This is a genomic window from Methylomicrobium lacus (genome assembly GCF_041897535.1).
Classification (GTDB): Bacteria; Pseudomonadota; Gammaproteobacteria; order Methylococcales; family Methylomonadaceae; genus Methylomicrobium; species Methylomicrobium lacus_A.
The window spans coordinates 3,832,845-4,294,217 of sequence record NZ_CP169217.1 but is presented as its reverse complement, the minus strand read 5'-3'; the positions used below and the strand labels follow the sequence as shown (position 1 = coordinate 4,294,217).

General features: G+C 55.7%; 389 protein-coding genes, 3 tRNA genes and 4 pseudogenes (2 of these 396 running past the window's edge). 187 read left to right on the top strand and 209 right to left on the bottom strand.

The genetic code is table 11. From position 1 onward, the window contains the following. The 12 genes from glgX to ACEPPP_RS19145 form a co-directional block, all read right to left on the bottom strand. Nucleotides 1-1,135, bottom strand: the 5' portion of a protein-coding gene (gene glgX, locus ACEPPP_RS19200) for a glycogen debranching protein GlgX (protein ID WP_374088961.1). Its footprint begins 950 nt before the window's first position; the window shows 1,135 of its 2,085 coding nt (coding positions 1-1,135); the start codon lies at nt 1,133-1,135; its stop codon lies off the left edge, out of view. A 22-nt stretch (nt 1,136-1,157) separates the two neighbouring features. Further along, nucleotides 1,158-1,796 carry a histidine phosphatase family protein gene (locus ACEPPP_RS19195; RefSeq protein WP_374088960.1) on the bottom strand — a complete coding sequence of 213 codons (639 nt, stop codon included), beginning with the start codon at nt 1,794-1,796 and terminating at the stop codon, nt 1,158-1,160. Nucleotides 1,797-1,866: 70 nt separating this feature from the next. Then, nucleotides 1,867-3,453 carry a glucose-6-phosphate isomerase gene (locus ACEPPP_RS19190; protein WP_374088959.1) on the bottom strand — a complete coding sequence of 529 codons (1,587 nt, stop codon included), beginning with the start codon at nt 3,451-3,453 and terminating at the stop codon, nt 1,867-1,869. A 76-nt stretch (nt 3,454-3,529) separates the two neighbouring features. Next, nucleotides 3,530-5,974, bottom strand: a complete 2,445-nt coding sequence (locus ACEPPP_RS19185) for a glycogen/starch/alpha-glucan phosphorylase (RefSeq protein WP_374088958.1) — start codon at nt 5,972-5,974, stop codon at nt 3,530-3,532. Between the two features lie 69 nt (nt 5,975-6,043). Then, a complete protein-coding gene (locus tag ACEPPP_RS19180; RefSeq protein ID WP_374088957.1) occupies nt 6,044-8,428 on the bottom strand; it encodes a phosphoketolase in 2,385 nt (794 codons plus the stop codon). Nucleotides 8,429-8,562: 134 nt separating this feature from the next. Beyond that, complete coding sequence (locus ACEPPP_RS19175; RefSeq protein ID WP_374088956.1) at nt 8,563-10,011, bottom strand: efflux transporter outer membrane subunit; 1,449 nt, start codon at nt 10,009-10,011, stop codon at nt 8,563-8,565. Continuing rightward, nucleotides 10,004-13,153, bottom strand: coding sequence for an efflux RND transporter permease subunit (locus ACEPPP_RS19170; RefSeq protein ID WP_374088955.1), 3,150 nt, complete (start codon nt 13,151-13,153; stop codon nt 10,004-10,006). Before ACEPPP_RS19170 ends, ACEPPP_RS19175 begins: the two co-directional genes overlap by 8 nt. Before the next feature lie 5 nt (nt 13,154-13,158). Beyond that, nucleotides 13,159-14,283 (bottom strand): efflux RND transporter periplasmic adaptor subunit, encoded by a 1,125-nt coding sequence (locus ACEPPP_RS19165; RefSeq protein WP_374088954.1) that lies wholly within the window; start codon nt 14,281-14,283, stop codon nt 13,159-13,161. 136 nt (nt 14,284-14,419) lie between these two features. Further along, nucleotides 14,420-15,682: a cation:proton antiporter gene (locus tag ACEPPP_RS19160; protein WP_374088953.1), complete on the bottom strand. Its 1,263-nt coding sequence runs from the start codon at nt 15,680-15,682 to the stop codon at nt 14,420-14,422. A 10-nt stretch (nt 15,683-15,692) separates the two neighbouring features. Then, on the bottom strand, nt 15,693-16,778 hold the full coding sequence (locus ACEPPP_RS19155) for a C39 family peptidase (protein WP_374088952.1): 1,086 nt from the start codon (nt 16,776-16,778) through the stop codon (nt 15,693-15,695). A 56-nt stretch (nt 16,779-16,834) separates the two neighbouring features. Further along, the gene (locus tag ACEPPP_RS19150; protein WP_374088951.1) at nt 16,835-17,797 is read right to left on the bottom strand and encodes a DUF2950 domain-containing protein; all 963 of its coding nucleotides are present in this window, start codon (nt 17,795-17,797) and stop codon (nt 16,835-16,837) included. A gap of 121 nt (nt 17,798-17,918) precedes the next feature. After that, the gene (locus ACEPPP_RS19145; protein ID WP_374088950.1) at nt 17,919-19,898 is read right to left on the bottom strand and encodes a DUF3300 domain-containing protein; all 1,980 of its coding nucleotides are present in this window, start codon (nt 19,896-19,898) and stop codon (nt 17,919-17,921) included. Between the two features lie 619 nt (nt 19,899-20,517). Here ACEPPP_RS19145 and ACEPPP_RS19140 point away from each other — a divergent pair. The 11 genes from ACEPPP_RS19140 to ACEPPP_RS19090 all read left to right on the top strand — a co-directional run bounded on the left by ACEPPP_RS19140 (nt 20,518) and on the right by ACEPPP_RS19090 (nt 34,940). After that, on the top strand, nt 20,518-21,885 hold the full coding sequence (locus ACEPPP_RS19140; protein ID WP_374088949.1) for a V-type ATP synthase subunit B: 1,368 nt from the start codon (nt 20,518-20,520) through the stop codon (nt 21,883-21,885). Nucleotides 21,886-21,891: 6 nt separating this feature from the next. Beyond that, complete coding sequence (locus ACEPPP_RS19135) at nt 21,892-22,515, top strand: V-type ATP synthase subunit D (RefSeq protein WP_374088948.1); 624 nt, start codon at nt 21,892-21,894, stop codon at nt 22,513-22,515. Further along, nucleotides 22,512-24,290, top strand: coding sequence for a V-type ATP synthase subunit I (locus tag ACEPPP_RS19130; RefSeq protein WP_374088947.1), 1,779 nt, complete (start codon nt 22,512-22,514; stop codon nt 24,288-24,290). The genes ACEPPP_RS19135 and ACEPPP_RS19130 overlap by 4 nt, the downstream gene beginning before the upstream one ends. After that, nucleotides 24,278-24,724 carry an ATP synthase subunit C gene (locus ACEPPP_RS19125; RefSeq protein WP_374088946.1) on the top strand — a complete coding sequence of 149 codons (447 nt, stop codon included), beginning with the start codon at nt 24,278-24,280 and terminating at the stop codon, nt 24,722-24,724. The genes ACEPPP_RS19130 and ACEPPP_RS19125 overlap by 13 nt, the downstream gene beginning before the upstream one ends. 19 nt (nt 24,725-24,743) lie before the next feature. Next, nucleotides 24,744-25,409, top strand: coding sequence for a hypothetical protein (locus ACEPPP_RS19120; protein WP_374088945.1), 666 nt, complete (start codon nt 24,744-24,746; stop codon nt 25,407-25,409). 5 nt (nt 25,410-25,414) lie between these two features. Further along, entirely contained in the window at nt 25,415-26,083 is a 669-nt protein-coding gene (locus ACEPPP_RS19115; protein WP_374088944.1) for a DUF2764 family protein, read from the top strand. Then, entirely contained in the window at nt 26,073-27,884 is a 1,812-nt protein-coding gene (locus ACEPPP_RS19110) for a V-type ATP synthase subunit A (protein WP_374088943.1), read from the top strand. Before ACEPPP_RS19115 ends, ACEPPP_RS19110 begins: the two co-directional genes overlap by 11 nt. Before the next feature lie 29 nt (nt 27,885-27,913). Beyond that, nucleotides 27,914-28,813: a polyphosphate kinase 2 family protein gene (locus ACEPPP_RS19105; protein WP_374088942.1), complete on the top strand. Its 900-nt coding sequence runs from the start codon at nt 27,914-27,916 to the stop codon at nt 28,811-28,813. Between the two features lie 141 nt (nt 28,814-28,954). Continuing rightward, nucleotides 28,955-30,622, top strand: coding sequence for a SulP family inorganic anion transporter (locus ACEPPP_RS19100; RefSeq protein WP_374088941.1), 1,668 nt, complete (start codon nt 28,955-28,957; stop codon nt 30,620-30,622). 418 nt (nt 30,623-31,040) lie between these two features. Continuing rightward, complete coding sequence (locus ACEPPP_RS19095) at nt 31,041-31,478, top strand: hypothetical protein (protein WP_374088940.1); 438 nt, start codon at nt 31,041-31,043, stop codon at nt 31,476-31,478. Nucleotides 31,479-31,913: 435 nt separating this feature from the next. Continuing rightward, complete coding sequence (locus tag ACEPPP_RS19090) at nt 31,914-34,940, top strand: PAS domain S-box protein (RefSeq protein WP_374088939.1); 3,027 nt, start codon at nt 31,914-31,916, stop codon at nt 34,938-34,940. 52 nt (nt 34,941-34,992) lie between these two features. On the opposite strand, the gene ACEPPP_RS19085 is transcribed toward ACEPPP_RS19090, so the two are convergent. From ACEPPP_RS19085 to ACEPPP_RS19020, 14 genes and pseudogenes are all read right to left on the bottom strand, one after another. Then, entirely contained in the window at nt 34,993-35,712 is a 720-nt protein-coding gene (locus tag ACEPPP_RS19085; RefSeq protein WP_374088938.1) for a carbonic anhydrase, read from the bottom strand. Between the two features lie 45 nt (nt 35,713-35,757). Continuing rightward, nucleotides 35,758-37,068 (bottom strand): DUF2252 domain-containing protein, encoded by a 1,311-nt coding sequence (locus tag ACEPPP_RS19080; protein ID WP_374088937.1) that lies wholly within the window; start codon nt 37,066-37,068, stop codon nt 35,758-35,760. Nucleotides 37,069-37,337: 269 nt separating this feature from the next. Next, nucleotides 37,338-38,972: a PEP/pyruvate-binding domain-containing protein gene (locus ACEPPP_RS19075; protein WP_374088936.1), complete on the bottom strand. Its 1,635-nt coding sequence runs from the start codon at nt 38,970-38,972 to the stop codon at nt 37,338-37,340. Next, nucleotides 38,969-40,912, bottom strand: a complete 1,944-nt coding sequence (locus tag ACEPPP_RS19070) for a hypothetical protein (RefSeq protein ID WP_374088935.1) — start codon at nt 40,910-40,912, stop codon at nt 38,969-38,971. The genes ACEPPP_RS19075 and ACEPPP_RS19070 overlap by 4 nt, the downstream gene beginning before the upstream one ends. A gap of 30 nt (nt 40,913-40,942) precedes the next feature. Continuing rightward, nucleotides 40,943-41,740: a DUF3313 family protein gene (locus tag ACEPPP_RS19065; protein ID WP_374088934.1), complete on the bottom strand. Its 798-nt coding sequence runs from the start codon at nt 41,738-41,740 to the stop codon at nt 40,943-40,945. A 23-nt stretch (nt 41,741-41,763) separates the two neighbouring features. Continuing rightward, entirely contained in the window at nt 41,764-42,231 is a 468-nt protein-coding gene (locus ACEPPP_RS19060) for a glycine zipper family protein (protein WP_374088933.1), read from the bottom strand. 84 nt (nt 42,232-42,315) lie between these two features. Then, nucleotides 42,316-42,906 carry a YSC84-related protein gene (locus ACEPPP_RS19055; protein ID WP_374088932.1) on the bottom strand — a complete coding sequence of 197 codons (591 nt, stop codon included), beginning with the start codon at nt 42,904-42,906 and terminating at the stop codon, nt 42,316-42,318. Nucleotides 42,907-42,919: 13 nt separating this feature from the next. After that, nucleotides 42,920-43,438 (bottom strand): cysteine rich repeat-containing protein, encoded by a 519-nt coding sequence (locus ACEPPP_RS19050; protein ID WP_374088931.1) that lies wholly within the window; start codon nt 43,436-43,438, stop codon nt 42,920-42,922. Nucleotides 43,439-43,916: 478 nt separating this feature from the next. Continuing rightward, a pseudogene (locus ACEPPP_RS19045) lies at nt 43,917-47,149 on the bottom strand (type I restriction endonuclease subunit R). A gap of 5 nt (nt 47,150-47,154) precedes the next feature. Then, nucleotides 47,155-48,228: a Fic family protein gene (locus tag ACEPPP_RS19040; RefSeq protein WP_374088930.1), complete on the bottom strand. Its 1,074-nt coding sequence runs from the start codon at nt 48,226-48,228 to the stop codon at nt 47,155-47,157. A 357-nt stretch (nt 48,229-48,585) separates the two neighbouring features. Next, nucleotides 48,586-49,110 (bottom strand): restriction endonuclease subunit S, encoded by a 525-nt coding sequence (locus tag ACEPPP_RS19035; RefSeq protein WP_374088929.1) that lies wholly within the window; start codon nt 49,108-49,110, stop codon nt 48,586-48,588. Nucleotides 49,111-49,450: 340 nt separating this feature from the next. Continuing rightward, complete coding sequence (locus ACEPPP_RS19030) at nt 49,451-49,960, bottom strand: restriction endonuclease subunit S (protein ID WP_374088928.1); 510 nt, start codon at nt 49,958-49,960, stop codon at nt 49,451-49,453. After that, nucleotides 49,950-50,828, bottom strand: a complete 879-nt coding sequence (locus ACEPPP_RS19025) for a DUF559 domain-containing protein (protein ID WP_374090952.1) — start codon at nt 50,826-50,828, stop codon at nt 49,950-49,952. Before ACEPPP_RS19025 ends, ACEPPP_RS19030 begins: the two co-directional genes overlap by 11 nt. Next, nucleotides 50,805-52,022: pseudogene (locus ACEPPP_RS19020) on the bottom strand (N-6 DNA methylase); the annotation flags it as partial. The pseudogene ACEPPP_RS19020 and the gene ACEPPP_RS19025, both read right to left, overlap by 24 nt. Nucleotides 52,023-52,278: 256 nt before the next feature. Here ACEPPP_RS19020 and ACEPPP_RS19015 point away from each other — a divergent pair. The 8 genes from ACEPPP_RS19015 to ACEPPP_RS18980 all read left to right on the top strand — a co-directional run bounded on the left by ACEPPP_RS19015 (nt 52,279) and on the right by ACEPPP_RS18980 (nt 58,039). Continuing rightward, nucleotides 52,279-53,070 (top strand): hydroxymethylpyrimidine/phosphomethylpyrimidine kinase, encoded by a 792-nt coding sequence (locus ACEPPP_RS19015; protein ID WP_374088927.1) that lies wholly within the window; start codon nt 52,279-52,281, stop codon nt 53,068-53,070. Beyond that, complete coding sequence (gene thiE, locus ACEPPP_RS19010) at nt 53,067-53,687, top strand: thiamine phosphate synthase (protein ID WP_374088926.1); 621 nt, start codon at nt 53,067-53,069, stop codon at nt 53,685-53,687. Before ACEPPP_RS19015 ends, thiE begins: the two co-directional genes overlap by 4 nt. After that, entirely contained in the window at nt 53,684-54,028 is a 345-nt protein-coding gene (gene soxX, locus ACEPPP_RS19005; protein ID WP_374088925.1) for a sulfur oxidation c-type cytochrome SoxX, read from the top strand. Before thiE ends, soxX begins: the two co-directional genes overlap by 4 nt. Further along, nucleotides 54,025-54,495 (top strand): thiosulfate oxidation carrier protein SoxY, encoded by a 471-nt coding sequence (soxY, locus tag ACEPPP_RS19000; protein WP_374088924.1) that lies wholly within the window; start codon nt 54,025-54,027, stop codon nt 54,493-54,495. The genes soxX and soxY overlap by 4 nt, the downstream gene beginning before the upstream one ends. Before the next feature lies 1 nt (nt 54,496). Beyond that, on the top strand, nt 54,497-54,808 hold the full coding sequence (soxZ, locus tag ACEPPP_RS18995) for a thiosulfate oxidation carrier complex protein SoxZ (RefSeq protein WP_374088923.1): 312 nt from the start codon (nt 54,497-54,499) through the stop codon (nt 54,806-54,808). Continuing rightward, complete coding sequence (gene soxA, locus ACEPPP_RS18990) at nt 54,795-55,637, top strand: sulfur oxidation c-type cytochrome SoxA (RefSeq protein WP_374088922.1); 843 nt, start codon at nt 54,795-54,797, stop codon at nt 55,635-55,637. Before soxZ ends, soxA begins: the two co-directional genes overlap by 14 nt. Next, nucleotides 55,634-56,893 (top strand): gephyrin-like molybdotransferase Glp, encoded by a 1,260-nt coding sequence (gene glp, locus ACEPPP_RS18985; protein ID WP_374088921.1) that lies wholly within the window; start codon nt 55,634-55,636, stop codon nt 56,891-56,893. The genes soxA and glp overlap by 4 nt, the downstream gene beginning before the upstream one ends. Nucleotides 56,894-57,031: 138 nt before the next feature. Next, the gene (locus ACEPPP_RS18980) at nt 57,032-58,039 is read left to right on the top strand and encodes a L,D-transpeptidase family protein (RefSeq protein WP_374088920.1); all 1,008 of its coding nucleotides are present in this window, start codon (nt 57,032-57,034) and stop codon (nt 58,037-58,039) included. A gap of 118 nt (nt 58,040-58,157) precedes the next feature. Here ACEPPP_RS18980 and ACEPPP_RS18975 read toward each other — a convergent pair whose 3' ends face one another. The 4 genes from ACEPPP_RS18975 to ACEPPP_RS18960 all read right to left on the bottom strand — a co-directional run bounded on the left by ACEPPP_RS18975 (nt 58,158) and on the right by ACEPPP_RS18960 (nt 63,654). Further along, nucleotides 58,158-60,473 (bottom strand): alpha/beta fold hydrolase, encoded by a 2,316-nt coding sequence (locus ACEPPP_RS18975; protein ID WP_374088919.1) that lies wholly within the window; start codon nt 60,471-60,473, stop codon nt 58,158-58,160. 211 nt (nt 60,474-60,684) lie between these two features. Continuing rightward, complete coding sequence (locus ACEPPP_RS18970; RefSeq protein ID WP_374088918.1) at nt 60,685-61,215, bottom strand: hypothetical protein; 531 nt, start codon at nt 61,213-61,215, stop codon at nt 60,685-60,687. Nucleotides 61,216-61,704: 489 nt separating this feature from the next. Further along, nucleotides 61,705-63,327, bottom strand: a complete 1,623-nt coding sequence (gene groL / locus ACEPPP_RS18965; RefSeq protein WP_374088917.1) for a chaperonin GroEL — start codon at nt 63,325-63,327, stop codon at nt 61,705-61,707. A 36-nt stretch (nt 63,328-63,363) separates the two neighbouring features. Further along, on the bottom strand, nt 63,364-63,654 hold the full coding sequence (locus tag ACEPPP_RS18960; protein ID WP_374088916.1) for a co-chaperone GroES: 291 nt from the start codon (nt 63,652-63,654) through the stop codon (nt 63,364-63,366). Between the two features lie 517 nt (nt 63,655-64,171). On the opposite strand from ACEPPP_RS18960, the gene ACEPPP_RS18955 reads away from it, so the two are divergent. The 4 genes from ACEPPP_RS18955 (at nt 64,172) to nhaD (ending at nt 69,852) form a co-directional block, all read left to right on the top strand. After that, on the top strand, nt 64,172-65,680 hold the full coding sequence (locus tag ACEPPP_RS18955) for a DUF4118 domain-containing protein (protein WP_374088915.1): 1,509 nt from the start codon (nt 64,172-64,174) through the stop codon (nt 65,678-65,680). Then, nucleotides 65,677-66,414, top strand: a complete 738-nt coding sequence (locus tag ACEPPP_RS18950) for a response regulator (RefSeq protein ID WP_374088914.1) — start codon at nt 65,677-65,679, stop codon at nt 66,412-66,414. Before ACEPPP_RS18955 ends, ACEPPP_RS18950 begins: the two co-directional genes overlap by 4 nt. Before the next feature lie 107 nt (nt 66,415-66,521). Continuing rightward, nucleotides 66,522-68,387, top strand: coding sequence for a potassium transporter Kup (locus ACEPPP_RS18945; RefSeq protein ID WP_374088913.1), 1,866 nt, complete (start codon nt 66,522-66,524; stop codon nt 68,385-68,387). A gap of 28 nt (nt 68,388-68,415) precedes the next feature. Continuing rightward, the gene (gene nhaD / locus ACEPPP_RS18940) at nt 68,416-69,852 is read left to right on the top strand and encodes a sodium:proton antiporter NhaD (protein WP_374088912.1); all 1,437 of its coding nucleotides are present in this window, start codon (nt 68,416-68,418) and stop codon (nt 69,850-69,852) included. Nucleotides 69,853-69,988: 136 nt separating this feature from the next. Here the strand turns inward: nhaD and ACEPPP_RS18935 are convergent, their stop codons facing one another. The 11 genes from ACEPPP_RS18935 to ACEPPP_RS18885 form a co-directional block, all read right to left on the bottom strand. Further along, complete coding sequence (locus tag ACEPPP_RS18935; protein WP_374086814.1) at nt 69,989-71,101, bottom strand: IS5 family transposase; 1,113 nt, start codon at nt 71,099-71,101, stop codon at nt 69,989-69,991. 62 nt (nt 71,102-71,163) lie between these two features. Continuing rightward, on the bottom strand, nt 71,164-72,573 hold the full coding sequence (locus ACEPPP_RS18930) for an amino acid permease (RefSeq protein ID WP_374088911.1): 1,410 nt from the start codon (nt 72,571-72,573) through the stop codon (nt 71,164-71,166). Between the two features lie 134 nt (nt 72,574-72,707). Then, on the bottom strand, nt 72,708-72,974 hold the full coding sequence (locus tag ACEPPP_RS18925) for a succinate dehydrogenase assembly factor 2 (protein ID WP_374088910.1): 267 nt from the start codon (nt 72,972-72,974) through the stop codon (nt 72,708-72,710). Then, nucleotides 72,974-73,759: a succinate dehydrogenase iron-sulfur subunit gene (locus ACEPPP_RS18920; RefSeq protein WP_374088909.1), complete on the bottom strand. Its 786-nt coding sequence runs from the start codon at nt 73,757-73,759 to the stop codon at nt 72,974-72,976. Before ACEPPP_RS18920 ends, ACEPPP_RS18925 begins: the two co-directional genes overlap by 1 nt. Next, the gene (gene sdhA, locus ACEPPP_RS18915) at nt 73,759-75,543 is read right to left on the bottom strand and encodes a succinate dehydrogenase flavoprotein subunit (RefSeq protein WP_374088908.1); all 1,785 of its coding nucleotides are present in this window, start codon (nt 75,541-75,543) and stop codon (nt 73,759-73,761) included. The genes ACEPPP_RS18920 and sdhA overlap by 1 nt, the downstream gene beginning before the upstream one ends. Nucleotides 75,544-75,546: 3 nt before the next feature. Next, nucleotides 75,547-75,927 (bottom strand): succinate dehydrogenase, hydrophobic membrane anchor protein, encoded by a 381-nt coding sequence (sdhD, locus tag ACEPPP_RS18910; RefSeq protein WP_374088907.1) that lies wholly within the window; start codon nt 75,925-75,927, stop codon nt 75,547-75,549. A 3-nt stretch (nt 75,928-75,930) separates the two neighbouring features. Further along, a complete protein-coding gene (gene sdhC, locus ACEPPP_RS18905; RefSeq protein WP_374088906.1) occupies nt 75,931-76,317 on the bottom strand; it encodes a succinate dehydrogenase, cytochrome b556 subunit in 387 nt (128 codons plus the stop codon). Nucleotides 76,318-76,343: 26 nt separating this feature from the next. Beyond that, entirely contained in the window at nt 76,344-76,523 is a 180-nt protein-coding gene (locus ACEPPP_RS18900) for a DUF1674 domain-containing protein (RefSeq protein ID WP_374088905.1), read from the bottom strand. Nucleotides 76,524-76,754: 231 nt separating this feature from the next. Further along, nucleotides 76,755-76,830, bottom strand: a tRNA-Phe gene (locus ACEPPP_RS18895). 52 nt (nt 76,831-76,882) lie between these two features. After that, nucleotides 76,883-76,958, bottom strand: a tRNA-Phe gene (locus ACEPPP_RS18890). Between the two features lie 131 nt (nt 76,959-77,089). Beyond that, nucleotides 77,090-78,691, bottom strand: coding sequence for an alkaline phosphatase (locus ACEPPP_RS18885; RefSeq protein ID WP_374088904.1), 1,602 nt, complete (start codon nt 78,689-78,691; stop codon nt 77,090-77,092). 212 nt (nt 78,692-78,903) lie between these two features. Between ACEPPP_RS18885 and ACEPPP_RS18880 the strand changes: the two genes are divergently transcribed. Both ACEPPP_RS18880 and ACEPPP_RS18875 read left to right on the top strand, forming a co-directional pair. Continuing rightward, nucleotides 78,904-79,530, top strand: a complete 627-nt coding sequence (locus ACEPPP_RS18880; protein ID WP_374088903.1) for a PilZ domain-containing protein — start codon at nt 78,904-78,906, stop codon at nt 79,528-79,530. A 306-nt stretch (nt 79,531-79,836) separates the two neighbouring features. Further along, nucleotides 79,837-81,615, top strand: coding sequence for a multicopper oxidase domain-containing protein (locus ACEPPP_RS18875; RefSeq protein ID WP_374088902.1), 1,779 nt, complete (start codon nt 79,837-79,839; stop codon nt 81,613-81,615). A gap of 110 nt (nt 81,616-81,725) precedes the next feature. Here ACEPPP_RS18875 and ACEPPP_RS18870 read toward each other — a convergent pair whose 3' ends face one another. After that, entirely contained in the window at nt 81,726-82,178 is a 453-nt protein-coding gene (locus tag ACEPPP_RS18870; protein ID WP_374088901.1) for a cyclic nucleotide-binding domain-containing protein, read from the bottom strand. A 137-nt stretch (nt 82,179-82,315) separates the two neighbouring features. Further along, nucleotides 82,316-85,114, bottom strand: coding sequence for a cation-translocating P-type ATPase (locus tag ACEPPP_RS18865; RefSeq protein ID WP_374088900.1), 2,799 nt, complete (start codon nt 85,112-85,114; stop codon nt 82,316-82,318). A 210-nt stretch (nt 85,115-85,324) separates the two neighbouring features. Between ACEPPP_RS18865 and ACEPPP_RS18860 the strand changes: the two genes are divergently transcribed. Next, nucleotides 85,325-85,849 (top strand): helix-turn-helix domain-containing protein, encoded by a 525-nt coding sequence (locus ACEPPP_RS18860; protein WP_374088053.1) that lies wholly within the window; start codon nt 85,325-85,327, stop codon nt 85,847-85,849. Then, nucleotides 85,788-86,549: a transposase gene (locus ACEPPP_RS18855; RefSeq protein WP_374088051.1), complete on the top strand. Its 762-nt coding sequence runs from the start codon at nt 85,788-85,790 to the stop codon at nt 86,547-86,549. The genes ACEPPP_RS18860 and ACEPPP_RS18855 overlap by 62 nt, the downstream gene beginning before the upstream one ends. Nucleotides 86,550-86,628: 79 nt before the next feature. On the opposite strand, the gene fchA is transcribed toward ACEPPP_RS18855, so the two are convergent. Together fchA and cysS are read right to left on the bottom strand one after the other, a co-directional pair. After that, nucleotides 86,629-87,258 carry a methenyltetrahydrofolate cyclohydrolase gene (gene fchA / locus ACEPPP_RS18850; protein ID WP_374088899.1) on the bottom strand — a complete coding sequence of 210 codons (630 nt, stop codon included), beginning with the start codon at nt 87,256-87,258 and terminating at the stop codon, nt 86,629-86,631. A gap of 60 nt (nt 87,259-87,318) precedes the next feature. Further along, entirely contained in the window at nt 87,319-88,725 is a 1,407-nt protein-coding gene (cysS, locus tag ACEPPP_RS18845; protein ID WP_374088898.1) for a cysteine--tRNA ligase, read from the bottom strand. A gap of 142 nt (nt 88,726-88,867) precedes the next feature. On the opposite strand from cysS, the gene ACEPPP_RS18840 reads away from it, so the two are divergent. From ACEPPP_RS18840 to ACEPPP_RS18825, 4 genes are all read left to right on the top strand, one after another. Then, nucleotides 88,868-89,446: a peptidylprolyl isomerase gene (locus ACEPPP_RS18840; RefSeq protein WP_374088897.1), complete on the top strand. Its 579-nt coding sequence runs from the start codon at nt 88,868-88,870 to the stop codon at nt 89,444-89,446. Between the two features lie 91 nt (nt 89,447-89,537). Beyond that, the gene (lpxH, locus tag ACEPPP_RS18835; RefSeq protein WP_374088896.1) at nt 89,538-90,254 is read left to right on the top strand and encodes a UDP-2,3-diacylglucosamine diphosphatase; all 717 of its coding nucleotides are present in this window, start codon (nt 89,538-89,540) and stop codon (nt 90,252-90,254) included. 270 nt (nt 90,255-90,524) lie between these two features. After that, complete coding sequence (locus ACEPPP_RS18830; RefSeq protein ID WP_374088895.1) at nt 90,525-92,378, top strand: methanol/ethanol family PQQ-dependent dehydrogenase; 1,854 nt, start codon at nt 90,525-90,527, stop codon at nt 92,376-92,378. A gap of 125 nt (nt 92,379-92,503) precedes the next feature. Continuing rightward, the gene (locus ACEPPP_RS18825) at nt 92,504-93,373 is read left to right on the top strand and encodes a quinoprotein dehydrogenase-associated putative ABC transporter substrate-binding protein (protein WP_374088894.1); all 870 of its coding nucleotides are present in this window, start codon (nt 92,504-92,506) and stop codon (nt 93,371-93,373) included. Nucleotides 93,374-93,427: 54 nt separating this feature from the next. Here ACEPPP_RS18825 and malQ read toward each other — a convergent pair whose 3' ends face one another. Next, on the bottom strand, nt 93,428-94,912 hold the full coding sequence (gene malQ / locus ACEPPP_RS18820; protein ID WP_374088893.1) for a 4-alpha-glucanotransferase: 1,485 nt from the start codon (nt 94,910-94,912) through the stop codon (nt 93,428-93,430). A gap of 582 nt (nt 94,913-95,494) precedes the next feature. Beyond that, nucleotides 95,495-96,754: a glucose-1-phosphate adenylyltransferase gene (gene glgC / locus ACEPPP_RS18815; protein ID WP_374088892.1), complete on the bottom strand. Its 1,260-nt coding sequence runs from the start codon at nt 96,752-96,754 to the stop codon at nt 95,495-95,497. A gap of 93 nt (nt 96,755-96,847) precedes the next feature. On the opposite strand from glgC, the gene glgB reads away from it, so the two are divergent. The 6 genes from glgB to ACEPPP_RS18785 all read left to right on the top strand — a co-directional run bounded on the left by glgB (nt 96,848) and on the right by ACEPPP_RS18785 (nt 106,275). After that, complete coding sequence (glgB, locus tag ACEPPP_RS18810) at nt 96,848-99,247, top strand: 1,4-alpha-glucan branching protein GlgB (RefSeq protein ID WP_374088891.1); 2,400 nt, start codon at nt 96,848-96,850, stop codon at nt 99,245-99,247. A 7-nt stretch (nt 99,248-99,254) separates the two neighbouring features. After that, nucleotides 99,255-100,688: a glycogen synthase GlgA gene (glgA, locus tag ACEPPP_RS18805; protein ID WP_374088890.1), complete on the top strand. Its 1,434-nt coding sequence runs from the start codon at nt 99,255-99,257 to the stop codon at nt 100,686-100,688. 126 nt (nt 100,689-100,814) lie between these two features. Then, on the top strand, nt 100,815-102,320 hold the full coding sequence (locus ACEPPP_RS18800) for an endonuclease/exonuclease/phosphatase family protein (RefSeq protein WP_374088889.1): 1,506 nt from the start codon (nt 100,815-100,817) through the stop codon (nt 102,318-102,320). Nucleotides 102,321-102,397: 77 nt separating this feature from the next. Next, on the top strand, nt 102,398-103,993 hold the full coding sequence (locus ACEPPP_RS18795) for a phosphatidylserine/phosphatidylglycerophosphate/cardiolipin synthase family protein (protein ID WP_374088888.1): 1,596 nt from the start codon (nt 102,398-102,400) through the stop codon (nt 103,991-103,993). Nucleotides 103,994-104,399: 406 nt separating this feature from the next. Then, nucleotides 104,400-105,605 (top strand): hypothetical protein, encoded by a 1,206-nt coding sequence (locus tag ACEPPP_RS18790; protein ID WP_374088887.1) that lies wholly within the window; start codon nt 104,400-104,402, stop codon nt 105,603-105,605. Between the two features lie 226 nt (nt 105,606-105,831). Beyond that, nucleotides 105,832-106,275, top strand: coding sequence for an SRPBCC domain-containing protein (locus ACEPPP_RS18785; RefSeq protein ID WP_374088886.1), 444 nt, complete (start codon nt 105,832-105,834; stop codon nt 106,273-106,275). Between the two features lie 119 nt (nt 106,276-106,394). Here the strand turns inward: ACEPPP_RS18785 and ACEPPP_RS18780 are convergent, their stop codons facing one another. From ACEPPP_RS18780 to ACEPPP_RS18765, 4 genes are all read right to left on the bottom strand, one after another. Beyond that, nucleotides 106,395-106,655: a hypothetical protein gene (locus ACEPPP_RS18780; protein WP_374088885.1), complete on the bottom strand. Its 261-nt coding sequence runs from the start codon at nt 106,653-106,655 to the stop codon at nt 106,395-106,397. Between the two features lie 267 nt (nt 106,656-106,922). Beyond that, nucleotides 106,923-109,193, bottom strand: a complete 2,271-nt coding sequence (selD, locus tag ACEPPP_RS18775; protein WP_374088884.1) for a selenide, water dikinase SelD — start codon at nt 109,191-109,193, stop codon at nt 106,923-106,925. Continuing rightward, a complete protein-coding gene (gene mnmH / locus ACEPPP_RS18770; protein ID WP_374088883.1) occupies nt 109,183-110,271 on the bottom strand; it encodes a tRNA 2-selenouridine(34) synthase MnmH in 1,089 nt (362 codons plus the stop codon). Before mnmH ends, selD begins: the two co-directional genes overlap by 11 nt. Nucleotides 110,272-110,375: 104 nt before the next feature. Beyond that, on the bottom strand, nt 110,376-111,689 hold the full coding sequence (locus ACEPPP_RS18765) for an ATP-binding protein (protein WP_374088882.1): 1,314 nt from the start codon (nt 111,687-111,689) through the stop codon (nt 110,376-110,378). 163 nt (nt 111,690-111,852) lie between these two features. Between ACEPPP_RS18765 and ACEPPP_RS18760 the strand changes: the two genes are divergently transcribed. The 4 genes from ACEPPP_RS18760 to ACEPPP_RS18745 all read left to right on the top strand — a co-directional run bounded on the left by ACEPPP_RS18760 (nt 111,853) and on the right by ACEPPP_RS18745 (nt 117,385). Continuing rightward, nucleotides 111,853-112,110 (top strand): hypothetical protein, encoded by a 258-nt coding sequence (locus tag ACEPPP_RS18760; RefSeq protein WP_374088881.1) that lies wholly within the window; start codon nt 111,853-111,855, stop codon nt 112,108-112,110. A gap of 101 nt (nt 112,111-112,211) precedes the next feature. After that, nucleotides 112,212-113,006, top strand: a complete 795-nt coding sequence (locus tag ACEPPP_RS18755; protein WP_374088880.1) for an elongation factor-1 alpha — start codon at nt 112,212-112,214, stop codon at nt 113,004-113,006. Nucleotides 113,007-113,205: 199 nt separating this feature from the next. Continuing rightward, the gene (argH, locus tag ACEPPP_RS18750) at nt 113,206-114,600 is read left to right on the top strand and encodes an argininosuccinate lyase (RefSeq protein ID WP_374088879.1); all 1,395 of its coding nucleotides are present in this window, start codon (nt 113,206-113,208) and stop codon (nt 114,598-114,600) included. Between the two features lie 133 nt (nt 114,601-114,733). Continuing rightward, nucleotides 114,734-117,385, top strand: a complete 2,652-nt coding sequence (locus ACEPPP_RS18745) for a class I adenylate cyclase (RefSeq protein ID WP_374088878.1) — start codon at nt 114,734-114,736, stop codon at nt 117,383-117,385. A gap of 40 nt (nt 117,386-117,425) precedes the next feature. Here the strand turns inward: ACEPPP_RS18745 and smbP (ACEPPP_RS18740) are convergent, their stop codons facing one another. Continuing rightward, nucleotides 117,426-117,773 carry a small metal-binding protein SmbP gene (smbP, locus tag ACEPPP_RS18740; protein WP_024297006.1) on the bottom strand — a complete coding sequence of 116 codons (348 nt, stop codon included), beginning with the start codon at nt 117,771-117,773 and terminating at the stop codon, nt 117,426-117,428. Between the two features lie 176 nt (nt 117,774-117,949). On the opposite strand from smbP (ACEPPP_RS18740), the gene ACEPPP_RS18735 reads away from it, so the two are divergent. Together ACEPPP_RS18735 and ACEPPP_RS18730 are read left to right on the top strand one after the other, a co-directional pair. Then, the gene (locus tag ACEPPP_RS18735) at nt 117,950-120,265 is read left to right on the top strand and encodes a M20/M25/M40 family metallo-hydrolase (protein ID WP_374088877.1); all 2,316 of its coding nucleotides are present in this window, start codon (nt 117,950-117,952) and stop codon (nt 120,263-120,265) included. Nucleotides 120,266-120,605: 340 nt separating this feature from the next. Beyond that, nucleotides 120,606-121,274 carry a lytic transglycosylase domain-containing protein gene (locus tag ACEPPP_RS18730; protein WP_374088876.1) on the top strand — a complete coding sequence of 223 codons (669 nt, stop codon included), beginning with the start codon at nt 120,606-120,608 and terminating at the stop codon, nt 121,272-121,274. Between the two features lie 5 nt (nt 121,275-121,279). Here ACEPPP_RS18730 and ACEPPP_RS18725 read toward each other — a convergent pair whose 3' ends face one another. Both ACEPPP_RS18725 and ACEPPP_RS18720 read right to left on the bottom strand, forming a co-directional pair. Then, nucleotides 121,280-121,957, bottom strand: coding sequence for an esterase/lipase family protein (locus ACEPPP_RS18725; RefSeq protein WP_374088875.1), 678 nt, complete (start codon nt 121,955-121,957; stop codon nt 121,280-121,282). Between the two features lie 6 nt (nt 121,958-121,963). Then, complete coding sequence (locus tag ACEPPP_RS18720; RefSeq protein WP_374088874.1) at nt 121,964-122,116, bottom strand: phage integrase N-terminal SAM-like domain-containing protein; 153 nt, start codon at nt 122,114-122,116, stop codon at nt 121,964-121,966. A 557-nt stretch (nt 122,117-122,673) separates the two neighbouring features. Between ACEPPP_RS18720 and ACEPPP_RS18715 the strand changes: the two genes are divergently transcribed. Then, entirely contained in the window at nt 122,674-123,105 is a 432-nt protein-coding gene (locus tag ACEPPP_RS18715) for a hypothetical protein (RefSeq protein ID WP_374088873.1), read from the top strand. A 438-nt stretch (nt 123,106-123,543) separates the two neighbouring features. On the opposite strand, the gene ACEPPP_RS18710 is transcribed toward ACEPPP_RS18715, so the two are convergent. Next, nucleotides 123,544-124,041 (bottom strand): transcriptional repressor, encoded by a 498-nt coding sequence (locus ACEPPP_RS18710; RefSeq protein WP_374088872.1) that lies wholly within the window; start codon nt 124,039-124,041, stop codon nt 123,544-123,546. A 90-nt stretch (nt 124,042-124,131) separates the two neighbouring features. Between ACEPPP_RS18710 and hemF the strand changes: the two genes are divergently transcribed. Further along, nucleotides 124,132-125,046: an oxygen-dependent coproporphyrinogen oxidase gene (gene hemF / locus ACEPPP_RS18705; protein ID WP_374088871.1), complete on the top strand. Its 915-nt coding sequence runs from the start codon at nt 124,132-124,134 to the stop codon at nt 125,044-125,046. 216 nt (nt 125,047-125,262) lie between these two features. After that, on the top strand, nt 125,263-126,261 hold the full coding sequence (locus tag ACEPPP_RS18700; protein WP_374088870.1) for a GGDEF domain-containing protein: 999 nt from the start codon (nt 125,263-125,265) through the stop codon (nt 126,259-126,261). A gap of 31 nt (nt 126,262-126,292) precedes the next feature. On the opposite strand, the gene ACEPPP_RS18695 is transcribed toward ACEPPP_RS18700, so the two are convergent. Further along, complete coding sequence (locus tag ACEPPP_RS18695; RefSeq protein WP_374088869.1) at nt 126,293-126,628, bottom strand: ASCH domain-containing protein; 336 nt, start codon at nt 126,626-126,628, stop codon at nt 126,293-126,295. 113 nt (nt 126,629-126,741) lie between these two features. On the opposite strand from ACEPPP_RS18695, the gene putA reads away from it, so the two are divergent. After that, a complete protein-coding gene (gene putA, locus ACEPPP_RS18690; protein ID WP_374088868.1) occupies nt 126,742-129,822 on the top strand; it encodes a bifunctional proline dehydrogenase/L-glutamate gamma-semialdehyde dehydrogenase PutA in 3,081 nt (1,026 codons plus the stop codon). On the opposite strand, the gene ACEPPP_RS18685 is transcribed toward putA, so the two are convergent. Next, nucleotides 129,819-130,988, bottom strand: a complete 1,170-nt coding sequence (locus ACEPPP_RS18685) for a PilT/PilU family type 4a pilus ATPase (protein WP_374088867.1) — start codon at nt 130,986-130,988, stop codon at nt 129,819-129,821. The genes putA and ACEPPP_RS18685 overlap by 4 nt on opposite strands. Before the next feature lie 119 nt (nt 130,989-131,107). Here ACEPPP_RS18685 and ACEPPP_RS18680 point away from each other — a divergent pair, with 119 nt between their 5' ends. The 4 genes from ACEPPP_RS18680 to ACEPPP_RS18665 are packed head-to-tail and all read left to right on the top strand — an operon-like array spanning nt 131,108 to nt 134,615. Beyond that, complete coding sequence (locus ACEPPP_RS18680) at nt 131,108-132,148, top strand: tRNA (5-methylaminomethyl-2-thiouridylate)-methyltransferase (RefSeq protein WP_374088866.1); 1,041 nt, start codon at nt 131,108-131,110, stop codon at nt 132,146-132,148. Continuing rightward, nucleotides 132,145-132,381, top strand: a complete 237-nt coding sequence (locus ACEPPP_RS18675; RefSeq protein ID WP_374088865.1) for a sulfurtransferase TusA family protein — start codon at nt 132,145-132,147, stop codon at nt 132,379-132,381. Before ACEPPP_RS18680 ends, ACEPPP_RS18675 begins: the two co-directional genes overlap by 4 nt. A gap of 47 nt (nt 132,382-132,428) precedes the next feature. Then, complete coding sequence (gene argJ / locus ACEPPP_RS18670) at nt 132,429-133,643, top strand: bifunctional glutamate N-acetyltransferase/amino-acid acetyltransferase ArgJ (protein ID WP_374088864.1); 1,215 nt, start codon at nt 132,429-132,431, stop codon at nt 133,641-133,643. Between the two features lie 18 nt (nt 133,644-133,661). Continuing rightward, nucleotides 133,662-134,615, top strand: coding sequence for a Nudix family hydrolase (locus ACEPPP_RS18665; protein ID WP_374088863.1), 954 nt, complete (start codon nt 133,662-133,664; stop codon nt 134,613-134,615). Nucleotides 134,616-134,626: 11 nt separating this feature from the next. Here ACEPPP_RS18665 and yacG read toward each other — a convergent pair whose 3' ends face one another. The 9 genes from yacG to ACEPPP_RS18620 all read right to left on the bottom strand — a co-directional run bounded on the left by yacG (nt 134,627) and on the right by ACEPPP_RS18620 (nt 144,996). Next, the gene (gene yacG / locus ACEPPP_RS18660) at nt 134,627-134,818 is read right to left on the bottom strand and encodes a DNA gyrase inhibitor YacG (protein ID WP_374088862.1); all 192 of its coding nucleotides are present in this window, start codon (nt 134,816-134,818) and stop codon (nt 134,627-134,629) included. Then, nucleotides 134,818-135,588 carry a cell division protein ZapD gene (gene zapD, locus ACEPPP_RS18655; RefSeq protein WP_374088861.1) on the bottom strand — a complete coding sequence of 257 codons (771 nt, stop codon included), beginning with the start codon at nt 135,586-135,588 and terminating at the stop codon, nt 134,818-134,820. Before zapD ends, yacG begins: the two co-directional genes overlap by 1 nt. Next, entirely contained in the window at nt 135,566-136,198 is a 633-nt protein-coding gene (coaE, locus tag ACEPPP_RS18650; RefSeq protein WP_374088860.1) for a dephospho-CoA kinase, read from the bottom strand. Before coaE ends, zapD begins: the two co-directional genes overlap by 23 nt. Before the next feature lie 12 nt (nt 136,199-136,210). Next, nucleotides 136,211-137,101, bottom strand: a complete 891-nt coding sequence (locus ACEPPP_RS18645) for an A24 family peptidase (protein WP_374088859.1) — start codon at nt 137,099-137,101, stop codon at nt 136,211-136,213. A gap of 63 nt (nt 137,102-137,164) precedes the next feature. Then, the gene (locus tag ACEPPP_RS18640) at nt 137,165-138,385 is read right to left on the bottom strand and encodes a type II secretion system F family protein (protein ID WP_374088858.1); all 1,221 of its coding nucleotides are present in this window, start codon (nt 138,383-138,385) and stop codon (nt 137,165-137,167) included. Nucleotides 138,386-138,391: 6 nt separating this feature from the next. Further along, nucleotides 138,392-140,104, bottom strand: a complete 1,713-nt coding sequence (gene pilB / locus ACEPPP_RS18635; RefSeq protein WP_374088857.1) for a type IV-A pilus assembly ATPase PilB — start codon at nt 140,102-140,104, stop codon at nt 138,392-138,394. A gap of 109 nt (nt 140,105-140,213) precedes the next feature. Further along, a complete protein-coding gene (locus ACEPPP_RS18630; protein ID WP_374088856.1) occupies nt 140,214-143,009 on the bottom strand; it encodes a valine--tRNA ligase in 2,796 nt (931 codons plus the stop codon). 52 nt (nt 143,010-143,061) lie between these two features. Continuing rightward, the gene (locus ACEPPP_RS18625) at nt 143,062-143,490 is read right to left on the bottom strand and encodes a DNA polymerase III subunit chi (RefSeq protein WP_374088855.1); all 429 of its coding nucleotides are present in this window, start codon (nt 143,488-143,490) and stop codon (nt 143,062-143,064) included. Nucleotides 143,491-143,508: 18 nt separating this feature from the next. After that, on the bottom strand, nt 143,509-144,996 hold the full coding sequence (locus ACEPPP_RS18620) for a leucyl aminopeptidase (protein WP_374088854.1): 1,488 nt from the start codon (nt 144,994-144,996) through the stop codon (nt 143,509-143,511). Nucleotides 144,997-145,099: 103 nt separating this feature from the next. Here ACEPPP_RS18620 and lptF point away from each other — a divergent pair, with 103 nt between their 5' ends. Both lptF and lptG read left to right on the top strand, forming a co-directional pair. Further along, the gene (gene lptF / locus ACEPPP_RS18615) at nt 145,100-146,260 is read left to right on the top strand and encodes an LPS export ABC transporter permease LptF (protein ID WP_374088853.1); all 1,161 of its coding nucleotides are present in this window, start codon (nt 145,100-145,102) and stop codon (nt 146,258-146,260) included. Next, the gene (lptG, locus tag ACEPPP_RS18610; RefSeq protein ID WP_374088852.1) at nt 146,257-147,327 is read left to right on the top strand and encodes an LPS export ABC transporter permease LptG; all 1,071 of its coding nucleotides are present in this window, start codon (nt 146,257-146,259) and stop codon (nt 147,325-147,327) included. The genes lptF and lptG overlap by 4 nt, the downstream gene beginning before the upstream one ends. 10 nt (nt 147,328-147,337) lie before the next feature. Here the strand turns inward: lptG and ACEPPP_RS18605 are convergent, their stop codons facing one another. The 3 genes from ACEPPP_RS18605 to ACEPPP_RS18595 form a co-directional block, all read right to left on the bottom strand. Further along, nucleotides 147,338-147,979 (bottom strand): hypothetical protein, encoded by a 642-nt coding sequence (locus ACEPPP_RS18605; RefSeq protein ID WP_374088851.1) that lies wholly within the window; start codon nt 147,977-147,979, stop codon nt 147,338-147,340. A 145-nt stretch (nt 147,980-148,124) separates the two neighbouring features. Continuing rightward, on the bottom strand, nt 148,125-149,870 hold the full coding sequence (locus ACEPPP_RS18600; RefSeq protein WP_374088850.1) for a ShlB/FhaC/HecB family hemolysin secretion/activation protein: 1,746 nt from the start codon (nt 149,868-149,870) through the stop codon (nt 148,125-148,127). A gap of 95 nt (nt 149,871-149,965) precedes the next feature. Then, a complete protein-coding gene (locus ACEPPP_RS18595; protein WP_374088849.1) occupies nt 149,966-151,285 on the bottom strand; it encodes a hypothetical protein in 1,320 nt (439 codons plus the stop codon). 719 nt (nt 151,286-152,004) lie between these two features. On the opposite strand from ACEPPP_RS18595, the gene ACEPPP_RS18590 reads away from it, so the two are divergent. Both ACEPPP_RS18590 and ACEPPP_RS18585 read left to right on the top strand, forming a co-directional pair. Continuing rightward, complete coding sequence (locus ACEPPP_RS18590) at nt 152,005-152,217, top strand: DUF4177 domain-containing protein (protein ID WP_374088848.1); 213 nt, start codon at nt 152,005-152,007, stop codon at nt 152,215-152,217. Then, nucleotides 152,214-152,429, top strand: a complete 216-nt coding sequence (locus ACEPPP_RS18585) for a hypothetical protein (RefSeq protein WP_374088847.1) — start codon at nt 152,214-152,216, stop codon at nt 152,427-152,429. The genes ACEPPP_RS18590 and ACEPPP_RS18585 overlap by 4 nt, the downstream gene beginning before the upstream one ends. Before the next feature lie 82 nt (nt 152,430-152,511). On the opposite strand, the gene glpK is transcribed toward ACEPPP_RS18585, so the two are convergent. From glpK to ACEPPP_RS18550, 7 genes are all read right to left on the bottom strand, one after another. Beyond that, nucleotides 152,512-153,996, bottom strand: a complete 1,485-nt coding sequence (gene glpK / locus ACEPPP_RS18580; RefSeq protein ID WP_374088846.1) for a glycerol kinase GlpK — start codon at nt 153,994-153,996, stop codon at nt 152,512-152,514. Between the two features lie 4 nt (nt 153,997-154,000). Further along, a complete protein-coding gene (locus ACEPPP_RS18575) occupies nt 154,001-155,131 on the bottom strand; it encodes a GGDEF domain-containing protein (RefSeq protein ID WP_374088845.1) in 1,131 nt (376 codons plus the stop codon). A gap of 110 nt (nt 155,132-155,241) precedes the next feature. Beyond that, nucleotides 155,242-157,146, bottom strand: a complete 1,905-nt coding sequence (locus ACEPPP_RS18570; RefSeq protein ID WP_374088844.1) for a helix-hairpin-helix domain-containing protein — start codon at nt 157,144-157,146, stop codon at nt 155,242-155,244. 3 nt (nt 157,147-157,149) lie between these two features. Continuing rightward, entirely contained in the window at nt 157,150-157,872 is a 723-nt protein-coding gene (locus tag ACEPPP_RS18565; protein WP_374088843.1) for a cell division protein ZipA C-terminal FtsZ-binding domain-containing protein, read from the bottom strand. Further along, a complete protein-coding gene (smc, locus tag ACEPPP_RS18560) occupies nt 157,872-161,381 on the bottom strand; it encodes a chromosome segregation protein SMC (RefSeq protein WP_374088842.1) in 3,510 nt (1,169 codons plus the stop codon). Before smc ends, ACEPPP_RS18565 begins: the two co-directional genes overlap by 1 nt. A gap of 100 nt (nt 161,382-161,481) precedes the next feature. Continuing rightward, complete coding sequence (locus tag ACEPPP_RS18555) at nt 161,482-162,204, bottom strand: tetratricopeptide repeat protein (RefSeq protein ID WP_374088841.1); 723 nt, start codon at nt 162,202-162,204, stop codon at nt 161,482-161,484. Nucleotides 162,205-162,280: 76 nt separating this feature from the next. After that, nucleotides 162,281-162,703 carry a hypothetical protein gene (locus ACEPPP_RS18550; protein WP_374088840.1) on the bottom strand — a complete coding sequence of 141 codons (423 nt, stop codon included), beginning with the start codon at nt 162,701-162,703 and terminating at the stop codon, nt 162,281-162,283. A gap of 660 nt (nt 162,704-163,363) precedes the next feature. Between ACEPPP_RS18550 and ACEPPP_RS18545 the strand changes: the two genes are divergently transcribed. Next, nucleotides 163,364-163,741 (top strand): hypothetical protein, encoded by a 378-nt coding sequence (locus ACEPPP_RS18545; RefSeq protein ID WP_374088839.1) that lies wholly within the window; start codon nt 163,364-163,366, stop codon nt 163,739-163,741. A gap of 28 nt (nt 163,742-163,769) precedes the next feature. Next, complete coding sequence (locus tag ACEPPP_RS18540; RefSeq protein WP_374088838.1) at nt 163,770-164,195, top strand: hypothetical protein; 426 nt, start codon at nt 163,770-163,772, stop codon at nt 164,193-164,195. Nucleotides 164,196-164,292: 97 nt separating this feature from the next. Here the strand turns inward: ACEPPP_RS18540 and ACEPPP_RS18535 are convergent, their stop codons facing one another. Then, a complete protein-coding gene (locus ACEPPP_RS18535; protein WP_374088837.1) occupies nt 164,293-164,487 on the bottom strand; it encodes a DUF2970 domain-containing protein in 195 nt (64 codons plus the stop codon). An 87-nt stretch (nt 164,488-164,574) separates the two neighbouring features. Here ACEPPP_RS18535 and metH point away from each other — a divergent pair, with 87 nt between their 5' ends. From metH to ACEPPP_RS18510, 5 genes are all read left to right on the top strand, one after another. Next, the gene (gene metH / locus ACEPPP_RS18530) at nt 164,575-168,249 is read left to right on the top strand and encodes a methionine synthase (protein ID WP_374090951.1); all 3,675 of its coding nucleotides are present in this window, start codon (nt 164,575-164,577) and stop codon (nt 168,247-168,249) included. Between the two features lie 98 nt (nt 168,250-168,347). Continuing rightward, a complete protein-coding gene (locus ACEPPP_RS18525; RefSeq protein WP_374090950.1) occupies nt 168,348-168,836 on the top strand; it encodes a TIGR00645 family protein in 489 nt (162 codons plus the stop codon). Continuing rightward, a complete protein-coding gene (locus ACEPPP_RS18520) occupies nt 168,836-169,084 on the top strand; it encodes a glutaredoxin family protein (protein ID WP_374088836.1) in 249 nt (82 codons plus the stop codon). Before ACEPPP_RS18525 ends, ACEPPP_RS18520 begins: the two co-directional genes overlap by 1 nt. 220 nt (nt 169,085-169,304) lie before the next feature. Continuing rightward, nucleotides 169,305-171,119 (top strand): translational GTPase TypA, encoded by a 1,815-nt coding sequence (gene typA / locus ACEPPP_RS18515; RefSeq protein ID WP_374088835.1) that lies wholly within the window; start codon nt 169,305-169,307, stop codon nt 171,117-171,119. 86 nt (nt 171,120-171,205) lie between these two features. Beyond that, complete coding sequence (locus ACEPPP_RS18510) at nt 171,206-175,453, top strand: DEAD/DEAH box helicase (RefSeq protein WP_374088834.1); 4,248 nt, start codon at nt 171,206-171,208, stop codon at nt 175,451-175,453. 49 nt (nt 175,454-175,502) lie between these two features. Here ACEPPP_RS18510 and ACEPPP_RS18505 read toward each other — a convergent pair whose 3' ends face one another. The 3 genes from ACEPPP_RS18505 to ACEPPP_RS18495 form a co-directional block, all read right to left on the bottom strand. Further along, nucleotides 175,503-176,132, bottom strand: a complete 630-nt coding sequence (locus ACEPPP_RS18505; protein WP_374088833.1) for a hypothetical protein — start codon at nt 176,130-176,132, stop codon at nt 175,503-175,505. A 104-nt stretch (nt 176,133-176,236) separates the two neighbouring features. Beyond that, complete coding sequence (locus ACEPPP_RS18500) at nt 176,237-176,779, bottom strand: gamma carbonic anhydrase family protein (protein WP_374088832.1); 543 nt, start codon at nt 176,777-176,779, stop codon at nt 176,237-176,239. A gap of 103 nt (nt 176,780-176,882) precedes the next feature. Beyond that, on the bottom strand, nt 176,883-177,944 hold the full coding sequence (locus ACEPPP_RS18495) for a hypothetical protein (protein WP_374088831.1): 1,062 nt from the start codon (nt 177,942-177,944) through the stop codon (nt 176,883-176,885). Nucleotides 177,945-178,311: 367 nt separating this feature from the next. On the opposite strand from ACEPPP_RS18495, the gene cysQ reads away from it, so the two are divergent. From cysQ to ACEPPP_RS18405, 18 genes are all read left to right on the top strand, one after another. Continuing rightward, nucleotides 178,312-179,103, top strand: coding sequence for a 3'(2'),5'-bisphosphate nucleotidase CysQ (gene cysQ, locus ACEPPP_RS18490; protein ID WP_374088830.1), 792 nt, complete (start codon nt 178,312-178,314; stop codon nt 179,101-179,103). Between the two features lie 550 nt (nt 179,104-179,653). Further along, on the top strand, nt 179,654-180,937 hold the full coding sequence (locus tag ACEPPP_RS18485; RefSeq protein ID WP_374088829.1) for an oligosaccharide flippase family protein: 1,284 nt from the start codon (nt 179,654-179,656) through the stop codon (nt 180,935-180,937). After that, a complete protein-coding gene (locus tag ACEPPP_RS18480) occupies nt 180,912-182,378 on the top strand; it encodes an alkaline phosphatase family protein (RefSeq protein ID WP_374088828.1) in 1,467 nt (488 codons plus the stop codon). Before ACEPPP_RS18485 ends, ACEPPP_RS18480 begins: the two co-directional genes overlap by 26 nt. Nucleotides 182,379-182,453: 75 nt before the next feature. Beyond that, nucleotides 182,454-183,548, top strand: a complete 1,095-nt coding sequence (locus tag ACEPPP_RS18475; RefSeq protein ID WP_374088827.1) for a polysaccharide pyruvyl transferase family protein — start codon at nt 182,454-182,456, stop codon at nt 183,546-183,548. Between the two features lie 388 nt (nt 183,549-183,936). Beyond that, nucleotides 183,937-185,082 (top strand): glycosyltransferase, encoded by a 1,146-nt coding sequence (locus ACEPPP_RS18470; protein ID WP_374088826.1) that lies wholly within the window; start codon nt 183,937-183,939, stop codon nt 185,080-185,082. Beyond that, nucleotides 185,079-186,317, top strand: coding sequence for a glycosyltransferase family 4 protein (locus ACEPPP_RS18465; RefSeq protein WP_374088825.1), 1,239 nt, complete (start codon nt 185,079-185,081; stop codon nt 186,315-186,317). Before ACEPPP_RS18470 ends, ACEPPP_RS18465 begins: the two co-directional genes overlap by 4 nt. Next, nucleotides 186,314-187,177: a dTDP-4-dehydrorhamnose reductase family protein gene (locus tag ACEPPP_RS18460; protein ID WP_374088824.1), complete on the top strand. Its 864-nt coding sequence runs from the start codon at nt 186,314-186,316 to the stop codon at nt 187,175-187,177. Before ACEPPP_RS18465 ends, ACEPPP_RS18460 begins: the two co-directional genes overlap by 4 nt. Before the next feature lie 21 nt (nt 187,178-187,198). Further along, nucleotides 187,199-188,209: a polysaccharide biosynthesis protein gene (locus ACEPPP_RS18455; RefSeq protein ID WP_374088823.1), complete on the top strand. Its 1,011-nt coding sequence runs from the start codon at nt 187,199-187,201 to the stop codon at nt 188,207-188,209. Further along, nucleotides 188,202-189,329, top strand: coding sequence for a non-hydrolyzing UDP-N-acetylglucosamine 2-epimerase (wecB, locus tag ACEPPP_RS18450; protein WP_374088822.1), 1,128 nt, complete (start codon nt 188,202-188,204; stop codon nt 189,327-189,329). The genes ACEPPP_RS18455 and wecB overlap by 8 nt, the downstream gene beginning before the upstream one ends. Beyond that, a complete protein-coding gene (locus tag ACEPPP_RS18445; protein ID WP_374088821.1) occupies nt 189,326-190,312 on the top strand; it encodes a UDP-glucose 4-epimerase family protein in 987 nt (328 codons plus the stop codon). Before wecB ends, ACEPPP_RS18445 begins: the two co-directional genes overlap by 4 nt. Beyond that, nucleotides 190,309-191,331 carry a glycosyltransferase family 4 protein gene (locus tag ACEPPP_RS18440; protein ID WP_374088820.1) on the top strand — a complete coding sequence of 341 codons (1,023 nt, stop codon included), beginning with the start codon at nt 190,309-190,311 and terminating at the stop codon, nt 191,329-191,331. The genes ACEPPP_RS18445 and ACEPPP_RS18440 overlap by 4 nt, the downstream gene beginning before the upstream one ends. After that, nucleotides 191,328-193,316, top strand: coding sequence for a polysaccharide biosynthesis protein (locus ACEPPP_RS18435; RefSeq protein WP_374088819.1), 1,989 nt, complete (start codon nt 191,328-191,330; stop codon nt 193,314-193,316). Before ACEPPP_RS18440 ends, ACEPPP_RS18435 begins: the two co-directional genes overlap by 4 nt. 353 nt (nt 193,317-193,669) lie before the next feature. Beyond that, on the top strand, nt 193,670-194,584 hold the full coding sequence (locus ACEPPP_RS18430; protein ID WP_374088818.1) for a LysR substrate-binding domain-containing protein: 915 nt from the start codon (nt 193,670-193,672) through the stop codon (nt 194,582-194,584). Beyond that, a complete protein-coding gene (locus ACEPPP_RS18425) occupies nt 194,581-195,174 on the top strand; it encodes a class I SAM-dependent methyltransferase (RefSeq protein ID WP_374088817.1) in 594 nt (197 codons plus the stop codon). The genes ACEPPP_RS18430 and ACEPPP_RS18425 overlap by 4 nt, the downstream gene beginning before the upstream one ends. Next, nucleotides 195,171-195,563: a rhodanese-like domain-containing protein gene (locus tag ACEPPP_RS18420; protein ID WP_374088816.1), complete on the top strand. Its 393-nt coding sequence runs from the start codon at nt 195,171-195,173 to the stop codon at nt 195,561-195,563. Before ACEPPP_RS18425 ends, ACEPPP_RS18420 begins: the two co-directional genes overlap by 4 nt. A 100-nt stretch (nt 195,564-195,663) precedes the next feature. Further along, nucleotides 195,664-196,140 (top strand): hypothetical protein, encoded by a 477-nt coding sequence (locus tag ACEPPP_RS18415; RefSeq protein ID WP_374088815.1) that lies wholly within the window; start codon nt 195,664-195,666, stop codon nt 196,138-196,140. A gap of 848 nt (nt 196,141-196,988) precedes the next feature. Next, the gene (locus ACEPPP_RS18410) at nt 196,989-197,441 is read left to right on the top strand and encodes a LexA family protein (protein ID WP_374090949.1); all 453 of its coding nucleotides are present in this window, start codon (nt 196,989-196,991) and stop codon (nt 197,439-197,441) included. Further along, nucleotides 197,441-198,721, top strand: coding sequence for a Y-family DNA polymerase (locus ACEPPP_RS18405; RefSeq protein ID WP_374088814.1), 1,281 nt, complete (start codon nt 197,441-197,443; stop codon nt 198,719-198,721). The genes ACEPPP_RS18410 and ACEPPP_RS18405 overlap by 1 nt, the downstream gene beginning before the upstream one ends. 520 nt (nt 198,722-199,241) lie before the next feature. On the opposite strand, the gene ACEPPP_RS18400 is transcribed toward ACEPPP_RS18405, so the two are convergent. The 7 genes from ACEPPP_RS18400 to ACEPPP_RS18370 all read right to left on the bottom strand — a co-directional run bounded on the left by ACEPPP_RS18400 (nt 199,242) and on the right by ACEPPP_RS18370 (nt 209,585). Next, a complete protein-coding gene (locus ACEPPP_RS18400; protein WP_374088813.1) occupies nt 199,242-199,715 on the bottom strand; it encodes an HNH endonuclease in 474 nt (157 codons plus the stop codon). Nucleotides 199,716-199,798: 83 nt separating this feature from the next. Further along, complete coding sequence (locus ACEPPP_RS18395) at nt 199,799-200,107, bottom strand: hypothetical protein (protein ID WP_374088812.1); 309 nt, start codon at nt 200,105-200,107, stop codon at nt 199,799-199,801. 350 nt (nt 200,108-200,457) lie between these two features. Beyond that, a complete protein-coding gene (locus tag ACEPPP_RS18390) occupies nt 200,458-204,690 on the bottom strand; it encodes a DEAD/DEAH box helicase (protein ID WP_374088811.1) in 4,233 nt (1,410 codons plus the stop codon). A 92-nt stretch (nt 204,691-204,782) separates the two neighbouring features. Continuing rightward, nucleotides 204,783-205,682, bottom strand: a complete 900-nt coding sequence (gene ttcA / locus ACEPPP_RS18385; protein ID WP_374088810.1) for a tRNA 2-thiocytidine(32) synthetase TtcA — start codon at nt 205,680-205,682, stop codon at nt 204,783-204,785. Between the two features lie 169 nt (nt 205,683-205,851). Continuing rightward, nucleotides 205,852-207,072, bottom strand: a complete 1,221-nt coding sequence (gene fabB / locus ACEPPP_RS18380; protein ID WP_374088809.1) for a beta-ketoacyl-ACP synthase I — start codon at nt 207,070-207,072, stop codon at nt 205,852-205,854. Nucleotides 207,073-207,084: 12 nt separating this feature from the next. Continuing rightward, nucleotides 207,085-207,600 carry a 3-hydroxyacyl-[acyl-carrier-protein] dehydratase FabA gene (fabA, locus tag ACEPPP_RS18375; protein ID WP_374088808.1) on the bottom strand — a complete coding sequence of 172 codons (516 nt, stop codon included), beginning with the start codon at nt 207,598-207,600 and terminating at the stop codon, nt 207,085-207,087. Between the two features lie 71 nt (nt 207,601-207,671). Beyond that, entirely contained in the window at nt 207,672-209,585 is a 1,914-nt protein-coding gene (locus ACEPPP_RS18370) for a transglycosylase SLT domain-containing protein (protein ID WP_374088807.1), read from the bottom strand. A gap of 88 nt (nt 209,586-209,673) precedes the next feature. On the opposite strand from ACEPPP_RS18370, the gene ACEPPP_RS18365 reads away from it, so the two are divergent. After that, nucleotides 209,674-211,485 (top strand): ABC transporter ATP-binding protein, encoded by a 1,812-nt coding sequence (locus tag ACEPPP_RS18365; protein WP_374090948.1) that lies wholly within the window; start codon nt 209,674-209,676, stop codon nt 211,483-211,485. Nucleotides 211,486-211,541: 56 nt separating this feature from the next. After that, nucleotides 211,542-212,375, top strand: a complete 834-nt coding sequence (locus tag ACEPPP_RS18360) for a PHP domain-containing protein (protein WP_374088806.1) — start codon at nt 211,542-211,544, stop codon at nt 212,373-212,375. A 105-nt stretch (nt 212,376-212,480) separates the two neighbouring features. On the opposite strand, the gene ACEPPP_RS18355 is transcribed toward ACEPPP_RS18360, so the two are convergent. The 10 genes from ACEPPP_RS18355 to rpsB all read right to left on the bottom strand — a co-directional run bounded on the left by ACEPPP_RS18355 (nt 212,481) and on the right by rpsB (nt 221,704). Continuing rightward, entirely contained in the window at nt 212,481-213,437 is a 957-nt protein-coding gene (locus tag ACEPPP_RS18355) for a quinoprotein relay system zinc metallohydrolase 2 (protein ID WP_374088805.1), read from the bottom strand. Nucleotides 213,438-213,609: 172 nt separating this feature from the next. After that, on the bottom strand, nt 213,610-214,353 hold the full coding sequence (locus ACEPPP_RS18350; protein ID WP_374088804.1) for a DsbC family protein: 744 nt from the start codon (nt 214,351-214,353) through the stop codon (nt 213,610-213,612). A gap of 67 nt (nt 214,354-214,420) precedes the next feature. Then, on the bottom strand, nt 214,421-215,794 hold the full coding sequence (gene rseP / locus ACEPPP_RS18345; protein WP_374088803.1) for an RIP metalloprotease RseP: 1,374 nt from the start codon (nt 215,792-215,794) through the stop codon (nt 214,421-214,423). A 6-nt stretch (nt 215,795-215,800) separates the two neighbouring features. Next, nucleotides 215,801-216,985: a 1-deoxy-D-xylulose-5-phosphate reductoisomerase gene (gene ispC / locus ACEPPP_RS18340; RefSeq protein ID WP_374088802.1), complete on the bottom strand. Its 1,185-nt coding sequence runs from the start codon at nt 216,983-216,985 to the stop codon at nt 215,801-215,803. After that, nucleotides 216,985-217,854 (bottom strand): phosphatidate cytidylyltransferase, encoded by an 870-nt coding sequence (locus ACEPPP_RS18335; RefSeq protein ID WP_374088801.1) that lies wholly within the window; start codon nt 217,852-217,854, stop codon nt 216,985-216,987. The genes ispC and ACEPPP_RS18335 overlap by 1 nt, the downstream gene beginning before the upstream one ends. Nucleotides 217,855-217,874: 20 nt before the next feature. Next, the gene (locus ACEPPP_RS18330) at nt 217,875-218,642 is read right to left on the bottom strand and encodes an isoprenyl transferase (RefSeq protein WP_374088800.1); all 768 of its coding nucleotides are present in this window, start codon (nt 218,640-218,642) and stop codon (nt 217,875-217,877) included. A gap of 14 nt (nt 218,643-218,656) precedes the next feature. Beyond that, entirely contained in the window at nt 218,657-219,214 is a 558-nt protein-coding gene (gene frr, locus ACEPPP_RS18325; RefSeq protein WP_374088799.1) for a ribosome recycling factor, read from the bottom strand. Continuing rightward, nucleotides 219,214-219,939 (bottom strand): UMP kinase, encoded by a 726-nt coding sequence (gene pyrH, locus ACEPPP_RS18320; RefSeq protein ID WP_374088798.1) that lies wholly within the window; start codon nt 219,937-219,939, stop codon nt 219,214-219,216. The genes frr and pyrH overlap by 1 nt, the downstream gene beginning before the upstream one ends. A 53-nt stretch (nt 219,940-219,992) precedes the next feature. Further along, a complete protein-coding gene (gene tsf, locus ACEPPP_RS18315; RefSeq protein WP_374088797.1) occupies nt 219,993-220,874 on the bottom strand; it encodes a translation elongation factor Ts in 882 nt (293 codons plus the stop codon). Nucleotides 220,875-220,960: 86 nt separating this feature from the next. Beyond that, on the bottom strand, nt 220,961-221,704 hold the full coding sequence (gene rpsB, locus ACEPPP_RS18310; RefSeq protein WP_374088796.1) for a 30S ribosomal protein S2: 744 nt from the start codon (nt 221,702-221,704) through the stop codon (nt 220,961-220,963). 436 nt (nt 221,705-222,140) lie between these two features. Here rpsB and map point away from each other — a divergent pair, with 436 nt between their 5' ends. The 3 genes and pseudogenes from map (at nt 222,141) to ACEPPP_RS18295 (ending at nt 226,101) form a co-directional block, all read left to right on the top strand. After that, the gene (gene map, locus ACEPPP_RS18305) at nt 222,141-222,905 is read left to right on the top strand and encodes a type I methionyl aminopeptidase (protein WP_374088795.1); all 765 of its coding nucleotides are present in this window, start codon (nt 222,141-222,143) and stop codon (nt 222,903-222,905) included. Nucleotides 222,906-222,910: 5 nt separating this feature from the next. Then, complete coding sequence (gene glnD, locus ACEPPP_RS18300; RefSeq protein ID WP_374088794.1) at nt 222,911-225,541, top strand: [protein-PII] uridylyltransferase; 2,631 nt, start codon at nt 222,911-222,913, stop codon at nt 225,539-225,541. Nucleotides 225,542-225,592: 51 nt separating this feature from the next. Beyond that, nucleotides 225,593-226,101, top strand: a pseudogene (locus tag ACEPPP_RS18295) (hypothetical protein). 33 nt (nt 226,102-226,134) lie between these two features. On the opposite strand, the gene rnr reads toward ACEPPP_RS18295, so the two are convergent. Then, nucleotides 226,135-228,387, bottom strand: coding sequence for a ribonuclease R (gene rnr / locus ACEPPP_RS18290; protein WP_374088793.1), 2,253 nt, complete (start codon nt 228,385-228,387; stop codon nt 226,135-226,137). Nucleotides 228,388-228,689: 302 nt separating this feature from the next. On the opposite strand from rnr, the gene ACEPPP_RS18285 reads away from it, so the two are divergent. Then, nucleotides 228,690-228,776: transfer RNA gene (locus tag ACEPPP_RS18285), tRNA-Leu, on the top strand. 243 nt (nt 228,777-229,019) lie between these two features. Here ACEPPP_RS18285 and tsaE read toward each other — a convergent pair. After that, nucleotides 229,020-229,496, bottom strand: a complete 477-nt coding sequence (tsaE, locus tag ACEPPP_RS18280) for a tRNA (adenosine(37)-N6)-threonylcarbamoyltransferase complex ATPase subunit type 1 TsaE (RefSeq protein ID WP_374088792.1) — start codon at nt 229,494-229,496, stop codon at nt 229,020-229,022. Beyond that, nucleotides 229,496-230,959 (bottom strand): NAD(P)H-hydrate dehydratase, encoded by a 1,464-nt coding sequence (locus tag ACEPPP_RS18275; RefSeq protein WP_374088791.1) that lies wholly within the window; start codon nt 230,957-230,959, stop codon nt 229,496-229,498. Before ACEPPP_RS18275 ends, tsaE begins: the two co-directional genes overlap by 1 nt. Nucleotides 230,960-231,107: 148 nt before the next feature. On the opposite strand from ACEPPP_RS18275, the gene ACEPPP_RS18270 reads away from it, so the two are divergent. From ACEPPP_RS18270 to ACEPPP_RS18255, 4 genes are all read left to right on the top strand, one after another. Then, entirely contained in the window at nt 231,108-231,521 is a 414-nt protein-coding gene (locus ACEPPP_RS18270) for a Dabb family protein (RefSeq protein WP_374088790.1), read from the top strand. A gap of 171 nt (nt 231,522-231,692) precedes the next feature. Continuing rightward, nucleotides 231,693-232,313 carry an NAD(P)-dependent alcohol dehydrogenase gene (locus ACEPPP_RS18265; RefSeq protein WP_374088789.1) on the top strand — a complete coding sequence of 207 codons (621 nt, stop codon included), beginning with the start codon at nt 231,693-231,695 and terminating at the stop codon, nt 232,311-232,313. An 11-nt stretch (nt 232,314-232,324) separates the two neighbouring features. Further along, on the top strand, nt 232,325-233,779 hold the full coding sequence (locus ACEPPP_RS18260) for an IS66 family transposase (protein WP_374088788.1): 1,455 nt from the start codon (nt 232,325-232,327) through the stop codon (nt 233,777-233,779). A gap of 45 nt (nt 233,780-233,824) precedes the next feature. Then, nucleotides 233,825-234,259, top strand: coding sequence for a zinc-binding dehydrogenase (locus ACEPPP_RS18255; RefSeq protein ID WP_374088787.1), 435 nt, complete (start codon nt 233,825-233,827; stop codon nt 234,257-234,259). Nucleotides 234,260-234,264: 5 nt separating this feature from the next. Here the strand turns inward: ACEPPP_RS18255 and ACEPPP_RS18250 are convergent, their stop codons facing one another. Together ACEPPP_RS18250 and ACEPPP_RS18245 are read right to left on the bottom strand one after the other, a co-directional pair. After that, complete coding sequence (locus ACEPPP_RS18250; RefSeq protein WP_374088786.1) at nt 234,265-235,047, bottom strand: alpha/beta hydrolase; 783 nt, start codon at nt 235,045-235,047, stop codon at nt 234,265-234,267. Between the two features lie 61 nt (nt 235,048-235,108). Beyond that, nucleotides 235,109-238,168 (bottom strand): transglycosylase domain-containing protein, encoded by a 3,060-nt coding sequence (locus ACEPPP_RS18245; protein ID WP_374088785.1) that lies wholly within the window; start codon nt 238,166-238,168, stop codon nt 235,109-235,111. A 375-nt stretch (nt 238,169-238,543) separates the two neighbouring features. Between ACEPPP_RS18245 and ACEPPP_RS18240 the strand changes: the two genes are divergently transcribed. Beyond that, nucleotides 238,544-240,826 carry a Tex family protein gene (locus ACEPPP_RS18240; protein WP_374088784.1) on the top strand — a complete coding sequence of 761 codons (2,283 nt, stop codon included), beginning with the start codon at nt 238,544-238,546 and terminating at the stop codon, nt 240,824-240,826. Nucleotides 240,827-240,885: 59 nt separating this feature from the next. Continuing rightward, on the top strand, nt 240,886-241,476 hold the full coding sequence (locus tag ACEPPP_RS18235) for an exosortase system-associated protein, TIGR04073 family (protein ID WP_374088783.1): 591 nt from the start codon (nt 240,886-240,888) through the stop codon (nt 241,474-241,476). A gap of 49 nt (nt 241,477-241,525) precedes the next feature. Here the strand turns inward: ACEPPP_RS18235 and rsfS are convergent, their stop codons facing one another. From rsfS to ACEPPP_RS18200, 7 genes are all read right to left on the bottom strand, one after another. After that, nucleotides 241,526-241,876: a ribosome silencing factor gene (rsfS, locus tag ACEPPP_RS18230; RefSeq protein WP_374088782.1), complete on the bottom strand. Its 351-nt coding sequence runs from the start codon at nt 241,874-241,876 to the stop codon at nt 241,526-241,528. A gap of 30 nt (nt 241,877-241,906) precedes the next feature. Further along, nucleotides 241,907-242,530: a nicotinate-nucleotide adenylyltransferase gene (gene nadD / locus ACEPPP_RS18225; RefSeq protein WP_374088781.1), complete on the bottom strand. Its 624-nt coding sequence runs from the start codon at nt 242,528-242,530 to the stop codon at nt 241,907-241,909. Continuing rightward, nucleotides 242,531-243,769 carry a glutamate-5-semialdehyde dehydrogenase gene (locus ACEPPP_RS18220; RefSeq protein ID WP_374090947.1) on the bottom strand — a complete coding sequence of 413 codons (1,239 nt, stop codon included), beginning with the start codon at nt 243,767-243,769 and terminating at the stop codon, nt 242,531-242,533. A gap of 171 nt (nt 243,770-243,940) precedes the next feature. Continuing rightward, nucleotides 243,941-244,516 (bottom strand): transposase, encoded by a 576-nt coding sequence (locus ACEPPP_RS18215; protein WP_374088780.1) that lies wholly within the window; start codon nt 244,514-244,516, stop codon nt 243,941-243,943. A 760-nt stretch (nt 244,517-245,276) separates the two neighbouring features. Next, nucleotides 245,277-246,002 carry an ATP/GTP-binding protein gene (locus ACEPPP_RS18210; RefSeq protein WP_374088779.1) on the bottom strand — a complete coding sequence of 242 codons (726 nt, stop codon included), beginning with the start codon at nt 246,000-246,002 and terminating at the stop codon, nt 245,277-245,279. After that, complete coding sequence (locus ACEPPP_RS18205; protein ID WP_374088778.1) at nt 245,986-246,336, bottom strand: hypothetical protein; 351 nt, start codon at nt 246,334-246,336, stop codon at nt 245,986-245,988. The genes ACEPPP_RS18210 and ACEPPP_RS18205 overlap by 17 nt, the downstream gene beginning before the upstream one ends. Before the next feature lie 236 nt (nt 246,337-246,572). Next, complete coding sequence (locus ACEPPP_RS18200) at nt 246,573-247,091, bottom strand: chemotaxis protein CheW (RefSeq protein ID WP_374088777.1); 519 nt, start codon at nt 247,089-247,091, stop codon at nt 246,573-246,575. A 439-nt stretch (nt 247,092-247,530) separates the two neighbouring features. On the opposite strand from ACEPPP_RS18200, the gene fae reads away from it, so the two are divergent. Genes fae through ACEPPP_RS18175 form a run of 5 tightly spaced genes read left to right on the top strand, consistent with a single transcriptional unit; the run spans nt 247,531 to nt 251,516 of the window. Next, on the top strand, nt 247,531-248,082 hold the full coding sequence (fae, locus tag ACEPPP_RS18195; RefSeq protein WP_374088776.1) for a formaldehyde-activating enzyme: 552 nt from the start codon (nt 247,531-247,533) through the stop codon (nt 248,080-248,082). Between the two features lie 15 nt (nt 248,083-248,097). Continuing rightward, nucleotides 248,098-248,727: a paraquat-inducible protein A gene (locus tag ACEPPP_RS18190; RefSeq protein WP_374088775.1), complete on the top strand. Its 630-nt coding sequence runs from the start codon at nt 248,098-248,100 to the stop codon at nt 248,725-248,727. Continuing rightward, nucleotides 248,724-249,338, top strand: a complete 615-nt coding sequence (locus tag ACEPPP_RS18185) for a paraquat-inducible protein A (protein ID WP_374088774.1) — start codon at nt 248,724-248,726, stop codon at nt 249,336-249,338. The genes ACEPPP_RS18190 and ACEPPP_RS18185 overlap by 4 nt, the downstream gene beginning before the upstream one ends. Continuing rightward, entirely contained in the window at nt 249,338-250,918 is a 1,581-nt protein-coding gene (locus tag ACEPPP_RS18180; RefSeq protein ID WP_374088773.1) for an intermembrane transport protein PqiB, read from the top strand. Before ACEPPP_RS18185 ends, ACEPPP_RS18180 begins: the two co-directional genes overlap by 1 nt. Further along, nucleotides 250,911-251,516 (top strand): membrane integrity-associated transporter subunit PqiC, encoded by a 606-nt coding sequence (locus tag ACEPPP_RS18175; RefSeq protein WP_374088772.1) that lies wholly within the window; start codon nt 250,911-250,913, stop codon nt 251,514-251,516. Before ACEPPP_RS18180 ends, ACEPPP_RS18175 begins: the two co-directional genes overlap by 8 nt. 43 nt (nt 251,517-251,559) lie before the next feature. Here the strand turns inward: ACEPPP_RS18175 and hutH are convergent, their stop codons facing one another. The 9 genes from hutH to ACEPPP_RS18130 all read right to left on the bottom strand — a co-directional run bounded on the left by hutH (nt 251,560) and on the right by ACEPPP_RS18130 (nt 259,159). Then, the gene (gene hutH / locus ACEPPP_RS18170) at nt 251,560-253,107 is read right to left on the bottom strand and encodes a histidine ammonia-lyase (RefSeq protein ID WP_374088771.1); all 1,548 of its coding nucleotides are present in this window, start codon (nt 253,105-253,107) and stop codon (nt 251,560-251,562) included. A gap of 94 nt (nt 253,108-253,201) precedes the next feature. Then, nucleotides 253,202-254,128 (bottom strand): hypothetical protein, encoded by a 927-nt coding sequence (locus ACEPPP_RS18165; RefSeq protein ID WP_374088770.1) that lies wholly within the window; start codon nt 254,126-254,128, stop codon nt 253,202-253,204. Further along, nucleotides 254,125-254,859, bottom strand: a complete 735-nt coding sequence (locus tag ACEPPP_RS18160) for a glycosyltransferase family 2 protein (RefSeq protein ID WP_374088769.1) — start codon at nt 254,857-254,859, stop codon at nt 254,125-254,127. Before ACEPPP_RS18160 ends, ACEPPP_RS18165 begins: the two co-directional genes overlap by 4 nt. Further along, on the bottom strand, nt 254,856-256,562 hold the full coding sequence (locus tag ACEPPP_RS18155) for an AMP-binding protein (protein ID WP_374088768.1): 1,707 nt from the start codon (nt 256,560-256,562) through the stop codon (nt 254,856-254,858). The genes ACEPPP_RS18160 and ACEPPP_RS18155 overlap by 4 nt, the downstream gene beginning before the upstream one ends. Next, entirely contained in the window at nt 256,552-257,103 is a 552-nt protein-coding gene (locus ACEPPP_RS18150) for a hypothetical protein (RefSeq protein WP_374088767.1), read from the bottom strand. The genes ACEPPP_RS18155 and ACEPPP_RS18150 overlap by 11 nt, the downstream gene beginning before the upstream one ends. A 36-nt stretch (nt 257,104-257,139) precedes the next feature. After that, nucleotides 257,140-257,388 carry an acyl carrier protein gene (locus ACEPPP_RS18145; protein WP_374090946.1) on the bottom strand — a complete coding sequence of 83 codons (249 nt, stop codon included), beginning with the start codon at nt 257,386-257,388 and terminating at the stop codon, nt 257,140-257,142. 7 nt (nt 257,389-257,395) lie between these two features. Continuing rightward, nucleotides 257,396-257,653 carry a phosphopantetheine-binding protein gene (locus ACEPPP_RS18140; protein ID WP_326498890.1) on the bottom strand — a complete coding sequence of 86 codons (258 nt, stop codon included), beginning with the start codon at nt 257,651-257,653 and terminating at the stop codon, nt 257,396-257,398. Beyond that, on the bottom strand, nt 257,634-258,431 hold the full coding sequence (locus ACEPPP_RS18135) for a lysophospholipid acyltransferase family protein (protein ID WP_374088766.1): 798 nt from the start codon (nt 258,429-258,431) through the stop codon (nt 257,634-257,636). The genes ACEPPP_RS18140 and ACEPPP_RS18135 overlap by 20 nt, the downstream gene beginning before the upstream one ends. Further along, nucleotides 258,416-259,159, bottom strand: coding sequence for a beta-ketoacyl synthase chain length factor (locus tag ACEPPP_RS18130; RefSeq protein ID WP_374088765.1), 744 nt, complete (start codon nt 259,157-259,159; stop codon nt 258,416-258,418). Before ACEPPP_RS18130 ends, ACEPPP_RS18135 begins: the two co-directional genes overlap by 16 nt. A gap of 168 nt (nt 259,160-259,327) precedes the next feature. Between ACEPPP_RS18130 and ACEPPP_RS18125 the strand changes: the two genes are divergently transcribed. Next, on the top strand, nt 259,328-259,732 hold the full coding sequence (locus tag ACEPPP_RS18125; protein WP_374088764.1) for a hypothetical protein: 405 nt from the start codon (nt 259,328-259,330) through the stop codon (nt 259,730-259,732). 331 nt (nt 259,733-260,063) lie between these two features. Continuing rightward, nucleotides 260,064-260,855 (top strand): hypothetical protein, encoded by a 792-nt coding sequence (locus ACEPPP_RS18120; RefSeq protein ID WP_374088763.1) that lies wholly within the window; start codon nt 260,064-260,066, stop codon nt 260,853-260,855. A 78-nt stretch (nt 260,856-260,933) separates the two neighbouring features. Here the strand turns inward: ACEPPP_RS18120 and ACEPPP_RS18115 are convergent, their stop codons facing one another. Then, nucleotides 260,934-261,764, bottom strand: coding sequence for a quinoprotein dehydrogenase-associated SoxYZ-like carrier (locus ACEPPP_RS18115; RefSeq protein WP_374088762.1), 831 nt, complete (start codon nt 261,762-261,764; stop codon nt 260,934-260,936). A gap of 266 nt (nt 261,765-262,030) precedes the next feature. Between ACEPPP_RS18115 and ACEPPP_RS18110 the strand changes: the two genes are divergently transcribed. The 6 genes from ACEPPP_RS18110 to ACEPPP_RS18085 all read left to right on the top strand — a co-directional run bounded on the left by ACEPPP_RS18110 (nt 262,031) and on the right by ACEPPP_RS18085 (nt 266,590). After that, nucleotides 262,031-262,636 (top strand): LemA family protein, encoded by a 606-nt coding sequence (locus ACEPPP_RS18110; RefSeq protein WP_374088761.1) that lies wholly within the window; start codon nt 262,031-262,033, stop codon nt 262,634-262,636. A 90-nt stretch (nt 262,637-262,726) separates the two neighbouring features. Next, nucleotides 262,727-263,539, top strand: coding sequence for a YgcG family protein (locus ACEPPP_RS18105; protein ID WP_374088760.1), 813 nt, complete (start codon nt 262,727-262,729; stop codon nt 263,537-263,539). After that, the gene (locus ACEPPP_RS18100; protein ID WP_374088759.1) at nt 263,533-264,039 is read left to right on the top strand and encodes a TPM domain-containing protein; all 507 of its coding nucleotides are present in this window, start codon (nt 263,533-263,535) and stop codon (nt 264,037-264,039) included. The genes ACEPPP_RS18105 and ACEPPP_RS18100 overlap by 7 nt, the downstream gene beginning before the upstream one ends. After that, entirely contained in the window at nt 264,040-264,576 is a 537-nt protein-coding gene (locus tag ACEPPP_RS18095; RefSeq protein WP_374088758.1) for a DOMON-like domain-containing protein, read from the top strand. 70 nt (nt 264,577-264,646) lie between these two features. Further along, nucleotides 264,647-265,849 carry an exo-beta-N-acetylmuramidase NamZ domain-containing protein gene (locus tag ACEPPP_RS18090; protein WP_374088757.1) on the top strand — a complete coding sequence of 401 codons (1,203 nt, stop codon included), beginning with the start codon at nt 264,647-264,649 and terminating at the stop codon, nt 265,847-265,849. Between the two features lie 90 nt (nt 265,850-265,939). After that, entirely contained in the window at nt 265,940-266,590 is a 651-nt protein-coding gene (locus ACEPPP_RS18085) for a DUF599 domain-containing protein (protein WP_374088756.1), read from the top strand. Nucleotides 266,591-266,623: 33 nt separating this feature from the next. Here ACEPPP_RS18085 and ACEPPP_RS18080 read toward each other — a convergent pair whose 3' ends face one another. The 5 genes from ACEPPP_RS18080 to ACEPPP_RS18060 are packed head-to-tail and all read right to left on the bottom strand — an operon-like array spanning nt 266,624 to nt 276,125. Next, nucleotides 266,624-268,183, bottom strand: a complete 1,560-nt coding sequence (locus ACEPPP_RS18080; protein ID WP_374088755.1) for a NuoM family protein — start codon at nt 268,181-268,183, stop codon at nt 266,624-266,626. Next, nucleotides 268,180-269,769, bottom strand: a complete 1,590-nt coding sequence (locus ACEPPP_RS18075; RefSeq protein WP_374088754.1) for a NuoM family protein — start codon at nt 269,767-269,769, stop codon at nt 268,180-268,182. Before ACEPPP_RS18075 ends, ACEPPP_RS18080 begins: the two co-directional genes overlap by 4 nt. Nucleotides 269,770-269,776: 7 nt before the next feature. Beyond that, a complete protein-coding gene (locus tag ACEPPP_RS18070; protein WP_374088753.1) occupies nt 269,777-271,339 on the bottom strand; it encodes a proton-conducting transporter membrane subunit in 1,563 nt (520 codons plus the stop codon). A gap of 2 nt (nt 271,340-271,341) precedes the next feature. Then, complete coding sequence (locus ACEPPP_RS18065) at nt 271,342-274,638, bottom strand: DUF2309 domain-containing protein (protein ID WP_374088752.1); 3,297 nt, start codon at nt 274,636-274,638, stop codon at nt 271,342-271,344. A 23-nt stretch (nt 274,639-274,661) separates the two neighbouring features. Further along, a complete protein-coding gene (locus ACEPPP_RS18060) occupies nt 274,662-276,125 on the bottom strand; it encodes a NuoM family protein (protein ID WP_374088751.1) in 1,464 nt (487 codons plus the stop codon). A gap of 690 nt (nt 276,126-276,815) precedes the next feature. On the opposite strand from ACEPPP_RS18060, the gene ACEPPP_RS18055 reads away from it, so the two are divergent. Both ACEPPP_RS18055 and ACEPPP_RS18050 read left to right on the top strand, forming a co-directional pair. After that, a complete protein-coding gene (locus ACEPPP_RS18055; protein ID WP_374088750.1) occupies nt 276,816-279,431 on the top strand; it encodes a YbcC family protein in 2,616 nt (871 codons plus the stop codon). Then, a complete protein-coding gene (locus tag ACEPPP_RS18050; RefSeq protein WP_374088749.1) occupies nt 279,428-281,335 on the top strand; it encodes a proton-conducting transporter membrane subunit in 1,908 nt (635 codons plus the stop codon). The genes ACEPPP_RS18055 and ACEPPP_RS18050 overlap by 4 nt, the downstream gene beginning before the upstream one ends. Before the next feature lie 58 nt (nt 281,336-281,393). On the opposite strand, the gene ACEPPP_RS18045 is transcribed toward ACEPPP_RS18050, so the two are convergent. Beyond that, a complete protein-coding gene (locus ACEPPP_RS18045; protein ID WP_374088748.1) occupies nt 281,394-282,473 on the bottom strand; it encodes a fatty acid desaturase in 1,080 nt (359 codons plus the stop codon). Between the two features lie 680 nt (nt 282,474-283,153). Between ACEPPP_RS18045 and ACEPPP_RS18040 the strand changes: the two genes are divergently transcribed. Both ACEPPP_RS18040 and ACEPPP_RS18035 read left to right on the top strand, forming a co-directional pair. Further along, entirely contained in the window at nt 283,154-283,570 is a 417-nt protein-coding gene (locus tag ACEPPP_RS18040; protein ID WP_374088747.1) for an exosortase system-associated protein, TIGR04073 family, read from the top strand. Between the two features lie 75 nt (nt 283,571-283,645). Further along, entirely contained in the window at nt 283,646-284,344 is a 699-nt protein-coding gene (locus tag ACEPPP_RS18035) for an OmpA family protein (RefSeq protein WP_374088746.1), read from the top strand. Nucleotides 284,345-284,487: 143 nt separating this feature from the next. Here the strand turns inward: ACEPPP_RS18035 and ACEPPP_RS18030 are convergent, their stop codons facing one another. From ACEPPP_RS18030 to ACEPPP_RS18020, 3 genes are all read right to left on the bottom strand, one after another. Next, a complete protein-coding gene (locus ACEPPP_RS18030) occupies nt 284,488-284,760 on the bottom strand; it encodes a hypothetical protein (protein ID WP_374088745.1) in 273 nt (90 codons plus the stop codon). Nucleotides 284,761-284,883: 123 nt separating this feature from the next. Further along, complete coding sequence (locus ACEPPP_RS18025; RefSeq protein ID WP_374088744.1) at nt 284,884-285,912, bottom strand: 3-oxoacyl-[acyl-carrier-protein] synthase III C-terminal domain-containing protein; 1,029 nt, start codon at nt 285,910-285,912, stop codon at nt 284,884-284,886. Between the two features lie 8 nt (nt 285,913-285,920). After that, nucleotides 285,921-286,169: a hypothetical protein gene (locus tag ACEPPP_RS18020; RefSeq protein WP_374088743.1), complete on the bottom strand. Its 249-nt coding sequence runs from the start codon at nt 286,167-286,169 to the stop codon at nt 285,921-285,923. Nucleotides 286,170-286,388: 219 nt separating this feature from the next. On the opposite strand from ACEPPP_RS18020, the gene ACEPPP_RS18015 reads away from it, so the two are divergent. Further along, entirely contained in the window at nt 286,389-287,756 is a 1,368-nt protein-coding gene (locus tag ACEPPP_RS18015; protein ID WP_374088742.1) for a class II fumarate hydratase, read from the top strand. A 61-nt stretch (nt 287,757-287,817) separates the two neighbouring features. Here ACEPPP_RS18015 and ACEPPP_RS18010 read toward each other — a convergent pair whose 3' ends face one another. Further along, entirely contained in the window at nt 287,818-288,813 is a 996-nt protein-coding gene (locus tag ACEPPP_RS18010; protein ID WP_374088741.1) for a sterol desaturase family protein, read from the bottom strand. A 742-nt stretch (nt 288,814-289,555) separates the two neighbouring features. On the opposite strand from ACEPPP_RS18010, the gene ACEPPP_RS18005 reads away from it, so the two are divergent. Both ACEPPP_RS18005 and ACEPPP_RS18000 read left to right on the top strand, forming a co-directional pair. Beyond that, a complete protein-coding gene (locus ACEPPP_RS18005; protein WP_374088053.1) occupies nt 289,556-290,080 on the top strand; it encodes a helix-turn-helix domain-containing protein in 525 nt (174 codons plus the stop codon). Further along, the gene (locus ACEPPP_RS18000) at nt 290,019-290,780 is read left to right on the top strand and encodes a transposase (RefSeq protein WP_374088051.1); all 762 of its coding nucleotides are present in this window, start codon (nt 290,019-290,021) and stop codon (nt 290,778-290,780) included. Before ACEPPP_RS18005 ends, ACEPPP_RS18000 begins: the two co-directional genes overlap by 62 nt. Before the next feature lie 31 nt (nt 290,781-290,811). Here ACEPPP_RS18000 and ACEPPP_RS17995 read toward each other — a convergent pair whose 3' ends face one another. Genes ACEPPP_RS17995 through gshB form a run of 7 tightly spaced genes read right to left on the bottom strand, consistent with a single transcriptional unit; the run spans nt 290,812 to nt 296,511 of the window. Next, on the bottom strand, nt 290,812-292,092 hold the full coding sequence (locus tag ACEPPP_RS17995) for a dihydroorotase (protein WP_374088740.1): 1,281 nt from the start codon (nt 292,090-292,092) through the stop codon (nt 290,812-290,814). Beyond that, nucleotides 292,089-293,054 carry an aspartate carbamoyltransferase catalytic subunit gene (locus ACEPPP_RS17990; protein WP_374088739.1) on the bottom strand — a complete coding sequence of 322 codons (966 nt, stop codon included), beginning with the start codon at nt 293,052-293,054 and terminating at the stop codon, nt 292,089-292,091. The genes ACEPPP_RS17995 and ACEPPP_RS17990 overlap by 4 nt, the downstream gene beginning before the upstream one ends. A 3-nt stretch (nt 293,055-293,057) precedes the next feature. Then, nucleotides 293,058-293,576: a bifunctional pyr operon transcriptional regulator/uracil phosphoribosyltransferase PyrR gene (gene pyrR / locus ACEPPP_RS17985; RefSeq protein WP_374088738.1), complete on the bottom strand. Its 519-nt coding sequence runs from the start codon at nt 293,574-293,576 to the stop codon at nt 293,058-293,060. Then, a complete protein-coding gene (gene ruvX / locus ACEPPP_RS17980; protein ID WP_374088737.1) occupies nt 293,566-294,063 on the bottom strand; it encodes a Holliday junction resolvase RuvX in 498 nt (165 codons plus the stop codon). The genes pyrR and ruvX overlap by 11 nt, the downstream gene beginning before the upstream one ends. Then, nucleotides 294,056-294,619 (bottom strand): YqgE/AlgH family protein, encoded by a 564-nt coding sequence (locus ACEPPP_RS17975; protein WP_374088736.1) that lies wholly within the window; start codon nt 294,617-294,619, stop codon nt 294,056-294,058. Before ACEPPP_RS17975 ends, ruvX begins: the two co-directional genes overlap by 8 nt. 46 nt (nt 294,620-294,665) lie before the next feature. Next, on the bottom strand, nt 294,666-295,562 hold the full coding sequence (locus ACEPPP_RS17970) for a TonB family protein (protein WP_374088735.1): 897 nt from the start codon (nt 295,560-295,562) through the stop codon (nt 294,666-294,668). Between the two features lies 1 nt (nt 295,563). Next, the gene (gene gshB / locus ACEPPP_RS17965) at nt 295,564-296,511 is read right to left on the bottom strand and encodes a glutathione synthase (protein ID WP_374088734.1); all 948 of its coding nucleotides are present in this window, start codon (nt 296,509-296,511) and stop codon (nt 295,564-295,566) included. Between the two features lie 121 nt (nt 296,512-296,632). Between gshB and rpmB the strand changes: the two genes are divergently transcribed. Together rpmB and rpmG are read left to right on the top strand one after the other, a co-directional pair. Then, a complete protein-coding gene (gene rpmB / locus ACEPPP_RS17960; protein ID WP_374088733.1) occupies nt 296,633-296,869 on the top strand; it encodes a 50S ribosomal protein L28 in 237 nt (78 codons plus the stop codon). A gap of 12 nt (nt 296,870-296,881) precedes the next feature. Then, nucleotides 296,882-297,037 (top strand): 50S ribosomal protein L33, encoded by a 156-nt coding sequence (gene rpmG, locus ACEPPP_RS17955; protein ID WP_020565575.1) that lies wholly within the window; start codon nt 296,882-296,884, stop codon nt 297,035-297,037. A 67-nt stretch (nt 297,038-297,104) separates the two neighbouring features. Here rpmG and ACEPPP_RS17950 read toward each other — a convergent pair whose 3' ends face one another. Then, complete coding sequence (locus ACEPPP_RS17950; RefSeq protein WP_374088732.1) at nt 297,105-298,430, bottom strand: cyclic nucleotide-binding domain-containing protein; 1,326 nt, start codon at nt 298,428-298,430, stop codon at nt 297,105-297,107. A gap of 216 nt (nt 298,431-298,646) precedes the next feature. Between ACEPPP_RS17950 and ACEPPP_RS17945 the strand changes: the two genes are divergently transcribed. The 3 genes from ACEPPP_RS17945 to ACEPPP_RS17935 are packed head-to-tail and all read left to right on the top strand — an operon-like array spanning nt 298,647 to nt 300,984. Then, a complete protein-coding gene (locus tag ACEPPP_RS17945; protein ID WP_374088731.1) occupies nt 298,647-300,011 on the top strand; it encodes a DegQ family serine endoprotease in 1,365 nt (454 codons plus the stop codon). A gap of 51 nt (nt 300,012-300,062) precedes the next feature. Further along, the gene (moaB, locus tag ACEPPP_RS17940) at nt 300,063-300,578 is read left to right on the top strand and encodes a molybdenum cofactor biosynthesis protein B (protein WP_374088730.1); all 516 of its coding nucleotides are present in this window, start codon (nt 300,063-300,065) and stop codon (nt 300,576-300,578) included. Nucleotide 300,579: 1 nt separating this feature from the next. After that, nucleotides 300,580-300,984: a DUF423 domain-containing protein gene (locus tag ACEPPP_RS17935; RefSeq protein ID WP_374088729.1), complete on the top strand. Its 405-nt coding sequence runs from the start codon at nt 300,580-300,582 to the stop codon at nt 300,982-300,984. A 126-nt stretch (nt 300,985-301,110) separates the two neighbouring features. On the opposite strand, the gene ACEPPP_RS17930 is transcribed toward ACEPPP_RS17935, so the two are convergent. The 6 genes from ACEPPP_RS17930 to ACEPPP_RS17905 are packed head-to-tail and all read right to left on the bottom strand — an operon-like array spanning nt 301,111 to nt 304,912. After that, nucleotides 301,111-301,356: a YdcH family protein gene (locus ACEPPP_RS17930; RefSeq protein WP_374088728.1), complete on the bottom strand. Its 246-nt coding sequence runs from the start codon at nt 301,354-301,356 to the stop codon at nt 301,111-301,113. Between the two features lie 49 nt (nt 301,357-301,405). Beyond that, nucleotides 301,406-302,047 (bottom strand): ribonuclease, encoded by a 642-nt coding sequence (locus ACEPPP_RS17925; RefSeq protein WP_374088727.1) that lies wholly within the window; start codon nt 302,045-302,047, stop codon nt 301,406-301,408. Nucleotides 302,048-302,063: 16 nt separating this feature from the next. After that, nucleotides 302,064-302,384 (bottom strand): non-heme iron oxygenase ferredoxin subunit, encoded by a 321-nt coding sequence (locus tag ACEPPP_RS17920; RefSeq protein ID WP_374088726.1) that lies wholly within the window; start codon nt 302,382-302,384, stop codon nt 302,064-302,066. 17 nt (nt 302,385-302,401) lie between these two features. Then, nucleotides 302,402-303,187, bottom strand: a complete 786-nt coding sequence (locus ACEPPP_RS17915; RefSeq protein WP_374088725.1) for a class I SAM-dependent methyltransferase — start codon at nt 303,185-303,187, stop codon at nt 302,402-302,404. A 49-nt stretch (nt 303,188-303,236) separates the two neighbouring features. Next, nucleotides 303,237-303,689 carry a Fe-S cluster assembly sulfur transfer protein SufU gene (gene sufU / locus ACEPPP_RS17910; RefSeq protein WP_374088724.1) on the bottom strand — a complete coding sequence of 151 codons (453 nt, stop codon included), beginning with the start codon at nt 303,687-303,689 and terminating at the stop codon, nt 303,237-303,239. Next, complete coding sequence (locus tag ACEPPP_RS17905) at nt 303,689-304,912, bottom strand: SufS family cysteine desulfurase (RefSeq protein ID WP_374088723.1); 1,224 nt, start codon at nt 304,910-304,912, stop codon at nt 303,689-303,691. Before ACEPPP_RS17905 ends, sufU begins: the two co-directional genes overlap by 1 nt. A gap of 89 nt (nt 304,913-305,001) precedes the next feature. On the opposite strand from ACEPPP_RS17905, the gene ACEPPP_RS17900 reads away from it, so the two are divergent. Then, on the top strand, nt 305,002-305,562 hold the full coding sequence (locus tag ACEPPP_RS17900) for a Uma2 family endonuclease (protein WP_374088722.1): 561 nt from the start codon (nt 305,002-305,004) through the stop codon (nt 305,560-305,562). 45 nt (nt 305,563-305,607) lie between these two features. Here the strand turns inward: ACEPPP_RS17900 and sufD are convergent, their stop codons facing one another. The 5 genes from sufD to ACEPPP_RS17875 are packed head-to-tail and all read right to left on the bottom strand — an operon-like array spanning nt 305,608 to nt 310,649. Next, complete coding sequence (gene sufD / locus ACEPPP_RS17895) at nt 305,608-306,930, bottom strand: Fe-S cluster assembly protein SufD (protein ID WP_374090945.1); 1,323 nt, start codon at nt 306,928-306,930, stop codon at nt 305,608-305,610. Next, nucleotides 306,930-307,673, bottom strand: a complete 744-nt coding sequence (gene sufC / locus ACEPPP_RS17890) for a Fe-S cluster assembly ATPase SufC (RefSeq protein WP_374088721.1) — start codon at nt 307,671-307,673, stop codon at nt 306,930-306,932. The genes sufD and sufC overlap by 1 nt, the downstream gene beginning before the upstream one ends. Nucleotides 307,674-307,730: 57 nt before the next feature. Next, a complete protein-coding gene (locus tag ACEPPP_RS17885) occupies nt 307,731-308,657 on the bottom strand; it encodes a bestrophin family protein (RefSeq protein ID WP_374088720.1) in 927 nt (308 codons plus the stop codon). Nucleotides 308,658-308,684: 27 nt separating this feature from the next. Continuing rightward, entirely contained in the window at nt 308,685-310,133 is a 1,449-nt protein-coding gene (gene sufB / locus ACEPPP_RS17880) for a Fe-S cluster assembly protein SufB (protein ID WP_374088719.1), read from the bottom strand. 51 nt (nt 310,134-310,184) lie between these two features. Beyond that, nucleotides 310,185-310,649 carry an SUF system Fe-S cluster assembly regulator gene (locus tag ACEPPP_RS17875; RefSeq protein ID WP_374088718.1) on the bottom strand — a complete coding sequence of 155 codons (465 nt, stop codon included), beginning with the start codon at nt 310,647-310,649 and terminating at the stop codon, nt 310,185-310,187. Between the two features lie 179 nt (nt 310,650-310,828). On the opposite strand from ACEPPP_RS17875, the gene ACEPPP_RS17870 reads away from it, so the two are divergent. Both ACEPPP_RS17870 and ACEPPP_RS17865 read left to right on the top strand, forming a co-directional pair. Further along, nucleotides 310,829-311,143, top strand: a complete 315-nt coding sequence (locus ACEPPP_RS17870; protein WP_374088717.1) for a pyrimidine/purine nucleoside phosphorylase — start codon at nt 310,829-310,831, stop codon at nt 311,141-311,143. A 27-nt stretch (nt 311,144-311,170) separates the two neighbouring features. Beyond that, nucleotides 311,171-311,599, top strand: coding sequence for a YcgN family cysteine cluster protein (locus tag ACEPPP_RS17865; protein WP_374090943.1), 429 nt, complete (start codon nt 311,171-311,173; stop codon nt 311,597-311,599). Nucleotides 311,600-311,736: 137 nt separating this feature from the next. On the opposite strand, the gene ACEPPP_RS17860 is transcribed toward ACEPPP_RS17865, so the two are convergent. Further along, a complete protein-coding gene (locus tag ACEPPP_RS17860) occupies nt 311,737-312,279 on the bottom strand; it encodes a DUF2079 domain-containing protein (RefSeq protein ID WP_374088716.1) in 543 nt (180 codons plus the stop codon). Nucleotides 312,280-312,605: 326 nt separating this feature from the next. Between ACEPPP_RS17860 and ACEPPP_RS17855 the strand changes: the two genes are divergently transcribed. The 27 genes and pseudogenes from ACEPPP_RS17855 (at nt 312,606) to ACEPPP_RS17725 (ending at nt 339,087) form a co-directional block, all read left to right on the top strand. Then, complete coding sequence (locus ACEPPP_RS17855) at nt 312,606-313,394, top strand: glycosyltransferase (protein WP_374088715.1); 789 nt, start codon at nt 312,606-312,608, stop codon at nt 313,392-313,394. Further along, nucleotides 313,379-313,777: a GtrA family protein gene (locus tag ACEPPP_RS17850; protein ID WP_374088714.1), complete on the top strand. Its 399-nt coding sequence runs from the start codon at nt 313,379-313,381 to the stop codon at nt 313,775-313,777. Before ACEPPP_RS17855 ends, ACEPPP_RS17850 begins: the two co-directional genes overlap by 16 nt. Then, nucleotides 313,774-314,544 carry a glucose-1-phosphate cytidylyltransferase gene (rfbF, locus tag ACEPPP_RS17845; protein WP_374088713.1) on the top strand — a complete coding sequence of 257 codons (771 nt, stop codon included), beginning with the start codon at nt 313,774-313,776 and terminating at the stop codon, nt 314,542-314,544. Before ACEPPP_RS17850 ends, rfbF begins: the two co-directional genes overlap by 4 nt. After that, a complete protein-coding gene (rfbG, locus tag ACEPPP_RS17840; protein WP_374088712.1) occupies nt 314,538-315,614 on the top strand; it encodes a CDP-glucose 4,6-dehydratase in 1,077 nt (358 codons plus the stop codon). Before rfbF ends, rfbG begins: the two co-directional genes overlap by 7 nt. Beyond that, entirely contained in the window at nt 315,611-316,171 is a 561-nt protein-coding gene (gene rfbC, locus ACEPPP_RS17835; RefSeq protein WP_374088711.1) for a dTDP-4-dehydrorhamnose 3,5-epimerase, read from the top strand. The genes rfbG and rfbC overlap by 4 nt, the downstream gene beginning before the upstream one ends. Continuing rightward, nucleotides 316,168-316,299 (top strand): annotated as a pseudogene (locus ACEPPP_RS17830) (SAM-dependent methyltransferase); the annotation flags it as partial. The gene rfbC and the pseudogene ACEPPP_RS17830, both read left to right, overlap by 4 nt. 132 nt (nt 316,300-316,431) lie before the next feature. Then, nucleotides 316,432-317,394, top strand: coding sequence for a class I SAM-dependent methyltransferase (locus ACEPPP_RS17825; RefSeq protein WP_374090942.1), 963 nt, complete (start codon nt 316,432-316,434; stop codon nt 317,392-317,394). Beyond that, nucleotides 317,391-318,500: a DegT/DnrJ/EryC1/StrS family aminotransferase gene (locus ACEPPP_RS17820; protein WP_374088710.1), complete on the top strand. Its 1,110-nt coding sequence runs from the start codon at nt 317,391-317,393 to the stop codon at nt 318,498-318,500. Before ACEPPP_RS17825 ends, ACEPPP_RS17820 begins: the two co-directional genes overlap by 4 nt. Continuing rightward, nucleotides 318,493-319,149 (top strand): acetyltransferase, encoded by a 657-nt coding sequence (locus tag ACEPPP_RS17815; protein ID WP_374088709.1) that lies wholly within the window; start codon nt 318,493-318,495, stop codon nt 319,147-319,149. The genes ACEPPP_RS17820 and ACEPPP_RS17815 overlap by 8 nt, the downstream gene beginning before the upstream one ends. 62 nt (nt 319,150-319,211) lie before the next feature. After that, complete coding sequence (locus ACEPPP_RS17810) at nt 319,212-319,955, top strand: cephalosporin hydroxylase family protein (protein WP_374088708.1); 744 nt, start codon at nt 319,212-319,214, stop codon at nt 319,953-319,955. 20 nt (nt 319,956-319,975) lie between these two features. Next, a complete protein-coding gene (locus ACEPPP_RS17805) occupies nt 319,976-320,917 on the top strand; it encodes a glycosyltransferase family 2 protein (RefSeq protein WP_374088707.1) in 942 nt (313 codons plus the stop codon). 83 nt (nt 320,918-321,000) lie between these two features. Further along, nucleotides 321,001-322,602 (top strand): DUF2079 domain-containing protein, encoded by a 1,602-nt coding sequence (locus tag ACEPPP_RS17800; RefSeq protein WP_374088706.1) that lies wholly within the window; start codon nt 321,001-321,003, stop codon nt 322,600-322,602. Nucleotides 322,603-322,665: 63 nt separating this feature from the next. After that, a complete protein-coding gene (locus ACEPPP_RS17795; protein ID WP_374088705.1) occupies nt 322,666-324,207 on the top strand; it encodes a hypothetical protein in 1,542 nt (513 codons plus the stop codon). A 1,063-nt stretch (nt 324,208-325,270) separates the two neighbouring features. Continuing rightward, nucleotides 325,271-325,459: a Flp family type IVb pilin gene (locus ACEPPP_RS17790; protein ID WP_374088704.1), complete on the top strand. Its 189-nt coding sequence runs from the start codon at nt 325,271-325,273 to the stop codon at nt 325,457-325,459. 35 nt (nt 325,460-325,494) lie between these two features. Further along, on the top strand, nt 325,495-325,689 hold the full coding sequence (locus ACEPPP_RS17785) for a Flp family type IVb pilin (RefSeq protein WP_374088703.1): 195 nt from the start codon (nt 325,495-325,497) through the stop codon (nt 325,687-325,689). 253 nt (nt 325,690-325,942) lie between these two features. Further along, entirely contained in the window at nt 325,943-327,268 is a 1,326-nt protein-coding gene (locus ACEPPP_RS17780; protein ID WP_374088702.1) for a hypothetical protein, read from the top strand. After that, nucleotides 327,265-328,062: a Flp pilus assembly protein CpaB gene (gene cpaB / locus ACEPPP_RS17775; RefSeq protein ID WP_374088701.1), complete on the top strand. Its 798-nt coding sequence runs from the start codon at nt 327,265-327,267 to the stop codon at nt 328,060-328,062. The genes ACEPPP_RS17780 and cpaB overlap by 4 nt, the downstream gene beginning before the upstream one ends. A gap of 107 nt (nt 328,063-328,169) precedes the next feature. Then, nucleotides 328,170-329,735: a type II and III secretion system protein family protein gene (locus tag ACEPPP_RS17770; protein WP_374088700.1), complete on the top strand. Its 1,566-nt coding sequence runs from the start codon at nt 328,170-328,172 to the stop codon at nt 329,733-329,735. 8 nt (nt 329,736-329,743) lie between these two features. Further along, nucleotides 329,744-330,067, top strand: coding sequence for a hypothetical protein (locus tag ACEPPP_RS17765; RefSeq protein ID WP_374088699.1), 324 nt, complete (start codon nt 329,744-329,746; stop codon nt 330,065-330,067). Between the two features lie 264 nt (nt 330,068-330,331). Further along, nucleotides 330,332-331,741: a Tad domain-containing protein gene (locus ACEPPP_RS17760; protein ID WP_374088698.1), complete on the top strand. Its 1,410-nt coding sequence runs from the start codon at nt 330,332-330,334 to the stop codon at nt 331,739-331,741. Next, nucleotides 331,742-332,311, top strand: a complete 570-nt coding sequence (locus ACEPPP_RS17755; protein ID WP_374088697.1) for a TadE/TadG family type IV pilus assembly protein — start codon at nt 331,742-331,744, stop codon at nt 332,309-332,311. After that, the gene (locus ACEPPP_RS17750) at nt 332,308-332,850 is read left to right on the top strand and encodes a TadE/TadG family type IV pilus assembly protein (RefSeq protein WP_374088696.1); all 543 of its coding nucleotides are present in this window, start codon (nt 332,308-332,310) and stop codon (nt 332,848-332,850) included. Before ACEPPP_RS17755 ends, ACEPPP_RS17750 begins: the two co-directional genes overlap by 4 nt. Before the next feature lie 181 nt (nt 332,851-333,031). After that, the gene (locus ACEPPP_RS17745) at nt 333,032-334,219 is read left to right on the top strand and encodes a CpaE family protein (protein WP_374088695.1); all 1,188 of its coding nucleotides are present in this window, start codon (nt 333,032-333,034) and stop codon (nt 334,217-334,219) included. A gap of 84 nt (nt 334,220-334,303) precedes the next feature. Then, on the top strand, nt 334,304-335,725 hold the full coding sequence (locus ACEPPP_RS17740; RefSeq protein WP_374088694.1) for a CpaF family protein: 1,422 nt from the start codon (nt 334,304-334,306) through the stop codon (nt 335,723-335,725). Nucleotides 335,726-335,735: 10 nt separating this feature from the next. Next, nucleotides 335,736-336,710, top strand: coding sequence for a type II secretion system F family protein (locus ACEPPP_RS17735; RefSeq protein WP_374088693.1), 975 nt, complete (start codon nt 335,736-335,738; stop codon nt 336,708-336,710). Nucleotides 336,711-336,718: 8 nt separating this feature from the next. Further along, nucleotides 336,719-337,675, top strand: coding sequence for a type II secretion system F family protein (locus ACEPPP_RS17730; protein WP_374088692.1), 957 nt, complete (start codon nt 336,719-336,721; stop codon nt 337,673-337,675). A gap of 17 nt (nt 337,676-337,692) precedes the next feature. Beyond that, nucleotides 337,693-339,087: a tetratricopeptide repeat protein gene (locus ACEPPP_RS17725; protein WP_374088691.1), complete on the top strand. Its 1,395-nt coding sequence runs from the start codon at nt 337,693-337,695 to the stop codon at nt 339,085-339,087. A 54-nt stretch (nt 339,088-339,141) separates the two neighbouring features. On the opposite strand, the gene tpx is transcribed toward ACEPPP_RS17725, so the two are convergent. From tpx to ACEPPP_RS17655, 14 genes are all read right to left on the bottom strand, one after another. Next, nucleotides 339,142-339,648, bottom strand: coding sequence for a thiol peroxidase (tpx, locus tag ACEPPP_RS17720; RefSeq protein ID WP_374088690.1), 507 nt, complete (start codon nt 339,646-339,648; stop codon nt 339,142-339,144). A 30-nt stretch (nt 339,649-339,678) separates the two neighbouring features. Next, nucleotides 339,679-341,073 carry a ribosome biogenesis GTPase Der gene (der, locus tag ACEPPP_RS17715; RefSeq protein WP_374088689.1) on the bottom strand — a complete coding sequence of 465 codons (1,395 nt, stop codon included), beginning with the start codon at nt 341,071-341,073 and terminating at the stop codon, nt 339,679-339,681. Between the two features lie 69 nt (nt 341,074-341,142). Continuing rightward, nucleotides 341,143-342,330 (bottom strand): outer membrane protein assembly factor BamB, encoded by a 1,188-nt coding sequence (gene bamB / locus ACEPPP_RS17710; protein ID WP_374088688.1) that lies wholly within the window; start codon nt 342,328-342,330, stop codon nt 341,143-341,145. Then, a complete protein-coding gene (locus ACEPPP_RS17705; RefSeq protein WP_374088687.1) occupies nt 342,330-342,995 on the bottom strand; it encodes a YfgM family protein in 666 nt (221 codons plus the stop codon). Before ACEPPP_RS17705 ends, bamB begins: the two co-directional genes overlap by 1 nt. 34 nt (nt 342,996-343,029) lie before the next feature. After that, nucleotides 343,030-344,322, bottom strand: coding sequence for a histidine--tRNA ligase (hisS, locus tag ACEPPP_RS17700; RefSeq protein WP_374088686.1), 1,293 nt, complete (start codon nt 344,320-344,322; stop codon nt 343,030-343,032). A 14-nt stretch (nt 344,323-344,336) separates the two neighbouring features. Continuing rightward, entirely contained in the window at nt 344,337-345,083 is a 747-nt protein-coding gene (gene pilW, locus ACEPPP_RS17695; protein WP_374088685.1) for a type IV pilus biogenesis/stability protein PilW, read from the bottom strand. A 13-nt stretch (nt 345,084-345,096) separates the two neighbouring features. Further along, the gene (gene rlmN / locus ACEPPP_RS17690) at nt 345,097-346,209 is read right to left on the bottom strand and encodes a 23S rRNA (adenine(2503)-C(2))-methyltransferase RlmN (protein WP_374088684.1); all 1,113 of its coding nucleotides are present in this window, start codon (nt 346,207-346,209) and stop codon (nt 345,097-345,099) included. Then, nucleotides 346,184-346,615, bottom strand: a complete 432-nt coding sequence (ndk, locus tag ACEPPP_RS17685; protein WP_374088683.1) for a nucleoside-diphosphate kinase — start codon at nt 346,613-346,615, stop codon at nt 346,184-346,186. The genes rlmN and ndk overlap by 26 nt, the downstream gene beginning before the upstream one ends. A gap of 90 nt (nt 346,616-346,705) precedes the next feature. Further along, nucleotides 346,706-347,641 carry a protein translocase subunit SecF gene (gene secF / locus ACEPPP_RS17680; RefSeq protein WP_374088682.1) on the bottom strand — a complete coding sequence of 312 codons (936 nt, stop codon included), beginning with the start codon at nt 347,639-347,641 and terminating at the stop codon, nt 346,706-346,708. A gap of 13 nt (nt 347,642-347,654) precedes the next feature. Continuing rightward, nucleotides 347,655-349,505: a protein translocase subunit SecD gene (gene secD, locus ACEPPP_RS17675; protein ID WP_374088681.1), complete on the bottom strand. Its 1,851-nt coding sequence runs from the start codon at nt 349,503-349,505 to the stop codon at nt 347,655-347,657. A gap of 71 nt (nt 349,506-349,576) precedes the next feature. Beyond that, nucleotides 349,577-349,936 carry a preprotein translocase subunit YajC gene (gene yajC, locus ACEPPP_RS17670; RefSeq protein WP_374088680.1) on the bottom strand — a complete coding sequence of 120 codons (360 nt, stop codon included), beginning with the start codon at nt 349,934-349,936 and terminating at the stop codon, nt 349,577-349,579. A 43-nt stretch (nt 349,937-349,979) separates the two neighbouring features. After that, nucleotides 349,980-351,095 (bottom strand): tRNA guanosine(34) transglycosylase Tgt, encoded by a 1,116-nt coding sequence (gene tgt, locus ACEPPP_RS17665; protein ID WP_374088679.1) that lies wholly within the window; start codon nt 351,093-351,095, stop codon nt 349,980-349,982. A 149-nt stretch (nt 351,096-351,244) separates the two neighbouring features. After that, entirely contained in the window at nt 351,245-351,904 is a 660-nt protein-coding gene (locus tag ACEPPP_RS17660) for a transglutaminase-like cysteine peptidase (protein ID WP_374088678.1), read from the bottom strand. Between the two features lie 128 nt (nt 351,905-352,032). Next, nucleotides 352,033-352,698: a hypothetical protein gene (locus tag ACEPPP_RS17655; RefSeq protein WP_374088677.1), complete on the bottom strand. Its 666-nt coding sequence runs from the start codon at nt 352,696-352,698 to the stop codon at nt 352,033-352,035. A gap of 224 nt (nt 352,699-352,922) precedes the next feature. Here ACEPPP_RS17655 and ACEPPP_RS17650 point away from each other — a divergent pair, with 224 nt between their 5' ends. After that, complete coding sequence (locus ACEPPP_RS17650; RefSeq protein ID WP_374088676.1) at nt 352,923-355,337, top strand: SBBP repeat-containing protein; 2,415 nt, start codon at nt 352,923-352,925, stop codon at nt 355,335-355,337. A 120-nt stretch (nt 355,338-355,457) separates the two neighbouring features. On the opposite strand, the gene ACEPPP_RS17645 is transcribed toward ACEPPP_RS17650, so the two are convergent. After that, on the bottom strand, nt 355,458-356,126 hold the full coding sequence (locus ACEPPP_RS17645) for a hypothetical protein (RefSeq protein ID WP_374088675.1): 669 nt from the start codon (nt 356,124-356,126) through the stop codon (nt 355,458-355,460). On the opposite strand from ACEPPP_RS17645, the gene ACEPPP_RS17640 reads away from it, so the two are divergent. After that, nucleotides 356,118-356,303 (top strand): hypothetical protein, encoded by a 186-nt coding sequence (locus ACEPPP_RS17640; RefSeq protein ID WP_374088674.1) that lies wholly within the window; start codon nt 356,118-356,120, stop codon nt 356,301-356,303. The genes ACEPPP_RS17645 and ACEPPP_RS17640 overlap by 9 nt on opposite strands. Before the next feature lie 167 nt (nt 356,304-356,470). Here ACEPPP_RS17640 and ACEPPP_RS17635 read toward each other — a convergent pair whose 3' ends face one another. The 3 genes from ACEPPP_RS17635 to ACEPPP_RS17625 are packed head-to-tail and all read right to left on the bottom strand — an operon-like array spanning nt 356,471 to nt 359,779. Beyond that, complete coding sequence (locus ACEPPP_RS17635; protein ID WP_374088673.1) at nt 356,471-358,798, bottom strand: MMPL family transporter; 2,328 nt, start codon at nt 358,796-358,798, stop codon at nt 356,471-356,473. Then, entirely contained in the window at nt 358,773-359,360 is a 588-nt protein-coding gene (locus ACEPPP_RS17630) for an outer membrane lipoprotein carrier protein LolA (RefSeq protein WP_374088672.1), read from the bottom strand. The genes ACEPPP_RS17635 and ACEPPP_RS17630 overlap by 26 nt, the downstream gene beginning before the upstream one ends. Continuing rightward, nucleotides 359,357-359,779 carry an acyl-CoA thioesterase gene (locus tag ACEPPP_RS17625; protein ID WP_374088671.1) on the bottom strand — a complete coding sequence of 141 codons (423 nt, stop codon included), beginning with the start codon at nt 359,777-359,779 and terminating at the stop codon, nt 359,357-359,359. Before ACEPPP_RS17625 ends, ACEPPP_RS17630 begins: the two co-directional genes overlap by 4 nt. Nucleotides 359,780-360,348: 569 nt before the next feature. Here ACEPPP_RS17625 and ACEPPP_RS17620 point away from each other — a divergent pair. The 4 genes from ACEPPP_RS17620 (at nt 360,349) to ACEPPP_RS17605 (ending at nt 364,277) form a co-directional block, all read left to right on the top strand. Then, nucleotides 360,349-361,215 (top strand): RHS repeat protein, encoded by an 867-nt coding sequence (locus ACEPPP_RS17620; RefSeq protein WP_374088670.1) that lies wholly within the window; start codon nt 360,349-360,351, stop codon nt 361,213-361,215. A gap of 174 nt (nt 361,216-361,389) precedes the next feature. Beyond that, a complete protein-coding gene (locus tag ACEPPP_RS17615; protein WP_374088669.1) occupies nt 361,390-362,253 on the top strand; it encodes a hypothetical protein in 864 nt (287 codons plus the stop codon). 98 nt (nt 362,254-362,351) lie between these two features. Beyond that, the gene (gene waaF / locus ACEPPP_RS17610) at nt 362,352-363,374 is read left to right on the top strand and encodes a lipopolysaccharide heptosyltransferase II (protein WP_374088668.1); all 1,023 of its coding nucleotides are present in this window, start codon (nt 362,352-362,354) and stop codon (nt 363,372-363,374) included. Between the two features lie 150 nt (nt 363,375-363,524). Beyond that, nucleotides 363,525-364,277: a hypothetical protein gene (locus ACEPPP_RS17605; RefSeq protein ID WP_374088667.1), complete on the top strand. Its 753-nt coding sequence runs from the start codon at nt 363,525-363,527 to the stop codon at nt 364,275-364,277. 77 nt (nt 364,278-364,354) lie between these two features. Here the strand turns inward: ACEPPP_RS17605 and ACEPPP_RS17600 are convergent, their stop codons facing one another. Genes ACEPPP_RS17600 through hflD form a run of 4 tightly spaced genes read right to left on the bottom strand, consistent with a single transcriptional unit; the run spans nt 364,355 to nt 368,019 of the window. Then, nucleotides 364,355-365,701: a GldG family protein gene (locus ACEPPP_RS17600; protein WP_374088666.1), complete on the bottom strand. Its 1,347-nt coding sequence runs from the start codon at nt 365,699-365,701 to the stop codon at nt 364,355-364,357. Continuing rightward, nucleotides 365,698-366,450, bottom strand: a complete 753-nt coding sequence (locus ACEPPP_RS17595) for an ABC transporter permease subunit (protein ID WP_374090941.1) — start codon at nt 366,448-366,450, stop codon at nt 365,698-365,700. Before ACEPPP_RS17595 ends, ACEPPP_RS17600 begins: the two co-directional genes overlap by 4 nt. A 2-nt stretch (nt 366,451-366,452) precedes the next feature. Then, nucleotides 366,453-367,388: an ABC transporter ATP-binding protein gene (locus ACEPPP_RS17590; RefSeq protein ID WP_374088665.1), complete on the bottom strand. Its 936-nt coding sequence runs from the start codon at nt 367,386-367,388 to the stop codon at nt 366,453-366,455. A gap of 7 nt (nt 367,389-367,395) precedes the next feature. Beyond that, nucleotides 367,396-368,019 (bottom strand): high frequency lysogenization protein HflD, encoded by a 624-nt coding sequence (gene hflD / locus ACEPPP_RS17585; protein ID WP_374088664.1) that lies wholly within the window; start codon nt 368,017-368,019, stop codon nt 367,396-367,398. Between the two features lie 131 nt (nt 368,020-368,150). Here hflD and ACEPPP_RS17580 point away from each other — a divergent pair, with 131 nt between their 5' ends. The 5 genes from ACEPPP_RS17580 to ACEPPP_RS17560 all read left to right on the top strand — a co-directional run bounded on the left by ACEPPP_RS17580 (nt 368,151) and on the right by ACEPPP_RS17560 (nt 375,153). Next, nucleotides 368,151-368,360 (top strand): heavy-metal-associated domain-containing protein, encoded by a 210-nt coding sequence (locus tag ACEPPP_RS17580; RefSeq protein ID WP_374088663.1) that lies wholly within the window; start codon nt 368,151-368,153, stop codon nt 368,358-368,360. Nucleotides 368,361-368,387: 27 nt separating this feature from the next. Then, nucleotides 368,388-370,619 (top strand): heavy metal translocating P-type ATPase, encoded by a 2,232-nt coding sequence (locus tag ACEPPP_RS17575; RefSeq protein WP_374088662.1) that lies wholly within the window; start codon nt 368,388-368,390, stop codon nt 370,617-370,619. 111 nt (nt 370,620-370,730) lie between these two features. Then, nucleotides 370,731-371,174, top strand: a complete 444-nt coding sequence (locus ACEPPP_RS17570; protein ID WP_374088661.1) for a hypothetical protein — start codon at nt 370,731-370,733, stop codon at nt 371,172-371,174. Further along, nucleotides 371,143-372,339 (top strand): hypothetical protein, encoded by a 1,197-nt coding sequence (locus tag ACEPPP_RS17565; RefSeq protein WP_374088660.1) that lies wholly within the window; start codon nt 371,143-371,145, stop codon nt 372,337-372,339. The genes ACEPPP_RS17570 and ACEPPP_RS17565 overlap by 32 nt, the downstream gene beginning before the upstream one ends. A 6-nt stretch (nt 372,340-372,345) precedes the next feature. Beyond that, on the top strand, nt 372,346-375,153 hold the full coding sequence (locus tag ACEPPP_RS17560; protein WP_374088659.1) for an EAL domain-containing protein: 2,808 nt from the start codon (nt 372,346-372,348) through the stop codon (nt 375,151-375,153). Between the two features lie 98 nt (nt 375,154-375,251). Here ACEPPP_RS17560 and ACEPPP_RS17555 read toward each other — a convergent pair whose 3' ends face one another. After that, entirely contained in the window at nt 375,252-375,722 is a 471-nt protein-coding gene (locus tag ACEPPP_RS17555; RefSeq protein WP_374088658.1) for a DUF302 domain-containing protein, read from the bottom strand. A 39-nt stretch (nt 375,723-375,761) separates the two neighbouring features. Between ACEPPP_RS17555 and mobA the strand changes: the two genes are divergently transcribed. From mobA to ACEPPP_RS17520, 7 genes are all read left to right on the top strand, one after another. After that, nucleotides 375,762-376,358 (top strand): molybdenum cofactor guanylyltransferase MobA, encoded by a 597-nt coding sequence (gene mobA, locus ACEPPP_RS17550; RefSeq protein ID WP_374088657.1) that lies wholly within the window; start codon nt 375,762-375,764, stop codon nt 376,356-376,358. 16 nt (nt 376,359-376,374) lie between these two features. After that, a complete protein-coding gene (locus ACEPPP_RS17545; protein WP_374088656.1) occupies nt 376,375-377,556 on the top strand; it encodes a pyridoxal phosphate-dependent aminotransferase in 1,182 nt (393 codons plus the stop codon). 308 nt (nt 377,557-377,864) lie between these two features. Then, nucleotides 377,865-378,341: a formate dehydrogenase subunit gamma gene (locus tag ACEPPP_RS17540; protein WP_374088655.1), complete on the top strand. Its 477-nt coding sequence runs from the start codon at nt 377,865-377,867 to the stop codon at nt 378,339-378,341. Next, complete coding sequence (locus tag ACEPPP_RS17535; RefSeq protein WP_374088654.1) at nt 378,338-379,891, top strand: formate dehydrogenase beta subunit; 1,554 nt, start codon at nt 378,338-378,340, stop codon at nt 379,889-379,891. Before ACEPPP_RS17540 ends, ACEPPP_RS17535 begins: the two co-directional genes overlap by 4 nt. Before the next feature lie 22 nt (nt 379,892-379,913). Continuing rightward, complete coding sequence (fdhF, locus tag ACEPPP_RS17530) at nt 379,914-382,754, top strand: formate dehydrogenase subunit alpha (protein WP_374088653.1); 2,841 nt, start codon at nt 379,914-379,916, stop codon at nt 382,752-382,754. Nucleotides 382,755-382,756: 2 nt separating this feature from the next. Then, entirely contained in the window at nt 382,757-383,617 is an 861-nt protein-coding gene (fdhD, locus tag ACEPPP_RS17525; RefSeq protein WP_374088652.1) for a formate dehydrogenase accessory sulfurtransferase FdhD, read from the top strand. Nucleotides 383,618-383,627: 10 nt separating this feature from the next. Next, the gene (locus tag ACEPPP_RS17520) at nt 383,628-383,837 is read left to right on the top strand and encodes a formate dehydrogenase subunit delta (protein WP_374088651.1); all 210 of its coding nucleotides are present in this window, start codon (nt 383,628-383,630) and stop codon (nt 383,835-383,837) included. Between the two features lie 140 nt (nt 383,838-383,977). Here the strand turns inward: ACEPPP_RS17520 and ACEPPP_RS17515 are convergent, their stop codons facing one another. After that, complete coding sequence (locus ACEPPP_RS17515; RefSeq protein ID WP_374088650.1) at nt 383,978-384,868, bottom strand: porin family protein; 891 nt, start codon at nt 384,866-384,868, stop codon at nt 383,978-383,980. Nucleotides 384,869-385,440: 572 nt separating this feature from the next. Between ACEPPP_RS17515 and thiO the strand changes: the two genes are divergently transcribed. Together thiO and ACEPPP_RS17505 are read left to right on the top strand one after the other, a co-directional pair. Further along, nucleotides 385,441-386,544, top strand: a complete 1,104-nt coding sequence (thiO, locus tag ACEPPP_RS17510; RefSeq protein WP_374088649.1) for a glycine oxidase ThiO — start codon at nt 385,441-385,443, stop codon at nt 386,542-386,544. A 15-nt stretch (nt 386,545-386,559) separates the two neighbouring features. Next, nucleotides 386,560-387,585: a quinone-dependent dihydroorotate dehydrogenase gene (locus tag ACEPPP_RS17505; RefSeq protein ID WP_374088648.1), complete on the top strand. Its 1,026-nt coding sequence runs from the start codon at nt 386,560-386,562 to the stop codon at nt 387,583-387,585. A 52-nt stretch (nt 387,586-387,637) separates the two neighbouring features. Here ACEPPP_RS17505 and pmbA read toward each other — a convergent pair whose 3' ends face one another. The 8 genes from pmbA to rlmH form a co-directional block, all read right to left on the bottom strand. Next, a complete protein-coding gene (pmbA, locus tag ACEPPP_RS17500) occupies nt 387,638-388,969 on the bottom strand; it encodes a metalloprotease PmbA (protein WP_374088647.1) in 1,332 nt (443 codons plus the stop codon). A 24-nt stretch (nt 388,970-388,993) separates the two neighbouring features. Next, nucleotides 388,994-390,433 (bottom strand): metalloprotease TldD, encoded by a 1,440-nt coding sequence (tldD, locus tag ACEPPP_RS17495; RefSeq protein WP_374088646.1) that lies wholly within the window; start codon nt 390,431-390,433, stop codon nt 388,994-388,996. Between the two features lie 51 nt (nt 390,434-390,484). Further along, the gene (gene bamC, locus ACEPPP_RS17490; protein ID WP_374088645.1) at nt 390,485-391,171 is read right to left on the bottom strand and encodes an outer membrane protein assembly factor BamC; all 687 of its coding nucleotides are present in this window, start codon (nt 391,169-391,171) and stop codon (nt 390,485-390,487) included. A 12-nt stretch (nt 391,172-391,183) separates the two neighbouring features. Beyond that, on the bottom strand, nt 391,184-391,996 hold the full coding sequence (locus ACEPPP_RS17485) for a carbon-nitrogen hydrolase family protein (RefSeq protein ID WP_374088644.1): 813 nt from the start codon (nt 391,994-391,996) through the stop codon (nt 391,184-391,186). A gap of 24 nt (nt 391,997-392,020) precedes the next feature. Further along, nucleotides 392,021-395,842, bottom strand: coding sequence for a YhdP family protein (locus ACEPPP_RS17480; protein ID WP_374088643.1), 3,822 nt, complete (start codon nt 395,840-395,842; stop codon nt 392,021-392,023). A gap of 91 nt (nt 395,843-395,933) precedes the next feature. Beyond that, a complete protein-coding gene (gene rng / locus ACEPPP_RS17475) occupies nt 395,934-397,388 on the bottom strand; it encodes a ribonuclease G (RefSeq protein ID WP_374088642.1) in 1,455 nt (484 codons plus the stop codon). Continuing rightward, nucleotides 397,381-397,965 (bottom strand): nucleoside triphosphate pyrophosphatase, encoded by a 585-nt coding sequence (locus tag ACEPPP_RS17470; protein ID WP_374088641.1) that lies wholly within the window; start codon nt 397,963-397,965, stop codon nt 397,381-397,383. The genes rng and ACEPPP_RS17470 overlap by 8 nt, the downstream gene beginning before the upstream one ends. Then, the gene (rlmH, locus tag ACEPPP_RS17465) at nt 397,962-398,432 is read right to left on the bottom strand and encodes a 23S rRNA (pseudouridine(1915)-N(3))-methyltransferase RlmH (protein WP_374088640.1); all 471 of its coding nucleotides are present in this window, start codon (nt 398,430-398,432) and stop codon (nt 397,962-397,964) included. The genes ACEPPP_RS17470 and rlmH overlap by 4 nt, the downstream gene beginning before the upstream one ends. Before the next feature lie 525 nt (nt 398,433-398,957). On the opposite strand from rlmH, the gene ACEPPP_RS17460 reads away from it, so the two are divergent. Next, the gene (locus ACEPPP_RS17460; RefSeq protein ID WP_374088639.1) at nt 398,958-399,401 is read left to right on the top strand and encodes a hypothetical protein; all 444 of its coding nucleotides are present in this window, start codon (nt 398,958-398,960) and stop codon (nt 399,399-399,401) included. Between the two features lie 61 nt (nt 399,402-399,462). On the opposite strand, the gene ispF is transcribed toward ACEPPP_RS17460, so the two are convergent. The 11 genes from ispF to ACEPPP_RS17405 form a co-directional block, all read right to left on the bottom strand. Further along, the gene (gene ispF, locus ACEPPP_RS17455; RefSeq protein ID WP_374088638.1) at nt 399,463-399,930 is read right to left on the bottom strand and encodes a 2-C-methyl-D-erythritol 2,4-cyclodiphosphate synthase; all 468 of its coding nucleotides are present in this window, start codon (nt 399,928-399,930) and stop codon (nt 399,463-399,465) included. Nucleotides 399,931-400,100: 170 nt separating this feature from the next. After that, complete coding sequence (gene ispD, locus ACEPPP_RS17450; protein ID WP_374090940.1) at nt 400,101-400,802, bottom strand: 2-C-methyl-D-erythritol 4-phosphate cytidylyltransferase; 702 nt, start codon at nt 400,800-400,802, stop codon at nt 400,101-400,103. A gap of 83 nt (nt 400,803-400,885) precedes the next feature. After that, nucleotides 400,886-401,164, bottom strand: a complete 279-nt coding sequence (ftsB, locus tag ACEPPP_RS17445) for a cell division protein FtsB (protein ID WP_024297967.1) — start codon at nt 401,162-401,164, stop codon at nt 400,886-400,888. Between the two features lie 65 nt (nt 401,165-401,229). Further along, on the bottom strand, nt 401,230-402,510 hold the full coding sequence (gene eno / locus ACEPPP_RS17440; protein WP_374088637.1) for a phosphopyruvate hydratase: 1,281 nt from the start codon (nt 402,508-402,510) through the stop codon (nt 401,230-401,232). A 10-nt stretch (nt 402,511-402,520) separates the two neighbouring features. Then, complete coding sequence (kdsA, locus tag ACEPPP_RS17435) at nt 402,521-403,354, bottom strand: 3-deoxy-8-phosphooctulonate synthase (RefSeq protein WP_374088636.1); 834 nt, start codon at nt 403,352-403,354, stop codon at nt 402,521-402,523. A 136-nt stretch (nt 403,355-403,490) separates the two neighbouring features. Next, nucleotides 403,491-405,122 (bottom strand): CTP synthase, encoded by a 1,632-nt coding sequence (locus tag ACEPPP_RS17430; RefSeq protein WP_374088635.1) that lies wholly within the window; start codon nt 405,120-405,122, stop codon nt 403,491-403,493. A gap of 105 nt (nt 405,123-405,227) precedes the next feature. Then, on the bottom strand, nt 405,228-406,547 hold the full coding sequence (gene tilS / locus ACEPPP_RS17425; RefSeq protein ID WP_374088634.1) for a tRNA lysidine(34) synthetase TilS: 1,320 nt from the start codon (nt 406,545-406,547) through the stop codon (nt 405,228-405,230). A 55-nt stretch (nt 406,548-406,602) separates the two neighbouring features. Beyond that, a complete protein-coding gene (gene accA / locus ACEPPP_RS17420; protein WP_374088633.1) occupies nt 406,603-407,571 on the bottom strand; it encodes an acetyl-CoA carboxylase carboxyl transferase subunit alpha in 969 nt (322 codons plus the stop codon). A gap of 249 nt (nt 407,572-407,820) precedes the next feature. Further along, nucleotides 407,821-408,720 carry an OmpA family protein gene (locus ACEPPP_RS17415; RefSeq protein WP_374088632.1) on the bottom strand — a complete coding sequence of 300 codons (900 nt, stop codon included), beginning with the start codon at nt 408,718-408,720 and terminating at the stop codon, nt 407,821-407,823. A gap of 330 nt (nt 408,721-409,050) precedes the next feature. Further along, complete coding sequence (locus ACEPPP_RS17410; protein WP_374088631.1) at nt 409,051-409,326, bottom strand: YMGG-like glycine zipper-containing protein; 276 nt, start codon at nt 409,324-409,326, stop codon at nt 409,051-409,053. A 316-nt stretch (nt 409,327-409,642) separates the two neighbouring features. Then, a complete protein-coding gene (locus ACEPPP_RS17405; protein WP_374088630.1) occupies nt 409,643-410,860 on the bottom strand; it encodes a UbiH/UbiF/VisC/COQ6 family ubiquinone biosynthesis hydroxylase in 1,218 nt (405 codons plus the stop codon). Between the two features lie 416 nt (nt 410,861-411,276). On the opposite strand from ACEPPP_RS17405, the gene ACEPPP_RS17400 reads away from it, so the two are divergent. From ACEPPP_RS17400 to smbP (ACEPPP_RS17380), 5 genes are all read left to right on the top strand, one after another. Further along, nucleotides 411,277-416,778, top strand: a complete 5,502-nt coding sequence (locus ACEPPP_RS17400; protein ID WP_374088629.1) for a glutamate synthase-related protein — start codon at nt 411,277-411,279, stop codon at nt 416,776-416,778. Between the two features lie 82 nt (nt 416,779-416,860). Then, nucleotides 416,861-418,600: a sulfite reductase subunit alpha gene (locus ACEPPP_RS17395; RefSeq protein ID WP_374088628.1), complete on the top strand. Its 1,740-nt coding sequence runs from the start codon at nt 416,861-416,863 to the stop codon at nt 418,598-418,600. 118 nt (nt 418,601-418,718) lie between these two features. Continuing rightward, entirely contained in the window at nt 418,719-419,252 is a 534-nt protein-coding gene (locus ACEPPP_RS17390) for a hypothetical protein (RefSeq protein ID WP_374088627.1), read from the top strand. Beyond that, nucleotides 419,245-419,778 (top strand): hypothetical protein, encoded by a 534-nt coding sequence (locus ACEPPP_RS17385; RefSeq protein ID WP_374088626.1) that lies wholly within the window; start codon nt 419,245-419,247, stop codon nt 419,776-419,778. Before ACEPPP_RS17390 ends, ACEPPP_RS17385 begins: the two co-directional genes overlap by 8 nt. A 245-nt stretch (nt 419,779-420,023) precedes the next feature. Further along, on the top strand, nt 420,024-420,356 hold the full coding sequence (gene smbP, locus ACEPPP_RS17380) for a small metal-binding protein SmbP (RefSeq protein WP_374088625.1): 333 nt from the start codon (nt 420,024-420,026) through the stop codon (nt 420,354-420,356). Nucleotides 420,357-420,413: 57 nt separating this feature from the next. Here smbP (ACEPPP_RS17380) and ACEPPP_RS17375 read toward each other — a convergent pair whose 3' ends face one another. After that, complete coding sequence (locus ACEPPP_RS17375; RefSeq protein WP_374088624.1) at nt 420,414-422,168, bottom strand: proline--tRNA ligase; 1,755 nt, start codon at nt 422,166-422,168, stop codon at nt 420,414-420,416. A gap of 180 nt (nt 422,169-422,348) precedes the next feature. Here ACEPPP_RS17375 and ACEPPP_RS17370 point away from each other — a divergent pair, with 180 nt between their 5' ends. Both ACEPPP_RS17370 and ACEPPP_RS17365 read left to right on the top strand, forming a co-directional pair. Next, a complete protein-coding gene (locus ACEPPP_RS17370; protein ID WP_374088623.1) occupies nt 422,349-423,806 on the top strand; it encodes a M48 family metalloprotease in 1,458 nt (485 codons plus the stop codon). A 619-nt stretch (nt 423,807-424,425) separates the two neighbouring features. Beyond that, nucleotides 424,426-425,130: a urate hydroxylase PuuD gene (locus ACEPPP_RS17365; protein WP_374088622.1), complete on the top strand. Its 705-nt coding sequence runs from the start codon at nt 424,426-424,428 to the stop codon at nt 425,128-425,130. 51 nt (nt 425,131-425,181) lie between these two features. Here the strand turns inward: ACEPPP_RS17365 and ACEPPP_RS17360 are convergent, their stop codons facing one another. Genes ACEPPP_RS17360 through miaB form a run of 4 tightly spaced genes read right to left on the bottom strand, consistent with a single transcriptional unit; the run spans nt 425,182 to nt 428,836 of the window. Continuing rightward, entirely contained in the window at nt 425,182-426,024 is an 843-nt protein-coding gene (locus tag ACEPPP_RS17360; protein ID WP_374088621.1) for an HlyC/CorC family transporter, read from the bottom strand. Then, nucleotides 426,021-426,524, bottom strand: coding sequence for an rRNA maturation RNase YbeY (ybeY, locus tag ACEPPP_RS17355; protein WP_374088620.1), 504 nt, complete (start codon nt 426,522-426,524; stop codon nt 426,021-426,023). The genes ACEPPP_RS17360 and ybeY overlap by 4 nt, the downstream gene beginning before the upstream one ends. Further along, entirely contained in the window at nt 426,493-427,470 is a 978-nt protein-coding gene (locus tag ACEPPP_RS17350; RefSeq protein WP_374088619.1) for a PhoH family protein, read from the bottom strand. Before ACEPPP_RS17350 ends, ybeY begins: the two co-directional genes overlap by 32 nt. 10 nt (nt 427,471-427,480) lie before the next feature. Then, nucleotides 427,481-428,836: a tRNA (N6-isopentenyl adenosine(37)-C2)-methylthiotransferase MiaB gene (gene miaB / locus ACEPPP_RS17345; protein ID WP_374090939.1), complete on the bottom strand. Its 1,356-nt coding sequence runs from the start codon at nt 428,834-428,836 to the stop codon at nt 427,481-427,483. A gap of 337 nt (nt 428,837-429,173) precedes the next feature. Between miaB and ACEPPP_RS17340 the strand changes: the two genes are divergently transcribed. The 6 genes from ACEPPP_RS17340 to ACEPPP_RS17315 all read left to right on the top strand — a co-directional run bounded on the left by ACEPPP_RS17340 (nt 429,174) and on the right by ACEPPP_RS17315 (nt 441,672). Further along, complete coding sequence (locus ACEPPP_RS17340; RefSeq protein ID WP_374088618.1) at nt 429,174-431,933, top strand: Hsp70 family protein; 2,760 nt, start codon at nt 429,174-429,176, stop codon at nt 431,931-431,933. A gap of 15 nt (nt 431,934-431,948) precedes the next feature. Further along, complete coding sequence (locus ACEPPP_RS17335) at nt 431,949-432,290, top strand: hypothetical protein (protein ID WP_374088617.1); 342 nt, start codon at nt 431,949-431,951, stop codon at nt 432,288-432,290. An 11-nt stretch (nt 432,291-432,301) separates the two neighbouring features. Next, on the top strand, nt 432,302-435,163 hold the full coding sequence (locus tag ACEPPP_RS17330) for a UvrD-helicase domain-containing protein (protein ID WP_374088616.1): 2,862 nt from the start codon (nt 432,302-432,304) through the stop codon (nt 435,161-435,163). Nucleotides 435,164-435,953: 790 nt separating this feature from the next. Further along, nucleotides 435,954-437,042, top strand: coding sequence for an efflux RND transporter periplasmic adaptor subunit (locus ACEPPP_RS17325; RefSeq protein WP_374088615.1), 1,089 nt, complete (start codon nt 435,954-435,956; stop codon nt 437,040-437,042). A 21-nt stretch (nt 437,043-437,063) separates the two neighbouring features. Beyond that, nucleotides 437,064-440,240: an efflux RND transporter permease subunit gene (locus ACEPPP_RS17320; protein ID WP_374088614.1), complete on the top strand. Its 3,177-nt coding sequence runs from the start codon at nt 437,064-437,066 to the stop codon at nt 440,238-440,240. Between the two features lie 13 nt (nt 440,241-440,253). Then, on the top strand, nt 440,254-441,672 hold the full coding sequence (locus ACEPPP_RS17315) for a TolC family protein (RefSeq protein WP_374088613.1): 1,419 nt from the start codon (nt 440,254-440,256) through the stop codon (nt 441,670-441,672). A 310-nt stretch (nt 441,673-441,982) separates the two neighbouring features. On the opposite strand, the gene ACEPPP_RS17310 is transcribed toward ACEPPP_RS17315, so the two are convergent. The 6 genes from ACEPPP_RS17310 to ACEPPP_RS17285 form a co-directional block, all read right to left on the bottom strand. Further along, complete coding sequence (locus ACEPPP_RS17310; RefSeq protein WP_374088612.1) at nt 441,983-442,525, bottom strand: flavin reductase family protein; 543 nt, start codon at nt 442,523-442,525, stop codon at nt 441,983-441,985. A 326-nt stretch (nt 442,526-442,851) separates the two neighbouring features. Beyond that, nucleotides 442,852-443,979: a sodium ion-translocating decarboxylase subunit beta gene (locus ACEPPP_RS17305; RefSeq protein WP_374088611.1), complete on the bottom strand. Its 1,128-nt coding sequence runs from the start codon at nt 443,977-443,979 to the stop codon at nt 442,852-442,854. Nucleotides 443,980-444,080: 101 nt separating this feature from the next. Continuing rightward, nucleotides 444,081-445,862, bottom strand: a complete 1,782-nt coding sequence (gene oadA / locus ACEPPP_RS17300; RefSeq protein ID WP_374088610.1) for a sodium-extruding oxaloacetate decarboxylase subunit alpha — start codon at nt 445,860-445,862, stop codon at nt 444,081-444,083. An 86-nt stretch (nt 445,863-445,948) separates the two neighbouring features. Beyond that, on the bottom strand, nt 445,949-446,176 hold the full coding sequence (locus ACEPPP_RS17295) for an OadG family protein (RefSeq protein WP_374088609.1): 228 nt from the start codon (nt 446,174-446,176) through the stop codon (nt 445,949-445,951). A 165-nt stretch (nt 446,177-446,341) separates the two neighbouring features. Beyond that, nucleotides 446,342-447,106, bottom strand: a complete 765-nt coding sequence (locus tag ACEPPP_RS17290) for an ABC transporter permease (protein WP_374088608.1) — start codon at nt 447,104-447,106, stop codon at nt 446,342-446,344. Further along, entirely contained in the window at nt 447,103-448,032 is a 930-nt protein-coding gene (locus ACEPPP_RS17285) for an ABC transporter ATP-binding protein (protein WP_374088607.1), read from the bottom strand. Before ACEPPP_RS17285 ends, ACEPPP_RS17290 begins: the two co-directional genes overlap by 4 nt. A gap of 139 nt (nt 448,033-448,171) precedes the next feature. Here ACEPPP_RS17285 and ppx point away from each other — a divergent pair, with 139 nt between their 5' ends. Together ppx and ACEPPP_RS17275 are read left to right on the top strand one after the other, a co-directional pair. Then, nucleotides 448,172-449,668: an exopolyphosphatase gene (gene ppx, locus ACEPPP_RS17280; RefSeq protein WP_374088606.1), complete on the top strand. Its 1,497-nt coding sequence runs from the start codon at nt 448,172-448,174 to the stop codon at nt 449,666-449,668. Nucleotides 449,669-449,675: 7 nt separating this feature from the next. Further along, entirely contained in the window at nt 449,676-450,956 is a 1,281-nt protein-coding gene (locus ACEPPP_RS17275) for a hypothetical protein (protein WP_374088605.1), read from the top strand. A 152-nt stretch (nt 450,957-451,108) separates the two neighbouring features. Here ACEPPP_RS17275 and ACEPPP_RS17270 read toward each other — a convergent pair whose 3' ends face one another. After that, entirely contained in the window at nt 451,109-452,113 is a 1,005-nt protein-coding gene (locus tag ACEPPP_RS17270) for a cytochrome-c peroxidase (protein ID WP_374088604.1), read from the bottom strand. Nucleotides 452,114-452,289: 176 nt separating this feature from the next. Between ACEPPP_RS17270 and ACEPPP_RS17265 the strand changes: the two genes are divergently transcribed. Further along, nucleotides 452,290-453,075 (top strand): hypothetical protein, encoded by a 786-nt coding sequence (locus tag ACEPPP_RS17265; protein ID WP_374088603.1) that lies wholly within the window; start codon nt 452,290-452,292, stop codon nt 453,073-453,075. A 124-nt stretch (nt 453,076-453,199) separates the two neighbouring features. Here ACEPPP_RS17265 and ACEPPP_RS17260 read toward each other — a convergent pair whose 3' ends face one another. From ACEPPP_RS17260 to ACEPPP_RS17245, 4 genes are all read right to left on the bottom strand, one after another. Continuing rightward, on the bottom strand, nt 453,200-453,550 hold the full coding sequence (locus tag ACEPPP_RS17260; protein ID WP_374088602.1) for a hypothetical protein: 351 nt from the start codon (nt 453,548-453,550) through the stop codon (nt 453,200-453,202). Nucleotides 453,551-453,787: 237 nt separating this feature from the next. Next, nucleotides 453,788-454,675: a succinate--CoA ligase subunit alpha gene (gene sucD, locus ACEPPP_RS17255; protein WP_374088601.1), complete on the bottom strand. Its 888-nt coding sequence runs from the start codon at nt 454,673-454,675 to the stop codon at nt 453,788-453,790. Between the two features lie 9 nt (nt 454,676-454,684). Then, entirely contained in the window at nt 454,685-455,872 is a 1,188-nt protein-coding gene (locus tag ACEPPP_RS17250) for a malate--CoA ligase subunit beta (RefSeq protein WP_374088600.1), read from the bottom strand. 32 nt (nt 455,873-455,904) lie between these two features. Next, nucleotides 455,905-456,855 (bottom strand): CoA ester lyase, encoded by a 951-nt coding sequence (locus tag ACEPPP_RS17245; protein WP_374088599.1) that lies wholly within the window; start codon nt 456,853-456,855, stop codon nt 455,905-455,907. 289 nt (nt 456,856-457,144) lie between these two features. Here ACEPPP_RS17245 and ACEPPP_RS17240 point away from each other — a divergent pair, with 289 nt between their 5' ends. Both ACEPPP_RS17240 and ACEPPP_RS17235 read left to right on the top strand, forming a co-directional pair. Further along, nucleotides 457,145-458,311 carry an aminotransferase class V-fold PLP-dependent enzyme gene (locus ACEPPP_RS17240; RefSeq protein ID WP_374088598.1) on the top strand — a complete coding sequence of 389 codons (1,167 nt, stop codon included), beginning with the start codon at nt 457,145-457,147 and terminating at the stop codon, nt 458,309-458,311. Between the two features lie 68 nt (nt 458,312-458,379). Next, nucleotides 458,380-459,354 (top strand): 2-hydroxyacid dehydrogenase, encoded by a 975-nt coding sequence (locus ACEPPP_RS17235; RefSeq protein ID WP_374088597.1) that lies wholly within the window; start codon nt 458,380-458,382, stop codon nt 459,352-459,354. Nucleotides 459,355-459,425: 71 nt separating this feature from the next. Here ACEPPP_RS17235 and ACEPPP_RS17230 read toward each other — a convergent pair whose 3' ends face one another. Further along, entirely contained in the window at nt 459,426-460,403 is a 978-nt protein-coding gene (locus ACEPPP_RS17230) for a malate dehydrogenase (RefSeq protein WP_374088596.1), read from the bottom strand. A 295-nt stretch (nt 460,404-460,698) separates the two neighbouring features. Between ACEPPP_RS17230 and ACEPPP_RS17225 the strand changes: the two genes are divergently transcribed. Further along, on the top strand, nt 460,699-461,373 hold the 5' portion of the coding sequence (locus tag ACEPPP_RS17225; protein WP_374088595.1) for an NADP-dependent methylenetetrahydromethanopterin/methylenetetrahydrofolate dehydrogenase. Its footprint extends 183 nt past the window's final position; only the first 675 of its 858 coding nucleotides appear in the window; it begins with the start codon at nt 460,699-460,701; its stop codon lies off the right edge, out of view.

Below are 461,373 nucleotides of genomic sequence, written 5' to 3'. Positions count from 1 at the left end.
TCATCGGCACCTCGTGAAGCGCACGCGAAAATTCGATCCGCCAAGGCAGCGCCGGATTGGCTTGGGGTGCGCCATCCTCGCCGCGCGTGAAGACGCTGGCAAGATCGAAGCGGAAACCGTCGACATGCATCTCCTCGACCCAATACTCCAGGCAGTGCACGATGAACTGCGTCACCAAAGGATGATTACAATTGACGCTATTGCCGCAGCCGGTGTAATCGCGATAATAGGTCCGATTATGCGCTTCCAGATGGTAAAAGATTTCGTTCATGAAACCCTTGAAGTTTATCATCGGGCCCTTGTCGCCGCCCTCCGCGGTATGATTGAAAACGACATCGAGAATCACGCCGATGCCGGCATTATGCAATGCTTTGACCAGATCCTTGAACTCGCGCGCATGCGTTCCAAGTTCGGGCGTTACGCAAAAACCCGGGTGCGGACTGAAAAAGCTATGCGTATTGTATCCCCAATAATTGTGCAATCCTTTTGCCGCCACGTTATCCGGCACGAATTGTTCGTCGAACGCCATCACCGGCATCAGTTCGACATGCGTAATGCCCAGCTCCTGTAAGTAAGGGATTTTATCGATCAAGCCGGCAAAGGTGCCGGGATGCCCGACGCCTGCCGAAGGATGACGGGTAAAGCCGCCGACATGCAGTTCATAGATCACCGCACCTTCGAGGCCCCGTTTACGGGATCGTTCGTTCGTCCACAAATAATCCGATTTCGCGGCCACGCCCCGATAGGATGAGCGGCTTTCGTCACTCGGATCGGACGCACGGCGCCGCTCCCAAAAAACATCGGTCACCGCCTTGGCCCATGGGTCGACGAGTTCTTTTTTCGGATTGAAGCGTCGTCCGGTCGCTGCCGTATCGGCAGGTCCAAATGTTCGCCAGGTATAATGGGTTCCGGCCTGAAGCCCTTCGACGAAGACATGCCAGAAAAAAAACGATCGGTTCGTTTTGGGGTTCAGACGGATGATCTGAAACGGCTCAGGACTCCCGGCCGCTTCATAAAGCAACAGCTCGGCGCAACTCGCATGCCGACTGAATACGGAAAAATTCACGCCGGCGTCGCTGACCGTAGCGCCGGTCGGAAAATAGAAGCCTTCGCTCGATTGATAGGTCAGAGTCATTGCAATCTACTCCATAAAATGCTCAAGTACCCGCTCGATTGCGCAACTGTTCTGGCATGTAGCTGCGGTCGCTTAGGACCTCCAGCATCGGTCCGTACGTCACAAACTTGACTATAGAAACGGAAGCCGCGGGCGTGTTGATGCGATCCCGGTAACGGCCTACGTCAATGCCCAACAGGCTGCAGAGAATGATGCGTATGGTCGCCTTGTGCGATACCACCAGCACATTGCCGGTCTTGTACTTGGACTCGATCTCGGTAATGATCGGCAGCGCGCGTGCGGCAATTTGAATCGCCGTTTCGCCGCCGGTCGGCGGATTCCAGGCCGGATCGGTCTGCCAGCGGAGATAATCCTCCTCGTAACGTTGCCGGACAAAATCCTGCTCCTGATCTTCCCACGCGCCATAACTGATTTCACGGAGCCCGTCCCTGATCTGCATGGGCAGCCCTAAGGCTTTGCATAAAGGCTGCGCGGTCGCTATCGCTCTTTTCATCGGGCTGACATAGACATCGGCCCAGGGTATCGAGCGATAAGCCTCGGCAAAAAATTGCGCCATTTGCCCGCCTTCCGGTGTCAGTTCGGCATCGAGAGCCCCACAATAAGCGCCGCGTTGGCTGTACGTCGTTTCCCCGTGACGAAGCAAATAGATTTTCAGGGTCATACGCATTACTCCTGGGTTGACGAGACCCGCTCAACAATTTGATATATCCGGAAGGTCGAAAAACGATTTTTCAACCGCTTGCCGCTCGGTTAAAACTGGCAGTCAGACTGCCGGGCTTCGCAAGATCGCCGTGCAACTCGACGCCCCGGCGATTAGCCGCCAAGTGACGCAGAATTTTGTAAACGTCCTCAATCCGATCACCGGCGTCCGCTTTTTGTGCCAAGGCTTCCAGTTTCTGGGGCTGATCGGTGTTTTTCAAAACGGTCAGAATTTTCCGTTGCAGCACCAACAAGGCCTCGGCGGCCTTTTTCCCGGCTTCGACACCGGGCTGATGGTAGGCATTGATGTTGATCAGAGAGGCATACAACCCCACCGCACGTTCGTAAAGGGCGATCAGCGCGCCGACCGATCTGGCATCCACCCGTGCAATCGTAACGGTAATCGAATCCCTTGAATTCTCGTAAAGCGCGTGCCGGGTGCCTTGCAAAAAACCGGAAAGAAAGTCGCCGCTGGTGACCTCAGGTTTTACTTCTATCGAAGGTCCCGTCCGGTCTTCCAGTACTTCGATGAAAGTCACAAAAAAATTCGCCAAGCCGTCCCGTAGTTGCTGAACAAAGGCGTGCTGATCGGTAGACCCCTTGTTGCCGTAAACCGCAAGGCCTTGATGGACCGTGTTGCCGTCCAGGTCCTTTGCTTTGCCCAGCGACTCCATCACGAGTTGCTGTAGGTAGCGTGAAAACAGCAACAGGGCGTCCTTATACGGCAAAACCACCATGTCTTTTTCACCCTTGCCATTCCCCGCAGCATACCAGGCAAGAGCCAGCAAAGCCGCCGGGTTGCGCTTCAAGTCAGGGACGCGGGTGGCAATATCCATTTCCTTGGCGCCCGCGAGCAACGCACGGGCATCAATCCCCATCAGCGAAGCCGACAGCAGCCCGACAGAAGACATCTCGGAAGTCCGCCCGCCTACCCAGTCGAACATAGGGAACTCTGCAAGACAGCCTTCGATGCGTTCCAACTCTGATATTTTGCTGATGGCCACGGCATGGGCGAGAAAATTCAAGCCCTGCTGCTCATAGGCGTGCTTCACTTCCAGCATTGCATTGCGGGTTTCGGGCGTGCCGCCGGATTTGCTGATGACGATGACCAGGGTACTGTTAAGCCGGTCATGCAGCCGCTTCAGGATACGATCGATGCCGGCAGGGTCGGTATTGTCGATAAAGTGTACCCTGAGCGGTGGCTTATCGGGTGACAGCGCCTCGGCTACAAACTCGGGCCCCAACGCCGACCCGCCAATCCCGATCGAAAGGATATCGGTGAACTTTTGCGCTTCTGGCGAGCGAATCGTGCCCTCATGGACCTTCTTGACAAATTCCTCGATACTATCGAGGTTTTCAATGATCTGTTTTTTCAGTTCCAATGGCGCAATATCAGGGTTACGCAACCAGTAATGCCCGACCATGCGGTTTTCATCCGGATTCGCAATGCCGCCTCGTTCTAATGCATCCATGTCTTTAAACGCTCGCGCGAATTTGGGCTTTAGGGATTCCACCAGACTTTCGCTAAACCGCATCCGGCTGATATCGAGATACAATCCCAAGTCCTTGTGGAAATAAAGCCAATCTTGGTAACGCTGCCAGAGTTCTTGTGGGTTCATGAATTTTTATCCCAATAAGGTCATAAAATTGAATTCTCGACGGTTCCGTTCAGCGAGTCGCATCAATCTTCAATGCTCAGGTTTTATCTTTGATCATGATGGGTACCGGACGAACATCCCAGATCTCGTCGCAATATTCACGGATTGCGCGATCCGAAGAAAACTTGCCGGCTCTGGCCGTATTCAGAATCGACATCCGAGTCCAGTTTTCCGGGTCTTTCCAGACGCCGGCGACCTTATCCTGACAGGCGATATAATCAGCGTAATCGGCGAAGACCAGAAAGGGGTCGGACTGGCACAGATTGTCCACTAAGGGACGGAACACCTCGGTGTCGCCATGCGAGAAATGTCCCGATGCGATCAGCCGGATCGCTTCGGCCAATTCGGAATTGCCTTCGACGTAAGCGTAAGGACGATAGCCTTGCTGCTGAAGCCTGAGGGTTTCCTCGGTGGTCAGTCCGAACAGGAAGAAATTCTCTTCTCCGACTTCGTCCCGTATCTCGACGTTGGCGCCGTCCAGTGTGCCGATGGTCAAGGCCCCATTCAAGGTGAATTTCATATTGCCGGTGCCGGAGGCTTCCTTACCCGCCATCGAGATCTGCTCGGACAGATCGGCTGCCGGGTATATCAACTGGCCATTCTGCACATTGAAGTTCGGTACAAACGCGACGCGCAGCTTTTTATTCACGTCCGGATCGTTATTCACCACTTCGCCCACCGCATTGATCAGTTTAATGATGCGTTTGGCGATAAAATAACCGGGAGCCGCCTTGCCGCCGAAAATGAATGCCCTCGGCGCGATGGCCAGCTTCGGATCGCGCTTCAGCCGGTTATAGAGCGTGATCACGTGCAGAATATTCAGATGCTGGCGTTTGTATTCGTGAATGCGCTTGACCTGGACATCAAACATCCAGCTCGGGTCGAGTTCGATACCGGTTTGTTTCAGGATATAGTCCGCGAGTTGCTGCTTGTTCGACTGTTTGACCAAGCGCCATTCCTTTCGGAACGCCGCATCCTCGGAAAAGGGCTCGAGCATTCTGAGTTCCTCGGTATGGGTAATCCATCCGTCTCCGATCGTGCGGGTGATCAACTCGCTGAGCTTCGGATTGGCCAAAGCCATGAAGCGCCGAGGCGTCACGCCGTTGGTTTTATTATTGAAGCGCTCCGGCCATAATTCATAAAAATCCTTCAGCACACTGCGTTTCAAGAGTTCCGAGTGCAATGCCGCCACACCATTGATCGCGTGACTGCCGACGCAGGCAAGATGTGCCATGCGGATGCGTTTTTCGCCATTTTCATCAATCAATGACAGCCGTTTGACATGCTCATCATCTTGATGATGCGTCTCACGAACCGATGCAAGGAAACGCGCATTGATTTCATAGATAATCTCCAGATGCCTCGGCAATAGCTCGCGGAACAAAGGCAGCGGCCACGTTTCGAGCGCCTCGGGCAATAACGTGTGATTGGTGTAGCCGAAAGTGAGCACGGTGATATCCCAGGCGTCCTCCCAGGAGAGTCGACGTTCGTCGACCAACAGCCGCATCAATTCAGCCACGCCGATAGACGGATGGGTATCGTTAAGCTGGACCGCAAACTTTTCCGGAAAACGCTGCGTAGGCTGACCCTGCGCATCGAGAAGGCGCAACATGTCCTGCAGCGAACAAGAAACGAAAAAATATTGTTGCAGCAAACGGAGCCGCTTGCCGATCTCGGGCTCATCATTCGGATAAAGGACCTTCGTGATCGTTTCGGAGATCACCTTATCGTCCACCGCCCCGTAGTAATCACCGGTGTTGAAGGCCTGAAAATCGAAGCTTTCGCAGGCCTCGGCGCTCCATAGCCGTAAGGTGTTACAGGTATTCACGCGATAACCTTGGATGGGGGTGTCGTAAGCCATGCCTTTGACCGCCCGATCCGGAACCCATCTGATCCGCTCGGCACCTGCCTCGTCCCGGTAGTATTCGGTATGACCACCGAAATTGACATAATAAGTGATCTCAGGTTTGGCAATTTCCCAGGGATTGCCGCTACGCAGCCATTTATCGGTGATCTCGCACTGCCAGCCGTCACGAATTTCCTGATCGAAAATGCCGAATTCATAGCGAATTCCATAACCGAGCGCAAGCCGCTCGAGGGTTGCCAAAGAATCCATATAACAGGCCGCCAGGCGGCCCAAGCCGCCGTTGCCGAGACCGGGCTCCTCCTCTTCGGCCAGCAATTCGTCCAACTCACAGCCCATTTCTTTAACCGCCTGGCGAACCTCATTCTCGATGCCTAAATTAAGCAAATTATTGCCGAGATGGGGCCCCATCAGGAACTCGGCGGACAGGTAGCAGGCCACTTTCAAATCCTGCTCAAGGTAGGCCTGCACCGTTTCAACCCAGTGCTGTTGCAATCTGTCGCGCACAGTCAGCGCTAAAGCCTTGTAATAATCCTGCTTGCTAGCCAAGGAAGGCGGCCTTCCGATGCTGTAGGTCAAGTGATCCAGAATGGATTTTTTAATTTCTGGCGCACTCATCAGTATCTTGCTGTTTCCAGACGGTGAGTTGAGCGAATTTTTTGCCATGGCAGTATCCTCATTAGGGCGTTAGTGAGGCCATTTCCAGGACGCAAACTCGGGTTTGTCTACGCCGTGTTCGTAAGCATAGTGACTGCAACCGATCTGCATGCCGCGTAATTTTTCCTTCACATGGGCGCCTGCCACGTTAAGCCCCGGAACCCGGTTGATCACGTCGATGGCCAGACTGAAACGGTCGACCTCGTTGCGAATCGCCAATTCGAGCGGCGTGTTGATATTGCCTTTTTCCTTGTAGCCGCGCACATGCATGTTTTTATGATTGGTGCGGCGATAGGCAAGGCGGTGAATCAGCCAAGGATAGCCGTGGAAGTTGAAGATCACCGGTTTGTCGGTCGTGAACAGACTGTCGAAATCCCGATCGGAAAGACCGTGCGGGTGTTCGCTCTCAGGCGTCAGACGGTAAAGATCCATCACGTTGATAAAGCGGATTTTCAATTGGGGAAAATGCTCGCGCAACAGGCAGACCGCCGCCAACGATTCTTGCGTCGAAATGTCGCCGCAGCTCGCCATCACTACATCGGGTTCCACGCCTTGGTCATTGCTCGCCCAATCCCAGATACCGATGCCTTTGGTGCAATGTTCGATCGCGGCGTCCATGCCCAGAAATTGATGGTGTTTCTGCTTGTCAGAAACGATCACGTTGAAGTAGTCGGTGCTCTGCAGGCAATGGCTGGCGACCGACAACAGCGTATTGACGTCCGGCGGCAGATAGATGCGCGTGACTTCAGGGCTTTTATTCACCACCACATCCAGAAAGCCCGGATCCTGATGGGTAAAGCCGTTGTGATCCTGCCGCCACACGGTGGAAGTGATCAGCAAATTCAGCGATGAAACGGGCGCGCGCCAGGCAAGATCGTTAGAAATATCCAGCCATTTGGCGTGCTGATTGAACATCGAATCGATCACATGTACGAAGGCTTCGTAACTGGAGAAAAAGCCGTGACGGCCGCTAAGAAGGTAGGCTTCCAGCCATCCTTCCAGAGTGTGTTCGGAAAGCATTTCCATGACCCGGCCATCCGGCGACAATTCGCCGCCGTCGGCGTCCTCCGGCAAGTAATCCGCCAACCACATTTTTTTACTGACCTGATAGATGTCATCGAGTTTGTTCGAGGTGTTTTCATCGGGTCCGAACACGCGAAAATTGGTCGGGTTCAGCTTCATGATATCGCGCAAAAAAACGCCCAATGGCCTGGTGTTTTCCACTTCGGTTTGGCCGGGTTTGTCCACCTTGACGCCGTATTCGCGGAAATCCGGCAGACGCAAGGCTTTGCGCAATAGGCCGCCATTCGCATGGGGATTGGCGCTCATGCGCCGCACGCCTTTGGGCGCCAGTTCCTTCAGTTCGGCGATCAGGCGGCCATTCGCATCGAACAGTTCTTCCGGTTTGTAGCTGCGCAGCCACTCTTCCAGTTGTTTCAGATGCGCCGGATTTTCCTTCACGCCGGACAGCGGCACCTGGTGTGCCCGCCAGAAGCCTTCGACTTTATGTCCATCCACTTCTTTCGGACCGGTCCAGCCTTTCGGACTGCGCAGTACGATCATCGGCCAGCGCGGCCGCACCAGGGCGCCGCCGGCACGCGCTGCCTGCTGAATCTTGCGAATTTCGTTCACGCAGTGTTCCATGACCGCCGCCATGCGTTGATGCATCACTTCGGGATCGCTGCCTTCTACGAAATAAGGCGTCCAGCCATAGCCCTTGAACAGATTTTCAAGTTCTTCATGGCTGATGCGCGACAACAAGGTCGGATTATTGATTTTGTATCCGTTCAGATTCAGAACCGGCAGCACCGCCCCGTCGCGGACCGGGTTCAGAAATTTGTTCGAATGCCAGGATGTCGCCAAGGGGCCGGTTTCCGCTTCGCCGTCGCCGACGACGACAGTGACCAGGAGATCCGGATTGTCGAAAGCCGCGCCGAAGGCGTGGGACACGCTGTAACCCAGTTCCCCGCCTTCGTGAATCGAACCCGGCGTTTCCGGCGTACAGTGGCTGCCGATGCCGCCGGGGAAGGAAAATTCCTTGAAGAACTGATGCATGCCTTCCAGGTCTTCGCTCTTGTTCGGATAAATTTCCGAGTATGTGCCCTCCAGATACACCGGGCCCAGAACGCCAGGCGCACCATGACCTGGACCTGCCATGAAAATCGCATTCAGGTCGTGGCTCTTGATCAAGCGGCTCATATGGATATAGGTAAAACTCAATGCCGGACTGGCGCCCCAGTGACCGAGGAGACGGTTCTTGATATGCTCGGGTTTGAGCGGCTCTCTGAGCAAAGGATTTTCCTGCAGATAAATCATGCCGGCCGCCAGATAATTACAGGCTCTCCAGTAGGCATGTATCTTGCGCAACGATTCTTTGTCGAGGGGTTCGAGATTGTTCAAGGTCGTATCACTCATGGAATGCTCCTGGTTTAAATGGTTTTTGTTGGACAAAGCTGCCGATGATTAAATCCAGTGGTTCCCGATTTAAACAACAGGTAGCCCAATTAACTGCCTCGATAAAATCAATATCGCTTTGACTTAAAAAATAGTCAGGGGAATATCGCGGCTTCCGCCGGTTTGGCAGGCTGTAAGGTTTTTTCGGCCGCAAGGATCCAGCCGCCGCCCATGGCTCGATATAAACCGATCGCCGCCGTGAAATTATCGCTGCGCGCCTGGATCAAGTCGATCTGCGCGTCAAACAGATTGCGCACCGCATCGAGCACGGTCAGATAATCGGTATAGCCTTCATCGTAACGTTTGCGCGACAAATGGTAATAATTTTCAACGGCGGTAACCCGCTGCGCCTGTTTTATGCTGCGCTGTTTGGTTTTGATGCTGCCCACCAAGGTATCCTCGAATTCACGAAAAGCATTGATGATGGCGCGTTGGTAATTGGCCAGCGCCGCTTGTTGTATGGCCTCGGAGGCCTGCACCTGACCGGCGATTTTACCGGCGGTAAAGATCGGCGTGAGCAGTGCCGCACCCACGGTCCAGAAATTGGCGCCCGGAGCGAACAACGACGCGACTTGCGTGCTGATCTGACCGACATCGCCGGTCAGGGAGATTTGGGGGAAATATAGCCCCTTGGCCACGCCGATCCGGGCATTCGCAGCGATCAGCGCTTGTTCCGCCTGCGCTATATCCGGCCTACGCGCGAGCAAATCGGAAGGCAAGCCGGCCGGCACGGCAGGTATCTTCAGCTCGTCGAAACGGCGCCCGCGCTCGATCGGGCCGGGATTTTCGCCGAGCAGAACTTTCAATGCATGCTCCGTCTGCGCGATACTTTGTTCGTACAGCGGGATAAAGGCATTGCGGCGCTCATATTCGGATTCGGCCTGGGTGACCTCGAGTTCGGAAGTATAGCCCTCTTGAAAACGGACCCGTCTGATGTGCAAGTCTTCCTTGAGCGTTCGCACCACTTCGCGGGTAATTTCCAGGTCTTTGTCCAAAGTGCGCAGTTGAATGTAGGTTTGGGCAATGGCGCTGGCCAAGCTTAGGATAACGCCGCGTTTTACGGCTTCTGACGACAGTAGATCGGCTCGCGCCGCTTCATTGGCGCGCCGCAATCTGCCCCAGATATCGATCTCCCATTGCATTGACGCGCCGAGCCTGGCAAAGTCAACTTCGTTACGGTTTGTTCCGCTACTCAATACATCGCCGCCTCCGCCGCTGGGTTGGGCGTGCGCGTAATTCGCAGCGCCGAAAATCTGCGGGAATAAATTGGCGCGCGTGGCGCCGTATTGCCCCATGAATTGCTCGACGTTGGCGATGGCAATTTTAAGATCGAGATTCCTCTGAATGCCGCGCTCCACCAGGCGATTCAGCACGGGATCGCCGAACTGCTCCCACCACTTCAAATTACTGGTGTCTTGTGCGGCTTGCTCGGCAAAGCGCCAGGTTTGCGGCGTTTCGACTTGCGGTTTGCGGTAGTCCGGGCCGACCTTGAAACAGCCGGAGAGCAGCATGACAACCAGCATGAATAGCGAAAAATTACGCATGGTCCTGCTCCTTCGGTACTTTCTTGTCCGAAGCGGCACCGCGCCGCGAAATCTTTTCAACCACGTAGAACGACACCGGAATAAGGAAAATGGCAAGAACGGTGGCGGCGGTCATGCCGCCGATGACCGCATAACCCATCACCCGCCGCGACAGCGCGCCGGCGCCGCTGGCGATGGCGAGCGGGACACAGCCCAAGATAAAGGACAATGCCGTCATCAAAATCGGGCGCAAGCGCAATCGCGCCGCCTCGAGGGAAGCATCCAGGATGGATTTGCCTTCTTCCACCCCCATTTTGGCGAATTCGACAATGAGGATAGCGTTTTTCGCGGCCAAGCCGATCAACATCACCAGACCGATCTGGGCATACAGGTTGTTTTCATAGTGGCCCAGGGCAAGACCTGCGAAAGCGCCGAACACCGCGATCGGTGTGCCCAGCAAAACGCTGAAGGGCAGGCTCCAGCTTTCATACAATGCGGCCAGGATCAGGAACACGCAAAAGATGGCGAAGGCGAAGACCACGGCGGGCGATATGCCTTTCTGGGCCTGCTGCTCCTGGAAACTCATGCCGAGGTAGTCGTAACCCATTTCCTTGGGCATGGTTTCGGCGAAAACCTCTTCCAGGGCGTGCATCACTTGCGTGGAGCTAAAGCCCGGTTTGGCCGAGGCGCCGACTTGCTGGCAGCGGAACAGGTTATAGCGCATGGTGAACTCCGGCCCTTCGGTTTTCCGTATGCTGGTCAACGCGGCCAACGGCACGGTTTCGCCCGCGCTGTTGCGCACATAGAATTGGCCCAGGGACTCGGTGTCCTTGCGGAATTCACCCTCGGCCTGCACATAGGTTTGCCATTGCCGCCCGAAGCGGTTGAAGTAATTAATGAAACCCGAGCCCATGTAGGCTTGCAGAGTCTTGTAGACATCGGACAGCAGTACGCCCTGCTTGAGCACCTTGTCGCGGTCCACGTCCACGAAAATCTGCGGTACCGAAGGGAGTCCTGTGGTGTAAACCCCGGCGATTTCAGGGCGTTTTTTCGCCGCCTCGATAAACTTGTTGGTGTTTTCGGCCAGGAAGGCGACATCCTTTCCCGCTCTGTCCTCCAGTACCATGGTCACGCCGCCGGAGGTGCCGACGCCGGGAATGGCCGGCGGCGGGAAGGCGAAACCGATGGCATCGGGAAGCTTGGACAGTTCCTGGTTGAGATGTGCCTTGATCGCCGTGTATTGCTCCTCCGGCTTGGTGCGCTCCGACCAATTCTTCAATGCGATGAAAAAGAAGGTGTTATAGGTTGTATTGGCCTGGCTGAGCATGTTGTAGCCGATCACCGACGAGTAATATTCGATGCCCGGCGTATTCTTCATGATCTCCTCAACTTTGCTGGTCACCTCGTCGGTGCGTTGCAGCGAGGCTACGTTTGGAAGCTGGATGCCGGCAAAAAGATAGCCCTGATCCTCATCGGGCAAAAAGCCCATGGGTATGCCCTTGCCAAACATGCCCGCCGCGACGGCAAGCAGCCCCAAAAACACCATGCTGATCATACTTTTGCGAATCAGCACCGCGCAAAATCCCACATAGCCCTCGTTGGCACGGCCAAATAGCCGGTTGAAACCGTCGTAAAATTTTTGCACCGGCCCGGTGCCGCGCACCCGGGGCCTCAGCAGCAATGCCGCCAATGCAGGACTCAATGACAGCGAATTGAAGGTGGAGATCATCACCGACACGCCGACGGTGACGGCGAATTGCTGGTAAAGCCGTCCAGTAATGCCGGGAATGAACACCGTCGGCATAAACACCGCGATCAGGGCCAGCGAGGTGCCGATGATCGGCCCCGTCACCTCCCGCATCGTCCTGAGGGTGGCCTCCTTGGGGCTTAGACCTTTTTCGATGTGATGTTCCACCGCCTCCACCACTACAATGGGGTCGTCCACCACCAGGCCGATTGCCAGCACGAGGCCGAACAGCGACAGCGTGTTGATCGAAAAACCCAGCATAGGAAAGAGCATGAAGGTACCAATCAGCGACACCGGCACCGCCAGCAGCGGAATCAGCGTCGGGCGCCATCCCTGCAGGAACAGGAAGACCACCAATATTACCAGGACTAGGGCCTCGAACAGGGTATGCACGATTTCGTTGATGCCTTCGGTGACCGCCAGAGTGGTATCCAGGGCGACCACATAATCGAGATCCTCGGGGAAGCGGGTCTTCAACTCCGCCATCAGCTTCTTCGCGCCGTCGGCGGCCTCGATGGCATTGGAGCCGGGCAGTTGGTAAAGCGCGACCAGTGCCGCCGGCTTGCCGTTGAGGCGCCCAATCATGTCGTAAGCCTGCGCGCCGAGTTCGATGCGGCCCACGTCCTTGATGCGAACGATCGATCCCGAGGGATCGGCGCGCAGCACAATGTTGCCGAACTCTTCTTCGGTCTGCAGACGGCCCTGAGCACGGACAGCGTAGGTGAACTCCTGGCCCGGAGGCACCGGCTCGCCGCCTACCTTGCCGGCCGGGTTGACGTTGTTCTGCGCCTGGACGGCGTTGATGATCTCCGGAATCGTGATGTTGAGCTTGGCAAGCTGGTCCGGCTTGACCCAGATGCGCATCGCATACTGGCCCGCGCCGAAAACGGACACGCTGGCGATGCCTTTCACCCGGGTCATCTGATCGTTGATGTTGATGTAGGCGTAATTGGCCAGGAAAATGTTGTCATACGTGCCCTGGGGCGAAAACAGGGCAAACATGATCAACGGCGACGCCGTGGATTTTTGCACGTTGACGCCGTAATTGCGCACGTCCTGGGGTAACTGCGACTCGGCCTGGGATTTGCGCATCTGCGACAACACCTGGTCGGTATTCGGGTCGGTTTTCACGTCGAAGTTGACCCTGAGCGTCATTTGCCCGTTGTTGGCGTTGATCGAATACATGTAGTTCATGTTGTCCACGCCGGACATCTGCTGTTCGATCGGCGTAGCAACCGACTGCTCCACCGTGACTGCGTCCGCCCCGGTATAAGTGGTTTGAACCTGGATTTCCGGCGGCGCGATATTCGGAAACTGGGCGATCGGCAATTCCGCCATGGAGACCAGGCCGATCATGACCATCAGGATGGCGATCACGATCGCCACGATGGGACGGTTGATAAAAAATTTCGCCATGGCTTTTACCCTGCCGTTTTGGCTACGGGAGCGGAGCCGGATGGCTCGACAAAAAGCTTGGGTATGACAGCCATGCCTTCCCGCACCTTTTGCACGCCTTCGACGACGATGCGTTCACCAGACTTTAAACCCTCGTCTATCACCCACAGCGAATCGATGCGCTCGGCCGGTTTTACCATGCGGATGGCAACGGTATTGTCGGGTTTTATCACCGCCGTCAGATACTTGCCCTGCATTTCACTGACGGCGCGTTGCGGTACCAGTAGGGCACCGGGTTTAGTCCGGATTGCACGTATTCTGGCGAACTGGCCGGGACGCAGAATATTGCCGGGATTTTTGAACAGCACGGCGACCTGAATCGTGCCGGTTTTCACGTCAACCTGACGGTCGGCAAAATAGAACTGGCCGGTTTCGGGATAGGTGCTGCCGTCGGCCAATATCAATTCGAGCCTTGTCGGGTGACTAACTTCGTCACCATTTTTCTTCTTCATGGCCATTTGCAGGTATTGCTGTTCGCTCAGCGGAATAAACGCCTTGATCGGGTCGACCTGCGAAACGGTAGTGAGTACCGCGTTGGCGCTCCCCGGCCCGACCAGATTGCCTAACTGCGCCTTGGACATTCCGGCGATGCCGTCGATGGGTGACGTGATGCGCGTAAATCCGAGCTGCAGTCTGGCTTTTTCCAGTGCCGCCTTGGCGGCAAGTACGTCGGCGTGTGCTTGCGCCTCGCGCCCTACGGCCGTATCCCAATCGCGCACGCTCACCGCTTTTTCAGGGAGCAAGCGCTCAATGCGCTTCAAAGACAGCCTCGCGGTTTTATATTCCGCTTCCTGGCGCGCCAGGCTGCTTTGCGCCTCGTCAACAGCGGCCTGAAAGGTGCGCGGGTCGATTTCGTAGAGCAGAGTGCCTTTTTTGACCGGACTGCCTTCCTGGTAATTCTGCTTGACGAGGTAGCCCGTGACTTGTGCCAGAATCTGCGCATTCACCATGCCGTCGAGCGTGCCGACCCATTCTTGGATAAGCGGCACATCACGTTGCACGACGGCGACAACCTCAACGGTCGGCGCCTGTGCGGCCGGCTGCTGCTGAGTCCGGTTGCAGCCGCAGGACAGCAGCGCAATGACAAGCATTAGAAAAATTGACGGTGAAGGCAGCGCTTTGCACCCGGCAGTTTTTGTTAACATGTTGGTCCATACCATAATTAATCTCTTTTACCCGATGAAGCTGTCATTATTTTTACTGGCCGTTGTCAAGATCCAGACGTGTTCAGCGTAACAAAGCGGCCAGCTTATCCTTGGTGAATAACCGCCGGATAGTCAGGCCTTGAACGATGATCGAAAATACGACGACGGCAAAAGTCATATTCAGGATCAACGGCTTCCAGCCGCTGTCGGGCAGCGACACGGCGAGCGCCAACGACAGCCCGCCACGCAGGCCGCTCCATGTCAGAAGCTGGGTCAGTCCTAAGCAATCGGCACGGATTACAGCCGTTTTATCAAGACCCGCGACGATGGACGACACGCTCAAGGCGCGTGCAAGAAGCACGGCGGCGATCGCTATTAACCCCGGCACACCGGGAATTGCATTTTGCAGCGGATTGATCAGAACCACGTGGAAGCCGACGAATACAAATAGCAGAGCGTTCAGCACCTCGTCCAGCCCCGACCAGAAGGTACCCAGAGGCGCACGCATGGCATCGCTGATTCGCGGCCCGGTGATGTTTCCGGTCAGTAAACCGGCCACGACCGTGGCAATCGGTCCCGAGATATGAAACTGCTGGGCGGCGGAATACATCGATGCCACGGCCCCCAAAGAAACAAGCAATCCGGTGCAGTATGTGCTCGAATGGGATATCAGATAATGAATAACCAGCCAGCTGGCAATCCCCATAGCGGCGCCGCCTAATACCTCGCGCACGAAAATAGAACCGGCTTCGGCAAGGCTGGCCTCGCTGCCGCTGATTGCCGAACCGGCGAAAATGGTGAACAGCACGACCGCGACGCCATCATTCAATAAGGATTCGCCGTCGACAACTGTCTCCAAATTCTTGGGCAAGCCGATTTTGGAAAGAATCGCCAGCGACGCTATCGGATCGGTAGCGGCAATCAGCGCGCCGAACAGCATCGCCTGGGGCAGGGTGACGCCGATGCCGAAAGCGGAAAGGCCACCATAGGCCATTCCACCGGTGAGAAAGCACGCCATCGAGGTGCCGGCGAACGCCAACCAAAGCACCAACCAGCGTTGTTCGTGCAGCGTCGGCCAACTGACGCGCACGCTCCCGCGAAACAACAAAAAACAGAGAACACCTTTCAGCAAAGTGTCGTTCAAATTGAATGATTGCGTGAGTTGCTGCAAAAAGCCGATAGCGCCGGAAGGAACGAAGTACTCCAAGACTCGTAGTCCCGCGGTGGTCAGGCCAGCCAATAACAACAGCCCAATGTCATGCTGTAAATGCAGATAACGGTCGTTGATAAAACTCAGGACCGCGGCAATGCCGAACAGGAAAGCGATCGCGGTAAAAGTATCCATAGCCCCTCCTTCAAGCGAGCCGTCCGGTTTCGGCCTGTCCCTGCACAAGCCTGGCAAGAGCATCGGAAGGAATGATCCGCTGATGAGTGACGGAGCCATGGTACTTCCCGGCAGTCTCCTTGAAAGTTTTCTCCCAAACGTTTTCAAAGAGCACGATTACCGCGGAGTGGTCTGGAGGGAGTTTACCGGCAATTTTTTGAATATCCGTGGCGCCCAGACCGAAGTCCCCTTCCCTTGCAGCCTGGGCAGCGGACTCCGCCTTGGCTGGGGGAGCCTCGGAAACGGCGGCGCTTTGGCCTGCGATCGCGGCGATCAATGCATTGATTTCCACTACATTCTCTTCATCCTGAAGGCGCCCACCCTCTATTGCGGAGATTCTACCCTCCTTGTCCTTTCTCAGAAAAAAGAAGACATCGGGCCTCAGAACGCCGGTCTCCCAGAGTCCCTTTATCTCATTCACAAAATCATAGGGCAAAAGGGCGCCCTGAAATTGGGTCACCAACAGATTCATGGACCCCATCTTACCGAAATCCAGCTTGGCCAATTCCACCTCCTTGAAGCGTTGGGGCTGGGCCGGCCTTTCACCGCGAATAAAAATCCCAAGGTGTATCAATTTCGGCCCCTTCTGAAGGTCTCCACCCATCACATGATGCCAATGTCGAGCGAATGTTTCCCTGGGCATGAAGCCTTTTCCCATCCGCACATAGGGATCTTCATAATAGACATAATCCTTGTCGACCGCGAGAACCACCACATAGTGACCGTTTTGCCAATCCTCTTCGACTGAAGCGGCCGAATCCTGCCGGCTTCGCCAGGCCTGGCTCAACACGATGACCGGAATGCCCTGCGCGGTGGCTTCTTCAACCTCATCGAGGGTCAGGTTTTCCTTAACCTCGGCTTTGAACCCCAGCATCAGGGCTACCCGCACAATGTCATCGGGATAGGTGCCGGTTTCCGGCGTGGTATGAAGCAATGTGATCAGATCTTCTTCATCCAGATCCTTGCCCCAATAGCTCAATACGGCCTGAAGAGACGAGGCGCCACAGGAATACTCGGTGCTCTGGCGCGTTTGTTTTAGCAGACGGAAACGTTTCATCTCAGGGTCCTTGTGATGGATAAAGTGGGCTTAATCCGACTGATTAAGCCAAAGGTTCACTGGCCGGGATTCTCATCCACCGCTTCCCATGAAGCATCCGGGTCAAAGGCTTTCATCGCCGCAACCAATTCGGTGGTCTTCGGTCCCAGATTTTTCTGGTATATCTTTCCCCGATGATTGACCACAAACGTCATGATGCCGGATGAACCATAGACGGCAGGAAACGCGACCAGGGCAAAGCCTGCGATCATATTGCCGTTGATGATGTAGTCGTATTTTCCGCCGGGAACATTGCTGCCCTGACGGGTAAGAATCTTGTATAAATAGCCGTGAAAAGGCGTCGCCGACTCGGCACTGCCCTTAACCTTGTAACCTTCGACTTTGGCTTCCGCAAAGAGGGGGCCCAGAGGGCTCTCGGGCTGGTCGGGCGCCGTTTCCCAATACAAACCATCGAATTTGCCTGGCTCACTGCGTATCTTGGTCGCGAATTCGCTCACTTCGTCGCCGTCCCGATCGATCGACGCATATTCGTTTTGCGCCTCCACATAAGCTCTCATCGCGCCCAGCGTATTAAGCTCATTGCGTCCAATTCTGCGATTCAGGATTTCCTGTTTGCCTTGTGCGGCATCGAATCGCCATTGGCCTCCGTTATTCACGACAGGAACGGGAAATGACCAGTCATTCTTTCCGAAATGCAGGATAGCCTTATCTGCTGCCTGATTTTCGACTGAAGATTTCTCTTCCGCCATTTTCAGAAAGTCCGCGCGATTGTTCGCATCTTCCACGTCGTCACCGGATGAAAAAATTTGCGCATTTTGGCTTCCAAAAAGTACCGCGATTTTGTTTTTGTCATAGTCACGTGCGGCATCGACCAGTGCCTTTGATGCCTCTTCAGGCGACGCAAAGCCTTGGCCCTTGTCCGCCGATTCGGCTTCCGGTGCAGCTGAAAGGGAGCGCGAAGCAACCAACGTTATAAAAATGACCATCGAAAAGGCATAACGGAATTTATTGGACATCATGATGGAAACCTCGCCTAAATAAAGTTCAAACTATCTGAAACCGGGAAGCGGGAAAAAGGGAAGTGAAATCCCCTTCTTGCCAAGGACAAATCAAGTGATTTCATGCTCTTGTACCCTCTCATCAACGACCGCCACGACTTCTTCCGCCACCACCGCCTCTGCTCGCGCCCCCCCCACCTCTGCTCGCACCGCCAGCGCTGCCTCGGCTCGCCGGACGTTGTCCGCCATATGACGAACTTTGTCTGGCGGGCTGGGCGCGTGATGGCATTTGCCTGGCCGGTTGTTGGGTACGCGCAAAACTGGCGCTGCCACGGTTACTGTAAGCGCTGGAGCGGCCGCCATCCCGGGCACTATCAAAGGCACTCGGGCGCGACGTTTCTTGCCGGCGCTGTGCCTGTTGGCGCTGCGCCTGCTCATTGCGTTGTCTGGCCAACTGCTGTTGCTGACCTGGTCTTTGAACGGCCTGCTGTGATCGCCTTTGGCTTGCATCGGCGACGTTTCCGGTTCGGCGCGGAGTGGTGCCTGCGCGGTCTTTTGCACGCGCTTGGCCTATTCCCTGTTGCCGGGCACCCAGACTTGAGGCGCCACGCTGGCTTTCGAAGTTGCTCCTTTGACCCGACGACCGCAAGCCTTCCAGGGCGTTTTCACGGCTGCCCTGCATAGGCCGGCCACGGCTTTCGGCCATACCCGGGCGTGTTTCCCTGCCCGATTTGCCAGCCAGGCGCTGCTGGACATCGGCACTAGAAAGCCGAGCCGGTGCAGCACGACCCGCCCCCCCCGCCTGACCGAAGCCTCGCATGTCGGCAGGCAGGTTTTGTGCGCCGCTGAGCCGATTCCCGGCTAAGGCCGGTGACTCAGCACGCCCCATGCGTTGCTGGGCTTTAGGCGGAAAAGCCTGCCCCCGGCGATGGCGCGCATCCGGCTGCCAGCGCCCCCCTGCCCGGTCCTTCATGGCCGGGAGTTGATCCTGATTGAAAGTGCCGTCTCGATTAAAATTGATTTCATTGCCGGAAAAATTTACGTCCCGATCCACATTGACATTGCCGCGATTAATGTTTGCATTGCCGCCGTAATAGCCCCCCCCTCCTCCGGACCAGCAATTACCCCCGTGACATACAGAGTCGCCATAATAATGTCCGACATGGTAATCATCCCAGTCATCATCGTCGGCCCATTCCATGATGCCCCAGGTCAGCAATCCGCCGACGACCGCGCCGGCCCCGAACGACATCCACTGATCCGTACCGGACGAGGTCGTCGTCGTAGTCGTCGCAGGTGGAGCATAATAAGTCGGATAATAACTGGCCGCGGGCGCTGCAGAATAAGTTGGACTTGCCGGCGGAGGTGCCATCGGCGCCGAATAGACAACCTCGGGGTTGTAGCTTGGAACCGATATCGTATCGGCTTTGGCAGGCTCTATGTAAATCACTTCCTTGGTTAATACGGCCGGTGTCGCTTTGACTCCTTCTGTTTGCGCTGCCTCTTGCCCGGGCTCCTGTACCGACACCGTCTTCGTTTCGACTTTCTGCAAATCGGAAGCCTTCAAAAATCCGGCATCGGTCGCGCGCCTACGTAATGTCTGGACTGCATCCATCAATTGCGATGGATCAGATAGAAAAGCATCACCCAGTTGAGTAGTCCAATCCAGGTGTTGATCCATCATCGCAATCACGTCGGGAACCGCCGTCAAACGGCTGACGCTGGCGTCCCAGTTTTTGGTACGCACGGTCGCAAGATCCGGTTTGGTTTCCAGCCAGCGGGCCGCCTGTACCACTTCCAGAGGGTAAGTCGCAGCCACCAGCACTTCGGCCAACAACGGGTCGGGATAAAGCGCTATCGGCGCCACCAGCGATTCGAGACTGGTCAAGGGTTTGGCTTCCGGCTTCGGGACTGGCGGCGTTGCAGGTGTCGGTTGCGGGGGCTGAGGCGCCGAGGTGACTGGTGGTGTCTGGGCTTTCTCTTTGTCCTTATCGCCGCATCCCACCGCATGCATCGCGAAAATCAGCAGCGCCATGCGGCCAAAGAGGGTCAATTCACCGAAGGGCCTGCCCTTGGCGCGAACTTGAAGGGTGTAGCGACCAGAATTATTCATTTGATTCATTACGAAAGCTCCATATGATCAACACCCGGACGGCAAACAGAGACTACTTAGGGAAGCTCTGAATAAGTCCTTCGACAGGCTCAGGACGAACGGTAAATTATTGATTCCGGTCGTGGTGAGCTTATCGAACCATGAATGGAATCAACTTGTTCAGAGCTTACTTAGCGTTGTGCTCCGTTTGTCAGAAGATGGATAAGTTAATCTGAAGATGACAAGCCATCACTATATTCCTGTGCCAGTTGGTAGCGCTATTGGACTTTGGTCCAAGGTCAGCCGGTCTTGCGTGAATGCCCTTTACGCGTCGTCATCATCTAGGTTATGGCCAGCGAAAGCCATCGATGTGCTACAAGACGCTCTCACTTGATGATTTGGCTCGCCTGATTATCTGTTTGATGCAATTTATTCACAAAAGAATCGCAATATAGAATCAAGCCTTGGACTAAAGTCCAATAGCACAGCCTGTTTTCACAGGAATAGAATGCCCCTAGCTAATCCGTCATTCTGACCAACAGAGAGTAGTCCTGACGTCGCTGACCTTTCGGGATAGGCGACAACCATCTCGCATAGCGGTGATATGAACTCCGTGCTTCTTGGGTGTTGATCATATGGAGCTTTCGTAATGAATCAAATTAATAATCTCGTCCGCCACACCCGTCTCCTCGAAATTGTCGGTGATTTGATACGTGTGAGGGCGCTGGGCGTTGCCTTTGGCGATCTCGCGATGATTGAAAACATCGACGGCGATCAGTCTCTGGCCAAGGTCGTGAATCTCGACCGGGACATTGTCAGTTTGCAGGTGTTTGCCGGTGGCAAAGGGTTATCTACCGACGCCAAAGTCATTTTCCTCGGGCGCGCTCTTGACGTTGTTTACTCCGATAACATTCTTGGCAGAATTTTCCGGGGTTCCGGCGAAGCCATCGACGGCGGACCGGAACTTCCGACAGATCCGCGCATTCCAGTGGGCGGCCCCACGGTTAATCCGGTCATGCGGGTAATGCCGTCGCGAATGATCGAAACCAAAGTACCCATGATCGATCTTTTCAACTGCCTGGTGGAAAGCCAGAAGATTCCCATCTTTTCCGTTGCCGGCGAACCCTTCAACCAGCTGCTGGCTCGTATCGGCTTTCAGGCCAATGCTGATGTGGTGGTGTTCGGCGGCATGGGCCTCATTTTCGATGACTATCATTTCTTTCGCACCGCCTTCGAGAACCATGGTGTTTTTCATCGCACCGTCATGTTCGTCAATCAGGCCTCTGATCCTCTGGTTGAGCGCATGCTGGTTCCTGACATGGCTCTGGCCGTTGCGGAAAAAATGGCGGTTGAGGGCAAAAAACGGGTACTAGTGCTGCTCACCGACATGACTGCCTATGCCGATGCCATGAAAGAACTGGGCGTCGCGCAGGAACTTATTCCCGCCGTACGCGGGTATATGGGAGACCTTTACACTCAACTCGCCTCGCGTTATGAAAAAGCCTGTGACTTCAAGGGCGCAGGTTCGGTGACCATACTGAGTGTAACAACCATGCCCGGCGATGATGTGACTCATCCGGTACCGGACAATACTGGTTACATTACCGAAGGACAGTTTTATCTGCATAATGGCTTCATAGATCCGTTCGGCTCACTCTCAAGACTAAAACAGCATGTCGTCGGCAAAGCCACTCGCGAGGATCACAGCCAGATTATGAATGCCATGATCCGCTTTTACTCCGGCGCGGTGGAAGCGCAAAAAAAACAGGCGATGGCCTTTGAACTTTCACCTTTCGACGAAAAATTACTCAAGTTCGGCCGTTTGTTCAAGGAGAGATTCATGGATATCGACGTTTCACTGCCGGTTATCGAGGCGCTGGACCTCTGCTGGTTGACTCTCTCTGAATGCTTCGATCCCAAGGAACTGTTGATGAAGCAAAACCTGATCGATAAATATTTCCCAAAATCTGCCCATAGCGAAGCCGAAGAGGGTGAAACTGTGGCTCAAGTTGCGTAAATCGTTATGGCGAAGCTCAAACTTAGCAAACACGCGCTACACGAGCAGCAGGAACAGCTGAAGCTGTACCAGCGGCTGTTGCCCTCGCTTGATCTGAAACGCCGGCAGTTGACGATGGAAGAAAAAAAAGCCCAGGAAGACTACGCGGCCGCCCAATCCGCCGTGGACGCTCTGGAAACCCGGATCGGCGAGGAGTTGCCCATGCTTGCCGACAAGGAATTTCGTCTTGGCGGACTCGTAAGATTCAACCGTTATAAGGTTGTCGAACAAAATGTCGTCGGCGTGAAACTGCCCTTTCTGGACAGCATCGACTGTACGATCGCCGACTATTCCCGGCTTGCTACGCCGCCCTGGGTTGACACGCTGGTACAACGCTTGAAGGATGCCGCGGAGCAGCGCATGCGCGCCGAGATTGCCGGCGAGCGCCAGCGTATTCTTCAAATTCAGGTGCGGAGAATCACGCAACGAGTAAATCTGTTCGAAAAAATCCTGATTCCCACTGCTAAGCAGAATATCCAAAAAATACGCATTTTCCTTGGCGATGCCGAGCGAGCCAGCGTGGTCACTTCCAAGCTCGCCAAGAAAAAACAGCTACAGCAACGCCAAGCTGAGTCAGAGGAAGTGTTATGAGTCTTGTCACGATGCACAAGGTGACCTTCATTGGCATGACGGCCGATCGGGATCTTTTATTGGCTGATCTTCAGAAAATGGGGTGTGTGCAGATTATTCCGCTGGCATCAGCGAATGCGGCAATAGTCGAAACTGCAGCCACAGCAGGAGCGCGCGAAGCGTTGAAGTTTCTGCACACTTATCCGCAGCGAAGACGGCAGGTTCTGAATAAAGAAAAGTTCGATGCCGTTGAGGTTGAGAAAAGGACGCTGGAAGTCAGAAATCGCCTGCATGACCTGATGGAGGAGCGTGATTTTTTGATCAGGCGCATTCGGGACATGCTTCCCTGGGGCGACTTCGAGCTGCCGCCGCTGAAGGAAATGGGTAACCTTCGGCTTTGGTTCTATGTCGTCCCCCATAAAGACATGCCGAAAATCAAGGCACCGGTTTGGGAAATTATCCGGCGCGACGGCCGATTTTGTTATGTGGTCGTGGTAAACGAGGAAGAGCCTTTGGCGATGCCGGCCCCCCGTGTTCATCTGGGTTACAAAACCCGGCATGAACTGGAAGCGAGACTGGATGACGTGGAGCTGGCCATAGAAGACGCCCAGGCAGAACGGGCCTATTTAACCCGCTGGCATGATTTGTTCAGACGTGATCTTGATTTTCTTGAAGACCGGGCCGTTTGTCAGAACGCTGCGGCGCAGGTCTATAGTAACGATACCGCTTTTGCCTTGCAGGGTTGGGCGCCTGTAGAAAGCCTCGCGACACTGGAAGATTATTCGAAACGACAGGCATTTTACTTCGAATCGGAACTACCCACTCTAGAAGATAACCCGCCTACGTACATGCGCAACCCCTCCTGGCTTAGCGCCGGTGAGGATCTGGTTACGTTTTACATGACACCGGGCTATCATACCTGGGATCCCTCCGGGGTAACTTTCGTTTCCTTTGTGTTCTTTTTTGCGATGATCCTGGCTGATGCCGGTTATGGCGCTGTTTTGGGGCTCGCTTTACTGTTATTTTGGAGCAAGATGGGGCGCTCGTCCTCGGGCCGCCGGTTTCGCCCTTTACTTTTGTCGGTGGTGGTCGCCTCCTCCGCTATTGGCGCACTATTCGGCAGCTATTTCGGCGTCACCCCTCCCGAAGATTCATTGCTTGGCAGGCTTCATATACTTGAGATAACCGACACCAACCGCATGATGCTGATTTCGGTTGTGATCGGTGTTTTCCACATCGTACTCGCCAATGTGATGAACGCTTTACGTTACCGGCATTGGCTGGACAGATTGCCTTCAGTCGGATGGATCGCCGTCATTTGCGGCGGATTTTCACTGGCGGTTAGCAGTTCAATAACCCTACCTGGTCTGCAGAAACCGAGCATGGCCTTGATGGCGATCGGCGCGTTGTTAATCCTGTGGTTTACCGCGCCCGGAGAAAAACCATTCACCCGCCTTCTCCATGGTCTGGAGGGACTAACCCGGCTGTCCGGCGCTCTGGGCGATGTCTTGAGTTATCTCCGTCTGTTTGCGCTGGGTCTCGGATCGGCGTCGCTGGCTATCGAATTCAACCGTATGGCGGCCAGCGTCAATGAGAGTTACCCGGGAATCGGCTTGCTCTTTGCTCTGTTGATTCTGGTGCTCGGACACGGAATTAATCTGGCTCTCGGAATTACCAGCGGCGTCATTCACGGGCTGCGACTGAATGTGATCGAGTTTTTCAACTGGGGCCTCAAAGAAGAGGGAACACTATACAAACCATTTAAACAATCAGGGGATAATTTATGGAACCGATAATATTTGGACTGGGCTGGGTGGGACTTTATGCCCCTTTGGCGCTAGCTGCGATAGGAAGTTCAATTGGCTGCATGCGTGCCGGAAGCGCCGCGTGCGGCGCCTTACTGGAAGTAGAAAGCGGCTATGGTCGTTTTATTGGCGTAGCGGCATTGCCGTCCTCGATTACCATTTACGGTATCGTTGTGACTATGTCACTGAATCGTGAATTGACTCTTGAAAATGCTCCCGGAATCTTTAGTTTGGGCATCCTGACCGGGCTGGCGCTGCTGTATTGTGCCATCGCTCAGGGCGATGCCTGCGCGGCATCAATCAATGCCTCAAAAAGCAAGGTCGAAGTTTTCGGTATCTCAATGGCGCCGGCGGCGCTGATTGAAGGTTTCGCTGTTTTCGCATTTGTTTTCGCTCTCGTACTGGCTGCGGGAATTCCAAAATAATCTTGACGAGACTGCTGACATGACAGAACAAGAACAAACTAAAACCGGCGCCGGCGTTCAGGACCTCGTGGATCGTATCCGCGATCAGGGCGTGTTGGCGGCCACTGAAAAAGCAAACAAGATTGTCAGGGACGCCGAGGCCAAATCGGCAAAAATGCTGGCGGATGCCAAGCTTGAAGTGGAACGGTTGCGTGAAAATGCCCGTATTGAAATTGAGGCCAATCATGCGGCCGCCTTGGAAGCCCTGAAACTTTCAGCGCGCGACACGATGCTGCAACTCAAGGCCAAGGTCTCGTCGGCGTTTGAAGTGTTTGTGCAGCGACTGGTGACATCGGCCACGCGCGACGAGCAATTTATTAAATCCATTGTCCTGGTGTTGGCAAACCATGTCGAGAAAGAACTGATCGGGGACAAGGAAATCCAGATTCTCATATCCGAATCGATACTCACGGGTCAGCCGATCGAGAAACTTCGCGATCGCACCAAGCAGACCATTCTTGGGCTATCCAGCGAAATGCTGCGTGAGGGGGTCGAATTGATTCCATCCAGTGAGATCGAGGGCGGCGCAAGTGTGCGTCTGGTCAAGGACAAGCTGGAAATCGACCTGAGCGACAAAGCGATTTCCAAATTACTTTACCAACGCATTTTGCCGCGTTTTCAGGCGATACTCGAAGGTAGCGAATAAATATTATGGCGGAGTACATTACACTGGTCTCCAGCCTCCCCTATCTCCCCCCGTTCGAAAAGGCCGAACGGTCGCCGATCACACGCCTGCGGCTGGAGCAGCGTCTTCATAACCTGGAACCTGAAGACGCGCGGCAACTGGCTTTGGCCGAAGCGCTGGTAAGCTGGCGGCTATCCCTGGCCAAACCGAAGACCGACCAGGAAATGTTGATGCGCTGCCGCGCCGCGCTGCAAGAAATCACGCAGACCGCCTTGCGCGAATTCGTCGAGTTCAGGATAGTTCAGCAAACGATACTGGCAGCATTACGCATTCGCCAGACCAACAGCCTTTCTGAATCTTTGTTTTTGGAGCAGGTCAACGGCGCGAACCGCTGGGTGGGGGTTATTGCGTCTAACTGGGAGCATCCCGATTTCAAGCTGGAGGCAGTGTTTCCCTGGATTCCCGATGCCCGGGGCTATCTTGAAGCAGGTGATGCAAACGGTCTTGACCGTCTAATGATGAAGATAATCTGGCAACGGCTGAGCCGCATCACCGAAAGCAACCGGTTCGGATTCGAGGCGGTATTTGCTTTCGTTTTTAAATGGGACATCCTTCAGGCCTGGCTTGCACGCGATGCCGACAAGGCGACGAGCCGATTTCAAGAATTGATCAAAGAGGTAAAAAATGGCAGCTGAACAGCCGGTATCGAGAACCGCAAAGATTATAGGAGTCAAGGAAAGCCTGGTGCTTATCGAAGTCGACGACAACACGTCGCTCATTAAAAACGAACTGGGTTATATCCTTGTCGGTCCTGAACGCCTCAAAGCCGAGGTTCTCCGCGTGCGCCAGCGTACTGCCGATATGCAGGTATTCGAGGACACACGCGGCGTGCGTGTAGGCGATACGGTAGAGCTGACAGGAGAAATGCTTTCGGCCGTTTTGGGCCCCGGCTTGCTGGGCCAGGTTTTTGATGGCTTGCTCAATCCTTTGCATGCACTGGCCGGCAAATACGGTTTTTTTCTTCCCCGCGGAGTTACCATTCCCGCGCTTGATCTGAAAAAGAAATGGCATTTTGAACCCGGCGTTGCCATAGGTGCCAGGGTGTCTCCAGGAGGCGTTATCGGCACGGTTCCAGAAGGTGTCTTTAAACACAAAATCATGGTGCCTTTTAATGAACCGGAACCCGTCGAGATCACCTGGATCAGGGAGGGTAATCTCGAGGTTGAAGAGGTTGTCGCGCGCTATAAGACTGGAAAAGGGATTGAGCGTGAAATGACGCTGACACAGCGCTGGCCTGTGCGTAAACCGATACCGGAAGCGCTGATCCATCGCCGCTATGCTGAACGCCTTTATCCTACCGAACCCATTACCACGGCGACCCGGGTTATTGACACGTTCTTTCCCATTGCCCAGGGCGGCACGGGCTGTATCCCCGGCCCTTTTGGCGCTGGAAAAACCGTTTTGCAGAGCTGTATCGCCCGTTTTTCAACGGTTGACATCGTCATTATCGTTGCCTGCGGCGAACGGGCAGGCGAAGTGGTCGAAACGATTACTGAATATCCGGAAACCAAAGACCCTCGGACGGGCGGCACCTTGATGGATAGAACCATCATTATTTGCAACACGTCATCCATGCCGGTCGCTGCCCGAGAAGCCTCTATCTATACCGGCATCACGCTGGGCGAATATTTCCGGCAGATGGGGTATCAGGTTCTACTGATCGCCGACTCCACTTCGCGCTGGGCGCAGGCGATGCGCGAAACCTCGGGCCGTATGGAAGAAATACCCGGCGAAGAAGCGTTTCCCGCCTACCTCGGTTCCTCGATTAAAAATGTCTACGAACGTGCCGGCGTCCTGCGCTGCCCGGACAGCTCAGTAGGCAGTTTAACCATGATCGGTACGGTTTCTCCCGCAGGCGGCAACTTTGAAGAACCGGTGACCCAATCCACGCTGGGCACGGTCAAGACTTTTCTCGGATTATCGGCCGATCGCGCTTACCGGCGTTTTTACCCCGCCATTGATCCACTTATTTCCTGGTCGCGCTATCTCGATCAACTGGGGAGCTGGTTCACCCGAAATCTGGATGTGAACTGGGTGCGCGACGTCAAGTCTATGCAGGAATTGCTTGAGCAAGGCGACGGCATCTATCAGATGATGCAGGTTACCGGCGAAGAAGGCATCACCGAAGAGGATTTTATCATCTGGCAAAAATCGATGTTACTCGACATGGTGTATTTGCAGCAGGATGCTTTCGACGAAGTCGACGCCTGCATGCCGCGCGAACGCCAGCTGGCCAGTTTCGGGATGTTGAAAAAGCTGATCGAGGCGGATTATAGGTTTAAGGACAAAAACGAAGCCCGGGATTTTTTCACCAAGATCACCGGTCTTTATAAAAACTGGAATTACAGCCGTCCGGATTCGCCCGAGTACGAACGCTACGCTAAAGACATAGATCAACTCGCCGGTCAATACCTGCCCGGGCATAGTGCTCAATAAACATCAAAGCTACTGCAAGGTGCACTGCCATGATTAGAAAAGACATCATCGATTTATTCAAGGTTAAACCCGATAACAAAGTCCGGCTCAAGGATTATCACACCGGGTGGGAGCAGAACGATGAGTTCAAATCGGTCGGCAAGAAATTCGTTAAAGAAAAAGCGAACGAGATATTGCAGACCAGCATCGAAGAGTTGGCCGAATGCCAGCAATTGCTTTATGCCGATGACCGCTACGCCCTGTTGATCGTCCTGCAGGCGATGGATGCGGCGGGCAAGGACGGCACCATCCGGCACGTGATGTCCGGCGTCAACCCCCAGGGCTGCCAGGTTTTCAGCTTCAAGAAGCCATCGGCCGAGGAACTGGACCATAACTTCCTCTGGCGCTATATGAAATCCCTGCCCGAGCGCGGCCGCATCGGCATCTTCAACCGTTCCTACTACGAAGACGTCCTGGTGGTCAAAGTCCACCAGGACGTGCTGGAACAGCAAAAGCTGCCGGACGGCAAGCACGGCAAGGCCTTTTGGGAGGCACGTTATGACGACATCAACGCCTTCGAGCGTCACTTGGTGCGCAATGGCACGGTCGTATTGAAGTTTTATCTGCATGTATCAAAGGAAGAACAGAAACAACGCTTCATGGACCGACTTGAGCGACCCGAAAAAAACTGGAAATTTTCGCTCGCCGATCTTAACGAGCGCGGCTACTGGGATGATTATGTCGACGCCTACGAAAAAGCGATCAGCGCAACCAGCACCAAATGGGCGCCCTGGTATATCGTGCCGGCCGATAATAAATGGGCGAGTCGCGCGATAGTCGCAGACATCGTGACTACGACGTTGCGCAATCTCGATCTTAAATTTCCCGACATGACGGACGAACAACGCGCCTTGTTGGAACAAGCCCGAAAAACCCTAGCCGAAGAATAATCTTATGGCGGAAATCAAGCTCCTCTTTTCGCTCGACGCGTATTCAGGCTGCAGCATCCGAGGACCTATTAATGGGGGTTCCGGCATTGACGGCAAAAGCAGCTGCCATTTAAATTTCCGCAGCATCTAGAGACAAGCCGCATGAACCAGCATCCGACAACCGCAGAGGCAATCGATCCCGGCACCTCAGCGCTAAGGTTCGACATAGTCGCCGGCCTCACGGCCTCGGCTGTGGTTCTGCCCAAGGCAATGGCGTACGCGACTGTAGCCGGCTTGCCCGTTGCAGTAGGGCTCTATACCGCCTTTATTCCGATGATTATTTACGCCCTCCTGGGCTCGTCGAGAGTACTCAGTGTCAGCACAACCACAACCCTGGGCATCCTGGCAGGCACGCAACTCGGCTTGGCGGTGCCGGACGGAGATCCGGGAAAACTGATCACCGCTGTCGCCTCCCTGACTGCTCTTGTGGGTATATTGCTAACATTGGCGTCGCTGCTGCGTCTTGGGTTCGTCGCCAACTTTATTTCCACCCCCGTCCTGATCGGCTTCAAGGCGGGGATCGCCCTTGTGATTGTGCTGGACCAGTTGCCGAAGCTTCTAGGTATCCACATTACCAAGCAAGGCTTCATCCGTGATTTGTTTAGCGTCGCACATCATATACCCGAAACCTCGTTGATCACGCTAGCGGTAGCGGCTATGACGCTGCTCGTGCTGTTCGCCATGGAACGACTGTGGCCGCATTCCCCGGCGCCTCTGGTTGCAGTTGGCGGCAGCATCGGCGCCTCTTGGTTTTTCGGCCTGCATGCACGGGGTGTTTCGACGGTCGGTCTGATTCCGCAAGGGTTACCGTCGCTGACACTACCGGACCTTGCTCAGATCGAACAGTTGGTGCCGGGCGCACTTGGAATCGCGTTGATGAGTTTCACCGAATCGATTGCAGCGGGACGCGCCTTTGCTTCCAGCACAGAGGCTCCGATCAATGCAAACCGTGAGCTGATCGCCCTAGGAGCAGCAAATTTCGGAGGCGCACTGTTCGGTGCGATGTCGGCTGGAGGAGGCACCACGCAGACTGCCGTGGTATGTGCAGCCGGCGGTCAGTCACAGAAGGCGTCGCTGGTGACGGCGAGTATGGCAGGGGCGACCATGCTGCTGCTCTCGCCTTTGCTGGGCTTGCTGCCACACGCGACACTCGCGGCGGTCGTCATCGTCTACTCGGTCGGGCTGTTTCAGCCGACAGAATTTCTTGCTATCCGGAAGGTGCGCACCATGGAGTTTCACTGGGCTATCGTGGCCTGTCTCGGTGTATTGTTCTTCGGCACGCTGAAAGGCATCGTGGTTGCAATCATTGTATCTCTCCTAGCACTATCGAGCCAACTCGCCCACCCGCACGTGTATGTCATTGGCCGCAAGCGCGAGGCCGACGTGCTGCGACCGTTGTCACCTGAACACCCCGACGACGAAACCTTCGACGGCCTGTTGATCGTGCGTCCAGAGGGACGCCTGTTCTTTGCCAATGTCCAACAGATTGCAGAACAGATCGGAGCATTAGTTGCCAAAAATAAACCGCAAGTACTTGTGCTTGACATGAGCCGGGTTCCGGATATCGAATATTCAGCGCTGCAGATGCTGATGGAGCGCGAAAAGCGCGCAACCGAACAGGGCGCTACGCTATGGTTGGTTGGGCTGAACCCGAGTGTGCTAGAGGTTGTACGACGCTCTGGTCTGGCCGACCGGCTAGGTCGCGAGCGCATGATGTTTAATGTACGAGCGGCTATCAAACGCTACCAGGCCCTGCCTGCCGCATCCTGAATATTTGTTATCATAAAACAAGACGCGTCGACAATTTTTCGAAACCAAACTTTATAACCATCACGAGGAGTTGTTGTAGGTATTTATACCTATTGTAGTTTTAGTTAAAAATGTTATTTTACGCTAGATTGACTATTTACTCCCATCATGACTTATACATTCACGCCCAACCACAACTAAATCCATAGTAATCATCAATAACATTATAAAAAATGCATTATTAATTGCAACCAATGGTTTGCGATTAATTTACCGAGAATTCTGACTAGTTTATTAATGAATCAGTTTAGAAACATTAGCAGTCACTTTACTGATAAATTAATATAACTCGATGAATGATAGGCCATTACACGCGCATGTTCTGCTCACTGCAGAAACCGCGATGTGAAATTAGTTCTTATTTTATTTGGAGATAAACATGCGTAAATTCTTTTACACTTTAGCACTCATCATGAGCATCGTGATGTTTTCTTCTGCGTCGATAGCGAAGCCTACGAAAATCAGTGGAACGGTTAACCTCAATGTAGGTTCTGTAGCCGCAGGAATCGGCTGGAGCTGGGGAGGTGGTGTCATGACTTACGAGGGTGCTGAGCATAACTTCGATATCAAGGGGCTTAGCTTAGCCGATGTCGGCATTTCCAAATATTCCGCCGCCGGAATTGTGTATAACTTGAAGAAACTGGAGGACTTCAACGGCACTTATCACGGTGTGAAAGGAGGCGTAACTATCGCCGGTGGCAAAGGAGCGATAGCACTGAAGAACGAACATGGTGTCGTACTCGAACTGACCGGAAGCGGTCAGGGCTTGAAGTTCGCTCTTGGGACGCAAGGTGTGACTATCCAGCTTAAGGATTAGTCCTGTTTTCGGATGAGTCAGAAAAGGTACCGTTGATTATCTTTTTCGGGCTCATCCGATTCCAGATCAGAAAAACGAGATCAAATATTTACTCTTTCTCTTTAAGTATTAGAAGAGCAGATTTTTCAGTTATAGCTAAGGCGATGAATTGCAATTACTTGACGCATCAGTCTAGGCGAGTCTGCGCATGAATATACTGTATTGAGACGATCTGTGGCAGAGCAGCCCCAAAAGATTATCAAATTTACCAATGCTTTATGCCACCCATAAAGATACTTACCTGATGGGTTATACAGCGTGTTGAATCATTCTTGAGTCCATGCCAAGACTCTGCAACAATACTCGCCTATCCAGGTGCCTCATAGAACTGGCACAGAACGCCAGGAAGCTAGCCATTGTACGAGCTACCGCAATCAAGCTCAACCACCTTAATAAATGCAACCACTGATTGACCTTTTTGGTATTAAAGACTTCATTCCCCATGGCTATTGCCTTTCGTGGAGCCCTGTATTACTTTGGCTGCACGTGATCTCAGATCTGGTGATCACAATCGCTTATTATTCGATCCCGCTGACGCTGGTCTATTTTATCCGGCAGCGCAAAGATTTTCCCTATCCGTGGCTGGTTGCCCTGTTTGCAGGGTTTATTGTCGCCTGCGGCACTACTCATTTACTGTCAGCAATCACGGTCTGGATACCTTTATATTGGCTGGATGGCTGGGTTAAAGGCTTTACCGCGATTATTTCGCTTGCCTCCGCCGTGCTGATGCTATGGTTGATTCCCCGCGCCTTGTCTTTGCCCAGCGCCGCGCAACTGCAAGCTGAAATCCTACAAAGAAAAAGCGCTGAAGCGGCATTGCTGGAAAACGAACACAAACTCTCTACCATTCTCGACAATGTCGAGGCCTTTATTTATATCAAGGATTGCAACTATCGATACCAGTACGTCAATCAGCCGGTACTGCGATTGCTTGGCAAAACGGCGGAAGACATCATCGGAAAATCGGACGATGTCCTGTTTGATGAGGCGACAACGCTAAAATTGCGCGAAAACGATCGCCGGGTCATTGAACTGGGGGAACGTATCGCTTACGAGAATAAGTATACCCTCAAAGACAAGGCCGTCACCCGCACCTATCTTTCCATTAAACAACCGTTGCGCCATGAGGACGGCAGTATTTACGGCTTATGCGGTATTTCTACCGATATCGACGAGCGCAAGCAGATGGAAACAAAACTGCGCGACAGTGAGGCCTTAAGTGTCAGCATCCTTAACTCGTTGACTTCGCATCTCGCCGTTCTCGACGCTCAGGGGGTTATTATTGCCATCAACAATGCCTGGCGAAAGTTTGCTCAAGAAAATGGCGGCGGCGATATGCTGGGGTTTAATTATCTGGCGGCATGCAAGAATGCCTTCAATCAACCTGACGGCGATGAGGCAGGTTCCGCTTATGCCGGTATTGCGGCGGTACTCAAAGGCGAGCTGGCAAGCTTTCATTTAGAGTATCCTTGCCACTCGCCCACTCAGCAGCGCTGGTTTGAAATGACGGTGTTGCCATTGCAAGGCTCACATCGAGGCGCTGTGGTCAAGCATTTAAACATCACCGGTCGCAAGCGGGCCGGATGGGTATTAAATCAACTCAAGGCAATGATCGATATCTCCCTGGACGGATTCTGGATAGTCGATCTGAGCGGAAAATTGCTGCAGGTTAACGAGGCCTATGCAAAAATCAGCGGCTATTCGATTGATGAATTGGTGAACATGCACGTCGATCAATTGGAAGCATTGGAAAATCCGGAGCAAATACAAGCGCATATTGCCAAAGTGATCGTGCAGGGCTACGACCAGTTCGAGACCCGTCACCGGCATAAAGACGGGCATCTGATTGACGTTGAAATATCGGCCGCTTTCCTGCCAGAATTTCAGCAGCTTTGTTTGTTTTGCCGGGACATCACCGAGCGCAAACAAATGGAAAACGAGCTAAAAGCCAGCGAGGCAAAATTCCGTTCGATCATCGAGGTTTCCCCTGTGCCGATCGCCTTAAACGATGATCAAATGAATATCACCTTTCTGAATCCGGCCTTTGTGCAAACCTTTGGTTACACTCTGGATGATATTCCCACCCTGGCAGACTGGTGGCCGAAAGCTTACCCTGATCCGAATTATCGACTTCAGGTCAAAGCGATTTGGCAAACGACACTGGAAAAAGCCAAAAAGGAAAAGACCGACTTTCCGCCTTTGGAGCTGGTTATTCGCTGCAAGGACAACCGATTTAAAACCGTGTTGGCGAGTGCCGCTGCGATTCAGCCCAATTTTGCGGGTGAGCATTTGATCATTCTGTACGATATCACTCGGCACAAACAAATAGAGGCTAAACTCAACGCCATTTTTAATGCATCGGTGGAGGGCTTTATCACGGTTGATATGTCCGACACCATCGTATCCGCCAATGCCGCAGTGGAAACGATTTTTGGCTATAAACCGGAAGAGCTGATCGGTTGCGGTATCGACAAACTGATGCCGACATCTTCAAAAGAAAACCATGAGGGTTACTTGGCCGTTGAAGTCAAATCCGGGTGCCAAATTCAGGAGGTTGAATGCCTGCACAAAAATGGTTCCGTGGTGCCTGTGGACCAGACTATCGCGGAGTATTCAATCGATGATGCGCACTATTTTACTTATATCGTTCGTGACGTGAGTTTGCGCAAAACCCGGGAACAGCAAGACAAGGAGCGTCTCAACCAGCTTGCTCATGTCACCCGCCTTGGGCTGATGGGTGAAATGGCCTCGGGCATTGCGCATGAAGTCAACCAGCCCCTCTCAGCGATTTCCAGCTATACGCAAGTCAGTTTAAACCTGCTTAACACGGAAAACCCTGATCTGATAAAACTCGCCGAGATATTACACAAAACTCAGCAACAGGCTTTAAGAGCCGGAGGAATCATTCATCGGATGAGGGATTTTGTCAAATCGCAGTCAAAACACAGTTTAACCACCGACATTAATACGTTGATAAATAACGCGGTCAGCCTATGTAATGCCGAACTCAAACACAAGGGCATCAAGCTGGCCTTCGAACCGGGAAACGATCTGCCTCCTATCTACGTCGACCCTATACATATCGAACAAGTCATCATCAACCTGATCCGCAACAGCGCCGATGCCCTGGAAACCTTGTCCGCCAAACAACATCGCCACATAAACATCCGTAGTCGTTTGGCGCTCAACAAAACAATACAGGTCAGCATAAAGGACAATGGGCCGGGAATTGATAAAGACCAACAGCAAAAAATATTAATGCCTTTTTATACCACCAAGACAGACGGCATGGGCATGGGCCTATCCATCAGCCGCTCGCTTCTCGAAGCCCATGGTGGCTCCTTGTATTTCGAAAGCGAACCAGGACATGGCAGCACTTTTTATTTCACCTTACCAACAAGGGAAAAATCCGCTAAGTCTTAGCAAAAGATCGGGGTCGGCCGGCCAATGTCAGATCCAATCTGAACTCATACAACTAATCGAGAAACCGCACCTGTCCGCTATTCAACTCATAGACCGCCCCGACCAAGGTTACGCGTTTTTCCTGCAGTGCCCTCTTCGCTTCCGGAAGAGCGATCAGTTGCTGCATCGACCAGCGCACATTCGCCTCCACTGCGGCGTGCAGCAATGCCTCGTGATCGAGTTTCAGATCGAGCTTCGATAGGCCAGGCCGGATTAAAGCCAGCAACGCTTCGATATGTTCGCGTTCCCTGGGCTTATCGAGCATTTCCTCTACCGCCGCGGTGACCGCCCCGCAATTTTCATGGCCCATCACCACCACAAGCGGCGTATGCAGATGAGCCACGCCGTATTGCAAAGTGCCGATCACGTCTTCCGCGATGATATTGCCGGCAAGCCTGATCGTAAAGACATCGCCAAAACCAACGTCGAAAATCATCTCGGGCGGCACGCGCGAATCGCTGCACCCGAGAATCGTGACAAAAGGTTTTTGTTCCTGCACCAGTTGATGGCGCCAGGAAGCATTTTCGTGTGTATGGATGGACTTATCGTCCATGAAGCGCCGGTTACCTGTCTTCAAGCGGAGCAACCCCTCGGCTGCATTGCGTGGATAAGGCTCCAGATTGACGGCGCCGGAGGAGTGAGGCGCTTTGCTTGCACAGGCCGGGAGCATGCCCAAACCGAGACAACTTGCGCCGACTAGCCACTCTCTCCGGGTAATGCCGTGTTTTTTCATGGTCGCTCCTCTGTTCTAAGATTTAGGCGCGAACGCATGCGTTGATCATTCATTCTCCTCGATGATCGCCTTCACTCGTCCGGAGTTGACGGCTTCGACCAAGGCCGCATGATCGCGTTCGGTCTGGTCCGCATAGTCCAAAGCGAATGTGCTGATCGCCTGGTCGAAGCTGTCCGACTTACCCAAATAGCCGCTGATCGTCGCCGCATCTCCCGACCGGGCATGAGCGCGGGCCAGGGTCCAGCCGCAGAGTTCGGCATAAAGGTGAAACTGCTGGAGGGTACCGCCTTCGATCGGGGCGGACATTTTCATGTCGCGCAGCTGGCGCACGAAGAAATCGCGACCGGTCTCAGGCACCCCGCACCAGCCTAAAAAAATATCGCTGGAGGATTGTGTCAGCCGTTGCCCCATCACCACGCGCTGCGCGTGATTGTCATAGCGGCTTTTTCCGGCATAGGGCTCCAACACCGAGGGGCAGGCTTCCTTGAACTGAAGCAACAAGGGGTGGTTCTCCGCGGAAAAAAACAGCGCGGCGAAACAGCGCGTGCCGACGCTGCCGATGCCGACGACTTTCACCGCAAAGTCTTCCAGGCGGTAACGGTCGAACAGCACCCTGCGCTCGTCGGAGAGCGATAGCCGATAGGCTTTAAGCCCTTCGCGAACCCGCTGTTCATACTCGTCGCCTTGTACATGGAAGAGTGTGGGTGGCTGATCGAGCAGCCGATGGCGACCGCCCACCGATCCGGCAATTTTGGGCGCAAGTTGTTCGCCGACGCGCTGCTCCGCTTTCTCGATGACCCTCTCGCGGAACCTTCTGATTTTTTCATCGGGCGCCATCTCGAGCAGGGTGTCGGCGTCCAGGCGGTCGTACCAGATTTCCAGAGGATTCATCTTCGAATACTCCCGCAATTTCTCCCGGTACGCCCTGACGCATTCGACCGCAACGGCTTGGGCGTCTTCGTCAGTGAACCTTTCGTCACGAGCGGCAACCACGAAACTGGCCGCCAGGCGTTTGATATCCCATTCCCAGGGCGCGGGCAGCGTTTCGTCGAAATCGTTGATGTCGAATATCATATTGCGTTCGGGGGTCGCAAAAAGACCAAAATTCATCAGATGGCAGTCGCCGCAGGCCTGTACCCGAAGGCCGCTATTCGGTGTGGTCGACAAATCGTAAGCCATCAGGCCCGCGGAACCCCGCAGAAAGGTAAAGGGGCTACGCAGCATGCGCCCATAGCGAATCGGCACCAGTTCCGGCAGGCGATCCTTATTGGATTCTTCCAGAATGTCGATCGGATCCCGGCGATGCGCCGGCGCTTTCCAACCGGCATGGCTCGAGCGCGGCACTTTTACGCGCATTTCCTTTCCAAATGCAAGAGATTCGGAACGCGCACGGAAGATTATGGGTTTAACCTCTTCGCTCGCTGCGGCGGATGCCGTTTTTTTGGTTTTTTTCTTGGTGGTGACCATGAGTTTACTCCGGTAAGAATGGCGAGAGTTGTTTATGAAGCTTATACCTTTTTGACATAATTTTTCACTCGATATTCATCATCTATGTCAAAGATTTGGCGCTGCCGAGGCTATCGCTATTCGATTGCCTGCGGACGTGCAAAATCGCTATCCTGCCTTTAGCAAGTCTTGCTGTTCTGCCAGCGCCGAATGACCTCAATAGCGGCAGTTGGCTTTTCGCGTCGAACAGCGACTTTTCCGGAATACACATCACCGGTCTCACCGTCGAGAGTCAGTATGTCGCCCTCCTCGAAGTCGCGGTTTCCAAAGCGAATACGTCTGTTCTCCATGTCGATCTCAAGGGTTCGGCAGTCGACCAGGCAGACTTTGTCGAGCTGCCTTGCTACCACGGCGGCGTGTGCAGTACGCCCGCCTGCAGCCGTCAAGACGCCAGCGCAGACGGCAAGACCTGCAATGTCGTCGGTAGAGGTATCACCGCGTATCAAAAGACAGGGCTGGCCAGCAGTCGTCATCCGTTTGGCGGCCTCGCAGTCGAGCGCAATAGCCCCCGTCGCGACGCCTAAACTAGCGGGCGTTGCCCTCGCCACAGCCGACTGGCCCGCATCCGGTGCCACGCGAAGTCTCATTACCTTATCAAATTTAATATCCTGAACACGCCCTAGCGCGGTATCGAAGTCAGTAAGGCCTTCTGCAATCAGGTCGACGGCGATTTGACAGGCGGCCCAACGCGTGCGCTGACCCGTCCGTGTCTGCAGTAGCTTCAAATCGCCTTCCTCGACCGTAAACTCGAATTCCTGCATATCACCGAAGAGACGCTCGAGACGGTGTGCGGTGTCGCGTAAGGCGACGCCAACGGCCGGCAGCATCGCATCGATCTGGGCTGCGCCACTGAGGCTGTACCGGCCCGATACCACGTCCTCGCCTTGGGCATTCGCCAGGAAATCGACGTAGAGTTCGTTCGCACCGGTCGAGGGATTGCGCGTAAAGCCGACGCCCGAACCGGAAGCACCGCCGGCATTGCCAAACACCATCACCTGCACGGTTGCCGTGGTACCGAGGTTTTCATCAAAGTTTCTGAGCCGTCGATATTCTCGTGCCTTCGGGCTATTCCAGGAGCGAAATACCGCCGCGATGGCGGCGAGCAACTGCTCGTTGGGATCCTGAGGAACGCGGCTTCCGGTCAGCGCATGGTAGGTATCCTGAGACTGTTGCAAGAGCTCGCGCAGAGCCAGCGCGTCGAGTTCGCGTGTCGAAGCCGCCCCCTCTCGCAGGCAGATCGCATGAGCCAGGCGCGCAAAAGGGGAAAGCTCTAGGCCTTGGGCGATGTGTGCAAAGCTCTCGACGAAGCGCCGGTAGCTGTCCCATGCGAGGCGAGGATTGCCGAGCTGGCGGGTCAGCGCGCGCACGGTCACATCATTGAGACCCACATCGAGCACGGTCTCCAGCATCCCCGGCATCGACACCGGAGCACCGGAGCGAACCGAGACAATGAGGGGACGCCGCGATCCATTAAAGTTCCGGCCCGTCGCACTCTCCAGGCGACGTAACTGCGCACCGATCAGCGTGTCCAAACCATCGGGCAAGCGGCCGCCTGCGTCGTGGAAAGCCCGACAGGCTTCCGTGGTCACGACGAAGGCCGGCGGCACAGGGAGGCCGGCACGGGCCATACGCCATAGATTGTGGGCCTTGAAGCCGATGCGTTCGGGGCTGAAGGCCGCGACGTCCTCGGACGCAGGATCGATATAGACCACCATGTCTTCGGATACAGCCTGCGGATTGATCACCTTATTCACAGCGCCAGTACCTCGCCGAGAACATGGTCGCGTAACATCAGCGCCGAACTTCTGAGCGCATCCGCACTCTCTTCGATCAGACCGGCCAGATCGCCGTAAAGTCGCAGCGAGCGGCCGTCGCCGCCGGACCGCATCAACTCAGCCGTGACTTCGCGCTCGCATGTGTCCGTTTCATGCTCGAATTCGACCGTGCGATCGACGGCCTCCAGAAAATCATTGACGTCCTCGCGCGTGGCGCTGTGCTGTAACCAGGCCGCACACTCGACGGTCTTCACATATTCCTGGGCGGCCATCAGCCCCGCGGTGGCAAGTCGCTGCAGCGGCTGTATCACCTGTGCCGGCAACTCCACCCCCCCGGCCAGTCCCAGCAGGAAAGCGGCCTCCTCCAGGCTATCGGCGCCGTCGTCGGCCTCCTCGGTAATGTTACGGTAGGCAATCGCGCCCGGCGTCGCCTGCCCCAATTCACGCAGCCTAATCAGCAGCTTGTCGGCTCGGCTCTCCCAGATCTTGGCGCGGTGCGCATCTTGCTCACCGGCAGTGCCGGCGCCGGCGGCCAGCCGTATCAGGCCGTCTCGCACCAATGCGGCAATTTCGGCAATCAGCGCCGCATGGTCGCAGGCCAGCGCAATCGCTGTCAGCTCGGCGGACTGGAACAGCTTGAGCAGTTCTGCCTTGACTTCGTCCTGGATCAGCCGTAGCGAACGGTTGGCGAGGCTGCTCTCGGCGGCGGTGCGCAACACGAAACGCAGGAACTCACAGGTCGCCTCGTTCCCCAGGACCTCGTCGAGTTGTTGCCCATAGCGGATCAGGCCGCGCCCGGCTTGCTCAATCGCAGCGAAGATCAGCGCCTCGCCGCCGGCCTGAAGGAAGCCGCGATGCCCCAGATTGTTGTTGGCGGCCCAATGCAGGATGTCGATGGCTTCCTTGGTGCCGACAAAATTACTCAGGCGCTTGCGTGCCCGGTTCCAGTCAATCAAAAACACGATGCGCGAACCCAAAAAAGCCAAATAGCGCTCCTGCTCTTGGGTATCACGCGCCAGATGCCGCCCCGTGCAAAGATAAAAATCGCTGCCTTCTGTTAGCGCATCATTATGTTTTTCCAGGGTGTTTTCCCAGCGCACGTCGAAGGCCTTGAACAAATTCTGGAAGAAGCGCGCCCGTTTGCGGTGGATATCGGTATAGCGCAGCGTCGTCGTGAGTACCTCGGCCTCTATGATCAGCACATGCGCATCGGTCGTGCCGATGTCGTTCTGAATCACGAGCGTCTGTCCTCGCCGCGTCGCCGTCGTGCCAAGTCCCGGGTGATCGAATTTCAGCGGTGCCGTAGTGTTCAGGCCTCGCATGAAGGCCGCAACCCGTGGCTCGTCGCCGTCACCCAGTCCGTAAACGGCGGCGCCGTCGATGTTGCCAACCGAAATGTCGGATTGCAGACGATTCAATGCCTTGTGCAAGTCCATCACCAGTTGGTGCAGGGTGTCGCTCTGCCCCGGCCGAGCAGCGGTCATACCGGTGATGTACTCGCTGCTTACAAGGTCTTCTTTCGGTGCCGCTAGCGATAGGTCCAGCGACGAGAGGCGATCATCGAAGGTCGAAGCCTTATTATTTTCGTCCTTGACCCGCAACGGCCTGATCATCTCGGCGACTGCGGCAAACAGGTCGGCATGGATGCGGACGCTTTGCGGCACCTTGTACAGCCCCTTCTCAAGCCGTCGACTGCCGGCAACGACGCCATCCAGCGTGGCATCGTTGATCTGTGCGGCTTGGCGTTCGCCGCGCAGATCGGCTGGCAGGCGATGCGGATGCTCGGCATGGGCTTTGGCCGCCTGCAATAATGCGAACAGATATTTCGCCCTGGCGTTGGCCTTGAGCGCCTCGCCCAGGTAATGCGGGAGAAGTAAAGACTTCTCACCCAGCGTTTCGACGATGCATGACTTCAGCATGACATTACCCTGGAACGATGGATAGAGGGTTTAGAAAGGCCTTACGGTAAACGGAGCCGGGTCGCCAACAACCTCTCCCGGTTTTTTATTGGCAATCTCGACAAACTGCTTCGCCCAGCGTTCCATAATGCCTTTGGCCGGTCCATACCAGCTTAAGCGGGTCAAATCGATGGGGCCGGCATCCTGCATATCACGGTCCGCGAAAGTCGCCACGACTTCGGCGGTTTGCAGATCACGCAGCCGGCCTTCGAACGCGGCTCTACGCTTATTAACAAACCCCGCCGCCGTGCCACCACCGGGTGTCAGCCAACCGGCTGCATGCAGAGCGGGTTGCGAGGGATTGATTTCAATCAATGCCAGTTCAAGACGTAAGGCGGGTTGTTTGTGCTCGCTTGGGTATTCGATCACACGAAACCGCTGGTTAGGGTCTTCCTTAAATTCTTTTACAACTTGGTCGTGAAAGTACACGCCAATCTCTTCTATATCTTTTTTGGCATCACTTAACAAATTAGCCGAACTCAATTGATGAAGCCAATCCATTTCAAGCATGTATCGGGTATTGACTGGCGCAACCACCAACTCTTTATAGTGGCTGGCGTCAAAGCCGGCTTTAACCCAAACCTTCTGAAACGGTAAATCAGCCCGTTTGGATTGCAATTCCGGCCGCTCAATAAAGCCGGCATCTGGCGCGGGCTCGACCACCATGGATTTGAGTTTGTTCGTTTCTGTCTGGACTGTCGAGCATCCGCTTAACAACTCGGCATAAAGACAAATCAGCCCCCACCAGGCAGATACTGGCTCGTGGGGTAATTTTTGAGATGATTTCATTTGATTTCTCATGCATCATCCATTTATTGCACGGTATAACCGCGGCCTGTCAGGCAGGCGCCCAAAGCACGGTTATAATTATTCGCCCCGTCGTTGGCTGCGACTGACGAAGCTGCCTGGTTTGCATCTTTTTGAGCGAAGCGCCGTTTCATCCCCCCTGCAACCGCTCCTATTGCCGCGCCTGTACCCGCATCGCCCGCAATCGCGCCGATCGCAGCTCCCGCAGCCGCGCCCCGCGCTCCTCCTCTCAGTGTCTCCCGGCCAAGGCTGCCTTGTTGTGTACTTGGCTGCGACGGGGCAGCGCCGCTGCTCGGATCAAAACCGCTCTGCTGAACTGCCCAGGTGTGACATTCATAACGGTCTTTAGATTGCTGGTCCGGCGTTTGTCCCCGGGCAGGATAAACCATCAGATTTTGCGCAAAACCCGATAAGGGCAAAGCCGCCAGCAAGAGCGCAGAAACCATATTTATGGGTTTAAAACGTGTTTTCATCAGAATACCTTATAAAATATTTATGTCGTTAAGCGGGGTCTTTGAAATCGTCGAAAGCCTCATTTGCTCGCTTTGCTGCATCAGCTATTCCGGATAAATGCGGGAAATTTTGGAACCCTGCAAACCCAGTCCAGCCATTAATCCTTTCTGGCCGAAGATAAATGCGTAGACATTGTCCTTCGCGGTCGTGGTCGTCAGCGTTTTGGCCATGCCCGCATCGACGACGACGATGCTTGGCCCCATGCCGATTTCCCAGCCTTCGCTCCGTTCCAGATAATTCAATGCCTCGTCGTTCATGAAAAACAGCGCGTAACCGAAGGCCTGCACGCCGGCTTGCATGCCATACGATGCCGAAACGCTGTTGTAGTAGCCGGTGGTACGGCCCCTGACCCGTAAAGCGCCGCCCCGGCCGTATTGCGCGCCCACCATGAAGCCCGCTTTGACGATGCGAGGAAAGACCAGAATGCCTTTCGCCTTCTTTGCCAGCGACCTGGCGGCGGGGGTACTCTCATAGAGATCCTGTAACGCATAATCGACGTCACGATCGATCTCCGCGGCAGTCCCTGACATGGCTGAACCGCCAATGCCACCGACACCGACACCGCCACCGCCTTGACAGCCGACAAGAACCAGCAAACTGATCAATAAAATTGCCAACCGATTTTTATTTAACATGTTTTTTTCCTTATTATTTTTTCAATTGCACATCCTTTAACGCCTGCCGGCAGCGTCCGCTGACTTTTTCATCATGCTGCTCCAGGCAAGCCAGCAACCGCCCTTCCCCGACTTCGACGGAGGGACAGTATTTTTCGATGTCGTCGTCACACTCGTTGACGGTGTATGCAAGCGCCGCCACGGCCCGGTCGAGTTGCGCCGCCGAGTCGTACAGTGCATATTCGCAGCGCGCGGAAATTTTGTCGCCGTGGGCATAAATGCACGCGAGCAACCGGTCATCGCCCGGCGTGACATCCTTGCAATAGGTATACAGTTCGGCTTTGCAGCCTTGACGGAAGGTCTCCAACGGGCCGTTCCCGGCGGTCGCGGTATCGGCGCTGCTTTTCGGCAGCGGCGCGGCGCAGGCGCTAACAGACCAATATATCCACACAAGAAGGGCAACATGTTTCAGGATCATTGTTTTATCTCTCTGAGTGTTGGTTGAAGAAAAGGGTTTGAATTTGCAAGATTGATTTGGCGTGAAAGCGCTCATTTGCCGATGCTTCACTCGTCTTCTGATCCGGGTCCTTTTCGCAGGCTTTCCTCTGAGGGTTGATCATGCGAGTCATAATCCCGGGCTCTCCTTGGCTGGCTATGCAATCGACCCTAACCTGGCTGACCTATTGCCGTCGATTGCATAACCGCATTTTCCTCCGGTCTCACCTTTTCGCCGCCGGTTCACACTCTTTCGGCGGGCTTCGTTGAGAATACCGGCGCTGCCTGCCGAGCCATGCCGCGGTTATTTTCGTCATGCAGCTTGGATTGCTCCGCCCACACCATCTTAAAAATAACTTAGGACAATCTACCGAGATTCTAAACTCGCGGCTATTGGACTTTAGGCTTAGATCCCTTTAAAAATCGGCTTAAAGATCTCCGATTCTACACCAAAAATCAGTTGCTATTTGGCGTCAGAGCTTGCAGAGAAATGCGTCATTCCGGGCCGCCTTTGAGGCGCTCTCTATTACTGTTTTTTAAGCCCAAGCCTCGCCCAGCGCCTGCGCCTGCTGCAACACCAATTCGATGGCCGATTCCTGCTGATCGGGCGGATATTTGTATTTCCGCAGGATCCGTTTGACCATCAGGCGTAACTTGGCCCTGACACTTTCCCGCTGCGACCAGTCCACCGTAATGTTCTGGCGCAGATTTTCGGTCAGTTCGTGCGCGATTTTCTTCAAGGTTTCGTCGGACAGTTCCCGCACCGCCGATTCGTTGTCGGCCAGCGCATCGTAGAAGCGGACTTCATCTTCAGTTAAACCCAGCGACTCGCCGCGCCCCGCGGCTTCGCGGAATTTCTTTGCCATCGCGATCAGTTCCTCGATGGCCTGGGCGGTCTCGATCGCACGGTTTTGGTAGCGTTTGATCACGTTGGCCAGCAGTTCGGAAAACTTCTTCTCCTGCACCACGTTGCCGGCGAATCGCGACTTGATTTCGCCTTCGAGCAAGCGCTCCAATAACTCGACCGCCAGGTTGCGTTCGGGCAGATTGCGCACATCGGCAGAAAGGCGTCGTCTAGGATGCCGATGTTCGGTTTGTCGAGGCCTACTGCCTCGAAGATGTCCACCACGTCTTCCGACACCACCGCCGAATTGATGATCTGACGGATCGCCAGTTCGCGGGCTTCGTCGGTGCGCTTCTGTTGGCTGATGTCGCGTTTGGTCAGGATGACCTTGATCGCCTGAAAAAACGCCACTTCCTCGCGCACCGTCTTGGCTTCATCAAGCGTGCAGCACAAACTAAAAGCCTTGCTCATCGCCAGCGCGGTATCGGCGAAGCGCTTCTTGCCGTCTTTCAGGCCCAATACATGGTTGGCGGCCCCGGCCAGGCGCTTATGGCCGACGATCAAAAAGTCGCTGACATCGTAGCCGTGCAGCAGCCCGCGCAGAATATCCAGCTTCTCTTCCAGCACCGCATAGGCTTCGGCCGCATTCACCGTCGGCCGGCCGCGGCCGTTGCTCGCGGTGTAATCCTTCAGCGCGTTTTTCAGCTCGTTCGCGATGCCGATGTAATCGACCACCAGCCCGCCCTGTTTGTCCTTGAACACCCGGTTGACGCGGGCGATCGCCTGCATCAGACTGTGACCCTTCATCGGCTTGTCGACGTACAGCGTATGCACGCACGGCGCGTCGAAGCCGGTCAGCCACATGTCGCGCACGATCACCAGGCGCAACGGGTCGTTCGGGTCCTTGAAGCGCTTCTCCAGCCGTTTTTTGACTTGATTGCTGTAGATGTGCGGCCGCAGCAGCGCCTTGTCGCTGGCCGAGCCGGTCATCACGATCTTGATCGCGCCTTTTTCCGGATCGTCGTCGTGCCAGTCCGGGTTCAGTCTGACGATTTCGTTGTACAGATGCACGCAGATTTCCCGGCTCATCGCGACGATCATCGCCTTCCCGCTCTGCGCCTTGTTGCGCTCTTCAAAATGCGCCGCCAGATCGGCCGCGACACGTGCGATGCGCGGTTCGGCGCCGACCACTTTTTCCAGCGCCGCCCAGCGGCTTTTCAATTTGGCCTGCTGATCTTCCTCCTCGTCCTCGGCCAGTTCGTCCACTTCCTCATCGATGTGCGGCAATTCCTCCGGCTTTAAGGCCAGTTTCGCCAGCCGAGACTCGAAGTAAATCGCGACCGTCGCGCCGTCCTCCTTGGCCTGCTGCATGTCGTAGATGTGGATGTACTCGCCGAACACCGCGCGGGTGTCACGGTCTTCCAGCGCTACCGGCGTCCCGGTGAAGGTGACGAAGGTCGCATTCGGCAGTGCGTCGCGCAGATGCTGGGCATAGCCGACCTGATAACGGCTTTGATAGCCGGGTGAGGCTTCCTGAATAGCGGATGTCGCTGCCCCGTCCGCCCTCATCCCCGGCCCTTCTCCCGGTGGGAGAAGGGAGAGATAAGCCCCTCTCCCATTGGGAGAGGGGTTGGGGTGAGGGTTCAGTTTCAACTTGGCTTCAAAACCGTACTGCGTGCGATGCGCCTCGTCGGCGATCACCACGATGTTATGGCGGTCGGACAGCATCGGAAAACTGTCTTCATCCATGCCGGGCATGAATTTTTGAATCGTCGTGAAGATGATGCCGCCGGAAGGCCAATTGGCCAGCTTGGCGCGGAGGTCCTGCCGGCTTTCGGCCTGCACCGGCTGCTCGCGGAGCAAATCCTGGGCCAAGGAAAACACGCCGAACAATTGCCCGTCCAGATCGTTGCGGTCGGTGATCACCACGATGGTCGGATTCTCCATCGCCGCCGCCTGCATCACCCGCGCGGCGAAACAGGTCATCGTGATGCTCTTGCCGCTGCCCTGGGTATGCCAGACCACGCCGCCCTTGTGGCTGCCGTCCGGCCTCGATGCGGTCACGACCTGTTCGATGGCTGTCCGCACCGCATGAAACTGGTGGTAGCCGGCGACTTTTTTGACCACGGCGCCGTCGTCCTCGAACAAGACGAAATAACGCAGATAATCCAGCAATGTGACCGGATTCAACAAGCCACGAATCAAGGCTTCCAGTTCGTTGAACTGGCCGAGCGGGTCCAGCGCCTTGCCGTCGATCGTGCGCCATTGCATAAAGCGTTCGGCATCGCTAGATAAAGAACCCAGCCGCGCCTCGCTACCATCCGAAATTACCAGCACTTCGTTGTACTGGAACACGTCCGGGATTTGCTCTTTGTAGGTCTGAAGCTGATCGAACGCCTTCCAGATGTCGGCGTTTTCGTCGGCCGGGTTTTTCAGCTCGATCAACACCAGCGGCAAACCGTTCACGAACAGAATCACATCCGGCCGGCGGCTGTGTTTCGGCCCCTTGATCGCAAACTGATTCACCGCCAGCCATTCATTACTCCCTTCTCCCTCTGGGAGAAGGGCCGGGGATGAGGGTAACCAATCGATCAATCGCACAAAATCCCCGCGCGTTTCACCGTCTTTTTGATACTCTACGGGAACACCATTGACCAGCAACTGATGAAAACGGCGATTGGCGGCCATCAGGGACGGAATGCCCAAATCCATCACCTGCCGAAGCGCATCGTCCCGCGCCGCCGCCGGAATCGACGGATTCAGCCTGTCCACCGCCGCCCGCAACCGGTCCTGCAACACCACCTGCCGGTAGTCGGCACGCTCGGAAGCCTCGCCATCCGGGGCAATCGCCGGCCCATACAACGGCTGGTAGCCGACTTCAGTCAACCATGCCAGTGCTTCTTGTTCCAGTTGGTCTTCGGTCATGCTTGTTACCCTGCATTGCCCATCAAAATCGAATTCAGTGCAACGTTGACATAATAGTTGCCTCGTCCCATTTTTTGTTTCCGCACAAAGCCGCCCTCCGCCAGCGCATCCAGATATTTGGTTGCGGTAATGCGCGACACCTGCAAATCACGTTGCACAAACTCTATTTTGGTATAGGGATGCATAAACAGATTATTGATCAAGTCCTGGCTATAAAACTTGTAGCCGGCACGGATGCGGTGCTTGTAATCGAGCAGCACCGCCTTGATCGCCTGAATGGTGGCGATAGCCTGCACGGAGGTCTGCTCTACGGCGTCCAGCATGTACAGCACCCACGCCTCCCAGTCATCGTCCACGCGCACGGTTTGCAGCAAACGGTAGTAGTCGGCCTTGGTGCGCACAATATGGCTGCTCAGATACAGCACCGGAATATCCAGCAAACCCTCCTTCACCAGATACAGCACATTCACAATACGGCCGGTACGCCCATTGCCATCGTAAAACGGGTGAATGCTCTCAAACTGGTGATGAATCAGCGCCATCTTGATCAACGGGTCCACCGCAAACAGCTCTGCATCATTGATGAAGCGCTCCAGGTCGCGCATCAAGGCGACGATCTCGTCCGGCTCCTGCGGCGGCGTGTAAACGGTCTGGCCGACGCCGTCCTTCAACGCCGTGCCCGGCAGCTTGCGAAAGCCTGCATTATTGCGCTCCAGCTCGGCCTGAATCTCGATGATATGGTTCGCGGTCAGCAGCCCGCTGCGTTTGACCTGTTCAAAACCCACGCGCAAGGCCTGCCGGTAACGCAACACTTCTTTTGCCGCCGGATTCGCGAACGCCTCGGGCAGTACATCGTCCTTAAACAACTCATCATGCGTCGTGACGATGTTTTCAATTTCCGAGCTGTCCTTAGCCTCCTGCAAACCCAGTGTATTGATCAGAATGGCTTGATTCGGGATGGATCCCGCGATGCCTTTCAGCTCAGCCAGTCGGCGACTGCTGATCGCCAGTTTTTTGAGGATCTCAGGCGACTCGAAGCGCGCGGCGTCCAGTCGCTCAAGCGGGATGAGGGAATGCATCGGTTGTCTTCCTGGCTATGACATGTATAGAAATTGCCATTTTTTAAACATCATAACATCGGCGTGTATAGAAAATACGTTTTTTTATGCACGTCAGTTTTGATGTGTATAGAAAAGTGGTTTTCGATAGCCATCAAGGCGGGAGGAAAACTCATTCATGACTGGTATTGTCATCCGGCAGGCGCAGTTGGCCGGAGATTAGGCGAGGGAGCAGCGTATCGCGGAGGGTGGCGAGGGTTTGGACATGTTTTTCGTTTTCTATCCAGCTATTTAAAAGAGTGTCAACAACAGTTTCATATGCCTCGATAATATTTTCAGCAGGAATGAGGATTTGATGTCCAGAAACTAGGCCTTTGTTTAAGTTTTGTTGGGCCGATCCTGATGATTTGGATGCAAGGCTATCTCGCTCCCGTCGGACACAAAAAAACAGAAAGGATCTAAACGCAGTTGGCCGGAGATTAGGCGAGGGAGCAGCGTATCGCGGAGGGTGGCGAGGGTTTGGACATGTTTTTCGTTTTCTATCCAGCTATTTAAAAGAGTGTCAACAACAGTTTCATATGCCTCGATAATATTTTCAGCAGGAATGAGGATTTGATGTCCAGAAACTAGGCCTTTGTTTAAGTTTTGTTGGGCCGATCCTGATGATTTGGATGCAAGGCTATCTCGCTCCCGTCGGACACAAAAAAACAGAAAGGATCTAAAGCTTGTTTTGGGAATTAGTCCACAACACGCTTGGTTTGCAGTAGTCGGTTGTGCTATTAGGCATACTTCCCCTGCTGTTGCGCCATACATTGCAACTATAGTTGTACCTTCGGGCCATATTTTCGCTGAGCTTTCCTTCACCCCAAGTTCAGTGATTTTTTTCCTTGGTATCAAAGACAATCGGATTTCTAACCTCTCCCGATGTCAGCCATGAAATATTACCGTTCCAATATTCCGGTACTGTTCGCTTTGGTGTGCCTCCACTTTCTACTCGTACGCAGCAATTTTCCAACGCTCTAACTCGCCATCCCTTCGGCACCAAACCCCGTTCCGATTCCTCGAAGCTGTCGGGAAACAGTGCGGCGATTTCGGGTGGAAGGACTGCTCCCTCTCCCACAGGGAGAGGGGAGCGAGGCCTTCGCACGCACGGGGTCAAAATCGACAAACCACGATTTGAACAGCGCCTGGGCGATCGCTTCGAGCGTGGCGTTAGTTTCGCGCAGCAGGGCGATGCGGTCGTCTAAGGTAGAAAGTAGATCCGCAATTTTTTTTGGTCCCCAATAGGCGGTAATGGCAGCTTTAGTTTTTTGATAGTCGGAATGTTGGTATAACCTTGTACCGAGCCACCATCGCAGTTCTCATGTGCGGCCCGGAATTTTTGGCTCGTAATTATGTAGTACAGATAATCCGACAAAATTTTAGTCTTATCAGGACGCAATACACCTATAGAGCTTGAAAAGCCAAAAATGTCAGACTTCTTGTAAACGTAAGCATTACCGAAAGTACCGATGATTCCTATCAGAATATCGCCAGCTTGGGGTCTTCTAGTTGCCTTACTATTGGACGGAAAGAGTCTTTCAAAGTCATTGTGGGAAATATAATCAAAAGACTCAAGCTTTAGTTGCCCGCGTCCTATATTCTTTGATGTCAAATATGGCACGCCAGAAGTCTGTCGGCTTACTTTGCTGTGCGCACCATCTCCAACTGAGCATACATCCCCAACCTCAACTTCTGTCCACTCAGAACTCATACCCCAACCCTCCCAGCTTCTGCCGAATCAGCTGATCCAGTTCCGCGCCTTTCGCCATCTGCTCGCCCAGCTTTTCGGTCAGTTTCTGCATTTTGTCGGCAAAGGCTTCCTCATCGTCCTCGACGGCTTCCGCGCCGACATAACGACCGGGCGTCAGCACATGGCCGTGTTCGGCGATTTCAGCAAGCTTGACGCTGCGGCAAAAGCCAGGGATGTCCTGGTAAATATGCCCCTCGCCCCGGCGCTCCCCCAGAGGAACAGAAGGCGATAGTGTCTCCAAACTCCCTTCACCCGGAGAGCGAGGGAGTGATGTGGCCTTGTTCCCCTCTCCCTCCGGGAGAGGGGTTAGGGGTGAGGGCCGATTCACAGTGACCGCCCTAAAAATCGCCTCCAACACGGATTCCGCTTCCTGAAAAACCTGGTTGTTCCAGAACCGCAAAATCCGGATGCCCTGTTGTTCCAAAAAGCGGCTGCGTTGCCGATCGCGGGCGCGGCCCGGATCGCTGTTGTGCTGGCCGCCATCCAGTTCTATGGCTAATTTCAGCTCATGGCAGTAAAAATCCAACACATAAGGATTGATTGGATGCTGGCGGCGAAATTTCATGCCCGCCATGCGGCGATCGCGCAGAGCTTGCCACAGCCATTGTTCGGCGTCGGTGCTTTGTTGGCGTAGTTGGCGGGCGAAGGCGAGCAGGTCTTCGGGTAAGGACGGTTTGCTGTGTGGCTGTACGGCTTCACTCCCGGTTCCCTCACCCCCGGCCCCTCTCCCGGAGGGAGAGGGGAGATTTTCACCGCGCCAGGCGGCGACGGTGCCTGCGATGCGTTCGATCACTTCGTCGGTCAATTCGGCCTGCACCCGGCTGATCATACGGCCGAGTTTGCGCGCATCGATGAACAGTACTTCGCCTTGGCGGGTTTTACCCTCACCCTCATTCCCTCTCCCCAAGGGCGAGGGAGGCTTGCGGAGAAACCACAAACAGGCCGGAATCTGGGTGTTGAAGAACAACTGGCCGGGCAACGCAATCATCACTTCGACCACGCCGGCCTCGACCATCGCGCGGCGGATGTCGCCTTCGCTGTTCTGGCTGGAACTCATCGAGCCGTTCGCGAGCACGATGCCGGCTCGGCCGTTCGGTTTCAGGTGGTAGAGCATGTGCTGCAGCCAGGCGTAGTTGGCGTTGCCTTGCGTAGGCGTGCCGTAAACCCAACGCGGGTCGCCCTCCAGGCTGCCGTGCCACCAGTCGCTGATGTTGAACGGCGGATTCGCCAATATGTAGTCGGCGCGCAGGTCCGGGTGCTGGTTGCGGGTGAAGGTGTCGGCGGGTTCGCGGCCCAGGTTGAAGTCGATGCCGCGTAGCGCGAGGTTCATCGCCGCCAGGCGCCAGGTGGTCGGGTTGGATTCCTGGCCGTAGATCGACACGTCGCCGAGCCTGCCGCCGTGCGCCTCGATGAATTTTTCCGACTGCACGAACATGCCGCCGGAGCCGCAGCAGGGGTCGTAAACCTTGCCGTCGTGCGGGGCGAGCACCGCGACCAGGGTCTTGACGATGGAGGCCGGCGTATAGAACTGCCCTCCCTTCTTGCCCTCCGCGCTGGCGAACTGGCCGAGGAAATATTCGTACACCTGGCCGAGCACGTCGCACGCCTGGCCGGCGTCCTCGCCGAAGCCGATCGTCGAGATCAGGTCGACCAGTTCGCCGAGCTTGCCGTCAGGCAATTGCGCGCGGGCGTAGCGTTTGTCGAGGATGCCTTTCAGCTTGGGGTTTTCGTTTTCGATCGAAGCCAGGGCGTCGTCGATGCGCCTGCCGATGTCCGCCTGCTTGGCGCTAGCGCGCAAGGCTTCCCAGCGCGCATCCTCGGGCACCCAGAAGACGTTGACTTCCCTGTAGTAGTCGCGGTCTTCGAGTTAGTCCGGGATCAGTTCGGCGTCGTCCAGATAGTAATCGTCGTTCGGGTCGGCGAATTTGCGCTCCAGTTCGGCGCGGCGGGCGGCGAAGGTGTCGGAAACGTATTTGACGAAGATCAGGCCCAGCACAAGGTGTTTGTATACGGCGGCGTCCATATTGGCGCGCAGCTTGTCGGCCGCGGCCCACAACGTCCTTTTGATGTCGTCCAGCATGAGGGTTGGTTATTTTAAGTCGCAAGTAGGAGTCAGATACCCTGCACGCGCCGCAGGGCATGCCGTGCGCGTGCATTAATCGTCGGGCAAGTATAACTTAACCGATTTGTTGCGCGCGAGCGTTATGCCACGAATCCTCACTTGATAAGATTTTTCGGGTTAAAATAGGCCATTCCGTTTTTACCTTCAATCCATCATCATGCCGATCACCCGCCCTGTCGTCCTCTGCTTTTCCGGCCATGACCCGAGCGGCGGGGCCGGCGTGCAGGCCGACATCGAAACCCTGGTCAGCCACCGCTGCCATGCCGCCAGCGTGATCACCGCGCTGACCGAGCAGGACACCCGCAATGTCAAAAAACTGCTGCCGCAGCGTCCCGAAGACATCATCAGCCAGGCGAACACGGTGCTCGCGGACCTCGACGTCAAGGCCTTCAAGATCGGCCTGATCGGCCATCACGAAACCGCCATAGCGATTCATACGATACTGCAGGAACATCCGCAGGTTCCGGTCGTGCTCGACCCGGTGCTCGCGGCCGGCGGCGGCGCGGCGATGTCGGACAGGCCATTGCTCGATGCGATCGTCGATCTCTTGCTGCCCCGCACGACCGTCCTGACCCCGAACAGCCAGGAAGCCCGCAAGCTGGCCGGGCTCGACGATCTGGACCGGTGCGGCCTGGCCCTGCTCGACAAGGGCTGCCGCTATGTGCTGATCACCGGCGCGCACGAAACCACGCCGACAGTCAGCAACCGGCTGTATCATGAACAGCGCTGCCTGGAAACCTACCACTGGGACCGGCTGCCCGCAAGCTATCACGGCTCCGGCTGCACCCTGGCGGCCAGCATCGCAGGCTTGATCGCGCAGGGCCTGACGCCGGTGCAGGCGGTGGCCGAAGCGCAGGAATATACCTGGAACGCGCTGCACGGCGGCTATCTGCCCGGCAAGGGCCAGCACAATCCGGACCGCCTGTTCTGGATGGAGGCCGGGGTATGAAATTCCCTGCGCGCGGACTGTACGCGATCACCCAAACCGATCATAAAGCGCCGGACATGGTGATCGCCGAAGTCGAAGCCGCGATCCGGGGCGGCGCCGCGGTCGTGCAATACCGCGACAAAAATCCCGTCGATGCGCTCACTCTGGCCCGCGAACTGGTTAAGGTCTGCCACCGCCATCAAGTTCCGCTGCTGGTCAACGACGATCTCGACCTGGCCATAAAGGCCGGCGCCGACGGCGTGCATCTCGGCAAGGATGACGGCCATATCCGCGAGGCCAGAAAGAAGCTCGGCGCGGCCGCGATCATCGGCATCTCCTGCTACGACTCGCTCGATCGTGCCCTGGAAGCCCAGGCGCACGGCGCCACTTATGCGGCCTTCGGACGTTTTTTCCCTTCGGGCACGAAACCCCTTGCCGCCCCCGCGAGGCTCGAGACGCTTCGGCAGGCCAAACAGACACTTTCGATTCCGATCGTCGCGATTGGCGGCATATTGCCGGAAAACGGCGCCGAATTGCTCGCCGCCGGGGCCGATCTCCTGGCCGTGATCGGCGGTATTTTCGACCGCGAACCGGAAGCCTCGGCCCGGGCCTATCAACGCCTGTTCGACCGCCGATGAAGCTTTATTTGCTGGTTTTGTTTGGACTACTGGCAGCCTGCGCCGCGGCTCCGGAAATCTCCGAAGATCGGATCGGCGCCGGCAAAAAACTGGCTTTCGACCGTAACAAGGGCAACTGCCTGGCTTGCCATGCGATCGACGACGGCGAATCGCCCGGCAATATCGGCCCGCCTTTGGCCGCACTCAAGACCCGCTTCAAGGACAAGCCACGACTTCGCGAGCAGATCTTCGATGCGACGCGCTTCAATCCCGAAACCAGCATGCCGCCTTTCGGCAAGAACAATATCCTGAGCCCTGACGAAATCGATCAGGTTGTCGATTATCTCTGGAGTCTGCCATGACCGAAACCCGCCGAGCCTTCATCAAGAAATCGCTGGCTGTCAGCGCCTATTCGTTGGCGTCAACCCTGGGCTGGCTGGCGCCGCTGAAGGCCATGGCCCAATGGCGGGCCGAAAACTTCACCCCGGGCAAGCTGGATGACTCTCTATCGCGTTTGTTCAAAGGGCAAAAAATCGCCGACAGCAAAGACATCGAGCTCAAGATACCGACGATCGCCGAGAACGGCGCGGTCGTGCCGCTGACGGTCAGCAGCCGACTCGGCGATGTTCGCGCGATCTCGATCTTTGTCGCGAAAAATCCAGTGCCGCTGGCCGCGCGTTTCGAGCTTTCGCCCGATCTCGACCCTTTCGTGTCGGCGCGCATCAAAATGGCCGAAACCTCCGACGTGATCGTGGTCGCGGAAACCGGCAGCGGTTTGTACAGCGCCAGGCAGTTGGTCAAAGTCACGATCGGCGGCTGCGGAGGCTAGGATGTCGAGCATCAAAATCCGCAGCAAGCGCGAAGGCGGCAAGACCCAGATCAGAACGCTGATCAGCCATCCGATGGAAACCGGCCGCAACAAGGACCCGAAGACGAACCAGTTGATTCCGGCGCATCACATCCAGGAACTGACATTGAGCCGTAACGGCAAAGCGATCGTGCATTGCCAGATGGGCGCCAGCATTTCGAAAGACCCTTATTTTGCGTTCATGCTGAAAGGCGGCGAGCCGGGCGATAAGATCAAAATCGAATGGATCGACAATCTCGGCAACAGGGACAGCGAAGAGCATGTCCTCAAATAAAGTTTGCGTCTTGCATCTTGCACCTTTGTTGTTCATTGCCCACCCCGTGCAGGCAAACCCGCAGCAGGACCAACAACAATTCAGGGACCATTACCGCCAACTCTTCCCGCAGCTGCAATTGAGCGACTACGCCAGCGGCGTCTATGCGATCGACCCGGTCGCGCAGGAATCCTGGCGCGCGATCGAAGAATTTCCGCCTTACGAAGCGGCGATAGAACAAGGCGAAAAACTGTTCAATACGCCCTTTACTAAAACCGGCCGCCATTATGCCGACTGTTTTCCGGACCAAGGCATCGGCATCGCGCATCGCTATCCCACCTGGGATAAGGACAAAGGCGAAGTCCTCACCCTCGCCAAGGCTTTGAACGATTGCCGCGCAAGCAACGATGAACCGGCGCTGGACGGCGAAAAGGGCGAGATCACCCAACTCTTAGCCTACATGGCCTACACCTCGCGCGGCAAAGCGATAGCCACCGTCATCCCCGAAGACGACCCGCGCGCCCTGGCCGCCTATCGGCAGGGCAAGGACTTTTATTACCGGCGTCACGGCCAGCTGAATTTCGCCTGCGCGACCTGCCACGTGCAAAATGCCGGCAAACGCATCCGTTCGGAAATCCTCAGCGCCTCGCTCGGCCACACCGCTAACTGGCCGACTTATCGTTTGAAATGGGGCGAGATGGGCACGCTGCACCGGCGGTTTCGCGAATGTCTGGCCCAAATCAAGGCCGAAGCGCCGCCCGCAGACAGCGCCATCCTGCGCAATCTCGAATATTTTTTAAGCTACATGAGCAACGGCATCCCGATCGCAGGGCCCAGCACACGCAAATGATCACGACCCAACCGACCTGCCACGACATCGACGAACCCGGCCTGATTCCGCTCGACGAAGCGCTGGCCCGCATCCTTGCCGCCGTACCGGCCGCAGGCGGCTACGAGCGCCTCGCTATCGAAAAAGCGCGCGGACGCACGCTGGCCGAAGCCGTCACCGCCGGTTTCAATGTGCCGGCGCAGACCAATTCGGCGGTGGACGGTTACGCCGTGCATTCAAGCGATTTGCCCGCAGAAGGCACGCGGACTTTAAAAATTGCCGGCAAGGCCTATGCCGGCGAAGTCTTCAACGGTGCAATCAAGCCAGGCCAATGCCTGCGTATCATGACCGGCGCGATGATGCCGGAAGGACTCGACACGGTGATCATGCAGGAACTGGTCGAAGCCCGCGGCGATGCGGTCGTGATCGACAGCCGCCATAAATCCGGCCAGAACGTGCGCCAAGCCGGCGAAGACATCCGGCAGGGCCAGACGATCCTGCACCCCGGCAAATGGCTGACGCCGCCCGACATCGGCCTGCTCGCCTCGCTCGGCATCCCGGAGGTCAACGTAAGCCGCAAGCTTAGGATCGCGATCGCCTCGACCGGCGACGAGATTTACAGCATAGGAACTCATCCGGGCACCGCGGGGCTCTATGACAGCAACCGCTACAGCCTGCTGGCCGCGCTCGATCGGCCCGACATCGAAGTGATCAACCTCGGCATCGTCGAAGACAAGCCCGAGGCGCTGCGGCAGGCGTTCGAACAAGCCGGCCAATTCGCCGACGCGATCATCTCGAGCGGCGGCGTCTCGGCCGGCGAAGCCGATTACACCAAGACCGCCTTGCAGGCCTCAGGGCAAATCGGCTTCTGGAAAGTCGCGATCAAACCCGGTCGCCCCCTGGCCTTCGGCCAAATCGGCAATGCGGTATTCTTCGGCCTGCCCGGCAATCCGGTCGCGGTGCTGGTCACCTTCTATTTCGTGGTCCTGCCGGCGCTCGAAAAAATGCTCGGCATGCAGACCAAACCAGTTGCGCCGGTCTTTCTGGCCCGCGCGCTGGAAGACCTGCGCAAAAAACCGGGTCGCACCGAAGTGCAGCGCGGCATCATCGAGCAGGATCAAAACGGTGAATGGAGCGTCCGTAGCACCGGCCAACAGGGTTCGGGGGTGTTAAGCTCGATGAGTCGGGCAAATGCCTTCATCATCCTGGAGCATGACAGAGGCAGCGTAAAGGCTGGGGAATGGGTTTCGGTCAAGCCCTTTGCGGGGATGTTTTAAAACTGTCGAGGCAGGCTTTATTTTTGCAACAAGCCAGTACTTTTGTCTTCGTTTTCGTTCCATCCATCTAAACATTAGTATATACTGATTTATATCGCCGTCGAAGTTTTCGATAACCCTCGGAAACGGCTTTCATTCATGAGTCCCAAAATCATCTTCATGAAAATTTCCGCCGCATTGGCCTTTTTGACTTTGTTATCCTTTCTGAATTGTGAAGCCTGGGCAAGCACTTATGATTTGCCGGCAAACGGCAACGATAGCGTCATTACCGAATTCGATGACAGTTTTTCGTTGACCCGCGCCGAACACAACGAAACCTTGCTCGACGTGGCCAGACGCTTTAATCTGGGACAAACGGAAATCGTGCGCTTGAATCCCGATACCGATCGCTGGCATATCAAAAAGGACGAAGTCATCCGTTTGGCTAACCGGCGGATACTACCGGATACGCCCCGCGACGGCATCACCCTGAATATCGCCGAATACCGCATGTATTACTATCCGCCGGCTGAAAAAGGCAAAGCGCCTCAGGTCATTTCTTATGCGCATGGCATCGGCCGGCAGGACTGGAAAACGCCGCTCGGCAAGACCCGTATTGTCAGAAAAGTCAAGGACCCCGCCTGGCATCCGCCGGAATCGATCCGCCGCGAACACGCGGCGAACGGCGATCCTTTGCCGGCGGTGGTGCCGCCGGGACCTCACAACCCGCTCGGCGCCTACATGATGCATCTCGACATTCCCGGCGGCTATTTGATCCACGGCACCGACATCGACAAGATCTACGGCATCGGCATGCAGATTACGCATGGCTGCGTCCGCATGTATCCGGAAGATATCGAGGCCTTATACCAATCGGTGCCGGTCGGAACGCCGGTCTATATCGTCAAGCAACCGATCAAGGTCGGATGGCTTGACGATACGCTTTACATCGAAGCGCATCCCGACCTTGAAGGCGAAACGATGACGCAAGATCAGCGCTACGCCGCGGCGTTAACGCTTATTGAAAAGGCCAATGGCCAGATGCTGCCTGCATTTGACCGGCATGCACTGGAGGCTGCATTGACGAGGCTGAACGGCGAACCCGCGCCTATTTTTAAAAGGCCTTATTTGAACGAAACAACGGCGTCACAAATAACTATCAATTGAATCCTCTGCTGCAAGTTTAAACGCGCACCGAGAGAAGGCGCGCCTGTGTGAGCTTTGCCGTGCAGGCATCATCTCTGTTTGTCCTACGAATTGATCAACCGCCCATGACATTCGGTTGCTAAAATCGCGGCATCATCGCTTCGTCGGCATGATTGTGACGATATTGTCTTAAAAAGCCATCGATCACGGCCCAGCTATTTCCGATATTCGCCATTAAGATGCCGTGCTTAGCGGATTTTATCGGGCGCAACTCCTTGTGCGCAGTGCCGAGTTTATTAAAAACGATTTCGGCGCTTTGCGGCGACACCACCGGATCCTGATCCGCATACATCACCAGCGTCGGCGTTGCGATACTGGGCAACAACGATTCCAATTGATGAATCAGGCGGCGCAGTTCGTATAAAGCCCTGACCGGCATATTCCAGTAGTTGATGTCGGGATGTTCGGGCGCATGCTCGATAAAAGGCTTGACGCCTTCGAACGAGGAAACCCAACGCACCAATGCATTGGCGTTATACAGTAGCGGCACCAGCATGAAAGCAGGATTGACGAATTTTATCGACACCGATATACAGACCAGTCCGATCATTTCGGCAGGCTTTTCCGCAGCCAGTTTCAGCGCCAGTGCCCCGCCGGTCGAAAAGCCGATCACGAACAATTTGGAACAATAAACCTTTAGGATATTAAAGCCTTTTTGCACGCTTTCGAACCACTGCTCGAAGCTGGCATCGCGAAGGGCATAGGGCGAGGTGCCGTGGCCTTTAAGCCGGATGCCCAGTACTATATAACCCTGGTCGGCCAGATAACGGCCGTATTCCCGCAATTCGGCGGGGCTGGCCAGGAGACCGTGGATCAATAAGATACCGAAGCCGTTGGGCTCACTCGGCTGGATAAAAAATGGCGACGGATCGGCAGTAGCCGTTTCCTGATGCTTCATGTTTCCGTTACTATGATCTGCATAAGTTTGCCGTTCATAAGCCAGGCTCAACTGTTCGTCTTCGAAATGCCAGGCGGCCAAACGGTAGGGATCAATACCGCGACTTTCTGCGTCGGCCGCTAGCAAGGCTTCTCGCACCGTGCGTAGCGGCGCGGCTTCGTTGTTGTAGACAGCGATCGGATTTTCCAGCCTTATCCTGTCGAAATCGTAGTCCTCGCAGAGTTTGGGTAAAAAGTGATAGCAGCCATCCCGTTCGGCGATCAGTTCCGCTTGCTTCGCAAAACAAATAAATTGTTCGAAACGGGTGCTGACGCCGTGCGGCAAACCGCCATAGTCGTCCGGATTCAACAGACTGCGGTGCAAATGAATATCGGTGTTTTTTTGCAGATGCTTGATCGCCACATAGAGCACCAGGTAAAACCGACATTTATCAATTTGCCGCCGTTTGGCGCCAATCAAACTCATAATCAAAGTGGAGGCCAGATGGCTGATGTTCACCGTGAGATTGGCATAAATTTCTTTCATGTATTGATCGCGCGCGCATTGCGCGTTTTTGATGAAATAATGCTCCAGCAGCCGCTCCTTCCAGTTTTTGGCATCCGTTCTCAATTTAAACACATGGTCTAATTTTTCAATGTCGGGCGCCACTTTATTCATGATGAAATGGGTGCGCCAGTCCCAGACACAGCAGGGGTTAACTGGTTTTCCCATCCGGATATCCATATCGGTGTCTTTGAGGAGGATGTTGCTTTCGATCAGCAATTCTTCCGATTGGCGTAGGCTCAAACCGCCCGCGATCTGTTCGACGCTTTTGAACAACAGGTTTTCCGAAGCGCGGATCGGGTAGAACGTAATGTTGGCGGGCACAATCACCGTCGGCTTGTGTGCAGCAGCCAACAGCTCATTCAGATTGTCGAATTGCAGCTGCTCCTGCCAGTGCAGCAAACGCTCAAGCCGACCTTCATCAAAAGCATGGCGTATAGCCACTTTGATGGCTTCCACGCCCTGCCCCAACACCGCGGCTCCGGTATGCAGTTTGCGCCGGTGTCCGGTCATGCGCGAATAGATGTTATATTCGCCTGTCTTATCGATGACACGGTGGTCTTTGATCATCCCGCCTTCCGGAAAAATAATGACTTTGCGTCCACGCAATATCTGTCCCGCCAGCATCGCGAATAAACGCGGATGGTCGTGCGGATAAACGCCGACATGTTGCAGATAGTTCGACAGGACATTCTTTTCCTTGAAGAACTCGCCCGAGGCGATCGCGCAACTGAAAGTTCCGGTTTTTTCGTAAATCAGAAACTGCGGGATAAAGGTTTCGAAGCGGGAGAAATGATTGAATAGAAAAATATCGCCTTGCAGCACTTTCGTGTCGGCATACAGTTCTAGTTTGACGCTGAGCAAGTTTTTGACGGCGCTGAAGAGTTTGATCGAACGTAGGTAGAGTGCCTTGTCGAGATCCGGCCACTCTTCCGGATATAGGGGAGAGTTCATATCTGCTCTACCTCTTAAGAAGGACAAATGCTATATACCGATGACAGAAAACTAGAATTTCACGCGATTTCGAAAACCTGACCCGTCATCCGATCTTAATGTTACGCGCAAAGCCCATAAGATGTATTCGTACGATAGGATAGGCGACACCTCTTTTATTGGTTCCGCCGATCCTATCAACTAAGATCACGGTGTGTCACAAAAACGCGGATCAGGCATTTTTAGGCTCATCACCCTTGCCGCGCGCATAGCGGTAACACAAATACAAAATCACGACGCTGATTCCGATCGTGAATAAGTTTTTTTTGAGTGTGTCATATGATTCGTCGCCCTCGATGCCGACCGAAAAAGGGATGTGGGTATCGACTTTTTGGTCATTCTCTACGAGGGTGACATGGGCCTGATAATCGCCGGGGCCGAATTGGTTGAAATCGACGCTGCCTTCAACCGTGCCGGTCTTGGTTGTGCTCGGCGGCCGGTAATAAACCCGCGTTCCTTCCGGTTCCTTGGTCACTTCAAACTCGATGCTGACATGGCGTAATTGTTTGCCTTCATAATCAAAAACCAGGTTGGTCATGCCCAGCTTAGGGATCGATTTACAGTAGCTTTTATTTTCGGATATTGTGGGCGTATAAGCCGCAAAATGAATCCATTCGTTACCGATCTTGATCCTGCACAGGTCCACATCATCCAGATCCCCGCGATGCGCGAAAGCCGGCTGCTGCAAGACAAAGGCCAGCATCAGCGCAGGCAAGAACCAAGAAGACAGCCTGGCCGATCGTAAAATTAAATTCGGTCCGCAGTTAAAAGAGCTTCCTGTTTTTTGTTCGTGTTGTTTTCTTCTTCTCATTATTAAACTCCACAAAATAGAACAATTTGACTATGGCTTTAAAACGCAATCATTTCGACTTTAACCATTCGCCTCCTTTCCTCCAGCGTCTCAGAAATTTAGGTAATGTGCTGATAATACACCCTTTCTTCTGCTATTCGAAAGCGAATCATTCATCTTCCTGAACTTGTGATCGAGCCTGCAGACTAGACACCGCGTCTTATCGGATCCGTATATTGATCAGACAGAGCATGAGTAATTTCGATCCGGCTATCTGGTTCAATCTGAAATAAATCCTCAAGCGGTCCTTCCCCCGCTAGCGAAGCGGCTTGACCCCGGCGTAAAAAAAAGCCCCGCAACGCGGGGCTAGAGAGTGGTTATACAGAGGGATACAGGGAACGATTAATACTCATCGATCGCGCCGGCAGGCATCGCTGGCTTCTCGTCCTTAGGCAATTCGGCCACCATCGCTTCGGTGGTCAGCATCAGACCGGCAATCGAGGCCGCGTTTTGCAGGGCGCAGCGGGTGACTTTGGTCGGGTCGAGAATGCCCAACTCGATCATATCGCCGTAGTCGCCGGTCGCCGCGTTGTAGCCGTAGCTGCCCGAGCCTTGCTGTACTTTCGCCAACACGACCGACGGCTCTTCGCCGGCATTCGCGACGATCTGCCGCAACGGTTCCTCGATCGCGCGGCGCAGCACCGCGATACCGACATTACGGTCGGCATTGTCGCCTTTCAGATCTTTCAATGCCGCCAGGGCACGGACCAGGGCGACGCCGCCGCCCGGCACGATGCCTTCCTCAACCGCAGCGCGGGTCGCGTGCAGCGCATCCTCGACGCGGGCCTTTTTCTCCTTCATTTCGACTTCGGTCGCCGCACCGACCTTGATCACGGCCACACCGCCGGACAACTTGGCGACGCGCTCCTGCAGTTTTTCCTTGTCGTAGCTGGAGGTGGTTTCCTCGATCTGTTTGCGCAACTGCTCGACGCGGGCCTTGATGTCTTCGTGGCTGCCGCTGCCGTCGACGATGGTCGTGTTCTCCTTCGTGACCTGTACTTTTTTCGCGGTGCCGAGATCGGTCAATTCAACTTTTTCGAGGCTCAAACCCAGCTCTTCGGTGATCACCTTGCCGCCGGTCAGGATCGCCATGTCTTCGAGCATCGCCTTACGGCGATCGCCGAAACCCGGTGCCTTCACCGCGCAGACTTTCAGGATGCCGCGCAGGGTGTTCACGACCAGGGTCGCCAGCGCCTCGCCTTCGACGTCTTCGGCGACGACCAACAGCGAGCGGCCGGACTTGGAGACTTTTTCCAGGAGCGGCAGCATCTCGCGAATGTTCGAGATCTTCTTGTCGTGCAGCAGGATGTAGGGATTTTCGAGTTCCGCGCTCATCGCATCCTTTTGATTCGCGAAATACGGTGACAGATAGCCTCTGTCGAACTGCATGCCCTCGACCACATCAAGTTCGTTCTGCATGCCGGAGCCGTCCTCGACGGTGATCACTCCTTCCTTGCCGACCTTGTCCATCGCATCGGCGATGATCCGGCCGATCGCCTCGTCGGCGTTCGCGGAAATCGCGCCGACCTGGGCAATTTCCTTGCTGGTCATGCAGGGTTTCGAAAGTTTTTTCAATTCCTCGACCGCAACAGTCACCGCCTGGTCGATACCGCGTTTGATGTCCATCGGATTGGCACCGGCGATCACCGATTTCAGGCCTTCGCGCACGATCGCCTGGGCCAGCACGGTCGCGGTCGTGGTGCCATCGCCGGCGACGTCGGAGGTCTTCGACGAGACTTCCTTGACCAATTGCGCGCCCATGTTTTCGAACTTGCCTTTCAGCTCGATCTCTTTCGCGACCGAGACGCCGTCCTTGGTCACGGTCGGGGCGCCGAAGCTTCTTTCGATCACCACGTTGCGGCCTTTCGGACCCAGGGTCTGTTTGACCGCGTCCGCAAGAATATTCACGCCGGCCAGCATGCGATGACGGGCTTCATCACCAAAGTGGACTTCTTTCGCTGCCATAACTTCATTTCCTCCAGATTTCTGCAATTGTTATCGTTAAGCTTCCAGAACACCTAAAATCTCGTCTTCGCGCAGCACCACATATTCGCCGCCCTCGACCTTGACCTCGCTGCCCGCATACTTGCCTATCAATACCTTGTCGCCAGGCTTCACGCTCATCGCTCTGAGCTTGCCGTTGTTTAACGGTTTGCCGCCGCCGACTGCAATCACTTCGGCCGTGATCGGTTTTTCCTTGGCCTGATCCGGAATCACGATGCCACCCGGCGAGGTGGTCTCGCTCTCCAGGCGCTTGACGACGACACGGTCATGTAATGGACGAATACTCATGTTTTTCTGTACCTCGATAAATCAGGAATCAAAAAAATTGTATGGTAGAGTGAACGCTACCCACAGCGTCAACGCCGATGTAGAGACGGAATTTCCGTTTTCAAGAACCGCACAGCGCAAAATTGGCAACCCATCCGGAATTTTACTGCCCCCGCCTCCCAATGCCTTGTAATCGTATCGTTATTCTTTACACATTTTTTACATCCCAGGAAATACAATCTGCGCTTCCGATCAAAATGCTGGGAAATAAAGCGGTTTCTAGGGCTTATCCTTCATGATAAGCAAGCGGTCATGGGCTCTCCCTCAGCTTGAACCGGCCGAAGCATCCGGACGCTGATTACGGCAAAAAGGCATACTGAGCTTTAGCCAATTTTTCAATGCGTTATTGCGCCAGCATGGACATACTTTTCATGTCAATGCCGGATCTATCTGAATAGCCTTCAAGGCATAATGCCGGGAGTCAACGCTGCAAAGCCAACATCGTAAAAGCTCGGATCACACGGATGATGCAGACGCATTGGCCGACAAGCCGCACAGACTTGGCTATTTCTGGGGCGTCGCCGCGCCATTGGTCTGCACCTTGATCGATTGGCCGCTGCGACACTGGTTGGGGCCGGCCAGTATTTTGATGACCTATCTGCTCGGCGTCTTTTGGGTCGCCAGCCGCTATGGCCGTGGCGCATCGATTGTCGCATCGTTGCTCAGCGCACCGCTATTCGCGTTTTACTTTGCCAGACCCATTTTTTCGGTTGCGATCCAGGATCTTGAAAACATCATCGGTTTGGCCGTGATGATCGTGGTCGCCAATGTAACCGGCAGCCTCCTTGAAAAATCCAAACTCCAGACGGAATTAGCCAGACAGCGCGAAATCCACGCCAACGCGCTCTATCGCTTGAGCCGTGACCTGTCGGCCGCACCCGACCACGATGCTGTCGCCCGCATCGCAGTGGAGCACATTCACGCTGAATTTGGCGTCGCATCGGTTCTACTCAACGCCGGCACCGAGGATCGCTTACAACCCCCACCCGGTTTGCCATTGCCGGTTTCTTTAAAAGACATCGACTTTGCCGAAGCGCAACGCGCTTTTGCAACCCGAAAGATCACACAAGAAAACCATATCACGTATTACCCGCTCAAAAACTCGCGTGCCTGGCAGGGACTTTTGATTATTGAAGCCACCAAGCAGCTTTCTTGGCAAGCCTCCGAGCGTGCCGCATTTCTCGATACATTTTGCCATTTGATCGCCCAAACCCTGGAACGCTTACAACTCGCCGCGCAGGCCAGAGATGCGAAGCTGCAAGCCGAAACCGAAGCACTGCGCAATGCGCTATTGACCTCCATCTCTCACGACTTACGCACCCCATTGACACGCATCATTGGCGCCGCCAATGCATTGATCGAGAACGATGCCGAGTTTTCCGTTGCAGAGCGCCAGGAATGTAACCATATCGTCCTGGACGAAGCGCAACGCATGTCGGAGTTGACCGGCAAATTGCTGGATATGGCCAGGCTCAACAGCGGCGAAATCACATTGCATCGGGACTGGAACGCGATCGAAGAAATCGTCGGCAGCGCCTTGAATCGTTTGGATAAGCACCTCAAGGACAGGCCGGTGCGCACTTTACTACCGAACAGCTTGCCTCTACTGTGGATCGATGCGGTGCTGATAGAGCAAGTGTTGGTCAATCTGATCGAAAACGCCGTCAAATACAGCCCGGAGGGTAGTCCGATCGATATTTGCGGACAGGCACAGGATGGCTATTGTCTTTTAACGGTCGCGGATTACGGTCCCGGCATTGCCAAGGGCCAGGAAACTAAAATTTTCGACAAATTTTATCGTGGCGTCGCCGAATCCGATCAAAGCGGTGCCGGTCTGGGTTTGGCTCTCTGCAAAGCGATTATCGAAGCGCACGGCGGCCTTATCCATGCCAGCAATCGAGCCGGCAAAGGGGCTGAGTTTGCTATTTCTTTGCCCCTACGCGAACCTCCGCTGATTGCCGAACCTGAAATCGCCGGGAGCCTATGATGACGGCATCGTCCCTGATTCTGATCATTGAAGACGACATGCAAACCCGGCGCTTTCTTAAGTCCAGTCTGAATCATCGTGGCTGGCGCACCGTGGAAGCCGACTGTGGCAGAACCGGCCTGGCCCTGTTGAACAGTGAAAAACCCGACCTGGTGATTCTCGACCTCGGCTTGCCGGATATGGACGGTATCGCGGTAACACGGCGCCTAAGGCAGTTATCCGATTTGCCGATTCTGATTTTATCTGCACGTAACCAGGAGCAAAATAAAATCATGGCGCTGGATGCCGGCGCCGACGACTACTTAACCAAACCCTTCGGGAGCGGTGAACTCCATGCTCGACTGCAAGCCTTGTTACGCCGAGTCTCCAGAAGCTTCAGTACGATGGAAGTCTTTGAAACCGGACAATTGAAAGTCGATCTGGCCCGACGCAAGGTTTTTATAGCCAACAATGAAGTGCGCATTACTCCGATCGAGTACCGACTACTCACAATCTTGATACGTTATGCGGGAACGGTGGTCACGCATCGCCAACTGTTGCAGGAAGTGTGGGGTGCGGAACATATTCAAGATCAGCATTATTTACGCATCTATATGGGGCAATTGCGTCACAAGCTGGAAATCAATCCGGCGCGACCGCGTTATTTGTTGACCGAGGTTGGCGTCGGTTACAGGCTTTCGATCAATGAAGAATTTTTGTCTCAAACCAGTGTAAATAGCCCCCCCTCAAATTGACGGCTTCAGACATGCCTCTATCCATACAGCATTCATCGTACAGTAAATACGTTTCATCAAAACTCAATTGACGTGTTCAATTGATCACCCCATCTGTAAGGTCATCTATGAGTAAACATCAGCAGTTGTCTCGATTAACCTTTGGCGCAATCGGCGTCGTATTCGGCGATATCGGCACCAGTCCCTTATATGCGCTGAAGGAAGTCTTCCATAGCGGCATACCGATCGATGAATTTCATGTGCTCGGCGTCTTGTCGCTGATCTTTTGGTCGTTAACGCTGGTCGTCACCCTTAAATACGCGATTTTCATCATGCGCGCCGATAACAAGGGCGAAGGCGGCATCATGGCGCTGATGGCGCTGGCCTTGCATGGCTCCAGGAATAATCCGCAAAAAATGGCATTTATCACCACCATCGGTCTGCTCGGCGCCACTCTGTTTTACGGCGACAGCATCATTACCCCGGCCATTTCGGTGCTCAGCGCGGTCGAAGGCTTGCAAATCATTGCGCCGCCACTGGCCGAGTTTGTATTGCCGATCGCGATTACCGTGCTGGGCGGGCTGTTCATCATCCAAGCCAAGGGGACAGGCAATGTCGGCAGAATCTTTGCGCCGATCATGGTCTTCTGGTTCGGCTCGCTCGCGGTGATGGGCGTGGTGAACATGATTCATCACCCGGAGGTGTTGATGGCGGTTAACCCGTATTACGCGATCCATTTATTGTTCGAATTGGGATGGGAGGGATTTGTGATCATGGGCGCGATCGTGCTCGCGATCACCGGCGCCGAAGCGCTGTATGCGGATATGGGGCATTTCGGGTTGAAGCCGATCCGTTATGCCTGGTTCGGATTCGTGTTTCCGGCGCTGCTGCTGAATTATTTCGGGCAAGGCGCCTTGCTGCTCGACCGGCCCGACGCGATCCAAAACCCCTTTTATCTACTCGCCCCGGACTGGGCCTTGTATCCGTTGTTGATCCTGTCGACCCTGGCGACCGTGATCGCCTCGCAAGCGGTGATTTCGGGCGCGTTTTCGGTGACGCGGCAGGCGATACAACTGGGTTACTGTCCGCGCATGAACATACTACATACCTCGGATGACGAAAAGGGGCAGGTCTACGTTCCCGCGGTGAACTGGCTGCTGATGGTTTCGGTGTTCATCCTGGTGCTGAGCTTTCAGTCTTCGTCGGCGCTGGCCTCGGCTTACGGCATCGCGGTGACCGGCACGATGATCGTCGATACCGTGCTGGCTTACATCATAATCCAGGCGCTCTGGCAATGGAGCAAGACGACCAGCACCGTTTTCTTATCGTCATTCCTGGTGATCGATTTTCTGTTTCTCTCCTCCAATAGCCTGAAAATTCCGACCGGCGGCTGGTTGCCGCTGGCGGTTGCCACCGTGCTGTTCCTGATCATCACGACCTGGATCAAGGGGCGAGCGCTGCTGCACGAGTATATGGAAGAAAAACACGTGTTATTTGAAGAGTTGGAAAAAGAATTCACGGAAAAGCTCGTCACCGTCGAAGGCACCGCGATTTATCTGGCAAGAACGTTGCACGGCGTTCCGCAAGTGCTGCTGCATAACCTCGAACACAATCACGCGCTACATGAACAAATCATCGTGCTGACCATCGCCACGACGGAGGAGCCTTATGTTGACGAAGCGCACCGCGTCAAAATCAGAAAGTTTGGCAAAGACCGCGAATTCTACCGGGTGAAGCTGTATTACGGCTTCAAGCAAAATGCGGATGTGCGCCGAGCCCTGGATTTGGTAATACAGGAAGGTCTGGTTTTCGATCCGAAAAAAGTCTCCTTTTTCATCGGCAGCGAACGCGTCACTTTCCGTATGAGAAGTCCAATGCCTCCTTGGCGCAGAGGCTTGTTCCGGTTCTTATTTCATAATGCCTCGAGCCCGATTGAATTTTTCAAAATTCCGGTCGACCGCGTGGTCGAACTCGGCATTCGTATCGAACTATAGGTCAAAATCGACAGAACAAATAAACCACATGAATATCATCCATTTTCTCGCCTTTTTTTTACTGTTACCCGAAATCGCGCTGGCGGAAGAGACGGGTACCTCCGGGCCGGCCGCGTCATTAGACCTGACTCGTCATGTCATCGGCTATCTTTCGGTAATGGTGACAATATGCGCGTATGTAGCCGCGATGGCCGAAGACGTGATCGAATTGCGCAAATCCAAGCCTATGGTATTGGGCTCGGCGATCGTCTGGTTTGCGATCTGCATTTATTATGCGCTGCATGGCGAAGCGAAGACCGCGGCGCTGGCGTTTGAAAGCAATCTGCTCGCCTATGTCGAACTGCTGTTGTTCATTCTGGTGTCGATGACCTACCTGAATGCGATGGAGGAGCGCGGCGTCTTCGACGGCCTCAGGATTTGGCTGCTGAGCCGCCAATACAGTTACCGCAAACTGTTCTGGATCACCGGCGTTCTAGCATTCTGCCTTTCGACCGTGATCAGCGGTCTGGCTGTGGGCTTGATCATGGGCGCGGTAGCCGCCGCAGTCGGCAAAAACAAACCACAATTCGTCGGTTTGGCCTGCGTCAATGTCGTCGTGGCGACCAACGCCGGCGGCTCGTTCAGCCCCCTCGGAGGCATCTCGACGCTGTTTGTCTGGCAGCATAAAATCCTGCATTTCACCGAGTTTTTTTCTATCGCTCTGCCTTGTCTGGTGAATTTTCTGGTCCCCGCATCGATCATGCACTTTTTTGTTCCGAAGGAAACGCCGGCCGCCTCAATGTGTCCGATCAATCTTCTGCGCGGCAGCTGGTGGGTGATTATTCTTTTCGTGGTGACGCTGATCATTACGGTTTGGTCCAACGTCGCGCTGGAACTTCCGCCGGCCGCCGGCATGATGGCGGGTTTGGCGTTGCTGCAGTTTTACTGTTTTTTTCTGACCAAGACGGCGCAGAAAAATCCGAGCGAATTTGCTTATGTCTACAAGTTCTTTCATCTGGATGTTCCGAGAGAGAACAGCAAGCAGGATTTTGATGTCTTCAAGAATGTAGGCAACATCGAATGGGATACCCTGCTGTTTTTTTATGGCGCGATGATGATCATCGGGGCGCTGGGCTTCATCGGTTACCTCGATGCGATTGCGCATTTCCTTTACGGACAGATCAGCCCGACGATGGCTAATATTGCGATCGGCCTGTCATCCGCATTCATCGATAACGGCACACTGATGTTTGCGGTATTGACCATGCATCCCGATATTCCGCCCGGCCAATGGCTGCTGTTGACCTTGACGCTGGGCGTCGGCGGTAGTCTGCTGGCGATCGGTTCGGCGCCCGGCGTCGGTTTGCTCGGCCAGATCAAGGAAGGTTATACCTTCGGTTACCACATGCGCTGGATGCCGGTCATCTTGCTGGGCTATTTCGCCAGCATCGCGGTGCATTATTGGATCAATGGCAGCTATTTTTGATGCCAGTGACCACCTAATCGACAATCGGAAAAAATTTTAGGGTCGAGACCCGCCAGGTTTTAAAACCCTGGCGGGTCTGTGGTGACACAAGGAAGTTATTTTTAATCGAATCCTTAGAGGGTGTAGACAAAATAAACTACCCTGTCAGCCGACTGGCGAGAATTCTCGCTTCGGCGAGCCAAACCCAGGCTTCAGAGACATCGGTCAGGCGGTCGTGATGCATGATCAGGCGGCGGGCGCGCTCGTTCCAGGCGTGGGTACGCTCGACCACCCAACGTTTAGGCAACACGGTGAAGCCGGTGGTCAACGTTTCAGGGAACAAATCGTGCTGACCGGCTTGCGCCCACCGTCCTACATTCCGATTCGCCGGATGGCGAACGACTTCCACCGTGACGCCGTGCTGTTGCTGGACCGTAGCCGCCCATTGCCCGGCATAAGCCGAATCGACAAACAGGCGTTGCACGGTCGGGTACTTGGCAGCAGCACGGGCGATCGCCTCGGTGCCGGCATCGCGATCTTGCAGACTGGCGGCACATACGCTGATGGCCAAGACGAGCCCTAAGGTATCGACCACAAGATTGCGTTTGCGGCCTTTGACCTTTTTGCCGGCGTCGTAACCGGAAGGCCCGCCCTGCGGCGAACTGCGCGTGCTTTGCGCATCCAAAACCGCGGCGCTGGGCTCCTCTTCCCGCCCTTCGCGCACACGCCACATCTGCCGCAGACGATCGTGCATGGCCTCGAAACGACCTTGTGCGCTCCAGCGCCGGAAGGTTTTGTAGACGTTATCCCAATGCGGGAAATCTTTCGGCAACAAGCGCCACGCACAGCCCGTGCGGACGACATAGCAACACGCATCGACCATGGTGCGTCGCGACACCTTCTCCGGCACTCCCCGTCCGCCTTCAGGCTCGAACAAGTCTTGCACCAGCGCCCATTCCGCATCCGTCAGCGAACTCGCATAGCGTTCGTCTTGCACTGGCTGACGATGGCGTTCCTGATAACCATACCGTTTGAGCTTAGCATCCGCCGTCTTACCAATCGCCGCCGAACGCTTTGCCGGTTTTATCCGCTGGATGCCCGCGGCCGTCAGCGCTTTGCGTAACGTGGCGCCGTGGACGCAGCGCGAAGTGCGCTCCTGAAAGGCTTTGACCAGTTCTTCCAATGTCGCCGTTGGTTTCTCCGCGGTCAGTTCCTTGAGTATCTCTAAATCCCCAGCGGTTATTTTGGCAGGTCGGCCGCTACGCTTCATCACTCGACTTTTTGATATAATTCTAGAAGCCTCCTATTTTACTTTATTTTGTCTACACCCTCTTAGGACGCCTGCCGCAGCTTGCTGTGGTGCATCGAGTAACTGAAATACACGATCAATCCCAGCGCGAGCCAGACAATAAACCGCAGCCAGGTCAGCGCCGGCAAAAACGCCATCAGCGCGCCGCATGAAATCATGCCGAGAATCGGAAACAAGGGGCTAAAAGGCGTACTGAAAGGGCGCTTGATATCCGGCTGCGTGATGCGCAGCACGATCACGCCCAGACAGACGAGCACGAACGCCGCCAGCGTGCCGATATTGACGAGTTCCGCCAGATCGCCGAGCGGCATGAAGCCGGCGATCAACGCCATCACCACGCCGCAGATCACGATCACCCGCACCGGCGTTTGCGTCGTCGAATTGACCACGTTAAAAAACGGAGACAGCAGACCGTCCCGCGACATCGCGAAAATGATCCGCGTCAGTGCGTAATACAGCACCAGCATCACGGTGGTCAGCCCCGCGATCACGCCGGTCGAAATCAACGCCGACGCCCAGTTGATGCCAACTAATTTGAGTGCGTGGGCGACCGGTGAAGACACGTTCAACTCGGTATAGGGCACCACGCCGGTCAGAAGACCCGATACCAGGATGTAAATGAGCGTGCAAAATATCAGCGATGAAACGATACCGAACGGCAGATCGCGCTGCGGATTTTGGGCTTCTTCGGCCGCGGTCGATACCGCGTCGAAACCGACATAGGCAAAAAACACGATCGATGCGCCGGCCAGGACGCCGGTGGTCTTGCCGTCGGGCAGGGTCTCAAACCAGCCGAAAGGCATGAAAGGATGCCAATTGTCCGGGTTCACGTTAAACAGTGCGACCGCGATAAATACCGTGATCGTGACCAGCTTGACGAAAACCATCGCATTATTCGCTTTTGCACTCTGTTTGACGCCGATGATCAAAAGCCCCATCAGGATCAGAATGATCAGAAAGGCCGGCAGGTTGATCAGGCCGCCGAGTTTCGGCGCCTTGGTCAGCGCTTCCGGCAGCGCTAAACCGATCGCTTCCAGCGCGTTATTGAAATAACCCGCCCAGCCGTTCGCGACGGCCGCGACCGAAATGCCGTACTCCAAAAGCAAGTCCCAGCCGATGATCCAGGCGATCAACTCGCCGAATGCCGCATAGCTATAGCCGTATGCGCTGCCGCAGCCGCCGACCGCGGCCGCCAGTTCCGCATAGGACAGCGCGGCGAAGGTGCAGGCGAAACCCGCGACGATGAACGATAATACGACCGCAGGCCCTGATTGCGTCGCGGCGGCGATGCCGGTCAGTACGAATATCCCCGTACCGATGATCGCGCCGATACCGAGAAAGGCCAAATCCCATGCCGTTAAACAGCGCTTCAGTCCCAAATCGGTTTCCAGATCAGTCTCGATCCGTTTAGTCCGGAATATTTGCAGTGCCATGCACAGTCTCCATTTGCGATAGTGTTAGAAAGAGGTGAAAAATCTGAAAAAACTTTATCACAAAGAATACTATGCGGCGAATCCATGCGAATAAATTGAGGACGAGTTCCGCGTCGCACTTCTGCGGCGCTTGATCAATGGCCGAGTCCGCCCGGATAAGCGCCCCCCGCGAGGTTTCTGATCTTGGCGATCAAGATATCAAAACCCTGAGCATCCGGCGCTTTCCCGCCGACCAAAACACTCAGCAATTCGTCGTCTTCCCAAGTCAACAAGTCGACAAATTGGGCCTGCTCATCACCACTCGCCTGCAAATAGCCGTTTTCCAGAAAGTGCAGCAGCAAAATGTCCAGTTCGACAACGCCGCGCCGGCATCGCCACTTCAGCTTCTCGAACGAACGCATCAACCTTCTTGCCGTTGCACCAGCAGTTTTTTGATTTCCGCGATCGCCTTGGCCGGATTCAAGCCTTTCGGACAGGTATCGGTACAGTTCATGATCGTATGGCAACGGTACAGCTTGAACGGATCCTCCAGAGCGTCGAGGCGTTCGCCGGTGTTCTCGTCGCGGCTGTCGGCGATCCAGCGATAGGCCTGCAGCAAGACCGCGGGGCCGAGATAGCGTTCGCTGTTCCACCAGTAGCTCGGGCAGCTCGTCGAACAGCAGGCGCACAGCACGCAATCGTACAGTCCGTCCAGCTTGGCGCGGTCCTCGTGGCTTTGCAGGCGCTCGCTGTCGGCGGGCGGCGGGGTTTGGGTCTCGATCCAGGGCTTGATCGAGGCGTATTGCGCGAAAAAATGGGTCAGATCGGGCACCAGGTCTTTGACCACCTGCGCATGCGGCAGCGGATAAATCCGTATCGTGTCGGGATAGGAGTCGATCGCCTTCGTGCAGGCCAGCGTATTCTTGCCGTTCACGTTCATCGCGCAGGAACCGCAGACGCCTTCCCGGCAGGAGCGGCGGAAGGTCAAGGCGCTGTCGATCTCGTTCTTGATCTTGATGATCGCATCCAGCACCATCGTGCCGCAGTGTTCCTTGTCGAGCTCATATATATCGATACGCGGATTCTCGCCGCTGTCCGGGTCCCAGCGGTAAATCTCGAAACGGCGAATCGCTTTCGTGCCTTTGGGCGCCGGATAGGTTTTTCCTTGAGTGATGCGCGAGTTAAGCGGCAGGGTGAATTCGGCCATCAATAGATCCTCTCTTTGGGTGGAAAAACCTCGACTTCGTCGGTCAGGGTGAAAAGATGCACCGGGCGGTAATCGATCTTGACCCGATTACCTTCGGTCCAGGTCAAGGTGTGCTTCAGCCAGTTCGGGTCGTCGCGGCCCGGATAATCCTCGCGGGCGTGGCCGCCGCGGCTCTCCTTGCGGTTGCCGGCCGCGGTGATCGTGACCTGGGCCTGACTCAACAGATTGTCCAGTTCCAGCGTCTCGACCAGATCGGTATTCCAGATCAGCGAACGGTCTTTCAGGCCGACATCCGCGAACGAGGCGCGAATCTCGCCCATCGCCTCGATGCCTTCGTCGAGCGTCGATTGGGTCCTAAACACGGCCGCCTTCGTTTGCATCGTTTTCTGCATGTCCAGGCGAATGTCGGCGGTCGGACGGCTGCCCTGCGCGTGGCGGATCTTGTCGAAACGCGCGATCGCCTGATCGGCCGCATCCCCGCGCAGCGGTTTGTGCGCATCACCCGGCTTGATCAATTGGGCGCAGCGAATCGCGGCGGAGCGGCCGAACACGATGATGTCGAGCAGGGAATTCGAGCCGAGCCGGTTCGCGCCGTGTACCGACACGCAGGCCGCCTCGCCGATCGCCATCAGGCCCGGCACCACATGGTCGGGATTGCCGTCCTTCAGGGTCACCACCTCGGTCCGGTAGTTGGTCGGGATGCCGCCCATGTTGTAATGCACGGTCGGCAGGACCGGGATCGGCTCCTTGGTCACATCGACGCCGGCGAAGATGCGCGAGGTTTCGGCGATACCGGGCAAGCGTTCGTGAATGATCGCGGGATCGAGATGTTCGATGTGCAGATAGATATGATCCTTCAGCCTGCCGACGCCTCGGCCCTCGTTGATCTCGATCGTCATCGCCCGACTGACGATGTCGCGTGAAGCCAGATCGCGCGCGGACGGCGCATAGCGCTCCATGAAGCGCTCGCCCTCCGAATTGGTCAGATAACCGCCCTCGCCTCTGACCCCTTCGGTGATCAGGCAACCGGAGCCGTAAATGCCGGTCGGGTGAAACTGCACGAATTCCATGTCCTGCAACGGCAGACCCGCGCGCAGCACCATCGCGTTGCCGTCACCGGTGACCGTGTGCGCGGAGGTGCAGGAAAAATAGCTGCGCCCGTAACCGCCGGTCGCAAGCACGGTCGCATGCGCCTTGAACAGATGCAGCGAGCCGTCGTCCAGGCACCAGGCCAAGACGCCCCGGCAGACGCCGTCTTCCATGATCAAATCGAGCGCGATGTATTCGACGAAAAATTCGGCATTGTGCTTCAACGCCTGCTGATACAGGGTGTGCAGGATCGCATGGCCGGTCTTGTCCGCCGCCGCGCAGGTGCGCAGTGCCCGGCCCTTGCCGTAATGGGTGGTCATGCCGCCGAATGCGCGCTGATAGATCTTGCCTTCCGGCGTCCGTGAAAACGGCACGCCGTAATGTTCGAGTTCGATCACCGCCGGCATCGCCTCCCGGCACATGTATTCGATCGCGTCCTGATCGCCGAGCCAGTCGGAACCCTTGATCGTGTCGTACATATGAAAGCGCCAGTCGTCTTCGCCGGCGTTGCCGAGCGCCGCGCTGATGCCGCCCTGCGCCGCGACCGTATGGCTGCGGGTCGGAAATACCTTCGTGATACAGGCCGTCTTCAGGTTTTTCTCGGCCATGCCGAAAGTCGCCCGAAGGCCCGCGCCGCCGGCGCCGACCACCACCACGTCATAGGTGTGTTCAATAATCTTGTAAGAAGCCGTCATGAATCATCCAACTTGAATAGAGCGAAATACGGCTAACAACGCCGTCAGCGCGAGCAAAACCAAGGCCAGATTGACCAGCCAGATCGATACGATCTTGCAGCCTTCGTGGCCGACATAGTCTTCGATCACGACGCGAAGGCCCAGCCCCGCATGGTAAAAAGCCGCCGCGATAAAGGCCAGCACGCCGACCATATTCAAGGGCGCGGCCAGCCAGGCCTGGGTTTCCGCATAAGGCGCACTCGCGCCGAGATCGATCAGCTTGATCAGCCAGTAAGATAGCGGAATCAGCGCGGCCGCGGTGACCCGCTGCATCCACCAGTGCGTCGTCCCGGATTTCGCCGAACCCAATCCGCGAGCCCTCGTTAAAGGCGTTCGAAATTTCATAAGCTAATCCGCACTCAACAGAACAAAAGAAACCAGCGTCAACACGAGCGAGGCCGCCAGTTCGATCCAGGCATGGCGGTTCAGCGTTTCGAGTTCGAACCCCCGGCCCGCATCCCAGATCAAATGCCTGACGCCATGGCACAAATGAAAAAACAGCGCATAGATGAAACCCCAACTCAAGCAGCGCATCCACCAGGTGGAGGCGAACGCCTGTAGCGCAGCATAGCCCTCCGGCCCCGAAGCCAGCGCGGACAGCAGATAGACGACATACAGCAGGCCGAACGACAGCAGCACGCCGGTCATCCGGTGAGTGATCGACAGGATGCCGGTCAACGGCAGCTTATAGACTTGCAGATGGGGCGAAAGCGGTCTTTGCGGTTGCGCGCTCATGGGCTTGTTCCGGAGTGGAGGAAGGATTAAAAATCGATGCAGCGGCCGTTTTTTTCCCAGTCGCCGTAACGGGTCGGCTCGGGGCCTGCAAAGCCGCCGACTTCTGCGCTAGGGGATGAGGACAAGGGGAACCCGGGCTGCTGAGAGCCGGTCGGTTCCGGCCGCTCGTGCTGTTCTGGATGGAATGTCGATTGTTCCGTCATCATCGCTGGGGAGCTATCTGAATGAAAGGAATCCATGCGGCAAGGCACGGAGAGCGAAGGCGGGGATGCGGACTGCGAGTTTTCCGGACGACCAAAGCCGATTGGCGCTAGCCGCAAAAAAAATCACACGGGAAAATCGGAAGTTCGACGGATTAGCCTGTCGCAAAGCTTGCCCGTATTATATAGAGCAATAGGACTCGGCAACAAGGGCTAAAAACGCTTTGAAGCAAAAAATGGTGCCCAGGGACAGAATCGAACTGTCGACACAAGGATTTTCAGTCCTTTGCTCTACCGACTGAGCTACCTGGGCAATGGCTGATCGTACAGCCTGGGGATAAACCTAACTGAGTTTTTTGCAGGAATGGTGCCCAGGGACAGAATCGAACTGTCGACACAAGGATTTTCAGTCCTTTGCTCTACCGACTGAGCTACCTGGGCATGCCTGCAAAAAACGCATATTTAACCCGATAATCGAACACGCGTCAATAGAAAATTATTTATTTATTCGAAGCAAATAAAATAGCCTTATGAATCAACGCCTATTGAATACTTCAGTCTCCGTGCCGATATCACGTAGGCGATGGCATGAGGTCTTGCGCAAACAGTGTAACGCCGTCGATATCTTTTAATGACACCGTCATCACCCGGCTGTCGCCGTCGATATCGACTTGGCCGAAGGACTGCAAGCCGAACAAGGGCGACAAATTAGGTTCGGGTGCGGCCTTTTGAAAGATCACTTGCGGACCGAAGGTATCGTCGAGCTCATGCGGCCCGAAGCTGCCCGCATTCAAGGGGCCGGCGACAAACTCCCAGAACGGTTCGAAATCCTTGCAACGGGCCTTGGCCGGATCGTAAAAATGCGCGGCCGCGTAATGCACGTCGGCGGTCAGCCAGACCGTGTTGCGAACCCCTTCCTGTTTGATGAACGCCAGCAGTTCGGCCAGTTCGAACTCACGCCCAAGCACGGGGCCGTCGCCGTTCGCAACACTGTCGAATTGCGCCCGGTTCAGCGGATCGACACCGTCGCGCGATTCCAAACCGAGCGGCATGTCCGCCGCGACCACCTTCCAGACCGCGGCCGAATTTTTCAGCTCGGCTTTCAGCCAATGCAATTGCTCGCGGCCCAGATAGGCGGTATCGACGTCCGCCTGGGCCTGGCGATTGTGATCGTTACCGCTACGGTACGAACGCATATCCAACACGAACACGTCGAGCAAGGGTCCGTAAGACAGTTTACGGTAAATGCGCCGCGCCGAATCGGCGGGCGCCAAACGCATCGGCGCATATTCGAGCGCGGCTTTTCTGCCCCGTTCGACCAGCCTGGCGATCGCTTTTTCGCTGTAGCGCGGATCGTCGTCCAGATCTTTGGCCGGCGACCAGTTGTTGGTGATTTCATGATCGTCCCAGAGCCAGACGGTCGGCACTTCCGCGTTGAACCGGCGCAAATTGTGATCGAGCAGGTTGTATTTATAGCGGCCGCGGAACTCGTCCAGCGTTTCGGCGACCTTGGTGACTTCCGGAATCACCAGGTTGCGCCAGATTTCGCCGGTCTGCGGCACGACCTGAGACGCCTGAATCGGACTGTCCGCATAGATGCTGTCGCCGCAATGGATGAAAAAATCCGGCTCGGTTTGCCGCATCGTTTCAAAGATTCGCATGCCGCCGATGTCCGGATTGATGCCCCAGCCCTGCCCGCAGGTATCGCCGGACCAGAGAATGCGGAGGGACCGCGCCGCATCGGGTGCGCTCCGAAATTGGCCGTAACTGGGCTGACTCAGGACTTTGCGATTATCGCTGTCCTGAAACCACACCCTGACGTAAACCATTTGTCCTGCCGGCAGCCCGGTCAAATCGATACGGACCGTGTAGTCCGTCCCGGCCAACGCCAACGGTCCAGGCCGCAATTTGGCATCGGTAAAATCGGGATTGAAACTGTATTCGACGAGCATGCGGCTCGGACGGTCGGCGCGGCTCCAGACGATCGCACGATCCTGCAGCACATCGCCGAATTGAACCCCCTGCGCCGACTGCGGTCGACCGGCCCACTCGGCAGAATCGCCCGCTGCGGCAATGCTGCTGCGCCCGCTCATGGACGGCACAAGCCCCGAGCCCAATAACAATCCCGACGTTTTGATGAAATGGCGGCGGGACTGTTGAAAATCATTCCACATAACACGCACCGAATCTTAATACTGGCTGTATTATTGAAACAAGTCATGACAGGATCGTGACGGGATAATGAACGCTTGAAGACAAGGCTCAGGCCGGGGAAAAAGCCATCCGGACATCCCGCACGAAAACCTCGGAATTGACTACACTTGACGATTACATGAAAGTGAAAATGACCGCTATTTAGCGAGTTAAGATCAAGCAGGAGAAAAAAATGATACTGGAATTACCGCGCTCTTTGCGAAAAGACACGCATCTGCAAGGACTGCTTTTTTTGAACGGGGAAGAGAGGGACATCATCGTAAAGAATCTCTCGATCACCGGGCTGCTGGCCGAAATGGATCAGCAAAAAGGCGCCGAAAAAGACATCAAGGATATTTTTAATGCGCTGCGCTCTTCGACCCTGGTCGACATTTTCATCCCGTCGATGCGTCTGGCCGGCGAAATGGAAGTGATCCGGGCCGAATCCGAAAAAGATAAGATATTGATCGCATTCGAATTTAAGTCGGTCGCCTACGACGTCGATGATTTCATTTATCGCAGGAATACTTACCGCCAAAGGATGCCGGGAACCGGCCGCATCCTCTTGCATGGCGCCTATCGCCCCTTCACGGCGAAAAATGTTTCGGTCGAAGGCCTGATGATTCATTTGAGCGAGGCGGTTACGGTCGAGCCGCTTGGCACGAAGACGGCCTTCGAATTCGAGCCCCTCGAAATGACAGGGGAGGCGCGCATCGTCTGGTTCGAACATCCGCACCCTAACGAAACGTTGATGGGCCTTTGTTACGTGCATCTAAAATACGCCGAACCAAAGGGTATCCCGCGTTTTGCGAACCGATGACCGGAACGGACGGCTTCAAGGCCCTGTAGCCGAGCATGAGCCCGCTTTCTGCCGATCGACTTGTTGATCGGCACTTCTTACGACTTGATCGTACACTTCCCCGGAAAACCGGCGCCCGTCCGCCCGGTTTTATCTTGCCGAACTTTTCACCCTGGCGTCCATCCATTATAATTCACGGGTTTTATTGATGTCGTGCTTGCCGTCAAGGAAGACTTCGACGTTCTAATTTGTTAGAATCAGTAAGGTAATTAACCTTGCGCCCACCGGGGGCAAGCGTTTTATTCGTGTCGTTTTCCGAGGTAAATTATGCAAAAAAAGCTTCTTGCCATTCTTTGTGGCGCCCCCCTGCTCCTTGCGCCCACCTGGAGCCAGGCCGCCAGCGATCTGCCGCCCAACGGAAAAACCGAACTGGGCGAGGTGGAAGAAGTCTGTTCGAACTTCACCGACCCCGAATGGCGCAAGGCCCAGACGATTGACGGCGTCGAGATTCAGGAGTCGCTGCTGTGCAACCCGGACAACCCGGCCGAAATCGCCGCGTTTGTTAAGGGCACCAATGGCGTTTCGATGGACACCCTGATGCAGACCCAGCTCGCGGCCGACGCGATCACGGTATCCGACGACATGGACGGCGACGGCGACCCGGACAAATACATCATCAAGCTCGAAGTCGCCGAACTGAACGGCCATTCGCCGGACATGAAGGACCCGACGACCACGTTCGACATCGCCCCAGGCATTCAACCGACCTTCTGGGTATTCGCGCCGAAAACCCGCGACATGTCGACGCTGAGCCTGTACGAGCCGATCGCGAACCCCTTGCTGCGCTCGCCGTCGCCGGTGATCCGCGTCGAACAGGACGACATCATCTGGCTGGTGCTCGAAAACACCCATTATCTGCCGCATTCGATCCACCTGCACGGCATCGACCATCCTTACATGGACCACATGGGCAGCGGCAACGACGGCGTCGGCCAAACCAGCTCGATGGACGTGATGCCCGGAGGCAAGAAGACCTATGTGATCAAGCCGCGTCAAGCCGGCACGATGTATTACCATTGCCACGTGCAGCCGCATGTGCATATTCCGATGGGCCTGCAGGGCATGTTCGTGATCGAGGAGAACCGGCCGAACAACTGGCCGCAAGTCTTCAACGTCGGCGCAGGCCATGTCCGCCACCCCTCGGTCGCGGTTCTCGAAAAATATAACGCGGAATATGACCTGCATTATCAATCCGCGGACAAGGAACTGCATGAACTCGCCCGCTCGGTCAACGACCCGCGTCTGATCGCGAAACGGTTGAATCTGGATTACGACGTGACCGAGGCGAAGGACGATTATTACATGCTGAACGGCCGCGCGTTCCCTTATACGCTCAGGGAATCGCTGGTCGTATTGGAAAAGGACCAGAAGGTCAAGCTGCGCGTCTATAACGGCACCCAGGAAACGATCGCGGTGCATATCCATGGACACAAACCGACCTCGACGCACTATGACGGCGTCGACAACGGACCCAACTCCTTTATCACCCGCGACGTGCACGGCCTGACGCCGGCGCAACGTCTCGACCTGGAGCTTTCGGGCGTCGATGACGGCTTGCACAGCTTCGGCGAGGGCGTCTGGATGTTCCACGACCATGTCGAAAAAGCCTTTACGACCGACGGTGTCGGCGAAGGCGGCGACATCAGCCTGGTCGTCTATAAAAGCTTCCTGAACGAGAAAGGCATCCCGTCGTTGCACGGCATGAGTCTTGCGCCTTATTTCACCAAGGAATTCTGGCAGAAAAAATACCCGATCTGGCAGGACATGGATGCCTGGCACAGCCTCGGCTTTCCTGACGTGAAAGCCGGCTATCAGCCGGCCAAAAAAGCCGTGCAGATCGCCCAACCGAGCTCGGTCGCGACGCCGGCAAACGCTCCCGGCGCTCCGGCGCAGGCACCCGGCGCCGCCGCGCAGGAAGAATCCTCGGGATTCGGCAAGCTGATCTTCGGCCTGCTGCTCGGCTTGTTCAGCTATTGGGGGATCATCAAACGGGAGTGGCTGCTCGGCCTGTTCAGAAAACTGGTCAAGAACAATCCGGCCAACTAACAGAGACCTGGATCGATGACGGCGCAGGGAGGCGCCGGTTGTCGGCAATCAATTGAAGTACAGCCTGAGCCTAACTGAATCGGCTCAGGCAATCATGAAAACGCTACGATTTAGGCCGCGTTTTCGTTCAGGTACAGCTCCAGGACGGTTTTGGTGCGGATATTGTTTTGGCGCAGATGCCGCACCAGATTCATGAATATCTCGCGCAACACAAAGTAGCCTTTTTCCGGATTCTGATCCATAAAGCGGATCAGGCTCGGCCCGTCGATCCTGACGATCTCGCAATCGGTCAGCGCGATCACTTCCGCGCTACGCCGATCACCGTCAAACATCGCCAACTCACCAAAAAAATCATTTTCTCCAAGGCGCGCCAGCCCTGCGGGCAACTTGGCTCCACCGGCTATGAAACTTGATCTGACTTGCACTTCGCCTTGTAGAATAAAATAAACATCCTGGCCTTCGTCGCCTTCTTCCAGGACGATGTCCTGCTTGCGGTACACCGATTTTTCAAACGGCACGATTTTTGAAAAAAGTGGATCATCAAGTAAAGTCAATATATTCATCGCTGCCCTGCTCCTGCCAAGGTAAATAATTTGCCTCGCTTAATACTAGCAGAATATCCATTTAATTCTTGCTAATTAACATATTTATCGACGCCGTAATAAATCTGGATAGCCCAGGCTTGGAGAGCCTTTATCGGCTATTTGACTCGCCGGCGCAGCAAGACTTTCCGGATTTCCAGAACCAGCAATGGGAAGAGCCCCAAACCCAACCAGGCCACACAATGTTTCAAGGAAATCGGCTCAAGCGAAAACAGGGACCGGAGAGCCGGCACATAATGGATCAGCCATTGCAAAAAAAAGCTCACCGAGACGGTCAGGAACAGCCAAAGATTCGACAACAGGCCGACTTCAAAAATGGTCCTGCCGTTGCTGCGCGCGCTGAAGGCCCACAGCAGTTGCGCCATCGCCAAGGCGGTGAAGGTGGCGTCTCGCGCGTGCTCCAAGCCGTCGCCATCCAGATAATATTCATAAGCAAAGGCAGACAGAGAGACGGTTGCAATCAAAAAGCCCGCCAAGAGGGTCAGGCGAATAAAGCCTCCGTCCAGCAATTGCGCTTCCGGCGGGCGCGGCGGGCGTTTCAGCACATCGGAGGCGATCGGATCGACCGCCAGCGCCAGCGCCGGCAGACCGTCGGTGACCAGATTGATCCATAACAGATGCAGCGGCAATAACGGCAAAGGCCAGCCCAGCATGGCGGCGACCAGCATCACCGTCAACTCGGCGGCATTGCCGGCGAGCAGATAAACCAGGGTTTTCGCGATGTTGTCATAAATGCCGCGCCCCTCTTCGACCGCCGCGACGATCGACGAAAAGTTGTCGTCGGTAATGATCAGATCGGCGGCCTCCTTGGTCACTTCGGTGCCGGTTCGCCCCATCGCGATGCCGATCGCGGCTTCCTTCAACGCCGGGGCGTCGTTGACACCGTCGCCGGTCATCGCCACGACCTTGTTGCCTACCTTCCAGGCGCGCACGATACGGAGTTTGTCTTCGGCGGTCACCCGCGCATACACCGAAATGTGTTTTACGGCTTCGGCCAGTTCGTCATCCGACATCTTCTCCAGATCGCGTCCTGTGACAACCTTGTCGCCCTCGGCCAGGATGCCCAATTCATGCGCGATCGCCGCCGCGGTGTCGGGATGATCGCCGGTAATCATCACCACCTTGATGCCGGCGCTCCTGCAGCGCGCGACCGCGCTCTTCGCCTCGGCCCTCGGCGGGTCCTGCAAGCCGAACAGGCCGAGAAAAATCAATTCCCCTTCGATTTGCTCGGCGCTGCCGCTGCTATCGGGCAAAAGCCTCTGGGCGACAGCCAGCACGCGTAACGCATCGTGCGCCATCCATCCCGCTGATTGGTTTATCACTGCCCGGTCTTCATCGGTCAACGGCCGTATCGCGCCAGCATCTTGAATATAAGCGCAACGCGCCAACACGACCTCAGGCGCCCCCTTGGTAAAAGCGAGGGCCGTGTTTCCCTGCCGGCGCACCACGGTCATGCGCTTACGGTCGGAATCGAAAGGCAACACGGTGAGCCGGGGCGCGCTCATTTCGATATCGCCTCGGCTGATGCCGCCTTTGGCCGCGGCAACCAGTAAGGCTCCTTCGGTCGGATCGCCGATGATGCCGCCGTTGACAATCTCGGCATCGTTGCAGGCGGCAGCGGCATACAGTAACGCATAGAGATCCGGATCATCCGCCGGCTTGCGCTCCTTGTGTTCCGACAGAAACACCCCGTTAACGCTATAGCCTTCGCCGGTCACTGTGTACAAACGCCGGCCGCCGACCAGCCGCCGCGCGGTCATCTCGCCGACCGTCAAGGTGCCGGTCTTATCGGTGCAGATCACTTCCGCGCAGCCCAAGGTTTCGACCGATTGCAGGCGGCGCACCAGGGCGTTGCGCCGAATCATGCGCTGGACGCCCAACGCCAGAGCCACCGTCACGACGGCCGGCAAGCCTTCGGGAATGGCGGCCACGGCCAGGCTGATCGCGGAAAGAAAAATTTCGAAAGGCGCAATCGAGCGCAGCAGCCCCAACACAGAGACCAACGCCACAATGCCGAGGCAGGCCCACAAAAGATAGCGCGTGGTTTTATCGAGCCGCTGTTGCAGCGGCGTCGCGCCGCTTTCGGCGGTGTCCAGCAATTGCGCGATGCGTCCCAACTCGGTGCGCATGCCGGTCGCAATCACCAAGGCCTGGGCGGAACCGCCGGCAATACTGGTGCCGAGAAACACCATATTGCTGCGATCCGCCAAAGGCGTTGCGAGCGACAAAATGCCGATAGCCTTGTCCACCGGCAGGGATTCGCCTGTCAATGACGCTTCGTTGGCACGCAGCGCGGAGGCGCTGATCAGGCGCGCGTCCGCCGCCACCAAATCGCCGGCTTCGAGCTGCAACAGGTCGCCGGCCGCGACCTCGGAGGCGGCGCAAACCAGCGCATGGCCGTCCCGCATCACCCTGGCCTTGGGTGCGGCCAAGCGCGCCAAAGCGGCCGCGGCTTTTTCGGCGCGAAACTCCTGGATGAAACCAATCAACGCATTCAGCCCGACAATCGCAATGATCGCGATGCCGTCGGCCTTTTCGCCGAGATAGACCGATATCGCCGCCGCGCCGATCAGAACCCATATAACCAGGCTGGCAAACTGCCTTAAGAAAATAGCCAGCGAGGATACGACCATGCCTTTACGCAGTTCGTTGCGGCCGTCCCGCTGCAAACGCCGCAGGACTTCTGCCGAATTCAAGCCCTTGGCTAGATCGGCGACTAATTCGTTCGCAACGGATTCCAGCTCGCGATCATGCCACGACCGGCGAACGGTGCTTCGGGGGGAATGGGAAGGGATTTTCCGCCAGCAGCGGAAAATATCGACAATGACCAGCAAGCCCGCCAATACGAAAACCGCCGACAGGACCCAGACCACGCAAAAGGACTCTCCGAACATCATAGATGCCACCCTGACATGAATTACCGCTATAAAGACAATTACACATCAATACGGAAGTTAATGCACAAAAAAAGCGCAAAAACGCCCAAGCCTTCTGCGTTCAGAGACATTGTCCACGAAAAACACGAAAGGCACGAAAAATTTCCTAGTACTACAAACCTAAAAAATGAAGGATAATAGCAAGCCCGAAAATCATCCCGCAAGGAAGCGATGCGCCCACTCACTCCGCTTATTTTGACGCAAGCCCAACAATCGACGCTGGAAGCCATTGTTCGAAGTCGGCAACTGCCGCACAGTTTAGTGCAGCGGGCGCGCATCGTCTTAAATGCGGGAGCCGGCCGTCGCAACAAGGCCAGCGCGCAGGGTCTGAACATCAAGGAAGAGACGGTCGGTTTGTGGCGTCGTCGTTGGCTGTCGGCCCAAGAGGCGCTGGCTGCCTGCGAAGATGATCCCGAACGTTTACGCCGGCAGATCGAGACGATTCTGGCGGATGCGGAACGTCCGGGTGCACCACAGACCTTCAGCGCCGAACAGGTCTGCCAACTGCTGGCGTTGGCTTGTGAAACGCCGCCTTCACCCTTGACGCATTGGACGCGCAAAGATTTGGCACGGGAAGCCGTTAAGCAAGGCATTGTCGACCGTATCTCAGCGACCAGTATTGGTCGTTTTTTAAATGCAGGGTCAGCTAAAGCCGCATCGAACGCGCTATTGGCTGAATCCCACCATCGACGATGAAGCCACCTTCCAGGTCAACGTCGAAGCGGTATGCGACCTGTATCGGCAAGCCCCGGCGCTGCATGCGCAAGGCATTCACGTGATCAGCATCGATGAAAAAACCGGCATTCAGGCCCTGGAGCGCATTCACCCCGCACAGCCCATGCAACCCGGACAGCCGGAACGGATCGAGTACGAATACCGGCGCCACGGCACCCAAGCCCTGATTGCCAACTTCGAGGTGGCAACAGGCAAGGTCATTGCGCCCACTGTTCAGGACACACGAACAGAAGCTGACTTTGTCGCCCACGTGCAGCAAACCGTCGCCACAGACCCTCAGGGGCAATGGCTGTTTGTGGCCGATCAGTTGAACACCCATAAATCCGCGACGCTGGTGGAATGGATCGCCAAAGCCTGCGGAATTGACGAGGACTTGGGCGTGAAAGGGGAACGCGGAGTACTACGGGATATGAACTCCCGCGCGGCTTTTTTGCAGGACGAAAGCCATCGCATTCGCTTTGTTTATACGCCCAAGCATTGCTCGTGGCTGAATCAGATCGAGATTTGGTTTGGCATTCTATCCCGTCGCTTGCTCAAACGGGCAAGCTTCACCTCGAGAGCAGATTTGAAAGGACGTATTTTTCAGTTTATCGATTTCTTCAATGAAACCCTCGCTAAGCCTTTTCGCTGGACTTATACCGGAAGGCCTCTGGTGGTTTAAAAATTATTCGGAGAATTTCCGGTGCGTTGTACTAGCCCAATCCTTGTTTTCGTGGATATTAACCGTGCAGGATATCCGCTTATAATTTGACTTTCACGATTTGATAGATTTCCTCGGCCGCCGCTTCGGCACCTTGCAATAACGCTTCCAACTCGGCCAGTTTGGCTTCCGCGAAATCGCGGTCTTTCAGGCTGCCGGCATTGATATAGACATTCAGCGCCGCGCTTTTCAAGGCGCCGTAGCCCGCCATCGCCGCGACGCCGGCGTCGCTGATCACGCCGAGGTTGCCTTTGTCGGCGGCGATCCGGCTCAGGTCGATCGCTTCGCGGCAGGCTTCTGCGCAGGCCAAGGGGACTTCGGTCGCTTCCTTCAAGGCTTCCTGGATCGCCGCAGAGCGCGCGGCTTTTTGTTCGTCGGTGTCTTTCGGCAGGCCGTAGGTCGCCATCAGCCGGTTGAAGACATCGGCATCGGCCTTGATCATGCCGGTCAGCCTTGCGCGCAAGGCTTCGGATTTTTCGAGCAAGGCCTGCATGTCCGCCTCGACTTCGGCGTATTTGGGCTTGCCGATCGTCAGGTTGCAGACCATGCTGGTCAAGGCGGCCGATTGCGCCCCCATCACCGCGGCCGCGCCGCCGCCGCCCGGCGTCGGCGCCTTGCTGGCCAGTTCGTCGAAAAAGGTTTCAAGGGATTGGTCTTTGATTTCGATCATCGGGTGAAATTTACAAACAGTTAAGGTAGGTGCGTTGCCGCCTTGCAGATCGGGCAGGATTTACCCGCGCCTCCAGTTGGTCGTGCCGTTCGGCGCATCTTCGAGGATGATGCCTTGCTGCTTGAGGCCATCGCGGATTTGGTCGGCCAACGCCCAGTTCTTGGCTTTTTTGGCGTCCAGGCGGGCCTGGATCTGCTGATTGATCGCCTCTTCGGAAAGGCCGCCCGCCGCAGGGTCGACCGAGGCTTCCGCCACATCGCCTTTCAGCCAGACCTCCGGACCGGCCTGCAACAGCCCCAACAATCCGCCCAGTTTCTTCAGGCTCGCCGCCAGTTGCCCTGCCCGTTCGGGATCATCACCCTTGGCTTTGTTCACCTCGCGCGCGAGGTCGAACAACACCGAGACCGCGACCGGCGTATTGAAGTCGTCATCCATCGCCTGCTCGAAACGGCCTTGATAGTCGGCCAGCACCGGCAAATCCGGAACGGCGATCCCGCGCAGGGCGGTGTAAAGCCGGTTCAGCGCGGTCGCTGCCTCGTTCAGTTGCTCGTCCGAATAATTCAGGGGGCTCCGGTAGTGGCTCGACAGGATGAAGAAGCGGATGATTTCGGGCCGGTATTGCTTGAGCACCTCGCGCACGGTGAAGAAATTGCCGAGCGACTTGGACATCTTTTCTTCGTTGACGCGCACGAAGCCGTTGTGCATCCACAGGTTCACGAACTTCTCGCCGGTCGCGCCTTCGGACTGGGCGATCTCGTTTTCGTGATGCGGAAACTGCAAGTCCATGCCGCCGCCGTGAATGTCGAAATGGTTGCCGAGGCAGCAGGTCGACATCGCCGAGCATTCGATATGCCAGCCGGGACGGCCCTCGCCCCACGGCGACGGCCAGGACGGCTCGTTCGCCTTCGCCATCTTCCAGAGCACGAAATCGAACGGATTCTGCTTGGCCGCATCGACATCGACCCGCTCGCCGGCCTGCAAGTCTTCGAGCTTCTTGCCGGACAGGCTGCCGTAGTCCTTGAATTTTTCGACCGCGTAGAACACGTCGCCGTTGGCGCCGACATAGGCATAGCCCTTCGCGAGCAAGGTTTCGATCATCGCGATGATCGAGGCGATCGACTGCGTCGCGCGCGGTTCGATGTCCGGCGGCAAAACCGCCAGCGCGCGCTCGTCTTCGTGCATCGCGTCGATGAAGCGCGCGGTCAGTTGGTTGAAATCCTCGCCGTTGTCATTCGCGCGCTGGATGATCTTGTCGTCGATGTCGGTGATATTGCGCACATAGGTCAGGTCAAAGCCCAGGTGGCGAAAATAGCGCGCGACCGTATCGAACACGACCATCACCCGCGCATGGCCGATGTGACAATAGTCGTAAACGGTCATGCCGCAGACATACATGCCGACCTTGCCTGCGTTGCGCGGCGTGAAGGCTTCTTTTTGACGCGTCAGGGTGTTGTAGATTTTCAACATGAACCGAGGATACCGTTATCTATAGAGCGCAAAAATTGAGCCGCTCGTCTGCAAAACGGTACAATTTACCAAGCGCCCGCTTCTCTTTCAAGGTGAAAACACATAAACTTATCGTCTTTGTATCTTAGCCAAGGAAAAAATTATGCGCATCGCCTTTCTGAGTCTGATACTCGTTTTACATTCAACACTTTCATTCGCAACGGAAAACAAAATGTCTGATACCCCGAAAGTCAAACTGACCACTTCTCTTGGCGCCATCGTGATCCAGCTGGATCCGGTCAAAGCCCCGGTTTCATCGCAAAACTTTCTCGCCTATGTGAACAAGGGCTTTTACAACGGCACGATCTTTCATCGCGTGATCAAGGGCTTCATGGCGCAAGGCGGCGGTTTCGACAGCCAATTCCAGCAAAAAGCGACCGACGCGCCGATCAAGAACGAAGCGGACAACGGCCTGCCGAACAAACGCGGCAGCATCGCGATGGCGCGCACCAATGATCCGAACTCCGCAACCGCGCAATTCTTCATCAACTATGCGGACAATGCCTTCCTGAACCACACCAGCCCGACGCCCAGCGGCTGGGGCTATGCGGTATTCGGCGAAGTCGTCGAAGGCATGGACGTGGTCGACAAGATGGCCGAGCAAGCGACCGGCAATCGCGGCCCGCATCAAAACGTGCCGAAGACCGACATCGTGATCGAGAAGGCCGAAGTCGTAAAATAAATTAAGGCGCGCGGTGAACAGCAAAGGGCGGAAAATGAGCGCCCTTTGCTTTTTTCGCCATCGATCTTCGCCTGATTGCCCGCCTTAATTTATGATCCTCTTCATTTCCGATCTCCATCTCTCCCTCGACAAACCCGAAATCACCCGCCGCTTTCTGCATTTTCTCGAACACCGTGCGGTTGGCGCCGAAGCCTTGTACATCCTCGGCGACCTGTTCGATGCCTGGATCGGCGACGACGATCCGACGCCGCCGAACGGCAGGATCAAGGCGCAGCTCAAAAAATTGACCGACGCGGGCACCCAGGTGTTCCTGCAGCCGGGCAACCGCGATTTTCTGCTCGGCGAACGCTTCTGCCGGGACACAGGGGTGAAGCTGCTCGGCGATTATCAAGTGATCGATCTGTACGGCGTCCCTACCCTGCTCACGCACGGCGACCTGCTCTGCACCGACGACCTGCCTTATCAGGCCTTTCGCGCGAAGTCGCATACGCCGGAATGGACGCGGTCGGTACTGAGCAAACCCTTGCTTTTGCGTCTTTTCGCCGCGCGCTGGTACCGCCTGCGCAGCTTTTGGCACAAGCGCAAAAAAAGCCAGGAGATCATGGATGTGAATCAACAAACGGTGATCCGGGTGATGCGGGAACACGGCTGCAAGCGCCTGATCCACGGCCATACGCACCGGCCGGCTGTGCATGAGTTAGGGGTTGACGGCCAGGCCGCCCGGCGTTTCGTGCTCGCCGCCTGGAGCAAGGAGGCCGGGCAAGCGTTATGCTGGACGCCGCAAGAGTATCGTATCGAAACTATTTGAGAGGTAGTGAACGCGGCCAGTCCGATCAATTCAAGAAAAAATAAGGCTGTCACAAAATCGCAACAGTATAATTTTTTTGTGCTTTCGCCTTTGATGATGCGCCTTTTAGCCTTTTTGATATTGACTTTTTGGGCAAAATCCTTGAATCTACGCATCTGGAGTGAGCCTGTTTTGACCCTTAGAAAAACAATAATTCACCCAAAAACTAATATTAGTCAAAAATAAATAATCAGTATTTTGCGGCACAGCAAAATACCAGGAGAGAAAAATATGAAGAAGCCTTTTAAAAGTTGGCTGCTAGCTTCCAGCGTGGCTGCAATTTTGGCCGCGCCTGCAATCGCAACGGCTAACAGCGATCTTGAAAAACTTTCGCAAAACCCTGCTAACTGGTCTATGTGGGGCGGCAACTACGCAGGCACACGTTACAGCGAACTGGATCAAATCAATACCAGCAACGTAAAAAACCTGCAACCTGCCTGGTCTTTTTCTACCGGCGTTCTGCGTGGTCATGAAGGCGGCCCACTGGTCATCAACGACACGCTTTACGTCCACACTCCATTCCCTAACACCGTTTACGCGATCGATCAAAAAACCCAATCGATCATTTGGGAATACACCCCGACGCAAGACGCGGACGTGACCGTTCCCGTGATGTGCTGCGACACCGTTAACCGCGGTCTGGCATACGGCGACGGCAAAATCTTCCTGCAACAATCCGACACCGTGTTGACCGCATTGGACGCCAAAACCGGTAAACGCGTATGGAGCGTGCAAAACGGCGACCCGAAACTGGGTATGACCAACACCCAATCACCATTGGTTGTCAAAGACAAAGTCATCACCGGTATTTCCGGCGGCGAATTCGGCGTACGCGGCTTCCTGGCGGCATACGACATCAAGACCGGCCAGTTGGCGTGGAAAGGCTACAGCATGGGCCCTGACTCCGACACCCTGATCGATCCAAGCAAGACCACCACCTGGAAAGACGGCAAAGTGGCTCCTGTCGGTCCTAACTCAAGCACCAGCACTTGGGAAGGCGACCAATGGAAAATCGGCGGCGGCACCACCTGGGGCTGGTACAGCTACGATCCGAAATTGAACCTGGTTTACTACGGCTCAGGCAACCCATCGACCTGGAACCCTGTACAACGTCCTGGCGACAACAAATGGTCGATGTCCCTGTGGGCTCGCGACGCGGACACCGGAGCGGTCAAATGGGTTTACCAAATGACTCCACACGACGAATGGGACTACGACGGCATCAACGAAACCGTTCTGGTCGACCAAGAAGTCAAAGGCAAGCTGCACAAAACGATCGTGCATTTCGACCGTAACGGCTTCGGCTACACCCTGGACCGTGAAACCGGCGAACTGTTGGTTGCAGAAAAATTCGACAAGTCGGTCAACTGGGCGACTCATGTCGACATGAACACCGGCCGTCCACAAGTCGTTTCTAAATACAGCACCGAGCAAAACGGTGAAGACGTCAACACACAAGGCGTCTGCCCTGCTGCATTGGGTTCCAAGAACCAACAACCGGTTTCTTACTCTCCGCAAACCGGCCTGTTCTACATCTCGGGCAACCACCTGTGCATGGACTACGAACCGTTCGAGGTTTCTTACACCGCAGGCCAGCCGTATGTCGGCGCGACCCTGACCATGCAGCCAGCCGGCGCGGACGTACTGACCGGCCAGCCGGACGGTTCTACCAACCTGGGTCAATTCACCGCTTATGACGCGAAAACCGGCAAGATCGCATGGTCGAACAAAGAGCCATTCTCTGTTTGGTCAGGTTCTGTCGCAACCGCCGGCGGCGTGGTGTTCTACGGCACGCTGGAAGGCTACCTGAAAGCGGTCGATGCGAAGACCGGTCAAGAATTGTATAAATTCAAGACCCCATCCGGCATCATCGGCAACGTCAACACCTGGAGCTACAACGGCAAACAATATGTCGGCGTACTGTCAGGTATCGGCGGCTGGGCAGGTATCGGTATCGCTGCCGGCCTCGACAGCGGTAAAGAAGACTCCAACTCCGAAGGTTTGGGTGCGGTCGGCGCTTACAGAAGCCTGAGCTCGTTCACCAAGCTGGGCGGTACCTTGACCGTGTTCGCATTGCCTAACTAATCCAATCATTTTTTAGGTTGAACACAGAGCCCTGGCTGATTTATCAGTCAGGGCTTTTTTATTCTGAGCCTTCCGTTCTTTTATACCCCAATTCCTATCACCCCTTTCACTGGAGGAAACCATTCATGCGGGCAAAGTCCACTCTTCATCGCTTGCTGATCAGCGCCGTGTTGGCCGGAGCCGCCACGGCGCCGCAGGCGAAAGAAAAATTCAAGATCTGCGCCGATCCGTTGAACCCGCCCTACTCGACGCAAAAACAAGACGGCTTCGAGAACAAGATAGCCGAATTGTTTGCGAAAAAACTCGGACAGGACATCGAATACACCTGGTTTCCGCAGCGCATCGGCTTCATCCGCAATACCTTGAATGCGCCGGTCGACGAAAAAGCCGTGGACAGCCAGGAGTTCAAATGCGATGTGGTGATGAACATCCCCGCCGATTCGGACATGGCCTTGGCCACCGAACCTTATTATCAATCGACCTATGTGCTGCTGATCGCGAAAGGCCGCGGTTTTGACGACGTCAAAAGCGCGCAGCAGTTGGTCGATCTGCCCGTGGAAAGGCAGGATACACTGAAAATCGCGATGTTCGACCGCGGCCCCGGCACCGCCTGGATGCAAAAATTCGGCCTACTGGACATGGGCATTCCGTACCAGTCGATGTCAGGCGATGAAGACAACAATGTCGCGATGCAGCTCGACCAGGATTTTAAAGCGAAAAAGATCAACATGGTGATCGTCTGGGGACCGATTGCGGGCTACCTCGTTTCGCAAGGTCCGAAGAACGGCTATACGATGATTCCGATGCCTTCGACGCCGGGCATCCCGTTTGAATTCGCGATGGCGATGGGGGTCAGGAACGGCGATAAGGCGCGCCAGCAAACGCTAAACAAATTGATCGCGGAAAACAAGGATCAAATCAGACGGATTATCGAAAGCTACCATATTCCGTTGACCGAGATCAAAAAGCCGGCCAAGCCGAAGGACGACGATTGATAATCCCTGGCCTGCCGGGCTATAAAAGCCTGACAGGCCTGGAAGAGGGGAATCCTAACCCGCGCGTTTTCGATCGAACAACTCGACCATGTGCGCCAGCCTCCCGGCTCTTTCGTCGGTCAGCTGATCCCACTGAAAACGCCATTTCCAGTTGCCGACCGTGGTGCCTGGAGTATTCATCCGATGCTCGGCATCCAGTTCCAGAATGTCCTGCATCGGAATCACCGCGAGATTCGCGACCGAGCTCAACGCGGCCTGCATCAACGCCCAGTGCAGCGGAACTGAGGGAAAACCGAGATAGTCGTAAACATAATGCTTTTGCTGATGGCTCAGGTTGTGCACCCAGCCGATCGTCGTATCGTTATCGTGCGTGCCGGTATAAGCAACGCAGTTTTGGGTGAAGTGAATCGGCAGATAGGGATTGTCGGCATTGCCGCCGAACGCAAAATGCAGGATCTTCATGCCCGGCAGCTCGAACTGATCCCGGAGCTCCTCGACTTCGCGGGTGATCACGCCCAGATCTTCGGCCACCAGCGCAATCTCGCCGAAGTGGTCGTTGATCGCCTGCAACAGCGCCTTGCCGGGCGCCATTGCCCAAGCGCCGTTGATCGCGGTGTCTTCATGCGCGGGGATTTCCCAGGCCGCCTCGAAGCCACGGAAGTGATCGATGCGCAGGATGTCGAACTGTTCCAGTTGCGAGGACATGCGTTTGATCCACCAATCGAAACCGTTTTTTTGCAGCGCCTCCCAATCGTAATGCGGATTGCCCCAGCGCTGTCCGTTCGCGGAGAAATAGTCCGGCGGAACGCCTGCGACCACCAGCATCTCGCCCGCTTCGTTCAGCTTGAACACATCGCGGTTGGCCCAGACGTCCGCGCTGTCATACGCGACGAAGATCGGCACATCGCCGAACAACAAGACGCCTTTCTGGTTCGCATAATGCTTCAGGCTCATCCATTGCCGGTAAAACACAAATTGCTCGAATTTGATGCTGTCGATTTCGCGTTTCAGGCGCCGGCGAATTTCCTTCAATGCTTTCGGCTCCCGTTCCTTGTAACGCTCGGGCCAGCGATTCCAACCTTGGCCGCCGAATTCGTTTCTGAGCACGATGAATAACGCAAAATCATCCAGCCAGAACGCCTTGGCTTCGCAAAATTGCGCGAATTCTTCCTGTTCGGCGGCGCTGGCGCGATCCAGAAAACCGTAATACGCTTGCGCGACCAGATCGCTCTTGTTGAATTCGCGCGATTCCCGGATCGCGGGACCATGATCGGAAAAATTCAGCCAGCCCGACTCGACCAATTGATCGAGACTGATCAGTTCCGGATTCCCGGCATGCGCGGAAAGGCACTGATACGGCGAGCCATCGGCATGCGTCATGCCGAGCGGCAAGGTTTGCCACACCGAGACACCGCAATTTTGTAGAAAATCGACAAAATAATATGCATTTTGACCCAGATCTCCCTGGCGGTCGTGGCCCGGCAGGGAAGTGATATGCAGGAGTACGCCTGCACGCCGTTGGTTCAGTACATTATTCAAGCAGCAATCTCAATCAAGTAGGTTCAAAAATCTGAATGGGGCTTCGCCGAGCGCAGAGGATCGACCAACCCATTGTACAAAGCGGGAGTGATAAAACGCAGAAACGCCGCCACGAAAATCGTCGGACATCGAATCGCTTTGCCGCAGGCAGGTGAAAGTCTGTTTGACAGTCGAATTCGAAATGCCGTGATCCATTTGTCGCGGTGCAATAAACTGAACGGAATTGGGTATTTCAAGCGGAAAGAACGCCATCAAGGGCCTGCTTCTGCCGCCTGCTGAAACGATCGCAATGATCGTTTATAAAGAGCGCGCGAATCGTTTGTACGAAGCCGCGATTAAAGCCCCCTGGCGTAGTCTTTGGAATGAAACGTCATTTTGGGGCGCTTTACTTGTAGAACTAGATTAGACAATACTTCAGTAACGATTTCAAGGAATTTTGCTCATCCCCTGCGGGAGCATTGGCGATTCGCTATTAACTGTTTGACTTTACAGGAAGTAGGTTTCAGGAAAGGTACCGCCATGGGGCAACACCGCCGTCAAAGCCGCAGGACGCGCCTGCGGATTTGACGGCGCAAGGCTCGACTATCTAACGAAATGCAGCTTCTGACCGAGCATGTCCGGCGTGACCAGCACGATGCCGCCGGGGCTGACATGGTACTTCTTCGCGTCTTCGGCCAGATTCTCGCCGATCACGGTGCCCTCCGGAATCTCGCAGCCCTTTTCGATGATCGCGCGCTTGATCCGGCAGTTGCGGCCGATATTCGCTTGCGGCAGCACGATGCAGTTTTCGAGCGTGGTAAACGAATTGACGCGCACGTTCGAGAACAGCAAGGAATGCCGCACCGAGGCGCCGGAGATGATGCAGCCGCCGGACACCATCGAATCGACCGCATAGCCGCGCCGGTTGTCGTCATCGAAGACGAATTTGGCCGGCGGCGTTTGATCCTGATAGGTCCAGATCGGCCAGGACTGATCGTACAGGTTCAAATCGGGCTTGACCCCGATCAGCTCCATGTTCGCCTCGAAATAGGCGTCGATCGTGCCGACGTCGCGCCAGTAGCTTTGCAGGCCGCTCTGCATGTCCAGGAACGGATACGCATTGACCAGATATTTGTCGATCACCGACGGAATGATGTCCTTGCCGAAATCGTGACTGGTATTCGGTGTATCCGCGTCCTTGATCAATTGTTCGAACAGAAAGCGCGCATTGAACACATAGATGCCCATCGACGCCAGCGCGGTGTCGGTCCGGCCGGGCATCACCGGCGGGTTTTCCGGTTTTTCGACAAAGGCGCGCACCCTGCGGTTTTCATCGACGCCCATCACGCCGAACGCGGTCGCCTCTTGCAGCGACACTTCGATACAGCCGATCGTCAGATCGGCGTTGCGGGCCACGTGGTCCGCGATCATCGCGGCGTAATCCATCTTGTAAATATGATCGCCGGCCAGAACCAGAACGTAATCGGGATTGCGCGCGCGCAGGATATCGATGTTCTGGAATACCGCGTCCGCCGTCCCCTTATACCAGGAGTCTTCGCTATGCCGTTGCTGGGCAGGCATGATATGCACGTATTCGCCGAATTCGCCATTCATAAAGCCCCAGCCCAATTGCAAATGCCGTATCAGTGAGTCGGCCTTGTACTGCGTCAGAATTCCGATCTTGCGGATGCCCGAATTGACACAATTGGATAACGGGAAATCGATGATCCTAAACTTGCCGCCGAAAGGCACCGCCGGTTTCGCACGCCAGTCCGTCATGTTCATCAATCGTGAACCCCGGCCCCCCGCCAAAATCAAAGCGATTGTATTACGTGTTAAATGACTCACTAAATGGTCTGGCATTACATTCTCCTCGATAGATATAGATTCACATCTATTGTCGTGTTTGGTAACATTCACTGCAAATTTATTTTACTCTAATTGAGGCGAAATCCAGTGACAAAACGTTCGAAGACACCGCAAGATACCGATGCACTGAAGACTCTGCACAATCCAGCCGCCGATCAGGCGCCCTCGAGCGTGGAAGCCGAGCCCAGCAATTCCCTAGAAAAACAGAAGGTTAAAAAAGCCTCATCTTCGAAACCCGAACCAACTGCATCCGCCTCCAAAGCGCCCGCCCCCGCCCGCCAGACAATCGCCGAAACCGGCGCCGCGCCGGAAGCCAGGGCAGAGGAATATCCGGCGCTCGACGACGAGCACCTGAAGATCGCGAACGCCCGCCATCATGACCCCTTCTCGATTCTGGGACGCCATCCCAAGAACGGCGGCGTCGAAGTCAAGGTATTCATGCCGTATGCCGAATCGGTCCAGTTCAGCCATAACGGCAAGGCACTCGAACGCATTCCCGGTTCCGATTTCTTCGTCTATCAGGCCAAGGAAGATGACCTGCCCGCGCATTACCGTCTGGCCTGGAAAGACAAGAACGGCTACAGCCACGAAAATTTCGATGCGTATGATTTCGGCACGCAGACGCCCGAATTCGACCTGCATCTGTTCGGCGAAGGCAAGCACTGGCATGTCTATCAGAAACTCGGCGCGCACCTGCATCAGGTCGACGGCATCAGCGGCGTGCAATTCGCGGTATGGGCGCCGAATGCGGGCCGGGTCAGCGTAGTCGGCGATTTCAACCGCTGGGATGGCCGTTGCCACCCGATGCGCAGCCTCGGCGGCAGCGGCGTTTGGGAGATTTTCATCCCGGACCTGAAGGCCGGCAGCCTGTACAAGTTTGAAATCCTGAACCGCAACAGCAACGAGATCCTGGTCAAGACCGACCCTTACGGCCAATATTTCGAATTCCGCCCGAATACCTCGTCGATCGTGATCAAGGAAAAGTCCTATCAATGGAAGGACCATCAATGGATGATGCAGCGCGCGAATCATAACTGGCTGCATGAACCGATGGCCATTTACGAGGTGCATCTGGGTTCCTGGCGCCGCGACAATCAGGGCAATTTCCTGAGCTACCGGCAGTTGGCCGTGCAACTGGTCGATTATGTGAAGCAGTTGGGCTTCACGCATATCGAGTTGCTGCCGATCACCGAACACCCGCTCGATCTGTCCTGGGGCTATCAGACCACCGGTTATTTCGCCCCGACCAGCCGCCACGGCTCGCCGGACGATTTCCGTTTCTTCATCGACACCTGCCACCAGAACGACATCGGCGTGATCCTGGACTGGGTGCCCGCGCACTTTCCGAAAGACAGCTTCGCCTTGGCCCGCTTCGACGGCAGCGCGCTGTACGAGCATGAAGACCCGCGCAAGGGCGAACACCGCGACTGGGGCACGCTGATCTATAACTACGGCCGCAACGAAGTCAAAAACTTCCTGCTCGCGAGCGCGATCTACTGGCTGGAGGAATTCCATCTCGACGGCCTGCGCGTCGACGCGGTCGCCTCGATGCTGTACCTGGATTATTCGCGCGAACATAACGACTGGATTCCGAACATGTACGGCGGCAACGAGAATCTGGAGGCGATCGATTTTCTGCGCGAACTGAATGCGGTGACGCATCAGCAGCATCCCGGCACGGTGATGATGGCCGAGGAATCGACCGCGTGGCCGCAGGTGACGCGTCCGACCTGGGCCGGCGGCCTCGGTTTCTCGATGAAATGGAACATGGGCTGGATGCACGACATCCTTTCCTATATGAGCAAGGACCCGATCCACCGGATGCATCACCACGATCAGTTGACCTTCGGCCTGCTCTACGCGTTTACCGAAAACTTCGTGCTGCCTTTCTCGCATGACGAGGTCGTGCACGGCAAGGGCGCGCTGGTCAACAAGATGCCGGGCGACGAATGGCAGCGCTTCGCGAACCTGCGCCTGTTGTTGACCTTCATGTTCACCTATCCGGGCAAGAAGCTGTTGTTCATGGGCTGCGAATTCGGCCAGGGCACCGAATGGAGCGTCAGCCGGGCGCTGGACTGGTACGTGCTCGACTACGCGCATCACCGCGGCCTGCAAACCCTGGTCAAGGATTTGAACCATCTGTACAAGACCCACCCGGCGCTGTTCAAGCACGACTTCGAACATCACGGCTTCGAATGGATCGACTGCCATGACATTCAGCAATCGATCATCAGCTACCGACGCAAGAGCGAGATGGAAGACCTGATCATCGTGCTGAACTTTACGCCGGTGCCGCGCGAACATTACCGGATCGGCGTGCCGAACGAAGGCCTCTACAGCGAAATTTTCAATTCCGATTCGCAATATTACGACGGCAGCAACATGGGCAATGCCGCAGTGATGTCGGAGCCGACGCCGTGGATGAATCTGCCGCACTCGCTCACTTTAACCCTGCCTCCGTTAGGCGCACTGATTCTGAAGCAATAATCGGCCCATGAAAAAAATTCTCTTTGTGACCAGCGAAGCGCACCCGTTGATCAAAACGGGCGGCCTCGCGGACGTATCGGGCAGTTTGCCCAAGGCCTTGGCGGAATTGTCGCAGGACATCCGCATCTTGATCCCTTATTACCAGGCGCTCAAAACCTTCGGCAACGTGCGCTTCGTCTGTTCGTTGCGGGTCGACAACCGCAATGTGAACATCCTCGAAACCCGAATGCCGGAAAGCAATATTCTGGTCTGGCTGGTCGATTATCCGGCCTTTTTCAATTACCCGGGCAATCCCTACGTCGACGAGCAAGGCAATGCCTGGCCGAACAACGCCGAACGCTTCGCCTTGTTCTGCCGGGTCGCGGTCGAGGTCGCGATGGATAGGGTTTATCAGGACTGGCGTCCCGATGTCGTGCATTGCAACGACTGGCAAAGCGCGCTGGTACCGGCGTTTTTGTCGCTCGAACACGACCGCCCGAAGACCGTGTTCACGATCCACAACCTGGCCTATCAGGGCCTGTTTCCGGCCGACACCGCGGCGACGCTGAACCTGCCGGGCCAATTGCTGCACCCGGAAGGACTCGAGTTCCACAGCCTGTTGTCCTTCATCAAGGGCGGCCTGGTCTATAGCGACCGGATCACGACCGTCAGTCCGACCTATGCGCTCGAAATCCAGACGCCGGACTTCGGCTACGGCCTCGAAGGGCTGCTGACGCATCGGAACCCTGTGCTGAGCGGCATCATTAACGGCATCGACATGGAACAATGGAATCCGGAAGGCGATACGCTGATCGCGCGCAACTACACTGCGGCAACGCTGTCCGCCAAGAAGACGAACAAAACCGAATTGCAGAAACGCTTCTCGCTGCCGGTCACCGATCAGATTCCGTTGTTCGGCCTGATCGGGCGCCTGGTCGAACAAAAAGGCATCGACATGATCCTGGATTCTCTGGATGAGATACTGGGGATGCCGCTGCAGATCGTGCTGCTCGGCAGCGGCGAAAAAAGCATGGAAAGGAAGCTGATGAATTATGCGCAGTTGTATCCCGAGAAGATCGCGGTCACGATAGGCTATGACGAAGCCCTCGCGCATCTGATCGAGGCCGGCTCGGATGTGTTTTTGATGCCGTCGCGCTTCGAGCCCTGCGGCTTGAACCAAATGTACAGCCAGCGTTACGGCACCCTGCCCCTGGTCAGACGGACCGGCGGCCTGGCCGATACGGTCGTCGATGCGGTGCCGCAGACCCTCGCCGACAACTCCGCGACCGGCTTCGTCTTCAACGAGGCTTCGGCGGGTTCGTTGCTCGAAGCGGTCAAGCGCGCGGCGATCCTGTACGACAACAGCAAGGCCTGGAAACAGATGCAGATCAACGGCATGAACAAGGATTTTTCCTGGGAGCGAAGCGCCAAACACTATCTGGATTTGTATCAAAATCTGTAACGGAATGACGGCGTTCCCGCCTGCCGTGCGGAAACGCCGTCCGCAATGCTCCGGCCAATGTCGGCATGGCGCACCTCACGACATATCCGCCCTCCTGTCATCGGCATCCCAACCCGGCCACATCACATGAATGAAATCCAACTGCAATACGTCGAAAACGTGATCACGCGCAAAAAACGCGGCGTACAGCAGCATCTGACGTTTTTGATGGCGATCGAAAACCTGAGCTTCCACAAGCAGGTCGACGTGCTCTGGGCGGGCGAGGACGGCGCCTGGCATACCCTGCCCGCCCGCTTTCACGGCAAGCTCGGGCAAAACCGGGAATACTGGCAGGCCCATATCCAGTTTCAACTGACCGCCCTGCAATCGCTGCCGGGCAATGTGACCTTCTGTTTGCGCTACCGCGCCGAGGAAGTCGAATACTGGGACAACAATCAAGGCCGGAATTATAGCAGCCAGGCCGACTCCGGCATCGACGTGCCGAGCCGCCAACCGGTGCAGGTGGTCGGCTTCAGCAGCGCGATGCCGGAAAGCCGCAAATACACGCCGGTCACGGTCGCGATCGACCAGGCGCTGGCCGCCGAAAAAGTCACCGTGCACTGGACGACCGACAATTGGCGCCACACCCATCAAACCGCCTGCCATTTCAAACGCACCTATTGGGACAAGGAGTTGCAGAGCAACGCCCGCAACCCGAATCAATACGGCAGGGAGCTCTGGAAAGGCTGGCTGAAGACCGGTTCTGCGTTCCGCCTGCACTATACCGTCGCCGCCGAAAGCCAGGGCAAGGTTTACTGGGACAACAACCACGGCAACAATTATGCGGCGAGCCGCAAGCCGCTGAAGATTCTGATCCTGAATCTGCATTGCTATCAGGAAGACAACCAGGATGCGAAATTTTCGAAAATCGCCGAGGCGATCGACGAACTCGACGTCGACATCGTGTGTTTTCAGGAAGTCGCGGAACTCTGGAACGACGGCCGCGGCGACTGGCCAAGCAATTCCGCGAACATCATCAACGGCCGGCTCAAAAAACCGTATCATTTATATACCGACTGGTCGCATCTGGGCTTTGACAAATACCGAGAGGGCGTCGCGATCTTGAGCCGCCTCCCGCTGCTGCATCAGGAATCGCGCTATGTGTCGGACAGCCACGACCCTTACGACATCCACGCCCGCAAGGTCGTGATGGCGCAAGTCGAAGCGCCGCACATCGGGCGGCTGAACGTTTTCTCCGCGCATCTGAGCTGGTGGGAAGACGGCTTTCAAAGCCAGTTCAACCGGCTGCGCGAATGGGCCGGCAGTAAGCGGAGCCAAGCCGTCGTCGGCACCCTGCTCTGCGGCGATTTCAACATTGCCGCAGGCTCCAAGGGCTACCGCCATGTGATCGACACGAAAGAATACGAAGACCAGTTCTTGTCTGCGAATGCGCACGGCGCCTTCGAAAAGATCTTCCGGGTCAACGATCCCTACTGGAGCAACTACCTGGCCGACGACTACCGGATCGATTATATCTTCATGAACAAAGACAGCGGCTTGTTCGTGACCTCCGGCCGCGTGCTGTTCACGCCCGAGGATTACGGCCAGGTGTCCGACCATTGCGGCTATCTGATGACTTTCGAACCCCACTAAGGCACATTTCCCGAGTACCGAAAAACCTATGCCAAACCACAGCATTCACTGGCTTGATAGATTGATGGAGAACCTTGATGCATATCGCTGAACATTACGCCATGCCCGTCCATGGCGATCTGGGCGGCTTTTTTGCGCGCGCGAACGACTTCGGCGACACCTTTTACATCCGCTGGGGCAAGATCGAATTCGATGTGCATTACGGCGTGCAGGCCAATGTCAAGGTGATCCTGAAGGTCTACCGCGACCACAACGTGCGCGAGACCTATATCGTCGATACCGATCCTTACGACATTCACTGGGACCGTCACAAACGGCGGACGCGCGATTTTTACATCCATCCGCAATCGAGCAATTTCGGCCCGATCAACTGCGTCAAGTTCTCGTTCATCGTGCATCTGGACGAACATTCGATCGCCTCGCAGAACGATTACATCTTCATGGATGGCCATCAATTGCAGGACGAACAGCCGAAATACCGGCGCATCACCTCGGAATGGGCGACCCAGAACACCTACCGCACCTATGAGCTGAACGCGGGCGAATTGCAGAGCGACGTCGACTGGTACAATCATCATTTCGACTCGCTCAGGCTGACGCCGAAGTTCACCAAGGGCCTGCTCTATCATCCGTACCATCCGAAGCGCTTCATCCACGATCATATCGACAAGGTGATCCGCGGCAGATACGAGAATCCGAACCGTCTGAGCACGATCAAGGTCAGCGTCGACTGCATCGACGACAGCGACTTCGTGACCCATCTGATCCATGCGCATCAGCAGGGCGTCTGTGTGCAATGCATCGTGGACTGGCGCAAGATGACCTTGACCAACAGCCAGAACTACGCCCGGCTGAAGCGTTCCGGCATCGAACTGGTCGGCGTGTTCTGCACGACCAAGCATCATCTGATCGAAGTCGAGCCGGACATGCACACCAAATTCGTGATCTTCAACGACGAGGACTGCATCCTCGGCTCGTTCAACATCACCTTCGACCGCTGGTGGGCGAACTGGGAATCGGGCATGACCTTCCATTCGCGCGGCGTCTGCCGTTTGCTCGACAACGTATTCCAGAGCCAGCGCGGCGGCGTGATCCAGAAATACGGCATCGATCCGCTCAGCCAGTTCAACCTGCTCTACACCTTCGGCCGCCACACGATGCTGAACGGCCGCATTTACAAGCCCCATCATGCGATCCTGGGTGAAATCAACCGCGCCCGCCATTCGATCAAATGCAGCCTGTTCCTGATCGGCGACCTGGTGGGCGACCATCACGACAGCGTGGTCGATGCGCTGATCAATGCGCATCACCGCGGCGTCTACGTGCATATCCTGTTCAACGGCCATCTGGCGCGCGAAGGCCGCATCGGCGTCGAACGCAGCATGGCCGAGGAACTCAGCCGGCCGCTGTTGCCGTCGGTGCAGCGCCTGAAGAACGCCGGCATTCCGGTCGGCCTGGTCTATGGCCAGGACGATCACAAGGTCCCCTACTCGCCGATCCATTCGAAATATTGCGTGATCGACGATGCGATCGTGATCGAAGGCAGTTTCAACTGGTACAACACCTCGGTGTTCTCGCACGATCTGGTCGTGATCGCAAACAACCGCGAGGTGGCCGGGCCGTATCTGTATGAATTCGATGAAATACAGCGGTCGTTCAGGGTGTTTTATTAAAAACCAGGAGGGGCGCATCGCGCCCCTTTTCGATGCCGAAACACCCGACATTCTTGGTTACCGAAAGAGCGCTTAATCCAGGCTAAATGCGTCCACTCTGCATGATTGTTAAAATGCTCCAATGGTGATGGACGCGAATTAGGCCGCAGACTTGCTCAAGACGTTTTGGCGGTGTGTTTTTTGTTAGCATAAAACGGTCGCTATCCATGATTGAATAGCGTAGCGCTTGGTTTAGCAGGTTGTTAGGGTGGTGTTATACACCGATAACAGAAATTTAATATACACCTGGATAGGTGTCTACTTTACGTTAGGTTGGTAAATACTCATCCCGTACCTACTCGAACTCACAGAAGGTACGGGATGCATAACCTACATGACTTAGTGGTATACATATTTGAGATTGGATATGAAAAAAATAATTGTCGCTAAATCCGCTCTGGTGGTGGTTTTGTCTTCGGGTCTTATTGGATGTACCACTGTAAAAATAAATGCTCATAATAGAACAGATCAAAATCTTGATGTTGTTGTTTATAAGGCAGGCGAAGAAGGCAAGCCACCAATACAGACAAAGAAGGTAAATAAAAACTCAAATGTTGTTGATATTGATATGGGTTCATATTTTTGGGGGACAAATATATATGCCGTTCTCGCACTGCCTGGCGGAGGGTTTAAAGACCAGCAAAATAGTGTGGTTCGGTCAAGCCCTAACCCAACTGTACTAGAATTAAGTGCAGATCAAAAAGACTGGCCATCACCTCTGGCTCTTACCAATCCAGACACGATTCTTACAAGATTATATGATGCTAATGGTGAGCCATCTCCTGATCCTGATGCTGAAAACTTTGTAAAACAATGGTTGGGAGGAATTTATGAAGCAACAAAGGACAATAAATACCTTGTGAAGTTTTACGCTAAAGACGTTAGAGATGCATTAGGATTACTTGAACCAGATTGTGGGGTTTTCGGGAGTGCCGCGGGGTATGTTAAAAAAGAAATCATCACAGATTCGAGCACAAAGGGAGATGTAAAAGCGAATCTCCCGCTGGCAGTTCAATCCGAGTTTTCAGCAAGCTTGAATTCTAACCAAACATACAAGTACGACCTTTTTTTTCAAAACGTCAAAAGCTTGCTTGCCCCTATTTCTCCAGCTATTCTTTTGGATAATCTTGACAAAACCGAAAAAGGAAGATTAATAGCCGACCGAGTTAAACAAATGATAGCCTCCGGTAGAAAAATGGTGCTACTGAGTTCTGCGACATTAGTGAAACCAAAAGGCGGAAAATGTGATGGGAATGGTGTCATCAGCGTACAATCTTATAAAGCAAAATCAATAGGCTTTGCTACAAGTTTAAAGGCAGCAGACTACGCAACTATTGATGCTGGTTTTAAATGGGAAAGCGCTGATAGCAAGAAATTCGATGCTGTTGGTGTTGTTCTTGATACAACGTATGTACCAATAGAGGTCTTTTCGCCTAAGCTTCCCAATTTGGCAACAGACGAAGTTGCTGAGAAATTGCAGGAAGGCACGATTAAACCCGCTAATACTGAGTTAAAACCTGCCGATAATTCGATAAAAGTGGAAGGTGGAGCTATTATTCAGCCGCCACAATAATTGTGATTATACACGGTAAAATGCGGCGATGAACGAACCGCATCAATCGCGTAATACCTGAGATGTTCAAGTTCGATGGGCAGCATTTCAGCTATACCTACATGGCGCTGCGCCTCAGCGATGACGCCTAACCCCTCCGTCAAGGGGGCGTCCTGCGGCAAGCCACAGGACGCCCATTACGTCGAACGTTATGCAGCACGAACACCCCATCACCTCGGAGTGATCCATGTCAGTTGAAGATAGAACAATGCACACATCGCGAACCTTGCCGTTCTCCCCAATGGTGATCTATGGTGCGTTTGCATCGCCAGATCTTCTGGCCCTGTGGTGGGGACCAGATGGCTTTACCAACACCTTTGAGGTCTTCGAGTTCAAGGTTGGCGGCAAATGGAAATTCGTCATGCACGGCCCAGACGGAAAGAACTATCCAAACGAAAGCGTGTTTGCTCAACTTGAACCGGGCAGCAAGGTCGTTATTGAGCATGTATGTGCTCCGTACTTTACGCTCACCGTTAAGTTCGCTCCGGTGGCGGATGGAACCCAAGTGAGTTGGGAGCAGGTCTTCGCGGACGCCAAGACTGCTCAGGCCGTCAAGAGTATCGTCGTACCAGCCAACGAACAGAACCTTGATCGAATGACTCAGGTGCTCACTAACGCAAATGCCGCCTAACCCATCCATCAAGCGGGACGCGCAAAGCTAGCACCTTATTTAAAACGTTAGGCATTTATGAGCACGGTCATCACAAACGAACAATACGTCGCATCCGTGCGAGTCCGTAGGGCTACGGGCTATTTCTTTGCTTTGCCCGGTTTGACTTCGATGTTGGTTGCCGACATCGTATAGTCCACGGTTACCTTGGCGCCTTTTTGCAGATCACCTTTGATCTGCGTGTTGGCGTCTTTGGCGATTTCCCATTTTTCCTTGCCTTTCTGTATGACTATGGCGCTTTCCGAAATGTCTACCACTGGGCCAGTCACTTGGTAGGTCTTGCCAGCGAATGATGGAGCGGTAACGAACAGAGCGATGATGAATCCAAGCATTTTTTTCATGGGACTAACCTCTCGTTTTTCGTAGTTGCGGAAGAATAACGGTATCATCCTGTCCGTAATCGTGCAACCGAATTTCTGAACAGGGGCAAGTATTGCAATCAACTGTCTTTGGCTAAATCGAAAGGCAGGCATGCATTCCACTGCCGCCATTCAAGTCCGAATCATTGAGGTCCGCAATTTGGCCGGATCTTGCCTATCAGCAAGCAAAACCATCCTTCATGACATCAAGTTTTTAAAAATCGTTAAAAGCATCATACCCGGGTTAATTCAAAGAATTATTATTTTATTCTGATCGATCACTTCGCCTATGACCCGCGCCTTAGAAACGCCATTTTGGTATAGGGCCTGCAGACAGTCTTCTGCCTGATCAGGCGGGACTGAAAACAATAGGCCGCCACTCGTTTGTGGATCGAAAAGCGCGGGAAAGCGTTGATTGTTCACCTCGGCGCTGAGTACGGTACTTAAAGACTCATAGTTTGCTTGCGCAATCGATGCGTAATAGCCTCTTTCAAACAACTCACAAACGCCATCGAATAAAGGAATGGACTGATAGTCGATTTTGACACCCAAGCCGTTGCCGCTATTTTTCCCCATCATTTCGAACGCATGGCCTAATAAGCCAAATCCCGTAATATCGGTGCAACCGGAAACGGCAAAGCGTTTGCTGATTTCCATCGCTGTTTTGTTGGATTGCAGCATGCTGGACAGCGCCTCATCCACCCGTTTGCCGTTCGCCTGGGCCAGCATATTGGCGGCAAAGATCGCGCCGGTGCCGATCGGTTTGGTCAATATCAAGCGGTTTCCGGGTTGAGTAAGCCGCTTTCTTAGCACCCGCTCCGGCGCGACTTCGCCCTGAACGGCAATGGCAATGGCGAGTTCCGCGCCTTCGCCGGTGTGGCCGCCCACAAGAGAGACGGCGCTTCGGGTCAAAATGTCCAGGACGCCGGACATTACCTGAGAAACATCTTCCTGCTGAATTTTCCTATTCGCGGGGCTGAGTGTCAGGCCGACTTGCGCGGTCCTGGCAACGCCGCCCATCGCGTAGATGTCGCTCAAGGCATGCTGGGTCGCAATTTGGCCCAGTAAAAAAGGGTCCGAAATGAACGAGCGGAATTGATCGATACTCTGCAGGCACAGGGTATGCTCGGAAAACCGGGTCAACGCGCAGTCTTCGCCATCCTTCACGCCCAGCAGAACCGAATCATCTTGGGGAATATCAAGTTTATTCAGGCTTAGCGTTAAGGTGGAAGCCGCCAATTTGCTGCCGCAGCCGCCGCAGGTGTTGCTTTCCCAATCTTCGGGCACCAACGTGCTGAGAGGCTGCGGCATGACTTTTTTGAAATCATGCGGCTTGGTGTTAAACGTCCTGGCCTGAAAACGCTTCATGAAGCGCCTGTCGATCCCGTCCTTGACCGTCCACAGCAGTGAAGGCCACATCCAGCGGAGGATCGACGGGCTGTCCTGATGCACCAGGGCTTTGCGCTCGCCTATCGTGATTAAAGACAGCACGTTTTTCTTCGGATGAAAGGTCTTGAACGCGGATTTTCCGCTGAAATAAGCGCGGATATTGTGTTCGAGCACCCGCCCTTGGCGGACCGCATAAACGCCCGCTTTTTTCAAGGGAGACGGCGAGAAATGGATGCAATCGCCGGCAGCAAACAGATCGTGCGCATTTTGAACCAGTAGATTCCCGGTGACTTTGACGAAACCGTCCACGTTCACCGGAAGCCCCGAGCGTTCGAACCAAAGCGGCGCAGCGGCCTGGGTGGCCGTCAGTATTCGGAAAAAGCCTTGCGTATAAACAGTCCCTCGATCATCTTTGAGCACCAGGCCGTTTTCTTGCGTTTTAAGCGCCTGGGTGTTGTGCAAGACCTTGATGTCCAGCGCTTTGAGCGTTTCTGAGAGTTTTTTCTGGGCGCGACGGTCTTTTGCCGAAACCAGAAATTCGTGCCGGTGAATCAGGCTCACCTTGGCATTCCAGCCGTTTTGATCGATCAGCATTTTCAGGATGATGGCGATTTCAACGCCTGCGGCGCCGGCGCCGACCACGGCGATCGGTAGCGCCTCGCCGCCTTGATAAGCCTTCAGGTCGGCGAGCAGGCGCTCCCAATGCCTGATAAATCTGGAAATCGGTTTCAGCGGGATCTGCTTTAAAGCCGCCTCGGGCGAGGTGTAAGCGATGCTTTCAGGCTCGATGCCCACGTTGATCGACGCGCAGTCGTAACCGATCTCCGCCCTACCCTCCAACTGGATTTTTTTTGTTTGCGGGTCGATCCCGATGATCTTGGCTTTGATGAAACGCTGGCCGAGTTCCTCGCAGAGGCGTCTCAAATCGAAATGACAGTCTTCGTACGAATAATAGCCCGCCAGATAGCCGGGTATCATCCCCGAATAAGGCGAATGCGTTTGATCGGAGACCAACGTGATCCGAAGACCGCCTATCGGCTTCATCGACAGCATTTTCAAGACCTGAATATTGGCATGCCCGCCGCCAAGCAAAACCAGGTCCGAAACGACCGGCGTCGCGTTAGGATTCATGTTGCAGATCCGTCAAAAAATCCAAACAATCCTGCCATGATCCTCTGAACAACGTCTTCCGCGCTTTCAAAGACAGCGCATGAACATAGAGCTTGTCGTAATAGTGCGTCAGCAAGCGTTCAATCCAATCGAGATAGGCGTCGGTGCCGCCTGCATCCAGCGCATCGAACTGAAACGACTGGCTCAGCCGATGCTTAATGTGATCGCATTCCAGGCCACCCAGCTTATTTCTAATCCGTTCAACATTTCTGGCGAAACTGTTCTCCAAAGCGGACAGCGGCATGCCCTTCGCGGCAGGCGCCTGGATGTATTCCTGAAAGATTTCCAATGCCCGCATCCGGGCGGGCGTTTCGATCATCACCATCGGCGATGAAGCCATGCGGGCATAAAACGAGTCAGGCACATGGCAGCGGCCGATATTGGGGCTTTCGTCCTCCAGCACGAAGCGATCGGCAACCCGGTAAAGCGCTTGCGCCAGTTTGTTTTCGAACGTCGCCTGCTCGGGCTGGCGTTCGCCAAAATAGGAGCCGAAAGCGCTGCCCCGATGACGGGCCAGCGCCTCAAGATCGACCGTGTGTCGGAGCCGATGCAGCAGGCGGGTTTTGCCGGCCCCTGTCATGCCGGAAAGCACGACGAAAGGCGCGGGATTTTCAATCGCCTTCAGCGCCTCATGTCTTAAACCTTTGTAGCCGGAGTCGACGCGAATCACCTCGCACCCATTTTGATAAACCCACTCTTGAGCCAGGCGGGACCTCAGCCCACCGCGCCAACAAAAAATTAAGGCCGGTTGCTGGGGATGGCTTTCGATCGACTCGCACCATTGCTGAATCATCCGCTCTTTGTAAGCGCCGCTGACCAGTTGATGCCCCAGCGCCTTTGCCGCTTCGGAGCCTTCGGTTTTATAGGTCAGCCCCACAGCATGACGATGGGCGTCCGAAAGGATCGGCCTATTTACCGTGTGTTCAAAATGCGCCTTCTGATACTCTCCCTCCGACCTGACATCAATGACAGCCGCTTGCGGGGTTGTGCTAAGCCGTCTAAAAGCCTCGGCAGCGGGCATGGTAGGGTGTTTGTTCATAGCTTATCGATTAGAGACAGGGAATTTTCATGGGGGGCAATATTACTCCCTATGCAATGGAAATGCTCCCCAATACCCCAGGATCTTCTTTTTTCACCCGCCGATTATCGCGCCAGCGGGATGCTCGCGACAATAGCCATCCCATGTTGCGGCCGGGTGTCGATGCCGAACTCTCCTCCCAAACTTTGGATACGCTCCTTCATCCCCAGCAGGCCGAAGCCGCTTTTGATGTTGCCGTCGGCGCAGCCCTGGCCGTTGTCGCGCACCTCCAGCCTGAGCCGTTCCTCGGGAGCCTGCTCGATTTGCAGCGCGATCGAGGCCTGAGTAGCTTCCGCATGACGCACAATATTGGTCAGGCATTCCTGCACGACCCGGAAAATCTGAATGGTGATTTTCTGATTGAGTTCATCCACGCGATCCGGGCAGTCGAGGCTCAGGTGCAATTCCGGATGCCTGGAAGCCCAATGCCCCATCAAGTCCTCGATCGCCGCCTTCAGACCGAGTTCGGTCAAGACCAGGGGATGCAGCTGGTGCATCATCGAACGCACCACGGTCATCAGATGATCGGAGATGCTCACGATCGCCTCGGTAGTTTGCTGGATGTCGGCTTTTTGGTGCGCCGCGGTGACCGCCATCACCTTGATCGCGGTCAGCGACTGCCCCAATTCATCGTGCAGTTCCTGAGCCAGCCGTTGTCGTTCGTCTTCCTGTATTTCCAAGGAATGCTGGGTCAAGGCGCGGTTTTGCTGCTGCGCCTTGTTCAACTCGTCGGTCATGTGATTGATCGCCTTCGCGATGCTGTCATATTCGAGGGTCGAAAACTCCGGCAGCTTTTGCAGGTAGCGCCCTTTTTCGATGTTCTCCAACGCATTCACAATCACTGCGATCGAGTTGAAGGCATTGCTGAAAGCGAAATGCACCGCCAGAAAAGTCAGCAGCGTCAGCACCGACAGCGAGATGAAAAACGCGACGCTCTCCCCCCAGACCTCGGTGATTTCATCGAGCGGATTGGCCTGTATCAGCAAGGTAAATTGCTTGCCGTCCGCGGTCGCGATCGGCTGTTCGGTTTGACTGTGTTTGCCGCCGACCAGGGCGATGAACCATTGCGGCGGCAGTTCCTCGCCTGCAGCGCCCGGCGCGTTGTGCATCACGTTCAACATTTGGCCGGAGGGCGTTTGCAGTTGAATATGCAGGTGTCGCGTTTCTTTTAAGGAATTGATGCCGCGCAGCCAGTCGGCCTCGTTGAACTGCGTTTGCGAAAAGCCGAAGCGAATCAGTTGCGCCGCCAAATTAACCGAGGCATCGATCTCCTCATTGACCGCCTGCCGCGCCTGCCAGACCGCGATGCTGCCGCCGAGCAACAAAATACACACGGACGCAAACAGGATCCTGATATTGATTTGATGACGTAAGCTCATTATTTCCCATAAAACCGTTAACTCGATAACCCCATCTTACCAAAGAACGGCAACCCATAGCATGGCCGCCGGCGGAGGCTGAATTCGGCGGCCTCCGCTGTGCGAATCCGCGATTCCCTCGCGATTTGCCATCTTTTTGTTTTCTCCGGAAGGCGCATTGTGTATGATAAAAGCCAATCGTTCGGGTTTGCTGACCAATCCATTCCCCCTCTTGCAGAGCACAAAGGATTGTGAATTCCAAAACAATAACTTACCAATTCATTGCAAGATTATTCGGCAAACCATCGGACAATCATTTGATTTCGCTTCAACCCAGACAGCAGACGCTCGCGTCTTTGGGAAACTCCGGCCAATCACACCGCTACCCGCATCGTTTCGTCAGGGTTGCCGAGTGGATTGGATCGAGGCATTAAAACAATAACAACCGTCCTCCCGCTTTTTCTTTCGGAACCTCCGTTTCCGCCTGCTGCCGTCATACAGCGAAGTTTCGACCGGTTTTTTAACTACCCTCACCACCGACTTATGGAAACCAACATTCCTCCCCATGCCCACGACCATCCGCTCAAAGGCATCAACCTGATCAGTTTTTCGACCTCGATCAAGCTGCTGTTCAGCGGCTATCTGACGACCGTTGCGGTCGGCTATCTGATGGCCTTGACTCAGATCCTGTTTACGCACGGCATGGCCGACGGCCAGTTCGGCCTGTCGTTCGACGACATTGTGTATAGCTACTACGGCGACCGTTCGAGCTCCACGCTGGAAGGTAAATTGAACGGCTCGATGAAGGCCAACGCGCCGGACGAAGACCGTTTCCGCATCATCCAATGGGTTCGGGACGGCGCGAAGGAGCAAGAATACACGGTCTACATCAAGCCGATCATCGACGACCACTGCGTGATGTGCCACAACGCCGACGCCGGCGGGCTGCCCGATTTCAGCACTTACGAGAACCTGAAAAAATACACGGATACCAACACCGGCGCGACCTTTGAAGCGCTGGTCCGGGTCTCGCACATCCACATTTTCGGGATCAGCTTCATCTTCATGTTCGTCGGCCTGATTTTCAGCTTCAGCACCGGGGTCAACAAGCAGTACAAATATGCGGCGATCGTGATGCCGTACATATTCCTCTTGGTCGACATTTTCTCCTGGTGGCTGACCAAACTTTCTCCGCACTTCGCAATCTTTGTGATTCTGGCCGGCGCGGGAATGGGCCTGTCGTTCGCCTACATGTGGTGCGTGTCGATGTACCAGATGTGGATACTGGGGCCGGTGAAGCACCAGGAAGACAGCCGGAATGCGCTGCTGCGCGATTAGGTAACCGCCCCTGCGCGGCAACATTCCTTTCACCTTGAGCTTGCCGAATCCTTCCAGGCGCCGGCAAGCTCGACCTCAGCGCACGGCTCGCACGGAGCCGGTTAAAGCCTTCGGAAACCTGCTATAATGGCCCGATTTTTGACTCGGCGCGGATGCTGAAACCCGCATGCGCGCGCACTGACCCGACTCCGCCGAATCCATGACCAACGTTAACACCGAAAAACTTTCCAGCGCCCGTTTTGCCGAGGCGACCGATGCCTTTGTCGAAGTCTTTACCGCTTCGATCGATTTCGACAAACGCATGGCCGAGCAGGATATCCAAGGCTCGATCGCGCATGCGAAAATGCTCGCGAAGACCGGCATCTTGACCGGCGACGAGTGCGCGGCGATCGAGAAGGGCCTGACCCAGATCGCCGGCGAAATCCAAAGCGGCGAGTTTACCTGGTCGATCAAGCAGGAAGACGTGCACATGAACATCGAGGCGCGGCTGACCGATCTGATCGGCATCGCCGGCAAGAAGCTGCATACCGGCCGTTCGCGCAACGATCAGGTCGCAACCGACATCCGCCTGTACCTGCGCAGCGAAGTCGGCCAGATCGAACGGCAACTGACCCGCCTGCAAACCGCGATTTTGAATCTGGCCGAGCAGCATGCGGACACGATCATGCCCGGCTTCACGCATTTGCAGGTCGCCCAGCCGATCACCTTCGGCCACCATCTGATGGCCTGGTTCGAGATGCTGCAACGCGACCGCGAACGCCTTCAGGACTGCCTGAAGCGGATCAACATCATGCCGCTGGGCGCTGCGGCCCTGGCCGGCACCAGCTATCCGATAGACCGTTCGGTTACCGCCGAACTGCTCGGCTTCAGCCGGCCGTCGGCCAATTCGCTCGATTCGGTCAGCGACCGCGACTTCGCGATCGAATTCACCGCCGCGGCGAGCCTGATCATGATGCATTTGTCGCGCTTCTCCGAGGAGTTGATTCTCTGGTCCAGCGCCCAGTTCAACTTCATCGAAATCCCGGACGCCTTCTGCACCGGCTCGTCGATCATGCCGCAAAAGAAAAATCCGGACGTGCCGGAGCTGGTGCGCGGCAAATCGGGACGGGTGACCGGGCATCTGGTGTCGTTGTTGATGCTGATGAAGAGCCAGCCGCTCGCTTACAACAAGGACAATCAGGAAGACAAGGAACCTCTTTTCGATACGGTCGATACGGTGATCAACTGCCTGCGCGCCTATGCGGACATGGTGCCGCACATCCAGGCCAAGAAGGACAACATGTATCAGTCAGCGAAAAAAGGCTTTGCGACCGCGACCGACCTGGCCGATTATCTGGTCCGCAAAGGCATGGCGTTCCGCGACGCGCATGAGGTGGTCGGCCTGGCGGTGCGTCTCGGCTTGACGACCGGGCGCGATCTGTCCGAACTGACTCTGGCCGAATTGCAACAGTTTTCGCCGCTGATCGGCGCCGAGGTATTCGATTCGCTGACGCTGGAAGGCTCGGTCGCCGCCCGCAAACACCTGGGCGGCACCGCGCCGGATACGGTCAGGCAAGCGATTCAGACGGCCCGCAAAGTTTTGGCCAGCTCCTGAAACTTCCTGAAGGGCAGGCGTTCGTCGTCTCTGTTTCGAACGAAATGCATCCGAGCGCGAAGCGCCTGCCCCATCCAAGCAGAAACACACCTTGTACTATACTGGGAAGGAAACATTATCCCAGGCTTAATTCGTGCCCAATCAACTTCCCCCCATACAGCTAGGCGCCCCCGGAGAAGAGATCAGTTTCAGAGACCTTTGGACCCTTTCCAAACGCTTTAAAAAACTGCACCAACTCAAGCGGGAGAGCATTCGGCACATTTTGAATAGCGGCCAGCGCCAGTTTCTGGATGCGTTGCCGCTGATTCTGCACATGAACCATCCGGCATTGCCGGGCTTTATCTCCACGGCAACGCCCGCGGGTATTTTTTCGTATCAGCCCGACAAACGGGCCATCAACGCCGCTCGGCAAATCAACCGCAGCTTTAATCTTCAGCCGCAAAGACGCCACCATCACCCAGCGGCGATCGATGGGCTATTTTTGATGGGCAGCGTCGGCAGCATCGCCTTTACCAAAGCCAGCGATATCGATATCTGGTTATGCCACAGGGCCGATCTGCCGCAAGCGGCACTCGACGAACTGCAAAAGAAAGTCCAAGCCCTGGAGGATTGGGCCGCGTCGCTGCAACTGGAAGTACACTTTTTCCTGATCAACAGCGAACAATTTCTGCTCGACCAGAAAACGCCGGTTTCCGCCGACAGCAGCGGCGAAACCCAGCATTATCTATTGCTCGAAGAATTCTACCGAACCTCGATCTATGTCGCCGGCAAGATCCTGGCCTGGTGGCTGGTTCCCCCGGAATACGAGAACGACTATCAAGGCTATCTCGCGCATTTGCTGGAGCGCCGGTTTGTGAACGCAAACCAGATTCTCGATCTGGGCGGCCTCGCGCATGTCCCCGCCGGTGAATTCATCAGCGCGACGCAATGGCATATCTATAAGGCATTGAATTCACCCTACAAATCCTTGCTGAAGCTGTCGCTGCTGGAATGCTATGCGAGCGAGTATCCCTATATCAACTGGCTGTGCGTCGCCATCAAGCGTGCGGTTTATCAAGGCAAATTGACCGGCCTCGAGATCGACCCTTATGTGCTGATCTACCGCAAATTGGAAGACTATCTGCTCAAGGCGCAGAGCCACGAAAGACTGGCGATGATTCGGCGGATCATTTGCCTCAAGGTGACCGAAGCGTCGGGCGATCATCGGCAAATCGGCCCGCTTTCGCCTTACGAGAATTATTTTCGCGAGATGTCCGCCAGCTGGCAGTGGCCGAACAATCCGCTCGATGCGCCATGCGATCGAAATTCATGGGATATTGAAACATTACTGGCCGAAAATGCGGCGATCGTCGAGCAATTGGCGCATTGTCATAATAAAATCATCCGTTTTTCGCACGAGCATATCGATCCTGATTTTCAGGAATGCAACGACATGAAGTTGCTCGGCAGAAAACTTATCGCTTTTTTTGAAAAAAGGCAAGGCAAGATCGAAATTACCACGACACGGGGATACGGGCTGCCGATCAGGCGTAGCCTGTCGATCGTCGAAAGTCAGTCCGCCACAGGCGGGAGCGAATGGGGTTTGTTTGTCGATCACAACAACGTCCAGGATACGGCTCTTCGGACACCGCTCTATCGCCGCCCGACGCTGATCGAAATGTTGTGCTGGCTAAGCGTCAACGGTTTTTATCGTCCACGCGCGCCGATTCAATGCAGGGTCAAATCGTACAATCTGACGCCGATCGAGCTGAACACGGTCCTGGATCGCTTGGACAAGTTTTTCAAACGCCATTTCGATTCTTCGGATTCGCTCGGCAATTACGAAGGCGATAACGGCTTAACGCACTCGCTGTTGCTGATCAATCTCGGCCAAGGACTCCCGGACGCGGAAGCCGGTCCCTATGTGCTCAGCCCCAGGAACAACCCGTTGAGCCATGGCGCGCGGCGTGCATGCCTGGTGCGAACGATAGACCGGGTTTCGATCAGCCATTGGAATGAAGTGTTGACCAGCCACGAGGATGGCATCGAAGGCCTGCTCAATTGCCTGATCGGCATTATCAACGACACACGGCATCCCGTGGCGGCCGGTTGCCTGGCGGCCATCTGCCAAACACCGGGACAGGCCGATAACATTATCCGGCGCATCGAACAGTTGTTCGAGGCGCTGCTCGCACTCCATCGCGATGAAGCGGACAATCCGGCGCCCCGTTACGTGCTCGCGGGCGGCGAACGCTATTTCATTGTTTCGAAAAAAGATTCCAGTTTACAATACCAGCCTTGCGCCGACGAAGGCCAATTAATCAAAGCGCTGTCCTTGCCGCAAGCACTTTACGGATCGGTCGCTTTCGATGCCGAGGTATTGGCAGAAACTCCGATTCCGGCGATTTACCGGGAAAACCGGCCGTTCACCGTGCAGTGCTTCTTTCACCGGGAAGCCATCAGCATCAGGGTCTATATCTTGGATGAGCAGGGCGTGCTCTACAATCGCCAATATCAGGACTCCAGCTTGAGCCCGCTCGTGCGCGAGTATGCGCGTTTTTTGACCGCCGTTTCATCCCGAAAGCCGACATCAGCAACCGCGATCGAATTTTTTGAACTTAAAAAAAATGCTGCGGGGGGGTGGTCGTGTGTCACGCTCTCTTACCCTCTGCCTCGGGAGCAAGATCGCAACGAGGGTGAATTGCCACCTTCGGCGCATGGCGTTATCAATGCGGCAAATCCACAAATGCTGCCTCTTCTCGAATGCCAGGAAAATCTAGAAGCGCGGTCTGACGACGCCAATTGAGTCGCCTAAGGGCGGTCGTATAGCCGCCCTATGTAAAGACTTACTTATTGGCCGCTTTCAGATGGTCGACCGCCTCCTCGGCGGCTTTCGTCGCGATCGGTTCATGGCCGGCACCCTTCTTGCCGTGTTCGATTGCGACTTCCAACGACTTGATCGACGCATCGATGTGGGTTTTGGCTTCGCCTTTTGCAATATCCGAAGCCGCATGCGCATGTTTCAACGCTTCCGTGGCATGGTCCACCAGCATGGACGCGTGTCCGGCCTCCCCATGCATCACCGCCTGATTGGCGTGTTCCAAAGCCGCTGCCGCGTGTTCCTCCGCGACGACAACAGAGGCAGAACCCAGCAGCAGCAATAAACCCGCACCTAACAACGCAATTTTGTTCATTTTTATCTCCTAAATTCGAAAAATGATCCGCTTGCCGGACATGCGTCAACGGCTGCGCCAACCTATTCACTACCTCCACTTCTGCGATGAAGTGTAGGCATAAGACACGGCTGAAAATTGTCAGTTCCGGCGAAGCTGTTTAAACTTCAGTTTTCGTCACCCCGCATCCCGATTCCATGCCTCCAAAGACCGCCTGGCAACAGGCCTCCATCATCATCCTGCTCTGGAGCCTGACATTTTGGGCCTGCGGCCTTATGCTCGCCCCGCCAGCACTCGATCGGGATCAAGGCGAGGCTTCTTATCCGATCGAGCATGCGCTTGCGCACTTGCGGCATATCGCCGCCAAACCGCATCCGGTGGGCTCCAGGTCGCATGATGAAGTCGCCGCTTACTTGCTGGAACAAATCGAAGCGCTCGGTTACCGGGCCGAGGTGCAGGAAACGATCGCTTCCGCGCGCTTTGATACACCGGAACCGTCCGTAAAGGCCGCGCGGATCAAGAACATCATGGTGCGTGTGGCGGGTAAAGAGAGCCGGGGCGCGGTGCTGGTCGCGGCGCATTATGATTCGGCCGAGACCTCGCCCGGAGCGGCGGACGACGGCGCGGCGGTCGCCTCGATGCTGGAAGCGTTGCGTCTCTTGAAACATCACCCTCACGCCAAAAACGACCTGATCTTTCTGTTCTCCGATGCCGAAGAGTTGGGCCTCTTGGGCAGCCGCGCATTTGTCGAGCGGCATCCGTGGGCAAAGGATTGCAGGCTGGCGCTCAATTTCGAGGCGCGCGGCAACGGCGGCGTGCTCTTGATGTTTGAAACCAGCGACCGCAATGCCCGGCTGGTCGAGCATTACGCGCGCGCCGCAGTCCATCCGGTCGCTTCCTCGCTGATGTTTTCGATCTATAAAAAACTGCTGCAGAACGACACCGACTTCAGCGTCTTCCGGGAAGCCGGCATCGCCGGGATGAACTTTGCGTTCCTCGAAGGCTGGACCGATTATCATACGGCGCTCGACAACCTGGAACGGCTGGACCCGCGCACGCTGGCCCTGCTAGGCGAAAACCTGCTGCAACTGGTCCGGCACTTTGCCGATGCCGATCTGAAAAACCTGGATCAGGACGGCGACATCGGCTATTTCAACCTGCCTTTCGGAAAATTATTGCTGTTTTCCCTGGATGATCATCTTCCGCTGCTGAGCGCCGGCGCGGCGCTCCTGTTGTTTGCCCTGCTCGCGATGGCCGGCGGTTATGACCGCCGATTGGGCATACGGCAATATCTTCTGCAAACGGTGATTTTCCTGCTGCTGACCGGACTGATGACGGGCATCAATTTCGCCTTCCATGCCGCGGTCATGCGCCTTTATCCCAATTACCGCTGGCTGCAGGAGCCTTATAATGCGGCGCTCTACTTTTTCGCGGCATGCTGCCTGACCGTCGCCGGATTGACGCTGCTGCACAGGGGACTCTCACGATGGATTCAGCCGCGCGAATTTTCGGCGGGCGCCCTCAGCCTCTGGCTAACGGCGAGCATCTATCTGGCCCTCGCATTTCCTGGCGGCGTATTTTTTGCATTGGTTCCGGCGCTGGCCATGCTCGCCGATTGGGCATTCCGCCTAGTCTGGCCCGGCATGCGGACCCTCTTCATCACCGGCGCCTGCTCGGCGGCCGTTTTACTGATCGTCATGCCGACGCTGTATCTGGGCCATCATGCCCTCGGCTTTCATGCCGATTGGCTGTTGATGATAGTCGCCGTGTTGACTCTGGGCCTGATCGCCCCTGCCCTGGACATCCTGAATCGCGCGCTCGGCTGGAGCCTGCCGGCCGGTTTCCTCGCGGCCGCTGGCCTGTTGCTGATTCAGGCCGACCGCGCATCCGATTTCAACCGGGATCGCCCCAAACCCAACAGCATCGTTTATGCCTGGGACGGCGCGACCGATACGGCAAGATGGCTCAGCTACGATGCCGAAGCGGATGACTGGACCCGCCAATTTCTAAGCGCCGAACCCGAGATCAGCACGGCCGGAATTTTTGCTGATTTCGTGCCGGTGCGGCGCCTGTTGGCGCGAGAAACCCAGCCGGTCCCGCTTGCGGCACCCGAAGTCCGCGTCGTGGAGCAACGCAGCGCCGAGGGAAAAAATTATCTCGGCATCCATGTTCGTTCGCGGCGCGCTGCCCCGACGATCCGCTTGAATGCCGACAACATGGCGGCTGCGGCTCAAATTTATGCGAACAAGCAATTGATTTATCAGAACCCTCGTGCGGACTCGCCGATTCAGTACATCGAATTCCAGGCTCTGCCGGCTGAAGGCATCACGTTGACCTTTGTGCTGCCGGCAGATTTGCGCATGAAAATGGTGGAAATTATCGAAATTCGCCCCGATCTTGGCGAAATTTGGCAGAAAAGCTTCAAATCACGCCCCGAAAATAGCATCCCGATGCGCTCGTCGTCGGCCATGCCGGTCGATGCGGTCATTTTGCGGCAGTCGTATCGGCTCTGAATCGCCCCTCGGCAACAGCCTTTCTTATGTCGGCCAAAATCGCCATAACCATTATTTTTCAATGGTTTAAAAAATATTCATCAAATAAAACAGAGGCTTAAAAAAAAGCCAAGCATAAACTTTTTGCTTTGGCAAATACGCGGCAAAAGTTTGCACCTGCCGTGATTATGCGTTAAGCTTCAAAACGTCACCAACACCAGCGAGTCTGTTATTAACTTTTTTTTCCTTATTTTTCCGGCAATTGTCATGACCTTTTGCCTGATATTGCCGTTCAATCCCGGGTTTGCCAAGCGGTGTGGCGCTGACGGCAATTTAACCCGTAAATAACAAGAGGCCGAATATGCGAACTCAAATCTTGCTAAAACGCGCTTACCACGATACCGTCACCATCCCGTTGCTGTTTTTGATCGGCGCCGGGTTAACCCATCAACCCTCGCGGGCTGCCGTGCCGCCCATGAAATTCGATCCGAGCGATTCGCACGAATTTCAGCAGGAAGCCGCCAACACCGATCCGAACAATCTAAAAATCAAGGCGCTGTCCGGCTACATCAAGGAACGTTTCAAAATTTCCGAACACAAGGCGGCGACGATCGTCTCCGAGGCGTTTCGGCACGGATTGCAACAAGGCCTGCAACCTGAATTGATCCTGGCCGTGATTGCGGTCGAGTCCAGATTCAAGGAAAAAGCGGTCAGTCCGGCCGGCGCGCGCGGACTGATGCAGGTTCTGGCCCGCGCCCATCCGAAGAAAGTCAAAAATCTCGGAGGCTTGCCCGCCTTGTATGATCCGCGCAAAAACATCAAGCTCGGCACCCATATCCTGGCGCAATACAAGGATGTCAGCAACGGCAATATCCGCCGCACCTTGTTGCGCTATAACGGCAGCCTGGGCAAATCAAAATCACGCTATCCCGACAAGGTGATGCGCGTCTACAAGCAGATGAAATCGACGGCCCGCCTGACCGAGCAATTGCAATTGGCGCAGGCCAACCGAACGACTCTCCAGCAGTAACCTGGTTATTGGACGAAGCGGCCTTGCTGAATGAAGTGCAAGGCCTGCCGGATCACCTGATCGCGCCGCATGATGAAGGTATGCGAGTAAGGCAGCACGATAAAGTCGCGCATGCCGTCGACGTGGGTCCGGCTCACCGCCACCTTGCCGTCGTTCGCCTCCGGAAACAAGAGTGACAGCAAGGGATTTGCGGTTTTGTCGCCGGCAATCACGCCGGCTTCGAAATTGACCGAACCGAGCCGATTCGGCAAACTGTCAGGGTCCGTACCGAGCTGCAAGCCTGCCGGCCCGTTCAGTAGATAAAACAACCGCCAATTACCGAGCCTATCGACGATTTCGCTGCCCTTATTCGGCGGCGCGAGCATCACCACGCGACCGAGTTTTTCGATCGACGCGACCGACAGATAATAACGAATCAGGATACCGCCCAAGGAATGCGTCAGGAAATGAATTTTTTTGACGCCGGCAGCCTCGCATTCCTGCACAACCTGCCCGATACATTGCAACGCCAGCGGCTCGATTTTCTGCTGCGTCGAAGGATAGCTCGCATTGACGATTTTATAGCCGTAGGTTGCCAGCACACTGCCCGCCTTGTCCATGCTGCGGTAGGTGCGCTTCAGACCATGCAGGAGTACGATCGCCTCGGAATCTTTTTCAATCGCGGTCAAGGTGAAGTCTTTCATCGGCTTTTAGAATCCAGCAAATTGCAATGTAAAGCGTTTGATCCGGCTTGTATAAGCCTGCTCGGTGCGGATGCTGTAATGCTTCAGGCGGATTTTGTCCCTAACCTGATCGAGCAACTTGGGCGGCTTACCAAAAAAATTTGCTGACGGGAATTGCATTTTATTTAGGATGTGATAATTTCGCGCGCATCTAATGAAAATAAATCTGTTTTATGATTTTACAACTATTTAGACAGCCTTATGACGCAATTTTTTTGCGTTTGTTAGGACGTCTAATTGCAGTTATGCATAAACGGATCGGGTCGTGGCAAATAATTGGAACATACCAGCTTGGCTAGAAACGGAAATCAGGGAAAGAGATAAGGCTTGCGTTTATTGCGGTGTTGAATTTACGTCTGCCAAAGTCTCCAGGAAGTCCGCAGCCAGTTGGGAGCACATCATTAACGATACAACAATTATCACCAGAGAAAATATCGTTCTTTGTTGCTGTGGGTGCAATGCCAGCAAGGGGCAAAAGCAGCTATCTCTATGGTTGCAGTCTAAATACTGTAAAGAACGTAGTATTAATTCGGTTTCAGTGGCTCCAATAATCAAACAGGCAATTGTAAATGGTCACTAAGATCACTCATAACACGTCGCTCAAAGGGACGCTTCGCTACGCGCCCCATAGCTTTGCGTTAGACCTCACGTAACCTTGTATCGCAACAATTCATTCTATGAAGAAGAACGGATACAACACAAATCTCGCATCCGAGTTTCACGTCATTTCACTTCTACATCGTTTGGGACTCGATGCGAATTTAACCCTGGGAAACAAGAAGGCCGTAGACATCGTCGTAGTTCGACATGCCGGTGATGCCGTGACAATTGATGTGAAAGCTGTCGTAGGACGAGTCGATTGGCTCATGGGAAATGTACCTTCGGTGCCGAGAGAGAATCATTTCGTGGTTCTCCTAACTTACGATGGTAAGTTTGAAGATCTGCACCACTCCCCGCGAGTTTGGGTCATTCCGCATGCGGAACTCGTGCAGCTAGTGAAGTCCGCAAAGCCCCCTTCGACGATGAAATATGTCTCTCGCAGCGAAGTCACCAAGCTCACCCAGTATGAAAACGCCTGGGGTTTTATTTCCGGCACAAATGCGATCTAACCCAGCGCTCAACCGGAGCGCGGGAGCATCATGCGGTTTTGTATATTTGGCTTTCCGGGACGCGCCCGGTTAGCTTCACGTTAGGCACCGGCAGGAGGAAGCATGAGTAGAAAATATCTAAGACGCGGTGCAATCATCGACACCATCAAGAGGGGTCAAAAATGGGGGCAGACACGATGAAATTTTCGAACCTCGTTGCTTTTTCCAGCTTTTGCTGGCGGCGTTTCGACGTCGGGTGTACCATCCGGCCTAACTCAGCAGTCAAAGACTGCGCCGCCCGCTGGCGATTTTGAAGATTGGCTTTTTAATCGGGTTCGGCGGCTTCGCTGTGCGTTCGTTAGCGGCGCGCCCTGTCCTTTGCGTTAGCCCGTAGGATGCGGTGACGATAGGAACCGCATCAATTGCGAACCGTTCTTTCTTAATATTCAATATCGAACCTTATCCTCCGGCATTCGGGGCCTTCGAACATTTGGCGCAAATGCCATGAATCTCAATCGCCTTGCTGTGCACAGTAAAATCCGCTCGCTTGATTTCGGACAAAAGCGATCTCATCACCTCAGGCGCGGGGCGCTCCTCGACTTCGTGGCATTGCTTGCAGATCAGCAATAACTGCTCGTGCTGCTGTCCGGAACAGTTGCAGCCGATGAAGGCATTCAGGCTTTCTATCCGATGAATCAGGCCCTGGTCGATCAAAAAATCGAGCGCCCGGTAAATCGTGGCCGGCTTCGCTTCCTGTTTCAAGGGCTTGATGCGGTCCAGCAAGTCATAAGCCTTGACCGCTTGGTGGCTTTCCCAGATCAGTTTCAATACTTGCAGACGGATCGGAGTCAATTGCACGCCGCGCACGACGCAGAGTTGTTCGGCGGTGTCCAGGGCGGCGCTGACGCATTTGGCATGGTCATGTTTTGCCGGGACAGGGTCGGATGACGAAATCATGAGAGGACGAATAAACTAACAGGCATGTGATAATATAACATAAATTGCCTTTTAATCGACCCGCTCCGAATTACCGCACCCGACCCAGAGATGAACACACACAACATTGAAGCCGTAAAAGACTATTTGTTAACCTTGCAGGATCAAATCTGCGCCGCACTTGAACAAGAAGAGGACGATGCGCGTTTCATCGAGGATCCGTGGCAGCGAGCCGAAGGCGGCGGAGGCCGGACCCGCGTACTGGCGAATGGATCGGTATTCGAGCAGGCCGGCGTCAATTTTTCGCATGTGTCGGGCTTCAAGCTGCCGCCCTCCGCGACCGCGAAACGCCCGGAGCTGGCCGACCGTCAATTTCAGGCGATGGGCGTCTCGCTGGTTATTCATCCCCTAAATCCCTATGTGCCGACCTCGCATGCGAATGTGCGCTTTTTGATTGCCGAGAAACCCGGCGAAGCGGATGTCTGGTGGTTTGGCGGCGGCTTCGATCTGACGCCTTATTATCCGTTCAGGGAGGACGTGCTGCATTGGCATCGGACCGCGAAGGCGGCTTGTGAGCCTTTCGGCGAAGCGGTTTATCCCACCTATAAGAAATGGTGCGACGACTATTTCTTCCTGAAACACCGGAACGAGACGCGCGGCGTCGGCGGGCTGTTTTTCGATGATTTGAACGAATGGGGTTTCGATAAGGCCTTTGCTTTCATGCAAAGCGTCGGCAACCATTATATACCGGCCTATCTGCCTATCGTGCAAAAGCGCAAAAACACCCCCTATGGCGAGCGCGAACGCGAGTTTCAACTGTACCGGCGCGGGCGCTATGTCGAATTCAATCTGGTCTACGACCGGGGCACGCTGTTCGGCCTGCAATCGGGCGGGCGCACCGAATCGATCCTGATGTCGATGCCGCCGGCCGCGCACTGGCGCTACAACTGGCAGCCCGAAGCGGACAGCCCCGAAGCCGAGCTTTATGCGCACTATTTAAAACCGCAAGACTGGCTGGAAAGTTAATTCCCCCGCTCCCGTTTTTTGAACTTCAGGCTTGCACAAGACGTTAAGGCAACATAAGATAAGCCTTCACGTTACCCCTCATCAGTTTTTGCGAATTATAGGATAAGCCATTCGCCTATCCTGATGGGCATTTCTTGATAAGGATCAAAAAATAGGAGCGACATGAACAGGATTATCAGAAACGGTAGTGAGGAACGACAGAACTACCGTATTTTTATGGTAATCAATTCGGTCGGCTATGTCGGCATCCTGGTTCACCTGGTCCTGATACCGCTGTTTTATTGGCTGGGCTTCCCCGGCTTGTCCTTGCTGAATATTTTCAGCTCGATACTGTGGATCAGCGCGTGGGCCTCGAATCAGCAAGGCCTGCACCATCCGGCCATCGTGCTGATGACGATCGAGGTATTTTTGCATACCTTGCTGGTCGTGCCGACGCTCGGATGGCAGGCCGGTTTTCAATATTATCTTTTTGCCGCGGTTCCTTTCACGCTGTTCAACAATAAATTCGACGGCAAGGCGATCATTTTTGTTTCGATCGCGCTGGGGGCGGAGTTTTTGTGGCTCAGCCTCTATACCCATGATCAACCGCTCAATCCGGCGCTTTCGGAACAGCAGGCCAGACTGCTCGAACGCAGCAATATCGTCATTGCATTTACCGCGCAGTGCATCATCAGCTACTATTTCCGCCTGGCGTCGATCTTCCTGGAACAGGAACTCGAAAATCAGGCCCATACCGATCCTTTGACCGGCTTGTACAATCGGCGCCGAATGACCGACTTTTTGACCCAGCAAGGCAAACTGGCGGCGCGCGAACGTACCACGTTATCGGTCGCTTTCGTCGATATCGACCATTTCAAAAAGATCAACGACAATTACGGGCACGAATCCGGTGATCAGATTCTGCAAGCGGTCGCGTATTTCATCAAGCGCCAACTCCGCAAAGACGACACACTGGCGCGCTGGGGCGGCGAAGAATTTCTGCTGCTGTTGCCGCATACCGACATCGGCGGCGCGCGGGTGCTGGCCGAAAAAATCCGCAACACGGTGGCTGAGCATACGTTTCAGATCGGCGGCAGCGAATATGCGGTGACGTTGACGATCGGCCTTTGCGAACATCGAACCGAACATCCGATAGAGGAAAGCGTCAAATTGGCCGATATTGCGCTCTATCGGGGGAAGCAGGCCGGACGGAATCGGGTGATGTGTTATTCCTGAACGTCCGGCGGATCAATCCTACGCGCGGGGGCTAGGCCTCGACCAGCGCGGCAAAGCTGTGCACCCAAACCAGGCTGTCCGGATTCCATTCCATGCCCGGATGCATTCTGATGATCAGGCCTTTATAAGTTTCCAGATCGGGAAAGCCTTCCGCCTGCGCATCCTTGTCGGTCAAATCGCCCAAACGCTGGCGGTCCAAACCGGTGATCACAAATTCCTGGCCATCCAAGGTAAACTTTTCGCCCGGCCAGCCATAAACGCCGTCCCGGCGCTGTTGGGTTTTGACGCCCGTTTTGGCGGCCTCAACGAGTCTCGGTTGAGTCACCAGCCGATCGATCGAACACGTTTTATTCGGATACATTTCCATGCGCTTTTCTCTAAATTTGTGTAGTGGGGAAAGACCTGTACATGATAGTCTAAATCATGAATATTTCATCCCGTTATTGTTAGCGGAAATCGTATTCTGCCAGGGAGAACGCCATGAACGCCGATCTGTTACCCGCGTTACGCGCCGCGATCAATGACGCCTATCTGGCCGACGAAGATCGAGTTTCTGCCGAGCTGGCTCAGGGTTTACGGTCTTATGATGCGTCCGCCGCCGCGAAGCTGGCCCGCAAGCTGGTCGCAGGGGTCAGAGCCGAAAGTACCCAGCAAGCGCTGATCGATACCCTGCTGCATGAGTATCAATTGAACACCCAAGAAGGCATCGTGCTGATGGAAATGGCCGAAGCCTTGCTGCGAATCCCAGACTCTGCAACCCAGGATGCTTTTTTGCAGGACAAACTGGGCTCGCTCGATTGGGGACGGCACCAAGCCTTGCATGATACGCGGTGGGTCAAATTGCTGACCGGCGCCTTGTCGGTGACCGGCCGCATCGAAAACCTCGGGGACGGAGGCGGCGCGTGGCTCACGAGGCTCAGCGCGCCGTTGATTCGCACCACCGCCAAACAGGCCATGCAGTGGCTCGCAAACCATTTCGTTTTCGCCGAAACGATCGAAGGTGGCATCGAAACGCTGCGCTTGCAGCCCGGCGCCCGCTATTCGTTCGATATGCTCGGCGAGGCCGCCTTGACCGCGGAAGATGCCGAGCGCTATTTCGAGGCCTACCGGCAGGCGATAGCACAGCTGGCAGAAGTTGCCGAACATGCAGATTCCTTCATGAATCCTGGCATTTCGATCAAACTGTCCGCGCTCTGCCCGCGTTACGAGCCGCTGCAAAGACAACGCGCGATCGACGAGCTGAGTCTCAAACTGCTCGCCTTGGCGAGTCAGGCGCGGCACGCCAACATCAGCCTGACCGTCGATGCGGAAGAATCGGAGCGGCTGGACATGTCTCTGGATATTTTTGCGGCGGTGCTCGCCCATCCGGACCTTGAAGACTGGCCGGGCTTCGGTCTGGCCGTGCAGGCTTATCAAAAGCGCGCGCTGCCAGTGATCCGCTGGCTGGCCGCGCTGGCTCAATCGCATCGTCGCCGGATTCCGGTCCGGCTGGTCAAGGGCGCGTACTGGGACGCCGAGATCAAACGCGCGCAAGAGTCGGGGCTGGCGGCTTATCCGGTCTTTACCCGCAAGACCGCGACCGACGTCTCGTATCTGGCCTGCGCGGAAACGCTGCTGGTCCATCCCGAAGCCTTCTATCCGCAGTTCGCGACGCATAATGCGCATACGGTCGCAGCGATCCTGACGCTGGCGAAAGCGCATACGGGCTTCGAATTTCAACGGCTACACGGAATGGGCGAGGCGTTTTATCAGCAATTGGCGCAGCAACACGCCCTGCCCTGCCGAATCTATGCCCCGGTCGGTAATTTTGAAGATTTGTTGCCGTATCTGGTTCGGCGCTTACTCGAGAACGGCGCGAATACCTCCTTTTTGAATCGGGTCGAAAATCCGCATTACAGCATGGACGAGATCGTCGCGGACCCGGTCGCAAGATTGCAGCAGGCACCTATCCGGATCGCGCAACCTCCCGAACTCTTCGGCCGGGAGCGCTTGAATTCGGCCGGAATCAACCTGAGTGACGCCGAAGTCCTAATTCAATTACAGGCCGATCTCGACGCGCTGGCCGAACGCAATTGGGAGGCATACCCCCTGATCGACGGCAAGCCTTATGCCGGCCGCCCCCAACCGGTATTCAATCCCTGCGATCAGCGCCGGCAAATCGGCCAGGTGACCCATGCAGACCCGGAGGCCATCGGCAAAGCCGCCGCCGGCGCGTTGGAGGCTTTCGCCGACTGGCGGCACAGTCCGGTACACGCGCGCAGCGCCTATCTGAAAAAAGCGGCCGATCTGTTCGAAGCGCACCGGCTTGAACTGGTCTCGCTGTGTGCGCGCGAAGGCGGCCGCACGATCAAGGATGCGCTCGCCGAAGTGCGCGAGGCGGTCGATTTTTGCCGCTATTACGCGGCCGAGGCAGAAAAGCTGTTCACTCAGCCGGTCCGGCTGTCGGGGCCTACCGGGGAAGCAAATTATCTGAGTCGCACTGGGCGCGGCGCGATCGTCTGCATCAGCCCCTGGAATTTTCCGATCGCGATTTTTGTCGGGCAAATCGCTGCGGCGCTGGCCGCCGGCAATACCGTGATCGCCAAGCCCGCGACCCAGACCGCGCTGACCGCGATGCGCTGCATTCAACTGCTGCATCGGGCCGGCATTCCGGGCGCGGTCCTGCAATTTCTGCCGGCCGAAGGCGACTTGATCGGCAAGCATTTATTGACCTTTCCGGGTCTCGGCGGCGTCGTCTTTACCGGCTCCACCGCGACCGCGCGCCGGATCAATCAAACCCTGGCGCAATATCAGCCGGCCATCGTGCCGTTGATCGCCGAGACCGGCGGCCAGAACGCTTTGATCGCGGACAGTTCGGCGCATGTCGAACAACTGGTCCAGGATGCGCTGACTTCGGCCTTTAACAGCGCGGGCCAGCGCTGCTCGGCGCTGCGGGTATTGTATGTTCAGGAAGACATCGCGGACCGGGTGATCAAGCTTTTGATCGGCACGATGCAGGAATTGACCCTCGGCGACCCCGGTCAAGCGGCGACCGACATCGGACCGGTCATCGATGCCCAAGCCGCCGCTCGACTGGCGGAGCATCTGGGCAGGATGCGGAAGGAAGCCAAGGTCCTGTACCAAGTCCCTTTAGCTGCCGATTTGCGCGCCGGCAGTTTCTTTCCGCCCAGCCTGATCGAAATCGGCGGCATCGAACAACTCGAACAGGAAATCTTCGGCCCGGTTCTGCATATCGTCCGTTACCGCGCGGACCGATTGATCCAGGTGGTCGAAAGCATCAATGCCACAGGCTACGGCCTGACGCTGGGAATTCATAGCCGGATCGAGAGCCACATTCAATCCCTTGTCGAACGGGCCCGGGTCGGCAACATCTATGTCAACAGGAATATGATCGGCGCGGTGGTCGGCGTGCAGCCGTTCGGCGGCATGGGACTGTCGGGTACCGGCCCGAAGGCCGGCGGTCCCGATTATCTGCGCCGGCTGTCTGCGGAACGGACGGTCACGATCAACAGCGCGGCGATCGGGGGCAATGCGGCCTTGTTATCCGAAGCGCTGTTTTAGGTTTCTTCTTCCTCTGCTTCTGTTTGGATCGCCTGCAATGACAAGGAACCGAGTCCGCTGCCTTGCGAATCCTTGGAATCGGCCATTTTGGCCGTCGCAGACCCGACACCTTCGCTCAAATTGATCTTCAGCTTCAGGTTGTTCGGCGAATCGGAGTTTTGCAGCGCCTCATCGAGCGAAATCGTGCCCGCCTTATAAAGCCGCAACAAATGGCTGTCGAAGGTCTGCATGCCGATATTCTCGGATTTTTCCATCGCTTCCTTGATGCTGTGTACGTCGCCTTTTTGAATCAGATCGCGGACCAGCTGCGTGCCCAGCAAAATTTCGATCGCGGCGGTGCGTTTGCCGTCGACCGTCGGCACCAGGCGCTGCGAGACGAAGGCCTTCAGGTTCAGCGACAGATCGAGCAACAATTGATTCCGGCGTTCTTCCGGGAAGAAGTTGATGATCCGGTCGAGCGCCTGGTTCGCATTGTTCGCGTGCAAGGTGGACAAACAGAGATGGCCGGTTTCGGCGAAAGCCAGGGCATGCTCCATCGTTTCCTGACTGCGGATTTCGCCGATCAGGATCACGTCCGGCGCCTGCCGCAGGGTATTCTTCAAGGCATCCTCATAGCTCAGCGTATCGACGCCGACTTCGCGCTGGTTGACCAGCGATTTTTTGTGCGGATGGATATATTCGATCGGGTCTTCGATCGTGATGATATGGCCCGACGCATTCGTATTGCGATGGTCGATCAAGGCGGCCAGCGAGGTCGATTTACCGGAGCCGGTGCCGCCGACGAACAGGATCAGACCGCGTTTTTCCATGATCGTTTTTTTCAAGACGTCCGGCAGGCCGAGTTTGTCCGCATTCGGAATATCCACCTTGATATTGCGGATCACCAGCGCGAAGCTGTTGCGCTGCTTGAAGATATTGACCCGGAAGCGGCCGATGCCGGGCTCCGAAAGCGCCATATTCAGTTCGGGCACCTGTTCGAAGGCCTTTTGCTGATCTGCGTCCATCAGGCCATAGGCAATCTCCTTGATGCGCTCCCTGGTCAGCTTACTGTTTTCCAAGGGCTTCAGGTTGCCTTGAAACTTTGCCGCGGGCGGCGCATCGACCGTCAGATAGAGATCGGAGCCGTCGTGTTGCACCAGGATTTTTAAATAATCTTTGAATTCCATAGTCGTGTAATCCGCTAACGGTGAGAGTTTACCTGGACTCAGTTTAGGATAAGTCGTAGAGAAGTGAAGCCATCTTCAAAAATTACCGGTTATAATAAGCGCTTTTTGATTAAATCGAGATGAGCACACAACGCAAAGCCGTCGCGCTGATTTCCGGCGGCCTGGATTCGATGCTGGCCGCGAAAACGATCATGGACCAAGGCGTCCATGTCGAAGGCATCAATTTCTTCACCGGCTTTTGCGTGGAAGGCCATACGCATGCGATCCGCGAAAAGGACCGCAGCAAACCGAAGCGTAACAATTCGCTCTGGGTCGCCGAGCAGCTCGGCATCAAGCTGCACATCGTCGATGTGATCGAAGAATACAAAAACGTGCTAATCAATCCGAAGCACGGCTACGGCGCGAATCTGAACCCCTGCCTGGACTGCAAGATTTTCATGGTCAACAAGGCCAGGCAATGGATCGCCGAAAACGGTTTCGACTTCATCATCACCGGCGAGGTGATCGGCCAGCGGCCGATGTCGCAGCGCAAGGACACGATGCCGGTCGTGGCCCGGGAATCGGGCGCCGACGACTTGTTGCTGCGGCCTTTGTGCGCGAAGAATCTGGCGCCGACGCTGCCGGAGCGCGAAGGCTGGGTCGACCGCGCCAAACTGCACGATTTCAGCGGCCGTTCGCGCAAGCCGCAGATGGAAATGGCCGAGCGCTACGGCTTCCACGATTATTCGCAGCCGGCCGGCGGCTGCTGCTTTTTGACCGACAAGAAATATTCGGCGAAGCTGGTCGATTTGTGGCAGTCGCACGGCCACAAGGACTATGAACTCGACGACGTGATGCTGCTGAAGGTCGGCCGTCACATCCGCCCTGCCCGCCATTTCAAGCTGATCGTCGCGCGCGAGGAAGGCGAAGGCCGCTTCTTGCAGGGCTATCAAAAAGAGTTCATCAGCATGCTGGCATCGAGCCATAGCGGCCCGCTGGTGTTGATCGACGGCACACCCTCCGCGGAAGATTTGTACCTGGCCGCCGGCATTACCGCGCGCTACGGCCAGGGCCGCGATGCGGAGCAAGTCGATGTCACGGTCACGGACAAGGACGGCTCGGAGCGAACGATCCAGGTCAAGCCGCTTGCGAAAGACTTGCCGCAGGAATGGTTTATATGATCCGGGAAACCTTGAACGCGCGGCGGCTTTTGTGTCCGCTGCCGGTGATCCGCACCCAAAACCAGGTCAAACAGATGCGGCCCGGCGACCAGTTGGAGGTAATCTGCACCGATCCCGGCGTGATGCAGGACATTCCGGCATGGTGCCGTATCCATGGCCACACCGTGCTCGAAACGCGCAGCGGCGATCATGAATATGTGATTGTCCTGGAAGTCGGCGGACAAGCCGGATAGCAAGCATCCTTACATTATTTTTTCATTCTATTTACGAGGAACACACGATGGCGGTAGGTCGCTGCGATTTTCCGATCATGCCGGAGATTCCGGGCATTCGTCTGGGCACCGTTTGCGCGGGCATCAAGCAGACGGTCAGGGACGATCTGTTGGTGTTTGAAATGGCCGAACAAGGCAGCTGCGCCGCGGTTTTTACCCAAAACGCCTTCTGTGCCGCGCCGGTGCAGGTCGCCCGGGACCATTTGGCAGCGAAGCCGCGCTGGCTGCTGATCAATTCCGGCAATGCTAACGCAGGTACCGGTAGGCAAGGTCTGCAAGATGCGTTGAGCTCCTGCGAGCGATTGGCGCAGCTGACCGGCGGCGCCGCCGAACAGGTGCTGCCGTTTTCGACCGGCGTGATCGGCCAGCCGCTGCCGATCGATAAGATCGGCTCTGCCTTGCCCGATGCGGTGCGCAATCTCAATCCTGCAAACTGGGACAAGGCCGCCAGGGCGATCATGACGACCGATACGTTTCCGAAGGGCGTCACTCAGACCCTGGAGATCGACGGCCGCACCATCACCTTCAACGGCATCGCCAAGGGCGCCGGCATGATTCAGCCGAACATGGCGACGATGCTGTCGTTCATCGGCACCGACGCGAAAATCAGCAGCGCCTTGTTGCAGCGATGCCTGAAGCGCGCCGCCGAACTGTCTTTCAACCGGATCACGGTCGACGGCGACACTTCGACCAACGACGCGCTGGTCGTGATGGCCAGCGGGCTTTCCGCCGCTCCGGAAATTTTGCCGGACAGCGAACATTACACTCGCTTCGCCGATGCCTTGCTGGACGTGTGCAAGCGTCTGGCCGAAGCGATCGTCCGGGACGGCGAAGGCGCGACCAAACTGATGCGCATCGTGGTCGAGGAAGCGCAAAGCGACGAAGAAGCGGTCCGCGTCGCGAAAACGATCGCGCATTCGCCCCTGGTCAAAACCGCGTTTTTCGCGAGCGACCCGAACTGGGGACGCATTCTGGCCGCGGTCGGACGCGCCGGCGTCGATAACATGGTGCTCGAAAACATTCGGATCTTTCTGAACGACGTCTGCATCGTCCGTGAAGGCGGACGCGCCGACGACTACACCGAGGAAGCGGGACAGCAGGTGATGGACCGTGAGGAAATCCGCGTGACGGTCCAACTGGGCCGGGGCGATGCCCGCCAGGAAGTCTTGACCTGCGATTTCTCGTACGACTATGTCAAGATCAATGCGGAATATCGCACCTGATCGGCAGCCGGAAAGCCGATGAGCCATAGGCAAAAAACCGCAGCGAAGTCGCTGCAAGTCGCGGCCGGAGTGATCAAAGGCTCGGACGGCAAGATACTGATCGCCAAGCGCGACGAATCCCTGCATCAGGGCGGCTTATGGGAGTTCCCGGGCGGCAAGATCGAAGCCGGCGAAACGCCCGAGCAGGCCTTGTGCAGAGAGCTGAAGGAGGAACTGGACATTGAAGTTTGTTCGGCGGCGCCCTTGATCACGATTCATCACCGTTATCCCGATCGGGCCGTCACCTTGCGGGTTTTTGTGGTCGATCGCTTTTCCGGCAGCGCAACAGGCTGCCTGGGCCAGCCGATTCGTTGGGTTGCGCCGAACGAATTGACCCATTTTACCTTCCCGGCCGCCAACCGGCCGATCGTGACCGCGGCCCGGCTCCCGCCTTATTATGCGATCCTCGACGATCAGGTCAGCGGCGGCCTGATGCAGGATTTGCATAAATTCCTCACGAACGGCATCAAGCTGATTCAGGCGCGCTTGAAAACTTCATCGCACGCTGATGTCGCAAGCTTCTTGTCGAAAGCCTATCCGCTTTGCCGCGCCCACGATGCCGTGTTGCTGATCAATTCTGCGGTGGATTTCGGCAATGCAGCCGCCGATGGCCTGCACTTGACCGCCAGCGACTTGCTCGCTTTACAGGAACGGCCGGCGGCTTATCGATGGCTCGGCGCTTCGTGCCACACGCTGGCGGAACTCGAACATGCCGAGAAGATCGGCGCCGACTTTGCGGTTCTGGCGCCGGTGTTGCCGACCCAAAGCCATCCGGAGACCGCCGCTCTGGGTTGGGAAAGATTTTCCGCGCTGATCGAGCAAATCAACATTCCGGTGTATGCCTTGGGAGGCTTGGCAAAAGAGGATCTGGACGCCGCCCGCGCAGCCGGCGCGCAGGGCATCGCCGGCATCCGGGCGTTCCTCGGCGACTAAAGCAAGACTGATTAGTGAAGGGGCGGGCTTTCTTCCGTTTCGCCCCCGTCATCCAATTCCTCGGAAATCCGGTGCTCTTCGGCCGCCCAAGCCCCCAAGTCGATCAATTTGCAGCGTTCGGAACAGAACGGCCTGTAGGGATAGTCCGCCGTCCACTCCACCGAACGTCCGCACACAGGGCACTTAACTGTCGTCGCGGCCATCAAAACTGGCAACAGGACAAGGTGAAAGGCACGTCGTCGCTGCTTTGCAGCGGACGCTTTTCGTCATTCGACGGCACCATGAAACGAATCGTGCAACGATGCTTGCCGCCGCTGATTTCGGCAAAATAACGCAGTGACTTGTCCAAACTGACTTTCACCAATTGATAGGGCTGGCTGTGATCCAGGGAAATCTGAAAAAATCCGGCCTTGGCGATTTCTTGCGTATCGCGACGGCTGTTGCGAATCAGATTCAGGATCAGATCGATCGCATTTCTGATGTCGTTGAAAGGCGTGCTCCATTGCTGCAGATCCTTCAGGCGAATCGCCTCTTCCTGTTCCAGCCAGTAATGAAACTCGGGCAAGTCGAAAGAGCAGGTGCCGCCCGGAATCGAGCTGCGCTGGGCGATGCTTTGGAAAAGATCGCTTTCCATCACATGGATGCCGATTTTGCCGCTCGATGCATACAGATTCTTGCTGGTTCGACCCACGTCATTCAACAACTGACTCAGTTTTTCCGAATCCACACCTTGGCTCTGGGAAAGTTTATTCAAGACTTTGCTGTGGCGATCGAGTTCTTTAAGCAACTCCGATTTCAAATCGTTCCGGCTTAAGATGGCCATGATGTCGAGCAGCACGTTCAGTGCGGCGCGTTTGTCCCAAACGGAGGCCCCGTTTAAGAAATGATTGAACTGTTTAAAGAGTTGTTCGAGCCTAATGAAAACCCGGATGCGTTCGTTGAGAGGAAATTCATAAGTGATGGTGTTGGTCACAGGTAAGTCTAGTCTGACAGGCGCTTATAGAAAGGTATAAATTGTGCAGTTTTTTGACTTGTTCTGCAAGTGCATTGTCAGTCAATGAGTTGTCCAGCAAGTCGCCCGCATGCGCGCGGCGATAGTCCCGAGAAACCTGGCTCTCGATGATAGCCAGGATGGTTTCAATGCCAAGCCGGTCTCTTTGGCTGACGCGCTCAATTTGCAGTTCGACCGGGCAATCGACGACCAGGATGCGGTCGACGACCGCTTCCATCTTCGTTTCGAATAGCAAGGGAATGCTCAGGATGCAATAAGGCGCCGCCAATTGCTCGCTTCTTGCATTTAATGCGGCCCAAATAAGGGGGTGCAGTATCGCTTCGAGCTTTCGTTTCTGCCCGGCATCGGCAAAAATGATCCGTTTGAGTTGCAGGCGGTTCAACGAGCCGTCCGCATTCAGGACCTGCCCGCCGAATGCGTCACGAATTCGATCCAAGGCGGGCTGCCCCTTCTCGGTCAGTTCACGCGCGATCTGGTCGGCATCGAGAATCGGCACGCCGAGTTCGGCAAAAAGATTGGAAACCGTCGTTTTACCGCAGCCTATGCCGCCGGTCAGACCTACTTTCAGCATGACTTAAAACAATCAAAAGCCGACGGTGTCGAGATAGAGACGATTGATCGCATCCCCCCAGATCAGAGCAATCCAGCCGGCAACGGCCAGATAGGGACCGAAAGGGATCGGCGCGGCATGGTCGCGTTTGGCGAATAGGATCGAAGCGATGCCGAACACCGCGCCGGTCAGGGCGGAAAGCAGAATGATCAACGGCAGGCTCTGCCATCCGAGCCAGGCGCCGAACAGCGCCAGCAATTTGAAGTCGCCAAAACCCATGCCTTCCTTGCCGGTAACCAGTTTGAACAGATGATAGACGATCCAGAGCGAGCCATAGCCGGCAGCCGCGCCGATAATGCTGGCATGCGCATCGGTATAGAACCCGAACAAACTCAGTACCAGCCCCCCCCAAAGCACCGGCAGATTGATCGAATCGGGCAACAGATGATGGTCGATGTCGATAAAGCTCAACGCGACCAGAGACCAGGTCAATAAGAGCGCGAACAAGGTTTGCAGGCTATAGCCGAAATGTAAGGCGACCACCGCGGACAGCACCGCGGTAAACAGCTCGATCGCAGGATAACGCCAGGAGATTTTGGAGCCGCAATGCGCGCATTTGCCTTTCAAAAACAGATAGCTGAGCAGCGGAATATTCTGATAAGGCTTGATCGGCGTCTTGCAGGACGAACAACGCGATAAAGGCAGGGCCAGGTTAAAAGGCTCTTCCTCGGTGAGCCGGACATTGCCGGCGCTTTGCGGGGCCGGCACCGCCTCCGGCGCCAACTCCAGAAATTCGATGCATTCCCTGCGCCACCCCCGGTACATCATGATGGGCAGACGGTAGATCACCACATTGAGAAAACTGCCGACCATCAGGCCAATGATAAAAACGAGATAAGGTAAAAAATCGCTCAATTCTGTCATGTAGTAAGCCAAAATTTCGGTGTCATTGAGTGTGGCGACGACGTGTTGCCGTACGGTTGAATCTTAGCTGACGGCTTCTCCCAACTTGAAGATAGGCATATACATCGCAACCAAAAGCCCGCCGACCAGAACGCCGAGGACGGCCATAATAAAGGGCTCCATCAGGCTGCTTAAATTATCGATCAAATTGTCGACCTCTTCTTCATAAAAATCCGCGACCTTGGCAAGCATCGCATCCATCGCCCCGGATTCTTCGCCGATTGCAACCATTTGCTGCATCATATGCGGAAACAGATTCGACTGCTGCATCGCAAATTGCAGACGCTGCCCTGTGGCGACTTCTTCACGCATCTTCAGGACCACTTCCGCGTAGACTATACTACCACAAGCGCCGGCTACCGACTCCAAAGCTTCCACCAGCGGCACCCCGGCCGCCGACATCGTCGACAAGGTTCTGGCGAAGCGCGCGATCGCGGATTTGTTCAAAATCGTCCCAATGACGGGCACTTTCAACAACATCCGGTCCAGTGCATGGTTAAACGCATAGGAACGTTTTTTGAAATAAAAAAACGTGTAAAAAATGCCTCCGATCGAGCCGAAGACGATCCACCACCAATCCCTGAGCCAATTCGACATGTTGATCACCATCTGGGTAAATGCCGGCAAATCCGCACCGAAACCCTTGAAGAGTTCCTCGAAAACCGGCACCACGAACATCAGCAGGATGGTGGTCACGATGACCGCGACGACAATCACCGCGGTCGGATAAGTCAACGCTTTTTTGATCTTCTTCTTGATCGATTCGGTTTTTTCCTTGTAAGTCGCGATTTTATCGAGCAAGGCCTCCAGAACCCCGGCCTGCTCGCCCGCTTCGACCAGGTTGCAGAACAATTCGTCGAAATACAGCGACTTTTCGCGCAAAGCTTGCGCCAGCGTGTTGCCGCCTTCGATGCTGGCCTTGATCGACAACAACATCTCCTGCATGCTCGGATTCTCGTGGCCCTTGCCGATGATATCGAAAGACTGGACCAACGGCACGCCGGCTCCGAGCATCGTCGCGAGTTGCCGCGCAAACACCGCAATATCGGCAGGGGTAATTTTTTGGACTTTCTTGAATAAGGGTTTCGGTTTTTTCTTGATTTTCTGGACGCGAAAGCCTTGCCGTTTTAGATCGGCTTTGGCGATCGTCTCGCTAAGCGCAGAGATGGGCCGATTTTTGATTTTGTTGCCGGCCTTGTCGACGCCGTCCCAGACAAAATCGATTTGTTCAACTTTTTGTGCCATTTTCGCTTATTCCTTGGTAACCCGGTCAATTTCTTCAATGCTGGTGACGCCCTGGCGGACTTTATTCAGGCCGGAAGCCCTGAGATCGTTGATGCCCTCCGCCTTCGCCTGCTCGGCCAACTGCATCGCGTTGCCGCCTTCCAGGATCAGCCTACGCATGTTGTCGCTGAGCGTCATCACCTGATAGATGCCGACCCGGCCCTTATAACCGTTCGTACAATGCTCGCAGCCCACGGCCTTATAGACTTGCAGCGTTTTCAATTCTTCTTTCTTGAAACCGGTCGAAAGCAGCACACTTTCCGGATAATCGGAGGGCTCCTTGCAATGCACGCATAAACGGCGCGCCAGTCGCTGCGCCATGATCAGATTGATCGACGACACGATATTGAACGCGGGAATCCCCATCTGCATCAGCCGGTTCAAGGTTTGCGGCGCATCGTTCGTGTGCAGGGTCGAAAGCACCAAGTGCCCGGTTTGCGCCGCTTTGATCGCAATCTCGGCGGTTTCGAGGTCACGAATTTCGCCGACCATGATCACATCCGGGTCCTGGCGCAAAAAGGCGCGCAAAGCGCTGGCGAAGGTCAGACCGGCCTTCACGTTCATGTTGACCTGATTGATGCCTTCTACGGTGATTTCGACCGGATCTTCCGCGGTCGATATATTGCGCTCTATCGTGTTCAGGATATTCAGTCCGGTATATAACGACACCGTTTTACCGCTGCCGGTGGGCCCTGTGACCAGCACCAGCCCATAGGGGCGATTGATCGCTTCCAGAAACAGCTTTTGCTGGTCGGGTTCGAAACCGAGCTTTTCGATGCCCAATTGCGCGCTGGTCGGATCGAGAAGACGCATGACCACCTTTTCGCCGAACAGAGTCGGACAGGTATTGACCCGGAAATCGAGCGTACGATTCTTGGAAACGATCAATTTGATCCGTCCGTCCTGGGGCACCCGGCGTTCGGCGATATCGAGCCTGGACATGACCTTGATGCGGGAAATGATCTTGGTCGCGACCGCGGACGGAGGACTGGCGACCTCGTGCAGCATGCCGTCGGTGCGGAAACGGATGCGGAAGTTTTTTTCGTAAGGCTCGAAATGAATATCGGAGGCGCCTTTTTTGACCGAGTCGAGCAGGATTTTATTCACGAAGCGAACAATCGGCGCATCATCGACATCCGAATTCGCTTCGTTTCTGGCGGCCTCTTCTTCCACGCTGGAAACCGCCAGATTATCGAGATCTTCGTCGAGCAAGGCGGCCATCGAGGTGTCGGGAGCCTCCAGAGCGATTTCAATCGCCTTGCTCAGCTTATCCTCTTCGACCACGATGCATTCGGGATTCAACCGAGTTTGAAACTTGATTTCGTCAAGCGGCTGATGATTTGTCGGATCGGATACCGCGATGAAAATCGTCTTGCCGCGCGCGAACAGAGGCAGGACTTGATGTTTGCGGATCAATTTTTCATTGATCAATTTGACCGGCAGCGTCTTTAAATCGATCGCATCCAGATCGAAGAAAGGTACGCCAAATTCGGCGTAAACGGCAGAGGCGATCGCTCTGCCGTTTACCAATTTATTGGCGACCAGATAACTGACGAGGGAAATGTGTTTCTTCGCCGCTTCCTGCACATGGGTTCGTGCCTCGCCTTCCGAAAGCAAACCTTTTTGAATCAGGCACTTGGTAATACCGCTAAAGTAAAATTCAGTCGTCGGTGTAGCCATCGATAATGTAAGCATCAAAAGAGAATTTGATACCAAATATAGATGATCAGCCAGCAACTACAAGGCGGGCGCGAAAAGAAAGCGGCGCTGTCTCACAAATCGACGCCTCTTACAAACTCTGAATCTTCCGGCGCTGCTGTTCGAGATTATCCAGGGACGAACGCAGCTCCGCCAGTTTTTGCTCTTCTTTCTTCAGCACCTCGGCCGGCGCCTTGTTCACGAAGTCAGGGTTGCCCAATTTGCCTTCGACGCGCGGCAGATCCTTCTGAATTTTTTGAATTTCCTTGTCCAGGCGCGCCAGTTCGGCATCCTTGTCGATCAGACCAGCCATCGGGATCAGGATTTTCAATGCGCCGACCAAGGCAATCGCCGATTCCGGCGCGGTATCGGCATCGGCCAGCCAGGTGGCCGATTCGAGACGCCCGAGCTTATGCAGATAGATGCTGCTGTTCACAAAGAACGCCCTGTCCTGCTCGCTGCCGTTTTGCAGCAAAAGCGCTAGCGGCTTGCCCGGCGCGATGTTCATCTCGCCGCGAATCCGGCGCACGCCGAGGATGAAACTCATCACCCAGTCGATTTCGGCGACCGCCGCGCTGTCGGCCAGCGCGGGGTCCACGGCCGGATACGGCTGCAACATGATCGTCTCGCCCTGAATGCCGGCCAGCGGCGCGACCCGCTGCCAGATTTCCTCGGTGATGAACGGAATGATAGGATGCGCGAGCCGCAACGCGGTTTCGAGCACGGTGACCAAGGTCTGGCGCGTGCCGCGCTGCAAGGCCGGATCGTCCGCCTGCAGCGAAATCTTCGCCAGTTCCAGATACCAGTCGCAGAATTCGTTCCAGATGAACTCGTAGATCGCCTGCGCGGCCAGATCGAAACGGTAGTTGTCGATCGCTTGCCGGGTCGATTCGGTGACCTGATTTAGCCGGGCCAGAATCCAGCGGTCGACCTGCGTCAGATGGCAAGGCTCGCCCGAAAGACCATTATCCTGGTTTTCGGTGTTCATCAGCACGAAACGCGCCGCATTCCAAAGCTTGTTGCAGAAATTCCGGTAACCTTCGGTACGCGCCAGATCGAAGCGAATGTCGCGCCCGGTCGAGGCCAGCGACGCAAAGGTGAAACGCAAGGCATCGGTGCCGAAAGACGCAATGCCGTCCGGAAACTGCTTGCGCGTCGCCTGCTCGATTTTCTTCGCCAGATGCGGCTGCATCATGCCCGAAATCCGTTTCGCGACCAGGCTCTCGAGGTCGATGCCGTCGATGATGTCGATCGGATCGAGCACGTTGCCTTTCGATTTGGACATTTTCTGGCCTTCCGCATCGCGCACCAGGCCGTGGATATAAACTTCCTTGAACGGCACTTGGCCTTGGAATTTCAGTCCCATCATGATCATCCGGGCCACCCAGAAGAAAATGATGTCGAAGCCGGTGACCAGTACGCTGGTCGGATAATGGCGCGCCAATTCCGGCGTTTGCTCCGGCCAGCCCAGGGTCGAAAACGGCCACAACGCGGACGAGAACCAGGTATCCAGCACGTCTTCGTCCTGGCGCAGCGGATAATCAGACGGCAGATTGTGCCGTTCGCGGACGGCTTGCTCGGAGCGGCCGACATAGGTATTGCCGGCGTCGTCATACCAGGCCGGAATCCTATGTCCCCACCAGATTTGCCGGGAAATGCACCAATCCTGGATGTTGCGCATCCACTCGAAATAGGTGTTCTTCCAGTTGTCCGGCACGAACTTGATGTCACCGTTCTCGACCGCCTCGATCGCGGGCCCTGCGAGCGGCGCGACCCTGACATACCACTGGTCGGTCAGGAACGGCTCGATCACCGCGCCGGTGCGGTCGCCGCGCGGCACCATCAGCTTGTGGTCGGCGATTTTTTCGAGCAGGCCTTGCGCGTCGAGGTCCGCGACGATCTGCTTGCGCGCCTCGAAGCGGTCCAGGCCGCGGTATTTTTCCGGAATCAGTTCATCATCCGTGACGCTCGCATCGCGGGTGAAGATGTTGATCAAACCGCCATTCGGCAGGTTCTGGATCACCGTGTTCGCCCGGTGCCGGTTCCACACTTCGTAGTCGTTGAAATCGTGCGCCGGCGTGATCTTCACGCAGCCGGTGCCGAATTCCGGATCGACATAGTCGTCCGCAATCACCGGAATTTTACGCCCGGTCAACGGCAGTTCCAAAAATTCGCCGAGCAGATGTTTGTAACGCTCGTCGCCGGCATGAATCGCGACCGCCGCGTCTCCGAGCAGCGTTTCAGGCCGCGTGGTTGCGACGATCAGATGCCCCTGCCCGTTCGACAACGGATAGCGGATATGCCACATCGAGCCGTTTTCTTCTTCCGAAAGCACTTCGAGGTCCGAGACTGCGGTATGCAACACCGGATCCCAATTGACCAGGCGCTTGCCGCGGTAAATCAGGCCTTCTTCGTACAGGCGGATGAAGACTTCTTGCACCGCATCGGACATGCCCTGGTCCATCGTAAAACGTTCCCGGCTCCAGTCGACCGACGAGCCCATCCGCCTGAGCTGCCGGGTGATCATGCCGCCGGATTCTTCCTTCCATTGCCAGATGCGCTCGACGAATTTCTCGCGTCCGTAATCGTGACGGGTCTTGCCTTCGGCATTGCACAGGCGTTCGACGACCATCTGCGTCGCGATGCCGGCATGGTCGGTGCCGACCTGCCATAAGGTGCTGTGCCCCTGCATCCGGTGGTAACGGATCAAGGCATCCATGATCGTGTCCTGAAACGCATGCCCCATGTGCAAACTGCCGGTCACATTCGGCGGCGGAATCATGATGCAGTAGGACTCGCCTTCGGGTTGGGCCGCGAAATAGCCGCTTTCTTCCCAGGTGTTATACCAGCGTTGTTCGATTGCGTGAGGGGCGTATGTTTTATCCATTAACGATTGATTGTTTCAAAAAGCAAAAAATGGGATGAGGTACTTCGCGGCGTCACACCTTGTGGGTGACGACCGCGATGCCGGACTGTTGATAACGACGATAACGCATTCGGCCTTCCGCTTTAATCTCCGCGTTGTCGTCGAGAATTTCCAGGATGCGTTCAGCCTGATCGATCTGTTGCGGGCCTTGGCCGGACAGGTTCACGATCACCTTTTGCCAGCGCGCCGGCGGCTCCAGGGAACCGATCAAAATCACGTTGTCGACGGCGGGCAATTCTCCTTCATAGCGTTGATGGGGAATGAAACTGCCCGCCCGGAAAGTCCACAGCAAATCGTCGAGCCGCTCAGCCTGAGCGTCGTTATCGGTCAGCACATAGCAATAGCTGCCGCTCCGGTAAGCCTTTTCGACCAGTTTGCAGACGAACAGCAAGCGCTGCGGTTCGGCGTAGGAAGCCAGCACATAGAACGTAACGTCGGGCATCGATCCTGAAATAGTGAACTAGGCCTTTTGGCTGCGATTCAGTAAATACTGGCACAACAGCGGCACCGGCCGGCCGGTCGCACCTTTGTTCGAACCGGTGCGCCAGGCCGTGCCGGCGATGTCCAGATGCGCCCAGCGCAAGTTTTCGGCGAAGCGCGCGAGGAAACAGGCCGCGGTAATCGTGCCCGCGTCCTTGCCGCCGACATTGGCCATGTCCGCAAACGGCGACTTGAGTAATTCCTGATATTCTTCCCAAAGCGGCAAGCGCCAGACACTGTCGACCGCGGTTTCGCTCGCGGCGATAATTTCGTTGCAAAGCTCGTCGTCATTGCCGAGCAGACCGCTCGGCACGCGCCCGAGTGCGACCAGGCAGGCGCCGGTGAGGGTCGCCATGTCGATCACCACGTCCGGATTGAAGCGTTCGGCATAGGTCAGGGTATCGCAAAGAAGCAGCCGGCCTTCCGCATCGGTATTCAGGATTTCGATCGTCTTGCCGGATAGGCTAGTCACGATGTCGCCCGGCTTGTTCGCGTCGCCGTCCGGCAGATTTTCGGAAGACGGCACCAAGCCGATCACGTTCAGCGGCAGATCCATTTCGGCAACGGCCTGCAGCACGCCGAGCACGGTGGCGCCGCCGCACATGTCGTATTTCATTTCATCCATGCCGAGCGCCGGTTTCAGCGAAATGCCGCCCGCATCGAAAGTCAAGCCCTTGCCGATCAGCACGATCGGCTTGCTGTTGCGCTCGCCGCCCTGATAATCCAGCACGATCAGTTTGGCCGGCTGCCGGCTGCCGCGCGAAACCGACAGCAAAGACCCCATGCCCAAAGCCGCCATCTCGGCTTCTTCGAGGATATTCACGCTCAATTTGTCGAAGCGGCCGAGCTCCAGGGCCTGTTCGGCCAGATAGGACGGCGTGCAGACATTGCCGGGCAAATCGCCGAGCCACTTGGTCAAATCCATCGCCGCCGCGATCGCCTTGCCCTGCGTCAAACCGGATTGCGCTTGGACCTGCTCGCTCTCCGCTGCGGTAATCGCGATGCACTGCAATTTGAAATCGGCTTCCTTTTCCGCCTTCAACTGGGTAAACTGGTAGACTGCGTCATTGAAGACTTCGACGATCTGCCGGGTCTTCCAGGTCAAATCGGCGCCTTTGACCTCCGCCTCGCCAAGACAGCAGACGGCCGATTTGACGATCGTCTTTTTGAGGGCATTCACGGCCGAGGATAAGGCTTTCCGGTAGGTTTTGACCGATAAGGCGTCCTTTTTTCCGAGACCGACCAAAAGCAGCCGCTCGATGCCGCCCACGGGCAGCGCATTGACCAGCACCGTTTCGCCGTTCTTGCCGATCAGGTCGCCGCGGCTAATGATTTTTTTGACCAGCCCATCGGTCAAATTGTCGAGTGCGGCCGCGGCAGGCGTAAACTGGCCGTCCTGGTAGATGCCGGCAATCAGACAATCACATTGCAGTTTTTCTATGGGCGCACTTTCTATAAAATAATCCATGACTTTTACTTTTTATTTAATCGCTTTCGGGTCGTCGTTCGCGTCGGAAAAATAGTCCGCGCGGATAAAATTTTGCAGCGATTATACACCACTTATCACGAATATGATTGAGGAGACGCGCTTGGAGGCAAATTGGCCGCAAGGCAGTTATTCAGCACGCCGGCCGCTGTTTGGCGTGCTGGACAGGATGATCGCGGCAGACCTGCTCAAAACGATGCTGTCGGTCTGGTCGGTGATCGTGGTGATCATCGTCAGCCGCAAATTCATCAAGGTGCTCGACCAGGCGATCGACGGACAGATTTCGAATGACGCCCTGCTCAAGATCCTCGGCCTCAAGACGATCGTCGCCGGCGTGGCGTTTTTACCGGCCGCCACCTTCATGGCGGTGTTGATGGTGCTGGGCCGCATGTACCGCGACCAGGAAATGTCGGCGATCCAGTCCGCCGGAGCCGGCGCGGGCGCGATTTACCGCTCGGTCTTTCAATTCGTGTTGCCGCTGAGCCTGATCGCGGCCGGCCTGTCGTTTTATGCCGCGCCCTGGGCCGAAGCCACCACGGAACAGTTGGTCAGCAAGGACAAACAAAGCGCCGACATCCGCGGCATCGCGCCCGGCAAATTCAGCGAATACAGCGGCGGCGACCTGGTGTTTTATGTCGAGGACATCGGCAAGGACAAAAAAATGCACAAGGTCTTTGTGCAGCACCGGCAGAAGCACGGCGGCGCCCTGGCCATCGTGAACGCCGAATCCGGCCGCCTGGAAGATTTGCCCGACGGCCGCTACATGATATTGGAACAGGGCGAGCGTATCCAAGGCCAGCCCGGCGACCTGAACTATGTGATCGAAGAATTCGCCGAATATGCGGTCAGGATCGAGGGCAAGGAAGCCCTCGCGCGCGAGGTGCCGGAAGCCGCGTCCAGCTCCCTCTTGTGGTTATCGGACAAACTGCCCGACATCGCCGAACTGCAAAGGCGCCTGGGGATTCCGCTCGGCGCCCTGCTGCTCAGCTTCATCGCCGTACCGCTGGCGCAGCTATCCCCTCGCGGCGGCGTTTACGGCAATATCCTGACCGGTTTTCTGATCTTTTTTATTTACGGCAACCTCGAACGCGTCAGCCAGGGCTGGGTCACCAAGGCGGTCATTCCGCCCTGGCTCGGTCCGACCAGCGTGTATGGTTTGCTGGTATTGATAAGCCTGGTCTATCTGGCTCGGTATTTCGGCTGGAAGTGGCTGCGTCTCAAGTTAAAGGAAGCGACATCTCAATGAACGTACTGACCGGCTACATGGCCAAAGAAATCCTGAAAGGCTCTTTTCTCGCAATCCTTTTTTTGTTGACGCTGTTCAATCTGTTCACCTTTACCGACGAGATGAGGGATTTGGGCAAGGGCAGTTACGGGCTGAAAGAAATCGCCTTGTATCTGGCCCTGACCTCGCCGCGGGTGTTCTACGAACTGGTGCCCGCATCGGCCCTGCTCGGCAGCCTGTTCATCCTCGGCGCGATGGCGAACAACCGGGAATTGATCGCGATGCAGGCGGCCGGCTTATCGGTGCCCGGCATCATTCGCGCGGTGATGACCGCCGGCGCGATCCTGGTGCTCATTTCGATCGCCGTCGGCGAATATGTCGCGCCGATCGCCGAGCGCAAGGCGCAACTGATCAAGTCGACCGCGCAGCACGACCAGATTCCGACACATTCGCTGTACGGCATCTGGCTGCGCGAAAACAACAAATTCATCAATGTGCGCAAGATCGAGGACAACGGCGATCTGGCCGACATCAGCATCTATGCGCTAAACGACAACCGGCGCCTACAAAGCGCGCTACACGCCGATCGGGCCAGCTTCCTGGGCGATAAACAATGGCAACTGAAACAGATTAGGCAATCGGACATTTCTAACGAAAAAATGCAGGCCGCCACCTTTCCCGAACAGCGCCTGACCTCTTCAATCGCACCCGAAATTCTGAACATCACCGTGGTCAGCCCGGATAATCTGTCGATAATCGAACTGGCCCGGTATGTCGATTTTTTGAAGCAGAATCACCAAAAGTCGCAGGTGTTCGAACTGGCCTTGTGGGGCCGCCTGATCAACCCCTTCGTGACTTTTGTGATGCTGATGATTTCGGCGCCTTTCGTGATCGGCGTCAAGCGCGGCATCAGCGTCGGCGCGCGGATGATCATCGGCGTGATCATAGGCTTGGGATTCAACATCGTCGACAAAATCGTCGGACATTTAGGGCTGATCTATGAACTCAACGCCCCGCTGGTCGCGCTGCTGCCGAGTCTGCTGACCTTCATGGCAGCCTTCTGGACCCTACGACGCAGTTATATCTGATTCCGCCGGCTTAATGATTGAATTTGATCGCGCTTGGCGGCTTGCTGTTGCGCGGCAGGTCGAAAAAAAGACTTAGCGATGACACTAACAAAAGAAAGTAGCCGTTCATTTCCGATAGCGCCTCGTACAACCGATAAAACTCAAATACCGGCCCATCAAATAGACTGGCAACTCCTACCAGCAGCCCGCCGGCGACCAAAAACACGCCGGACCGGGTGGGTAGAATATGAACGGCCAGCGTCAGATAATGCTTATAGTCACGCACAAATAACACGCTAAGCAACAGCCATAAGCCGCTCAGCAGGATGCTCCGGCCATAGCCGCTGCCGAGAAAGACAAGGGCTTGCGGCAAATCAAATTTTTCGACATCAAGTTCGCGCAGAATAAACGAAAGACAAAGTAAGGCGCCCAAAGCAGGGAGCAGTCTTTGGCCTTTTTGGACATACATCATTGTCTGTAAAAAAGCCACTCCCGAAGCAAACAGCAGGATGAGCTGTAGATTTTCCAGAAAATGATTTTCATTGGCGATTTCAGCGTCACCACTTATATCAACCTTAAAATAGATAAGCGAATCGACCAAGATGACGAAAAATAAGGGCGAAATGATCTGTTCGACTGCCAGAGTCAGCGTATTCGGTTTTGAGAGAATCATGATAATCTGAATGCTTTTTACGATTAAAAACGCAAATTTCAGATCCCATAATACTGACGATTGCCTGTCGCGGCTATTGGACTTTAGGCTAATAAGATTCCGCCTCGGCACTGCGAAGCGGAATCCTGATCAGCCACATGCGGGGCTAATTCGGAAGGCCGAAATTGACTCCGAAATTGATGTTATCGAAAAAATTACGGCTGGTTCCGCCCTTGATCCCCTGGGAAAGCGAAAAGTCCACATTCAGCGCTTCCGAATCCGCGTTGAGCACGCGAACGCCAAGCGAGCCAGACATGATGTGATTCCCCTCCACGTTAAGCTTATTTCCATTCTGATCCTTCCCCTCCGCCCAAGCGCTTTCAAACAGGATATAGGGTTGAAAGCCTTTGATGTTGTACAAAGGCAGGGAATAATTCAGCGGGATCAGCGAATTGACCTCGAAGCTGGCGCCGACGCCCGAGTCGCCGGCGATCTTGCCCGGCCGATACGCCCTGCCGAAGCTATAGCCGCCGTAGATGATCCGTTCGGTAATCGGCAGCATATCGCCGCTGTACTGGCCGCCAACCGTAAACGAGGTACCGAGCAGACCGTAAAAAAAATAATCCTTCTGGTTGAAAATCGCGTTCAGTTTGAAAAAGTCGATATCATACGGATTATTCAGTTTAGTCGTGCTGCTTATTGCAGGCTTGGTTAACTGCTGAGAGTATTCATACTTTTTCGAAGAACCCAAGCCGTCTATACCTTTGGTCATCACCAGATTGACCGCGCGGCTCTGGGTCGCTATTCTCTCGGAATACGCCACGCCCCAGGAAAATGCGCGCACATCGGTTTCCATTTCCCATTGCTCTATATACTGTGCATTTTTAGTCCCAAAATCATATGTTCTACTCGTAGAATCCGTAAATTTACTCGAATAAAACGAAACATTGCCGTTCAGCAGTTTATTCAGCGTCAAATAAAACGGATAGGAAATATCCACGCCGAAACGATTCGAACTGATATTGCGCCCAACTCCCGGTCCAAAAGCGGCAACCTGGTCGCCGACATAGGAAGAACCGTCAAACTTTACCAGCAAGCCATCGGTGCCGATCGGCTGCGTATAGGTGCCGGCATAAAATTCTTCATCATTCTTCGATAGCAGGGATGAAAAAGTGATCTGCTCGGCCAACGGCGTCAAGGCGGTGGTTTTCGCGGTGAAATTGATCCGAGAAAAGCCATCGACCACTTCCGCCCGGCCATAGGCATCGATCGGCCGGCGCTTCACATTCAGGGTCAAATCGGTGCCCCCGTCGGCTTTTTGGGGCAGTTGAAGATCCGCCTGCACCCTCAAGCCGGGCAACTGCGACAGCAACGAAACATAGCGCTCCATCGTTTTTTGCGTCAACGGTTTTTCAGCCAATAAATGCTCGCCAATGTCGCGCATCTTGCTTTCCGCGCCGCCCGGATTGCCTTCGATGTTGATATGTTCGATGAAACCCTCAATCACCACGATTAACAGGTTGCTCGCGGTAAAATCCTGCTTCGGCAGATAGCAGAAAGAGAGCGGATAACCTTTTTCCCGATATAACGCGGTAACTTGTTGGGTGATCTCGACCAGTTTGCCGACGGTGATTTCTTTCTGGACATAAGGCGTAAAGTACGCGCTGACCTGATCGAACGGGATGCTTTTTACGCCCTTGATGCCGAAGCCGGAGGGTTTGATGACCGTTTCGAGCATTTTTTTCAGTTCCTGGTCCTGTTCCCTGGCTTTTTCGATCGTCAACGAAATTTCGGACTTCTTATTGAATGAATCCACTTTCGGTAAGGTGTCGACAAGATTCTGGTTAGCCCAAGCCTGGCTGGTCATCAGTACGCAGCCGACCAGTTGGGCTGTGATGTGTTTTGCTTTCATCAGAATTTCCCTAATAAAAACTGACTTTCCTAAAATAAAAAACCCCGGCGCATGACTGCTGCCGGGGTTTAGTATAGACGACCGTCAGGATTTGTTTATTGCCCCAACAAGCCTGTCACCGGCGATACCAAGGTGCCGCCAGTGGGAGCCGCTCCGGTCAATGAACCTAATAAGGGAGCCAGAGGCGCGAGCAAGCCGCCGCCCAAAACCGAGCCGCTCGCGGTAGCACCGACGCCTGCCTGAGCCGAGGCATTCGTCAACGGTATCAGTCCTTTAGGGCCAATCAGCGGATCCAGGGCTGTCTGGGTTCCGGAGGCGCTGGTCAGTGCCAAAATGCCGTTAGGACCGACCACGCCATTCAGCAGGGCATTTGAACCGGCAGCGGAACTTGTCACCGGCAACAGGCCGTGCGGACCGACGACCGGATCCAGTAAAGTCTGAGTTCCACCGGCGCTCGCCACCGGCAACAGGCCGCTTGCTCCGACTAAAGGATCAAGCAAAGCGCCGGCGGTTCCGGTAAGAGAGCCCAGCAAGTTATTATTACCTCCGAGCAATCCGCCCAGCAAGTTGCCGGCAAGCAAATTGCCTCCGGTCAATCCGCCCAGCAGGTTATTACCGGTCAACGCACCCAACAGATTGTTGCCGGTCACTGAACCCAGCAGGTTGCCGCCGAGCAACGACCCCAGCAGACCGCCGTTGGCGCCGGTTAACGGGCCGGTAAGACCGCCCGTGGTGGAATCCAGAGAAGAAACCAGAATCCCGCTAAACGTTGTATTCAACTGCGGCAAGATACCGCCAGTTACGCCTTTTACTACGGTCAATACACCGTTGACCGTATCGAGCACCGGATAGACGCCGTTAACCGCGGTTTGCACTACAGGCTTGGCGGTATCTTCGACGTTGATGGCGACCGGCGTCAGAACGTTATCGGCAATCTGAGTGACCTGACCGACCAAACCGCCCGCGGTAGCCGTAACCGGCGCCAAGGTGCCGGCAAGATCAGTCGTGACCGGAGCCAAGACGCCGCCCACGGTCGTGGTGACCGGCGCCAGCACGTTCGCCGTGGTTAGCACGACCGGAGCGAGAAGGCCTCCCGTCGTGCCGAGAAGCGGATTTAAAGCGGTAGCCGCAGTTTGGACGACCGGCTTCAGAATGCCGCCGGTGGTGCCGGTGAGCGGAGACAAGCCGTCGGTCAACGGTTCCAACGTGCCAATAACGTGAGTTAGCGGGCCGGACAAAGGCGCCAGCGCATTCGCCACCGGAGCCAAGGCATTGGTCACCGGCTGCAAGGCGCCGGTGACCGGCGTCAATGCATTCACGGCCGGCTGCAGCGCGCCAGTCACCGGGGCCAGAGCGCCGGTCGCAGGCTTCAGGGCATCGGTTACCGGAGCCAGAAGGCCAGTGACCGGGTTCAAGGTGTTGAGGACAGGAGCGGCCCCGTCCGTTACCGGCTTAAGCAAACCCGTGACCGGAGACAACGTATTGTTTAGCGGACCTAAGGCCGTGGTGACAGGCCCCAGCGCATTAGTCGACAGATCATGATTATGAGTGCCGCCAGAGTTACCACCCGGGTTACCGCCAGGAGGAGTTCCAGGACCATCGGTTGGAGTTGGACCGTTAGCCGCGGAAATCGGCTTTATCGCCCCTCCGCCTGAGCCGCATCCGGTCAGCAAAACTGGCATCGCTAATAAAACCAAAGCAGCCACTTTTTTAATTGCGAATAATTCGTTACTCATTTCAGTTTCCTGCTATAACTTGTTCGATTGATTTCAAAAACTGCCGTTTCGGCTAACCTACGCAGTCTCTGCGCCGCAAATTTAACGTAAAAAATATCCGGCTGCAAATAATTTCCTGAAAAACAATACTGAAAATGGATAAGTTATTAATATATAAAACAATAACTTATCTTAAGTTATACTGAAGAGGGAGGCGTTTTCTCCCTAAAAAACAAAAAAACTTAGACCTGGTTCACAAAAACAATATTTTTATTTGCTTTTTCTTAAAAATTACTAACATCCATAAACTATCGTTTTTTCAAGATGCCACTACGGAATTTTGCTTACGCGCCAAGCGGGTAATCCATTCTTGATTTATTATAATGATAGCCCTATTGCACGATGCCATTGGAAACAGCATGAAAGAATATAAAGTCGTAATTTACCAGGAAGGCCTGCTCGGTTCCCTGCTGCTCGGCGCTTCGAAAGTCGATCCGGTTCGCTTCAGCGAGTTTTTGAACAGCAACGCGGAGCAAGGCTGGCGCGTCGTCACGATGGAAAAAGACATCCGCCGCATGTTGCTGCTTTGGCGACGCGAGGCTTATCTGGTGATCATGGAGCGCGACCGATGAGAACCGGCGCGATCATCTGTCTGAGCATTTTCGTCGCCTGGGTCTTCGTCGCGCTGCTGCAATTGTGGTTCGATCTGTTGAGCGGCGAAATATTCTGGAAACTGACGCTGACCGCCGGCGCGCTGTTTGTCGTGGTTCTGGGTGTGGCCCTGGTGTGGCGCGAATATATCGAGGAGAAAAAAATGAAGGATGACGGTTATATCGATAGCTAACGCCGCTGAATGGCGGCACGGCAGGCGCCGGGCGCGAGGCTCATGATGTTACGCACGATCAATATCCACGGTGTTACATCAGTTATTCAGCCCAAGCCCTGACTCTTGCGACCGCCTTCCGCCACTGTTTCTTGTGCGTTTCGACCGCTTCGGCCGGCATGCTGTGCTGAAAAAAACGATCGCTGCGCCATTGAGTCGCCAGCTCTTCCAGAGTCCAGACCCCCACGGCGAGGCCGGCGAGATAGGCCGCGCCCAGCGCAGTCGTTTCAAGATGCGCAGGACGCACGACTTCGAGTGCCGAAATATCGCTTTGAAATTGCGCGAGGAATCGGTTGGCCGCGGCGCCGCCGTCGATCCGTAGCTGGCTGACCGGCCTGCCGCAGTCCTCGGCAAGCACCGCCAGGATGTCATCCACCTGAAAGGCAATGCTCTCCAGCGCGGCGCGGGCGATATGCGCCGCGCTGACGCCGCGGGTCAGGCCGAAGATCGCGCCGCGTGCGTCAGGATCCCAAAAGGGCGCGCCGAGCCCGGTAAAAGCGGGCACGAAATAAACGCCGCCATTGTCGCTGACCGATACCGCAAGCTTTTCGCTGTCGGCCGCAGCATCGAACAAATGCAGGCCGTCGCGCAGCCACTGGATCGCCGCGCCGCCGACAAAAACGCTGCCTTCCAGCGCATAGTCGACCCGGTCGCCGATCTTCCAGGCTACCGTGGTCAACAAGCGATGCTTTGACACGATTTTTTCCGGACCGGTGTTCATGACCAGAAACGATCCGGTGCCGTAGGTGCATTTGGCCATGCCCGGCTCCACGCATAACTGCCCGAACAATGACGCCTGTTGATCGCCGACGATCGCGGCGATTCGGATGCCCGCCCCGAGCAAGGGATCACGCGTCAGGCCATAGCATTCACTCGACGCTTTGACCCCTGGCAACATCGCGGCCGGAATCCCGAACAGATCGAGCAATTCCAGATCCCAACTCAAGGTGTCGATATCGAACAGCAAGGTTCGCGAAGCGTTCGACACATCGGTGATATGCAATTCGCCCTGCGTCATCTTCCATACCAGCCAACTATCGACCGTGCCGAACGCCAGTTCGCCTTGCAGCGCCTTGTCGAGTGCGCCGTCAATATGATCGAGAATCCAGCGGATCTTGGTCGCGGAAAAATACGGATCGAGCAGCAAGCCGGTTTTAGCCTGTACTTTTTCTTCCCAGCCGGCAGCCCGCAAGCGCGCACAATGCTCGGCGGTACGCCTATCCTGCCAGACGATCGCCGGGTAGACCGGCGTGCCGGTTCGCCTGTCCCAAACGACGACCGTTTCGCGCTGGTTGGTAATGCCGAGCGCGGCAACATCGGCCGGCTGAAGATTCGCCTGCCTTAGCGCTTCCCGGCACACCGCCGCCTGGGTTCGCCAGATTTCCTCGGGATCGTGTTCTACCCAGCCGGGCTGCGGAAAAATTTGCCGAAATTCGCGCTGGGCGGCGGCTACCATTTTGCCTTCACGATCGTAAAGGATGCAGCGTGAACTGCTGGTGCCCTGGTCGATGGCCATGATATAGCGCATACGATTAACCGTTCAGCACCAGCGGCCGATCGAAGCGAATTTCAGCATATTCGACTCGGTTGCGGCCCTTGTTTTTGGCCTGGTACATCGCCGCATCGGCCGTATTGACCAATCGCGCCGCGGCCTCGGCGGTCGCCAACGGTTGATTCAGATCGGAGCGATAGGTGGCTAAACCGATCGACAAGGTGACCGGTATCCTGTTCTCGCTGAAAGTGATCTCGAGTGACTGCACGTTTCTACGCATCCGTTCGGCGATCTCAAGACCGGTGGAGTGGCTGATATTGCTCAAGAGCGCGATGAATTCATCACCGCCATAGCGCACCAATATGTCGCTGTTTCTCAACTGGTTTTTGATCGCCTTGGCGACCGTGGACAGCACCCTGTCCCCGGTCTGATGCCCGTACTTATCGTTGATCGACTTGAAGCCATCGATATCCAAAAACAGACAGGTCAACGGGTCGTCGCTTCTCTGGCAACGGGAAAGCTCCTCGCCGATGCGCTGTTCGAGAAAACGCCGATTATTGACGCCGGTCAGCGTATCGATATAACTGGTGCGCTGGATGGTATCGACATTCAGATGGTTTTCGAAGCAGATACCAATGACCATGCTCAAGCAGGCGATCAAATCGTTCGTTTGCGTGCAGGAAAAACGGTCGGCCCGGCGGCTGCCCATGTTCAGGGTCCCGAGATATTTCCCACCCCGATACAAGGGGGTAATCGCGATACTCGCGGGAGGGACCTCCAAGGTGGTAAAAAAATAGCCGAAATGCTCCTGTTCGAAGGGCCCCAGATAGGAATGCACGAAGTAGCCGAATTTCGCTTGCAACGCCTCCCTGTCCCGTACAACCATCAGCCCTTGCTGATCGGTCAGTTTGACTAAGGCGTCGCCGAGCAAGCGGCTAAAGTCACCGTGCTCGTCGAGCAAACAGAGCGTGATCTGGTCGAGGTCGAACACGGCTTTCGCGTTGTCGAGAATATAGCCGATCACCTCCACCAGCGAGTTTTGATTGAACAAACGCATCTCGAATGACTGAAAGGCCTTTAACATCGCGCTGCCTTTTCTTACGGAGTCGAACAGGCTATTGATGTGGCTTTCCAGCACAATCAAATCAGTTGTCAGGTCATTTTCCAACATAGTCTCCGCCTTAAAGCCGCAGATTGTGATGGACCGCCTGCCAAGTCTAGCGTTTATAATCCTCTCACATCGCTAGAAGTTTATTGCATAGCGTACTAATTTGTAAATAACTATTTAAGCATCTCCAGATACTCCGCTTCGCTGATCACCCTCACACCTTTTTCTTGCGCCGCAGCGATCTTTGCCGCGCCGACATCGCTGCCAGTGACCAGAAAATCGGTCTTGCCGCTGACCGAACTGCCGACCTTCGCGCCGAGCCGTTTCGCTTCGCGGGTCATGTCCTCGCGGCTGCCATGCTGCATCGCGCCGGTAAAGACGATCGTCTTGCCGGCGATCGGACTGGCCGCTTGCGCCTGTTCGCTGCGCAGCGGCGTCCTGAGCAGATTGAAGCCGAGCGCATGGATGCGCATGAAATCTCCCTTGATCTTCGCGAGGCTCGTAATCACCGCCTCTCCGGTTTTTTCCGCGAAGCCTTCGATCGAAACGATGTCTTCCAGCGTCAGCTCGAAGATCGAAAGCAACGGAAAATGCTGCAACAGCCGTTCGCAATTGCCGAGTCCCATCCGGTAAATGCCGAAGGCGCCGAGAAAGCGCCAGTCCTCGAGCGGATCGGTGCGGCTGCGTACCAGCTGGTCGAGCAGGTTTTGCGAGGTTTTGTCGCCGAAACCGAGGCCTTGCAGGCGCTCTAAATCCAGTTGATAGATTTGATAGACCGAACGAATGCCGGCCGCATGCAGTTTTTCGATCGTCTTCCCGCCGAAGCCGTCGATGTTGCGGAGCGTCCTGAAAAAATGCTCGATCGTGTTTTCGATTTGCGCGGGGCATTGCACGGTATTCGGGCAATACAGATAATCGCTGTCCCAGACCAATTCGCTGCCGCAGCTCGGACAATTTTCCGGAATTTGCGGCGTCTTCGGGGTGAGCACCCGTTCGATTTTCGGGATCACCAGACCCGAGCGGGTCAATTCGATCACGGTGCCCGCGCCGATACCCATGTCCCTGACCATCTTGTAGTGATGCGCGGTCGCCCGCGAGATGACCGCGCCGCTCAGCTTGGTCGGCTCCAGTTCGGCGACCGGATTGACCCGGCCGGAACGCGAGGTTTGCGGCGTTACCCGCAAGACGGTCACGACCGCGGTTTCGACGTTGCTCTTATAGGCGATCTGCCAGCGGTGATGATGGCGGGTCGCGCCCATGTGCTTTTTGATCCGGGCATCGGTCACTTCGAAAATCACGCCGTCCACATCGAAATCGACCTTGGCCGGCACCGCTTCGATGATGGCCTCGAAGCGCTCCAGAATTTCCTGGGCCGAACCCAGCCAATCCGGCAGTTGCGCGAACGGGAAAAAGACCGCGGCATGGTTTTGAATCGCCGCCAGCGCATGCTCTTCGAGCTCCTTTTCCTTGATGATGCTGGCCTGGAAATTACGCGCGTTTTCGAAAAAGTCGGCCAGATGCGTATTGAAATAGCGTTGGCTGACCACGATCTCGCCGGCGCCCTGCCCGCGCTTGCCGTCGCCGCCGACGATCAGCCCGCGCTCGAACACCCGGCTGATATCGGTGCCCTTGCGGCCGTCGCCGCGTGTGTAGAGCGCCAGTCCGTCGTCATAGGCCGCATAGCCGTCGAGTTTCGGCGTCGCGCGAAAGATCAGCCTGGAAAATTCCAGGCCCAGTTCCTCGGCCGCTTTTTCGATCCGTTGCAGCCATTTTTCGATGCCGTCTTTCGAATAAGTCTTTTCGGTCGACAGCATCATCTCGGGCAGCGCGACCGTCTTGCCGGCAAACGCTTTTTCGGGCTCGACCGTCTCCAGATAGGGATGGTGCGGATGGCGTTTCTTGAGTTCCGCGAGAAACACGAAGTCGTACTGAGCGTCCGAGATGATCGGCTCGCCGCGCCGGTAAAAGTCGTTGCAGACCGTTAGAAACTCGAGCAATTCGTCGTCGGACAGCTTGGCGGGCTCCGCCTCGGCGGCGATTTTGGCGATGGCGGCGGGAGGGGATTTTTTCGTGATCAAGGCTTACAAGCTCCGGCGTATCAGCTCCACCGTCGTTTCGCTCAATGGCTGGTGTTCATGATCGAGCACGGTGCCGTCGAGTTCTGTCGCCATGAACACGACCGTCTGCACGAAATCATCGAATACCGCTACCGGATCATCGAGTTCGCCGGGCTGCATGAAAAATACGATGCCGGGACAGTAATAGGTCTCCAGATCGTGTTCCGGAAAGGTTCCGGGGCGCACCATGCTCGCGACGCCGAAATCGACCAGGCGTTTGGAGTCGAGCCGTTCGTAGATTTTCAGGTTGCCGTATTCGAGGCCGACGATGTCGAAAGCATGCGCGAGATCGAGCCCGTTGAAGCCTTCATCCTGATTCGCGACCAGCGTGAACTGGATGATGCTCGGCGCGACAAAGCGGGGTTCCGGTTCGAAGTCCTCTTCCTCGTCATCTTGATACTCGCCAGCCGGCGCTTGGTAGCGCCCCGCTTTGCCGGCCTCGGCCGCATGCGGCGTGGCAGGGGCGAAATCCTCCGTGTAGTCCTCGTCCTCGCCGAAAGCGGAGAGGAAATCATCCTCGTCAACCAGCGCCTTCGCGTGACGGTCGGTCGCAGGTTGTATTTCGTCGTCGAAATCCTCCAGGCTGCGCCGGTGTTTGGTGTTTCTGACGAACGCCCACGCCAGCATGCCGGTAATGATGATCAGACCGGTTGCAATGATCACAATTCTCAATAATTCTTTATCCATCAGGTTTCCGCCAGGCTGACTGCTTCTTCTAAATCGACCGCGACCATCCGGGACACGCCCGGCTCTTTCATCGTGACGCCGGCCAGTTGGTGCGCGATTTCCATCGTGGCCTTGTTATGCGAAATATATAAAAACTGCACCGAGGACGACATTTCCTCGACCATTTTCGAAAAGCGGCCGACGTTCGCATCATCGAGCGGCGCATCGACCTCGTCGAGCAAACAGAAAGGCGCCGGATTCAGATCGAAAATCGAAAACACCAGCGCGACCGCGGTCAGCGCCTTCTCGCCGCCGGACAGCAAATGAATCGAGCTGTTGCGCTTGCCGGGCGGGCGCGCGATGATGTTCACCCCCGATTCGAGCAAATCCTGGTCGCTGAGTTCCAGATAGGCCTGGCCGCCGCCGAACAATTTCGGAAATTTTTCCTGCAGGCCGCCGTTTATTTTATCGAAAGTTTCCTTAAAGCGCAGCCGGCTTTCCTTGTCTATTTTACTGATGGCAAGCTCCAGTGTCTCTAGCGCTTCGACCAGATCGGCATGCTGCGCATTCAGAAAGCTCATCCGTTCGGTCTGCGTCTTGAACTCCTCGATCGCGGTCAGATTGATCGCGCCGAGGCGCTCGATCTGCTGGGTCAGCTCATCGACTTTTTTCTTCCAGACCGCTTCTTCCGCGGCTTCCGGCAAATTTTTCAACACCTCGGCCGCATCGGCTTCGATCTCGTTCAACTGCTCGTTGACGGTCTGCTGACGCACCCGGCTTTCCTGCAATTCGTAACGAATCTTGTCGAGCATTTCCTTGCGCTTTTCGAGCGCATGTTGCAGGCGGACTTGCTCCTGCGACGCCCGGCTAATGTCCGCCTCGATCTGTTCCTGCAATTCGCGCTGCGCTTTCAATTGTTTGTCGAGGCGCTCGCGGTCGAGGGTCAACTCCTGCAATTGCAGTTTTTCTTCGTCGAGCGGCCGCAAGGTCTCCTGCTGTTTTTTCTCCAGCTCGGCCTTGCGTTCGAGCAATTGCCGGTATTGCAATTCCAGACGCTCGATCTGTTTCGCCGTATGATTTTCGGAAGCCAGCAACGACTCGACCTGGGATTTGAGCGTAAAGACTTTCTGCCGGGCATCATGAACCGCCTGTTCGGTGGTCTTTTGCTGACCGTGCAGATCCTGATTGACGCTTTCGAGGGTCTGCTTTTGCAGCGCTTTTTGCTCGAGAATCTGCTCGGCTTCCTGCACCAACTGCGCGGACTCGGCGATCTGTTCAGAATTTTCGGCGATATGCGCGTCGATGTCGCCCAATTCTCGGGCGAGTTGCTCGATTCGGCGCTGCTGCTGCTCGAAGCGTGCGCTTTTCGCGCTGTGCTCGGCGCTGCGCATCGACAGCCGGCTCTGTAAGGTTTTATCTTCCTGCTGCTGGGTATCGCGGCTGCGTTCTGCCGATTTCAGATCGTCCTCGGCGGCTTCGAGACGCTCCTCGAAGGCGGCTATTTCGGTCTGCAAATAGTCCTGACGCTGTTTAAGCTGGCGCAACTCGCGCTCGCGCTGCAAGACCCCGGTCTTGCTGTCCTGGGCTCGGATGATCCTGATCCAGCCCGGACCGAACCAGGCGCCGTCCGGCGTGATCACCGATTCATGGGGCTTGAGTGCCGCCGCCAAATGCCTGGCCGCGGCCAGATCGTCGGCGCAGTAGATGCCGGCAAGCATCGCGCTCAGGTTCCAGGGCGCCGAGACCTTATTCAGCAAAGGCTCGCCGCTCGGCATCGTCTCAAACGGCGCATTGAACGCGGTCTCGAACAGCGCAAGCGAATCGCCCTGCAAACGCGGCAGATCGGCCACCACCGCATCGGCAGTCTCGACGCAAATCGCTTCCAAATAGCCGCCCAATACCGTTTCGACCGCGTTTTCCCAGCCCGGCTGTACCTCCAGCCCTTCGGCCAGACGCTGACGTTCGCCGAGATGCACCGAGTTCAGCCAGTCGTTCAGCTTCTTGTTGTCCTTGCCCATCGCATGCTGCTGCAGCAATTCGAGTGAGGTGATCTTGCCCCGGATACCGTGCAGTTCCGCGCGCTGCTTGTGCAGGTCGCCATGCAGGCTTTTGATCTCGTCCCGCCGTTCGCGAATCCGCCGCTGCGCCTCTTCGATCTTTTCGTGCAATTCGGCGCGTTCCGCTTCGAGCAGATCGATCTCTTCGGCCAGGGCTTCGATTTCGTCTTCGAGTTCGCTCTCGGACAATTCGTCGCGCTCGATCTGCAATTGCTCGCGCCGGGCTTGCAGTTGCCGGTTCTGATTTTCCAGCTGCCGGGATTTGGCCCGCTCGACCTCGGCCTGCTCCTGGTAGCGCGCGCTTTCGGTCCGGTAGGCTTCCCACTCCGCCTGCCAGTCGCTCTGTTTCTGCTGAACGCCTTGCTGCAATTGCAGACTTTCTTCCAGCTGCTGCTCGGCGACCTCCAGGGCTTCCTCGGCCAGCAGCTGCGCCTGTTTCAGCGTTTCGAGCTGCTGCCGATCGACATCGATTTCTTCCTGCGCCTGGTCGGCCTGGCGGCGGGTGCGCTCGATTTCGACCTGGGTTTCCTGATGCGACTGCTCGTTATGCCGGATCGCCTGTTCGAGGCTGCCGACCTCGGCGACCACGCCGTAATACTCGCCCTGAGCCTTGTTCAGAGCCTGCTGCTGATTTTTATGCTCGCCGCGTTTGTTTTCGAGCGCGCCTTCCAGTTCGCGCAATTCGACAAACACCCGATTGTGCTCGCTCGCCGCCTCCTGCATCTGCGTATCGAGCGCGGCCGCGGCATCCTGATGCGACTGCCAGCGCATCGCCAGTAATTCCAGCTTGAACTGACGTTCCTGCTTTTTCAATTCGGTGTATTTCTCGGCCTTTTCGGCCTGTTTTTGCAAATGCTTCAGCTGCTTTTCGACTTCATCGCGCAGATCCTGCAGGCGCTCGAGATTCTCGCGGGTATTCTGCATCCGCGACTCGGTTTCCTGGCGTCTTTCCTTGTATTTGGAAATGCCTGCCGCTTCCTCGATATGCAGGCGCAAATCGTCCGGCTTCGCCTCGACGATCCGTGAAATGGTGCCCTGCTCGATGATCGCATAACTGCGCGCACCGAGGCCGGTGCCCAGAAAGATGTCGGTAATGTCCTTGCGCCGGCACTTCGAGCCGTTCAGCAAAAACTGCGACTGGCCATCGCGGCTGACCTGGCGCTTGATCGCAATGGTCGAATAATTCGCATATTCGCCGCCGAGTTTGCCTTCGCTGTTGTCGAAAACCAGTTCGACCGAAGCGGTGCCGATCGGCTTCCTTGTCGAGGAGCCGTTGAAGATCACGTCGGCCATGTTGCCGCCGCGCAGATGCTTGGCCGAACTTTCGCCCATGACCCAGCGCACCGCGTCGATGATGTTCGATTTACCGCAGCCGTTCGGGCCGACGATCGCGGTCAGATTACCGTGGATCGGAATGGTTGTCGGGTCGACGAACGACTTGAAACCCGACAGCTTGATTTTTTCCAGTTTCATTACGGAAATAAGAAGTTTAACGCTCGGCGAAAAAAGCGCTTATTATCGGTGATTATGCCGCGGGCCGCGACTGTTTTCGGCAAGGCCGGGCCCGGGCAGGCTAAAATCCGGCCGCCTTGTCGCGCGCCGCTTGCGCGCCGTCAAAATCTTTTTGCATTTCGCGCGCGTGCGCAATCAACAACCAGCTGTGTTTTTTCAGATGCCTATCGCCTTGGGCCAACAGCGCGGCTTTTTTCGCCAGCTCCTCGGCCAGTTTCGGTTTGCCCTGTTTTATACGCAACAGTGCCAGCTTGTAATAGAGGCCGGCATTGTTCGGCTCGATGCTGCGGGCCCGCTCAATCGTCGCGATCGCCGAATCCAGATTGCCCGTTTGGCTGTTCTGATTGGCGGCCGTCACCAGGGCGCCGACGGCGGGCGAAGACGAAGCGGACGGCTCTATCGGCTGAAAAGGGGGAGCTGCATACGTTTCCGGCGCGGAGACAGGCAGCGTCGCATCCGGAACCGCGCCGGCCGCAACCGACGTTTCGGCATCCGGCAACAAACCCAGGGAATCGCCCCCTTCTCCCGGCATCGGTGCCGGCGCAGGAACTGGAGCCGGGGCAATCGGTACCACCTGCTGGTTGAATTCGGGAATCGGCGTCGTTTTGACCGTGGGTTCCGGAATCGGAACCGGTGGCGGCAGCGGCGCCTGCACCGGCCGCTGCCTGTAAACCGGAGCGGGGCCGCCATAAACCGGCGCGGGGGATTGTTGTTCGTAAAGACTCGCGCAACCCGGCAAAACCGCCGGCAGCACACAGAGCAATATAAAACGTTTTTGCATCATTGATTTCTCATTGGGCGCACAAGGCAGACAAGCCCCGCCTTTTCACATAATTCAGGCCATCAGGCCAACGGCACGGTCAGGAAACTTTTTCGCCATGATAATTGATCTTCCGCAACCGATTCAATTGCGCGGAGGTATCCGCAAGTTTCAGCCGCTTAAAGATTTCCTGAACTTCCATCGCCCTGATCGCTTCCAGGTGACCGAATCTTATCTTAAACAGGCTGTTTTTCCTACCTTCCGGTAACAAGCGCATGATCCGCTCGATTTCATCATCGATGATCCGCCGCGCCTGTTGCAATTCCCGCGCGACGTCGGCTGGCAGCTCCAACGCATTATCCGGTTCGACGGCCGCGGCGGCCTGTTGCTCCTGCATCTCGGCGGTTTTGCCTTGCAACATCGCACGCAAACGCCGGCTTTTGCCGGGATCGACGAGCGTCTGGCATTCGCTGGCTTCCGCGTGACGGGAGCCTGACGTATTTCGGTCTGGGATTCGGGTCATGATTTCGGCAACAAGGGTGTCAACTAAAGGAACTGACTTTAGCAAGACTCGTCGATCCCTGCCAGGTTTTCCGCTGGAGCCGGCGATGATAGGGCAGACAATAGAACCTGGTTGGATTCGCGCGGCGCCGTTCGGGCCGAACATGATTTGCTAATGGACTTGTCTTAGGGAGAAGCCGCCGAAGCAAATTTTGAACTGGTAAGGAGGGGAACCTTCGGAAAATAATAGGCCGCTCCGGATCGTTAAATGACTTAAGATCAGCGAAGCGGCCTATAATCCTTAAATTAAGCGGATCGAGACGGAATTTTATTGCTCGTCGTCTGGGTGTGGAGCGAAAACCCATTTTACCAGTGCCAAAACAGCACCGATTACAACCAACAAACCAACGATACCCGCTGGTGTTTTCAATGTCTCAGTTAAATCTAAGATGAACCCCATATTAGTCCTACCTATAATTGTATATTTTTTTAGAAATTGCCAGGTTAGTAGCAAATGGAAGCTACATGATACTTTAGGCGTCACTAAAGTCAAGGTTTATTGATGGATAGACAGCCGGCCAAGGGTCCCCGGGATTCTTTTTGCCGTACTCGCATGACCTCGGATGATGAGTGTGGTATAGTTGGAATTCTGTGTATTTGATTTGGACTGAGGGGTAAATTCATGCGCCACTATTTAGTATCGTCGGTAGCGTTGTTGGCGTCATTTACGGCAAACGCGGATGTCGAGTTAAAGGATGCCAGCGATGTCATCGGTAAATGGACCGTGTATGCGGAAGCGGCAAAACTCGACGGCGAAAAGAAGGATGTCAATATCGTCTGGGACTTTGCGGATGGCGGCATCCTGCACACGATCGCGACCGACTCGCTCGGCCGTACCAACGAGATGAAAATCGAAGTAAAATATATGGTCGAGGATGGAGTGTTGAAAAAAGAAGTGTCGCCCGGACGCGGCAAGTTTGAATCATGCAAGGCCGTCGAAAAAACCGCCGACCGCATGACGCTCAAATGCTCTTTCAATTACTTTTTCCTAAAAAAATAATAACTAAGAAAATAACGAAGGTGTAACTATGATTGGTGGAATTTTAATGGTGTTGGCCGTGATCTGGGTTTATCAGTCGGCAAACAAAGCAAAAGTCAGCAACCCCTTGCTGTGGGTCGGCATCGCGGCGGGCGTCTTTTTTGTCGTCCAGATGCTGCTGGTACAGGGCAACGTCTTCATCCTCGAAGCGATCCGGGGCAGCGAGTCCAGCGGCGATTACGAAAGAGATCTGCTCAGCGTCGGCGACCGGAAAAATGAAGGCGGCTTCCAAGGCGTTGGCGGCTACTTATTGTCAGTATTTTTCGAACTGATGCCACCACTTGCTGGCGTGCTGGGGGTTGCCTTCGTTCGCCTCAAATTCATTACCAAGGAAAGCTTTTCCGTCGGCAATCTGTTTAGCGGCATCAAGGAAATGTTCTCCAGCATTGGCCAAAGCTTCAAGTCTCCGGAATAAGCGCCGCATGGCGTCCGCCTGATTAAAAAGCTCAAGCCTGGCTTGAGCTTTTTAGTTTCCGGCATCGGTTCCCGCCCTCATGCCATGAAAAAGCCGGTTAACCGATGATCATCCGCACCAGGGCGATGATCACAGACACAAAAACGACCGTAAAGATCAGCCCCGCAATCAGGTACATCGGCAGCGAACCCTGCGTAAAATCTTTTTGCCTGTTTTTTTCGCTTTGCACCCCTAGAGCTGCGGACAAAACACTTTTTATCACATCGACTATCGACGGCTTGGACATAGACATATCTCCTCGGAAAAATTCCAAATAATATAGATCGAACCCGTCTATCGCAATTTTTCGATGCCCCAGCCCCACCTTTTATCTTCGCCCATGGACAAAATCAGCGTGTTAAAACAGCTTCTCTCCCAGAAAATTTTATTCCTCGACGGCGCGATGGGCACGATGATCCAGAGCTACAAGCTGGAGGAAAAAGATTACCGCGGCGCGCGCTTTTCCGACTGGGACATCGACCTGAAAGGCAATAACGACCTGTTGTCATTGACCCAACCCGAAATCATCAAGGCGATTCACGGCGCCTATCTCGAAGTCGGCTGCGACATCATCGAGACCAATACGTTCAACTCGACGCGGGTCGCAATGGCCGATTATGGGATGGAGTCCCTGGTCTACGAAATCAATGTCGAATCGGCGCGTCTCGCGCGTCAGGTCGCGGACGCCCATACACAAAAAACGCCGGGGAAGCCCCGCTTCGTCGCGGGCGTCTTAGGACCGACCAATCGGACCGCCTCGATGTCGCCGGACGTGAACGACCCAGGCTTCCGCAATATTTCGTTCGACGAACTGGTCGAGGCCTACACCGAGGCGACCCAGGGCCTGATCGACGGCGGCGCCGACATCATCCTGATCGAAACGGTGTTCGACACCTTGAACGCGAAGGCCGCGGCGTTCGCGGTCGATGCCTATTTCGAGACGATCGGCCATAAGCTGCCGGTGATGATTTCGGGCACGATCACCGATGCCTCCGGCCGGACGCTGTCCGGGCAGACCGTCGCCGCGTTCTGGCATTCATTGAAGCATGTCGAACCGATCTCGTTTGGTTTCAACTGTGCGCTTGGCGCGAAGGAATTGCGTCAATACATCGACGAACTGTCGACGATCGCGGACACCCATGTCTCCGCGCATCCGAACGCGGGGTTGCCGAACGAATTCGGCCAATACGACGAATCCCCCGAGGCGATGGCGAAAGAAATCGCCGACTGGGCGCGGCAGGGTTATCTGAACATCATCGGCGGCTGCTGCGGCACCACGCCGGCGCACATCAAGGCAATCATCGAGGCGGTGACACCCTTTCCACCGAGAATCATCCCCGACATCCCGAAAGCCTGCCGCCTGTCCGGCCTTGAACCGATGACGATCGGCCCCGACAGCCTGTTCGTGAACGTCGGCGAACGCACGAATGTGACCGGTTCGGCTGCCTTCAAACGACTGATCGTCGCCGGCGATTTTGAGGCCGCGCTCGAAGTGGCGCGCCAACAGGTCGAAAACGGCGCGCAGGTGATCGACATCAACATGGACGAAGGCATGCTCGAATCGAAAGACGCGATGGTGCGCTTCCTGATGTTGCTGGCTGCGGAACCTGACATCGCGAAAGTGCCGATCATGCTCGACTCGTCCAAATGGGAGATTCTCGAAGCCGGCCTCAAATGCATCCAGGGCAAGGGCATCGTCAATTCGATCTCGCTGAAGGAAGGCGAGGCGCTCTTTGTCGAACACGCGAAAAAGGTCCGGCGCTACGGCGCGGCGGTGATCGTGATGGCCTTCGACGAAGCCGGCCAGGCCGACACGAAGGCCCGCAAGGTCGAAATCTGTACCCGCGCCTATCGGATACTGACCGAACAACTCGGCTTTCCGCCCGAAGACATTATCTTCGATCCGAATATCTTCGCGATCGCGACCGGCATCGATGAGCATAACAATTATGGATTGGACTTCATCGAGGCGACGCGCGAGATCAAGTCTACCCTGCCCCATGCGCTGATCTCCGGCGGCGTCTCGAACGTCTCGTTCTCGTTCCGCGGCAACAATCCGGTCCGCGAGGCGATTCACGCGGTATTTTTGTACCATGCGATCCAGGCCGGGATGGACATGGGCATCGTGAATGCGGGCCAATTGGCGATCTATGAGGACATTCCGGCCGAACTCCGCGCCGCGGTCGAGGACGTGGTGCTGAATCTGCATCCCGGCGCGACCGAAAAGCTGCTCGAAATCGCCGAACGTTATCGCGGCGACGGCTCGGCGGGCGCGGTTAAACCGGAGGAACTGGAATGGCGCAGCTGGCCGGTCAACAAGCGGCTCGAACATGCACTGGTCAAGGGCATCGCGGACTTTATCGACGAAGACACCGAAGAAGCCAGGCTCGCCGCCGAAAAACCGCTGCACGTGATCGAGGGCCCCTTGATGGACGGCATGAACGTGGTCGGCGACCTGTTCGGCGCCGGCAAGATGTTCCTGCCGCAGGTCGTCAAATCGGCGCGGGTGATGAAAAAGGCGGTCGCCTATCTGATGCCTTTCATGGAAGCCGCACAGGCCGGCGAACGCCAGACGAACGGCAAGATCCTGATGGCGACGGTCAAGGGCGACGTGCACGACATCGGCAAGAACATCGTCGGGGTCGTGCTGCAATGCAACAACTATGAAGTAATCGACCTCGGCGTGATGGTGCCGGCCGAGACGATCCTGCAGACCGCGCGCAAGGAAAACGTCGACATCATCGGCCTCAGCGGCCTGATCACGCCGTCGCTCGACGAAATGGTGCACATCGCCAAGGAAATGCAGCGCCAGGGCTTCACGATTCCGCTGTTGATCGGCGGCGCGACCACCTCGCGCGCGCATACCGCGGTCAAGATAGAACCGAATTACGAAGGCGCGACGGTCTATGTGCCGGACGCCTCGCGCGGCGTCGGCGTTGCCGGCAACCTGCTCAGCGCCGATTTGCAGGCCGATTATGTCGCGGCGGTGCGCGCCGAATACCTTGAGGTCCGCGAGCGCCACAAAGGCAAGGAAGCGAAGACTCCGCAGCATCCACTCGCAGAAGCGCGCCGCAACAAGCCGGCCTGGGACGGCCATATTCCGGTCAAACCGTCCTTCCTCGGCGTACGGGTGATCGACCGCTTCCCGCTCGACACACTGGTCTGGTACATCGACTGGTCGCCGTTCTTTCAAACCTGGGAGCTGGCCGGACGCTATCCGAAAATCCTGGACGACAGCGTGGTCGGCGTGGAGGCGCGCAAACTGTTCGACGATGCGCAGGTGATGCTGCACAAGATCATCAGCGAGGAATGGCTGACCGCGCGCGCGGTGATCGGCTTTTTCCCGGCCAATAGCGACGGCGACGATGTGATCGTCTATCAGGACGAAACCCGCACCGAGGTTCGCGAGAAGCTGCATCACCTACGCCAGCAGAACGTGAAGGCGCCGGGCCGGCCGAACTATTGCCTGTCCGACTTCATCGCGCCTAAGGATCAAGGCATTGCCGATTATGTCGGCGCCTTCGCGGTCACCACCGGCATCGGCATCGAACGGAAGCTGGCCGAATTCGAACGCGAACATGACGATTACAGCTCTATCATGCTGAAAGCCCTGGCCGACCGGCTCGCCGAAGCGCTGGCCGAATATATGCATCAGGCGGTCAGAACCGATTATTGGGGCTATGCGAAGGACGAAAAGCTCGGCAACGAGCAGTTGATCGAGGAGGCCTACCAGGGCATCCGCCCTGCCCCGGGCTACCCGGCCTGCCCGGACCATACCGAAAAAGCCAAGTTGTTCGAGTTGCTGAACGTGACCGAAAACGTCGGCATCGTGCTGACCGAAAGCTATGCGATGTATCCCGCCTCCGCGGTCAGCGGCTGGTATTTCGCGCATCCGGAAGCGCAATACTTCAACGTCGGCAAGATCGGCAAGGATCAGTTGCAGGACTATGCCAAACGCAAGGGCATTGCCGAAGAGATCGCCGAACGCTGGCTGTCGGCGCATCTGAATCATTGATAAGCTGGTTTGGCGTTCAGGGGAACGGGTTCACGACTCCCTGAGCGCTGAATCGAACCCTCAATCCTTAAACCCTATTTATGTCATTGAAAGAAAAAATCGAACACAACCTAGAACGCATCATGTACGCCAGCCGGTGGATTCTGGCACCGGTCTATGTCGGCATGAGCCTGGCCGTCGTTGCCCTGTTCATCAAGTTCTTTCAGGAACTCTATCATTTTCTCCCCCATGTCCTGGAGATGAGCGAAGCGGATCTGGTACTGAAACTGTTGACCCTGATCGACCTGACCCTGGTCGGCAGCCTGATCGTGATCGTGATGTTCAGCGGCTACGAAAACTTCGTCTCCCGTCTCGACATCGAGGAGACGACCGAAAAACTCGACTGGCTCGGCACGCACGACTATGGCTCCTTGAAAATCAAGGTCGCCTCCTCGATCGTCGCGATTTCGTCTATCCATTTGTTGAAAGTGTTCATGAACATCCAGGCGACCGCCAACGACAAGCTCCTGTGGTATGTCGTCGTGCATCTGACCCTGGTCGCCTCGGCTCTGCTCCTCAGCATCCAAGATAAAATGAGCAAACATTGATGCGCCTGTTGTTACTCGGCACCGAAGGCTGCCACCTCTGCGAAGAAGCCCAGGAAATCGTCGCGGCCTGCTTGGAGCAGATCGGGCCGGGCATCGAAATTGAATCGATCGACATCGCCGAACAGGCGGAATGGCAGCCGGACTATGCGCTCAAAATTCCGGTTCTATTGGAGCCCGAAAGCCGCCGCGAACTCGGCTGGCCGTTCGATCAACACCAGGCGACTCATTTTCTGCGGCAGTTCGGCTAGTTTTACGTTGAATTTCTTTGATGGACTCGACCATGATGGTTTACCGCGCGAAATTGCAGCACGAATTTTATGACTAAATCGTTGAATGATAAAAACACCGACGCATCTTTTGTGTATAATTCCCCGCCTTATACGTCATAAAACACGAGATCTCTTTTGCAATGTCGACGCGGGATGTGTCCGCATTGCAATCATTCGTTAACCCATTCAAATTTAATCAATGGATATCAATAAGTTAAGAAACGTCGCGATCATCGCGCACGTTGACCACGGCAAAACTACGCTGGTCGATAAGTTGCTGCAACAATCCGGCACGTTTGCCGCGCACGCGAAAGTCACCGAACGGGTCATGGACTCGAACGACCTCGAAAAAGAACGCGGCATCACGATTCTGGCAAAGAACACCGCGCTGGACTGGAACGATTATCATATCAATATCGTCGACACCCCGGGCCACGCCGACTTCGGCGGCGAGGTCGAGCGGGTGCTGTCGATGGTCGACTCGGTATTGTTGCTGGTCGACGCGGTCGACGGACCGATGCCGCAGACCCGCTTCGTGACCCAGAAAGCCTTCGCGCTAGGCCTGAGACCGATCGTCGTGATCAACAAGATCGACCGCCCCGGCGCGCGTCCGGATTGGGTCGTCGATCAGACGTTTGATTTGTTCGACCGCCTCGGCGCGACCGACGAGCAACTCGATTTCCCTATCGTCTATGCCTCGGCATTGAACGGCTTTGCCGGCCTGGAGCCGACGGTCACCGGCGGCGACATGACGCCGTTGTTCGAAACGATCGTCAAGCACGTCAGCCCGCCGGCGGTCGATCGGGACGGCCCATTCCAGATGCAGGTGTCGAGCCTCGACTACAACACCTATGTCGGCGTGATCGGCATCGGCCGAATTCAGCGCGGCACGGTCAAGACCAACATGCAGCTGACCATCGTCAACCGCGAAGGCGTGGAGCGCAAGGGCCGCATTTTGCAGGTCTTCGGTTTTCACGGCCTGGAGCGGGTCGAAGTGCCGGAAGCGAACGCCGGCGACATCATCGCGTTCACCGGAATCGAAAAGCTCGAAATTTCGGATACGCTCTGTCACCCCGACGCAGTCGAAGCGATGACACCGCTGACCGTCGACGAGCCGACCGTTACGATGACCTTCCAGGTCAACAATTCGCCGTTTGCGGGCAAGGAAGGCAAGTTTTTGACTTCGCGGCAAATCCGCGAACGCCTGGAAAAGGAATTGCAGCATAACGTGGCGCTACGCGTCGAAGACACAGGCGACCCGGACAAATTCAAGGTCTCGGGCCGCGGCGAGCTGCATTTGTCGGTCCTGATCGAAAACATGCGCCGGGAAGGCTTCGAACTCGGCGTTTCGCGTCCGGAAGTGATTCTGAAGGACGTCGACGGCGAAAAGCACGAACCCTTCGAAATGGTCACGATCGAAGTCGAGGAAATTCACCAGGGTACGGTGATGGAAAAACTCGGCGAGCGTAAGGGCGATCTGTTGAACATGGTGCCGGACGGCAAAGGCCGGGTGCGTCTGGAGTACATGGTGCCGTCGCGCGGCCTGATCGGTTTCCAGACCGAATTCATGACCTCGACTTCCGGTTCAGGCCTGTTCTATCACGTCTTCGACCATTACGGTCCGATGAAAAAAGGCGAACTCGGCGTCAGAAAGCGCGGCGTGTTGATCTCGATGACGCAAGGCAAGGCGCTGGCTTATGCGCTGTTTGCGTTGCAGGAGCGCGGCGAACTGTTCGTGGTGCATGCCGATGAAGTCTATGAAGGCATGCTGGTCGGCATCCATTCGCGTGCGAACGATCTGGTCGTCAATCCGACCAAGGCCAAGCAGCTGACCAACATCCGCGCGGCCGGCACCGACGAAAACCTGATTTTGACGCCGATTCAGAAGATGACGCTGGAGCAGGCGCTCGAATTCATCGACGAAGACGAATTGGTCGAAGTCACGCCGAAATCGATCCGTTTGCGCAAGAAGCTGCTCTTGGAACACGAGCGCAAACGCGCCGCGAAAGGCTAAGAGCAACCTTCCATCGTTCCCGCGCCCCGGCGTGGGAACGATATCAAGCTATTTCATCAAATCCCAACTGTCAGGCAACTATCGCCATGACAAGCACCCTGCATTCCTTCCATTCTGTCGTTGCGCGTTGGTTTTTGGACCAATTTCAGGCACCGACGGACGTTCAATCTCAGGCATGGCCGGCGATCCAGGCAGGCCAGGCGACGCTGATCGCCGCGCCGACCGGTTCCGGCAAGACGCTGGCGGCCTTTCTCGCGGTGATCGATCGACTGGTCAAGCAAGGCGTCGAGGGCTTTCTGCCCGATCAAACGCTGGTGCTCTATGTCTCGCCGCTGAAAGCGCTGTCGAACGACATCCACAAGAATCTCGAACTGCCGTTGTCCGGCATCGGCATGGCACTGCTCGAAGCCGCCCTGCCCGGCGTCGTGATCCGCGCGCAAACACGGACCGGCGATACCAGCCAGGCCGAGCGCATCGCGATGAAACGCACCCCGCCGCATATCCTGGTCACCACCCCGGAATCGCTATACATCCTGCTGACCTCCGAATCGGGCCGCGAGATGCTGAAAACGGTGCACAGCGTGATCGTCGACGAGATCCATGCCTTGGCCGGCAACAAGCGCGGCGCGCACCTGATGTTGTCGCTGGAAAGGCTGACGCAGTTGACCGAGAAGCCGCCGGTACGGATCGGCCTGTCCGCGACGCAAAAGCCCTTGACCACGATCGCGCGTTTTCTGACCGGAGACCGTGAAGAGCCCTGCACGATCATCGATACCGGCCATGTCCGGCAACGCGATCTAAAAATCGAAGTGACCGGTTCGCCGCTGGAGGCGGTGATGGCGGCCGAGGTCTGGAGCGAAATCTACGACCGCCTCGTCGAACTGATCAACGACCATCACACCACGCTGATTTTCGTGAATACCCGGCGCCTGGCCGAACGCGCTTCCGCCGCCCTGGCCGAGCATCTCGGCGAAGAATTCGTCACCGCGCACCACGGCAGCCTGGCCAAGGAACACCGGCTCGATGCGGAAAACCGGCTCAAGCAGGGCAGCCTGAAGGCGCTGGTCGCGACCGCCTCGCTCGAACTCGGCATCGACATCGGCGATGTGGACCTGGTCTGCCAGCTCGGCTCGCCGCACGGCATCGCAGCCTTCCTGCAGCGGGTCGGCCGTTCCGGGCACAGGCTCGGCGCGATTCCGAAAGGCCGCCTGTTTCCGCTCTCGCGTGACGATTTGGTCGAATGCACGGCATTGTTGAACGCGATCGCGCACGATCAGCTCGACACGATTACTATCCCCGATCACCCTTTGGATGTGCTCGCCCAGCAGATCGTCGCCGAAGTCGCCTGCCGCGAATGGCCGGAACGCGATTTGTACGACGCCCTGCGCAAAGCCTGGCCGTACCGGACGCTGACGCCTGAGCAATACACCGCGGTCGTCAAGATGCTCGCGGACGGCTACCACACCCGGCGCGGCCGGCGCGGCGCCTATCTGCACCGCGATGTGGTGCACGGCATGCTCAGGCCGCGCAAGGGCGCGCGGCTGACCGCGATCGTGAACGGCGGCGCGATTCCGGACCAGTTCGATTATGACGTGATCATGCAGCCGGAAGGACTGTTCGTCGGCACCCTGAACGAGGATTTCGCGTTCGAAAGCATCCCCGGCGACATCTTCCAGCTCGGCAACAACTCCTACCGGATGCTGAAAATCGAGCAAGGCAAGGTCTTTGTCGAGGACGCGCACGGCCAGCCGCCGAACATTCCGTTCTGGTTCGGCGAGGCACCGGGGCGCAGCCGCGAGCTGTCCGAGGCGGTATCGGATTTGTCCGAAACGATCGACCTTTTGCTCGAACAAGGCGGCGATGCCGCGCATGACTTCATCTTCAACCGGCTCGGCCTGCCCTCGGCCGCCGCCGAGCAACTGCATACGTATCTTGCGACCGCGAAAGCCGCGCTGACCGTGCTGCCGTCGTTCAAAACGATCGTCTTCGAGCGTTTCTTTGACGAGACCGGCGACATGCACTTCGTGGTGCATTCGCGCTACGGCTCGCGGATCAACAAGGCCTGGGGACTGGCGCTCCGAAAACGCTTCTGCCGGCGCTTCAATTTCGAACTGCAGGCGGCCGCGACCGAAGACAACATCGTGCTGTCGCTCGGGCCGACGCACAGTTTTCCCTTGATCGAGCCGGCCGGTTATCTGAAGGCCGCCTCGGTCAAGGATGTCTTGATTCAGGCGCTCTTGGCCGCGCCGATGTTCCCGACGCGCTGGCGCTGGGTCGCCAATACCGCACTCGCCGTGCCGCGAAGCCGCGGCGGCAAGAAAGTGCCGGCGCCGTTCCAGCGCAACGATGCGGAAGATTTGATCGCGGTGATCTTTCCTGACCAGCTCGCCTGTTTCGAGAATATCGCCGGCGAGCGCGAGATTCCGGAGCACCCGTTGGTCGATCAAACTTTGTGGGACTGCCTGCACGACCTGATGGACATCGACGGCCTGGAGGCCGTGCTGCAAGGCATCGAAAGCGGCGCGGTTCAGGTGATCGCCCGCGACCTGACCTCGCCATCGCCGCTGGCACTGGAAATCATCAATGCCCGCCCCTATGCCTTTCTCGACGACGCGCCGGCCGAGGAGCGCCGCACCCTGGCGATCCAACAGCGCCGTTTCGGGAGCCCCGAGGATGCGGCAGAAATCGGCCGGCTGAATCCGGAGGCGATAGCCGCCGTGAAGAGCGAGGCGTGGCCGGAAGCGCGCGATCCGGACGAACTGCACGATGCCTTGAACATCCTCGGCTTCATGACCGAAGAGGAAGGCTTGCAAAACGGTTGGGCGACACTGTTCGCGGCCTTGCAGCAAAGCCAACGCGCAACAGTGATGAATCTGCCGCAGGAACAAAGGCTTTGGGTCGCCGCCGAACGCCTGTCAGAATTGCAGGCGCTGTTTCCGGAGGCCGATCTGGCGCCGGTCATCCCGGCGATACCGCCTGACCGGGAGCTAACCGAAGAAGACATCTTGCGCGATCTGGTCCGCAGCCGCCTGGAAGGACTCGGCCCCGTCACCGCCGAACAACTGGCCGAGCCGCTCGCCTTGCCGATAGCGCATATCGATCAGGCGCTGGCCGCCCTGGAGCAACAGGGCGTCGTGCTGCAAGGCCGCTTTACGCCGGATGCCTTGACGACCGAATGGTGCGAACGCGGCCTGCTCGCGCGCATCCACCGCTATACATTGAAGCAATTGCGCAAGGAAATCGAACCGGTCGCTCCGAGCGTTTACATGCGCTTCCTGTTTCACTGGCACGGCCTCAATGAACCGGGAAGCGGCGAAGCCTCGCTCGCGAAAACCCTGCACCAGCTGGAAGGCTGCAACCTGCCCGCCTTCGGCTGGGAACATGACATCCTGACCCGGCGCATCAAACCGTATTTCGCTTCGGAACTCGATCAACTCTGCACTTCGGGCAAATTCATCTGGCTGCGCCTGAAAGCCCTCGGCGACAGCAGCCCGAAATCCGCCGGCAAAAACACCCCGGTCGCCCTGGTCGCGCGCGAGCATCTGGATTCCTGGCGCGCCTTCGCGGCGCTGCCGGACATCGCCTCGCTCGAACTTTCCGGCAATGCGCTGAAAGTGCATGCCGAGATCAAGGAATGGGGCGCGAGTTTCTTTCAGGAATTGGTCAGCGAAACCGGGCTGCTGAAGACGCAGCTGGAGGAAGCGCTCGGCGAACTGGCCGCCGCCGGCCTCGTCACCTCGGACAGTTTCCAGGGCCTGCGCACGCTGGTCACCCCGCAAAAGATCCTGCACCGGCGCGGCAAGCGCTATCCGATTTACGATCCCTTCGCCGCGGCCGGGCGCTGGTCGCTGCTGCGACCGTCGCGAGTGCAAACAACCGAGAATTTTCCGGCCGTCGAGCATATCGCCCGCGTGCTGCTCAAACGCTACGGCGTGGTGTTTCGGAAGGTACTGGAACGGGAAGAAAACCTGCCAAGCTGGCGCGAACTGCTCTATGTTTACCGCCGCCTGGAAGCGCGCGGCGAGCTGCGCGGCGGCCGCTTCGTGCAAGGTTTCGCGGGCGAGCAGTTTGCCTTGCCCGAGGCGGTCGGCCTGCTCAGGGACATGCGGAAGCCGCCGATAATCTCCGAACTGACCGTGATCAACGCGGCAGATCCTTTAAATCTGACCGGCATCATCACGCCCGGCGACCGGATTCCGTCGCTGCACAGTCAGCGCATCGTTTACCGGGACGGCGTGCCGGTGGCCTACGGTACGGGCAAAAACGTGCAATATCTGCAAAGCTTAGACGCGGAGCATCAATGGCAATTGCAGTGGGCACTGTTGAACAAGTAAGATGCGCCGGGCTGCCCAAGGCAGCCCGGCAATTTTTCTTGCGGGATTGTTAGGAGGCCGGGGCAACCGGGACACCCTTAAAAGAGCGCCCCAGGCTTTTGATTTCGAAAGTGCAGGCATTAGCCCCGCCGTACCCGGAAGCCGACGCGTCAAAGCTGAATCCGAGGCTTTCGGCCACTTTGATTTTGCTGAGTTTCTTGTTGATCGACCCAGAAAAATCTAGCTTGGTAAGTTTAAATCCGCCGGCCGAGCCTTCGATACCTACTTGCGAAAAGTCGAAATCCGAAGGAACCTGCGCCAGTGCGAACGCGAAAGCCCCCATCGGTGAATCGTACCAGTGGTCAAACTCCAACTCCAATTTAGTGCCGTCCTGTGTCCAACGGCCTGAAGCTGGCTTTTGCGTAAGAGAATCATTCGTCCAGCTGAAAGTGCCTTCGTTATCTCCAGTTACCTCCCCATCATCGAAAGAAATCGAAGCGGAAAGGACCCTGGGTCCTTGAATCGGCACGGAATGCGAGCCCCCAACCTGGCATTTCACCTTCGCTTTACCTTTGAATTTTCCTTCCAAATTCCAAGTAGTGCCGGCAACGGAAGGCGTAGGGGAGGCGGCTTGGACAAGCGGAGCAGCCAAGGCATAACCTAGTCCGGCCAATAAAAGCATTGTCTTTGTTAGCGACATAACGAAAATCTCCAGTTTAAAGGTAAAAACTCAGGGTCAGTGTACGCAAAGATATTTTTGCCGTACAAGCGCATAAGGATAGCCTAAAAACTGTCGATTCGCTCTCAGTTCCGGTCGGCGTCCTGCAAATATTCATCCTTCAAATGCACATAATGCGCGGCGGAATATTCGAGAAACTCTTTTTCGGCATCGGTCAGCGGCCGTTTTTTCTGGGCGGGCGCGCCGACATAGAGATGGCCGCTCTCGAGCCGCTTGCCGGGCGGCACCAGGGCGCCGGCGCCGAGCATCACATAGTCTTCCAGCACCGCATCGTCCATGATGATCGCGCCGATGCCGACCAGGCAATAATTGCCGATCGTGCAGGCATGCGCGACCGCTCGATGCCCGATCGTAACGCCCTTGCCTATCGTCAACGGATAGCCCTGAGACGTGAACTTGCCGTAATGCGTCACATGCAAGACCGAGCCGTCCTGCACATTGGTGCCGTCGCCGATTTGGATGCTTTCGACATCGCCCCGAATCACGACCGCAGGCCAGATCGAAACGTCGTCGCCGATCGTCACGTCGCCGATCACGGTCGCATTGTCGTCGATATAGACGCGCGCGCCGACCGCCGGCTGTTTGCCTTTAAAACGTCTGACTGTCACACTGACTCCTTGATAATATTGTCTCCCTTATATTAACCCGCCCCGAAGCTTTGATCCAAATTTACCGCGGAAACGAAGCCCCCTGATAAGATCACGGTGCCTGTTATGGGCCGTCACCGCCCGCGCCTTGCTGCTGACCAAGCAAAATCGCCTTCTCCGCCGGACTTTTTTCAGCCGATTGCGTCGTTTGCCGCTCCTGCCGCTGCGCATCGTCCTTGCTCGCCAGCGTGCTGCGCAGTTTGAGCAGATTTTTCAACGCGTTATACCAGAACGGCGCCCCGAGGCTCAATAACATCACCGTAAATGCGATGCCCAAGGGACTGACCGAGGACCAGTTCCGTTGCCATTCTGCAAAAGATTTCGGAATCGTGACGATACCCAACTGCAACAATTGTTTGATGTCGTCCTTGTTCTGGCCGGAAAGCTGATTCAGCGTGTCCGGCGCAGCCTCCACCTTCTCGCTCATCTCCACCGCCTTTTGCACGAGCGAATTTCTCAGCTCGGTATCGATCGACAAGCGGTTGATCAACTGTATCGTATCCAGCTGAAGCGTGCAGGCGACAGCCAGAGAACAGGTCACGGTGATGATCCGCACGGAAACCGTAAATCGCTCGCCGACACGGTCGATCGTTTGATCGAACCAGGTATTGATCTTCGCGACAAATTGCCCTTTTGCCGCCTGCAGCAGCGCCATGTTGTGGCGAACATGGCTGGCCAGCTCGGGTTTGTCGATCTCCAGCTCCAGGGCCAGCAGGCGCGCATTGTCCAACACCGCCTTCGGATCGTTCACGCCATTTTTCTCCAGCAGGGCGATCAGGACTTTTTGCGTTTCATCGCCGAGACGCTCGGCGACTTCCTGGGGCGCATTCCCGGACGCCAAGTCCATCAGCAACTTGGTGAATTCCTCACGGTGGATCGTCGAACCGTAACGGCGCATCCCGTCGCGGATCATCGGATGCATCAGGATGGTTGCGGCGATGCGGCGCGCGGCTTCTTGCCGGATGTCGGGATCGATCTGCTGGAGCAGATACGCCAAGCCGTGCAATAAATGCCGCGCACGGCTGTTCAGCGCGCCGGTCACCGCTTGCGCCAACACGGTCACCGCCATGCTGGCCAGTAACATGACTTCCGACAGGCCGAGTAAAATATCGATCGATACCAACATGAATGAACTCCCTGGGGATTACTAAGGGGGAGCCTCTCCGCTCTGATGATGAAGCCGCCCTGTGGCCGGCTAGTAAATATACTTAGCCGCAACCGCAGAATCTAACTGGGGACGAAACGACCTGTCAAGATTTTTGCGGGCCGATGACGGCTTTCCGGGGTCAACGCTTGCAATGAACGGCTGGGCGGGTATTGGCATGAACAAAAAAAGCGCACTTTATCGAAAGGAATATGCAATAATCACGCGTTAACACTGCCTATGTCGATTCACAGGATGTTTTCACCGCCCCCGTATAGTTGCGCTGCGACTGGCCGTATCCGCGAACGACATTCAATCTCCAAAGCGTCCATATTCCGTGATTGACCCCTTGTTGACCCAAATCATCGCCATTGCCAAAGCCGCCGGCCAAGGCATCATGACCGTCTATAACCAACCCGACGGCAAAGTTGTTTTAAAGTCCGATCAGTCGCCGTTGACCGAAGCCGACCTGCTGTCGAATCAAATCATCGTCAGCGGATTGGCGCGACTGACGCCGGAGATACCGGTTCTCTCCGAAGAATCCGTGGCGATTCCCTACGAGCAGCGCGCCGGCTGGCAACGTTTTTGGCTGGTCGACCCGCTCGACGGCACCAAGGAATTCATCAAGCATAACGATGAATTCACCGTCAATATTGCGCTGATCGAACATGGCCAACCGGTGCTCGGCGTCGTGCACGCGCCCGCCTTGGACGTTTGCTATGCCGGCGCCGTCGGCCAGGGCGCATTTGTCGAACGCAAACAAAATCCCGCAGAGCCGATCCAAATCGCTCCCCGCAAGGCACAGGACCTCTTGAAAATCGTCGCCAGCCGCTCGCATCGGGATGGACGCACGAGCGCCCTGCTCGACCATCTGGGGCCGCACGAGTGCATCAGCATGGGCAGTTCGTTAAAATTTTGCCTGGTTGCCGAAGGCAGCGCGCATTTCTACCCTCGCCTCGGCCCGACGATGGAATGGGACACCGCGGCCGCGCATGCTGTCGTCAACGCGGCCGGCGGCAAGGTCTGCGAACTGTCCGGCGCAGCCTTGCGTTACAATAAGGCCGATTTACACAATCCGGAGTTTTTCGTGTTAGGCAATTCCGACCATGCCCTGCTCAGCGCCGTCCAGCGCTGTCTATGAATGAAGTTGAAACAACGCCAGCTCAAAAAGAAATCATGCGCCCGTAACCTGACCCCGACGCAAACGACTTGAGTTTCCGCGAAAGTCAGAGAGGAAAATATCCGTCGGGACTTTGGATCGGCCTTCGATTAGGTTATGGCCTCTCCATAGGGATTCGCGCTATGCGCGAAATTCATAGTTGTGTATAATGCGGCCGGTTAAGGTCACCCGCTTCCGCAACAGCAAGCCTGTACTATATTTTCTCGCCCCAAAGAGTTAGTAGAGAAACTTAGAATGAGATTAGGATTTCTCAGGCTTAAATTACAAGATCGCATGCCTTGCTACGAAATAGACGCGTTAAGGAAAAATCTTTTCCAATTTCCAGATTGATTATCTTAGCTTTATCTGACAGAAGCCAAATAATCTTAAAGCGCAATCAAGAAAATCACAAATCCTACTGAAGTCGGCTTCAAATCAGCTTTATTTGCACTATCGACTGAAATATTTCTCTACTTCAGCAATAATTTTTTTATCTTTTGATACTTAAGGGAGACCGTAAAGAGTGCTAAAGTTGCTTTTGACATTTCTAGCGCGCGGAGTTTCGGCAGCAGCAGCTTTTTTATTCAGCATTCTTATCGCCAGATTACTCCCACAAGAGGGCGCCGGAGAATATTTTACGGGATTGACGATTATGACTGGAGCATCAGTTATAATAAGATTCGGATTTGATAATTATATTATCAAAAAGAATGTCGTGGACGAAGGCCGCGCCACAGCCAACTTAATAAGCTTTGCCTTATACTCTGTTGTTATATTTATATCCCTAATCGCCTTGGTTTGTTTGGCAATTTCGGTATTGAGTGACTTCAAAACTTTTGCAACACAATATGAGGTTTTCCTATATTTTCTGGTTGCATCGTTATTTTTCGCATTATTGTGGCTTGCCTCGGGTTTTTTAAAGGCGCAACGCAAAGCACCGCTTGCAAACTTTATAGAAGCTGGCTTAGTGCCGGTCGCCTTGATTTTTACTTATGGATTGTTTTATCAGTCCGTTACGTTACTTCAAGCGGCTCAAATTTATCTTGTCATTTTAGTATCGCTCGTTGCGGTCATCTATGTGTGCATTTTAGTTAAGTTTGGAGTGAAATTATATCTGACGACGCTTTCGATGAAGGAATTGCAAGAAAGCTCAGGGATCATGGCGTCGAATCTTATGGATTTTCTTGTTTTATGGTTCTCAGCTTTGATTCTGACTAAATATGCGCACATGTCGGATGTGGCTGATTTTCAGATTGCACAGCGCTTATCCGTATTGATTTCTTTTATCTTGATTGTCATCAATAGCATCTCCGCGCCAGTTTACGCCCAATTATTCAGGGATAATCAAATCGACAAAGTGGGCCAGATTTTACGCCTAACTACATCCTTGATGACGCTTATCGCATTGTTTCCCTTAGTCCTGTTCTGGTTCTTCCCTGAGTTTTTGTTAAGCTTTTTTGGTAATGAATACAGAGACGCAAGTACATCACTGCTGATTTTATCGTTTGGGCAATTAGTCAACGTCATGTCCGGATCTGTCGGCTACGTTTTAATGATGTCTGGCCACAGCCATGTTTATAAGATGAATACGCTTTATAGCGCCGTAGCTTCCATCATTTTATCGATTTTACTCGTACCCGAATACGGCGCGATAGGTGCCGCTATTGCCAGCAGTACAGGCCTTGCAGCCAAAAACCTTTTAGGGGTTTACTCGATTTATAAGCTTTTTGGACTGCTGGCGCTGCCGACATTTGAGCAAATTGCAAAAATTTTTACCTTAAGGGAACGCTATGAAATACTTACTCATCGGCATTGATGGCTGTCAGGAAGAGCATTTTTATCGATTCGACATGCCCTTTATGCAAGGAATGTTTTCGCAAGGGCAAAAGGTCGATTTAACAGAAGATCTCATTAGTCGTGGGTGGGCTGAAATCTGCACGGGGCTCCATGCTACCGATTCGGGCGCTTACTACGAGCGCGCGGTGATGAATGGGACGCATGAATGGACAACCAGCTACAATCTCCTGGCAGAGAAAAAAAACAATACGAGCATCCCAACCCTATGGGAAGTATTGAATAGCCAGGGTTATAGCGTCGGTATAATGAATGTTCCAACCACAAATCCGGCTCCGGAAATCAATGGATTTTTTGTATCCGGTGGCGGTGGGGGCAGGAAAGTCGAAGATGAGGTCGATCCCAGCCAATGTCATCCCAAGTCAATCAAAGAAAAATTGGATAGCCTGGGTTATATTTCTGATGAGCGTATTTCTTCTCTTTTGTTCGAGAAAAACCTATACGAGGAGAAAGACTTTTTTGCGCGCCTGCAATTGATGACCGAAAAGCGGATTGAGTCTTATTTGGCGCTTAATAAGGAATTTGATGTAGATTTTGGATTTGTCGTTTTCCGTTCGGTGGTGGTTTTGGAAAATATTTTTTCGAGCGAAATAGCAAAATATCTAGCCGGAGATATTCATACCAACAAAATATTGATTGATCACATAAAAGCTTTTTATTCGCACCTGGACTCATGCATCGAAAAGTTATGCGTTGGCTTAGGCGTGGATAAAATTGGCTTTGTTTCAGATCATGGCACTGTTTTGCAAAAATATTCAGTAAACCTCAATGTTTTTCTTTTAGAAAATAAATTTCAACAAAAGACAGGCAGCAAAGAAGGTTTACTCTGGTTCCTGAAAAAGTATAAAGACCTCATTCCCTACCAGTTGCGAGCCAAGCTGAAAAAAAGCCGAAGTGTTCTCGAAACCTATCAAGGCATTCAAGGATTTGACAAACAAAAAAGCTTAGCGTTTACAAGCGGCAAAGGTACCTCTTTTTTTGGCATTTATGTCAATGACACCAAACGTTTTGGCGGTTGCGTACCTGAAGATAAAATAGAAGATATTGCAAATCAAATCGTTAATACGTTTAATTCAAATTCGGAAGCAAAAAAACACGGTTTTTCCGCTGTCTCCGAGATTCATAGACGCACGGGCGCCTATGCAAAGTATTGGCCCGATATCTTGGTAAACGTCCCTAGCGGATATAACCCAGATAACAATCAAAACCTGTTTGTAGCGCCTTTTTCGCGTAGTCACGAATCGATTCAGTTGAAAGAGGTGAAATCCGATTTGTGGACTGGCACTAAAGACAAAGTCCCGTTATCACTTTTCGTTGGACACACTCATCTTCATCCCGATATGTATGTCCAGCAAGACCTGACCGCTGTATTCAGGATAGTCAAGGCAGAGTTCGGACTCTGAACGGTCAGGACAAAAATCTGATTTTTTGGCGTCGGAAAATTTATTTTGGCATTTTTTTTATTTTTGGAAAAAGTTATGAAAATTGCTTTAGTAACGATACATAAAGCAAATAATTACGGAGCATTGCTCCAAGCCTATGCATTGCAGGAAGTGCTGAAGAGCTTCGGGGAGGTTGATCTGGTCGACTATGACAACGAGTATTTATCTGTGACTCTGAATCCTGTTCGATTTGTATGGACTTTCCATGGCCTTCTCGGAATGGGTAAGGATCTGTGCCGATTATTCCCCAGATACAGGCTTGTGAATAAGTTCAAAAAATTCATGTCTGAACGATTTGCAATGACGGCGACATACAAGCAGTCCGAACTGCTTGCTAATAAATTGGCAGGATATGATTGCTATGTCGTGGGTAGCGATCAAGTATGGAATCCCGCCTGTGTAAGCCTAAAAGCCTTGCTAGATCCTGTGTATTTCCTTGAATTTGCTCCTGAAGGCGCAAGAAAGATTTCTTATGCTTCGAGCGTTGGAGGATATGTCTATTCCGATCAAGAAGAAGTTGAAGTCAAAAAGTATCTTAACTCCTTTAGCTCGGTTTCGGTTCGCGAGAAAAATACCCAACAGTATTTAACAAATCTCGGCATTAAAGAAGTTGAACATGTACTGGACCCCACTTTACTGTTGGATATAGGGCAATGGGAAGCGTTGATAAAAAAGAGTCCCTCCACGGAACCCTATATACTGCTATATTCAGTCCCCAAGTCGAGCTTGGTTCGTCCTGCTGTCGACTATTTTTCCAAAAAACTGGGGCTCAAGGTCATTGCGATCGATCAAGATTTGGTTGCTAACGCGCAGGTCGACACACACCTGAGAGATGCAGGCCCGGAGGATCTTCTTTCATTATTCGCGTCCGCAGCGTTTGTGGTAACCGATTCCTTTCATGGCGTCTGTTTTTCGATTAACTTTGAGCGGCCTTTCGTTTCCTTGACGCCGGGCGTGCATGTCAATCGGGTTGAGAGCTTGTTATCCTTGGTCGGACTGAGTGATCAATATGTAAGAAATGAGTCTGAATTTTCAAATATTTCGCTCAATATTGACTTTACCGAGCCTCGTGCCCGACTTAAGGAAGCGAGGGAGGCATCGTTGCACTTTTTGAAAACCGCCGTCTCTTGATTACGAAATTGATGATCCCGAGCGTTGTCAGCTATTGAATGTTGATTGCCATTCAGCATTGAGTATTTCGATTGGCTTTATAAGATCAAAAGCCTAACTCGATTCGTAGCAACAGAGACAAATGACGATGCCTTCCCGGCTCATCACATTATCGATGCAGGAAGCTGGTTGCTGCGTTTTCGCTCAGCCTCCCGGCTTACCCGCTGTCGCGAATTCCGTTTGGGTTGAGCGGCTTGTAGCCGCTAGGCAAGGCTTGGGCAGAAATATATCGATCCGCGTCGCAACTTTTCGCAGAGAAAACTGAAGACATTGGCTTCAATAGTCCGGTCGACATCGAAACAGGGCTGTCGAATTAGGCCGCCTGGAACCGAGAGCAACAACCAACATCATGAAGATTCTAAATGTCAATTCATCGCTGAGCTTTAAAACGGGCGGGGGCACCGCGGAGCGCACGTTTCAGATGAGCCGCTTTCTGGCGCGGGAAGGCATCGATTGTACCGTGCTGACGATAGACAGCGGCTTGGACCAGGACCGGATCGAAGCATTGAAGCCAGCTAGCCTGATCGCCTTTCCGTTGTTATGGCAACGGTTTCATGTGCCGCGCATTCGCTGGAAAACCGTCAAAAACTTGGTCAACGAAGCCGACATCGTGCATCTGATGGGCCATTGGGGGGTGCTGAATGCGGTTGTTTATTGGGCTGTGCGCCGCGCCCGGAAGCCCTACGTTGTCTGTCCGGCTGGCGCGCTGCCGCTTTTTGGCCGCTCCAAGTTATTAAAAAAACTATATAATTTGATCGTCGGCAAAGCCATTCTGCGCGATGCCGCCGGGTGGATTGCGGTCACGGAAGCCGAATGTGTGCAGTTTGAAAGTTATGGTGTGCCTTCTTCGCGGATTACCGTGATTCCGAACGGCGTCTGTCAGGAAGACTTTCAGCCTGCCGACACCGAACAGTTTCGCCGCGAAAAAAAATTGCCGGACGCGCCGCTGATCTTATTCATGGGACGGCTCAGTCCGATTAAGGGCCCGGATCTTTTGCTGCAAGCCTTTGCTTCGGTGCGCGAGCAAATCCCCGCATACCATCTGGCGTTTGCAGGACCGGATGAAGGCATGAGAGCCGGTCTTGAAGAAGCGGCCCGGCAGGCTGGAATCGAAGATCGCGTGCATTTTTTGGGATTTGTCGGCGGCAACGACAAGGCGGCGGCATACCGAGCGGCAAGTTTGCTGGCGGTGCCGTCCCGTCAGGAAGCGATGTCGATCGTCGTGTTGGAAGCGGGAATCTGCGGCACTCCGGCGATGTTGACCGATCAATGCGGTTTCTCCGAGATTACCGAGATCGATCGGGGGCTTGAAACGCCCGCAACCGTTCAAGGCATTGCCGAGGGTTTGCTCCATCTGTTGCTGACTCCGGACCTGTTGGAAAGCGCCGCATCGAGCTTGAGGAACCTGGTCTTGCAGAAATACACATGGCGCCGTATCGTCCGGCGTTATTTGAATTTGTATCAGACCCTATTGCAAACTTCGATCAGTAAATGAAAATCCTGATTGTTAGTCAGTATTTCGCCCCCGAATCATTCATCATCAACGATCTGGCGCGGCACCTCCATGCCTTGGGCCATCAGGTAAGCGTGCTGACCGGCAAGCCCAATTATCCGCAGGGCGCGATTTACGAAGGTTACCGCTGGTCGGGCATTCAGCGCGAACGCTACGCCGACGCGATCGAGGTGATCCGCATACCGCTGTGGCCGCGCGGCAAAGGCGGCGGCCTGCGCCTCGCGGCCAATTATCTGTCGTTCGTATTGTCCGGGCTGCTCTATGCGCCCTGGCTGCTGCGCGGCAAGACCTTCGATGCGATCCTGGTGTTTGCGATTTCGCCGATCACCCAGGCGATTCCGGCGCTCGTGCTGAAATGGCTCAAACGCGCGCATCTGGCCATCTGGATACAGGATTTGTGGCCGGAGAGCGTCAGCGCCACCGGCTTTATCCGGAATCCCTTGTTACTGAAGCTGATCGGCTGGATGGTGAAAGGCATTTATGCGGGCTCGGACACTCTCCTGGTGCAGTCGCGCGCTTTCATCAAAGCGGTCGCGCATTATGCACGAGAAGACAAAATCGTTTATTATCCGAATTCGTTTGAAGATAAAAACGCAACGCCTGGCGACGCCGCGCTTGTGCCTCAAAGCCTGATTGATACGCTCGATGCGCATTTTAGCTTGGTCTTCGCCGGCAACCTCGGCACCGCGCAGGCGCTCGATACGCTGGCCGGGGCCGCGGAACGGTTGCGGCATCTTCCGGACGTGAAGCTGATCGTGGTCGGCAGCGGCAGCATGCAATCCTGGCTGGAACGGCAAAAAGCCGAGAAAACTCTGGATAATTTGCTGCTGGCGGGCCGCTTTCCGCCGGAAGCGATGCCGGCGATTTTCAGCCGCGCCGAAGGCTTGCTGGTGACGCTGAAGCGCGAGGAGATTTTTGCTTGCGTGATCCCGAGCAAAATTCAGGCTTATCTCGCGGCCGGCAAGCCGATCATTGCCGCGCTCGACGGCGAAGGCGCGAAAATCGTCGAGGAAACCGGCGCCGGGCTTTGCTCCCCGGCCGAAGATGCGGAGGCCTTGGCCGCTTGCATCGAAAAACTCTATACGATGAGCAAGACCGAGCGTGATGTAATGGGCCGTAAAGGACGCGCCTATTTTCTTGACCATTTCGAAATGACCACACAAACACAGCGATTGATCGACATTTTGACCATCAGAACCAGGGAAACACAAAAATGAGCGGGAAAATCCTCGTACTCGGCGCAACCGGCATGCTCGGCAATGCATTTTTTAGGTATTTGTCGAGCGCGCCGGAATTGCAGGTCTGGGGGACTGTGCAGAATGCGGATGGGAGACGCTTTTTTGCGGACGACCTGCAGCCTTACCTGCTCGCCAATGTGAACGTGCTCGATTTCGATACGCTGGTCGGCGCCTTTGAAAAAGTCCGTCCCGACGCGGTGATCAACTGCATCGGCCTGATCAAGCAGCTTGCGGATGCGAATGATCCGTTGTCAGCACTGCCGATCAATGCGATGCTGCCGCACCGGCTGGCGAAATTATGCGCCTTAGCCAATGCGCGCCTGATTCATTTCAGCACCGACTGCGTTTTTTCCGGCCGCACAGGCATGTACTCTGAAACCGATCCATCCGATGCGGAAGACCTGTACGGCAAATCCAAATACATCGGCGAACCGACCGACTTTCCGAATGCGCTCACTCTGCGCACTTCGATCATCGGCCATGAATTGTACAGACATGTCAGCCTTGTTGACTGGTTTCTGTCGCAACAAGGCAGCGTGAAGGGCTATCAAAAAGCCATCTTTTCCGGCTTGCCGAGCGTCGAGCTGGCCAGGATAATACGCGCCTTTGTGCTGCCGAATCCGGAGCTTTCGGGCCTGTATCATGTGTCGGCCGCACCGATCGACAAATGTTCGCTGCTGAAATTGGTCGCCGAAGCCTATCAAAAAACGATAGCGATTATTCCGGACGAACAGGTCGCTATCGACCGTTCGCTGGACTCGACGCGTTTCCGCGAAGCCACCGGCTACGCGCCGCCCTCGTGGCCGGAATTGATTTTGATGATGAAAAATTTTAAATGAAGGAGTTTGCCGAGCGCGCCGATGTTTGATGATAAAGTACTAATGATTACCGGCGGCACCGGCTCGTTCGGGCATACGGTGTTGAAGCGTTTTCTGGACACCAATGTCCGGGAGATCCGTATTTTCAGCCGCGACGAAAAAAAACAGGAAGACATGCGTATCGCGCTGGCGAACGACAAGGTCAAATTCTACATCGGCGATGTCCGCGACTATGCCAGCGTTTCCGAGTCGATGACCGGGGTCGATTACATTTTTCACGCGGCGGCGCTGAAACAGGTGCCCTCCTGCGAGTTTTATCCGATGGAAGCGGTCAAGACCAACGTGATCGGCACCGAGAACGTGTTGAACGCGGCGATCGCGAACGGCGTGCGCCGGGTGGTCGTGCTGAGCACCGACAAGGCGGTTTATCCGATCAACGCAATGGGCATCTCGAAGGCGATGGCCGAGAAAATCATGGTCGCGCGCTCCCGAATGATTCCCGAATCCGGCACGGTGGTCTGCGCGACCCGCTACGGCAACGTGATGGCCTCGCGCGGCTCGGTGATCCCGCTGTTCATCAGCCAGATCAAAAAAAATGAGCCGATCACCGTGACCGACCCGAACATGACCCGTTTCCTGATGTCCCTCGAAGACTCGGTCGATCTGGTCCTGCATGCGTTCGAGCATGCGCAGCAGGGCGACATTTTCGTACAGAAGGCGCCGGCATCGACCGTCGCCGATTTGGCCGAGGCGCTGAAGGAACTGTTCAACAGTTCCTCGCCGGTCAAGGTGATCGGCACCCGCCACGGCGAAAAGCTGTATGAATCGCTGATCTCGCGCGAGGAAATGGCCAAGGCCGAGGACATGGAGCGCTACTATCGCATTCCGGCGGACAACCGCGACCTGAACTACAACAAATATTTCGTCGAAGGCGAGACGCACATCTCGGAGGTGGACGACTATACCTCGCACAATACCCACCGTCTTAACGTCGCCCAGATCAAAAACCTGCTGTCGACGCTCGATTACATCCGGAGCGAACTCGATGCTTAAAGTGATGACCCTGATCGGCACGCGCCCGGAGCTGATCAAGATGAGCCGGGTGATCGCCGAACTCGACCGGCACATGCAGCATATCCTGGTGCATTCGGGGCAGAATTACGATTATGAATTGAATCAGGTGTTTTTCGACGACCTCGAAATTCGGAAGCCCGATTATTTCCTCGGCGTTACCGGCGAAACCGCCGCGCAGGCGATCGCGGACGTGATCGCGAAGGCCGACGCGGTGTTCGCGAAAGAAATGCCCGATGCCCTGCTGCTGTATGGCGACACCAATACCTGCCTCGCCGTGATCGCGGCGAAACGGCGCAAGATTCCGGTCTTCCACATGGAGGCGGGCAACCGCTGTTTCGACCAGCGCGTGCCAGAGGAACTGAACCGCAAGGTGCTCGATCATCTGAGCGACATCAATATGGTGCTGACCGAGCATGCCCGCCGCTACCTGATCGCCGAGGGCATCCGCCCCGAGACGATCATCAAGACCGGCTCGCACATGCAAGAGGTGCTGGATTATTACCGGCCGAAGATCCTCGCCTCCGACGTGCTGGCCCGGGAGCACTTGCAGGAAGGCCGCTTCTTCATCGTCAGCGCGCACCGCGAAGAAAACGTCGACAGTCCGGAAAATTTGCGCGATCTTCTGGAAACCCTGCGGGCCTTGGCCGAACAGTATCAATTTCCGGTGATCGTGTCGACGCATCCGCGCACCCGGAAGCGCCTCGAAGCGCTTGGCGAATCGCTGTCGCATCCGTTGATCCGCTATCTTAAGCCGTTCGGTTTTCTGGACTACATCCGTCTGCAAATGGCCGCGTTCTGCGTGGTGTCCGACAGCGGCACGATCACCGAGGAAGCATCCTTGCTGAATCTGCCGGCCGTCACGATACGCCATACCCATGAACGGCCCGAAGGCATGGATGTCGGCACGCTGGTGATGTGCGGCCTGAAGCAGGCCAACGTGCTGGATGCGGTCCGCGTCGTGACCGACCAGCATGACAGGACTCGCCGAGTGATTCCGCCGATTCGCGACTATCAGGCTCCCGAAGTCTCCAAACAGATTGTCCGGATCGTGCTGAGCTACACCGGCTATGTCAACCGCACGGTCTGGTCGAAGGCATGAGCTTGTCCGATAACCGCCGTTTGAACATTCTGGTCACCGGCGCCAACGGCTTCGTCGGCAGCGCCCTGCTCAGGCGTTTAGAGGCCGAACAAAAATTTTCGGTCCGCGCCGCGGTGCGGCGTTTGGCGGGACTCGAGCGCAAGGAAGGCGTCGACTGGATCGAAACCGGCGATCTTGCCGAACCTGCCGACTGGCGCACCGCCCTCCAAGGCATCGACGCGGTCGTGCATCTCGCCGCTCGGGTCCATGTGATGCGGGACACGGCTACCGACCCGCTCGCAGAATTCCGCAAGGCCAATGCCGAAGGCACGCTGAATCTGGCCCGGCAAGCGCTTGAAGCGGGCGTCAAACGCTTCATTTTCATCAGTTCGATCAAGGTGAACGGCGAGGCGACATCCCCCGGACGTCCTTACCGCGCGGACGACATTCCCGCTCCCGAAGACGCCTACGGCATATCCAAACGCGAAGCCGAAGACGGCTTGCGCGAGCTGTGTTTGAATTCCACGATGGAATTTGTGATCATCCGCCCTCCCCTGGTTTACGGCCCCGGCGTGAAGGGCAATTTTTTCAGCATGATGCGCTGGCTCGACAAAGGCGTTCCGCTGCCCTTGGCTGCGATTCAAAACCGGCGCAGCCTGGTCGCGGTCGATAATCTGATCGATCTGATCCTCGTCTGCATCGAGCATCCCTTGGCCGCGAATCAGATTTTTTTGGCCAGCGACGGCGAGGATCTCTCGACGCCTGAACTCCTGAGCAAAACCGCGTCCGCGCTCGGCAAACGTGCGCGTCTTTTGCCGGTACCGCCTGGCTTATTGAATTTCGCCGCGCGCTGCCTCGGTAAAACCGCCGCGATCCGGAAACTGTGCGGTTCGTTGCAGGTGGACACCGGCAAAACTCGTGAACGGCTCGCCTGGCGGCCTCCGGTCGGTATCGATCAGGCCCTAAGCGAAGCCGCCGAGCATTATTTGGGAAACCGAAAGTGATACAGTCCGGCAGCTTACTCCTGGCGGCTTTGGCGGCGGCGTGGCTGTTCACCGGCCTGATTCGCCGTTATGCACTGCGATCGAACATGATCGACGTGCCGAACCAGCGCAGTTCGCATACGCTGCCGACCCCGCGCGGCGGCGGCATGGCGATCGTGGTGGTGTTCTTGGTCAGCCTGGGGGCGCTGTTCGCGCTCGACGTATTGACGCCCAAACAGAGTTGGGCGCTGTTCGGCGCCGGCGCCTGGGTCGCCGTGGTCGGCTTTCTGGACGACCACCGCCATATCCCCGCCGGTTGGCGGCTTTTGGCGCACTTCATCGGCGCCGGCTGGGGCCTGTATTGGCTCGGCGGCTTTCCGCCCCTGCCCCTGTTCGGCCAGCTCGTCGCTCTCGGCTGGATCGGCCATGTCTTCGGCCTCTTCTATCTGGTCTGGCTGCTGAACCTTTACAATTTCATGGACGGCATCGACGGCATCGCCGGCATCGAAGCGATCACGGTCTGTCTCGGCGGCGTTCTGTTGTTCCTGCTGTCCGGTAATCAGAGTGTATGGCTGGAGCCGGCATTGCTCGCGGCGGCAGCCGCCGGATTTTTGCTCTGGAATTTTCCGCCCGCGAAGATTTTCATGGGCGACGCGGGCAGCGGTTTTTTGGGCATCGTCTTGGGCCTGATCTCGCTCCAGGCGGCCTGGCTGAACCCGAATCTGTTCTGGAGCTGGCTGTGCCTACTCGGCGTGTTCATCGTCGATGCAACCTTGACTTTGCTGCAACGCTTTCGCCGCGGCGAAAAACTGCACGAGGCGCACCGGAGCCATGCCTACCAGTTCGCCGCGCGCCGTTTCGGCTCGCACAGACCGGTGACGCTGTTCGTCGGCGCGGTCAATCTGTTCTGGCTGTTGCCGCTGGCGATCTCGATCGGCCTCGGCATGCTGAACGGCATCCTGGGCGTCGCCTTGGCCTATCTGCCGCTGCTTTTGACGGCGCTAAAATTCAACGCGGGCGGCACGGAAGAGCGCGGATGAAATCACGACTGGCTAGTTGGTTTATCGGGCAGTCCAGGCCCCGAAAAGCCCTGATTCTGATCGGCGCGGACATCGTATTTGCGGTGCTGGCCTTGTGGTCCGCCTTCTCGCTGCGCTGGGGCGTCCTGTTCGTGCCGAGGAGCATCGAGTGGGCATTGCTCGCGGTCACGCCGGTCCTGGCCGTACCGATTTTCATCCGTCTAGGACTGTACCGGGCCATCATCCGCTATATCGAAATAAAGGCCTTATGGACGATCATGAAGGCGGTCACGCTCTATGCCTGTGCGTTTGCCTTGATTTATTTTCTGCCCTTTATTTTTTATGAGAGCGGCATTCGTAATCTGCCGCGCACCGTACCGTTCCTGAACTGGCTGATCATGATGCTGCTGGTCGGCGGCAGCCGTTTTTTTGCGCGTTGGTGGCTCGGCGACACGTATATCCGGCTCAGCGGCGGCCACAATCCTGCCACGCATCCGAAGAAAAAAGTGCTCATTTACGGCGCCGGCAGCGGCGGCGTGCAGTTGGCCTCGGCCTTGGCGCTCGGCCGCGAGTTTCAGCCGGTCGCCTTCATCGATGACGATCCTGCGCTGAACAAGCATAAGATCAACGGCCTCAGGATCTATCCGTTTTCGTCCCTGAGTTATCTGATCGACCGCTATGAGGTTGCGAGTGTCCTGCTGGCGATCCCGTCCGCCAAGCGCGCGCGCAAAAGCGAACTGATCCGCCAGCTCGAGCCTTATGCGGTACAGGTATTGTCGATGCCGAATCTTTCCGAAATCGCCGGCGGCAAGATTACTTTCGACACGCTCCGGGAAGTCGAGATTGAAGACCTGCTGGGCCGCGATCCGGTCGCCCCCGATCCCGCCCTGCTGCATGCGAATATCGCCGGCAAGGCGGTGATGGTAACCGGCGCGGGCGGCTCGATCGGCTCCGAATTGTGCCGGCAGATCGTCGCTTTGAAGCCGTCCGCGCTGGTCCTGTTCGAATTGAGCGAATATGCCTTGTATGCGATCGAACAGGAGTTGCAGTTATGGGCCTCCCGTTTACCTTCGGCAGAAAAACCGGCGATTTACGCAATCCTAGGTTCGGTGACCGACGCGCCGCGTCTGCGCAAAGTTTGCGAGACCTTCAAAGTGCAGACGATCTACCATGCGGCGGCCTACAAGCATGTACCGATCGTCGAACACAATCCGGTCGCGGCGATCCGCAACAATGTATTCGGCACCCTGCGCACCGCGGAAGCGGCCATCCAGGCCGGAGTCGAAACCTTCGTGCTGATTTCGACCGACAAGGCCGTCCGCCCGACCAACACGATGGGCGCGACCAAACGCTTTGCGGAGCTGATCCTGCAGGCCTTCAGCGCCATACCTGAAAACCGGCGCCGCACCCGTTTCACGATGGTGCGCTTCGGCAACGTGCTCGGCTCGTCCGGTTCGGTCGTGCCGTTGTTCAGGGAACAGATCAAACGCGGCGGCCCGGTTACGGTGACCGATCCGAATATCATCCGCTATTTCATGACCATTCCGGAAGCCGCGCAACTGGTGATCCAAGCCGGCGCGATGGGCAGCGGCGGCGATGTCTTCGTGCTGGACATGGGCGATCCGGTCCGTATCCTCGACCTGGCTAAACGGATGATTCATTTGAGCGGACTCGAAATTCATGATCAGGATCATCCTGACGGCGAAATCGAAATCCGTTTTACCGGGCTCAGGCCCGGCGAGAAGCTTTACGAAGAATTGCTGATCGGCGATCATGTAAGCGAAACCAGCCACCCGCGCATCATGCGCGCCGAGGAACACGTGATTCCGTGGCACGATTTATCTCTACTCATCGAGCGCCTGGATCAGGCGGCGCAGCTTGACGATCCGGAACAAATCCGGGAGCTTTTGCTTGGCGCGGTCTCAGGCTTTGCGCCCCAGTGCGGGATCGAGGACCTGCTCTGGAAACAGGCACAATCGGAAATCGTGGCGCCGGATTCGGTCTAACCGGCAAAAAAAAACCCTCTCCGACGACAGTATGTCGGAGAGGGGGCTCAAAGATCGGGCAGCGAATAAATGAGGAGGCACTGCCCAATGAAACAGAGAAAATCTGTGACATCGTTACTATAGTAGGCTTTAAAATTGCATACAATAGTGTAATTGTTAAATTTATTGTTTCTTTTTTAGAAACAATATAAAGTATCAAGAATTTCACTCTTTTGTCCGGCCGGCACATCTCATATAGGCGCCCAGAAAGGTGTGGCGTCAGAAAACCTTCCGCCTGAAGAGAGACCGGCCCCGTCGCGTGTCGCCCTCCAATTCTTAAACCGCCAAAGCCATGTTGATTGCAGGAGAACCCCGTGGATAAATTGACCAGCATGAACGTGTTCGTCCGCGTCGCGAAAGCGGGAAGTTTTGCCGGTGGCGCGCGCGATCTGGATATTTCGCGTGCGATGGCGACCAAGCATATCATGCATCTGGAAAGCTGCCTCGGCACCCGCCTGTTCAACCGCACCACGCGCAGCCTGAGTCTGACCGAAGTCGGCGCCTCCTATTTCGAGCGCTGTCAGACGGTGCTGCTCGACATCGAGGAAATGGAGTCGGAAGTCACCCACTTGCAGACCGAGCCGCGCGGCGCCTTGCGGGTCAGCGCGCCGCCGGTGATCGGCGCGACGCATATCGCGCGCGCAATCTCCGAGTTTCTAAAACTGCACCCCGATCTGAACGTCGAGCTGATCATTCAAAGCAGTCCCGGCGACTTGATCGAGGACGGCATCGACCTCGCTATTTACCTCGGCGCGCTGAACGACACCAGCATGGTCGCGCGCAAACTGGCCAGCTCGTCACTGGTCGTCTGCGGCTCGCCGGATTATTTCGCCAAACACGGCACGCCGCAAACCCCCCAGGATCTGGCCCAGCATAGTTGCCTGATCAATTGGTCGATTTCGCCGAAAAACAAATGGCCGTTCAAAAGCGAAACGGGCTATCAGGTGATCAATGTCACGGGCCGCATGCAAGCCAATGTCGCGGACGCGATCCGTATCGCCGCGATCAACGGGCTGGGGCTGGTCATGCTGCCGATCTATATCGTTGGCTGGGATATTGAGCGCGGCCGGCTGCAGCAGGTATTGCAGGACTATCCTTCCCCACCGCTCGAAGTCCATGCGGTGTATCCGCACCGAAAGTATCTGTCCGCTAAGGTCCGCGTGTTCATGGAATTTCTGCAAGCCTGGCTGGAGCCGCGCGTCAGCACACTCGGCGGGCCGGAGGCATGAAGGAACTCCGCGAAAAATGGAACCGTATTTACAGCCAGGACGAGCCCGGCAAGCAAGCGGCGGCACCGGTGCTGAGCGAAAATGCGTTTCTGCTGCCGCCCGAAGGCAGCGCGCTCGATCTCGCCTCGGGCCTCGGCGCGAATGCGATTTTTCTTGCCGAGCATGGCCTCAAGGTCACCGCGCTCGACATTTCCGGGGTAGCGATCGAAAAATTGCGCGCCTACGCCGGCCGCCATCGGCTAGCGATCGAGGCCAGACAGGAAGCGATCAACCCTGCTTCGCTGCCTTCCTCCAGCTTTGATGTGATCGTGATCAGCCGCTTTCTTGACCGCTCGCTCACGGATGCGATAATAAACGCCTTGAAACCCGGCGGCCTGCTGTTCTACCAGACCTTCACGCGCCTGAAAGTGAACGCCGAAGGCCCGAGCAATCCGGCCTACCTATTGGGCACGCATGAACTGCTGGATTTGTTTGCGCCGCTGCGGACCGTGTTTTACCGGGATAACGCCGCGATCGGCGACATACACCGGGGCCTTCGTAATGAAGCCCAATTTATCGGCCAAAAACCTGACCCAGAGACCCTACCATGATCGAAAACCTGAGCCCTGAGCAATGCTGGGAGCTATTGCAAAACAATAACGACGCAGTCCTCGTCGATGTCCGCACCAAGATGGAACACACTTTCATCGGCCATCCGCCGGGCGCGGTACTGATCCCCTGGAAAGAAGCGCCGGACTGGCAACTGAATCCGAATTTTGCCGCCGAAGTCGAGGCCGCGGTCCCGAACAAGGAGGCCCCGATCCTGCTGCTCTGCCGCAGCGGCCAGCGCTCGCTGGATGCGGCCAAACTGCTCGAACAGCTCGGCTACAAACGCCTGATCAACATCCTGGAAGGCTTCGAAGGCCCGCTCGATCAAGACAAGCATCGCGGCAACCTCGGCGGCTGGCGTTTTCGCGGCCTGCCTTGGGAGCAAAGCTAACATTGGAGATTTCCGGTTCCCGCGCGCCGCGCGGGAACCCAGCGTCTCGTGACGCAGACGCGTGGGAACGATATGACACTTTTTCGCGGGGAACATGGCAATGGCTAAAAAAACTCCCGAGTCCCAACAAAACACCGAAAAGTCGACGTTCGACTTACTGGCGCAAAGCGGATTGGAACTGCCGCCTCCGGAGGAGCTGGATGACGCGCAAGTGACCGCCAAGCTTTGGGAAACGATCCATGGCCTCGCAATGCTGCGCATGTTTCTTTACAGCACCAACCATCTCAGCGACCGCGAGTTGTATGAAGAACTCTGGCATGATGTGTTGCGCGAAGAAGGCATCGTCATGCCGCTCAGCAACGACTCGGCCTGGCACATCGACTTGCTGGGCAGCGGCAGCGAAGAAGATAACTTGCTTTACCTGCGCTACTATGCCGACGAAGAAACCCGCCAGCGATGGACTGAGGACTGGCCCGGCGACAACATACCGGCATCCGAAACACAGCCCTACGATCGCGACCGGCATTTGCCCGCCAGAGATCAGGCAGAATGGCGGCTCCACGATCAACCCTCCTGAAATTGCATCCGTAAAAACGGCGGACTCAGCAAAAATAGCGTCCTCTTTTTCTTCGCTGAACTCTTGATAAATGACTTGAAGCAACATTAACTAACGCCTTTAAGTTACTTTAATAAGTTATCTCAAGCATTTGTTTATAATAAATATTATCGCTATAGATGTTGCGCATTGTTCGTGTTGAGCCTGTCGTAGCATGAGCGGCTTAACTTAACAGACATGAAGCGGCTTATCTCACCCCGCAAAATAAAAATCATCCGTGGGAGAGACGCCTACGTCGCGACTTGAGGCTTTAATCGCGACCTAGGCGTCGCTCCCACCACTCACCTATCGATTTTCAGGATAACAGCAGTGTCCGGACGCCAGCCCATTCAATCTCCTGCCCCGGCGACACCCGAAACACCGCGCTATGCGCGGAACCGGAATTTTTCCGTCGGCGAAACGACCTCACGATCAACCCTCCCGACAATGCATGCGAAAAAACAACGACAGTTAAGAAGAAATCACCCCGTTTGTTCCACGCGAAACTCTTGACAAATCACTTTATGCAACATTAACTATCATTTCCAACTCACATCAATAATTCCACATAAGGCATTGTTTATATTACTTAATATATAAATATTTCCAACATAAAAAAGCAATCCTGTTTTTTGCATATTGACCAGCAACCAAATTTTGATTATCGTACGACAATCAAGATGCAAGATTAACTCATCATGCCAGAAACACCCCAAAACAACCACGGCGGCAGGCGGGCCGGCGCTGGCCGGAAGTCGGGAACCGGATCATTTGGCGAACCCACGCAGCCGATCCGGGTCCCGGTCAGCCTGCTGCCTTCGGTTAAGGCCATGCTTTCGAGCTCCGGCAAACAGCCCGGCGGATTGGTCATATTACCATTCACGGAACACCCAACCCAGCATCCCCTTCCCCTGTTCTCAGGCAAAGTCGCGGCCGGTTTCCCATCGCCGGCCGACGATTACGTCGAGAAATCGCTCGACCTGAACGAGTTGTTGGTGCAAAAGCCGGCAGCCACGTTCTTCGTGCGCGCGGAAGGCGAGTCGATGCTCGGCGCCGGTATTCATCCGGACGACATTCTCGTTGTCGATCGCTCGATAGAGCCGGTGCCGGGCAAGATCGTCATTTGCGCGTTGAACGGCGAACTGACCGTAAAACGCCTGGAACGCGACGGCGAACAATGGAAACTGAAAGCCGAAAACCCCGCCTATCCCGATATCGTCATCCACGCAGAGCTGGAAATGGTGATCTGGGGCGTCGTAACCAACGTGATCCATGCCGTCTGATGCCTTCGCTTATCGCCCTGGTCGATTGCAACAACTTCTACGTCTCATGCGAGCGCGTGTTCCGGCCCGACCTGATCGGCCGGCCGGTGGCGGTGCTCAGCAACAATGACGGCTGCATCGTCGCCCGCAGCCAGGAAGTGAAAGACTTGGGCATCAAGATGGGCGTGCCGGTGTTTCAGGTGCAACACCTGATCAACCGGCACAAGATTGAATTGTTCTCGTCCAATTACACGCTTTACGCCGATATGTCGGCCCGGGTGATGACTATCCTGGAAGAATTCACGCCCAGCCTGGAAGTGTATTCGATCGACGAGGCTTTCCTCGACCTGACCGGCGTTTGCCGCAATGACCCCATCGCTTACGGCCAACGGATCAGAAAAGCGGTATTCCGCTCAACCGGGATACCGGTCTGCGTCGGCATGGGACCGACCAAGACGCTGGCGAAACTGGCGAATTTCGCGGCCAAGAAATGGAAAAAGACCGGCGGCGTGCTGGATTTGTCGGACCCTATCCGCCGGGAAAAACTGATGCGCATCGTGCCGGTCAAGGAAGTGTGGGGCATCGGTTCGCGCATTGCGGCCCGCCTGAATCAGCTCGGCATTATCACCGCATGGGATTTGGCCGGTCAGCCGGCAGACAGAATCCGTGATCAGTTCAATGTCACCGTCGCCCGCACGGTAATGGAATTGAACGGCATTTCCTGCCTGGAATTGGAAGAGATTGCGCCGGACAAAAAGCAGATCGTCTGTTCACGCAGTTTCAGCCGGCGATTGACCGAATACCGGGAACTGTCAGAGGCGATGGCCGAATTCTGCAGTCGGGCCGCCGAAAAGCTCAGAAGCCAGCAATCGGTTTCCGGCCACATCAGCGTGTTTATCCGCACCAACCCGTTTAATCCCAACGAGCCGCAATACCAGCGGGCGGCCGGCGTAACGCTGGCTTCGGCAACGCAGGATACCCGCGTAATCGTCGGCACGGCGAATCGCTTGCTTAGGGAATTATTCAGAGCCGGTTACCGCTACCAGAAGTGCGGCGTGCAACTGAGCCAGATTCAGCCGGCAGCCATTCCCGAGCAGATGGATTTATTCGATTTGGCGGCGTTCGGCCATGCCGAGAGCGGGAAGCTGATGCAAACCGTGGACCGGATCAACTACCGCTTTCCCAAAGGCATCGCAGTTGCGACCGCCGGTTTTGATCAATCCTGGAAAGCCAGGGCGGAACGAATATCTCGGCATTACACGACGAATTGGCGAGAGTTGGTTTCGGTGAGGTGCACATGAAATTTCAAAAACGCTCGGCATCATCGCGTACGAAATGTTCCCAATAATGCCGTTGCAGTAGATTCACGGCATTTGGCTACCGCTTCCGTACGCTGATGTTGGACGCCGATTCGATGCAGACCAGCTGCATGGTTCCTGGACGTTGAAGTGACAGTGGGCATGCCTCAAGTGTTGCGAAGACATCTTGCTGGAACGACACCTTCCCTTTGAGGCTTTCTGGCATGGACTCATCTTCCGGTGGCACGACGCCCATGAGCCTCTTAGTGCCCACTGGCCAAATACGAATTGATGGTGTGCCGTTGTACGCGGAGACACGACCGCGGAATGTGCTGCACTCCCCCACGACAGCGGGATTGCCTTTGCAAGGTACAGTGCCGGCGTGCGCCGTTGTAGAAGTGACGAAGACAACAAGGAGAAGTAGCGGCACTTTCATGACATACAACGTAAAGCTAACCGGGCGCGGCTCGGTTGCCGAATAAACACAACCGCATTCCCCCCCGCGCTCCGGTTGAGCGACATGCTAGAGATCATGATCGCTCTTTCCCAGGTTGCAACGTTCGCAGAGTGTCCAGAGGTTGTCTGGATCGTTTGTGCCGCCTTTGCTGACAGGAACCTTGTGGTCAACGTGGAGTTTGGCACCATCAGATGCGCTCCTACCGCAAATCCTGCATTTGTAGTTATCAGATTTCAGAATGGAGTATCTAACAGAATCAGACAACGATGCGCGACGAATCTTGCGCTTAATACCTTGCTCTAATTCGTATTTTTCGTTGAGGACAGTGTGGTCGAAGAGGTTAAACCAGTCGTGCGGGCGGAATGCTGCTTGCGAATCAGTAAGATATAGGAGGCCTCGACGGATTAAGCTTTCGTTTTCGGATTTGTGCTTTTCATCGTTAAAGTGATCTTCTGCCACAAATAAGTCACATTTCTTACAATAGAAATGGTCCGCGCTGCTTTGATCCCTGTCGCCGTGTAGAAAGTATTGAGTGCCCATTTATTGATCTCTAACGTGGAAGTGAGAGGCGCAAAGGACTCCACCGCGAAGCGCCCCTCTCGACTGGCAGGTTAGAGTGTACGTTATCGAAGTCGCGTGCCATCAGGGTTGATTGCTTCTTCATCTCGTCGCGTTGGGTAGTACTGCTTTTTGGGGGCCAGCTCGTAAAACAATATGCCGTGAATTCCCATTGCATCGCGCTTTGGAATCCGACGCTTCCATATGCGAGTAAATGCCTCGTCAAGTTCTCTTTCTGATCCATGAGTAATGACTTCGTCAATAAAGGCGACGTCCTGGCCTTCAGGAAAAATGAGAGCGAACTCTTCTTCGGTTGCCGCAAAGATGTCGTAGACAAAGTTGTCGGCACCATCGATAACTTGGATATTCTTCATGCGCTTTAACTACAATTAGGCATCCTAAAAGACGTAAAAATTGCGTCATAAGGCTGTCTAAATATTTGTAAAATCATAAAATTTATTTATATTCAGCACGGTGCAGAAAATTATCACATCCTAACCAAAATGCAATACCCTTCACAAAATTTATCTGGTAAACCGCCCAAGTTGCTCGACCAGGTTAAGGACAAAATCCGCCAATCACTCCAACATCCGCACCGAGCCTGCCTATACGGACTGGATCAAGCGCTTTATGAGCAACATCACCAAAAGGCTGCACCCCAAAGGGTGCGAACGGCATGAATATGCAGACTTAATCACCCGAATGTAAAGTCAAAACCCCACAGTCAAACGTCACTGCGCATCAGGCTCAGCAAATCATCCGCCGACATCCTGCCGCTGACATCCGCGCCGTCGAGGAGGCTGTCGGCAAGGTCGCGCTTGTGGCTGTGCAGCGCGACGATTTTTTCCTCGATGGTCTGTTTCGCGATCATCCGGTAGATCGTGACCGGGCGCTGCTGGCCCATCCGGTGCGCGCGGTCGGAGGCCTGGTCTTCGACCGCCGGATTCCACCACGGGTCCATGTGGATCACATAATCGGCCGCGGTCAGGTTCAGGCCGACGCCACCGGCTTTCAGGCTGATCAGGAACAGTTCGCCGTCGCCGCGCTGGAACGCATCGACGCGCTGCTGGCGCTCCTTCGCCGGCGTCGAGCCGTCCAGGTATTGGTAGGCGATGCCGCGCTGTTCGACATAGTCCTTGATGATCTGCAAATGATCGACGAACTGGCTGAACACCAGCGCCTTGTGCTTGTTGTCGAGCAGTTCCTCGACGATCTCGCCGAAGGCGGCCAGCTTGCTGCTCGGCAGGCTGATCTCGGCGTTGGCCAGGCGGCTGTTGCAGCAACTGCGGCGCAGCTTGGTGATCGCGGCCAGGATTTGCAGATGCTTTTGACCGGGAGGACCGTCCGTGCTGGCCAATACATTTAGACTTTCGCGGCGGATCGCTTCGTAAAACGCCATTTCATCTGGGCTAAGTTCGACATAGACCGGAATTTCGGTGCGCGGCGGCAATTCCTGCAAGACCTGGGTCTTGGTGCGGCGCAGGATGAAGGGCTGGATCAGCTTCTTCAATTGCTGGCGCGCCTGATGGTTGCGGTCGCGTTCGATCGGCCCCGCGAAACGCTGGTTGAATTGCTCCTGCGAGCCGAGCAATCCCGGATTGATGAAGCGGAACAGGTTCCAGAGTTCGCCGAGATGATTTTCCAAGGGCGTTCCGGTCATGATGATACGGAAATCGCCTTGCAGATTCATCGCGCCTTGCGAGCGGCGGGTTGCGGTGTTTTTGATCGCCTGCGCCTCGTCGAGAATCACCGTTCGAAAACGGATGTTCGCGAGCATCTCGGCCACCTGCTCCTGCTGCAACAGGCCGTAGCTGCAAATCAACAGATCGTAAGGCCCGAGGCTGTCCAGCTGCCCCTGGCGGTCGCCGCCGCCCAATTGCTGCGGATTCAGGGTCGGCGCGAAGCGGTTCGCTTCTTTTTCCCAGTTCATGCATACCGAGGTCGGCGCGACGATCAGCGACGGGCCGTTCGGCGCGCGCTCGACCAAGAGGGCGAGGCCCTGTATCGTTTTGCCGAGCCCCATGTCGTCGGCCAGACAGGCCCCGACACCCCAGTGCGCCAGCCGGGCCAGCCAGGCGTAACCGTCCATCTGATAATCGCGCAGCTCCGCCTGAAAGGTCGAAGGCAGGACCGGCTGAAACTCGCGCGCGGACTTCAGCCGCCGCACCTGTTCCTGCCAATGCTTGTCGGCCTTGAAGGTGCCGCCGTCCTCGCCCCAGTCTTCCAGGGTCAGGGCGGCGAGCGGATTGATTCGGACCTTCTTGCCGCTGATGTCGGCATAGGCTTTCAGCTCTTCCAGGCGGCGGCGGAACGCATCGGTCAGGGCGACGAACTGGCCGTCCTTCAATTGCAGGAAGCGGCCCTTGCTGTTGCCGAGCAACGACAAGAGTTCCTGCATTTCGATCACCGTCGCGTCATCGATCTTCAACTCGCCTTGCAGCGCAAACCAGTCGTTGTCGCGCTTGATGTGCATGCTGAAGGCCGAACTTCCGGCCTGGCCGAGCAGGCGGAACCTGACGCCTTCGGGCCATTCGACGATCGCCTGCCCCTCCGGCAGCGCCTGTAATTGCAAGAGCAGTTCGAGGCAGTGCTCAGGATCTTCGAGCCGCCATTCGCCGGCTTCGTCCTGTTCCGCCTCTGCCAGCGCCGGGCAGGCATCGAAGAGTTCGGCGGCGCTCTGCCTTTCAAGCTTCAGGTCGCGCCGCGCCTGTAAACGTCTGCCGTCGATTTCGGCCAGCACGCTTTCGCCGCCCTGCCCCGGCGGATAATAGGCGCCGTCGGTCGCAAACGGACGGATCAGCAGCGCGGCCTTCAGCCCTTCGCCAAGCGGCAACAGATGCAGCCGCGGCGTGGCGTCGGCGGCGATCTGTTCGGCGCTGCTGGAACTGCCGCCGATGTCCGAATGCACGGTCAACAGTCCCGAGATGCCGGTCAGGGTTTGCAGCACACGCTCCTGCGCCGATAACGGCACTTCCAGGCCCTTGGCCCCCAGCACCGAATAAATCTTTTGATGGGCGGCGGTGAATTCGATGACGCGCAGGCGGGTCGGCGTTTCCTTGCTGACATGGACAGATTGCTCGAATCCTGGCACCGGGTTGAGTTCGATCCGGATTTTGTCGCTGTTGTCCTGCCGGCTGACCCGCAATTCGGCCTCGCCCCTGACCACTTCGACCCGGACTTCGGGCGAGTCCGCCCAAAACAACAACGGGTGTCCTGCCAGTGCCAGCGGCATTTTGCTGTTGAATTCGAAATAGGTCGACCCGTACCAACTGGTGTCGCGATATTCATCGATCGTCCTGCACAACTTCAGGTCGTGCTCGCTCAGATAATCGAAACTGTCGGGTTCCGTATGCAGCCGCTTCAAGGCCACGCCCCGCCCCTTGCTCCAGCCGCCCTTGGCCTGCTGTTTCTGTTCGCGCGGCTCGATCCGGAGCGAATGGCTGGCTTCGTGATAGGAGACCAGCCAGATCAGGCGAATCGGCTTGTCCGCGGCGGCCGAGGGTTCGGCGCTTTTGGCGTCGTGCGGCGTGATATTGAGCAAGGCGTCCAGCGCCAAATCCCAATCGGGGCGGCTGACAAACAATTCGGCCAAGGCCAAAGGGCGCCCCGCCAGAAAGCCCGCATCCCAAAGTTTAGCCTCGTAAGGATTGATCTTGGCGAATACCTTGGCCAATTCCGCCGCCGGCCAGCGGTAGCCGTTGTCGTGCAAATGCCGGTACAGGCGTTTCTGATCGTCAGTCACTTTGGCGACATGATCGGCTTTGACCCAGAATTTGATCAGCAATAAAAAGATATGCTGCAATAAATTCGGCAGCACCATCATCGTTTCGGGCTGGCCGTCTTCGGTAAAACCGGAACTGATTTTATAAGGGAGCGAGATAGCCAGTATTTCGTCGCGCCGCTGCAATTCGCCCTGCTCTAATTGCAGGAACAGCGCGAGATAACGGTAAATCTCGCTCCAAAGACCGTTGGCCTTGACTGCTTGCGCGAGCAGCGCGGGCAATTTGGCCAAGCGCTGGCCGTCCTTTTGCTTCAAAACAGCGAGCGGGTAAATCACTCCGGCCATGCCCATAAAATAGACCGTGCGTTTGCCGGCCTGTTTTCTCAACGCCGCCAGCGCCTGCTCGAATTGGACTAGCGCTTGCGCGGTATCGCCGCGCAGAAAGGTCAGCGCGGCGGCAACGGCCTGCAAATCGGGCTCGTTGCGGCCGGCAATCCAGCCCGCCAGTTCCTCCCAATCGCCGCGCAGCAATTGCAATTCCGCAAAGGAGCGAATCGCCAAAGGCGACTGCACAAAGCCCGGCTCCAGCGCGCATTGCCGTAAAAAATCGCCCACCGCCGGATCGTTATGCAGATGCAGCAACTGGTGCAGGCCAATGTAGCCGGAAATCTGCTGCAAAATGACCGGATGCCGGTTCTTCAACCAGACCGTATCCAGCGGATTCAAAACCCACGCCAGATAAATATCGAAATCTTCAGGCAAACGTAAAACATAACGGCCGATTTTGAGGCATTCATTCGCCTGCGCATAGTCGCGGAGATGAAATAGAATGCGCGCATCCCGCAAACATTCGTCGGCGTTTTGGTAACGGTAATAGCCGCCGCGAGTCGGTGCATGCCTGCCGATGCTGGTCGCGACTTTCTCGAACGCGCGCTTGTCTTCAGCCAGCTTCCGGGTCAAAGGTTCGACAATCCGCCTCGCACAGCGGTAAATCGACTGTTTGTGATGTTTCTCGACCAGTTGTAAGGCTTGCAGCGCTTCGAGATAGGGCGTGACCGTATCCCCTTTCGGCTCCTTGCCTTTCTTGTCCTTAAAACCGAGATCGTACAGGCATTTGCCGATCAACGTGGGCGAGGCATAGCCGTAATACACGGCCAGCACGTTCAGCGCGGCTTCTTGTTCGGGAGGCAGCTGTTCGGCGGCTTTCAACAGGGGGGCGAGTGCTTCTGGGGTCATCGTCTAGGGGCGTGATGCCGCAAGATCCGCGGCATGATGATTTGGGCAATTGCGCTGCCGGAGGACTCTCCCGCAGCGACTTGAAATGAATTTTATTCGGCCGTGCCGAGGATCGCGGCGGTCCGGGCCTTGGCGAAATTGCGGTCGAAAATGACCGGCTGTTCGAGCGGCACCGGCGCGTCTTCTTCAACGGGGCCGCCGCGCTGCAGGCCGGCGAAATCGAACAACTGCGCGTCGGCCAACTGCGATGGCGCGATATTTTGCAGGCTGGTAAAGATCGTTTCGAGACGCCCCGGAAACTGTTTGTCCCAGCCTCTCAGCATCTGTTTCATCGCCTTGCGTTGCAGATTTTCCTGCGAGCCGCACAGATTGCACGGAATGATCGGAAAATCTTTGAAGGCGGAGAAACGCTCGATGTCCTTCTCGCGGCAATAGGCGAGCGGACGGATCACGATGTTTCTCTTGTCGTCGCTAAGCAGCTTCGGCGGCATCGCTTTCAGTTTGCCGCCGTAGAAGATGTTCAGGAAGAACGTTTCCAGGATGTCGTCACGGTGATGGCCGAGCGCGATCTTGGTCACGCCCTGCTCTTCGGCAAAGCCGTACAGAATACCGCGCCTGAGGCGCGAGCACAGCCCGCAGGTGGTCGCGCCTTCCGGGATCACTCGCTTGACCACGCTGTAGGTATCGCGCTCGATGATATGGTAAGGCACGCCGATCGATTCGAGGTATTCCGGCAGCACATGCTCCGGAAAACCGGGCTGCTTCTGGTCCAGGTTCACCGCGATGATCTCGAACTCGACCGGCGCGGTCTTTTGCAGATTCAGCAGAATGTCGAGCAGCGTGAACGAGTCCTTGCCGCCGGAGAGGCAGACCATCACCTTGTCGCCGTTCTCGATCATGTTGTAATCGGCGATCGCGTCGCCGACATTGTGGCGCAGGCGTTTTTGCAGTTTGTTGAATTGGGTGCGGGTTTTCGAGCGGGTATCCGACATTGCGCGGCAAAAATAAAAAAGCTAAAGAAAAAAGGCCTTACGGCCCGTACGCAGATGGGTCTTGCAACCTTATCCCTAACGCTTTCACATTGAAAGGTACGAAACCATGCGGACGGGGCAATATGCCCCGTCCAGCCGGAGAAGCCTTGCGGCCGCTCGCGGAAATGGTTTAACCGGTGTAGCGTTCGAACACCAGGGTGGCGTTGGTGCCGCCGAAGCCGAAGCTGTTCGACATGATCGTGTTCAAGGTCACGTTGTCCTCGCGCTCGCGCACGATCGGAATGCCTTCCGCGCCCGGATCGAGATGCGTGATGTTCGCCGAGGCGCTGAGGAAGTTTTCTTCCATCATCAGCAACGAATAGATCGCCTCGTTCACGCCGGCGGCGCCCAAGGCGTGACCGGTCAACGATTTGGTCGAACTGACCTTCGGCACTTGGCCTGCGCCGAAGACCGCGCGCAAGGCTTCGAGTTCGCGGGTGTCGCCAACCGGCGTACTGGTGCCGTGCGCGTTGATGTAATCGACCTTGTTCTTCACGGTTGCCAACGCCTGACGCATGCAGCGCACCGCGCCCTCGCCGGACGGCTGCACCATGTCGTAACCGTCGGAAGTCGCGCCGTAGCCGGTCAGTTCGGCATAGATCTTGGCGCCGCGCGCCTTCGCATGTTCGAGTTCCTCGATCACCAGGACGCCGCCGCCGCCCGAAATCACGAAGCCGTCGCGGGTCTCGTCATAAGGACGTGAAGCCGTTTCCGGCGTGTCGTTGTATTTGGACGACAACGCACCCATCGCATCGAACAGCAGCGACATGGTCCAGTGCACCTCCTCGCCGCCGCCGGCGAAGACAATGTCCTGCTTACCCATCTGGATCAGTTCCATCGCATGACCGATGCAGTGCGCGCTGGTCGCGCAGGCGGAGCTGATCGAATAATTGACGCCCTTGATCTTGAACGGGGTCGCAAGGCAGGCGGTATTGGTGCTGGACATCGTGCGCGGCACCATGTACGGGCCGACTTTTTTGATGCCTTTTTCACGCAGAATGTCCGCCGCCTCGACCAGATTGGAAGTCGAAGGCCCGCCCGAGCCCATCACCAGGCCGGTTCTTTCATTCGAAACATCGCTTTCCGCCAGGCCGGAATCGTCGATCGCCTGCTGCATCGCGATATAGTTGAACGCCGCGCCATCGCCCATGAAGCGTTTGATTTTACGGTCGATATGCGCTTCCAGATCGATCTTGATCGCGCCATGGATATGGCTGCGAAAACCGAGCTCCTGATAAATATCCGCAAAGCCGATGCCGGAGCGTCCGAGTTTCAACGCTTCGACGACTTCATCCCGGTTATTGCCGATACTCGAGACGATGCCCAAACCGGTTACCACAACTCTTTTCATTACTCTTAAACCTTAGAAATCTGCTGTAGAAGTAAACAAGCCGACGCGCAGGTCGGTTGCTTCGTAAATCACCTTGCCATCCACTTCCATCGTCGCATCCGCGATACCCATCACCAGCTTGCGCAAGATCAAGCGTTTCATGTTGATCCGATAGATCACCTTTTTCGCGGTAGGCAACACCTGACCGGTAAATTTGACCTCGCCGACGCCGAGCGCGCGCCCTTTACCGGGACCGCCCATCCAGCAGAGAAAAAATCCGACCAGCTGCCACATCGCGTCTAGACCCAGACAGCCCGGCATCACCGGGTCGCCCTGAAAATGGCAGTCGAAAAACCAGAGATCGGGCTTGATATCGAGCTCGGCGATGATTTCGCCCTTGCCGTACAAACCGCCCTCATCGGTGATCAGAGTAATGCGGTCCATCATCAGCATAGGCGGTAACGGCAATTGTGCATTATTCGGTCCGTACAGCTCGCCCCTCCCGGACATCAACAATTCCTCGCGCGTTAAGCTATGCTTTTTCTCCATTCTGTGTTTACCTTGGCAAAAATTTTGTTAAGTTAATACATATTATCTTACAGGCACTGAAAAAAATCAGCTCATTTTTGCCCGGGCGAAACCGCCGGCATCAAGTCATTCAACTTCAAGCCGTTTTTATTGAGCCGGTGTTGATAAATGATCGCATAGGATAAAACCGAGGCGACATATTTTCGGGTTTCCTTGTACGGGATCGTTTCGACCCAGATATCGGCGGGGATGTTCCCGGCAGGCGGCAGCCATTTCGCGACTCTGGCGGGACCCGCGTTATAGGCTGCGACCGCTAAAGCCATATTGCCGTCGAAGCGTTGCAGCAGCTTTCTGACGTAGTAAGCCCCCAGGCGAATATTCAGATCCGGATCGAACAGACTATAGTCCTCCGCCATTTCCTGCCGAACCTCCTGGGCAAGCTGCCTGCCGGTTTTCGGCATCACCTGCATCAGCCCCTTCGCGCCGACCGGCGATTCGGCCCGACTGTCGAGCAGGCTTTCCTGCCGCATCACGCCGAAGATCACTGCAGGATCGAGATCGTGCCGTAACGCATTGCTCTGCACCTGCTCCCGGTAATGCAGCGGAAAGCGCAGCGCCAGATCGTCCCAATAATCGGCCTTGACCAGGGTCTGGATCGCGACGGGCGCCCACCCCCAATATTCGGCCAGCTTGGCGGCCTGCGCTCGCTTCTCCCGGCTCAATTTGGCGACCGTAAACCACCATTGCCGCTGCGCTTCCATGTTGCGGTTTAAAGCCCTGAGTTCGCTCACGGCCTGAAATTCGGCTTCAGACGCCAATTCGTTCAAACCATTGAAGGGCAGCGGCACCGGATTATCGGCCAAGCGGTAGGACTGCGAGAGCGCATCGGCGGCCAGGAAACCGTAAAAGCTCCGGTCCAGGGCGGCTTTCGCATAAAGCGCATGCGCGGCCTCGTTATTGCCGGCGGATTCCTGCTCGCGCGCCTGCCAATATTGCCAGCGCGCTTCTTTCAGCTCGTCGAGCGTCAGCCTCGAAAGCGCCGCCGCGATGTGCTGCCAGTTTTGTTCGAGCAAAGCCGATCTGACCCGCCATTCCCTGACCTCGCCGTCATGGTCTGCCAGCCCGGCCAGCCGGTCATAGGCGCCCGCCTTTCTTTGAAACGCCAGGGCCAGCGCCAGCCGGCGCTCGATCATCTGCTTGCCAGGCTCGTCCAGCGGCAGCCCGTTTTTTTCCGCATCCCAAAGCTGCGCCGCGCTCTCCGGCTCCGACTTGGCCATGCGGTCAATGCCGTGGGCAAAGATTCGGGCGGCAAACTGACCCTCCCGCAAACGGTTCTTCTCCTCCCGGATCAACTCGGGCTTTTGGTCCACTTTGAGCCATGTCTCCACTGCATCTCGGTCCGCATCGGTCAACTTGCGCGCAAGATACTCGGCCAGTTGCCGGTTGTTCTCCTTCAACGCCAACTCGAAGCGCTGCCAGACCATCTCGCGGGTGATGAGCGCAGCGTCCGCCAACGCGGTGAACAAGGGCTCGCATTCGCCCGGCTGCGAACGGCCGCTCATCCAGAGCCGTTTCGCCTGCGTCAACGCCAGCCCCCGAAAACCGATTTGATACGCCGCCCGCTGATACAGGCATTCGAGCGCCACATCGCCGCCGGCCTGATACGCGTTGGCATAATCCAGCCACCGATTTTGCTCGGCCATTGCCTTGAGCCATCTTCCGCGCAGCAGCGGCGCATAGCGCGAGTCCTTATAGGTCGCCAGAAAGGCGCGGATCTTATCGGTTTGCGTCAGGTCTTTCTTGAGCCACTGGTATTGCAGATAGGGATAGAGCGGATATGCGGTCAAGGTGTCGGCCAGCGCCTGAAACTGGGGGGCATTGCCATGCTCGATGGCCTGTTCGGCCAGCACGAAATCACGGCGCTCGCGCAGCCATTCGCGCGCCCAACCGTCATCGGCCGATAATATCAGGCATAGCGCCAGGAAAAGGAATTGCAAAGGCTTCATTCGGTTTGAGAAGTGGATGGATACGGCGGCGTCGGCACGCTATGCCGGAGCCCGAGGCTCCGCTATAATGACGCGGAAAATGAAGACTATGAATGAAAACGTGCACTCCAAGCCCTCCCCCTCCCAGGCGGCGCCTTTTAGCTGGAATTATATCTTTCAAATCGCCCGGCAACATAAAAAAGCGCTGATTTATTCGCATATCATCGCGATATTGGCGATGGTCGCGAACGTGCCGGTACCGCTGTTCATGCCGCTCCTGGTCGATGAAATCCTGCTGCACAAGCCCGGCCTGATCATCCAGACACTGAATCCCTTCGTGCCTCCGTCCTGGCAAGTGCCGATCTTTTATATCTCGGCCGTGCTGGTCGCGAGCCTGTTGCTCCGGATCATCGCGATCATCTTCAACATCATCCAGGCGCGCGCTTTTTCCTGCATCGCCAAAGACATCATCTTCCGGATACGCCAAAATCTGATCGACCATCTGCAGACGATTTCGATGGCCGAATACGAAAGCCTCGGCACCGGCTCGATCGTGACGCATCTGGTCACCGATCTGGACACGATCGACAATTTCATCGGCAACACGATCAGCAAGCTCTTGGTCGCCAGCCTGACCATCTTCGGCACCGCGGTGATTCTGCTCTGGATGAACTGGCAACTGGGCCTGTTCATCCTGCTGTTGAACCCGGTCGTGATCTATTTTACCCGCGTGGTCGGCAGCAAGGTCAAGGATCTTAAAGCGAAGGAAAACACCGCCTACGGCATCTTTCAGGAAGCGTTGACCGAGACGCTCGAGGCGATCCATCAGATTCGCGCGAGCAACCGCGAAAAACATTATTGCCGGCAGCTGGTCGAATCCGCACTGTATGTAAAGGATTACTCGGCCGCCTATGCCTGGAAGAGCGATGCGGCGAACCGCCTCAGTTTTCTGATTTTTTTGTTCGGCTTCGACGTGTTCCGGGCGCTGGCGATGCTGATGGTGTTTTATGCGGACCTGACGATAGGCCAGATGCTCGCGGTATTCGGCTATCTCTGGTTCATGATGGCGCCGGTGCAGGAAATCCTGAACATCCAGTACGCCTTTTACGCGGCGAAAGCGGCCCTGGCCCGGATCAATAGGCTAAAGGCGCTGAAACAGGAACCGCATTACCCACACCTTGAAAACCCGTTCCTGGATAAAAAAACGGTCGCGATCCGGATCGATGACCTGCATTTCAGTTACGGCGATCAAACCGTGCTGAACGGCATCAATCTGACGATCAACGCCGGCGACAAGGTCGCGCTGGTCGGCGCCAGCGGCGGCGGCAAATCGACCCTGATCCAGACCCTGATCGGCCTGTATCCGGCCCAGAGCGGCACGATTTATTTTGACGACGCGCCGATGGAACGGATCGGTCTCGAGGTGGTCCGAGAAAACGTGGTCACCGTTCTGCAGCAGCCGATTCTGTTCAACGACACGATACGCGCGAACCTGACCCTGGGGCGGGACGCGACCGACGACGAATTATGGAATGCGCTGAAAACCGCGCAGCTCGACGACATCGTGAAGGACTTGCCGACAGGACTCGACACGATCGTCGGCCGCCACGGCATGCGATTGTCGGGCGGCCAACGGCAGCGCCTTGCGATCGCGCGCATGATCGTCGCGAAACCGAAAGTCGTGATCCTGGACGAAGCGACCTCCGCGCTCGACAGCGAAACCGAACACAAACTCCATCAGGCGCTGGCCGAGTTCCTGAAAGACCGGACCACGATCATCATCGCGCACCGGCTCAGCGCGGTCAAACAGGCCGATCATGTCTATGTGTTCGAAGAAGGCAAAATCTGCGAACAGGGGCGTCATGAAACGCTGATCGCCCAGAAAGGGCTGTATGCGAAGCTGTACGGCGAATACCAGTAAGAGCGGGTCAAGGCGCCAGCAAAAAAGCTTGCCGGATAAAAAACCATAACGATACCATGTCAGAAATCTACGACCTGCATTGCCATTCCACCGCCTCCGACGGCGCGCTGTCTCCGGCCGCCCTGGTCGAACGCGCGCATCTTCAAGGCGTGACCGCGCTCGCGCTGACCGATCACGACACCACCGCGGGACTCGACGAAGCGCAACGCGCGGCCGAAGCCGCCGGCATCCGCTTGATTTCAGGCATCGAACTGTCCACCAGCTGGCAGGGCAAGTGCCTGCACATCGTCGGACTCGGCATCGATCCCGCCTATGCGCCGCTCGCCGAAGCGACGCATAGGCTGCACAACACGCGCCTTGAGCGCGCCGAACAAATCGCGCTGAAACTCGAAAAGAAACGCATTCCCGGCGCCCTGGAAGCGGTCAAGCAAATGGCAGGCGACAGCATGATCACGCGCACGCATTTCGCCGACTTCCTGCTCTCGCAGGGCCATGTGCTGAGCCAGCAGGAAGCCTTCGACCGCTACCTCGCCAAAGGCAAGCCTGCCTATGTCGCGACACCCTGGGCCGACATGGGCGTAGCGATCGACTGGATCATTAAGTCCGGCGGCGTCGCGGTGCTCGCGCACCCCTTGCGCTACCAGTTGACCGCCAGCTGGCTCAGACGCCTGCTGGCGGCTTTCAAGGAAGCCGGCGGCCAGGCCGTCGAAGTCGTGACCGGGCGCTATAATGCCGAGGAGGTCAAGAACATGGCCGATTATGCGAAGCGTTTCGGCCTCGCAGGCTCGGCAGGCTCGGACTTTCATTCCCCGACCAATCAATATGTCGAACTCGGCCGGCTTGCGCCCTTGCCGGCGGAGATTCAAGCGGTTTGGGAATTGCTGCACTAGACCCGGCCGGCGCTATTTTTGAGTCACCCCATTTACCGGCGGCGACACGATGATTCTGCCGGAAGTTATGCCGTCAAAAACGCCAAGCCTCTCGGATCAGCGGGATCAGTCTTCCCATTCCAGTTCCGCGAACGCGGTCGAAACATTTTTGCGGTGAAAATCGTCGAAGAGTTTCCATTCGGATTTTGCCTGATAGCCGATCGATTCGAGCGCCTGCTCCAAAAAACCTCCGCTTTTGATCAAGGCCCTGATATCGGCCAGCAACGTCTGTAAATAGCGCTTTTCGGCTTGCAGGCTTTGCGGCCAATCGGTGACGATGGGGCCGTGGCCCGGAATCACTGTTTTATAAGGATGACGTTCCAGTTGCTCGATCTCCGCGAGCCAACCCTTCAAACTGCCATCGATCACCGGCAGGTGTTCGAGGAACAAGAGATCGGCCAGCCAGAGGGTGTCGGTCAACGGGTCGTAGATCGACAAATCGTTGTCGGTATGCGCGGGTTGATGCGCGGTCAGTTTCAGGATGCGTCCGCCGAGATCGATATCGAGTTCCTTTTCGACCGCAATGTCGGGCGGAATGATGTCTCCCGCGGTTAAATCTATCCCCAACAATTCCTTGGCCTTGGCCAGATAGAACGGGCCGCGCGCGGCCATCGCCCGGGCCAGCTTATGATGGCCGACAAACTTGACGCCTTTCGCCTTGAACACGCTGTTGCCGTAGATATGGTCGGGATGCACATGGGTATTGATCACATAACAGATCGGCTTGTCGGTCGCATGCTGGATCGCGTTGTATAGCGCCCTGCCCTGATCGGGATTGCCGCCGGTATCGATCACCGCGACACAGCGTTCGCCGACGATGAAGCCGATATTCGCGATCGCGCCATGGTTGTGAGTATCCGGGATTTCATGCGGCCCCTGGTGCACGTAGATGCCGGGAGCAACCGGGGTCACCGACAACACGTCGGCGGCTGTCGCCGGCCGCATCGCGGATAACAAGAACACCGAGCACACCAGCAGCAAGGCTCGAAACGGAATGATATTCGCTCGATCGCGACTCGACATGGGCAGGCCTTGAGGATGATTGACGGAGAAAAAAGGGACGAAAGAGCCCCGCTCGATTACAGATTCTGTAGGAAATACTAAGCGGCGAGAGGCGAATCGATTCGCCTCCCGCCATTGCCTGTCCTGCTCTGCTTAAAGCAGCAGGATTTTGGGACCGAAAAGCCGGGAAATGTTATTTTCCGGCCTCTTCCTTTTTCAACTCTTCAACCAGTTGTTTGGCCGGAACATAGCCGGGCAACAAATCCCCTTTTGCGGTGATGATGGCAGGCGTACCGTTCAGTCCGAACTCCTCAACCAATTGCATGTGTTGGTCGACCGGATTCTTGCAGGTTTTCTCCTTTAACGGCAGGCCTTTTTTGGCATTGGTCAGAGCGGTATTACGGTCGTCGGCACACCAGACCGAAATGGCTTTTTTATAAGAGTCAGAGCCCTTGCCGGCGCGCGGGAAGAACATGTAGCGCACCGTGATGCCTTGGGCGAGATACTGATCGATCTCGGAATGCAGCTTGCGGCAATAGCCGCAGTCGATGTCGGTAAACACCGAAACGGTGTATCTTGCGATTTTCGGCTTGAAGATGATCATGTTGTCTTCGCCGAGTTTTTCAATGGCCGCCTTGCGCACGCCGCTCATTTTCTTCATCACCGCAACCATTTTTTCTTCGGTCAAATCGGTGCGTGAAGCCAGATCGACCAAGTGCCCTTGCAGCAGATATTTACCGTCTTCGGAAACGTAGATAATATTCGCGCCGACTTCCACCTCGAGCAGACCTTTGATCTCGGAGGGTTTGATCGAATCGATCTTGATCGACGGGTCGGCCTTGGTCAACGCTTTCTTGACGTCGTTCTCATCCGCACGTAGCGTGCCCACGGACAATGCCGATACAGCAAAAGCAACAACAGAAATAATTTTCTTCATGATCTGCTCGTTTTAAGTTATGAATAAATTCTTGCGGAATTGGGAAAGGATGCCATCAAAAGATCGGCTATTGGAACAGACGTTGAATATCCATGATCATGCCCAATGCCATCAGCGTGACCAGGATCGCAATGCCGATTTGTTGAAAGAATAGCTGGCTTCTCTCGGAAAGCGGTTTGCCTTTGACGGCCTCGATGCCGAAAAACAGCAAATGACCGCCGTCCAGCACCGGTATCGGCAACAAATTCAACACGCCAAGACTCACGCTGACCAGCGCGATGAACTTCAGGAAATGCACGAAGCCGATGTTGGCGGATTCGCCCGCATATTGCGCGATGCTGATCGGACCGCTCAAGTTTTTGACCGAGGCCTGACCGAGCACCATCTTGCCCATCATTTTCAGCGTCGAAAACGAGTATTCGTAGGTCTTGATGAAGGCGGCGGGCACCGCTTCGAGCGGGCCCAGCGAATAGCTCGCCGTCAGCGAGTTTCTGACTTCATCGGGAATGAACACCGAGGCGCCGATTTTGCCCTCGGCCTTCGGCGCTTCGCCTGCGCGAGCGGCCGGAATCTGCACGACTTTCGGCGTGATCGACAAGGCCTGGCGCGCACCGTCGCGCTCGACTTCGATCGCTATCGGCTTGCCGGGATGGCTTTTGACATACTCGACCCATTGCTGCCAGTCGCCGACCGGCGCGCCGTCCGCGCTGACCAGCAAGTCCCGAGGCTTCAGACCGGCCGCCAAGGCCGCCCCGTCCGGCAACACCTTGTCGATAACCGGCGGCAATTTCGGCGCCCAGGGCGTAAAGCCGAGGCGCTTGTACAGCTTCTCCGGATCGGAGACATCGGCATGGTCCAATTTGACCCATTTGACATCTTCCCTGCCCTGTCTGTCTTTGACGATCAGCTTGATTTCCTGATCGCCGTCGAGCGCCGCGCCGATCAAGACATTCAATGCCTCGGTCCAGGTCGGCGTCGGCTTGCTGTTGACCGAAACGAATTCGTCGCCTTCGAGCAGGCCCGATTCCGCGGCGATCGTGCCCGCTTCGATCTTGCCCAGAATCGGCTTGGCGCCTTCTTCGCCGACGACCAGGGCCACCCAGAACAGCAATACGGCCAGAATCAGATTGAAGATCGGCCCCGCCGCAACGATCGCGGACCGAGCCGGCAGCCCCTGCCGGTTGAAGGCATAAGGCAGATCCTCGCTTTTGACTTCCCCCTCGCGCTCATCGACCATCTTCACATAGCCGCCCAGCGGTATCGCCGAGATCACATATTCGGTCGCCTCCGGCGCTTTCTGGTAAGACCATAAGACCTTGCCGAAGCCGACCGAAAAGCGCAACACCTTGACTCCGGCCCTGCGCGCGACCCAGAAATGCCCGAATTCGTGGAACGAAACCAGGACGCCGATCGTGAGGATGAAATAGAACAGAGTGCTCATGAAAAATTAGCGGGTCAGTTGATCGATAATTCGATTAGACACCGTTCTCGCTAATTTATCCTGATCCAAAATAATTTCGAGTGAATCTGCCGCCTTGACCTCGATCGCCTCCATGCAGCGCTCGATGATCACCGGAATGTCGGTAAAGCGCACCCGCCGGTTCAGGAAGGCATCGACAGCGATTTCATTGGCCGCATTCAATACCGCCGGCATCGTGCCGCCGGTTTCGATCGCCTTGTAGGCCAGACGCAAACAAGGGAAGCGTTCGAAATTCGGCTCTTCGAAATCCATCCGGCGGACCGTGAAAATATTCAACGGCTCCGCGCCGGACTCGAAGCGCTCGGGCCAGGCCAGGGCGTGCGCGATCGGAATGCGCATGTCCGGATTGCCCATCTGTGCGAGCACGGTGCCGTCGATATAATCGACCATCGAATGGATCACGCTTTGCGGATGGATCACGACCTGGATCTGTTCCGGCTTCATGTTGAACAACAGGCAGGCTTCGATCATTTCGAGGCCTTTGTTCATCATCGTCGCCGAATCGACCGAGATCTTCTTGCCCATGTCCCAATTCGGATGTGCAACCGCCTGCTCCGGAGTCACATGCACCAGATCGGCAACCGGCGTCTGCCGGAACGGGCCGCCCGAGGCGGTCAACAGGATGCGCCGGGCCGCCTTCGCGCTGACGCCGGTTTCATAAGCCGCCGGCATGCATTGAAAGATCGCGTTGTGTTCGCTGTCGATCGGCAAAAGATGCGCGCCCGAATCCACGACCGCCTGCATGAAGATGTCGCCGGACATCACCAGGGCTTCCTTGTTCGCCAGTAGCACGGTCTTGCCGGCCTTCGCCGCCGCCAACGTCGGCAGTAATCCTGCCGCGCCGACGATCGCGGCCATCACCGAATCGACGTTATCCAGCGTGGCGGCTTCCGCCAGGGCATCGGCCCCGGCCAGCACGTTGGTGCCGGCCACTGCGGTGCCGGCGATTTTTTCCTTGAATGCCGCGGCTTTCGCTTCGTCGGCGACCACGACCAGTTCCGGCCGATGGCGCAGGCATTGTTCGAGCAATAAATCGATATTGTTGTTCGCAGTCAGCGCGACGACCTTGTAGAGATCAGGATGCCTTGCGACCACATCGAGCGTGCTGACGCCGATCGAACCGGTCGCCCCGAGTATGCAGATGCCTTTCATCAGATCAGTCCGTAAATCAGATAAATGCCGGCATAAAATAACGGGATCGCCGCGATGATGCTGTCAACCCGGTCCAGAATGCCGCCATGTCCCGGCAGGATTGTGCCGCTGTCCTTGACGCCGCGCTGGCGTTTGACGACGCTGAAAAACAGGTCGCCGTAGACCGAAATCAACACGGTCAATACCGACAGCAAGGCGAAATCGGCCGCGAACACATAATTGAAACCGTATATCAGGCTCAGCGCGATCGCGCAGACCAATGCGGCAGCCAAGGCGCCGTAGAAACCCTCGACCGTTTTGCCGGGGCTGATGTCCGGCGCCAATTTGGTCTTTCCGTATTTCTTGCCGACGAAATACGCGCTGATGTCGGCCACCCAGATCAGGATCAGGAAATACATCGTCATCGGCGGCTCGTAGAATGCACGCAGCCGGCTCAGGAACATCCAGCAGGCGAGCAGGATGAACCAGCCGATCAAGGCCTTATAGCGCAGCCTCAATTGCAGCTTCAGCACCGTATGCGGCAGGTTCCTGATGCAAATCATCGCCACGATCCAGAACAGAATCGGCGGGATGACCAGCCATTCGATGACGCCCGAATAAAATCGGATATCCGGCCAGTTGGTCCATTGCGCCAACAACTCCAGAAATTGTGTCCACAGATGCAGCCCCACCATCGGCACGACCAACGCGAGCAGGAACAACAGTCTTTTGACGATCGATTGCACGTCGATCAGATACAGCCACTCCCAAGCTGCGGCCAAGGTCAGGATGGCAAGCAGCAGGGAAAAATAGCCGGAAGGCAGCGTGAATACCGCCGTGGCAATCAGGGCGGCCAGAATCGATGCAGTGATAATTCGCTTGAGCAACATTGTTATAATTATCGTTAAAGTTAGAGGGTAAGCGTTTTGCCGAGCACCTGTTCGCCGGTATGACCAAAGCGCCTTTGCCGGCCTTTGAAACTCAAAATCGCCTCGTCGAGCGCTTTCTGGTCGAAATCGGGCCAGAGGGTATCGGTGAAATACAATTCGGTGTAGGCGAGTTGCCAGAGTAAAAAATTACTGACCCGCTGTTCGCCGCCGGTTCTGATGAATAAATCCGGCTCCGGCAAATCCGCGGTCGATAAATGGCGATTGATCAGGTTTTCATCGATGTCCTGCGCCTGCAATTCGCCCGCCGCTATTTTTTGATTGACCGCGCGAAACGCCTGACATAAATCCCAGCGGCCGCCGTAGTTGACCGCTATCACGACGGTCAAAGCGGTATTGCCTTGGGTTTGCGCTTCGCCTTCGGCCATTTGCTTTTGCAAGGCCTCGGGGAAGCGGCTCCGGTCGCCGATGAAGCGCAAGCGGATATTGTTTTGATGCAAGCGATCGATTTCGGCCCGCAAGGTCACCATGAACAATTCCATCAGGAGCGAGACTTCCTCGGACGGACGCCGCCAGTTTTCGCTGCTGAACGCGAACAGCGTCAACACCTCCACCCCTTCCTGGGTGCAATGTTCGACGATTTTGCGTACCGCCTTCACGCCGGCCCGGTGGCCGACCGCGCGCGGCATGAAGCGCTTTTGCGCCCAACGGCCGTTGCCGTCCATGATGATCGCGATATGACGCGGCAAGCCGTTATCGGTGGTTTTCAAGCGCGCGTTGTCTGACGACATGGCTGGCATCCGCATCAAAGCGACAACAAATCGGCTTCTTTGGCTTCCAACAATTTTTCGACTTCCTTGACGTATTGGTCGGTGATTTTTTGAATTTTTTCTTCCGCGTTACGCGCGTCATCTTCGGAAATCAGCTTTTCCTTCAAGGCATCCTTGATCGCATTGTTCGCGTCGCGGCGGATGTTGCGAATCGCCACGCGGCCGTTTTCGGCCTCGTGTTTGACCACCTTGACCAGATCACGGCGGCGTTGTTCGGTCAACGGCGGCAGAGGAATCCGGATCGTCATGCCGGTGGTAGCGGGGTTCAGGCCGAGATCCGATTTGAGTATCGCCTTCTCGATCACCTGCACCATGGTTTTTTCCCAGGGCGTAATCGTCAAGGTCCGCGCATCCTCGACCGCGATGTTCGCGACCTGGGACAGCGCCGACTCGGTGCCGTAGTAAGACACGCTGATCTGGTCGAGCAGGCTCGGATGCGCGCGCCCGGTCCGGATCTTCGCAAACTCGTGTTTCAGGGCTTCGATGCTTTTGCCCATGCGGGCCGCTGCGTCCTGTTGAATGTCACTAATCATTATTTTGCTCCTCGTTCAATCAGCGAACCGATTTCTTCGCCCTTCATCAGCCGCATCACCGCGCCTTGTTCAAAGATGTTCATCACCCGCATCGGGATGTTATTGTCCCGGCACAGCACCAGGGCGGTGGTGTCCATCACGTTCAGCCGCTGATCCAGCGCCTCGTCATAAGTCAGGCGCGGATAGAAGACCGCTTCCTTGACTTTTGCGGGATCGGCGGAATATACACCCTTGACCTTGGTCGCCTTGATCATCAGCCCGGCGTTGATCTCGATCGCCCTGAGACTGGCGGCCGAATCGGTCGTGAAAAACGGATTGCCGGTACCGGCCGCAAAGATCACGATGCGGCCTTTTTCCAGGTGACGGACAGCGCGGCGACGGATGTAATCCTCGCACACCTGATTGATCTTCAGTGCGGACATCACCCGGGCCTGCAAGCCCTGATGCTCGAGCGCGTCCTGCATCGCCAGCGCATTGATCACGGTCGCCAACATGCCCATCTGGTCACTGGTGACCCGGTCCAATCCCTCGGAGGCCTTTTCGGCGCCGCGCAGGATATTGCCGCCGCCGATCACCAGGCCGACCTGGACGCCGAAATCGGATAATTCCCTGATTTCGGCGGCCAGACGGTGCAGGATGTCGGAGTCGATGCTTCCGCCCGCTTCGCTCATCAGCGCCTCGCCGCTCAGCTTTAATAAAATTCTCTGGCAAATCGGTTTATTCATAAGTTTGTCGGATGGTTTATTAAGAGCTTGTTCAAGGTCTGCCGTCAGCCAATTTAGCTGGCCCGTACTTGCGCCATCACTTCTTCGGCGAAGTTTTCTTCCTTCTTTTCGATGCCTTCACCGACTTCCAGACGGGCAAAGCGCACGACGCCGTTGCCCTTTGCAGACACCAGCTTGCCGACCGAGACTTTGTCGTCCTTGATGAACGACTGGCCCAGCAGGGTCACTTCCGCGAAGAACTTGCTGATGCGTCCTGCCACCATCTTTTCGATGATGTCGGCCGGTTTGCCGCTTTCTGCGGCCTGCGCCTTGAAGATTTCCTTCTCCTTTTCGATCGTTTCCTGGGAAACCTCGGCATCGGAAACGCAGATCGGCTTGCTCGCCGCGATATGCATAGCCACGTCCTTGCCCAGTTCCTTGTCCGCCTTGGCCAGTTCGACGATCACGCCGATCTTGCTGCCGTGCAGATAACAGGCGGTTCCGCCTTCGGCGGTGTGGAATTTTTGGAAACGTCTAACCGTGATGTTTTCGCCCAGTTTCGCGATCAGTGCGCGGCGGGTTTCTTCAACGGTCACGCCGTCGCCGAGTTTCACGTCGAGCAATTGTTCGTCGGTCGCGACATCGGCGGTCAGCAACGCAGTCGCCACATCGTTCACGAAATTAACGAAATCGGGCGATTTGGCGACGAAATCGGTTTCGCAGTTGATGTCGACGATCACGGCGGTCTTCTCGTCGTCGCTGATCTTGACGCCGATGCTGCCTTCCGCCGCGATGCGGCCGGATTTCTTATCGGCTTTCGCAAGGCCTGCCTTGCGCATGTTTTCGATGGCCAACTCCATGTCGCCGTTTGCCTCTTGCAGGGCCTTTTTACATTCCATCATGCCGGAACCGGTTCTTTCACGCAGTTCCTTAACCATACCTGCAGTAATACTCATTCTTTATGTTTCCTAATCTTATCATCACTATGAAAACGCCCCCAAAAGGAGGCGTTTTCCGGTCTCATCGAACAGCCTGTTTGGGCTTATTCGGCTGCTGGAGTCTCTTCAACGAAGTCATCCGCCTTGGCCGACAATCCTTGGGTCGCGGCTTTCGCTTCCTGAATCGCGGCGGAAGCGCACTCGCAATACAACTTGACCGCGCGGATCGAGTCGTCATTGCCAGGAATCACATAATCGATGGCTTCCGGCGAGTTGTTCGAATCGACGATGCCGACCACCGGAATGCCGAGCTTCTTGGCTTCGCTGATCGCATTTTTCTCGTAACCGACATCCAGCACGAAAATCACGTCCGGAATGCCTCTCATGTCTTTGATACCACCCAGGCTGCGCTCGAGCTTTTCGAGTTCGCGCTCCATCATCAGGGCTTCTTTCTTGCCGAAACGCTGATACAGGGTGCCGTCGGCCTTCATCGCTTCCAGTTCCTTCAGGCGATTGATCGACTTTTTGATGGTCTTGAAATTGGTCAACATGCCGCCCAGCCAACGATGGTTGACATAAGGCATGCCGCAACGGATCGCTTCTTCCGCAACCACTTTGCGCGCCGCTTTCTTGGTGCCGACAAACAGGATGTTGCCCTTGTTTGCGGACATTTGACCCAGATAATTCATCGCGTCATTGAACAAAGGCAGCGTTTTTTCCAGATCGATGATATGGATCTTGTTACGGGCGCCGAACAGGTACGAAGCCATTTTCGGGTTCCAGTAACGGGTTTGGTGTCCAAAGTGAACACCCGCTTCCAACATTTGACGCATTGAAACTGCCGCCATTAATTTTTCTCCTCAGTATAAAATTTCGGAACCAAGTTCCGGTGGGTTACGCCTCCCCTTACCCCGCTTGCCAACCCGCCGCAATACGAAAAAGCAGGCACCCTGGCAAGTGTGACGGTAAAGGTGAGTATTTATTTCAGAAAAACTGAACCTAACTTTATACCATATTTTGACGAATTCGACAAATCCATTTCCTGGCCTTTTGCCGTTTCGCTCCCGCCTAAGCGCCGCGAAATGCGGGCAAATCATCGCCAAAACGCCCGGCCTTTTCGCGACAAACAGCGCCAAAGTTCGTCCAAAGTGGATATATGCGATATGGATATATGATATATTGAGGCGCTTTTTACGGCAAAACTCAGCTTTTTCCTAGTGCCGTAAACCTTGAAACTTTAATTTTATCGAACTTTTTAAATTGCATTGAGTCTTTGCCCACGTCATGAGCATCACCATCAAAACCGAATCCGAAATCGAAAAAATGCGCATCGCCGGCCGCCTGGCCGCCGAAGTGCTCGAAATGATCGAACCGCATGTCGTGCCGGGCATTACGACCAATGAATTGGACACTATCTGCCACAACTACATCGTGAATGTGCAAAATGCGATTCCGGCGCCGCTGAATTACCGCGGTTTTCCGAAATCGATCTGCACTTCGATCAATCAGCAGGTCTGCCACGGCATTCCCTGCGAAAAAAAGCTGAAATCCGGCGACATCATCAATATCGACATCACCGTGATCAAGGATGATTATCACGGCGACACCAGCAAAATGTTCTGCGTCGGCGAGGTCAGCCCGCATGCCAAACGTCTGATCAAAGTGACTCAGGAATCGATGTACCTGGGCATTCAGCGGGTCAAACCCGGCGCGACACTGGGAGACATCGGCGAGGCGATCCAGAAACACGCGGAAGGCAACCGCTACTCGGTGGTCAGGGAGTTTTGCGGACACGGCATCGGCAAAGTCTTTCATGAAGATCCCCAAGTATTGCATTACGGCAAAGCCGGCACCGGCGAAGTGCTCCGACCGGGCATGATCTTTACGATCGAACCGATGATCAATATCGGCAAACGCCATATCAAGGTGTTGTCGGACGGCTGGACCGTCGTGACCAAGGACCGCAGCCTGTCCGCGCAGTGGGAGCATACCGTACTGGTCACCGCCGACGGCTACGAAATACTGACGTTACGCCAGGAAGAAAGGTAAACGCCTTGAACGACCCCACCGCTACCCTGCCCCTCACGGGTTCCGACAGCCTGCCGTTCTTCAAGCAACTGCTTAAAGAAAAGGACTGCGAGCTACGCCTGCAATTCGACCCGCATCAGTCGGTGCTGCCGCTGCTGCACGCCAAATCCGATTTCATCGACGCGATCCTGGGCCGCTGCTGGCGCCTGTTTCTCGGCGACGATTCCCCCCGCCTGAGCCTGATCGCGGTGGGCGGTTACGGTCGGCGCGAGTTGTTTCCGTATTCCGATATCGACATCATGGTGCTGCTCGATTCGGAGGGCGACGCCCCGCATCAGGATGCGCTGGTACAATTTTTCACCTTTCTCTGGGACATTGGCCTGAAACCCGGCCACAGCGTGCGCACGATCAAGGAATGCGTACGCCAGGCGATGGACGATCAGACCATCATCACCAGTTTGATGGAAATGCGGCTGATTTGCGGCAACCAGGATCTGTATGAAACACTCCGGGGAGACATCTCGCCCGACAAGATTTGGCCTTCGGACCAGTTTTTCGCGGCCAAAATGGAAGAACAGCGCCAACGCTACGCCAAATTCCATGACACCGCCTACAACCTAGAGCCGAATATCAAGGAAGGCCCCGGCGGGCTGCGCGACCGCCAGGTCATCGCCTGGGTGTTCAAGCGCCATTACAATTCGTCGACTCTGAAGGAACTGATCAAATACGGCTTCCTGCCGGTTTCCGAATACAATGAGCTGGTCGATGCGGTCGAGGTGCTCTGGCGCATCCGCTATGCCCTGCATTTGCTGACCCATCGCTGCGAAGACCGGCTGATTTTCGACTACCAGCGCGAACTGGCCACGCAATTCGGCTTTAGCTGCGAGGATCAGCATTACAATCAGGATGTCGAACTGTTCATGCAGTTCTATTTCAAAACCGTCTTGGGTCTCGAGCGCTTGAATGAAATGCTGCTGCAGCTGTTTCACGAACGCTTCATCAACGGCCACACCGACATCAAGCCCATTCCCGAGAACACGCAATTCGTTGCGATCAACGGCTATCTGGAAGCGGTCGACGACCAGGTTTTCGCCAACCGTCCGGTCGCCCTGCTCGAACTGATTCTGATCCTGGAGCAAAACCGCGACCTCAAAGGGGTGCGCGCGACCACGATCCGCCTGATCCGCAAAAGCCTGCACCTGATCGACGACGCTTTTCGCCAGGACAAGACCGCGAACCGGCTGTTTGTCGAAATCTTCCAGCAGCCTAGGGGCCTGACCCACCAGCTCAGGCGGATGAACCGCTACGGCATCCTCGCCGCCTACCTGCCCGCCTTCGCGAATATCGTCGCCCGCATGCAGTACGACCTGTTTCATATCTACACGGTCGATGAGCACACGCTGTTCGTGATCCGCAACCTGCGCCGCTTTTCGCTCGAAAAACACAAGGACGAGCTGCCGTTCTGCAGCCAGATCTTTCTGTTGATCGGCAAGCCCGAACTGCTTTATTTTGCCGGGCTTTTTCACGACATTGCCAAGGGCAGAAACGGCGACCACTCGACGATAGGCGAAGACATCGCCCGGGAATTCTGTCAGCAGCACGGTTTTTCCGCGCACGACACCAAGCTGATCGGCTGGCTGGTACGCCACCATCTGATCATGTCGATGACCGCGCAACGCAAGGACATCAGCGACCCGGAAGTGATCCACGAATTTGCGCAACAGGTCGGCAGCGTCGAGTATTTGAACCATCTCTACCTGTTGACCGTCGCCGACATTCGCGCGACCAATCCCGAACTGTGGAATTCATGGAAGGATTCGCTGCTGAAGGAACTTTATACCGCGACCCATCAGATGCTGCGCCGGGGCCTGCCGAACCCGGCCGGTCAAACCGACCGCATCCTCGAAACCAAGAAAGAAGCGCGCGACGAACTGATTCAGCTCGGCTTGTCCGAACAGGACATTGATGCCTCCTGGCAGCACGCGAGCGACGATTATTTCCTGCGCTATTCGGCCGATGAAATCGTCTGGCATACGATCGCAATTGCCTCCTCCAACGAAGCCGAGCTGCCGCTGGTCTTGCTGCGTCCGCAAACCCAGCACGGCAGCGCGGAAGTTTTCGTCTATACGAAAAACGAAGGCAACATCTTTTCGATCAGCACCGCGACGCTGGACCAATTGGGCCTGACCGTGCTCGACGCCAGGATCATGACGACCACGGACAATTATGCCTTGAACAGTTTTCAGGTGCTCGAACAAAACGGCGAACCGATCCGGGATTTGATCCGGGAAGTGCATATTTGCTCCGCATTGCGCAACAATCTATTGCACAAGACGGTCAACGAGCGCAAAAACATTCATCGCCAATCCCGGCAGGCCAAACACTTTCCGATTCCGACCAGCATCCAGTTTCATGCCGACCCAATGTGCCATTGCACGATCATCGAATTGATCACCACCGATAGGGCCGGACTGCTTTCGAAAATCGGCCGCGCCTTCCTGAAGCAACAGATCAATCTGCATAACGCCAAGATCACCACGATCGGCAGCCGCGCCGAAGACATGTTCTACGTCACCGACAGCACTCTGCGGCCGATTACCGACCCAGGCGCCCTGGAAAAACTCCGGGAAGAAATCATCAACGCCCTGGAAAGGTAACAGCGGTTTAGGCGCTTGGGCGCGAAAGCGACGCCGGTCAGCCCGAACACGGTGCGCAAACTGTTGAACGAAGGCACGATACACCTCAACACTAGCCACGATACCAGCGAATTATGCTGTGCCAGCATTGCCCAGTGGTGGCAACGGCACGGCAACCGGCACTATCCCTAAGCGCGCAGGTTGCTCATCCTCTGCGATGGCGGCGGCAGTAATGCCGCCAATCGCCATGTGTTCAAGGAAGCGTTGCAGGCGCCGGCGACCCAATTGGGGCTGGAAATTCGCATGGCGCATTATCCGCCGTATTGCTCAAAACACATCCGATTGAGCATCGCCTGTTTCCGCACATCACCCGTGCCTGCCAGGGCGTCGTCTTTCATTCGCTCGCCATTGCCAAGCACTTCATGGAACAGGCAAGAACGGCCACCGGACCGAAAGTCACGGTGGAGGTGTTGGCTGGCGTTTACGAGACCGGGAAAAAATGTGCCGCGGATTTCCTCGAAAACATCAGGATTGTTTTTGATGAGCATCTTGCTCGCTGGAATTATCGGGCTTTTCCGTAGGGGGATTTCGGGAAGTTATTTTTGAGCAAATCCTTATTCCTTTTTCTTCCTTTGCCGCGACCTGCTGCGCGACTTCGTCTTGGTGGCCGCGCTGCGTTTTTTGATCAACTCGAAATCAATCTTCTTTTCATCCAAGTCGACGCGCACGACCTGGATCTTGACGCTGTCGCCCAAACGGAACACCGTATTGGTGCGTTCGCCGCGAAGCTGGTGGCTGACCGGGTCGAAATGGAAATAATCCTGACCCAGATTGCTGATATGCACAAGGCCTTCGACATAAATCTCTTCGAGTTCGACGAAAAAGCCGAACGAGGTGACCGCCGAAATCAGGCCGGAGAACTCCTCGCCGATCTTGTCCATCATGTACTCGCATTTGAGCCAGAGCACCACGTCGCGGGTCGCGTCATCGGCGCGCCGCTCGTTCGCGGAGCAATGCTCGCCGAGCAATACCATGTCGGGATGGCTATAGACGAAACTTTCCGGTTTTTTGCCCTGCAAGGCGTGGCGGATGCCGCGGTGCACGAGCAGGTCGGGATAACGGCGGATCGGCGAGGTGAAATGCGCGTATTCTTCTAGCGCCAAACCGAAATGGCCTTTTATATCGGGACTGTAAACGGCCTGCGACATCGAGCGCAGCAGCACCGTTTGGATCAGATGCGCATCGGGCCGCTCCTTGATCGACTGCATCAGATGCATGTAATCGAGCGGCGTCGGCTTGAGCCCACCGCCCAGTTTCAGCCCGAGTTCGCCGAGAAAAGTGCGCAGGGCCAGCAATTTGTCAGCGCTCGGACCTTCGTGAATGCGCAGCAGTTTGGGGATTTTTTTCTTGTTCAAAAAACGCGCCGCCGCCATGTTCGCCGCGATCATGAACTCTTCGATCAGTTTATGCGCGTCGTTGCGCACCAGCGGTACGATGCGGTCGATTTTACGCTCCTTGCCGAAAATGATCCGCGTTTCCTGGGTATCGAAGTCCATCGCGCCGCGCTCTTCGCGGCTGAGGCGCATCACCTGGTACAATGCATACAGTTCCTTAAGATGCGGCAGCAGCGCCTTGTGTTTGTTGGAAAGAGCTTTGTCGTTCTCGACCAGCATCTTCGCGACTTCGGTATAGGTCAGCCGGGCATGAGAGCGCATCACGCCTTCGAAGAAGCTCGACCGGACCACGTGCCCCTGACCATCGATCACGAGCTCGCAGACCATGCACAGCCGGTCGACATGCGGATTCAATGAACAGAGTCCGTTCGACAAAATCTCCGGCAGCATCGGAATCACTTTTTCCGGAAAATATACCGACGTGCTGCGGTTTTTCGCCTCCTGGTCGAGAGCCGTGCTGACTTGAACGTAATGCGAAACGTCCGCGATCGCGACCAACAGTTTCCAGCCTTTCGATGTCTTTTTGCAAAACACCGCATCATCAAAGTCGCGCGCGTCCTCGCCGTCGATCGTGACCAGCGGCGTGTCGCGCAAATCGACGCGGTTTTGCTTGGCCGCTTCCGGCACTTCCTCGCTGAACGCCTGGATTTCTTCGAGCAGCGCTTCCGGCCATTGATATGGCAAGCCATAGGAGCGAATCGCCATCTCGATTTCCATGCCGGGCGCCAGATGGTCGCCGAGCACTTCAATCACACGCCCGATCGGCTGCCTGACCTTGGTCGGCTGCTCGAGGATTTCGGCGATCACGATCTGGCCGGGTTTCGCCGCGCCGAAATGGCCTTGCGAAATCAGCACGCTCTGCGCGATATTTTTGTTATCGGGCACGACATAGAAAAAGCCGTCCTTCACAAAACGGCCGACGACCTGCTGCGTGTTGCGCTCCAGAACTTCGACCACCGCGCCTTCTCGGCGGCCTTTTTTATCGATGCCGGCAATGCGCACCATCGCGCGGTCGTTATGCAGGAGCGCGTTCATCTCGCGCGGCGACAAATACAAATCGTCCGAACCGTCGTCGGGACGCAGGAAGCCGTAGCCGTCCGGGTGACCGAGAATGCGGCCGACGATCAGATCCTTGTTATTGACCAGGCAGTATTTTTGTCCGCGATTGAACAGTAACTGCCCGTCTCTTTCCATCGCCCGAAGACGCCGGCGCAGGGCTTCCAGTTGCTCGTCGTCGCTCAGCGCGAAGGCTTCGGCAATTTCCGCACGCTTGAGCGGCTTGCCGGCATGCTCGATGTATTGCAGGATCAGTTCGCGACTTGGAATCGGACGCTGGTATTTTTCCGCTTCGCGTTCGGCGTAGGGATCGTGGGTTAAAGTGAAGTCAGCGACTTTTTTTGACTTGGACGGCATTTAGAATGAATAGATAACTTGGATGGGATGAGTGGACTGTACGCTTGCGCCGAAGATTTGGCGGCATCGAAAAAATCCAGGATAAAAACTTGATTGCTCAACATGTTGATATATGATACACGCTTCGAGGCCGGGAGATTAAAAAAACTCGCGGCTTTAGCGCAAAAAATCTCTGCATCGATGGCTGAAATGACGCACGTTTTATACGCTTTGTCGGAAGCCGATAAAAAAATTTAAAATTGTTTGACAACCTCAAAATCGGCCCGTATAATGTGCAAATCAACTGAGATAACACATCGCCTGCCGAGGTGGTGAAATTGGTAGACACGCTAGCTTCAGGTGCTAGTGGGCGCAAGCTCGTGGAGGTTCAAGTCCTCTCCTCGGCACCATAATTACTTCGTAATTATGGACATCGAAAATCAGACCCATCTGCATTTCTCCTCCTTAGCGACATCGCCTATCATCCGATAGAAAATTTCTCTAAATAACGCTTAGAGTCTCAAGCTATTATTCTGCCTGGGCTTCAGCCAGTTCAGTATGAAACTGGAATAAGGCATCGAGCTTTCATTTCGCCTCAGCGACTGAAGCAAAGCCCTAACCCCGCCAAAGCCTCAAAACAGATTCGAATTGTATTATTTGTTTCGCGCGGCGACAACCTCGTCAAAAGCATTTGCGAACAAATCTTTTAACCGCTCCGCAAACACATCGACGCTGATCAGCCTGCCCGCGTCCTGCACCCGTAAATGGATAGCCAAATCCGCCGCAGGCAGCATGCCCTCGCCCATTTCGGGCCATTCGATGATACAAACGGCTTCGTCGTCCAGATAATCGCGAATGCCGATCCATTCCAACTCTTCCGGGTCGGCCAAGCGGTAGAGATCGAAATGATAAACTTTCCGGCCGCCGATCTGGTATTCCTCGACCAGCGTATAAGTCGGGCTCTTCACCACGCCGAGATGACCCGCCGCCTGCAAAAAACCGCGGACCAGCGTGGTCTTGCCCGCGCCCAGGTCGCCGTGCAGAAACACCAAACATTTCGCCGGCAACAGGCACCACAACTCCGCGCCGAATTGTTCGGTTGCTTCCGTGGATTCTAAATAGCGTTGCATCAATTCACCAACTGTCTCAAAAAGGGCAATAAATCAGTCGCGAGCAGGCCGCGTTCGCCGTCCTTCACGGCCGCCAGATCGGCGGCGCGGCCGTGCAAAAACACACCCTGTTCGGCCGCCTCCTGTAAGTCGAGGCCTTGCGCGATGAGTCCCGCGATCACGCCGGACAACACATCGCCCATGCCGCCCGAGGCCATGCCGGGATTGCCGGTCGTCGATACCGCAATCTGAGATTCGCTCGCGATCAAAGTCCCCGCACCTTTCAATACCGCGATGCCGCCGTAAGCCGCACGAACCGCAGTTGCCGCCGCGAAACGGTCCTGCTGCACGGATGGCGTGGAACTGCGCAGCAGGCGCCCTGCCTCGCCGGGATGCGGCGTCAAAACCCAGTTCGGCTTGCTGAGCGGAGATACTGACAATAAATTCAACCCATCCGCATCGAGCACGATCGGCTTGTCTGATTTCAGCACGGCACTGAACATTTCCTTGCCCCAAGCGCCCTGCCCCAACCCAGGGCCCAGCACCAGAACATCGGCCTTGCCTAACCAAGCCATCAATTCCGCGCCGCTTTCGACACCATGACACATCAGCTCCGGCCGGTACAGATTCATCAGGCCGGCATGCTCCTTATGCGTCGCGATGCTGACCAGGCCCGCGCCGACCCGCAACGCCGCCTCGCCCGCCATGCGCGCCGCGCCGGAATAACCGAGATCACCGCCAACGACCAGCACATGACCCATAGCGCCCTTATGCGCACAGCGCGGGCGCGGCAGCATAGGCTTTTGTATCACGCGAAACACGCTGGATTTGACCGAAGCAAACACCTCATCCGGCACCGCCAACGCATCATAAACAATCTCGCCGACATACTCGGCCGCCTGGCCGGTAAACAGCCCCTGCTTCAACCCGATAAAGGTCACCGTGCAATCGGCCTTGACCGCACAGCCCATCGCGTTGCCGGTATCGGCATGCAGACCCGACGGAATATCGACCGCAACGACAGGCAGTCCGGAGCGATTGATCGCCGCGATCGCGTCCGCGTAAAGCCCCGACACCGGCCGATCCAGGCCGGTGCCGAGCAAGGCATCGACCAGCAAATCGGCCTCGATCACCCTTCCCGGATCAAATACCGTCACCCTGCCCCCGGCCTCGGAATAATCCCGGAAAGCAGTCAATGCATCGCCTTTCAATTTTTCGGGACCGCCGATACTGACCACCAGCGCATCGAGTCCTGCTTCGAGCGCAAGCCGTGCAATCACATACCCGTCACCGGCATTATTGCCGCTGCCGCAAAACACCGCTAATAATCGTGTCTCCGGCCATTTTGCGGTTATACATTCAAATGCCGCGCCGCCGGCCTTGCACATCAATTGATAGCCGGGGATGCCGAATGCTTCGATCGCAAGCCGGTCCAGCTCTCTGACCTGGGCAGCGCAGTAAAGGGTTTGGGGGAGAGTTGACATACCGTCGAAGACCTTCAAAATCTATCCAGACTGCTATGATAGCCGGTTTTAGCAACATTCTCACGCCGGCATTTCAAATAGAAGCCACTGAATTTTCTGGTACACTGGCGGTCATAAAAACCGTTTTTATTCACCGGAGGTCTGACCCATGAAAACAACTCACTTGAAACAAGGACTATTACTGTTGGCGGCATTGAGCCTGGGCAATATCGCGTACGCCGCACAACCTGCCAGCACCTCGGAGGGCAAGGTGCATCATCTCGTGGTGATCTGGCTGAAACAGCACGGCGATCCGGAAGCGCGCCGGAAATATATCGAGGGCAGCAAGCGGCTGTCCAAATTGCCGGGCGTTTTGAGTTATGAGATCGGCCCTGTCGCCGGACTCAAACGCGAAACGAAGAGCCCGGCGGTCGATGACAGCTTCGATATCGCGATTTCCGCGACGTTCGAGAACAAAGAAGCGCTGGAGAATTATTCGAAAAATCCGGAACATCAAAAAGTCATTCATGAAGTGTTGAGACCTTTGGTTGATCACTACAAGGTTTATGATTTTGCGGATTGATGACTGGCTTTGAGTAATCGTTTGACCTCAAATTGTAAGTAAGAGACAGCGCAAGAACGTCCCCTCTCCCACTGGGAGAGGGGACGTTCTTGTACTGGCTGAGGCCTTGCCTGCTGCCGGCGCTGGTCGTAACACCGAATACAGAAAATAAAATCAATCACAAAAATCACGATGATCAAAACATCTGCCTACGCCGCAACCAACGCCACATCGCCTTTCGCTCCGTTTACGATAGAGCGCCGCGAGCCCGGCACACATGACGTGTTGATCGACATTCTGTACTGCGGCGTCTGCCACTCGGATATTCATCAGGCGCGCAACGAATGGGGCGGGTCGACTTTTCCGATGGTGCCGGGGCATGAGATCATCGGCGTCGTCGCGCAAATCGGCAGCGAGGTCGGCCGCTGGCAGGTCGGCGATACGGTCGGCGTCGGCTGTTTTGTCGATTCGTGCCGGCAATGCGAAGCCTGTGAAGCCAGCGAGGAGCAGTATTGTCATGCGGGCGCGAGTTTCACTTATAACTCTCGTGAACAGGACGGCCAGACGCCGACCTACGGCGGTTATTCGGCGCGCATTACCGTCGATGAATCCTATGTCTTAAAAATTCCGGACGGCATCCCCCTGGAGCGCGCGGCGCCGCTCTTATGCGCGGGCATTACGACGTATTCGCCTCTGCGTCATTTCGGCGTACAGCGCAACGACAGGATAGCGATCGTCGGTCTCGGCGGCCTGGGTCATATGGCGGTCAAGCGTAACCGTTCACGCCCTTGCCAAAGCCCGGCCGCTTGTTAGAAAATTGCGATATGTCAAAACTCGTTATCGATCTCAGTCAACCGGCGCCAGTCCCGCAGAGCCTCGAAGAAGCGCAGCAGCTCATTGCCGCGCTGTGGCAGCTTTTGGTCGAACTGCAAAAACGGCAAGCGGAGCTGGAAGAGCAGCTCAATACGCATTCGGAGAACTCCTCAAAGCCGCCGTCGCAAGACAGCCCCAAGCAACGCGCAGAGCGGCCGTCGAAAAAACCGACCGGGCGTGCGAAAGGCGCGCAGCCGGGGCATGACAAGCACGAACGCGCTTTGCTGGATGCCTCAGCGGTGGATCGGATCGAACATTATTACCCGCAGAGCCAGTGTGCTTGCGGCGGCGCGGTCGTCATGGACGGCTATCGCCGATATCAAGTTTTCGACTTGCCGGAAGTGCGTTACCAAGTGGTCGAGCACCGCTGTTATAGCGGGTGTTGCAGACAGTGCAAGGCGCGTCATCGCGCGGCCTTGCCGGACGACGTGCCGAGCGGGCAAATGGGCCCCGGCTTGATCGCCTGGATCAGTCTGCTGAACAGCCAATACCACTTGAGTCTGCGTCAACTCGAGAGCCTGTTGGCGGAGCAGTGGCAGCTGGATTTCAGCTTGGGCGCGATCAGCGAAGCCCAAGCGCCGGTGATCGACTGGCTGTTGCCCGTCTACCAACAGATTGGCGACCAGGTGCGTGACGCGGGCTTGGCTCACGCCGATGAAACCAGCCATTTTCGCGGGAAGAGCCGCTACTGGCTGTGGTCATTGAGCACGCCGCAGGCGGCTTATTTCATGACCCATTATTCGCGCGGCAAACAGGCGGCCCGGGAACTGTTGGGCGATTTCGACGGCATTCTGGTCAGCGACCGGCACGGCGCTTACAACGATTATGACGCCGACCGGCATCAGTACTGCTGGGCACACATCATCCGCAACCTGGAGAAAATCTCCGGACGTTCGGGACAAGCCGGGGAAGACGGCACTTACCTGTTGCGCCTGGCCCGCCTGGTGGTGCGCTGCGGCAAGCGCTGGCAGCACAGCGGTTGCCAATCCTTGCTGTACCGAAGGCGTTTGCAGCGCTTACGCCAACATTTTCAAGCCACCCTGGAACGCGCCGCAACGACCCATGGCGATACGCGCACCGGCCACGCCTGTCGCAAGCTTTTGCGCGACAGCCCACGGCTGTGGACGTTTTTGAAATATCAAGGCGTGCCGATGACGAACAACGCTGCGGAGCAAAGTCTGCGACCGTATGTCATTTGGCGGAAAATCAGCTTCTTCACGCAATCACATCGGGGCAATCAGTTTCGGCCGATGATGTTGTCCCTGATTCAGACGTGCAAGCGGCTCAAGGTCAATGTCTATCAGACCCTGCGGACGGTTTGCTGGCAAGGGGTGATGGAGGGGCATGTCTCCTTCCGGTTGCCATTCCCAGCTTTAGCTTGCTTGCCTTCGGCTTCGGGGGCGTGAACGGTTACGGTCAAGCTCGGCAAGGCGCTCGGTGCGCATGTGACCGTGCTGAGCCATTCGCCGGGCAAGCGCGAAGATGCATTCCGGCTCGGCGCGGACAATTTCATCGTGACGCGCGATGCGGAGGCTTTCGCGCAGAACGCAGGCCGCTTCAGTTTCATCCTCGATACGGTGTCGGCCCAGCACGATTACAATGCCTACCTGAGCCTGCTGCGCCGCGACGGTACGATGGTGTTGGTCGGCTTGCCCGAGCCTATGCCGCTCGCCGCAGGGCCTTTGGTGATGGGGCGACGGCGTCTGGCCGGATCATTGCTCGGCGGCATTCGCGAAACGCAGGAGATGCTCGACTTTTGCGCCGAACACGGCGTCGCGGCCGATGTGGAAGTGATTCCGATACAAAACATCAACGAAGCTTACGAACGCACCTTGAAAAGCGACGTGCGCTACCGCTTTGTAATCGATATGGCGAGCTTGAAGTAGACAGATCACTGCGCGATAAACTGCATCGCTTCCTGCCACCACGGCCGCCAGGGCTCCAAAGGCAGACTGTTGTGCCCCGCATCGTCGAAACGCCAGAGTTTTTTTCTCGCGGGCAACGCATCGAACAAGGCCAGCGTGTTTCGGTTAGGAATCACCTCGTCCCGCCCCGCCAGGATCACCGCGATCGGGCCTTTGAAATCGCGCAGCCGCGGCACATTGTCGAACTTGTCCAAAATCAGCCAGCGCGCGAGCAAAAACCAGTAATGATGCTGCGCGACCTTCGCCATCGCGTCGAACGGCGTAATCAACAACAGCCCCTTGACCTGCACCTGCCCCGAGGCGACGATGCCTGCCACGACGCCGCTGCCCAGTGACTCGCCGCAGAGAAACAACGGCTCCCTGTACGCTGCGCTGATCCTTTTCGCCGTCGTAATGCCGTCCTCGATCAATGCCGCTTCCGAAGGCGAGCCCTCCCGCGCGCCATAGCCCGGGTACTCGGCGATGATCACCCGGTAACCCAGGCGCTGCAAGGCCTCGACATAATAAGCCCGATGCAGCGCGGCGCCCGCATTGCCGTGAAAAACCAGCACCGTGCCTTTCGCATTTTCGACCGCCAAACGGCTTACCATGCCGCGCCGCTCGCCGCCGGACGGCCAAGGTCGCAGGTTCAAATCGTTCAGCCATTGATCCTGCTGTGCAGGCGTAAAACGGGCCGGGAAATACATCATCTTACGCTGTAACAGAAACGCCGCCAGCAGTATCAGCAAATAAATCAGCAACAATGACATGAGGCTTGGGATTTTCACCGGGCGATTGCGGGCGGAGAGAGGCGCCGCCCGTTGGGACTTCTTATTGGCCGGAAGCCAAGGCCACTTTCGGCTCGGACAAGGTGTTGCCGCCGCCTGCAGGCCGGTTCAGCAATGGCGTCAGGGTGGGTTTTAAAAATCTGACGATCTGCACCGGCAGCGAACTGGTGAAATTATATTTTCCGGCGTCCTTACCCGAGACATAGGCGGTAAACACGCCGAAATAACGCTCGCCCATGTAGAAAGTAAACACGGCCGCGCGGCTGATGAATTGCGAGCCGATCATATGGCCGCGCGCGTTGAACATCAACTTGCGGTGATCGCCGGTGCCGGTCTTGCCGCCCACCGGGATGAATTTGCCTTCATTGTCGGTATAAACGTCTTTGAGACGCGCAGCGGTACCGCCTTCCACCACGCCGAGCATCGCGCTTCTGGCGGCTATCGCGACTTCGGGAGGGAAAACGCGTTGACCTTTGTTCGGGGTTTTATCCAAAACCGTCTCGTAAGGCGTGCCTTCCGCGAAGTGCAGGTTTTCAAAGCGAACGGTCGGCATTCTGACGCCGTCGTTCAAAATGATGCCGACCAGTTCAGCCAAGGCGGCCGGCCGGTCACCGGAGGCGCCGATCGAGGTCGCATAAGACGGCGTCAACCTGCCGAACGGATAACCGACCTGCTTCCAGGCTTTATGGATTTGCTGAAAAGCCTCCGCTTCGAGCATGCTCATGATGCGATGCTGCTGTCCGGCCTTTTTCTTTTTGTTTTTCAGCAACCAGCGGTACACATCCAGGCGTTGCTGGGCACTGGCCGCAACCGCTTCCTCGCGGGTCGCTTGCGGGTGCTTCGCGAGGTAACCGGCAAGCCACAATTCGAGTGGATGTATCTTGGTGATGTAGCCCTGATCCTGAAGATCGAAGTTTTCCGGCGAATATTTATCGTAAAGCGAGTAGATGTCTTCCTTGTCGACAATCTGTTTCGGCAAATACGCGCGCAAAAATTTGTTCAGTTGATCGACATCATGATCCGGATAGATCGCGCGGTAGAGCATCGTCAGCCGGGACGATTTGAGCCATACCCTTTTGGCCAGCATGTCCAGGCGCTCTTTCGCGTTTTTACCTTGCGCCTTCGCATAAAAACGGCCGAGATAGACCTGCCCTTCCCGATCGGCAAAACGCTCCAGATATTCCTGGCGTTTCGGACTTTCCGGGTCGTCGAGCCAGCGCGCCACGCCGTCGGGCTTATATTGGTAATGGTAAACGATGTCGCGCATCAGGCGAATGAACACCAGGTTGACCGAGTCGCGCAACGCATGACGCACCGACATGATCTGATAGTCATCGCTGCGCTTGAAATTATTGAAATGATGCAGGCCGCCGCCGGTAAAGAAGTACTCGCCCGGACTGGCCGAATATTTGCGGTCCAGCGCCTGATCCAATAAGGTTTGCAAATCGATTTTGGGCTGTGCCTTCAGTTGGGTGATCACCCAGGCGCTCAGATAGTCCCGGGGATGCAGCGCCACCTTGTTCAATTCTGCTACAGGTTTGCCTTGATATTGCTGATAAATCTCGGCGACCAGTTGCAAATAAAGCACCATCGTGCGCAATTTTGAGGTGGAGCCCAAATCCAGACGAATCCCTTCGTTGATGTCCAAAGGCTGATCCAGGTTGTCGGTTTGCACGCGCAAAAAGTTGCCTTTCGGCGTTTTTTCAAACAGCATCAGACTATAAACGACGCGCGACAGATCGACATTTTCATTCAGCCGCCGTTCGCCAAAGGCTCCGGCCGCGCGCGCCTCCTCGGGATCGCTGAGCTTGCGCAGTTCGGCCGCCACGGCTTGCTGCGTGTTGTAGTCGATCGTAGTTTTGACCGTTAAATCCAGGCGGTCGAGATCATAAATCGTTTTGACGTTCAATGCTTGCGCCAAGCGGGTACGCAATACGGCTTGCGTCTTTTTCTCGGACACGAACTGCGTCGGCATCGAATCGGCCGGCAACGGTTTGATGGTTTCGGCCTGCAAGGCCCGGTCGCGCAATGCCGCGGAGATCACGCCCGCATCGGCCAGTAGCCGCAAATAACTGTTCGCCAATGTTTGCAAGGCGTTATATCCCGGTCCCAGGAAATAGGACGGACGCCGTTGCGACAGCAGAATGCAGAGGACCTGACGATAGGCAATCGCCTGCTGATCGGTAACGCTTTCGGCGGAATTTTGCGTGGCCGCGCGCAGCAAATTATTCACTTCGTCGAAATTCGCGCCAAACCAGGCTGCCAGCCCATCGCCCAAGCCGTGCACTTCACCGACTTTCGGGGCTGCCGAAAGCGGCATCGAATTCAGATAAGACAGCGCAATCTCGCGGCGCATTTCACGGGTGTCAGGCCCCTTGAGATAAGCGCGGATCGAAGCCGAGCCCATCTGCCGGAATTTGTCGACGACCGAATTGGTATAACCGTTCGGAGAATGCCGGTATTTTTCGATCTGGGTCGCCAGCGTACTGCCGCCGGGTACATTCTTGTCCACGCCCAGCTTGTGGGCGACCATCTGCAGGCTTGCATAACCCAGGCGGTCCCACTCAACGGCCGGATTCACGGTCACCTTCGACTCATTCAGCAATTCGCGGTTTTCGATGAACAACAGGGTATAGAGGACTACGGGCGGGATGGCCTCGAAATTGGGGTAGCCGTGATTGGGATAGGTATTGCTGAATATCAGCTGATTGGTCTGATCGAATATTTTGAGTCCGGCCTGCGTTTTTTCATGGTAAATCGCAAACAAGCCGTCATCGATCAATTGCGTCAACATCGGCGATGAAACCGCCTGGGCCGTCACCGAAAAGCCGGCTTTGGTCATTTTTTCAACGGCCTCGGGCAGCAAGGTGTAACCCATGCGCTGATCGTAGGGGCCGTACTCGGGATAGCGTATCGACGAACTCGGGCCTTTTTCGACTTTAAAGCTGAGTTGTTTGCTGATGCCGGAAAGATAGCGCGCCTGATACCGCGAAGTTTCGACTTCTTCACGCACAAACTTGACGACCACGATCCCAACTATCAGCAAACCTGCCGACAGGACCAACAGCACTATCCGGGGTAAAATTCGTCTTTTATTTTGCATCGCCGGATCACGCTCAAGGCGCGATGTTACCTCTGTTATTAAATCAGTTCTAAGCGTAGTTATTTTCAGCGACTATCCAAGGGCTTCCCTGCATTTTCCCATGGTGTTGGACAAGTCTCTGCATTGTAGGTTCTTGGCCCGTGCATCGACTTGCTTTGCTGTTGCCTCGCTTTTCTCTTTCGGCCGATTATAACAAATTACCACCGCAATGCCGAATTAAGGATGATATAAGGTAGTATTCTCGCAACGACACTTAAGATTAACGCCTTTACTGATGCCATAAAAACAACCGAAAGCCGCTGCCAAAAATTTCCTCACCCACGGAACGCGGCTTGCTGATAAAATTTGCCGCTTTGAACTCATCAGCATCTATCAATGGACGTCATCAAACGCATTGCCGAAGAATTATCCGTCAACAGCAGGCAAGTCAGCGCCGCCGTCGCCTTGCTCGATGAAGGTGCGACCGTGCCCTTCATCGCGCGCTACCGCAAGGAAGCGACCGGCGGGCTTGATGATACGCAGCTGCGCACGCTGGACGAGCGCCTGATCTATTTACGCGAGTTGAACGATCGGCGCGCGGCGATTCTCGACAGCATCCGCTCGCAGGAAAAACTGACACCGGAATTGGAACAGGCGATCAATGCCGCCGATACCAAGACGCTACTCGAAGACTTGTACCTGCCCTACAAACCGCGCCGGCGCACGAAGGCGCAAATCGCGCGCGAAGCGGGACTGGAGCCGTTGGCCGATGCGATCCTGGCGGACCGCAGCCTGATTCCCGAGCAATTCGCAACCGGCTTTATCGACACGGAAAAAGGCGTCGCGGACAGCGCCGCGGCACTCGAAGGCGCGCGCCAGATCATCATGGAGCGGTTGTCCGAAGATGCCGAGCTGCTTTCGGAGCTGCGCGAGCGGACTTGGGGCAAGGGCATCCTGCACGCGACCGTGACGCCGGGCAAGGAACAGGAAGCGAGCAAATTCCGCGATTATTTCGATTATCAGGAAGCGATCCAGAAGATTCCGTCGCACCGGGCGCTGGCCTTGTTACGCGGCCGCAACGAGGATGTGTTGACCTTGACTCTGAAGCCGGCCCAAGAAGAACAGCAGGAACACGAGCTTTGCGCGCAGTTTACCGCGAAGCGGCTCGGCGTCACCGATACCGCCAAACCGGCCGATGCCTGGCTGGCCGAAACCGCGCGCCTGGCCTGGAAAATCAAACTGTTTACGCGCATCGACCTGGACTTGAAAATGCGCGTCAGGGAAGCCGCCGAACAGGAAGCGATTCGGGTCTTCTCGAGCAATTTGCGCGACCTGCTCTTGGCCGCTCCCGCCGGCCACAAGGCCACGATGGGGCTCGACCCGGGCATCCGCACCGGTGTGAAGGTCGCGGTCGTCGATGCAACCGGCAAACTGCTGGCAACCGACACGATTTACCCGCACCCGCCCCGGCAGGCCTGGCAGGAATCAATCGCGACGCTAGCCAAATTGATCGCCCAGCATCAGGTGCAATTGGTCAGCATCGGCAACGGCACCGGCTCACGCGAAACCGATCAATTGGTCGCCGATTTGCAGAAAGGGCACCCGGAACTGAAATTCAGCAAAATCGTCGTCTCCGAGGCCGGGGCGTCGGTGTATTCGGCATCCGAACTGGCCGCCAAGGAATTCCCCGGCCTCGATGTCTCGCTGCGCGGCGCGGTCTCGATCGCCCGGCGTCTGCAGGACCCGCTGGCCGAGCTGGTCAAGATCGAACCGAAATCGATCGGCGTCGGCCAGTATCAGCATGACGTGAATCAGGTACAACTCGCGCGCGGCCTGGATGCGGTCGTCGAGGACTGCGTGAATGCGGTCGGCGTCGATGTGAATACCGCTTCCGCCGCGCTGCTGAAACAGGTGTCCGGCCTGTCGCAAAGCGTCAGCGAAAACATCGTCGCTTACCGGAACGAGCATGGCCCGTTTCCGAACCGCGCCCAGCTGAAAAAAGTGCCGCGGCTCGGCGACAAGGCCTATGAACAGGCCGCCGGCTTCCTGCGCATCACCAACGGCGACAACCCCCTGGACGCCTCCGCGGTGCACCCGGAAGCCTATCCGGTCGTCGAAGCGATTTTAAAAGACACCGGCAAATCGATCCGCGACTTGATCGGCCAGTCGCAAATCTTGAGACGACTGGAACCTGCGCGCTACACCGATGAGAAATTCGGCCTGCCGACCGTGACCGACATTCTGCGCGAACTCGAAAAGCCCGGACGCGATCCGCGCCCCGAATTCAAGAGCGTTCAATTCAAGGCCGGCGTCGAAAAGATCACCGATCTTGTCCCCGGCATGCGTTTGAACGGCGTGGTGACCAATGTCGCCAATTTCGGCGCCTTCGTCGACATCGGCGTGCATCAGGACGGCCTGGTGCACATTTCGCATCTGGCCGACAATTTCATCAAGGACCCGCGCGAGGTCGTCAAAGCCGGCGACATCGTCGAAGTCAAGGTGATCGAAGTGGATGTCGAACGCCAACGGATCGCGTTGTCGATGAAGTCGGAGGCGGAAGTGACGCCTGCGCCTAAACGTGAGGCGAATCCGCGCAAGGCGCCAGGCAAATCCGCCCCGCCGGCACCGCCGATGCGCGGCGCGATGGCGAATGCCTTGGCCAACGCATTCAAAAAGTAAAGAAAAAATGCTCTGCTATACTAGCTAGGTATTTTCAATACCTAGCAACAGGACCAGACATGATGACTTTTTCCCGTTTTTTTGCAGCCTTGTCGCTCGTCGGCATGACAGCCGCCTATGCGCCGCTAACACAGGCGGTACAGCCGATGTCACAGGAGTGGGAGATTGACGCCCCCGCGCCGAAGATACCGGCAAGACCGCAGGGCTATGGCGACCGCGTCGGAGAGAAAGCGCTGAACAGTTTCGCGAATATTGCAACGGGATGGCTCGAAATGCCGAAGAACGTCATCAACACCACCAACCAAAGCAATATCATCTACGGCTTTATCGGCGGCTTGGCGAAAGGCATGGTGCACACCGCAGGACGCATGGGCGTCGGCATCGCCGAATTGCTCACCCTGCCGCTCGCAACCAAACCGATCATTTACCCCCTGTATATTTGGGACGATTTTGATGTCGATACCGTCTACGGCGAGGTGATGCGGCTGCAGGAGGAACCCAGACAGCCCGAGGTCGCGCCTCCGCCTGCCCCGCAAGCCGCCGCGCCTGTCGTCGCACCAGCCCCCGCCCCTGTGCCTCCGCCGGTACAGTATCCGACCGACACCAACCGCAAGATCGATGCGATCTTCAAGAAAGAGATGATGAAATAAAGCGCAGTATCCCTCCCTAACTGCATCGCCGCAGTTAGGGAAGCAGCCGCTAAACCGCCCTTTCGGCTTCCTTGGACTGATCCACCGACCAGAGCTTCTCGAGCTGGTAGAACTCGCGCGACTGTGCGGTCATCGCATGCACGATCACATCGCCCAAGTCCAGCAAGACCCAGTCCGAACCTAAATCCCCTTCGATCCCCAACGGCTTCACGCCGGATTCCTCCAGCTTCTCGGCCACATAATCGCACAAAGCCTTCAGGTGGCGGTCCGAGGTACCGGTGACCAGCACCATGTAGTCGGTAAAGCTGGTCTTGCCGCGCACATCAAGCGTGGTGATAAATTTGCCTTTCTTATCATCCAGCACGTCCTGGACGATTTTGAGTACTTCTTCTGCTTGCATTCGTTTTCCTGTGTAAGCCGATCGAAAAGATCAGACATTTTGATAAAGATGGTGACTATGAATATAGTCTATTACGACATCGGGCAATAAAAAACGGGGATCGCGTCGTTCGGCGATGATTTTCCGGATCGCGCTGGCCGAAATATCCAGTTCGGTGATGCGCTGAAACATCAGCTTGCCTGCTTGGTGCCGGGCCAGTTCGGCGCTTTCTAAGACCTGGCGGCCGCGAAAAAATTCGTTTTCCAGCCGAATCAGATAGCCGGGCCGGGTCAAGACGACGATATGTGCAAGATCGAACAACTCGGGCCAGCGATGCCAGCTTGTCAATCCGTTAAAGGCGTCGACGCCGATGAAGAGCAACAAAGGCTGCTCTGCAAAATCGCCGCGCAGTGAACGCAGCGTATCGACCATGTAAGACGGCCCTTCCCTGTCCAGTTCGCGCGTGTCGATCACCAGATTCGGCAATTTTTCGGTCGCAAGACGCAGCATTTCGAGCCGCATCTTAGACGTGACGGACGGCTCCAACCGATGCGGCGGGGTCTTATTCGGAATCAGACGAACTTCGTCCAGATTGAAGATTTCCCCGACCTCGATCACGGCGCGCAAATGGCCGTAATGCACCGGATCGAAGGTGCCGCCGAAAATTCCGATCATTTATTGGCGGATATGGCCATCGCCGAGCACGATGAATTTCAGCGTCGTCAGGCCCGTCAGTCCGACAGGTCCTCGCGCATGCAGCTTGTCGGTGCTGATGCCGATTTCGGCGCCGAGTCCGTATTCGAAACCGTCCGCGAAACGCGTCGAGGCATTCACCATCACCGAGCTCGAATCGACCTCGCGCAAGAAGCGCCGCGCCAGCGTGTAATTCTCGGTCACGATCGCATCGGTATGTTGGGAGCCGTAGCGATTGATATGGCTGATCGCCTCGTCGAGGCCGGCAACGATCTTGATCGACAAAATCGGCGCCAGATATTCGGTGCCCCAGTCCTCCTCGGTCGCGCGATTCGCGGACGGAAGCAGCGAACAGGTTTTCGGACAACCGCGCAGTTCGACGCCTTTTTGCCGGTACTCTTCGGCCAGCACCGGCAGGACCTGCCCGGCAATTGATTCGGCGACCAATAGCGTTTCCATCGCATTGCAGACGCCGTAACGGTGGGTCTTGGCGTTGACCGCGATCCTGACCGCCTTGTCGATGTCGGCCGAATCGTCGATATAGACATGGCAAATGCCGTCCAGATGTTTGATCACCGGGATGGTCGCCTGCTTCGAGATGCGTTCGATCAGGCTTTTGCCGCCGCGCGGCACGATCACATCGACATAGCGGTCCATCGTGATCAACTCGCCGACTGCTTCGCGGTCCGTCGTCTCGACCACCTGCACCGCGGCGCCCGGCAAGCCGGCCGCCGCCAATCCGTCGGCGATACAGGCCGCGATCGCCCGGTTCGAATGGATCGATTCGGAGCCGCCGCGCAGGATGCAGGCATTGCCCGCTTTCAGGCACAAGGCCGCCGCATCGACGGTGACGTTCGGGCGCGACTCGTAAATGATGCCGATCACGCCGAGCGGCACGCGCATCTGGCCGACCTGGATGCCGCTCGGACGGTAGTTCAGGCCGCTGATTTCGCCGACCGGGTCGGGCAATGCCGCCACCTGCTGCAAGCCGTCGATCATCGTTTGAATCGCCTTCGGCGACAAGGTGAGGCGGTCCAGCGACGCCGCATCCAGGCCATTCGCCCGGCCGGCGTCGAGGTCCTTGGCGTTTTCCGCGACCAACATGTCGCGGCGGCTGTCTAGCGCTTCGGCGATTTTCAACAACGCCAGATTTTTCCTGCCGGTGTCGGCGCGGCTGATTTCTGTTCCGGCTTGTCTGGCCTTGATGCCAAGGCCCTGCATGTACTCTTTGATATCCACAACCGATACCTAACTGAATGACTGAATAAACCTGCGATTATATCGGTTCTGTCAGGCAAGCAACAACCGGTAAAATCGGAATCCTCACCACCTATCAATTTCGCCTAACTCCATAAAACGCCGGTAAGGGTAGATCATTCTGTAAACAACGCATCAAACGGCGTAGTCCGCGCTTGAACCAGGACACCAAGCTGCGTTGGAGCTTTTTGAAGCTCCAGGGATCGGGGGCGGCCTGCGTTTGGACTTTTTTTCAAGCGGCGTCGGTTGCTGCGTAGCCTCGTCCCGACCTACGCCGACACACCAGTACATCGCCAGCGCCATGATCAAAACCAATCGCTCCAAGCGCTCAGGTTGTTCAAGCGGCGAGTCTTCCAGCTGGCAACCGCGCCCCTTGAAATCCGAAAACATCGGCTCGATACCCCAACGCGTGCCATAATCGAGTACCGCCGCCCGTGTCGGTACGCTGTTCATGGCGATGATCCACGGCTCCGGATGGCCCTCTTCGTGGAGAATGCCCAAGTTCGTCGATACCCCGGCGGCGAACAGACGCACGTCGGACAGATAGCGCTCTTTTACGCCGCGCGCCAGTTCGCCTGTGGTGGCCTCGTTGCTCATGCCGGTATCCACCTCCAGATAGCCTTTCAGGCGCAACCGGTAATCCCAACCTTGGCGCTTCAGCCAAGCGAACAATTCCACCGAAGGATAAAAGCGATCCGCCGACAATAGCACTTTGCCCCCCCTCCGGTAACCAGGTCCGCACCTGCTCCAAGCCCCGGCGCTGCCCTTCGAAACCGATGTTGGCCGCCCCGCTTCGGCAACCCACGCCAGCGGCAAAGCGGTCGCCTACCCATACGCTGACCATCAACACCGCCATGCGATGACCAAGGTCCGTCTGATCCAGGCTAAGCAGCACGGTTTGCCCGTGCCCGGCCGCACGCTGCAACTCGGCTTGCGCCCAGGGCGCCAGCACCGACGCGCAGCACAGTAACGGGTTCTTGAGCAAACGCCGCAACCATTGTTCGCGCATGTCTTGGCGCTCGCTGCGTAACGGCAACAAATTAGCCAACTCCGCCGTATTCGGCGTTTGTCCTTCGATCATGGCTCCTACCGCCAGTGCTAATTTCTTGCACACCGTCTTGCGCAGATTCGGCAATGCCTAGCTCAGCCCCTCATCGACGGCTTCTGCCATGAGTTTTACTGTTCCCATTCGTTCTCCCTCCAGCAAGTTAATTTAGACTGGCAATCTACACGAAATTGATAGGTAATGAGATCCAAATTTAAAAACATGGCAATAATGACTTACCCGCGGCTTGATACGAAGATAGATAACGATAAGATCCTGATAGATGTATTGTCATACCACAATGCATTTCCGCTGTTGCCGGTTTGCAGGTTTAGCTAATTCGTAGGTTCCGTAGGGCTAGAAAGACTGATTCGGTCTTATAAGGCAATTAAAAATAATACTGACAAATTGTTGTACTCATACGCCTTATATTTTACCGCTCTTAGCGCCGCGGATTTGTAGAAGCAATCTGAGCATTACTTTTTCAACTTCATGTTTATTTCTGGCATCAAGCAACATGACCGGGCAAGTGAATCCATTTTTTAGAATATAGGTATGATAATCCAGTAAACTGGTTTGCGTGTTATTGTCATCAAAATGGGTAATCGCGATGACGCCTGATGAGCTTTGCAAAAAATTACCATGTTGATTGAGGTAATAGTCAATTTCAGTCAACGGATCCAGACACCCATTGTCAATCATCACAACCATGCCACTGGCGCCTTTGCACAAAATATCCGACATAAAGTCAAAACGCCTTTGCCCTGGCGCACCGTAAATATGGAGTTTGGTATTTTCAATATAGGCCACGCCATAATCTATGGCGGTAGTCGTTGTTTCTTTACGGTGCAAGGCATCCGTTTCAGTCGCCTTTGTCTCGGTGGAGATGACAGGTATTTCACTGATTGCTCTGATTGAGGTGGATTTTCCTGATCCTACATTGCCCGCGACTACGATTTTAAGTTCGCTTTTTTCGGGATGCCCTTGCTTCATTCCCATATTAGGCCGAGCTACTGGTTCGGCCATCGCTGTGAGGCTACCTTGTCTTGCCGACAAACGGATAGAATCATTCCCTATCCTGTTCAACAACGTGTTGACAGTCTCCGAGTTAACGGCCACTTCTGCGATTAATGCGCTATTTTTCATATCCATAAATATCCTCGTTAAATTTAACTCTCAGACTTCTAGCATCCTGTAACTGAGCCCAAATACGGTTAGCTATTTGATGTTTGTCGCTAAAAAAAATAACAGGTATATTTTTTGTTTCATTGTCGCTTTGTAAGGCAACCACTATTTGATAAAACCTTTCCTCCAATGTCATGATGTCCATATAAATAAGATCAGGCTTTTCTGATTTAGCTTTATTAATAATCTCTTTGCGACTCTCCGCATAAACCAAAATATAATTTGCGCTTTCCAATGTATTTTTTTGGTACGACACTTCCTTTGTAGATGCGTAACAAAATAAGACTTTCCGCATTGCCATAGCATCACCTTTAATAGACCACTAAAAAATTATGCTGCTTTTTCATGCACATCATTGCGATAGAGCCAAGCCTAACGAGATTGACATCCCTGTCAATTAATATCTAAGACACAAAATCCACTCTTAAAAAAATACATGCAAAATTTATTTTAGCTTAAATCCAAAAAACTTCTAGCTATCATTATGCGTTTTTTAGCCATTCTCTTAAATCTACCTACGGCGTACTGCCATTAACATCAATGGTCACCTAACGTCTCGAATAAATCTTCAAAGTTCATTTTGAACCAAACCTGACCGCGTTGCGTACGATTGCCGGGGTCATCGGCAAATTGAATCACTGGTAGCACTGCGAGATCTTTAACCGGTTGAAATAATTCGCTGCCTTTGGCTTCCATGACCCCGTCAATCCATAAAGCTGCCGCGTTTGCCCCTTCGCCAATCAGACAAAGCCATCTAATGTCTGGATCAGGCAGTTCTTCGCTTATCACCTCGTGCAAATCGAAAACCGGGACATCATTTCCGCCCAAATTCAGCAGACCGCTTATCCACGGAGCGACATTGGGCAAGCGCTTTATGTAAACCTGATCGATCAGTTCGCAATAATGTGAAGAAGGCACGATAAACCCGATGCGCCCGATGCGAATTCCGAAAGCCAATTCTTCGTTTGCCAAGGGCATTAGCCAATTGTCCATAAAGTGCTGAATTGCTGATTTTTCGACTTTGTGCTCGTCAACGGATGGGAATTTTTTATTCATAAAAAACGCTCCGGATGGCAGCATAGCCATGCCTCAATAAGTCACTTCGGTTTGAACGGACTCAATGCGCCCTGACAACCCAATTTCGCGCGCCGTGCCCAAGCAGAATAACGGCTATCCTTTGTCGCCTTGAATCGACAATGAACAGAGTCAACACCTACATCCCACTTTTTAAGTCACGCCTAAGTCTAGTGTTTTTTATAATTCCACATCCATTAAAATAGCTTGATTTTTAGATATTGTTCACAATAAATTTCAATCACCCCCGTTGAAAAATCCACAAACAAGTACGTTTCAAAATGCTGTGGCATGCTTGAGTCACCGCCCCAGACGCGCGAAAAGCACTTTATTTGCCTGTACGGCTTTCTCGCCCCGTATTGCCGCCCTCTTCCATCCGTCATAGAATGGGCGTTTCTCAGCCCAACTTAGCGGATTTGTTATGTCAGATAAAATTTGGTTCAGAACCGGCGAAGCCACCGTATTTTCCAGCGAAGGTCAAGGCACCGACGCGATGCCCGAAATTTTGATCGGCCATGTACAGGGGCCTGCCGGCCATGCATTTGCCAATTTGATGGGGCAAACCGAAGGCCACACCCGGATGTTCGCGATTCGCGCCTGCAACCAGCAGGTGCGTCCGGCCACCTTGATGGTGCCGAAAGTGACTATTAAATCATCGGCGTATGTGAATCTGCTCGGCGGCCCGGTGCAATCGGCGATTGCCGATGCGGTGCTGGACAGCGTGATCGACGGCGTGCTGCCGGCCGATCAGGTCAACGATCTGTGCATCATCGCGATGGTCTGGATCGCGCCGGAATGCGCGACCAATCCCGATCTGGACCGGAAAGATCTGTACCGGACCAATTATGAGGCGATGAAGCTGGCCATTTCGCGCGCGATGAGCAATTCACCGACGATCGAGGAATTGAAAGCGAACCGGCATACGGTTTTCCATGAAATGTACGATCCGGAAACCGGCGAGTCGCAGTGGTAACATCGGTTATCGCCGATGCGCGCCCAGCCTAGACTGCAACTGGAAGCCTGCCCGGAATGCGATGCGCTGCTGAAACCGGCAGCGCTCGATGCCGGCGACAAGGCGCATTGCCCGCGTTGCGGCTTTCTGTTGCAGCGCGCGCAAAAGAACAGCATCGAACGCAGCCTGGCCCTCTCGATCACCGGCCTGCTGTTGTTCATCCCGGCCAATTGCCTACCGCTGCTTGGCATCAAATTCCTCGGCAACACGAAGGACGGCATCCTGTTTTCCGGCGTGATGGCGCTTTACGCCGAAAACATGTGGGCGGTCGCAACGCTGGTGTTTCTGTCCAGCATACTGTTCCCGCTCATGAATATCCTGCTGACTCTCGCGATCAGCGCGCATCTTTATTTGAATCGCCCGAATCGTTATCTGACGCACTGGATGCGCTGGCTGCAGCATCTCGAGGAATGGGCGATGCTCGAAGTCTATACGCTCGGCATCATCGTCGCCTGCGTCAAATTGTCGTCGATGGCCGACCTGCGTTTCGGCATGGGTCTGTATGCGTTTGTCGGCCTGCTGCTGGTCGGGGTCGCCTTGGCCGGCAGCCTCGACTCCGCGCTGTTTTGGCAGCGCATCGACGCCTTGCGCCGAGAACCGGCATGAAGTCGCTGCCCAGTGCGCTACGGCAAGGCTTGATCCGTTGCGACGAGTGCGGCGCGCTCGCGCAGCGCGGGGCCGCATCAAGACCCTGCCCTGTCTGCGGCAGCCCACTGCATGCGCGTATCCCGAACAGCCTGCAACGCACGTTGGCGTTTTTGCTCTGCGGCTACGCGCTGTATGTTCCGGCCAATATTTATCCGATCATGACCGTGACCCAATTCGGCGTCGGCGAAACCCATACGATCCTCGGCGGCATACTGACCCTGATCGAAGGCGATATGCTGCCGATCGCGATCCTGGTCTTCATCGCCAGCATTCTGGTGCCGCTGTTGAAACTGATCGGACTGACCCTGCTCTGGCTTTGCGTGTTTTACCGCTGGCAGGTCAACGCGCGCCGCTGGACCTTGATGTACCGGATCATCGCTTTCGTCGGCCGCTGGTCGATGCTGGACATTTTCATGATCTCGATCCTGATTTCATTGGTCGATCTCGGCGGCGTCGCTCAGGTCCTCGCCGGTCCCGCCGCGACCGCCTTTGCCTCCGTCGTCGTGATCACGCTGTTTGCGGCCAAGAACTTCGACCCCCGCCTGATCTGGGATAATCAAAAAATTTGATGAACGACGAATTTGCCTACGAAACCCAAGACACCGCGCTGAATAAGAAGCCCGAGTTGCCGCTGGTCTGGCTGCTGCCGATTTGCGCTTTCATCGTCAGCGGCTGGCTGATCTATAAATCGGCTTCCGAAAAAGGCCCTGTGATCACGATCGACTTTCCAACCGCCGAAGGGCTCGAAATCGACAAGACCAAGATTCGTTATCTGGATGTCGAAATCGGCAAGGTCACCGACATCAACATCAACCAGGATGCGAAAACGATCCAGGTCACGGCGCAGATGCACCGCACTGCCGAAAATTACCTGAACCAAAACACCAGCTTCTGGGTCGTGCGCCCGCAAGTGGGTCTGGCCGGCATCTCGGGACTGAATACGCTGATTTCCGGCGCCTATATCGAAGTCAAACCCGGCGACGGCCCGCATCAGCATCATTTCACCGGCCTGCCCGCGGCACCGGTCCTGAAGACCGAGGCCAAAGGCAGACAATTCGTTCTCGAAACGGCAAACCTCGGCGCGCTCGGCCCCCGCACGCAGATCAATTTTCACGGCATTCCGGTCGGCGAAGTGTTGAGTCAGGAACTCTCGGTCAACGCCGACTCGATCCGTCTGGTCATCTTCATCAAGGCCCCTTACGACCAATTCGTGCGCAAAAACACCCGTTTCTGGAAAGACAGCGGCATCGATTTATCGGCCGGCGCGGACGGCTTCAAGGTCAGAACCGGGCCCCTGGTCTCGATGCTGAGCGGCGGTATCGCCTTTCGCACGCCTCCTGACGATACGATCAAGGATGTGAAACCGGACTATGCGATGTTTCATCTGTATGACACCTACGAGCAATCGACCCAGATCGAATACCACAACACGCTCAAATATGTGATGTATTTCAACGGTTCGGTGCGCGGACTGACCGAAGGCGCGCCGGTGCAGTTGCGCGGCATACCGATCGGCGCGGTGACCGGCATCAGCCTGGAACTGGATGCCAAAACCGCGGACATCCGGATTCCGGTCACGGTCGATCTGGAGCCGGACCGGATCAAGGAAATCAACAAGCAGCCGAATGTCAGCAACAAGGACATGATGTCACGTCTGATCAGCAAGGGCTTGCGCGCGCAACTGCAAACCGGCAGCCTGTTGACCGGACAGCTCCTGGTCGATCTCGATTTTCATCCGAACAGCAAGGTTACCTTGCATGCCAACAACAGCCCTTACCCCGAATTCCCGACCATCCCGAGTTCGCTCGACCAGTTCACGCATTCGGCGCAGACGATCATGGACAAGATCGCGAAGCTGCCGCTCGAGCAATTGACCACCGAAATGACGCACACCCTGAAATCGCTGCAAGACACGTCGAAAGCGGCCAACGGCATGCTGACCGATGCCAGGCAAACGATGGGCAGCGCCGATAAATCGCTGCAATCAGCCGACCAGCTGTTACGCTCGCTCGAACCCGGCTCGACCACACGCCATGAGATCGACAAACTGCTGCTGGAATTGAATCAATCGGCCAATTCGGTCAAGCAACTGACCGATTATCTGGAACAGCACCCCGAAGCGTTACTTAGAGGCAAAGACGATGAATAAAATAGTATACCGCTTGTCATACCGTTTAAATCTTCTTGCTGTTTGCCTGCTGAGCGCCTGCGCGTCGACGCCGGAAACGCATTTCTATGTACTGAGCCCCTTAAGCCTCCCGGCGCGATCCTCTCCAGCCGAAACCCCGAAACGGCTGATCGGCATCGGCCCGATCACCGTGCCGGCGCTGCTCGAACGCAAGCAACTCGTCACCCGCACCGGCGACAACAGCGTCGCCTCCAGCGAATTCCACCAATGGGCCGCGCCGTTAAAGGAGTCGATCACCGAAACTCTGGCGCAAAACCTGTCCGTTCTGCTGCCGAACGACATCATCAAGGCCTATCCTTGGAGCGCCTACGGCGACATGGATTTTCATGTGATCATCGACATCGTGCGCTTCGACTCGAACGCCGCGCAAACCGCCGAACTACGGGTAAACTGGTCGATCATGGACGATAAAAGCCATCGCCTGCTCAAGCACGGCCAAGCCAGGATCGACCGCCATCAGGCCGGTAGTGGCCATGCCGATACGGTCAAGGCATTGAGCGAGACCCTAGAGGAATTCAGCAGGCAGTTAGCCGGCAGCCTGGCTTCTCTAAGCCCTTAGCGTGATGCGCAACCGATGCGGAACGGGATGAGTCGCTCCCGTCTTACTCGGTGCCGTATAAAAGCAAGCCCTGATCTCGTATCGACGCCGCCATCCAGCGCAATTCCTTCTCGAGGCTTCTATCTTCGCTCAAAAACGGACTCCGTTCTCGCACCTGCTGCAGCGTGCGGACGACAGCAGAACTCAATGCCTCCAAGCCGCCCCTAAGCTCCATGCCCTGCACCGCCGCCAAGAGCATAGCGGCGGCGACCTGTTCGGTCAGCTCGATGATGCGGATGCAGTCCCGGGCCGCGATCGTGCCCATGCTGACCTTGTCCTGATTGTGGCACTCGGTCGAGCGCGAGAAGACGCTGGCCGGCATGGTCAGCTTCAGCGCCTCGGCGGTCCAGGCCGATACCGCGATCTGCACGGCCTTGAAGCCGTGGTTGAGGCCGGCGGCGGGGCCTGTCGCGCCGGACAGGTTTGCAGGCAAGCCCTGATTGAATTTCGGATCCATCAGCTGCGCCATTTGCCGGTCGAGCAGGTCGGCCAGATTGGCGACCGCGGCTTTCATGCTGTCCATCGCGAAGGCGATATGGCCGCCGTAGAAATGGCCGCCGTGCAGCACATGTTCGCCTTCCGCGTCGATGATCGGATTGTCGTTCGCGCTGTTCAGTTCGTTTTCGATGAACTGACGCAGCCACGGTAGCGCGTCTTCGAGCACGCCGATCACGTGCGGGGCGCAGCGTAACGAGTAGCGGTCCTGCAGGCGGGTGTCATGGCGCGGCGCGGCTCCGGTCAACTGCAGATCGGCGCGGATGCGGCCGGCCGCACGATTTTGGCCGGGATGCGGTTTGACCGTAAACAATTTTTCGTCGTAATGGTAGGCATTGCCGTTCAATGCGATCGAGGCGAGGCTGGTGATCCGGGTCGCCAGGCGCGAAAGGTATTCGGCCCGCCGATAAGCCAGACAGGCCACACCGGTCATCGCGGCGGTGCCGTTCATGATCGCGAGGCCTTCCTTCGGTTTCAGTGTCAAAGGCTCGATGCCGAGCTTTGCAAAGACCTCGCCGGCAGCGTGGCGTTCGCCCTGATACAACACCTCGCGCTCGCCGGCCAAGACCGCCGCGACATACGACAGCGGCGTCAAATCGCCGCTCGCGCCGACCGAGCCTTCCTTCGGAATCAACGGCAATATGTCGTGTTCGAGCAAATCGGCCAGGCGCTGCAACAGCAGGTAGCGCACGCCCGAATAGCCTTGCGCGAGGCTGTTCAGGCGCGCGGCCAGGATCGCGCGGGTTTCCTCGGAGCTGAAATGTTCGCCGAGGCCGCAGCCGTGGAAGGTGTAGAGATGTCTTGAGAGTTCGTTGACCCATTCGAGCGGAATCGGAATGGTGCAGGAATCGCCGAAGCCGGTCGTTACGCCATAGACGAAACCGTTTTCGTGCAATAGCGTCTCGATGAAGCGCGCGCCCTTGTCGATGCGCTCTACAAAGGCAGGTGTGCGGCTCAGTTCGACCCGTGCCTGCCTGTGCGCAATCCGGCCGATGTCTTCGATACTGAGCGGCTGGCCGTCAAAAATGACGGTTTTGCTGATTAAGCCTTCGTTCATCGCGGCGACACCAAGACCATTGCCGCGGCTTTTATCTTGTGATCCCAACCCGCATGAGCAACAAGCGGATCGGCCTCTATTCGGTGTAACAACTTCATGATTCCTTGTGCCAAAACGGATAAAAATTAAACCATTGCAACGGCTCCTGCAGACAATAGCCCTGCAAACGGTTCGCGTAGCGCTGGATTGTTTCCTGCAATGCCTGCTCGCGCTGCTTTCTCGGCAATTTGAGGCCGTCGCTGAAAGGGTCGAAATAAATGACATACTTGCCGCGTCGCTTCAGGCAAAATACCGTAAAAACCGGACATTTCAACAACGCCGCCAAAATGAACGGCCCTTCCGGAAACAACGCCTTGGCGCCTAAAAAATCGGCTTCCGCGACACGGTCTTGATTGCTCACCGGGGTCCGGTCCGCCGCGACGATCACGATTTCGCCCTGATCGATCTTGTCCGCCAGCCGCATCGAGGTCGCCGCGCTGATTTCGGTGACCTGGATCAGATTCAGCTGGCTGGCGCTGTTATAGCGGCTCAACAGTGCGCTGAATTTTTCGGCATGCCGGGTATGCACGAGCACATTGACCCTGATGTTATTATTTAGACTCGCGATCACCCGACAGACCTCCAGATTGCCCAGATGCGACCCCAGCAGCAACACGCCCTGCCCCTGTCTGAGGCGCTCCAGCACCGGCTCGCGGCCCCGGTAGCCGACATCGCCAAGCGCAATCATGCCTGCCCAGGCCGCCAGTTTGTCGAGTATCGCTTCCGCGAAGGTCATGAAATGTCGAAAGCTGTCGAGCCTACCGCCGCTCAGTTGCAAATCTGCTGGATACCCTGAGACACGGCGCAGATAATCGCGGCTCGCGGCTCTGCCCCGCCGGTTCACCAGCCAGTAATAAGCGACCACCGGATACAAAAAAAACTGTACGACCGGGCGCCCGCCAAGGCGATAAATCCCGAGCAGCAGACGCATACCCCAGACCAGGCTATACTCGCCCATCTCCGCCCAGTGCGGTTTTTTCATTGCCAATGTCTCATAACCAGGCCGGGCAGGCGCGCCAGCATGCCGAAAAACAGCCGTGCGTGGATTTTCGAGATCATCAGATTGTCCTGCCACAGCCGAAAATGCGAGACGCCGTCCAGCGGGTAACTGACCCGGGTCGGCAGATTGATCACCCGCACGCCCTGCCAGTACAGCCTGACGATGATGTCGATATCGAAATCCATGCGCCGGCTGATCCGGGCGTTTGCGCAGACCCGCTCGACCGCCGCCAGCGGATACAGCCTGAAGCCGCACATCGCATCGCCAATCGCGAATGACAGGGTATTGATCCAGACCCAGAGATTGGTGAACTGGCGTCCGTACTGGCGGCTAAGCGGCGCCTCCTTGCCGAAGACCGGAAAACCCGCGATCAACGCCTCCGGATGCTGCCGACTCGCCTCCAAAAAGCGCGGTATGTCATCGATTCGATGCTGACCGTCCGCATCGATCTGCACGGCATGGGTAAAGCCTTGCGAAATCGCCGCCCGGAAGCCGTCGAGTACCGCCGCGCCCTTGCCGCCGTTTTCGGCGCGGACGATCAACGTCAGCCAATCGCCTTCCCGGCGGGCGCACTCTTCGAGCGCCTCGCGGCAGGTAGCGGAACTGCCGTCGTCGATCAAAAAGACCTGCAAGCCGAAAGGCTTGATCGCCGCGACTACATGCGGCAGCGCCTGTTCGTGGTTGTAAACGGGGATGATGATGCAGGTTTTCAAGACTCGGCTCCATAGACCAGGCGCCCGGAACTGTAGGACTCGGCTCCCTTGCGATATTGAAAAACCAATTTGCCGGAAGCTTCGCGCCATTCCAGGCTCAATTCGAGTTCGTCATCCGGACGGATCATCTTGCCGAATTTGATCACTTCCATGTGCGAAAAAGGCGTCGTGACCGGAAAAAAAATCTTGCCGAAATGCTCCGCCCAGCCGATCTGCACGACTCCCGGCAATAACGGAAATTCCGGAAAATGATCCGGAAAATAACCGAGCCCCTTCGGCACTTTGATTTGGAGGCGCGCGCGATCAGGATTCGTTTCGGCGGCCAGCACTCTCGGGAGGCTCTGGGTATCGGTATTCATCAGCAAGGTCAAAAGTTCTTGGTTCACTTTACCTTGCGTGGTCAGCGGGATTGAGTTCACGAACAGCCATTTTCTGGGCAGCGTCACCGCGTCGAAACTGTCGGCAAGGACGCTACGCAGTTGTTTGATCAGCGCGTTTCTACCCTGCTCCTGAAGCTGTGCCGCGCCGCTATCGTTCAAGACCGCCGCGATCGCGACCACGTCCCGGTGACGGGCCAGCACCAACGCGTAGGCTTCGGCAATCCAGTGCGTATCCTGAAGACGCTGCTCCAGGGCGGTCAGCGACAGCCTTTTCTCTTCGATCTTGACGATACGGTCCTGTCTTCCGTGCAGCAGAAAGCGGCCGTCGTCCAATCGGATCAGACGATCATCCAACGGCAAGCCGTCCTGAGCGGTCAAATAAGGCGAATAGAGATGGGGCCTGTCGGCTAACCATTGGATCCGGATATCCGCAAACGGCTGCCACGGCGCGTCGATCTGCCCGGACGCCTGCCGCCAGGCAATGCCGCCGGTTTCGGTGCTGCCGTAAACTTCGATCACCGTGCGGCCGCTGGCAGTGAAGATTTGCCGGGCCGCATCCGCAGGCAAGGGGCCGCCGGAACTGAAAATCGCCGCAAGGCCGGCGATACCCTGCCAGGGCGATTGCTCGTCGAGTCGCTTCAGATGGCCGGGACTCGCGATCCAGCAAGTCTTGGCGGCATCGCCGTCAGCCAAGAGCGCTTCGGGGCTCAAAAACATTGGGCTATGGAAACAGCGCCTCGCCGACAGCGGCCATAACACCCTGAACAACAGGCCATAGATATGCTGATGACTGACCGTGCCCGCAATGCACGCATCTTCCAGCAATCCTCCCCAAAGACTTTCCAGCGTATCAATTTCGGCCTGCAACTGGCGCAGGGTTTTCGGCACCGCTTTCGGCGGCCCCGAGGAGCCCGAGGTAAACAGGACGATGCAGGGAACATGCATATCGAGAGCCGTAAGACGGCTATCCGAGCCTTCTGTCATCAGTAAATCCGCATCGAAAGGATCATCCGGCCAGTCGCCCAGCAGCCGACACCGTTCAAGACGCAGTTGCCGCGCGGTTTCGGGCAGATTGTTGCCGGAAATCCAGACTTCCTTGCCTGCATGCAGCAGCGCGAACAACAGTACCGCAAACGGATAGGCATCCTGCGTATATAACGCATAACGCCGATCGGGTTCTCTACGCAATGTCTGCGCCCAAGTGCCGACCGCCTTAGCGAATTGATCACGCCGATACAGCATCCCTTGATGGCGTGCGATCGGCACCGGGTCCTGCATCACTTCGATGCCGCACTTTGACAGCAAAATCAAATTATTTCGCATGCTTTTGCGTTCTGATCCGCACCAGGTATTCGCCGCCAAACAAAGTGCCCATCAGCAGATAAGCTATCAGGCCGTTGTATAAACTCCAGATTTCGAAACTGCTCCATAATGCGGTCGCCAACGCGATGCCGCCGTTCAGTAGGAAAAAGCCGCACCAGACCTGGGTCACACGCCGCGTATAAGCGACGCCCGAAGGCGGCAGGTCCGGATGACGCAGGCGGGCCAGACGTTCGATCACGGTCGGCGGATGGAACAGACTCCAGGCAAACAGCGTCAGCAACGCGCCATTCATCATGACCGGATAAAATCGCAAGGTAATCGGATCGTTGCGCCAGATCGCGAGCGCGCAAAAGATCATACCGGCGATCACTATCAGCCGGCCGCCCAGTGCCTTGAAGCCGCCGAAAGCCTGTCTGATCACCAACAAGCCGATCAATACCGCCGCGATTTTCCACGGTTCGAAATACTGGATGCCGAAATAGACCGCGAAGGGATAGGCGATAGTCAAAAGACCTATCACGATGTTGATCAATGGACGCATGCAATCTTGTTTCACCTCTCGCCTTGGAGCTTTCCCCTATGCATTGACCATCTTATAAACCGCCTCGACCACATCGCCGATCGTGCGCGCCGTTTTGAAATCCTCCGGCTTGACCGCCTTGCCGGTCATTTCCTTCAGCCTGACGATCATATCGACCGCATCGATGCTGTCGAAATCGAGGTCTTGATACAGCCGCGCCTCCAGCGTAATGTCGTCCTTGTCCAATTCAAACATCTCGGCCATCAATTCCTGAATGGCCGCCAAAATTTGTTCACGATTTTCCATCATTTTCTCAACTGCGCGCGGATTCGATATAGTGGGCCAAGGCGGAAATCGAGGCGAAGATAAGCGCCACGTCTTCTTTTTCGGCATTGATTTTGACATTATATTTTTTTCGGATCGCAAGTCCCAGTTCGAGCGCGTCGATCGAATCGAGCCCGAGCCCTTCGTTGAACAGCGCCGCATCGCTGTCGATGTCATCGACGCCGATATCCTCCAGGTCCAGCGTCTCGATGATCAATTGCTTCAATTCATTTTCCATGGTTCTGATAGATTTCTCTCTGTTCGGTGAAATAATCCTGTAAAAACCGGTTCAGGCGGCGCACCGCGATCGATTTGGGTTCGAGTTGCTGAAACGGTTCCAGATCGATGTCATCGCCGACATGCATCGCCAGGTGGAATCGCCGCCGGTAAGGAATGCTGTACCACGGCTCGGCCTTGGTCAAAGTGCTCGGATAGCAGGACAGCGTAACCGGCGTCACGATTTTTCCGGCCTGCAACGCGATCGCGGCGGCCCCGCGTTGAAAGCGGTAAGGCTTGCCGGGCACCGAACGGGTGCCTTCCGGAAAAATGATCATCGAACCGCCCGCGCGCAGCCAGTCCACGCATTCTTCGATCATCTGTTCCGGATCGCCGTTGCTGATGTAGCCCGCATTCAAAATCGGCCCGCGCATGGCCGGATTGCGCCACAGCGACGCCTTCACGATGCAGCTGGCTTCCCTGACCCGGCTGATCAGAAACACGATATCGACCAGCGTCGGATGATTCGCGAGGATCAATTGGCCGGGCCGGTTCAATTTTTCGAGCCCGACGATCTCATAAGTCATGATGCCGATCCGGTGCATCAGGCCGATGAACGCATAAAAGCTGTAATGCACCACATGCTGGCCGCGTTTGATCCGCTCCCGGCGGCTGCCGGGCAAGACCGACAGGAGCGGAAATACCAGCACCCAGAGCAGAAACCCGCCGACGCCGAAGGCCGTGAAGCTGACCGCGGTGCCGAAAAGACGCCAAAGATAGGTCAGCTTGTAGATTAAATTATTTCCCATCGCCAACCGCGCCCCTCAAAAATCAAACCGGACTCCGCGCTGTCGCCGAGCAAAAAATCGATAAACGGCAGCAATTGCACTGGCTGCTCGCGGTCATCCAGGCATTCCGGCGCGCGGCGCAAACGCAGCGCCATACCCTCGCCAGACAAGGATAGACGCAATGCCAGGGCACAGGGGAATTCGGCATTCAATTTGAACGGAGCGAGAGGATAAAATTCGGCGATCGGCTCATCGTACAGGACCACGAGCACCTGCCCCGCGCCTTCCTGCAACAGGCCGAGCGCTTCTAGGAAAGCCGGCGCGAGGCCATCGAGTCCAGGCGCCATCACGGTGATTTCCTGTTGATTGTGGTAGGCAATCGAATACAATCCCGCGATCGCATTGTGCACCGACAAACTGAACGCAGTCGGCGACAGTTCCTCGCCGGCCTGAATCATTTGCAGCATTTCGAGCGCTTTTCCGACTTCGCCATGCGCGGAGCTGAAGACCGTCGGCAAGGTTTCTCCGGGCTTCAGGCATTGATCGATCGCATTGAAAACCAATCTGGCCAATGGGCTCAAACGGCGCTGCTGCAGCTTCGGGATGAAATCGGGTATGCTGGGCACTGCGTGGGCGTTTTCCCGCGCGCCGAGCCGAAAGCCGCCCCAGCCGTCCCTGCCGTGCAAACCCGGCGCGCAGATGCCCCAGTCGTTCAATACAAAATCGGCAACCTTATAGACAGAGGACATGGTTCGTCGGAAAAACTACGCGGAGGTCGAGCACAAGAAACACGGCGAAAAATTTCAATCAAAGGCGCGTTTATACCATAAACGCGCGCCGCGCGCATTTTGGCAAATTCATCTGCGTAAATGGTAAACTAGACCATCGCAACTTTTGGGTAACAGAGAAACCGATCGATGAACATCACACAAACCGCAACTTCTTTTGCCGGCATCGTCTTGCTGGCGTTATTGAACGGCTGCGCCTCCACCGCGCCCGAAACGAAAGCCGTAGAAACCGCCGCGCCGGCGCCGCGAGTCAACGACTTCCCGACCCGCGACCGCGTCGAATATGTACTGAACTGCGTCGCCCAACACGGCGGCCTGAGCTATATCACCCAATACGCCTGCGGCTGCAAGATCGACAAGATCGCCGAAAAAATGTCTTTCGCCGATTTTGAAGCCGCCAAAACCTTCGGCTATTTGCGCAGCACGCCCGGCGATGCCGGCGGCGTTTTCCGCGATCCGAAGCAGGCGAAAGATCTGCGCAAGGTACTGAAGGAAGCCGAAGCGTATGCCGAGAGGCAATGTTTTGTGAAATAACCGCCGTCACCGGGCGCAGTAGGCTATACTCCTATTGCGCGCCCGATGATTCCTGACTTGCCGTGATCTTTGCGGTAAGGGAAGAAGCGGCCATGGTTTCCACCCGCCCCATGCCAGACTGCCAACGACTAACAACCCAGAATCTTCGTTAGCACCCCAAAAAAGTGAAATATTTCACAAAAATCACGTGAATAATTTCACTGAAACCATCACCCCGCTGCTTTACGCTGTAGCTAGGCGTAATCGTTCCATCCTGCTGCTTCGATCTTCGCAGCAACATCGGGATCGGCTTGATCGAGCTTCGCACTTAAATATTATGGGGACATCAGATATGCATCGTACAGCCACCCTTACCCAGAACGGCTTTCTCGAAATGCTGAATATTTTTGACTGCGTCAAGTCGTCTTTGGTCGTATCCGGCCATTACGACGCGGCGACCGCTGGCAGCGAAGCCGCGTATCCCGGAGACGTGGAAACCCTGTCGTTCGAAACCGGGGCGGATTTGGTGCGCCGCGCGCATAGGCTGTCCAAAAACTGCCGTCTGGCGCTATGGGTCAATGACATGGCGATCGGCCAAGCGGAACGTGACGCATTCAAACAAAATTACACGCTGCCGTATCGATACGCCGAAATCCTCCGCCGTCATCGGCTGAAGGATCAAGACCTTTGCGTGATCTATGAGAGTTCCCTTCGCCAGCAGGCGTCGACGGAGCTGCGCGCCATTTATAAAAAGGTGCCGCACTTGTTTGATCGGATCGAGGCAGACGATACCGGGCTGCTCCGGAGTGTGGGCGCTGCCGCTTCCCGTTCGACTGAAGCGGAAGCGGAGCAGATCGCTTATGTGATTCGGGGACCCTATCGGGAGTCGCTCGTCCTGAAGGACGGGCCGCATCCGCAGTATAACCTGATCCTGGCCACGTTGTTGAAGGAGATCAGCAAACGCTTCTCGCCCGGCATGATCATCACCGTCTTTAACGAATCCGAGGTGTACCGTCTGAATCTCGGCATGCACGTGGCAAAAACGCTCTTCGGCCTGGCCACGCCGATGATGAACGTCTATTGCGATCACGAAGAATTAAGTGCATTCAACTTCGCGTCGGTCCCGCCCAAATACCGGCGATAACTTCATTCTTACCGCAGGCCCGGTCAGGCGGCTTAAACCGCCTGACCGGCGATTGCCTTACATTATCCGACCTACAGCTTACTTGAGCGCGTAAGTTTCGCTATACGTCGCACCCTTCGTACAGGCATCCCGAGCGATCGGACTCTCGCAAGAGGTATCGCTGATTTCCGCCTTCAAGACCCCCGCCGATGACGGCACGAAATAGAACCGGAAATTCGGATCGGAGCTGATCGCGATATCTGTCTTCGCGGTCAACACCGGCTTGCCGTTGAAGGTGACTTTCAACTGTTCGATGAAATGCGACTTCTTGACGAAGCGCGTCATCTGATCCATCTGCATCCCGGTGATGTTCGGATGGCTGATCATCAATTGCACCAGATTCGGTTCGGCCGTCTTGACGCCTTCATCGAGCCTGAATTTCATCTTGCCGAGCCGCTTCAGCGAGGCGTCGAGATCGGCGCCGATCGGCGCGGAGCAGCCGCCGCTGGCTTTCACGAATTTCTTCGTCATCACCAGGCTGCCGTCGTTGAGTTCGGCGATCGCGCGAATATAGCTGTAGGTATTGACCCGTATCCGCATCGCCAGATCGGCCTTGCCGCTGTCGGGCGTCAAGACAAACTCGCCGACAAACGGAAACGGATTTTTATCGACCAGCACCAGGATTTTTTTGATGTAAGCGTCCTGCGTCTGCGGGATTTTGCTGACGATTTTCAACGGCACCAGCGCCGGATCCTCGGCCCGGTAAGGCGCTTCGAGCTCGATCACGTCATTGCCTTCCTTAATCGTTTTGCCGGCAAAATATTGATTTTTCAGCGTCGCGTTCCATTCGTTTTCATCGCCTTCGGCAAAGGCCGCCCATGGCGGCATGGACAAAACCAGTACAAGCGACAGAAATTTAGTCACATTCATTTTTGTTTAACCCGATGATGGAATAATTTTTCATTATGAGCCTAACGCATGGCAAGGACAACCCCAAACAATAGATCGGTCCCGTTCATACGGTTTACGCCCTCCCCCGTCATTATCTCGCGGTGTCGAAACGGCTCCGAGTGACATGACCAGATCGATGTTTGCACCCAAACTATTGTAACCGCTGTCGCGGGCGCCCTATAATGAAACCCGGCTTAAATAGCCCCACCAAACCCATCGTCAAAACCCTAGACCGCGAGGTTCAAATGTATCAATGGATAATCGTACTGCTCCTGACCGGCATCCTGTCCGGTTGCGGCTATAACGACCTCCAGATCAGCGATGAAGACGTCAAGGCCGGCTGGGCGGAAGTGCTGAACCAATACAAGCGCCGCGCCGATCTGGTGCCCAATCTGGTCAATGTGGTCAAGGGCTACGCGGCTCACGAAAAGGATGTCCTGACCGAAGTCACCGCGGCGCGGGCTCGCGTCGGCGCGATCCAGGCCACGCCCGAACTGGTCAACGATGAGGAAGCTTTCAAAAAATTCATCGCGGCCCAGGGCCAGATGACCAGCGCCCTATCCCACCTCCTGGTGGTGGCCGAGAATTATCCGCAGCTCAAGGCCGACGGCATGTTTCGCGACTTACAGGCGCAATTGGAGGGAACCGAAAATCGCATCGCGGTTGCGCGCAACCGTTACATAGCCGCCGTGAAAAACTACAACGTGATCGTACGCTCGCTGCCGACCAACCTCACCGCGATGCTGTTCGGCTATAAAACCAAGCCCAGCTTCACGGTCGAAAACGAGCAGGCCGTCACCGAACCGCCAAAAGTCGATTTCGGCGCGCCTGTCCCGGCACCCGGACGGTAGACGATACGGATGCATGGCGTCAAACCGTTTACGCCAAGCTGCCGCACGCATTGCCGGAGCGATAAGCCAATGCCAGCGATGCGGCCGCGGTTGAGGTCCGTTTTCGGATTGATTCTGCTGCTGTTCCTCGGTACAGCTTTGGCGCAGCTTGCCCTGCCCGATTTGTCGAGGCGCGTAACCGATCTGACCGGCACGCTGTCCGCCGAGCAGGCGAACGCGCTCGAAAACAGGCTCGCCGCCTTCGAAAAAGAAAAAGGCAGCCAGATCGCGGTGCTGATCATCGACACCACGCAGCCCGAAGACATCGCGGCTTACGGCATCCGGGTCGCGGATGCCTGGAAAATCGGCCGAAAAAATGTCGATGACGGCGTGATTTTGATCGTCGCCAAGAACGACCGCCGACTGCGGCTCGAAGTCGGCTACGGACTCGAAGGCGTGCTTCCCGACGCCGTAGCCAAACGCATCATTGCCGACACCATCAAGCCTTACTTCAAGCAAGGCGCATACGCCGCCGGCATCGACGCCGGCGTGACTGAGATCATGGCGCTGATCCGGGGCGAGGCTCTGCCTGCGCCGCAGGCAAGCGCCGATAATGCGCCATCGGAATCGGCTTTCTTGTTGATCCTCGGCGCCGGCCTGATCGCAGGCTTCATCCTGTCCCTGATGCTGGGACGCCCCCTGGCAGGATTGATCGCAGGACTCGGCTGTACGGCCGTGTCGGCGCTGTTCTTCGCTTGGGGTTTTGCCATTTTTTTGGGCGTCGTGGTGTTCTTCCTGATCATCGGCGGCAGCCGGTATAGCGGCTGGTCCAGCGGCGGCGGTTATCGCAGCAGCGGCGGCGGAGGTTCCTGGGGCGGTGGCGGTGGCGGTTTCGGCGGCGGAGGCGCGTCAGACTCATGGTAAACATCAAACGCTGGTTCAAACACGCATTCATGCCGCCCTGGCGCTGGCGCGCCGCCTTTCCTTCGGCAACGCTGAAAGCCATCGAACAGGCGATCGGCCAATCCGAAATCCGGCACCGCGGCGAACTGCGTTTTGCGGTCGAAAATTCGCTGCCGCCCATGCAGGTGTGGCGTGGACGTACAGCCGCAGACCGGGCGCGGCAAATTTTTTCCGATTTGCGCATCTGGGACACCGAAGAGAACAGCGGCGTCCTGATTTATCTGATGCTGGCCGACCGGGAAGTCCATATCGTCGCGGATCGCGGCATCGCCCGGCGCGTTGCGCAAACCGAATGGGACGCGATTGCGTCGGCGATGCAGCAAGCCTTTCGGCGCGGCGATTTCCGGGACGGCGTGCTGGCCGGCATCGCATCCATCACGAGCTTGTTGACTGAACATTTTCCCGCCGCTTCGCTGAACCCCAATGAACTGCCGAACCGGCCCGTCGTTATCAAGGAATAAATGCCGAATCTTAACCTGCTCTGCCATCCCGATACCCCTAGTCCTGCCATCGATTCCTTGCAGGTTGAGCTCGAACGCTGCGCCGGAAACGCTATCCTGCTGCATTATCGCTTGACCGGCGACTTAAGCAGGATTCTGATCCCCGCACCGAAGCCGGCCGCCGAGACCGACGGACTGTGGCAGCATACCTGTTTTGAACTCTTTGTCGCCAAGACCGGCACCCCGGCCTATTATGAATTCAACTTTTCACCTTCAGGCCAATGGGCCGCCTATGCTTTCGGTGCTTACCGGCAACGCAGGCCGTGGACGCTCTGCCGCCCCCCCGTCTTAGCGTTAACGCAGACTCGAAACGAATTAATGCTCACCGCTAAAATCGCGGCCCCCGAGTTGCCGTTTGACGGCGGCGTAGACTCCCTGCAATTAGGACTCAGCGCGGTCGTCGAATCGACGACGGGGGACCTTTCCTATTGGGCGCTGCGGCATCCGGGCGATCGCCCCGATTTTCACGATCGCGCGGGTTTTGTGTGCCGGCTGTAAACCTGATAAGCTGCGCGCCCTTGCGCCAGGCAATTTTTTTCGACAACGCCCTCTTCGCATTCACTCACCCATGAAATTTGGCATAGACCGCTTACTTGAAGACAACAGTCTGCGCGCGCCCTTGGCCGGCAAGCGCATCGCCCTGCTCGCGCACCCGGCCTCGGTCACCCAGGACTTGACGCACAGCCTGGATGCGCTCGCCCGGCTCCCCGATGTGCAGCTCAGCGCCGCCTTCGGGCCGCAACACGGCCTGCGCGGCGACAAACAGGACAACATGATCGAATCGCCCGATTTCATCGATCCTCTGCACGGCATTCCGGTGTTCAGCCTGTACGGCGAGGTGCGCCGCCCGACCGCGGCGATGATGGACACCTTCGATGTCTTGCTGGTCGATTTGCAGGATCTGGGCTGCCGGATTTACACCTTCATCACCACCCTGCGCTATGTGCTCGAAGCGGCCGCAGAGCACCAGAAATCGGTCTGGATTCTCGACCGCCCGAACCCTTCCGGCCGGCCGGTCGAAGGCCTAACCCTGCGCTCCGACTGGGAAAGTTTCGTCGGCGCGGGGCCGATGCCGATGCGCCACGGCCTGACGATCGGCGAAATGGCGTTCTGGTTTATCGCGACGTTCATGCTCGATGTCGATTGCCGGGTGATCACGATGGAAGGCTGGAACCCGCACGCCGCCCCCGGTTTCGGCTGGCCGCTCGGCGAACGCACCTGGATCAATCCGAGCCCGAATGCGCCGAATCTCTGGATGACCCGCTGTTATGCCGGCACCGTGATGCTCGAAGGCACCACGCTGTCCGAAGGCCGCGGCACCACCCGCCCACTCGAATTGTTCGGCGCGCCCGATCTCGATGCCCGCAAATTGGTCACCACGATGCAGGCGCTCGCGCCGGCATGGCTCAGAGGCTGCCGTCTGCGCGAATGCTGGTTCGAACCGACTTTTCACAAACATGCCGGAAAGTTGTGCGCCGGCGTGCACATCCACGTCGAGGACAGTTCGTACGACCCTGCGCTTTTCCGCCCCTGGCGCCTGCAGGCGCTGGCGTTCAAGGCGCTGCGCCGCCTGCATCCGGATTATCCTTTGTGGCGCGACTTTCCTTACGAATACGAACTCGATCGTCTGGCGATCGACGTGATCAACGGCTCGCCAATACTGCGCGAATGGGTCGATGACGCGGAGGCCGAAGCGGGTGATCTGGAAAGGCTGGCGCACCGGGATGAAGAGGACTGGCTGGACAGCCGCTCGCCGGTTCTGCTCTATTGATTGAGAACGCTGCCGACCGGCGCCTTCGCTTCGCAAATAGCCGCCCTTCGGCGTATACTGGCCGGGTCTTAACGGAAAAACCTGCCGCCCATGCAATTTTCGCTGCCGATCGACCTGCTTGCTTTCGCCGCCAGCAGTGCGCTGATACTGCTCTACTATCTGTTTTTAAGCTGGCGCACCCGCCGCGATCCCGACTTCAGCGTACACCGTTTCAACCGGAAGGTGCGCGAAGCCTGGGTCGAGATGGTGGCCAAGAGCGGCAAGATGGATATTCTGGCCGTGCAGACCTTGCGCAATTCGGTGATGGCCGCCAACTTCATGGCCTCGACGTCGGTGCTGCTGATCATCGGCTCGTTGAATTTAAGCGACAAGATCGAAAAATGGGCCTATGCCTGGCACCCCGGATCGGCAGTCGAAAGCATGACCGGTGAATTATGGCTGATCAAACTCGGTTTATTGGTGCTCGATTTTTTTATCGCCTTCTACTGTTTCACGATGGCGATACGTTTTTTCAATCATGCCGGCTACATGATCAATCTGTTGGCCGGTTCACCCGAAGCCGGCGTGTCGTATGCGCAAGCCTGCGCCTATCTGAACCGGGCCGGCGCTTATTATACCTACGGCACCCGCAGCTTTTTTCTCAGTCTGCCGCTGATTCTCTGGTTTTTCGGGCCCTATGCCCTGGTATTGGCGACGCTGATTCTGATCGCGGCGTTATACAAACTGGACCGAGCGCCCTGATCCCCTCCTTGGGACCTGGCATTTGCTACGGCATTACTCGCCCGTTTCCGGCTTCGAAACACTTTCGTCAAAATCATTTCCGTCCAGCATCCGCGGCTCCAGCAAGTGATTCAGCCAGGCCTCCGCAGCGGCCCGCTGCTTCTCCAACACCGTATTCGGCCACAGCCCGAAGGAGATCACCAGTGTGCCTAACAGGCAGAGGACGCCGAGTTCGCGCGGGCGCAGATCCTGCAATTGCCTGACCGCGGCACTTGCGGTCGGCCCCATGAAGGCCCGGCGCGTAAACGACGTCATGTAGGCGGCGCTGAGGGCCGCTCCGGCCAGCGCCGCTATCGCTAGGCTCGGATGCGAGGTCAAGGCGCTGACGATCAGCAACAATTCGGCCGGGAAACCGTTGGTTCCGGGCACGCCTAGGCTGGCCAGCATGAACAGGAAATAAAAGCCGGTCAACCGCGGCATCACCTTGGCGAGTCCGCCCATGTGGATTCTTTCGGTGCTGCCGAGGCGATGGTGAATGAAGCCCGCGATCAGCATCAAGGCGCTCGCATCGACCGAAAAATTGACCAATTGAAACAGCGCCCCCTGAATGCCCTGCATGTTCAGCGATGACAGCCCCACGATGATCAGACCGATATGGCTGATGCTGGCATAGGCCAGCATGCGGCGAAAATTGCTTTGCTGCAAGGCCACCAGCGCGCCATAGATCAAGGTGACCGCGCCGATGATGCCTAGCGACCAGTTATATTCGACCGCCGAAGTTGGCGCCAACGGCATCGCAAAACGGATGATGCCGTAAACACCCAGTTTCAGCCCGGTCAGCAACGCGGTCATCTGCGTCGAGCCTTCCATCGCGACGGTCGGCAGCCAGGTATGAAAAGGCGGCAAAGGCGCCTTGACCGCAAAACCGAGCATCAGCAATAAAAATACCGCCGCTTCCCAATGCCCCGACAACGGCGTGGCCAGCAGCGCCGGCAGGCTAAACGTCAGATCGTTCGGAACAGCGCCCTTGATCGCGTTGACATGATTGAAGGCGAGCAGAATGATCGCGAACAACAAGGCGACGCCGCCGAACAGCATAACCAGCGTGTATTTGATCGCCGCAGCGCGCCGGCCGGGACCGATGCCCCAGAGGCCGATCAAGAAGAAGATCGGCGGCAGCGTCAGTTCCCAAAACAAAAAGAACAGCATCATGTCCATCGCGCAAAACACGCCCATCGTGATGCCTTCGAGCGCCAGCAACAGGGACAGATGAAAATGCGGCAGGCGCTGCACCGAATTCCAGGTCGCGAGCAACGTCACTAAGGTCAGCAACGCCGACAACGGCAACAGCAGGATAGAGACGCCGTCGACGCCGAGAAAATACTCGATATTCAAATGCTCGATCCAGACATGATGTTCGACCCATTGCAACTCGTTGCCGCTGTCTGCCCGAAAGCTTTGGACGGCAAACAGCGCAACGGCCAATTCCAGGCCTGCAATCAGCAAGGCGCTCCATTTCGCGGCCCTCAGGTTGCGGATGAAACCGAGCGCAAGCGCGCCGAGCAAAGGCAGCCAGATCAGGGCGCTGAGCAACGGAAATTCTGTCGCATTCATGGCTGTTCGTCCTCGATTTGGAGCTGATCCGGCTGTACTTCCTCCTCCGCTGGCCCGTGCGGCATCGAGCTGTGGATCGGGTAGCCTTTCGTGATCATCGACGCATCCTGGTCGACCAGCCTGAGCCAGGGCCGCATGTAAAAGCCGGTGCCGATCAACAAGACGCCGATGACCGCGGTAATCAGGCGCTCTTTAAACACCGGATGATGCAGGCTCGAATAAGGCTGCGCAAAGCGTTTGGAACTGGCCAAAAACATGCGCTGAAAGGCCCAAAGAATAAAGGCCGCGGCCAGCAGGTTGCCGGTCAATATCGCGATCGCGAGCAGCCAGCCGTGCTCTTCGATGGTGCCCTCGATGATCAGGTGGGTCGCATCGAAGCCGGGCGTACCGGGCTTGACCAGCGTACTCAACGCCGATACCAGAAACAGCATGCCGAGGGTCAGATTCGAATCGAACAAGCCGCCGAGCCTTGGCATCAACGCGGTGCCGGTGCGTTCGTAAATCAGGCCGACGCTGAACAGCATGCCGGCGGTCGCAAGACCATAGGCAACCGACAGCATGATACTGCCTTCGAGTCCGAAATCGTTGAAGCAGAACAAGCCGATCACCAGAATGCCGGTCTGGCTGAGCACCGCAAACGCCAACAGCCGCCGGATGTTGATTTGCAATAAAGCCATCACCGCGCCGTAGAAAATACTGATCAAGGCCAACGCCAGCACCAGCCCCGCCCAATCTTCGGCGACACCGGGCAACAGCGGCAAGATGAAGCGCAGCACCGCAAAAACACCGAGCTTCAGGCCGACCAGAAAAACCGCGCAACTGGCGACCGTGCCGTGTTCGGCCAGGATCGGCAGCCAGCCGTGAAAAGGAAACAACGGCATCCGCACCGCGAAACCATAGAACAACAGCACGAAAATCAAGGTCTCGTCGTGCAGATAAGCGTTGTTCTGTTTGATCGTGAGCCAGTCGAAAGTCAAAGGATGCTCCGAATCGATCAGACCGAAACCCAGCAGCAAAAACCCGCCGAGGGTCATCAGCAAGGCGCTGAGCCAGTATTGCAGCAAGCGGTCGACCGCCCAGCGCCGGTGCTGCCCGGTCCCGGAATGCAGCGTCAAATAGATCAGCGGCAACAATTCCAGGACGCTCCAAATCCAGAACTGCATCACGTTTAAAGCCGCAAAAGCGCCGATCAACACCGTTTCGTAACCCAACACGCTGGCCACATAGGCGCGGTCGCGATAACGCGCTTTCGCATGCGAAAAGGTATAGAGCATCACCAAAAAAGAAATCACCGCGGTCAGCGGAATGAACAGAATGTTGACGCCGTCGACGCCGACCGTATAGCTGAGCCCGGCGAAATGCGCCTGTTCGACCAGATGGATGCCGGATTCCTCGGCATCGAACACCAGCAGGAGATAGATGCTCAGCAGCACGTTCAAGGCCGTGCCGGCAAAACCGAAACGCAAGGCCATCGTGAACGAGCGCGAATAGAGCACCAGAGCCATCGCGGCGAGCGGTACCAGCGTCATCGTGGTCAAGACCGGAAAAGCGGCGGCTTCGGTCCAAGGAGTAACGGGAAAATGCATCAGCGCCTCAAAATGCGACCAGCAGGGTTATGAACACGAACAGCACCAGATAGCGCGGCCTTAAAATAAACGCTTCGAAGCGATTGCCGAACCGTCCGATCCGCCTGCCCAAATCCGCAGCATTCTTGCCATAGCCGCGCAACATGAAGCGGCTCTCAAGTCCGTGGATCAGGGCCGCCGTCCATTCGGCCAGCTTGCCGGCCAAGCCGCTGCCTTGCGCAAACTGGTCGGAATCCTCGTTCAGGCGCGCGCCGATTTTTTGCTCCTGATATTGCGCCAGCGACGAGATCGCCCGTATCGCGGGCTCCGGGGAGCCCAAGATCCGGTCGATGATCGAGTCGTCGAAATATCTGAGATCATGAGACAAGCGCCCTATCGGCCTGACCAGCAAACTGTCGGTCAGGGAATCCAGCCAGAACCGTTGCAGCGAAGCGGTATAAGCCCAATAATTTTTGGCCAGCGCCGGTTCGATCGGTTTGATCGGATTACCCTGCACATTGTGCATCAGCGAAGGCGCCGCCAGTAATTGATAGGCGCGAACGACCACATGCGCGCATAAATGCCAGCCCGCCAAGTGCCAGAATCCCAGGCCGCATTCGAAAAACATCAAGCCCAATTGTGCCGAGGTCGCCGCAATCAGCGAGGTCTTGACATCGGTTTGAGTCAACCCGAGCAGATAACTGTAAATCGCGGTCGCCAAACCGACCACGACCAGCGTCCCCATCGCAAACGGCGACATTTCAAAGAGCGGCTCCAGCAGGCAGACCAGAAAAACGCCCGCATGCACCATCACCGAGCCGTAAAAAACCGCGCTCGACGGCGTCGGGCCTTCCAGCGCGCGCAGCAGCCAGGGCGTAAACGGCAACTGCGCGGATTTGACAAACGCCGCCAGCGCAAAACAAAATGCGATGCCGGTCGCTTCGCCGGTCGACAATTGCGCTGCCAGCACATTCAATTTCGTCCAATCGACGCTTTCCGCAAAGGCGTAGCTGAGCCCGATCGCGATCACGAAAGCGGCGTCGCCGAGGCGGTTGGTAACAAAGACCCGCGTCGCATTCGCGGCGGCGACCGGACGGTCGTAAGCATAGGCGATCAACAAATAGGAGCACAGGCCGGCGATTTCCCAACCTATGAAAGTCCCGACCGCGTTGCCGGACAACACCAGCCACTGCATCGCGGCCGAAAACAGCGTCAACACGAAAAAGAAGCGGTGAAAACCGACTTCCCGGTGCATGTAATTGACCGAGAAGCGGACCACGACGGCCAAAATGATCCCGAACAAGGCGGATAAACGCAGGCCGAATCCCTGGGTCAGGAAGTTGATCGAAACCTCGAAGCTATCGCTTTGCAGCCAGGTCCCAAGATTGAACCTACCCCGGTTCATGCCGAGCACATCGGCGCCGTAGAGCGTCAACGACAACAGGCTGGACATCGTGACCGTCCACAAGGCGATACCGGCGGTCAGACCTTCCTTTTCTTCGCCGCTCAGCCAGTCGAACAGGACGCCGAGACCCAATATCAGCGCGGCGCAGAGAGGTAGTAAAGGAATCAGGAAAACCAGTGAATCCATGCCTAGCTCCCCACAACTGCCGCTTGTCTAATCAGGACCGGCGCGACCGGCCCGGTTTGATCGCGGTAGGCGGCCTGCGAATTCTCGACCGTCAAAATCGGCATCTCTTCTCCCTGCCAGCGCACAAAACCCTTGCCGCGTTCGAACAGGCTTATGTCTCCCGTCTCGGGATCGAGCGCGTGTAAATGAATCCAGCCGTTCGCGATCAATTCCTGAAGCGCGGCCTGGCGCTGGTAAATGTGTTCGAGCACGGCGGTTTTGGCCTCCACGATCACTTGCAGGCGCATCGGCTCATGAATTTCGATCATCTGACACGGCAAGCCGGTGCGCAGGTCGCTGCTCGCGCCTTCCATCACCCCGAACAGTCCGATCACATTATGCGGCGTTTTGGTGCCGCAGCCGAAGCGGTCATTATCGACCGTCGAAAAATAATATTCCAAATTGATCCCGGCCCCCACCGGCCCGACCGCCAGCAGAATATTTTCGACGATCAGCCCTTCGGGGTCTTGCGTCGGATCGTAGGAAATCAAAAACATCCGGCGATCGAAAAAAGCGCCTTGGCTGATCGCACGGCGGCCGATCAAGGCGCAAGCGTTCGTCGCATGCCCCAATTCCGGCCGCGCCTGCGAAAAATCGTCGGCGCGCTCCTCGATATGCGCGAGCGCTTCGTCGAGCGTCGGATTGCGCGGGGCGGAAGCCAGCCGTCGGCAGCGTTCATGCGCAGACCTCCGCCGCACCTCTGCCAAGGTGGCGTGGAGCTTCTGCAAAGCCGGTTGCAGCGCGGCCGGCACGTCGCTTTGATCGAACCAGATAATCTCTTCGTTGCAGGTATTATGTTCGGCGCCGATGAACCAAGTGTCCGCCGGCACTTCTATGCCGCGTTCACGCAGGAGCTTGCGGATTTCCGGCCGGTTCGCCATCGCCGCAAACACGCGCGCGTTCGGACCGCCATGCCGCCCGCTACAGGCGCCGCAGTCATAGGCCGCCCGATGCGGATTGTTCTGGCTGCTCGACCCGTGCCCGACCAGCACGACCAAGGGCGCAAAGCCGTAGGTCAAGCCGGTGCTTTTCAGAAACCCTGCGACCCTATCGGCCTGTTCGTTATCACTAAACCCCGATTTCGGCAGCTCCGGCGCGGCAGTTTTCGGCTCGGCCGCGATAAACTGCAGCCTTGTCGGCACCTCCGGCGCGACGGCTCCAGACAGGCGGCCCAGCAGGCGGCTTTGCGGTTTCGGCAGCAAGGCCTTGGCCACAAGCCCCAACAAAGCCGCCGGGGCGAACAGATCGATCAAGAGATGCGCGGACCAGACGCGGCGGCGCAGACCGTGATGCAGCAGACTGCCGAGCCCGAGATTCAGCTTGCGGCCCTTGTTATGCCGCCGTAAAGCCTCCTCGCTTCCCGAACGCGCAACTTCCCGCACCTCATTGACAGGCGTCACGACGACCGGACACAGCGGCGAAGTTTTGCTGTCATCCAAACCCTTGTAATACATCGGTATGCCGAAAAAACCGGCCGCGCCGAGCGTTTCGACAGCCGGACTGACTTCTTCGAGATGGCGGCGGAAACTTTCCTCGCGCTCGTCCATGCAAAAAATCAATTGCGCCTCCGGGCGCTGCGTGCGGCTGGCCCAACGTCCCCGCCCCCGATTGGCGCACAAGGCCTGAAACAGTTTTTCGCGGTAATTGTGTTCGTAAGCCGTCAGCCAGACCTTGCCGCGCTCCGCGAACGAAAACGCTTTCAGCAGCGTGAGCAAGGCCTCGACATCATCCCGAGACAAGGTTTCGACCGCATCGCCACCCATCCCCAAATGCTGGCACAGGCGAAACAGCCGCCAGCCGCTGCGCCAGTGATAATGCCGGGATTCCTGCCGGGCCAGAGGGCTCAATTGCCAGGTCCTGATCTGATCGGAAAGTTCCTGCCATTCCTCTCTAAAATGCCGCTCGGAACGCGCGCGGATAATCAAGGCCTTGGCTTTGTGCGCGAGATACTCCGGCAATTCGCCCTTGTACAATTCGCTGCGTACCATCAATTCGGAAAGATTTTTCCGGAAATAGCTTTCGATCGTGGTGAGTCTGGCTTCAATTTTCCAGACATCCCGGCAAATCTGGCCGAGCCAGAGCCGGTCATAGATCAGCCGGATCGCCAGATAATCGGCAAGCTTGATGTCCGCCGCATTGGCGGTGTTGTAGTTTGGATGCTGCTGCCGCCAGTTGATCATCCCCGACCAGCCCGGCAGTTCCAGCGCCAGACGCCGCAAATAGCCGGCCCATTTGTCGCGGGGAAGATTCAGATAGGTCAACTGCTGGATGATCGCATCGAAAGCGTCCTCCGGAAGCCCGTCCACCAATTTGGACCAATCCGGCAACTCCAGAAAAACCGGATTTACATCGCACTGAAACATCTTGCGCCAGCCGGCATAAAGACCCAAGGACTCACGATCAGGCAACTGCCAGGGCGCCATGCCTTCGTCCAGTGCCGAAGCGCAGATCCGAATCAACTGGGGTTTGATCACATCGAGAATGTCGATGCCGGTGATTGCCCGAATGAAGCCGCCCAAGGTCAGGCCGTCGCCGACTTCCGCCAGAAAACGGCTCAATGTGGCGCCGGCTTCCGTGCGCATCCGCTCATGCAGGGTTTGATGGACGCCGTCCGGCTGATCCTGCATCGCCAAGGACAGCCATTCCTCGGCCTGCTCCTCGGACAGATCGAGCAGGTTTTCGGGGTGCGGAACGGTTGCATCGAGATTCAGCTTGGCCAGCACGCTGCGCCAAAGCTGCCGGATCCGCTGCTTTTCGTCAAGGGGTGACGCCCCCTCGCCGAGCAAACAGGCCCTGACCGCCTTCGGCACATCCTGTTGCACCTTGTCCAAGGCCTCCAATTCGTCGATGTTCCAGTTCAGCTGGCTTTCGGTGATCGGTTCCAGATCGAACAACAAGGCGATCCGGTAAATGTCCTGGCGCAGAATTTTTTTGCCTTGGACAGTACAAACGATGGCTTCGGCGTTTAAATCCTGATGTTGGCTGAGGGCGGCGGATAGATCCGCATCGCTGATCCGGCCTTGCCGGTAATAGCCGCGGAACTTGCTATCGGGCAGATAGCCCTGAATACCGGTCATCCGTTCCACCGCCGCGAGGGCCTCTTCGAAAGGCAGGTGCTGATAGCCGTGCAGGGTATTGTGATGCACGAAATCGAGAATCGGCGCCTGCCCCGGCAGCACATGATCCAGTTCATGCAAGAGATGGCCGATCTCGGCGCGCAATGCGGCCGGGTCGAGATCTTCGTGGATTGCTGATGTCATCGCGTGTTCCTGCATGCCTGTGCCTACGGCGACACCAGTGAATAAAGGTGAGTGATGGTCGCTTCGGACAAATCGATCAACGGCTGCGGCATGATGCCTAGAATCAGGATGCCGCCGACCAGTACCCCGGCCGTAAACATCTCGGGCGCGGTCAGGTCGCCGACATGCTGCATCTTGGCTTTGACTGGCCCCGTAAACAGTAGGCCGACGGTCCGTATCGCATAGGAAGCGCTCAATAAAATGCCGAGACCGAAGAGAGCCATCCAGCCGCCCCATTGTTCAAAACCGCCGGTCAGCGCGTGCAATTCGGCGACGAAACCGACCGTGCCCGGCAAGCCCATCGCGGCAAACAGGGCCAATGTCGTGAAGACCGCAAAACGCGGCGTCACTTGCACCAATGAACTGTAATCCTGAATATTGCGGGTATGCGTTCTTTCATAAAGCAATCCGACCAAAAGAAACATCGCCGCCGCAATAAAGCCGTGCGCGGTCATTTGCAATACCGCGCCGGTCATGCCGGTCTTATTCAGCGAAGCGATGCCTAACAGGACAATGCCCATATGACTGATAGACGAATAGGCCACCATCGCTTTCAAGTCGGTCTGCCGCCAGGCCAGCAGGCCGCCGTAAATAATCCCGATCAACGCCAGAATCATCAGCGTGTGCTGAAAAAATTGCGCCGCCTGCGGCAGCATCGCGATCGCGCGCAGCAAACCGTAAGCCCCCATTTTCAATAAGATGCCGGACAACAAGATGCTGACCGGACTGGGCGCTTCGACATGCGCCAAAGGCAGCCAGCCGTGCAGCGGGAAAATCGGCATTTTCACGCCGAACCCGATGATCAGACCGAGCAACACCAGAATCTGTTCGGTTCGGGACATCGAGTAGGTGGATTGACTCAGCGAAGCCATCAGCGAGCCGCCGTAGTCGAGATCGTACTGGCTGATCGCCAACAGACTGATCAGCATGAAAATTGACCCGCCCATCGTGTACAACACGAAATTCAGGCTGGCCGCGTGACGCCGGCTACCGCCCCAGCGCCCGATCAGGAAAAACAACGGGATCAGCGTCACTTCCCAGAAAACATAGAATAACGCCCAATCCTGGGCGAGAAAAACGCCCAACATGCCGAACTCCAGCAGCAGAAGGCAAAAATAAAAGCCCTTGACGCCGTTGGTGATCACATGGGAAGCGAGCAGGGCGCAAAATGTCAACAGCGCCGCCATGAACACCATCGGCATCGATAGACCGTCAACGCCCAGCGAATAAGCGCTGCCGACATCCGGGTTCAACACAAAAAACTCGGTGAATTGCAATTGCGCCTGAGCTGAATCGAAAGTCGCCAACAGTCGGCAGACAAAAACCAGAGTCAGCAGTGAAAAGGTCTGCGCGACCAAACGAATGGAGAACGCGTTGTGCCCCGGCATGACCGCGAGCAGCAAGGCTCCCAGCGCCGGTGTCCAAAGCAATATGCTGAGTATCCCCATGTTCGATATGATCCTTTAGACTGCATAAAGCAGATCAGTCTAGATTAGCAACACAAAAAACGAGCGCGACCGGCAAGCGTTTTCCGTTCCAGTTTTTACAAAAATCCTTCCGCATTGCCCGCACAAGGAAGCGAAGCCACAGATCGCAATAGGTATCGAATCGATACAACATCAGCATCGGGCCGCCATTATACCTTTCCCTAGTGCCAAGGCAAGTCGTCCGAGTCTGTTCGCAAAGCAGCAAGCGGTGCAAATGCGGGCATTGCACAGACACTCGACCCCGGTCAATCACGCTTACGCAATCCGTAAAACGGGCCGGGGTCACAGCCCGTCCCTGTTGGACAATAACTTCGGCAATTTTAACCGATAAACTGCACCAATTTCAGTTTAAATCCACCATCCAATGGTTTTTTTAACCAATTTCCCGCCCCATCTTATTTTCATTTTACATACAAAACAACAAGTTAAATTCAGGCACGAAAAATGCTTTATAAAATTCATACTGAGAACGTGTCCGCAGCATGGCAGTTTGCCTTGTCTAAGTAGTTTTGATCAGGCATACGATCGTTAAAAGGCTCGCGGAATCCATCCGCCCCTACCCTGACATAAAGCCATGAGCCGTGTAATCAGCTACCCATAAGACGATTTATCGATCGCCTCATTTTTATTCTCGAGGTTGAATGTCTCAAGATGACCATTACAGCAACGCATAAACCCATAACGCCCCCCTCTGTCGACCACAGGACGACGCCCGGCTTCAATCTGGAAGCGTCCATCGAGCATATCTCGCACTGGCTGCCGACCCAGGGGCCGATCAAAGACTTTATCCACCATAATACCCTGCACGCCGTACAGAACCACCCTTTTCATGAAGGCGTCGCTGTCGCGGCCAGAATTTTCGGCGCGCGCAGTTATTTGCCGCTGGCCGCTTATCAAAAACGCTATCGCCAGGGCAGAATCACCGATGCCGCGATTTCCTGGGCTATCGGACAGTCGGCAGCCGCTATCGAGGATGTCGATAGATTCCGCGCGTCCTTGTTCATCGAAGACGACCGCAGCCACTACCCTCCGGTATCGCTGGCCAACCAAGGCATTCGCAATACCTGGCTGACCGGACTGGAAGTCAATCTGAATGCCCTGGTGCATCCGGTCTTGTTCCGCCTGCTCGCCAACTTTTTGGATCAAGGCATCAGCCGCTGGACTCTGCCGCGCAGCGACGAACGCTTTTGGGATTGCGTCTGGCGGCTCGTGCACAACAGCCTACTGCCTCTCTACCCCTTCCACGAGCCCGCCGTGCACGCGCTGCTGCTCGAAAAACCTGATCAGGTCATCCTGACTTGTCTCGAAAAGATCGTCGGCGACGAACAGCTTTACGAACAATATTTGCTCGAAATGCTGTTGGCGCATCCGGGCTGGGCCGGCATGGTGCGCCTCGTCGAGCTTAACCCGCAATCGCTGCTGGCGCGCCGCGATATCTCCTTGAAAGAATTGATCGCGGTCGAACTCGCCTGCGAGCTGGCTTTTCTGCATTTGAAAAAAGGCCGCCATTTTCGGAATATCGCCGCCACGCCTCAATCCCATGCGGTCCCGCTGCTCCATGATCAGGCTTTCAAACCGAAAGTACCGCTGCGCCTGAAAGTCTGGCATGAAGCGATGGAATGGACGCTGCACGCCGAACTGCTGAAGGCGATCGGCACGCAGGCGACGCAAAACCATACAGGCAACTCAGGAAGCACTTCACCCTTGGCCCAGGCGCTGTTTTGCATCGACGACCGCGAATGCTCCTTGCGCCGTCACCTGGAAGAGCTGAATCCTTCTATCGAAACCTACGGCGCCGCCGGCTTTTTCGGCATCGATTTTCTGTATCAGGGACTGGACGACGCCTTTCCTGTCGCGCAGTGCCCGGCGATCATCCAGCCGAAGCATCTCGTCCGCGAATCCAGCCTGACCCGCGAAGCGGACAAAAAGAAGAGCGGCGACGAGCTGAAAAATCTGCATGTCAAATCGCATTCCTTGTTCCGCGGCTGGCTGTATACGCAAACCCTCGGCATCGGCTATGCGCTCGAGTTAGCCTGGGAGGTCTTCCGGCCCCGCGGGCACTTGCCGAACATCAAGAAGCTGAGTGAAGTCAAGGCGCACACGCATCTTCATCTCTTGCGCGAGAGCGAGATACCGACCGCAGACGGCCGCATGCTCGGATTTTCGTTCATCGAAATGGCCGACCGCATCGAAGGCCTGCTGCGCAATATCGGCTTAATCGACCATTTTACGCCGCTGGTCGTGGTAGTCGCGCACGGCTCCAGCAGCGCGAACAATCCGCATTTCGCCGCTTACGACTGCGGCGCCTGTTCCGGCAAGCCCGGCGCGCCGAATGCGCGCGCCTTTGCCTGGATGGCGAATCATCAAGCGGTGCGCGCGCTGCTCCGCGAACGCGGCATCGACATCCCCGCATCGACCCGCTTCATCGCGGCGATGCACAATACCAGCCGCGACGAAATCACTTATTTCGATGAACACCTGCTCGCCGAGCAACCGGTCACCGGCCTCGAAACCTTCCGGGAATCGATGCAGCGCGCGCTCGAACGGAATGCGCTCGAACGCAGCCGCTGGTTCGAACTGGGTCCGCAAGAGCAGGATAAACAGGCCGCGCATGCGCACGTCAAAGGCCGCTCGGTATCGATTTACGAGCCCAGACCCGAATACAATCACTCGAACAATCTGTACTGCATCGTCGGAAAACGCGCGCTGACGCGTGACCTTTATATGGACCGGCGCGCCTTTTTGCATTCCTACGATCCTGCAACCGACACCCAAGGCGCCGTTCTGGCCAGAATCTTGAACGCGGTGATCCCGGTCTGCGGCGGCATCAATCTGGAATATCTGTTCTCGCGCGTCGACAATTCGGTGTACGGCGCCGGCACCAAGCTGCCGCACAACGTGATCGGCCTGCTCGGGGTTGCGAACGGCGTCGAAGGCGATCTGCGTACCGGCCTGCCGAATCAAATGATCGAAGTGCACGAACCGGCCCGTTTATTGATCGTGATCGAGCAATCCCGAGACATCATCGACAAGGCCCTGGTCAAAATCGGCGATCTTCGGGAATGGCTCGACCATGACTGGGTCCGGCTCGCCTGCTTTGAACCTGACAGCCACACCATTTATTTTTATTCCGGCAAGGGATGGCAGAGCGTCGATTTGGCCGACATCATGCCAACGCCCGAAGCGGCCTGTTCGGAAGAAATTTTTGCCGGCCAGGTCAAGACCGTTCCGGTCCACCGGTTAACGAAGACACGGAGTTCATCATGAATGCCTTACTGCTGGCTTGCCAGTTCATGCCCTTGCTGGGTTTCATCGTAATCTTCCTGACGCCGAAGGATCTGAAAAAGTTTGCCGAATTCGACTATTGGAGCGCCGACGAGAAAAAAATTTCCGCGATCAGTTATGGGTTCGCGGCCGTGCTGGGCATCAGTATCGTCGCCCTGCTCGTTGCTTGGGCGCTGGTGGGCTTCCCCCGCTACGAGTTCGAGGCCTTCATCCTTTACGAGAAAGGCGATTACCGCTTCCCGGTCCTCTTCTATCTGGACAAGGTCGGCGCGGTTTATCTGTTCTGCGTCTGGATCATTTTTTCGATCATCATCCGCTACTGCCGCTACTATCTGCACCGCGAAGCTGGTTATAAACGCTTCTTTCTGACCATTTTCGCGTTCGTGTTCGGCTTGATCATGGTCATCCTGTCCGGCTCGATCGATATGTTGTTCGCGGGCTGGGAGATCGTCGGCGTTTCATCCTTTCTGCTGATCGCCTTCTACCGCCACCGCCCGCAGCCGGTTCGTAACGCCTTGCGTGCGTACACGATTTACCGTTTTTGCGACATCGGTCTGCTGCTCGGCGCCTGGATGACGCACCTCTTGTTCCATGAAAGCGACCATTTCAGCCAGATCGCCGAGTTGTTCAAAACCGGTGCGATGCCGCCGGCCGGCTATCCTGCCCTGCTGTTGTTGTCTCTGCTGATCGTGATGGCAGCATCCGGCAAATCGGCGCAATTTCCGTTCTGTTTCTGGCTGCCGCGCGCGATGGAAGGGCCGACGCCTTCGAGTGCGATATTTTACGGCGCCTTGTCGGTGCATCTCGGCGTATTCCTGCTGCTCCGCACGATGCCGATCTGGAGTTACCACATCCTGACACGCGCGATCGTGTTTCTGATCGGCTTGCTGACCGTTTGCATCGCCAGCCTGTCCGAAAAAACCCAATCGAACATCAAGGGCCAGATCGCCTACGGCTCGATCACCCAGGTCGGCTTCATGTTCATGGAATTGGCTTTGGGGCTGGAAGCCTTGGTGCTGGTGCATTTTCTCGGCAACGCCTTTTTACGCTGCTACCAGCTCTTGGTATCGCCGTCGATCGTCGCGCATTTACTGCGCCTGGAAGGCTCCGCAGACGCCGAGTTCTACATCAAAAGCAGCACGCTGCGCGACAAGCTGCCGGCCTCGATCCGTGATACCCTGCCGGACGTGCTGCGCAATACCTTGTATGTCTTTGCGTTACAGGAAGGCAATCTCGAACTGCTGGTCCGCTTTGTGCTTTGGGAGCCGCTGAAAAAAATCGGTACTGCGATGAACGCGGTCAGCCCCTGGATCAAGGGAGCGACCGCGCTGATCATTTTCGGCCTGTTCCTGTTCGTGGCCGAAGTGGATCTCTTGCATCACAAATATCTGGCGATACCGGCCGCGATCTCGATGGTATTGGCCACACTGAGCGGCTTCAGCCAAAAACGCAGCCCGTTCAGGACCTGGAACGACATCGCGCTCAGCTATTTTTTTGCCTGCGTCGCGGTCTGGTTCATGGTCAACTCGGCCTGGGACGATGCGGTGCTGTTTCTGACCGGCATCATCCCGGCCTGGCTGCTCGGCATCGCGGTGTTAAGCCGGCTGCTGAAATCGGAGAATTTCGCGGAAACGCCTTTCGCTTACCGCGGCATGGCGGAAACCCAGCCCGGTTTATCGCTGTTATTGTTCATCAGCTTTTTGGGACTCGTCGGTTTCCCGATCACCCCGGCCTTCGTCGGCGAAGACCTGCTGCTCTATCACGCCAGCAGCCAGCACCCCTGGTTTGCCGCGTTGATCGCCTTTTCGTTTGTGATGAACGGCATCGCCGCCGCGCGGATATTCCTCCGATTGTGCATGGGGCGGCCGGTGGAGTTAAACAAATAACCGGAATAAAAGCGGATAAGCCATGGTCTATCCGCTTATTTTGCCTTGGGCGTTCCGCTCAGGCGTCCGCCGCCTGGATCGCCAGACGAGGCAGGGCTCTGATCGAACGGAAGCTGACCAGTTTCTGCTTCTGTTCGTCCCAAAGATTCAGACACAACGATTTAAAACTTTTGCGTATCGTCAGCGGTTTCACGGCCTGCAAGGCGGGCACTTCGTCGTAGCAGCGCTGCAAATTGTAGTTCGGAATATTGGCCCGGACGTGGTGAATGTGATGCAATCCGATGTTGCCGACGATCCATTGCAGCGCTTTCGGCAGTTTGTAATAGGAACTGCCTTCCAGGCCCGAGCTGGTCAGATCCCAGCTGTGCTGGCGCGCCCAGTACACGTCCGCGTACTGATGCTGTACGTAAAACAGCCACATGCCGGCGCTCGCCGCCATGATGATGATCGGCAGCTGGATCAGCAGGTAATTCTGAAACCCCAGGGTCAAGCTCATCACCACCGCGATTGCGGCAATGGCAAGATTGGTGTAAATGACGCTGTTGCGTTCGCGTTTCTTGGCACCGGCACTCGGAAAGCGCTGGATTACTAAAAACAGCACTAGAGGAATCAGGGTAAATAACACCAAAGGATTGCGAAACAGTCGGTAAGCCAGCCGTTTTAAGCGGGAGGCCGACAAATATTCCTCGACGGTCAATGTCCAGATATCGCCGGTCCCACGCTGATCCAGATTGCCCGATGCGGCATGATGGATCACGTGAGTGCGTTTCCAGTCCTCATACGCGGTGAAGACCAGGATGCCGGAAATATATCCCAGAATCCGGTTCGCCGAGCGGGAAGGAAAAAAGGCTCCGTGGCAGCAATCGTGGAACAAGATGAAGATGCGTACCAAAAATCCTGACGCCGGCACCGCCAATAACAAAGTCGTCCACACAGGAAGGCCATGCAGCACGGTATAAATCATCAGCGCCCAGAGGCCGAGGTAGGGTAAAAAGGTATTCGCGATTTGCACAAAAGCCTTGCGGTAGTCGGGCTGCGCATATTTCGATACGGCCTGGATCAAATCTTCGCGAACGGTTTGAATAGTGGAACGATGGCAGGTAGGCAAGGTTTCGGGAGGGGTAACACTGTTTGGCATACTCAATTTAACTCAATAAAACTGAAGCGGAATTTCGGACACGATTGGGCTTTTCCGCATCCGACCGCCACGACAGTCGAAACTATCGACAAGGGCAAAGGAAGATGGGCGCAAAATCAAGCTGGGGGAATCCTGCTCACGGAGGTGGCAATACATGGCTGGTAACCAGCCGGTTAACGGTTAATGAAGCAGGCGGGAAAGCGTAGAGACATTTCAAGCGGAGCAAATCGTTATCCAAGCCAGTCGGACGGGACAACGTAACGGCAGCTTCTGTTCGGGCAGCTATCGCATTTCAATAACGAAATATTAGTAAATTAATCGCGCGAAAAGTTCACTCGGCATCAATTTTTCACGCCACCCGAAAGACGGGCCTAATAACTGATACCTCAACCTAGTTTTTACCGTTTGGTAAGCAAAACCCCACAAAACCGGCTAAAAAGCAATCAGTAGTTTTACCAGGTTCCAACATAATAAACTTTTGTTAAGATTCACTCCGAAATTAATTAACCCCTACACCAACTGAACCATTTGACATTATTAATACCTAGTAATCGTCATGTCGACCTAAAGGGATTTACAACTTTCCGATCTCTTTTGCTTGATTCATTGGGTTAAATTTCTAGCTGAACTTGTTAGGTTATAAATTGTCCCATTGATTAAACTTTTAGGAGGAATCAACAATGAACAACAAACACCTCTTTAGCCTCTGTGTTCTTGCCGGCGTTCTGTTGTCGGCGGGGCCGTCTTATGCAGAGGAGCAGCATACTTATCTGTCTGGTTTTACGTCCAAGGTAAACCAGGGTTTTTTCAATACGACCACGGGATGGATTGAGATCCCCAAAAACGTTGTCAATATCAGTCATGATCAAAACATATTCGTCGGTTTTACCTGGGGACTCCTCCGGGGTACCGCGCATGCCGTCAGCCGTACCGTTATCGGCGTGGCCGAATTGATCACCTCTCCGATCCCAACCGACGAGTATATTTCACCGCCCTATGTCTGGGACCGTTTTAGCGAGGATACTCGTTATTTTGGCGTGCATTATCCCGGCTTCTGGACGACTTATGGTCCACTCGATGATGGCGATGATGACTAGGCCAACGACCCGTTAGATAATCGTTGCATGCTTCGCTATGCAATGGCGGTTGATTTGGAATACGAGGATAAAATCATGAACAGACAATTTATTTACCTGCCTTGTGCGGTGTTCGCCGCGGCTCTTGCCGGGTGTACGCAGCCGCCCCATAAAGATATTCCGCTACTGACTTCGGAAGTTGATGCCATTGTTGGCGGCCACTACGGTCAATCCATTTATCACGAGGAGTTGGCCGAGGAAAAACGCGAAGAAGCCAACAATGTATTAAACCACTGGAAAAACGACCATTACTGGAATATCGAAGAAGGACAACGCGCGGTCGATGCGGCCCGGGCTGCCTCCCAGCATCGGTTTGAATCGGAAAAAGCGCTGTGCAATTGGCTGACGGCCGTGCATAGCCCTAATCATCATATGAGTGAAGTCGCGAAGCATGACGCCGCCTATTTTAAAACCGGCAGCGACATCCCCTTCAGGACCGACCATCATGCGATCGCTACCCTGGGCCAATATCTGGAATCGCATCCCGATGCGTTCGCCGATGTCACCGCCTTTACCGATACCGTTGGCAGTGAGGCCAGCAATCAGGATTTGGCTAATAGAAGAGCCGCAACCGTCACCAAGCTGCTCGTCGAAAAGGGAGCCAAGCCAGAGCAACTGCGCGTCAAATCGGTGGGCGAGGCGGAAGGCCCCGACAACACGCCTAATCAGCAGCATCGGGTGGTTATGATCAGCACCGATCACCCACCATATCAAGATTGCGCCGGCTTGAAATAATTTTTGGCGGCGAATACCGGTTCGCCCTGTTCTAGCCCCCTATCAAGGGAGGTACCTAGCAGGAAAATTAATTCGATCATACAGGCGTGAAAGGATTCGCGCCTGTATGAAGGAAAAACCCAATTTCTCCATGCATCGTCTCGCTAGCACCGGTTTCCACAGGCATTGCGAGCAAGGCAGGGAAGAGCCTTTAGCCACCGCTTTTCTCGATAACTTTTCGGGGCTATCGCCAAAACCCGGGCCGGAAATCCTGAGCCCTTGTTCACATTCGGCCAAGTCACCACCGCAACGGCACCTGACTCTGGCATGTGGTCGAGATTCGCCAGCAATTCGCTCTGGTAATGATTCTGTTGCAGGATATAAGCTTCCAGCGAATAATCCTCATTCGTAGGCGAAAGACCCGGATCGGTATCCATGGTCTCCTGTCCAGAGGCGGTCACCTTCGGAGGATTGGAAAAAGGAAAGCTCTCACTTGTCGGCGTTTCAGAGCACGCCCGCTGAAGACCGTGAAGAATAAATCCTCGCGCCGAGGCAATGTATTATTCGAGCCACTGCAGTGTCAGTGCGGCCCAGGAAAACCCGGCAGCACTGCTGGCTAGAACCACGATATTGCCAGGCGCTATCTTACCCAGTTCCAGACTTTTCGCCAAACCTAACAGGGTATCTACGGGACCGAGATGACCGAATTCGGACAAGGTGCTCAGCGTTTGATTTTCCTTCATCCCCAGTGCTTTCAATATTTGCTGGGCAAGGGTTTTCTTAACCTGATTGGTTAACAAAAGATGCACATCGTCCAGCCCATAGCCGCTCTTTTCGAGCGAAGTCTTGACCACCAACTGATAATTCTTCAGGTAAAGTTCCGAAAAGATACGCTCAAGTTCTTCCGGATTATCGACGTTAAGCAAATGGCTGCAACGCTCGGCGTCATAGGGAACGCGGGTTCCCCCGGCGGATATCTTCAGGAAATCGGCCAGTGAGCCGTCGGTCATGCCGTGATAGGCGAGGATCCGGCTCGTTTTCCCGCCTTTTTCGAGCACCACGGCCGCCGCCCCATCCGCCATGATGAAGGTCGACAAGCAGGCGGGATCGGAATAATTGAGCAAGTGGGATAATTTGTCGCTGCAAACAACCAGCGCATAACGATAACTGGCATCGGCAAGCAACATATTCCTGCAAATATGAATCCCCAGATTGCCGCTATTGCAGAAGTTTCTGACTTCGAAAGCAAAAGCGCCGCTGGCACCGATTTCGCTCTGGATCTTCGCGGCGGGAGACCAAAAGCGGTAATCGTAATCGCCAGCACCACAGTAAGCGATCAAATCGATCTCGGACGGCGTTAGCCCGGCTTTCTCGATCGCCTCGACGGCAGCCTTGACTCCCATCTGGCTGGGATGCTCATCCGCACCGGCAATAGGCTTCTGCACAATGCCTATCTTGTCGGCAAAGACCGAAGGCGGAATAGCGCTGAGCTGCGCCATGTCATGACTGGTCATCACTTGATCAGGAAGGTAGCAGCCAACCGACTTGATGCCTACCCATTGCGCATTGTCTTGAGAATAAAGAGTCATAAATCCACTTAATTGGGCTCATCTTCATCCGAAGGATTGACGACATCATGGATACCCTGGCCTATGCCGTGAACCGCGTTTCTGGTGCCGTGACCTATTTCCCTCGCCACATCGCGGGTGCCATGTCCGATGCCTTTGGCCACGTCCCGTGTCGTATGGCCGACGATTCTTCCGGTCTGTTTGATTTCGGCGCAGCTACACACTAGACAGGATGAAAACATGACGAGCAGCGCCCGCCTGTTAAAAGCCGTAAACATTTTTCGTTCTCGTATTTTAAAGCCGTGATTTTACAACAGTCTGCAATGACGGGGTAAAGGCCATTATATTATTGGACAGCCAGATAACCTCGCTAGCTCACCAGGGATTTCTGCCATCAATGCATTCGAAGTGGAGCTTCGGAAACCTTCACCCCAAAATCGATTCTAATGGCTTAAAAACGCTCGATTTTTGCAATCCTTTCTGACGAGGCCAAGCCCATGCCCCCCACATACCGCATCGAAAAAGACAGCCTCGGCGAAATCAAGGTGCCCTCCTCTGCGTTATACGGTGCGCAGACCCAGCGCGCGGTCGAGAACTTTCCGGTCAGCGGCTTGACCTTGCCGCCCGCGTTCACCCAGGCGCTCGCGTTGATCAAAAAGATTGCGGCGGAAGTGAACGGCGAACTGGACGAGCTGGATTCCGTGCGTAGCGCGGCGATCATCGCTGCCGCTCAGCAGATCATCGACGGCCTCCATCATGCCCAATTTCCGGTCGATGTATTTCAGACCGGATCCGGAACCAGTACGAACATGAACGTGAATGAAGTGATCGCCAATCTGGCAAGCCGGGCGGCAGGCATCGAGATTCATCCGAATGATCATGTGAACCGCGGCCAAAGCAGCAATGACGTCATACCGACCGCGATTCACCTCAGCGCGGCGCTGGCCTGCCACCGCCACCTGCTGCCCGCGCTTGAACATCTGGCCGCAACGATCGAATCGAAAGCCGCAACGCTCGACCGGGTGATCAAGACCGGGCGCACGCACCTGATGGACGCGATGCCGCTGAGGATGAGTCAGGAAATGAACGCCTGGGCGCTGCAAATACGGAATGGCGCCGAAAGAATCGAGGCGGCCCTGGTCAGAATTTACCGTCTCGCGCAAGGCGGTACCGCAGTCGGCACCGGCATCAATGCGCATCCCGAATTCGCAGCCAGATTCACGGAAATTTTACGCCAGGACACGGACCTGCCGTTTGAACAGAACACCTCGTTCTTCGAAAGCCTGAGTTGCCAGGACGCCAGCATCGAGTTATCGGGGCAGTTGAAAGTGATCGCGGTCAGTATTCTGAAGATCGCGAACGATTTGCGCTGGATGAACAGCGGTCCCTTGGCCGGGCTCGGCGAGATCGAACTGCCGGCCTTGCAGCCGGGCAGCAGCATCATGCCGGGCAAGGTGAATCCGGTGATTCCGGAAGCGGCCGCGATGGCCGCCGTGCAGGTGATCGGCAATGACGCGGCAATTACCACGGCGGGTTTATCCGGCAATTTTCAGTTGAACGTGATGCTGCCGCTAATTGCCTACAATCTGCTGCAAAGCATCGAGATTCTCGGCAACGCCTGCCGTTTGCTGGCCGACAAGGCGATTACGGGGTTCAACGTGCGGCTGGAAAATATCTCGGCGCCGCTGGAGAAAAATCCGATGCTGGCGACCGCGCTGAATCCGGTCATCGGCTATGCCCAAGCCGCGGTGATCGCGAAGACGGCCTATCAACAAAATCGCCCGATCATCGATGTCGCGGCGGAAATGACCGACATACCGCGCGAACAACTGGAAATACTGCTGGATCCCGCCCATCTGGTCTAAATAAGCTCGGGCAGGCGTGGAATCTTCAATCCATGTTCCCGCCCGTCGCCAGTTTCCAGCCTTAGCAATTCATGCAGCGGCTACCCTGGACCTGTCGCAGGATTTCTTTTTTCGCTTCGAGCCAATCGTACAATTCATAGCCCGGCGAAAATGCCCGCTTTTCGGCCTTGTAATAGGCGGCTTCGGCAATCATCGCATGGATGTTGACCGTGACCGCGCTGGTATAGACAGGCGCCGGCACCGGTTGCGCGGTATTCACGAAACCGAACTTGACCAGACCCCATGCGGTTTGCGGCACTGTCCCCTTAATCCCGACAGCAGCCGGCTCGACTTCCTTGCGCGAGAAGAACAGCCGGTCCCAGACCGAAAAGATCGCACCGTAATTGCTGTCATGTTCCCTGCGCTCGATCGAATGATGAACTCGGTGCAAATGCGGTGTCACGATCACCTGCCCGAGCCATTTTTCGCCCGCAAACGTAATATTCGTGTGATGGAACATCACGAACAACGGATAGACCGCTTCATAGGCAAACACGACGCTCTTGTCGATGCCGAGCAGGATGATGTATGCCGATTTCAGTACGGTTGTGATGATCAATTCGACGATGTGAATCCTGAAAGCGGTCGATACGTTCAAATAGGGATCGCTGTGATGGACCTTGTGAAACATCCAAAATGCGTCGAATTGATGGCAAATCCGGTGCCATGCGTACAAGAGAACATCGAGCAGAAAGAATGACAGCAGCGCTTTCCAGGCAGGACTGCGGATTCCGCTCAACAATCCCTTGCCGGAAAAATGCTCCAGCGCAAACATTAAGCCGGCTAGCGAAAATAGCGACATCAGCAGACTGTTGAGGAGGAACAATCCCAGATTCACGCGATAAGTATTGATGATTTGTTTAGGCCTAAAAGGCATTTTCGGCCGTTGAAATTCAACAAGCGACAGCAGAGTAAAGCCCAAGATCACGCAGATGAACGGCCAATCGTTGGACACGAGAGCCTGCCAGTTCGCCAGGGTCGCTTGCAGCATTGAATAAATTTCGATGATGGTTAACATGACTTTTCCTCCAATTAGGTTGTTGGAAAGTGCATTACAGCATTATCCTAATGATTAAATTCGTCTTACGAATTTATCCTACTGATTCAATGTGACGGTGTGATGAAATAAATTCCGTCGGTTTATGGCGGGATTTTCGCTATCCCTTACAAAGTTTAAGGCAAATTTAATGCCAAGAGAGAAATTAAATCTATTTTTCAGACAACCAATCAAAAATAGATAGCAACTAATTGTTTTAGTTAATATTTGAAAAATCTAGTCTTGCAAAATGCAGTAAGAATGATGAAAAAGGCCAGCGCCGGCTGGCAATTTTGCACTTTTACAGTGCGGGCAGATTGTTGTTGAGGTGCAATTTATGTTGTACACATGAAGTAGACATGCATCAAAAGCAACAGTTCCATGCGATTCAAACCTGACTCCGGAATTGTATCCATCGTCATTTGATCGAAGTAAATGTGGCGAGCATCCAGAATGCCCGCATTTTTCCGAAATGCAGAATGATTTTGAACGCGAAAAACAGACGGTTATGACTTGTCGCCGTAGCGGATGGCAGCATTGATTTCTCTGGCTGCGGCCAGATACTCGTCAAAACTGCCGGTCCCTCGCGCGAGTGGGGCATCCCACACAACCCTACTCGCGTTAGGGATCGGTAGCGATTGGGAAAGACCGGCAGAGACCTAGTACTACAAACCTAAAAAATGAAGGATAATAGCAAGCCCGAAAATCATCCCGCAAGGAAGCGATGCGCCCACTCACTCCGCTTATTTTGACGCAAGCCCAACAATCGACGCTGGAAGCCATTGTTCGAAGTCGGCAACTGCCGCACAGTTTAGTGCAGCGGGCGCGCATCGTCTTAAATGCGGGAGCCGGCCGTCGCAACAAGGCCAGCGCGCAGGGTCTGAACATCAAGGAAGAGACGGTCGGTTTGTGGCGTCGTCGTTGGCTGTCGGCCCAAGAGGCGCTGGCTGCCTGCGAAGATGATCCCGAACGTTTACGCCGGCAGATCGAGACGATTCTGGCGGATGCGGAACGTCCGGGTGCACCACAGACCTTCAGCGCCGAACAGGTCTGCCAACTGCTGGCGTTGGCTTGTGAAACGCCGCCTTCACCCTTGACGCATTGGACGCGCAAAGATTTGGCACGGGAAGCCGTTAAGCAAGGCATTGTCGACCGTATCTCAGCGACCAGTATTGGTCGTTTTTTAAATGCAGGGTCAGCTAAAGCCGCATCGAACGCGCTATTGGCTGAATCCCACCATCGACGATGAAGCCACCTTCCAGGTCAACGTCGAAGCGGTATGCGACCTGTATCGGCAAGCCCCGGCGCTGCATGCGCAAGGCATTCACGTGATCAGCATCGATGAAAAAACCGGCATTCAGGCCCTGGAGCGCATTCACCCCGCACAGCCCATGCAACCCGGACAGCCGGAACGGATCGAGTACGAATACCGGCGCCACGGCACCCAAGCCCTGATTGCCAACTTCGAGGTGGCAACAGGCAAGGTCATTGCGCCCACTGTTCAGGACACACGAACAGAAGCTGACTTTGTCGCCCACGTGCAGCAAACCGTCGCCACAGACCCTCAGGGGCAATGGCTGTTTGTGGCCGATCAGTTGAACACCCATAAATCCGCGACGCTGGTGGAATGGATCGCCAAAGCCTGCGGAATTGACGAGGACTTGGGCGTGAAAGGGGAACGCGGAGTACTACGGGATATGAACTCCCGCGCGGCTTTTTTGCAGGACGAAAGCCATCGCATTCGCTTTGTTTATACGCCCAAGCATTGCTCGTGGCTGAATCAGATCGAGATTTGGTTTGGCATTCTATCCCGTCGCTTGCTCAAACGGGCAAGCTTCACCTCGAGAGCAGATTTGAAAGGACGTATTTTTCAGTTTATCGATTTCTTCAATGAAACCCTCGCTAAGCCTTTTCGCTGGACTTATACCGGAAGGCCTCTGGTGGTTTAAAAATTATTCGGAGAATTTCCGGTGCGTTGTACTAGGCCGGTTTATGGATGATACGGCCCGCCTGCAAGGTATGGGTGACGCGGCCTTTCAGCGTTTGCCCCCAATAAGGCGTATTGGTGCCTTGACTGTGCCAATTGTCCGCATCGATCCGCCAAACCCTATTCGGATCGAAGAGGCAGACGTCAGCCGGCAAACCGGGCGTCAGCGCGCCGCGCCGCAGCCTCAGTATCTCGGCCGGTTTGGAAGTCAACGCCGCAATGCCTTCCGGCAAGGTCAGAGCGCCTTCCGCGACCAGTTGCAAGAGCAGCGGCAACAGCGTTTCCAAAGCGGAAATACCGGGTTCGGTTTCGGGAAATGCGCCGAGCTTCGCATCGAGGTCATGCGGCTGATGATCCGAAGCGATGCTGTCGATCGTTCCGACCGCCAGTCCCAGACGTAAATACTGTTTATCGGCCTCGGTGCGCAGCGGCGGCAGCACATGGTAGGCGCTGTCAAACGGCGTCATGTCGTTTTCGGTCAAGTGCAATTGGTGCATCGCGACATCGGCGGTCACGCGCAGGCCGTCGTTTTTGGCTTGCTGGATCTTGATCACCGAACGTTTGCAGCTGAGCTGGCCGAAATGCACCCGGCAGCCGGTCAGTTCGGCCAGTTCGAGGCATTGCGACAGCGCGATCGTTTCGGCCGCTTCCGGAATGCCCGGCAAGCCGTAACGCGTCGCCAACTCGCCTTCATGCGCGCAGCCGTTGTTGCCGAGCCAGTAATCGTTCGGGCGCAGCATCAGCAGCAAATCATGACTCGCCGCATATTCCATCGCCCGCCGCAGAATCAAGAGATTTTTGACCGGATGGTTCGCATGGCCGACCGCGATACAGCCGGCCTGTTTCAGCGACAGCATCGAACTGAGTTCGGTGCCTTCGAGCTTCTGCGTCAGCGCGGCGACCGGCAGAATTTGCGGATAGCCGGCTTTTTCGGCCAATTCCTTGATCAATTCGGCGACCGCCGGCGTATCGATCACCGGCACCGTATCCGGCTGCAGGCATAGCGTAGTTACACCCGCGCTGGCGGCGGCAAGCGTTTCGCTCTTGAAGGTCGCCTTGCGGCTCTGCCCCGGTTCGCGCAGACGCGTACTCAGATCGATGAAGCCAGGACAGACGACCTGCCCGCTCGCATCGATTTCGATGTCCGCATCGAAAGCGTCCAGCTTGGAGGCGACCGACAAAATTTTCCCGTCGGCAATAAACACATCGCCGATGCGGTCAATGCCGTTGGCAGGATCGATGATGCGACCGTGATTGATTTGTATCCGCTTCATAAACTGGCTCCCTGCGGCTGCATCGCCATCGCCATTACCGCCATCCGCACCGCGATGCCGTTGCTGACCTGTTTCAAGATCACCGATTGCGGCCCGTCGGCGACTTTCGAATCGATTTCGACACCGCGGTTGATCGGCCCAGGGTGCATCACGATCGCATCGGGCCTCGCGATTTTCAATTTTTCCTCGGTCAGACCGAAACATTTGAAATATTCGCTTTCGCTCGGCAAGAGGGCCGAACTCATGCGTTCTTTTTGCAGACGCAGCATCATCACCACATCGACATCCTTCAGGCCATCGTTCAGGTTATGGAATACCTTGACGCCGAGCGTTTCGACATGTGCGGGCAGCAAGGTTTTCGGGGCGATCACCCGGACTTCGGCCACACCCAGAGTATTCAGCGCGATGATTTCGGAGCGGGCGACGCGGGAGTGCAGAATGTCGCCGATGATCGCGACCTTCAAAGGCGCAAAGTCCTTCTTGAGCTGGCGGATCGTGAACATGTCCAGCATCGCCTGGGTCGGATGCGCATGCTGTCCGTCGCCGGCGTTGATCACGCTGATGTGCGGCGCGACCTGCTGCGCGATGAAATGCGCGGCGCCGCTCAAGGCATGGCGCACCACGAACATATCGACGAACATCGCTTCCAGATTGCGGATCGTATCGAGCAGGCTTTCGCCTTTTGACGTCGCCGAAGTCGCGATATTGATGCTGAGCACATCGGCCGATAGACGCTTGGCGGCCAGCTCGAACGTCGTCCGTGTACGCGTGCTGTTTTCGAAGAACAGATTCACGATCGTTTTGCCGCGCAGGATCGGCACTTTCTTGACCTGCTGATCGGACATGCTCGCAAATGACTCGGCCCTGTCGAGAATTTCGGTCAATAGCGCTTTGTCCAGCCCTTCGATCGTCAGGAAGTGCTTTAACTTGCCTTCCGGAGTTAATTGCAGATTACCGGCCATCGGTTAAGCCGCTCCTTTGACCATCTCGATATGCACGCCTAAAGGCTCCGGCCCCGTCAGCTTGATGCGCTGGCCTGGATTCAACTCGATACGCATGCCGACGCAATCGGGCGCGATCGGAATCTGCTTGCCGTCGCGCTTGATCAGCACCGCCAAGACGACCTGATTCGGACGCCCGTAATCGAATATTTCGTTCAGCGCCGCCCTGATCGTCCGGCCGGTATAAAACACATCGTCGACCAGGATGATGTCGCGGCCTTCGAGTTGCGGCGGCAACTGGCTCGGCTTGACCTTCGGATTCATGCCGATTTGCGAAAAATCGTCGCGGTAAAAAGAAATATCCAACAGCCCCAAAGGCTCCTGAATTTGCAGTTTTTGATGCAGGCGCTCGGCGATCCAGACGCCGCCGGTGCGGATGCCGATCAGCAAAGGGTTACTCAGTTTGCGTTCGGCAATGAGGGTTTTCAACCGATCGGCCAGTTGGTCGATCAGTTCAGGAATATCGATAGGATTAGGATTCATTTTCTCGATAGCGGGCGTTAAGCCAGGTTTGCAAAATAAGCTGTGCGGCCAGTTGATCCTGGACTTCCCAGAGTTTCGTCGCGCTGACGCTGACCTCGTCGAACAAGAGCTGTTTGGCCTCGAAGGTCGACAGGGTTTCGTCCTGCGGGAAGACCGGGAGCCCAAAACGGCCTTCCAGTTGCCGGCAGAATTTTAACATACGCGGCGTGACAGGATTATCTTCGCCATTCGCCTGCCGCGAAATGCCGACCACCAGCCCGGCCGGTTGCCAGTCGCGGATCAGCTCGGCGATCCCCTGCCAATTCGGCTGTTGATTGACCGCCCTGAGCGTTTGCAGCGGGCTTGCGGTCGCGGTCGTGGTCTGCCCGACCGCGACGCCGATTTTCTTGGTGCCGAAATCGAAACCGAGATAGGTATCGCCGGACTGTTTCGGTGCCAGAGGGTCCCTTTTCGGATTGACCAAGCGGCTCGAATACCCCTCAGCCATGTCCCGCCGGCATCGTCAGCTGGTTGATGTCGACGCCGATTTGCCCGGCCGCCGCCGCCCAGCGCATATCGATCGGCAGATCGAACAGGACTTGGGTGCCGAAGGGCGAATTGAGCCAGGCATTGTCGCGGATTTCTTTCTCGAGCTGGCCTTCGCCCCAACCGGCATAGCCGAGCGCGACCAAATAGCGTTCAGGTCCCTCGCCGACCGCGATCGCCTCGATCACATCGCGCGAGGTGGTCAGCGAAATCGTATCGGAAACCGGCATCGTCGCATCCCATTGCCCGCAGGTAGTATGCACGACGAAGCCGCGGTCCTGCTGTACCGGCCCGCCGGCATAGATCGGCGCATTGGTGGCCGTGTCGGAAGTCACGCGAATATCCATTTGCTTGAAGATTTCGCCGAGCTGCATGCCGGTCGAACGGTTGATCACGATGCCCAGCGCGCCCTCGCGATTATGCTGACACATGTAGGTGACCGTATGGAAAAAATTCGGATCGGCCAGATTCGGCATCGCGATGATGAATTGATTGTTTAGATAAGTCGCTTCGCTCATGGCTATCACTTAAAGTGTCTAAGGTTACTGCACGGACAGCAACGGTTTATCGCGTCGTAATGCCCGACTCATCCGAGAACTTCCAGACCCGGGTAATCACCAGGACCTTCAGTTCCTTCAACAAATCCTGAGGCAGCGGAGCGAACGGCGCGCTCATCCGGACGATGTTTTTGGCCGCCTCGTCCAGTTCCGGAATCCCCGAGGACTTACTGATCCGGATGCTGTAGATGCTGCCGTCGGCATTGATGCCGACATCCATAGTCAATGTAGCCGAAAAATTCTTCTTCGCGGCAACGTCGGGATAGTTGAGATTCCCCGTCTTTTCGACTTTGTTTTCCCAGTCTTTCAGATACTGCGAGGCAAGATATTTATGCGCGCTAACCATGCTGACGAATTTGATCTTGCTTTGCTCGCCGCTCAGCTGGCTGTCGCGAATTTCTGTGCCCAACTGCGTAATCTGCTGCTGCAGCGCCTCGGGCGTCAGGATCGGATGCTGACGCTCTTCTGCCACGGGTTCCTTGTCGGGCACAGGCGCCGCTTTCACCTCGGCAACCTTTTTTTCGGCCTTTTGCTGAGTGACGACTTTTTTATGAGCCTTCGGCCGGCTCTGCTGCTGTTCCGGCTCGGCCTTTACCAGATGCTTGCTTTGGCTGGTATTGCCCTCATTGGCGATTTTCTGTGCCTGCGGTTTCGGCTTGATATCCTGCTCGCCAGCGCCGACCTGATTTTCCTGAGCCAGCATTTTCGCCTGTTTGGGCGCTTTCTTGGCCGGCGTGTCGACCAGCGTGATCTCGATAGAACGCTTAAACTCTTCAGGCTTCGATTCGGAAAAATCGACCCCTAGAATGATCAGTACATGCAGGGCCGCTGCAACAACCAGGAAGGCCAGAATCGTATCATTGCCGGGTGTCGTCGTGGGTTCGAATATCGCGCGACTCATCATATCAGGCAATCGTGTTCTCGATATGATCCATCAGCATGCCGGCAATATTCAGACCGAACTCGCGGTCCAGTTCCTGCACGCAAGTCGGGCTGGTCACGTTGATTTCGGTCAAGGTATCGCCGATCACGTCGATGCCCGCAAACACCAGGCCTTTTTCCTTCAGCGTCGGACCAACCTGCTTGGCGATCCACCAGTCGCGCTCGGTCAGCGACCGGCCTTCGGCACGACCGCCGGCCGCCAAATTGCCGCGTGTTTCGCCCGGCGCCGGAATCCGCGCCAGCGCATAGGGTACCGCCTCCCCATTGACCAACAGGATGCGCTTGTCGCCGTCGACAATCTCGGGCAAATACCTTTGCGCCATCACATAACGGGTATTATAACGTGTCATCGTTTCGAGTATCACGCTCAGATTGGGGTCGCCCCGGCGCAAGCGGAATATCGAGGTGCCACCCATGCCGTCGAGGGGTTTCAAAATAATTTCTTCCTGCTCGTGCAGAAAAGCGCGAATCCTTTCGGGTTCCCTGGCCACCAGCGTTTCGGCGCAGCATTGCGGAAACCACGCGGTGAACAGCTTCTCGTTCGCATCGCGCAACGACTGCGGTTTGTTCACCACATAGACACCCAAACTTTCCGCACGTTCCAGCAGATAGGTCGCATAGATGTATTCCTGATCGAACGGCGGATCCTTACGCATCAGGATCACATCGAGCTGATCCAGAGGCAGGTCTTGCTCCTGATCAAATTCGAACCAGCGTTGTGGATCCCGCTTAACCGACACAATGCGGGTGCGCGCATAAGCCCGGCCATTGCGCAGATAAAGATCGTTCAACTCCATGTAGTGCAGCTCCCAGCCCCTGGCCTGCGCTTCGAGCAGCATTGCAAAGCTGGTATCTTTTTTGATATTGATCTTCTGGATGGAATCCATCACCATGCCGAGCTTGATTGACATTGTTTTCCCGTTCGTTGACTTGAAAATTTCCGGTTTATTTTATCGGGAGTTATTTACCTTGAAAAGAAATTTTGGTATAAAGTTAGATTAACTTTTGAATCAAGGCACATAGAGGGTAATCATGTCCAGAGTCTGTCAAGTAACGGGCAAGCAGCCTGTTACCGGAAACAACGTTTCGCACGCGAACAACAAAACCAACCGCCGTTTTTTGCCTAATCTGCAACACCACAGATTTTGGGTGGAAAGCGAAAACCGCTGGGTACGCCTGAGAGTTTCGACCAAAGGCATGCGGATCATCGACAAAAAAGGCATTGACGCAGTTCTGGCGGACCTGCGCAGCCGCGGTCAAAAAGTGTAAGGAGAAAGAAAAATGCGCGATAAAATCAAATTGGTATCCACCGAAGGCACCGGTCATTTTTATACCACGACCAAAAACAAAAGAACGATGCCTGAAAAAATGGAAATCAAGAAGTTCGATCCGGTTGCCCGCAAGCATGTGATCTACAAGGAAGCGAAGATCAAATAAGCCCGCTTTCAATCCGCTCCCGGACCCACCACGGCGTTTTGTCCGTGGTTTCGTCCGGGCGGGTATTTCAAGCTTTATTTTTGAGTTTATGCAGCATCTGCTTTAATTGCTCGAAATGCTTCGACAGCATCACGAAGCGATCTTCGATCTGTTTCTTTTCCATATCCAGCCTGTTGCATTTTTCATTGAGCTGCCTGACGGCTCGCCTTAACGCTTCATTCTCTGTTTTGAGTTTCTGAAACAGTTCCTCCGGACTGACCGCCTGTTCCTTCAGTTCGAAAGTATCCTCCTGTTCCAATGGCGGCAGCGTCTCGGCCGTCGTCTCGATCTGCTCCCGGACTTCCTCGGTTTGTTCGGCCTCAGCTATGGCTTCCATGCCTCCCTTCAGAATGAAGGCCTTGTAACGGTTCTTCAGCAGAAAAAATGCACCTGCCTCGCTGGAGCGCCCGTCACGGCAAATGACAACCACCGGCTTGTCCCGGTTCAAGTTTTTGAATTGCATCCTGAGCGAGAAAAACGGTACGTTGATCGCGCCGTCAATGTGGTGTTTCTCGAATTCATCCGGCGAACGAATATCCAGCACCGCCGCTCCATCCTGCTGCAGCGCGGGCAACTCTTCGTAACTGACAAAGGTCAGCGAAGGCGCCTTGATCAAGCTGACGAACTGCTTTTTGTTCAGCCGCAATAACATCACATCGGTCAGCGCGGTGACCGAAACCGTACGCGGCGCGTCGGTAATCAACGCATCCTCGCCGAAGATCTCGCCTTTTTCGAGCACAGCCAGGCGAATGTCCTTTGAATTGGGCGTGGGCTTCCGCGTTACGGCGCACTGACCGCTTTTCAAGAAATAAAAATAATCGCCGACAGCGCCTTGTTCGATGATCACCTCTCCCTGTCCCGCCGCCACCTCTTCCAGCGCGATCAATACCTTTTGCAGATTGGCCGGCGGCAAGCGCTGAATGATCGGCAATTTCAACAGCCCCGTCATCCAGTCGCCTGATTCTTCATCGATATCTTCTTCAACCACCATCATGTTTTTTTCTTCCTTATATTCCAGTTGCGGCGGGTTATTGACCCGGTCCGCATCGAGCCGGACAAACCGTACCACCCCTTTTGCAACCGCGTCGATCTTTCTCGGCAATTGGTGCGCCAAGGCAAATTTGGACGACTCATGCGCCGACGAGATCACATCGATCACCAATCCGTCCGCCTGCAGCGCAACTTCGCCGTCAATCAGGTAGAATAAGTGATTATCCGTATCGCCTCTTTTAAACAACGGGCCGTCCCTGACTTCTTCGACCGTCACCTCGTTGCACAAGTCATTGAACAAAGGTCCCGGCAAGGTTGCCAAAGGAACCAGCTTGCGAATGCGCAAGGCATCTTCTGAATTCACATCTACCGCCATCGGTCCATTAAATGCAATTAACAATATTAAAGCATAGTTCGAACCCAACGGCCTGTGCGAAAACCTGACGGAATGTTGAAAAACATCACGCTATGGTAAAAAACAATGCTTTTGTGCCAACAGTCCCATGATCATGGGGCCTTGTTTTAAACATTTTTGATCTTATATTGTCTACTGCCTCGTTTAACTCGCTTGAGAATCTCTATGAGAAAAAATTTTGGAAAACAGTTTGCGATACCGGTTCTTTTTTCACTTGGCTTCGGATTGACTCCACCCGCAAGCGCGGCGCTGCCTGCTTTCCTGGGCGGCCAGAGCATGCCGTCGCTGGCCCCGATGCTCGAAAAAAGCATGCCGGCGGTGGTGAATATTTCGACGACCACCAAAATCGAAGTCGAGCAGAATCCTTTGCTGCAAGACCCCTTTTTCCGGCACTTTTTTAATCTGCCCAATCAATCGCCGCGCCAGCAGCAGAAAAGCAGCCTCGGTTCCGGCGTGATCATCGACAGCGACAAGGGCTATGTGCTGACCAATAACCATGTAATCGACAAGGCGGACAAGATCATGGTGACCTTGAGCGACGGCCGCCAGCTCGACGCGCATCTGGTCGGCGCCGACCCGGAAGCCGATGTCGCGGTGATCCAGATTCCGGACGACAACCTGACCGAACTGCCGATGGCCGATTCGAGCCAGTTGAAAGTCGGCGATTTCGTGGTCGCGATCGGCAACCCCTTCGGTCTCGGCCAAACGGTGACTTCGGGGATCATCAGCGCGCTGGGGCGCTCAGGCCTCGGCATCGAAGGTTATGAAGACTTCATTCAAACCGACGCCTCGATCAACCCCGGCAACTCGGGCGGCGCCCTGGTCAATCTGAACGGCGAGTTTATCGGCATGAATACCGCGATTCTCGCGCCGAGCGGCGGCAACGTCGGAATCGGCTTTGCGATTCCCTCGAACATGGTCGCGAGCATCAAGGACTCGCTGGTCAAGCACGGCGAAGTGCGGCGCGGCCTGCTCGGCGTCACCACGCAGGATTTGACGCCCGACCTGGTCAGCGCCTTCAATCTGACCAACCGCCAGGGCGCGGTGATCAGCCGGATCGAAAGCAATTCGCCTGCCGCCAAGGCCGGACTGGAACCTGGCGATGTGATCGTCGCGGCCAACGGCAAGTCGATCAAGAACAGCCATGACATCCGCAATATCGTCGGACTCCTGCAAATCGGCGAGCAAGTGAATCTCGAATTCTACCGCGGTAACGAAAGAAAACAAGTCACGGCGACGATCGGCAAGCCGGAACGTCCACACCTGAACGGCGAAAAACTGCATCCGACCCTGAAAGGCACGATCTTGGGCGCCACCTCGAAGGATCAGGTCGAAGGCATCCTGATCGAAAAGATCAATACCGCCTCCTATGCCTGGCGCGTCGGCCTCAGACCCGGCGACGTGATCGTGACGGCCAACCGCTTCCGCGTACACACCCTCGATGAGCTGAAAGAGGCAGCCGATCCGAGCGCGCCGCTGATGATCAATATTCAGCGCGGCCAGGAAGGCTTCTTCGTCGTCTTGCGATAATCTGCAATGCTGGTAACATGTGCGGGCTAATTAACCCGCACATGAGCCTTGATGACGAAATCATTCATTCCCTTGAACATCGCCGTGTTGGTCGTATCGGACACGCGCACCGACGCCGACGACACCTCCGGCAAGATCCTGGTCGAACGCGCGGCAGACGCCGGTCACCATGTCGTCGAAAAAAAGATCGTGCCCGACAATATCTATCGGATTCGGGCCGTCGTCTCAGAGTGGATCGCGAACGCTGAAGTGAATGTCGTGATCACGACCGGCGGCACCGGCGTGACCGGCCGCGACGGCACCCCCGAAGCGGTCAGACCGCTGCTGGACAAGGTGCTGGACGGTTTCGGCGAAACTTTCCGGATGCTGTCCTATCAGGACATCAAGACCTCGACGATCCAGTCGCGCGCGATCGCCGGCGTCGCGAACGCCACCTATCTGTTCTGCCTGCCCGGCTCCTCCGGCGCCTGCCGCACCGCGTGGGACGCTTTGATCAAGGACCAACTCGATGCCCGCACTCTACCCTGCAACCTGGTCCAGCTGATGCCGAGACTGAAGGAAATCTGAGATGCAATCGATCTTTCTGTTTTTCGGCGCGATCAGCGCCCTCATTGGAGTCGGCATGGGCGCGTTCGGCGCGCATGGCCTGAAGAATGTACTCAGCCCGGAGATGCTGACGGCCTATCACACCGGCGCCAGCTATCAGATGTGGCATGCGTTGGGCCTGATCGGCATCGCCCTGGTCCGCCGCGATGATCCCACATCCAGACTACTGAACTGGGCCGGCTGGCTGATGCTGATCGGGATTATACTGTTCTCGGGCAGCTTGTATCTGCTTGCGATCATGGATTTGAAACAGCTCGGCATGATCACGCCGTTTGGCGGCGTCAGTTTTTTGCTCGCCTGGTTATTGCTGGCCGTTTATGCAGGAAGAAAACCGCAAACCAGCCGATATTCATCCCGAGACAGATAGAAGAATTTAACGCCTCAAAGCGTTCAAAAAAAGGGTACGCGTTATACGTACCCTTTTTTCACAATTCCTGATTGAATAGGCTCTGTGTACGGTTGCGGTTGGATTTGCCGCAACCGTCCAAGCATTTTATTCGCTTGCCTTTTGCAGCATCGCGTACAACTCGTCCTTCAACTGTATTCGCCGCAGTTTCAGGTTTTCGAGAAACTCGTCCGAATGCGCCTCGATTTCGAGTTCGGTGCGGCGGATTTCATCGTCGAGATCGTTATATTCCTGATACAGCCTCGCAAAATGGGAATCAGTGGTTTTCAGCACATGAATCTGATAGCGGAATTCGGGAAATTCAAGCGCCAAATGGTGTTTTTCGCCCAACATATCGGTCTCCTTATCAAACAACTTGAGTCATTATTAATGATTGTCGTAATTACCGGATATTTCTGACCACAATACCCGATTTTCCACAGCTTTTCAGGCTTTTTTTCTGTACATCCTCTGCGCAGGCTATCGCCTTCGCCCCGCTGCTATCATAACAGACGTATATTTCCTCCAGATAACGCTGCTTGCCTGTGCACGAAATCGCGACCGCATCGGCGGCAAGCCCTGGATTAGCAGCCACCACGAACTGGGTCAGTTGCTTCGTATCGGTGCGCAGCGGCTTTGCCAGATTTTGCAGAGCGGACGGCGTCTTGAAGAGTTGTTTAAGCGTCTCGGAAAGCTGTAAGTACTCGCCGGGCGCGAGTCCAGAACAGGTGCCGTGTTTTTCCCATTCATGATAGATCAGGCCTTTGCTCGGATAAAGATCGGCGTATTTCCGCACCAACTGGCCTGGCAGCGGCCGGCTGTCACAAAACTGCGGATAACTGCGTTGATACTGCGGCCACAGACCGTGCAGCACCAGGCCATAACCCAGACTGCATTGCTGTTCCTTCGGATGCGAATCGCAAAACTCCGGCGACCATGACAGACTCATCACATAATAATCGAAGGATTTTTGCGGCTCGGCCCCTGCGGAAGACGCAAAAGCAGCGGCGAGCAGCAAACAAAGCAGGGAGTTTCTAAATTTCATCGATCTTTCCTTAAGCCTAGTCCCAACGGTCGTCCCGCACCTGCACCCTCTCGGCTTCGAGGCGCACCGGAAAACTGTGAATATCTTCATAAGCCGGCGCGGATAACACGGCGCCTGTCTTTACGCAAAATCTCGCGCCGTGGCGTGGACAAATGATTTGATCGCCGTCCAACTCGCCGCTGGCGATTTCCGCGCCGTCATGGGTGCAGACATCCTCGATCGCATAATAACAGCCTTCGATCCTGAACACCGCCACATCGGTTCCGTCGACCTCGACGACTACATTCTCGCCGTCCGCCAAGGCATTCCGCCCGCAAACATCCACCCAATCCGTCATCAATCCCCCCGTATTTTTTAGCCTGTCAAATAAACATCGTAACGCAGCAGCTTGCCCTGAAAACTTTCAGTCGGCTTGCCTCCCAAGGGCTCCGCATAATCGGGACTCTTGACGACCACGCGTTTGCCGGTGGCGCTGAGCGCCGCGTCAAACAATTGCGACTTGTCAGTATCATCGCCCAAAAGGTCGCGCAGCACCCTCATCGATTTCTTTGCAAGCGCGGATTTTTTGCGTTTCGGTGGGAACATCGGGTCGATGTAGATGCAGTCCGGCTGGCTGTCGAGATTCGCCAAAATGTCTATCGCATTGCCCTGGATCAACGTAGGCGACGCCAGACCCAACCTTTGCATCCAGTCCAGTTCCTGCAAGCGCTTGAAGCCGTCGGCGAGCAACGCGGCCATCACCGGCGAGCGCTCCAGACAGGTCAGCTCGTAACCCATCCGATAAATATGCAGTGCATCCTGCCCCCAACCGGTCGTCGCATCGATCACCGTTTTGGTCTTGCGGCCCAGCGCCTGCGCCAGAGGCCCCTGCTTCGGCGCCGGCCAGGAACGCTGCTCGCCGGCGCGCGGTTCGATTTCGACCGTCAGGCCGCCGGCTTTCAGCAATTCAGTGTCCAGCAGCTTCAGGCAGCCGTCGCGCCAGCTCAAGAAAAACGCTTCGTGCGGATTGAAGTCCTCCGCGTTCGAGTTTCGTAAAGGAACGCCCAAACGTTCGGCCAACTGCCGAAAAATCGACAAATCGCCCTGCCCTTCATAAAGCACCGCGAGTTTACCGACATAAGCGGAATCGGGTTCATTCATCGACGCATCGTAGCGAAATCACCGCTGCGGACGACGGCTGAAAAGCCTGTCACTCCGTCGAAACCGGCGTATGCTGATTCTGCAACGCCGCATCGAGCGTATGCCAGGCCAAGGTCGCACACTTCACGCGCGCCGGATATTCCCTGACGCCGGCCAATACCGCCAGCTTGCCGAGCGCTTCGAGTTGCAAGTTGTCGTCCTTACCGGTGGTCATTTCGTGGAATTTTTTGAACAACGCTTCGGCTTCCTGCGCGGTCATGCCCTTGATGATTTCGGTCATCAGCGACACCGACGCGGTCGAGATCGCGCAACCCGAACCCTGGAAACTGGCGTCCTTGATCACATCGCCGTCCATTTTCAGATACAGGGTCAGGCGGTCGCCGCACAAGGGGTTGAAGCCGTCCACCTGCCGGTCCGCGTCTTCGATGACCCGGAAATTTCGCGGGTTGCGGTTGTGATCGAAAATGACCTCCTGGTAGAGGTCCCGTAACTCATCAAACATCAGCCAAATACCTTAATTAACGATTCAATACCCCGCATCAACACGTCGATCTCCGCACGGGTGTTATACATTGCGAACGAGGCGCGCGCGGTCGCCGGCACCCCGTAAAAATCCATCACCGGCATCGCGCAATGGTGCCCGGCGCGGATCGCGATCCCCAAGCTGTCGAGCATCGTGCCGATGTCGTGCGGATGGATATGATCGAGCACGAACGACAGGATCGCGCCTTTATGCTCCGCCTCGCCGATAATCCGGAGCCCCTTGATCTTCCTGGCCTGCTCGGTCGCATAGTCGAGCAATTCGGCCTCATAGGCCGCAACGTTCTCCATGCCGATCGCGTTCAAATAATCGATCGCCGCGCCCAGCCCGACCACGTCGGCGATGCTCGGCGTGCCGGCTTCGAATTTGTAGGGCAGCGTATTATATTCCGATTTTTCGAAAGTCACCCGGCGGATCATGTCGCCGCCGCCCTGATAAGGCGGCATCGCCTCCAACAGCGCCTGTTTGCCGTACAACACACCGACGCCGGAAGGTCCGTACAGTTTGTGGCCTGAGAATACATAAAAGTCGCAATCGAGCGCCCGCACGTCGACTTTCATGTGCGGAATCGCCTGCGCGCCGTCGAGCAGCACAGGAATGTTCCGAGCATGGGCGGCGGCGATGATCTTCTCGACCGGATTGATCGTGCCCAAGGCATTGGACATATGCGCAACCGCCACCAGCCGGATCCTGTCGCTCAGTAACGCTGCGAATTCGCTATAGATCAATTCGCCTTTCAGGTTGATCGGCGCGACTTTCAAGACCGCGCCGCTTTGCTCGCACAAGAGCTGCCACGGCACGATATTCGAATGATGTTCCATCGCGGTGATCAGAATTTCATCGCCGGCCTTGATGTTGGCCCGCCCATAGGATTGGGAAACCAGATTGACCGCCTCGGTCGCGCCGCGAACGAAAATGATTTCCTTCTCGCTGGCCGCGTTGATGAAGTCCTTGACCTTGGTTCTTGCGCCTTCGAACTTGTCGGTCGCACGCACGCTCAAAGTATGGACGCCGCGGTGGATGTTCGCATAATCGTGCCGGTACAAATCGCTGATCGCGTCGATCACCGCATTCGGCTTCTGGCAGCTGGCGGCATTGTCCAGATAAACCAGGTCTTTGCCGCGGATTTTTTCGGCCAGAATCGGGAAATCGGCTCTGATTTTTTCTATGGGGAAAGTTGTCATCGTCGTGTTTGGCCTAATATCGGCGTGTTGCTTTATCATGATTGACATATTATATTTAACCTTTGTGCAAATCCGGTTTAACGGTGCCCATGTCCACAGTGAATCCTACCAAACATCTGACCAATCTCGATGAATGGCGCAGGCTCGGCGAGGCGAACATTTTCCCGCCGGACAGCCGGCTCGAACTGATCGATGGAGAAATTCTCGAAATGGCACCGATTGGCTTTAATCATGCGGGTCACTTGAAACGAATCACGAATTTTCTGGCCCCGCTTGTTGCCGGTAAAGCCATTGTCAGCGTTCAAGATCCGCTCCAACTCGGCGACCTGTCCGAACCGGAACCGGATTTCATGCTGTTGAAGCCGAATCCGGATTTCTATTGTTCGCGCCATCCGAATGCCGGCGATGTATTGCTGCTGATCGAAGTCGCCGACAGTTCGCTGGCTTTCGATCAGAATCAAAAACAGCGTTTGTATGCTTTGCATGGCATTCCGGAATATTGGCTGCTGAATCTGAACGACAACTGCCTCGAAGTCTATCGCCATCCGCACGGCGAGTCATATGAACAGAAGACCACACTGCGCGCCGGTGATTCGATCAGCCTGTTGCAACTGCCCGATATCGCGATCAAACTTTCGGACATTCTGTAGGCCCCATCGTCGGGTTGCCGCTTAGCAGGCAACCCGGCCGACAAATTACAACCATGCCTTTTCGACGCCTTGCTGCGGAAAGCGCTGCAAAAGTTCACCCAACACCAGATCATGCAGTTCCCTGACCCTGATCTTATCGACCATCTCATTAGCGAACGCAAAGGTCAGCATGTTGCGCGCGGTTTCTTCATCGACGCAACGGGATTGCAGATAAAACACCGACTTTTCGTCCAGTTGACCGACCGTCACGCCATGCCCGCACTTCACGTCATCTGCGTAAATCTCCAGCTGCGGCTTGGTGTCCGCTTCCGCATCGGTCGATAATAATAGATTGCGGTTGTTCATTTCCGAATCGGTTTTTTGCGCATCTTCGGCCACGATCACCCTCCCCTGGAACACCCCGCGCGCCCTGTCGTCCAGCACGCCTTTGTACAATTCTCGGCTGGTCGCATAAGGCTTCTGGTGAACGATGCGCGTATGGTTGTCGATATGCTGACGCTTGCCGCCGACATACAGTCCGTTCAGGATACATTCCGAGGCATGATCCAGATCGGCATGAATGTCGCTGCGCGCCAGCAGTCCGCCGAACGCAAAGTTATGATGTGCAAAGCGGGCATCGCGCGCCTGGGCCACATAGACGCCGCCGAAGTGATAGGCCTTGTCCGACTCAACCTGTAATTTATACTGCGCCAGATCGGCATTCGCGCCGACAAACACTTCGGTCACCGCCGCCGACAGATAGGCAGAGTCCGCGCCGACATAGGTTTCGACGATTTCGGCCTGCGCCATCGTCTCGATCACGATCAGGTTGCGCGTGGTCGCCAGCGCCTCGGCTTCGGTCACGACATGCAACAGTTGCAACGGCTTCGCAAGCAGGTGTTTGGCCGGAACGTGCATAAACACACCATCAGAAAACCAGGCCGTATTGAACGCGACAAAACCGTGCTCGCTGTCTTTAACCGCCTTGCCCAAATGCTCCTCGATCAACTCGGGCCGCTTGGCCAGCGCCTCCGCGATGCCGAGCACCGAAACCGCCTCGGGCAGAGCGTCCAGCCGTGAAAGCTCGGCCGAAAAGCGCCCATTCAGCAGCACGACGGACCAGGCATCGTGCAGGCGATATGCATCGAGCCATGCCTTGTCGATTGGGCCGGAGGCCGGCGCCAAGGCAGGCTTAAACAGTTTTTTCTCGATCGCGGAAACGTTCGTGTAACGCCATTCCTCCTCGCGCGGCGACGGAAATCCGCCGGACGAGAACTGCGCGAGCGCCTCGCGGCGCCGCTTCGCCAGCCACGGCAAATCCCGGCCCGGCAATTGCGGCGCGATCGCATCATATTCCGCCGCATAACGGTTTTGAGTCACTGCGCTCATCATGCCGCCTCGAGCCAGCCGTAGCCTTTTTCTTCCAGTTCCAGCGCCAGTTCGGGACCGCCTGACTTCACGATCCGGCCGTGCGCCAGCACATGCACGACGTCCGGCTTGATGTAGTCGAGCAGGCGCTGATAATGGGTCACCATCACGAACGCACGTTCCGACGAACGCAAGGAATTGACGCCGTCGGCGACGATCTTCAGCGCGTCGATGTCGAGTCCCGAATCGGTTTCATCGAGAATGCACAGTTTCGGTTCCATGATCGCCATCTGCAGAATTTCGTTGCGCTTCTTCTCGCCGCCGGAAAAGCCCTCGTTGACCGCGCGGTACAGAAACTTCTCGTCCATTTCCAGCAGTTTGACCTTGTTCTTGACCAGCGTCAGAAAGTCCATCGCATCGACTTCCGGCTGGCCGTGGTGCTTGCGAATCGCATTCAGCGCGGCCTTCAGCAGATAAATGTTGCTGACGCCAGGAATTTCGACCGGATATTGAAACGCCAGAAAAACGCCTTCGCGCGCACGGATTTCCGGGGCCATCTCAATCAGATCCATGCCTTGATAGGTCACCGAACCCTCAGTGACCGTGTAGCCGGCCTTGCCCGACAGTACATGCGACAACGTGCTTTTGCCGGAACCGTTCGGCCCCATGATCGCGTGGATCTCGCCGGCCTTGATTTCCAGATTGATGCCTTTCAGAATCGGCTTGTCGCCCACGCTGACGTGGAGATTTTCTATGCTGAGCATTTCGTTTACCTGTGTTGTTTAATGGGCCTTATACCCAGATCTTTACCAATTTTAAAATCAATTTTCGTTATCCGTCCTGCTTGCCGCCACCGATTCCAGCAAGGCCAAGCCGTTGGCCTTGATCGTGTTGCATATGCCGTGCAAGGGCAAATGACTCAGACTATTCGTCGAGAACGGGTACTGCAATTCGAAGCCGATTCTGTCCAGCGAAAGCAAGGGATAGGCGACCAGCAAGAAAATCAAAACACTGTTCAGGCCGGCTTTTTCGATCAATGAAAAAGGCAACAGCAGTAAAAAAATCAGGATGAAGCGGCGCGCCTTGATCGCGTAAACCAGAGGCATCGGTGTCTTCAGGATTCTTTCACAGCCGCCGAGGCAATCGATCAGGTAGGTCCTTTGTCGCTCCAATTCCTTAAAAACCGTCTCATTGATGTCATGACGACGATAGGCTTGGTCGAATAATTTTGCTATTTTTCCGGCCACGAAGTACGGCATGTGTTGAGCCGCCTGCAGTTCCTGAATTTGCTGGGAGGTCAACAAGTCTTTCAACTCATCGAAATTTTGGCTCTGGCGCAGCGATTCCTTGCAGGCAAACGCAAAGGCGATCGTCCACTGAGTGATTTCGCGCCGCCAAACGGCATTGTCCGGACCGTAACTTAACGCGGCCAGCAAAATGTTCCGACTCGCATTCACGATGCCGCCCCACAGCTTGCGCGCTTCCCACCAGCGGTCATAACCGGCATTGGTGCGGAACACCAGCACTACGCCGAGCACGGCGCCGATATATTCAAACGGCGTGACGTTCAAATACGGCAACGGTGTCCAATACCGATCGATCAAAGCCAGAATCAGCGGATAGCAGGAAGCCAATAACAACCCCGGCAGCAGTCTCGGGGTAACCGAGCCGCGCCACATCAGGGCGCCGTGCAAAAATTTGCCGGCTTCTTCCTGATTGGGGGTTACATAAGTATCTGCTTTCTTCATGCCATTGCCGTAATAATAGAGGCGCCGTTATCCGACCGAACCTTCCAGACTCAAGCCCAACAACGCCTGCGCCTCGACCGCAAACTCCATCGGCAATTCCTTGAACACTTCCTTGCAGAAGCCGTTCACGATCATCGACACCGCATCCTCGGCCGAAAGTCCGCGTTGCTGGCAGAAGAACAACTGGTCTTCGCTGATCTTCGAGGTCGTTGCTTCATGCTCGACCTGCGCCGACGGCTGTTTGACCTCGATATACGGAAACGTATGCGCGCCGCAGCGGTCGCCGACCAACAGAGAGTCGCATTGCGTGTAGTTGCGCGCATTCTCGGCGCTCTTCAGCACCTTGACCAGACCGCGATAGGTATTTTGCGCCTTGCCGGCCGAGATGCCTTTCGACACGATCGTGCTGCGCGTGTTCTTGCCGATGTGGATCATCTTGGTGCCGGTGTCGGCCTGCTGATAATTGTTGGTCAGCGCGACCGAGTAAAACTCGCCGATCGAGTTGTCGCCGGTCAGCACGCAGCTAGGGTATTTCCAGGTGATCGCCGAACCGGTTTCGACCTGGGTCCAGGACACTTTCGAGTTGTCGCCGCGGCAATCGGCCCGCTTGGTCACGAAGTTGTAGATGCCGCCCTTGCCTTCCTTGTCGCCCGGATACCAGTTCTGCACGGTCGAATATTTGATCGTCGCGTCTTTCAGCGCGATCAACTCGACCACCGCCGCATGCAGCTGGTTTTCATCGCGCATCGGCGCGGTGCAGCCTTCGAGGTAAGAGACATGGCTGCCCTCGTCAGCGATGATCAAGGTCCGTTCGAACTGCCCGGTATTGGCCGCATTGATCCGGAAATAGGTCGACAACTCCATCGGGCAGCGCACGCCTTTCGGGATATAGACGAACGAACCGTCGGTAAACACCGCCGAATTCAGTGCCGCGAAAAAATTGTCGCCAGGCGGCACGACCGAACCAAGGTACTGTTTGATCAGATCCGGATGATCGCGTAAGGCTTCGGAAATCGGGCAAAAAATGATGCCGGCATCCTTCAGTTTTTCCTTGAAAGTCGTCGCGACCGAGACGCTGTCGAACACCGCATCGACCGCGATGCCGGCCAGACGCTCCTGTTCGTCGAGCGGAATGCCGAGTTTCTTGTACGCTTCCAACACTTCCGGGTCGATGTCGTCTAGGCTTTTCGGGCGGTCTTCCTTGCGTTTCGGCGCCGAATAATAGCTGATCGCCTGATAGTCGATCGGCGGGAATTTGACGAAGGCCCATTCCGGCGTTTTCATCGTCCGCCAATGGCGATACGCCTTCAGACGCCACTCCAGCATGAATTCGGGTTCGTTCTTGACCTTGGACAACCGGTGAATCACGTCCTCGTCGAGACCCGGCGCGAAGGTTTCGGTTTCCAGGACCGTCACGAAGCCTTGCTTGTATTCCTGGCTGATCAGGTTCTGGATTTCTTGAGCGCTTGCTGACATAAAAACTCTCTACATTGAATAAGGAAAATGCCAAAGCCATTTTCCGCCAAACTAAACAAATTTTTCCTTGGCGTATAAACTCGCCACCGGAATCAAAATTTCTGCCGGCGCCATCGCTGGCTGGATCATGTCCGCCAGAGTCACCGACTCCAGTGCATTGTGTATCGCCCGATTGATCAAACCCCAATTGCCGCGGATGCCGCAGCCCGAAGCCTGCTCACAGCCCTCGTGCGAAATGCTGCACTCGGTCAGCGCGATCGGCCCTTCCAGCGCGCTGATGACCCGGGCGACGGTAATCTTGTCCGGGGAACTGGCCAGCGCGTAACCGCCTTTCGCGCCACGCGTCGAAATCAGCACATTCTGATGAACCAGCAGCTTAAGAATTTTACTGACCGTGGGCAAGGCAATTCCGGTCGCGGACGCGATTTCGATCGCCGCATGCACATCGCTGGCGTCTTTCGCCATGAAACTCAAAATCACCGTGGCATAATCGGTCAGTTTGCTTACCCGTAACATATCCACCCTCGTTAATTAGGACTATTTTAGTCTTATTTGATTCCACAGTAAATAACTAGGTTTTGATTTTTTGGTCATTTGCAGAACGACTGGCACGATCAGTGCTTTCAAACTGAACGAAAAAATCCATAATCTGCTATCATGTCGGCCCCTAAAACTTAACTCTTACCAAGGTATCCATGTCCGAATTCAGCAATGTCACAGTCGTCAAAAAGGCCAATGTCTACTTCGGCGGCAACGTTTCAAGCCGCACGGTCCGTTTCGCGGACGGCTCGAGCAAGACGCTCGGCTTCATGCTGCCAGGCGAATACACATTCAATACGGCCGATCCTGAACTGATGGAAATCCTCGACGGCGATCTCGACGTGTGGCTGCCGGGCGCACAGCACTGGCAAACCGTCAAAGGCGGCGAATCGTTCAATGTACCAGGCAATGCGCAATTCACGGTCAAGATCAAGGCACCGACCGATTATATCTGCTCGTTTTTGAAATAAAACCGGATCATGATGCAGGCCGACGCGATGAATTTCTGGCACAGCAAAAAGCTGCATGAAATGACCGACGAAGAGTGGGAGTCGTTATGCGACAACTGCGGCAAGTGCTGCCTGAACAAGCTTGAGGACGAAAAGACCGGGGAGATTCATTTCACCAGCGCGGCCTGCAATCTGATCAATCTGAAAACCTGTCGCTGCACGCGCTATGCTGAGCGCACTCAGCTGGTGCCGCGCTGCCTGGACGTTCGGCAGCTCGCGCCCGACGCTTTCCACTGGCTGCCATCGACCTGCGCTTACCGGCTGCTGTCCGAAGGGGAGGACCTGCCTTCATGGCATCCGTTAGTCTCGGGCCGCCGCGACGGTGCGCAGCGCGCGGGCGTTTCGATCGGTAGCTACGCGATCCCCGAAACCCAGGTTAAAAGACTTGAAGACCACATCATTCGCTGGCTGGATTAAACCCATACCTTTATACACAACTCCGTCATTCCGGGATTGCCGGAATCCAGGCTACAGGGACGTATCGGACTTGCTATTCATGCTGCGCTGCAAATCGAGTAAGGACAACGCATTTGCCGCGAAGTCGGCGGAGCCGATCAGGAGAATATCGAAACCGAGAAGCGGTAAAAACAATCCGTAAGGCAGTAACAAAACCAGGCGATGAACGGCGTTGCCACAGTCACGGGATGAAAGTCCCATTGGGCGGCGCTGAGCACAAAAGGATTGAGCAGAACCCCCAGTGTCCAGGAAAAAGACTGCCAATGCGTATAACCGAGTCTTAAACCGGTTTTGTAGATCGGCAGCGCCGTCGATGCGATCGCGAGTGACTGCGTCAATATCAGCCATTCCGGTCCCGGATAAATTTTATAGAGGAGCGCATAGAGGTAAAGCCATGGATGAAAATGGACGCCGAACCAATGATAGGGTTCAGCGGTGCCGATAGTCACCATGGGCGCGCCGTTGTTTAGAATGCTCCAAATGGCCTGACTGAAGGCGCCGGTATCATTGACGGAAGCTTTAAAGCTCCAGTGCCTATCGATACCCAGTAGCAGCATGGCAAGAAAATACACGCTACAGCTGATCAGTAGAGCCCGATACACGGCTTTGGCTTGCACGGCAATAAAGACTATTGGTTGCAAACTTAAATTTTCCTATGTTTTCATCGATTTACAACCCTGAAAAGATTGGCCACGCGGTTTGAGTCGACGAGTCACAGAAGACCATTGTTGCCAATTGAATACATCTTATAAATTTAGACTATCCTATAAATTAACAGCTCCACTGCCACTAATTTTGACTTTGGAATCGCAAAAAATTAACATGGTCGGCTAATGACTGTGTCTTGCTTCCTTTGTTTTTTGCGTTGAATGTAAGCCGTTAAGCCGCCTCCCCCTAAGACCTCTGCCCTGAAGAATTTTTACGCATGAATCCTTTGGTGACTTTTTTTATACCGGTTAGAAATGGAGTGCCTTACATCGAAGAATGCATCCAATCGATTCTTGCGCAATCGTTTCAGAACTGGCGCCTGTTGATCCTGGATAACCGGTCCACCGACAGTACTGACAGCCTGTGCAGCAAATATCTGGCGGATCGGCGGATCGAATATATCACGAACGCAACCGATATCGGCATGATCCCCAACTTCAATCAATGCCTGGATTTGTGCGATACCAAATACTATGCCATCCTTTCGCATGACGATATGTATGCCGATGCGCGCGCAGTTGAGGACAGTTTAACCCTGCTTGAAAACGACCCCGAACTCTGTGCCGTTTATTCCCATCTCAACTGGATAGACGGCAACTCACAGACAATCGCGCGCAAAAAATTCAAAACGATGGGTAAGGTGGCATCAGACACGATCGCCAAGACTTCAATCCGGACTTGCCGCAACCTGTTTGGAGTGCCGCTTTTGGTGCGCGCCGCCGCCGTCAAAGGCCATAAATACGAAAGCGCGTTTTATTTTACCGCCGATATCGACTTTTCGATTGCGATCGGCCAAGGCTTATACCATTATGTGATTGACAGGCCTTGCTATGCGATTCGTTTCCATGCGTCGAACACGTCCATGCGCGATTTTTCAAAAACGCGGTCAGAACTCAATAGCATCGCCGACAAGCATCGGATCAAATTGAGTGTTGTCGACTCGATCAGGATGCGGATCAACGACTGGCAAACGCGTGCGGGGAAACACCTGTTTTATCTGTACCTGGATCATTTCCGAAAATTCATGCCCGCGTGTCAGCAAAGATGATATCACTCCGCAACCCAGGCATCCTGCTGCGCTTCCTGGCGGTTGGCGTTGTCAACACCGCCTTCGGAATCGGCGTTTATTGGCTGCTGCTTTACACCGGTTTAGCTTATCCGTGGGCGTCTTTACTCTCTCTGCTGGTGGGCATCGTTTTCAGCTTTAACAGCCACAGGCTGGCCGTGTTCAAAACCGGGGGCGACTTCTTCCGCTATGTATCGGTCTGGGCATCCATTTATTTCGTCAATATCGAGCTGATCTCCATAATCAGAGAGGATACCGGCGATTATGTTGCCGGCATCGCGGTATTGCCGGTCAATGTCGTTTTGTCTTTTATTTTGATGAAGCGCTTTGTTTTTCGTCCGGCCAAGGAATACGGTGTTTCATGAAAGCCATTATTTTAGCCGGAGGACTCGGCACCCGTATCACTGAGGAAACCGTACTGCGTCCGAAACCGATGATCGAAATCGGGGGGCGGCCTATCCTTTGGCACATCATGAAGACCTATTCGGCGCACGGCATCAATGAGTTCATTGTCTGCTGCGGCTACAAGGGTTACATGATCAAGGAATACTTTGCCAATTATTTTCTGCATATGTCCGATGTGACCTTCGATATGCGCAATAACCAGATGGAAGTGCATCAGCACCATGCCGAACCTTGGCGGGTAACGCTGGTCGATACCGGCGATCACACCATGACCGGCGGTCGCTTGAAACGCGTGTCCGAGTATATTAAAGACGAATCGGCATTTTGCTTTACCTATGGGGACGGCGTTGCCGATATCGATATTTCTGCCCTGATTGCTTTTCACCGGCAACATGGTAAAAAGGCGACCGTGACCGCGGTGCAGCCGCAAGGCCGCTATGGCTCTCTGGACATGGCAGGAAACGAAGTGCTGGGCTTTGTCGAAAAGCCGCCAGGTGACGGCGCCTGGATTAACGGCGGTTTTTTTGTCTTGTCCCCGAGTTGCCTGGAATTGTTGTCGGACGACTCAACTTCCTGGGAAAGCGGGCCGCTCGGTCGGCTTGCCGCCGAAGGAGAACTGATGGCTTACCAGCATCGAGGCTTCTGGCAACCGATGGACACCCTGCGCGACAAAAATCATTTGGAAGCGCTTTGGCAAGACGGCAAGGCGCCCTGGAAAGTATGGTAATCAATCCCGGATTCTGGCGCGGCAAAAGAATTTTTCTGACCGGCCACACAGGATTCAAAGGCGGCTGGCTCGCTCTTTGGTTGCAAGAGCTCGGAGCGTCCGTATTCGGCTATGCCTTGAATCCCTCTACTACACCCAACTTATTTACAGTGGCCAACGTCGGCCAAGCGCTGGCTGCAAGCACGATTGCCGATATACGCGATAGCAGTCGGCTGGAAAAGGCGATGCACGCCGCACAACCCGATTTGGTTTTTCATCTGGCAGCGCAGCCTTTGGTCAGGCACTCCTATGCCGATCCCGTCGAAACCTATGCCATCAATGTAATGGGGACGGTGAATGTGCTGGAAGCCGTTCGAAAAACGCCCAGCGTTCGCGCCGTTATCAACGTGACGACGGATAAATGCTACGAGAATCAGGAATGGCTCTGGGCCTACCGCGAAAACGAACCGATGGGAGGGCATGACCCCTACTCCAGCAGCAAGGCTTGTGCCGAACTGGTGACGTCGGCTTACCGGCGGTCATTTTTATCCGAAGCCGGCGTAGCCTTGGCCAGCGTCAGATCAGGAAATGTGATCGGCGGCGGCGACTGGTCTAACGATCGACTGATTCCCGATATTCTGCGCGCTTTTGACGCCGGCCAAACCGTGGTGATTCGCTCGCCCAATTCGGTGCGTCCCTGGCAGTATGTCCTCGAACCCTTGGCCGGCTACCTGATGCTCGGAAAAAAATTATACGAAGATCGCGACAATTTTGCCGAAGCCTGGAATTTTGGCCCGAGTGATGAAGAGGCCCGCTCAGTCCAATGGATTGTCGAACATCTTGTCGCCGGCAGACCCGGCGCAAATTGGCAAGTTGATCTCTCGGCACAACCGCATGAGGCGGCCTTTCTTAAGCTGGATAGCAGCAAGGCGCGAAGCAAACTTGGCTGGAAACCTCGTTGGCGACTTGATACCAGCCTTGAAAAATGCCTGGCGTGGAATAACGCCTATCGTGCCGGTCACGACATGCGCGAATTCACCTTGAGGCAAATCCACACCTATAATGGATTCAGCGCAGAAGGTCATCCATGAAACGCTTCGATTTTTTTCCGACACCTTTGCCGGGGCTGACATTGGTACAACGGAAACCGATTGAAGATAGCCGAGGATTTTTCAGCCGTTTCTTTTGCGCCGAGGATTTTGGCCGGGTGGGTTTGACGAGGCCGATTGCACAGATGAATCATTCGCTGACGCATTTGAAAGGCTCGGTGCGAGGTATGCATTTCCAGTATCCGCCATTCGCTGAAGACAAATTTGTTAGCTGCGTGCGCGGCTCAATTTTCGATGTGGCGGTCGATTTACGCAAGGAATCGCCGACTTTTCTGCACTGGCATGGTGAAATCTTATCCGCCGATAATCAGCGCAGCTTGCTGATTCCCGCAGGCTTTGCACATGGTTTCCAGACCTTGGCCCGCGATTGCGAGCTGCTGTATCTACATACGATGCCTTATGCACACGATTGCGAAGGCGCGCTCCATGCGCTTGATCCACTATTGGAAATTGCATGGCCATTGCCTATCGCAGAAATTTCCGAACGCGACCGGACTCACCCGATGCTTAACTCGCAGTTTGAAGGACTGACTTTATGAAATGCCGTCACTGCGGCGCCAACCTGCAATTGCCGCTGATCGATCTGGGCAGCGCGCCGCCTTCCAACGCCTATCTGACCGAAGCGGCTTTACACACCCCCGAAAAATGGTATCCGCTACGGATTTTGGTATGCACCCAATGCTGGCTCGTCCAGACCGAGGATTGCGTCGGCGCAGAAACGCTTTTCGATGCCGAATACGCCTATTTCAGCTCTTTTTCGCTATCCTGGCTGCAGCATGCCGAACGTTATGTCGCTACCATGATCGCCCGTTTCGGCTTAAACGAAAACTCCCATGTAATTGAAATCGCCGCAAACGACGGCTATCTGCTGCAGTACGTCATGGCTCACCGTATTCCCTGTTTGGGAATCGAACCCACGGCCGCCACGGCCCAGGCGGCTAGAGCGAAAGGCATCGGCATCATCGAGGATTTTTTTGGCGTTCGCCTCGCGCGGCAATTAGCTGCTGAAGGTAAAACGGCCGACCTGATCGCCGCCAACAATGTGCTTGCGCACGTACCGGACATCAACGATTTTCTATCCGGCTTTGCCGTGTTATTGAATCATGACGGGATCGCAACCTTCGAATTCCCTCATTTAATGCGGCTGATTCAAGAAAATCAATTCGATACGATATACCATGAGCACTTTTCCTACCTTTCGCTGATTGCAGTCCTGGCCATTTTCGAACGCAACGGCCTGACGGCATTTGATGTGGAAGCATTGCCCACACATGGCGGCAGCCTACGCGTTTTCGCTCAACGCCGAGATACCGGAAGCCGGCCTATCAGTGCAAAAGTCGGAGAGCTGCTTGCCGCCGAACACAATGCGGGCTTAAGTACCGACGCTTATTACCGCGATTTCCAGACTCGGGTCAATCGCATAAAAAATGATTTCGTGACCTTTTTACTCGATGCGGCGAGCCAGGGTAAAAAAGTCGCCGCTTATGGCGCCGCCGCCAAAGGCAATACCCTGCTCAATTATGCCGGGGTTCGTCCCGATTTGATCGCCTACGTTGTCGATCGCAATCCTGCAAAACAAAACAAGTACCTTCCCGGAAGCCGAATTCCGATCGTTGCCGAAGATCTTTTGCAGACAGACAGACCGGATTATGTTGTCGTTTTTCCCTGGAATCTGAGAAAAGAAATCATGCAGCAGCTTGGCTATATCCGTAACTGGGGGGGACAATTCGTAACGGCAATTCCTTATCTGGAAATTTCATGAAGGCGCGCATACCCTATACAAAACCCTCCATCACGGAATTGGAAGTTGCTTATGCAACCGATGCGGCCAGACACGGATGGGGAGAAAGGTGCTATGAGTACATCGCCCGTTTTGAGCAAGCTTTTAAAGCCCATTTGGGGGTAAATTTTGCCATTGCGACATCCAGTTGCACCGGTGCGTTACATATGGGCCTTTCGGCTTTGGGTATTGGTCCCGGCGATGAGATTATCCTAGCGGATACCAACTGGATTGCCACGGCGGCGCCCATCGTGCATTTGGGGGCAAAGCCGGTGTTTGTCGATATTCTAGCCGACAGTTGGTGTATCGACCCGGAAAAAGCCGAAGCCGCCATTACGCCCCGAACCAAGGCCATCATTGCCGTCCATCTCTATGGCAATCTCTGTGAAATGGATAAATTGCTGGCAATAGGCGCAAGACATGGCATCCCGGTCATTGAAGATGCCGCCGAAGCGATTGGCTCCGTCTATCACGGCAAAAGAGCAGGCAGCATGGGCTTGTTTGGCTGCTTTTCGTTTCATGGAACCAAGACGTTAACGACGGGCGAAGGCGGCATGTTTGTCACCGACGACGCCGATCTCTATGAGGCCGTACTCACGCTTTCGAACCATGGCCGCGCGCATGGCCAATCCAAGCAATTCTGGCCGGACCAGGTCGGGTTCAAATACAAAATGTCCAATATCCAGGCGGCTATCGGCTGTGCACAGATGGATAGGATCGAAGAGCTGATTGCCCGTAAACAGGAGATACTGCTTTACTACCGCCAGAATCTAAACGATTTGTCCCCTATAAAAATCAACCCAGAACCCACGGGGACTGTCAACGGCGCTTGGATGCCGACCGTGGTTTTTGACGAGCAAACGGGCATAACCCGCGAAGACCTTTTTGCGGCTTTTGCCAGTGACAATATTGATGCGCGCGTGTTTTTTCACCCTCTATCCGGCCTGCCCATGTTTGATCCTGTACCGCAAAATATGAATGCTTGGCGCATACCTCAACGTGCGATTAATTTGCCAAGCTTTCATGATCAAACCTCGACTGAGCAGGATCGAATCGTACAAATAATCCGCGCCTTGTTAAATGAGTGACCCTATAAAGCGTTACATTCTTTGGGGCAGCTCGGGTCACGCCAAGGTGTTGGCTGAACTGATTACGTTACTTGGCGGCAACGTCGTTGCATTATTCGATAATAATCCTGAAGCGGAATCGGTATTGCCCAATGTTCCCTTGTTTGTGGGCTTAAAAGGATTTTTGCGCTGGCGTGAGCTTAATAGAGGTGAGACTGTCGCCGGCCTGGCAGCAATAGGGGGAGGAAGAGGCAAGGATAGACTGGATATACATAAACTGTTTAAGCAGCATGATGTCACCTTAGGTACTTTGGTGCATCCCGATGCCACAGTCAGCAGATCCTCGATATTAGGCGCCGGCTCACAGATCATGGCGCAATCCGTGGTTGCTGCCGATACGCGTTTGGGTGAAGGCTGTATTATCAATCATGGCGCCAATGTCGATCATGAATGTTTATTAGGGGATGGCATACATCTTGCACCCGCCGCAACGCTATGTGGCTGTATTACTTTGGGCAATAATGTCTTTATCGGCGCAGGAGCGGTGGTGCTGCCGAAATTGACCATCGGCCATGATACGATTGTTGCAGCTGGCGCTGTTGTGACGCGAAGTCTTCCTGCTGGCGTCGTCGCTGTAGGCAATCCGGCGAGAATCATCAGAGCCGTTTAATTTCATAAAGCCACTTAAATTCGATCTTTTAGACCATAAAAATTTCCATAGCGATGATACCGATGTACGATCAATTTAAAAAAGAATGCGAAAACGAGATCAATTTGCAAGGAGCGGATCCGGAATTGGAAAAATTCTCTAACCGATGGATAACCGAGGTAAACTCTTACAAATATTCCTATCACTTTGAATGGCTCGGCCGCCCGATTATTCAATATCCGCAGGACATCATCGCGATGCAGGAGATCATCTGGTCCGTCCAGCCTGACCTGATCATCGAAACCGGCATCGCGCATGGCGGCTCGCTGATTTTTTCGGCCTCGATGCTCGAATTGAATGCCGCTTGCGGCGGTCCTGCCGACGCTGAGGTATTGGGTGTCGACATCGACATTCGTCCGCATAATCGCGCGGCGATCGAGGCGCATCCCATGTTCAAACGGATTTCCCTGCTTCAGGGCTCAAGCATCGCCGACGACATCATCCATAAGGTTCAAGAGAAAGCGGCAAGCAAACAAAAGGTGTTGGTCTGCCTGGACAGCAATCATACCCACGAGCATGTGCTCGCCGAGTTGAAAGCTTATGCGCCACTCGTATCAGAGGGAAGTTATTGTGTGGTATTTGATACCATTATCGAAGACCTGCCAAAATCGATGTTTCCCGATCGCCCCTGGGGACCCGGTAACAATCCGAAAACCGCGGTTTGGGAATACTTGCGTGAGCATCCAGAATTCGCAATCGACAAAAGCATCCAGAATAAATTATTGATTACAGTGGCTCCCGATGGTTATTTGAGACGCGTCAGTTAATCTAAAAAAATGACTTTGCCATGATGAAATTAGCCATCGCTGTTCCCTGCTACAATGAGCAAGAAGTCCTCGATGAAACCAATAACAGGCTGACGCAGTTAATTGACCGCCTGCTTGATCAAGGAAAGGTCAATCCGGACAGCAGGATTTATTATATCGATGATGGGAGCACTGACCGTACCTGGGATATCATTGAAAACCTCAGTAAACATCAGCCTAGTGTCACCGGTATCAAACTTTCGCGTAACGTCGGCCATCAACATGCCCTGCTTGCGGGGCTTTTGACAGCCGAAGGAGATGCCATAGTCAGTATAGACGCCGACCTTCAGGACGATGTGTCCGTAATCGAACAGATGGTCGATGACTTCAATCTGCGCAAAGTCCAGATTGTTTACGGGGTGCGCAAACAACGCAACTCCGATTCTTTTTTTAAAAGAACGACAGCCGATTTATTTTACAAAGTATTGCGATTGATGGGGGGCGAAATCATCCAACATCATGCCGATTTTCGCTTGATGGGACGCCCCGCCATTGAAGGATTACGCGAGTTCAACGAGGTCAACCTATTCTTGCGCGGCATCATACCGCTGCTCGGCTTTAAATCATCCATCGTCTATTATGACAGGACGGCCAGATTTGCGGGCACCAGTAAATATCCGTTTAAAAAAATGCTGGCTTTGGCGTTGAACGGCATCACTTCCTTTTCGGTCGTGCCGCTGCGAATGATAACGGCACTGGGTTTTGTGGTCTTCTTGCTCAGCGCTGTCATGGGAATTTGGGTATTGACAAACGCGTTGCTGACCGATGCGATGGTTCCCGGTTGGGCGTCGACGATTCTGCCGATTTATTTTCTGGGCGGCATACAAGTCTTATGCATTGGCGTGCTCGGTGAATATATCGGAAAGATTTATAAAGAGACCAAACAGCGGCCTCGTTATTTTATTGAAAAAACTACTGACTGAAAGGCTCTTATAAATATGCCAATTGTCATCAGCACACTGTCGAACCTTTTTCAGAGTAACTGCAAAAAAGGCAGAAGCCTTTTATGTCTATGCGTTTGATCCTTAACAAATGGCATATTGCTCTTTGGGGCTGCAGCCTTAGCTATTTCGCAATTTTTAGTTTTTTAGGAATATGGCGTCATTGGGGATATCGGACATCCCTTTATGACTTGGGCTGTTATGATCAGGCCATCTGGACAGCCAGTCAAGGAGGAGCCCTTCTCAACAGTTTCAATGCTTCCGGACAAACGATGAATTGGTTGGGCATCCATTTCCAGCCCATATTGTATCTTTTCGTGCCCCTTTACAAAATCTATCCGAGCGTGCATTGGTTGATCTTGAGCCAATCTGCAGCGCTTGCTTTTTCCGCCCTGCCGATTTTTGCGATCGCGCAACATGTCACGCGTTCAGAAAAAAACGCATTCATTTGGGCATTAATCTATCTGCTGAATCCGTTTGTGATTGCCGCCGCAACCTGGGATTTTCATGAAGTCAGCCTGGCGACTTTTTTTATTTGCATCGGTTTGTACGCAATAACGCAAAAACGTTTGTCACTCTTGATCGTTTCCAGCATTTTTCTGATGGCCTGCAAGGAACATTTTGGCTTAACGGTTGCGGGTTTTGGATTTCTCTATGGCGTTGTGCACAAAAACTGGCGAGTCGGCACAGGATTTGCGGTCATCGGCATCATGATGGCGGCCCTGATCATTGGCGTCGTCATGCCGTCTTACTCGCCAACCGGCCAGCATCTGATGATAACCCCGGTTAAAAACATGCATTCGAGCGCTTTGCGCTATAGCTGGTTAGGGAAATCACTGTCCGACGTGATTGCAAATCTTTTTATGCATCCATTGAAAGTGATGGAAACAGTGTTGCTGACGATGAAAGGATGGATCTATCTCTTCGGTTTACTGGCGCCTTTTTTATTTCTTCCTGTTGCCGCGCCTGTCTGGCTGATTCCAATAACCGGCGATCTTTTGGCGAATTTATTATCTGCCAATCCGATGCCTCGTCGGATTTTCAGCTATCACTCCGTGACCATGATCCCCTTGCTGACAGTGGCAGCTATTTTTGGCCTCCAGAAGATTCACCCTTTTTTAAGAGCGCTCTCGGCGGCAGGCATCTTAAAATTGACGCTTTGCTTGGGACTGGTATTGGCTTACTTTGCCGCGCCGCTCCCCTTAACGGGCGCTGTCAATTATTGGCGACCGATTAGCGTCATTACACCGTTTGATAAAAGAGAGTACGTAGTAAAGGAAATCATCGGCAACGGAGCGCTATCGGCCCAGGTAAATTTGGGTGCGCATTTTACTCAAAGAGATTCAATCTATGGCTTTCCTGACAAAATAGACCAGGCGGATTTTATCGTACTCAGGCTCGATAGTCCGACGCTTAAAATAACGTCTGATAATCCGGGAGAAATCGGATCATTGGCACATCACCTGCATTTACATATCACAGACTACCTGAACCAGGTGGAAAAATTGCTAAACGACCAGAAATACGCGCTGCTTTATTGGGACGATCCCTGGCTGGTGTTCGGTAAGCAGCAACAAAAATCATCTTCCGCCTCAGCGGCATTGGTCCATGCCAAAATTCAAGAACTGCACCGCAGTTGGTTGAGCGTTAAGCCAAACGAAAAATAACTGTTATCGACGGACTTTAGTCTACAATTTTTCATTAGAAATAACTTAAGACGAAAACCTGACATGCGCCCCAATACAAGTAGCCTAATCGTCAATAAACAATCGCCTAAAACCGAAATTTTTATTCTCGTGCTTCTGGCCTATTTAACTTGGCTGATAGCCGCGTTCTGCGGCACAGGGGACGATACTTACTGGCACATCAAAGTCGGCGAATGGATTCTGGACAATCACCGGATTCCAACAACGGGCATTTTCTCGTATACCGCCGCCAATATGCCCTGGGTTTCCCATGAGTGGCTGTCGGCCATCATATTATATGCGGTCTTCAGCGTAGCCGGATGGCCGGGACTTGTTTTGCTCGCAACCTTAGCGATCACCTTGGCCATGTGGTCAATGTGCAATTTTCTGGTCAAACGGATCAGTATCAACAGCTGTATTATTTTTGTACTGTTCGCCTACTTTTTGCTGACGCCTCACATCATGCCCAGGCCGCACATCCTGATTTTACCCATCATGGTGTTTTGGACGGCGGAATTGATCAAAGCCAGCGAAAACCAAACGCATCCGCCCTATCCATTGGCGCTTGTCATGGTCTTTTGGTCCAACATGCACGGCAGTTTCATCCTGGGCATTCCTTTCATACTCTATTTTGCGGCCGAATCGGCCTTCGCCATCAAAGACAGCGCCTTGCGGCTTAAGGAATTGCGGCGCTGGCTGCTATTCTTTTTGCTCAGCCTGTCGGCGCTGCTGGCCAATCCCCATGGCATCGACGGACTTTTGCTTCCATTCAAGCTGACCGATCAAACCTATGTGATTGATCACATCGTCGAGTGGGCTTCGCCCAATTTTCATGGCTTCCAGCCGCTGGAGTTCTGGCTCTTGGGATTTATCGGTTTTACCTTATGTAAAGGCTTGACCCTCCCCCCCTTCCGATTGATCTTCCTACTCGGTCTGCTCCATCTTTCACTCAAATATATTCGTTTTGCCACCGATCTGCTGCCGTTTTTATCGCCCTTGATCCTGGCAACCCCACTCAGCAAACAATTGAATCGCCCAGCGGATTTCTCCATCGACTCACTTTATCCCAAAAATATAAAGCATTGGTTAGCCATCGGTTTATATCTGACGGCTCTATCGTTCTACCTTCCCGCCAGAACGATAGAGACCAAAGCGAACATCCACTTGGGAAAATTGCTCGCCGCCTTACAGGATGAAAAACCGGTTCTAGGTAACATGCTAAACAGCTATTCGCTTAGCCCGTACCTGATTTACTACGATTATCCGGTGTTTATCGACTCACGCGGCGAACTGTATGGCGACCCGTTCATCGAAAAACATTTTAAGACCACCTCGCTCGAAAAAGGGGCAGAACCTTTATTGGATCTGATCAAAGAATACAATGTCTCCTGGACAATTTTTGAAACCAATTTGCCGATCAATGCCTTTCTCAGTCAACGTCCCGAATGGCGGCGAATCTATTCCGACAAATTCTTCACTATTTATTTGACCCAAAGTAAAGACATTAACGAGCGGACAAAACGGGAATTACAAAAAATCAAAGACAACCAGCCTAAGGATGATGCGGCGAATAACCTACCTTTATAAGCCAGCCGCATCGGCCTTAACCCTCATCGTTATACATAAATACCGTCATACCCGCCGGGAAGATGGTATCCAGGCCAGGGATGGTAAGCTCTAAACTTCCCTGTAGCCTGGATTCCGGCAATCCATGCCGGAATGACGGACTTGTGTATAAGGGCATGGCCTTAACCTCATCGATACACTCCTTTCAGCATACGATCGATCGCTCACAGTCCCCGCACAGCGCCTGAACATCTACTACTGGCCTGCAGACAGGATGTGGGAGCAGAAGTAGAGACTCACTTTATAACCCAGCTATCACAAAAATACCTAAAAAATCAATAGGTAGCTTTACCAAGTTATAAAATAATGAAGATTTGTTAGAATCAATGGGTAATCAAGTCCCCAATGGATCAATTCTTCCTATAAGGCAAAGATCATTTAATTTTGCATAGTCTGCCGAGTTATCCTAATTAATTCGTACTCTCGGAAAGAGTGGCCTAGAAAACGACGTTCAACTTCTATCCGGCGCTCAGGATGCGCTTTCAATGACCTTGGAGTCTGACACAAAATTCAAGCTATTTTTGAGGTAAATAAAGATCCTATACACAAAACTGCTTAACTGAATTTTTTTATATTTAAATCATAATTTTGTATTATTTTTACAAAACCTATGCTTCTATTTTGACAGCTACTTTTGACCACTGAAAACGCTTTCATTCACATCTGCTGTGAAAATTTATACAAATTTACATTAAAAAAATATTAATTTCACCCTAGCTATTGCCAAAATGAATGCTACACTTTTGACAGAGGATGGATATCTAGCCTCTACTGTGTCTAAGGGATTTTGATAGCCCCACATCATGCTTTTTTGAGCGCGGCTATGCGGAAATTACATTAAAAGTTTTTTTTGTTCCATGCGAATGGCCTTGCATTCAGTATTCTTACCAGAATGCACAGGATAAGAAATAAAAACTAACTTTTATTGTAAGGATAAGTCATCAATTTTTACTCACCTTCCATTGGCAAGCATTCTGCAATGCTTCCAAAATTTGGAAACAAGACTAACCACGGAGACAGAAACGTGAAAACAACCTTGATTACTCTGAAGAAGCTCCCCTCCTTCCTTAAAAAAGAGCATGGGGCGACCATGGTGGAATATGCAATTATGCTGGCGCTGATTGCGGTGGTGTCCATTGCGATGATCCAAGTCCTGGGCCAAAAAGTGAACAATACGTTCAGCACCATTCAAAGCGCAATGCCTGCAGGTTAAACGTAGTTTTTAATTTTTTTTACTGGAGAAAGCACATGAAAAACTTATTAATCAACCTGAAAAACAAAGTCCCCACTTTCTTTAAGAAAGAACAAGGCGCCACGATGGTGGAATACGCGATCATGTTGGCACTGATTGCGATCGTTTCAATCGCAATGATCCAAATTTTGGGCCAAAAAGTGAACAACACGTTCAGCACCATTCAAAGTGCAATGCCTAACAACGGTTAAGCTTTACCTGACCTAGGCGCAAAGCCCTTGCCGCTAAAAATTTAGTCGCAGGGGCTTTTCCCAAAATTTCTAGGCTTAAATATGAGCTGGCCTTCAAATTTTAGTTGCCAACCTCATTCATAAGTTTTAACTTTAAGCTATAGTTGATTTTGTAAGACAATGTATCTGAAACATTTGTTGATCTTGGATGCTTAATCTGAGCCTGCTTTTTTCAGACTAAGCCGATTTTTTCCTTACTAGTTGCGTTAGGAATATGAACACCAATATTCAGCCGTTACATAGCGTTAACCCCCCGCGGCTTCCCTTCGCCCCGCGCCCCCGCACTATCGAGGAAACCGGATTAACGTTCGATTTTATCGCCTCGTTAGTTTGCAAGCATCTGCATGTTAACGGCGTTGCCGACCTATATCAACTGAGTGAAAACGTAGCCTTGGCCGGCAACATTCTCGAAACCGTTCTCGACGACTTACGCACACATGGCCGGGTAGAAATTCTCGCCGCTTCACATAGCAGTAAAGGGTCGCGTTACGCGCTGACCGATAAAGGCGTTGCCGATGCCTTGGTTGCCTTGAACAAAAGCGGCTACACAGGCCCCGCCCCGGTGCCGATCGAACAGTACCGCAACTCCGTCAAAGCCCAATCCGTTCAAAACTGTAAAGTCATCCGCGCTGATGTGCATAAATCATTCTCGGACACGATCATCGATCCCAATCTGCTCGATAAACTGGGCACCGCCCTGCACTCCGGCCGCGCCATCATGATCTACGGACACGCGGGGACAGGAAAAACCTACATTTGTAAACGTTTGACCCGCTTGCTTGGAGAAGCGATTTACATACCCCATGCCATATCGATCGGTGAAAGCGTCGTTCAATTATTCGATCCGGTGATACACACACCAGTCGAAGAAGACGGCTTTAAATTGACCCCGCATATCCTGCAAGGCGTCGACCCGCGTTATATCAAATGTCTCCGGCCCACCGCCGTTAGCGGCGGCGAATTGACGCTCGATATGCTGGAAATCGACCACGATAAAAATACCCGCTTATCGCAAGCCCCCTTGCAGTTAAAAGCCAATAACGGCATGTATATTATCGACGATTTGGGACGTCAACGGGTGAAGCCCATCGACCTCTTCAATCGCTGGATCGTCCCGCTCGAAGAAAAACATGATTATTTGAATCTCGATACCGGTAAACGCGTTCAGGTTCCTTTTGACGTCATCCTCATTTTTTCTTCGAATATCAATCCTGTGGAACTTGCGGACGAAGCCTTTTTGAGACGGCTGGGCTACAAAATCAAGTTTTCCCCCGTCAGCAAAGAGCAATATATCGAGATATGGCATCAATACGCCAGCCAACTGCAGTTAAACTGCCCGGACAGCTTACTCGGAGGACTTTTCGAGCGCTATCAACAAGAACACAGACCCCTACTGCCTTGCCACCCTAGAGACTTGCTGGGGATTGTCAGGGACCAATGCGAATACGAAGGCGATGTTGCCCAGGCAACGGCAGAAAGACTGCAAATAGCATGGGAAACCTATTTTATTAACCTTGACAACGCAAGGATTGAAGAATGAACAGCCGATTCCTGATAATGCTCATTATAGCGCTGACACTGGCAGCGGGTGCCGCCTGGATTGCCAATAGCTGGGTCGAATCACAAACCAGCAGACAGGCTAATGTAGAACAAAACACCATTCCGGTTTATGTGGCCGCCAATTACATCCCTTACGCAGGCCATATAGATCAAACTCAAATCAAGCTGGTGGATTGGCCCAAGGACATGGTGCCCAAAGAAGCTTTCACGCAAGCGGATACGGCAAGTGATGCCCAGGCCATCGTAGGAAAAATCGCCCAGCGTGAATTTTACCCCGGAGAAATCCTGCTCAAGCCGCAGATTAAAAACCATGTTGGCGGCAGTTCATTATCGGCATTGATACCGGAAGGCATGCGCGCGATCAGCGTACGGGTCGATGATGTCGTCGGCGTTGCCGGTTTCATTCTGCCGGGCAACAAAGCGGACATTATCGTCAGCCGCGGAGAGGAAACTTTTACCTTGCTGAAAAACATCAAGATTTTGGCAATCGATCAGCAAGCCTCCACAGAAGGGGATAAAAATGCGATTGTGGTTAGAGCCTTGACGCTGGAAGTCACACCTAAACAGGCCGAAATCCTGGTAAACGCCATGCGCACCGGCGCCTTGCAGTTTACCTTGAGAAACCCCATGGATTCCAGTGAAGCCTCTACTGCCGTAGTCAGCACCCCGACATCACCCGATACCAAGAAAATACAGCCGAGAGCGCCTTTAACGGTAAAAATACTACCTTGGACCAGCCAATCATTCAAGGAGTGTAAGGACAATTCCTGTTGAGCGGTTTAATTTCTGAATGATACTAGATTTTATTTCGGTTTCGGCATCCCAATCAACCTTAAGGACCCCGGAACTTTAAAGAACACTGAATGCAAGGACAAATGACCATGTTAAACACTGATCCAAGCAACTTGTTGAAAACAGTTCCATTGCTGCTATTAGGCTACACCCTCCAAGCCGGCGCCGAAATAACGACTAGCGCAAATAGCAGGCAACTGGTTTACCGTGTGCCGGTAAATAAATCGCTGCTGATTAATCTGGACAGGAATGTCAGCAAACTGACCAAAGGTAATGATGCAATCGCCGACATCACCTTGTTCCCTCCCCGGCAGGTTTTATTGCGTGGAAGAGAGATTGGCGGAACCAACGCCACGGTGTGGGATGCCAACAATCATGTAGCGATGGTTCTGGATGTGGAAGTCACCCACAACCTGGATGGACTCAAACAAAAACTCCACGAACTCTTGCCCCGTGAACGTATTCAAGTTCGCGGCGCCGAAAGATGTATCGTCCTGAGCGGAGAAGTCTCCAACGTGGTCAACATGGATTTTGCGGTGAAGATCGCTCAAGGTTACGCCTCTGCCGGAATGGGCGGAGGCGGCGGTGCAGGTGGCCAATCCGGCTGTGCCGCCACCGCAAGCGGAGGTGGCGGTGGCGGCGGTGGATCTAGCGGCGGAAGCAGCCAATACATCGTCAATATGATGCATGTCGGCGGCGAGCAACAGGTCATGCTCGAAGTCAAAATCGCCGAAGTCAGCCGCACACTGGCCCGAACCCTGCACTTGGATAGCAGCGCAGGAAGTACAGGCCAAAACGACGGCAGTTTTTTATGGTCGGTCGCGGCAGGAGCGGCAGGTGTGTTTTCCGGCAATTACGTTGCCGGCAGCACGATCTTTAACTGGAGTTTAAATTTCAGCAGAAACACCGACCTGGCTACCATTTTGGCGGAACCTAACCTCACCACGCTAAGCGGCAAAAAGGCTTCGTTTTTATCCGGCGGCGAGTTCCCTTACACCGCCTGCTCAACGGGAGGCTCAGTCCAAGGCGGAGGCAATACTAACGTGTGTAATGTCAACTTTAAACCTTTCGGTGTCGGCTTGGAATTCACTCCGGTGGTTCTCGACTCCAACCGGATTAATCTGACTACGCATGTATCGGTCAGCTCTTTAAGCAATAAAGCCAACGATGTGATTGCGGCGGGAGCCGCCCAGACTTGCACCTCAGGCGCCATAGTTGGTGAAAATGTTAATTGTTCGGTTCAACTGCAACCTACGCCAAGCCTCGATAGCCGAGAAGCCGTTTCCACGCTTGAACTGGCGGACGGTCAAACGATGTCCATCGCAGGATTGATCAGCGAAAACAACACCAACAAACAGGAGCAAACGCCGGGGCTGTCCGATATCCCCGTTTTAGGCTCTATGTTTAGAAACCGCAATGCGCAGAACGACAAAAAAGAATTGGTGATCTTGGTCACCCCTCACCTGGCCACGCCGATTCCACCGGAAGAAATTCATTTGCCGACGGATAACTATGTTCCTCCCAGCGATATCGACTTCTATCTGCTCGGAAGAATGGAAGCCAGAAAACCGACAGAACAAACCGCGCAAGCCCCGGCTTTCGATCCGGCAAATGGTGGAACATCCGGCCAGTTTGGTCACCAAATTAAACAATGAGGCTCCCTATGAAAATCAAAACGCTTGCTTCAGCCTTAATCTTAATAACAGGCGCAAGTTTGTTGTCAGCCTGCGCCGACGGCAGATATCAGCCGCGTGAGCTGGATAACCATTTCGGGCAAACGGTCAACAGCATTAAATATGCGCAAATAGCCGATAAGGAAGCCGCAGCCCATCCGCCGGTGAACTCGCCGAGAAAACTGGATGGTTACGCCGGAATCGGCGTGATCAGTGGCTACCGTCAAGGGTTTCTTCAGCAGGCACAACAACCGCCGAGCGTAAGTATTAATATTGGTAGTGGCAGCAGCGGATCAAGCTCTGGTGGAAAATAACATTAACGGGGCATCTAAATGCCCAGTTACATGTTCGCCTTCTTGATAGGACGGGCTTCAGTCAAATGGGATATGAGGATATGAGTATCTGAATAGGAAAGTATCGAAGACCAGAAAAGATCGGCAGCTTGTAAGGGATTTAAATTCCGCCAGTTAGTATGTATTGGCAAGCCAAGAACTTTTTATGGATGCCTAACAACTCAGCACTGCGCTTGAATTTAAATTTTGAAGCTATATTACCAAATCGTTTAAATAAGGTTTTTTATGAACACGACATTGACTTCGTTACGCAAAGCTAAAGGCAGTGTGTTGGTAATAACGGCTTTAGCTCTTTTAGTTATCATGGGCATGGCGGCCTTGGCCATTGATACAAGCCATGGCTGGACTAATAAAACGCGATTGCAGAACCTTGCAGACGCATTGGCGTTAAGTGCGGCTGTTTCATTGAATAAGCAAGAGTCCAGCACGACCTATCCCGATAAAGAGGAATATGCACAATATTATGCACGAACAACCACGTTGCCCAACTTTAAAGGAAGTTTTGGCAATCAGGAAGTGACGTTGGCAAGCACAGATTTTACGTTTGAATTTGCCACGGATTGGAGCGCTACAAAGACTGACTGGCATGCCGCTGATGCAATTGATGGCGCTAGATTTGTTCGCGTAACCACGAACCCTCTCAATACAGACACATGGTTCGGTCGCGTTTTGGGTTTTAATAATATGGCTCCTTCAGCCACTGCAGTTGCGGGCACGACTCCCATAGTGCCTTGTTCGGATGTTCTTCCCGTCATCGCCTGTAAAGGAACTGACAGTAGTACCGGTAAGGCCAGCACAGATAAGGACTGTAGCGATGGTAATTGTTTTGGCTATGCAACAAATACCGCTTTTTGCTTCAAATCGAGCCCCACGTCACCGACAGGCGGTCTTGTTTGCCCTGATATTCCTCCCGCATATACGGGGGGGCAATTAGGCGGTAATTTTGGTTGGATGGATGTAGGGTCTGGGGGAGCTGATCTCAAAGCCTGCGCCGCAGGCGACCCGACTTGCCAAAAAGCGTTTTGTGAGAGTTTTGCAGCAAATGGAACAGTAACCTCAAAAACAGGCGATGTGGCTTCGGTCGACCAGGGTTTTAATACCCGCTTTGATGACTACAACGGGAGTTACAAAAATCCCGCCCTCTATCCTCCTGACCGTATTGTCGGCGGTAAAAATCACGCAAAAGTTTATAATCAATCTCGTAGCGATCAGCACGACCTCGATGCTACGAACTTCCCAAGCGCTGTGAATATCTCGCCCCTCACTAATGGGCCAGTCGCGACAACCAATCTATATATAAATTATTATAAGCCGCTGGTGGATGCGAAAACCGCTTCTGATGCCACACACGCCTTTCAAGACAAAAGACGGGTATTGAGTATGCCATTTGTCGATTGCTCTGCCATTACTAAGAACGCTAAAGGGACATGGGACGTTCCTTCTTCAGCGGTTGACTGGGGCTGCGTGTTCATTACAAGACCGATACCAGTGACAGGAAGTTTGACCCCCGTTTATGCCGAAGTCATTGATAACTCCAAAGATGACTGCATGGGCATCGGCAAAGTTATCAGCAATGTCGATACCGGCATTTATAAAGTCCAACTCTATAAAGACCCATTTGGAGGACAGTCTTAAATGTCCAGACCGATAAGTAATTTTAAATATCGTCAAACGGGAGCAACACTGGTAGAGTTTGCGCTGGTGTTGCCGTTGCTGTTGCTTTTATTGCTCGGAATTGTCGAATTTAGTTATGCATTTTTTCATCTGAACATTCTGAATAAATCGGTACAGGATGGGGCTCTTTATTTTTCCGAAATGGCTCGTTGCACCAGTTTAGATAATTGCAGTCCTAATATACCTATTAATGTTAACTCTACTTCTAATCCCTATCTTAACAATGCCGAAAATTTGGTTATGACCGGCAACACTGCTGCGTGTAACGATACAAACAATCCGCCCTTAGTGAAAAGTAAACCGACACCACCGTGGTGCTCTTATTACATCAACCCGAATCCGGACGGAACAAAATGGATCACTCAGCTTGATGCCAATCATATTCAAGTGACGGCCACATACCAGCATTGTTTTATTACAGGGAGTACTTTAAGTAAACTAACCAAGTTGGTGATTGGCACTTCTTCCACTAATAGTAATTGTCTTAGCTTTTACAACCTAACTGCTACTTCGGTGATGAGGGCGCAATGAAAACACAAAACGGTGCGGCGCTGGTGGAATTTGCTTTGATTGGTCTTGTTTTTTTCATAATCTTGTTTGGCATCATTGAGTTCGGGCGCGCCTTCTTTACTTACAACACCCTGGTCGAGGCCACGCGCCGAGGTGCACGAGTGGCGGCGGTTTGCCCAATTTCTACAAGTGGAACCCTTCAGGCAAAACAAGTCACGGTTTTTGACTCCAACAATCCGGATGGCGCTACTGCAATAACCGGCCTGCTTGGGCTTTCCACCACCAATGTGCAAGTACACTATTGTAATGGCTCGTGTCTCGACTCCACGACTAATTGGATAAGTGGCCCCTTGGCTTCTAACGACAATACTTACAATAATATTACTTTTGTAAGAGTGCAGCTCCAAAATTTACCTAGCTTCTTGCAGCTCAATATACCGTTCTTTCCTATTAATATATCCTTGCCGCCTATTCAGACCATATTACCTAGCCAGAGCTTAGGCCGAATTTCATTTGACAACCCTGTCACTCAACGATGCTGCTACGGTGTATGCACCTAAACTATGCAAACGAGACATATAAATTTACTTTTATTTTCATACAAGTAAAACAGAATTGCCAACTTTTTGCTGTCTATTTTGTTAATTTCCTCTTATTTTTTGTTAGACATGATCATTTATTTAAAGATGACTATAATAACAATATATCACTACGACTTTACTGAGTACAGCTGAGGGAATCATGCAAAAAGACGCCATTTCAATACAAATTTTGGGCAGTAATACCGCCAAGCTGGCTCAGCATCGGACCCAGATTTCAACACTGCTGAACAAGGAAATTACGACGATTCAAATCGATCCAGCCGTAGCGCCCGGATTGCTTTTTAAGGATAAAAAACTGCCGAACATTCTGATTTTTTTGCTGGATAGTCTGACGATCGATGCGCTGAACCAGCTCACCACGCTGCCTGCCGCCAACCGGCCGGCGTTGCTGGTGATCGCCGCCGACAACAACAGCCAATTGATGCGCCTGGCGATGCAGGCCGGTGCCCGCGATTTCTTTGCCGAACCGATTGACAGACAGGAATTGCACAAGGCATTAACCCAGGTCATTTTTGATCTTCGGCGCGGCAATTCCCAACAAGGCATATTGACCACGGTGATCAATGCCAAAGGCGGCTCGGGCGGAAGTTTTATCGCTTGCAACCTCGCCCATACCGCCTCCGTGGTCTCCGATTCCAGCATAGTGCTGATGGATTTTGATCTGCAATTTGGCAGCCAGTCGTTGAATCTGGATCTAAGACCCCGGCATACGATTGTCGAAGCCATCAGTGATATTCACAAGCTGGATTTCGACGCCATAGACGGCTATATGGTGCAGCACAAAAGCGGATTGCGCTTATTATCGACAATGCATGAACAGTTGGTGTTGCCAGGCGAAATCGACCTCGAAAATCTTGATCACCTGCTAACACTGATAATCAGCAATTATGACCGGATATTCGTTGACCTCCCCCGTCAGATCGACCCGGTTTCGGCCACGATACTCGAAAGATCGGAGCAAATAGTCATCGTCATACAGCAAAGTCTTGCGCATATGCGTGATGCGCAACGGTTGATCCGCATTTTGAAATCCGAACTCAACATCTCCGACAAAAACATCAGTATTCTGATTAACCGTTTTGATCCGAAAAGCAACCTGCAGCCGAAGGATATTCAGGCAACGCTGTCATGCGCTTCGTTTTACCTGATTCCCAATGATTATGAAACCGTGTCGCAATCCACCAATCTTGGCACGCCGGTTTTAGAGTATGCGCGCCACTCGGCGATTGCCAAATCGATCATCGATTTGGCCGAAGACCTGCATGTCAAAATAAAAGATGAGTATAAGGAAAAAAGCTTCATAAAGAAGTTGTTAAAACTGACATAAAGAAAATCCTGGTAGCGAATGAACCTTGGATATTTTATCTCTCCCGTTCAACCGCTTTAACTATTACTGACCAAGAGAACTGCTGTGAACCTAAAAAGTCGTATCCAAAGCTACTCCAGTCTGAATAATGGCAGTAAGACGATTGTTCCAAAAAATGATGAAGACGCTGCTGTCGCTTCAACTTCGAGCGAATCAACCGCCATTTCGCCGTTGACCTTTGAGCTGCTGACCGCCAAGGAAATGGAATACAAGGAAAAAGTCCATGAAAAACTGATGGAAATTCTCGACCTTTCGCTGATCGTCAAAATGGGAAATGCCGATGCCCGCAAGCAAATCAGCGACATTGCCAGGCGCATCATAGACGATGATACATTGCCGATCGTCGCCCGCTCCCGCCAATTGATCGTCAATGAAGTGGTCAATGACATCCTGGGCCTGGGACCTTTGGAACACTTGCTTTACGAACCCACCATCGCCGACATCATGGTCAATGGCCACGATGCCATCTATATCGAGCGTTTCGGCAAGTTGGAAAAAACGCCCATCACGTTTAAGGATGACGCGCATTTGTTAAAGGTCATCGACAGGATCGTAACCGGGGTTGGCAGGCGGATCGACGAATCGTCCCCCCTTGTCGATGCACGGCTCAAAGACGGCTCGCGCGTCAACGCAATCATTCCGCCGCTCGCGATCGACGGCCCGTCTCTCTCGATCAGAAGATTCACCCAGGACAAAATCCAATTACAGGATATGGTAGCTATCGGCAGCTTGAGCCAAGCCATGGCCGAGGTATTCGCCAATATTGTCAAAGTCAGGATGAATATTCTCATTTCAGGCGGCACCGGCTCGGGCAAAACCACCATGCTGAATGCAATGTCCAATAATATTCCTAAAACTGAGCGGGTCGTGACGATCGAAGACTCGGCCGAGTTGCAGTTGAAAATGGACAATCTGGTTCGCCTGGAAACCCGCCCACCCAATATTGAAGGCAAGGGCGAAGTCACCCAGCGCGACCTGGTCAAAAACAGCCTGCGGATGCGCCCCGATCGGATCGTCATTGGCGAGGTGCGTGGGCAGGAAGCATTTGACATGCTGCAAGCCATGAATACCGGCCATGACGGCTCACTCACCACGATTCATGCCAACTCCCCGCGCGACGCCCTTTCCCGTGTCGAAAACATGGTGACAATGGCAGGATTCGACTTGCCGGTCAAAACGATTCGTTCTCAAATCGCTTCCGCCATCAACGTTGTCGTGCAACTGGAAAGAATGGAAGACGGCAAACGGCGCGTCATCAGCGTTTCCGAGATCAACAGCATGGAAGGCGATGTGATTACCATGTCGGAAATTTTCCGTTTCGAACGCCGGGGCGTCGAAGAAAACGGCAGCATCATCGGCCGCTATGTTTCTACCGGCATCGTGCCCAGATTCCATGAACGCATGAAACAGCGGGGCGTCAACATGAGTCTGGACGTCTATACCGACCAGACATTCAACAGTTTATGAGGATGGGATCATGGATAGAAATACGCTGATCATTTTCTTGATCCTGGTGGCCGCAGCCGTTTTTTTATTGTCCCAACTGATCCTCGTGCCGACTTTTGGAACCCGATCGGTCGAAAGCCGAAAGATCAGGGAACGACTCAAAAAAGTCACCCAAGTTGGCGCCCAAGGCGAGTATTCGCTGGTCAGGCAAAAATATTTAAAGGAATTAACCCCCTTAGAACGCTTTCTCGAATCTTTGCCCGGCACCGAAGCGATCGAAGACTTAATTCAGCAGAGCGGCAAGAATTATCCCGCTTATATGATTACGCTGTCGATGCTTCTGCTCGCTTTGCTGGCCGCAGGCATCACCTGGTATTTTACCGCCAACCTGATTGGCACGGCGGTGGCGACACTGATGGCCGGTTCTCTGCCCTATCTGAAGTTGAAGGATGACCGAAAAAAACGCCTCGAGCTTTTCGAAGAGCAACTGCCGGAAGCGCTGGACATGATGACCCGGGCTCTGCGTGCCGGCTATCCGTTTAATGAGGCGATGCATTACATTGCGCAGGAAATGCAAGACCCTATTGCGAAAGAATTCAGCATCACGTTCGAAGAAATCAACTATGGCCGCGATGTCAGGCAAGCTTTTAACTATTTATTGATGCGGGTGCCCAGCGTCAACTTGATTGCCGCCACCACCGCCATCCTGATTCAGCGTGAAACCGGCGGCAACTTAGCGGAGTTGCTCGACAAAATCAGCGATTTATTAAGAAAACGCTTCCGTTTCCAGCGCCGAGTCAAAACCATCACGGCCGAAAACCGTATGTCCGCCTGGGTTCTGTCATTATTGCCGTTTGTGGTGTTCCTTGTCATCACATTACGTACTCCCGATTATGTCAAGCCATTGTTCGACACACCGGCGGGGAATTATCTGCTCGGCGTAGGACTGATTCTGCAAATCATTGGGGCCTTTTGGGTGCGTAAACAAATCAACTTTGATATTTAGGCTCGTTTATGGACCAACTCTTACAATTCATCATTTCCCTCTCCGGCAATGAAGCCAGCGGACGCTGGATCGCTATCGGCCTGTTTGCCGGCGCGACCTTTGCACTGATCGTGGCGCTTTATTTTCTGCTTTTCGGCCTCTACAATCCGGTCAGAACAAGGCTGTACGAGCTCACCGGTTCAAATGAAGAAAACAGTTTTTTTCGCAATGCCACTCATCAATTGGGGCATTATTTCGTCATTAGGGAGCGTGCCGGAGAGAAGCTGAGTTATGACCGTGAACGCCTGTTACAAGCCGGCTATCACGATAAAAACAGCCTTTCGCGTTACTACGGCATCAAGATCCTCTTAATGCTGTGCCTCCCGCTGCTGATTTTCTTCGGATGCACGGTGTTTTTGCCCACCATCAGCTCAAATAATTTATTGATTCTGATCATCGCGGGTATCATGGCCGGACTGATTGGACCCAGTTTCTATTTGGACAGCAAGCTTACCGAAAGACAACGCATCATCAGAAATTCGTTTCCGGATATTGTCGACCAATTGGTCGTGTGTACCGAAGCCGGGCTCGGACTCGATGCGGGCCTACAGCGGGTATCCAAAGATGCGGCCTTGAGCAACGAAATCATGGCCTATGAGATGGGCTTGGTAAACGCCGAATTGAGAGCCGGCGTTGCCCGCGAGCAGGCGTTGAAAAATCTGGTAACGCGTACCGGCGTCGAAGAAATACGGGGACTGGTTTCCGCACTGGCGCAGAGCATGCGCTTTGGTACCAGTATCGGTAATACCTTACGCGTTTTCGCCGAAGATCTCCGCGATAAACGCATGCAAAGAGCCGAGGAAGAAGCCGCAAAATTGGCTGTCAAGATGTTGTTTCCTTTGGCTTTTTGTTTTTTCCCGGGAATATTTATCGTTATACTTGGCCCGGCTTCGATATCCATTTATCAAGCCTTCGTTCTTAAATAACTTTCGAGTATTATTTTATGCCAACTGCAAATATTCGTACCGCGGTTCTCTCATGCATAACCGCATTGATATTAAGTGCCTGCAGTGGCCAAGTGGTAAAACCCAACTTGGACAACATAGGCGATAATTCCGACAATATACTGAACCTGCTCGATCCCTCCGTAAACTCCGAAGCAGAAGCCTTCGCCAAGGGCGAAACGGCATTCGCCGATGGTAAAACCGACAATGCGCTTTTCTATTATGTAAAAACCTTGCAATACAATAAAAGGAATACCCAGGCACTGGAAAAGATCGCACTGATTCAGAGCCGCGGCAAACATCCCGAGCTGGCGCGGAACGTTTATAAGGAAATCTTATCCATCGATAATAACAATGCCTTCGCCAATGAAAATCTGGGCTTGTACCTGCTCGAAAACGGTAATGCGGTCCAAGCCAAGGGTTATTTGGCACAAGCCGTAAAGCACAGCAACCGCCAGTGGAAATCGCATAACGGCCTCGGTGTTATTGCCGATTTGGAGCACAACAACGCGGAAGCGATTGCCCATTATGAGGCGGCCTTGGCAATAGAACCGAGCAACCCTTTATTGTTGAATAATCTGGGCTACTCCCATTATCTTGCCGGCAACGAAGCCGCGGCGAGACAGTTCTTCAACCAGGCCTTAAGCCTCGATAATACGTTCAAACGCGCCATCAATAACCTGGCCCTGATAGAAATAAAACACGGCGCTTTTCCCAGTGCCAGCGCTTTGCTTAACAGGATCATGAGTCCCCATGAAAGCTTCAATACGATCGGCTATGTCTGCATGATCGACGGCCAATACGAGGCGGCGGAAGAATATCTCAGAAGAGCGATCGATGAATCGCCGGTTTATTTTCCCAAAGCGCAGGAAAACTTGAACACGCTGTCATCACTCATGTCGGGCCGGCCAGGCAATGTACCCCCAGCTCGACAAGCCCCACTACAAACGGGGCCCGAAATTCAGTCTGCGATAGAGAATCCTGGACTTGCCGCCCCAAACCCTGTGCCCTCCCCCGCGCAATTCACGTATTCTCCTGCCAAGGCGAAGGAAGTGAGTCCTGGCGCTGTCAACGCACAAGACAAAACCAATGCGGCCAAAAATAAAAAACTCGCTCGGGGTTATGTGCACGCCGCCGACCTACCGATTAAGGCCGCTCCGACTTCTCCAGAAGCGAAGTCTACATCAGGGGCAATCATCCCATCGAAAGAGCCAGAAAAATCGGTGGCAGTGCCCCAAAACGCCGATAGCATTAAAGAAGCTGCCTTGCCAAAAAATAATGGCATCGGGAACGACAAATTCAAATCCGACAATCAATCAGGGATCTTTCCCGTCCTGTCGCCGACGGTTTTCACTAAAAATGACAGCCCATTTATCTCCGATATAGGCAAATGACTTATTTGACTAACCCGCGCGATTCCTTCCTGCGACGAGCTAGCCGTATCTACTTCAGGATTTATCTTTCAAAATAGCCAAAGCGCTTTCATAATCCGGCTCGTGGGCCAGCTCGTCGACTAGCTGACTGTAAATCACGGTGTCGTTTTCGTCGAGAATGACCACGGCGCGGGCCATCAAACCCGCCAAAATGCTGTCAACTAATTTGACCCCGTAATCGACGGCAAAACCGGAGCGGAAAGTCGATAACGGTATCACGTTTTTAAGACCCTCGGATTCGCAGAAGCGGCATTGCGCGAAAGGCAAATCCGCGGAAATCGCCAGCACGACCGTATTCGGCAGATTTGCCGCCTTATGATTGAATTTGCGCGTCGAGATTGCGCAGGTCGGCGTATCCAGACTCGGCACGATATGCAGCACTTTTCGCTTGCCCGCATAAGTTGCCAGGCTAACCTCCATCAGCTTGCCACTCACGAGGGAAAAATCGGGCGCCTTGCTGCCGACGGCAGGAAGCTCGCCCGAGGTATGTACCGGTTTGCCTTGAAAAGCGATGGTTGCCATGATGCGGGTCCTGATGCGCTCTAGCGGAATTTACTTCTTTTCCGTTTTACGGTGCCGCACCATGCGTTTGCGTTTTTCCAATTGCCGGTCGCTCAGTTTGTTCTTTTGGCCTTCAAAAGGATTGGCGGGCGATTTGAACTCCAGCTTGATAGGCGTCCCTCTTAACTGCAAGCGGTCGCGGAAATAGTTCATCAAAAAACGCTTGTATGAATTCGGCAAGGCGTCGGTTTGTACCCCGTGAATGACCACGATCGGCGGATTGCGTCCGCCTTGGTGCGCGTATTTGAGCTTGATGCGCCGGTTGTTGACCATCGGCGGCTGATGCGTATCGGTCGCTTCCTTCAGGATGCGCGTCAATAGCGGCGTTGACATATCCAGCATCGCCGCATCATACAGGCTCTGCACCACATCGAACAGCTTGCCGACGCCGCTGCCGTGCAGCGCCGAAATCGGATGTTTTTCGGCAAAATCGACAAACGGCAGTTTGAGATCGAGTTGCCGCCTGACCGTTTCTTTCTGCTCGATCGACAGCCCGTCCCACTTGTTCAGGCCGATGATCAGAGCCCTCCCCGTCTCCAGCACCAGGCCCAATAAATGCGCATCCTGATCTGTCACGCCTTCGCTCGCGTCGATCAGGTAGATCACCACATTCGACTTTTCGATCGCCTGCAACGACTTGATCACGCTGAATTTTTCGACCGTTTCCGCAATCTTTGCCCGGCGACGCATGCCGGCGGTATCGATCAGAGTGAAGGTCTTGCCGCCCCGTTCGAACGGGATGTAAATACTGTCCCTGGTCGTGCCGGGCTCGTCGAACACGACGACCCGTTCCTCGCCGAGCAAACGGTTGACCAATGTCGACTTGCCGACATTCGGCCGTCCGACCACCGCGATGCTGATGCCTTTCGGCGCGGCTTCGGCTTCCAGCTCGACTTTCGGCAATAAATGGCGGATGCCGCCCAGAAGATCGGGGACGCCGCGTCCGTGCGCCGCGGCGATATAGACGGGATCGCCCAAGGCAAGGGCATGAAAATCCGCGGCGACCGTGTTCGCGTCGATGCCGTCGATTTTGTTCACGACCAGTACGACCGGTTTGCCGAGTTTACGCAAACTGCCGGCAATCACTTCATCCGAAGCGCTCAGCCCTTCGCGCGCATCGACCAGAAAAAACACCACATCGGCTTCTTCGAGCGCGACCTGTACCTGTTTTCTCGAAAAACTGTCGATGCCTTCCGCATCGTCCGCGATGCCGCCGGTATCGACGACCAGACAGGCCATATCGCCGTGCTTGATGCGTCCGTACTGGCGATCGCGGGTCAGTCCCGGATAATCGGCGACCAGGGCCTCGCGGGTACGGGTCAGATAATTGAATAGGGTGGACTTGCCGACATTGGGTCTTCCGACCAAGGCGATAACGGGTAGCATAGTGTTGAAAAAGGTGAGTTATTGAAGAGGTTCCCATGGCGGCTGCCGAAAAGCAGGCAGCCTGCCGGATCAGCGAACCTTTAATGCGGCCAGCGTGCCGTCTTTGGCGTAAACAAAAACTGTATTATCGGCGACCACAGGTTTCGCGTCGATCGGTCCGTCGGTAATTTGGACTCGTCCCAACTGTCTGCCGTCGCTGTTGGATAACCAATGCACATAGCCTTCCAGATCGCCAACGACGACGTAGTTGTCATATGCGGCCGGTGCGGTCAGCTTCCTGTACTGCAATTCCTTCTGCTTCCACAGCGAAGACCCGGAGCGGTCGTCGAGTTGCAGCACATTGCTGTCGGTGTCGGTCACATATAAATGGCGGTCGGCGATGCTCAGACCCGAATTAGAGGAAATTTGTTCGTTGTGCCAGAGCAGATAGCCGTCGAGTTCCGACGCCGCCCCAACGCCGCCGTGGTAGCTGGCGATATACACCACGCCGCCCTCGGCGACAGGGTCCACATCGAGATCGACAAGTCGTTCAATTTCGGAGCGCCCTTTCGGCACCACGATGCCGGTTTCCCAGGTCAGCTTGCCGTCCGTCAAGCGCAAGGCGATCAGCTTGCCGTTGTCTTCGCCGAAAATCGCGTTGTCTTCGACGATGATCGGCGCGCCGGTGCCGCGAATACTTAAAGCCGGCACGCTGCGCTCATAGCTCCAGACTTTCGCCCCGGTTTTTTCATTCAGCGCGGTGATCGAACCGTCCGTGCAGCGCACGAGCACGATACCCTTTGCGACGGCAGGGATCGACAACACTTCGCCGGGAACCGATGAGGTCCACAATTTTTCGCCGGTTTCGAGCCTCAGCGCAACGACTTCCGCATCGGTCGTGCCCAAAATAACGATGCCGTCGCCAAGCCCCGGCCCGCCTGAGAAATGGTAGTCTGTTTCGGTTTCCCAAACCCGCTCGCCGTCGCTGATCTTGTGCGCCTCGACTAAGCCGTCCACATCCGCGGCAACGACTTTACCGGCGCCGACCGCCGGAACCAGCTTCAGCGTTTTTTCGTCGGCGCCGACGCCGACCGATTCCTTCCAGAGTATCTCGGCTTTGATTTCCTCGGTCAATTCGACCAAAGGCGTGGGCGGTTCGGCGTTATCTTCGCCGCCTAGCACATAATCCTTGATTCCTTCCAACGCCTCGCCCGCTGACTCCATCGACGCACATGCGCTGAGCCCGGCCGTGATCAACAATACCAGGAGAAAACGCATTATTTCGAATCTTTGGCCGGCTGTGCGACAGGAACGGGTTCTCCGGCGGTCAGATCGTCGAGCTTGATCTTCAGCAACGGCGACTGATCACCGCTGTTCAACGCACTTTGATAAGCGGTGCGCGCTTCATCGATTCGGTCCATCGCCACGTACAAGTCGCCGGCCAGTTCGTCGTAACTGGCCGCAAAACCGGCTTTAGTCGCCGGGTCAACTTCATTGATCAGTTGCAGACCCTGTTCATATTCGCCGCTCGCCAGCATTAAGCGGACCAGACGTAGGCGGGCGACATGGCCCAGTTCCTTATTCGACTGCGCCGCAATCTCTTTCAGAATCGCTTTCGCGCCGGCCAGATCGCCTTTTTGGACCTTCAATTTGGCTTGTTGCAAACCGCTATAAGCGGCATAATTGCTGTCACCAAACTCGTCATGCAGGCGTTTGCCCACTTGCTCGACCGCGTTTTGATTGTTTGCCTCGACCGCCTTGGTCAGCTGGCTGTAGGCAACAGAGGCCTGCGCCGCTTTTTCCTGCTGGTGCGCGCGCCAAAAATTCCAGCCGCTGATCAGCGCAATGCCGACAACCACACCGACGATCGTCGAGGTACCGTTTTCTTTCCACCAGGCTTTCAGGGCCTCAAGCTGTTCTTCTTCTGAATCGTAGATTGCCACAACGTTTCCCTTTTAAAATTTCAAAATCAATTACTTAAACTTTCCCGTAGCGCTGCCGGAAAAACGCGACCGCCTGCTGCTCGCCGAGGCTCGATTGCGCAGACTCGGCCTCATTGCCCGAGCGCAAGGGCTTGATGGCAATCTCGCCGCGGCTGACTTCGTCATCGCCCAGAATGATCGCAAACTCGGCGCCCGACTTATCGGCTTTCTTGAACTGGCTTTTAAAGCTGCCGCCGCCGCAATGGACCTGGAGCTTCAATTGCGGTACTTCGCTGCGCAGCAATTCCGCGATTCGGATGCCGGCGCGTTCGGCCTGCTCCCCTACCCTGATCAGATAGGCATCGACCGGACGGGCAACCGGCACGTCGGTCAGCGTTTCGACCAATGCCAATACGCGTTCGATGCCCATGGCAAAACCGACCGCATGGCTGGCCTTGCCGCCCAGTTGTTCGATCAGGCCGTCGTAGCGGCCGCCGGCGCAAACGGTGCCTTGCGATCCCAGCTCGTCGGTCACCCATTCGAACACGGTATTGCAGTAATAATCGAGGCCGCGCACCAGGCGCACATTGATCTCGTAGGCGACGCCCAGGTCATCGAGAATTTTCCTGAAGCCGGCAAAATGCGCGCGGCTTGACTCGCCCAAGTAATCCATCAGCACCGGCGCGCCGCCGACCACGGCTTTCATGTCTGGATTTTTGGTGTCGAGAATCCTGAGCGGATTGGTTTCGAGGCGTCGGAGACTGTCGGCGTCCAGCTGATCGGTATGGGCCTTGAAATAGGTCACCAGACTTTCCCGGTAGGCGCTTCTTTCGGCGATCGTGCCGAGCGAGTTGATCTCCAGGCGCACCTTGTCGCGAATACCCAGGCGCTGCCACATCCGATGCATGATCAGAATCAGCTCGGCATCGATGTCGGGTCCCGCCATGCCGTAGGTTTCGACACCCAGTTGGAAAAACTGCCGGTAACGCCCTTTCTGCGGCCGTTCGTGCCGGTACATCGGGCCGTAATACCAGAGGCGATGCGTCTGATTCGCGAGCAAACCGTGCTCGAGGCAAGCCCTTAAACAGCCTGCCGTGCCCTCGGGACGCAAGGTCAACGAATCGCCGTTACGGTCGTCGAAGGTGTACATCTCTTTTTCGACGATGTCGGTCACTTCGCCGATCGAGCGTTTGAACAGTTCGGTTTTTTCGACGATCGGAGTGCGTATTTCGCTATACCCATACGCGCCCAGAACCTCCCGAATGATAGTTTCGGCATATTGCCAAAGCGGTGCCTGCTCGGGAAGCACGTCGTGCATGCCGCGGATTGCTTGTATATGATTTGCCATGATTTAAAAGTCTGTTATTTGCGAGCAGACCCGATTTTTTTCGCTTCGCTGGAGTTCGGGAATATATCTCCCAGCAGGGTGCGGTATTCTTCCGCGGCGGCTTGATTGCCCAGCGCACGCTCGGTATGATAGCCGATAAACAAGGTTTCCGGCGTATGCCCGGCAACGCTCAGATAACGCGCCAGAAAGGCTTTCGCCGGCCACAGATCCCCCTTTTGATAACTGACTTTCTGCATTTCTGCCAAGGCAGGCGCATAGGTCTTATTCAAATCCAGCGCTTTTCTGAAAGCCGTCTCCGCCCGATCAGCATGACCGAGTATCAGTTCGCAACGTCCCGCGTTGGTCAATGCCAGCCACTGACGCTCGTTTAAAGGATTGTCGCCCGCCTTGGCCAACAGTTCCAGGCCTTTCTCAGGGTTTCCGTGTTCGCACCAAAACCGGCCGAGATTGTTTTGCGTGCCGAAATCGTCAGGCTTGATACTCAGCGCGATCTCGTATTGATCTTCCGCCTCGTCATCCTGCCTTAATTTTTCATACAGAAACGCCAAGGCATTATGCGCCTGGGCATTATCGGAATCCTCATCGATCGCGCGCGACAGATTCTCCTTCGCCTCTTCCAGCTTGTTCAAGTCCAGATAACGGACACCGAGCTGGTAATAAGTCTCTGAGACTTGCTTCGCATCGCGATCGGGAGACTTACTATCGAACCAGGAACAAGCGCTCAGAGTCAGCGCCGCACAGAAAAGCCAAATCCGGGTCACAAGTTGAGTCCTATTAAGCGGCGCGTTCATTTTCCGCGGCTTTCAATTTCAAATGCCGGCGGCTCTTGTCCTGCACCTTGCCGACCAATTGGCCGCAGGCTGCATCGATGTCTTCGCCGCGTGTTTTTCTGACCGTGGTCACGATGCCGGCCTCGTTCAGCATCACCTTGAACTGGTTGATCCGGTTGTTGCTGGAGCAACGGTAAGGCGAATTCGGGAACGGGTTGAACGGAATCAGATTCAGTTTGGAGGGCACCGTCGACAACAATTTGATCAGGCCTTTCGCGTCTTCCAACGTATCGTTGATACCGTCGAGCATCACATATTCAAAGGTGATCGTGCGCCGCGGCGCGATTTTCGCATTGTCCCGGCAGGCTTCCATCAGTTCCTTCAATGGATATTTCTTGTTGATCGGTACCAGCTGATCGCGCAGTTCGTCCCGGACCGCATGCAACGACACCGCGAGGCTCACGTCGCAAACCTCGGTCAAGCGGTACATCGCCGGCACCACGCCGGACGTGCTCAACGTGACGCGCCGCTTGGACAGGCCGAAGGCGAAATCGTCCATCATCAGATTCATCGCCGCGACCACGTTGTCGAAATTCAACAACGGTTCGCCCATGCCCATCATCACGACGTTGGTGATTTTGCGCTCGGAACCGAGCCGTTTTTGCGCGGCCAGCACCTGGCCGATGATTTCGCCGGCGCTCAAATTGCGGTTGAAACCCTGCTGCGCGGTCGAACAAAACGAACAGGCCAAGGCACAGCCGATTTGCGAAGACACGCACAGGGTGCCGCGGCTCTCTTCCGGAATGAATACGGTCTCGACCCGGTTGCCGCAATGCGTCTCCAGCACCCATTTACAGGTGCCGTCGGACGCTTTTTGTTCAAGCACGATCTCGGGCGCCTCGATCCGGCAATGCTCCGTGAGCCAGGCGCGCAACGGTTTGCTCAGGTTGGTCATCGCCTCGAAATCGTCGACGCCTTCCTGATAAATCCATTTCAGCAATTGAGTCGCGCGAAACGGTTTTTCGCCATGTTCGGCAAAAAAGGCCGCGAGGCCTTTTCTGTCGAAATCGAGCAAATTGATCAACGCCGACTTAGCGGGTGCGGGCGCAGAGTTCATTGTCCGAGAAAAAGAAAGCGATTTCTTCTTTGGCAGTGTCCGGACCGTCGGAACCGTGCACTGCGTTTTCGTCGATGCTGCTCGCAAAATCCGCGCGAATCGTGCCTGGCGCCGCATCTTTAGGATTGGTCGCCCCCATGATTTCGCGATTAAGCGCGATCGCGTTTTCGCCTTCCAGAACCTGCATGATCACGGGGCCTGAAATCATGAACGATACCAGATCCTTGAAAAACGGACGCTCTTTGTGCACCGCATAAAAACCTTCCGCCTGCGCCTGGGTCAGATGAATCATCTTCGCCGCAACGATCTTCAGACCGTTCTTTTCGAAACGGCTGTAGATTTCGCCGATGACATTTTTGGCTACTGCGTCAGGTTTGATGATGGAAAAAGTGCGTTCTATCGCCATTGTAAAAAAAACTCCAGATGGATAATGATGTTAAGAGTCGGGAATTATAGCCGATTAGCGGCCGGTTTTGTAACAGATCAGCCGTTATCGTCAAGGTAAATTGTCGATTTCTGCGCTGTCTTTTTTTATTGTGATCAGATCTCTACTCGATACGCCCAACCACAGTAAGATAGGGCTTGCGACCAGAACGGACGAGTAAATGCCAAACACGATACCGATAGTCAACGCCAGCGCAAAATTATGCAGCGCTTCGCCGCCGAAGAAAAACATCGCCAACACCATCAGCTGCGTCATAAAGTGCGTAATCACGGTGCGCGACATCGTCGTGGTGATGGCGTTATCGATCATGTCGGGTACGCTCGCATTGCGCATCTTATGGAAATTTTCCCGTACCCGGTCGAACACCACGACCGATTCGTTAACCGAATAGCCCAATATCGCCAATACGCCGGCCAGCACCGGCAACGTGAATTCCCATTGAAAAAACGCGAACATGCCGAGAATAATCACGATGTCGTGCATGTTGGCGATGATGGCCGCCAACGCGAAACGCCACTCGAAGCGGACAGCCAAATAACCCATAATTCCCGCGACGACTAACATCAGCGCCAATCCACCGCTTTCGAACAATTCCTGGCCGACTTGCGGTCCAACAAACTCGACGCTGCGTAACACGACACCGGCATCTTGCTCTTTCAATTTTGCCAACACCATCTCGCTCAACCTGGCGTTGTTGGTTTCGGGCTTCATGGGCAAACGGATCAGTACATCTTTCACGCTTCCGATATTCTGCACCGAAGATTCGGTTAGCTTCTGCTCTTCCAGAATATTTCGCACGGTTTCGAGGTTAGCCGGCTGATCGTAACGAACTTCGATTTGGATGCCGCCGGTAAAGTCCAAGCCCAAATTAAGCCCTTTAAAGCCCAATGCGAATATCGCCAAAATAAAAGTCACCAGCGAAATGGTCGTAGTCACCCGACCATAGCGCATAAACGGGATATCGCGTTTAATTTTAAATAATTCCATTGAGTCCTCGAATTTAGATAGCCAATTTATCCAATTTATGCCGCCAACCGTACACGCCATTGACCAACGCTCTCGACACCAGAACCGCGCTGAACATGGAGGTTAAAATTCCGATACACAGCACCAGCGCAAAACCGCGAATGGGGCCCGAGCCCAGCATGAACAACGCGATGCCGGCAATCAAGGTGGTGATATTGGAATCTAAAATGGTCGCAAACGCTCGTTCATAACCGGCATAAATGGCGGCATTTGGAGTCATACCGATCCTAAGCTCCTCGCGAATTCGCTCGTTGATCAGTACATTGGCGTCAATGGCCATGCCCACGGTCAGTGCAATGCCCGCCATGCCCGGTAGCGTTAACGTGGCTTGCAGCAAAGACAGCACCGCAACCAGCAGCAACACGTTCACGCCCAAGGCGACGACGGAAAAAACGCCGAACAGACGGTAATAGGCAATCATGAACAGCGTGATCGCTATGAAGCCGTAGACATTGGAATTGATGCCCTTGCCGATATTTTCCTGACCCAGGCTGGGACCGACCGTACGCTCTTCGACGATGTCGACCGGCGCGACCAAGGATCCTGCTCTGAGCAGCAACGCCAGATTGCGCGCCTCACCCGGACCGTCGAGACCTGTGGTCTGGAAGCGCTTGCTGAACACGCCCTGGATGGTCGCGACGCTGATCACTTTTTCGACTTTTTGCTTGGTACGGACTTTCTGGCCGTCGACGACCTTCGTGTCGACCTTATATTCGATGAACACGACCGCCATCGGCTTGCCGACGTTGTCCTGGGTCACCTTGCCCATCTTCGAAGCACCGGCGCCGTTCAAGGTGATGAACACCGCCGGGCGGCCATCCTGATCCATGCCGGAAGAGGCATCGACGATCTGGTCGCCGGTCACGATGATCCGGCGGTCGAGCAGAATCGGATTGCCGTTCTTCTCGTAATACAGGCGGCTGCCGGCCGGCACATGGCCTTCGACCGCGTTTTGCACGTCATGCTCGGTATCGACCAGACGGTATTCCAACGTCGCGGTAGTGCCGAGAATTTCTTTAGCGCGGGCGGTATCCTGGACGCCGGGCAATTGCACGACGATACGGTTGTCGCCCTGCTGCTGGATCACCGGTTCGGCCACACCCAATTCGTTGACCCGGTTACGCAAGGTCGTGATGTTCTGGCCGACCGCGTTCTTTTTGATTTCGCGGACTTCCTTCTCCGACATTGCGAGCAAAATTTCATCCTGCGCCGGGGTATCCTGGATATTGAGCCCCGGAAAATCGCGCGCCAGCAACCCGGCCGCCGCGGCACGATCGTCCACCGAGTTCAATTTGACCTTGATTTGGGCGCCTTCCTTGCTGACCGACTGGTAGCGGATCTTCGCCGTTCTGAACGCCTGGCGCACATCGTCGTTATAACGATCTTCGGCCTGCTTGACCGCTGCATCCATATCGACTTCCATCAGAAAGTGCACGCCCCCGCGCAGGTCGAGGCCGAGATACATCGCCTTAGCGCCCAACGCATCCAGCCAGGCCGGCGTCGCAGGCGCCAGATTCAGCGCAACCGTATAATTGTCGCCCATCTGATCTCGAAGCAAATCAGCGACCTTGATCTGATCATCGGTATTGTTGAACCGAGCCAACACCCGGTCGTTCTTGTATTCAAAGGCCTTGATGGCAACACCGGCCGCCTTGATCGCTGCTTCGATTTTATTGGCTTGACCCAGATCCATCGCAGCCGAATGCGTCGGAGACACCTGCACGGAAGGATCGTCCCCATACAGATTCGGCAGCGCATAGATCGCCGAAACGACGAAAACGGCCAGAATTAAGATATTTTTCCAGAGCGGGAAATGGTTTTGCATGCTACATCATTCCAGTTATTGAATCGTCTCTCGCTACCTGAGAGAACCCCACGCGTCAGGACGCGCCCAAATCAGACCTTGTTGGTGGAAATCTTTTTGGCCACGGCCTTGTAGGTGCCCTTCGGCATGATGTTTTCGACGCTTTGCCGCTGCACCTGAATGAATACATTGTCGGCGACTTCGATTTTGACGAAATTGTCGTCCAGATCGGCGACCTTGCCCAAAATGCCGCCCGAGGTCACTACTTCGGCGCCTTTCTGCATTTTGGCGAGCATTTCCTTCTTTTCCTTAGCGCGTTTCGATTGTGGACGCAGGAACATGAAATAGAAGAACAGCAGGATGCCCAAGGGGAACAGCATGCCCTCGATGCCGGGCGCTTGTTGCGCGGCCGGTGCCGCGGCTGCCATCGCGTCGGAGATAAAGAAACTCATGATTTGCCTCGAAAAATTATTATACTAATGGTAAATTATCGTATTATGCCATAAGCGGCGCCGTTTTGCCTCGTTGCCGGTAAAATTCGCGGACAAAATTGTCCAGCGCCTGCCTTTCGATCGCTTCGCGAATTTCCTGCATCAGGCTCAGATAGTAATAAAGATTGTGAATCGTATTGAGCCGCGAGCCCAGCATTTCGCCGCATTTGTCCAGGTGGCGCAGATAGGACCGGGAATAATTCCGGCAGGTATAACAGCCGCAGTCTTCGTCGAGCGGCCGGGTGTCGGCCTGATACTGGCTGTTCCGGATCTTGATCACGCCGAAACGGGTAAAGAGATGGCCGTTGCGCGCGTTGCGGGTCGGCATCACGCAATCGAACATGTCGACGCCGCGCCGGACCGCCTCGACCAGATCCTCCGGCGTGCCGACGCCCATCAGGTAACGCGGCTTGTCGGCCGGCATCTTCGGCGCCAGAAAATCCAGTGTCGCCATCATTTCATCCTTCGGCTCGCCGACCGACAAGCCGCCGATCGCATAACCGTCGAAACGGATATCGACCAGGCCGGCGAGCGATTCGGTACGCAAATGCTCGTACATGCCGCCCTGCACGATCCCGAACAAGGCCGACGGGTTGTCGCCGTGCGCCTTCTTGCTGCGTTCGGCCCAGCGCAGCGACAGCCGCATCGAATCGGCCGCCTGCTGCACGGTCGCGGGATACGGCGTACACTCGTCGAAAATCATCACGATGTCCGACCCCAAATCCATCTGCACCTGCATCGACTCTTCCGGCCCCATGAAGATCTTGCTGCCGTCGATCGGCGAGCGGAAGGTCACGCCCTGTTCGGTAATCTTGCGCAGAGCGCCGAGACTGAACACCTGAAAGCCGCCGGAATCGGTCAGGATCGGCTTGTCCCAGCGCATGAACTCATGCAGGCTGCCGTGCGCCTTGATCACGTCCATGCCGGGCCTGAGCATCAGGTGAAAGGTATTGCCGAGGATGATCTGGGCGCCGAGGCCGGTCAAATCCTCCGGCGTCAGCGACTTGACCGCACCATAGGTGCCGACCGGCATGAAGATCGGCGTTTCGACCACGCCGCGCTGAAAAACCAGACGGCCGCGACGGGCGGCGCCGTCGGTGCTGAGTAATTTGAATTCCATGAAAAAATAATGGCTGCGAATGAGATGGGGTAAAACCCGAAGACTATTAAAACCCGCCAGTATAATCGGAATTCGCCGATTTCTTAATGCGGCGTTACAATTTTCGCCCGCACTCTCCGTTAAAACATCAGGAAGCAGGCATTTTGCTTTCAATAATCCCGGCTTGAGCTAAACGGCCGGGCAATGCGCCCCAATAGCTCCGTCCACAGACTTAAGCGCTCGGAACCGCCGACCTGCTGCCCCATGCCTTGCTGCTTGGCTAGCCAGAGTCCGCCTGCGTTGAAGCTGTAAACGGGCACTAAGTCGCTGCGGTCGACCGACGGCATGATCTCCGGCACAATATTATCGAGCACCAGACTGGTCGCGCCGCCATCGCATTGATAATTCAACACCATGTGCGGCTGGTTCAGCGTCAGCGATTTGACATAGGTCAATCGCAAACACTGATCGTCGATGCCCAACTCCTTCAGCGTAAAATATTTGCCGATCGAAAAATCTTCGCAATCGCCGCCGTTGGTGGCCAAGGTTTCAATTGGGGTCGCCCAATAATCTTCGCTGTGCCAATGCACGCTGTCATCTTCGAATTTCAGCCGGTTAAACCACCGGTTGGCGATATTGAGCTTTTCCGCAACCGGTTGCGATTGATTGTCTGCGATCGCATGCCGCCAGGACTGAACGCGTTCGCGCGCCTTGACGCCGTAACGCGCCTCGATAGCCTGTAATTCTTCCGAAGAGATGCCGGGCGCTTCGGGCAGCGAGCGGCAACCGGAAAGCCATATCAGAACGATGATCAGTGCAAAAATAGGCATATGGCTATACCAGCGACAGGGAGAATGCTGTTTTTCGTTTTACGGTTGCATGACAGTGATTCGCGCCACTCAAAAACGGCTTTATCCAAGCCTGGACAGGGAGGCAAGCCTGTCCAGGCTTAAGAAAATTACATGTCCGAAAGCCCTGCTCTAACCGTGGCAGAGACCAAATCGAATGATTCGCCATATTTGGTCACTGTCTTTGTTTTGACCTTGCAGTTGATTGTTAAACCACCGGAAAGGGGAATGCCATCAACGGTCAATGTGGCAGTTCCGGAAAGCTCCGCCCCATCCCCCGCCTCCTTGCATGAATCCGCAAAAACTCCGCGGCCATATTCATCATCTCCCCCCGCCTTGCTTTTTCCTGATATTTTCAGAGCAATGCCGTTTAATCCGCCATTGACGCCGACCTGTTCATATTTGACGGTCTTGATTTTGTCACAGGATTCGTTCCGGCATTCGTCATAGGTTTGAAACCATTTGGCTGTCACGCCTCTGTTTGTAAACTTAGAAACGTCGGCATCGGCCAGCGTTGATGCAAATTGAAAATTGCCTACCTTGATCTCAAGAGGCGTATCTGCGTAGATCTCGTCCAAATAGATGTCATGCTGTGCGAATGAATCGGCGGAGATTTTTGCCGAGACATTAAATTTTCCCTCGGTTACGACATAGCAAACCTTATTGACGCATTTCACTTTGTCGCTCAGCGATTCGGTCACGACGACATTATCTGCGTAAGCTGTGGCGCTGAAGACGGCAGCAAGAAGACAGGATTTTAAAGCAATAGGTTTCATACAATTTTCTGGTAAACAAAAAAGCATAGCACAGGCACCGATTCGAATGCTTATCCTATCCTGAGCATTTCGGAGGCTCGGGCAAGGACGCTACGCCATGATGAGCCACAAAATTGACAGCCCGATTGCCAAAATTTCTATATACTGGCCCTATTCCAGCGCCCGCACGGGCGCAATGAGCAATGACAAAATTCAAACCCAATCTTTAAAAACAAGAAGGTATTATGCGTAACAGGCTGTTAATGACGGTTCTATCGGGAACCTTTTTTTCGGCGCACGCCGGCCAACTGCCGATGACGCCGCCTAAGGCGGACGTTAACCAGAAGCTTTCGACGTCCTACGGGCAGTTGCCGCTGAGCTTCGAGCGCAATGAGGGGCAAAGCGACAGAGCGGTCAGGTTTATGTCGCGCGGCCAAGGCTACACGCTGTTTTTAACGCCGACCGAAGCGGTGTTGGCTTTGCGTAAGACAGAGAAGGAATCCGCTGCAAAGCCGGCGGCTTCCGCCGAACCCCTGGCGCTGCGCATGAAACTGGTCGACGCGAATCCCGAACCCATCATCGAAGGGCAGGACGTATTGCCGGGCAAGGTCAATTACCTGAAAGGCAAGGACCCGAAGCAATGGCGCACCGGCGCGTCGACTTACGGCAAAGTGCGCTATCAGGGCGTGTATCCCGGCATCGACTTGGTGTATTACGGCAAGCAGCGGCAATTGGAATACGACTTTATCGTGCAGCCGGGCGCCGATCCCAAGCACATTCGGCTCGATTTTAGCGGTGCGGACGGCATGCGCATCGACGCGGCGGGCGATTTACTTTTAGACACGAAGGATGGCGAACTGCGCCTGCAAAAGCCGGTGGTTTTTCAGACTATCGCCGGTAAGCGGAAAAATGTCGAAGGACGCTTTGTGCTGCATCAATCGCCTCCCGATCAGCAAAACGGGAAAGCTAACGTCTCACAAATCGGCATCCAGGTCGCCGCTTACGATGTGGCTCACCCTCTGGTGATTGATCCGGTGCTGGCATATTCCTCTTATTTCGGCGGCAGTGGTGACGATTGGGGCAAAGGCATCGCCGTGGATGGCGCGGGCAACGCTTATGTCACCGGCGGAACCTCCTCGTCAGACTTCCCCGTGAACCCTCAGCCTCCTGGGCGTAAGTCTGACGTCTTTGTGTTCAAACTTAGCGACGATGGCCAAAGTATCGCCTATTCCACTTATCTTGGCGGCAGCGATGAGGATGTCGGCAATCGCATCGCCGTGGACGGCAAGGGCAACGCTTATGTCACGGGTTATACCGGCTCGTCCGACTTCCCGACGGTGACCGAACTGTATCCGAATTTCGGAGGCACGACTGACGCCTTTGTGTTCAAACTCAGCGACAACGGACAAGACGTCGTCTATTCCACTTATCTTGGCGGCACTGAAGCGGATGGCGGCTGGGGCATCGCCGTGGACGGGAAGGACAACGTTTACGTGATGGGCAGCACCCAATCGACCGACTTCCCGACAGCGGACTCTCTGTATCCAAACTTCGGAGGCGAGACTGACGCCTTTGTGCTCAAGCTGAACGGAGACGGAAAAAGCGTCGGCTATTCCACTTATCTTGGCGGCAGTAAATCGGAAAGCAGTGGCGGTATCGCCGTGGACGGCGAGGGCAACGCTTACGTCACGGGTCAGACCCGGTCAACCGACTTTCCGGCGGTGAACGCCAAGTATCCGAACCTTCGAGGTGAGTCCGACGCCTTTGTGTCCAAACTCAGCGCCGATGGGCAAAACGCCGTCTACTCCACTTATTTTGGCGGTAGCAAGTGGGAAACCGACGGAGGCATCGCCGTGGACGGCGAAGGCAACGCTTATGTGACGGGCATTACCGCGTCGTCCGACTTCCCCACCAGCGTGAACGCCAAGTATCGGCACTTTCGGGGGGAACGCGACGCCTTTGTATTCAAGCTGAGCGGCGACGGACAAAACGTCGGCTATTCCACATATTTTGGCGGCAAAGGACTCGATGATAGTACCGACATCGCCGTGGATAGCGCGGGCAACGCTTACGTCACGGGCAGTACTAGCTCGTCCGACTTTCCCTCGGTGAACGCCGCCTATCCAAAGCTTCGGGGCAGCGATGACGCCTTTGTGTTCAGACTCAGCGGCGACGGTCAAAATATCGGGTATTCCACTTATCTTGGCGGCGGTGCTTCGGATAGTAGCGTCGGCATCGCCGTGGACGGCGCTGGCAGCGCTTATGTTACGGGCGTGACTTACTCGACCAACTTCCCCACGGTGAATGCCCAGAATCCTAAAAGGCGCGGGGCTGCTGATGTCTTCGTCGCAAAACTGCCGTTTTCTCCGAGTATAACCCTTCAATCCCCCAACGGCGGCGAAATTTGGAAAGAGGGAACTAAACAAACGATTCTCTGGTCGTCTCGCGACCTCGCAAAGGACAAGCGCTTGCTGCTCTATGTGTCCGTGGACAATGGCATCAACTGGAAAAAAATAGGGAGCGCGACGAATGGTGCAGAACTCAAAACCTGGACAATCCCGAAAAAACTCTATGCCGGCAAGCAGGCGCTGCTAAAAATCTGCCTGAATAAAACCTTGCCGCTCTGCGATATCAGCGATGCAGCGTTTAACATCAATTAAATGCCGGTCGCGGAAGCCGGAAAAAGTCAGCATAAAAGTTACGGCTTCGCCTTAAAATCAATTGGGAGGCGGATCCACTAAGCCTGGACAGGGTTGCAAGCCCGTCCAGGCGCAACCCAATCAAAAGCCTAAAAGCCTCGCTCTTACCGTGGTAGAAACCAAATCGAATGATTCGTCATTTTTGGTCACTGTCTTTGTTTTGACCTTGCAGGTGATTTCTAGTTGGCCGGAAAGCTCGGTTCCATCGACGCTCAATGTCGCATCTTCATTGAGCACAGCCCCATCGCCGGCCTCATCACAGTAATCCGCAAAAGCCCTGGAGCCATATTCGTCAAAATCCCCCACCTTGCTTTTTCCTGCTATTTTCAGAACCATCCCATTTAATCCCCCACTGACGCTAACCTGTGCAGGGATAACGGTTTTGGAGCGCTCACAGGAATCATTCAGGCATTCGTCATAGGTTTCCAGCCATTTTGCGGCTATTTTTGTGCCGGTCAGCGTGGCACTGTCGGCATCGGCTAATGTTCCCGTAAACGAATAATCACCCACACTAATTTCGATGGGCGTGTCCTCGTTGAGGCCATTCAAAAGTATCCCGTTCTCTTCGAATGTCGTACCGTCTATTTTTGCGGTGACATTGAATTTGCCCACAGTTTCAACCGTACATTCACCACCCTGTGTGCATTTCAACTTATCGTTCAGTGATTCGGTCATAGAGACCGTATCCGCATAGGCGGGTGCATTGAAGATAGCGGCAAGCAAGCAGGATTTTAACAAAATATGTTTCATAAAATTTTCCTCACTAAAAATAAAAACGCTGGCTCTGGCCGGAGCACTGAATCCGGCGGAAATTTTCAGGGTGCTTTTTCGATGAATGCCAAAGATCAGAAAGCTGTTTTTGGGAATGGCTTAAGAGAGTTTAACACCTGCCAACATAAGCCTTTTGGTGGAGGCAAAGAAACGTGAACAACCGCACACATCAGAAGCCAGGCAACAGCCGAATGTGGTTTAGCTATCGAGCGATGACAACCTGCGCAACGACCTAACGCCATGAAAGAGCTGATACTGTTTGCGATGACAAGGGGGCTTAGGGATACGAAAGCCCCCGTCCAGAACAAAGCGGAGCAGGAATATTATTGATCCGAACCGGCTTGAGTGAATGAGCCAATCAACGGCGCAGTCAACATCGCGGTGATGATCCCGACCGCAACGGTAAATCCAAACGCATGCACGATCTCGGTCGAACTGACCGCGAGCAAGCCGAAGGACAGCAGGGTCGTCAGACCGGACAGGGTCACCGCCAGCGAGGTGCTGGTGCGTCTTTCGCCGGCCAGGAAAAAGAACGCCGCGTAATCGACGCCGATGCCCAAAACCAGCAGCAACGCGAACAGATTGAACAGGCTGAACAATTGATTGAACCAGCCGGTCAGCGCCAGCGCGGTCAGCGACGAGATCAGCGGAATAGCCATCACGGTGGCGGCGCCGCGCCAGCCGAATTTGAAACACAGGCCTGCCAACACCAAGGCGAACGCCGAAAACAACAGCAGACTAGCCCTGATCCGGTAGCGCGCGAACAGTGAGGATAATTCTTCGACATGATCGACCCAGACGACGCCGGGTAATTGCTGCAAAGATGCCAACGCGGCAAAGTCCTGAACTTGGCTCAGGGCCACGATGCCGGAACAGTGCTCTTTTGCGCAGCCGAGCCATAACGACCGTTTGCCTTCGTCGGCCATGGCAAGCCAGTCTTCCAGCTTCAGCGTGTTGGGTTCGGCCTCAATAAAGGCTTTCGATTCGGCGGCGATCGCGGCGCGGTCGAAGCCGAGATCGTTCATGTAACGCCCGGCCAGACCCGAGTCAAAAAGCGTATGCTTCACCAAGCGGTAATTGTTTTGCTGAGTCGCAGGATCGGGCCAGTAACGGCTGAGAGCTTCGTAAGATTTCAGCGCCTTGCTCTGTACCAAGGCATCGAGCTTTTCGAGCAGCCGTTGTTCGTTTTGATGCCATTCCTGCCGATCCTTGCCCGAAACCAGAAAAAACTGACTGTCCCGAACCTGCAAAAGCTGGCTGATTTTTTCGGCGCTTTGCAGCAATGCCGGCGGCGCGGACTGAAGCAGGCGCACGTCGTCGCGTGGCGTCAATTTCCAGATGCCGACGGCCAGCACGACCAGCAGCAAGGGTGCCAGCCAGCGGCGATTTTTAAGCGCCCAGGCCGGCCAATCCCGTTCCCAAAGCACGGCCAGTTTCAGCAATGCCGGTTCGTGCGCAAACTTAAAACCGGTCAGCAGCAGCGGAAACAGCAGCACCACGGTCAACCAGGCCGCGAACAGCCCGGCCGCGGAAAACAACGCGACTTCCTGGAGACCCGGAAACGGCGAGAAGCCGAGGCCCGCGTAGCTCAACAGATTGCTGATCAGCCCCAGGAACAGCGCCGGAAAAATCGCGGCGAGTCCCTTGCGCGGATTCCAGTCCCGCTCGCCGAAACTGTCGCAGAGATAATGCTGCGCGTAGTCATCGACCACGCCGATCAAACTCGCGCCGAACACCAGCGTGATGATGTGAATCTTGCCGAATACCCAAACGCTGACGATCAACGCGGCGACGAGGCCGCTCGCGATAGCGGTCGCCGACAACAACAGCGGCCTGACGCTGCGAAACGTGAACCAAAACAATAAAATGATGCCGATACTGGAGCCGACGCCGACCGTCGAGATTTCCTGCTTGGCCGACTCCGCCCCGTAAGCGGTGAACAGAGGCAAGCCCGAAACCAGCAATTCGCCGCCGGCCTTTTCCAGCGTGGCCGCCGCGTTTCGGCTCAGTTGCAGCAGGCTTTCGAGTTTTTCGAGCGGCAATTGGCTGTTGTCGAGATCGGCCAGCAGCAGCGCCCAAACCTTTCGCCCATCCCTAAGCACCACGACGCCCTGCTCCAGACTCAGATTGCCCGGTTTTTGCGCACTTATCATACGTCCGAACAGCAGCAGGGGGTCGCGTTCGAGCATCGCCGCCTGCATCTGGCCGACCGGGCTGTAGAGCATCTCGAGGTTCTGGTCGAGCAGAGCCTTTGGATTCGTCTCCAGCAGCTTGCGCGTAGCCGCATCGAGCAATTGATAGCGGTAGGCGAAAAGCCGCTTGTACTGGTTGACGGTCTGATCCTGCGCCACTTCAAACATGATGTTGCCGAACAGCCCGCTGCCCCTGACCTGCCTCTCCAACTGTCTCGCATTCGCGATCGCCGCCTCCGCGCTGGCCGCGCCGCTGAGCCAGATCACCTTGCGATTGAGCAATTGACTATGCCGCTCGATCGCTTCGGCGACTTCGGGGCGTCGTTCGATTTTCGGCAACAGCGCCAGGAAGCCGGTTTCGAGCCAGTCCCGGCTCAGCGTTTCGAGGCCGAGCGCGCCGAGCAGCAGCATCCCGAGCAGCCAGATTCCGGCGCTAACGCGGGGACGATAAACGTTCAAAATCGGTTTCCTGTGCGGGCGTCAAAGCCTCGGGATGGGTGATGTGCTCGAAGGTGATGCGCGTGGAATTACCGTTCGCCTCGCGGATGTCGAGCCGCTGCAATTCCTTGTCGCCGGTCAACTGCATGCCGGTGATGATCTTTTTCAGCATAGCATCCTTCGGCTGCAATTGCAGCTGCCATGCGCCCTGCCCGTTTGCGCCGGCAATGGCGAAGCCTTCGTTCATTAATTGCAAGTCGCCGCCGAACATCGCGGTAAACACTCGGCCGAAGGCGGGCGGCAAGGCCTGTTCGCCTTGCGTCGTCAATAAGCGCGTCTGGTTGACCAGCAGCAGCGAAGGCACCGGCGTCAGCGTCTGCCAGATCACGCCCCGCTTGCGGTGATAGGTAAACGTGCCCGTCGAGATCAGCGGTTTTTTCAGGACCTTGATCGTTTTTTCCTGACGGAAGCGGCCTTCGGTGATCTCGGTTTTGACCAGCCGCGCGCCGATGTCGGCGAGCAGACCGACCGCCAGAACGCCCTGCCAGGGCAGCCATAATAAAAGAATAATCCACAACCTCACGGCACCTTGACTCCCAGTTTTTCGAACAGTACCGGCGGCGACTCCAGGCACATTTCTTTATTTTGCATAGCCACCGCGACCTGAATCGTATGCCCCTTGACCAGTTTGGCGCCGGTCAGCGCGTCGGTGATCAAATATTCGATCTTCAGGCGATTTTCCCATTCGGCGATGGCGGCCCTGACCTTTACGTTTTGCCCGAACACCGCGGACTTCACATAGCGGATGCGCAGGTCGATGATCGGCCAGGCATAACCCGAATCGCGCATCGCAAAATAATTGTAATCGATCCGGTCGAGCAAGGCGCAGCGGGCGATTTCGAAATATTTGGCATAATGGCCGTGCCAGACGATTTCCATCATATCGGCGTCGTGAAACGGAATCGATAAATCGATTTCGACGCTGTAGGCCGGTTTAGACATGGGGTTCAATCCAGAGTAAGGCATTCATCGTTGCAGAGTAACTATTCAAAGACAGGCCGGTGGCGGGGACCAGGAAAAACACGGGTTATTGTAAGTGAATTCTATCGCCATGCGCTATCCGTGAACGCCACACAACAGAAGAGCAGATCCACCGGTTCGCGATGCATTGACCCACTACCCCTCCCCCGCCGCTTTGACGTACCGGTTTCGCTCAAAAACCGGCCGCATTATTTTTGCTGTGGTCTTTCGCTAAATTTATGGTTAAGATAAGAACGGGTGAATGACCTGATTTGTAAGCCTTTCGACTCATGAAAGACTGAACAGCAATGTTTGCTCGGAATAGAGATGTCTTCGAGCCACTTAGAGAACTTAGAAAACCGTACGTGCGGCATCCTCTGCAACGTTTAAAAGAAAGGTATTAAATGAAATTTGTTGTTTCCTATCCCCAAACCAATTGGGAATACGCAAAATTTAGATTTGATCGGATTGTAAAAGGCAAGGATCGGTCAAACGAGGTTTTCAAAGGTGAGCCCGGAGGAAAAATTCAACTCCTGGAGCATCAGGGCGAGTTGGGCAAAATTAAACTGCTGGAGGAGATTTATCCGGTCAAACCCTTCGGAATGGAATTCGTTGAAGGGGAAGGCTTGTACTTTATCCGCGGATTGCCCTGCGCCGAGGATGGCGTGCCAGGCGACGAACATATTGCCAGATTGAACGCTCAGGGTGAAATCGATCTGGAAATTCGCAGCCCCTGGTTTTCGCAGTTGCGTTCGCTGCGCCGGACGGAAAACGGCCTGTTGGTGACCTCCAGCGGCGTCGATGCGATCTTGGAGGTCAATCTGGCGGGAGAGATCATTTGGTCCTGGTGGGCCACCGAAAGCGGCTATGCCAACGCCTATGGCGGCGGCGTCAGAAGCATCGATAAAACGATGGATCATCGGCTTAAATGTTATTCGGGTAAATTACAGACGACGCATTTGAACTCCGCGATCACCGACCCTTATGATCCCGATAAAATTTTGACTATCCTGTTTTACCAGGGTGCCGTTGCGCGTATAGACAAAAAATCGCTGGCCCTTGATCTTGTGATCACCGGCTTGAGCGGAGCGCATCATATCCGCAAGCATTCAAAAGGCTATATGCTGTCGAACTCGAGGAAAGGCGAAGTGCTGATTTACGATCACGGTTTTCAATTGATCGATCGCATTCAAGGGACCAGCTCATGGTTCCCGGTCAAATGGGTTCAGGATGCCTTTGAAATGCCCGGAGGACGCTCGCATTTGATAGCCGATTGCAATACCTTCAATTTGCGCGAACGCGACTTGAATGGAAGAGAGAAAAAATTCAACACCCGCATGCCGAATCGCATCTTTCAGATTGAACCCGTTTCCGATGATTTTTCGTTTAAAGGATTTAAAAGCAGCAAGCTATCTTGAGAAAAAATTCCCTGGTTTGTGCTATTGATCGTAGGGGTGACATCATGCCTGCCGACTTATTGCTGAACGCTTATCGGAATTTACATTATAATTTACGTTAAAATAATCTCACAATAAGCTGAATTGTTTATCTTAATAACGCTTGATTAGTCGCTTCAAAAGAGGGGGAAATGTATGTTAACTCGTAAAATCATCATTACGGCGGGCCTGACTTCGCTGCTCAGCCTGCAAATGGCTAGCGCGGATGACGAGCCTAAACAAACCGAAGACTGGCTGAAAGCGGCGCAGAATCCATTGATTCCGGTGTTTAGCGTTCCATTGGAATATACGCATCATGGCGGCGCGGAGAACGGTGATGTATCGATCGGCAGAATCAAACCCATCATCCCGGTGTCGCTCGGCAACTGGAACATGATTAATCAGTTATCGTTGAACTTCATGGGGACTCCAGGTCCTGTCACCGGCATCGAAGAATTGCCTGAGCCATATCCCGGCAATGGCTCAAACGGTCTGGGCGATACGACTTTCACGTCACTTTTTTCACCGGAAACTTCGGGTGATTTTCGTTGGGGTTTCGGGCCTACTTTCGTGTTTCCGACCGACACGCGTTTCGGTAACGCGGACGATCATACAGCGCGGCAACTGGGCAGCGGCAAATTCAGCGTGGGTCCTGCGATGATGGTCGTGACCCAGCCGGGTCCTTGGACCTTAGGTTTTAAATCCAAGCAAATATGGTCTGTATTCGGTAATGATTCACGCGAAAGCGTCAGCCAACTGAATTTGGAGCCCTTTGCGAACTACAATATCGGGCAAGGTTGGTACTTGACCACCGACATGAACACGATCGCTAACTGGAATTCTCACTCCGATAACCGCTGGACAGTTCCTGTCGGCGCCGGCGTGGGTAAGTTATTTAATATGGACAAATTTGCGATTAACACGAAATTGGAAGGGTACTATAACGTCGTAAGGCCCGATGCAGCGCCCGACTGGTCGGCGAATTTCACCGTACAATTCATGCTGCCCAAGCTCTTTTGATCATTAATGGGCCTTGACGACGGGAAGGGTTAATTTTTCAAGATTCCCTTGATTGATGAAAGGATTCGATGATTAGCCATTCTCCTGATTTAAGCGCGATGTCACGACCTGCCCGGATTTTGGTCGTCGGCCCGTCCTGGGTCGGCGACATGGTGATGGCGCAAAGTCTGTTGATCGCCCTGAAACGGCACCACCCTCATTCCCAAATCGATGTTCTGGCTCCCGTCTGGACCTTTGCGTTATTGGATAAAATGCCGGAAGTCTCCCAGGCGCTGCCCATGCCGCCGCTCGCGCGCGGGCAGCTCGGCTTAAGGGAGCGCATCAAGCTCGGCAAAAGCTTGCGCGCTCATCGCTATGATCAAGCGATTTTGCTGCCCAACACCTGGAAATCCGCCCTGATCCCGTTTTTCGCCCACATTCCGTTAAGAACCGGCTATACCGGCGAGTGCCGCTGGGGACTGTTGAATGACGTGCGCCGACTGGATAAGACGGTTTTGACGCAAACCGTACAGCGTTTCGTCGCCCTGGCGGAACCCTCGGAGCCTTCCACCCCGCCCGAATGCCCGGCTCCCCAGCTTCGCGTCGCCGCCGAAAGCCGCCAGCAAGCCTGCGATAAATTTGCCTTACAGACGCAAGGCAAGCTATTGGCGTTATGCCCGGGCGCCGAATACGGCGATGCCAAACGCTGGCCCGCCGCCCATTATGCGGAGCTCGCGCGCCTGAAACGCCGGGAAGGCTGGCAAGTCTGGCTGTTCGGTTCGCCCAAGGACGCTCCCGTCGCCGCCGAGATCAATCGGCTGAGCCACGATGCCTGTATCGATTTGACCGGAAAAACCACGCTGAGTGAAGCAGTCGATTTATTATCGCTGGCGGATGTGGTGATCAGTAATGATTCCGGCTTGATGCATGTGGCCGCGGCTTTAAATAAAAAATTGATCGCGATTTACGGCTCATCCGCCCCCTACTTTACGCCGCCGCTGAACGAAAATGCGCGCATCATCAGCCTGAACCTGGACTGCTCGCCCTGTTTTAAACGTGAATGTCCCTTAGGGCACCTGCATTGTCTGGTCAAGATCACGCCGCAACAGATCCTCCACGAAATGCAGGCCTTGTCTGCTTGAATCGGCGCGATCCGAACGTGTAATCTCACCGCCTCTCCGCTTGCATGTCCCTCGCCGTTGGTTTAGACTCCGGCGGTACTGAATAGCCCAGGGTTATTCGAACCGTGAAAATGTTTTTTAGCGAATAGGTGTCTCGTGCGATTTTTCCGAATGCAGTCCCCGGAATACAGTTCCGACAGCCAGAACTTGGCAATCAACGGTAATCTGGAATATGTCTACCGTTTTCCCGGCGTCAGCTGCAATGCCTGCAATGCGACCTACGGCGGCAGCCGCATTCTTGCGCTCGAAGCGCCGCCGCAAATCCAGAACGACCCGCGCTTCAGAAGCCGCTGGCCGATTTCGGAACAGGAACATGCGGCGATGCAGCAGGAAGTCGCCGGCTATCTCGATGCCGACTGCGCGGCCTTCCAGACCTTCAAACCCGGCGATAACTTCCAGCCCGCCTACTACGACAATCAAACGGTCCCCGATGCCGACTTTTTATGGCCGAACATTCGCAGCTTCGTCGTATCGGAACGGATGAAGCGGATCGTGTTCGATGGGTTGGTCGGCGACGTCGAAATCGTTCCGGTCAAGCCGCGCAAAATCGGCAAACGCAACGACAGCGGCCTGCCCTCCGGCCTCGATTCCGGCCATCCGGAAACGCTGATAGAACCCTATTACCAGATTCTGGTGCGCGCGGAATCGGATTACCCGAAAGGCGGCGCGCCGATTTCGATATGCGCGGTTTGCAAACACGAAGCGTTCGATGACGAAAAACGCGAATTGGTCATGCACGAGGAGATGTGGCGCGGGCAGCCGATCTTTTTACTCAGAACGACGCTGTATGTGATCGTGACCGAAGCGCTCGCCGAAAAAATTCAAAAGGCCGGCGCGACCAATGTCGCTTTCGTGCCGGTTTAAGGCCACCTTTCTTCCAGATCCAGGCTGCAAACGGCTTTCGGAAATCCAAAGCAGGTCTGCCGGCATTCAACAACGTTTCACCGCCGCCTGCGCCGGCGCCAGACTACAAAGCCGGTGCCGAGCAGGCAAAGCGGCAGCACGATCAGGAAACCGAAGCCGATCACCGAAATGCTGACCGTCGTCAGTTTCAGGCTCCGGTCTGGGGCGGTTTTGGCCGGAATGTCGATGAAGCGGTCGTCGTGGATCAGCCAGTTGACGATCCTGAGCCCCATGTCCAGATTGCCGGCATTGCCGATATAGGTGTTCGCGAGAAAATCGCCGTCGCCGACCACGACGATGCGCTGCTGGGTGTTAGCGTCCAGGTTCCGCGTCAGCGCGTAGCCCAGCGTGATCGGGCCCTGTTTTTCGGCGCCGTCCGCCTCGAAACGGATCGTGCCGGTCAAGGGCCCGGTTTCGGTCCAGGACTCGACGCCGCTGTTCAGCAGCGGGACGCTTTCGTAGGCGCTATCCGCGTCGATGTCGAAGCCGGCCGCGGCGGGATAGACCGACAGCGTCTGGAAGTTGCGGGTGATCGGATGGTGGTTGTAGTCGCTGACGATCACGAAGCTCGGGTCGTCAATGCCGGCCTGCTTGGCGGCCTTGTCCACGATCTGACCGGGCAAGGGATGGATGCCGAGCGCGGGCCAGATAAAGTCCAGCGCCTGATTGCCGGGATCGGCCAGCAGCAAGAGGTTGCCGCCGCGCTGAAGGTATTGCTTCACGATCTCGATTTCGCCGGGCAACAAGGCAACCGTCGGCGAGGCGATCACCAGCAGCGCGGAGTTGTTCGGGATCTCGGGTAGCCTCGCCAGATTGACCGTTTGCGCATTGATACTGCGGCGCGTCAGTTCCTTGCCGAAACGGTTCAGGTCGAAATTGGCCTCGCTTTCCGGCGAACGTTCGCCATGCCCGGTCAGGAAGGTGACCCAGCGGTCTTCCGCATGCGACAGTTGCAGCAAGGCATTGGTCAGCGTCGCCTCGTCGATAAAGCTCAGTTTTTCGCTGCGCCCCTGATACTCGACCACGACCAGGCCTTCCTCGCCGATATTCAGCTCGCGGGCTTTTTCCGGCGCATGGTTCGGATCGATGAAGTCCAGTTTCAGGTCGGGCTTCAGGTGGGTGTAACGGTCTACCAAATGCGCGATTTGCAGGCGGATCGGCAGGCCGCTTTTGATGTAGGCGGTGATAGCGACCTTTCCCGGCATGGCCTGCAACAACTTTTGCGTCGCCGGCGACAAGGTATTCGAGCGGGTCTGGGTCCAATCGGCCTGGTAAGCATAACGCTCGGTCAACCAGGCCGCAGCGCCTAAAGCGCAAAGCAAGACCCCCGTCGACAGCCGGTTTTTCAGGCGGATTTGTTGATGCACATGGCGCGTCAGTTTCATTTTTGCAGGCGGTCGTAATCGAGGCGGCGGATACTCAGCACGATGAATAGGACGATGAACAGCAGAAAATAAACGATGTCGGTGGTGCTGATCAGGCCGCTCTGAATGTTCTGAAAATGGCGCAATATCGACAGATACTCGAAGAGATAGGCGCGCTGCTCTCCCATGCCGGCGCTCCAGTCCAGAATCCACAGCAAGAGCAGCAAGCCGAAGGCGCTGATCGCCGCGATCGTCGGGTGTCCGGCGATGCAGGAGGTATAGAGCCCTGCCGCCGCGAAGGCGGCAGCCAACAGCGTCAGCGCCAACAGATTCGCGGCGAATTTACCCAGATCCAGATCACCTCCGACCAGCAGGGACAAGGGCATCAACGCGGTCAGCACGACCGTGATCAACAACAGGCCGACCACGCCGAGATATTTGCCGGCCACGATGTCAAAATTCGAAATCGGCGCGGACAACAGCAGCGCGAGCGTTTTATTCCGGCGCTCCTCGGTGACCAAGCGCATCGTCAGCAGCGGCGTGACCAAGAGCAGAATGATGCCGGCATTGCCGAACAACGGCGTCACGACGATGTCGGTCAGACCCGGCGCGTTGTCGAGTCCGGCCAGTTTCGGCTGCAGCATGTTGAAGGTTTCGACCTGGGTCAGAAACAGAAAGGCCAGTATCACCTGCAAAATCGCGAGCAGCGTCCAGGCCAGCGGCGACAAAAACAACGACTTGAATTCGCGGGCGGCGATCGTGAAAACCATTTTCATCCCGGCAGCCCTCCCGTCTCCCGAGTCAATTGAATGAACACGTCTTCGAGCGATTTTTTGACCGGCGCGAGTTCTTCGAGCCCCCAACCGGAGGCGACGATCAGCTCGGCGATCTGCTTGGCGGGATTGTGATCGACACCGTGATGCACGTAGAGACGATTGCCGGCCAAAGGCTCGACCGACAACACGCCGGGCAAGGCCGACAGCGTCTTCAGATCGGCCGGCATGCGGGTAGTCACTTCCAGGGTGCAGCTGTGCATCTGCCGCTGCAAGCCGGCGATCGTTTCCCGCAGGATCAACCGCCCCTGCTGGATGATCTGCACATGCGTGCAGGATTCCTCGACTTCGGTCAGGATATGGGTCGACAGGATGATGCCGTGCTCCCGGCCGAGCTCCCGGATCAGCGCCCTGATTTCGCGGATTTGCAAGGGATCGAGACCGACCGTCGGCTCGTCGAGGATGATCACCTTCGGATTGTGCAAAATCGCCTGGGCGATGCCGGTGCGCTGTTGATAGCCCTTCGAAAGATTGCCGATCAGGCGCTCCTGCATTTCGTCGAGGCCGCAGCGCTCCCTCGCCCGTTTGACCGCGGCGGGAATGCTTGTTTTATCGACACCGTGCAGTTCGGCGCAATAAGCCAAAAACTCGTTGACCGTCAACTCCCGGTATAAAGGCGGGGTATCGGGCAGATAGCCCAGATGGCGCTTGGCTTCTTTCGGCCGGTCGAGCAGATCGATGCCGTTGATCCGGACTTGCCCGGTGCTCGGCGCCAGGTTGCCGCACAGCATCTGCATCGTGGTGGTCTTGCCGGCGCCGTTCGGCCCGAGAAATCCCAGCACTTCGCCCTGCTTCAGCGTAAAATCGACACCATCGACCGCGCAGTGGCCGCCGTAATAACGGGACAGATGATTGGCTTCGACAAGCACGGTCATCGCGGCATCAAACCTGCTTCAGCAGGCTTTCCAATTCTTGCTGCATCTTCTTGCGGTAGAAAATGAATTTCCAACGGGCACCGCCGCATTGCTTCCACAGGATCACCGAGCGGATGCCGGCCAGCAGCAGGGCCCTGATCTTGTTCACGGTATCGGGCCTGGACAGATAGGCCTGCTCGCCGTTGACCATGATGCGGGGCTGCAAGGTGCTGACCGTGCTGTGATAGACCTCGCCGAGATTGGCCAGCACGTTTTCATGCAGCAAACCGAAATGCTCGCTTTGCGCCTGGGCCTTCTCGACGCCGAGGCGGATCGACGCGAGCAAATCCTTGCGCGACGACAGTTGCCGTTCCAGAAAAACCAGGGTGGCCGCGTAGCGGGCCTGTTCGGGATTGTCGATCCTATAACCGGTCATTTGCTTCTGCAATTCCTTGAGCCCGAGCTTCAATCCGTCCAGGCCGCCGTAAACATCCAGCACGCTGGCCGAATCGATTTTCAGGAGGCTGCCGATGCTGGCCGTCAGCGCCTCCTGATCGCACGTTCCCCGTGTCGCCAGCTGCTGCACCAGCGCCGCCGCCTGCGCGACTCCCGCCAGTGCGATCGTTTGGTTCGTTAGTGTTTTGAGTTCCATGATTTGCACAAAGGTGATTCACCAAGCCAAGTAAGCCGCGCCCACTCTTCCTTGTTTCATTTATATCATGATTGTCCGGTTTCAGTCGAGTATGATATAAAACCCGAATTTTGTGAAATAGGATAATCACCATGGCAGAATCAATTGAGTTGACGGTAACCGGAATGAAATGCGGCGGCTGCGAGTCGAACGTAAAAACTAAGCTCGGCGCGATCGACGGCGTGCACGCGGTCACCGCCTCGAGCAAGGAAAAGAAAGTCGGCGTCGACTATGACGCGGCGAAGACCGACTTGGCAGCGATCAAAGCAGCGATCGCCGAGGCCGGTTTTACGGTCGAATAAACCCTAATTGAGCGCCGGAGAGTAGCCATGAGCAAAGAAGAAAAGTCAGACGAACTGCGTTTGTCGATATTGGGCATGAGCTGCGCCGGTTGCGTCAGCGTCGTCGAAAGCGCGCTGACCGAAGTGCCCGGCGTGACCGAGGTCAGCGTCAATTTTGCGGATCATTCCGCGACCGTGACAGGACAGGTCGATCCCGAACAGTTGATCAAGGCGGTCAAGGACGCCGGTTACGAAGCGGCCGTGATGGAAGGTTTCGAGGACCCGGCCGAACAGGAACAACAGGAACTGGCGCGCTACCGGAGGCTGTTGAAAAAAGCCGCGGTCGCCGGCAGCTTCGGCGCCTTGCTGATGGGGCTCGAATATGCCGGCTGGCTGCCGGACATGGGCTCTGCAACCGGCCGCTGGTTCTGGCCGGAAGTCGCGGTGCTGACCCTGGTCGTGCTGGTCTATTCGGGCGCTCACATCTACCAAGGCGCGCTGAAGGCCATGCAGTCCGGACAAGCGAACATGGATACCCTGATCGCGGTCGGCACCGGCGCGGCCTGGATCTATTCCTGCATCGTGATCGAATATTTCGGCAGCCTGCCCTCCTTGGCCAAGCATGCCTATTTCGAAGCCGCGGTCGTGATCCTGGCGTTCATCAACCTGGGCTCCGGCCTCGAAACGATGGCGCGTGGCAAGACGTCTTCGGCGATCCGCCAATTGATCGGCCTGCAGCCGCGCACGGCCCGGGTGGTGCGAAACGGCGCCGAACTCGACGTGCCGATCGAGGAAGTCGGCCTCGGCGAGACGCTCAGGGTTCGTCCCGGCGAAAAAATCGCGGTCGACGGCGTCCTGATCGAAGGCCATTCGAACGTCGATGAATCGATGCTGACCGGCGAACCGATGCCGGTCGAAAAAACGGCGGGCTCCGAAGTCGCCGCCGGCACGATGAACCAAAGCGGCAGTTTCCTGTTCAAGGCGACCCGTATCGGCCGCGACACCGCGCTCGCGCAAATCATTCACAGCGTGCGCCAGGCGCAGAACAGCAAGCCGGAGATCGCCCGTCTGGCCGACAGGATTTCGGCGGTGTTCGTGCCGTCGGTGATTTCGTTGTCGATATTCACCTTTCTGCTTTGGTACGCTTTCGGTCCCGAACCGTCCCTCGGCTACGCCTTCGTGACCTCGATGACCGTGCTGGTGATCGCCTGCCCTTGCGCGCTGGGACTTGCGACGCCGATCTCGGTGATGGTCGCGGTCGGCAAGGCCGCGCAAACCGGCATCCTGATCCGCAAGGGCGATGCCTTGCAGTCGGCCGGCAAGCTGAGCTGCATGATTCTGGACAAGACCGGCACGGTCACCCAGGGCAAGCCGAAGGTCGTATCGATCGAAGGCTTCGGCAACTTTTCCGAAACCGAGGTGCTGCAACTTTCGGCCAGCCTTGAGGCCGGCTCCGAACATCCGTTGGCGGCGGCCGTCTTGGCGGCGGCCGAAGAAAAGTCTATCCAGCCGCAAAAAACCACCCAATTTAAAGCGATCGCGGGCCACGGCGTCGAAGCCACTCTCGACGGCCGCCGTGTCGTGTTCGGCAACCGGGCCTTGATCGAACAAGAACGGATCGACATCGCGCACCATACCAGACGCCTCGAAAAACTGTGCGCGGAAGGGCAAACCCCGATGCTGCTCGCGGTCGATCAAAAACTCGCTGGCATCATCTCGGTCGCCGACCCGATCAAGGCCGATTCGGCGGCCGCGGTGCAAAGGCTGCGCGAACTCGGCATCCGGGTGCTGATGGTGACCGGCGACAATCCGATCACCGCCCAGGCGATCGCGCAACAGGCCGGCATTACCGAAGTCAGGGCGCAAGTGCTGCCGCAGGATAAGGCGGCCGTGGTCAAGGAATTGCAAGCGCAGGGCGAGACGGTCGGCATGGTCGGCGACGGCATCAACGATGCGCCGGCGCTCGCGCAGGCCGACGTCGGCATCGCGATCGGCACCGGCACCGATGTCGCGATCGAAAGCGCGGACGTGGTGATCCTGCAAGGCTCGCTGTTGAAAGTGCCGGAAGTGATTCGGCTGTCGCAGCTGACCGTCAAAAACATCAAACAAAACCTGTTCGGCGCCTTTTTCTACAACACGATCAGCATTCCGGTGGCGGCCGGCCTGCTGTACCCGTTCGCCGGCATTCTGCTGAACCCGATGATCGCGGGCGCGGCGATGGCGATGTCGTCGCTGACCGTGGTCAGCAATGCGAACCGCCTGCGTTGGCAGAAACTGTGAGCCATCAGATTAAGCCAACAAACAGAATAATGCCGCTAGAAACAAGGCTGTCCCGACCGGATGACCTAGGTATCAAAGTAGCGGTCACCGATCACGCAGGGAACCTCTAAGTTGCGGCATTGGCATCAGGGCATCAAGGCTCTTTGGGTCTCGGCCATCGTCTGGTGTTGCCTGAGCTTGTACCCGATCGCCGCCCGCGCGGCGGTCATCATCGTGAATGATTCGGTGCCCGCCAAACGCTATTCGCGTGACGATGCGCGCGCAATTTTTGCAATGCGCCAGAGACTATGGCCTAATGGCGAGCCAATCAAGGTGTTTACCCTCGCCGACGACGATCCGATCCATAAAGACTTTGTCAAGAATACTCTGCACATGTATCCGCATCAATTCAGACGCGTCTGGGACCGGATGACCTATACCGGCACCGGCATCGCGCCGATTGAGCTCGACTCGGAACGAGAGATGATCGAAAAGATCATGAACACGCCGAATGCGATCGGCTATGTCAATAAAAAACCGCCCCATGCGAAAATCCGCCTGTTCGATTATCACTAGCGGGCTCTTGCTGTCAGCCCTGGCGAGCCTGCCGCGCGCCGGTGTGGCCGGTTATTTGCCTGAGGCAATGCAGGTGCATGGTTTTCTCGCCCAAAGTCTGTTCCACACCTCGGACAACAATCTGTTCGGCCAAAGCGACGACGGCGTCAGCCTCGGCATTACCGAAGTCGGCCTGAACACCTCCTACCAGGCCTCTGACCGGCTGAACCTTGCGATCCAGGGGCTGTACCGGCGCGCCGGCGACCTGGACCGCGGCAGCTTCCGGGTCGACTATGGGCTAGCCGATTTGACGCTGTGGGAGCATGACTCGGGCCGTATCGGCCTCCGCGGCGGACGCGTCAAAATTCCGTTGGGCTTGTATAACGAAACCCGCGATGTCGCGTTTACGCATCCGACCATCCTGCTGCCGCAAGGCATGTATTTCGAACGTTCACGTTCGCTGCTGACGTCCGGCGATGGTGGTTCGTTCTATGCGGAAGAGCATACCGATTACGGCGATTTTATCTTTAAGTTCAATTATGTCGTGCCATTGGGCGATAATAAGGAAATCCGCTCGATTCTGCTCGGACCTTATGCGATGGGCGAATTTTCGGCCAGACCGACCGTCGTGACCCAGCTGAGTTATGAACTGAACGACGGTGAATATATTTTCGCGGTCAGTTACGCAGACCTGGCTCTCGACTACCATCCGGAAGTAGGCGATAGATTCGGCGCCGGCACATCCTATGTGCGCCCGCTGATGTTTTCCGCACAATACAACGGCGAAAAATTGACGCTGACCGCAGAATACAACTACCGCCATAATGTGACCTCCGGCTATGGAACGCTGCCCGACCGGCGCTTTGCGACCGAAAGCTGGTATCTCGAAGGCAGTTATCGATTTTTGCCCAAATGGCAATTTACCTTGCGCTACGATATGATCAATGGCAACACCGACAACCGCCGCGGCGTCGGGCTGGAACGAATCGGCCTGCCCCCGCACGCCGGCTATGCCCAGGACTGGACGGCGGGACTGCGCTGGGACATCAACGATAGCTGGATGCTGCGCGGCGAATACCACCGCGTGCACGGCACATTATGGCTGCCGCAGGCGGATAATCCGGATCGTCTCCAAACCACGCAAGACTGGGATATATACGGTTTGCAACTCTCTTTTCGTTTTTAACCGGCCATGTCGAACGCTCCCTTTTTTGTCAGTTTGCGCTGGAAACTTTCTCTCCTGTTCGGAGGCGTGTTTCTGCTGATGCACAGCCTATTTTCCTATTTCGCCTATCAGCATGCGACCGAAGATTTCGACGCCACACTCCGCAATGAACATCTCAACCATATCAACATGGCAAGAGCGCTGACCGATGATTCGTTTATGGTGCTCGAACAACTCGCGGAAATGCTGCCACTGTTAGGAGAACCGCCCCCCCTCGACAAAAACCGGCAAGCCGTCTCGTTTGCGACACTCGATGAAAAGTGGACGCAATGGCAACTGAGTTGGGGCATTGAGAATCTCGTTTTTTTTGACCCCCGCGGCGCCAAGGTCAAGTCCTGGGGAAATCCATCGCTTCCCGACCCTACCTCCGCCAGCAAAGCATTAAGTTCCGAAATGCCGGAGCACCGTATCGTTTGTACGGACACTTGCTTTCAGCAGGTCGTCGTACCGATCATCGGCAAAACTCAAACTGCCGGAGCCTACGGCATCACCCGCTCGTTTGCCGACATCATGATCAAATACAGACGGGCAACCGGTTCCGACATCGGCATTCTATTCCCGGATGACGCGTTGCGGGAAACACCGGGCCATCCCTGGCCCTATCGGCTGGCGGGTCTCACGTTACTCGATAACAACAAAAAGCTGTACGAACATATCGCCCGGCAGGTTTCTCTTGCCGAGTTACTCGAACACAACCAGACGATTTATCTGCAAGGCGCCACCTATGAAGTCGGGCTCACACCCGTCCAGGACAATGGCAACCCGGAGCGGCTGTTTTTGTTTATCGAGGACATCACCGCCCTTGACAAACGCCTGCACGAGGATATCCAAAAAATCTGGCTATACGGCGTGGTCAGCCTGCTCGGCTCTCTGCTGCTGCTGCCGCTGTTGCTGCATTACACCTTCTCGCGCGTATCCGCGCTTTCCAAAGCGCTGCCGCTGCTGGCCGGGCATCAGTATCAACAGTTCCGCGAACGCATCGCGACCAAAAACACAACGACGTCCGATTTCGACGAACTGGACCAATTGCATCAAACCGCGCTGACCCTGGCTCTGCATCTGGAAGCGCTGGAACAGGAAGTGCGGATCAATACCTTGAAATTGATCGAAAAAAGCCGGGAACTGGCAACCGAACGCGATTTCGTCCGGCAATTGATCGATACCGCGCCGATCATCATCCTGACGCAAAAACTGAACGGCATCATCCTGACCATCAATCAGACAGGGTCTCAGGAACTGGGCCGGGAAGAACATTCGCTCAAGGGCAAAATCTTCGATTTATTGATTCCGGAATCCGAATGGTCGCATCATAAAAAGCTGAGCCAGCTCAGAGCGGGAGAAATCACCGGCCAATTGCAGGTCGAAGGGCAACTGATTTCAGAATCCGGCAAAACCCGCAGCATTTCCTGGCTGCATACGCTGTTCAATCCGTCAAACAACCCGGAGGAAGCGGTGGTCCTGACCATCGGCGTCGATAACAGCGAACGCACGCTGTACGAACAAAAAATTCTGACCATGTCGATCAATGACCCGGTCACCGGCCTCCCCGGCCATCAACAGTTCCGCGACGAACTGGCCGTCGCGCTGGCCTCGGCCCGGCGCTACGATCATCTGCTCGCGGTGTTCCTGTTCGACGTGGACCACTATCAGGAAATCATTGACACCCACGGCCAGCGGGCTGGCGAAATGATGCTGGCCTGGGTTGCCCGCCGGCTGAAAGACGATTTGCGCGCTGACGACAGGCTCAGCCGGATCACCGACAACGTCTTCGCGCTGCTGGTTTCCCATGCCAAAACCGATGATCTTGCCGCTATTGCACTCAAGCTCGATCAGATTATCCAGGCATCGCCCTTCCATCATGCCGGAACGAGCTATCCGCTCGGTACGCATATCGGCATTTCGGTGTATCCCGAGCATGGGCTGACGCCAAACGACCTGTATGCGAATGCGGATGCGGCGAGGCTGCAAGCCAAGATCGCAGGCCCCGGCAGCTTCCATTGCTGGCAACTGAACAAGGAGGGGCGACTCAAGATCGAGCGCATGCTGAGTTCTCGGCACCGGCTCGAACAGGCGATTGCACAGGATCAATTCGTGCTCCAATATCAGCCGGTACTGCACGGCAAATCGTCCGAACTGCATCATCACGAATGCCTGCTGCGCCTGCCGCAAGACGACGGTCCCTTGCTGCTGCCGGAGACTTTCCTCCATCATGCCGAAGAACTCGGGCTGGCCGGAAAAATTGACCGCATCGCCCTCAAAAAGGCGCTGCAGACCCTGCACGATGCCGGACGGCAGGATAAAGATTGCCGTTTGTCGCTAAACCTGAGCGGCAAGATTTTAGAAGACGCCGGTTTTTACGATGATGCAGTCTATTTGTTTGGCCACTACGGCATCAGCCCCGCCAAAATCATTTTCGAGATTCCCGAAGCCGCTACCGAAGCGCATTATGCACAGGCGGAAGTATTGATCGAGCAATTCAAGACCCTGGGCTGCGGCGTCGCCCTGGATAATTTCGGCGTCAGCTTTTCCTCCTTTTACTACCTGAAGCATCTGCCGATCGATTATGTGAAAATCGGCGGCACGCTGATCCGGCAGATCGATCAAAATCAGGAGGATCTGATGTTTGTGAAAGCCTTGGCCGGCGTCGCCCACACCTTCGGCAAACTCACGGTGGCGAAATGCGTCGAAAATGACGGCGTGCGGAAAACGCTCAAAGCGCTGAACATCGATCTGGTTCAAGGCAGCCTGATCGGCAAGCCCGAATCCCGGATCTAATCAGCTCACGATCAATGTCCACGAAAGACACGAAAAGCACGAAAACGGGATTTGTTAATGTAATTTTTCGTGGCTTTCGTGCTTTTCGTGGACAATAGCTATTCCTCGACCGCAAAATCGACGATCGCCTTCAATTTTTCGTTCATCTCCTCGAAAAAGCGGTTCAATTCGGGATTGTCCGAATCGGTCGGCAACAAATGGGTCCTGACGATCGTCTTGCCGTTACGCTGATACATCACCACGTTGCACGGCATATATTTGATCGCTTCCGGCGCGATCAACAACATCGTGCGGGCATGGGTCAAATTGCAGAACTGGATCGTGTCGAAGTCCGGAAAATCTTTGTCGCCGCGCTCGCGGATCACTTTACCGACACGGCTGTGTGCTGTTATCCTGAAATTGTTTTCCGCGATCGCGCTTTTCAGTTCATCGAGCACCTCCTCATAAGGCTTCTGCGTTTCGGCCTGATAATACAGCACGTATTCGCCTGGCGGCTCGGCGGAGCTACCGACAAGCGCACAGCTGGCAAGACAGAACAGACTGATTAAAACCGCGAGACATCGAAACATAGCTAAAACGAGAGTGAAGAACCGACAAAGCTTAACACTATGAACACTCAAGCAACAGTAGCCGGCGTCATCCTGGCCGGCGGCCTGGCGCGGCGGATGAACCACCAGGACAAAGGCCTGATTCTGTACCACGGCCGCCCGCTGGTCTGTTATGCGATCGACGCGCTCGCCGGCGCGGTACCCGACATCATCATCAACGCGAACCGCAATCTCGAACGCTACCGCGAGTTCGGCCCGCCGGTCGTGCCGGATCAAAGCGCCAGCTTCGACGGTCCCTTGGCCGGTATCCTGACCGCGATGCGGCATACCCAGGCCGAAGTGCTGGTCGTCTTGCCCTGCGACTCGCCCTTGCTCAAACCCGAGCATGTGCGGAAACTGCTCGCGGCGCGCGCCGAATGCGATGCGGATATCGCCGCCGCGCACGACGGCGAGCGTCTGCACCCGGTTTTTCTCGCGCTGAAGACCCGTTTAAAAGACAGCCTGCAAGCCTATCTGGCCGGCGGCGAACGCCGGATCGACCGCTGGCTCGAACAACATCGGCTCGTGCTGGCCGATTTCAGCGCGACGCCGAACATCTTCACCAACCTGAATACGATGACCGAACTGACCGCACTCGAGGAGCAAAGTGAACGCTAAAGCCGCACCGCCCCAAATGACCGCACCCGCAGCCCCAAGCATCAGCCGGCGCCTCGCCGCGGTGCAGGCGCCGATCATTCCGGTCGTCGGCGCCTGGACCCGCAACACCCCCGGCACGCTCTCGCTCGGCCAAGGCATGGTGGCCTATTCGCCGCCCGCCTCCGCCCTGGCCGCGATCCGCGATTTCGGCCAGCAAGCGGAGCAGCACCTTTATGGTTCGGCCTTCGGCCATCCCGCGCTGTTGGCATTGATACGGGAAAAACTGCGCCATGAAAACCGCATCGATGCGGCCGCCGGCGTCGAGGTGATGGTCACCGCCGGCTCGAACATGGCATTTTTGAACGCCCTGCTCGCGATCGCCGATCCCGGCGACGAGATCATCCTGCCGCTGCCCTATTATTTCAACCAGGAAATGGCTGTCCGCATGCTGGGCTGCACGCCGGTCGGCATACCGACCGACAGTGCCTATCAACTGGACCTCTCCCGCCTGCGCGCGGCGATCAGCGCCAAAACCCGCGCGATCGTAACCATTTCGCCGAACAACCCGAGCGGCGTGGTCTACCCCGAGGCCGCGCTGCGCGCGGTCAACGCGCTCTGCCGCGACTTCGGCCTGTACCATATCAGCGACGAGGCCTACGAATATTTCACCTATGGCGAGGCCCGGCATTTTTCGCCCGGCTCGATTCCTGGCGCGGAACGACACACCGTTTCGCTCTATTCGCTGTCGAAAGCCTACGGCTTTGCAAGCTGGCGCATCGGCTACATGGTCTTCCCGGAGGCGCTGACGCCATCGCTGCTGAAAGTCCAGGACACCAACCTGATCTGTCCGCCGCTGATCAGCCAGATTGCCGCTGCCGGCGCCTTGGAAATCGGCTCCGAATATTGCAAACACCAGTTGCCGGAACTGGCAAAAAAACGCGAACAGGTGATCAGCCGATTGCAGCCTTTGAAGGGACTTTGCGAAATCCCGGAACCTGAAGGCGCTTTCTACCTATTGATCAAAATCCATACCGATAAAAGCGACCTGGAACTGGCCAAAACGCTGATCGACGATTTCAAAGTCGCAGCGATTCCGGGCAGCGCCTTTGGATTGAGCCACGGCTGTTATTTACGCATTTCGTATGGCATGCTCGATCAAGCGCAGCTCGATGCCGCCCTGGAGCGGCTGGTAAACGGAATCATCCGCTTCGCCGGCTAGATTCACCCCTCTCGGAAATGCGGGTTTTCAAGATTCACCCGCTTTCCAGTCCCCTACCCTAAAACGCCGCCTGCCCCCGGGGGCGAGCCCCGCCCCGGCCTTCAAATGCTATTTGCCATTTTTATCATAAAAATGTGCGTAAAGTACGAATCATCGAGAGGAATTGAGTAAAAAACACACAATCAATGTCATATTTATGTTTTTTTTACAATGCTAAAGTCTTATGTTAAGCTGGAAAGCTACCATTGGACGCGCATTGCGGAGAACCGCCATGCAAGCGGTCCAACCCTTTAGCGAGAGAGAGAAACATGAGAGAATCCGGCGCTATCGACACTATAGTGCAAGACATCATCGCCAGTCTGAAAGACCTGCCCGGCGCGCTGTTGCCGATCCTGCACGGGATCCAGGACAAGCTCGGTTACATTCCTGCCGAAACCGTTCCCGCCATCGCCAAGGCGCTGAATCTTTCCCGCGCCGAAGTACACGGCGTGATCAGTTTTTACCATTATTTTCGCGAAACGCCGCCCGGCAAGACCACGGTGCATCTCTGTCGCGCCGAATCGTGTCAGGCGAAGGGCGCTAAGGCCCTGGAAGCGCATGTCAAAAACAAGCTCGGCATCGACTATCACGAGACGACCGCAGACGGCGCTTTTTCTCTCGAACCGGTTTATTGCCTCGGCCTGTGCTCCGTATCGCCGTCGATGCAGATCGGCGAAGAACTCTACGGCCACGCCAGCGCCGAATTATTCGACAGCGTAATCAATGCAGAGGAGGCATCGGCATGATCCATACCGTTTATATTCCGGGCGATGCCGCCGCCGTCTCGTTGGGCGCCGATCGCGTCGCGGCCGCCGTCAAGCAGGAAGCCGAAAAGCGCGGCATGCAAATCAAATTGGTCCGCAACGGTTCGCGCGGATTGTTCTGGCTGGAGCCCTTGCTCGAAGTCGAGACGCCGAACGGCCGCATCGCTTACGGTCCCGTTCAGGTCAAGGACGTTGCAGGCCTCTTCGACGCGAATTTTGTAGCCGGAGGCCAGCATGCCTTGTCATTGGGACTGATCGAAGAACTGCCTTATCTGAAGAACCAACAGCGCCTGACCTTCCAGCGCATCGGTATCACCGATCCTGTCAGCCTCGACGATTACATCGCCCACGACGGCTATCGCGGCCTGAAAAATGCGTTGGGGATGAGCGGCGCGGATATCGTCAAACAGGTCACCGACTCGGGCCTCAGAGGCCGCGGCGGCGCGGCGTTCCCGACCGGCATCAAATGGAGTACGGTGCTGAACACGCCGTCGGAGCAAAAATACATCATCTGCAACGCCGACGAAGGCGACTCCGGCACCTTCTCCGACCGGATGGTGATGGAAGGCGATCCGTTCGTGCTGATCGAAGGCATGACGATCGCAGGCATCGCAGTCGGCGCGACGCAGGGCTATATCTATCTGCGCGTCGAATATCCGCACGCGCATAAGGCGCTGAATGCGGCGATCCAAAAGGCTTATGCGGCAGGTTACCTCGGCGACAAGATTCTCGGCAGCGGCAAGAAATTCGATCTGGAAGTCCGCCTCGGTGCCGGCGCCTACATCTGCGGCGAGGAAACATCCTTGATGGAAAGCCTCGAAGGCAAACGCGGGCTGGTCCGCTTCAAGCCGCCGCTGCCCGCGATCAAGGGCCTGTTCGGCAAACCGACGATCGTGAACAATGTGATCTCGCTGGCTTCGGTGCCGATCATCCTGGACAAGGGCGGCGAATTCTACCGCGATTACGGCATGGGACGTTCACGCGGCACCTTGCCATTGCAGCTGGCCGGCAACATCAAATATCCGGGCCTGGTCGAAATCGCCTTCGGCATGACGCTGCGCGAACTGCTCTACGATTACGGCGGCGGCTCGGCGAGCGGCCGGCCGATCAAGGCGGTGCAGGTCGGCGGCCCCTTGGGCGCTTACATGCCCGAATCGCAATTCGATACGCCGCTCGATTACGAAGCGTTCGCGGCGATCTGGGCCGTTCTCGGCCACGGCGGCGTCGTCGCGTTCGACGACACGGTCGATATGGCGGACATGGCGCGCTACAGCATGGAATTCTGCAAGATCGAATCCTGCGGCAAATGCACGCCATGCCGTATCGGCTCGACCCGCGGCGTCGAAGTGATCACCGACATCATCGAAGGACGCGATCTTGCGAAAAACGTGCCGCTGCTGCGCGATCTTTGCAACACGCTGCTGAACGGCTCCCTGTGCGCTTTGGGCGGCATGACGCCCTATCCGGTACTCAGCGCGCTGAACCATTTCCCGGAAGATTTCGGCATCGCCGGCCAAGCCGACGCGGCCTGAACCAGATCAAGAGGTATTCGTTATGTCGCTCGATAAAGAAAAAGATTTTGGCACCCCCGCCAGACAATCCGAACAACTCGTCAATCTGGAAATTGACGGCTTCCAGGTGACCGCCCCGGCCGGGACTTCGGTGCTGCGCGCGGCGGCCAGCATCGGCATCGATATTCCGAAGCTGTGCGCGACCGACAGCCTCGAACCGTTCGGTTCGTGCCGCTTGTGCGTGGTCGAAATCAAGGGCGCGCGCGGCATGCCGGCGTCCTGCACGACCCCGGTCGGCGAAGGCATGGTGGTCACGACCCAGAACAAAAAACTGGCCGACGTCCGCCGCGGCGTGATGGAACTTTATATCTCGGACCACCCGCTCGACTGCCTGACCTGCGCCGCGAACGGCGACTGCGAACTGCAAGACATGGCCGGCGCTGTGGGCCTGCGCGAAGTGCGCTACAATCCGCTCGGCGAGAATCATTTAGGCGCGGTCAAGGACCAAAGCAACCCTTATTTCACTTTCGATCCGAGCAAATGCATCGTCTGCTCGCGCTGCGTCCGCGCCTGCGAGGAAACCCAGGGCACTTTCGCGTTGACGATCGACGGCCGCGGTTTCGACTCGAAAATCTCGCCAAGCCAGAACCAGGCCTTCATGGACTCCGAATGCGTGTCCTGCGGCGCCTGCGTCCAGGCCTGCCCGACCGCGACGCTGATCGAAAAATCGGTGATCGAGCAAGGCACGCCCGAGCATGCGGTCGTGACGACCTGCGCCTACTGCGGCGTCGGTTGTTCGTTCCGCGCCGAGATGAAGGGAGACCAGGTGGTCCGCATGGTGCCGCACAAGGACGGCAAAGCCAACCACGGCCATTCCTGCGTGAAGGGCCGGTTCGCCTTCGGTTATGCGACGCACAAGGACCGCATCACCAAGCCTATGATCCGCAAGAGCATCAAGGACCATTGGCAGGAAGTCAGCTGGGAAGAAGCGATCAATTACGCGGCCTCCGAACTGAAACGGATTCAGGCTAAATACGGCCGCGATTCGATCGGCGGCATCACCTCGTCGCGCTGCACGAACGAAGAAACCTATCTGGTGCAGAAGCTGATCCGCGCCGGCTTCGGCAACAACAACGTCGACACCTGCGCGCGCGTCTGCCATTCGCCGACCGGCTACGGCCTCAAGCAAACCTTCGGCGAATCGTCCGGCACCCAGAATTTCGACTCGGTGATGAAAGCCGACGTGATCATGGTGATCGGCGCGAACCCGACCGACGGCCATCCGGTCTTCGGCTCGCAGATGAAAAAACGCCTGCGCGAAGGCGCCAAGCTGATCGTAGTCGATCCGCGCGAGATCGATCTGGTCAAATCGCCGCACGTGAAGGCTTCGCACCATTTGAAATTGCGTCCCGGCACCAACGTTGCGCTGATCAATGCGCTCGCGCATGTCGTGGTCACCGAAGGCTTCATCGACGAAGCGTTTGTCGATAGCCGCTGCGATCTCGAATCCTTCAACAAATGGCGCCGCTTCATCTCCGACGAACGCCATGCGCCGGAAGCGGCCGAGGCGGTAACCGGCGTTCCGGCCGGCGAAATCCGCGCCGCAGCTCGCCTTTATGCGAGCGCCGGCAATGGCGCGATCTATTATGGCCTCGGCGTCACCGAACACAGCCAGGGTTCGACCACGGTCATCGGCATCGCGAACCTCGCGATGGCGACAGGCAATCTGGGCCGCGAAGGCGTGGGCGTAAACCCATTGCGCGGCCAGAACAACGTACAAGGTTCCTGCGACATGGGCTCGTTCCCGCATGAATTCCCAGGCTACCGCCATGTTTCTGACGATGCGACCCGCCATCTGTTCGAACAAAACTGGGGCGTCACGCTGCAAGGCGAGCCCGGCCTGCGCATTCCGAACATGTTCGATGCGGCATCCGACGGCAGCTTCATGGGCCTGTATGTCGAAGGCGAAGACATTGCGCAATCCGATCCGGACATCCAGCATGTCCATCACGCCTTGCGTTCGATGGAATGCGTGATCGTGCAGGATTTGTTCCTGAACGAAACCGCGAAATTCGCGCACGTCTTCCTGCCCGGCTCGTCCTTCCTCGAAAAGAGCGGCACCTTCACGAATGCCGAACGCCGGATTTCACCGGTACGCAAGGTAATGGCGCCATTAGGCGGCTACGAAGACTGGGAAGTCACCCAGATGCTGTCCAATGCGATCGGCTATCCGATGAATTACAGCCATCCGTCCGAGATCATGGACGAAATCGCAAGACTGACCCCGACCTTTGCCGGCGTCAGCTATGCAAAGATCGATCGCCTCGGCAGCATCCAGTGGCCATGCAATGCGGACGCGCCCGAAGGCACGCCGACGATGCACGAACAGCATTTCATGCGCGACAACGGCAAGGGCCTGTTCATGCTGACCGAATATGTCGCGACGCACGAGCGCACGACCCGGATGTTCCCGTTGATTTTGACCACCGGCCGGATTTTGTCGCAATACAATGTCGGCGCGCAAACCCGCCGTACCGACAACGTCGCCTGGCATGCCGAAGACCGCCTCGAAATCCATCCGCATGACGCGGAAGATAGAGGCCTCAAGGATGGCGACTGGGTCGGCATCAAGAGCCGCGCCGGCGAGACCGTGCTGCGGGCATTGATCTCCGACCGGGTGCAACCTGGCGTCGTTTATACGACCTTCCACTTCCCGGAATCCGGTGCGAACGTGATCACGACCGACAATTCGGACTGGGCAACCAACTGCCCGGAATACAAGGTCACCGCGGTGCAGGTCGCCAAAGTCGGTCAACCTTCGGAATGGCAACAAAACTATCAGGCATTTTCCGAAGAACAACTGGAATTCCTCGCCAAGGAATAGCCATGGCCAATGTCGTAATGCAGCCGCTCTCACCCGAACTCGGCTGGCCAAGTTACCAGCTTGGACGGGTCGAGCGCTGGCGCGGGCAGCAGCATAGCATCCAGCAGGACTATATTGCCGAAGAGGTGCCGGTTTCGTTGGTCTATAACGGCGAACCGCATGTGGTGATGCTGATGACCCCGGCCAATATCGAGGATTTCGCGCTCGGCTTCAGCATCACCGAAGGTATCATTCAGGATCCTTCCGAACTGCTGTCGGTGCATGTGTATAACCGCTCGAACGGCATCGAGGCGCGCATCAAGATTCCCGAAGCGCGTTTTGAAAAGATGGCCGGCAAAGGCCGCAATCTGACCGGCCGTACCGGCTGCGGGCTGTGCGGCGCGACCACATTGCAACAGGCCGTACGCGACACCAAAGCGGTCTGCGGCAATTTGCAACTGCCGGCTGCGGAACTGTTCGCGGCGCTGAACGAAATTCGAGAACTGCAAAAACTGAATCAATTGACCGGCGCGGTACATGCAGCCGCCTGGATCGTACCGGGACAAGGCATTCAATACGTCCGCGAAGATGTCGGCCGTCACAATGCGCTCGATAAACTGATCGGCTTGTTGCTGCGGCTCCGCAAAAATCCGGCCGAAGGCTTCCTGATCATGACCAGCCGCGCCAGTTACGAACTGGTGCAAAAAGCGGCCAGCGTCGGCATTACCCTGTTGGCCGCGATGTCCGCTCCGACCGGATTGGCGATCCGTCTGGCCGAAGAATCCGGCATCACGCTGGTCGGCTTCGCCCGCGACGACCAGCATGTCGTCTACAGCCATCCGGAGCGCCTGACCCACCTTACCTATCCGACTCTGATTACCTGAAAATTTACCGATGCATATCGAAAAACTGATCAAAATGGCTAACGACATTAGCGAATTTTTCAACTCCGAAAGCGACAAGGAACTCGCGGCCGAAGGCGTCAAAAATCACATTAAAAGATCATGGGACCCCAGAATGCGGCAGCAAATCATTGCTTATTGCCAGCAAGACGGCAAGGAATTGACACCTTTGGCGTTAAAGGCCGTGCAAAAACTGGTTTGATCCGGTACTGGACGGGATATTGACCCGTCCATCCTTTTTAGGAATGCCGGCGCCTTCACGATCTCAATCGGCAAATATTTTAGGCAAAAAAAAGGAGGGCTTGATTAGCCCTCCTCTTTGGACGGTAGATCCAGGGTTTCTTAGAAACCTAAACCGATATAACCGCCGGCGGTAACGCCATTGGTATCAACGCCGTCAACCTTGCCAAGCGCTTGGTGCCAACGAGCATCCGCGCCGACATAGATATTTTTCCACACGTTATAATCCGCACCCGCACCGAATTGCATGCCTGGATTCAAAACGGTAATCGCATCGGATGGAGGACTGATAACAGCCAATTCAAATCCGACAGGAACAATCCACGGTCTGAACTTGCTGCCCTTCAAGAATTTGATCTTTGGCGAAGCAGCGATAGACAACTGATTGACGGTCGCTGTCTGAGTGTTGGCCGTAGGCAAATCAACAGCCGCAGCTTCTTGATAAGATAATCCATTAGCCTTTCTTGTTCCCAGCTCACGATAGTCGATCAACAATTCAGCCAAAACCTCAGTGCCGTCCATCAAACCGAACAGATCATCATTCACGCTGAAATCAAAACCGGCGCCGAAATACCACGCGTCCTGATCGGTGATCGGACCAACAATGGCACCATTATTATTCAGGCCATCACCGGAAGGATCCAAGGTGCCGCCTCTTTTACGGTTGTTATGTCCATAACCGCCGCGGAAGAAAACCATGTTATCCTTGGTTTCGACCTTGACTGGCGCGGACTTGACTTGCTGCATCCACTGATCCAGTTCCTGAACTTTTTCACAGTTGTTGCAAGTAGGCTGAGCGGCCGCGGCGCGCAGGCTGTTTATTTCGTTTTGCATTGCCTGCAATTGCGCTTCCAGAGCGTCCGCTTTGTTGCTCGCAGCTTCAGCTACGCGCTCTGCTTTCGAAGCCGCCAGAGCCTCTGGAGCGGAGGCAACGCCCGCCAAGGCCAAAGCCGCTGCAGCGATTGCGCAGGGTGTATGAATTTTCTTGCTCATTTGATCCCCCTCATGAGGTTGTTATTTTACAAAATTTTGCTTTGAAACAACAAAGCGTATTTCACGGAGCTAATAATAGCAATAATATCGGCCCATTACAAGTGTTTGCGATATTTTTTTAAATATTATTTTTTATTTATAAACAAAAACTTACAATACAATACCAAAAAAAACATAACCATTGTAAGCGTAAAACAACACCTTTTTGGCAAGTTTTTCATGCCGACAACAACCTAATAAAAGATTCCTCCAACCGATTTATTGGCTAAAAAAGCAATTGTTAATAAACCTTTGACGATCAGAAAACATCAAAATGTTGCTATTTTACAACAACAAAAAAATAAAAAAATGCGACACAAAAGGCGGCAAAATCGCAGCGCGGCCCTATCGGCGGCGGGCAGGTTTTATTACCAACACCCCCCTCAGTAACCACACCAAATACACAAACCGAAAGATCAATATCATGATAAATTAGCCTGTTTTTCAGCATGAAGCCTCTACTCCCCACATTTATTACCTGATATTCCTAAATCGACAAGCACACGGCCCCATTCCGGCTTTTTCAATTTATCATGACCCAACATTCTGACATTACCCTGATCGGCGGCGGCATCATCGGCCTTTTAACCGCCAGAGAACTGCATCGGGCCGGCGCCCGCGTCACGCTGATCGAAAAAAACCGGATCGGCCAGGAATCTTCCTGGGCGGGCGGCGGCATTTTGCTGCCTTTATACCCGTGGCGGCAGCCGCATGCGATTTCCCGGCTGGTGATCCGCAGCCACGCCTTATATCCCTTGCTGGCCGAACAACTACTCAAGGAAACCCAACTGGATCCCGAATGGACGCCTTGCGGTTTGCTGATCGTAAAAAATCCCGATCTGCAAGCCGCCATCGATTGGTGCGAGCATTATGCGATGCGTTACGAAACGCCCGGGCAGGCGTTTTTCAATGATCTGCACACGGAGACCGACCATCCGCTCTGGCTGCCCGATATTGCCCAGGCACGCAATCCCCGGCTGGTCAAGTCGCTCAGGCAGGATCTGATCAACAAAGGCATCAAGATCATCGAGGATTGCGAACTGCTGACGACATCGCTGCAGCAAGGCCGGATTAGCACGATCGACACCACGCAAGGCAGGTTTCCGGTTGAGCAGCTGGTCGTCAGCGCCGGCGCCTGGACCGGTCAACTCTTCTCGCGTTTATTTCCGGGACAACCGGCGACCCATGCGCCGGTCATCGCGCCGGTCAAGGGCCAAATGCTGCTGATCGAAGCGCAACCGGATACGCTGACCCACATGGTGCTCGATCAGGACCGTTATCTGATTCCGCGCCGCGACGGCAAGATTCTGGCCGGCAGTTCGGTCGAGCACGATCAATTCGACAAAACGCCGTCGGCCGAAGTGTATGACCAACTGAAAGATTTCGCATTCGCGCTGATGCCCAAGCTGAAACAATTCCCGATCATCAAACACTGGGCGGGACTCAGGCCGGGCACCGAGCATGGCGTCCCCTATATCGGCCGCCACCCCGAAATTGAGAATCTTTTCATCAACGCCGGCCATTTCAGAAACGGCCTGGCGATGGGTCCGGCTTCGGCCGAACTGTTGGCCGACCTGATCCTGGAGCGCACGCCGCGCGTCGCCCCGGAACCTTATCAATTTTCCAGTTTGCATTAACACCATTTCTACCGCATGAATCTTTATCCTTTATTGCGTCCCTTACTTTTCAAGCTGAATCCTGAAGCCGCACATGGCGTCACGCTGAAACTGCTCGACATGGCCTCCGCCTCGGCCATCGGCCGCTGGCTTTATCCCGAAATCAAGGCCGAGCCGGTCGAGGTGATGGGGCTGACCTTCAAAAACCCGGTCGGACTCGCGGCCGGCCTCGACAAGAACGGCGACCATATCGATGCCCTGGCCGCGCTCGGCTTCGGTTTCATCGAAATCGGCACGGTCACGCCGCGGCCGCAGCCCGGCAATCCGAAGCCGCGCTTGTTCAGGCTGCCAGAACACCAGGCGATCATTAATAGGATGGGCTTCAACAATCTGGGCGTGGACCATCTGCTCGAACAGGTCCGCCAGGCCGATTACCAGGGCATTCTCGGCATCAACATCGGCAAGAATTTCGACACGCCGATCGAGCGGGCGACCGACGATTATCTGATAGGATTCCGCAAGGTCTATGCCTCGGCCAGCTATGTCACGATCAATATTTCCTCGCCGAACACGAAGAATCTGCGCCAGTTGCAGCAAGGCGACGAATTGAAAAACTTGCTGTCGGCCTTGAAAGAAGAGCAATTCAAACTGGCCGAGACCCACCTGCGCTACGTGCCAATCGTCGTCAAAATCGCGCCCGATTTGAATGATGAAGACATCATGCAAATCGCTCGGCTTTTGGTCGGCTTTGCGATCGACGGCGTGATCGCGACCAACACCACGCTGGACCGGGACAAAATCGCAGGACACCCCCTGGCTTCCGAGGCGGGCGGCTTGAGCGGCGCGCCGGTCAAGGAAAAATCCACGCATGTCGTGCGCGCGCTGGCGGCGGAATTGAACGGCCGCTGTCCGATCATCGCGGCGGGAGGGATTTTAAGCGGGGAGGATGCGGCTGAGAAAATCGCGGCCGGCGCCAGCCTGGTACAGATTTACAGCGGCCTGATTTATCAGGGGCCGCGGCTAATTGCGGATTGTGTGAAGCAGTTGAACGCGGCAGCGTAGGACGGCCTCTTAAAAGGCGGGAAGCAAAACGCCGCCCGCCTTTTGACAAGGTTTATTCTCCGGCGATCGCCATCCGTTCGATCAGTATCGAACCGGTGCGGACGTTGCCGCGCAGATCGACATCGTTGCCGACCGCGATGATATGCCTGAACATGTCCTTCAGGTTGCCGGCGATCGTGATTTCCTCGACCGGGTATTGAATCTTGCCGTTTTCGACCCAGAAGCCGGCCGCGCCGCGCGAATAATCGCCGGTGACCATGTTTACGCCCTGCCCCATCAATTCGGTCACCAACAGGCCGGTATCCAATAACTTAAGCATACCCTGAAAATCCAGCGCGCCCGGATCGAGGATCAGATTGTGCACGCCGCCGGCGTTGCCGGTGCTTCTCATGCCGAGCTTACGGGCCGAGTAGGTGCTCAAGACATAACTGCGGACGATGCCCGCGCTGACGATGTCATGCGGACGGGTCGCGACGCCTTCGCTGTCGTAGGCCGCGCTGCCGAGCGCGCCGATCAGGTGCGGCTGCTCATGGATATGAATGAATTCCGGAAAGACTTGCGTATCGAGCGCATCCAAGAGGAAGGAGGATTTCCGGTACAGCACGCCGCCGCTGATCGCGCCGATGAACGAGCCGAGCAGGCCGGAAGCGATCTCCGCCGAGTACAATACCGGGCACTGCCGGGTGCTCAACGAGCGCGCGCCGAGCCGTCTCAGCGTGCGCTGGGCGGCTTTTTGGCCGACATGAATGCCGGATTCCAGATCCAGAGGATTGCGCGCGACGCTGTACCAGTAATCGCGCTGCATGTTGCCGCCGCGTTCGGCCAGCACCGAGCAGCTCAAGGAATGCCGGGTCGACATCGCCCCGTGCAGGAAGCCGAGGGTATTGCCCAGCACATGGATGCCCTGATGCGTATTCACGCTGGCGCCTTCCGAATTGCTGATCTCGGGATCGTAGCCGCGCGCGGCGTCCTCGCATTCGATCGCAAGCGCGATCGCGGCTTCCGCGTCGATGGCCCAGGGATGATTCAACTGCAGATCGGGAAACTCGGTCGCCAACAGATCCTGTTCGGGCAAGCCCGCATAGTCGTCCGCATTCGTGTAGCGGGCGATGCTGCACGCCGCCGCGACGGTGTCCTTGATCGCCTCCGGCGACAGATGCGTGGTGCTCGCCGAGCCCTTGCGCTGGCCGAAATAGACCGTGACTCCGAGGCCCTGATCGCGGTGATGTTCGATCGTTTCGACATCGCCCATCCGGGCCGTCACCGACAAGCCGTTTTCCTGGCTGAGGCCCGCTTCCGCGGCGCTGGCGCCCTGCCTGATCGCCTCATCCAGCAAGGATTGGACGATCGCTTTCAATTCGTTGAGTTGAGTTTGGTTTTGCAAAATAGGAGACTCTTCTAAAATCGTCTAAACGCTCGTACCGCCGACGGTCAAACCGTCGATCTTCAAGGTCGGCTGGCCGACGCCGACCGGCACGCTCTGGCCTTCCTTGCCGCAGGTGCCGACGCCGGAGTCTAGCTCCAGGTCGTTGCCGACCATCGATACCCGCGTCAATACATCCGGGCCGTTGCCGATCAAGGTGGCGCCTTTGACCGGGCGGGTGATCCTGCCGTTTTCGATCAGATAGGCTTCGCTGGCCGAAAACACGAACTTGCCGGAAGTAATGTCGACCTGGCCGCCGCCGAAGTTTTTCGCATAGAGGCCTTTTTCGACGCTCTTGATGATTTCCTCGGGATCGTGCGGGCCGGGCAGCATGTAAGTATTGGTCATCCTGGGCATCGGCGCATGCGCGTACGATTCGCGGCGGCCGTTGCCGGTCGGCTTGACTCCCATCAGGCGCGCATTCAGCTTGTCCTGCATGTAGCCTTTCAGGATGCCTTTTTCGATCAAAATCGTTTGCTCGGTCGGCGTGCCTTCATCGTCGATGCTCAAGGAGCCGCGGCGGCCAGGCAAGGCGCCGTCGTCGACGACCGTGCACAACGCGGAAGCGACCCGTTCGCCGACCCGGCCGCTGAACGCGGAGGTGCCCTTGCGGTTGAAATCGCCTTCCAGGCCGTGGCCGATCGCTTCGTGCAGCAGAATGCCCGGCCATCCCGGCCCCAGCACGACGGTCATGTTGCCGGCCGGCGCCTCGACCGCGTCGAGATTCACCAAGGCCTGGCGCACCGCTTCGCGGCCGTAACCGAGCGCCCTGTCCTGTTCGATGAAATAACGGTAGTCGCTGCGCGCGCCGCCGCCCATGCTGCCCTGCTCGCGGCGGCCGTTCTGCACGACGATCACCGTCACGTTCATCCGCACCAGAGGCCGCACATCCGCGGCCAGCGCGCCGTCCTGCCCGGCGACCAGGATGTGGTCATGGACGCCGATCAGGCTGACGATCACCTCCTCGATCCGGGGGTCGAGCCTCCGCGTTTCGCTTTCGACCTTCCGTAACAGGTCGATCTTCTCTTGGTCTTCGAGCGATTTGATCGGGTCGATCGGCGGGTAATAAGACGGCCAGTTGGCCGGCAAGGTCAAGCCGGTGCGGGCATTTTGCCCCTGGCGCACGATCGCCTTCACGTTGTTGGCCGCCTCCAGCAGGACAGGCAATTCGATGCGGTCGCTGTAGGCGAAGCCGGTCTTGTCGCCGGACACCGCGCGCACGCCGGCCCCTTGCGCGATATTATGGCTGCCTTCCTTGATGATGCCGCCTTCCATGACCCAGGATTCGGCGCGGGTCGATTGAAAATAAATATCGGCCGCATCCGCCCGTGAGGACAAGAGGCGTCCCATGATCGTATCGATCTCGCTTTCGGTGATCCCGGAAGGTCTAAGGATGGCCTGTTTGGCCAGGGTAATCAATTCCATCGAAACGGTTCAGTTGGATTAAAGGTAGGCACGGTCAATGCCGGATGCTCATCAGTTCTCACGCAAATCTTCCTTCAGCGTCAAATACAGCGCGTTGAGCAATTTATCGGCGCCGTCGGTCGGTTGGTCTTTATCCGCCTCATCGCTGTCGGCAACGGTCACTTCGTCGTCACGATCGGTTCTCTTCCGATACTCCGCATCCTTGGCCGGCACGGCGGTCACCTTCGTTGCCGAGCCTTCCGCCGTCAGTGTCAACAGGAAGCCTTGCTTGGCATAATCGCCACTGAACAAGCCGACCGATTTTTCGAGCAACGAGCCGTGCTCGGAAGCGTAGCTGTCCGCATCATAGACGACATAAAATTTGCCTTTGTCGTGTTCGAGGTCGGTCACTTCGATACCGCTTTGGATCAGCGCCTGTTTCAGCGAATTCCAGGCCACATCGAAAGATTGTTTGATCGTCAGCACGGGCGGCGCACCGCTGATCGAGACCGCATCGCCCAGCCCTTTTTTAGGCTTCGGCTCCGCGTCTTCCTGATCTTCATCGCCGGCTGCGGCAGCGCCCTCCTCTGCCGGTTTGTCCGCTTCGGCCTTGTCCGGTTCTTCCTCCGCCGCTTCAGGTTTCTCGATCACCAAGGTCGGCGGCTTCTCGAGCGCCGAAGTATCCCGATAGCGCGCATCGTCGGAGGCGCAGGCCGCCAACCACAAATACGCAAAAAGATAGACTGAACGCAAGCGCATGCCCTTACCTGACTAAATGAATCGACGGTGTTGCAGCACCGGAAACGCGGTGCGGACTTTCTCGAGGCGTTCCAGATCGATCTCGGCCGCGACAAAACCGCCGCCGGTTTTATAACAATCGAGCACCATGCCCCACGGATCGACGATCATGCTGTGCCCGAAGGTCTTGCGCCCGTTCAAATGAAAACCGCCCTGATTCGGCGCAATGATGTAGCAGAGGTTTTCGACCGCGCGGGCGCGCAGCAAAAGTTCCCAGTGCGCGGCGCCGGTCTCGGCGGTAAACGCCGAAGGAATCACCAGGATTTCCATGCCCATCCGCGCCATCTCGCGGAAAAACTCCGGAAAACGCAGGTCGTAACACACCGCAACGCCCATCCGGCCGAACGGCGTATCGAAAACCAAGGGATGAGCGCCGGCCTCGATCGAATCGGATTCGCGGTAGACTTCGTCAGTGCCGGGCACGCTGACGTCGAAAAGATGCATCTTGTCGTAGCGCGCGACCCGTTCGCCACGATCGTTATAGATCAGACAGGCGGCTCTGACTTTATTCTCCGCATCACCGGCGATCGGCATCGTGCCGCCGACGATCCAGACGCCGTATTTCTGGGCGGTTTCGGCTAAAAAGTTTTGTATCGGGCCGTGGCCGTCGACTTCCCTGATCCGGATCTTATCCAGCTCATGCTCGCCCATCAGCGCAAAATTTTCCGGCAGCGCGACCAGTTTCGCGCCGGCTTTTGCCGCTTCCGCGATCAACTTTTCGGCTTCCAGCAGGTTGGCGCCGACATTGGGACTGGACGCCATCTGTATGGCCGCACACTTACTCATGCATTCCTCTTAAAATTATCGTTATTAGTTATTTTTCAGCAGCGAGGGAAAGTCGGTGATGCCGCTCCAGGTTTTCTGAAACAAGCCTTCCTTTTCATGCAAGGTAATGATCTCCGCATTGTCCCAGCCGCCTTTGACCAGATATTGCGAGCCGAAAAAAAAGCCTTCATGCTCGGTTCCAGTGATCGTTTTATCGATCAACGCCGCAAACTTGCCCATAATTGTACCAGCAATGGGCACCGCCTCGGCACTTTTTGGCGCCACGTTGATGATGTGATCGACCGTCCGCTTCACATAGTCGGTTTCGCCGCTGATTGAAATTTTAGCCGGCACCGCGTCGACGACCAGATCCTCGGTCGCCGCTTTGCCCCCCCCAAAGTTGAAATGTCCCTTGATGCTGTTGAAGGTCAGTCCTTCCTGATACACATCGCTGAAATCCAGCTGCAGGCGCTTGAACCACTGCGCCATCGCCAAAATGCCGAGCACCCGCCCGAAGCCGGGCTCGATGCTCAGGATGCGCCCGCTCTTCAAATCGACAGCCGCGGAACCCTGCAAATCGGCCAGCGCAAACCCGTAAGGCGGGGCCTGCCAATTCAGGTCGAAATCGACCACGCCGCTGGTTTCGGTCAAATCTTTGCTGATGTAGAGGCGATCGAACAACTCGCCGCCCTTGATCAACTCCAGACGCCCCTTGACCTGAGTTTGCGCTTGCTTGCCTGCGGCTTTCCAGTCGCCGGTCAGTGTCAGTTTCTGATCCTTGCCCTGCAATTCGAAGCGGTCGAAAACCAAACCGCCCGGAACACGCTCGGTATTCATCGCAAAGCGGCCGAGGTCGGACGCTTTCCATAAGGTCTTCTTGCTGCTGACCGAGAGCAGAGGGAAATAATCGGACTCGCCTTCCTTGCCGCTTGTTTCGATTTTGAGGTTCGCCAATGCGGACACATCGAGCCGGTCCAGCTTCAAGTCTATCCTGTCGGGCCCGTTCAAATCGGCCGGCAGTTTGACCCGTCCCGTCAGGATCGAACTGTCGATGCTGCCTTCCCAAAACGTCCCTGCGCGCTGCAAATCCAGATCGAAGCGTCCCAAGTCGGCCTCTCCCCACAAGCCCTGATCGCCATGCACCTTGAGCTGGCGGATGTCTGCCTTCGCACCCTGAGCCGACGCCTGGGCGCCGGCCAGCTTGATCCAGTCCTGCAATTGCAGCTTTTCACGCTTGATTTCGAGCTTCAAGCCGGGCTCGCGGCGCAGCTCCGCCCTGCCGACGCCCAGGAGAACATGCCCGGACGCGATCTGTTGCTTGTTCAAATCGATAAGGAGCGCCGCGCTGAAATCGTTGCCGTAACCCAGTTCGACCGGCAACGCCGTCTTGTCGGCCAAATCAAACGTCAGGGACAACGGCTTCTGTTGTTTTGCCGGTTTCGCCAACATATCGGGCAAATCGAGCCCTACGCCATCCAAATCGGACTGAATCGACAGGGTCGGCTTGCCTTCCTGATGCGGCAGGCGCAAGGCCAGCAGATACGCCGTCTCGCCTTCCGCGAAATCGAGCCACGGCCAAGCGAATTGAGCGCGCAGGGCGCCGATGTCGACGCGTCCCTCGACACGGACTTCGGTCTGCTCGACGGCCGTTTCGAGACTGGCCTTGACCGGGTGATTCAATACCTCCGCGGCGAGATTCTCGCCATAGATGCCCTTATCGTCGAACTTGATGCTGCCGGTCACATGCCGCACCGGTAAATCCGGAGATCTCAGGCGCAACTCCGCATTTTCGAAGCGGGCGTTCACATCGGTTTTATATTGCCCTCCCTGCCGCAACGGAATTTGCAGATCCAGATCGATCTTGGTCTTGCCTTGCGGCGCGGCCGCCCGCAAAAAGGCATCCGCGCGCGCGGCCAGCGGGGAATTTTGCACGAATTCGAGCGCCTGGCTGATGTCGCTTTCCAGTTTGCCGTTAACCGACAGCTTGTCGGCGGCACTCAGCTTCGAAATATTGAGAGATGCCTGCTTCACCGCCACTCCATGCGAGAAACCTTGCCGTACTGTCGCCTGCAAGTCGTCCTGGTAAAAAACGACTTCCGCCGCCATACCGGTCAGATTCGGCCAACCCGGCTGATAGGCAAGCTCCAGGTTTTCGACATCGAACGCGACTTCGAAGACGCCAGCAGCGCCCCTAAACGGAAAATCGGCCGGATTGCCGTGCAGCAGGAATCCGCCCCTAGGCACTTTGCCTTGCACAAACGCATGATCAAGCCAGTCCACCACGTCAGGCCCCATGATTTTGGCTGGCAAATAGCGGCTCACCATCTTCACGTCGGCGCAGGAAAACTGGCTCTGTAAATCGATGAACGGACTGCCGCCTGCGTTCGGGACGGCAAGATGCAGCCGGTTTTGCATCTTTAACCCTCGCGACTCCAGTGCCAGCTGCGGGCTGTCGAAAGCCCAGCCCTCGGCCGTTTGCCGCCATTGCATCCCGCCCTCGATACGATCGAGCGGCAAGGTTTCGCGGAACAGGTTCGGCGCGTTGAATAGCGCATCGGTGCCGGCCAGTTCGAGCACTCCCTGCTGGCGATTGCCGTGAATGCGGCCCGACAGGTTATGGAATCCGGGGAAGGCGTTGACCGGTTCGATGCCGGCATGGCTGAAACCGCCGTTGACCGCCAACGATTGTTGCTCGGTATCCGCGAACAAGGCAAAATCCCGCAGCTCGCCTTTCAGCCCGGCATCCCGTAAAAACCTGGCGACAGCGTCTTCAGCCGGCAGCAGAAATCGCCCCAGCCATGCGGCTTCCTGCAAATCCAGGCGTTCGGCGTAGAGTGCGATCTGCCGGTTCGCTTTCTCCGCATCGCCCGCGCCTCCGACGCTGAATATTGCATCCGGCCAGGTTTTGAGCCCACCGCCGCCAGACGTCGCCAACTGCAGTTCCTTGATATCCAGACGCCAGCGCTGCCCGCTCAACGCCAAACGAAACCGGCTGTGCAATTGCTCGGCCGCGAAGGTTTCCGCGCCGGGCCGCTTCACTCTCAAATCCTGGATTTCGACCAGCCCCGCCACCGCAAGCGCTTGCGCCGGCTGCCAATCGCTCCAGACCTTCAGGTCGCCGCGCCCGGAAGCCAAGGTAATCGCCAGCGGCAAATCGAGCGTGACCCATTCGGGCAGGTTCAGGCTTTTGCCTTCGAGATAAGCGCGCCCCTGAAGCGACTTGAAATCGAACAGATCGCCGGTCACATCCATCGACATCCGCAGCGTCTTGCCGAATTTTTCCGGCAACTGCATCAGCACGTTGATGCGACGATGACCGTTCTCGTTGATCAGCGCCATATCCGCCGACGCGAAAGTCAACGGCCGTCCCTGCCGTTGTTCATCCTGCCAGGTAATGTCGCTGTCGATCACCTCATATTTGCCGGTATCGAGCAACCACAACGGATTGCCTTCGCTCGCCTTCAAGCCGGCAATGCTCAATTTGCCGTCGACATTGCGTTTGATGGTCAGTTTCGCGCCGACCAGCGTAACCCAGGACGATGCCAAAAGCTCACGTTTGAGCGCCGCCTGCAACAGGTGAATGCCGAGACGGATTTCTTTCAGTTCGATCGCGTTTTGCCTTCTCGCGGTGACCGAAGCGATGTCGATATCATTCAGCACAATTTCGGGGCTGAAGCCGCGCATACGCGCGCCGAGCTTGCCGATCTTTACCGGCGCGCCGACCATCACGCTGACTCTAGCCGCCAACCTGGCCTTATAACCCTCGACGCTGGACAAAACCAGACGCACGCTGGTCATACTCAGCGCGATGATGATCAGGCTCCAGAAAATCAGGTGCCGGGTGGCTCGGGTAATATGGTGGATCATGAAAAGCGGGTGAAAAGCAAAAAGCGCAAGGTCAAAGTATAAGCGTTGAAAGAGCCGCAGTTTTTTTGTCTATCGTCTTCTACCTTTCGCCTTATAAAAGCACCACATCATACTGTTCCTGATTATATTCGGCCTCGGCGCGGAACTTGATCTGCACACCGAGAAACGCTTCGAGTTCGGCCAGCATGTCGGCCTCTTCGTCGAGCAGCATTTCGACCACTTCATTCGATGCCAACACGAGCAATTGCTTGACCTTGTATTGTCTAACCTCGCGGATGATTTCACGGAAGATTTCGAGGCAGACCGTTTCCGGCGTTTTCAGCACGCCGCGGCCGCCGCAGGCCTTGCATGGCTCGCAGAGGATGTGTTCGAGGCTTTCCCGCGTCCGCTTGCGCGTCATTTCGACCAGACCGAGCACCGAGACCTCGGTGATCTTGGTCTTCGCGTGATCCCTCTCCAGATGACGTTCGAGCGCCTGCAACACCTGGCGCTTGTGCTCGTCGCTCTGCATGTCGATGAAATCGATGATGATGATGCCGCCGAGGTTGCGCAGCCTGAGCTGGCGCGATATCGCCTGCGCCGCTTCGAGATTGGTCTTGAAGATCGTTTCTTCGAGGTTACGGCCTGAGACATAGCCGCCGGTATTCACGTCGACGGTCGTCATCGCCTCGGTCTGATCGAACACCAGATGGCCGCCGGACTTCAGCTTGACCTTGCGGTCCAATGCTTTTTGAATCTCGCTTTCGACATTGTAGATTTCGAACACCGGGCATTCGCCGGTATAGTGCTCGATCACCGGCACGATCTCGGGCACGAATACCTCCGCGAATTCAAGCAGGCGGTGATAGGTTTCGGTCGAATCGACGCGCACCCGATCGATGCCTTCCTTATATAAATCGCGCAGCGTCCTGACGCTGAGCGGCAAATCCTTATGGATGAACTGCTTGGCCTTGGCGCCGGCGATCTTCGCCGAAATCGCGCCCCAGAGCTTCAGCAAAAAGGTCATATCGGCGATCAGCACCGCTTCCTCGACGCATTCGGCCGCGGTCCGGGCAATGAAGCCGCCGCAATTGTGCTCCTGGCGGAACGCATCCAGGCAGGCTTTCAGGCGCACCCTCTCCTCCTCGCACTCGATCCGGTGCGAGACGCCGGAATTGTTCGCGTAAGGCATATAGACCTGATAGCGCGACGGAATCGAGATTTCGGTGGTCAGCCTTGCGCCCTTGCTGCCGATTGGGTCTTTGACCACCTGCACGACGATGTGCTGGCCTTCGTATAGATAATGCTCGATATTTTCGGAGCCTTTTTTTTCGAGCTCCTTGCTGGACAAATCGGAAAGATGTAAAAACGCCGCCCTGGGCAACCCGATATCGACGAATGCGGCCTGCATCCCCGGCAGCACCCGGCACACCTCGCCTTTGTAGATATTGCCGACCAACCCCCGCTGGCGGGTGCGTTCGATGATCAGTTCCTGCAAGATACCGTTTTCGATGACCGCGACGCGCGTCTCGGGTGGCGTCACGTTGATTAAGATTTCTTCACTCATGTAACACTTGGATGCCTTGTTGTAAGAGAAGTTCGGCCGTTTCGAACAACGGCAGCCCGACCACGCCGGAAAAACTGCCCGCTATCGACTGCACGAACACACTGCCGAGTCCCTGGATGGCATAACTGCCGGCTTTGTCGGCGGGTTCGGAGGTGGCCCAATAGGTCAACATTTCCCGCTCGCTGATCGATCGGAACGTCACCTCGGTCACGCTCAGCGCCTCGCCGTGCAGGCGCCCCCGAAGCGAGACCGCGCTCAGAACCTGATGGGTTTGCCCGGACAATTGGCGCAGCATCGCCAGCGCATCCTCCTTGTCCTTCGGCTTACCCATGATGCGGCCGTTTAAGACGACGGCGGTATCCGCCGCCAGCACCGGCAAGTCTTGATGTAGCGCCAGCCGATGACAAGCCGCAGACTTTTCGGCCGCGATCCGGCGCGCATAGTCCGCCGGCGCCTCGTTCCTATTCGGCGTTTCGTCGATGTCGACCGGCCAGACCTCGTAAGCAATGCCGATTTGATCCAAGAGCTCCCGCCGGCGCGGCGAGGCCGAGGCAAGGATGATCTGCGCCTTTTTCATCCGCGATGGTAGGGGTGATTGTTCAGAATGCTCCAGGCACGGTAAAGCTGCTCGGCCACGACGATCCGCACCAAGGGATGCGGAAAGGTCAGATTCGACAAACACCAGGATTCGCGCGCCGTGTTTTTGACCGCATCGGCCAGGCCTTCCGGCCCGCCTATCATTAAGGCAATATTCCGCCCGCTTTCTAGCCAGCGTTTTAAAGACAGCGAAAGCTCCGGCGTGGACCAGGGCTTGCCGGCCAGATCGAGCGTGACCGGATGGCAATTCGCCGGCATCGCGGCCAGCATCCTGTCGCCTTCGTCCTTCACGATACGGGCCACATCGCAGTTCTTGCCGCGGTTGCCCGGCTGAATTTCCTTCAAAATCAATTCGCATTCCCGCGGTAGCCGCTTCGCGTATTCGTCGTAGCCCTGCTGCACCCAAGCGGGCATGCGGTTTCCTATCGAGATCAGATGTATTTGCATCGGTGCAGCATACAGAGAAGACGCTTCCGATGCAATAAGGCTTGAACCAACGGGCTTTGGCGGCAAACCAGGCCGGCAACAGATCCGAAATTTAAGTCGCTTGCAAAGCATTTGAGCTAGACTAAGGAAATAGACCTATCTAGTGGATTAAGTCAGGTATGTCAGCTTGACTCAGACGCTGCCGGCAAGCACGCGGAGGCAACGCCTACACCACCTGTTTGTCTTGATAAAACGACATTAGAACGAAAAAAATGCGCGAAAATACGCGGCCGTAATCGCTCAGGATTTTTACAATAGCTAATAATACGAGTTAGATTGAACTAGGCACTTGTAAGCGCACATAATAAGACAGTCTTAACTGAAACCCTCTAACACCGATTGCCAAGAAGACCTATTTTTTGCGACTAACGAATAAATGCCCCAACCCAAAACATTATGCTACACTTAAGAAAGCACAGGATATATTTTTCCGGATAGGATAGCCTTACCTTTGATACGATTGATTATAACCGCTTGGAGAGTCAAATGAAGAAAGTTAGCTCATTGGTTTTGCTCTTTTCTGTTTCGCTGGCGACGCCAAGTTTCGCACAAACCCCGCAAGCGGTCGAAAGCGATGGCTATGATGTGATGATGGATATATTTCTGCGGCCTGCCGGCATCGTCGGCACGCTGGTCGGCGCCGGCCTGTTTGTGGGCTTAAGCCCCATCACCGCGCTGGCCGCCATCCCTGCGCCCCACGATGCATTTGAAAAACTGGGCAATACGATCGTCTGCAAGCCGTTCAAATATACGTTTGAACGGCCGGTAGGCGATTATGAATATGACAAGGACTGCACCCGCAAAGCCCCTGCACCGATGGCCGTGGCGCAACGCGTCGAACCGCAACCCGCCCCGGTGCCGCCGCCAGCCGAGCCGCCCAGCGTCAACAAAAAGCTGGATGCCATTTTCAAACGCGAAATGATGAAGTAAGCTTTGGGGGCGGGGACAAGGCCCGGGGCGGCAGCCTTCGGGCCTTGCTCCCTATTCCTGATTATTCGAGCAACACCACCGCCTGCACCGCAATCCCTTCCTTGCGGCCTTCGAAGCCGAGCTTCTCGGTCGTGGTCGCCTTCACATTGATAGAGTCGATTTCGGTCTCTAAATCTTCGGCAATGTTCCCGCACATCGCGGCAATATGCGGCGCCATTTTCGGCGCCTGCGCGATGATCGTGATGTCGGCATTGACCAACCGGTAACCCTTATCCCGCACGATGCCATAGACATGGCGCAGCAATACGCGGCTGTCCGCGCCTTTGAACTCAGGATCGGTATCCGGAAAATGCTTGCCGATGTCGCCCAGCGCGGCCGCGCCGAGCAGCGCATCGGCTAGCGCATGCAGCACCACGTCGCCATCCGAATGCGCTTCGAGGCCTTTCTCGTAAGGAATCGTGACACCGCCGAGAATGATATGATCGCCCTCGTTGAAACGGTGCACGTCATAACCCTGCCCAATTCTCATCTATTTATTACCTATCGTTTGCAAAGGATTGTCGAAAGTTTTCTGGATAAAAGCGCCCGAGGCACGCATGGGAATATCGATAACGAGTTTGAGCTTTTCGGCTGTACTGTGGATTTCTGACCCGCTATGTCGCATGGGTGAACACTCGAGGATTCAGCGTCGATGATTCCTTACCGAGCCGCTTGTTGCTCCAGATAAAATGTTGCCAGCGCCAGATCTTCGGGCCGGGTGATTTTGAGATTGTCGGGCCGGCCTTCGACGATTTTTGGCTTGAGGCCCTTCAGTTCGAGCGCGCTGGCTTCATCGGTGATCATCGGATTGCCTTCGGCCTCGGTCAGCGCGACCTTCAACATGCCGTAGCGGAACATCTGCGGCGTCAACGCGCGCCAGATATGGCGGCGGTCGAGCGTGCCGACGATCGCATTGTCCTGCACGTCTTTCAGCGTATCGTGCGAGGACAGCGCCAGGATGCCGCCGACTTCGTCATCGGCCAGCGTAGCGATCAGCTTATGAATGTCCTCGGAGGTGATGCAGGGCCGCGCCGCATCATGCACCAGCACCCAGTCGTCGTGATTGGCGCGATCCTGTAGCGACTTCAACGCGGACAGCACCGAATCGGCCCTTTCCTTGCCGCCGGGCGCGGTCAGGACTTGCGGATGCCGCGATAATTCGAGTTCGGGCCAGTAAGGGTCTTCAACCGAAATCGCCACCGCGATCGCGGAAAACACCTCGGCGTCCAAGAGGCGGGTCAGGGTTTGCTCGATGACCGTTTTGCCGGCCAATTCGAGATATTGTTTGGGGCGGTCGGACTGCATGCGCTTGCCGACGCCGGCTGCGGGCACCACGGCCCAGAATTTGATTGCTTGAGTCATCAAGAGGTAAATCGCGGCCCAGACTGGCCGCCGTATCGGATCAACAGGGCGATGCGCTAAAACTCATCCACCCGATAGATTCATTAGGGTTTTTTTTCGATCACCTGAAAAAAAGTTTCGTCTTCGCGAATCATGCCCAACTCATCGCGCGCGCGTTCTTCGATCGCTTCCTGCCCTTTATGCAGGTCCTTGACTTCCGCATAAAGCTTCTCGTTGCGCTGCCGTTTTTCCTCACCCAGTTTCTTCAATTCCGCCAGGCGCTGTTGATAGGCGCGCGTCTCCTTCAGACTGCCGTCGCCGAGCCACAGGCGGTACTGGAAATGAATGATCAGCAGGATGATGACCGCAACGAGAAATTTCATGGCATTCCGTCTCAAGGCGCGGCACAAGGCATCAATGCCCTACCCCCGCGCCTTGATTCAAAGTTTTACAGCGATTTGAATGCGCTGCGGCCTGCGTAACGTGCCACGCCGCCCAACTCTTCCTCGATCTTCATCAGGCGGTTGTACTTGGCGACACGGTCGGAACGGCTCAGCGATCCGGTCTTGATTTGTCCGGTGCCGGTCGCGACGACCAGATCCGCGATCGTGGTGTCTTCGGTCTCGCCGGAACGGTGCGAAACGACCGCCGAGTAGCCGGCTTTTTTCGCCATGTCGATCGCGGCCAAGGTTTCGGTCAGGGTGCCGATTTGGTTCACCTTGATCAGGATCGAGTTCGCGATGTTTTGCTCGATGCCTTTTTTAAGGATTTTCGGGTTGGTCACGAACAAATCGTCGCCGACCAGCTGGATGCGGCCGCCGAGTTTTTCGGTGATCAGTTTCCAGCCGTCCCAGTCGTTTTCGTCGAAGCCGTCTTCGATGCTGATGATCGGATATTTGTTGACCCAGTCGACGAAGAAGTCTGCCATTTGCGCCGAGCTGTATTGCTTGTTTTCGGACGCCAGATCGTAGACGCCGTCAGCATAGTATTCGGACGCGGCCGCGTCGAGGCCCAGATAGATGTCGACGCCCGGTTTGAAGCCGGCCTGTTCGATCGCTTGGAGGATCACGCTGATCGCTTCTTCGTTCGAAGACAGGTTAGGCGCGAAACCGCCTTCGTCGCCGACGGTGGTCGCGAGGCCTTTCGATTTCAGCACCTTGGCCAGATTGTGGAAGACTTCCGCGCCGTAGCGGATCGCTTCGCGGAAGGAGGGAGCTCCGACCGGCAAAATCATGAATTCCTGCAGGTCGACGCTGTTGTCCGCGTGCGAACCGCCGTTGATGATGTTCATCATCGGCACCGGCATCACGAATTCGCCGGTTTTGTTCAGGTAGCGGTACAACGGCTGCTTGCTTTCCTGCGCCGCCGCGCGCGCCGCCGCCATCGAGACCGCCAGCAACGCGTTCGCGCCCAGACGCGATTTCGATTCGGTGCCGTCCAGTTCGATCATCTTGTTGTCGATGCCTTCCTGATCTGCCGCGTCGAAACCGATGATCGCAGAGCGGATTTCGGTCTTGACGTTGTTGACCGCGTTCAAGACGCCTTTGCCGAGGTAGCGGGATTTGTCGCCGTCGCGCAGCTCGATCGCTTCGCGCTCGCCGGTCGAAGCGCCGGACGGCACCATCGCGCTGCCGACCACGCCGGACGCCAGTACTACATCGGCTTCGACGGTCGGGTTGCCGCGCGAATCCAGGACTTCTCTTGCACGAATATCTACTATTGCAGCCATTAATGTTTCCTTAGATTGTGGTTTCTATCAGGCTTTGGCTTTTCACCGCCTGATCGATGGTTAATAAAACTTCGAGTAATTCTTTGATCCGGTGCATCGGCCACGAATTCGGGCCGTCGCTCTTCGCCTCGGCCGGATTCGGATGCGTTTCCATGAACAGGCCGGAGATGCCGACAGCCACAGCCGCCCGCGCCAATACCGGCACGAATTCGCGCTGGCCGCCCGAGCAACTGCCCTGCCCGCCCGGCAACTGCACCGAATGGGTCGCATCGAACACGACAGGGCACCCCGTGTCGCGCATCACCGCGAGCGAGCGCATGTCGGAGACCAGGTTGTTATAGCCGAACGACACACCGCGCTCGCAGACCATGATCTGGTCGTTGCCGGCCGCCTTCGCCTTGTTCGCGACATTTGCCATGTCCCAAGGCGCCAGAAACTGGCCTTTCTTGATGTTGACCGGAATGCCGCAGGCCGCGACGCTCTGGATGAAATTGGTCTGCCGGCACAGGAACGCCGGGGTCTGCATCACGTCGACGACCTTTGCAACTTCTTCAAGCGGGGTGTCCTCGTGCACGTCGGTCAACACCGGCACGCCGATCTCTTTTTTGACTTTCGCCAGAATTTCGAGCCCGCGCTCGACGCCGAGACCGCGGAAGCTTTCATGCGACGAACGGTTGGCCTTGTCGAACGACGACTTGTAGATGAACGGAATGTTCAGTTCCTGCGTCACTTCCTTCAGGTAGCCGGCCGTATCCAGCGCCAGTTGCTCGCTTTCGATCACGCAGGGACCGGCGATCAAAAACAACGGCTTGTCGAGGCCGACTTCAAAACCACATAATTGCATCAATGTTCTCGTTTAGTATTCAAGCGGCAATAATTTTGCCAATAAGGTTTCCGGGGTAGCGTAGGATGGGTAGAGGAACGAAACCCATCGGGCCGCGCATAAGTCGATTGATGGGTTTCGCTGCGCTCTACCCATCCTATGCAACTGCCTTCTTATGCTCCACCGCCGCGACCACGAAACCCGAAAACAACGGATGCCCCTTGCGCGGCGTCGAGGTAAATTCGGGATGGAACTGGCAGGCCAGGAACCACGGATGATCGGCGATTTCGATCACTTCGACCAGGCGACCGTCGATCGATTTGCCGGAAAACTTCAGGCCCGCCTTTTCGAGTTTGTCGAAATACTGGTTGTTGAACTCGTAACGATGCCGGTGGCGTTCGGTGATCACGTCTTTCTGATACAGCCTGAACGCCAGTGAATCGGCCTGCAGGCGGCATTGCTGTCCGCCGAGGCGCATCGTGCCGCCCAGGTCGGAATTTTGATCGCGCGTTTCGATCCGGCCGGCCTCGTCCATCCATTCGGTGATCAGGCCGATCACCGGATGCGGCGACTTCGGCAGGAACTCGGTGCTGTGCGCGCCTTCGAGCTTCGCCACATCGCGGGCGAATTCGATCACCGCGACCTGCATGCCGAGGCAGATGCCGAGATAGGGAATCTTGTTTTCGCGCGCATATTTGACCGTCGCGATCTTGCCCTCGACGCCGCGCTCGCCGAAACCGCCGGGCACCAGGATCGCATCGACATTCTTCAGCGCGCCGACGCCTTCGTCCTCGATCATTTCGGAATCGATATAATGAATCTTGACCTTGTTGCGGGTCCTTATGCCGGCATGAATCAAGGCTTCGTTCAGCGATTTATACGCATCGGTATGATCGACATATTTGCCGACGATCGCGATATTGACTTCATTGGTCGAAGTCGTCAGCGCGTCGACCACGTTTTTCCATTCGCTCAAGTCGGCGGGCGGCGCATTCAGCCGCAATTTGTTCACGACGATGTCGTCGAGCCCCTGCGCGTGCAAGAGCAGCGGAATCCGGTAAATCGTATCCGCGTCGACCGCCGAAATGACCGCCTTTTCCTCGACATTGGTGAACAGCGCGATCTTGCGGCGCTCGGCGACCGGAATCGCCTGTTCCGAACGGCAGATCAGAATGTCCGGCTGGATGCCGATCGTGCGCAGTTCCTTGACCGAATGCTGGGTCGGCTTGGTCTTGATTTCGCCGGCCGAACGGATGTAAGGCACCAAGGTCAAATGAATGAACAGCGAGCGGTCCGCGCCGAGATCGACGCGCATCTGCCGTATCGCTTCAAGAAACGGCAACGACTCGATATCGCCGACCGTGCCGCCGACTTCAATCAGCGCGACGTCCATGCCCTCCGCGCTTTGATAGACGCGGTTCTTGATCTCATCGGTGATGTGCGGAATCACCTGCACGGTCGCGCCGAGATATTCGCCCTTGCGCTCGCGGCGCAGCACACTGTCGTAGACCTGACCGGTGGTGAAGTTGTTCTTCTTGGTCATCGTGGTCTTCAGGAAGCGCTCGTAATGACCCAGATCCAGATCGGTTTCGGCGCCATCCTCGGTCACAAACACTTCACCGTGCTGGAAAGGGCTCATCGTGCCCGGATCGACGTTAATGTACGGGTCCAGCTTGGTCAGGGTCACTTTCAGGCCGCGTGCCTCCAGGATGGCCGCGAGCGAAGACGCCGCAATGCCTTTGCCGAGGGAGGAGACGACCCCGCCGGTGATAAAGATATATTTGGTCATGTAAGATGTTTGCTTCGGATTGGAACAGATGACTGGTATCAGAAGGTTGGCTATTTTACCACCAAATGGGTGCCATCGTCTTTAGCGATTTCGCGACCGAAAAGATCAATCCCGGCGCAAGGCGAAACGGATGCAATCACACTGATCCTCCCGATAAAATTCGGCACTGATCCAGAGATCGGCGACCGCGGCCAGTTTGCCGTCAAGGTAAATCAGCGGCATCGCCTCTCTTTGCCACGGCGGGATGCCGGTTTCCTGGTACAATTTTTTCAGGCTGTGGCGTCCTTGGCGTCCCGGCAACGGGATCTTCTCGCCGCCGCGGCGAAACCTGACTGTCACCACGGCTTGTCGCCAAACCGCCTCGGGAATTCCCGCCATCGACCGAACACAGGAGAGCGTCAGGCGCTTGCCAATAGTGATTGCTTCCCAATCCTTCGGCCAAGCAATATCCTGCCTCGCCTCGTCATGATCGTCTTTGAGGCAATACAGCCGGTCCCGGTAGCGGCGGATCTGACAGCCCTGCCCGTAAAGCACCGGATCGCCATGCATTCCCGCGCCGATCACCTGCTCGAACAGCCGGTTCAGAAATGCCTGCGAAGGCATTTTCAAACCCATCCGCCGAAACCAATGGCGAATGATCAGCTGCCGACGCGGCAGATCGAACGCGTTCAGCCGCTCGATACTCAGGGTATTATCGCTTTCCTGGCAAACCTCGCCGAACGACTCGGCGGCCATGTCCACCAGCAGCGCATGGGCTTCCGCACAATGGCCGGCCGCACGCGCCACGGTCTGAGCGCAGGACGGCCAGCGCTGTTTCAACAACGGCAGGACCTGCCGGCGCAAAAAATTACGGTCGTAAACGCTGTCGTTATTGCTGGGATCTTCGACCCAATGCAAGCGATGCGCCGCCGCGTAGTCATCGATCAGCTGTTTCCGAACAGGCAGAAACGGCCTGAGCAGAGCGCCACGACCGAACGGCAGGCTGGCCGGCATGCCGGCCAACCCGAGCAGGCCGCCGCCGCGCAACAATTGCAGCAGGACCGTTTCCAGTTGGTCATCCTGATGTTGCGCGACCAGCAGAGCATCGCCGGGCGCGAGCACCGACTTCAACGCCGCGTAACGCGCGTTCCTGGCCGCCTCTTCCGGGCTTTCGCCGGATTTGGGATGCGCATCGACGCGAAACAGCAGAAAGTTGACGCCGAGATCGCGCGCGGTAGCTTCGGCATGTTCGGCCCAGGCATCGGCTTGGATCTGCAGGCCGTGATGCACATGCACCGCGGTCAGCCGGTCGCGCATTGTTGGATCCTGGGCGCACAGATGCAGCAGCACATGCGAATCGACGCCGCCGCTATAGGCAAGAAAGATTTGCCGGGGGGACGCCTCGCACGATTCGAGCGCGGACTCGATCAACCGAGGCGTCAGCATAGGAAAAAATTCCGAGAAAATCGCCCGGACAAGAGCCGGGCGTAAACGATGCCGCTTATTTAACCGGCTCTTCGATGAAAGCGCCGAAATTCATCAGCCGCTGATAGCGTTTTTCGAGCAACTCGTCGAGAGAGAACTGTTTCAGTTCTTCCAGATGGCGCTGCAAGACTTCCTTCAAATTGGCCGCCCCGCTCTCGAAATCCCGATGGCAGCCGCCGACCGGTTCGCGAACCACCTCATCGAGCAAGCCCTGCTCGCGGATGCGGTCGGAGGTGATTCCCATCGCCTCGGCCGCGAGCTGCGATTTGTCGGCGCTTTTCCACAAGATCGAGGCGCAGCCTTCCGGCGAAATGACCGAATAGGTGCTGTATTCGAGCATGATCAGCCGGTCGCCGACGCCGATCGCCAAGGCGCCGCCGGAACCGCCCTCGCCGGTCACCGTACAGATGATCGGCGTTCTGAGTTTGGCCATTTCGAACAGATTTTTCGCGATCGCTTCGCTTTGCCCGCGCTCTTCCGCACCGATACCGGGATAAGCACCGGGGGTATCGATCAGACAGATCACCGGCAATTTGAAACGCTCGGCCATCTTCATCACGCGAAGCGCCTTCCGGTAACCCTCCGGACGCGGCATGCCGAAATTGCGGTAAATCTTTTCCTTGGTGTCGCGGCCTTTTTGATGGCCGATCACCACCACCGGCTGGTCATCGAAACGCGCCAGACCGCAGACGATCGCCGGATCATCCGCATAAGCGCGGTCGCCGTGCAGTTCGTGAAAATCGGTGAACATCAGCTTGATGTAATCGAGCGTATAAGGCCGTCCCGGATGGCGGGACAGCTGCGAAATCTGCCAATCAGACAGATTCGCGAAAATCGATTCGGTCAGCGCGCGGCTTTTCTCTTCCAGTTGCTGGATGGCATCGGAAATATTGATGTCATTATCGAATTCCACATTACGGAGCTCTCTGATTTTGGCTTCCAGTTCAGCAATGGGTTGTTCGAAATCGAGAAATTTTAAATCCATGGCGCCTTGTAAAATGATGGTCTAGGTCTGTAAATGAAAATGCCGGCAGACTGAAAAATGCCGTCAACCATCGGCAATTATACCTGAAGCGCTAATCGAACTGCCAATAAATCCCGCGGACCCGCATCGGCGCCCTGATGAATCCTGATGCGGACGAATCCGCCCAAAAAAAGCCCCGCCGCAAGCGAATCGCGGCAGGGCTGGGGTTGGCGGCCGGAGAACCCTGGGCACTCCGGCTGCCGAGCTAGATCAACGCGGATAACCGTATGGCTGTTGCGGATAACCTTGTTGCTGAGGATAACCCTGCTGTTGCGGGTAGCCTTGTTGTTGCGGGTAGCCTTGTTGTTGTGGATAGCCCTGCTGTTGCGGGTAGCCTTGTTGCTGCGGATAGCCCTGCTGTTGCGGGTAGCCTTGTTGCTGCGGATAGCCCTGCTGTTGCGGGTAACCTTGTTGCTGCGGATAGCCCTGTTGTTGCGGATTACCTTGCTGCGCGCCGGCATTGTTGTTTGCGACGATGGCCAATTCGACGCGGCGGTTTTGCGCCTTGTTCTCCGGCGTCGTATTCGGGTATTTCGGCATGCTTTCACCCATGCCTTGCTGCTTCAAACGCGAGAAGCTGACGCTGTGCTGACTCAAGTAATTAGACACACTGGCGGCGCGCTTTTCGGACAAACGCTGGTTATAGGTATCCGAGCCGTCACTGTCGGTATGACCGGTCACGGTAATGGTCGAGTCAGGATATTGATTCAAAATACCGGCAACGGTATTCAAAGCCGACTGCGCATGTGGCGTCAAGGTTGCCGAATCGTAAGCGAAGGTTACGCTTTCCGGCATATTCAGGTTCAAGGTATTCTCGGCCGTTCTTTGCACCTCGATGCCGGTGCCCTGCAAGGATTGCTCCATTTCCTTCTGCTGATGATCCATATAAGCGCCCACCGCCGCTCCGACCACACCGCCGGCCAAAGCGCCCCAACCGGCGTTTTTCAAATCGTTGCCGCCGAAGGCGGTGCCGATCGCCGCACCGGACGCCGCACCTATGCCGCCGCCCATCGCAGCCTTGCTGAGAGAGGATTGGCCGGTATAAGGGTCGGTGACGCATGCAGTCAGCAGCACAGAACTGATTGCGGTGATTAAAAGCGTATTTCTCATGTTTTCCTCGGTCTTGAGTTGAAATAAAACGACCATTTAATGGAGCCGAAAACCCAGCTAGAAAAGCAATAACCGCCTCGTCTTGCCGAAATTTTCAAAAATTTTGCACGGGTATAGTAACAGAATCTAAACGGACACTGAACAACCGCCCACGGCCTAGCTGTGACCCTGTTCGCAGGAACCAGAAATTAACCGCCCCATCCTTAAACAATACTTCGAGCCAGATCGACATTCAAGATCGCAAATTCGGATCAAGCCTCTGGGTTTTAATCATGGAGTTGCCGACGTTGGGTCATCGACAGTTGACCTATTGCCCCCGCATGGAAGAAATTATCGATAGGGATTGTAATAATTCTTCTGTTGATTATCCTTATGATCCTTGTAAGCGCCAGCCGCCGCACCGACAGCGCCACCGGCCAAAGCCCCGTAACCGACGTTCTTCCAGTCATTGCCGCCGAAGGCGGCGCCGATCGCCGCGCCGGCGGCCGCGCCCAAACCGGCGCCTTTCGCGGTGTTGCTGAGCGAGGATTGACCGGTATAGGGGTCAGTGGCGCATGCAGTCAGCAACACAGCGCCGATTGCGGTGATTAAAAGCGAATTTCTCATGTTTTTCCTCGGTCTTGAGTTGGCAAATAACCTGCCCTACCTTGCGGCAGAAAAAATAACCAAAATAATTCATTAAGTTGGCAGGTAGATTGAAAGCTTTTGTGCAGGATTATAGTAGCAGAATATAAATGGAGGCTGAATGGCGAAAAAAAAGGAAGGATTGAACCAGCATCACCTTATCCGGCTTTCGCCGCGCAGGCGATCAGACGTCGAAAGAATGAAGCGCAAAGGCCGGCGATGCACCCCGGCATCGTGCAACACCCTACGAAGCAATGCAGCGGCGCGCGAACAGCATTTTCATACCAAGGCGGGGCAATTACACCAGCGGTTTGCCGCGCGCAAGCTTCGGCAACTCGCCCGCGATGCCCATCGCGCTGCGCATCACCAGGTTTTTGGCGGGCAAGATCCGCTCTGCCAACCCCAAGCCGAGATTGCGCAAAAACTTGACCGGCAGCAGATCGTTACTGAACACACGGTAAAACGCATCCATCACCGTCATCATCTTGAGATTCTCGCTCCTGCGCATTTTTTCATAGCGTTTCAAAACGGCAAGAGCCGCGATATCCTCGCCTTTCCGATCCGCATCGAGCAGCACTTCGGCGAGCGCCGCCGCATCGAGAAAACCGATATTGACGCCCTGCCCGGCCAGCGGATTGATCATATGCGCGGCATCGCCGACCAGCGCGACGCCAAACTTCACATAATCCTGCGCATGCTGGCGCTTCAGCGGAAAACTCGCCCGACCCAGTACCTTGTTGATCTTGCCGAGGCAGTCGGGGAACGCCCGTTGCAGTTCATCCAATAAGTCGTCGTCGGACAATGCTTTCAAGCGGCTGACCTGATCCGGAGAGTTATACCAGACGATCGAACCGTAATGGCCGGTCAGCGGCAAAAACGCCTGCGGCCCGCTCGGCACGAAGCGTTGCCAGGTAATGTCCTGCTGGCCGTAGGCGGTTTCGACATAGATTACCAGGGCATGCTGCCTGTAATCCCAGCCGGTCACGCCGAGACCGACCGCCTGCCTGACCCTGGACTGACCGCCGTCGGCCGCGACCAAGACGCGCGCCGACAGGCGCCGGCCGTCCGCCAGTTCGAGCTCGGCCGCCTTGCCCGATTGGTAATGGATCCCACTCACATTGACCCGGTAGATCACCTCGACATTGTCGAATGCCTGCAGGCGCTCCAACAGCGCCAGCTGCGTGACCCGGTTTTCGACGATGAACCCCAATTCGCGCTCGCCGATGTCGTCGCTGCAAAATTCGGTATCGCCGGCCGTTTCCCAGACCCGCATGCGCCGAAACGGACAAAGCCGGCGGTTTTCGATGCCCGCCCAGGCGCCGACCGCCGCCAGGATGTTTTTCGAGGCGATGCTGAGCGCGGAAACGCGCAGGTCATGCGGCTGCTCCGGTGCAAAGGGTTCGGGCGGAGCGCTTTCGATCACCGCCACTTTCAGCGAACTGCCACCCAGACCGCAACCGACCGCCGCGCCGACCATGCCGCCGCCGACGATCACCACATCAAAATCTTCTTTCATAACGAGAGGTTCAAACTATTCATATAACTGAGTTAACCGTCGCCGCGCCGTGCGCAGGAACGATTCCTTTTGTGCTTGGGTCCGACTTTACAGCGACATTTGGCCATTGTCCAACAAATATTTACGCCAAACGCCATCACACCATTCGGCAAGCGCCCGACGAGGCAATATACCGCCGGCATTGACGCGCCGAGGCTATATGTCCGGCCTTCTGCGCTGCAAATCTGTATCGAATCAATGACAAATGCAGACAAATCTGTTAGTATTGGCGGGTTTCGCTAGATGAATTCATCAGCAAAGAAAAATGTCATAACGACTCAATGCGCCGGTTTTATTGCCCGGCTTACGCTATCGTGCATTGAAAATAAACGATCAATGATTGCCGCCGGCGCGGCATGATTAGGACGGGCCGAACCATGAAAAACAATTCCCGAATGAACAACCAGCAACCCTTGCTCTATGATGCCGATTTATCGCAGGACAGCTGCGGCGTGGGCTTCATTACCCATAAGCAAAGCATACAGACGCATGACATTTTAGTCAAAACCCACGAAGCCTTGTGCACGATCCCTCACCGGGGCGGCATGAGCGCGGAAGGCGTCGGCGACGGAGCCGGCGTGAACGTCGATCTGTCGCTGAAATTCTTCCGCAAGATTACCGGCCTGAATGACCTGGAACTGGGCCAGTTCGGCGTCGCGAACTTCTTTTTCCCGGAAGACCACGACCATTACGATTCGGTCACGACCGAACTGATCGAGCGCCATTTCCAGAACGCGAAGCTGCCGATCCTGCTGTGGCGCAACGTCCCGGTCGACAATTCGGCCCTGAATGCCGCCGCGGTCAAGGCCCAACAGCCGATCAAGCAGGTCGTGTTCGGCCGCCCGGAACATTTGCAAGCGGCCAGCCATGATCAATTCGAGAAATACATTCAGGCCACGTTGCTGGATCTTGAAAAGGAGGGCTTTACCCGGCCCGAACTGAACGGCTTTTATCCCTTGTCGATGAGTTCGCGCACCCAGGTTTACAAAGGCCGGCTGAATTCGTTCGAGGTGATCCCGTATTTCAAGGATCTTTACGACACCGACCACGAAGTCAATACGCTGTTTTTCCACACCCGCTTTTCGACCAACACCGCGCCGGCGACGATGATGGCGCAGCCGTTCCGCTACATGGCGCACAACGGCGAGTTGAACACCGACAAGAAAAACCGCTTAAGCGAAAACGCGATCGCGCGCCAGCACAACAAGCACATCTGTTTCCCTTGCGGACAGTCCGATTCCGGCCGCCTGGACCAGACCTTGACCCGCCGGATCAACGAAGACGAGCTGGACATCGTGACTGCGGTGCTCGCGATGATGCCGCCGGCCTGGGAAAACGACACCACCCTGTCGCCGGAAGTGCGCGCGATGCTCGAATATTTCAGCCTCTACGAAGAAAAGAACGACGGCCCGGCCGCGTTGATCTTCAACGACGGCGTCCGCGTCGGCGCGCGTCTGGATCGCCTGGGCCTCCGCCCTCTGCGCTCGGTCGAAACAAAGGAATACCTGGCCGTGATGTCCGAAGCCGGCCAGATCGACTTCCCGCCGAAGGACGTGTTGACCCGCGGCCGCATCGAAGCCGGCGGCATGCTTTATTTCGACCACAGCACCGGCGAAAAATACGATAGCCATCAGGTAATGGAGCGGCTCGCGAAGGAAAAGGACTACCAGGCCTTGCTGAAACAGCGCAGCCTGCATTTGTCCGATCTGCCGAAGGTCGAGTTGTCCGAACTGAACAACGACCACGAATTGAATGTCGACCAGCGCCATACCGCCTACTCGCTGAATCAGGAAAGCTTCAAGTTCCTGCTCGACCCGATCCTGCAGGCGGGCGCCGAAAAAGTTTCCGCGATGGGCTACGGCCTCGCGCCGAATGCGTTGTCGAGCGCCGAAGGCGGCATGTCGCGCTATTTCAGTCAGCGTTTTGCACAGGTGACCAATCCGCCGCTCGACTCGATCCGCGAGAGCGACGGCATGACGCTCCGCGTCGCGCTGGGCGCGAAGCCGACCTTCTCCGATGAATACAGCAAGCAATTGGTGATCGACTCGCCGATCCTGCAGCGCACCCAGCTCGAACAGATACGCCGCCAGACCCAGGTCAGCACGATCACGCTGGACATGATCTACCGGCCCGATTTCAACGATGCAAAGAAGAACGAAGACGCGCTCGAAGAAGCCTTGTTGAACGTCTGCTCACAGGTCGAAAAGGCCGCCCGCAGCAATACCGGCATCATCATCCTGAGCGATGCGAAGATCAGCCGCGAGATGGCCGCGATCCCCTCCCTTTTGATGATCGCCGCCGCAAACCAGCACCTGGTCAAGCTCGGCCTGCGTTTCAACTCGTCGTTGATCGCCGAGACCGGCCAGGCGGCGAGCCCCCACGATGTCGCGACGATTCTCGGCTTCGGTGCGTCCGCGATCTGCCCGCTCAGCGTACATAACCGGGTCATCACCGATTTCGTAGCGGCCGACCATCAGAAAGCGCTGGACAAGTTCCAGAAAGGCGTCGAAAAATCGTTGATGAAGACGATGGGCAAATTCGGCCTGTGCACGGCCGAAAGCTACATCGGCGGCGAGTTTTTCGAATCGAACTACATCGACACCGAAGAGCCGAAACTGGCGCCTTACTTCCCTAACATTCATGCCTCGGTCGGCGGCGCGCGCTATGCCGACATCGCGGCCAGCGCGGCCGAATGGCATCACAAGGCGCTGAACGTGCAGGAAGAGAAGGACATCCCGTTCCTCGGCCTGTTCAAGGAACGTCAGGACGGCGCCGGCCACTCCTACGGCAATACCGCGGTCCGCGAATACATCAACATGACCGACGAGCCGATCCTGTACATCCCGGAAGACAAATCGCCGGAAGCCTCCGACACGGCCTATACCGATTTCGGCTACACCAAGCGTACGCCCGAACAGATCGACGGCTTCGGCATCACGCCGGCTTACCGCAGCTTCACGAAGAATCTGTACCTGGAGCGCGATGCGCGTCCGGCGGCGCTGCGCGACATCATGGACTTTCCGGCCGACGTGACCTCCGCCGAAACCCAGGCCGATTTCGACCGGATTTTGGGCAAGCAAAACCTGCGCGGCAACATCAATTATTTGGTTCGCGGCCTCAGCGTCTGCAAAACCGGCGAAGACAGTTTCACGGTCAGCCTGAACGGAAACTCCACCGCACCGCGCTTGGAGCAACTGGCTCTGCACTTCAAGCATCGCTTTGAGGGCACCGAATTCACGGTCGCGGTCGAAAGAACCGCGCTGAAATTGAAAGTGGCCGACACGCATAGTCTGCTTGCCAATTACCTGAATACGATTCAAACGGCCCGCGATCCGATCGCGTTGTCGGAAGTGCAACCGGCGCATCAGATCACCCCGACCCTCGCTTCCGGCGCGATGAGTCACGGCGCATTGTTGGCCGAAGCGCACGAAGCGGTCGCGCAAGGCTTCAACATCGTCGGCTCCTTGAGCAACTGCGGCGAAGGCGGCGAGCATTCGAGCCGTTTCAATACGCTGAAATCCTGCAACATCAAGCAGTTCGCCTCCGGCCGTTTCGGCGTCTGGGCCGGCTATCTGGCCGATCCGAATTTGCGCGAGATCGAAATCAAGATCGCGCAAGGCGCAAAACCGGGCGAAGGCGGCCAATTGCCGGCCCCGAAAGTCTCGGTTGAGATCGCGGCGCTGCGCGGCGGCACGCCCCGAGTCGAACTGGTCAGCCCGCCGCCGCATCATGACACCTATTCGATCGAGGATCTGGGTCAGTTGATTCACGATGCGAAAGCCGCACGCGTGAAGGTCGGCGTCAAGCTGGTATCGTCCGAAGGCATCGGCACGATCGCGGTCGGCGTCGCCAAAGCCGGCGCGGACGTGATCAACGTCGCCGGCAACACCGGCGGTACCGGCGCGGCGGCGGTGACCAGCCTGAAAAACAGCGGCCGCTCGCCCGAAATCGGCATCGCCGAAGTGCATCAGGCGCTGTCGGTGAACGGCCTGCGCGACAAGGTCATTCTGCGTTGCAGCGGCGCGCATCAAAGCGGCCTCGACGTCGTCAAGTCGGCGATCCTGGGCGCGGATTCGTTCGAATTCGGCACCACCGCCTTGATGATGCTGCGCTGCGTGATGGCGAAAAACTGCAACATCAAGTGTCCGGCGGGACTCACCACCGCGCACGAAGAATTCAAGGGCGATCCGCGCGTATTGGCGCAATACCTGATGAATCTGGCGCACGAAGTCCGCGAAATCCTGGCCGTCCTGGGCTACAAGAGCCTGGCGGAAATCCGCGGCCAGACCGACTTACTGCATCTGATCGAGCATCCGTCCTTGATCGGCCAGGTCGATCTGACCAAGATGCTGGCCTATGCCGACGTGGTCAAGATCGCCAAACCGATATACCTCGAAGCGAACTTCGGCATCGACGACAAGATCATCAACAAGGTCAAGGCGGAGCTGATCGAGAAAGGTCAAACGCAAGTCGTGATCGAAGGCGGCGAGTTCAAGCTGAACAACCGGCACAAGACCGTCGGCGGCCAGACCGCGATCGACATCGAGCGGATGTTGGCCTATCAATTGTCCGACGAGCAGATCGCGAAGACCCAACCGATCTATCTGAACCTCGGCAAGGGCCACCGGGCCGAAGGCCGCCGATATCTGGCGCCCGACAGCGTGGTGATCCGCACCACGGGTTCGGCCGGCCAAAGCTATGCGGCCTTCCTGAACGACGGCATGCGCATGGAGCATCTCGGCACCTGCAACGACGGCGTCGGCAAGTCGATGTGCGGCGGCCTGTTGATCGTCGAATCGCCCGGCGGCGGCGTCAAGACGCCCGGCAACAATGTCTTGATCGGCAACTTTGCCCTGTTCGGCGCGACCGGCGGCAAAGCCTTCATCAACGGCGAGGCCGGCGACCGCTTCGCGGTGCGCAACTCCGGCGCCATGGCGGTCGTCGAAGGCGTCGGCGATTTCGCCTGCGAATACATGACCAACGGCGCGGTACTGAACATCGGCGGCTTCGGCAAGGGTTTCTGCAACGGCATGTCCGGCGGCAACGCCTACCAGTACGATCCGGAAAACCGGCTCGAAAACCTGTACGACAAGTCGTCGGTCGAACTGCGCCGCCTGAACGAAGACAGCGACACCGCACGCGCGCATGAACAGTTCGTGTTGGCGATGCTCGAACAGCATGCGGATTATGCGAATTCGAGCAAGGCGAAAAAGCTGCTGGACAACTGGGCGAACGAACGCGAGCATTTCAAGTTCGCGCTGCCTTTGTGGCTGAACAAGACGCAGTCGGCGAAGGACCTGCAAAAAGCGCTGGACCGCAAGGAAATGATCGAGGAATTGTCGATCGAACTGGCGCGCCGGCAAATCGAGCAGGTCAGCGAAGCCTATCGGAACGCCAGCCCGCTGTTCGGCGGCGCGATTCCGGCCTACGGCGCGACCGACACCGCACTGACCTTCAAGCTGGTCAACAGCTTCATGGTGCTCGAAAAGGCGCAGCAGGTCGCGCAGGATCTGCTGAAGCATCTGCCCGAATCGCAGCGCAGCCAAGGCCGGGTCGAACAGGCCGCGCGCAAGCTGATCGTCGAGCGTCCGCGCAAATTGCAGGATACGCTGGTCAAGACCACCCGCGAAGCCTACAGCAATTATACGGACGAGCAACTGGCCTGGCTGCTGGCGGACAAGCGTCTGAACGACTATAAGACCGCGCTGATCAACCGCTCGGTGCAAAGCATTTATTCGATCGGCTCCACCGCCTGGATCATCGAACAGGACCAGGTCAACAAGGCGGCGCTCGCCGGCATTCCTTCGATCGAGGAATACCTGGCCAGTCTCGCGGGCCTCGGCATCGTGCAGGGCATGTTGAACGAACAAACGGCCTGATCTCACCCGCAGTCGCATCGCGTTGCGTCCCCCCGGCTTCCGGGGGGACTCAGATTTTTATTGATTCAACATTTAAACGGAAATGAAAACACCGCAAATTCCTTTCGACGGTCCCTATAGCGAAAGCCAGCGCGCCTGGCTCAGCGGCTTTTTTGCCGGCATGCACACGCACATGATCCAGAGCGCAGGCGCCGCCCAACAAACCGCCAGCCGCGTGATCAACATCCTGTACGGCAGCCAGACCGGCACGGCCGAATCGGTCGCGAACGACGCCGCCGGCATCGCCAAGGCGCACGGCCTCAAGCCGGTCGTCAAAGGCATGGACGAGATCGAAGCGGATGCGCTGGCCGGGATGGAGTATCTCTTGGTGATCACCAGCACTTACGGCGAAGGCGAAATGCCGGACAATGCGCAGATGCTCTGGGATGCGGTCAAAAGCGATGCGATGCCGCGGCTCGAAAAACTGCAATACTCGGTGCTCGCGCTCGGCGATACCAGCTACGATCTGTTCTGCCAGGCCGGCAAGGACTGGGACGAACGGCTCGCGGCACTCGGCGCGCAGCGCATTTATGAACGCACCGACTGCGATGTCGATTTCGAAGAGCCCGCCGAAGCCTGGATCAAGGCGGTCATTCCGTTCATGTCCGGCGGCAGCACGACCGCGACGGTCGTCGAGGCCGAAGCGCCAGCCGAAAAATCGCAATACAACCGGAAGAATCCGTTCCCGGCCAAGATGCTGGTCAACCGCTGGGTGACCGCGCCGTCATCCTCTAAGGAAACCCGTCATTACGAGATTTCGATCGCGGGCTCCGGGATGACCTATGAGGCCGGCGACGCCCTTTGCGTGGTGCCGACCAACTGTCCGGAGCTGATTAAGGATATCGTTGATGCCATCGGCTGCAACGGAGATGAAAGTGAATTTGTCCACGGCGAACTGATGCCCTTCTCCGAGGCCTTGCGCACCCAGTTCGAAATCAAGACGCCGAGCAAGGAGCTGATCGAGGAAATCGCCAGTCGCTCCGGCAACAAGGAATTGAATGCGATCCTCCAATCCGGCGACAAGGACAAGCTGGCCGATTATTTATGGGGGCGCGACACGCTGGATTTGCTGCGGCAGAATCCCGGCTGCGAATTTTCCGCCGCCGAGTTCATCGAATTGTTGAAACCGTTGCAGCATCGCGCCTATTCGATCTCGTCGAGCGGCAAGAAATATCCCGACTCGGTGCATCTGACCGTCGCCAGCGTGCGTTACGAGAGCTTCGACCGCCAGCATAAGGGCGTCTGTTCGACCTTCCTGGCCGATCTGGTCGATGACACGACCGAAGTGCGCTGCTTCTTCACCCCGAACAAGGTGTTCCGGGTGCCGGACGACAACAGCCTGCCGATGATCATGGTCGGCCCCGGCACCGGCCTCGCGCCGTTCCGCGCCTTCCTGCAGGAAAGGGAATACCGGAAGGCTTCCGGCAAAAACTGGCTGTTCTTCGGCGACCGCAATGCCGCGACCGATTTCATGTACCGCGACGAAATCGAAGCGATGCAGGCCAGCGGCCTCTTAACCCGCCTCGATCTGGCATTTTCGCGCGACCAGGCCGAAAAAATCTATGTACAGGACAGGATGCGCGAAAACGGCGCCGAATTGTTCGCCTGGCTCGAACAGGGCGGCTATTTCTTCGTCTGCGGCGACGCCTACCGGATGGCGAAGGACGTCGACAAGGCGTTGCATGACGTGATCGCCGAACACGGAAAAATGAGCGAACAGCAGGCTGTCGACTATGTGAACCAGCTGAAAAAGGACAAGCGCTACGTCCGCGACGTGTATTGATCAACCCTTGCATGCAAACCCATGCAGGAGCGGCGTTAGCCTCTCCTGCATGGGAGCGGCAAAATCATAAAGGGAGTTTTGGCATAAGCATTTTTCGACTCATTTATCGCCAAATCCTATGATCAAAATCGCCTTGTCTCTCTTCATCGCCGCGCTGGCGCTGTTTTTGGCCGCGGAAGCGTTTTCCGCGCTGCCGCTTCTTGCCTATCTCACCCAAGCTTTTTATCCACTCGGGGCATTATCTTTGCTCGCCTCGTTCGCCCTGCTGTTCGCCGCTCTGTTGCTGCTCGCCGGCAAACACATCCTGTGCGCAATCCGTCGTTATTTTTCCGGTATCGAACGCCGGCAGCGCCGACTCTGGTTCGTTCAGGGAAAACTCGACCGGGAGCGCGGGCTATTTTTTCACCGCCGGCTGCAAACCCGTTATTTCCTCGAAGCCAAAATGCGACGGCTGACCCAGGCGAACAACCGGACACACAGTCGCTCGCTGGCCAAGGCGATCGACAGCGACCTCGCCGCGATCAAAGCACAGGTTTCGGCAGACCTATTCAAAACCTGGCGCCGGCAAAATCGCGCTTATCGCCGGCAGGCGAATATCGAAGGCCTGATTGCGCTGCAACAAACGATCCTCACCCACCGCGAGCATGCATAACTTATCGAAATGGCTGCTCGGCCTCGTCGATCTTTGGCACTCGATCAAGGACCGTAATCTGCGATGGCGCCGCGACAATCAGGCCGAGCTGGCACAATTGCGGCAACAACGCATCCTGGCCGAAAAAGCGCTCGAAACCGAGCTGAAAAAGCACAGCGTGCAGCTGGAGCACGAGATCGCCCTGCTAAAAACCCGGCACGATGCGGAACTGTTGATGTACAAAACCCGCTGCAAGCAGGATATCAAGGATTATCAGCACTATCTCGACTCGCTCGATCAATTGAAAAAGTCGATCCAGAACAGCTATACGCATTTGCCCGAATCGGTCGCGTTGACCATCCACCACCATGCCAAGCATCTGCTGCATAGCATGTGGGAAGCCGAGGACTACGAGCAAAAGATCCAGTATGAAATGCAGTTGATCCAGTTCATGACCGCGGTGCACGAAGACGCCCGCCTGTACCTCGAAGATGCAAATACCGGCAATCTGCCGGAAAGCACGCTTAAATTGATGCGGAAAAATTAAAAGTCGGTCTTTATCAATCTATTCTTATGTTAACGTTCTGTTATCGTTGCAAATTTCAGATGAACCGAGACAAGCTTTTATGATCTAATAGCGGTGTTGCGTTCAGCAACACACTGAAGTTGAATTCCAATATTATTGAAAAAGCCTCGATCCTGATCTTCTGATCGCAGCTCTCGATATAAATCATCGGCCGCGTTCATTGAAGACAGGATCGATCACCTAGAACAATGAAGAGGAAAACGATCATGAAAAAAATAATAACCGCCAGCGCCGCTGTCTTGTTATTCGCCTGTTCGACCGCCTTTGCCGAGGAACATGCCGCCGCCGCACTCGAACATGCCCAAGCCGCCGTCGAACACGGCAAGGCCGGCCATCCGAAAGTGCTGGTCGAGCATGCCAGTGCGGCGCTGGAACATGCGCTCGCCGGCGCGATCGTCGATAAGGGGCTGCAAAAAGAGCATCTGGAAGCCGGCGCCGCCGAACTCGAGGAAGCGATCAATCACGGCAATCTGGGCCATGCTCCCGAAGCGACCCAACATGCCGAAGCCGCGGTAACCCATCTCAAAGCCGCACAGTAAGCTCCAGCAAAACAAACGGGCGGAATATCCGCCCGTTTCGTAATCGCCGAGGCCCGCTTAAGCGAGCTTGGCTTTCAGAAAATCGATCAATTCCGCCATCGGAACTTCCTGATTCTCGCTCGCCGTTCTGGCCTTGTATTCGACCGTGCCGGTGTCGAGGCCGCGGTCGCCGACCACGATGCAGTGCGGGATGCCGATCAATTCCATGTCGGAGAACATGAAGCCGGCGCGCACCTTGCGGTCGTCGAACAACACATCGATGCCGGCGGCAAGCAGGTCCTGGTACAGTTGTTCCGCGACGGCCCTCAGGCGTTCGGATTTGTGCATGTTCATCGGGCACAGCGCGACCTGGAACGGCGCCAGGCTGGCCGGCCAGATGATGCCTTTGTCGTCGTGATTCTGCTCGATCGCGGCCGCGACGACGCGCGAAATGCCGATGCCGTAACAGCCCATGATCATCGTGTGATTCTTGCCGCCTTCGTTGATCACCGCCGCCTTCATCGACTCGCTGTAGCGGGTGCCCAACTGGAAGATGTGCCCGACCTCGATGCCGCGCGCGATCTTCAACGTGCCCTGGCCGTCAGGGCTCGGATCGCCTTCGACGACATTACGGATATCGGCGACATGTCCCGAAGTATCCGCAATCGACGTTGAGAGAAAATCCCTTTCCCAGTTGGCGCCTTTGTAGTGGAAGCCTGCTTCGTTGGCGCCACAGACAAAATCGCTCAGATGCATCGCCGAATGATCGGCCCACCATTGCACGGACTTGCCCGAATCCTTCAATACAGGACCAATGTAGCCGGCGCGGCAACCCAGATGTTGTTCGATTTCTTCGTCGTGGGCGAAACGAAAATCCCCCAATACCTTGCGCGCCTTGACTTCATTCAGCTCATGATCGCCGCGTAAAAACAGCAGGCAGAAGACATCGATTTCCTCGTTCCGATCATTCCGAACTTGACGCATCACTGCGATCGTCTTCAGGATTTTGTCCGGCGCGACGTTTAAAAACGCGCTGACTTCGGCAATCGATTTTTGGCCGGGGGTCGCTATTTTCTCCAAGGCTTCCGTTGGGAAGGCTGCGGGGGATTTAGGCGGCAAAGCTTCCGCCTGCTCGATGTTGGCCGCATAATCGCTGCTGGTCGAAAACGCGATCGCATCTTCGCCCGAATCGGCCAACACGTGAAACTCGTGCGAGACCGCGCCGCCGATCGCGCCGGAATCGGCCATCACCGCGCGGAATTTCAAACCGAAGCGGTTGAAGATCTCGGTGTAGGCCCCATGCATCACCTGATAAGTTTCCTGCAGCGATTCCTGGTCCATATGGAACGAATAGGCATCCTTCATCACGAATTCGCGCGAACGCATGACGCCGAAGCGCGGGCGGATCTCGTCGCGGAACTTGGTCTGAATCTGATAATAGGTGATCGGCAGCTGCTTGTAGCTCTTGATCTCGTTGCGCGCCAGATCGGTGATGATTTCTTCATGCGTCGGCCCCAGGCAGAAGTCGCGCTCGTGCCGGTCTTTCAGGCGGGCAAGTTCCGGGCCGTATTTTTCCCAGCGCCCGGTTTCCTGCCACAATTCGGCCGGCTGCAAGGCCGGCATCAACACTTCCAGGGCGCCCGCCCTCTCCATTTCTTCGCGGGTAATTTTCTCGACCTTGCGCAGGACTCTCAACCCCAGAGGCAGCCAGGTATATAAACCAGCGGCCAGTTTGCGGATCAGCCCGGCCCGGATCATCAATTGATGGCTCGCCACGACGGCGTCCACGGGAGTTTCTTTTACGGTGTTGAGCGGGAATTGAGTCGTGCGCATGATCTATCGTCTGAATAAATGAAAAACGCCTATTTTACCGAATTTCGCGCCGGATGAGTCATCCGCTTGTCGATGCAACGATTTTCGCAGGCAGAGGTCAAATTGGGTATCTTTGCGCTACAATAGCGGCGACTCAGATCGCCAGTAAACCCTCCCTCAAACCCAGCCATCCGCTTGTTAATGCAAAAAACCGCCCTGTTGGCCCTGGCCTTAAGCCTGACTGTCTTCCCTCCCTTACCCCACGCCGCTGATGACATCAGCAAAATCGAACTGCCCGACATGGGCGACTCGTCCGGCACGCTGATCACGCCGGCAGAGGAACAACAGCTCGGCGCGGCATTTTTCCGCAGCCTGAATTCGCAAATCACGATCAATCAGGACCCGGAAATCCAGCAATTCATTCAGTCGATCGGCCAAAAGCTGGTCACGGTCAGCGATCTGCCCGGCTATCCGTTTCATTTTTTTGTGGTGCTGGAAAATGACGTGAACGCGTTCGCGGGACCCGGCGGCTATGTCGGCGTCAATTCCGGCCTGATTCTGATCACCGAAGCCGAAAGCGAACTGGCCTCGGTCATGGCGCACGAAATTGCGCACGTAACCCAGCGCCATTTGTACCGCGCCGCCGAAGCGGCCGGGCGGCTATCGCTGCCGACCGCCGCCGCGACCCTGGCCGCGATCCTGCTCGGCACGCAGGCGCCGCAACTCGGCCAGGCCGCACTGATCGCGATTCAGGCCGGCAGCATCCAGTTTCAGATCGACTTCACCCGTGAAAACGAGGAAGAAGCCGACCGGGTCGGCATGCATATTCTCTCCGAATCGCAATTCGACCCGCGCAGCATGCCGACTTTCTTTGAACGCCTGCAGCAATCGACCCGCTATTACGGCCAGAACATACCCGAATTTTTGCGCACCCACCCGGTCACCGCCTCGCGGATTTCCGACTCGCGCGGGCGCGCCGACCAATACCCTTACAAACAATACCCTGACTCGCTGGGATACCAGCTGATTCGGGCCAAACTTCGAGTCATGGCCGGCACCGACCCCGGCGAGACCCGGAAATACTTTGCTAGCCGCCTGAACCAGGGCACCGACGAGCAACGCACCGTAGCGACCTACGGACTCGGCCTGACCGCCTTGGCGCAGCAAAAATTTACCGAGGCGGAGCCTATTTTTCAGAAACTGGCGAGCGATTTTCCGGCCCAATCACAGTACGGCGCCGCCCTGGCACGCACCGCGCTCGAACAGCGCCAATTCGGCAAGGCACTGGCGCTTTATGAAAAACTGAGCCGCCAATTTCCCGAAAATGAGGCGATCAAGCTCGAATATATCACCTCGCTGCTCAAAACCGATCAAGCCGAAAAAGCCAGAAAAACCTTGTTCTCGCTGAGCGCAAACACCCAGAAACTGCCGGTTTATTATCAGATGCTGGCCGAAACCTACGGCAAACTGCACCAGCCGGCCGAGTCGCACCGCTATTTTGCCGAATATTACTACGCGATGGGCCAAACCCGCGATGCGATCACCCAAATCCGCCTGGCGCAAAAATCGAAAGGCTTGAATTTTTATTTGTCTTCGATTTTGAGCGAGCGCTTGAACTTTTTCATCGAGGAAGACAGGAAGGCCAGGGAAGCGCGTTGAGGTAGCGCTGCGATTTTCGGTTTGACCATTCGACTGCCGAAAAACGGGCTTTGAATGACAATCAATCCGAATCGTAGCCGCATTTCGAACCGATGCATCCCCTTTGCAGATTCCGCACAAAAACCACAACACCATGTTTTTTAAAAGTTTTTTACGTAAAAAATGATTTTTTGAAAAAAAATCATTTTTTTGGTGGACAAGGCGTTTTCAATCGATTTAGAATAGCCCCGCTCTCAGAGAGCAAGACTGGTTAATCAACCGGCGGAGGAGAATAGCTGAGTTAAGCTATGCTGATAACAATAATAAAATAAGTTAACCTGCTTGAGTAAAGTTGTACAGACCACAACTCGGTACAACGGCAATTAAAAAAAATAAAAATAAAATGCTCAACACGCCCGCTTTATGCGGGCTTTTTATTGCCCGCTGAAAACGCATCCCTTGTGTTGCGGCGCTATCCCTTCGCGCCCCTTACCCGCCCTGACACCTCGCGCGCTGCCGCGTCCGATCATTTCCTTGACTTTTTCTGCCTTTCCTGTCCAATATCTACCCGTACGACATCAAGATCACGTACATTCAACCAATAATCAATAACGAATAATTATTTAAGAGAGGAGTGACTATGGGCATCGTTACGACAAGCGCCGGAATCGAAATGCTTTTGCGGTGGGGGCATTTATTGGGCGGCATCACCTGGATCGGATTGCTGTATTATTTCAACTTCGTGCAAACCGAATATTTCAAGGAAGCCGACGCCTCCGCCAAGGCGGATGCCTTACAAAAACTGGCGCCGCGCGCACTCTGGTGGTTTCGCTGGGGCGCGGTTTTGACCCTGTTGACCGGCCTGGGCATGTTCGCGGTCAGCGCCGGCCGAATCTCGTCGATGGACATTTCTATCGGCGCCCTGCTCGGCATCCTGATGTTCACAAATGTCTGGCTGATCATCTGGCCTAATCAAAAAATCGTGATCGCCTCGGCCAAACAGGTCGCACAAGGCGGAGCGGCCTTGCCGAACGCAGCGGAAGCGCTGGCGGCGGCAGGCCTGGCATCAAGAACCAATGCGCTGTTCTCGATTCCGATGTTGTACTTCATGGCTGCCTCCTCGCATTACCCGCACCTGACTTTCAAATTTCTGCCGTTCATCATCGCGGTCGTGATCATTCTGCTGCTCGAATATAACGGTGCTTATCTGGCGCTGAAACGCTTCGACATCGTCAAAAAGCTGCCTGCGGCGGGCAAGATGGGACCTTATACCAGCATTGCCGGCGTGATCCATAGCGGCTTGGGATTGGCTGTCGTGCTGTTCCTGCTATTGGACCTGTTATAAGCGAGCCGCAGCAGAGATAATGTGTTGCAGGGGCGACTGCGTCGCCCCGACTCAATCCAGAATCTTCAGCTTGAGCAGGTGCACGCGCCGGGTATCGGCCCTGACCACTTCAAAGCGCAGATTATCGACGGTCAGGCTCTCGCCCTTCTTCGGCATGTGTTCGAGTTCGTTCACGATGAAGCCGCCGACGGTATCGTATTCGTCGGTCGCCAGATGCGTATGGAAATAGTCGTCGAATTCCTCGATCGGCGTCAGCGCCTTGATCATGAATTCCTTTTCATTGCGCTGCAGGATGTAGCTCTCGTCGTCCTGCTCGTCGTGTTCGTCCTCGATCTCGCCGACGATCTGCTCCAGCACGTCCTCGATCGTGACCAGACCGGCCGCCTGGCCGTATTCATCGACCACGATCGCCATGTGATTGCCTTTGGTGCGCAGTTCTTTCAACAACACATTCAGACGCTTGCTCTCCGGCACCAGAATCACCGGGCGCATGATTTGCTCGACTTTCAACTGCTTGTTGGCGAGCGAATGCGCGAACAGGTCCTTGACCAGCAAGATGCCGACCACCTTGCTGCGGTCTTCTTCGATGACCGGATAACGCGAATGGCCGAATTGGGTGACCAGCGGAAACAAGGTGTCGAGTTCCGCATCCTTCGGCACCACGACCATCTGTACGCGCGGAATCATGATGTCCCTGACCCGCATTTGCGATACCTGCAAGGCGCCTTCGATCATGCTCAGGGCGTCGGTATCGAGTAAGTGATTTTCCCTGGCGTCGCGGAGAATTTCCAGCAGATCGTCCAGGTCCTGAGGCTCCCCGGTCAGCAGCTGGCCGATTTTTTCGATCCAGCTTTTCTGCGAGGAGTGCCTACTCGGGGGCTGCCCTTCACTCATTCGTGTATGACCTCTATATAAGGGTTTTCGATGTGCAATTTTTTTAGAATCGCGATTTCTTTGGTTTCCATTTCTTCGGCATCACTCTCTTCAATATGATCATAGCCCAATAAATGCAAAAGGCCGTGGATGATCATGTGCGCCCAGTGATCCAAAAGCGGTTTGCGCTGCTCTAGTGCCTCCCGCTCGACGACCGGCGCGCAAATGACCAGGTCGCCGAGCAGAGTGGCTTCCCCGCCTTCGTCCTCGTCCAGACCTTCCGGCCATTCGAACGGAAAGCTCAGCACATTGGTGGGGCCTGGCTTGTGCCGGTAGTGCAGGTTCAGCTCGGCGCTTTCGGCTTCATCGACGATACGAATCACGCAGGCATAGGACTGGCCGCTTTCCTCCAGGGCCGTAGCGATCCACTTGACGATCTGCCGGCGGTCCGGCTGACCCGGCGATTTGAAGACGCGCTGAATGTCGACTTTATGACTTGGGCGCTTTGGCAATTTTATCATAGGCCTCATAGGCGGAAACGATGCGCTGCACCAAAGGATGCCGGACCACATCGCGAACGCCGAAATAAGTAAAACTGATGCCTTCGACATCCTTCAACACGTCCAGCACTTGCCTGAGGCCGGACATTTTTTCGGAAGGCAAATCGATCTGGGTCAAATCGCCGGTCACCACCGCGGTCGAGCCGAAGCCGACCCGGGTCAAAAACATCTTGATCTGTTCGGTGGTGGTGTTTTGCGCTTCGTCCAGGATGATGAACGCATCGTTCAGGGTGCGTCCGCGCATGAACGCGAGCGGCGCCACCTCGATGATGCCGCGCTCCATCATTTTTTCGACGCGCTCGAAGCCGAGCATCTCGTACAACGCATCATACAAGGGGCGCAGATAAGGATCGACCTTCTGCGCCATGTCGCCCGGCAAAAAGCCGAGCTTTTCGCCCGCCTCGACCGCCGGCCGCACCAGGATGATCTTGCTGACCTTCTCGTTCAACAAGGCCTCGATCGCACAGGCGACCGCGAGATAAGTCTTGCCGGTGCCGGCGGGGCCGACGCCGAAATTGATGTCGTGGGTCACGATCTTCCGGAGATAATCCTGCTGATTCGCGCCCCGGCCCCGAATCAGGCCGCGCTTGGTCTTGATCGCGACGACCGGCTGGCTCGGCTCCTCAGGCGCCGCCAGGATCGCATCGATCGAGGCATCCTGCATCGCCAGATGGATCGCCTCGGAAGTCAGCACTTCCTTTTCGGTGGTTTCAAACAGTTTTTGTACCAGCGCGCAGGCGGCCTTGACCGAGGATTCGACACCGGTCACCTGGAATTGATTGCCGCGATTCGAAATTTCGACTTGCAGGCGCGCCTCGATCTGGCGCAAATGCTGATCGAGCTGGCCGCATAAATTGGCGAGCCGGACGTTGTCGGCCGGCATCAGGAGCAGTTCCTGGGATGTCATGGATGGTAGATCAGCTGTTGGCGACGATTTTATCGATACTGGAATCAACGACCCGGCCTCTGAGCGAGTTCGGCAGTGCCTCGGTAATCAGCACATCGACAAACTGCCCTGCCAGGCGCGGATGCGCGATGAAATTGACGACCCGGTTGTTCTCGGTGCGCCCCTGCATCTGCAAGGGATTGTTTTTCGATTTGCCTTCGACCAGCACCGTCTGCACGGTGTTGATCATCGCTTTCGAAATCGCGGCCGCATTTTCGTTGATCCGATTCTGGAAGCGTTCCAGGCGCTGCTTTTTGACTTCGATCGGCACATCGTCGGGCAGATCCGCCGCCGGCGTACCGGGGCGCGCGCTGTAGATGAAGCTGAACGACAGGTCGAAGCCGATCTCGTCGACCAGCGCCAGGGTATCCTCGAAATCCTGCTCGCTCTCGCCCGGAAAACCGATGATGAAATCGGAAGACAGATAGATATTCGGGCGCACGTCCCTGAGTTTCCGGATCTTTTCGATATAGTCGGCGCGGGTATGACCGCGTTTCATCATCTTCAGGATGTGGTCGCTGCCCGATTGCACCGGCAGATGCAAATGATCGACCAAAGCCGGAATCTCCGCGAAAGCCTCGATCAGGCTGTCGGTAAATTCGACCGGGTGCGAGGTGGTGAAACGAATCCTGCCGATGCCGTCGATCGCGGCCACGTGATGCAGCAGCAACGCGAAATCGGCAATGTCGCCGTCTTCCATCGCGCCGCGGTAGGCATTCACGTTCTGGCCGAGCAGATTGACTTCGCGCACGCCCTGTTTGGCCAGGGCCGTGATTTCGGCAATCACGTCGTCGAGCGGACGGCTGATTTCCTCGCCGCGGGTATAGGGCACCACGCAGAACGAGCAGTATTTGCTGCAGCCTTCCATCACCGAAACAAACGCCTTGGGACCGTCGGCGCGCGGCTCGGGCAGCGCATCGAATTTTTCGATTTCGGGGAAGGAGATGTCGACGACCGGCTTGCGCTTGCCGCGCGCCTGGTCGAGCAATTGCGGCAGGCGATGCAGGGTTTGCGGGCCGAACACGATATCGACGAACGGCGCGCGCTTTTGGATCGCATCGCCCTCCTGGCTGGCCACGCAGCCGCCGACGCCGATTACGACATCGGGGCGCTTTTCTTTCAGGATGCGCCAACGGCCCAGCGCGGAAAATACTTTTTCCTGGGCCTTTTCGCGGATCGAGCAGGTATTCAACAACAAGACGTCCGCCTGTTTCGGATCGTCGGTCAATTCAAAACCATGTGAAGCATGCAGCACGTCCCGCATCTTGTCGGAATCGTACTCGTTCATCTGGCAACCGTTGGTTTGAATATAAAGCTTTTGCGTCATATTGTCGAAATCATTAAACATCGCTAAGACTATGTTCCCAAAGAAATAACCCGCGAGATGAAATGATGCTCAAAGCCTCCAATGTATCAATGACTGCGCTCAGGGTGATTATCGAGAACCCCATGGGGCGCATATTATAACCTGAATCCCGGCTAAACAAAGAACCGACCGGTAAAATTCATTTTTATTTTCAAGGGATTTTAGTGATTTCGATTATTTTGAAAGGGAGATTGGCTGATCGGGGCCGGAATAATAGTTTAAAATAACCGGTTTTCGGCAGGGTACGCGATGCGCGCCCTGCCTCACTTTGGCATACCATTACAATAACAAAAGCAACGTGCAAAAGTCTTCTCCCCAATACCTCGTCGGCATCGATCTCGGCACGACGCATACCGTGGTCGCTTACGCGAAAATCGGCGAAACGCCGGTCGACATCCGGATCTTCGAGATCGAACAATTGACCGCGCCGGGCCAGGTCGCGGCCAGAACCTTGCTGCCCTCGGTGCGTTATCATCCGGCCGCTGGCGAACTGGCCGAAGCGGACATCGTGTTCGGCGAGGAAGCAGGCAGCGCGGTGATCGGCGAAGCCGCGCGCGTGCTCGGCGCCAAGACCAAGGGCCGCCTGGTCGCGAGCGCGAAAAGCTGGCTATCGCATCCCTCGGTCGATCACGGCGCCGAGATCCTGCCCTGGGGCGGCGACGAAGACGTGAGCAAGGTGTCGCCGATCGATGCCAGCGCGAGTTACCTTGCGCACGTGCGCAAGGTCTGGGGGCACCGCTTCAAGGACGCGCCGCTCGCGGAGCAGGACATCGTGATCACGGTGCCGGCCTCGTTCGACGAAGCGGCGCGCTCCCTGACCCTGGAAGCCGCGCGCCGCGCCGGTCTGCCGCAGGTCCGCCTGCTCGAAGAACCGCAAGCAGTTTGCTACGACTGGCTCAGGCGCAATGCCGGCAACATCGGCGAACTGCTCGAGGACGTGCATCTGCTCTTGATCTGCGATGTCGGCGGCGGCACCACCGACCTGACCCTGATCAAGGTCGAACACGGCGGCGCCGAACCGAAACTGACCCGGATCGGCGTCGGCGACCATCTGATGCTCGGCGGCGACAATATCGACCTGGCGCTCGCTCACCTGGCCGAAAGCCGCCTGCTCCGCGGCGAACAGCGCCTGTCCGCGGCCGAATTGTCGCACTTGCTCGAACAATGCCGGATCGCGAAGGAACGCCTGTTGGCCGACGACGCGCCCGAACAGGTCAACGTGACGCTGCTCGGCGGCGGCTCAAAACTGATCGGCGGAACCCGGGCCGCAACCCTCGGCCGCGAAGAAGTGCGGTCGATCGCACTGGACGGTTTCTTCCCCTTGTCCGGACGCGGCGACCTGCCCGACCGCAAGCGCAGCGGCGTCGTCGAATTCGGCCTGCCCTATGCGGCCGAACCCGCGGTCAGCAAACATATCGCCGCTTTCCTGAAACTGCATGAAGGCGCCGCGCGCGAAGCCACGCAAGGCCAGGGCAGCGCGCCCGATGCCCTCTTGGTCAACGGCGGCGTGTTTCGCAGCCAGACCCTGAACCGGCGTATCGAGGATTTATGCAAATCATGGAACGACGGCAAGCTGACCGTTCTCGAAAACCGCCATCCCGAACTCGCGGTCGCCTTCGGCGCGGTCAGCTATGCGCTGGCCCGGCGCGAGAAAAAGCTCAAGATCGGCGGCGGCGCCGCGCGCAGCTATTTCCTGCTGATCGACACCGGATCGAAAGCAGAGCAGCAGGGAGTCTGCATCCTGCCGAAAGGCAGCGAGGAAGGCGAGGAAGTGATCCTGAAGGACCGCCGCTTCGCGCTGCGTCTCGGCATGCCGGTACGCTTCCATCTGTGTTCGATGTCCGGCGATACGCCGTACAAGCCCGGCGACATTGCCGACATCAGCGAGCACTTTCATTCCTTGCCGCCGCTCGCGGCCGCCTTCGAGAGCGAAGACAGCGGGCAAGGCGGCGAGGTTGTCGTCGAGTTAGCGGTCACCCAGACCGAGATCGGCACCTTGAAAATCGAATGCGTCTCGGTGGATGACAACAGGCGGCGCTGGAATGTCGAATTTCAGATTCGCGCGAAAGGCCCCTCGGCCGTGCCAGGGGATGTGTCGCTGCCGCCGCAATTCGGCAAGGCGATCGAGCAAATCCAGGCCGTGTTCGGCTCGAAATCGAAAGCGGTCGATCCGAAGGCGGTCAAAAGCCTGCGCACCGACCTCGAAAAAATCCTCGGCGAAGCCCGCGATGCATGGACGACGCCGCTGCTGCGCGCGCTGTTCGCCGAATTGCTCGAGGGCGCCAAGTTTCGCCGGCGCTCGGAACATCATGAACGCGTCTGGCTCAGCCTGACCGGCTTCTGCCTGCGCCCCGGTTTCGGCTTCGCGCTCGACGACTGGCGCGTCGAGCAGCTCTGGAAGCTGTATCCGCACGGCATCCAGTTCGTCAACGAAATCCAGAACTGGGCCGAATGGTGGACCTTGTGGCGGCGCATCGCCGGAGGACTCAACGAAGCCGCGCAGGAACAGATTTTTGAGGACATCGCCAAATACATCAATCCGGCCGCCGCGCGGCAGGCCGGCGTCGCCAAGCAGCTGAAGGCGCGCAGCTTCGATGACATCGTGCGCCTCGCGGCGGTGCTCGAACGCCTGCCGGTCGCGAAAAAGATCCAGCTCGGCGGCTGGCTCTTGAACCGCCTGCAAAAACCCGGCGAATCGCCGCAGACCTGGTGGGCGGTCGGCCGCATCGGCGCCCGAATGCCGTTCCACGGCAGCAGCCATAATGTGATTCCGCCTGAAACGGCGGGCCTGTGGCTGCGGCAAATCGCGGAGGCCGACTGGAAAAAAATCCCGCAGGCCGGCTTCGCGGCGACCCTGATCGCCCGAATGAGCGGCGACCGTGCCCGCGATGTCGAGGACGAGGCGCGCAAACAGGTCATCGAAAAACTCAGGCTCACGAAGGCGCCGGCCGCCTGGATCGACCTGGTCGAAACCTACAAGGAACTCGATGAAAAAGAAGAACAGCAGATATTCGGCGAAGCGCTGCCGCCGGGCTTGAAATTGATCAACAAACCATAATACAAACGCAACAAAATGAAACTCATCGGCTTTATTTTATTTATTGGACTGATCCTGCTTTACTTTCTGGCCGCCGCATTCAAACTGGACATGCTGACGCTGGAAATGCTGAGTCATATCGGCATCCGTTTTTTGATTGGCTTCATGATCCTCGGCATCGGCGTGCTCTATGAGCATGTGATCCGCTTCAAAAGCTCGGTGTTGATCATTCTGGCGTTGGTATTGGGCGATGATATTTTCGACTACTATCGGAACGTGAACAGCTTTACCCCGGAAGTGATCCTGCTCGGCATTTATATGCTGCTTTGGGGCGCATTGACCGGGTATGTCACGGTAAGACAAATTAGAAAACCATGAGTTAATTTTCAATGCGGATTCTTCTTTACAACGAACTCAACCCCAAACAGATTCCCGGCTTTGCCAAACTGGTCAAATATCTCGAAGCCGATGACTTCAAATCGGCCGATGTCAAAAAAGTCGGCGACAATCTGTACCGGGCCCGGCTGAATCAAAGCGACCGGCTGTTGTTTGCGGTTTACCGGCATCAGCGTCAGGCTTATGCGCTGATTCTGGAGTTTATCAAGAATCACGCCTATCAAGACTCGCGCTTTCTGCGCCGGGCGGCGTCGATAGATGAAAGCAAGATTCCGACGCTTGGCGACGCCGGCCAAATCGAGGGGGCGCCGCTGGCCTATCTGAATCCGAACCACGCCTCGTTCAATCTGCTCGACAAGATCATTTCGTTCGACGACAGCCAGCAGGCGATTTACCAACTGCAACCGCCGCTGGTGATCATCGGTTCGGCGGGCAGCGGCAAGACCGCGCTGACGCTCGAAAAAATGAAGCAGGCGGTCGGCGACGTGCTGTATGTCACGCAGTCGGCCTACCTGGTCAAAAATTCGCGCGATTTGTATTACGCGCACGGCTACGAAAACGCCGACCAACAGGTCGATTTTTTGTCGTTTCAGGAGTTTCTCGAAAGCATCGAGGTGCCGGACGGCAGACCGGTCAGTTTTCAAGCCTTTCAAGCCTGGTTCGGCCGCCAGCGCCACGGCGGCCCCTTGAAGGATGCGCACAAGCTGTTCGAGGAATTCCGCGGAGTGATTACCGGCCCCGCCACCGACAAAAGCTGGCTCGGCCGCGCCGATTATCTGGCGCTCGGCGTCAAGGAATCGATTTTTCTGGCCGAGGAACGCGAGGCGGTCTACGACGTATTCGAGAAATATCTGGCGTTTTTGGCCGAGCAAAAACTGTACGACGGCAATATCGTCAGCCACCGCTACCTGCCGCACAACACGACGCGCTACGATTTCGTGATCGTCGACGAAGTACAGGACTTGACCAACATTCAACTGTATCTGATCCTGAAATCGCTGCGCCGGCCGCAGGACTTCATTCTGTGCGGCGATTCGAATCAAATCGTACATCCGAATTTCTTTTCCTGGTCGAAAGTCAAAAGCCTGTTCTACCGGCAGGACGATTTGCGCAGCGAAGGCGATTTGATTCGGATTCTGAACACCAACTACCGCAACTCGCCGCAAGTCACCGAGATTGCGAACCGGATCTTGAAGATCAAAAACCAGCGCTTCGGCTCGATCGACAAGGAAAGCCATTATCTGGTCAAGAGCAACGGTCACACCCAGGGCGAAGTGCTGTTGCTGGAAGACTCCGCCGGCATTCGCCAGGAACTGGACAAAAAGACCCGCACGTCGACGTTGTTCGCGGTGATCGTGATGAACGCCGAACAAAAACCGGAAGCCGCCCGGCATTTCAGTACGCCGCTGGTGTTTACGATTCAGGAGGCGAAAGGGCTGGAGTATGAAAACATCATCCTCTACAACTTTTTGACGCTGGAAGAAAGCCGTTACCGCGAAATCAGCAAGGGCGTCAGCCACGCGGATCTCGAGCAAGACCTCAAATACGCGCGCGGCAAGGACAAAACCGACAAGTCTCTGGAAGTTTACAAGTTTTATATCAACGCTCTGTATGTCGCGCTGACCCGTGCGATCAAAAATCTGTACTGGATCGAAAGCAACGCCCGGCAGCCGCTGCTCGACCTGCTCGACCTCAGAGAGGTACGCACGACCTTGGAACTGGCCAGCCAAAATTCGAGCCTGGACGCCTGGCGGCAAGAAGCGCACAAGCTTGAGCTGCAAGGCAAACAGGAACAGGCCGACCGCATCCGCAGCGAAATTCTGAAGCAGAAGACGCCGCCCTGGCAAGTGCTGACCGGCGAGGCCTTATCCGAACTGAAGCGGAAAGCGCTGGAGACCAACGATAAAAACGCCAAGATGACACTGTTCGAATATGCGCTGGTGCATGAAGACCTGAATATTTTGAATGTGTTGTTGCATGCCGATTTCAAGCCCGCCAAACAGCCGGACAAAGGCCTGCAAATGCTCGAACAGAAGCATTACGGCGCCTATCAGTTCAAGAAACCCGACGCGGTGCTGAAGCAGACCGATCAATACGGCCCGGATTTCCGCAATGTTTTCAATCAAACGCCGCTGATGGTCGCCGCCTGGACCGGCAACGCGGACGTCGTCAAGGCCATGTGCGATCAGGGCGCCGACACCGAAAAAGTCGACGGCAACGGCCTGACCGCGTTCCAAATCGCGCTCGCGCAGGCCGACCGCAGCGACGCCTATGCGAAAAAGAAGCTGGCCGCGATCTACGACTTGCTGGAACCGACCAGCATGAGCATTCAGGTCGAGCACCGGCTGATCAAGCTCGACAAATCCAGCATGGAATTCTTCCTGTTGAATCTGATGATCGCGCTGTTTTACCGGGTGATGCCGAGAAAAATGGTTTATCGGCTCGAAGGTTTCGGCACACAGGAATTCATCGATGCCATCCAACACATTCCGCCCGGAATTTTGCCGGAGCGCCGCAAGCAAAGGGCGTATTTATCCGCGATTCTGGCCAAAAACGAAGTCGACAAGGACGACAAATACAATCGCAAACTGTTTTACCGGGTCATGCGCGGTGCTTACATCTTCAACCCTAACCTGGCGATTCGGGTCGAAGGCGAGTGGGTGAATATTTACGATTTGCTCAGCATCGACAGGCTGGCGCCTCGGCACGACATCAAGGAGGACTGGTGGCGCCGGGATATCAACGAATATCGCGAAACCCAGATGAACGCGCGTAAAGTCGAGTTGCAGCGCTTGCTGGCGGAAAAAAGAATGGCCGGCCCGAGCGAAAATCCAAACACCGCGTTGGGGTCTTGAAGGGCGCAAGCACCAGCAATTCAGGCAATCATTCAACGAAATTGATTGGTACAAACGCGAACGGCCACTTTCTGCCGGTCCTTGCGCATTTCACAGCGGCGGCTATCGATCACAAATTGTTCGCTCAACGTTTAAGTTCATCAGCCTGCGCGGCTTTTCGCTCTGCTCCGGTGGAATAAATTGTTCGGCTAATGGTGATGGCCAAACATTCGAGAAATCAATTTCGACCTTAACCCGCTCTTCTAAACCCTTGATGGCACGGGCGCAGTCAACCTTTCTCCACCAGCGATCAACAACGAAGTGATTGGATACCGATAGTGGTAAAGGTTACTTCCCATTTTTGGAGGCGATTCCTGGGCAATGATGCCTTCGGCATCGGTTACCGTTGCGTATGCCTCCGCCTGTCATTTATTCAAGGGTTGTTTTCAACCTCCTAAGGGGGAATCAACTCCCCTTGCTGCTCTACCTTCACATAGCTTCCGGCCGCGATCTCTGGTTTTTCTTGCTGGCAAACAGCAAAAGTTCTTATGTGGCATATAACTTGCCTTTTAGTTCAAAAGACCGAGTCAATTGTGGCCAGTAAAACTAAGCGGATACCCCTTAACAGGCTGTTGAAAAATAGAAATCGGTGGGAAAAATTTCCCGAAAATGCCGCTTTAGGTCATGAAAACTGTTTGACGACAACGAACAATCAATGACTTACGCCCATAGTTCTATTAAAAATGTGATTTTTACCGCCCTGAGTGGGAAAGATTTTTAAATTTCAACAGCCTGCTAAGGACCATAAAAAATGATTACTAAATCATCTCTATTTCTATGTTTAGTCGCCACTCTATTAAGTGGGTGCCATCCAGCGGAAACCGAAAAGCAGGAAGAGGCCCCTAAACTGGAGGCAACCACACCATTTCGTGAAGACACTTCTGTCACGAAAGAATATGTTTGTCAGATTCATGCTATTAGACATATCGAAGTCAGGGCATTGGAAAGGGGATATTTGCAAAATATCTTTGTGGATGAAGGGCAATTGGTGCATAAGGGACAGCCCATGTTCAAGATCATGCCCAACATCTATCAGGCAGAGCTTTTAAAAGCAAAAGCCGAAGCGAACACCATGAATATCGAATACCTCAACACTAAAGGTTTGGCAGATAAAAATATCGTATCAGCCAATGAGCTGGCCCTGGCAAAAGCAAAATTGGACAAGGCCAACGCGGAAGTGAAGCTGTCGGAAACCCACTTGGGCTTTACCGACATCAATGCGCCTTTCGATGGGATTATGGATCATTTGAAAGTCAGAAAGGGCAGCCTTCTCGATGAAGGGGATTTATTGACGACGCTTTCCGACATCAGTGAATTGTGGGTATATTTCAACGTCCCGGAATCCGAATATCTGGATTATAAAACGCATAAAAACAACGATGATCGCAGTAATCAAGTACAGCTCAGGATGGCCAACGGTCAAATCTACAACCAAACCGGCGTCATTGAAACCATTGAGGCCGATTTTGATAATACATCCGGAAATATCGAATTCCGTGCCACGTTCTCTAATCCGGACAAACTGCTCAGGCATGGTGAGACGGGTACGATCCTCATGGCAAAGCCGTACAAAAACGCTTTGCTTATCCCGCAAAAAGCGGTATTCGAAGTCATGGATAAAAGTTATGTCTACGTCATCAACAAAGAAAATAAATTGGAGCAAAGACTGATCAAGATCGAAGCCAATTTACCGCATCTGTTTATCGTTAAAGAGGGATTGAGCGAGGGTGACGTGATCTTGCTCGAAGGCTTGCGTAAAGTGCATTCCGGTGAAGAGGTGAGGATCGATTTGAGGCCGCCCGAAAAGGTTCGCTCAGAGCTGGAATTATATACAGAGTAACCTTTAAGCCAGAGATTAATTATGTTCAATATTTTTATCAAAAGGCCTGTCATGGCGATCGTGTTATCGCTCGTGTTTCTGTTCATGGGCTTGCTGGCGATCCGGTCCTTGCCCATTTCCCAGTTTCCGGATATTGCGCCGCCCCGTGTCATGGTTTCATTGGCGTATCCCGGCGCCAGCGCCGATGTCCTGGTGCAATCGTCCCTGATTACGATCGAACGCGCGATTAATGGCGTTCCCGGCATGAAATACATTATCTCGGATGCGACCAGCGCCGGTGAAGCCGTCATTCAAGTGCTGTTCGACCTGAGCGTTGATCCTAACATTGCGATGGTTAACGTAAAGACGCGCCTGGACCAGGTCATGAACCGGCTACCCAAGCTGGTTCAACTGGAAGGGGTGATAGTCGAACGGGTGCAGCCCAGCATGCTCATGTACATCAACCTGTACAGCAAAGACAAAAACGCGGATCAGAAGTTATTATACAACTATGCATTGGCCTATGTTATCCCGGAAGTCCAACGGATCTATGGCATTGCCCAAGCAAAAATATTAGGCAGCCGCCAATATGCGATGCGGATTTGGCTGAATCCGGACCGGATGCGGGCCTATAACGTCTCGATAGACGAGGTGATGGATGCGATTGCCAATCAAAGCATTATCGGTCGGCCGGGACGGATCGGCCAAAGCACGGGCATTGCCGCCCAGTCCAAAGAGTATGTGCTGGTTTACCAAGGGCGGTACAACAAGCCGGAACAATACGAAGACATTATCATCCGGGCCAACTCGGAAGGCGAGATACTGCACCTTAAAGACATTGCCAAAGTCGATCTAAGCAGCGAGTTTTACGATATTTACTCGGATAAAGATTCCTTTCCTTCCGCATCCATCGTGCTCAAGCAAAACTACGGCAGCAATGCCAGCAAGGTCATCGAGGACGTGAAGGAAAAATTGAAAGAGTTGAAAAAGTCCTTCCCGGAGGGCATGGATTATGAAATCAACTACGATGTGTCCCGGTTCGTTGATGCTTCCATCGAAAAAGTCCTGCACACCTTGGGAGAGGCGTTCGTGCTGGTATCTTTGGTGGTCTTTATTTTTCTGGGCGACTGGCGCTCTACCTTGATTCCGGTCCTGGCAGTACCGGTTTCGCTGATCGGGGCATTCGCCGTCATGTCGGCGTTCGGGCTTTCGATCAATCTCATTACCTTGTTTGCCTTGGTGCTGGCCATCGGTATCGTGGTCGATGATGCGATTGTGGTGGTCGAAGCGGTGCATGCGAAAATGGAGGCTGAAAATGTAAGCCCCTATGTCGCGTCGAAAAAAGTATTGGGGGAAATTGGCGGCGCCATTGTCGCGATCACCTTGGTCATGACCTCGGTGTTCGTCCCGCTTGCCTTCATGACCGGGCCGGTTGGCGTGTTCTATCGGCAATTCGCTATAGCCATGGCCTCGTCGATCGTAATTTCGGCGATCGTCGCTTTATCGCTTGCGCCTGTTCTGTGCGCGATGATCCTGAAAAATACCCACGGCCAACCGAAACGGAAAACGCCGATCAGCCTGTTCATCGATGCCTTCAACGCTGTTTTTGAAAAGGTCACGGGGCGATACGTCAAAGTTCTCAATGCTGTCGTCATGAGGAGAATTCTAACATTTTTGGTTTTGGGCGGGTTTTGCTTTGGCATTTATTCGGTCAGCCTCACCTTGCCTTCCGGTTTTATTCCCGGTGAAGACCAAGGCATGATTTATGCCATTATCCAAACACCGCCCGGCTCAACGCTGGAAGTAACCAATAAAGTGGCGCGGGAAATAGAAGGCATAGCCAGTAAAATTGACGGCGTCCAATCGATTTCTTCGTTGGCCGGCTACGAAGTGCTCACCGAAGGGCGCGGTTCCAACGCCGGCACGGTTATTATCAACCTGAAAGATTGGTCGCAACGCAAACATTCCGTCCAGGATGTTATCCGCGAACTGGAGGAAAAAACCCATGACTTCGGCGCCATGATCGAGTTTTTCGAACCTCCGGCCGTCCCCGGTTACGGCGCGGCATCCGGCTTGGCATTTCGCTTGTTGGATAAGACCTTGGGCACGGACTATCAAGAGTTCGACAAACTTAATCAGACGTTCATGGCGGCGCTGCGCAAGCGCAAGGAATTGAGCGGTCTGTTCACCTTTTATGCGGCCAATTATCCGCAGTACGAGCTGGTCATCGACAATAAGCTCGCGATGCAAAAAGGCGTGTCGATCAACAAAGCGATGGACAACCTGGACATCATGATCGGCAGCACCTACGAGCAGGGCTTCATCCGCTTCAACAATTTTTTTAAGGTCTACGCGCAAGCCAGTCCCGAATTCCGGCGCTTCCCTTCGGATGTGTTGAAGTACTACGTAAAAAACGAAGCTGGCGAGATGGTGCCGTACTCCGCCTTCATGACCATGAAGAAACGGCAAGGACCCAACGAGATCACCCGTTATAACCTCTACAACTCCGCTGCTATCCGTGCCGAGCCGGCCGCTGGCTATACCAGCGGCGATGCCATCAAGGCGGTCCAGGAAGTCGCAGCCGCCACGTTGCCGCGGGGTTTTGACATTGCCTGGGAAGGTTTGTCTTTTGATGAAGCCGCCCGGGGCAATGAAGCGCTGGTGATCTTCGTCGTCGTGCTCGTGTTTGTCTACCTGGTGTTGGCCGCACAGTACGAAAGTTTTATGTTGCCGTTAGCCGTTTTATTTTCGCTGCCCCCCGGTATTTTCGGTGCTTTCTTTTTGCTGAAAACATTGGGTCTTGCCAACGACGTCTATTCCCAACTGGGACTGGTCATGTTAATCGGTTTACTCGGCAAAAACGCGGTATTGATCATCGAATTTGCGGTTCAGAAGCAAGCCCAAGGTATGACGATCAAAGAGGCGGCGATTGCGGGAGCACAAGCGCGTTTTCGGCCGATATTGATGACCTCCTTTGCGTTTATAGCCGGGTTGATACCCTTAGCCATAGCGACGGGGGCGGGAGCCGTCGGTAACAGAACCATTGGTACCTCTTCCCTTGGCGGGATGATTTTCGGCACCGTGTTTGGCGTCATCCTGATTCCAGGACTTTATTATGCTTTTGCCAAAATGATAGAAGGAAAATCCTTAATCAGAAACGAAGACCTGGATCCTTTAACAGAAAAATATCATTACGGTGCGGATGATGAAAAAGAGTAAACATTTTCATCTTATGGCATTGGGATGGCTGGTGCTGACGCTGCAAGGCTGCGGCATACCGGCCATGACCGCGAAAAAGGCCGACACTGCGCTGCCGGACCATTTTAAGAATACGCCGGGCATTTCGGCACAAAAAAATACGGCGACCGCGAATTGGGGCGATTTTTTCGAAGATCCCAATTTGATTGCTTTGATCAAAACGGCGATCGCCAACAACAAGGAAGTGAATATCATGCTGCAGCGCATCAGCGTTGCGGAGAATGAAATTCAAAGGCGTAAAGGCGCTTATCTGCCCTTTGTGAGCATCGGCGCGGGCGCCGGCGCGGATAAGGTCGGACAGTTTACGCGCAGCGGCGCGGTCGAGGAAAATCTGGAGATACGGCCGGGCGAGTCGTTTCCGACCTTGCTCGGCGACTATCAATTCGGACTGTTTTCGACCTGGGAGATCGACGTTTGGAAAAAGCTCAGAAACGAGAAACAGGTGGCCGTGCTCGAATACATGGCATCGGTCGAAGGCCGGCACTTTTTAGTGACCAATCTGGTCGCCGAAGTCGCACATTCTTATTACGAGCTGCTCGCGTTGGACAATCAGCTTGAGAACCTGGAACAATACATCGCCATTCTGCAAAACGGCCTGGAGATGGTCAAGCAATTGCAGATTTATGCCCGATCGAATGCCCTCGCGGTCAAACGTTACGCCGCGGAAGTGACCAAAAACGAGAGCAAAAAATACGAGATCAAACAGCAGATCAGCGTCATTGAAAACCGCATCAACTTTTTGCTGGGCCGAACGGCCGGGCCGATCAAGCGCAACTCGACCGGCTTCATGGACATCAAGCCGAAAATGCTTCAGGTGGGGATACCCTCGCAATTGCTGCAAAACCGGCCCGACATCCGACAAGCGGAACTGGAGCTTTCGGCGGCCGATTTGAACATCAAAGTGGCGAGAGCGAATTTCTATCCGACCTTTGGCATCAAGGCGGGGATCGGCTTTCAGGCTTTCGCGCTCAAATACCTGATCAACACGCCGGAGTCGCTGGCGGCGACCATCGCTGGCGAGATGGTCGCTCCGCTGGTGAACAAAAACGCGATCATCGCCGAATACAAAAACGCCAATGCCAAACAGATTCAGGCGGCGTACGAGTACGAACAAAGTATTATCAAAGCCTATATGGAAGTAGCCAATCAAATTTCGAACATCGACAACCTGGACAAGAACTATCGGTTCAAGAATAGTCAGGTGGACTCGCTCGTGCAATCGATCGACGTGGCCAACCAGTTGTTCCTATCAGCTCGTGCCGACTATCTGGAGGTTTTATTGACGCAACGAGATGCCTTGGACGCCAAAAAGGAGCTCATCGAAACGAAACAGAAGCAAATGGTTGCCATGGTAGACCTTTATAAATCGCTCGGCGGAGGTTGGCAACAGTAGAGGAGACACCGGAAAATTGAACAGCCGGTGGTATCGAAATACATCTCTACTAAGTATTTTTGCCGTAGGTCTTTTTTAGGATGACAGCGAAGCGAGTCGCTTCCATTTCCCGCGAAAAATGGCATCCACGCCCTTACTCACCGGACGTTGCCTTTTTTCCGAATATCCGTCTAAAAAGGCCGCTCTGAGTACAGTAGCTGTCGTTCACTGCTTCGGCTCGACGGTTGAGTTTGGGTCGGTTTTGCTCCTTCAATTTTGACTGAGCTAGTTCGGCCACGAGCGGTTTGTTGCTAATCTTCAGATGATGTCGTTAGACACCATCTGGAAGCTTCGAGCGCATCATTGCCCTTCGGTCCAACTTGTCTCCATCGACTACAAAGGTGCCATCGCCGATTGCGTGAATGGTCCGCTTCTCTTCTCGTGAATCATCAAAGTACGCTTCGACACCTTCAAGGACAATGATGTTGTGCTTTTCGACGACATCGATAACTTTACATTCAATATTTGCCAGGCATTCCTTGATCAGAGGCGCACCGACATGCTTTCCCTTGAGAGGAGTCAATCCGAACTTATAAAACTTATCCGTGTCGGTGCCAGAACAAGTTCCTATTCCAACAGCCTGATCTATTAGGTCCACGGTAGGAATAGCAATGACGCATTCTTTGGAGTTCCGAAGCGCCTTATAGGAATAGTTCCAGGGACCCGTTGTAATGGCAAATCTCGGAGAAAAATCCATCACCATGGTCCATGAGATGGTCATAATGTTGTTCTTCTCCCCATTGCTTGTCGTAATGAGGACAACTGGCCCAGGTTCAATCAAAGTAAAGGACTTGCTAATCGGTATCGTCTTCATTACCATACAACTCATTCTGTATGCCAAAAAAGTATTAGAAACGGGGAACGATTCCTATCGGTTTAAGGGCCGTAGCATCGGTCGCGATTGATGCGCATCCTTACGTCGGCACATCCTACATTTTTCCTCAAAATGCGTAAATGTCGGGAATGGGTTGGATTCAGCCCAATACAGATTCAATTGAGGGTAATCTTAACCGGCCTGACATGTTTTTACGACTGGTTTTTCGATGCTAGGGGCTATTCTGTCTCATCATCGGGACGACCAAAGCGTCGGGCCACAATAAATTGCTGCCCGACTTGCACAACTTAGGCGTTTAAAGCCTGCTATTTGACTAAGCTCAACAATACGCCTGCTGCGACCGCCGAACCGATCACGCCGGCCACGTTCGGCCCCATCGCGTGCATCAAGAGGAAATTGTGCGGGTTGCTTTCGAGGCCCAGCTTGTTCGCGACGCGCGCGGCCATCGGTACCGCCGAGACGCCTGCCGCGCCGATCAACGGATTGATCTGGGTGCTGCTGAACTTGTTCATGATCTTCGCCATGATCACGCCACCGGCCGTGCCGATCGCAAAAGCGACCGCGCCGAGCGCCAGAATGCCGAGGGTCTTGTATTGCAAAAACGCATCCGCGCTCAATTTCGAGCCGACCGACAAACCCAAAAAGATCGTCACGATGTTGATCAACTCGTTTTGCGCGGTCTGGCTCAAGCGTTCGACCACGCCGCACGCATTCATCAGATTGCCCAAAGCGAACATGCCGACCAGCGGCGCCGCGGACGGCAGCATCAGAATGCACAGCGACAGCAGCATCAGAGGAAACACGATTTTCTCGGTCTTGCTGACCGCGCGCAATTGCTGCATCTCGATTTTGCGCTCGGCTTCGGTGGTCAACGCGCGCATGATCGGCGGCTGAATCAACGGCACCAGCGCCATGTAGGAATAGGCGGCCACCGCGATCGCGCCGAGCAGATCCGGCGCAAGCCTCGAGGCGACGTAGATCGCGGTCGGGCCGTCCGCGCCGCCGATGATGCCGATCGCGGCCGCATCCTTCAGCGAAAATTCGAGACCCGGCACCATGTTCAACGCCAACGCGCCGAGCAAGGAAGCAAAGATGCCGAGCTGCGCGGCCGCACCGAGCAGCAAGGTCTTAGGATTCGCGATCATCGGCCCGAAATCGGTCATCGCGCCGACGCCCATGAAGATCAACAACGGAAAAATGCCGGCCTTGATGCCGAAATACAAGTAATGCAGCAGCCCGCCTTCCTCCGAGATGCCCGCGACCGGAATGTTGCTGAGCACCGCGCCGAAGCCGATCGGCAGCAGCAGGAGCGGCTCAAAGCCTTTTTTGATCGCCAGGTACAGCAGCACGAAGCCGACCAGGATCATGAAGGCCTGGCCGGCACTCATGTTGTAAAGGCCGGTGCTCTGCCAAAGTGAAATGATATTTTCCATGGATGATCGTTTGATGAATTGTCGTTAAAGCAAGTGTCCGTTTGCCCGTGGAAAAACTCCCCTGAGCCGCGCCTGCATGCCTACTGGCATGCCTCCAGACATCATAAGGTGATCAGCGCATCGCCCCCGGCGACGCCGCCGCCTTCCTTCACGTGAACCGCGCTGACGACGCCCGCGAACTTGGAGCGCACTTCGGTCTCCATCTTCATCGCTTCCATGATCACGACCACTTCGCCGGCCGCCACCACGCTGCCCGGGCTGACCAGAATCTTCAGGATGTTGCCGGCCATCGGCGCCTCGACCACCGCGCCGCTGCTGCCCGGCTGCGGCACCACGATCGGTTGCGCGGCCGGTTCGATCGTCAGGCCGGCGCCGCCGGGCCCCACGACCACATTGAAATTTCTGCCGTCGACATTGACCACATAGGATTCGACCGGCAGTGCCGCCTTGCCGCCTTTTGCCGCGGCCGACTCAAGCGCTTCACCGGTCGGCACGGCTTCAAATGCGGAAGGATCGCCGCGGTTGGCCAAAAATTTCCAGCCGACCTGATTGAACATCGCATTGATCAACACGTCTTCTTCGACGTGTTGCGCCAGTTTGACGCCTTCTTTCTTGGCCTTGTCCTTCAGTTCGTCGACCAATTTGTCCATTTCCGGCGCGATCAGATCGGCCGGACGGCAGGTGATCGGCGTGCCGCCTTCGAGCACGCGCTCCTGCAGTTGTTTGTTGACCGGAGCCGGCGTCGCGCCGTATTCGCCTTTCAACAGGCCCGCGGTTTCCCGGGTGATCGTCTTATAACGCTCGCCGCTGATCACATTCAGCACCGCTTGCGTGCCGACGATCTGCGAAGTCGGCGTGACCAGCGGGATGAAGCCCAAATCCTCGCGCACGCGCGGAATTTCGTGCATCACCTCGTCAAACTTGTCGGCAGCGCCCTGCTCTTTCAACTGGCTTTCCATATTGGTCAGCATGCCGCCCGGCACTTGCGCGATCAAGATGCGGCTGTCGACGCCTTTCAGGCTGCCTTCAAATTGCACGTATTTCTTGCGGATTTCCCGGAAATAGGCGGAGATTTCGTCCAGTTTGGCCAAATCCAGGCCGGTCGCGCGCTCGGTGCCTTCGAGACTCGCCACGATCGTTTCGGTCGGACTGTGGCTGTAAGTCATGCTGAGCGGCGAGATGGCCGTATCGACATTATCGACGCCGGCCTCGGCCGCTTTCAGCAGGCTCGGCACGCTCAGCCCGGTGGTCGCATGGCAATGCAGATGGACCGGCAGCGACGTGCTCTTTTTCAGGCGCGAAACCAGTTCAAACGCTTCATAAGGCTTCAACAGGCCCGCCATGTCCTTGATGCAGATCGAATGCGCGCCCATGTCCTCGATCTGTTTGCCGAGAACGACCCACGAATCGAGCGTATGCACCGGGCTCGTCGTATAAGAAATGGTGCCCTGTGCGTGCGCATCGGTTCTGAGCACCGCCTTGACCGCATGCTCGATGTTGCGCATATCGTTCATCGCATCGAAAATGCGGAACACGTCGATGCCGTTGACCGCGCTGCGTTCGATGAATTTATCGACCACATCGTCGGCAAAATGCCGGTAGCCGAGCAGATTCTGCCCGCGCAGCAGCATTTGCTGGCGCGTATTCGGCATCGCAGCCTTCAACAAACGCAATCTTTCCCACGGATCTTCGCCAAGATACCGGATGCAGGCATCAAAAGTCGCGCCACCCCAGGACTCGACCGACCAATAGCCTACCTGATCAAGTTTTTCGCAAATCGGCAGCATGTCCTCGATACGCATCCGGGTCGCAAAAAGCGACTGATGCGCGTCGCGCAGCGCGACTTCGGTGATCGACAAAGGCTTGATCTTCTCTTTCGCCATTCTTAATTTTTCTCCAGAATCCTTAAAATTTGAGTGAGTGGCCTCTCAGGGCCATCAGCAAGTCATTAAGCAAATTGCGTTCCGTTTTACCTGTTTTTGCTTCGGTATTGGTGCACGGCGGCGGTAATGGCGGCCACGGTTGCCTTATCCGCTTCAATTTTAACAACTTTCGCGGCTTTAGGCTGCTCCGGGAAAAAACGTTGGATCAGCGACGACATCGTGTTGATCGCGACGACCAACAACGCCAAAAACAAAAAGACGATGCCCATCCCGACAATCATCAATTCAACACCGCTGCTCATCAGTTCTGCCATAAAGCGTTACCTTGTTCAAAAACTTTAGTCATTTGGACTGCATTATCCCTAAAACCCCGCCGGTAAACAAACGAAAGATGAGCCAACCCTTAAATTAATCGCGGCAACGCACGAAAAAGAGCATCCGATCATCAGAACGTTTCTGTTACCACCCCGGGCCTCGCGTTAATTTTTAATGCCGACCCCTTTGTGCAGCAAATAGAGGCTGAACAAAGTCAGCAGGACGATAAATCCGCCGGTCATTTCAAAAGCCAGGACGATATCGATATCGGTCACGCCGATCATGCCGTAACGAAAGGCATTGACCATATACAGAATCGGATTGCCCATCGCGATCGTCTGCCAGATGCCGGCCAGCATGTCGACCGAGAAAAACACCCCGCCGAGATAGCTGAGCGGCGTCAGGATGAAGTTCGGAATGATCGAAATATCGTCGAAGCTTTCCGCGAATACCGCGTTGATGAAGCCGGCCAACGAGAACAATGTCGCGGTCAGCACCGCAATCGCCAGACAGATCGTGACATTGTGCACGCTGATTTGCGCGAACAGCAGCGAAATCAGCGCGACCACGACGCCGACCGAAAGCCCGCGCACGATGCCGCCGGACACATAGCCGCCCAGAATCACCCAATTCGGCACCGGCGCGACCAGAAGCTCCTCGATATGGTGCTGAAATTTGGTCGAATAAAACGACGACACCACATTCGAATACGAATGACTGATCACCGACATCAGGATGATGCCGGGCACGATATAATCGATGTAGCTGGCGCCGTTGACCGTGCCGATCCTGCCGCCGATCAGTTTGCCGAAGATCAGAAAATACAGCGCGGTCGTGATCGCCGGCGGCAGCAAGGTCTGCGGCCAGATACGGAAAAAGCGGTGGATTTCCTTGACCGCGAGCGTGCGAAAGGCAATGCCGTAATTCATCGTTCGTCTCCTGGCGTATTCGCATTGATCAAATCCAGAAACAGCTGTTCGAGCCGATTCGATTTGTTCTTCAGACTGATTACCTTGATTCCCTGCTCGCTGAGCCGGCTAAACAGCTGATTCAGCCCGACTGCCTTCGGCACGCCGACATTCAGCACACGCTCGGACACCCGCTCGATCTGCACGCCGTCGACCTCCGGCGTAGCGTCGAGCGGCGCCTCCAGGTCGAGCAGGAAATGATCGATATTCAGGCGCGCCAAGAGACCTGCCATGTCGGAATGCTCGACGATGCGGCCCTGGTCGATGATCGCGATGTTTCGGCACAGGCTTTCCGCTTCTTCCAGATAATGCGTCGTCAAGATGATCGTGGTGCCCTGCGCGTTCACCTCGCGCATCAGATTCCACATCGAGCGCCTAATCTCGATATCGACCCCGGCGGTCGGCTCGTCCAAAATCAACAGCTTCGGATCGTGCACCATCGCGCGCGCGATCATCACCCGCCGCTTCATGCCGCCGGACAAACGCCGCGACACGGTGTCGCGCTTGTCCCAAAGATCCATCTGCTTCAGGCATTTTTCGGTACGCTGAAGCGCCAGCTTGCGCGGCACGCCATAATAGCCGGCCTGATTCAGCAGAATATTTTTGACCGTTTCAAACTGATTGAAATTGACTTCCTGCGGCACCAGACCGATGCAATTTTTGGCCCTGTCGCGCTCCTTCTGCAAATCGTGCCCGAAGATGCTGACCGAACCGCTGCTCGCGTTGACCAACGAGCTGATGATGCCGATCGCGGTCGATTTGCCCGCCCCGTTCGGCCCCAGCAACGCAAAAAAATCGCCGGCTTCGACATCCAGGTCGATGCCTTTCAAAGCCTCGAAGCCGTTATTATAAGTTTTGCGGAGATTACGTATCGATAATGCATTCATAAGCAAACTATTACTTAACGAAACCCTTCAAATCAGTTAAATTAGGCGCTGGTCGAATTTAAACACGATAAAACAACAAGCAAAAACCGTGCAATTTTATCAGATTTGAAACCATTCTGTTGACTTAACCGGATAGACCGTGCCAAAAACATTACCCGAGGTGGTTGCCGCCGTTGATCTCGGCTCGAACAGCTTTCACATGATCGTTTGTAGCCTGAAGGACGGCAAACTGCAAATCCAGGACCGGATCCGCGAGATGGTCAGGCTGGCCTCCGGCCTGGACAAAAACAATACACTCGATAGCGAAACCCAAGCCAGGGCGCTGGCCTGCCTCGAAAAATTCGGCCAACGGGTGCGTAATTTTCCGCCCGGCAGCGTGCGCGCGGTCGGCACCAACACCTTGCGCATCGCCACCAATGCGCAGGAATTTCTGAGCAAGGCCGAACAGGCGCTGAATCACCCGATCGACATCATCTCGGGCATCGAGGAGGCGCGTCTGATTTATTTGGGCGTCGCCTACAGCCTGGGCGGCAACGGCGGCACCCGCCTGGTGATGGACATTGGCGGCGGCAGCACCGAATATATCCTCGGCTCGGGCAATGCGCCCCATGAAAAGGAAAGCCTGCACATGGGCTGCGTGACGCTCAGCAACCTGTTTTTCAAAAACGGCAAGCTGTCCAAAAACGCGTTCGCGCAGGCGGTGCTATTCGCCGAGCAGCAACTGGAGCCGTTCCAGCAAACCTTCCGGCGCAATAAATGGGATAAGGCGATCGGCGCCTCCGGCACCTTGCGCGCAATCGATAAAGTGTTGAAGCTGAAAAACTGGAGCAAGGACGGCATCACGCTGGAAGGCCTCGAGCAGCTGGCCGCGCACATCGGCCGTTGCAATCATGTTGACGACCTGAAACTGCCCGACCTGAACCCGGACCGCCTGCCGGTGTTTCCGGGCGGCGTCGCGATCGTTTATGCGACCTTCAAAATCCTCGGCATCGACCAAATGATCGTCTCCGACGGCGCCTTGCGCGAAGGCCTGATCCAGGACCTGATGGGGCGGATATTCGATCACGACATTCGTGCCGCCACCGTGCACAATTGGGCGGAGCGCTTCCACACCGACCAGCCGCACGCCGCCCGCGTCAAACAGACGATCGCCTACATGCTGCCGCAATTGAGCAACACCACACCGATCGACAACGACACGATCACCCAATATCTTGACTGGGCCGCCGATTTGCATGAAATCGGCCGCGACATCGCGCACAGCGGCTATCACAAACACAGCGCCTACATCATCGAAAACGGCGATCTGGCCGGCTTTTCGCGGCAGGACCAGATCCTGCTTGCGACCCTTGTCAGAACGCACCGGCGCAAGTTCGTGCGTTCGCTGTTCGCCAACTTGCCGGCGCCCTGGACCGAGCTTACGCCGTATTTGAGCATCATTTTGCGGCTCGCGGTGCTGCTGCGCCGCAACCGTTTCGACGCCGACCTGCCGGAATTCAGGATTGCGATCGAAAAATCGAAGATCCGTCTGACCTTCCCGAAAAACTGGCTGGACGAATCGCCGCTGACCCATGCCGATTTGCTACAGGAAGCCGACTATCTCAAACAAGGCGGTTTCAAGCTGGATTTCTCCTGATGCGCCGATGAAATTGCTACTGCGTCTGTTTGCCTACAGCCTGTTAACGGTCGCGGCACTGTGCATCGCGATCGTGCTATTCGGCGTCGGCAACAAACCCGAAGTGATCGGTCTCGGCTGGGAACTGACCCACGACGACATCGCCCGCGCCAAGAAGATCCTGCACGAAGGCGCGCAAATCAAGCCGCATGAACTCGGCACGATCGAATTGACCGAAAGCGACCTGAATCTGGCCGGCAATTATCTGTTGAACCGCTACTGGAAAAGCGCGGTTTACATTCAGCTGAAAAACAACAAACTGCGTTTCAATGTGACGGTCACCTTGCCGGATAATATCCTCGGCAAATTTCTGAACATCAGCTTCCGGCTCGGCAACGACTCGATCTACGAACTGCCCGGCATCACCAAGTTCAAGGTCGGCAAACTGCTGTTGCCGGCACGGCTGGCCGCCTGGGTGATCCAGCGCGTGATCCAGAATACCCAACTGCGGGAATATTATATTTTGGCGACCCAACCGATCAAAGCGGTCGCGATCGATCAGGAAAAAGTCACGCTCACCTACTTTTCGAGCGCCGAAACGCTCAGGCAGGCGCGTAATTTCCTCTCCGACAGCAGCGCCAACCCGGCACAGGCCGTCTATCAACAAAAATTGGCGGAAATCGTCGCGAATCACGACCCCGAATGGCGGCTGTCGCTTGCCGAATTATTACAGCCGATGTTTCAGCTGGCATTGAATCGCTCGACGCCGGACAACGCGATCGAAGAGAATCGCCTGGTCATTTTTACCGTCAACGATTATGTGAACAAGCAGCAAATTCCGAAACTGCTCGCCGTTTCCGGCGCCACATCGACCGGCAACCCCCAATATTCCCCCTTCATGTATAAGCGCATCGATCTGGCGCAACATTTCATCGGCGCCGCCGCCTTGACCGCCTCGGTGAACAGCAAGCTGGCCAAAGTGATGGGCGAACAAAAGGAATTGAGCGATGCGGACGGGGGCAGCGGTTTTAGCTTCATCGATCTGGCCGCCGACAAGGCCGGCACCCGCTTCGGCGAAATCGCGACTTCGACGCCCGAAAATGCACAGCGGATTCAAAAAGCGATGTCCGGCATCCGTAGCTACAGCGAATTCATGCCCGACCCGAGAGACCTCCCGGAAAAAATGGATGTCGAAGAGTTCAAGGCGCGTTTCGGGACGATCAACAGCCCGGAATATCAAAAGGTATCGAAAGAAATTGACGCACGCATCGCGGCGCTGTCGATTTATCAGATCCGAAGCGGGAAGTAAAAATCCGCCACGCCGGATAAATAACACCCAAGCTGTGTCGCAAAAAACCGTGGCTTTGTTTTCGGCGCGGGGCGACTTGAGTCGCTCCCTATTAGACAAACCTTAACGGTAAAGGACGGGGTATAAACCCCGTCCTGCCCCGGGAAGGACGCTTAATTGAAGGTCTTGCCTGGCGTGCCCGGCAGACGCGGCATCGCTTGTTTCGGGAACTCGCCGGTCAGCGCATTCAGGAAAGCGACGATATCATCCACGTCGCCCTTCGCCAAATCCTTGTCCAATTGCAGTTTAGCCATCACCTTGACCGCTTGGTCCAGCGATTTGACCGAACCGTTGTGGAAATAAGGCGCAGTCAACGCGACGTTACGCAAGGTCGGGACTTTGAACAAATGTTCGTCGGCCGGATTCTTCGAGACTTCGGCGACGCCCTTGTCTTTCATGAAATGATATTGCGCTTCGAAATAACCGTTTTCGTGCACAGGGAACTTCTGGAACGCACCGCCGCCGTTGAATGCCGGTCCGCTATGGCAGCTCGTGCAGCCCAGTTCCACCGCCTTGTTCATGCCGCGAACCTGCTGTTCGGTCAGCGCCGAGGTATCGCCGCCGGCATATTTGTCGTAAGCGCTGTTCGGGGTAATCAACGTTCTTTCATAAGCGGCGATCGCCTTGGTCGCGGTGTCCTTCGAAATCTCGCCGCCCGGGAAGGCGGCGGCAAAAGCCTCCTGGTAACCTTCGATCGTCTTCAACCGGGCGACCACGTCATCCCAGCTCTTCATGCCCATCTCGATCGGGTTGGTCACGGGTCCTGCCGCCTGATCTTCGAGGCTGGCCGCACGGCCGTCCCAGAACTGCACCTTGTTGAAGGCCGCGTTCCAGACCGTCGGCGCGCTACGACCGCCGGTTTGACCGTTCACGCCCATCGAATTCGGCCGGTTGTCTTCGCCTCCCAGCATCGTGTTGTGGCAGGAAGCGCAAGCCACGGTGCCGGTGGATGACAAACGCGGGTCGTGATAGAGCTGTTTACCCAGTTCGACCTTGGCTTCGTTTGTCGGGTTGTCGGCCGGAGCAGGCGCTTCGGTCGGCAATGCTTCGAGCGCCCAAGCCACTGAAACAGAACTCGCTAAAGCCAGCGCCGTCGCCAGCGCACGTAATTTAAACATGATGATCCTCCTAGTTGTTTTTAGTTGTTTTTAGTTATTTTGTATAGCAAGACTTCATTGCTGATGATCTTGAAAATAGAGAGGCAAGCCCTGACGCGAGGCGTCGGCGCAAACCTCGACCGAAGTCAGCTAGCCCGCTAAATATAACTCTATCGCCACGCGTAAGCAACGACTCGTTGAGTTGGCCGACATTCATTTCCGCATCCGGCGCCATCCTGGAATACGACTGGCTGGATTCTTGTGTCGAAACCGTCCGGGCAAGCGCCTTGCGCATGACTTTTGGCCGTAGTACCATTCGCGCTTTTTCAGGATGGAATGCCGTGAGCTACCCTGTAGAAACCCCGCCCCAAGCCAATCAAAAGCTCAAACGCCTGCTCGAAGCGGTGCGGATTCCGGTCATCATCGCCGAACGCTCGCTGCAAAGCGTGCTGGTCCTGATCGGAATCAATCTCGCCTCCGCGCTATGGCTGACCTACTTTGTCTCGCATGCGTTTTCGCTCAGCATTGCGCTGTCCGGCCTGATCTTTGTACCTGCCTTCCTGCCGGCGCTGTTCTTCATCAAGATTTATTTTGCGTTGCAGGAAGTGATCGTGCTACCGAAAAAGATCGTCAATTTTTTTCAGACTTCCGAAAACAAGCTTGCCGAATATCAGCAATTCCAGCAAAAACTGCGCAAACAGTTCCAGGATAATAACGCTGAAATTGACAACTTGCATGCGACCCGTCAACACGTGACCGGTCTGTTCACGCTTGGCAGTCGTATCCGCGACTGGTTTGCGTTAGGCGGCAGACTGAAAGACCTGAAGACGCTGCTGAATGAGTCCGTGGAACTCAAAAATGCGACAATCAGTGCAATGTGGTTCGCCAATCCGCTCTTCATCGCAACGACAATCCTTGCACTGGTCATCAGCATCGCATGCGCACTGACCGCCCTGATCACCTTGCTGATTCATTTACTGTAATCACACGCTCGCCGATTCAAAGCACCCCATCGAAGACAACAGGCAGTGAAAAAAGCGCAAAAAAAATGCCGGGCCAAACGGATTGGCTCGGCATTCCTTTCTTCTAAATCAGAAGTTACCGTGATTATTTAGGTGCCGCTTCTGGCGCTGGAGCGGGAGCTGGCTCAGCAGCTGGAGCTGGAGCTGCCGCACCCGGAGCACCGGCCGCACCCGGAGCACCGGCCGCACCCGGAGCACCGGCCTCGCCCGGAGCACCCGCCGCACCCGGAGCACCAGCCTCGCCCTGAGCACCCGCAGCTCCCGGAGCACCCGCCTCGCCCTGAGCACCCGCCGCACCCGGAGCACCGGCCTCGCCCTGAGCACCCGCCGCTGCAGGCTGAGATGCGCCTTCTGCAGCCTTATCTTCAGACTTTTGGCAGCCTGCCAACAACGCCAGACTGACAATACCCGCTGCAATGATTTTCAAAGTTTTCATACTTGATATCCTAGGAAGTTATATTTTTATAAATCGCTACCCCTTTCCAGGGTCATAGCGTGCGATAACATACCAAATCCATAAAGGCATTACTAGAACCTTTCAAGATAAAGTGTATCTGTCGCAACCACAAGCGAAGCAAAAATTAAGTTCAAACAATGACAAAGAAAAAACGACCGTTTGCAGCTCAGGCGGGCAGAAAAGCATTCACACCCGCCTTTGCAAAAGCCCCGTACCTTACAGCTTCGCCAACACTTCGGCCACGGTCGCACCCATCGCCGCCGGCGTCGGGCAGATCGTGACGCCGAGTTCCTTCAGCATCGCGACTTTTTCGGCCGCGCCTTCGCCTGCCGAGGAAATGATCGCGCCGGCATGGCCCATGCGGCGGCCTTCCGGTGCGGTCAGGCCCGCGATATAGGCGATGACCGGCTTGGTCATGTGCTCTTTCGCGAACAGGCCGGCTTCGACTTCCTGCGGACCGCCGATTTCGCCGATCATCAGCACGACCTTGGTTTCGGAGTCTTGCTCGAATTTTTCGAGAATATCGCGGTGCGATGAGCCGTTGATCGGGTCGCCGCCGATGCCGACCGAAGTCGAGACGCCGATGCCGAGGCGTTTCATCTGGTCGGCCGCTTCATAACCCAAGGTACCGGAGCGGCCGACGATGCCGACGTTGCCCTGCATGTAGATGTGGCCCGGCATGATGCCGAGCATCGAGCGGCCCGGACTGATCGTGCCGGCGCAGTTCGGACCGGTCAGGACCATGCGTTCTTCTTTCGGAAAACGGCGCAGGAAGTTTTTGACCTGCATCATGTCCTGGGTCGGGATGCCGTCGGTGATCGAAACGCAATATTTGATGCCCGCGTCGGCCGCTTCCATGATCGAATCGGCCGCGAAAGCCGGCGGCACGAACACGATGCTGGCTTCCGCGCCGGCTTTTTGCACCGCTTCCTTGACCGTGTTGAACACCGGCCGGCCCAGATGGGTTTGGCCGCCCTTGCCCGGCGTGACGCCGCCGACGACATTGGAACCGTATTTGATCATGTCCTCGGCATGAAACGTGCCGATCTTGCCGGTGAAACCCTGAACGATGATGCGTGTGTTTTCGTCGATAAAAATTGCCATCTTGATTCCTTATGCTTGCGCGGCTTTCGCGACCGCCTGATTACGCGCCTGCACCGCTTTCTCTGCCGCCTCGGCCAAGGTATCGGCGGTGATGATCGGCAGGCCGCTTTCTCTGATGATGCGTTGCCCTTCCTCGACATTGGTGCCGGACAGACGCACGATCAACGGCACCTGCATGTCGATTTTCTTGACCGCGTGCACGACGCCCTCGGCGATCCAGTCGCAGCGGTTGATGCCGGCGAAGATATTGACCAGCATCGCCTTCACGTTCTTGTCGGCCAACACCAGGCGGAAGGCTTTTTCGGTACGCTCCGCCGAGGCGCCGCCGCCGACGTCGAGAAAGTTCGCGGGTTCGCCGCCGGCCAGCTTGATCATGTCCATCGTCGCCATCGCGAGCCCCGCGCCGTTGATCATGCAGCCGATGTCGCCGTCGAGGCCGACATAGCTCAGGCCGCGATCGGCCGCCGCCATTTCGCGCGGATCTTCCTGGGTCTTGTCGCGCAGTTCGGCAATTTTCTGCTGCCGGAACAGGGCGTTGTCGTCGAAGCCCATCTTCGCGTCCAATGCAATCAGCTCGTTGCCGCGGGTAATCACCAAGGGATTGATTTCGAGCATGCTGCAATCGTTCTCGCGCAGCGCCTTGTAGCAGCCTTTGATGGTCTTGACCGCGTGGCTGATGATCTCCGCATCCAGGCCCAACGCGAAGGCCATTTCGCGTGCCTGATAGTCGAGTAGGCCGACCGCCGGTTCGATGTAAATCTTGGTAATCGCCTCGGGCCTAGTCTTCGCCAGCTCCTCGATGTCCATGCCGCCCTCGGCCGAACCGATCATCACGATCCGCTCGGCGCTGCGATCGACCAGTAGGCAGAAATACAGCTCCTTTGCGATGTCGGTGCCCGCCTCGATGTACAGACGGTTGCAGACCTTGCCCGCAGGGCCCGTCTGATGTGTGCGCAGGCGTTTACCGAGCAGGCTGTCCGCGGCCGCCTCGACTTCGTCATGACTCTTGCAGATCTTGATGCCGCCGGCCTTGCCGCGCGCGCCGGAATGGATCTGCGCCTTGACCACCCACAAATGGCCGCCGATTTCGCGGGCGCGCTGTACCGCGTCTTCCGGGCTGTACGCCAGGCCGCCCTCGGCGATCTTTACGCCGTAGCCCTGTAAAATTTCTTTCGCCTGATACTCATGAATATCCACGACTGTTGCCTCTTCGTTCTTGTTCGCTGTTGTTATTTGGTTTTCGCGGCAATCGCTTCGGCCGCTCTTACGACATTGTTCGCCATTCTCTCGGAGGCCGCATCGATCAGGCGTCCGTCCAGCGAGGCCGCGCCTTTGCCTTGGGCGGCCGCTTCCTGCAATGCCGCCAAAATGCGTTTGGCCTTTTCGACTTCGGCGGCCGGCGGGGTAAAGACCTCATTGGCCAGTTCGATTTGCGACGGATGAATCGCCCACTTGCCTTCGCAGCCGAGCGCGGCGGCGCGGCGTGCAGCCTGCCGGTAACCATCAGGGTCTTTCAGATCGCCGAACGGCCCGTCGATCGGACGCAGGCCGTAGGCGCGGCAGGCCACGGTCATCCGGCTGATCGCCGCATGCCACTGGTCGCCCGGATAATCCGGATTCAGGCCGCCGATATTGACCGTGCGCGCGCGGTTGCTGGCCGCATAATCGGCGACGCCGAAATGCAGTGCCTCCAGGCGGCCCAAGGCGCCTTGTCTGGCGATGTCTTCGACATTGGCCATGCCGAGCGCGGTTTCGATCAGCGCTTCGATGCCGATCTTGTTCTTCAGGCCCTGCTGCATCTCCAGTTGGTTCAGCATCGCCTCGACCATGTACACATCGCCGTAAACGCCGACTTTCGGAATCAGGATCGTGTCGATCTTGGCGCCGGCCTGCTCGACCAGGTCGACCACGTCGCGCACCATGTATTGCGTGTCCAGACCGTTGATCCGCACCGACAAGGTAATGCCGTGGCCTTTCCAGTCCAGATCGTTGATCGCTTCGATCACATTCTTGCGCGCCTGCAATTTGTCGTCGGGCGCGACCGCATCTTCCAGATCGAGAAAAATGAAGTCCACACCGCTTTTCAAAGCTTTTTCGAACATGCCGGGATTGGAACCGGGAACTGCCAGTTCGCAGCGTTGAACGCGCTGTACCGACGCCGTATATAAAGTGTGACTCATTTTAGCTACCTGCCTGTGCTTGCTTTAAACAAAATGATCCGGCCGAATGCCTCATCGCATCCGGTGACTCCGGTCATCAACAAATAAATCCGCCATTTTACTTTCGGAGAATTCAATGTCAATGATTAACGCTCTTGCTCAGCGACTCGAAGCCTTGGACTCCAGCACTCCGGCTGCGCATCGGCTATTGCTGATTGCGGCCCAGTATGTCATCATTGGCGGTTTTTGATTTTGACGCGCAGCGTCGATCTCTGTTTTTATCACCTTACTACCCTGACGAGGCAAATTCATGGCTGGTCGCAACCACCTTTATATTCCAGGCCCTACCAACGTTCCACACGAAGTCTTGAGCGCGATGCACGCGCCGATGGAAGACCACCGCTCGCCCAAATTCCCGACCTTGTTCAAGCCACTGCTCGAAGACATGAAAAAAGTCTTCCGCACCGAAAAAGGCCAATGCTTCATTTTCCCAGCCACCGGCACCGCCGGCTGGGAAATCGCGCTGACCAACACGCTGAATCCTGGCGATAAAGTCCTGATTTACCGCTTCGGCCAATTCAGCCATCTGTGGGCCGAAATGGCGAAACGCCTGGGTTTCGATGTCGAAATCCATCAGGAAACCTGGGGCAAGGGCATTCCCCTGGACAAGCTGGAAGCGCGCCTGAAGGAAGACAAGAATCACGAAATCAAGGCGGTCCTGGCGACGCACAACGAAACCGCTACCGGCGTGACCAGCGACATCGGCGGCGTCCGTAAGGCCCTGGATGCGGCAGGCCATCCCGCATTTTTGTTCGTGGACGGCGTCAGCTCGATCGCCAGCCTGAATTTCCGGATGGACGACTGGGGCGTCGACGGCGCGATCAGCGGCTCGCAAAAAGGCTTCATGCTGCCGGCCGGCGGTGCCTTCCTGTGCTTCAGCGAAAAGGCCTTGAAAGCGACCGAAACCAGCAAATACCCGCGCTGCTTCCTGGATCTGCGCGATCAGATGAACCAGAACAAGGACGGCTACACGCCTTATACCCCGGCGCTGCCGATTCTGTATGGCCTCCGCAAGGCGCTGGATCTGTTGCTCGAAGAAGGCATGGACAATGTCTATGCGCGCCATCACCGCCTCGCCGAAGGCACCCGCAAGGCGATTGCGGCCTGGGGCCTGCAATTGTGCGCGCATCCCGGCTTCGAATCCGATACCGTCTCGGCGGTCGTCGTACCCGAAGGCAAAGATGCCCGCGACGTGATCAGCACCGCGTTCAAGAAATACAATATCTCGCTCGGCGCGGGCCTGTCCGAATTGTCCGGCAAGGTATTCCGCATCGGCCATGTCGGCGACATGAACGACGTCTCGATGCTCGGCGCCTTCGCCGGCGTCGAAATGGCGATGCTGGACAGCGGCTTCGACATCAAGCCGGGCAGCGGCGTCGGCGCGGCGATCGAATATTACCGTTCGACCGCGAAGTAATAACGCTGTAGGGCCGGGTTGCATGCAACCCGGCCTGTGCTGACTGCCCTTCATTTCGAGAGGATGCCATGAGCAAACCCAAAGTCGTCGTGACCCGCAGATGGCCCGCGGAAGTCGAAGCCAAACTCAAGGAACTGTACGACGTCACGCTGAACGAAAGCGACGTACCGATGACGGCCGACGCCTTGAAGCTGGCCCTGCAAACCGCCGATGCGCTGCTGCCGACCGTCACCGATCCGATCACCGCCGACATTCTGCGCGTGCCGAACAAGCGCGCCAGGATCATCGGCAATTTCGGCGTCGGCTATAACAATATCGACGTTGCGAGCGCGAAGGAAGAAGGCCTGGTCGTGACCAACACGCCCGGCGTCCTGACCGACTGCACGGCCGACATTGCGATGCTGTTGCTGCTGATGTCGGCCCGCCGCGCCTCCGAAGGCGAACGCCTGGTGCGCAGCGGCCAGTGGAAAGGCTGGTGCCCGACCCAACTGCTCGGCCAAAAAGTGACCGGCAAGACGCTCGGCCTGATCGGCTTCGGCCGGATCGCGCAGGCGACGGCCAGGAAAGCGCATCACGGCTTCGGCATGAAAATCCTGTTCTATACGCCGCGCAATGCCCCGGCGCAGGACATCGTCGACGACGTTCAGGCGACGCGTTGCGCAACGCTCGAGGAACTGTTGAGCCAGGCCGACTTTGTCTCATTGCATTGCCCAGGCAGCACCGAAAACCGGCACCTGATCAACGAGCAGCGCTTAAAAGCGATGCGTCCGTCCGCGCATTTGATCAATACCGCGCGCGGCGACGTGGTCGACAATCAGGCCTTGTACAAGGCGCTGAAGAAAGGCTGGATCGCGGGCGCAGGACTCGATGTTTACGAGGGCGAGCCGGCTGTTTATCCGGGCTTTCTGGAACTCGACAATATCGCGCTCTTGCCTCACCTCGGCAGCGCCAGCGAGGAAACCCGCATCGCGATGGGCAACCGGGTACTGGAGAACATTGCGGCGTTTTTTGCAGGAAAGGAACCGGGCGACCGCGTCGCCTAATCCCTGTCTGATGTTAAAGCAAACGAAAAAGGGCGGATAAACCGCCCTTTTTTTCACGTATTCGGCAGCATTTACAACAAATGCCGGATCGCGTCCCGCTCTTCCTTCAATTCCGTCTCGCTGATCCGCATCCTTTGCATGCTGAATTCATTGATATCCAGCCCCTTCACGATAGTGACCTCGCCGTTGGCCACCGTCACCGGAAACGAATACATCAGATCCCGTTCGATCGCATAACTGCCGTCGGACAGCACGCCCATGCTGACCCAGTCGCCCTCCGGCGTACCCAGGGCCCAGCTCCGCATCTGATCGATCGCCGCATTGGCCGCGGAGGCCGCGCTCGATAGGCCGCGTGCCTGGATCACCGCCGCGCCGCGTTGCTGCACGGTCGGAATGAAATCATTGATAAACCAGTCGCGCTCGACAAGGGACAGCGCATCCTGACCCTTGACTTTCGCATGATGCAGATCGGGATATTGGGTCGTCGAATGGTTGCCCCAAATCGACATGTTCTTCACGTCGGTAGCCAGCACACCGCATTTATCGGCAAGCTGACTGATCGCCCGGTTATGATCGAGGCGGGACATCGAGGAAAAATTCTCAGGCCCGAGGTCGGGCGCATTTGTGAGGGCGATCAAGGCATTCGTATTGGCCGGATTGCCGGTCACCAAGACCTTCACTTTGCGGCTGGCGACATCGTTCAGCGCCTTGCCCTGTACCGAAAATATCTCCGCGTTGACCTCCAGGAGATCCTTGCGTTCCATGCCCGGCCCGCGCGGGCGCGCGCCGACCAGAAACACATAATCGGCGTTTCTGAAGGCGATGCGCGGGTCATCGGTCGTTTCGACCCGGTAAAGCAAAGGACTCGCGCAATCCTGCAACTCCATCACCACGCCGTTCAGCACAGGCATCGCCTGCGGAATTTCGAGCAGATGCAATACGATCGGCTGCTCCGGGCCGAACAATGCGCCCGAGGCCAGGCGGAAAAGCAGGGAATAGCTGATTTGTCCGGCAGCACCAGAAACCGCGATATGAACGGGGGTTTTCATTTGTTATCCCTAATAATTGAAAGGTGAGGGTCTTATTTGATAACGCTGCATTTGGAAAACATCATCGCTCGCGGCAAATAACAACTGCGGAGAACCTAAGCATTCACGCCATTTTGATTGTATTCGAGCCCTGTCTGCCTGCGGTTAATGATAACGTCAAGCCTTCACGCCCGCAAGCCAATTGATCGCTAAATGTGACCGATCCGTACGCCTCAGCTCGGCCAACATCGAAAACGCATCTCGGGTATAATAAGCGCCCATTTAACATTCGTATTCGGCCCAATCCCGCACTTCCATGAAAAAATTGCTGTTCCAATTCGATACCGACCCGCATCCCTCAGTCTTCGACACCGTCGTCGCCTATGACGGAGGCGCCGATCACGTGACTGGTTTCGGCGGCCTGACACCGAACACGATTTCCGGCCTGGTCGAAGGCGCGATTTTTACCCGGGCACCGAAAGACAAGAAAAACACCGCGATCTTCATCGGCGGCAGCGACATGATCGCCGGCCAACACTTGCTGAAGGCGGTGCAAAGCAAATTTTTTCCGGGCTTTCAGGTCTCGGTGATGCTGGACAGCAACGGCGGCAACACGACCGCCGCCGCCGCGGTCGCCAAACTCGCGGTTAGCGGCAGCCTGGCCGGAAAGAAAGCGGTCGTCCTGGCCGGCACCGGCCCGGTCGGACAACGGGCTGCGGTGATGCTGAGCCGCGAAGGCGCGGTCGTTTCGATGACCGGCCGCAAAATGACGAAGGTCGTCGAGGCCTGCGAAGCGATGAAGGCGCGCTTCGGCGTCGACATCACCCCGATCGAAGCGGTCGATAATGATGCCCGAGGCCGAACCATCGAAAACGCGAACATCGTGTTTGCGGCCGGCGCGGCCGGCATCGAGCTGATCGGCGCCGAACACTGGCAAAACAATCCTCACATCGAACTGGTCGTGGATGCGAACGCGACCCCACCGATCGGC

Bases quoted from the DNA above. Each gene is read 5' to 3' on its own strand.
- ACEPPP_RS19195 (WP_374088960.1), bottom strand. From the start codon at position 1,796: ATGACCCTGAAAATCTATTTGCTTCGTCACGGGGAAACGACGTACAGC.
- ACEPPP_RS19190 (WP_374088959.1), bottom strand. From the start codon at position 3,453: ATGAACCCACAAGAACTCTGGCAGCGTTACCAAGATTGGCTTTATTTC.
- ACEPPP_RS19185 (WP_374088958.1), bottom strand. From the start codon at position 5,974: ATGAGTGCGCCAGAAATTAAAAAATCCATTCTGGATCACTTGACCTAC.
- ACEPPP_RS19180 (WP_374088957.1), bottom strand. From the start codon at position 8,428: ATGAGTGATACGACCTTGAACAATCTCGAACCCCTCGACAAAGAATCG.
- ACEPPP_RS19175 (WP_374088956.1), bottom strand. From the start codon at position 10,011: ATGCGTAATTTTTCGCTATTCATGCTGGTTGTCATGCTGCTCTCCGGC.
- ACEPPP_RS19170 (WP_374088955.1), bottom strand. From the start codon at position 13,153: ATGGCGAAATTTTTTATCAACCGTCCCATCGTGGCGATCGTGATCGCC.
- ACEPPP_RS19165 (WP_374088954.1), bottom strand. From the start codon at position 14,283: ATGCTTGTCATTGCGCTGCTGTCCTGCGGCTGCAACCGGACTCAGCAG.
- ACEPPP_RS19160 (WP_374088953.1), bottom strand. From the start codon at position 15,682: ATGGATACTTTTACCGCGATCGCTTTCCTGTTCGGCATTGCCGCGGTC.
- ACEPPP_RS19155 (WP_374088952.1), bottom strand. From the start codon at position 16,778: ATGAAACGTTTCCGTCTGCTAAAACAAACGCGCCAGAGCACCGAGTAT.
- ACEPPP_RS19150 (WP_374088951.1), bottom strand. From the start codon at position 17,797: ATGATGTCCAATAAATTCCGTTATGCCTTTTCGATGGTCATTTTTATA.
- ACEPPP_RS19145 (WP_374088950.1), bottom strand. From the start codon at position 19,898: ATGAATCAAATGAATAATTCTGGTCGCTACACCCTTCAAGTTCGCGCC.
- ACEPPP_RS19140 (WP_374088949.1), top strand. From the start codon at position 20,518: ATGAATCAAATTAATAATCTCGTCCGCCACACCCGTCTCCTCGAAATT.
- ACEPPP_RS19135 (WP_374088948.1), top strand. From the start codon at position 21,892: ATGGCGAAGCTCAAACTTAGCAAACACGCGCTACACGAGCAGCAGGAA.
- ACEPPP_RS19130 (WP_374088947.1), top strand. From the start codon at position 22,512: ATGAGTCTTGTCACGATGCACAAGGTGACCTTCATTGGCATGACGGCC.
- ACEPPP_RS19125 (WP_374088946.1), top strand. From the start codon at position 24,278: ATGGAACCGATAATATTTGGACTGGGCTGGGTGGGACTTTATGCCCCT.
- ACEPPP_RS19120 (WP_374088945.1), top strand. From the start codon at position 24,744: ATGACAGAACAAGAACAAACTAAAACCGGCGCCGGCGTTCAGGACCTC.
- ACEPPP_RS19115 (WP_374088944.1), top strand. From the start codon at position 25,415: ATGGCGGAGTACATTACACTGGTCTCCAGCCTCCCCTATCTCCCCCCG.
- ACEPPP_RS19110 (WP_374088943.1), top strand. From the start codon at position 26,073: ATGGCAGCTGAACAGCCGGTATCGAGAACCGCAAAGATTATAGGAGTC.
- ACEPPP_RS19105 (WP_374088942.1), top strand. From the start codon at position 27,914: ATGATTAGAAAAGACATCATCGATTTATTCAAGGTTAAACCCGATAAC.
- ACEPPP_RS19100 (WP_374088941.1), top strand. From the start codon at position 28,955: ATGAACCAGCATCCGACAACCGCAGAGGCAATCGATCCCGGCACCTCA.
- ACEPPP_RS19095 (WP_374088940.1), top strand. From the start codon at position 31,041: ATGCGTAAATTCTTTTACACTTTAGCACTCATCATGAGCATCGTGATG.
- ACEPPP_RS19090 (WP_374088939.1), top strand. From the start codon at position 31,914: ATGCAACCACTGATTGACCTTTTTGGTATTAAAGACTTCATTCCCCAT.
- ACEPPP_RS19085 (WP_374088938.1), bottom strand. From the start codon at position 35,712: ATGAAAAAACACGGCATTACCCGGAGAGAGTGGCTAGTCGGCGCAAGT.
- ACEPPP_RS19080 (WP_374088937.1), bottom strand. From the start codon at position 37,068: ATGCGCGTAAAAGTGCCGCGCTCGAGCCATGCCGGTTGGAAAGCGCCG.
- ACEPPP_RS19070 (WP_374088935.1), bottom strand. From the start codon at position 40,912: ATGCTGAAGTCATGCATCGTCGAAACGCTGGGTGAGAAGTCTTTACTT.
- ACEPPP_RS19065 (WP_374088934.1), bottom strand. From the start codon at position 41,740: ATGAAATCATCTCAAAAATTACCCCACGAGCCAGTATCTGCCTGGTGG.
- ACEPPP_RS19060 (WP_374088933.1), bottom strand. From the start codon at position 42,231: ATGAAAACACGTTTTAAACCCATAAATATGGTTTCTGCGCTCTTGCTG.
- ACEPPP_RS19055 (WP_374088932.1), bottom strand. From the start codon at position 42,906: ATGTTAAATAAAAATCGGTTGGCAATTTTATTGATCAGTTTGCTGGTT.
- ACEPPP_RS19050 (WP_374088931.1), bottom strand. From the start codon at position 43,438: ATGAGCGCTTTCACGCCAAATCAATCTTGCAAATTCAAACCCTTTTCT.
- ACEPPP_RS19040 (WP_374088930.1), bottom strand. From the start codon at position 48,228: ATGCATTCCCTCATCCCGCTTGAGCGACTGGACGCCGCGCGCTTCGAG.
- ACEPPP_RS19030 (WP_374088928.1), bottom strand. From the start codon at position 49,960: ATGAGTTCTGAGTGGACAGAAGTTGAGGTTGGGGATGTATGCTCAGTT.
- ACEPPP_RS19025 (WP_374090952.1), bottom strand. From the start codon at position 50,828: ATGATCAGCCGGGTGCAGGCCGAATTGACCGACGAAGTGATCGAACGC.
- ACEPPP_RS19015 (WP_374088927.1), top strand. From the start codon at position 52,279: ATGCCGATCACCCGCCCTGTCGTCCTCTGCTTTTCCGGCCATGACCCG.
- thiE (WP_374088926.1), top strand. From the start codon at position 53,067: ATGAAATTCCCTGCGCGCGGACTGTACGCGATCACCCAAACCGATCAT.
- soxX (WP_374088925.1), top strand. From the start codon at position 53,684: ATGAAGCTTTATTTGCTGGTTTTGTTTGGACTACTGGCAGCCTGCGCC.
- soxY (WP_374088924.1), top strand. From the start codon at position 54,025: ATGACCGAAACCCGCCGAGCCTTCATCAAGAAATCGCTGGCTGTCAGC.
- soxZ (WP_374088923.1), top strand. From the start codon at position 54,497: ATGTCGAGCATCAAAATCCGCAGCAAGCGCGAAGGCGGCAAGACCCAG.
- soxA (WP_374088922.1), top strand. From the start codon at position 54,795: ATGTCCTCAAATAAAGTTTGCGTCTTGCATCTTGCACCTTTGTTGTTC.
- glp (WP_374088921.1), top strand. From the start codon at position 55,634: ATGATCACGACCCAACCGACCTGCCACGACATCGACGAACCCGGCCTG.
- ACEPPP_RS18980 (WP_374088920.1), top strand. From the start codon at position 57,032: ATGAGTCCCAAAATCATCTTCATGAAAATTTCCGCCGCATTGGCCTTT.
- ACEPPP_RS18975 (WP_374088919.1), bottom strand. From the start codon at position 60,473: ATGAACTCTCCCCTATATCCGGAAGAGTGGCCGGATCTCGACAAGGCA.
- ACEPPP_RS18970 (WP_374088918.1), bottom strand. From the start codon at position 61,215: ATGCTGGCCTTTGTCTTGCAGCAGCCGGCTTTCGCGCATCGCGGGGAT.
- groL (WP_374088917.1), bottom strand. From the start codon at position 63,327: ATGGCAGCGAAAGAAGTCCACTTTGGTGATGAAGCCCGTCATCGCATG.
- ACEPPP_RS18960 (WP_374088916.1), bottom strand. From the start codon at position 63,654: ATGAGTATTCGTCCATTACATGACCGTGTCGTCGTCAAGCGCCTGGAG.
- ACEPPP_RS18950 (WP_374088914.1), top strand. From the start codon at position 65,677: ATGATGACGGCATCGTCCCTGATTCTGATCATTGAAGACGACATGCAA.
- ACEPPP_RS18945 (WP_374088913.1), top strand. From the start codon at position 66,522: ATGAGTAAACATCAGCAGTTGTCTCGATTAACCTTTGGCGCAATCGGC.
- nhaD (WP_374088912.1), top strand. From the start codon at position 68,416: ATGAATATCATCCATTTTCTCGCCTTTTTTTTACTGTTACCCGAAATC.
- ACEPPP_RS18935 (WP_374086814.1), bottom strand. From the start codon at position 71,101: ATGAAGCGTAGCGGCCGACCTGCCAAAATAACCGCTGGGGATTTAGAG.
- ACEPPP_RS18930 (WP_374088911.1), bottom strand. From the start codon at position 72,573: ATGGCACTGCAAATATTCCGGACTAAACGGATCGAGACTGATCTGGAA.
- ACEPPP_RS18925 (WP_374088910.1), bottom strand. From the start codon at position 72,974: ATGCGTTCGTTCGAGAAGCTGAAGTGGCGATGCCGGCGCGGCGTTGTC.
- ACEPPP_RS18920 (WP_374088909.1), bottom strand. From the start codon at position 73,759: ATGGCCGAATTCACCCTGCCGCTTAACTCGCGCATCACTCAAGGAAAA.
- sdhA (WP_374088908.1), bottom strand. From the start codon at position 75,543: ATGACGGCTTCTTACAAGATTATTGAACACACCTATGACGTGGTGGTG.
- sdhD (WP_374088907.1), bottom strand. From the start codon at position 75,927: ATGAAATTTCGAACGCCTTTAACGAGGGCTCGCGGATTGGGTTCGGCG.
- sdhC (WP_374088906.1), bottom strand. From the start codon at position 76,317: ATGAGCGCGCAACCGCAAAGACCGCTTTCGCCCCATCTGCAAGTCTAT.
- ACEPPP_RS18900 (WP_374088905.1), bottom strand. From the start codon at position 76,523: ATGATGACGGAACAATCGACATTCCATCCAGAACAGCACGAGCGGCCG.
- ACEPPP_RS18885 (WP_374088904.1), bottom strand. From the start codon at position 78,691: ATGTGGAATGATTTTCAACAGTCCCGCCGCCATTTCATCAAAACGTCG.
- ACEPPP_RS18880 (WP_374088903.1), top strand. From the start codon at position 78,904: ATGATACTGGAATTACCGCGCTCTTTGCGAAAAGACACGCATCTGCAA.
- ACEPPP_RS18875 (WP_374088902.1), top strand. From the start codon at position 79,837: ATGCAAAAAAAGCTTCTTGCCATTCTTTGTGGCGCCCCCCTGCTCCTT.
- ACEPPP_RS18870 (WP_374088901.1), bottom strand. From the start codon at position 82,178: ATGAATATATTGACTTTACTTGATGATCCACTTTTTTCAAAAATCGTG.
- ACEPPP_RS18865 (WP_374088900.1), bottom strand. From the start codon at position 85,114: ATGATGTTCGGAGAGTCCTTTTGCGTGGTCTGGGTCCTGTCGGCGGTT.
- ACEPPP_RS18860 (WP_374088053.1), top strand. From the start codon at position 85,325: ATGCGCCCACTCACTCCGCTTATTTTGACGCAAGCCCAACAATCGACG.
- ACEPPP_RS18855 (WP_374088051.1), top strand. From the start codon at position 85,788: ATGCAGGGTCAGCTAAAGCCGCATCGAACGCGCTATTGGCTGAATCCC.
- fchA (WP_374088899.1), bottom strand. From the start codon at position 87,258: ATGATCGAAATCAAAGACCAATCCCTTGAAACCTTTTTCGACGAACTG.
- cysS (WP_374088898.1), bottom strand. From the start codon at position 88,725: ATGTTGAAAATCTACAACACCCTGACGCGTCAAAAAGAAGCCTTCACG.
- ACEPPP_RS18840 (WP_374088897.1), top strand. From the start codon at position 88,868: ATGCGCATCGCCTTTCTGAGTCTGATACTCGTTTTACATTCAACACTT.
- lpxH (WP_374088896.1), top strand. From the start codon at position 89,538: ATGATCCTCTTCATTTCCGATCTCCATCTCTCCCTCGACAAACCCGAA.
- ACEPPP_RS18830 (WP_374088895.1), top strand. From the start codon at position 90,525: ATGAAGAAGCCTTTTAAAAGTTGGCTGCTAGCTTCCAGCGTGGCTGCA.
- ACEPPP_RS18825 (WP_374088894.1), top strand. From the start codon at position 92,504: ATGCGGGCAAAGTCCACTCTTCATCGCTTGCTGATCAGCGCCGTGTTG.
- glgC (WP_374088892.1), bottom strand. From the start codon at position 96,754: ATGCCAGACCATTTAGTGAGTCATTTAACACGTAATACAATCGCTTTG.
- glgA (WP_374088890.1), top strand. From the start codon at position 99,255: ATGAAAAAAATTCTCTTTGTGACCAGCGAAGCGCACCCGTTGATCAAA.
- ACEPPP_RS18800 (WP_374088889.1), top strand. From the start codon at position 100,815: ATGAATGAAATCCAACTGCAATACGTCGAAAACGTGATCACGCGCAAA.
- ACEPPP_RS18795 (WP_374088888.1), top strand. From the start codon at position 102,398: ATGCATATCGCTGAACATTACGCCATGCCCGTCCATGGCGATCTGGGC.
- ACEPPP_RS18790 (WP_374088887.1), top strand. From the start codon at position 104,400: ATGAAAAAAATAATTGTCGCTAAATCCGCTCTGGTGGTGGTTTTGTCT.
- ACEPPP_RS18785 (WP_374088886.1), top strand. From the start codon at position 105,832: ATGTCAGTTGAAGATAGAACAATGCACACATCGCGAACCTTGCCGTTC.
- ACEPPP_RS18780 (WP_374088885.1), bottom strand. From the start codon at position 106,655: ATGAAAAAAATGCTTGGATTCATCATCGCTCTGTTCGTTACCGCTCCA.
- selD (WP_374088884.1), bottom strand. From the start codon at position 109,193: ATGAATCCTAACGCGACGCCGGTCGTTTCGGACCTGGTTTTGCTTGGC.
- mnmH (WP_374088883.1), bottom strand. From the start codon at position 110,271: ATGAACAAACACCCTACCATGCCCGCTGCCGAGGCTTTTAGACGGCTT.
- ACEPPP_RS18765 (WP_374088882.1), bottom strand. From the start codon at position 111,689: ATGAGCTTACGTCATCAAATCAATATCAGGATCCTGTTTGCGTCCGTG.
- ACEPPP_RS18760 (WP_374088881.1), top strand. From the start codon at position 111,853: ATGATAAAAGCCAATCGTTCGGGTTTGCTGACCAATCCATTCCCCCTC.
- ACEPPP_RS18755 (WP_374088880.1), top strand. From the start codon at position 112,212: ATGGAAACCAACATTCCTCCCCATGCCCACGACCATCCGCTCAAAGGC.
- argH (WP_374088879.1), top strand. From the start codon at position 113,206: ATGACCAACGTTAACACCGAAAAACTTTCCAGCGCCCGTTTTGCCGAG.
- smbP (WP_024297006.1), bottom strand. From the start codon at position 117,773: ATGAACAAAATTGCGTTGTTAGGTGCGGGTTTATTGCTGCTGCTGGGT.
- ACEPPP_RS18735 (WP_374088877.1), top strand. From the start codon at position 117,950: ATGCCTCCAAAGACCGCCTGGCAACAGGCCTCCATCATCATCCTGCTC.
- ACEPPP_RS18730 (WP_374088876.1), top strand. From the start codon at position 120,606: ATGCGAACTCAAATCTTGCTAAAACGCGCTTACCACGATACCGTCACC.
- ACEPPP_RS18725 (WP_374088875.1), bottom strand. From the start codon at position 121,957: ATGAAAGACTTCACCTTGACCGCGATTGAAAAAGATTCCGAGGCGATC.
- ACEPPP_RS18720 (WP_374088874.1), bottom strand. From the start codon at position 122,116: ATGCAATTCCCGTCAGCAAATTTTTTTGGTAAGCCGCCCAAGTTGCTC.
- ACEPPP_RS18715 (WP_374088873.1), top strand. From the start codon at position 122,674: ATGAAGAAGAACGGATACAACACAAATCTCGCATCCGAGTTTCACGTC.
- ACEPPP_RS18710 (WP_374088872.1), bottom strand. From the start codon at position 124,041: ATGATTTCGTCATCCGACCCTGTCCCGGCAAAACATGACCATGCCAAA.
- hemF (WP_374088871.1), top strand. From the start codon at position 124,132: ATGAACACACACAACATTGAAGCCGTAAAAGACTATTTGTTAACCTTG.
- ACEPPP_RS18700 (WP_374088870.1), top strand. From the start codon at position 125,263: ATGGTAATCAATTCGGTCGGCTATGTCGGCATCCTGGTTCACCTGGTC.
- ACEPPP_RS18695 (WP_374088869.1), bottom strand. From the start codon at position 126,628: ATGGAAATGTATCCGAATAAAACGTGTTCGATCGATCGGCTGGTGACT.
- putA (WP_374088868.1), top strand. From the start codon at position 126,742: ATGAACGCCGATCTGTTACCCGCGTTACGCGCCGCGATCAATGACGCC.
- ACEPPP_RS18685 (WP_374088867.1), bottom strand. From the start codon at position 130,988: ATGGAATTCAAAGATTATTTAAAAATCCTGGTGCAACACGACGGCTCC.
- ACEPPP_RS18680 (WP_374088866.1), top strand. From the start codon at position 131,108: ATGAGCACACAACGCAAAGCCGTCGCGCTGATTTCCGGCGGCCTGGAT.
- ACEPPP_RS18675 (WP_374088865.1), top strand. From the start codon at position 132,145: ATGATCCGGGAAACCTTGAACGCGCGGCGGCTTTTGTGTCCGCTGCCG.
- argJ (WP_374088864.1), top strand. From the start codon at position 132,429: ATGGCGGTAGGTCGCTGCGATTTTCCGATCATGCCGGAGATTCCGGGC.
- ACEPPP_RS18665 (WP_374088863.1), top strand. From the start codon at position 133,662: ATGAGCCATAGGCAAAAAACCGCAGCGAAGTCGCTGCAAGTCGCGGCC.
- yacG (WP_374088862.1), bottom strand. From the start codon at position 134,818: ATGGCCGCGACGACAGTTAAGTGCCCTGTGTGCGGACGTTCGGTGGAG.
- coaE (WP_374088860.1), bottom strand. From the start codon at position 136,198: ATGCTGAAAGTAGGTCTGACCGGCGGCATAGGCTGCGGTAAAACGACG.
- ACEPPP_RS18645 (WP_374088859.1), bottom strand. From the start codon at position 137,101: ATGACAGAATTGAGCGATTTTTTACCTTATCTCGTTTTTATCATTGGC.
- ACEPPP_RS18640 (WP_374088858.1), bottom strand. From the start codon at position 138,385: ATGGCACAAAAAGTTGAACAAATCGATTTTGTCTGGGACGGCGTCGAC.
- pilB (WP_374088857.1), bottom strand. From the start codon at position 140,104: ATGGCTACACCGACGACTGAATTTTACTTTAGCGGTATTACCAAGTGC.
- ACEPPP_RS18630 (WP_374088856.1), bottom strand. From the start codon at position 143,009: ATGGATAAAACATACGCCCCTCACGCAATCGAACAACGCTGGTATAAC.
- ACEPPP_RS18625 (WP_374088855.1), bottom strand. From the start codon at position 143,490: ATGCCCGACGTTACGTTCTATGTGCTGGCTTCCTACGCCGAACCGCAG.
- ACEPPP_RS18620 (WP_374088854.1), bottom strand. From the start codon at position 144,996: ATGGATTATTTTATAGAAAGTGCGCCCATAGAAAAACTGCAATGTGAT.
- lptF (WP_374088853.1), top strand. From the start codon at position 145,100: ATGATTGAGGAGACGCGCTTGGAGGCAAATTGGCCGCAAGGCAGTTAT.
- lptG (WP_374088852.1), top strand. From the start codon at position 146,257: ATGAACGTACTGACCGGCTACATGGCCAAAGAAATCCTGAAAGGCTCT.
- ACEPPP_RS18605 (WP_374088851.1), bottom strand. From the start codon at position 147,979: ATGATTCTCTCAAAACCGAATACGCTGACTCTGGCAGTCGAACAGATC.
- ACEPPP_RS18600 (WP_374088850.1), bottom strand. From the start codon at position 149,870: ATGAAAGCAAAACACATCACAGCCCAACTGGTCGGCTGCGTACTGATG.
- ACEPPP_RS18590 (WP_374088848.1), top strand. From the start codon at position 152,005: ATGAAAGAATATAAAGTCGTAATTTACCAGGAAGGCCTGCTCGGTTCC.
- ACEPPP_RS18585 (WP_374088847.1), top strand. From the start codon at position 152,214: ATGAGAACCGGCGCGATCATCTGTCTGAGCATTTTCGTCGCCTGGGTC.
- glpK (WP_374088846.1), bottom strand. From the start codon at position 153,996: ATGCGCTATATCATGGCCATCGACCAGGGCACCAGCAGTTCACGCTGC.
- ACEPPP_RS18575 (WP_374088845.1), bottom strand. From the start codon at position 155,131: ATGTTGGAAAATGACCTGACAACTGATTTGATTGTGCTGGAAAGCCAC.
- ACEPPP_RS18565 (WP_374088843.1), bottom strand. From the start codon at position 157,872: ATGGATAAAGAATTATTGAGAATTGTGATCATTGCAACCGGTCTGATC.
- smc (WP_374088842.1), bottom strand. From the start codon at position 161,381: ATGAAACTGGAAAAAATCAAGCTGTCGGGTTTCAAGTCGTTCGTCGAC.
- ACEPPP_RS18555 (WP_374088841.1), bottom strand. From the start codon at position 162,204: ATGATGCAAAAACGTTTTATATTGCTCTGTGTGCTGCCGGCGGTTTTG.
- ACEPPP_RS18550 (WP_374088840.1), bottom strand. From the start codon at position 162,703: ATGACCCGAATCCCAGACCGAAATACGTCAGGCTCCCGTCACGCGGAA.
- ACEPPP_RS18545 (WP_374088839.1), top strand. From the start codon at position 163,364: ATGCGCCACTATTTAGTATCGTCGGTAGCGTTGTTGGCGTCATTTACG.
- ACEPPP_RS18540 (WP_374088838.1), top strand. From the start codon at position 163,770: ATGATTGGTGGAATTTTAATGGTGTTGGCCGTGATCTGGGTTTATCAG.
- ACEPPP_RS18535 (WP_374088837.1), bottom strand. From the start codon at position 164,487: ATGTCTATGTCCAAGCCGTCGATAGTCGATGTGATAAAAAGTGTTTTG.
- metH (WP_374090951.1), top strand. From the start codon at position 164,575: ATGGACAAAATCAGCGTGTTAAAACAGCTTCTCTCCCAGAAAATTTTA.
- ACEPPP_RS18520 (WP_374088836.1), top strand. From the start codon at position 168,836: ATGCGCCTGTTGTTACTCGGCACCGAAGGCTGCCACCTCTGCGAAGAA.
- typA (WP_374088835.1), top strand. From the start codon at position 169,305: ATGGATATCAATAAGTTAAGAAACGTCGCGATCATCGCGCACGTTGAC.
- ACEPPP_RS18510 (WP_374088834.1), top strand. From the start codon at position 171,206: ATGACAAGCACCCTGCATTCCTTCCATTCTGTCGTTGCGCGTTGGTTT.
- ACEPPP_RS18505 (WP_374088833.1), bottom strand. From the start codon at position 176,132: ATGTCGCTAACAAAGACAATGCTTTTATTGGCCGGACTAGGTTATGCC.
- ACEPPP_RS18495 (WP_374088831.1), bottom strand. From the start codon at position 177,944: ATGTTGGTATCGATCGATATTTTACTCGGCCTGTCGGAAGTCATGTTA.
- ACEPPP_RS18480 (WP_374088828.1), top strand. From the start codon at position 180,912: ATGAAATACTTACTCATCGGCATTGATGGCTGTCAGGAAGAGCATTTT.
- ACEPPP_RS18475 (WP_374088827.1), top strand. From the start codon at position 182,454: ATGAAAATTGCTTTAGTAACGATACATAAAGCAAATAATTACGGAGCA.
- ACEPPP_RS18470 (WP_374088826.1), top strand. From the start codon at position 183,937: ATGAAGATTCTAAATGTCAATTCATCGCTGAGCTTTAAAACGGGCGGG.
- ACEPPP_RS18465 (WP_374088825.1), top strand. From the start codon at position 185,079: ATGAAAATCCTGATTGTTAGTCAGTATTTCGCCCCCGAATCATTCATC.
- ACEPPP_RS18460 (WP_374088824.1), top strand. From the start codon at position 186,314: ATGAGCGGGAAAATCCTCGTACTCGGCGCAACCGGCATGCTCGGCAAT.
- ACEPPP_RS18455 (WP_374088823.1), top strand. From the start codon at position 187,199: ATGTTTGATGATAAAGTACTAATGATTACCGGCGGCACCGGCTCGTTC.
- wecB (WP_374088822.1), top strand. From the start codon at position 188,202: ATGCTTAAAGTGATGACCCTGATCGGCACGCGCCCGGAGCTGATCAAG.
- ACEPPP_RS18445 (WP_374088821.1), top strand. From the start codon at position 189,326: ATGAGCTTGTCCGATAACCGCCGTTTGAACATTCTGGTCACCGGCGCC.
- ACEPPP_RS18435 (WP_374088819.1), top strand. From the start codon at position 191,328: ATGAAATCACGACTGGCTAGTTGGTTTATCGGGCAGTCCAGGCCCCGA.
- ACEPPP_RS18425 (WP_374088817.1), top strand. From the start codon at position 194,581: ATGAAGGAACTCCGCGAAAAATGGAACCGTATTTACAGCCAGGACGAG.
- ACEPPP_RS18420 (WP_374088816.1), top strand. From the start codon at position 195,171: ATGATCGAAAACCTGAGCCCTGAGCAATGCTGGGAGCTATTGCAAAAC.
- ACEPPP_RS18415 (WP_374088815.1), top strand. From the start codon at position 195,664: ATGGCTAAAAAAACTCCCGAGTCCCAACAAAACACCGAAAAGTCGACG.
- ACEPPP_RS18410 (WP_374090949.1), top strand. From the start codon at position 196,989: ATGCTTTCGAGCTCCGGCAAACAGCCCGGCGGATTGGTCATATTACCA.
- ACEPPP_RS18405 (WP_374088814.1), top strand. From the start codon at position 197,441: ATGCCTTCGCTTATCGCCCTGGTCGATTGCAACAACTTCTACGTCTCA.
- ACEPPP_RS18400 (WP_374088813.1), bottom strand. From the start codon at position 199,715: ATGGGCACTCAATACTTTCTACACGGCGACAGGGATCAAAGCAGCGCG.
- ACEPPP_RS18395 (WP_374088812.1), bottom strand. From the start codon at position 200,107: ATGAAGAATATCCAAGTTATCGATGGTGCCGACAACTTTGTCTACGAC.
- ACEPPP_RS18390 (WP_374088811.1), bottom strand. From the start codon at position 204,690: ATGACCCCAGAAGCACTCGCCCCCCTGTTGAAAGCCGCCGAACAGCTG.
- ttcA (WP_374088810.1), bottom strand. From the start codon at position 205,682: ATGTCGGATACCCGCTCGAAAACCCGCACCCAATTCAACAAACTGCAA.
- fabB (WP_374088809.1), bottom strand. From the start codon at position 207,072: ATGAAAAGAGTTGTGGTAACCGGTTTGGGCATCGTCTCGAGTATCGGC.
- fabA (WP_374088808.1), bottom strand. From the start codon at position 207,600: ATGGAGAAAAAGCATAGCTTAACGCGCGAGGAATTGTTGATGTCCGGG.
- ACEPPP_RS18370 (WP_374088807.1), bottom strand. From the start codon at position 209,585: ATGAAGCCTTTGCAATTCCTTTTCCTGGCGCTATGCCTGATATTATCG.
- ACEPPP_RS18365 (WP_374090948.1), top strand. From the start codon at position 209,674: ATGAATGAAAACGTGCACTCCAAGCCCTCCCCCTCCCAGGCGGCGCCT.
- ACEPPP_RS18360 (WP_374088806.1), top strand. From the start codon at position 211,542: ATGTCAGAAATCTACGACCTGCATTGCCATTCCACCGCCTCCGACGGC.
- ACEPPP_RS18355 (WP_374088805.1), bottom strand. From the start codon at position 213,437: ATGTCGAGTCGCGATCGAGCGAATATCATTCCGTTTCGAGCCTTGCTG.
- ACEPPP_RS18350 (WP_374088804.1), bottom strand. From the start codon at position 214,353: ATGAAGAAAATTATTTCTGTTGTTGCTTTTGCTGTATCGGCATTGTCC.
- rseP (WP_374088803.1), bottom strand. From the start codon at position 215,794: ATGAGCACTCTGTTCTATTTCATCCTCACGATCGGCGTCCTGGTTTCG.
- ispC (WP_374088802.1), bottom strand. From the start codon at position 216,985: ATGAAAGGCATCTGCATACTCGGGGCGACCGGTTCGATCGGCGTCAGC.
- ACEPPP_RS18335 (WP_374088801.1), bottom strand. From the start codon at position 217,854: ATGTTGCTCAAGCGAATTATCACTGCATCGATTCTGGCCGCCCTGATT.
- ACEPPP_RS18330 (WP_374088800.1), bottom strand. From the start codon at position 218,642: ATGTCGTCAGACAACGCGCGCTTGAAAACCACCGATAACGGCTTGCCG.
- frr (WP_374088799.1), bottom strand. From the start codon at position 219,214: ATGATTAGTGACATTCAACAGGACGCAGCGGCCCGCATGGGCAAAAGC.
- pyrH (WP_374088798.1), bottom strand. From the start codon at position 219,939: ATGAATAAACCGATTTGCCAGAGAATTTTATTAAAGCTGAGCGGCGAG.
- tsf (WP_374088797.1), bottom strand. From the start codon at position 220,874: ATGAGTATTACTGCAGGTATGGTTAAGGAACTGCGTGAAAGAACCGGT.
- rpsB (WP_374088796.1), bottom strand. From the start codon at position 221,704: ATGGCGGCAGTTTCAATGCGTCAAATGTTGGAAGCGGGTGTTCACTTT.
- map (WP_374088795.1), top strand. From the start codon at position 222,141: ATGAGCATCACCATCAAAACCGAATCCGAAATCGAAAAAATGCGCATC.
- rnr (WP_374088793.1), bottom strand. From the start codon at position 228,387: ATGCCGTCCAAGTCAAAAAAAGTCGCTGACTTCACTTTAACCCACGAT.
- tsaE (WP_374088792.1), bottom strand. From the start codon at position 229,496: ATGCAACGCTATTTAGAATCCACGGAAGCAACCGAACAATTCGGCGCG.
- ACEPPP_RS18275 (WP_374088791.1), bottom strand. From the start codon at position 230,959: ATGTCAACTCTCCCCCAAACCCTTTACTGCGCTGCCCAGGTCAGAGAG.
- ACEPPP_RS18270 (WP_374088790.1), top strand. From the start codon at position 231,108: ATGAAAACAACTCACTTGAAACAAGGACTATTACTGTTGGCGGCATTG.
- ACEPPP_RS18265 (WP_374088789.1), top strand. From the start codon at position 231,693: ATGATCAAAACATCTGCCTACGCCGCAACCAACGCCACATCGCCTTTC.
- ACEPPP_RS18260 (WP_374088788.1), top strand. From the start codon at position 232,325: ATGTCAAAACTCGTTATCGATCTCAGTCAACCGGCGCCAGTCCCGCAG.
- ACEPPP_RS18250 (WP_374088786.1), bottom strand. From the start codon at position 235,047: ATGTCATTGTTGCTGATTTATTTGCTGATACTGCTGGCGGCGTTTCTG.
- ACEPPP_RS18245 (WP_374088785.1), bottom strand. From the start codon at position 238,168: ATGCAAAATAAAAGACGAATTTTACCCCGGATAGTGCTGTTGGTCCTG.
- ACEPPP_RS18240 (WP_374088784.1), top strand. From the start codon at position 238,544: ATGGACGTCATCAAACGCATTGCCGAAGAATTATCCGTCAACAGCAGG.
- ACEPPP_RS18235 (WP_374088783.1), top strand. From the start codon at position 240,886: ATGATGACTTTTTCCCGTTTTTTTGCAGCCTTGTCGCTCGTCGGCATG.
- rsfS (WP_374088782.1), bottom strand. From the start codon at position 241,876: ATGCAAGCAGAAGAAGTACTCAAAATCGTCCAGGACGTGCTGGATGAT.
- nadD (WP_374088781.1), bottom strand. From the start codon at position 242,530: ATGATCGGAATTTTCGGCGGCACCTTCGATCCGGTGCATTACGGCCAT.
- ACEPPP_RS18220 (WP_374090947.1), bottom strand. From the start codon at position 243,769: ATGCAGGGCCTTGGCATCAAGGCCAGACAAGCCGGAACAGAAATCAGC.
- ACEPPP_RS18210 (WP_374088779.1), bottom strand. From the start codon at position 246,002: ATGGATATGAAAAATAGCGCATTAATCGCAGAAGTGGCCGTTAACTCG.
- ACEPPP_RS18205 (WP_374088778.1), bottom strand. From the start codon at position 246,336: ATGGCAATGCGGAAAGTCTTATTTTGTTACGCATCTACAAAGGAAGTG.
- ACEPPP_RS18200 (WP_374088777.1), bottom strand. From the start codon at position 247,091: ATGAATAAAAAATTCCCATCCGTTGACGAGCACAAAGTCGAAAAATCA.
- fae (WP_374088776.1), top strand. From the start codon at position 247,531: ATGTCAGATAAAATTTGGTTCAGAACCGGCGAAGCCACCGTATTTTCC.
- ACEPPP_RS18190 (WP_374088775.1), top strand. From the start codon at position 248,098: ATGCGCGCCCAGCCTAGACTGCAACTGGAAGCCTGCCCGGAATGCGAT.
- ACEPPP_RS18185 (WP_374088774.1), top strand. From the start codon at position 248,724: ATGAAGTCGCTGCCCAGTGCGCTACGGCAAGGCTTGATCCGTTGCGAC.
- ACEPPP_RS18180 (WP_374088773.1), top strand. From the start codon at position 249,338: ATGAACGACGAATTTGCCTACGAAACCCAAGACACCGCGCTGAATAAG.
- ACEPPP_RS18175 (WP_374088772.1), top strand. From the start codon at position 250,911: ATGAATAAAATAGTATACCGCTTGTCATACCGTTTAAATCTTCTTGCT.
- hutH (WP_374088771.1), bottom strand. From the start codon at position 253,107: ATGAACGAAGGCTTAATCAGCAAAACCGTCATTTTTGACGGCCAGCCG.
- ACEPPP_RS18165 (WP_374088770.1), bottom strand. From the start codon at position 254,128: ATGAAAAAACCGCACTGGGCGGAGATGGGCGAGTATAGCCTGGTCTGG.
- ACEPPP_RS18155 (WP_374088768.1), bottom strand. From the start codon at position 256,562: ATGCGAAATAATTTGATTTTGCTGTCAAAGTGCGGCATCGAAGTGATG.
- ACEPPP_RS18150 (WP_374088767.1), bottom strand. From the start codon at position 257,103: ATGCGTCCATTGATCAACATCGTGATAGGTCTTTTGACTATCGCCTAT.
- ACEPPP_RS18145 (WP_374090946.1), bottom strand. From the start codon at position 257,388: ATGGAAAATCGTGAACAAATTTTGGCGGCCATTCAGGAATTGATGGCC.
- ACEPPP_RS18135 (WP_374088766.1), bottom strand. From the start codon at position 258,431: ATGGGAAATAATTTAATCTACAAGCTGACCTATCTTTGGCGTCTTTTC.
- ACEPPP_RS18130 (WP_374088765.1), bottom strand. From the start codon at position 259,159: ATGTCCTCTGTCTATAAGGTTGCCGATTTTGTATTGAACGACTGGGGC.
- ACEPPP_RS18125 (WP_374088764.1), top strand. From the start codon at position 259,328: ATGAACATCACACAAACCGCAACTTCTTTTGCCGGCATCGTCTTGCTG.
- ACEPPP_RS18120 (WP_374088763.1), top strand. From the start codon at position 260,064: ATGCATCGTACAGCCACCCTTACCCAGAACGGCTTTCTCGAAATGCTG.
- ACEPPP_RS18115 (WP_374088762.1), bottom strand. From the start codon at position 261,764: ATGAATGTGACTAAATTTCTGTCGCTTGTACTGGTTTTGTCCATGCCG.
- ACEPPP_RS18110 (WP_374088761.1), top strand. From the start codon at position 262,031: ATGTATCAATGGATAATCGTACTGCTCCTGACCGGCATCCTGTCCGGT.
- ACEPPP_RS18100 (WP_374088759.1), top strand. From the start codon at position 263,533: ATGGTAAACATCAAACGCTGGTTCAAACACGCATTCATGCCGCCCTGG.
- ACEPPP_RS18095 (WP_374088758.1), top strand. From the start codon at position 264,040: ATGCCGAATCTTAACCTGCTCTGCCATCCCGATACCCCTAGTCCTGCC.
- ACEPPP_RS18090 (WP_374088757.1), top strand. From the start codon at position 264,647: ATGAAATTTGGCATAGACCGCTTACTTGAAGACAACAGTCTGCGCGCG.
- ACEPPP_RS18085 (WP_374088756.1), top strand. From the start codon at position 265,940: ATGCAATTTTCGCTGCCGATCGACCTGCTTGCTTTCGCCGCCAGCAGT.
- ACEPPP_RS18080 (WP_374088755.1), bottom strand. From the start codon at position 268,183: ATGAATGCGACAGAATTTCCGTTGCTCAGCGCCCTGATCTGGCTGCCT.
- ACEPPP_RS18075 (WP_374088754.1), bottom strand. From the start codon at position 269,769: ATGCATTTTCCCGTTACTCCTTGGACCGAAGCCGCCGCTTTTCCGGTC.
- ACEPPP_RS18070 (WP_374088753.1), bottom strand. From the start codon at position 271,339: ATGGATTCACTGGTTTTCCTGATTCCTTTACTACCTCTCTGCGCCGCG.
- ACEPPP_RS18065 (WP_374088752.1), bottom strand. From the start codon at position 274,638: ATGACATCAGCAATCCACGAAGATCTCGACCCGGCCGCATTGCGCGCC.
- ACEPPP_RS18060 (WP_374088751.1), bottom strand. From the start codon at position 276,125: ATGGGGATACTCAGCATATTGCTTTGGACACCGGCGCTGGGAGCCTTG.
- ACEPPP_RS18055 (WP_374088750.1), top strand. From the start codon at position 276,816: ATGACCATTACAGCAACGCATAAACCCATAACGCCCCCCTCTGTCGAC.
- ACEPPP_RS18050 (WP_374088749.1), top strand. From the start codon at position 279,428: ATGAATGCCTTACTGCTGGCTTGCCAGTTCATGCCCTTGCTGGGTTTC.
- ACEPPP_RS18045 (WP_374088748.1), bottom strand. From the start codon at position 282,473: ATGCCAAACAGTGTTACCCCTCCCGAAACCTTGCCTACCTGCCATCGT.
- ACEPPP_RS18040 (WP_374088747.1), top strand. From the start codon at position 283,154: ATGAACAACAAACACCTCTTTAGCCTCTGTGTTCTTGCCGGCGTTCTG.
- ACEPPP_RS18035 (WP_374088746.1), top strand. From the start codon at position 283,646: ATGAACAGACAATTTATTTACCTGCCTTGTGCGGTGTTCGCCGCGGCT.
- ACEPPP_RS18030 (WP_374088745.1), bottom strand. From the start codon at position 284,760: ATGGATACCGATCCGGGTCTTTCGCCTACGAATGAGGATTATTCGCTG.
- ACEPPP_RS18025 (WP_374088744.1), bottom strand. From the start codon at position 285,912: ATGACTCTTTATTCTCAAGACAATGCGCAATGGGTAGGCATCAAGTCG.
- ACEPPP_RS18020 (WP_374088743.1), bottom strand. From the start codon at position 286,169: ATGTTTACGGCTTTTAACAGGCGGGCGCTGCTCGTCATGTTTTCATCC.
- ACEPPP_RS18015 (WP_374088742.1), top strand. From the start codon at position 286,389: ATGCCCCCCACATACCGCATCGAAAAAGACAGCCTCGGCGAAATCAAG.
- ACEPPP_RS18010 (WP_374088741.1), bottom strand. From the start codon at position 288,813: ATGTTAACCATCATCGAAATTTATTCAATGCTGCAAGCGACCCTGGCG.
- ACEPPP_RS18005 (WP_374088053.1), top strand. From the start codon at position 289,556: ATGCGCCCACTCACTCCGCTTATTTTGACGCAAGCCCAACAATCGACG.
- ACEPPP_RS18000 (WP_374088051.1), top strand. From the start codon at position 290,019: ATGCAGGGTCAGCTAAAGCCGCATCGAACGCGCTATTGGCTGAATCCC.
- ACEPPP_RS17995 (WP_374088740.1), bottom strand. From the start codon at position 292,092: ATGAAGCGGATACAAATCAATCACGGTCGCATCATCGATCCTGCCAAC.
- ACEPPP_RS17990 (WP_374088739.1), bottom strand. From the start codon at position 293,054: ATGGCCGGTAATCTGCAATTAACTCCGGAAGGCAAGTTAAAGCACTTC.
- pyrR (WP_374088738.1), bottom strand. From the start codon at position 293,576: ATGAATCCTAATCCTATCGATATTCCTGAACTGATCGACCAACTGGCC.
- ruvX (WP_374088737.1), bottom strand. From the start codon at position 294,063: ATGGCTGAGGGGTATTCGAGCCGCTTGGTCAATCCGAAAAGGGACCCT.
- ACEPPP_RS17975 (WP_374088736.1), bottom strand. From the start codon at position 294,619: ATGAGCGAAGCGACTTATCTAAACAATCAATTCATCATCGCGATGCCG.
- ACEPPP_RS17970 (WP_374088735.1), bottom strand. From the start codon at position 295,562: ATGATGAGTCGCGCGATATTCGAACCCACGACGACACCCGGCAATGAT.
- gshB (WP_374088734.1), bottom strand. From the start codon at position 296,511: ATGTCAATCAAGCTCGGCATGGTGATGGATTCCATCCAGAAGATCAAT.
- rpmB (WP_374088733.1), top strand. From the start codon at position 296,633: ATGTCCAGAGTCTGTCAAGTAACGGGCAAGCAGCCTGTTACCGGAAAC.
- rpmG (WP_020565575.1), top strand. From the start codon at position 296,882: ATGCGCGATAAAATCAAATTGGTATCCACCGAAGGCACCGGTCATTTT.
- ACEPPP_RS17945 (WP_374088731.1), top strand. From the start codon at position 298,647: ATGAGAAAAAATTTTGGAAAACAGTTTGCGATACCGGTTCTTTTTTCA.
- moaB (WP_374088730.1), top strand. From the start codon at position 300,063: ATGACGAAATCATTCATTCCCTTGAACATCGCCGTGTTGGTCGTATCG.
- ACEPPP_RS17935 (WP_374088729.1), top strand. From the start codon at position 300,580: ATGCAATCGATCTTTCTGTTTTTCGGCGCGATCAGCGCCCTCATTGGA.
- ACEPPP_RS17930 (WP_374088728.1), bottom strand. From the start codon at position 301,356: ATGTTGGGCGAAAAACACCATTTGGCGCTTGAATTTCCCGAATTCCGC.
- ACEPPP_RS17925 (WP_374088727.1), bottom strand. From the start codon at position 302,047: ATGAAATTTAGAAACTCCCTGCTTTGTTTGCTGCTCGCCGCTGCTTTT.
- ACEPPP_RS17920 (WP_374088726.1), bottom strand. From the start codon at position 302,384: ATGACGGATTGGGTGGATGTTTGCGGGCGGAATGCCTTGGCGGACGGC.
- ACEPPP_RS17915 (WP_374088725.1), bottom strand. From the start codon at position 303,187: ATGAATGAACCCGATTCCGCTTATGTCGGTAAACTCGCGGTGCTTTAT.
- sufU (WP_374088724.1), bottom strand. From the start codon at position 303,689: ATGTTTGATGAGTTACGGGACCTCTACCAGGAGGTCATTTTCGATCAC.
- ACEPPP_RS17905 (WP_374088723.1), bottom strand. From the start codon at position 304,912: ATGACAACTTTCCCCATAGAAAAAATCAGAGCCGATTTCCCGATTCTG.
- ACEPPP_RS17900 (WP_374088722.1), top strand. From the start codon at position 305,002: ATGTCCACAGTGAATCCTACCAAACATCTGACCAATCTCGATGAATGG.
- sufD (WP_374090945.1), bottom strand. From the start codon at position 306,930: ATGAGCGCAGTGACTCAAAACCGTTATGCGGCGGAATATGATGCGATC.
- sufC (WP_374088721.1), bottom strand. From the start codon at position 307,673: ATGCTCAGCATAGAAAATCTCCACGTCAGCGTGGGCGACAAGCCGATT.
- ACEPPP_RS17885 (WP_374088720.1), bottom strand. From the start codon at position 308,657: ATGAAGAAAGCAGATACTTATGTAACCCCCAATCAGGAAGAAGCCGGC.
- sufB (WP_374088719.1), bottom strand. From the start codon at position 310,133: ATGTCAGCAAGCGCTCAAGAAATCCAGAACCTGATCAGCCAGGAATAC.
- ACEPPP_RS17875 (WP_374088718.1), bottom strand. From the start codon at position 310,649: ATGTTACGGGTAAGCAAACTGACCGATTATGCCACGGTGATTTTGAGT.
- ACEPPP_RS17870 (WP_374088717.1), top strand. From the start codon at position 310,829: ATGTCCGAATTCAGCAATGTCACAGTCGTCAAAAAGGCCAATGTCTAC.
- ACEPPP_RS17865 (WP_374090943.1), top strand. From the start codon at position 311,171: ATGAATTTCTGGCACAGCAAAAAGCTGCATGAAATGACCGACGAAGAG.
- rfbF (WP_374088713.1), top strand. From the start codon at position 313,774: ATGAAAGCCATTATTTTAGCCGGAGGACTCGGCACCCGTATCACTGAG.
- rfbG (WP_374088712.1), top strand. From the start codon at position 314,538: ATGGTAATCAATCCCGGATTCTGGCGCGGCAAAAGAATTTTTCTGACC.
- rfbC (WP_374088711.1), top strand. From the start codon at position 315,611: ATGAAACGCTTCGATTTTTTTCCGACACCTTTGCCGGGGCTGACATTG.
- ACEPPP_RS17825 (WP_374090942.1), top strand. From the start codon at position 316,432: ATGATCGCCCGTTTCGGCTTAAACGAAAACTCCCATGTAATTGAAATC.
- ACEPPP_RS17820 (WP_374088710.1), top strand. From the start codon at position 317,391: ATGAAGGCGCGCATACCCTATACAAAACCCTCCATCACGGAATTGGAA.
- ACEPPP_RS17815 (WP_374088709.1), top strand. From the start codon at position 318,493: ATGAGTGACCCTATAAAGCGTTACATTCTTTGGGGCAGCTCGGGTCAC.
- ACEPPP_RS17810 (WP_374088708.1), top strand. From the start codon at position 319,212: ATGTACGATCAATTTAAAAAAGAATGCGAAAACGAGATCAATTTGCAA.
- ACEPPP_RS17805 (WP_374088707.1), top strand. From the start codon at position 319,976: ATGATGAAATTAGCCATCGCTGTTCCCTGCTACAATGAGCAAGAAGTC.
- ACEPPP_RS17800 (WP_374088706.1), top strand. From the start codon at position 321,001: ATGTCTATGCGTTTGATCCTTAACAAATGGCATATTGCTCTTTGGGGC.
- ACEPPP_RS17795 (WP_374088705.1), top strand. From the start codon at position 322,666: ATGCGCCCCAATACAAGTAGCCTAATCGTCAATAAACAATCGCCTAAA.
- ACEPPP_RS17785 (WP_374088703.1), top strand. From the start codon at position 325,495: ATGAAAAACTTATTAATCAACCTGAAAAACAAAGTCCCCACTTTCTTT.
- ACEPPP_RS17780 (WP_374088702.1), top strand. From the start codon at position 325,943: ATGAACACCAATATTCAGCCGTTACATAGCGTTAACCCCCCGCGGCTT.
- cpaB (WP_374088701.1), top strand. From the start codon at position 327,265: ATGAACAGCCGATTCCTGATAATGCTCATTATAGCGCTGACACTGGCA.
- ACEPPP_RS17770 (WP_374088700.1), top strand. From the start codon at position 328,170: ATGTTAAACACTGATCCAAGCAACTTGTTGAAAACAGTTCCATTGCTG.
- ACEPPP_RS17765 (WP_374088699.1), top strand. From the start codon at position 329,744: ATGAAAATCAAAACGCTTGCTTCAGCCTTAATCTTAATAACAGGCGCA.
- ACEPPP_RS17760 (WP_374088698.1), top strand. From the start codon at position 330,332: ATGAACACGACATTGACTTCGTTACGCAAAGCTAAAGGCAGTGTGTTG.
- ACEPPP_RS17755 (WP_374088697.1), top strand. From the start codon at position 331,742: ATGTCCAGACCGATAAGTAATTTTAAATATCGTCAAACGGGAGCAACA.
- ACEPPP_RS17750 (WP_374088696.1), top strand. From the start codon at position 332,308: ATGAAAACACAAAACGGTGCGGCGCTGGTGGAATTTGCTTTGATTGGT.
- ACEPPP_RS17745 (WP_374088695.1), top strand. From the start codon at position 333,032: ATGCAAAAAGACGCCATTTCAATACAAATTTTGGGCAGTAATACCGCC.
- ACEPPP_RS17735 (WP_374088693.1), top strand. From the start codon at position 335,736: ATGGATAGAAATACGCTGATCATTTTCTTGATCCTGGTGGCCGCAGCC.
- ACEPPP_RS17730 (WP_374088692.1), top strand. From the start codon at position 336,719: ATGGACCAACTCTTACAATTCATCATTTCCCTCTCCGGCAATGAAGCC.
- ACEPPP_RS17725 (WP_374088691.1), top strand. From the start codon at position 337,693: ATGCCAACTGCAAATATTCGTACCGCGGTTCTCTCATGCATAACCGCA.
- tpx (WP_374088690.1), bottom strand. From the start codon at position 339,648: ATGGCAACCATCGCTTTTCAAGGCAAACCGGTACATACCTCGGGCGAG.
- der (WP_374088689.1), bottom strand. From the start codon at position 341,073: ATGCTACCCGTTATCGCCTTGGTCGGAAGACCCAATGTCGGCAAGTCC.
- bamB (WP_374088688.1), bottom strand. From the start codon at position 342,330: ATGCGTTTTCTCCTGGTATTGTTGATCACGGCCGGGCTCAGCGCATGT.
- hisS (WP_374088686.1), bottom strand. From the start codon at position 344,322: ATGGCAAATCATATACAAGCAATCCGCGGCATGCACGACGTGCTTCCC.
- rlmN (WP_374088684.1), bottom strand. From the start codon at position 346,209: ATGAACTCTGCGCCCGCACCCGCTAAGTCGGCGTTGATCAATTTGCTC.
- ndk (WP_374088683.1), bottom strand. From the start codon at position 346,615: ATGGCGATAGAACGCACTTTTTCCATCATCAAACCTGACGCAGTAGCC.
- secF (WP_374088682.1), bottom strand. From the start codon at position 347,641: ATGGAATTATTTAAAATTAAACGCGATATCCCGTTTATGCGCTATGGT.
- secD (WP_374088681.1), bottom strand. From the start codon at position 349,505: ATGCAAAACCATTTCCCGCTCTGGAAAAATATCTTAATTCTGGCCGTT.
- yajC (WP_374088680.1), bottom strand. From the start codon at position 349,936: ATGAGTTTCTTTATCTCCGACGCGATGGCAGCCGCGGCACCGGCCGCG.
- tgt (WP_374088679.1), bottom strand. From the start codon at position 351,095: ATGGAATTCAAATTACTCAGCACCGACGGCGCCGCCCGTCGCGGCCGT.
- ACEPPP_RS17660 (WP_374088678.1), bottom strand. From the start codon at position 351,904: ATGCCTATTTTTGCACTGATCATCGTTCTGATATGGCTTTCCGGTTGC.
- ACEPPP_RS17655 (WP_374088677.1), bottom strand. From the start codon at position 352,698: ATGAAACCTATTGCTTTAAAATCCTGTCTTCTTGCTGCCGTCTTCAGC.
- ACEPPP_RS17650 (WP_374088676.1), top strand. From the start codon at position 352,923: ATGCGTAACAGGCTGTTAATGACGGTTCTATCGGGAACCTTTTTTTCG.
- ACEPPP_RS17640 (WP_374088674.1), top strand. From the start codon at position 356,118: ATGTTTCATAAAATTTTCCTCACTAAAAATAAAAACGCTGGCTCTGGC.
- ACEPPP_RS17645 (WP_374088675.1), bottom strand. From the start codon at position 356,126: ATGAAACATATTTTGTTAAAATCCTGCTTGCTTGCCGCTATCTTCAAT.
- ACEPPP_RS17625 (WP_374088671.1), bottom strand. From the start codon at position 359,779: ATGTCTAAACCGGCCTACAGCGTCGAAATCGATTTATCGATTCCGTTT.
- ACEPPP_RS17615 (WP_374088669.1), top strand. From the start codon at position 361,390: ATGTTAACTCGTAAAATCATCATTACGGCGGGCCTGACTTCGCTGCTC.
- waaF (WP_374088668.1), top strand. From the start codon at position 362,352: ATGTCACGACCTGCCCGGATTTTGGTCGTCGGCCCGTCCTGGGTCGGC.
- ACEPPP_RS17605 (WP_374088667.1), top strand. From the start codon at position 363,525: ATGCAGTCCCCGGAATACAGTTCCGACAGCCAGAACTTGGCAATCAAC.
- ACEPPP_RS17600 (WP_374088666.1), bottom strand. From the start codon at position 365,701: ATGAAACTGACGCGCCATGTGCATCAACAAATCCGCCTGAAAAACCGG.
- ACEPPP_RS17595 (WP_374090941.1), bottom strand. From the start codon at position 366,450: ATGGTTTTCACGATCGCCGCCCGCGAATTCAAGTCGTTGTTTTTGTCG.
- ACEPPP_RS17590 (WP_374088665.1), bottom strand. From the start codon at position 367,388: ATGACCGTGCTTGTCGAAGCCAATCATCTGTCCCGTTATTACGGCGGC.
- hflD (WP_374088664.1), bottom strand. From the start codon at position 368,019: ATGGAACTCAAAACACTAACGAACCAAACGATCGCACTGGCGGGAGTC.
- ACEPPP_RS17580 (WP_374088663.1), top strand. From the start codon at position 368,151: ATGGCAGAATCAATTGAGTTGACGGTAACCGGAATGAAATGCGGCGGC.
- ACEPPP_RS17575 (WP_374088662.1), top strand. From the start codon at position 368,388: ATGAGCAAAGAAGAAAAGTCAGACGAACTGCGTTTGTCGATATTGGGC.
- ACEPPP_RS17565 (WP_374088660.1), top strand. From the start codon at position 371,143: ATGCGAAAATCCGCCTGTTCGATTATCACTAGCGGGCTCTTGCTGTCA.
- ACEPPP_RS17560 (WP_374088659.1), top strand. From the start codon at position 372,346: ATGTCGAACGCTCCCTTTTTTGTCAGTTTGCGCTGGAAACTTTCTCTC.
- ACEPPP_RS17555 (WP_374088658.1), bottom strand. From the start codon at position 375,722: ATGTTTCGATGTCTCGCGGTTTTAATCAGTCTGTTCTGTCTTGCCAGC.
- mobA (WP_374088657.1), top strand. From the start codon at position 375,762: ATGAACACTCAAGCAACAGTAGCCGGCGTCATCCTGGCCGGCGGCCTG.
- ACEPPP_RS17545 (WP_374088656.1), top strand. From the start codon at position 376,375: ATGACCGCACCCGCAGCCCCAAGCATCAGCCGGCGCCTCGCCGCGGTG.
- ACEPPP_RS17540 (WP_374088655.1), top strand. From the start codon at position 377,865: ATGAGAGAATCCGGCGCTATCGACACTATAGTGCAAGACATCATCGCC.
- ACEPPP_RS17535 (WP_374088654.1), top strand. From the start codon at position 378,338: ATGATCCATACCGTTTATATTCCGGGCGATGCCGCCGCCGTCTCGTTG.
- fdhF (WP_374088653.1), top strand. From the start codon at position 379,914: ATGTCGCTCGATAAAGAAAAAGATTTTGGCACCCCCGCCAGACAATCC.
- fdhD (WP_374088652.1), top strand. From the start codon at position 382,757: ATGGCCAATGTCGTAATGCAGCCGCTCTCACCCGAACTCGGCTGGCCA.
- ACEPPP_RS17520 (WP_374088651.1), top strand. From the start codon at position 383,628: ATGCATATCGAAAAACTGATCAAAATGGCTAACGACATTAGCGAATTT.
- ACEPPP_RS17515 (WP_374088650.1), bottom strand. From the start codon at position 384,868: ATGAGCAAGAAAATTCATACACCCTGCGCAATCGCTGCAGCGGCTTTG.
- thiO (WP_374088649.1), top strand. From the start codon at position 385,441: ATGACCCAACATTCTGACATTACCCTGATCGGCGGCGGCATCATCGGC.
- ACEPPP_RS17505 (WP_374088648.1), top strand. From the start codon at position 386,560: ATGAATCTTTATCCTTTATTGCGTCCCTTACTTTTCAAGCTGAATCCT.
- tldD (WP_374088646.1), bottom strand. From the start codon at position 390,433: ATGGAATTGATTACCCTGGCCAAACAGGCCATCCTTAGACCTTCCGGG.
- bamC (WP_374088645.1), bottom strand. From the start codon at position 391,171: ATGCGCTTGCGTTCAGTCTATCTTTTTGCGTATTTGTGGTTGGCGGCC.
- ACEPPP_RS17485 (WP_374088644.1), bottom strand. From the start codon at position 391,996: ATGAGTAAGTGTGCGGCCATACAGATGGCGTCCAGTCCCAATGTCGGC.
- ACEPPP_RS17480 (WP_374088643.1), bottom strand. From the start codon at position 395,842: ATGATCCACCATATTACCCGAGCCACCCGGCACCTGATTTTCTGGAGC.
- rng (WP_374088642.1), bottom strand. From the start codon at position 397,388: ATGAGTGAAGAAATCTTAATCAACGTGACGCCACCCGAGACGCGCGTC.
- ACEPPP_RS17470 (WP_374088641.1), bottom strand. From the start codon at position 397,965: ATGAAAAAGGCGCAGATCATCCTTGCCTCGGCCTCGCCGCGCCGGCGG.
- rlmH (WP_374088640.1), bottom strand. From the start codon at position 398,432: ATGCAAATACATCTGATCTCGATAGGAAACCGCATGCCCGCTTGGGTG.
- ACEPPP_RS17460 (WP_374088639.1), top strand. From the start codon at position 398,958: ATGAAGAAAGTTAGCTCATTGGTTTTGCTCTTTTCTGTTTCGCTGGCG.
- ispF (WP_374088638.1), bottom strand. From the start codon at position 399,930: ATGAGAATTGGGCAGGGTTATGACGTGCACCGTTTCAACGAGGGCGAT.
- ispD (WP_374090940.1), bottom strand. From the start codon at position 400,802: ATGACTCAAGCAATCAAATTCTGGGCCGTGGTGCCCGCAGCCGGCGTC.
- ftsB (WP_024297967.1), bottom strand. From the start codon at position 401,164: ATGAAATTTCTCGTTGCGGTCATCATCCTGCTGATCATTCATTTCCAG.
- eno (WP_374088637.1), bottom strand. From the start codon at position 402,510: ATGGCTGCAATAGTAGATATTCGTGCAAGAGAAGTCCTGGATTCGCGC.
- kdsA (WP_374088636.1), bottom strand. From the start codon at position 403,354: ATGCAATTATGTGGTTTTGAAGTCGGCCTCGACAAGCCGTTGTTTTTG.
- ACEPPP_RS17430 (WP_374088635.1), bottom strand. From the start codon at position 405,122: ATGACCAAATATATCTTTATCACCGGCGGGGTCGTCTCCTCCCTCGGC.
- tilS (WP_374088634.1), bottom strand. From the start codon at position 406,547: ATGCTGACGCCTCGGTTGATCGAGTCCGCGCTCGAATCGTGCGAGGCG.
- accA (WP_374088633.1), bottom strand. From the start codon at position 407,571: ATGGATTTAAAATTTCTCGATTTCGAACAACCCATTGCTGAACTGGAA.
- ACEPPP_RS17415 (WP_374088632.1), bottom strand. From the start codon at position 408,720: ATGAGAAATACGCTTTTAATCACCGCAATCAGTTCTGTGCTGCTGACT.
- ACEPPP_RS17410 (WP_374088631.1), bottom strand. From the start codon at position 409,326: ATGAGAAATTCGCTTTTAATCACCGCAATCGGCGCTGTGTTGCTGACT.
- ACEPPP_RS17405 (WP_374088630.1), bottom strand. From the start codon at position 410,860: ATGAAAGAAGATTTTGATGTGGTGATCGTCGGCGGCGGCATGGTCGGC.
- ACEPPP_RS17400 (WP_374088629.1), top strand. From the start codon at position 411,277: ATGAAAAACAATTCCCGAATGAACAACCAGCAACCCTTGCTCTATGAT.
- ACEPPP_RS17395 (WP_374088628.1), top strand. From the start codon at position 416,861: ATGAAAACACCGCAAATTCCTTTCGACGGTCCCTATAGCGAAAGCCAG.
- ACEPPP_RS17390 (WP_374088627.1), top strand. From the start codon at position 418,719: ATGATCAAAATCGCCTTGTCTCTCTTCATCGCCGCGCTGGCGCTGTTT.
- ACEPPP_RS17385 (WP_374088626.1), top strand. From the start codon at position 419,245: ATGCATAACTTATCGAAATGGCTGCTCGGCCTCGTCGATCTTTGGCAC.
- smbP (WP_374088625.1), top strand. From the start codon at position 420,024: ATGAAAAAAATAATAACCGCCAGCGCCGCTGTCTTGTTATTCGCCTGT.
- ACEPPP_RS17375 (WP_374088624.1), bottom strand. From the start codon at position 422,168: ATGCGCACGACTCAATTCCCGCTCAACACCGTAAAAGAAACTCCCGTG.
- ACEPPP_RS17370 (WP_374088623.1), top strand. From the start codon at position 422,349: ATGCAAAAAACCGCCCTGTTGGCCCTGGCCTTAAGCCTGACTGTCTTC.
- ACEPPP_RS17365 (WP_374088622.1), top strand. From the start codon at position 424,426: ATGGGCATCGTTACGACAAGCGCCGGAATCGAAATGCTTTTGCGGTGG.
- ACEPPP_RS17360 (WP_374088621.1), bottom strand. From the start codon at position 426,024: ATGAGTGAAGGGCAGCCCCCGAGTAGGCACTCCTCGCAGAAAAGCTGG.
- ybeY (WP_374088620.1), bottom strand. From the start codon at position 426,524: ATGATAAAATTGCCAAAGCGCCCAAGTCATAAAGTCGACATTCAGCGC.
- ACEPPP_RS17350 (WP_374088619.1), bottom strand. From the start codon at position 427,470: ATGACATCCCAGGAACTGCTCCTGATGCCGGCCGACAACGTCCGGCTC.
- miaB (WP_374090939.1), bottom strand. From the start codon at position 428,836: ATGACGCAAAAGCTTTATATTCAAACCAACGGTTGCCAGATGAACGAG.
- ACEPPP_RS17335 (WP_374088617.1), top strand. From the start codon at position 431,949: ATGAAACTCATCGGCTTTATTTTATTTATTGGACTGATCCTGCTTTAC.
- ACEPPP_RS17330 (WP_374088616.1), top strand. From the start codon at position 432,302: ATGCGGATTCTTCTTTACAACGAACTCAACCCCAAACAGATTCCCGGC.
- ACEPPP_RS17325 (WP_374088615.1), top strand. From the start codon at position 435,954: ATGATTACTAAATCATCTCTATTTCTATGTTTAGTCGCCACTCTATTA.
- ACEPPP_RS17320 (WP_374088614.1), top strand. From the start codon at position 437,064: ATGTTCAATATTTTTATCAAAAGGCCTGTCATGGCGATCGTGTTATCG.
- ACEPPP_RS17315 (WP_374088613.1), top strand. From the start codon at position 440,254: ATGGCATTGGGATGGCTGGTGCTGACGCTGCAAGGCTGCGGCATACCG.
- ACEPPP_RS17310 (WP_374088612.1), bottom strand. From the start codon at position 442,525: ATGAAGACGATACCGATTAGCAAGTCCTTTACTTTGATTGAACCTGGG.
- ACEPPP_RS17305 (WP_374088611.1), bottom strand. From the start codon at position 443,979: ATGGAAAATATCATTTCACTTTGGCAGAGCACCGGCCTTTACAACATG.
- oadA (WP_374088610.1), bottom strand. From the start codon at position 445,862: ATGGCGAAAGAGAAGATCAAGCCTTTGTCGATCACCGAAGTCGCGCTG.
- ACEPPP_RS17295 (WP_374088609.1), bottom strand. From the start codon at position 446,176: ATGGCAGAACTGATGAGCAGCGGTGTTGAATTGATGATTGTCGGGATG.
- ACEPPP_RS17290 (WP_374088608.1), bottom strand. From the start codon at position 447,106: ATGAATTACGGCATTGCCTTTCGCACGCTCGCGGTCAAGGAAATCCAC.
- ACEPPP_RS17285 (WP_374088607.1), bottom strand. From the start codon at position 448,032: ATGAATGCATTATCGATACGTAATCTCCGCAAAACTTATAATAACGGC.
- ACEPPP_RS17275 (WP_374088605.1), top strand. From the start codon at position 449,676: ATGAAATTGCTACTGCGTCTGTTTGCCTACAGCCTGTTAACGGTCGCG.
- ACEPPP_RS17270 (WP_374088604.1), bottom strand. From the start codon at position 452,113: ATGTTTAAATTACGTGCGCTGGCGACGGCGCTGGCTTTAGCGAGTTCT.
- ACEPPP_RS17260 (WP_374088602.1), bottom strand. From the start codon at position 453,550: ATGAAAACTTTGAAAATCATTGCAGCGGGTATTGTCAGTCTGGCGTTG.
- sucD (WP_374088601.1), bottom strand. From the start codon at position 454,675: ATGGCAATTTTTATCGACGAAAACACACGCATCATCGTTCAGGGTTTC.
- ACEPPP_RS17245 (WP_374088599.1), bottom strand. From the start codon at position 456,855: ATGAGTCACACTTTATATACGGCGTCGGTACAGCGCGTTCAACGCTGC.
- ACEPPP_RS17240 (WP_374088598.1), top strand. From the start codon at position 457,145: ATGGCTGGTCGCAACCACCTTTATATTCCAGGCCCTACCAACGTTCCA.
- ACEPPP_RS17235 (WP_374088597.1), top strand. From the start codon at position 458,380: ATGAGCAAACCCAAAGTCGTCGTGACCCGCAGATGGCCCGCGGAAGTC.
- ACEPPP_RS17230 (WP_374088596.1), bottom strand. From the start codon at position 460,403: ATGAAAACCCCCGTTCATATCGCGGTTTCTGGTGCTGCCGGACAAATC.